399 protein-coding genes, 7 tRNA genes, 1 other RNA gene, 4 pseudogenes and 4 riboswitches (2 of these 415 cut by a window edge) are annotated in these 453,485 nt (G+C 62.0%); of the genes and pseudogenes, 245 read left to right on the forward strand and 166 right to left on the reverse strand.

Annotated elements, in window-relative coordinates; genetic code table 11:
• On the reverse strand, nucleotides 1-611 hold the 5' portion of the coding sequence (locus tag FSY59_RS02480) for a LysR family transcriptional regulator (protein ID WP_148728402.1). 328 nt of this gene lie to the left of the window's left edge; only the first 611 of its 939 coding nucleotides appear in the window; the start codon lies at nucleotides 609-611; the stop codon falls past the left edge of the window.
• A 150-nt stretch (nucleotides 612-761) separates the two neighbouring features.
• Here FSY59_RS02480 and FSY59_RS02485 point away from each other — a divergent pair, with 150 nt between their 5' ends.
• Entirely contained in the window at nucleotides 762-1,226 is a 465-nt protein-coding gene (locus tag FSY59_RS02485) for a (2Fe-2S)-binding protein (RefSeq protein WP_003056933.1), read from the forward strand.
• 19 nt (nucleotides 1,227-1,245) lie between these two features.
• Nucleotides 1,246-3,507 carry a xanthine dehydrogenase family protein molybdopterin-binding subunit gene (locus FSY59_RS02490; RefSeq protein ID WP_148728403.1) on the forward strand — a complete coding sequence of 754 codons (2,262 nt, stop codon included), beginning with the start codon at nucleotides 1,246-1,248 and terminating at the stop codon, nucleotides 3,505-3,507.
• A 23-nt stretch (nucleotides 3,508-3,530) separates the two neighbouring features.
• Here FSY59_RS02490 and FSY59_RS02495 read toward each other — a convergent pair whose 3' ends face one another.
• Nucleotides 3,531-5,906, reverse strand: a complete 2,376-nt coding sequence (locus tag FSY59_RS02495; protein WP_148728404.1) for a DNA polymerase II — start codon at nucleotides 5,904-5,906, stop codon at nucleotides 3,531-3,533.
• Between the two features lie 286 nt (nucleotides 5,907-6,192).
• Nucleotides 6,193-7,485 carry a Zn-dependent hydrolase gene (locus FSY59_RS02500; RefSeq protein WP_148728405.1) on the reverse strand — a complete coding sequence of 431 codons (1,293 nt, stop codon included), beginning with the start codon at nucleotides 7,483-7,485 and terminating at the stop codon, nucleotides 6,193-6,195.
• 90 nt (nucleotides 7,486-7,575) lie between these two features.
• On the opposite strand from FSY59_RS02500, the gene FSY59_RS02505 reads away from it, so the two are divergent.
• Nucleotides 7,576-8,475, forward strand: coding sequence for a LysR family transcriptional regulator (locus FSY59_RS02505; RefSeq protein WP_255439112.1), 900 nt, complete (start codon nucleotides 7,576-7,578; stop codon nucleotides 8,473-8,475).
• A 124-nt stretch (nucleotides 8,476-8,599) separates the two neighbouring features.
• Here the strand turns inward: FSY59_RS02505 and FSY59_RS02510 are convergent, their stop codons facing one another.
• Complete coding sequence (locus FSY59_RS02510; protein ID WP_148728407.1) at nucleotides 8,600-9,460, reverse strand: LysR substrate-binding domain-containing protein; 861 nt, start codon at nucleotides 9,458-9,460, stop codon at nucleotides 8,600-8,602.
• Between the two features lie 95 nt (nucleotides 9,461-9,555).
• Here FSY59_RS02510 and FSY59_RS02515 point away from each other — a divergent pair, with 95 nt between their 5' ends.
• The 11 genes from FSY59_RS02515 (at nucleotide 9,556) to FSY59_RS02565 (ending at nucleotide 33,784) form a co-directional block, all read left to right on the forward strand.
• Complete coding sequence (locus tag FSY59_RS02515) at nucleotides 9,556-10,146, forward strand: cysteine dioxygenase family protein (protein WP_050874515.1); 591 nt, start codon at nucleotides 9,556-9,558, stop codon at nucleotides 10,144-10,146.
• Nucleotides 10,147-10,246: 100 nt separating this feature from the next.
• Complete coding sequence (locus FSY59_RS02520) at nucleotides 10,247-11,836, forward strand: rhodanese-like domain-containing protein (RefSeq protein ID WP_148728408.1); 1,590 nt, start codon at nucleotides 10,247-10,249, stop codon at nucleotides 11,834-11,836.
• Between the two features lie 47 nt (nucleotides 11,837-11,883).
• The gene (locus tag FSY59_RS02525; RefSeq protein WP_370458229.1) at nucleotides 11,884-12,870 is read left to right on the forward strand and encodes a Bug family tripartite tricarboxylate transporter substrate binding protein; all 987 of its coding nucleotides are present in this window, start codon (nucleotides 11,884-11,886) and stop codon (nucleotides 12,868-12,870) included.
• A gap of 21 nt (nucleotides 12,871-12,891) precedes the next feature.
• Nucleotides 12,892-14,124: a cystathionine beta-lyase gene (metC, locus tag FSY59_RS02530; protein ID WP_148728409.1), complete on the forward strand. Its 1,233-nt coding sequence runs from the start codon at nucleotides 12,892-12,894 to the stop codon at nucleotides 14,122-14,124.
• Between the two features lie 747 nt (nucleotides 14,125-14,871).
• Nucleotides 14,872-16,413 carry a TolC family protein gene (locus tag FSY59_RS02535; protein WP_003056910.1) on the forward strand — a complete coding sequence of 514 codons (1,542 nt, stop codon included), beginning with the start codon at nucleotides 14,872-14,874 and terminating at the stop codon, nucleotides 16,411-16,413.
• Nucleotides 16,414-16,430: 17 nt separating this feature from the next.
• Nucleotides 16,431-17,210, forward strand: coding sequence for an efflux RND transporter periplasmic adaptor subunit (locus FSY59_RS02540; protein ID WP_148728573.1), 780 nt, complete (start codon nucleotides 16,431-16,433; stop codon nucleotides 17,208-17,210).
• A gap of 243 nt (nucleotides 17,211-17,453) precedes the next feature.
• Nucleotides 17,454-17,918 (forward strand): hypothetical protein, encoded by a 465-nt coding sequence (locus tag FSY59_RS02545; protein WP_222864290.1) that lies wholly within the window; start codon nucleotides 17,454-17,456, stop codon nucleotides 17,916-17,918.
• A gap of 35 nt (nucleotides 17,919-17,953) precedes the next feature.
• Nucleotides 17,954-18,757, forward strand: a complete 804-nt coding sequence (locus tag FSY59_RS02550; RefSeq protein ID WP_148728411.1) for a phage tail protein — start codon at nucleotides 17,954-17,956, stop codon at nucleotides 18,755-18,757.
• A 123-nt stretch (nucleotides 18,758-18,880) separates the two neighbouring features.
• Complete coding sequence (locus FSY59_RS02555; protein ID WP_148728412.1) at nucleotides 18,881-30,265, forward strand: Ig-like domain-containing protein; 11,385 nt, start codon at nucleotides 18,881-18,883, stop codon at nucleotides 30,263-30,265.
• A 36-nt stretch (nucleotides 30,266-30,301) separates the two neighbouring features.
• On the forward strand, nucleotides 30,302-31,666 hold the full coding sequence (locus tag FSY59_RS02560; RefSeq protein WP_148728413.1) for an efflux RND transporter periplasmic adaptor subunit: 1,365 nt from the start codon (nucleotides 30,302-30,304) through the stop codon (nucleotides 31,664-31,666).
• 6 nt (nucleotides 31,667-31,672) lie between these two features.
• On the forward strand, nucleotides 31,673-33,784 hold the full coding sequence (locus FSY59_RS02565; RefSeq protein ID WP_187427880.1) for a site-2 protease family protein: 2,112 nt from the start codon (nucleotides 31,673-31,675) through the stop codon (nucleotides 33,782-33,784).
• Nucleotides 33,785-34,187: 403 nt separating this feature from the next.
• Here the strand turns inward: FSY59_RS02565 and FSY59_RS02570 are convergent, their stop codons facing one another.
• Complete coding sequence (locus FSY59_RS02570; RefSeq protein ID WP_003056899.1) at nucleotides 34,188-34,739, reverse strand: bacterioferritin; 552 nt, start codon at nucleotides 34,737-34,739, stop codon at nucleotides 34,188-34,190.
• A gap of 431 nt (nucleotides 34,740-35,170) precedes the next feature.
• Here FSY59_RS02570 and FSY59_RS02575 point away from each other — a divergent pair, with 431 nt between their 5' ends.
• Together FSY59_RS02575 and FSY59_RS27280 are read left to right on the forward strand one after the other, a co-directional pair.
• Nucleotides 35,171-35,737 carry a hypothetical protein gene (locus FSY59_RS02575; RefSeq protein WP_148728414.1) on the forward strand — a complete coding sequence of 189 codons (567 nt, stop codon included), beginning with the start codon at nucleotides 35,171-35,173 and terminating at the stop codon, nucleotides 35,735-35,737.
• Between the two features lie 424 nt (nucleotides 35,738-36,161).
• Nucleotides 36,162-36,545, forward strand: coding sequence for a hypothetical protein (locus tag FSY59_RS27280; RefSeq protein WP_172671722.1), 384 nt, complete (start codon nucleotides 36,162-36,164; stop codon nucleotides 36,543-36,545).
• 263 nt (nucleotides 36,546-36,808) lie between these two features.
• Here the strand turns inward: FSY59_RS27280 and FSY59_RS02585 are convergent, their stop codons facing one another.
• Nucleotides 36,809-36,958, reverse strand: coding sequence for a hypothetical protein (locus tag FSY59_RS02585; RefSeq protein WP_003056894.1), 150 nt, complete (start codon nucleotides 36,956-36,958; stop codon nucleotides 36,809-36,811).
• A 198-nt stretch (nucleotides 36,959-37,156) separates the two neighbouring features.
• Between FSY59_RS02585 and FSY59_RS27285 the strand changes: the two genes are divergently transcribed.
• On the forward strand, nucleotides 37,157-37,318 hold the full coding sequence (locus tag FSY59_RS27285) for a hypothetical protein (RefSeq protein WP_187427881.1): 162 nt from the start codon (nucleotides 37,157-37,159) through the stop codon (nucleotides 37,316-37,318).
• A 569-nt stretch (nucleotides 37,319-37,887) separates the two neighbouring features.
• Here the strand turns inward: FSY59_RS27285 and FSY59_RS02600 are convergent.
• Together FSY59_RS02600 and FSY59_RS02605 are read right to left on the reverse strand one after the other, a co-directional pair.
• Nucleotides 37,888-38,757 (reverse strand): alpha/beta fold hydrolase, encoded by an 870-nt coding sequence (locus FSY59_RS02600; protein WP_304513060.1) that lies wholly within the window; start codon nucleotides 38,755-38,757, stop codon nucleotides 37,888-37,890.
• 13 nt (nucleotides 38,758-38,770) lie between these two features.
• Nucleotides 38,771-39,022, reverse strand: a complete 252-nt coding sequence (locus FSY59_RS02605) for a hypothetical protein (RefSeq protein WP_003056886.1) — start codon at nucleotides 39,020-39,022, stop codon at nucleotides 38,771-38,773.
• Between the two features lie 353 nt (nucleotides 39,023-39,375).
• On the opposite strand from FSY59_RS02605, the gene FSY59_RS02610 reads away from it, so the two are divergent.
• The 3 genes from FSY59_RS02610 to FSY59_RS02620 all read left to right on the forward strand — a co-directional run bounded on the left by FSY59_RS02610 (nucleotide 39,376) and on the right by FSY59_RS02620 (nucleotide 40,489).
• Entirely contained in the window at nucleotides 39,376-39,672 is a 297-nt protein-coding gene (locus FSY59_RS02610) for a YqjD family protein (RefSeq protein WP_029158817.1), read from the forward strand.
• 61 nt (nucleotides 39,673-39,733) lie between these two features.
• Nucleotides 39,734-40,081, forward strand: coding sequence for a PRC-barrel domain-containing protein (locus FSY59_RS02615; protein WP_003056880.1), 348 nt, complete (start codon nucleotides 39,734-39,736; stop codon nucleotides 40,079-40,081).
• 84 nt (nucleotides 40,082-40,165) lie between these two features.
• On the forward strand, nucleotides 40,166-40,489 hold the full coding sequence (locus tag FSY59_RS02620) for a hypothetical protein (RefSeq protein ID WP_148728415.1): 324 nt from the start codon (nucleotides 40,166-40,168) through the stop codon (nucleotides 40,487-40,489).
• 184 nt (nucleotides 40,490-40,673) lie between these two features.
• Here the strand turns inward: FSY59_RS02620 and FSY59_RS02625 are convergent, their stop codons facing one another.
• The 5 genes from FSY59_RS02625 to FSY59_RS02645 form a co-directional block, all read right to left on the reverse strand.
• Nucleotides 40,674-42,860, reverse strand: coding sequence for a TonB-dependent siderophore receptor (locus tag FSY59_RS02625; RefSeq protein WP_043371888.1), 2,187 nt, complete (start codon nucleotides 42,858-42,860; stop codon nucleotides 40,674-40,676).
• 78 nt (nucleotides 42,861-42,938) lie between these two features.
• Entirely contained in the window at nucleotides 42,939-43,655 is a 717-nt protein-coding gene (locus tag FSY59_RS02630; RefSeq protein ID WP_003056874.1) for a TonB-dependent receptor, read from the reverse strand.
• 168 nt (nucleotides 43,656-43,823) lie between these two features.
• Nucleotides 43,824-44,183 carry a DUF3325 domain-containing protein gene (locus FSY59_RS02635; RefSeq protein WP_148728416.1) on the reverse strand — a complete coding sequence of 120 codons (360 nt, stop codon included), beginning with the start codon at nucleotides 44,181-44,183 and terminating at the stop codon, nucleotides 43,824-43,826.
• A 3-nt stretch (nucleotides 44,184-44,186) separates the two neighbouring features.
• A complete protein-coding gene (locus FSY59_RS02640) occupies nucleotides 44,187-45,869 on the reverse strand; it encodes a PepSY domain-containing protein (protein ID WP_148728417.1) in 1,683 nt (560 codons plus the stop codon).
• The gene (locus tag FSY59_RS02645) at nucleotides 45,866-46,174 is read right to left on the reverse strand and encodes a DUF3649 domain-containing protein (protein ID WP_003056870.1); all 309 of its coding nucleotides are present in this window, start codon (nucleotides 46,172-46,174) and stop codon (nucleotides 45,866-45,868) included. Before FSY59_RS02645 ends, FSY59_RS02640 begins: the two co-directional genes overlap by 4 nt.
• A gap of 460 nt (nucleotides 46,175-46,634) precedes the next feature.
• Here FSY59_RS02645 and FSY59_RS02650 point away from each other — a divergent pair, with 460 nt between their 5' ends.
• Both FSY59_RS02650 and FSY59_RS02655 read left to right on the forward strand, forming a co-directional pair.
• Entirely contained in the window at nucleotides 46,635-47,153 is a 519-nt protein-coding gene (locus tag FSY59_RS02650) for a sigma-70 family RNA polymerase sigma factor (protein ID WP_029158818.1), read from the forward strand.
• Nucleotides 47,150-48,130: a FecR domain-containing protein gene (locus tag FSY59_RS02655; RefSeq protein WP_003056867.1), complete on the forward strand. Its 981-nt coding sequence runs from the start codon at nucleotides 47,150-47,152 to the stop codon at nucleotides 48,128-48,130. Before FSY59_RS02650 ends, FSY59_RS02655 begins: the two co-directional genes overlap by 4 nt.
• Here the strand turns inward: FSY59_RS02655 and FSY59_RS02660 are convergent.
• Nucleotides 48,100-48,279: a hypothetical protein gene (locus FSY59_RS02660; protein ID WP_148728418.1), complete on the reverse strand. Its 180-nt coding sequence runs from the start codon at nucleotides 48,277-48,279 to the stop codon at nucleotides 48,100-48,102. The genes FSY59_RS02655 and FSY59_RS02660 overlap by 31 nt on opposite strands.
• Between FSY59_RS02660 and FSY59_RS02665 the strand changes: the two genes are divergently transcribed.
• The 9 genes from FSY59_RS02665 to FSY59_RS02705 all read left to right on the forward strand — a co-directional run bounded on the left by FSY59_RS02665 (nucleotide 48,278) and on the right by FSY59_RS02705 (nucleotide 59,666).
• The gene (locus FSY59_RS02665; RefSeq protein ID WP_148728419.1) at nucleotides 48,278-50,884 is read left to right on the forward strand and encodes a TonB-dependent receptor; all 2,607 of its coding nucleotides are present in this window, start codon (nucleotides 48,278-48,280) and stop codon (nucleotides 50,882-50,884) included. The two genes, FSY59_RS02660 and FSY59_RS02665, sit on opposite strands and share 2 nt — an antisense overlap.
• A 144-nt stretch (nucleotides 50,885-51,028) precedes the next feature.
• On the forward strand, nucleotides 51,029-53,068 hold the full coding sequence (locus tag FSY59_RS02670; RefSeq protein WP_255439115.1) for a choice-of-anchor tandem repeat GloVer-containing protein: 2,040 nt from the start codon (nucleotides 51,029-51,031) through the stop codon (nucleotides 53,066-53,068).
• A 46-nt stretch (nucleotides 53,069-53,114) separates the two neighbouring features.
• Nucleotides 53,115-55,016: a hypothetical protein gene (locus tag FSY59_RS02675; RefSeq protein WP_148728421.1), complete on the forward strand. Its 1,902-nt coding sequence runs from the start codon at nucleotides 53,115-53,117 to the stop codon at nucleotides 55,014-55,016.
• Between the two features lie 79 nt (nucleotides 55,017-55,095).
• Nucleotides 55,096-55,710, forward strand: a complete 615-nt coding sequence (locus FSY59_RS02680; protein WP_019044241.1) for a biliverdin-producing heme oxygenase — start codon at nucleotides 55,096-55,098, stop codon at nucleotides 55,708-55,710.
• 90 nt (nucleotides 55,711-55,800) lie between these two features.
• Nucleotides 55,801-56,592 carry a type II secretion system protein N gene (gene gspN / locus FSY59_RS02685; RefSeq protein WP_003056859.1) on the forward strand — a complete coding sequence of 264 codons (792 nt, stop codon included), beginning with the start codon at nucleotides 55,801-55,803 and terminating at the stop codon, nucleotides 56,590-56,592.
• Nucleotides 56,593-56,685: 93 nt separating this feature from the next.
• Nucleotides 56,686-57,030 carry a YbaN family protein gene (locus tag FSY59_RS02690; protein ID WP_003056858.1) on the forward strand — a complete coding sequence of 115 codons (345 nt, stop codon included), beginning with the start codon at nucleotides 56,686-56,688 and terminating at the stop codon, nucleotides 57,028-57,030.
• Nucleotides 57,031-57,086: 56 nt separating this feature from the next.
• Complete coding sequence (rrtA, locus tag FSY59_RS02695) at nucleotides 57,087-57,680, forward strand: rhombosortase (RefSeq protein ID WP_255439116.1); 594 nt, start codon at nucleotides 57,087-57,089, stop codon at nucleotides 57,678-57,680.
• A 131-nt stretch (nucleotides 57,681-57,811) separates the two neighbouring features.
• Nucleotides 57,812-58,792: an alpha/beta hydrolase gene (locus tag FSY59_RS02700; protein ID WP_148728423.1), complete on the forward strand. Its 981-nt coding sequence runs from the start codon at nucleotides 57,812-57,814 to the stop codon at nucleotides 58,790-58,792.
• Between the two features lie 16 nt (nucleotides 58,793-58,808).
• A complete protein-coding gene (locus tag FSY59_RS02705; protein WP_003056855.1) occupies nucleotides 58,809-59,666 on the forward strand; it encodes a GNAT family N-acetyltransferase in 858 nt (285 codons plus the stop codon).
• 307 nt (nucleotides 59,667-59,973) lie between these two features.
• Here FSY59_RS02705 and FSY59_RS02710 read toward each other — a convergent pair whose 3' ends face one another.
• The 4 genes from FSY59_RS02710 to FSY59_RS02725 form a co-directional block, all read right to left on the reverse strand.
• Nucleotides 59,974-60,465, reverse strand: a complete 492-nt coding sequence (locus tag FSY59_RS02710) for a heme-binding protein (protein WP_148728424.1) — start codon at nucleotides 60,463-60,465, stop codon at nucleotides 59,974-59,976.
• Between the two features lie 119 nt (nucleotides 60,466-60,584).
• Nucleotides 60,585-61,166 carry a response regulator transcription factor gene (locus FSY59_RS02715; RefSeq protein ID WP_003056852.1) on the reverse strand — a complete coding sequence of 194 codons (582 nt, stop codon included), beginning with the start codon at nucleotides 61,164-61,166 and terminating at the stop codon, nucleotides 60,585-60,587.
• On the reverse strand, nucleotides 61,163-62,656 hold the full coding sequence (locus FSY59_RS02720) for a sensor histidine kinase (RefSeq protein ID WP_148728425.1): 1,494 nt from the start codon (nucleotides 62,654-62,656) through the stop codon (nucleotides 61,163-61,165). Before FSY59_RS02720 ends, FSY59_RS02715 begins: the two co-directional genes overlap by 4 nt.
• Nucleotides 62,657-62,722: 66 nt before the next feature.
• Entirely contained in the window at nucleotides 62,723-63,679 is a 957-nt protein-coding gene (locus FSY59_RS02725; RefSeq protein ID WP_003056848.1) for a folate-binding protein YgfZ, read from the reverse strand.
• 44 nt (nucleotides 63,680-63,723) lie between these two features.
• Between FSY59_RS02725 and mltG the strand changes: the two genes are divergently transcribed.
• The 6 genes from mltG to FSY59_RS02755 all read left to right on the forward strand — a co-directional run bounded on the left by mltG (nucleotide 63,724) and on the right by FSY59_RS02755 (nucleotide 68,632).
• Complete coding sequence (gene mltG / locus FSY59_RS02730; protein ID WP_043007538.1) at nucleotides 63,724-64,716, forward strand: endolytic transglycosylase MltG; 993 nt, start codon at nucleotides 63,724-63,726, stop codon at nucleotides 64,714-64,716.
• An 89-nt stretch (nucleotides 64,717-64,805) separates the two neighbouring features.
• On the forward strand, nucleotides 64,806-65,495 hold the full coding sequence (gene tmk, locus FSY59_RS02735; RefSeq protein WP_148728426.1) for a dTMP kinase: 690 nt from the start codon (nucleotides 64,806-64,808) through the stop codon (nucleotides 65,493-65,495).
• Nucleotides 65,492-66,517, forward strand: coding sequence for a DNA polymerase III subunit delta' (locus FSY59_RS02740; RefSeq protein ID WP_003056841.1), 1,026 nt, complete (start codon nucleotides 65,492-65,494; stop codon nucleotides 66,515-66,517). Before tmk ends, FSY59_RS02740 begins: the two co-directional genes overlap by 4 nt.
• 89 nt (nucleotides 66,518-66,606) lie before the next feature.
• The gene (locus FSY59_RS02745; protein ID WP_003056839.1) at nucleotides 66,607-66,963 is read left to right on the forward strand and encodes a PilZ domain-containing protein; all 357 of its coding nucleotides are present in this window, start codon (nucleotides 66,607-66,609) and stop codon (nucleotides 66,961-66,963) included.
• A gap of 113 nt (nucleotides 66,964-67,076) precedes the next feature.
• Nucleotides 67,077-67,907: a TatD family hydrolase gene (locus FSY59_RS02750; RefSeq protein WP_043371914.1), complete on the forward strand. Its 831-nt coding sequence runs from the start codon at nucleotides 67,077-67,079 to the stop codon at nucleotides 67,905-67,907.
• Nucleotides 67,904-68,632: an ankyrin repeat domain-containing protein gene (locus tag FSY59_RS02755; protein ID WP_003056835.1), complete on the forward strand. Its 729-nt coding sequence runs from the start codon at nucleotides 67,904-67,906 to the stop codon at nucleotides 68,630-68,632. Before FSY59_RS02750 ends, FSY59_RS02755 begins: the two co-directional genes overlap by 4 nt.
• Before the next feature lie 111 nt (nucleotides 68,633-68,743).
• Here FSY59_RS02755 and msbA read toward each other — a convergent pair whose 3' ends face one another.
• Nucleotides 68,744-70,600, reverse strand: a complete 1,857-nt coding sequence (msbA, locus tag FSY59_RS02760) for a lipid A export permease/ATP-binding protein MsbA (protein WP_029158820.1) — start codon at nucleotides 70,598-70,600, stop codon at nucleotides 68,744-68,746.
• 300 nt (nucleotides 70,601-70,900) lie between these two features.
• Here msbA and tolB point away from each other — a divergent pair, with 300 nt between their 5' ends.
• The 5 genes from tolB to FSY59_RS02785 all read left to right on the forward strand — a co-directional run bounded on the left by tolB (nucleotide 70,901) and on the right by FSY59_RS02785 (nucleotide 74,589).
• Complete coding sequence (gene tolB, locus FSY59_RS02765; protein WP_034400262.1) at nucleotides 70,901-72,220, forward strand: Tol-Pal system beta propeller repeat protein TolB; 1,320 nt, start codon at nucleotides 70,901-70,903, stop codon at nucleotides 72,218-72,220.
• 67 nt (nucleotides 72,221-72,287) lie between these two features.
• Entirely contained in the window at nucleotides 72,288-72,815 is a 528-nt protein-coding gene (gene pal / locus FSY59_RS02770; RefSeq protein ID WP_003061517.1) for a peptidoglycan-associated lipoprotein Pal, read from the forward strand.
• Nucleotides 72,815-73,576: a tol-pal system protein YbgF gene (ybgF, locus tag FSY59_RS02775; protein WP_003056826.1), complete on the forward strand. Its 762-nt coding sequence runs from the start codon at nucleotides 72,815-72,817 to the stop codon at nucleotides 73,574-73,576. The genes pal and ybgF overlap by 1 nt, the downstream gene beginning before the upstream one ends.
• The gene (locus FSY59_RS02780; protein WP_148728427.1) at nucleotides 73,576-74,400 is read left to right on the forward strand and encodes a ThiF family adenylyltransferase; all 825 of its coding nucleotides are present in this window, start codon (nucleotides 73,576-73,578) and stop codon (nucleotides 74,398-74,400) included. The genes ybgF and FSY59_RS02780 overlap by 1 nt, the downstream gene beginning before the upstream one ends.
• A gap of 113 nt (nucleotides 74,401-74,513) precedes the next feature.
• Nucleotides 74,514-74,589 (forward strand) — tRNA-Lys (locus tag FSY59_RS02785).
• A 390-nt stretch (nucleotides 74,590-74,979) separates the two neighbouring features.
• Here FSY59_RS02785 and FSY59_RS02790 read toward each other — a convergent pair.
• Nucleotides 74,980-75,165: a hypothetical protein gene (locus FSY59_RS02790; protein ID WP_003056699.1), complete on the reverse strand. Its 186-nt coding sequence runs from the start codon at nucleotides 75,163-75,165 to the stop codon at nucleotides 74,980-74,982.
• Nucleotides 75,166-75,617: 452 nt separating this feature from the next.
• Between FSY59_RS02790 and FSY59_RS02795 the strand changes: the two genes are divergently transcribed.
• The 4 genes from FSY59_RS02795 (at nucleotide 75,618) to rimO (ending at nucleotide 80,920) form a co-directional block, all read left to right on the forward strand.
• A complete protein-coding gene (locus tag FSY59_RS02795; RefSeq protein ID WP_255439118.1) occupies nucleotides 75,618-76,052 on the forward strand; it encodes a lipocalin family protein in 435 nt (144 codons plus the stop codon).
• Between the two features lie 743 nt (nucleotides 76,053-76,795).
• Entirely contained in the window at nucleotides 76,796-78,031 is a 1,236-nt protein-coding gene (locus tag FSY59_RS02800) for an EAL domain-containing protein (protein ID WP_019044247.1), read from the forward strand.
• Nucleotides 78,032-78,715: 684 nt separating this feature from the next.
• Complete coding sequence (locus FSY59_RS02805; RefSeq protein WP_019044248.1) at nucleotides 78,716-79,048, forward strand: hypothetical protein; 333 nt, start codon at nucleotides 78,716-78,718, stop codon at nucleotides 79,046-79,048.
• 465 nt (nucleotides 79,049-79,513) lie between these two features.
• A complete protein-coding gene (gene rimO, locus FSY59_RS02810; protein ID WP_148728428.1) occupies nucleotides 79,514-80,920 on the forward strand; it encodes a 30S ribosomal protein S12 methylthiotransferase RimO in 1,407 nt (468 codons plus the stop codon).
• A gap of 299 nt (nucleotides 80,921-81,219) precedes the next feature.
• Here the strand turns inward: rimO and ffs are convergent.
• Nucleotides 81,220-81,315: signal recognition particle sRNA small type (gene ffs, locus FSY59_RS02815), an RNA gene on the reverse strand.
• A 103-nt stretch (nucleotides 81,316-81,418) separates the two neighbouring features.
• Here ffs and dnaX point away from each other — a divergent pair.
• From dnaX to recR, 3 genes are all read left to right on the forward strand, one after another.
• Entirely contained in the window at nucleotides 81,419-83,590 is a 2,172-nt protein-coding gene (gene dnaX, locus FSY59_RS02820; protein WP_050874923.1) for a DNA polymerase III subunit gamma/tau, read from the forward strand.
• Between the two features lie 27 nt (nucleotides 83,591-83,617).
• A complete protein-coding gene (locus FSY59_RS02825; RefSeq protein ID WP_003056681.1) occupies nucleotides 83,618-83,950 on the forward strand; it encodes a YbaB/EbfC family nucleoid-associated protein in 333 nt (110 codons plus the stop codon).
• A gap of 163 nt (nucleotides 83,951-84,113) precedes the next feature.
• Nucleotides 84,114-84,704 (forward strand): recombination mediator RecR, encoded by a 591-nt coding sequence (recR, locus tag FSY59_RS02830; protein ID WP_003056679.1) that lies wholly within the window; start codon nucleotides 84,114-84,116, stop codon nucleotides 84,702-84,704.
• Between the two features lie 130 nt (nucleotides 84,705-84,834).
• On the opposite strand, the gene FSY59_RS02835 is transcribed toward recR, so the two are convergent.
• Nucleotides 84,835-86,358, reverse strand: a complete 1,524-nt coding sequence (locus FSY59_RS02835; protein WP_019044249.1) for a transglycosylase SLT domain-containing protein — start codon at nucleotides 86,356-86,358, stop codon at nucleotides 84,835-84,837.
• Complete coding sequence (gene gloB / locus FSY59_RS02840; RefSeq protein ID WP_003056675.1) at nucleotides 86,358-87,131, reverse strand: hydroxyacylglutathione hydrolase; 774 nt, start codon at nucleotides 87,129-87,131, stop codon at nucleotides 86,358-86,360. The genes FSY59_RS02835 and gloB overlap by 1 nt, the downstream gene beginning before the upstream one ends.
• 19 nt (nucleotides 87,132-87,150) lie before the next feature.
• Between gloB and FSY59_RS02845 the strand changes: the two genes are divergently transcribed.
• Both FSY59_RS02845 and rnhA read left to right on the forward strand, forming a co-directional pair.
• Nucleotides 87,151-87,984 carry a class I SAM-dependent methyltransferase gene (locus FSY59_RS02845; RefSeq protein ID WP_003056673.1) on the forward strand — a complete coding sequence of 278 codons (834 nt, stop codon included), beginning with the start codon at nucleotides 87,151-87,153 and terminating at the stop codon, nucleotides 87,982-87,984.
• Nucleotides 87,981-88,430, forward strand: coding sequence for a ribonuclease HI (gene rnhA / locus FSY59_RS02850; RefSeq protein ID WP_003056672.1), 450 nt, complete (start codon nucleotides 87,981-87,983; stop codon nucleotides 88,428-88,430). Before FSY59_RS02845 ends, rnhA begins: the two co-directional genes overlap by 4 nt.
• A gap of 18 nt (nucleotides 88,431-88,448) precedes the next feature.
• Here rnhA and FSY59_RS02855 read toward each other — a convergent pair whose 3' ends face one another.
• The 6 genes from FSY59_RS02855 to FSY59_RS02880 form a co-directional block, all read right to left on the reverse strand.
• Nucleotides 88,449-88,775 (reverse strand): thioredoxin family protein, encoded by a 327-nt coding sequence (locus FSY59_RS02855; RefSeq protein ID WP_148728429.1) that lies wholly within the window; start codon nucleotides 88,773-88,775, stop codon nucleotides 88,449-88,451.
• Nucleotides 88,776-88,828: 53 nt separating this feature from the next.
• The gene (gene glp / locus FSY59_RS02860) at nucleotides 88,829-90,202 is read right to left on the reverse strand and encodes a gephyrin-like molybdotransferase Glp (RefSeq protein ID WP_050874927.1); all 1,374 of its coding nucleotides are present in this window, start codon (nucleotides 90,200-90,202) and stop codon (nucleotides 88,829-88,831) included.
• A gap of 87 nt (nucleotides 90,203-90,289) precedes the next feature.
• Nucleotides 90,290-90,955, reverse strand: a complete 666-nt coding sequence (gene mobA, locus FSY59_RS02865) for a molybdenum cofactor guanylyltransferase MobA (RefSeq protein ID WP_003056669.1) — start codon at nucleotides 90,953-90,955, stop codon at nucleotides 90,290-90,292.
• Nucleotides 90,948-92,090, reverse strand: coding sequence for a GTP 3',8-cyclase MoaA (moaA, locus tag FSY59_RS02870; protein WP_148728430.1), 1,143 nt, complete (start codon nucleotides 92,088-92,090; stop codon nucleotides 90,948-90,950). The genes mobA and moaA overlap by 8 nt, the downstream gene beginning before the upstream one ends.
• A gap of 97 nt (nucleotides 92,091-92,187) precedes the next feature.
• Complete coding sequence (locus FSY59_RS02875) at nucleotides 92,188-92,772, reverse strand: DUF2889 domain-containing protein (RefSeq protein WP_050874987.1); 585 nt, start codon at nucleotides 92,770-92,772, stop codon at nucleotides 92,188-92,190.
• Nucleotides 92,773-92,945: 173 nt separating this feature from the next.
• The gene (locus FSY59_RS02880; protein ID WP_003056666.1) at nucleotides 92,946-93,758 is read right to left on the reverse strand and encodes a Crp/Fnr family transcriptional regulator; all 813 of its coding nucleotides are present in this window, start codon (nucleotides 93,756-93,758) and stop codon (nucleotides 92,946-92,948) included.
• 61 nt (nucleotides 93,759-93,819) lie between these two features.
• Between FSY59_RS02880 and FSY59_RS02885 the strand changes: the two genes are divergently transcribed.
• The 4 genes from FSY59_RS02885 to FSY59_RS02900 all read left to right on the forward strand — a co-directional run bounded on the left by FSY59_RS02885 (nucleotide 93,820) and on the right by FSY59_RS02900 (nucleotide 99,189).
• Entirely contained in the window at nucleotides 93,820-94,344 is a 525-nt protein-coding gene (locus FSY59_RS02885) for a DUF962 domain-containing protein (protein ID WP_148728431.1), read from the forward strand.
• Nucleotides 94,345-94,567: 223 nt separating this feature from the next.
• Nucleotides 94,568-95,095, forward strand: a complete 528-nt coding sequence (gene ppa / locus FSY59_RS02890; RefSeq protein WP_003056663.1) for an inorganic diphosphatase — start codon at nucleotides 94,568-94,570, stop codon at nucleotides 95,093-95,095.
• Nucleotides 95,096-95,233: 138 nt separating this feature from the next.
• On the forward strand, nucleotides 95,234-96,988 hold the full coding sequence (locus tag FSY59_RS02895; protein WP_003056660.1) for a methyl-accepting chemotaxis protein: 1,755 nt from the start codon (nucleotides 95,234-95,236) through the stop codon (nucleotides 96,986-96,988).
• Between the two features lie 431 nt (nucleotides 96,989-97,419).
• A complete protein-coding gene (locus FSY59_RS02900; RefSeq protein ID WP_003056658.1) occupies nucleotides 97,420-99,189 on the forward strand; it encodes a methyl-accepting chemotaxis protein in 1,770 nt (589 codons plus the stop codon).
• Nucleotides 99,190-99,248: 59 nt separating this feature from the next.
• On the opposite strand, the gene FSY59_RS02905 is transcribed toward FSY59_RS02900, so the two are convergent.
• On the reverse strand, nucleotides 99,249-100,610 hold the full coding sequence (locus FSY59_RS02905; protein ID WP_187427882.1) for a GNAT family N-acetyltransferase: 1,362 nt from the start codon (nucleotides 100,608-100,610) through the stop codon (nucleotides 99,249-99,251).
• On the opposite strand from FSY59_RS02905, the gene FSY59_RS02910 reads away from it, so the two are divergent.
• Nucleotides 100,609-102,255 (forward strand): NAD+ synthase, encoded by a 1,647-nt coding sequence (locus tag FSY59_RS02910; RefSeq protein WP_019043427.1) that lies wholly within the window; start codon nucleotides 100,609-100,611, stop codon nucleotides 102,253-102,255. The two genes, FSY59_RS02905 and FSY59_RS02910, sit on opposite strands and share 2 nt — an antisense overlap.
• A gap of 51 nt (nucleotides 102,256-102,306) precedes the next feature.
• A complete protein-coding gene (locus tag FSY59_RS02915; protein ID WP_003056652.1) occupies nucleotides 102,307-102,645 on the forward strand; it encodes a P-II family nitrogen regulator in 339 nt (112 codons plus the stop codon).
• A gap of 130 nt (nucleotides 102,646-102,775) precedes the next feature.
• Here the strand turns inward: FSY59_RS02915 and FSY59_RS02920 are convergent, their stop codons facing one another.
• From FSY59_RS02920 to FSY59_RS02945, 6 genes are read right to left on the reverse strand one after another with little or no spacing between them, the layout of a single operon-like run.
• Nucleotides 102,776-103,369, reverse strand: a complete 594-nt coding sequence (locus FSY59_RS02920; protein WP_003056650.1) for a TIGR00730 family Rossman fold protein — start codon at nucleotides 103,367-103,369, stop codon at nucleotides 102,776-102,778.
• Nucleotides 103,366-103,764 (reverse strand): diacylglycerol kinase, encoded by a 399-nt coding sequence (locus FSY59_RS02925; protein WP_003056648.1) that lies wholly within the window; start codon nucleotides 103,762-103,764, stop codon nucleotides 103,366-103,368. Before FSY59_RS02925 ends, FSY59_RS02920 begins: the two co-directional genes overlap by 4 nt.
• A 12-nt stretch (nucleotides 103,765-103,776) precedes the next feature.
• Nucleotides 103,777-104,325 (reverse strand): RDD family protein, encoded by a 549-nt coding sequence (locus FSY59_RS02930; protein WP_080553908.1) that lies wholly within the window; start codon nucleotides 104,323-104,325, stop codon nucleotides 103,777-103,779.
• A 58-nt stretch (nucleotides 104,326-104,383) separates the two neighbouring features.
• Nucleotides 104,384-105,199, reverse strand: coding sequence for a DUF3106 domain-containing protein (locus tag FSY59_RS02935; protein ID WP_003056645.1), 816 nt, complete (start codon nucleotides 105,197-105,199; stop codon nucleotides 104,384-104,386).
• A gap of 21 nt (nucleotides 105,200-105,220) precedes the next feature.
• Nucleotides 105,221-105,676, reverse strand: coding sequence for a DUF3619 family protein (locus FSY59_RS02940; protein ID WP_003056643.1), 456 nt, complete (start codon nucleotides 105,674-105,676; stop codon nucleotides 105,221-105,223).
• A complete protein-coding gene (locus FSY59_RS02945; protein ID WP_003056642.1) occupies nucleotides 105,673-106,242 on the reverse strand; it encodes an RNA polymerase sigma factor in 570 nt (189 codons plus the stop codon). Before FSY59_RS02945 ends, FSY59_RS02940 begins: the two co-directional genes overlap by 4 nt.
• A gap of 265 nt (nucleotides 106,243-106,507) precedes the next feature.
• Between FSY59_RS02945 and FSY59_RS02950 the strand changes: the two genes are divergently transcribed.
• From FSY59_RS02950 to pbpG, 7 genes are all read left to right on the forward strand, one after another.
• Nucleotides 106,508-108,295, forward strand: coding sequence for an acetolactate synthase 3 catalytic subunit (locus tag FSY59_RS02950; protein WP_003056640.1), 1,788 nt, complete (start codon nucleotides 106,508-106,510; stop codon nucleotides 108,293-108,295).
• Between the two features lie 158 nt (nucleotides 108,296-108,453).
• Nucleotides 108,454-108,945: an acetolactate synthase small subunit gene (gene ilvN / locus FSY59_RS02955; protein WP_003056638.1), complete on the forward strand. Its 492-nt coding sequence runs from the start codon at nucleotides 108,454-108,456 to the stop codon at nucleotides 108,943-108,945.
• Between the two features lie 72 nt (nucleotides 108,946-109,017).
• Complete coding sequence (ilvC, locus tag FSY59_RS02960; RefSeq protein ID WP_003056637.1) at nucleotides 109,018-110,034, forward strand: ketol-acid reductoisomerase; 1,017 nt, start codon at nucleotides 109,018-109,020, stop codon at nucleotides 110,032-110,034.
• A gap of 199 nt (nucleotides 110,035-110,233) precedes the next feature.
• Complete coding sequence (gene pssA, locus FSY59_RS02965) at nucleotides 110,234-111,103, forward strand: CDP-diacylglycerol--serine O-phosphatidyltransferase (protein WP_003056635.1); 870 nt, start codon at nucleotides 110,234-110,236, stop codon at nucleotides 111,101-111,103.
• Nucleotides 111,104-111,334: 231 nt separating this feature from the next.
• The gene (leuA, locus tag FSY59_RS02970; protein ID WP_148728432.1) at nucleotides 111,335-113,008 is read left to right on the forward strand and encodes a 2-isopropylmalate synthase; all 1,674 of its coding nucleotides are present in this window, start codon (nucleotides 111,335-111,337) and stop codon (nucleotides 113,006-113,008) included.
• A gap of 103 nt (nucleotides 113,009-113,111) precedes the next feature.
• Nucleotides 113,112-114,650: a 2-isopropylmalate synthase gene (locus FSY59_RS02975; RefSeq protein WP_003056633.1), complete on the forward strand. Its 1,539-nt coding sequence runs from the start codon at nucleotides 113,112-113,114 to the stop codon at nucleotides 114,648-114,650.
• A 112-nt stretch (nucleotides 114,651-114,762) separates the two neighbouring features.
• Nucleotides 114,763-115,971, forward strand: coding sequence for a D-alanyl-D-alanine endopeptidase (gene pbpG / locus FSY59_RS02980; protein ID WP_003056632.1), 1,209 nt, complete (start codon nucleotides 114,763-114,765; stop codon nucleotides 115,969-115,971).
• A 134-nt stretch (nucleotides 115,972-116,105) separates the two neighbouring features.
• On the opposite strand, the gene FSY59_RS02985 is transcribed toward pbpG, so the two are convergent.
• From FSY59_RS02985 to FSY59_RS03010, 6 genes are all read right to left on the reverse strand, one after another.
• A complete protein-coding gene (locus FSY59_RS02985) occupies nucleotides 116,106-116,939 on the reverse strand; it encodes an IclR family transcriptional regulator (protein ID WP_003056631.1) in 834 nt (277 codons plus the stop codon).
• A gap of 98 nt (nucleotides 116,940-117,037) precedes the next feature.
• Nucleotides 117,038-117,808 (reverse strand): arginyltransferase, encoded by a 771-nt coding sequence (locus FSY59_RS02990; protein ID WP_003056630.1) that lies wholly within the window; start codon nucleotides 117,806-117,808, stop codon nucleotides 117,038-117,040.
• A gap of 28 nt (nucleotides 117,809-117,836) precedes the next feature.
• Nucleotides 117,837-118,586: a leucyl/phenylalanyl-tRNA--protein transferase gene (aat, locus tag FSY59_RS02995; RefSeq protein ID WP_003056629.1), complete on the reverse strand. Its 750-nt coding sequence runs from the start codon at nucleotides 118,584-118,586 to the stop codon at nucleotides 117,837-117,839.
• A gap of 171 nt (nucleotides 118,587-118,757) precedes the next feature.
• Nucleotides 118,758-119,312, reverse strand: coding sequence for an elongation factor P (gene efp / locus FSY59_RS03000; protein WP_003056627.1), 555 nt, complete (start codon nucleotides 119,310-119,312; stop codon nucleotides 118,758-118,760).
• Between the two features lie 194 nt (nucleotides 119,313-119,506).
• Nucleotides 119,507-120,628 carry an elongation factor P maturation arginine rhamnosyltransferase EarP gene (earP, locus tag FSY59_RS03005; RefSeq protein ID WP_003056626.1) on the reverse strand — a complete coding sequence of 374 codons (1,122 nt, stop codon included), beginning with the start codon at nucleotides 120,626-120,628 and terminating at the stop codon, nucleotides 119,507-119,509.
• 4 nt (nucleotides 120,629-120,632) lie between these two features.
• Nucleotides 120,633-121,547, reverse strand: coding sequence for a LysR family transcriptional regulator (locus FSY59_RS03010; protein ID WP_003056625.1), 915 nt, complete (start codon nucleotides 121,545-121,547; stop codon nucleotides 120,633-120,635).
• A 164-nt stretch (nucleotides 121,548-121,711) separates the two neighbouring features.
• Between FSY59_RS03010 and FSY59_RS03015 the strand changes: the two genes are divergently transcribed.
• The 5 genes from FSY59_RS03015 (at nucleotide 121,712) to pgsA (ending at nucleotide 127,769) form a co-directional block, all read left to right on the forward strand.
• Nucleotides 121,712-122,944: a CaiB/BaiF CoA-transferase family protein gene (locus FSY59_RS03015; RefSeq protein ID WP_019043473.1), complete on the forward strand. Its 1,233-nt coding sequence runs from the start codon at nucleotides 121,712-121,714 to the stop codon at nucleotides 122,942-122,944.
• Nucleotides 122,941-123,921 (forward strand): hydroxymethylglutaryl-CoA lyase, encoded by a 981-nt coding sequence (locus FSY59_RS03020; RefSeq protein ID WP_148728433.1) that lies wholly within the window; start codon nucleotides 122,941-122,943, stop codon nucleotides 123,919-123,921. The genes FSY59_RS03015 and FSY59_RS03020 overlap by 4 nt, the downstream gene beginning before the upstream one ends.
• Before the next feature lie 79 nt (nucleotides 123,922-124,000).
• Nucleotides 124,001-124,987, forward strand: a complete 987-nt coding sequence (locus FSY59_RS03025; protein ID WP_003056622.1) for a tripartite tricarboxylate transporter substrate binding protein — start codon at nucleotides 124,001-124,003, stop codon at nucleotides 124,985-124,987.
• Between the two features lie 205 nt (nucleotides 124,988-125,192).
• Complete coding sequence (uvrC, locus tag FSY59_RS03030; protein ID WP_003056619.1) at nucleotides 125,193-127,145, forward strand: excinuclease ABC subunit UvrC; 1,953 nt, start codon at nucleotides 125,193-125,195, stop codon at nucleotides 127,143-127,145.
• Nucleotides 127,146-127,205: 60 nt separating this feature from the next.
• Nucleotides 127,206-127,769: a CDP-diacylglycerol--glycerol-3-phosphate 3-phosphatidyltransferase gene (pgsA, locus tag FSY59_RS03035; RefSeq protein ID WP_019043474.1), complete on the forward strand. Its 564-nt coding sequence runs from the start codon at nucleotides 127,206-127,208 to the stop codon at nucleotides 127,767-127,769.
• A gap of 35 nt (nucleotides 127,770-127,804) precedes the next feature.
• Here the strand turns inward: pgsA and FSY59_RS03040 are convergent, their stop codons facing one another.
• On the reverse strand, nucleotides 127,805-128,146 hold the full coding sequence (locus tag FSY59_RS03040) for a hypothetical protein (RefSeq protein WP_148728434.1): 342 nt from the start codon (nucleotides 128,144-128,146) through the stop codon (nucleotides 127,805-127,807).
• 30 nt (nucleotides 128,147-128,176) lie between these two features.
• On the opposite strand from FSY59_RS03040, the gene FSY59_RS03045 reads away from it, so the two are divergent.
• The 4 genes from FSY59_RS03045 (at nucleotide 128,177) to FSY59_RS27620 (ending at nucleotide 129,825) form a co-directional block, all read left to right on the forward strand.
• The gene (locus FSY59_RS03045) at nucleotides 128,177-128,449 is read left to right on the forward strand and encodes an HU family DNA-binding protein (RefSeq protein WP_003056615.1); all 273 of its coding nucleotides are present in this window, start codon (nucleotides 128,177-128,179) and stop codon (nucleotides 128,447-128,449) included.
• A gap of 14 nt (nucleotides 128,450-128,463) precedes the next feature.
• Nucleotides 128,464-128,539 (forward strand) — tRNA-Val (locus FSY59_RS03050).
• Nucleotides 128,540-128,886: 347 nt separating this feature from the next.
• A complete protein-coding gene (locus FSY59_RS27615) occupies nucleotides 128,887-129,342 on the forward strand; it encodes a hypothetical protein (protein WP_255439122.1) in 456 nt (151 codons plus the stop codon).
• A gap of 57 nt (nucleotides 129,343-129,399) precedes the next feature.
• Nucleotides 129,400-129,825, forward strand: a complete 426-nt coding sequence (locus FSY59_RS27620; RefSeq protein ID WP_255439124.1) for a site-specific integrase — start codon at nucleotides 129,400-129,402, stop codon at nucleotides 129,823-129,825.
• Here FSY59_RS27620 and FSY59_RS27900 read toward each other — a convergent pair.
• Nucleotides 129,746-130,024, reverse strand: a complete 279-nt coding sequence (locus tag FSY59_RS27900) for a helix-turn-helix domain-containing protein (protein ID WP_148728435.1) — start codon at nucleotides 130,022-130,024, stop codon at nucleotides 129,746-129,748. The two genes, FSY59_RS27620 and FSY59_RS27900, sit on opposite strands and share 80 nt — an antisense overlap.
• A 39-nt stretch (nucleotides 130,025-130,063) precedes the next feature.
• A complete protein-coding gene (locus FSY59_RS27625; RefSeq protein WP_255439125.1) occupies nucleotides 130,064-130,477 on the reverse strand; it encodes a hypothetical protein in 414 nt (137 codons plus the stop codon).
• Here FSY59_RS27625 and FSY59_RS27630 point away from each other — a divergent pair.
• Complete coding sequence (locus FSY59_RS27630) at nucleotides 130,476-130,877, forward strand: hypothetical protein (protein WP_019043475.1); 402 nt, start codon at nucleotides 130,476-130,478, stop codon at nucleotides 130,875-130,877. The genes FSY59_RS27625 and FSY59_RS27630 overlap by 2 nt on opposite strands.
• Nucleotides 130,878-131,053: 176 nt before the next feature.
• Here FSY59_RS27630 and FSY59_RS03070 read toward each other — a convergent pair whose 3' ends face one another.
• The 13 genes and pseudogenes from FSY59_RS03070 to FSY59_RS27305 form a co-directional block, all read right to left on the reverse strand.
• The gene (locus FSY59_RS03070) at nucleotides 131,054-131,212 is read right to left on the reverse strand and encodes a DUF3309 family protein (RefSeq protein WP_003056610.1); all 159 of its coding nucleotides are present in this window, start codon (nucleotides 131,210-131,212) and stop codon (nucleotides 131,054-131,056) included.
• Nucleotides 131,213-131,291: 79 nt separating this feature from the next.
• On the reverse strand, nucleotides 131,292-131,534 hold the full coding sequence (locus FSY59_RS03075; protein ID WP_019043476.1) for a glycine zipper 2TM domain-containing protein: 243 nt from the start codon (nucleotides 131,532-131,534) through the stop codon (nucleotides 131,292-131,294).
• A gap of 318 nt (nucleotides 131,535-131,852) precedes the next feature.
• On the reverse strand, nucleotides 131,853-132,041 hold the full coding sequence (locus FSY59_RS03080) for a hypothetical protein (protein WP_148728436.1): 189 nt from the start codon (nucleotides 132,039-132,041) through the stop codon (nucleotides 131,853-131,855).
• A gap of 946 nt (nucleotides 132,042-132,987) precedes the next feature.
• Nucleotides 132,988-133,266 carry a DNA cytosine methyltransferase gene (locus FSY59_RS27905; RefSeq protein ID WP_148728437.1) on the reverse strand — a complete coding sequence of 93 codons (279 nt, stop codon included), beginning with the start codon at nucleotides 133,264-133,266 and terminating at the stop codon, nucleotides 132,988-132,990.
• A 530-nt stretch (nucleotides 133,267-133,796) separates the two neighbouring features.
• Nucleotides 133,797-133,895, reverse strand: a pseudogene (locus tag FSY59_RS27910) (DNA cytosine methyltransferase); the annotation flags it as partial.
• A gap of 238 nt (nucleotides 133,896-134,133) precedes the next feature.
• Nucleotides 134,134-134,355, reverse strand: a pseudogene (locus tag FSY59_RS27915) (DNA cytosine methyltransferase); the annotation flags it as partial.
• Between the two features lie 394 nt (nucleotides 134,356-134,749).
• Nucleotides 134,750-135,952 (reverse strand): GGDEF domain-containing protein, encoded by a 1,203-nt coding sequence (locus tag FSY59_RS03095; protein WP_148728439.1) that lies wholly within the window; start codon nucleotides 135,950-135,952, stop codon nucleotides 134,750-134,752.
• A gap of 265 nt (nucleotides 135,953-136,217) precedes the next feature.
• Nucleotides 136,218-136,484, reverse strand: a complete 267-nt coding sequence (locus FSY59_RS27300; RefSeq protein ID WP_255439126.1) for a hypothetical protein — start codon at nucleotides 136,482-136,484, stop codon at nucleotides 136,218-136,220.
• A gap of 187 nt (nucleotides 136,485-136,671) precedes the next feature.
• Nucleotides 136,672-137,658 (reverse strand): recombination-associated protein RdgC, encoded by a 987-nt coding sequence (locus FSY59_RS03105; protein WP_148728440.1) that lies wholly within the window; start codon nucleotides 137,656-137,658, stop codon nucleotides 136,672-136,674.
• Nucleotides 137,659-137,792: 134 nt separating this feature from the next.
• A complete protein-coding gene (locus tag FSY59_RS03110; RefSeq protein WP_148728441.1) occupies nucleotides 137,793-138,188 on the reverse strand; it encodes a BLUF domain-containing protein in 396 nt (131 codons plus the stop codon).
• A gap of 115 nt (nucleotides 138,189-138,303) precedes the next feature.
• On the reverse strand, nucleotides 138,304-138,498 hold the full coding sequence (locus FSY59_RS03115; RefSeq protein WP_080553905.1) for a hypothetical protein: 195 nt from the start codon (nucleotides 138,496-138,498) through the stop codon (nucleotides 138,304-138,306).
• A gap of 3,256 nt (nucleotides 138,499-141,754) precedes the next feature.
• On the reverse strand, nucleotides 141,755-141,934 hold the full coding sequence (locus FSY59_RS03135; RefSeq protein WP_003056594.1) for a hypothetical protein: 180 nt from the start codon (nucleotides 141,932-141,934) through the stop codon (nucleotides 141,755-141,757).
• Between the two features lie 9 nt (nucleotides 141,935-141,943).
• On the reverse strand, nucleotides 141,944-142,309 hold the full coding sequence (locus FSY59_RS27305) for a hypothetical protein (RefSeq protein ID WP_187427883.1): 366 nt from the start codon (nucleotides 142,307-142,309) through the stop codon (nucleotides 141,944-141,946).
• A gap of 471 nt (nucleotides 142,310-142,780) precedes the next feature.
• On the opposite strand from FSY59_RS27305, the gene FSY59_RS03145 reads away from it, so the two are divergent.
• A complete protein-coding gene (locus FSY59_RS03145; RefSeq protein ID WP_003056589.1) occupies nucleotides 142,781-142,960 on the forward strand; it encodes a hypothetical protein in 180 nt (59 codons plus the stop codon).
• A gap of 120 nt (nucleotides 142,961-143,080) precedes the next feature.
• On the opposite strand, the gene FSY59_RS27640 is transcribed toward FSY59_RS03145, so the two are convergent.
• Genes FSY59_RS27640 through FSY59_RS03160 form a run of 4 tightly spaced genes read right to left on the reverse strand, consistent with a single transcriptional unit; the run spans nucleotide 143,081 to nucleotide 145,115 of the window.
• Nucleotides 143,081-143,245: a universal stress protein gene (locus FSY59_RS27640; protein ID WP_255439160.1), complete on the reverse strand. Its 165-nt coding sequence runs from the start codon at nucleotides 143,243-143,245 to the stop codon at nucleotides 143,081-143,083.
• Nucleotides 143,245-143,595 carry a hypothetical protein gene (locus tag FSY59_RS03150; protein WP_255439127.1) on the reverse strand — a complete coding sequence of 117 codons (351 nt, stop codon included), beginning with the start codon at nucleotides 143,593-143,595 and terminating at the stop codon, nucleotides 143,245-143,247. The genes FSY59_RS27640 and FSY59_RS03150 overlap by 1 nt, the downstream gene beginning before the upstream one ends.
• Nucleotides 143,592-144,566, reverse strand: coding sequence for a TerC family protein (locus FSY59_RS03155; protein ID WP_003056584.1), 975 nt, complete (start codon nucleotides 144,564-144,566; stop codon nucleotides 143,592-143,594). Before FSY59_RS03155 ends, FSY59_RS03150 begins: the two co-directional genes overlap by 4 nt.
• Nucleotides 144,567-144,602: 36 nt before the next feature.
• The gene (locus FSY59_RS03160) at nucleotides 144,603-145,115 is read right to left on the reverse strand and encodes a universal stress protein (RefSeq protein ID WP_003056582.1); all 513 of its coding nucleotides are present in this window, start codon (nucleotides 145,113-145,115) and stop codon (nucleotides 144,603-144,605) included.
• Nucleotides 145,116-145,313: 198 nt separating this feature from the next.
• Here FSY59_RS03160 and FSY59_RS03165 point away from each other — a divergent pair, with 198 nt between their 5' ends.
• From FSY59_RS03165 to FSY59_RS03175, 3 genes are all read left to right on the forward strand, one after another.
• Nucleotides 145,314-146,198: a LysR family transcriptional regulator gene (locus FSY59_RS03165; RefSeq protein WP_019043489.1), complete on the forward strand. Its 885-nt coding sequence runs from the start codon at nucleotides 145,314-145,316 to the stop codon at nucleotides 146,196-146,198.
• Nucleotides 146,199-146,307: 109 nt separating this feature from the next.
• A complete protein-coding gene (locus FSY59_RS03170; RefSeq protein ID WP_148728442.1) occupies nucleotides 146,308-147,036 on the forward strand; it encodes a hypothetical protein in 729 nt (242 codons plus the stop codon).
• Complete coding sequence (locus tag FSY59_RS03175) at nucleotides 147,033-148,337, forward strand: PBSX family phage terminase large subunit (RefSeq protein WP_148728443.1); 1,305 nt, start codon at nucleotides 147,033-147,035, stop codon at nucleotides 148,335-148,337. The genes FSY59_RS03170 and FSY59_RS03175 overlap by 4 nt, the downstream gene beginning before the upstream one ends.
• Here the strand turns inward: FSY59_RS03175 and FSY59_RS03180 are convergent.
• Entirely contained in the window at nucleotides 148,286-148,573 is a 288-nt protein-coding gene (locus FSY59_RS03180) for a hypothetical protein (RefSeq protein WP_148728444.1), read from the reverse strand. The two genes, FSY59_RS03175 and FSY59_RS03180, sit on opposite strands and share 52 nt — an antisense overlap.
• Before the next feature lie 285 nt (nucleotides 148,574-148,858).
• Nucleotides 148,859-149,245, reverse strand: coding sequence for a MerR family transcriptional regulator (locus tag FSY59_RS03185; RefSeq protein WP_003056570.1), 387 nt, complete (start codon nucleotides 149,243-149,245; stop codon nucleotides 148,859-148,861).
• A gap of 69 nt (nucleotides 149,246-149,314) precedes the next feature.
• Here FSY59_RS03185 and FSY59_RS03190 point away from each other — a divergent pair, with 69 nt between their 5' ends.
• The 3 genes from FSY59_RS03190 to FSY59_RS03200 all read left to right on the forward strand — a co-directional run bounded on the left by FSY59_RS03190 (nucleotide 149,315) and on the right by FSY59_RS03200 (nucleotide 152,087).
• Nucleotides 149,315-150,298: an aldo/keto reductase gene (locus tag FSY59_RS03190; RefSeq protein ID WP_148728445.1), complete on the forward strand. Its 984-nt coding sequence runs from the start codon at nucleotides 149,315-149,317 to the stop codon at nucleotides 150,296-150,298.
• Between the two features lie 88 nt (nucleotides 150,299-150,386).
• Nucleotides 150,387-150,974, forward strand: a complete 588-nt coding sequence (locus tag FSY59_RS03195) for a TetR/AcrR family transcriptional regulator (protein WP_003056562.1) — start codon at nucleotides 150,387-150,389, stop codon at nucleotides 150,972-150,974.
• 87 nt (nucleotides 150,975-151,061) lie between these two features.
• Nucleotides 151,062-152,087, forward strand: a complete 1,026-nt coding sequence (locus tag FSY59_RS03200; protein WP_003056560.1) for an NAD-dependent epimerase/dehydratase family protein — start codon at nucleotides 151,062-151,064, stop codon at nucleotides 152,085-152,087.
• A gap of 850 nt (nucleotides 152,088-152,937) precedes the next feature.
• Here the strand turns inward: FSY59_RS03200 and FSY59_RS03210 are convergent.
• From FSY59_RS03210 to FSY59_RS03225, 4 genes are all read right to left on the reverse strand, one after another.
• On the reverse strand, nucleotides 152,938-153,939 hold the full coding sequence (locus FSY59_RS03210; RefSeq protein WP_148728446.1) for an NADP-dependent oxidoreductase: 1,002 nt from the start codon (nucleotides 153,937-153,939) through the stop codon (nucleotides 152,938-152,940).
• Nucleotides 153,940-154,045: 106 nt separating this feature from the next.
• Nucleotides 154,046-155,014: an alpha/beta fold hydrolase gene (locus FSY59_RS03215; protein ID WP_148728447.1), complete on the reverse strand. Its 969-nt coding sequence runs from the start codon at nucleotides 155,012-155,014 to the stop codon at nucleotides 154,046-154,048.
• A gap of 27 nt (nucleotides 155,015-155,041) precedes the next feature.
• Nucleotides 155,042-155,830: an SDR family oxidoreductase gene (locus tag FSY59_RS03220; protein WP_003056551.1), complete on the reverse strand. Its 789-nt coding sequence runs from the start codon at nucleotides 155,828-155,830 to the stop codon at nucleotides 155,042-155,044.
• Nucleotides 155,831-155,937: 107 nt separating this feature from the next.
• Entirely contained in the window at nucleotides 155,938-157,020 is a 1,083-nt protein-coding gene (locus FSY59_RS03225) for an alkene reductase (RefSeq protein ID WP_003056548.1), read from the reverse strand.
• Between the two features lie 132 nt (nucleotides 157,021-157,152).
• Between FSY59_RS03225 and FSY59_RS03230 the strand changes: the two genes are divergently transcribed.
• The gene (locus FSY59_RS03230) at nucleotides 157,153-157,776 is read left to right on the forward strand and encodes a TetR/AcrR family transcriptional regulator (RefSeq protein WP_148728448.1); all 624 of its coding nucleotides are present in this window, start codon (nucleotides 157,153-157,155) and stop codon (nucleotides 157,774-157,776) included.
• A gap of 10 nt (nucleotides 157,777-157,786) precedes the next feature.
• Here FSY59_RS03230 and FSY59_RS03235 read toward each other — a convergent pair whose 3' ends face one another.
• Nucleotides 157,787-158,125: a hypothetical protein gene (locus FSY59_RS03235; protein ID WP_255439129.1), complete on the reverse strand. Its 339-nt coding sequence runs from the start codon at nucleotides 158,123-158,125 to the stop codon at nucleotides 157,787-157,789.
• Between the two features lie 32 nt (nucleotides 158,126-158,157).
• Nucleotides 158,158-158,970, reverse strand: a pseudogene (locus tag FSY59_RS03240) (IS5 family transposase).
• Nucleotides 158,971-159,309: 339 nt separating this feature from the next.
• Here FSY59_RS03240 and FSY59_RS03245 point away from each other — a divergent pair.
• From FSY59_RS03245 to FSY59_RS03260, 4 genes and pseudogenes are all read left to right on the forward strand, one after another.
• Nucleotides 159,310-161,208, forward strand: a complete 1,899-nt coding sequence (locus FSY59_RS03245; protein ID WP_003056538.1) for a SurA N-terminal domain-containing protein — start codon at nucleotides 159,310-159,312, stop codon at nucleotides 161,206-161,208.
• 65 nt (nucleotides 161,209-161,273) lie between these two features.
• A tRNA-His gene (locus tag FSY59_RS03250) sits at nucleotides 161,274-161,349 on the forward strand.
• A 140-nt stretch (nucleotides 161,350-161,489) separates the two neighbouring features.
• Nucleotides 161,490-161,565 (forward strand) — tRNA-His (locus FSY59_RS03255).
• 305 nt (nucleotides 161,566-161,870) lie between these two features.
• Nucleotides 161,871-162,745, forward strand: a pseudogene (locus tag FSY59_RS03260) (methyl-accepting chemotaxis protein); the annotation flags it as partial.
• Nucleotides 162,746-163,214: 469 nt separating this feature from the next.
• Here the strand turns inward: FSY59_RS03260 and FSY59_RS03265 are convergent.
• A tRNA-Pro gene (locus FSY59_RS03265) sits at nucleotides 163,215-163,291 on the reverse strand.
• Between the two features lie 71 nt (nucleotides 163,292-163,362).
• Nucleotides 163,363-163,620 carry a translation initiation factor IF-1 gene (gene infA / locus FSY59_RS03270; RefSeq protein ID WP_003056533.1) on the reverse strand — a complete coding sequence of 86 codons (258 nt, stop codon included), beginning with the start codon at nucleotides 163,618-163,620 and terminating at the stop codon, nucleotides 163,363-163,365.
• A 411-nt stretch (nucleotides 163,621-164,031) separates the two neighbouring features.
• Between infA and asd the strand changes: the two genes are divergently transcribed.
• The gene (asd, locus tag FSY59_RS03275; RefSeq protein WP_019043497.1) at nucleotides 164,032-164,895 is read left to right on the forward strand and encodes an archaetidylserine decarboxylase; all 864 of its coding nucleotides are present in this window, start codon (nucleotides 164,032-164,034) and stop codon (nucleotides 164,893-164,895) included.
• A 64-nt stretch (nucleotides 164,896-164,959) separates the two neighbouring features.
• Here asd and FSY59_RS03280 read toward each other — a convergent pair whose 3' ends face one another.
• From FSY59_RS03280 to map, 3 genes are all read right to left on the reverse strand, one after another.
• Nucleotides 164,960-165,220: a hypothetical protein gene (locus FSY59_RS03280; RefSeq protein ID WP_003056528.1), complete on the reverse strand. Its 261-nt coding sequence runs from the start codon at nucleotides 165,218-165,220 to the stop codon at nucleotides 164,960-164,962.
• A gap of 74 nt (nucleotides 165,221-165,294) precedes the next feature.
• Complete coding sequence (locus tag FSY59_RS03285) at nucleotides 165,295-167,937, reverse strand: [protein-PII] uridylyltransferase (protein WP_003056526.1); 2,643 nt, start codon at nucleotides 167,935-167,937, stop codon at nucleotides 165,295-165,297.
• Between the two features lie 190 nt (nucleotides 167,938-168,127).
• Nucleotides 168,128-168,940: a type I methionyl aminopeptidase gene (gene map / locus FSY59_RS03290; protein WP_003056520.1), complete on the reverse strand. Its 813-nt coding sequence runs from the start codon at nucleotides 168,938-168,940 to the stop codon at nucleotides 168,128-168,130.
• A 179-nt stretch (nucleotides 168,941-169,119) separates the two neighbouring features.
• Between map and purL the strand changes: the two genes are divergently transcribed.
• The 9 genes from purL (at nucleotide 169,120) to FSY59_RS03335 (ending at nucleotide 186,316) form a co-directional block, all read left to right on the forward strand.
• Complete coding sequence (gene purL, locus FSY59_RS03295) at nucleotides 169,120-173,130, forward strand: phosphoribosylformylglycinamidine synthase (protein ID WP_148728449.1); 4,011 nt, start codon at nucleotides 169,120-169,122, stop codon at nucleotides 173,128-173,130.
• Nucleotides 173,131-173,331: 201 nt separating this feature from the next.
• Nucleotides 173,332-173,841, forward strand: a complete 510-nt coding sequence (locus FSY59_RS03300) for a sigma-70 family RNA polymerase sigma factor (protein ID WP_003056515.1) — start codon at nucleotides 173,332-173,334, stop codon at nucleotides 173,839-173,841.
• Nucleotides 173,838-174,890: a FecR domain-containing protein gene (locus tag FSY59_RS03305; RefSeq protein WP_003056512.1), complete on the forward strand. Its 1,053-nt coding sequence runs from the start codon at nucleotides 173,838-173,840 to the stop codon at nucleotides 174,888-174,890. The genes FSY59_RS03300 and FSY59_RS03305 overlap by 4 nt, the downstream gene beginning before the upstream one ends.
• Nucleotides 174,891-175,377: 487 nt before the next feature.
• A complete protein-coding gene (locus FSY59_RS03310; RefSeq protein ID WP_003056509.1) occupies nucleotides 175,378-177,690 on the forward strand; it encodes a TonB-dependent siderophore receptor in 2,313 nt (770 codons plus the stop codon).
• A 409-nt stretch (nucleotides 177,691-178,099) separates the two neighbouring features.
• Nucleotides 178,100-179,479, forward strand: a complete 1,380-nt coding sequence (locus tag FSY59_RS03315) for an SWIM zinc finger family protein (RefSeq protein WP_080553903.1) — start codon at nucleotides 178,100-178,102, stop codon at nucleotides 179,477-179,479.
• The gene (locus FSY59_RS03320; RefSeq protein ID WP_003056504.1) at nucleotides 179,476-181,227 is read left to right on the forward strand and encodes a DUF5691 domain-containing protein; all 1,752 of its coding nucleotides are present in this window, start codon (nucleotides 179,476-179,478) and stop codon (nucleotides 181,225-181,227) included. The genes FSY59_RS03315 and FSY59_RS03320 overlap by 4 nt, the downstream gene beginning before the upstream one ends.
• Before the next feature lie 37 nt (nucleotides 181,228-181,264).
• A complete protein-coding gene (locus tag FSY59_RS03325; RefSeq protein ID WP_148728450.1) occupies nucleotides 181,265-182,347 on the forward strand; it encodes an AAA family ATPase in 1,083 nt (360 codons plus the stop codon).
• A gap of 169 nt (nucleotides 182,348-182,516) precedes the next feature.
• Nucleotides 182,517-185,108 (forward strand): DUF5682 family protein, encoded by a 2,592-nt coding sequence (locus FSY59_RS03330; RefSeq protein ID WP_148728451.1) that lies wholly within the window; start codon nucleotides 182,517-182,519, stop codon nucleotides 185,106-185,108.
• Nucleotides 185,109-185,110: 2 nt separating this feature from the next.
• A complete protein-coding gene (locus tag FSY59_RS03335) occupies nucleotides 185,111-186,316 on the forward strand; it encodes a VWA domain-containing protein (protein WP_003056497.1) in 1,206 nt (401 codons plus the stop codon).
• A 33-nt stretch (nucleotides 186,317-186,349) separates the two neighbouring features.
• Here the strand turns inward: FSY59_RS03335 and FSY59_RS03340 are convergent, their stop codons facing one another.
• Nucleotides 186,350-186,559, reverse strand: a complete 210-nt coding sequence (locus tag FSY59_RS03340) for a hypothetical protein (RefSeq protein WP_003056494.1) — start codon at nucleotides 186,557-186,559, stop codon at nucleotides 186,350-186,352.
• Between the two features lie 141 nt (nucleotides 186,560-186,700).
• On the opposite strand from FSY59_RS03340, the gene FSY59_RS03345 reads away from it, so the two are divergent.
• The 4 genes from FSY59_RS03345 to egtB all read left to right on the forward strand — a co-directional run bounded on the left by FSY59_RS03345 (nucleotide 186,701) and on the right by egtB (nucleotide 191,232).
• Entirely contained in the window at nucleotides 186,701-187,714 is a 1,014-nt protein-coding gene (locus FSY59_RS03345) for a DUF808 domain-containing protein (RefSeq protein ID WP_003056492.1), read from the forward strand.
• A 213-nt stretch (nucleotides 187,715-187,927) separates the two neighbouring features.
• Entirely contained in the window at nucleotides 187,928-188,542 is a 615-nt protein-coding gene (locus tag FSY59_RS03350; RefSeq protein ID WP_019043508.1) for an OmpW family protein, read from the forward strand.
• 475 nt (nucleotides 188,543-189,017) lie between these two features.
• Nucleotides 189,018-189,929, forward strand: a complete 912-nt coding sequence (gene egtD, locus FSY59_RS03355) for an L-histidine N(alpha)-methyltransferase (RefSeq protein ID WP_148728578.1) — start codon at nucleotides 189,018-189,020, stop codon at nucleotides 189,927-189,929.
• On the forward strand, nucleotides 189,916-191,232 hold the full coding sequence (gene egtB, locus FSY59_RS03360) for an ergothioneine biosynthesis protein EgtB (protein WP_148728452.1): 1,317 nt from the start codon (nucleotides 189,916-189,918) through the stop codon (nucleotides 191,230-191,232). Before egtD ends, egtB begins: the two co-directional genes overlap by 14 nt.
• A gap of 27 nt (nucleotides 191,233-191,259) precedes the next feature.
• On the opposite strand, the gene FSY59_RS03365 is transcribed toward egtB, so the two are convergent.
• Entirely contained in the window at nucleotides 191,260-192,537 is a 1,278-nt protein-coding gene (locus tag FSY59_RS03365; RefSeq protein WP_019043512.1) for an O-acetylhomoserine aminocarboxypropyltransferase/cysteine synthase family protein, read from the reverse strand.
• A 189-nt stretch (nucleotides 192,538-192,726) separates the two neighbouring features.
• Between FSY59_RS03365 and FSY59_RS03370 the strand changes: the two genes are divergently transcribed.
• Nucleotides 192,727-193,923, forward strand: a complete 1,197-nt coding sequence (locus FSY59_RS03370; RefSeq protein WP_019043513.1) for a diguanylate cyclase — start codon at nucleotides 192,727-192,729, stop codon at nucleotides 193,921-193,923.
• Nucleotides 193,924-193,995: 72 nt separating this feature from the next.
• Here the strand turns inward: FSY59_RS03370 and FSY59_RS03375 are convergent, their stop codons facing one another.
• From FSY59_RS03375 to FSY59_RS03410, 8 genes are all read right to left on the reverse strand, one after another.
• Nucleotides 193,996-194,640: a 3'-5' exonuclease gene (locus FSY59_RS03375; protein ID WP_187427887.1), complete on the reverse strand. Its 645-nt coding sequence runs from the start codon at nucleotides 194,638-194,640 to the stop codon at nucleotides 193,996-193,998.
• Nucleotides 194,641-194,769: 129 nt separating this feature from the next.
• Nucleotides 194,770-195,552, reverse strand: coding sequence for an enoyl-CoA hydratase/isomerase family protein (locus FSY59_RS03380; protein WP_003056478.1), 783 nt, complete (start codon nucleotides 195,550-195,552; stop codon nucleotides 194,770-194,772).
• Nucleotides 195,552-197,108 carry a long-chain fatty acid--CoA ligase gene (locus tag FSY59_RS03385; RefSeq protein WP_003056477.1) on the reverse strand — a complete coding sequence of 519 codons (1,557 nt, stop codon included), beginning with the start codon at nucleotides 197,106-197,108 and terminating at the stop codon, nucleotides 195,552-195,554. The genes FSY59_RS03380 and FSY59_RS03385 overlap by 1 nt, the downstream gene beginning before the upstream one ends.
• A 53-nt stretch (nucleotides 197,109-197,161) precedes the next feature.
• The gene (locus FSY59_RS03390; protein ID WP_019043516.1) at nucleotides 197,162-198,316 is read right to left on the reverse strand and encodes an acyl-CoA dehydrogenase family protein; all 1,155 of its coding nucleotides are present in this window, start codon (nucleotides 198,314-198,316) and stop codon (nucleotides 197,162-197,164) included.
• Nucleotides 198,317-198,318: 2 nt separating this feature from the next.
• Complete coding sequence (locus FSY59_RS03395; protein ID WP_043372069.1) at nucleotides 198,319-199,149, reverse strand: SDR family NAD(P)-dependent oxidoreductase; 831 nt, start codon at nucleotides 199,147-199,149, stop codon at nucleotides 198,319-198,321.
• Nucleotides 199,150-199,168: 19 nt separating this feature from the next.
• Entirely contained in the window at nucleotides 199,169-199,582 is a 414-nt protein-coding gene (locus FSY59_RS03400; RefSeq protein ID WP_003056474.1) for a MaoC family dehydratase, read from the reverse strand.
• Between the two features lie 13 nt (nucleotides 199,583-199,595).
• Entirely contained in the window at nucleotides 199,596-200,036 is a 441-nt protein-coding gene (locus tag FSY59_RS03405) for a MaoC family dehydratase N-terminal domain-containing protein (protein WP_003056473.1), read from the reverse strand.
• Between the two features lie 10 nt (nucleotides 200,037-200,046).
• Nucleotides 200,047-201,231, reverse strand: a complete 1,185-nt coding sequence (locus tag FSY59_RS03410) for a lipid-transfer protein (protein WP_148728453.1) — start codon at nucleotides 201,229-201,231, stop codon at nucleotides 200,047-200,049.
• A 139-nt stretch (nucleotides 201,232-201,370) separates the two neighbouring features.
• On the opposite strand from FSY59_RS03410, the gene FSY59_RS03415 reads away from it, so the two are divergent.
• The 12 genes from FSY59_RS03415 (at nucleotide 201,371) to FSY59_RS03470 (ending at nucleotide 216,164) form a co-directional block, all read left to right on the forward strand.
• On the forward strand, nucleotides 201,371-202,384 hold the full coding sequence (locus FSY59_RS03415) for an AraC family transcriptional regulator (RefSeq protein WP_003056469.1): 1,014 nt from the start codon (nucleotides 201,371-201,373) through the stop codon (nucleotides 202,382-202,384).
• 126 nt (nucleotides 202,385-202,510) lie between these two features.
• The gene (locus FSY59_RS03420; RefSeq protein ID WP_232536133.1) at nucleotides 202,511-203,158 is read left to right on the forward strand and encodes a TetR/AcrR family transcriptional regulator; all 648 of its coding nucleotides are present in this window, start codon (nucleotides 202,511-202,513) and stop codon (nucleotides 203,156-203,158) included.
• Complete coding sequence (locus FSY59_RS03425) at nucleotides 203,158-204,039, forward strand: SDR family oxidoreductase (RefSeq protein WP_148728454.1); 882 nt, start codon at nucleotides 203,158-203,160, stop codon at nucleotides 204,037-204,039. The genes FSY59_RS03420 and FSY59_RS03425 overlap by 1 nt, the downstream gene beginning before the upstream one ends.
• The gene (locus FSY59_RS03430; RefSeq protein WP_148728455.1) at nucleotides 204,036-205,679 is read left to right on the forward strand and encodes an acyl-CoA carboxylase subunit beta; all 1,644 of its coding nucleotides are present in this window, start codon (nucleotides 204,036-204,038) and stop codon (nucleotides 205,677-205,679) included. Before FSY59_RS03425 ends, FSY59_RS03430 begins: the two co-directional genes overlap by 4 nt.
• A gap of 48 nt (nucleotides 205,680-205,727) precedes the next feature.
• Nucleotides 205,728-206,906 carry an acyl-CoA dehydrogenase family protein gene (locus FSY59_RS03435; RefSeq protein ID WP_148728456.1) on the forward strand — a complete coding sequence of 393 codons (1,179 nt, stop codon included), beginning with the start codon at nucleotides 205,728-205,730 and terminating at the stop codon, nucleotides 206,904-206,906.
• Nucleotides 206,907-206,916: 10 nt separating this feature from the next.
• Complete coding sequence (locus FSY59_RS03440; RefSeq protein WP_003056461.1) at nucleotides 206,917-207,750, forward strand: enoyl-CoA hydratase/isomerase family protein; 834 nt, start codon at nucleotides 206,917-206,919, stop codon at nucleotides 207,748-207,750.
• Nucleotides 207,747-209,720 carry a biotin carboxylase N-terminal domain-containing protein gene (locus tag FSY59_RS03445; RefSeq protein WP_148728457.1) on the forward strand — a complete coding sequence of 658 codons (1,974 nt, stop codon included), beginning with the start codon at nucleotides 207,747-207,749 and terminating at the stop codon, nucleotides 209,718-209,720. Before FSY59_RS03440 ends, FSY59_RS03445 begins: the two co-directional genes overlap by 4 nt.
• Nucleotides 209,717-210,859, forward strand: a complete 1,143-nt coding sequence (locus FSY59_RS03450) for an acyl-CoA dehydrogenase family protein (protein WP_003056459.1) — start codon at nucleotides 209,717-209,719, stop codon at nucleotides 210,857-210,859. The genes FSY59_RS03445 and FSY59_RS03450 overlap by 4 nt, the downstream gene beginning before the upstream one ends.
• Nucleotides 210,860-210,961: 102 nt before the next feature.
• The gene (locus FSY59_RS03455; RefSeq protein ID WP_050871794.1) at nucleotides 210,962-211,828 is read left to right on the forward strand and encodes a 3-keto-5-aminohexanoate cleavage protein; all 867 of its coding nucleotides are present in this window, start codon (nucleotides 210,962-210,964) and stop codon (nucleotides 211,826-211,828) included.
• An 18-nt stretch (nucleotides 211,829-211,846) separates the two neighbouring features.
• Complete coding sequence (locus tag FSY59_RS03460; RefSeq protein ID WP_148728458.1) at nucleotides 211,847-213,388, forward strand: class I adenylate-forming enzyme family protein; 1,542 nt, start codon at nucleotides 211,847-211,849, stop codon at nucleotides 213,386-213,388.
• Entirely contained in the window at nucleotides 213,385-214,188 is an 804-nt protein-coding gene (locus FSY59_RS03465; RefSeq protein ID WP_148728459.1) for an SDR family oxidoreductase, read from the forward strand. The genes FSY59_RS03460 and FSY59_RS03465 overlap by 4 nt, the downstream gene beginning before the upstream one ends.
• 377 nt (nucleotides 214,189-214,565) lie before the next feature.
• Entirely contained in the window at nucleotides 214,566-216,164 is a 1,599-nt protein-coding gene (locus tag FSY59_RS03470; protein WP_148728460.1) for a class I adenylate-forming enzyme family protein, read from the forward strand.
• A 54-nt stretch (nucleotides 216,165-216,218) separates the two neighbouring features.
• On the opposite strand, the gene FSY59_RS03475 is transcribed toward FSY59_RS03470, so the two are convergent.
• Nucleotides 216,219-217,016, reverse strand: coding sequence for an SDR family oxidoreductase (locus FSY59_RS03475; RefSeq protein ID WP_148728461.1), 798 nt, complete (start codon nucleotides 217,014-217,016; stop codon nucleotides 216,219-216,221).
• A 309-nt stretch (nucleotides 217,017-217,325) separates the two neighbouring features.
• Here FSY59_RS03475 and FSY59_RS03480 point away from each other — a divergent pair, with 309 nt between their 5' ends.
• The 3 genes from FSY59_RS03480 (at nucleotide 217,326) to FSY59_RS03490 (ending at nucleotide 220,551) form a co-directional block, all read left to right on the forward strand.
• Nucleotides 217,326-218,075 carry an SDR family NAD(P)-dependent oxidoreductase gene (locus FSY59_RS03480; RefSeq protein WP_148728462.1) on the forward strand — a complete coding sequence of 250 codons (750 nt, stop codon included), beginning with the start codon at nucleotides 217,326-217,328 and terminating at the stop codon, nucleotides 218,073-218,075.
• 9 nt (nucleotides 218,076-218,084) lie between these two features.
• On the forward strand, nucleotides 218,085-219,548 hold the full coding sequence (locus tag FSY59_RS03485) for an NAD(P)/FAD-dependent oxidoreductase (RefSeq protein WP_043372093.1): 1,464 nt from the start codon (nucleotides 218,085-218,087) through the stop codon (nucleotides 219,546-219,548).
• 61 nt (nucleotides 219,549-219,609) lie between these two features.
• The gene (locus FSY59_RS03490; protein WP_003056447.1) at nucleotides 219,610-220,551 is read left to right on the forward strand and encodes an alpha/beta hydrolase; all 942 of its coding nucleotides are present in this window, start codon (nucleotides 219,610-219,612) and stop codon (nucleotides 220,549-220,551) included.
• 259 nt (nucleotides 220,552-220,810) lie between these two features.
• Here FSY59_RS03490 and FSY59_RS03495 read toward each other — a convergent pair whose 3' ends face one another.
• Both FSY59_RS03495 and FSY59_RS03500 read right to left on the reverse strand, forming a co-directional pair.
• On the reverse strand, nucleotides 220,811-222,817 hold the full coding sequence (locus tag FSY59_RS03495) for a U32 family peptidase (protein WP_148728463.1): 2,007 nt from the start codon (nucleotides 222,815-222,817) through the stop codon (nucleotides 220,811-220,813).
• 59 nt (nucleotides 222,818-222,876) lie between these two features.
• Nucleotides 222,877-223,611 (reverse strand): NUDIX domain-containing protein, encoded by a 735-nt coding sequence (locus FSY59_RS03500; RefSeq protein WP_019043523.1) that lies wholly within the window; start codon nucleotides 223,609-223,611, stop codon nucleotides 222,877-222,879.
• 170 nt (nucleotides 223,612-223,781) lie between these two features.
• On the opposite strand from FSY59_RS03500, the gene FSY59_RS03505 reads away from it, so the two are divergent.
• The 10 genes from FSY59_RS03505 to FSY59_RS03550 all read left to right on the forward strand — a co-directional run bounded on the left by FSY59_RS03505 (nucleotide 223,782) and on the right by FSY59_RS03550 (nucleotide 233,815).
• Entirely contained in the window at nucleotides 223,782-224,333 is a 552-nt protein-coding gene (locus FSY59_RS03505; protein WP_148728464.1) for an RNA 2'-phosphotransferase, read from the forward strand.
• Nucleotides 224,330-224,953 (forward strand): HAD family hydrolase, encoded by a 624-nt coding sequence (locus tag FSY59_RS03510; RefSeq protein WP_003056443.1) that lies wholly within the window; start codon nucleotides 224,330-224,332, stop codon nucleotides 224,951-224,953. The genes FSY59_RS03505 and FSY59_RS03510 overlap by 4 nt, the downstream gene beginning before the upstream one ends.
• Complete coding sequence (locus tag FSY59_RS03515) at nucleotides 224,950-225,519, forward strand: NADAR family protein (protein ID WP_003056442.1); 570 nt, start codon at nucleotides 224,950-224,952, stop codon at nucleotides 225,517-225,519. The genes FSY59_RS03510 and FSY59_RS03515 overlap by 4 nt, the downstream gene beginning before the upstream one ends.
• Entirely contained in the window at nucleotides 225,516-226,427 is a 912-nt protein-coding gene (locus tag FSY59_RS03520) for an ADP-ribosylglycohydrolase family protein (protein ID WP_003056441.1), read from the forward strand. The genes FSY59_RS03515 and FSY59_RS03520 overlap by 4 nt, the downstream gene beginning before the upstream one ends.
• Nucleotides 226,428-226,892: 465 nt before the next feature.
• A complete protein-coding gene (locus tag FSY59_RS03525) occupies nucleotides 226,893-228,080 on the forward strand; it encodes a branched-chain amino acid ABC transporter substrate-binding protein (RefSeq protein WP_019043526.1) in 1,188 nt (395 codons plus the stop codon).
• A gap of 61 nt (nucleotides 228,081-228,141) precedes the next feature.
• Nucleotides 228,142-229,533, forward strand: a complete 1,392-nt coding sequence (gene tadA, locus FSY59_RS03530; RefSeq protein ID WP_148728465.1) for a tRNA adenosine(34) deaminase TadA — start codon at nucleotides 228,142-228,144, stop codon at nucleotides 229,531-229,533.
• Between the two features lie 293 nt (nucleotides 229,534-229,826).
• Nucleotides 229,827-230,876 (forward strand): LD-carboxypeptidase, encoded by a 1,050-nt coding sequence (locus FSY59_RS03535; protein ID WP_029158634.1) that lies wholly within the window; start codon nucleotides 229,827-229,829, stop codon nucleotides 230,874-230,876.
• A 154-nt stretch (nucleotides 230,877-231,030) separates the two neighbouring features.
• On the forward strand, nucleotides 231,031-231,486 hold the full coding sequence (locus tag FSY59_RS03540) for a hypothetical protein (RefSeq protein WP_003056433.1): 456 nt from the start codon (nucleotides 231,031-231,033) through the stop codon (nucleotides 231,484-231,486).
• Nucleotides 231,483-233,327 carry a hypothetical protein gene (locus FSY59_RS03545; RefSeq protein WP_148728466.1) on the forward strand — a complete coding sequence of 615 codons (1,845 nt, stop codon included), beginning with the start codon at nucleotides 231,483-231,485 and terminating at the stop codon, nucleotides 233,325-233,327. The genes FSY59_RS03540 and FSY59_RS03545 overlap by 4 nt, the downstream gene beginning before the upstream one ends.
• A 122-nt stretch (nucleotides 233,328-233,449) precedes the next feature.
• Complete coding sequence (locus FSY59_RS03550) at nucleotides 233,450-233,815, forward strand: STAS/SEC14 domain-containing protein (RefSeq protein ID WP_050871811.1); 366 nt, start codon at nucleotides 233,450-233,452, stop codon at nucleotides 233,813-233,815.
• Nucleotides 233,816-233,879: 64 nt separating this feature from the next.
• Here FSY59_RS03550 and fusA read toward each other — a convergent pair whose 3' ends face one another.
• The gene (fusA, locus tag FSY59_RS03555) at nucleotides 233,880-236,003 is read right to left on the reverse strand and encodes an elongation factor G (protein WP_148728467.1); all 2,124 of its coding nucleotides are present in this window, start codon (nucleotides 236,001-236,003) and stop codon (nucleotides 233,880-233,882) included.
• A gap of 225 nt (nucleotides 236,004-236,228) precedes the next feature.
• Between fusA and FSY59_RS03560 the strand changes: the two genes are divergently transcribed.
• Nucleotides 236,229-236,477 carry a hypothetical protein gene (locus tag FSY59_RS03560; protein ID WP_003056425.1) on the forward strand — a complete coding sequence of 83 codons (249 nt, stop codon included), beginning with the start codon at nucleotides 236,229-236,231 and terminating at the stop codon, nucleotides 236,475-236,477.
• A 35-nt stretch (nucleotides 236,478-236,512) separates the two neighbouring features.
• Here the strand turns inward: FSY59_RS03560 and FSY59_RS03565 are convergent, their stop codons facing one another.
• The gene (locus FSY59_RS03565) at nucleotides 236,513-236,905 is read right to left on the reverse strand and encodes a hypothetical protein (RefSeq protein ID WP_148728468.1); all 393 of its coding nucleotides are present in this window, start codon (nucleotides 236,903-236,905) and stop codon (nucleotides 236,513-236,515) included.
• A gap of 460 nt (nucleotides 236,906-237,365) precedes the next feature.
• Between FSY59_RS03565 and FSY59_RS03575 the strand changes: the two genes are divergently transcribed.
• On the forward strand, nucleotides 237,366-239,927 hold the full coding sequence (locus FSY59_RS03575) for a penicillin acylase family protein (RefSeq protein ID WP_255439135.1): 2,562 nt from the start codon (nucleotides 237,366-237,368) through the stop codon (nucleotides 239,925-239,927).
• 123 nt (nucleotides 239,928-240,050) lie between these two features.
• Here the strand turns inward: FSY59_RS03575 and FSY59_RS03580 are convergent, their stop codons facing one another.
• Nucleotides 240,051-241,031, reverse strand: coding sequence for an alpha/beta fold hydrolase (locus FSY59_RS03580; protein WP_148728470.1), 981 nt, complete (start codon nucleotides 241,029-241,031; stop codon nucleotides 240,051-240,053).
• Between the two features lie 157 nt (nucleotides 241,032-241,188).
• On the opposite strand from FSY59_RS03580, the gene FSY59_RS03585 reads away from it, so the two are divergent.
• The 7 genes from FSY59_RS03585 (at nucleotide 241,189) to FSY59_RS03615 (ending at nucleotide 248,997) form a co-directional block, all read left to right on the forward strand.
• Nucleotides 241,189-242,250 (forward strand): aldo/keto reductase, encoded by a 1,062-nt coding sequence (locus tag FSY59_RS03585; protein WP_003056421.1) that lies wholly within the window; start codon nucleotides 241,189-241,191, stop codon nucleotides 242,248-242,250.
• A gap of 70 nt (nucleotides 242,251-242,320) precedes the next feature.
• Nucleotides 242,321-242,821, forward strand: coding sequence for a Cys-tRNA(Pro) deacylase (ybaK, locus tag FSY59_RS03590; protein WP_148728471.1), 501 nt, complete (start codon nucleotides 242,321-242,323; stop codon nucleotides 242,819-242,821).
• Between the two features lie 195 nt (nucleotides 242,822-243,016).
• Nucleotides 243,017-243,703 (forward strand): glycerol-3-phosphate 1-O-acyltransferase PlsY, encoded by a 687-nt coding sequence (plsY, locus tag FSY59_RS03595; RefSeq protein ID WP_148728472.1) that lies wholly within the window; start codon nucleotides 243,017-243,019, stop codon nucleotides 243,701-243,703.
• 85 nt (nucleotides 243,704-243,788) lie between these two features.
• Nucleotides 243,789-245,315, forward strand: coding sequence for a DUF4178 domain-containing protein (locus FSY59_RS03600; RefSeq protein WP_148728473.1), 1,527 nt, complete (start codon nucleotides 243,789-243,791; stop codon nucleotides 245,313-245,315).
• A 29-nt stretch (nucleotides 245,316-245,344) separates the two neighbouring features.
• Nucleotides 245,345-245,560 (forward strand): DUF350 domain-containing protein, encoded by a 216-nt coding sequence (locus tag FSY59_RS03605; RefSeq protein ID WP_003056416.1) that lies wholly within the window; start codon nucleotides 245,345-245,347, stop codon nucleotides 245,558-245,560.
• 150 nt (nucleotides 245,561-245,710) lie between these two features.
• Nucleotides 245,711-247,261 carry a polyamine aminopropyltransferase gene (locus FSY59_RS03610; protein ID WP_148728474.1) on the forward strand — a complete coding sequence of 517 codons (1,551 nt, stop codon included), beginning with the start codon at nucleotides 245,711-245,713 and terminating at the stop codon, nucleotides 247,259-247,261.
• Nucleotides 247,261-248,997 (forward strand): NAD(P)-binding protein, encoded by a 1,737-nt coding sequence (locus FSY59_RS03615; protein WP_003056414.1) that lies wholly within the window; start codon nucleotides 247,261-247,263, stop codon nucleotides 248,995-248,997. Before FSY59_RS03610 ends, FSY59_RS03615 begins: the two co-directional genes overlap by 1 nt.
• 11 nt (nucleotides 248,998-249,008) lie before the next feature.
• Here FSY59_RS03615 and FSY59_RS03620 read toward each other — a convergent pair whose 3' ends face one another.
• From FSY59_RS03620 to FSY59_RS03630, 3 genes are all read right to left on the reverse strand, one after another.
• Complete coding sequence (locus FSY59_RS03620) at nucleotides 249,009-250,001, reverse strand: HD-GYP domain-containing protein (protein ID WP_148728475.1); 993 nt, start codon at nucleotides 249,999-250,001, stop codon at nucleotides 249,009-249,011.
• A gap of 15 nt (nucleotides 250,002-250,016) precedes the next feature.
• Entirely contained in the window at nucleotides 250,017-250,655 is a 639-nt protein-coding gene (locus FSY59_RS03625) for a TIGR02281 family clan AA aspartic protease (protein ID WP_353240928.1), read from the reverse strand.
• A 96-nt stretch (nucleotides 250,656-250,751) separates the two neighbouring features.
• Complete coding sequence (locus FSY59_RS03630; RefSeq protein ID WP_003056407.1) at nucleotides 250,752-251,237, reverse strand: YajQ family cyclic di-GMP-binding protein; 486 nt, start codon at nucleotides 251,235-251,237, stop codon at nucleotides 250,752-250,754.
• Between the two features lie 103 nt (nucleotides 251,238-251,340).
• Between FSY59_RS03630 and murB the strand changes: the two genes are divergently transcribed.
• Nucleotides 251,341-252,438 (forward strand): UDP-N-acetylmuramate dehydrogenase, encoded by a 1,098-nt coding sequence (gene murB, locus FSY59_RS03635; RefSeq protein WP_003056403.1) that lies wholly within the window; start codon nucleotides 251,341-251,343, stop codon nucleotides 252,436-252,438.
• Between the two features lie 60 nt (nucleotides 252,439-252,498).
• Here murB and FSY59_RS03640 read toward each other — a convergent pair whose 3' ends face one another.
• Nucleotides 252,499-252,990: a hypothetical protein gene (locus FSY59_RS03640; protein ID WP_019043344.1), complete on the reverse strand. Its 492-nt coding sequence runs from the start codon at nucleotides 252,988-252,990 to the stop codon at nucleotides 252,499-252,501.
• Between the two features lie 262 nt (nucleotides 252,991-253,252).
• On the opposite strand from FSY59_RS03640, the gene phaR reads away from it, so the two are divergent.
• The 5 genes from phaR (at nucleotide 253,253) to FSY59_RS03665 (ending at nucleotide 258,445) form a co-directional block, all read left to right on the forward strand.
• Nucleotides 253,253-253,798: a polyhydroxyalkanoate synthesis repressor PhaR gene (gene phaR, locus FSY59_RS03645; RefSeq protein ID WP_003056399.1), complete on the forward strand. Its 546-nt coding sequence runs from the start codon at nucleotides 253,253-253,255 to the stop codon at nucleotides 253,796-253,798.
• A 216-nt stretch (nucleotides 253,799-254,014) separates the two neighbouring features.
• A complete protein-coding gene (locus FSY59_RS03650) occupies nucleotides 254,015-255,397 on the forward strand; it encodes a DUF1329 domain-containing protein (RefSeq protein WP_003056396.1) in 1,383 nt (460 codons plus the stop codon).
• A gap of 151 nt (nucleotides 255,398-255,548) precedes the next feature.
• Complete coding sequence (locus tag FSY59_RS03655) at nucleotides 255,549-256,313, forward strand: SDR family oxidoreductase (protein ID WP_148728476.1); 765 nt, start codon at nucleotides 255,549-255,551, stop codon at nucleotides 256,311-256,313.
• A gap of 146 nt (nucleotides 256,314-256,459) precedes the next feature.
• Nucleotides 256,460-256,852, forward strand: a complete 393-nt coding sequence (locus tag FSY59_RS03660) for a VOC family protein (protein WP_148728477.1) — start codon at nucleotides 256,460-256,462, stop codon at nucleotides 256,850-256,852.
• Between the two features lie 255 nt (nucleotides 256,853-257,107).
• On the forward strand, nucleotides 257,108-258,445 hold the full coding sequence (locus FSY59_RS03665) for a tetratricopeptide repeat protein (RefSeq protein WP_148728478.1): 1,338 nt from the start codon (nucleotides 257,108-257,110) through the stop codon (nucleotides 258,443-258,445).
• A gap of 51 nt (nucleotides 258,446-258,496) precedes the next feature.
• Here the strand turns inward: FSY59_RS03665 and FSY59_RS03670 are convergent, their stop codons facing one another.
• Both FSY59_RS03670 and FSY59_RS03675 read right to left on the reverse strand, forming a co-directional pair.
• A complete protein-coding gene (locus tag FSY59_RS03670) occupies nucleotides 258,497-258,889 on the reverse strand; it encodes a VOC family protein (RefSeq protein ID WP_003056391.1) in 393 nt (130 codons plus the stop codon).
• A 129-nt stretch (nucleotides 258,890-259,018) separates the two neighbouring features.
• Nucleotides 259,019-259,582, reverse strand: coding sequence for a TetR/AcrR family transcriptional regulator (locus FSY59_RS03675; protein WP_003056390.1), 564 nt, complete (start codon nucleotides 259,580-259,582; stop codon nucleotides 259,019-259,021).
• Between the two features lie 193 nt (nucleotides 259,583-259,775).
• Between FSY59_RS03675 and FSY59_RS03680 the strand changes: the two genes are divergently transcribed.
• The 3 genes from FSY59_RS03680 (at nucleotide 259,776) to FSY59_RS03690 (ending at nucleotide 265,569) form a co-directional block, all read left to right on the forward strand.
• A complete protein-coding gene (locus FSY59_RS03680; RefSeq protein ID WP_148728479.1) occupies nucleotides 259,776-260,954 on the forward strand; it encodes an efflux RND transporter periplasmic adaptor subunit in 1,179 nt (392 codons plus the stop codon).
• A gap of 65 nt (nucleotides 260,955-261,019) precedes the next feature.
• Entirely contained in the window at nucleotides 261,020-264,166 is a 3,147-nt protein-coding gene (locus FSY59_RS03685; protein WP_148728580.1) for an efflux RND transporter permease subunit, read from the forward strand.
• Nucleotides 264,163-265,569 carry an efflux transporter outer membrane subunit gene (locus tag FSY59_RS03690; protein ID WP_148728480.1) on the forward strand — a complete coding sequence of 469 codons (1,407 nt, stop codon included), beginning with the start codon at nucleotides 264,163-264,165 and terminating at the stop codon, nucleotides 265,567-265,569. The genes FSY59_RS03685 and FSY59_RS03690 overlap by 4 nt, the downstream gene beginning before the upstream one ends.
• Nucleotides 265,570-265,858: 289 nt before the next feature.
• On the opposite strand, the gene FSY59_RS03695 is transcribed toward FSY59_RS03690, so the two are convergent.
• The 4 genes from FSY59_RS03695 to FSY59_RS03710 form a co-directional block, all read right to left on the reverse strand.
• A tRNA-Ser gene (locus tag FSY59_RS03695) sits at nucleotides 265,859-265,949 on the reverse strand.
• Between the two features lie 68 nt (nucleotides 265,950-266,017).
• A tRNA-Ser gene (locus FSY59_RS03700) sits at nucleotides 266,018-266,108 on the reverse strand.
• Between the two features lie 91 nt (nucleotides 266,109-266,199).
• On the reverse strand, nucleotides 266,200-267,120 hold the full coding sequence (locus tag FSY59_RS03705; RefSeq protein WP_003056384.1) for an SPFH domain-containing protein: 921 nt from the start codon (nucleotides 267,118-267,120) through the stop codon (nucleotides 266,200-266,202).
• Between the two features lie 90 nt (nucleotides 267,121-267,210).
• Nucleotides 267,211-267,636: an NfeD family protein gene (locus tag FSY59_RS03710; RefSeq protein WP_003056382.1), complete on the reverse strand. Its 426-nt coding sequence runs from the start codon at nucleotides 267,634-267,636 to the stop codon at nucleotides 267,211-267,213.
• Nucleotides 267,637-267,775: 139 nt separating this feature from the next.
• On the opposite strand from FSY59_RS03710, the gene FSY59_RS03715 reads away from it, so the two are divergent.
• Nucleotides 267,776-270,361: an arginine/lysine/ornithine decarboxylase gene (locus FSY59_RS03715; protein WP_148728481.1), complete on the forward strand. Its 2,586-nt coding sequence runs from the start codon at nucleotides 267,776-267,778 to the stop codon at nucleotides 270,359-270,361.
• Nucleotides 270,362-270,456: 95 nt separating this feature from the next.
• A complete protein-coding gene (locus FSY59_RS03720; RefSeq protein ID WP_255439138.1) occupies nucleotides 270,457-270,915 on the forward strand; it encodes a VanZ family protein in 459 nt (152 codons plus the stop codon).
• A gap of 89 nt (nucleotides 270,916-271,004) precedes the next feature.
• On the opposite strand, the gene FSY59_RS03725 is transcribed toward FSY59_RS03720, so the two are convergent.
• The 3 genes from FSY59_RS03725 to FSY59_RS03735 form a co-directional block, all read right to left on the reverse strand.
• Complete coding sequence (locus FSY59_RS03725) at nucleotides 271,005-272,024, reverse strand: tripartite tricarboxylate transporter substrate binding protein (protein ID WP_029158638.1); 1,020 nt, start codon at nucleotides 272,022-272,024, stop codon at nucleotides 271,005-271,007.
• 113 nt (nucleotides 272,025-272,137) lie between these two features.
• Nucleotides 272,138-273,355 carry a CaiB/BaiF CoA transferase family protein gene (locus FSY59_RS03730; RefSeq protein WP_370458230.1) on the reverse strand — a complete coding sequence of 406 codons (1,218 nt, stop codon included), beginning with the start codon at nucleotides 273,353-273,355 and terminating at the stop codon, nucleotides 272,138-272,140.
• A 45-nt stretch (nucleotides 273,356-273,400) separates the two neighbouring features.
• A complete protein-coding gene (locus FSY59_RS03735; protein ID WP_148728483.1) occupies nucleotides 273,401-274,336 on the reverse strand; it encodes a hydroxymethylglutaryl-CoA lyase in 936 nt (311 codons plus the stop codon).
• A 140-nt stretch (nucleotides 274,337-274,476) separates the two neighbouring features.
• Here FSY59_RS03735 and FSY59_RS03740 point away from each other — a divergent pair, with 140 nt between their 5' ends.
• Nucleotides 274,477-275,205: an IclR family transcriptional regulator gene (locus FSY59_RS03740; RefSeq protein ID WP_003056376.1), complete on the forward strand. Its 729-nt coding sequence runs from the start codon at nucleotides 274,477-274,479 to the stop codon at nucleotides 275,203-275,205.
• A gap of 62 nt (nucleotides 275,206-275,267) precedes the next feature.
• Here the strand turns inward: FSY59_RS03740 and FSY59_RS03745 are convergent, their stop codons facing one another.
• The 3 genes from FSY59_RS03745 to fabI form a co-directional block, all read right to left on the reverse strand.
• On the reverse strand, nucleotides 275,268-276,170 hold the full coding sequence (locus FSY59_RS03745; protein ID WP_148728484.1) for a DNA ligase: 903 nt from the start codon (nucleotides 276,168-276,170) through the stop codon (nucleotides 275,268-275,270).
• Nucleotides 276,171-276,347: 177 nt separating this feature from the next.
• Nucleotides 276,348-276,869: a superoxide dismutase family protein gene (locus FSY59_RS03750; RefSeq protein WP_003056373.1), complete on the reverse strand. Its 522-nt coding sequence runs from the start codon at nucleotides 276,867-276,869 to the stop codon at nucleotides 276,348-276,350.
• A 172-nt stretch (nucleotides 276,870-277,041) separates the two neighbouring features.
• Nucleotides 277,042-277,842, reverse strand: a complete 801-nt coding sequence (gene fabI, locus FSY59_RS03755) for an enoyl-ACP reductase FabI (protein ID WP_003056371.1) — start codon at nucleotides 277,840-277,842, stop codon at nucleotides 277,042-277,044.
• Nucleotides 277,843-277,962: 120 nt separating this feature from the next.
• On the opposite strand from fabI, the gene FSY59_RS03760 reads away from it, so the two are divergent.
• From FSY59_RS03760 to FSY59_RS27315, 5 genes are all read left to right on the forward strand, one after another.
• Nucleotides 277,963-279,777, forward strand: coding sequence for an extracellular solute-binding protein (locus FSY59_RS03760; RefSeq protein ID WP_019043545.1), 1,815 nt, complete (start codon nucleotides 277,963-277,965; stop codon nucleotides 279,775-279,777).
• A gap of 207 nt (nucleotides 279,778-279,984) precedes the next feature.
• Nucleotides 279,985-281,013 carry a microcin C ABC transporter permease YejB gene (locus FSY59_RS03765; protein WP_003056367.1) on the forward strand — a complete coding sequence of 343 codons (1,029 nt, stop codon included), beginning with the start codon at nucleotides 279,985-279,987 and terminating at the stop codon, nucleotides 281,011-281,013.
• Between the two features lie 48 nt (nucleotides 281,014-281,061).
• Nucleotides 281,062-282,162: an ABC transporter permease gene (locus tag FSY59_RS03770; protein ID WP_034399917.1), complete on the forward strand. Its 1,101-nt coding sequence runs from the start codon at nucleotides 281,062-281,064 to the stop codon at nucleotides 282,160-282,162.
• Complete coding sequence (locus FSY59_RS03775) at nucleotides 282,159-283,811, forward strand: ABC transporter ATP-binding protein (RefSeq protein ID WP_148728485.1); 1,653 nt, start codon at nucleotides 282,159-282,161, stop codon at nucleotides 283,809-283,811. The genes FSY59_RS03770 and FSY59_RS03775 overlap by 4 nt, the downstream gene beginning before the upstream one ends.
• A gap of 197 nt (nucleotides 283,812-284,008) precedes the next feature.
• Nucleotides 284,009-284,170, forward strand: coding sequence for a hypothetical protein (locus FSY59_RS27315; RefSeq protein WP_003056362.1), 162 nt, complete (start codon nucleotides 284,009-284,011; stop codon nucleotides 284,168-284,170).
• Nucleotides 284,171-284,271: 101 nt separating this feature from the next.
• On the opposite strand, the gene FSY59_RS03780 is transcribed toward FSY59_RS27315, so the two are convergent.
• Nucleotides 284,272-284,604, reverse strand: a complete 333-nt coding sequence (locus FSY59_RS03780; RefSeq protein WP_003056360.1) for a chaperone modulator CbpM — start codon at nucleotides 284,602-284,604, stop codon at nucleotides 284,272-284,274.
• Nucleotides 284,605-284,615: 11 nt separating this feature from the next.
• Entirely contained in the window at nucleotides 284,616-285,596 is a 981-nt protein-coding gene (locus FSY59_RS03785) for a DnaJ C-terminal domain-containing protein (protein ID WP_029158639.1), read from the reverse strand.
• Between the two features lie 228 nt (nucleotides 285,597-285,824).
• Here FSY59_RS03785 and FSY59_RS03790 point away from each other — a divergent pair, with 228 nt between their 5' ends.
• The 7 genes from FSY59_RS03790 (at nucleotide 285,825) to typA (ending at nucleotide 294,686) form a co-directional block, all read left to right on the forward strand.
• A complete protein-coding gene (locus FSY59_RS03790; protein WP_050871832.1) occupies nucleotides 285,825-286,205 on the forward strand; it encodes a thioredoxin family protein in 381 nt (126 codons plus the stop codon).
• Nucleotides 286,206-286,385: 180 nt separating this feature from the next.
• Nucleotides 286,386-286,964: a ribosome maturation factor RimP gene (rimP, locus tag FSY59_RS03795; protein ID WP_003080490.1), complete on the forward strand. Its 579-nt coding sequence runs from the start codon at nucleotides 286,386-286,388 to the stop codon at nucleotides 286,962-286,964.
• An 83-nt stretch (nucleotides 286,965-287,047) separates the two neighbouring features.
• Entirely contained in the window at nucleotides 287,048-288,535 is a 1,488-nt protein-coding gene (gene nusA, locus FSY59_RS03800) for a transcription termination factor NusA (protein WP_003056354.1), read from the forward strand.
• A gap of 23 nt (nucleotides 288,536-288,558) precedes the next feature.
• Nucleotides 288,559-291,393: a translation initiation factor IF-2 gene (gene infB / locus FSY59_RS03805; protein WP_003056353.1), complete on the forward strand. Its 2,835-nt coding sequence runs from the start codon at nucleotides 288,559-288,561 to the stop codon at nucleotides 291,391-291,393.
• A gap of 95 nt (nucleotides 291,394-291,488) precedes the next feature.
• The gene (rbfA, locus tag FSY59_RS03810; protein ID WP_003056352.1) at nucleotides 291,489-291,866 is read left to right on the forward strand and encodes a 30S ribosome-binding factor RbfA; all 378 of its coding nucleotides are present in this window, start codon (nucleotides 291,489-291,491) and stop codon (nucleotides 291,864-291,866) included.
• A 4-nt stretch (nucleotides 291,867-291,870) separates the two neighbouring features.
• Nucleotides 291,871-292,863 (forward strand): tRNA pseudouridine(55) synthase TruB, encoded by a 993-nt coding sequence (truB, locus tag FSY59_RS03815; RefSeq protein ID WP_003056351.1) that lies wholly within the window; start codon nucleotides 291,871-291,873, stop codon nucleotides 292,861-292,863.
• Nucleotides 292,860-294,686, forward strand: a complete 1,827-nt coding sequence (gene typA / locus FSY59_RS03820; RefSeq protein ID WP_003080479.1) for a translational GTPase TypA — start codon at nucleotides 292,860-292,862, stop codon at nucleotides 294,684-294,686. The genes truB and typA overlap by 4 nt, the downstream gene beginning before the upstream one ends.
• A 118-nt stretch (nucleotides 294,687-294,804) precedes the next feature.
• On the opposite strand, the gene FSY59_RS03825 is transcribed toward typA, so the two are convergent.
• Nucleotides 294,805-295,710: a LysR family transcriptional regulator gene (locus FSY59_RS03825; RefSeq protein WP_148728486.1), complete on the reverse strand. Its 906-nt coding sequence runs from the start codon at nucleotides 295,708-295,710 to the stop codon at nucleotides 294,805-294,807.
• A 158-nt stretch (nucleotides 295,711-295,868) separates the two neighbouring features.
• Here FSY59_RS03825 and FSY59_RS03830 point away from each other — a divergent pair, with 158 nt between their 5' ends.
• Nucleotides 295,869-297,854, forward strand: coding sequence for an alkyl/aryl-sulfatase (locus FSY59_RS03830; RefSeq protein WP_148728487.1), 1,986 nt, complete (start codon nucleotides 295,869-295,871; stop codon nucleotides 297,852-297,854).
• 81 nt (nucleotides 297,855-297,935) lie between these two features.
• Here FSY59_RS03830 and FSY59_RS03835 read toward each other — a convergent pair whose 3' ends face one another.
• Nucleotides 297,936-298,244 carry a c-type cytochrome gene (locus FSY59_RS03835; protein ID WP_019043549.1) on the reverse strand — a complete coding sequence of 103 codons (309 nt, stop codon included), beginning with the start codon at nucleotides 298,242-298,244 and terminating at the stop codon, nucleotides 297,936-297,938.
• A 109-nt stretch (nucleotides 298,245-298,353) separates the two neighbouring features.
• On the opposite strand from FSY59_RS03835, the gene FSY59_RS03840 reads away from it, so the two are divergent.
• From FSY59_RS03840 to FSY59_RS03870, 7 genes are all read left to right on the forward strand, one after another.
• Nucleotides 298,354-298,593: a TIGR04438 family Trp-rich protein gene (locus FSY59_RS03840; RefSeq protein WP_003056345.1), complete on the forward strand. Its 240-nt coding sequence runs from the start codon at nucleotides 298,354-298,356 to the stop codon at nucleotides 298,591-298,593.
• 140 nt (nucleotides 298,594-298,733) lie between these two features.
• Nucleotides 298,734-300,593 (forward strand): dihydroxy-acid dehydratase, encoded by a 1,860-nt coding sequence (gene ilvD / locus FSY59_RS03845; RefSeq protein WP_148728488.1) that lies wholly within the window; start codon nucleotides 298,734-298,736, stop codon nucleotides 300,591-300,593.
• A gap of 116 nt (nucleotides 300,594-300,709) precedes the next feature.
• Nucleotides 300,710-301,717 carry a tripartite tricarboxylate transporter substrate binding protein gene (locus FSY59_RS03850; RefSeq protein WP_003056341.1) on the forward strand — a complete coding sequence of 336 codons (1,008 nt, stop codon included), beginning with the start codon at nucleotides 300,710-300,712 and terminating at the stop codon, nucleotides 301,715-301,717.
• Nucleotides 301,718-301,861: 144 nt separating this feature from the next.
• On the forward strand, nucleotides 301,862-302,704 hold the full coding sequence (lgt, locus tag FSY59_RS03855) for a prolipoprotein diacylglyceryl transferase (RefSeq protein WP_003056339.1): 843 nt from the start codon (nucleotides 301,862-301,864) through the stop codon (nucleotides 302,702-302,704).
• 155 nt (nucleotides 302,705-302,859) lie between these two features.
• Complete coding sequence (locus FSY59_RS03860) at nucleotides 302,860-304,275, forward strand: malonyl-CoA decarboxylase (protein WP_003056337.1); 1,416 nt, start codon at nucleotides 302,860-302,862, stop codon at nucleotides 304,273-304,275.
• Between the two features lie 112 nt (nucleotides 304,276-304,387).
• On the forward strand, nucleotides 304,388-305,404 hold the full coding sequence (locus FSY59_RS03865; protein WP_003056335.1) for a tripartite tricarboxylate transporter substrate binding protein: 1,017 nt from the start codon (nucleotides 304,388-304,390) through the stop codon (nucleotides 305,402-305,404).
• A 146-nt stretch (nucleotides 305,405-305,550) separates the two neighbouring features.
• Nucleotides 305,551-307,104 (forward strand): malonyl-CoA synthase, encoded by a 1,554-nt coding sequence (locus FSY59_RS03870; protein WP_148728489.1) that lies wholly within the window; start codon nucleotides 305,551-305,553, stop codon nucleotides 307,102-307,104.
• Nucleotides 307,105-307,407: 303 nt separating this feature from the next.
• Here the strand turns inward: FSY59_RS03870 and FSY59_RS03875 are convergent, their stop codons facing one another.
• Nucleotides 307,408-307,851: a universal stress protein gene (locus FSY59_RS03875; RefSeq protein ID WP_003056331.1), complete on the reverse strand. Its 444-nt coding sequence runs from the start codon at nucleotides 307,849-307,851 to the stop codon at nucleotides 307,408-307,410.
• Nucleotides 307,852-308,040: 189 nt separating this feature from the next.
• Here FSY59_RS03875 and FSY59_RS03880 point away from each other — a divergent pair, with 189 nt between their 5' ends.
• From FSY59_RS03880 to FSY59_RS03920, 9 genes are all read left to right on the forward strand, one after another.
• The gene (locus FSY59_RS03880) at nucleotides 308,041-310,422 is read left to right on the forward strand and encodes a cation-translocating P-type ATPase (RefSeq protein ID WP_148728582.1); all 2,382 of its coding nucleotides are present in this window, start codon (nucleotides 308,041-308,043) and stop codon (nucleotides 310,420-310,422) included.
• On the forward strand, nucleotides 310,422-310,559 hold the full coding sequence (gene ccoS, locus FSY59_RS03885; RefSeq protein WP_003056328.1) for a cbb3-type cytochrome oxidase assembly protein CcoS: 138 nt from the start codon (nucleotides 310,422-310,424) through the stop codon (nucleotides 310,557-310,559). The genes FSY59_RS03880 and ccoS overlap by 1 nt, the downstream gene beginning before the upstream one ends.
• A 63-nt stretch (nucleotides 310,560-310,622) precedes the next feature.
• Complete coding sequence (ccoN, locus tag FSY59_RS03890) at nucleotides 310,623-312,059, forward strand: cytochrome-c oxidase, cbb3-type subunit I (protein ID WP_003056324.1); 1,437 nt, start codon at nucleotides 310,623-310,625, stop codon at nucleotides 312,057-312,059.
• Nucleotides 312,060-312,078: 19 nt separating this feature from the next.
• Complete coding sequence (gene ccoO, locus FSY59_RS03895) at nucleotides 312,079-312,711, forward strand: cytochrome-c oxidase, cbb3-type subunit II (protein WP_003056322.1); 633 nt, start codon at nucleotides 312,079-312,081, stop codon at nucleotides 312,709-312,711.
• A gap of 18 nt (nucleotides 312,712-312,729) precedes the next feature.
• Complete coding sequence (locus tag FSY59_RS03900; protein ID WP_003056321.1) at nucleotides 312,730-312,867, forward strand: CcoQ/FixQ family Cbb3-type cytochrome c oxidase assembly chaperone; 138 nt, start codon at nucleotides 312,730-312,732, stop codon at nucleotides 312,865-312,867.
• 27 nt (nucleotides 312,868-312,894) lie between these two features.
• Entirely contained in the window at nucleotides 312,895-313,806 is a 912-nt protein-coding gene (gene ccoP / locus FSY59_RS03905) for a cytochrome-c oxidase, cbb3-type subunit III (protein ID WP_003056318.1), read from the forward strand.
• Nucleotides 313,807-313,888: 82 nt separating this feature from the next.
• The gene (gene ccoG / locus FSY59_RS03910; protein ID WP_148728490.1) at nucleotides 313,889-315,331 is read left to right on the forward strand and encodes a cytochrome c oxidase accessory protein CcoG; all 1,443 of its coding nucleotides are present in this window, start codon (nucleotides 313,889-313,891) and stop codon (nucleotides 315,329-315,331) included.
• A gap of 115 nt (nucleotides 315,332-315,446) precedes the next feature.
• Complete coding sequence (locus FSY59_RS03915) at nucleotides 315,447-315,752, forward strand: FixH family protein (RefSeq protein WP_003056312.1); 306 nt, start codon at nucleotides 315,447-315,449, stop codon at nucleotides 315,750-315,752.
• A gap of 371 nt (nucleotides 315,753-316,123) precedes the next feature.
• Nucleotides 316,124-316,387: a hypothetical protein gene (locus tag FSY59_RS03920; protein ID WP_003056309.1), complete on the forward strand. Its 264-nt coding sequence runs from the start codon at nucleotides 316,124-316,126 to the stop codon at nucleotides 316,385-316,387.
• A gap of 166 nt (nucleotides 316,388-316,553) precedes the next feature.
• Here the strand turns inward: FSY59_RS03920 and fnr are convergent, their stop codons facing one another.
• The gene (gene fnr / locus FSY59_RS03925) at nucleotides 316,554-317,276 is read right to left on the reverse strand and encodes a fumarate/nitrate reduction transcriptional regulator Fnr (protein ID WP_029158640.1); all 723 of its coding nucleotides are present in this window, start codon (nucleotides 317,274-317,276) and stop codon (nucleotides 316,554-316,556) included.
• 315 nt (nucleotides 317,277-317,591) lie between these two features.
• On the opposite strand from fnr, the gene hemN reads away from it, so the two are divergent.
• The 5 genes from hemN to FSY59_RS03950 all read left to right on the forward strand — a co-directional run bounded on the left by hemN (nucleotide 317,592) and on the right by FSY59_RS03950 (nucleotide 324,976).
• A complete protein-coding gene (hemN, locus tag FSY59_RS03930) occupies nucleotides 317,592-318,974 on the forward strand; it encodes an oxygen-independent coproporphyrinogen III oxidase (protein ID WP_003056305.1) in 1,383 nt (460 codons plus the stop codon).
• A 3-nt stretch (nucleotides 318,975-318,977) separates the two neighbouring features.
• Nucleotides 318,978-319,691 (forward strand): sulfite exporter TauE/SafE family protein, encoded by a 714-nt coding sequence (locus tag FSY59_RS03935; RefSeq protein WP_003056303.1) that lies wholly within the window; start codon nucleotides 318,978-318,980, stop codon nucleotides 319,689-319,691.
• 110 nt (nucleotides 319,692-319,801) lie between these two features.
• Nucleotides 319,802-321,046, forward strand: coding sequence for an HD-GYP domain-containing protein (locus FSY59_RS03940; RefSeq protein WP_255439143.1), 1,245 nt, complete (start codon nucleotides 319,802-319,804; stop codon nucleotides 321,044-321,046).
• Nucleotides 321,047-321,048: 2 nt separating this feature from the next.
• On the forward strand, nucleotides 321,049-323,532 hold the full coding sequence (locus FSY59_RS03945) for an EAL domain-containing protein (protein ID WP_003056298.1): 2,484 nt from the start codon (nucleotides 321,049-321,051) through the stop codon (nucleotides 323,530-323,532).
• 181 nt (nucleotides 323,533-323,713) lie between these two features.
• Nucleotides 323,714-324,976 (forward strand): helix-turn-helix transcriptional regulator, encoded by a 1,263-nt coding sequence (locus FSY59_RS03950; RefSeq protein WP_148728491.1) that lies wholly within the window; start codon nucleotides 323,714-323,716, stop codon nucleotides 324,974-324,976.
• Nucleotides 324,977-325,198: 222 nt separating this feature from the next.
• Here FSY59_RS03950 and FSY59_RS03955 read toward each other — a convergent pair whose 3' ends face one another.
• The gene (locus FSY59_RS03955; RefSeq protein WP_050871843.1) at nucleotides 325,199-326,401 is read right to left on the reverse strand and encodes a GGDEF domain-containing protein; all 1,203 of its coding nucleotides are present in this window, start codon (nucleotides 326,399-326,401) and stop codon (nucleotides 325,199-325,201) included.
• A gap of 293 nt (nucleotides 326,402-326,694) precedes the next feature.
• Between FSY59_RS03955 and FSY59_RS03960 the strand changes: the two genes are divergently transcribed.
• Nucleotides 326,695-327,558, forward strand: a complete 864-nt coding sequence (locus FSY59_RS03960) for a DMT family transporter (RefSeq protein ID WP_148728583.1) — start codon at nucleotides 326,695-326,697, stop codon at nucleotides 327,556-327,558.
• Between the two features lie 133 nt (nucleotides 327,559-327,691).
• On the opposite strand, the gene FSY59_RS27320 is transcribed toward FSY59_RS03960, so the two are convergent.
• Complete coding sequence (locus FSY59_RS27320; protein ID WP_003056286.1) at nucleotides 327,692-327,841, reverse strand: hypothetical protein; 150 nt, start codon at nucleotides 327,839-327,841, stop codon at nucleotides 327,692-327,694.
• A gap of 404 nt (nucleotides 327,842-328,245) precedes the next feature.
• Here FSY59_RS27320 and FSY59_RS03965 point away from each other — a divergent pair, with 404 nt between their 5' ends.
• Nucleotides 328,246-328,461, forward strand: coding sequence for a hypothetical protein (locus FSY59_RS03965; RefSeq protein WP_003056284.1), 216 nt, complete (start codon nucleotides 328,246-328,248; stop codon nucleotides 328,459-328,461).
• 116 nt (nucleotides 328,462-328,577) lie between these two features.
• Here the strand turns inward: FSY59_RS03965 and FSY59_RS03970 are convergent, their stop codons facing one another.
• Nucleotides 328,578-329,468: a LysR family transcriptional regulator gene (locus tag FSY59_RS03970; RefSeq protein ID WP_148728492.1), complete on the reverse strand. Its 891-nt coding sequence runs from the start codon at nucleotides 329,466-329,468 to the stop codon at nucleotides 328,578-328,580.
• Between the two features lie 122 nt (nucleotides 329,469-329,590).
• Here FSY59_RS03970 and FSY59_RS03975 point away from each other — a divergent pair, with 122 nt between their 5' ends.
• From FSY59_RS03975 to FSY59_RS03985, 3 genes are all read left to right on the forward strand, one after another.
• Entirely contained in the window at nucleotides 329,591-330,559 is a 969-nt protein-coding gene (locus FSY59_RS03975) for a tripartite tricarboxylate transporter substrate binding protein (protein WP_003056277.1), read from the forward strand.
• A gap of 73 nt (nucleotides 330,560-330,632) precedes the next feature.
• On the forward strand, nucleotides 330,633-331,331 hold the full coding sequence (locus tag FSY59_RS03980) for an RraA family protein (protein ID WP_003056273.1): 699 nt from the start codon (nucleotides 330,633-330,635) through the stop codon (nucleotides 331,329-331,331).
• Nucleotides 331,328-332,248, forward strand: a complete 921-nt coding sequence (locus FSY59_RS03985; RefSeq protein WP_003056270.1) for an NAD(P)-dependent oxidoreductase — start codon at nucleotides 331,328-331,330, stop codon at nucleotides 332,246-332,248. Before FSY59_RS03980 ends, FSY59_RS03985 begins: the two co-directional genes overlap by 4 nt.
• Nucleotides 332,249-332,483: 235 nt before the next feature.
• Here FSY59_RS03985 and FSY59_RS03990 read toward each other — a convergent pair whose 3' ends face one another.
• Genes FSY59_RS03990 through FSY59_RS04000 form a run of 3 tightly spaced genes read right to left on the reverse strand, consistent with a single transcriptional unit; the run spans nucleotide 332,484 to nucleotide 334,902 of the window.
• The gene (locus FSY59_RS03990; RefSeq protein ID WP_034400692.1) at nucleotides 332,484-332,900 is read right to left on the reverse strand and encodes a PaaI family thioesterase; all 417 of its coding nucleotides are present in this window, start codon (nucleotides 332,898-332,900) and stop codon (nucleotides 332,484-332,486) included.
• A gap of 46 nt (nucleotides 332,901-332,946) precedes the next feature.
• Entirely contained in the window at nucleotides 332,947-334,080 is a 1,134-nt protein-coding gene (locus FSY59_RS03995) for a thiolase family protein (RefSeq protein ID WP_148728493.1), read from the reverse strand.
• A gap of 21 nt (nucleotides 334,081-334,101) precedes the next feature.
• The gene (locus tag FSY59_RS04000; RefSeq protein ID WP_043372201.1) at nucleotides 334,102-334,902 is read right to left on the reverse strand and encodes an SDR family oxidoreductase; all 801 of its coding nucleotides are present in this window, start codon (nucleotides 334,900-334,902) and stop codon (nucleotides 334,102-334,104) included.
• Between the two features lie 113 nt (nucleotides 334,903-335,015).
• Between FSY59_RS04000 and FSY59_RS04005 the strand changes: the two genes are divergently transcribed.
• Nucleotides 335,016-335,960, forward strand: coding sequence for a GlxA family transcriptional regulator (locus FSY59_RS04005; protein WP_043372203.1), 945 nt, complete (start codon nucleotides 335,016-335,018; stop codon nucleotides 335,958-335,960).
• A gap of 376 nt (nucleotides 335,961-336,336) precedes the next feature.
• On the opposite strand, the gene FSY59_RS04010 is transcribed toward FSY59_RS04005, so the two are convergent.
• Together FSY59_RS04010 and FSY59_RS04015 are read right to left on the reverse strand one after the other, a co-directional pair.
• Nucleotides 336,337-337,026 carry an alpha/beta fold hydrolase gene (locus FSY59_RS04010; RefSeq protein WP_367379828.1) on the reverse strand — a complete coding sequence of 230 codons (690 nt, stop codon included), beginning with the start codon at nucleotides 337,024-337,026 and terminating at the stop codon, nucleotides 336,337-336,339.
• A gap of 89 nt (nucleotides 337,027-337,115) precedes the next feature.
• Complete coding sequence (locus FSY59_RS04015) at nucleotides 337,116-338,072, reverse strand: AEC family transporter (RefSeq protein ID WP_003056255.1); 957 nt, start codon at nucleotides 338,070-338,072, stop codon at nucleotides 337,116-337,118.
• A 452-nt stretch (nucleotides 338,073-338,524) separates the two neighbouring features.
• Here FSY59_RS04015 and FSY59_RS27520 point away from each other — a divergent pair, with 452 nt between their 5' ends.
• Together FSY59_RS27520 and FSY59_RS27330 are read left to right on the forward strand one after the other, a co-directional pair.
• Nucleotides 338,525-338,698: a hypothetical protein gene (locus FSY59_RS27520; RefSeq protein ID WP_003056253.1), complete on the forward strand. Its 174-nt coding sequence runs from the start codon at nucleotides 338,525-338,527 to the stop codon at nucleotides 338,696-338,698.
• Between the two features lie 98 nt (nucleotides 338,699-338,796).
• Nucleotides 338,797-338,943 carry a hypothetical protein gene (locus FSY59_RS27330; protein ID WP_003056251.1) on the forward strand — a complete coding sequence of 49 codons (147 nt, stop codon included), beginning with the start codon at nucleotides 338,797-338,799 and terminating at the stop codon, nucleotides 338,941-338,943.
• A gap of 149 nt (nucleotides 338,944-339,092) precedes the next feature.
• Here the strand turns inward: FSY59_RS27330 and FSY59_RS04020 are convergent, their stop codons facing one another.
• The 4 genes from FSY59_RS04020 to FSY59_RS04035 all read right to left on the reverse strand — a co-directional run bounded on the left by FSY59_RS04020 (nucleotide 339,093) and on the right by FSY59_RS04035 (nucleotide 341,346).
• The gene (locus FSY59_RS04020) at nucleotides 339,093-339,677 is read right to left on the reverse strand and encodes an NAD(P)H-dependent oxidoreductase (protein ID WP_003056249.1); all 585 of its coding nucleotides are present in this window, start codon (nucleotides 339,675-339,677) and stop codon (nucleotides 339,093-339,095) included.
• 60 nt (nucleotides 339,678-339,737) lie between these two features.
• Nucleotides 339,738-340,130 (reverse strand): MerR family transcriptional regulator, encoded by a 393-nt coding sequence (locus tag FSY59_RS04025; protein WP_148728494.1) that lies wholly within the window; start codon nucleotides 340,128-340,130, stop codon nucleotides 339,738-339,740.
• Nucleotides 340,131-340,715: 585 nt separating this feature from the next.
• Nucleotides 340,716-341,096 (reverse strand): cell division protein ZapA, encoded by a 381-nt coding sequence (locus FSY59_RS04030; RefSeq protein WP_043372213.1) that lies wholly within the window; start codon nucleotides 341,094-341,096, stop codon nucleotides 340,716-340,718.
• A gap of 40 nt (nucleotides 341,097-341,136) precedes the next feature.
• A complete protein-coding gene (locus tag FSY59_RS04035) occupies nucleotides 341,137-341,346 on the reverse strand; it encodes a DUF904 domain-containing protein (protein ID WP_148728495.1) in 210 nt (69 codons plus the stop codon).
• 240 nt (nucleotides 341,347-341,586) lie between these two features.
• Nucleotides 341,587-341,828, forward strand: a riboswitch (cobalamin riboswitch).
• A 67-nt stretch (nucleotides 341,829-341,895) separates the two neighbouring features.
• Here FSY59_RS04035 and FSY59_RS04040 point away from each other — a divergent pair.
• From FSY59_RS04040 to cobT, 15 genes are all read left to right on the forward strand, one after another.
• Nucleotides 341,896-343,809: a TonB-dependent receptor domain-containing protein gene (locus FSY59_RS04040; RefSeq protein WP_148728496.1), complete on the forward strand. Its 1,914-nt coding sequence runs from the start codon at nucleotides 341,896-341,898 to the stop codon at nucleotides 343,807-343,809.
• A gap of 11 nt (nucleotides 343,810-343,820) precedes the next feature.
• The gene (locus FSY59_RS04045) at nucleotides 343,821-345,233 is read left to right on the forward strand and encodes a cobyrinate a,c-diamide synthase (RefSeq protein WP_187427888.1); all 1,413 of its coding nucleotides are present in this window, start codon (nucleotides 343,821-343,823) and stop codon (nucleotides 345,231-345,233) included.
• Between the two features lie 47 nt (nucleotides 345,234-345,280).
• Nucleotides 345,281-345,862 (forward strand): bifunctional adenosylcobinamide kinase/adenosylcobinamide-phosphate guanylyltransferase, encoded by a 582-nt coding sequence (locus tag FSY59_RS04050; protein WP_019043412.1) that lies wholly within the window; start codon nucleotides 345,281-345,283, stop codon nucleotides 345,860-345,862.
• Complete coding sequence (locus FSY59_RS04055; RefSeq protein ID WP_148728497.1) at nucleotides 345,859-346,770, forward strand: ABC transporter substrate-binding protein; 912 nt, start codon at nucleotides 345,859-345,861, stop codon at nucleotides 346,768-346,770. Before FSY59_RS04050 ends, FSY59_RS04055 begins: the two co-directional genes overlap by 4 nt.
• The gene (locus tag FSY59_RS04060) at nucleotides 346,767-347,810 is read left to right on the forward strand and encodes an iron ABC transporter permease (RefSeq protein ID WP_187427894.1); all 1,044 of its coding nucleotides are present in this window, start codon (nucleotides 346,767-346,769) and stop codon (nucleotides 347,808-347,810) included. The genes FSY59_RS04055 and FSY59_RS04060 overlap by 4 nt, the downstream gene beginning before the upstream one ends.
• Nucleotides 347,807-348,604, forward strand: a complete 798-nt coding sequence (locus FSY59_RS04065) for an ABC transporter ATP-binding protein (RefSeq protein WP_043372222.1) — start codon at nucleotides 347,807-347,809, stop codon at nucleotides 348,602-348,604. The genes FSY59_RS04060 and FSY59_RS04065 overlap by 4 nt, the downstream gene beginning before the upstream one ends.
• Nucleotides 348,605-348,666: 62 nt before the next feature.
• A complete protein-coding gene (gene cobO, locus FSY59_RS04070) occupies nucleotides 348,667-349,236 on the forward strand; it encodes a cob(I)yrinic acid a,c-diamide adenosyltransferase (RefSeq protein ID WP_003056234.1) in 570 nt (189 codons plus the stop codon).
• A gap of 36 nt (nucleotides 349,237-349,272) precedes the next feature.
• Nucleotides 349,273-350,025, forward strand: coding sequence for a 5,6-dimethylbenzimidazole synthase (gene bluB, locus FSY59_RS04075; RefSeq protein ID WP_148728498.1), 753 nt, complete (start codon nucleotides 349,273-349,275; stop codon nucleotides 350,023-350,025).
• A complete protein-coding gene (gene cbiB, locus FSY59_RS04080; protein WP_148728499.1) occupies nucleotides 350,022-351,104 on the forward strand; it encodes an adenosylcobinamide-phosphate synthase CbiB in 1,083 nt (360 codons plus the stop codon). The genes bluB and cbiB overlap by 4 nt, the downstream gene beginning before the upstream one ends.
• On the forward strand, nucleotides 351,097-352,104 hold the full coding sequence (locus FSY59_RS04085) for an aminotransferase class I/II-fold pyridoxal phosphate-dependent enzyme (RefSeq protein WP_148728500.1): 1,008 nt from the start codon (nucleotides 351,097-351,099) through the stop codon (nucleotides 352,102-352,104). The genes cbiB and FSY59_RS04085 overlap by 8 nt, the downstream gene beginning before the upstream one ends.
• 65 nt (nucleotides 352,105-352,169) lie before the next feature.
• On the forward strand, nucleotides 352,170-352,955 hold the full coding sequence (locus FSY59_RS04090; RefSeq protein ID WP_148728586.1) for a HipA family kinase: 786 nt from the start codon (nucleotides 352,170-352,172) through the stop codon (nucleotides 352,953-352,955).
• On the forward strand, nucleotides 352,942-353,343 hold the full coding sequence (locus FSY59_RS04095) for a DUF3037 domain-containing protein (protein WP_003056228.1): 402 nt from the start codon (nucleotides 352,942-352,944) through the stop codon (nucleotides 353,341-353,343). Before FSY59_RS04090 ends, FSY59_RS04095 begins: the two co-directional genes overlap by 14 nt.
• A 3-nt stretch (nucleotides 353,344-353,346) precedes the next feature.
• The gene (locus FSY59_RS04100) at nucleotides 353,347-354,801 is read left to right on the forward strand and encodes a cobyric acid synthase (protein ID WP_148728501.1); all 1,455 of its coding nucleotides are present in this window, start codon (nucleotides 353,347-353,349) and stop codon (nucleotides 354,799-354,801) included.
• A 117-nt stretch (nucleotides 354,802-354,918) separates the two neighbouring features.
• On the forward strand, nucleotides 354,919-355,347 hold the full coding sequence (locus FSY59_RS04105) for a hypothetical protein (RefSeq protein ID WP_148728502.1): 429 nt from the start codon (nucleotides 354,919-354,921) through the stop codon (nucleotides 355,345-355,347).
• Nucleotides 355,348-355,530: 183 nt separating this feature from the next.
• Nucleotides 355,531-356,643 (forward strand): nicotinate-nucleotide--dimethylbenzimidazole phosphoribosyltransferase, encoded by a 1,113-nt coding sequence (cobT, locus tag FSY59_RS04110; protein ID WP_148728503.1) that lies wholly within the window; start codon nucleotides 355,531-355,533, stop codon nucleotides 356,641-356,643.
• Nucleotides 356,644-356,698: 55 nt separating this feature from the next.
• Here the strand turns inward: cobT and nth are convergent, their stop codons facing one another.
• From nth to FSY59_RS04125, 3 genes are all read right to left on the reverse strand, one after another.
• Entirely contained in the window at nucleotides 356,699-357,355 is a 657-nt protein-coding gene (gene nth / locus FSY59_RS04115) for an endonuclease III (RefSeq protein WP_003056062.1), read from the reverse strand.
• Nucleotides 357,356-357,444: 89 nt separating this feature from the next.
• Entirely contained in the window at nucleotides 357,445-359,154 is a 1,710-nt protein-coding gene (locus FSY59_RS04120) for a ShlB/FhaC/HecB family hemolysin secretion/activation protein (RefSeq protein ID WP_187427890.1), read from the reverse strand.
• Between the two features lie 132 nt (nucleotides 359,155-359,286).
• Nucleotides 359,287-360,786, reverse strand: coding sequence for a collagen-like triple helix repeat-containing protein (locus FSY59_RS04125; RefSeq protein WP_148728504.1), 1,500 nt, complete (start codon nucleotides 360,784-360,786; stop codon nucleotides 359,287-359,289).
• Between the two features lie 299 nt (nucleotides 360,787-361,085).
• Here FSY59_RS04125 and FSY59_RS04130 point away from each other — a divergent pair, with 299 nt between their 5' ends.
• Nucleotides 361,086-362,282 (forward strand): PLP-dependent aminotransferase family protein, encoded by a 1,197-nt coding sequence (locus FSY59_RS04130; protein ID WP_148728505.1) that lies wholly within the window; start codon nucleotides 361,086-361,088, stop codon nucleotides 362,280-362,282.
• The gene (locus FSY59_RS04135) at nucleotides 362,279-362,500 is read left to right on the forward strand and encodes a SlyX family protein (protein WP_003056058.1); all 222 of its coding nucleotides are present in this window, start codon (nucleotides 362,279-362,281) and stop codon (nucleotides 362,498-362,500) included. Before FSY59_RS04130 ends, FSY59_RS04135 begins: the two co-directional genes overlap by 4 nt.
• A gap of 85 nt (nucleotides 362,501-362,585) precedes the next feature.
• On the opposite strand, the gene FSY59_RS04140 is transcribed toward FSY59_RS04135, so the two are convergent.
• Nucleotides 362,586-363,557, reverse strand: coding sequence for an AraC family transcriptional regulator (locus tag FSY59_RS04140; RefSeq protein ID WP_148728506.1), 972 nt, complete (start codon nucleotides 363,555-363,557; stop codon nucleotides 362,586-362,588).
• Nucleotides 363,558-363,700: 143 nt separating this feature from the next.
• On the opposite strand from FSY59_RS04140, the gene FSY59_RS04145 reads away from it, so the two are divergent.
• Nucleotides 363,701-364,873, forward strand: a complete 1,173-nt coding sequence (locus tag FSY59_RS04145; protein WP_148728507.1) for an FAD-dependent monooxygenase — start codon at nucleotides 363,701-363,703, stop codon at nucleotides 364,871-364,873.
• Nucleotides 364,874-365,426: 553 nt separating this feature from the next.
• Here FSY59_RS04145 and FSY59_RS04150 read toward each other — a convergent pair.
• Nucleotides 365,427-365,951: a MarR family winged helix-turn-helix transcriptional regulator gene (locus FSY59_RS04150; RefSeq protein ID WP_003056055.1), complete on the reverse strand. Its 525-nt coding sequence runs from the start codon at nucleotides 365,949-365,951 to the stop codon at nucleotides 365,427-365,429.
• Nucleotides 365,952-366,129: 178 nt separating this feature from the next.
• Between FSY59_RS04150 and FSY59_RS04155 the strand changes: the two genes are divergently transcribed.
• From FSY59_RS04155 to FSY59_RS04205, 11 genes are all read left to right on the forward strand, one after another.
• Nucleotides 366,130-367,113: a tripartite tricarboxylate transporter substrate binding protein gene (locus FSY59_RS04155; protein WP_003056053.1), complete on the forward strand. Its 984-nt coding sequence runs from the start codon at nucleotides 366,130-366,132 to the stop codon at nucleotides 367,111-367,113.
• A 115-nt stretch (nucleotides 367,114-367,228) separates the two neighbouring features.
• Complete coding sequence (locus FSY59_RS04160; protein ID WP_148728508.1) at nucleotides 367,229-369,535, forward strand: xanthine dehydrogenase family protein molybdopterin-binding subunit; 2,307 nt, start codon at nucleotides 367,229-367,231, stop codon at nucleotides 369,533-369,535.
• Nucleotides 369,528-370,409 (forward strand): xanthine dehydrogenase family protein subunit M, encoded by an 882-nt coding sequence (locus tag FSY59_RS04165; protein WP_003056049.1) that lies wholly within the window; start codon nucleotides 369,528-369,530, stop codon nucleotides 370,407-370,409. Before FSY59_RS04160 ends, FSY59_RS04165 begins: the two co-directional genes overlap by 8 nt.
• Nucleotides 370,406-370,885 carry a (2Fe-2S)-binding protein gene (locus tag FSY59_RS04170; RefSeq protein WP_003056048.1) on the forward strand — a complete coding sequence of 160 codons (480 nt, stop codon included), beginning with the start codon at nucleotides 370,406-370,408 and terminating at the stop codon, nucleotides 370,883-370,885. The genes FSY59_RS04165 and FSY59_RS04170 overlap by 4 nt, the downstream gene beginning before the upstream one ends.
• Entirely contained in the window at nucleotides 370,875-371,672 is a 798-nt protein-coding gene (locus FSY59_RS04175) for a CoxG family protein (protein WP_148728509.1), read from the forward strand. Before FSY59_RS04170 ends, FSY59_RS04175 begins: the two co-directional genes overlap by 11 nt.
• 103 nt (nucleotides 371,673-371,775) lie before the next feature.
• Entirely contained in the window at nucleotides 371,776-372,870 is a 1,095-nt protein-coding gene (locus FSY59_RS04180; RefSeq protein WP_148728510.1) for a porin, read from the forward strand.
• Between the two features lie 595 nt (nucleotides 372,871-373,465).
• Complete coding sequence (locus tag FSY59_RS04185; RefSeq protein ID WP_043372250.1) at nucleotides 373,466-374,698, forward strand: SpoIIE family protein phosphatase; 1,233 nt, start codon at nucleotides 373,466-373,468, stop codon at nucleotides 374,696-374,698.
• 15 nt (nucleotides 374,699-374,713) lie between these two features.
• Nucleotides 374,714-375,280 carry a SiaB family protein kinase gene (locus FSY59_RS04190; protein WP_003056041.1) on the forward strand — a complete coding sequence of 189 codons (567 nt, stop codon included), beginning with the start codon at nucleotides 374,714-374,716 and terminating at the stop codon, nucleotides 375,278-375,280.
• Between the two features lie 34 nt (nucleotides 375,281-375,314).
• Nucleotides 375,315-375,704, forward strand: a complete 390-nt coding sequence (locus FSY59_RS04195) for a DUF1987 domain-containing protein (protein WP_003056039.1) — start codon at nucleotides 375,315-375,317, stop codon at nucleotides 375,702-375,704.
• A complete protein-coding gene (locus FSY59_RS04200; protein WP_029158440.1) occupies nucleotides 375,705-376,466 on the forward strand; it encodes a GGDEF domain-containing protein in 762 nt (253 codons plus the stop codon).
• Between the two features lie 148 nt (nucleotides 376,467-376,614).
• The gene (locus FSY59_RS04205) at nucleotides 376,615-378,852 is read left to right on the forward strand and encodes a bifunctional diguanylate cyclase/phosphodiesterase (protein WP_148728587.1); all 2,238 of its coding nucleotides are present in this window, start codon (nucleotides 376,615-376,617) and stop codon (nucleotides 378,850-378,852) included.
• Nucleotides 378,853-379,299: 447 nt separating this feature from the next.
• Here FSY59_RS04205 and FSY59_RS04210 read toward each other — a convergent pair whose 3' ends face one another.
• The 4 genes from FSY59_RS04210 to FSY59_RS04225 form a co-directional block, all read right to left on the reverse strand.
• Nucleotides 379,300-379,443, reverse strand: a complete 144-nt coding sequence (locus FSY59_RS04210) for a DUF3149 domain-containing protein (RefSeq protein ID WP_003056033.1) — start codon at nucleotides 379,441-379,443, stop codon at nucleotides 379,300-379,302.
• A gap of 219 nt (nucleotides 379,444-379,662) precedes the next feature.
• On the reverse strand, nucleotides 379,663-381,090 hold the full coding sequence (locus FSY59_RS04215; protein WP_148728511.1) for a M20 family metallopeptidase: 1,428 nt from the start codon (nucleotides 381,088-381,090) through the stop codon (nucleotides 379,663-379,665).
• 88 nt (nucleotides 381,091-381,178) lie between these two features.
• The gene (locus FSY59_RS04220) at nucleotides 381,179-382,204 is read right to left on the reverse strand and encodes a tripartite tricarboxylate transporter substrate-binding protein (RefSeq protein ID WP_148728512.1); all 1,026 of its coding nucleotides are present in this window, start codon (nucleotides 382,202-382,204) and stop codon (nucleotides 381,179-381,181) included.
• Between the two features lie 411 nt (nucleotides 382,205-382,615).
• Complete coding sequence (locus FSY59_RS04225; protein ID WP_003056030.1) at nucleotides 382,616-383,002, reverse strand: MerR family transcriptional regulator; 387 nt, start codon at nucleotides 383,000-383,002, stop codon at nucleotides 382,616-382,618.
• A gap of 73 nt (nucleotides 383,003-383,075) precedes the next feature.
• Here FSY59_RS04225 and FSY59_RS04230 point away from each other — a divergent pair, with 73 nt between their 5' ends.
• The 7 genes from FSY59_RS04230 (at nucleotide 383,076) to FSY59_RS04260 (ending at nucleotide 393,512) form a co-directional block, all read left to right on the forward strand.
• On the forward strand, nucleotides 383,076-384,155 hold the full coding sequence (locus FSY59_RS04230; protein WP_148728513.1) for an SDR family oxidoreductase: 1,080 nt from the start codon (nucleotides 383,076-383,078) through the stop codon (nucleotides 384,153-384,155).
• 360 nt (nucleotides 384,156-384,515) lie between these two features.
• Nucleotides 384,516-386,648, forward strand: a complete 2,133-nt coding sequence (locus FSY59_RS04235) for a TonB-dependent siderophore receptor (RefSeq protein WP_255439145.1) — start codon at nucleotides 384,516-384,518, stop codon at nucleotides 386,646-386,648.
• A gap of 112 nt (nucleotides 386,649-386,760) precedes the next feature.
• On the forward strand, nucleotides 386,761-389,331 hold the full coding sequence (locus FSY59_RS04240; protein ID WP_148728515.1) for a sulfite reductase flavoprotein subunit alpha: 2,571 nt from the start codon (nucleotides 386,761-386,763) through the stop codon (nucleotides 389,329-389,331).
• A 370-nt stretch (nucleotides 389,332-389,701) separates the two neighbouring features.
• A complete protein-coding gene (locus FSY59_RS04245; RefSeq protein WP_003055916.1) occupies nucleotides 389,702-390,604 on the forward strand; it encodes a glutamate ABC transporter substrate-binding protein in 903 nt (300 codons plus the stop codon).
• 3 nt (nucleotides 390,605-390,607) lie between these two features.
• Nucleotides 390,608-391,270 (forward strand): amino acid ABC transporter permease, encoded by a 663-nt coding sequence (locus tag FSY59_RS04250; RefSeq protein ID WP_043372265.1) that lies wholly within the window; start codon nucleotides 390,608-390,610, stop codon nucleotides 391,268-391,270.
• Nucleotides 391,267-392,067 (forward strand): amino acid ABC transporter permease, encoded by an 801-nt coding sequence (locus FSY59_RS04255; RefSeq protein ID WP_050871895.1) that lies wholly within the window; start codon nucleotides 391,267-391,269, stop codon nucleotides 392,065-392,067. The genes FSY59_RS04250 and FSY59_RS04255 overlap by 4 nt, the downstream gene beginning before the upstream one ends.
• 437 nt (nucleotides 392,068-392,504) lie before the next feature.
• Nucleotides 392,505-393,512 carry a LysR family transcriptional regulator gene (locus FSY59_RS04260; RefSeq protein WP_019044229.1) on the forward strand — a complete coding sequence of 336 codons (1,008 nt, stop codon included), beginning with the start codon at nucleotides 392,505-392,507 and terminating at the stop codon, nucleotides 393,510-393,512.
• Between the two features lie 117 nt (nucleotides 393,513-393,629).
• Here FSY59_RS04260 and cobF read toward each other — a convergent pair whose 3' ends face one another.
• From cobF to cbiT, 4 genes are read right to left on the reverse strand one after another with little or no spacing between them, the layout of a single operon-like run.
• Complete coding sequence (gene cobF / locus FSY59_RS04265) at nucleotides 393,630-394,388, reverse strand: precorrin-6A synthase (deacetylating) (RefSeq protein ID WP_050871902.1); 759 nt, start codon at nucleotides 394,386-394,388, stop codon at nucleotides 393,630-393,632.
• Complete coding sequence (gene cobM / locus FSY59_RS04270; protein ID WP_003055907.1) at nucleotides 394,388-395,182, reverse strand: precorrin-4 C(11)-methyltransferase; 795 nt, start codon at nucleotides 395,180-395,182, stop codon at nucleotides 394,388-394,390. Before cobM ends, cobF begins: the two co-directional genes overlap by 1 nt.
• On the reverse strand, nucleotides 395,179-395,622 hold the full coding sequence (locus FSY59_RS04275) for a cobalamin biosynthesis protein (RefSeq protein ID WP_043372269.1): 444 nt from the start codon (nucleotides 395,620-395,622) through the stop codon (nucleotides 395,179-395,181). The genes cobM and FSY59_RS04275 overlap by 4 nt, the downstream gene beginning before the upstream one ends.
• Entirely contained in the window at nucleotides 395,619-396,815 is a 1,197-nt protein-coding gene (cbiT, locus tag FSY59_RS04280) for a precorrin-6Y C5,15-methyltransferase (decarboxylating) subunit CbiT (protein ID WP_148728516.1), read from the reverse strand. The genes FSY59_RS04275 and cbiT overlap by 4 nt, the downstream gene beginning before the upstream one ends.
• Between cbiT and FSY59_RS04285 the strand changes: the two genes are divergently transcribed.
• Nucleotides 396,808-397,563: a cobalt-precorrin-6A reductase gene (locus FSY59_RS04285; protein ID WP_019043628.1), complete on the forward strand. Its 756-nt coding sequence runs from the start codon at nucleotides 396,808-396,810 to the stop codon at nucleotides 397,561-397,563. The two genes, cbiT and FSY59_RS04285, sit on opposite strands and share 8 nt — an antisense overlap.
• A gap of 31 nt (nucleotides 397,564-397,594) precedes the next feature.
• On the opposite strand, the gene cobJ is transcribed toward FSY59_RS04285, so the two are convergent.
• From cobJ to FSY59_RS04350, 13 genes are all read right to left on the reverse strand, one after another.
• The gene (cobJ, locus tag FSY59_RS04290) at nucleotides 397,595-398,383 is read right to left on the reverse strand and encodes a precorrin-3B C(17)-methyltransferase (RefSeq protein ID WP_148728517.1); all 789 of its coding nucleotides are present in this window, start codon (nucleotides 398,381-398,383) and stop codon (nucleotides 397,595-397,597) included.
• 25 nt (nucleotides 398,384-398,408) lie between these two features.
• The gene (gene cobI / locus FSY59_RS04295; protein WP_003055899.1) at nucleotides 398,409-399,149 is read right to left on the reverse strand and encodes a precorrin-2 C(20)-methyltransferase; all 741 of its coding nucleotides are present in this window, start codon (nucleotides 399,147-399,149) and stop codon (nucleotides 398,409-398,411) included.
• Nucleotides 399,150-399,160: 11 nt separating this feature from the next.
• A complete protein-coding gene (locus FSY59_RS04300; protein ID WP_003055897.1) occupies nucleotides 399,161-399,790 on the reverse strand; it encodes a precorrin-8X methylmutase in 630 nt (209 codons plus the stop codon).
• Nucleotides 399,774-401,045, reverse strand: a complete 1,272-nt coding sequence (locus tag FSY59_RS04305; RefSeq protein ID WP_253279218.1) for a nitrite reductase — start codon at nucleotides 401,043-401,045, stop codon at nucleotides 399,774-399,776. Before FSY59_RS04305 ends, FSY59_RS04300 begins: the two co-directional genes overlap by 17 nt.
• Before the next feature lie 197 nt (nucleotides 401,046-401,242).
• Nucleotides 401,243-401,482, reverse strand: a riboswitch (cobalamin riboswitch).
• A gap of 175 nt (nucleotides 401,483-401,657) precedes the next feature.
• A complete protein-coding gene (locus tag FSY59_RS04310) occupies nucleotides 401,658-402,245 on the reverse strand; it encodes a VWA domain-containing protein (RefSeq protein ID WP_148728519.1) in 588 nt (195 codons plus the stop codon).
• A gap of 77 nt (nucleotides 402,246-402,322) precedes the next feature.
• Nucleotides 402,323-403,633: an ATP-binding protein gene (locus FSY59_RS04315; protein ID WP_148728520.1), complete on the reverse strand. Its 1,311-nt coding sequence runs from the start codon at nucleotides 403,631-403,633 to the stop codon at nucleotides 402,323-402,325.
• Complete coding sequence (gene cobN, locus FSY59_RS04320) at nucleotides 403,630-407,454, reverse strand: cobaltochelatase subunit CobN (protein ID WP_148728521.1); 3,825 nt, start codon at nucleotides 407,452-407,454, stop codon at nucleotides 403,630-403,632. Before cobN ends, FSY59_RS04315 begins: the two co-directional genes overlap by 4 nt.
• A 64-nt stretch (nucleotides 407,455-407,518) precedes the next feature.
• Entirely contained in the window at nucleotides 407,519-408,574 is a 1,056-nt protein-coding gene (gene cobW / locus FSY59_RS04325; protein WP_050871915.1) for a cobalamin biosynthesis protein CobW, read from the reverse strand.
• Between the two features lie 33 nt (nucleotides 408,575-408,607).
• A complete protein-coding gene (locus FSY59_RS04330) occupies nucleotides 408,608-409,429 on the reverse strand; it encodes a (2Fe-2S) ferredoxin domain-containing protein (RefSeq protein ID WP_050871917.1) in 822 nt (273 codons plus the stop codon).
• Nucleotides 409,426-410,496, reverse strand: a complete 1,071-nt coding sequence (locus FSY59_RS04335) for an ABC transporter substrate-binding protein (RefSeq protein WP_148728522.1) — start codon at nucleotides 410,494-410,496, stop codon at nucleotides 409,426-409,428. Before FSY59_RS04335 ends, FSY59_RS04330 begins: the two co-directional genes overlap by 4 nt.
• Nucleotides 410,496-412,520 (reverse strand): TonB-dependent siderophore receptor, encoded by a 2,025-nt coding sequence (locus FSY59_RS04340; RefSeq protein ID WP_255439148.1) that lies wholly within the window; start codon nucleotides 412,518-412,520, stop codon nucleotides 410,496-410,498. The genes FSY59_RS04335 and FSY59_RS04340 overlap by 1 nt, the downstream gene beginning before the upstream one ends.
• A gap of 251 nt (nucleotides 412,521-412,771) precedes the next feature.
• A riboswitch (cobalamin riboswitch) is annotated at nucleotides 412,772-413,030 on the reverse strand.
• Between the two features lie 49 nt (nucleotides 413,031-413,079).
• Nucleotides 413,080-413,877: an ABC transporter ATP-binding protein gene (locus FSY59_RS04345; RefSeq protein WP_148728524.1), complete on the reverse strand. Its 798-nt coding sequence runs from the start codon at nucleotides 413,875-413,877 to the stop codon at nucleotides 413,080-413,082.
• Nucleotides 413,874-414,938, reverse strand: a complete 1,065-nt coding sequence (locus tag FSY59_RS04350; RefSeq protein ID WP_043372294.1) for an iron ABC transporter permease — start codon at nucleotides 414,936-414,938, stop codon at nucleotides 413,874-413,876. Before FSY59_RS04350 ends, FSY59_RS04345 begins: the two co-directional genes overlap by 4 nt.
• Nucleotides 414,939-415,174: 236 nt before the next feature.
• A riboswitch (cobalamin riboswitch) is annotated at nucleotides 415,175-415,419 on the reverse strand.
• Between the two features lie 313 nt (nucleotides 415,420-415,732).
• On the opposite strand from FSY59_RS04350, the gene FSY59_RS04355 reads away from it, so the two are divergent.
• Both FSY59_RS04355 and FSY59_RS04360 read left to right on the forward strand, forming a co-directional pair.
• Nucleotides 415,733-416,227, forward strand: coding sequence for a DUF2721 domain-containing protein (locus tag FSY59_RS04355; protein ID WP_148728525.1), 495 nt, complete (start codon nucleotides 415,733-415,735; stop codon nucleotides 416,225-416,227).
• Between the two features lie 14 nt (nucleotides 416,228-416,241).
• Entirely contained in the window at nucleotides 416,242-416,571 is a 330-nt protein-coding gene (locus FSY59_RS04360; protein ID WP_148728526.1) for a hypothetical protein, read from the forward strand.
• Nucleotide 416,572: 1 nt separating this feature from the next.
• Here the strand turns inward: FSY59_RS04360 and FSY59_RS04365 are convergent, their stop codons facing one another.
• A complete protein-coding gene (locus tag FSY59_RS04365) occupies nucleotides 416,573-417,493 on the reverse strand; it encodes an HTH-type transcriptional regulator ArgP (RefSeq protein WP_003055870.1) in 921 nt (306 codons plus the stop codon).
• Nucleotides 417,494-417,584: 91 nt separating this feature from the next.
• Between FSY59_RS04365 and FSY59_RS04370 the strand changes: the two genes are divergently transcribed.
• Nucleotides 417,585-418,235 carry a LysE/ArgO family amino acid transporter gene (locus FSY59_RS04370; protein WP_148728527.1) on the forward strand — a complete coding sequence of 217 codons (651 nt, stop codon included), beginning with the start codon at nucleotides 417,585-417,587 and terminating at the stop codon, nucleotides 418,233-418,235.
• A 58-nt stretch (nucleotides 418,236-418,293) separates the two neighbouring features.
• Here FSY59_RS04370 and FSY59_RS04375 read toward each other — a convergent pair whose 3' ends face one another.
• Both FSY59_RS04375 and FSY59_RS04380 read right to left on the reverse strand, forming a co-directional pair.
• A complete protein-coding gene (locus FSY59_RS04375; protein ID WP_003055867.1) occupies nucleotides 418,294-418,602 on the reverse strand; it encodes a hypothetical protein in 309 nt (102 codons plus the stop codon).
• Nucleotides 418,603-418,757: 155 nt separating this feature from the next.
• Nucleotides 418,758-419,234: an Lrp/AsnC family transcriptional regulator gene (locus FSY59_RS04380; RefSeq protein ID WP_003055864.1), complete on the reverse strand. Its 477-nt coding sequence runs from the start codon at nucleotides 419,232-419,234 to the stop codon at nucleotides 418,758-418,760.
• Nucleotides 419,235-419,322: 88 nt separating this feature from the next.
• Between FSY59_RS04380 and FSY59_RS04385 the strand changes: the two genes are divergently transcribed.
• The 4 genes from FSY59_RS04385 (at nucleotide 419,323) to FSY59_RS04400 (ending at nucleotide 425,581) form a co-directional block, all read left to right on the forward strand.
• Nucleotides 419,323-420,222 carry an EamA family transporter gene (locus FSY59_RS04385; RefSeq protein WP_148728528.1) on the forward strand — a complete coding sequence of 300 codons (900 nt, stop codon included), beginning with the start codon at nucleotides 419,323-419,325 and terminating at the stop codon, nucleotides 420,220-420,222.
• A gap of 462 nt (nucleotides 420,223-420,684) precedes the next feature.
• Nucleotides 420,685-422,607: a PrkA family serine protein kinase gene (locus tag FSY59_RS04390; protein WP_003055859.1), complete on the forward strand. Its 1,923-nt coding sequence runs from the start codon at nucleotides 420,685-420,687 to the stop codon at nucleotides 422,605-422,607.
• 74 nt (nucleotides 422,608-422,681) lie between these two features.
• Nucleotides 422,682-423,950, forward strand: a complete 1,269-nt coding sequence (locus FSY59_RS04395) for a YeaH/YhbH family protein (RefSeq protein WP_050872048.1) — start codon at nucleotides 422,682-422,684, stop codon at nucleotides 423,948-423,950.
• A complete protein-coding gene (locus tag FSY59_RS04400; RefSeq protein ID WP_003055854.1) occupies nucleotides 423,947-425,581 on the forward strand; it encodes a SpoVR family protein in 1,635 nt (544 codons plus the stop codon). The genes FSY59_RS04395 and FSY59_RS04400 overlap by 4 nt, the downstream gene beginning before the upstream one ends.
• Before the next feature lie 198 nt (nucleotides 425,582-425,779).
• Here FSY59_RS04400 and FSY59_RS04405 read toward each other — a convergent pair whose 3' ends face one another.
• On the reverse strand, nucleotides 425,780-426,565 hold the full coding sequence (locus FSY59_RS04405; protein WP_003055852.1) for a MetQ/NlpA family ABC transporter substrate-binding protein: 786 nt from the start codon (nucleotides 426,563-426,565) through the stop codon (nucleotides 425,780-425,782).
• A gap of 157 nt (nucleotides 426,566-426,722) precedes the next feature.
• Here FSY59_RS04405 and FSY59_RS04410 point away from each other — a divergent pair, with 157 nt between their 5' ends.
• The gene (locus FSY59_RS04410) at nucleotides 426,723-426,962 is read left to right on the forward strand and encodes a DUF3820 family protein (protein WP_003055849.1); all 240 of its coding nucleotides are present in this window, start codon (nucleotides 426,723-426,725) and stop codon (nucleotides 426,960-426,962) included.
• An 87-nt stretch (nucleotides 426,963-427,049) separates the two neighbouring features.
• Here the strand turns inward: FSY59_RS04410 and FSY59_RS04415 are convergent, their stop codons facing one another.
• Nucleotides 427,050-428,879: a sensor domain-containing diguanylate cyclase gene (locus FSY59_RS04415; RefSeq protein ID WP_148728529.1), complete on the reverse strand. Its 1,830-nt coding sequence runs from the start codon at nucleotides 428,877-428,879 to the stop codon at nucleotides 427,050-427,052.
• Nucleotides 428,880-429,279: 400 nt separating this feature from the next.
• On the opposite strand from FSY59_RS04415, the gene FSY59_RS04420 reads away from it, so the two are divergent.
• From FSY59_RS04420 to FSY59_RS04445, 6 genes are all read left to right on the forward strand, one after another.
• Nucleotides 429,280-429,786 (forward strand): sigma-70 family RNA polymerase sigma factor, encoded by a 507-nt coding sequence (locus FSY59_RS04420; RefSeq protein WP_050872049.1) that lies wholly within the window; start codon nucleotides 429,280-429,282, stop codon nucleotides 429,784-429,786.
• A 6-nt stretch (nucleotides 429,787-429,792) separates the two neighbouring features.
• Nucleotides 429,793-430,746: a FecR domain-containing protein gene (locus tag FSY59_RS04425; protein WP_148728530.1), complete on the forward strand. Its 954-nt coding sequence runs from the start codon at nucleotides 429,793-429,795 to the stop codon at nucleotides 430,744-430,746.
• 109 nt (nucleotides 430,747-430,855) lie between these two features.
• On the forward strand, nucleotides 430,856-433,297 hold the full coding sequence (locus FSY59_RS04430; protein ID WP_148728531.1) for a TonB-dependent siderophore receptor: 2,442 nt from the start codon (nucleotides 430,856-430,858) through the stop codon (nucleotides 433,295-433,297).
• A 259-nt stretch (nucleotides 433,298-433,556) separates the two neighbouring features.
• Entirely contained in the window at nucleotides 433,557-433,847 is a 291-nt protein-coding gene (locus FSY59_RS04435) for a DUF3649 domain-containing protein (RefSeq protein ID WP_043372309.1), read from the forward strand.
• 2 nt (nucleotides 433,848-433,849) lie between these two features.
• Nucleotides 433,850-435,535 (forward strand): PepSY domain-containing protein, encoded by a 1,686-nt coding sequence (locus FSY59_RS04440; protein WP_148728532.1) that lies wholly within the window; start codon nucleotides 433,850-433,852, stop codon nucleotides 435,533-435,535.
• Complete coding sequence (locus FSY59_RS04445; protein WP_003055839.1) at nucleotides 435,532-435,882, forward strand: DUF3325 domain-containing protein; 351 nt, start codon at nucleotides 435,532-435,534, stop codon at nucleotides 435,880-435,882. Before FSY59_RS04440 ends, FSY59_RS04445 begins: the two co-directional genes overlap by 4 nt.
• Nucleotides 435,883-436,111: 229 nt before the next feature.
• Here the strand turns inward: FSY59_RS04445 and FSY59_RS04450 are convergent, their stop codons facing one another.
• The 6 genes from FSY59_RS04450 to mfd form a co-directional block, all read right to left on the reverse strand.
• Nucleotides 436,112-436,627, reverse strand: a complete 516-nt coding sequence (locus FSY59_RS04450; protein ID WP_148728533.1) for an ABC transporter substrate-binding protein — start codon at nucleotides 436,625-436,627, stop codon at nucleotides 436,112-436,114.
• A gap of 315 nt (nucleotides 436,628-436,942) precedes the next feature.
• Nucleotides 436,943-437,500 carry an NADPH-dependent FMN reductase gene (locus FSY59_RS04455; protein ID WP_148728534.1) on the reverse strand — a complete coding sequence of 186 codons (558 nt, stop codon included), beginning with the start codon at nucleotides 437,498-437,500 and terminating at the stop codon, nucleotides 436,943-436,945.
• 143 nt (nucleotides 437,501-437,643) lie between these two features.
• Complete coding sequence (gene serB, locus FSY59_RS04460) at nucleotides 437,644-438,357, reverse strand: phosphoserine phosphatase SerB (RefSeq protein WP_019044125.1); 714 nt, start codon at nucleotides 438,355-438,357, stop codon at nucleotides 437,644-437,646.
• Nucleotides 438,358-438,515: 158 nt separating this feature from the next.
• A complete protein-coding gene (locus tag FSY59_RS04465) occupies nucleotides 438,516-439,538 on the reverse strand; it encodes a tripartite tricarboxylate transporter substrate binding protein (RefSeq protein ID WP_050871935.1) in 1,023 nt (340 codons plus the stop codon).
• 168 nt (nucleotides 439,539-439,706) lie between these two features.
• Nucleotides 439,707-440,378, reverse strand: coding sequence for a hypothetical protein (locus FSY59_RS04470; protein ID WP_003055832.1), 672 nt, complete (start codon nucleotides 440,376-440,378; stop codon nucleotides 439,707-439,709).
• Between the two features lie 90 nt (nucleotides 440,379-440,468).
• Nucleotides 440,469-443,960, reverse strand: a complete 3,492-nt coding sequence (mfd, locus tag FSY59_RS04475) for a transcription-repair coupling factor (RefSeq protein ID WP_003055830.1) — start codon at nucleotides 443,958-443,960, stop codon at nucleotides 440,469-440,471.
• Between the two features lie 276 nt (nucleotides 443,961-444,236).
• On the opposite strand from mfd, the gene ispD reads away from it, so the two are divergent.
• Nucleotides 444,237-445,004, forward strand: a complete 768-nt coding sequence (gene ispD / locus FSY59_RS04480; RefSeq protein WP_019044124.1) for a 2-C-methyl-D-erythritol 4-phosphate cytidylyltransferase — start codon at nucleotides 444,237-444,239, stop codon at nucleotides 445,002-445,004.
• Between the two features lie 122 nt (nucleotides 445,005-445,126).
• Nucleotides 445,127-445,609, forward strand: coding sequence for a 2-C-methyl-D-erythritol 2,4-cyclodiphosphate synthase (gene ispF / locus FSY59_RS04485; protein ID WP_003055826.1), 483 nt, complete (start codon nucleotides 445,127-445,129; stop codon nucleotides 445,607-445,609).
• A 34-nt stretch (nucleotides 445,610-445,643) separates the two neighbouring features.
• On the opposite strand, the gene FSY59_RS04490 is transcribed toward ispF, so the two are convergent.
• The 3 genes from FSY59_RS04490 to ompR all read right to left on the reverse strand — a co-directional run bounded on the left by FSY59_RS04490 (nucleotide 445,644) and on the right by ompR (nucleotide 448,523).
• Nucleotides 445,644-446,039 carry a GFA family protein gene (locus FSY59_RS04490; protein ID WP_003055824.1) on the reverse strand — a complete coding sequence of 132 codons (396 nt, stop codon included), beginning with the start codon at nucleotides 446,037-446,039 and terminating at the stop codon, nucleotides 445,644-445,646.
• Nucleotides 446,040-446,100: 61 nt separating this feature from the next.
• Nucleotides 446,101-447,603 carry a sensor histidine kinase gene (locus FSY59_RS04495; protein ID WP_003055822.1) on the reverse strand — a complete coding sequence of 501 codons (1,503 nt, stop codon included), beginning with the start codon at nucleotides 447,601-447,603 and terminating at the stop codon, nucleotides 446,101-446,103.
• Between the two features lie 188 nt (nucleotides 447,604-447,791).
• On the reverse strand, nucleotides 447,792-448,523 hold the full coding sequence (ompR, locus tag FSY59_RS04500) for a two-component system response regulator OmpR (protein ID WP_003055820.1): 732 nt from the start codon (nucleotides 448,521-448,523) through the stop codon (nucleotides 447,792-447,794).
• Nucleotides 448,524-448,835: 312 nt separating this feature from the next.
• Between ompR and FSY59_RS04505 the strand changes: the two genes are divergently transcribed.
• Nucleotides 448,836-449,585, forward strand: a complete 750-nt coding sequence (locus FSY59_RS04505) for an SIMPL domain-containing protein (protein WP_003055816.1) — start codon at nucleotides 448,836-448,838, stop codon at nucleotides 449,583-449,585.
• A gap of 147 nt (nucleotides 449,586-449,732) precedes the next feature.
• Here the strand turns inward: FSY59_RS04505 and FSY59_RS04510 are convergent, their stop codons facing one another.
• Nucleotides 449,733-450,515, reverse strand: coding sequence for a 3-hydroxybutyrate dehydrogenase (locus tag FSY59_RS04510; RefSeq protein ID WP_148728588.1), 783 nt, complete (start codon nucleotides 450,513-450,515; stop codon nucleotides 449,733-449,735).
• 75 nt (nucleotides 450,516-450,590) lie between these two features.
• Here FSY59_RS04510 and FSY59_RS04515 point away from each other — a divergent pair, with 75 nt between their 5' ends.
• Both FSY59_RS04515 and FSY59_RS04520 read left to right on the forward strand, forming a co-directional pair.
• The gene (locus tag FSY59_RS04515; RefSeq protein WP_019044119.1) at nucleotides 450,591-451,607 is read left to right on the forward strand and encodes an alpha/beta fold hydrolase; all 1,017 of its coding nucleotides are present in this window, start codon (nucleotides 450,591-450,593) and stop codon (nucleotides 451,605-451,607) included.
• On the forward strand, nucleotides 451,604-453,485 hold the 5' portion of the coding sequence (locus FSY59_RS04520) for a bifunctional (p)ppGpp synthetase/guanosine-3',5'-bis(diphosphate) 3'-pyrophosphohydrolase (protein WP_003055808.1). It continues 350 nt past the right edge of the window; the window shows 1,882 of its 2,232 coding nt (coding positions 1-1,882); it begins with the start codon at nucleotides 451,604-451,606; its stop codon lies off the right edge, out of view. The genes FSY59_RS04515 and FSY59_RS04520 overlap by 4 nt, the downstream gene beginning before the upstream one ends.

Below are 453,485 nucleotides of genomic sequence, written 5' to 3' on the forward strand. Positions count from 1 at the left end.
TAGACGGCGCCGCTGCTGCTCATGCGGTAGTTGATGCATTGATGATGCTCCAAATCATCAGGGTGTTGCGGAACGCCATGTGCCTGGAGGTAGGCAGGGGACGCGCCAAAGCTCATGGTCAGGTCCTGCGTGAGCGGCATGGCCACCATATCGCCCTCCAGCGATTCGCCATTGCGTATGCCAATGTCGAAGCCTTCGCGCACGATGTCCACAAAGCCATCGTCATAGACCAGCTCGACATGAATGTGCGGATGGTGTGCAAAGAATTCTGCGAGCATGGGTTCGACCAGCACCTTGCCTGCAGGGTGGGAGATGGTAAGGCGCAAGGTGCCGCCTTCTACGCCGGCCTGGAGTTGAAGGTCCTCGGTCGCCTCGCGCAGGTTGGCGAGAGCCGGTGAGATGCGCTCCAGATAGATTCTTCCTGCCTCCGTCAGATTGACGCTGCGCGTTGTCCGATCGAACAAGCGCACATCCAGGCGGGTTTCCAGCTTTTTGATGGTTTGGGACAGGGCGGCAGGCGTGACTCCGATGGCATGGGCTGCATAGGTCAGGCTGCGATGCTGGGCCACCTGCTCAAAGGCTGCCAGATAGGCAAGTATTTCGGGCTTCATGCCATCTATTTTTAAGTAAAGCTTAATAACATAGATAGATTGCTTGGCTTTTTCTTTTGCATTGACTGACGCACACTGCCTCTGCTTCGCGCGACTCCCACAAGCTCGCGCGGTAGCTTCCGTGTTGAAAAGCAAGAAAGAAAGCACCCCATGCCTGTCAAATTCACTCTCAACGGCAAGCCAGTATCGGCCGATGTGGATCCTTCAACGCCCATCCTCTGGACCTTGCGTGACACGCTGGGCATGACCGGGACCAAGTTTGGTTGCGGCATGGCCATGTGCGGCGCTTGCACCGTGCATCTGAACGGCCAGGCCATACGATCGTGCATCACGCCCGTCTCGGCGGCGCAGGGGCAGAAGATCACCACCATCGAAGCGCAGGCCGCAGACAAGGTGGGCAAGGCTGTTGAGGATGCATGGGTGCGCCACGACGTGGCTCAATGCGGCTATTGCCAAAGTGGGCAGATCATGAGTGCCACCGCGCTGCTCAGCAGCAATCGCCGACCCAGCGATGCTGATATCGATGCTGCCATGGCGGGCAATATCTGCCGTTGCGGAACCTATGCACGCATCCGTGCAGCCATCCACGATGCGGCCAAAGACCTGTCGGCCTGAAGAATAAGGAGTACATCCCATGCCTATTCCTCAGCATTTTTTTGCAGATCTGCCCAAAGGTCTGCGCGCGCTCGCAGCTGACACGCTGGATACTGGCTCGAAGCTTGAGCGGCGCGAGTTTCTCAAGTTGGCGACGGCCTCGGGTTTTGCGCTGGGCATATTTCCCGCCGCTGCAACGGCCCAGACGAGGGGCGATGAGCAGGTTGCTGCCAGCGCGCTCAAACCCACCCAGCAGCCCTCGGCTTTCGTGAAGATCGGTCGTGATGGTGTGGTGACGATCACGATCAACCGACTGGAATTTGGCCAGGGCGTGCAAACCGGCCTGCCCATGGTGCTGGCCGAAGAGCTGGACGCCGACTGGTCCAAGGTGCAGGGCGTGCACGGCAATGCCGATCCCGCCTATGTGGACCCGGTCATGGGGATGCACTTGACGGGCGGCTCCACCGCCATCAAGAACTCCTATGTCCAGTACCGGGAGCTGGGCGCGCGCACCCGCGCCATGCTGCTTGCCACGGCGGCCAGGCGTTGGGGCGTGGACCCACAGTCCTTGCGCACGCAGGCAGGGCAGGTGATCGGCCCCAAGGGCAGGAAACTGGGCTACGGCGAGCTGGCCGATGAAGCCATGAAGATGCCGGTCCCGCAGCAGGTGGTGCTCAAGGACGCCAAGGACTTTCGCATCATCGGCCGAGCCACGGGACGGCTCGATGCACGCGCCAAGTCCAGCGGCAGGCAGTCCTACGGCATTGACATGCATCTGCCTGGAATGCTGACTGCGGTGGTGGCGCATCCGCCGGTGTATGGCAGCAAGATCCAGTCGGTGGACGATGCGGCAGCCAAGGCCATCAAGGGCGTGCGCGCGGTACTGCGTGTGCCCAGCGTGTGGGGCGGCGAGCTGGTTGCGGTGCTGGCCGATGGCTACTGGCCTGCCAAGCAAGGACGCGATGCCTTGAAAGTCCAGTGGGACAGCAGCGCTGTAGGCAAAGTCGATTCGGTGCAGCAACTGGCCCAGTATCGTGAACTTGCCAAGCGGCCGGGCGCGCCGAAGTTTGATGCCGATGTTTCGGCGCTGGGCGGCGCAGCGCACAAAATCAGCGCTGAATATGTGTTTCCCTATCTTGCCCACGCTCCGATGGAGCCGCTGAACTGCACGGTACGTGTGACAGGAGCCGGAAAGGACGCCAGGGTCGAGCTTTGGCTGGGTACGCAGGCTCCGGGCTGGGAAGTGGCAACGGCTGCGCGCGTGCTCGGCGTGGCCCCTCAGAATGTCCGCGTCAATGTGCAGATGGCGGGCGGTGGCTTCGGACGCCGTGCCAATCCGCGCAGCGACTATGTGGCCGAAGCCTGCGAGATTGCCAAGGCCGCCCGAGCTTCTGGTATCGACGCGCCGGTGCGCATGATCTGGAGCCGCGAGGACGATGTCAAGGGAGGCTATTACAGGCCCATGCATGTACATCGTGCCGAGATAGGTTTTGACGAGAAGGGGCGGGTGCTTGCCTGGGACCATGTGATCGTGGGCCAGTCGCTTGCCAAGGGCACGGCGTTTGAAGGTTTCATGCTCAAGAACGGCGTGGATACCACCACGGTTGAAGGCATGAAGGAGCCCTATGACCTGCCGATGCGACTGTCGGTTCATCATCCCGAGCTCAATGCGCCGGTGCTCTGGTGGCGTAGCGTGGGATCTACCCACACTGCCTATGTGATGGAGACCCTGATTGACGAGATTGCCCGGGCAGTCAAAAAGGATCCTGTCGCGTATAGGCTGGAGCAGTTTGGCGACCGCCATCCGCGCCATAAGGCTGCACTGCAGCTGGCGGTGGAAAAGTCGGGCTACGGAAAGCGGCAGCTGGCCGAGGGCAGGGCCTGGGGTGTTGCCGTGCATCAGTCTTTCGAATCGGTGGTCGCCTATGTGGTGGAGGCATCCGTGACTGAGGGCGCTCCCAAGCTGCATGCAGTCACCGCAGGCGTGCACTGCAATCTTGCGGTCAACCCTCGCAGCGTGGAGGCTCAGGTGCAGGGCGGAGCCTTGATGGGCCTTGGCATGTGCTTGCCTGGCGCTGCGATCACATTCAAGGATGGTCAGGTGGAGCAGGGCAACTTCAATGATTACACCGTTGCCCGCCTGACGGACATGCCTGCGATCACTGTGCATATCGTGCCCAGTGCCGATGCACCAACCGGCATGGGCGAGCCAGGTGTGCCGCCGCTGGCGCCGGCCTTCGCCAATGCCATTGCCAAGCTGAGCGGCCAAACACCACGCGAGCTTCCGTTTCCTAGGGCCTAGGAGCGTCGAGGCAAGGGCCGGTATCACTCAAAAAGCTCTCGCTGAGGGGATGTCAGGGTGGTGAAGTCTTCGCCCAGAGGCAACAGGATCGAGTCGGCGATCGGCTTGATCTGTTTCGCCAGATAGTGCTCGTAATCGATGCGTGAGCGGCGGACTTCCAAAGGCTCGGGGCCATTCTGGGTCATGAGGTACTGGATCCAGCCGCCGTTCTGGTATTGCCGGGGCCTGCCCATGCGGTCGTTGTACTCGTCCGCTATGCGAGCGGCACGCACCTGCGGCGGCACGTTGCTCACATAGGCGTCCAGGCGGTGCCGCAGGCGTTTGCGGTAGATGAGCAGCTCATCCTTCCTGCCCGCCAGCGTCGCCCGGGCGTACTCGATGACGAACTCGCGGTAAGGGGCGGCCTGGAAGACGCGGGAGAGCAAGCCCTCCTGGAACTGTCTTGCCAGCGGTGTCCAGTCGCTGCGTGCCATCTCCAGGCCCCGATAGATCATTGCCTCCTTGCCGTCCAGGTCGGTGCTCAGGCCGGCGTAGCGCTTCTTGCTGCCAACGTCCGAGCCCCGGATGGTGGGCATGAAGAACTTCTTGTAGTGCGTGTCGAACTCGATTTCGAGAAAGCTCTCCAGGTCTTGTTCCTGCCGCAAGGTTTGCGTCCACCAGGCGTTGATGTCTCTGGCCAGCTCCGCCGCGACGGCGTGTGCCTCCTCGTTGGTATGGGTGCGCCTGAGCCAGATGAAAATGGAGTCCGTATCCCCGTAGATGACTTCGTACCCGCGTTGCTCGACCAGATCCCGGGTGAGTTTCACCATCTCATGCCCACGCAAGGTAATTGCCGAAATCAGCTTGGGATTGAAGAAGCGGCACTCCGAAGCGCCCAGCACTCCCGCAAACGAATTCATCACCAGCTTGAGGGCCTGGGACAAGGGTTCGTTCTTGGCGCGTTTGGCCTCGTCGCGGGCTCGCCACAGCCGGGTCACGATTTCCGGCAGAGCATGCTTCTCGCGCGAGAAGAGCGTGCCCAAGGGGCCCTTGATGAGTCCTTGGGAATCGCGGGCATGCAAGCCTTCGGCCAGGCCCACGGGATCCACGAGAAAGGTTCGGATGATGGAGGGATAGAGGCTTTTGTAGTCCAGAACCACCACGGAGTCGTAGAAGCCGGGCCTGGAGTCCAGCACATAGCCGCCTGGTGAGGACTTGCCCTGGATATCGCCCACATTGGGGGCCACGTAGCCGAGGCGGTGCATGCGCGGCAGATAGTGGTGGCTGAACGAGGCGATGGAGCCGCCGAAGTGATCGAGCGGCAGGCCTGTGGCGTGGGCTCGCTCCATGGCAAACTGCAGCAGCTTCGCCTTTTCGAAGATCCGCAGAACCAGCTCGCAGTCGCGCAGGTTGTAGCTGGCGAGCGCAGGCTTGTCCTGCTGGTAGCGCCGCTCTATCTCTGCCATCTTGTCGTACTCGTCCCCGATCTCCTTTCCCTCGCCCAGGAGCTCCTGCGAGACATTCTCGAGGCTGAAGGAGGAAAAGCTCCAGACGGCGGCCCTGAGGGCCTCGATGCCGTCTATCACCGCCCGGCCCGGCATGGGAGCGAAAAGATAGCCTTGCTTGCCGGGATGGGTGCGCCACGCGATGGGCGTTCGTTCCCGCCCCGGCAGCAAAGGGATTCCGCAGTCGTCTGCCGTCTTTTGCAACACGCGCAGGTCGAACTGGATGACGTTCCAGCCAACGATGACATCCGGGTCGTTGCGCGCAAACCAGTCATTGAGCTGCTTGATCATCTCCTGGCGGCTGGAGCAATACACCAGTGCAAAGCCCGTCGTCTGCCCAGGCTCGGAAGAGGGCTGCCCGAGCATGAACACCATGCGCTCGGCCATGCCGTCCAGTGCGATCGAATACAGATCCTGGTGCTGGCTTGTCTCGATGTCCAGCGACACCACTTTGAGTGCGGGCCTGAAATCCGGTGCGGGAGCCAGCCTGCAGTCCAGCAGCGCGGCATTTTCTGTGCGTCCACCCTGCACAGTGACGCCAGCAGTGATGAAGCGCTCCATCAAATGGCGTTCATGTGGCCGGACATCGGCCTCCAGAAGAGGAATGCCTTGTTGCTGGAGAGTGCGTTCAAGCCGCCGCAATTGGCGGAAGTTTCTCGCATAGATACCCAGTACCGGCTCTTGCTGAAAACTTCTCAGTGAGAGGTTTCGCAGCTCGACTCCAGGCAGGGTTGAAAGCTGTGCATCCACCGCGGCTCTGTGCCGGGACTCGACAAAAGCCACTGAAGTCTGGGCGGTCAAAAGCACCTTCAGTGGGCCGTCATCCGTGGCCAGCCAGTATTCAAACTCGGCGCCCGCAGGTGTATCCCGCCAATTGCGGGTAAGAATGAATCCCTGGCGTTCTGGAGATGACACGAAAGATGAAGTAAGGCGAGTGTGACTGCCTTGAACCGGAATTCAAGGCCCTGATCGGGGGCGGCTGCATGAGCTTGCCGAGCAAGTCATCTGCTTTGCAGAGGCACCGGCGAAATGATACTCAGCAATCAGGGCCAGGTCTTGCAACAGCGCTGCGTTGGCCGCTGCAATTCGGACAAGTCGTTCTGTCTGAGAAGCCGACAGACCCCGAAGCCACCGAATCATGCATCCATGCATGGTCGGCAGGTATCCGGAAACCGGCTTCATCCGGAGTTTAGGAACGTCGTTAATCCATATGCTCATCCAGGTCCAGCAGGGTGGCGGCCAGCACCTGGGTGCCGGCCAAGACCTGACCGGGGGAAGCCCACTCTACAGCGCTATGGCTGCGCCCTTCAAGACAGGGGATGAAGATCATCCCCGAGTGACCCGTGCGGGCAAGGTACATGGCATCGTGGCCGGCTCCGCTCGGCATGCGCCGACAGCCCAGACCCAGCCGTCGCGCTGATCGCTCCACCGCAGCCGTAATCTGCGGCGCGCAAGGGACTGGGTCCACATGGGTGCGAGGCTCCACCCGCCAGTGCACGCCCAGTCGCTCGATAGCCGGGCCGCAGCGCCGCGCCAGTATTTCCCAGAACTCCAGCAGCAGGGGGGCATGGTTGCTGCGCACTTCCAGCGTCAGGTCCACCTGGCCAGGCACGGTGTTGCTGGCGTTGGGCGATACGTTCAAGCGACCTACCGTGGCAACCACATAGTGAGTGGTGTTGCGGCTCCACTGCAGTGCCAGGCGCTGGGCCTGGCGAATCACTATTGCCGCTGCCACGAGGGCATCGCTACGTTCATGCATGGGTGTGGTCCCCGCATGATCGGGCCGACCGTCGAAGAACAGCTGGGCACGGCGTATGCCCACGATGTCCGTCACTGCACCTATGGCCAGGCCCTCACGTTCCAGCATGGGCCCTTGTTCAATGTGCAGCTCTACAAAGGCGGCAAAGCCTTGCTGGCGGCGGTCGGCTTCGGCCAGAGCTGCAGGGCGGGCACCCAGGCGCTGCAGGGCCTGGCCCAGGGTGTCGCCCTGGCCGTCGCTGGCAGCGAGCATGTCTGCACTGAGCTGGCCGGCCATGGCGCGGCTGCCGACACAGGAGATGCCGTAGTCGCTGGGCTCTTCGCAGAGGAAGTCGATCACCTCGAAGGGGTGTTTCAGCGTGATGTCCGCCTCCTGCAGTGCATGCGCCACTTCCAGGCCCGCCAGCACACCCAGGATGCCGTCGAAGCGTCCGCCGGCGTTCACGGTGTCGGTGTGCGAGCCCGTGGCCAGGGGCTTCAGGTCATCGCAGCGGCCGGGGCGGCGGCCGATGAGGTTGCCGGCCGCATCCAGGCGGACCTGCAGGCCTGCGGCCTCGAAAGCTTCACGTAGCCAGTCACGTGCGGCCTGGTACTCCGGGCTGAAGGCGCGGCGGGTCCAGGGCATATCAGGGCGGGTGAATCCGGCAAGGTCTTCGAGCCGGCGCCACAGGCGGTCGCCGTCAATCGGTGGCAGGGCCGGGGCAAGGTGAGGGGAGGAGGTAGAAGCGTTCTGCATGCAGTAATCTTCGCCCGGGATTTACCAACAAGGAATCTTTTGATGTTTATGCAAGGTATTAGTGAAACTTTGGCTAATGCCCCTGGTTTGATGCTGCTGAGAAGCTTTTGCCTGGTCGTTCAGGAGCGCAGCTTTTCGCAGGCGGCAGAGCTGTTGCAGCTGTCCCAGCCGGCGGTCAGCCTGCAAGTGCGGCAACTGGAGCGTCAACTCGGTACACGTCTCATCGAACGCGTGGGGCGGCGTGCTGTACCGACGGCGGCGGGGCAGACCTTGCTTGAGCAGCTGCCTGCCGTGACCGTGGCGCTGGAGGGACTGGCACATGCGCTGAGTGCGCATGCGCGAGAGGTCAGCGGGCAGGTGCGTATAGGCACGGGCCTGACGGTGTGTCTCTATCTGCTTCCCTCCGTGCTGCGCCAGATACGGGCCAGCCATCCAGGCATCGATATCGTGGTGGTCACGGGCAATACCGAAGAGTGCGTAAAGCGCGTGGAGGACAACAGCCTGGATCTTGCCCTGGTCACCTTGCCGGTCAGTCGCCGGGCCTTGCTGGCCACACCTGTGCTGCAGGATGACCTGGTAGCCGTAGCTCGCCCGGAGATGCTGATGTCGAGTGATGCGGTTGCTGCGCGGGAGTTGAGGTCCCTGCCTCAGCTCGCCCTGCAGAAGTCAGCCAGCACGCGCGGGGTGGTCGATGCCTGGCTGCGCCGTGCTGGCGAACTCCCGCATCCTCAGATGGAGCTGGACAGTGTCGAAGCGCTCAAGGAGATGGCAGCCATAGGTCTGGGTTATGCCGTGATTCCGCGCATGGCCATGCAGGGTCGGGGAGCTCGCGATGACCTGGTGTCACGCCCTCTGACGCCCAGATTGCAACGAACACTGGCGATGGTGTTGCGCAAGGACAAGCCGCTGAGTCGTCCCCTGTCCATGGTGTGCCAGAGTATTCAGGAGCATTGTGCGCAGTGGCTGAAGCAAGCCAAGACGTGTGGCTAGCTCAAGCGGCACCACAATGGTCGAGTCTGCCCTGGCTGCAAAGCGTGGCCGAGTGCGGATCTGCGCTGTCGCGCCTGCATGGATGCCGTCGATTCGGTAGCGAGTCATGACCCATGGACGGGGTTCAAGCGCCGGGCAGCCACATGCGTGCCTTGAGGTTCTCGAATACCTGGCGTGTGATCGGATTGACTACATGGCTGCGTATATAGAGCTTGTAGACCAGATCCGGCAGCCGTGGCATGCCGTCGCCACTGCCTAGTACGCGCAGTCCGGGGTCCAGTTGTTCCACTCCGCGTGCGGTGACTCCCAGATCGGCGCGCAAGGCTGCGCGTATGCCCACCAGGCTGGTACAGGTATGGCGCGGTGTCCAGCCGATATCGGCGGCATCCAGTGCATCGCAGGCCAGGCGGCGAAAAATGCTGGGCCCGCTCGCCAGTACCAGCGGCACCGGCTTTCCGGGATCGTGCACATAGTTCGCGCCACACAACCAGACCGTGGGGCTGGAGCGGAGTGCGAAGCTCTCGAAGGTGGTGTCGTCGCGATTGGAGATCACCAGATCCAGTTCCCCTTGCTTCAGGGACTCCATCAGGAAGGGACTGCGTTCCATGTGGATGTCGATCTGCACACCGGGAAACTTCAGGGCAATCTCTTTCAACACCGGAGGAAGCATGGTGTCTGCAACGTCATGCGGCGCGCCTATCCGCACCAGACCCTCCAGATGGTGATGCCTGAGGCTGCTGATCGCTTCGTCATGGATGGCCAACATGCGTTGGGCATAGCCGAGCAGACGCTGGCCGTGTTCGGTCAAACGTTTCTGGCGCCCCTGCTTTTCAAAGAGTGTGTGTCCAACCTTGTCTTCCAGGCGCTGCATTTGCTGGGTGATTGCCGATTGCGTGCATCCCAGCTGCACGGCAGCGGCAGCGAAGCTCTGCTGACGGGCGATGGTTGCCAGCGTGCGCAGCTGGTCCAGATCCAGTGTGTAAATATATAAGATTCTCTTAAGTATATGGTTGAGTTTATGGGATTGTTTACGTTAGAGTGGCCCGCTACATTGGTTGTCATTCAACCAAGGAGTCTGCTTTGTCCACGATGAAAGAACAACGTAACAGTGCTGTCCAGACGGCAATTTTGGCAATGAAGAGCGCTATCGGCAATGATTCTGCATCGCGTCAAAGTCTTGAGGAAGTTCTTGCGCAGCTAATGGAATTGGCCGGGCAAAAGCAGCTCTGGGGGGGGGAGGATTTTCCTGCTCCCGAAGAAGGTGAACATCAGGCCCGCTACCTGATTGCCGAAGATGCAGACCAGAGCTACGCGCTGTACCTGAACGTGATGCGTCCAGGCAAGCGCATCGTGCCGCACAACCATACGACCTGGGCCTGTATTGCAGCGGTGGAGGGCACGGAGCACAACCGTGTCTACGAACGTACCGACGATGGATCGGTTCAGGGCAAGGCCACGCTTGAGGAAGTCGATCTGGTGGTCGTGCAGCCCGGCCACGGCATTGCCCTGATGCCCGAGGACATTCACTCCGTGGAAATCCAGGGCGAGCAGGTCATCCGTCATCTGCATATGTATGGCAGGGCGCTGGAGACCCTGAATGCCAGAACCAGCTACGACCTGCAGGCAGGCACCTGCCAGACCATGTCCATCGGTGTTCAGACGCGCCGCTGATGCGCTGCTAGGCCGCTAGGCCTTATCCCTCTTTGCCTTGCAACGCGCTCCCTGAAGCGCGTGGGCGCAGCTTTGCCTGAAATTCGCGAACTCAACTGTTATGACTCAATTCGCCAACGCCTCAACCCTCAAGTCCTGGCTCCACGACGGCCAGGAAATCGCCGTACTGGATGTTCGTGAGCATGGCCAGTACGGCGAAGCACATTTGTTCTACGGTACACCCTTGCCTTTCAGCCGCCTTGAGACCGATGCGCCGCGCCTGGTGCCACGCAAGACCGTGCGCGTGGTGGTTTATGACGGTGGAGAAATCGATACGGAAAGCGTCGCCCTGCGAGCGGCGCAGCGCTTGCAGGATCTGGGCTATACCGATGTCCATGTGCTGGAAGGCGGCACGAAAGCCTGGCAGGCTGCGGGCTATGTGCTGTTCGCCGGTGTGAACCTCCCCTCCAAAACCTTCGGTGAGCTGGTGGAGCACGCCTATGGAACGCCGCGCATCACGGCGCAGCAGCTGGCTGCCAAGCAGGCCTCGCGAGAGCCGCTCGTCATTCTCGATGGTCGGCCGGTGTCCGAGTTTCACAAGATGAACATACCCGGTGCCATATGCTGCCCCAACGGCGAACTGGCCTACCGTATCCGTTCCCTGGTGCCTGACGACAGCACGCCAGTCATCATCAACTGTGCCGGGCGTACGCGCTCTATCCTGGGTGCCCAGACCTTGATCAATCTGGGGATCTCCAACCCTGTCTATGCCCTGGAAAACGGCACTCAAGGCTGGTATCTGAACGATCTGCCACTGGAGCATGGTGGCAAAAGCCGCTACGCCGACGATTCTGGCAGCGGCATTCTGCAATCCCAGGCACAAGAGCTGGCGCAGCGTTTTGAAGTGCCTTTCGTGAGCGCACAGAAGGTTGCGCAATGGGCTGCGGATGGCGACAGAAGCCTGTTTCTCTGCGATGTACGTACGCCGGAGGAGTTTGCCGCCGGAAGTCTGCCAGGCGCGCAGCACACTCCCGGGGGGCAACTGGTCCAGGCCGGCGACCAGTTCATCGGTGTACGCGGAGCCCGGCTGGTGCTTTTCGATAGCGATGGCATACGCGCTGCAGTGATCGCCAGCTGGCTGCGCCAGATGGGGCAAGACGCGTGCGTGCTGATCGATGGCCTGCATAGTGGCCTGAGGCTGGAGAGCGCCTCCGGTCTTGCCGCACCGGAACTGCCCTTGGTGACGGTCGCCGAGCTGCGGTCCCTCCTGGAGCGCGACGAAGTCCTGCTGGTTGACCTGCGGCCAAGCATGAAATATCGCGCGGCACATATCCCGGGTGCGCTCTGGTCGATTCGTTCGCGCCTGGCCCGGAACTTGCGTGATGAAACGCGTGCCATCGTGCTGGTGGCGGATGAGCCGGCGCTGGCGCAATGGGCTTCGCTGGAGCTGCCGAAGCCCGCAGCACTGCTGCAAGGCGGAATGGCCGCGTGGCAGCAAGCCGGCTTGCCGCTGGAAGCCAGTGCCGACATTCCCCCGGACCATGATTGCATTGACTACCTGTTCTTCGTACATGACCGTCATGACGGAAACAAGGATGCCGCTCGTCGTTACCTGGCATGGGAAACCGGACTGGTTCAGCAACTCGATGCACAGGAACTGGCCGCATTTCATCTGCCCGTTCCTGCTGCCCCGCTTTCCAGCGCCGTCTGATTGCTCCGTCTGATTGCGCCAACCGCTTCACCCTACGAAAGAAAATCATGCTTGCTATTCGTTCTCTGGCTGTTGTTCTCATGGGCACCGTGCTTGTTGCGCAGGTGCATGCGCAAACCTTGGCGCAGCGCAATGGCTTTCCCAGCCAGCCGATCCGCTTTGTCTCGCCGTTTCCTCCCGGCGGTGGCAACGATGCAACCACACGCTGGGTCACCACTCGTCTGCCAGAACTCACCGGACAGCCGGCGGTTGTCGAAAACAAGGGGGGAGCGGGCGGCAATATAGGTGCCAAAGCCGTGACCGAAGCCAAGGCCGACGGATACACGCTGCTGACGGGGCAGGTTTCGCTGATGGCAGTGAACCCCACGCTGTACAGAGCGCCGGGCTTTGATCCGCTCAAGAACTTCATTCCTGTCACTCAGGTCAATGCGGCGCCTCTTGCGATCGTGGTTGCCGCTGGATCGCCTCTCAAAAGCTTTGCCGATCTGGCGGCAAAGTCCAAGGCCGAACCCGGCAAGATCACCTATGCCACGCCAGGCAACGGCACTTTGTCGCACCTGGTTGGCGTGGTTCTGGGCAAGGAAAGCAATGTGTCCATGACGCATGTGCCCTATAAGGGCGCTGGTCCGGCCATCAATGACTTGCTGGGCCAGCAGGTCGATGTGCTGATCACCTCGACCTCCTCGGTGGCGGGCATGATTCAGGGGGGTCAGATACGTGCCCTGGCAGTGACCAGCGCGCGTAGGGTAGGTGTATTCGGCAAGGTGCCGACGCTGGAGGAGTTGGGCTACAAGAACACCACCTTTGAAGACTGGTACGGCTTTTTTGCACCCGCAGGAACTCCGCCCGAGCGTGTTGCCTATCTGAACGAAGCGATTGTCAAGACGCTGCACAAACCGGAGGTCAGCAAATTGGTCACCGATGGCGGCAGTGAAGTGGTTGCGAGCACTCCCGAGGCTTTTGCTGCTCAGCTCAATAGCGACATCAAGCGCTGGAGCTACGTGGTCAAACTGTCCGGCGCCAAGCTGGATTGATGAGGAGTTCAGGGCATCACCATGACGACCAAAGACCGGCAAGCTTCGAGTGAAGGCCTGGGCACGCGGCTGGCCCACATGGGCAGGTCACCTGCCTATGAGGGTGGCTCGGCCATCAATCCGCCCATTGTTCGGGCCAGTACGGTGGTGTTTGAGAACACCCATCAGCAACGTGAAATGCGTACCCGGCGCGGGCAAGAGCGCATCTTCAGCTACGGTGCGCGCGGCACTCCCACCAGCTTTGCCCTGGAAGATGCGGTCAGTGAGCTTGAGGGAGCCTATCGCACGCGCCTTCTGCCCACGGGGCTCGCCGCAGCAGGCATGGCCTTGCTCAGCTACCTCAAGCCGGGCGATCACGTCCTCATCACTGACAGTGCCTATCAGCCTGTGCGGCACCTGACCGAGCAGTTCCTGCAACCCTACGGCATCGAATACAGTTTTTTTGCTGCCGATGGCAGCGACGCAGCCGCCCAAATGCGGCCAAACACTCGAATGCTGTATGCCGAGTGCCCAGGCTCGCTGGTGTACGAAATGTGCGACCTGCCTGCGCTTGCTGCCATGGCCCACGCGCACGGCGCGCTGGTGGCGGTCGATAACACCTGGGGATCCGGGGTGCAGTATCGCCCTCTGACGCTGGGAGCAGATATCTCGATCATGGCTGCAACCAAATATCTGTCAGGACATTCGGACGTCATGATGGGTACGGTTGCCACCACGCAGGCTGCCTGGGAGCCATTGGCCAGTCGATGCGACGCCTTCGGCATGAGTGTCAGCCCCGATGATGCATGGCTGGTTCTGCGCGGCTTGCGCACCTTGTCGGCAAGATTGCGCATGCATGAAGAACATGCTTTGACGGTGGTCCGCTGGCTGCAACAGCTGCCGGCAGTGCAAACCGTTTTCTGCCCGGCACTTCCTGCTCACCAGGGACATGAGCTGTGGCTGAGGGATTGCTCAGGTACCAACGGCCTGATCTCCTTCGAGCTCCAACCCTGCATTCCCGCCGAAGCCGTGGACCGTTTCATCGACAATCTGCAGCTGTTTGGGCTGGGGGCTTCATGGGGAGGCTATGAAAGCCTGGTCATCGCCGCAAACATGACACAGGCACGCAGCGTAACGGACTGGAGCCAGCGTGGTTCGGTGGTACGGCTGCATATCGGCCTGGAAGACCCGCAGGATCTCATCGCGGATCTGGCCCAGGCGATGGAGGGCTCGGGAATCAACGGGCTGGTCACGAAGCCTCGGATCTCGTGCTGAGTCCATGAAGGCTCTGCGGAGAGCCTTCATGCAAGTCTGGTGCCGGATTGGGGCGGACAAGCAGGATGTCGCGTTCCCAAAAAGGCTGTGCCTGGAGCCACGAGCCAAGCCAGCTCCCGAATGGAGCATGCGGCCGGATACTGGGCATCTTCAAGAAGCATGGCAGCGGTGAACACAGCGCACATGAATGCCCACTCCGGCTCAACATGCTCAAAGGCAAGAATCTCTAGGGGCCGTCGCAGCATCGGTTCAATGCGAGACCGAGACCGAGACCGAGACCGAGACCGCTAAACCAGAGTTCCTGCAAGACACCCAGCTTCTCCCCCGCCGAGATGTTCAGCGCATGTATTGCATTGAGCAACTGAAACAGCGCGGGCAGCCTCAGAGCACAGAGGCGGTGGCTGACCATGGCCGTCACAAGGCAAGGTGGCAGGGGTCGCCATCGGCGATGCAGCTGACGTCCAGTCTCGGGAAATCTGGCCTTCCTCACCCATTGCCCAGAGGTGGAGAGCCCGGATCAACACTGTTGAAACGCACCTTCCTGGTGCAAAGAAAGCAGGGCCTGGAAACAGCGCATCTGTAGGACGAAATACCTGATTTCAGTGATTGCTGTTGTGATTTTTGCTGGGTAGTATCGTGGACACATTTTTTGACAATTAAGACTTATGCATACTTTTTTAAGTTTTGCGCATGAGTTTTGCTTGGGTCTTGTTGTCAAACCGTCTTTGCCATCACCTCCTTGCAGATATGAACGCCCTTGCTCACCGCCGGCCCGAGAATCATTTTCGTGGCCGTGTCCGGCTCACGGCCTTGCTAGGCTCGGCCATCTGGCTCACCGGTTGCGCCAATCTGACCGGCCAGGCACTTTCCACGGAAGAAATTCAGTCGCAGGTTCGGGCCGATCGGCAGAGTCTTGGCAAGGACGTGGCTGCAGTGACCGGGCCGGTGAGCCTTGAAGAGGCCATTGCGCGGGCCATCAAATACAACGCGGCCCAGCGCCTGCGCGGCATGGAAGAGGCAGTGGCCCAGGGCACGGCCAATGTTGCCAGGTTCGACATGCTGCCCAAGCTGGTGGCTTCGGCCGGCTACCGCTATCGCGACAAGGACCTGATCAGCCGCAGCACGGACTCGGTCACGGGCGCGCCTTCCCTGGCCCATCCCTATATCTCCTCGGATCGTGAATCGACACTGACATCGCTGAGCTTCTCCTGGAGCCTGCTGGACTTCGGTCAAAGCTATTACGCCGCACGCCAGCATGCCGACCGCGCCCAGATCGCTGCCGAGCGCCGCCGCAAGGCCATACACACGCTGATCCAGGATGTGCGCATCGCCTACTGGCGTGTGGCTGCGGCCCAGGCGCTGGAGTCTTCTCTGCAGACCGCAGGCCAGGATGCAGACAAAGCCCTGGAAGACTCACGCAAGGTCGAGGCGGAAAAACTGCGATCCCCCATGGAGCCGCTGCGCTATCAGCGCCAGTTGCTGGAGAACATCCGCCTGCTGGAGGCCATTCAGCAGGAGCTGTCCTCCTCGCGCATCGAACTGGCTTCGTTGATGGGCGTGTCTCCTGCCGAGCTGAACCAGCCGCTGCGCGTGATCGAGCCTGCAGCCTCGAATGCCCAGCGCTGGCTGGAGCAGCCCGTGGACAAGCTGGAAGACCGGGCCCTGCTGCTGAACCCGGATCTGCGCGAGAGCCTGTACAACGCCCGTATCGCCAATGAAGAGACCAAGCGCGTCATGCTGCGCATGTTCCCCGGCCTTTCCTTCAACTACGGTGTCAACAAGAGCAGCGACAGCTATCTGATCAACGACCGCTGGCAGGATGCCGGCCTGCAGATCTCCTTCAATCTGCTGGGACTGCTGTCCCTGCCTGCACAGCGTCAGCTGGCCGATGCGGGTGTCCAGCTGGCCGATCAGCGTCGTCTGGCTACCCAGATGGCGGTATTGACACAGCTGCATGTAGCCCGTCTGCAATTTGCGAACGCCGTGCGCCAGTATGAAAGAGCACAGACCATTGCCTCCGTGGACCAGCGCCTGTCCGAGCATGTGAACAACCAGGTGCAGGCCGACAAGCTCAACGCCCTCGAGCGCGTCTCCCAGCAGACCACCACCATTCTTTCCGTGCTGCGCCGCTATCAGGCCCAGTCCAATATGCAGGCCGCCAGCTCACGTCTGCAAGCGACCCTGGGCATGGAGCCCGTGATCGAAGGCTCGGACAGCATGCCCTTGCCTGAACTCACGCAGGCGGTGGGCAAATCGCTGCAAAGCTGGGACGCAGGTCAATTCCAATGAAGTCTTGCGTGTCTCCCTTGATGTTGGGTCTGGCGCTGGGCCTGCCTCTGGGCGCTTGGGCCCAGACCGGCCCGGCAGCCCACAGTCTTCCCAGGACTCAGACCTCCCTGCCCAGCGTGCTGGATCAGCGCGAGATCCGTGCCCAGCTCGCACCGCGCCGCTACACCACCTTGGCGGCCGAAATCGGCGCCAAGGTGCAGCGCCTGCCCGTGGTGGAGGGCGGGGCCTTTCGCCAGGGCCAACTGCTGGTGCAGTTTGACTGCAGCCTGCCGCAAGCCCAGCTGAACAAGGCCCAGGCGGGTGTGGATGCCACCGAGAAGACCTGGAAGGCCAACCAGCGCCTGGCGGAGCTGAACTCTGTTGGCAAGGTGGAACTGGATATCTCCCAGGCTGAATGGAACAAGGCCAGGGCCGAAGTGGCCGCCAACCGCAGCCTGCTGAGCAAATGCCAGATCACTGCGCCCTATGCCGGTCGTGTGGCCGAACAGAAGATCCGCGAGCAGCAATATGCGCAACCGGGTCAGGCGCTGCTGGACATTCTGGACGACTCCGCGCTGGAGCTGGAGTTTCTGGTGCCCTCGCGCTGGCTGAGCTGGCTGCATTCGGGCTCGGAATTCCAGGTGCGCATTGACGAAACCGGCAAAACCTACCCTGCCAAGGTACAGCGCCTGGCCGCGCGGGTGGACCCGGTGAGCCAGTCCGTGAAGGTCAATGCGGCCATCCACGGAAAGTTCAACGAGCTGATCGCCGGCATGAGCGGGCAGGTGCTGCTGGTGCAGCCGGCAGCGCCGCAGTAGGAGCGCGTTGGCCTGGGTCTTCTGGGCCCAGCAGATGCTTTGGCGAGGCTGCATAGGTACGAGCATCAATGTATTAGAAAGTTTTCAGGTTTGAGGTACAGGAATCCGCAACCGTTATTCGCTTTGAAAGTCAACACCATGAGCACTTCTTTTCTAGCGTGTCCTTCTCTTCGCCCATCCGCCCTGTGGGCCGCAGCTTTGTTGGCCCTGGCCACACAGAACAGCATAGCGGCGGATTTCCGCTTGGCCAGTGGCGATGGTGAGCAAGCCTGCCCCGCCGGAAGCTATGCGCTGTCCATCGGCGCGGCGATGACCTATGAGGAGCAGGCATGCAAAGCCCTTGGCAGCACGGCCAGCGCCAGGCTGGCAGGAGGTGGTGTCATCAGCACTGCGGGGGGCTGGTGCCACGTTAAGCACAAGGACAGCAGCAAGCAATCCGCCACGCTGTGCTACAGCCAGCCGCTCCAGCTCCACAACAAAGACAATAGCTGCCCGGCGGGTAGCCGCTTGCTGACGGTGCCCGAGGCTGCACTGTTCAACGCCGCCGCTTGCAAGGCGCTGGAAGGCAACCAGTGGTACGTCGCTCGGTTAGCGGATGGCGGCTCCATGGGAGGCTCTGGCTACAGCTGTGGCATCAAGGACAAAGAGCCTAATGCCTTGGGCCATTCACTGTGCACCGCCGCGCCGCCGATGGATGCAGGCCGTTGATTGCAGCGTCTTCCACTTTAAACCTGAAACACACCATGAAAATTCGTTCCTTTTTGCCGCTTGATACTTGGGCAACGCGAGCCGCAGCGCTCGCCATTTTGGGTGCAGCCCCCATGGGTGATGTACTGGCCTGTGGTACGGAAGACTATACGGGTTCAGTCTGTGTGGTGGCATTCAGTTGGTGCCCTGCGGGAACTGAGCGCATGGACGGCAGAGTACTTCAAATTAATAATTATCAGGCTTTGTACAGCTTGATTGGCGTCACCTACGGTGGAGATGGCAAAAGCACATTTCAGCTGCCGGATATGCGTGGTCGTGTGTCGGCTGGATATACGTCGACAGCCGAATCGGGGTTTCCAGTCCTGCCCTTGGGTAAAAAGGACGGTAATGAATCGGTGCTATTGAAGAATACCGATATGCCTACGATTACGGGCAATATGAAAGGAACTGCATCTGGCCAAATCAGTGTGCCATTGACGGGGGCCACAGTCACTGGGCAAAGTATTTCGGGGAATGTCACCGTTAATGCATTGAATGGAAATGCAAGCCCCACTGGGGGCGTAGCAATACCGACGAATACAAATAACACAGTTGGAAAAACGGGGTCGCTTTCCAATTTTTATCCCTCAGGAAGCACCCCAATCGCGGTGCCCTCATCGCATAACCTGACGGTTTCCGGCGGAAGTGTCACCGGCCAAGCTGCCGGCGCAGTGACCATGGAAGTAACCGGCACAGTAGCGGTTGGACCAGGGCCCACAACCGCAGTGCCCACTGTTCCACCTCGGCTGGCATTGAATTACTGCATGGTCGTCAATGGTCTTTATCCGCAGCGACCTTGAATGACTGCATTGCAGCCGATGGCAGTGGCGTTTCTTTTTTTTGCAGCGTGGCATGAGTGACTTTGCGAATGGCCCAGATTGTTGCTGCAACTTCTTTGGTTATTTAAGGATTGGTGAACCATCATGAAGCTTTTCAGCATTTTCAATCGTGGTAGTTCCCGTGTGGCCAGCCGCAATACTCATCCCGCCGGCCCTGCAACCATGGTCTCCACGGTGCGGCCGTTGGCGCTGGAGCAGCGTTTCATGTTCGATGGAGCTGCCGCAACCGATGCTGCGCATGTGGCCTCTGCAGCCATGGTGGTGGATGCCGCACATGATGGTGCGCCCCTGTGGGTGCCGCTGGCCGTCGAAGTGCGGGCCGGCCTCCCGGCGCAAGATGGTGGCAAAAAAGAAGTAGTGTTGGTCGACACCTCACTGGCCAACTACCAATCGCTGGAAGCGGTGGTGCGCGACGGTGTTGCGATTGTCGAGTTCGATGGTTCAGCCGATGGCCTTGCGCAGATTGCCGCCTGGGCGGCCGGTCAAAGCGGGCTGGATGCAATTCACATCTTCTCGCATGGCAGTGATGGGCAACTGTACCTTGGTAGCACCTTGTTGACCAATGCCAGCCTACCGGATGTGCGGGTGCAGGCCGCGCTGTCCCAATTGGGCAGCGCGCTCCAAGTCAATGGCGATTTGCTGCTCTATGGATGCGATCTGGCCCATAGTTTTGTGGGGCAGAACTTCCTCCAGCAACTATCCCAGGCCACGGGGGCAGATGTGGCAGCTTCCAGTGATACGACTGGCAGTGCCTTGCTGGGAGGCAACTGGGCACTGGAATACAGCGCCGGCAGCATTGAGGCCAATGTCCTTGCCGCCAGCAGCTACCAAGGTCTGCTGGCCACGACCACATTTGATTTTGAGAATGTACCGGATCTCACGGTATCTCGAGCTATAAGTCAAACCATTGGTGCAGATACGTTGGTGATTACGGCCAAAGATGCCAATTTAATGGTGTCAACAGAGATAAATATTTTCGGAGTAGATGCAAGCAATGCCTCGGGTCTGATGCTGGCGACCGGTGAGGGTGGCAATGATTTGGAAACGCAACTCACGCTATCTGTGAGCGGTGGAAAAATATTTGATCTCACCGGTTTCACGCTGGCCACGATTGATGGACAAAATCTCGTACTTAAATTGACTACCAGCAAGGGTTCTGAAACTTTTACCTTCAGCTGGGCTAATAATAGCTGGTCATTTTCATTGGTAAATGCCACACACCCTGAGTATTTCACTGGTGTGACTGAGGTCGTGATTACAGAGGCCACAGGAGCGCAGTTTATTTGGGGGCTAGACAATATTGCCTTGAGCAATATTGGTGGAAACACAAATGCTCCTCCCACCACCACAGTCAGCACAGCCGGGCTGTCGGCCGACACTGGTACCAGCAGCAGCGACTTCATCACCAATACCGCCAGCCAGACCATCACCGGGACGCTGTCAGCGGTATTGGCAGTCGGCGAGAAAGTGCAGGTGTCGTATGACAACGGAAGCACCTGGAGCGATGCCTCCACATACAGCGTCGGCTCGAACAGCTGGACCGCTACCACCACTCTCTCCGGCAGCAATACTTTTCAGGCCCGTGTCGCCAACGCCAGCGGCTTCAGCGTCGCTTACACACACAGCTACGCGCTGGACACGACGGCGCCCACGATCACCTTTAGCAATCTATCGCTGCAGACCGATACCGGCTCCAGCAACTCGGACTTCATCACTAACATCGCCAGCCAAAACATCAATGCCACCCTCAGCAGCACACCGGGTGCTGGCGATGTGGTAACAGGCTCGCTCGATGGGGGCGCCACCTGGACCGATATCACTAGCAAGGTCAGCGGTGTGACGCTGAGCTGGAATGGTGTGACCATTAGTGGCAGCAATACCCTGATGCTGAAGGTGGTCGATGCTGCAGGTAACGACGGGTCGATCAGTAGCCATGCCTACACCCTGGACACCATGGCGCCGACCACAACTGTAGCCAGCGTCAGCTTCTCCAACGATACGGGCATCTCCGGAAGCGACTTCATCACCAATACCGCATCACAGACCATAAGCGGCACTCTGTCGGCCAATCTGCAATTGGGCGAGACGGTATGGGTCTCCATCAATGGCGGCACCACTTGGACTGCTGCCACAGCTACCGTCGGCCAGAACACTTGGTCGCTGGCCGGCGTCACGTTGGCCTCCAGCAGCACCCTGTGCGTCAAGGTCACCGACACCGCCGGCAACGACGGCACCACATTGGTGCGGTCGTATACCTACGACACCACCGCGCCCACCATTACCTTTAGCGGCCTGGGCTTCTCCAGCGATAGCGGCGCCGCCGGCGATTTCATCACCAACACCCCCAGCCAGACCATCACCGGCACGCTGAGCACCAGCCTGGCCGTCGGTGATGTGCTCTGGGGTTCACTGGATGGTGGTGCCACCTGGACCGACATCACCAGCAAGGCCAGTGGCACTGCCTTCAGCTGGAACGGAGTCACGCTGGCCGGCAGCAATACCCTGCAGCTCAGGGTGGCGGATGCCGCTGGCAACTATGGCACGGCGCACAGTCAGGCCTATGTGCTGGACACCGGCGCACCTGCCGCACCCTCGACACCTGTACTGAGCAGTGTCAGCGATACGGGTACGTCCAGCAGCGACCAGATTACCAACGACACCACTCCGACCTTTACCGGCACTGCGGAAAGTGGCAGCACCGTCAATGTCTACGACGGTGGGATCCTCATCGGCAGCGTGGTGGCCACTGGCGGCGTCTGGAGCTGTACCGCCAGCACGCTTGGCGAAGGTGGCCACAGCATCACTGCTACCGCAACGGATGCGGCGGGCAATGTTTCTGCCGTATCCATTGGTCTAGTGATCAAGATCGACACGACGCCATCCGCAGTCACCATGACCGCAGTGCCGGCCAGCGGCACTTACTACAGTGGCGATGAGCTCACCTTCAGCGTCAATTTCGATGAAGCCGTCATGGTCGACACCACAGGCGGCGTGCCGCGCATCGCCATGGTGATAGGCAGCACCACGCGCTATGCCACTTACGTTTCCGGCTCCGGCACCAATGTGCTGCGGTTCAGCTACACAGTGACCAGCGGCGATGCCGATGTCAACGGTATCACCGTCAGCAGCCTGTCCGCCAATGGCGCCACCCTGCGTGACACTGCCGGCAACAATGCCACGCTCACGCTGAACAGCGTCGGCAACACCGCTAACGTGCTGGTCGACGGCACCCAGGCCAGCGTCACCAGCGTCAGTTCCAGCACATCCGACGGCAGCTACAAAAGCGGCAACACCATCACCATCACCGTCGATTTCAGCCGCGCGGTGGCTGTCGATACCTTTGGCGGCGTGCCAACCCTGAGCCTGAGCTCCGGCGGCACCGCGACTTATTCCGGTGGAAGTGGAACCAGCACCTTGACCTTTACCTACATCGTGGGTGCCGGCCAAAACAGCGGCGACCTGGATTACGCCAGCATCAATGCCCTAGTGCTCAATGGCGCGGTCATCTCCGATGCCTTCGACGGTCGCAATGCCTCGCTGGCACTGGCAGCGCCTGGCAGCGCCGGTTCGCTGGGGGCCAACAAAGACATCGTGGTCGACACCATCGCGCCGACCACGACAGGCAACGCGGTGATCTTCTCGTCCGACACCGGTAGCTCCAGCTTTGACCTGGTCACTAAGACAGCGGCACAAACCATCAGTGGCACGCTGACGGCCAATTTGGTCACTGGTGAATCGGTACAAGTTTCACTGGACAACGGCTTCACCTGGGCCACCGCTTCTGCTTCCCCGGGCTCTCCCAACTGGTCGCTGGCTGGTCAGACGCTGATCGCCAGCGACACTCTGAAAGTGCGAGTCGTAGATGCCGCGGGTAACGTCGGCACGGCTGCCTCTTTCTCTTATGTGTTGGACACCACAGTGCCCACCGTCGTAATCACCAGCAGCGCCACGGCGCTCAAAGCGGGCGAGTCGGCAACCCTCACATTCACCTTTAGCGAAGCGCCAAGCGGTTTCACTTTGGGCGCCGTGAACGTATCGAACGGCACCTTGAGCAATTTCACTGCTACCTCCAATCCGCTGGTCTATACAGCAGTTTTCACACCAACTGCAGGACTTACGGGCTCCAGCGGCGCTGTGTCGTTGGGGGCTGGCACTTACACCGATATGGCTGGCAATGCGGGTGTTGGAGGGATATCAGCCCCCATTGCGATCGACACTGCTGCACCATCGGCCGTGATCTCTAGCAGTGCAGCCAGCCTGAAGGCGGGTGAGACTGCTGTGATTACTTTCACTTTCAGTGAAGCCCCCCAGGGCTTTGACTTGACCGATGTCACCGTGATGGGTGGAGCGTTGAGTGGCTTCGCAGTCACAGCCAATCCGCTGGTCTATACGGCAATATTCACACCTGCGGCGAATGTAAATTCAGGCTTGGCAGAGGTGTCGATAAACGCCGGCAGTTACACGGACGCTGCTGGCAATTTGGGGCAGAGCACAAGCAGTGCAACTATCCATTACGAGACTGGTGTGCCGACCACCACGGTGTATAGCGTTCAGTTTTCCGATGACACGGGGGCAAGTGCTTCCGACCTGATTACCAATATTTCCGCGCAAACCATCAGCGGCACGCTGTCGACCAATCTGGTCACTGGTGAATCGGTACAAGTTTCACTGGATAGCGGCGCGACCTGGGCCGCAGCCACTGTGGTGGGCAGTGATTGGACCTTGAGCGGCCAAACTTTGTTCGGCAGCGGGGTCTTGCAGGTGCGCGTGGCCGATAGCACTGGCAACTCAGGGCCGGTTTACTCAGCGGCTTATATATTGGATCAATCAGCCCCTACAGTCGTTATCTCCAGCGATGTGGCGACGGTAAATGGTGTGACGCCAGCGCTGATCACTTTCACATTCTCGGAAGCGCCTGTGGGATTCAGTGCCGCCGCTATTTCTGTGGCCGGGGGAACCTTGGGCGCGTTGACGGCCACCAGCGACCCCAAGGTGTTTACCGCCACATTCACGCCGAACAGCGGTGTCGCCAATGGTTCTGCCGTCATCTCGGTCAATACAGGCTCTTATACGGATGCGGCCGGGAATGCGGGCACTGCGGGGATGCTTTCCTCACTGCAGATTGATATGGTGGCGCCGACAGCGACACCGGGAGGAATTCACTTCTCCAACGACAGCGGTGTGCGAGGCGATTTCATCACCAATGTGGGTGCGCAGACCATCAGTGGGAGTTTGTCGGCGCCGTTGGCGCAAGGCGATAAGGTGCTGATTTCGCTGGATGGCGGTGCCAGTTGGATAACCGCTTCTGCTTCGGGTACCAACTGGTCCGCAAGTGCAACTCTTCATCTAGGCAGTAATACGCTACAGGTGAAGGTGAGTGATTCCGCGGGCAATGAAGGTGCCATTCTGCCGCAGGCTTATGTCTATGACACCACAGCGCCGAGTGTGGTCCATGTCGATTTGCCTGTGGATGGAGCGTACGGAGTAGGGCAGAGGCTGGATTTCACGGTCCACTTCAGCGAGGCAGTCATTGTCGATACCAGTGGCGGCACGCCGCGCATTGAGGTGACACTCGACACCGGTGGTATCGCCCATGCCGAGTATCTCTCCGGCAGCGGCACCAGCGCCTTGGTGTTCCGCCTGGTAGTCGCCAGCGGGCAGCAGGATAACAACGGCATCACCGTGGGCAACAGCATTCAGCTCAACCGTGGCAGCTTGCGCGACCTGGCCGGCAACGATGGTGCCATTGCGCTGACGCCTGGCAGCAGCAGCGGAGTCTTGGTGGACGGCGTGGTGCCGACGGTGGCCGACGTTATTGTCCCTGCCAATGGTGGTTACAAGGCCGGCGACGTACTGAGCTTCACCGTCAATGCCAGCGAAGCGGTGTTCACCAGCGGCTCGCCGCGCCTGGCCGTGGATATCGGCGGCACTACCCGTTATGCCAACTTTTTGGCGAGCAGCAGCGGTGGCTCGACCCTTGTGTTCCAGTACACAGTCCAGGCCGGTGACAACGATGCAGACGGCATCAGCGTCGCCAGCAGCCTCGATCTCAATGGCGGCAGCGTCAAGGATGCGGCCGGCAACGACCTGAACTTGACCCTGAACAGCGTCGGCAGCACCGCCGAGGTGGTGGTGGATACCGTGGCGCCGAGCGTCACCAGCATCGTCCGCGCGGGCGGCTCGCCGTCCAACAGCGGCTCGGTCAGCTACACCGTGACCTTCAGCGAGGATGTCAGCGGCGTCGATGCAAGCGACTTTGACGTCACCTTTGGCGGAACCGTCACCGGCACCCTGGCCAGTGTCATCCAGGTGAACGGGCATACCTACACCGTGGTGATCGACAACCTCAGCGGTGCGGGCAACGTCACCCTGTCCCTGAACGGCAGCGGTACCGGCATCGTCGATGCGGTCGACAACGCGGTGACCGGTGGCCTGACCGGCGAGACCTACGCCATCGACCGCGTGGCGCCAGCGGTGACCAGCGTCAACGTGCCAGCCAACGGCAGCTACATCGCCGGGCAAAACCTCGATTTCACGGTGAATTTCAGCGAGAACGTCATCGTCGACACCAGCGGCGGCACGCCCCGTATCGCTGTGACCCTGGACATTGGCGGCACCGTCTATGCCCAGTACCTCAGCGGCAGCGGTGGTAGCGCCCTGGTGTTCCGCCTAGTGGCGGCTAGCGGTCAGCTGGACACCAATGGCATCACCCTGGGCTCGTCCATCCAGGCCAACGGCGGCACCCTGCGTGATACGGTCGGCAACAACATCATCACCGGCCTGAACAGCGTGGCGAGCACCACCGGTGTGCTGGTCGATGCCGTGGTGCCCACGGTCAGCAATGTCAGCGTGCCGGCCGGCGCTGCCTACAATGCCGGCGACACCCTGACCTTCACGGTCAACATCAGCGAAACAGTACTGGTCAACGGCGTCCCGAGGCTGCTCCTGGATATCGGCGGCAGCACGGTATTCGCCAATCTGGTGTCCGGTTCCGGCACTTCGACCCTGGTCTTCCAGTACACCGTCCAGGCGGGTGACAACGACGCCGACGGCATCAGCGTCAGCGCCAGTCTTGACCTCAATGGTGGCAGCGTCCGTGATGCCGCTGGCAACAACCTCGTTCTGACCCTTAACGGCCTGGGCGCGACGTCTGGCGTGATTGTCGACACTGTGCGCCCGACGGCGACTATTGTCGTGGCGGACACCAGCCTTGCGGTCGGTGAGACCTCGCTGGTGACCATCACCTTCAGCGAAGCGGTGGACGGGTTTGACAACAGCGATCTGAGCGTTAATGGCGGCACCTTGAGCGCTGTCAGCAGCAGCGACGGCGGCGTCACCTGGACGGCGACCTTTACGCCAACCGCCAACATCACGGCCACCAGCAACCTGATCACGCTGAACAATGCAGGCGTGACAGACAAGGCAGGCAATGCCGGCAGCGGCGCCACCGACTCCAACAGCTACGCCATCGACACCCTGCGTCCAACGGCGACCATTGTCGTGGCGGACACCAGCCTTGCGGTCGGTGAGACCTCGCTGGTGACCATCACCTTCAGCGAAGCGGTGAACGACTTCACCAACGCCGACCTGACGGTGGCCAATGGCACGCTGAGCAACATCAGCAGCAGCGACGGCGGCATCACCTGGACGGCGACCTTTACGCCGACCGCCAACATCACGGCCACCAGCAACCTGATCACGCTGAACAATGCAGGCGTGACAGACAAGGCAGGCAATGCCGGCAGCGGCGCCACCGACTCCAACAGCTACGCCATCGACACCCTGCGTCCAACGGCGACCATTGTCGTGGCGGACACCAGCCTTGCGGTCGGTGAGACCTCGCTGGTGACCATCACCTTCAGTGAAGCGGTGGACGGGTTTGACAACAGCGATCTGAGCGTTAATGGCGGCACCTTGAGCGCTGTTAGCAGCAGCGACGGCGGCACCACCTGGACTGCCACCTTCACGCCCACGGCCAACCTGGAGAGCACGGTCAACCGGATCACGCTGAACAACGCTGGTGTGGCAGACAAGGCGGGCAATGCCGGAGTGGGAGCCACCGACTCGAACAACTACGCCATCGATACGCTGCGCCCAACGGCGACCATTGTCGTGGCGGACACCAGCCTTGCGGTCGGTGAGACCTCGCTGGTGACCATCATCTTCAGCGAAGCGGTGAACGACTTCACCAATGCCGACCTGAGCGTCAGCGGCGGCACCTTGAGCACGGTCAGCAGCAGCGACGGCGGCATCACCTGGACAGCGACCTTCACGCCCACGGCCAACCTGGAGAGCACGGTCAACCTGATCACGCTGAACAACGCCGGAGTGACAGACAAGGCGGGCAATGCGGGAGTGGGCACCACCGACTCGAACAACTACGCTGTCGACACCCTGCGACCTATGGCCACCATCGCCGTAGCGGATGCGGCGCTGCAAGTCGGAGAGACCACCACGGTCACTATCACCTTCAGCGAAGCGGTGAACGACTTCACCAATGCCGACCTGACGGTGGCCAATGGCACGCTGAGCAACATCAGCAGCAGCGACGGCGGCATCACCTGGACGGCGACGTTCACGCCAACCGCCAACATCACCGATGCCACCAACCTCATCACCCTGGACAATTCCGGGGTCACCGACGCAGCGGGCAACGTTGGCAGCGGCACCACCGACTCGAACAACTACGCCATTGATACCCAGCGTCCGACCGCGACCATTGCGATGGCGGATACCGCGCTGAAAGTCGGTGAGACCTCGCTGGTGACCATTACCTTCAGTGAAGCGGTAAGCGGTTTCAGCAACGCCGATCTGACCATTGCCAACGGCACCCTGAGCGCGGTCAGCAGCAGCGACGGCGGCATCACGTGGACGGCGACGTTCACGCCAACCGCCAACACCAGTGACGCCACCAACCTGATCACCCTGGACAATTCCAGGGTCACCGACGCAGCGGGCAACGTTGGCAGCGGCACCACCGACTCCAACAACTACGCCATCGACACCCAGCGTCCGACAGCCACCATTGTCGTGGCGGACACCAGCCTTGCGGTCGGTGAGACCTCGCTGGTGACCATCACCTTCAGCGAAGCGGTGAACGACTTCACCAATGCCGATCTGAGCGTCAGCGGCGGCACCTTGAGCGCTGTTAGCAGCAGCGACGGCGGCGTCACCTGGACGGCGATCTTTACGCCCACGGTCAACCTGGAGAGCACGGGCAACCTGATCACCTTGGACAATTCCGGGGTCGCCGACGCAGCGGGCAACGTTGGCAGCGGCACCACCGACTCCAACAACTACGCCATCGACACCCAGCGTCCGACCGCGACCATTGCGGTGGCGGATACCGCGCTGAAAGTCGGTGAGACCTCGCTGGTGACCATTACCTTCAGTGAAGCGGTAAGCGGTTTCAGCAACGCCGATCTGACCATTGCCAACGGCACCCTGAGCGCGGTCAGCAGCAGCGACGGCGGCATCACGTGGACGGCGACGTTCACGCCAACCGCCAACACCAGTGACGCCACCAACCTGATCACCCTGGACAATTCCAGGGTCACCGACGCAGCGGGCAACGTTGGCAGCGGCACCACCGACTCCAACAACTACGCCATCGACACCCAGCGTCCGACAGCCACCATTGTGGTGAACGACACGGCGCTGGCGGTGGGCGAGAGCACCACGGTCATCATTACCTTCAGCGAAGCGGTGACGGGGCTGGATGTTGGTGACTTCATTGTGGAGAACGGCAGTCTGAGCAACCTCAGCAGCAGCGACGGCGGCCTCACCTGGACGGCGACCCTGACGCCAACGGCCGGCATCACCAATGCTAGCAATCTAATCACGCTGAACAACACCGGCTATGTGGATGCGGCGGGCAACGCAGGCACCGGCGCAACGGACTCGAACAGCTACGCCATCGACACCCAGCGCCCGACAGCCACCATCGTGGTGAGCGACACTGCACTGGCAGCGGGCGAGACGACGCTGGTGACTATCACCTTCAGTGAAGCGGTCAGCGGGTTTGACAACAGCGATCTGACGGTGAGCAGCGGAACGCTGAGCACCGTCAGCAGCAGCGATGGAGGCATCACCTGGACAGCCACCTTCACTCCTGCGGCAGGCATCACCAGCACTGCCAATGTCATCATGCTGAACAACACCGGCTATGTGGATGCGGCAGGCAACGCAGGCACCGGCACGACGGACTCGAACCACTACGCCATCGACACCCAGCGCCCGACAGCCACCATTGTGGTGAACGACACGGCGCTGGCGGTGGGCGAGAGCTCCACGGTCATCATTACCTTCAGCGAAGCGGTGACGGGGCTGGATGTTGGCGACTTCAGCGTTGAGCACGGAGCACTGAGCAATCTGACGTCCAGCGATGGTGGCATCACCTGGACGGTGACCCTGACGCCAACGGCTGGTATCACCAATGCCAGCAATCTGATCACGCTGAACAACACCGGCTATGTGGACGCGGCTGGCAATAGCGGAACGGGCACTACGGCATCCAATGTCTATGCCATCGATACCCTGGATCCGGTTGCGCCGGAAATTACTCTCGACCAAGCCACGCTGGTGGAGGGACGACAAGTTTCTCCAACAGGCTTGGTCATCATCTCCGGTCTGGAAGCGGGGGGAAGCTGGCAGTATTCCCTGGACAATGGTGCCTCCTGGCTTGAGGGCAGCGGCAATTCCGTCCAGCTACCGGGTCTCGGGGCATTCAGTCTCTGGGTCCAGCAAAAGGACGCGGCGGGCAATGCATCTCGGGTGACCTCACTCAACGGAATTGTTGAACCCCTGGTTCCTCCGGCAGTGCAGCCTCCGGGCCTACCCGTCATGAATGATCTGCCTGCAGGGTCTGGTCTCGCACCATTTCAAGCTTCAGAGGTGTCAGAGCCGAATGCAGATTTTCTGCGGTCCACCTCGGCGGCGCTCAACACGTCGTCTCAACGCGGTGGGATGCAGGGTTCTGAACATTGGTCCGGATACGGAGTTCCGCAGTCAATTGCAGGCGTCAATGACTGGATGGGGGTGTCTCTTTTCACACCCACAGAAGTCATCCGCTCCGGATCTGATCCGGTGCCGGAGCAGTTCTCCGTTTCGACGGGAGCCAGCATTCTGGACCTGAAGCCCGTCCTCCTGGCGTCGGATAGTCCGTGGGATATCGCATCACTCCGGTTCAGCTTCGCCGACCGGCAGGAGCTGCCCGCATGGGTGCGCCTGGACCGTCATACAGGCCAGCTGACCATCAACGCTCCCAAGGACCTCAGCACCACGCTGGTGCTGCAGATCAAGGTCAGCGACGGAAAAGGGCATGAGTCGGTGCGTACGGTCAAGCTGGTAGTCGGCGATGCACGGGCCACCTCGGCTGTGCCGGCAGGGCGGGCGGGTCTCAGTGAAAAGATGGCCCATGCGGCTCATCAGCAGGCCGGGAAAAGGATGTCCATGTATGTTCATGGTTGATGGAATCATGAGTGCTGCATATCAGGTGCCGATGCAATGAATGCAGCCGTTTCTCCTCAGAGCGCGAACCCGGCAATGCTGCTGCTCGAGCTTGGGCATCGAGCCAGGGCCGCACGCAGCAGCGCCGAACTGCGCTTTTTGCTGGTCAACGACAGCCGTTTGCTCGTGCCTTATCGTCAAGCATGTTTGTGGCTGGACAACGATGGTGTGACAGCGCTGTCCGGCGTGGTCGAGACCGACAGGAACACTCCTTATGCGCAGTGGCTGCACGGGGTTGGTCAGTTTCTCCAGGCGCAGCCATCCGTTCAGGTTCGGCGCATTGAGCCGGCCCAGCTTCCTCCCGAGCTGGCCAGTTCCTGGAACGAATGGCTGGGCGCCTATGCGATTTGGGTGCCTCTTGTGCAGGATGCCCAGACACCTGTTTGTTGCGGCGGGCTGTTGCTTTCAGGGGCGCAGCCTATTGAAGAGCAGCGTTTTCCGCTGCTCGCCGAATGGTGTCATATCTGGTTCCATGCTTACTCCGCATTGCAGGCAGGCCAATCCAGGTTCTGGCGAAAGCCTGCGGTATCAGTAGCTGCGGCCAGGAGCTGGTGGCAGAAAAAGCCTGTCTGGATCATTGGCGGGCTTATTGCGATTGGTGCTGTCCCCGTGCATATGAGCGTTCTTGCTCCGGGTGAACTGGTAGCGGCCCAGCCTGTGGTGTTGAGAGCACCTCTGGATGGCGTCATCGATCAGATTCATGTCCAGCCCAACCAAGTGGTCCGTAAAGGTGAACGCTTGTTTGGACTGGATGAGGCGCAGATCGGCAGCCGATTGGAAGTTGCCCAGCAAGCCTTGCTGACCGCTGAGGCCGAGTACCGGCAATCGGCCCAGCTGGCCTTGGGCGATGCTCGTTCCAAGGCGCAGCTGGCCGTGCTCGTCGGGCGTATAGGCGAGAAGCGCGCCGAGGTGCAATACCTGAGCGATCAGCGTGAGCGCAGCCGGGTGCTGGCACCTGAAGATGGCATGGTCCTGTTTGACTCCCCCACGGAATGGTTGGGCAAGCCGGTGCAGACGGGCGAGCGCGTGATGCGCATTGCCCGGCCTGATGAGGTGGAAATCGAGGCCTGGATCCCCATCGGGGATGCCATTCCATTGGAGCAGGGGTCTATGGTGAAGCTGTATCTGGCTGCCAATCCTATGGCTGGTCTGGAGGGCAAGCTCCGGTACATGGCATACGACGCCAGTGCCAGGCCGGATGGCAGCTACGCCTACCGGGTGCGAGCCACCATGCCGCCCAATAGGGCGGAAGCCCGTATTGGCCTCAAAGGTACCGCCAAACTGCAAGGCGATTGGGTGCCCCTGGTCTATTGGGTTTTGCGCAAGCCCTGGGCCGTCCTGCGGCAGTTCCTTGCCTGGTAAGTCGGCATGAGTACCGAATGGCCTGCATTGCGTGAAGAGCTGGATTTGCTTGCCGGTCCTGTGCTGCCCGATGGCCAGCCCAGCTGGACCCTGCATGATCCCGTGCGTAATCTGTTTTTCCAGCTGGACTGGGCCAGCTTTGAGGTGTTCAAGCGCTGGCATTTTGGTGCCGCTGACGCGATCGTGCAGGATGTGAATGCTCAAACGACATTGACGCTGCATCAGGAGGACGTGAACGCGCTTTTCCAGTTTGCGCAGCGCAATGATCTGCTGGAACCACTTCCCCATAGTGCTGGCACGCTGGCCGAGCGCTGGCAGTCCAGGCGTTCAAGCTGGATGCAATGGCTTTTGCATAACTACCTCTTTTTTCGGGTCCCTCTGATCAAGCCCGATCGATGGCTGACACGATGGGCGCCGCGGCTGGACTTTCTTTTCAGTCGAACTTTTGCCTGGATTACCTTGCTGGCTCTGTGCGCTGGACTTTGGGGCGTTTCCCGCGCGTGGGGTGTGTTTACCGCGACCTTGGTTGATTCGCTGACCTGGCAAGGCCTGGTGGCCTATGGCTTGACTCTGGGGTTTGTCAAGGTATTGCATGAACTGGGGCACGGCTTGACCGCCAAGCGATTTGGATGCCGCGTTCCCACCATGGGCGTCGCCTTTCTGGTGCTGTGGCCGGTGGCATACACAGACACCAATGAGGTCTGGAAGTTGACACGGCGTGACCAGCGCCTCAAGGTGGCAGGAGCTGGAATCGTAACGGAGCTGATCATTGCCGCATGGGCCTTGCTGGCCTGGGTCTGGTTACCAGAAGGTGCACCCCGATCCATGGCCTTCTTGCTGGCCACCACGACATGGGTCAGCACCCTGGCCATCAATGCAAGCCCATTCATGCGCTTTGATGGGTATTTTCTGCTGTCCGATTTTCTGCAAATGCCCAATTTGCACTCACGTGCCTTTGCCCTGGCGCGCTGGGATATGAGGGAGAGATTGTTCAAGCTCGGAGAACCTCCGCCAGAGTTTTTCTCCAATGCCAAACGCCGCGGGCTGATCCTGTTTGCCTGGGCTACCTGGATTTATCGACTGGTTCTTTTCTTGGGTATTGCGGCCTTGGTCTATCACTTCTTCATCAAGGCGTTGGGCATTTTGCTGTTTCTGGTGGAAATTGTGTGGTTCATTGCCAAGCCTGTCTGGTCAGAGATTTCAGCGTGGTCTTCACGCTGGCCTCAAATCCTGCGTAGTCGAAGAGCTCGTTGGAGCGCTGTCGGTGCCTTTGTCCTTGTTGCGCTGTGCTGGCTTCCGATGCCTGCCCCGATTCGCACGGAGGGCATGCTGCAATCCAGTGATATTTGGCCTTTGCATGCACTTGACGCATCGCAGCTGCAACAGCAAATACTTGGCAACGCAGATACGATCGCACTGGATGCGCCTGTCTTTGTGCTGGATTCCCCGGCGCTCAAGGCTGCCCAGGCGCAGAACGATGCCCAGAGAATCCAGTATTCACAGCAAATAGCTGCGGCAGGTTTCGACTCGGAGCTGCGCCGAGATTGGCAGGTTCTGCAGGAGCGCCAGCTGCAGGCGGCCACCCAACAGCAGGCGGTGGAAACCGAAGCCAGCCGATACCGGCTGAATGCCTCGGGCGCCGGAGTGCTGCGAGATGTGGATCCTGATCTGCGGTCGGGGGACTGGCTCGCCCGCAACGAGCTGCTGGGCAGGGTCGTGGGCCGTGATCGCTTGGAGGTTCTTGCCTATGTGCAGGAAGAAGATGTCCAGCGCATCAGCACCGGCGACAGCGCAATTTTCATCGCTGACGCTGGTGTGGGGCCGGTGCTGGATCTGAGGGTGCGCAGCGTCGATCAGGATGCGAGTCGTACTCTCTCGGAGGCGGCGCTGTCTTCGGCGGCTGGCGGCATGATTCAGGTTCGAAGCATGCAATCGACCCTGTACCCGGAGCGCCCGGTCTACAGAGTGGTGCTGGATGTGGTGACACCGCTGGAGGCAGACACCGGTTTTCAGCACCGCTGGCGTGGCAAAGTCGCCATTCGCGGTCGTTGGGAAGCCGCTGCAGCGCAGTTTGTGAAAACTGCGACAAGTGTCTTCTGGCGAGAAGCCGGTTTTTAGCCTCTGGTAGCTGTGTTCTGTTCGTCAGCAAACCGGATCGTTTCCAGCGGCTGCTCATTCCAGGGCTGAATGACAGCGATGAGAACCTTGCTGCAGCACTGAAGCCTCAGGTCATCGGTTTCCAATTCTGGAGTGTGGCCGAAGAGCGGCATGGCATTGACCGATGCACGGCTTTGCACAGCATGCGGTGGCTGTACAGCGGGTGGGCATGCACGGACTGCAGCGCGGCAAACTCAAGGCGCTCATCGCGGTGAGGACACCGCGTGTGAGATAACACGTGCCCGAGATAACAGCGCTGCCTGCGTCGGCTTCGGGTGTTGGCAATGGCTGGCTGAGCTGCGGCAACGGATACTGGAGTCGGTGGATTGGGCCCCATACCCCGCTCAGATGCTGATGGCGGCTGCTATTTATGCATCCAGTCGGACAGCTCGTCAGCGTGCTCCTGCTCCTGCTCAAGGATCTGCTCAATCAGACGGCGAGTCGTGTGGTCTTTATCTCCGATGAGGGCAATCATCTGTGTGTAGGCCTCGATAGCCACACGTTCCGCAACGAGGTTGGCCCGAATCATGGAATGCAGATCCAGTTGCTCATCGTAGTCAGCGTGACTGCGGTCAACAAGCGTGGCCGGATTGAAGTCGGGCTCACCGCCCAGTTGGACAATGCGCGCAGCTATTCGATCGGCATGGGATTGCTCCTCGTTGGCATGTACGAGAAATTCACCAGCTATGGCTGGAGAGGACAGGCCGGTAGCGGTGAAGTGGTGCCGTTTGTATCGCAGAATGCAGACCAGTTCGGTGGCCAGGGAGTCATTCAGCAGCTGGATGATGTCCTCGCGCCAGGGGCTTTTTTCTTCAACGACAGCTCCGTCATCCAGGCTGCGCTTGGCTCTTTCCAGAGCTTGGGTATCAATCTTCAGTCGCGCGTGAGCGTTTTTCCTTTGTGCAATTTGGGACATACGTGGGTCTCTGAGTGATGGGGTGAACACAAGGCTGGCAGCTCCTGCCGGAGTCAGGCCAGCCGCGTATGTCCAAACTTAGATGGCATCGCCATGCATGTCTGTGAGACAACTTCGCATAAGTCTCGCTGAAGCGCAGTCCGATTTTTGAAGTTGCTCCATGTCAGGCCGGGCCTGGGAGCCTCGTGCATTCCTGGCTGCAGCGGGTTCCGGGCCCTGAACCGATGAGCGCCTGTGGATGGCCAGCGTAGGCTCAGGCCCACCCTCATTTTTAGGTATGCCTGACGCTGTGCCAGGCATATGAGTCCTAGAGTCAAAGTTCGCCCTGCACAACAGAGGCGCACGCTCAGGCAGCGCCGCCGTTGGGCGGGTTAACGATCCATTGCGTACGTCTAAAGGCATCGTGATAACAACCTGAAAAGGAAAGTGTCATGAAGTTCAACCCTAAGCTGGCCATCGTTTACGCCGCAACCGCATTAACCACATCGGCTTTCGCTTTGACTCCCGCGGAACACACAGCAGAGAAGCAACGTATCAGCGCGGAGTACAAGGCCGCCAAAGAGCAATGCAAAACACTGAAGGGCAATGCCAAGGACGTCTGTGAAGAGCAGGCGGAAGGCGCTGAGAAGGTGTCGTCAGCGGAGCTGAAATACAAAGCCGAGCCCAACGAAAAAAACCAGTATGCGGTCGCCAGAGCGAAGGCTGATGCCGATTACGGAGTGGCCAAGGAAAAGTGCGACGACTTCTCTGGCAATTCGAAAGATGTGTGTCAAAAAGATGCAAAGGCCGCGCATGTAAAGGCACTGGAGTCCGCGAAAGTTTCCGAATTTCGAAATGATCCGTCTGCAAAGCCAGGTGATATTGCCAACGCAAGAAAGGACGCCAGCGAGAAAACCAGGGAAGCGGATTACAAGGCTGCCAAAGAGCGCTGTGATCCGTTGTCCGGCGATGTCAAAGAGGCCTGTATAGCGGATGCCAAGAGACGTTTCGGTCAATAAGCTCAGTACTCTGAAGACGTAGGGGCGGAGTTTCATGCTCCGCCTTTTTTCATGTATGCCTCAGATCTGCATGGATATCGATACATCCGGATGTGTGCCTGAGGACCTGTGAAATATGAGGAAGTCAGTACGGGTCGAGATTGTGTATTGCGTGACGCACTGCCCATCGGCTTCAGGAGCTTGATTTTCTTCGGAATGAGGCCTGGGGTACCTGTTCTTTGGCTCATGCCGCCGCCATCTGAATGAGGAATATCTGGCGATCAACTTGACGGAGATCGATCTGGGAGGCGCTGAAGAACAGCATTTGAGAAACACGAAAACTCAAGGCTGGTGCTGTGTGAATCTTGTTACTTTGGGTAAAACCGTTTAGAGCTAGGGATGACTTCGCGTAAGTTGAAGGATCATTCTTACAAACGGGAGGAACATGCCAATTCCAGGAACGCCTGCGCCATTTGATTTAAAGCTGCATGACTGGCTGAGCAAGATTGAAGCCGCAAAGCCATGTCATTGTCAGCAGGACGCGCATGATCTGATCATGAGTTTGTGGGCGCAAACTCATCTTGAGGGCGGTGCTCCTGAAGTGCTTGTACAGGCTTTGCTGAACAGAAAGCTCTGTATCGAAGATGGTTGGCAGGGTCTGGACTCCGATGTCGCGTTTACCGATATTGACGCGAATGTTTCGGTACGAGTCCATCTGCATATGGATGGAAGTGTCGTCATTCAATCGATCGAAGAAGATGCGCCCCAGATTCTGGGTGTGCTGCCAGCTGCGCCACAAGACCAGTTGGTGTCGGTAAGAGTTGGATGAACCCATAAAAGTGCCCGCCGAAGCGGGCAAATTTCAGGGTCGTATCAAGCAGTCCTTCAGCGTGGACAGTCAATGCATTTGAATACTAGGCGATGGCTTTGTTTCCTCGCCGAGTTGCCGCTTATTGCATTTGCACTGCTGCTGATTGAAATTCGGACTCTTGATAGGTTGCCCCATCTGTAGCGGCCAGTAAAGGCTTCGATACTGCTTGTTTGTCAAAGGGTGGCAAACATCTTCACGCCCACTGGTCGCGTTATCACGTCCTATTTTGCCTGTTGCTGCTTCTGCTGACCCTGCTGCTGCCCAGGCTGTTGCTGCTTTGGGGCTTGCTGCTGTTGCTGCTTTTTTTGCTGATCCGCCGCGTTTTGACCTTGTTGATTCACGTTGTTCTGCTGGTTGTTTTGCTGTTGCATAACTCTAGTCCTTCAGTTGAGGTGAACAACAAGCGGTTGCTTGCTGTGGTTCAAGCATGACGCTTCATCAAAAACCACTTTGTAGGAAGTCGGAGACCAAACCTGTCTTTTGTAACGATGAGCGGCATCGACCAGGCTCTGCCATTTACTTGCTTCAGCAGCGACAGTAAGGTGGGATGAAGTCCAAGGAGACAGGTCATGAAAATTCTGAATTCGACCGGCCCCGATGCCCCCAATCTCCCCCCGCTTGAGGATCCGAATCGGCCTCCAGGTATTCCTCCCTCCAAGCCCAAGCCGATCGATCCTCCCCAGGATGTTCCTCCGGTGCAGCTTCCGCCAGAACCTGCGCCCCAGCCCTGAAGGAGGCCGCAGATGCCAAGAGGGGACAAGTCCAAATACACGGACAAGCAGAAGCGCCAGGCTGCACATATCGAAGAGAGCTATGAGGAGCGGGGAGTGAGCGAAAAAAGAGCCCAAGAGATCGCCTGGGCCACGGTGAACAAAGAGTCCGGGGGCGGGAAAAAGTCCGGCTCGGGCAGAGCCAAGCCCCAATCCAAGCCATAGCGACGTCGGCTCAGATCAGCGTCTCATCAGACGGAGTTGCAGAGATGGCTCACAGTCTGCGGCACACTTTTGCAGGCATCTGCACAGGCTTGACGTAAGCGGGCGGGTGCTGTTTGCATTCATTGGCACATGCCTGGCCATCTCGCTGTTGCGAGCCATGGAGAACGCAGCGAGACATCAGATTGCTGCACAGTCAACATCCAGCATGAGGCAGCAGGTCATCATCTGCACATCGCTTTCCTTGAGGCAGGCATGCAAAGCATGAATCGCAAGCGGCGGTACAGCCGTTGCATTCATCAATGCAGGCCTGGTAGGGGGTGGTTGAAATCAAGGCAGACTCTTTCCAAAGCAGCGAAGAAAGAGACTCAGTGAGCCTTGATGAAATCGATCAGCGCCCGATTGAACTCCCGGGCATGCGAGAGATTGCAGCCGTGCGGCCCGTTCTTGATGATATGGATGTGACTGCCTCTCACTGCATCGTGGGTTCTGGCCCCGCTGACCTCCAGAGGAACAATGCGGTCGCTGTCGCCATGAATGATGAGCGTAGGCACATCAATTTTCTGCAGATCGTCGCGGAAGTCGGTTCTCGAGAAGGAACCGATGCAGGCATGGGTTGCCTTCGCCGAGGCAAATGCCGCAATCGTCCTGGCGTACTCGCGCTGTGCCTCGCTGACCAGCAAGCTGCCTGGCGCATTCGAGAAGAATTTCTGCGTGAATTCATCCAGAAAACTCAGACGATCCTGGAGAACGGCCTGCTCCTTCTTCGCAACGTCCGCTTCGGAGACCGCTCCTTGCGGGTTCGTCTCGCACTTGAGCAGGAACGGTGGAACAGCCGCTGCGAACACCGCACATCGGATAAAGGCGGTGCCGTAGGTCCCGATGTAGCGAGCCACTTCGCCGCCGCCCATGGAGAAGCCCACCAAGCAGACTTTCTCCAGTTCAAGCTCCGTGATCAGCTCATTGAGGTCTCTGGCCAGCGAGTCGTAGTCGTAGCCACCCCAGGGTTGGGAGGAGGCGCCAAAGCCTCGTCGGTCATAGGCAATCACCCTGAATCCGGCGTCAACCAGATCGGCAATCTGAGGCTCCCAGGTGCGTCCGCTCAGAGGCCAGCCATGAATGAGCACAACGGGCGGACCACTCCCAAAGTCTTGATAGTGCAGTTTTAGGGGCCTGGAATTGGATTGGGAAATATCAAGGTATGGCATCGGATCTCCTGTGTAGTGACGGTCATGCAAGACGTGAGCCGGACTAGGTCGTTCTTCGGCTACCCAAGGGGCGTCCATCGCTGGCCCTGGCATCGGTATCGACCAGACCTCTTTTGAGGTCGTTGTGGGCTTGCTCCATCTCCGGGTGAACATTGCCGCCGGTTGCATGCAATGACTGATCCCGCTCGTGCGGCAGCTGGGACTCGTTGCCATGTGCCCGCGAGTCGCCCTTTTTCCTGAGATTCACCTTGGCTTCGTCAGGGCTTGCCACCGTCAAATGGTCTTTCGGTTTCATAAGCGCCTCCTTTCGAAACCTCAGTCTGGTGTAGTGACCAGGAGTGCCGTGTAGTCCATGCGACAAGACATGTTCGAAGCTGTGAATGACGTGTCCAGATGCTATGGGTCGATTCACGGATTCAGCGTCGAGAGGTTCGAAGTCGCTTGCCATGACAAACACCGCATACCCCGCACCGACCGGGCATGCGCGGGGCCGGCCTGTTCACGAGGAGGGTTCTGATCCTCAGTTCGAGTGATGAGGACATCGTTGCCTCAGGTCACATTTCAGATTGCCAGGCCCGGGCTCGGCCTACAGCAACTCCAAGCTTGTGTGCTTACTCTGAACCTCACATGTTCACGAAAGGAGCTCACATGAGATTTCGAAAAGCGAATACCGCTGACCTCGCCAACGACCTGAGCCAGTTGCTGGATGACTTGAAGGAAGTCCTCGCCTCCAAGGGGCGCGATGCGGATCCGGCAGCGTCGCTGCTGTTCAGCAAGGCAGCATCAACGCTGGAGAAAGTGAGAACCGCCTCGTCCAATGCAGTTTGCGAATCCAAGGCCGCAGCGCAGGCTGCGGATGCCTATGTACACGACTCACCCTGGCGTGCAGTGGGCGGGGCATTGGCGGTTGGCGCACTGATTGGATTGGTGCTCAGCCGGCGTTAAGCAGTCGAAATTCTCAATAGCCACCGGGCTTCCCGGTGGTCGGTTCAAACAAGGAGTTCACATGATCACCACATCCGCTCTCATTTCATCGTCCAAGGTGGACGGCACCAAGGTATATAACCCGGCTGGCGAAAAGCTGGGCTCGATCGAGTCCTTGATGATCGACAAGATATCCGGCCAGGTTCGCTACGCCGTCATGGCGTTTGGCGGTTTCCTGGGGATGGGTACTGATCGTCATCCATTGCCATGGAGCACTCTGAAATACGACGTGAATCAGGAGGGCTACGTTGTTTCCCTGTCCAAGGAACAACTGCGTGAAGGACCTCGATATCCCGTGGACACCGTGCCCGAATACACCGATGAGTACGGAAGGCGTGTCCATGACTACTACGGCGTGCCGTGGATCTGAATCAGCCCGGCACTGCAGCGCTCATTGTCGTGAGCGCTTCACACCAGCCGCCTCTGCCGATGCGGCTCTTTCAAGGAGTTTGTTATGAACGGCAATCAGCATTCCGCAGCCAGTACCACGGAATATCGCGCAAACGACAAGCCCTCAGAGAACAAGGCATCTGAGCCGACCGTCATTGCCGAACAGCATAGAAGTGAGTCCGCGACCCCCAAGAACATGGCTGGGAATGCAGTTGCCAGCACGCCGCCTGCTGTGCCTGAGCAGCCAGCCAATCCCCATCCATCGCAGCAGCCACAATATCCTGCGGATCCGATGGACCCCTCCGATCCCAATAGCCCGAATCCGATCGAAGGCGGAAGGGAGGAGCTGTTCCCCAGGGAACCTGCCAAGCAGCCTCCCAACGAGTAGTTCTTGCGTGCGCTGAAGATCGATGGCTGTTGGACAGAGAAGATAAGGCGGCGGCAACCGCTTGCACGTGCAGCATGCCGGACCGAGTGCAGCGGCTGCACGGGGGCAATGCTTGGAGCCCGCCAGTATGGCAGGCCCCGGGGAACCGGGACGGAAACTCCTGTTGCCGGCCCGAGCTGCTCGCTCAATAGCGATAGCTGGCAGTCAGCAGGAAGTTGCGGCGTTCGCCGTAGAAGCAGTCGCCACGCGACAGACATTGGGTGATCACCACCTTGTCGCCGATATTGTTGGCATGCAGGGCCAGGCGCCAGTCGCCAGCGTCATAGGCCACCATCGCGTCGGCCAGCAGGGCAGAGGGCGTGTCGATGGCAGAGGTGCCGCTCCACTGCGGCCCGATATAGCGCAGGCCCGCGCCAACGCTCCAGCCGCCGCGGCCCTGGGCCGCAAAGCGGTGCATTAGCCAGCTCGATGCCATATGGCGTGATACCGCTGCTACACGCTGGCCCTGGTCGCCAGCGTTGCTGCGGCTGATCTTGGCGTCGGTATAGGCGTAGGCCAGTGTCCAGTCCCAGTTTCTGGCCAGGCTGGCGATCAGCTCGGCTTCAAAGCCCTGGGTTTTGACCTCGCCCAGCTGCAGGCTGTTGAGTGGGTTGGCTGGGTCATTGGTCTTGCGATTCTGTTCGCGCAGTCCATAGACCGCGGCATAGCCAGACAGACCTTTGCCCTCCGGAATCCATTTGACGCCGGCTTCCAGCTGTTTGCCGCGTTGGGGCTTGAACGGCGTGCCATAGAAATCCACACCGCCCAGTGGCTGGAAGGATTCCGTATAGCTGACATACGGTGCCCAGCCGCCGCCGGCCTGGTAGGTCACGCCCAGGCGCTTGGTGGTGGCAGAGTCGTCGGCAGCCGCAGCCGGGCGACCTTCGGTCTCGGTTTTGGCCTTGTCGTGACGCAGGCCCACCGTCGCGGTCCAGGGGCCCCAGCGCAACTGATCTTGCAGATAGAAACCGAGCTGGCGCTGTGCCACGTTGGGCGCACGTACCAGCTGGGAGGCCGAGGGCGGCATGAACGTGCCATACACGGGGTTGTAGACATCCAGGGCTGTGCCTGGCCCGCGCCAGTTGGACTGGTTGCTGGTGTTGCGCTGCCAGTCCATGCCGGCCAGCAACTGGTGTTGTACCTCGCCGGTCTGCAGCAGGCCTTCGAGCTGCGTGTCGACCAGCAGCATGCGTCCGCCGTTGATCTGCCATACGGCATCGCGCTGTACGGTGCGGCCATTGGCGTCAAACACCGGGCGAGCAGGGCGGCCGGTGGCTGCATTGGCGGCAAAGCTGGTGTAGAGCGTACGGTAGTCCACTTCGCTGATGGTGCGGCGCAGGTTCTGGCGCAGTGTCCATTGCGAGTTCAGGCGGTGGCTGAACAGATAGCCAAAGGATTTGTTTTCGGAGTCGTACTTGTCCCAGCCTGGTTCGCTGATAAAGGTGCGGGTAGGAATCTGTCCGTAGGGGCTGGGCAGGCGCGTGCCCTGCCAGGGAAAGAACTGGGTGATGGAGCCGCTCTTGTCCTTCTGGTACAGGGCTTGCAGCGTGAGCGAGGTATCGGTGCTGGGACGATAGGTCAGGGAGGGCGCAATCACCACGCGGTCGTCCTTGACGTGGTCGACCTGGGTGTTGCTGTCGCGGCCCACGGCCACCAGGCGATAAAGCCACTTGCCTTCCTCGTCTATGGCGCCGGTCATGTCGCTGGCAATCTGCTTGCGACCGTGGCTTCCAAGCTGAATCTGCACCTCATTCAGCCGCTCGGCCTGCGGGCGCTTGCTGGTCAGGTTGAGCACGCCGCCCACGCTGCCCTGGCCGTAGAGCACGGAGGAAGGGCCGCGCAGAAACTCCACGCGCTCCAGCGTGTAGGGCTCGACCTTGATGTTGTTGTAGGTGCCGTAAGTGCGCAGCAATCCGTCCTGGTACTGGCTGACATCGCCGCCGCGCGCCTTGAAGGAGTCCACGCGGTTGTCGAAATAGCTGGAGTTGATGCCCGCCGTATAACGTGTGGTTTCACGCAGGGTAGTCACCCCCTGGGCCTCGAACTGGTCGCGCGTGACCACGCTGATCGATTGCGGCGTTTCGATCAGGGGCGTATCTGTCTTGGTGGCCGAAATCGCCCGTCGTGCGACAAAGCCGGTGACCGGGCCTGTGGCGGTTTCGCCGGCCAGATTGTCTTGCACGGTAACAGGAGCGAGCGTGACTTCTGCATTGCTGTTGGTGCTGGTGGTGGAAGGCGGGGTCTGAGCCTGTGTGCCCAGGCTCAGACAGGCCAGGGTACTGAGCAAGGCCAGTGATCGTCGGTTGGTTACGCCGGGAAATGGGGAGTTCATGGTGCGGTTGTCAAATGGCTGCTGCGGAGAAGGACCGTCAGGGTTGGAGGGTTTGCTGGCGCGGCATGTGCTTGCATGTCAGGGCTTGGCGGCTGCAGGCAGGGCGGGTGATGGCATGCCGTCTTCGACGCTGAAGCTCAACGTGGTCACATAGCTGGCCTCGCCATAGCTCTTGCCTTGCGCCTCGCCGCCTTGCTTGTGGCTGTGGTGCACCTCGGCCACATACAGTCCCTTCCAGGGCAGGGCAAAGTTGACGCGGCCTTGCTCGTCGCTTTGTGCCTCGCGCGACCAGCCTGACGGTGCGACGATCTGCACCTTGGTCTTGGGCAGTGCCATTCCATTGAAGCTCACCATGAGCTGCCCCGGCGTGCCTGTGGGCACCAGATCAAGGGCCTGGGCATTGGCGGCCACGGCCTGTGCCGGCGTTGCCACCCAGCGGGCCGCAGGCACCCATAGCAGGGCTGGCTCATTGCGCTTGCTGCGGTCGATCAGGGGATAGGCGGCGCTGGCAAAAAGGGTTTGGGCCTGACTTGCGGCGTTGTAGCTGAAGCCTGTGGCATTTCGTTGGCCGCTCAGTTGCTGTGTACCGCTGGCTGTTTGCTGGGCCAGCGTGGGCGTGGCCAGAAATTTGTCCAGCGCACCGGGCGAAGTCTCGCGCAGGTTGTCGTTGAACTCGCCAAAGAACAGCTGGGCCTGGCCGCCATTGTTCTCCAGCCAGACCTGATGGGCCTGGGCCGTGCCAAGGCTGGCAAGCACAAAGGTGGCGAGGCCTAGGGCATGATGAAAGTGGCGCATGAAAATCTCCTTGGATGCTGGTAGTTGAATGAAGGGCTATGCTTGAGCGAAGACTGTCGGGCCGGTGTCCACACGCGAGTGCCGAGCCGAGGCGTGACCCTGCGCTTTCCTCGTGCTTGCGGGTCATCGATGGGCGGCGGCTGGCCCGGGCGGGTCCGGCTCGGTGTCTCAATGACCGAAGCGGCTGAAGCAAAAAACCAGTAATGCCAGGCCCAGCGCTGCCAGGCCGAGCACGGGCAGGCGCGGCGCTTGCCAGGTGGCCAGGGCGGTGGCGGCCAGAGCCGACAGGCACAGAGCTGCGGTCCAGGCCGTCGCCGACAGGGCGACGCTGCTCGCAGCCGGAAAGCACAGGGCAATGCCCAGGGACAAGCCCAGCAGGGCCCAGCCACTCTTGAACAGGCGCTGGCGCAGCAGTGCGGCTGCAGGGGCTTCACTTTCCACCCCGGGCCAGGCGTCTTCGTGATGTCGGTCCATGGCCAAGGCCAAGGCCGTCCAGGCGGCAAAGCACAACAGAAAGTCGAGCAGCATCTGCTAAGCCTCCTGCGCCGTGCTGTCGCCGGGAATCCGCGCGGCGTTGGGTTTGCGCTCGGACTTGGCAGGGCCTGCATGTCTGGCTACGGGCAGGGGCTTGTGCCTGAGCAGATGCCGGGTGAGGGCGGCAAGCATCAGTCCCGTGGCCGCAAAACTCAGGTCCATGCCGGCCCAGCTCCAGTCCAGGGCTGGCAGGCTGATGCCCAGATGGGTGGAGGTGGTCAGGGCATTGACCAAGGGCAAAAGCAGATAGGCGAGGGCGGCCAGGCCCAGGACCAGTGCCCAGCCCTGGCGTGAAGGCCGGATCAGGCCCAGCAGCAAGGCCAGTATCCAGATGCCGAAAAAGCAGGACAGCTCGGCATCGGGTCGGCCTGGCATTTCCAGGGGCAGCAGCCGGTTGGCCAGCAGATAGGCCGCGATCGCCAGCGGCAGGCCGCCCATGAGGCCGATATTGAAACTTGCCACCAGCCATTCGCCAAAGGGCAGGGGGGCGGCAGGCGTCTTGCGCAGGGCCTGGGCGCGGCGCTTGACGGACCACAGTATCAGTCCCGAGGCAATCATCAGCGAACCCAGGACGCCAAAGCCAAACAGCACCCAGCGCATCCCGGTATCGGCGAAGCGCCCCAGATGCAGGCCATAGAGCACGCCATAGGTCTTGATGGCCGGGCCTTGCGGATCGACCTGGGTCTGCAGCTGGCCGCTGCGGCCGTCGAAACGCAGCCGCGCCGGCCCATATTGCAGTCTGTCGCCGTCATGGCGGGTGATCTCCACCAGCGGGCCCTGGCTGTCGCTGCGCACCGTGATGCTGCCGACACGGCCGCCTTGCCATAACAGACTCGCCTGGCTCAGCATGGGGGCCAGATCCAGCATGGGCAGGGGCTCGGCCTGCGCGTTGCCGCCGCGCCTGGCGCTGCGTGCACCGGGAACATCGCCCTGCAGCTCGGAGAAATAGCTTTGCGTGTCCGTTCCTTTGGCGCCAGGGTAGGCGGCGGCTATGCCGGACGGCATATACATGGCGTGAAAAATCATCAGACCGCTGAAGGTGATCATCAGATAAAAGGGCAGCACCAGCACCCCCGAGACGTTGTGTGCGTCCAGCCAGGCGCGCTGTCCGCCCTTGCGCGGGCGAAAGGTGAAGAAGTCCTTGAAGATGCGGCGATGCGTGACCACGCCGGTCAGCAAGGCAATGAACATCATCAGCGTGGCTACGCCCACGATCCAGCGCCCCTGGATCGTCCAGCGCCCTTTGTGGGCGGTGCGAAGTTCGAAATGGAAGCGGTAGTAGAATTCTCCGCCAGCGGTTTCGCGGGCCTGCAGTGCTGCACCGGTCTGCGGGTGCAGCAGCAAGGTCTCGAAGCGGCGGTTGGGCTTGTCGCGCCACAGTACATTCACGGCCGGCGTGCGTTCATCGGGCAGGCGCATGATGAAGTTGCTGACGCCCGGCGCATGCTCGTGCAGCGCCACCTGGGCGCGTTGTGCGACGTCGCTGTCGGACGCGGGCAGACCATGCAACTCGGGCCGCATCCACAGATTGAATTCGTTCTTGAAGAAGCTCAGCGTGCCGGTGACGAAAATCGCAAACAGAAGCCAGCCCAGAATCAGACCTGACCAGGTGTGCAACCAGGACATGGCCTGGCGAAAACCTTCCTGCTCGGGCTGGTGCGTGGTTCGAGAGCCGGTCATGCCTGCACTCCCCACCACGATGTCCCGTAAATCACTGTCCCCAAGAGCAGCGTAGGAAGAAGCACTCCGGCCCAGGCAAGCCAGGCTGTGCGCGCATAGAAGGTCCAGCCAATCGCCATGGCGTAGACGACCCAGGACAGCAGGGTGGCCGTCATCACCGCCTCCACGCGACTCATCAGCAAACTCAGCAGCAGACTCAGGGCGGCGGTACTGGCGGCTGCGAGCGCATAGCCGCCGAGGGCGGCAGCCAGGCTGCGCGAGGCAACGGCAAGCCGGTAATACGCAAGGGGGGCGCTGGCTTTCATGCCGCCTCCTGATGCGCTGGCGGGCGGCAAGGATTGCGGCATTCAGAAGCCGCAAGGACAAAGCGCGGGCGAAACGCCCGTGGCAAGGGAACGCAGTTAGACGGGAAGCTCAGCATGACAGACAGACAAACGGTGCGGCTGGTTCGCTGGCTGGCTTGTGTCAAGAAATCATGCTGGCGCGCGAAGAAATGTAAAGCCGAGTATAGACTTTATTGAGAATGATTTTTATTTGTTTCTTGATTCGGCTTGCAAGGCCTAGGAAGGCGGTATACGCAGGTTTCCGATCACTGGCCGGTGTCTGTCGGGCAGGCCCTTCCCGGAGCGTTGGGCTATTCATGACTGGGGATCAGCTCTGCATTCCCCTGAGCTATTCAAGGATAAGCATGGTATGTGTTTCAAATGAATACAATTGAGAATGATTCTCAGTAATTAAATTTGAGCCGTACGGAAATCATGAGCCATGGTTGGTGTGCAAGCTAGTTCTTCTTCTCTTTTACACACGCTTTATTGCGACCACCACGGATGGCTGGTGAACTGGCTGAGGCGGCGAGTGCATTGTGTGCAGGACGCGTCAGACCTGGCGCAGGATACCTATATGCGTCTGCTCAGGCAGTGCCCGGAGGAGTTGCAGGAGCCGCGGGCCTTTCTCGCCACGGTGGCACGCAGCGTGCTGATCGATCATTGCCGGCGCATGTCTCTGGAGCGGGCCTATCTTGAGACCTTGGCCCAGATGCCGGAGCCCGTATGTCCTTCGCCCGAGGAGCGGGCCATTGTGCTGCAGGCACTGGAGCAGATAGATCGCATGCTGGACGGGCTGGGTGCCCGCGCGCGCAGTGCCTTTTTGCTGGCGCAGCTCGATGGGCTGACCTACAAGGAAGTGGCTGCGCGTCTGGGTGTGTCCCTGAGCTCGGTCGAGAAATACATGGCGGCGGCCTTTGCGCACTGCTACCGCATCGTTTATCTGGATGCCGCGGCATGAGCGCAGCTCCGAACGAGCCATCGCCGGAGGTGGTGCAGAAGGCCATCGCATGGCTGGTGCGTCTTCAGGGGGGCAGTGCCTCCGCAGCCGTCTGGGATGAGTGCAGGCTCTGGAGAGAGGCCGCGCCCGAGCATGCCCTGGCCTGGGAGCGATTGCAGGGCATTCAAAGTCGTTTTGCCGCCATGCCGGCGGTACCGGCCGCTCTGGCGCAACAGACCCTGAATGGCGCGAGCAAGCATATGGGGCGGCGCAAGGCCATGGGCCTGATGGCCATTGCGATGGGGACCGGGTGTAGCGTACTGATCGCGAATCGGCATTGGCGCGACAGTGCCTTGCTGGCCGATCTTCGTACCGGAGTGGGTGAAGTGCGCCGCATGGTGCTCGCCGACGGCTCCGTCATGCTGATGGACACTTCGACGGCCGTGAACCTGCGCTTCGATGAGGGCGAGAGACGCCTGGTTCTGATCAAGGGGCGCATTGCGCTGACCTCGGGGTCCGACAGCGAGGCGCAGCGCTATCGTCCTTTGTTCGTGCAGACGCCACACGGTCAGGTGCGAGCGCTTGGCACCCGCTTTCAGACGCAGGTGCGGGAGGACGGCACCCAGGTGCAGGTATTGAGCGATGCCGTCGAGCTCAGACCTCAAGCGACGTCACAAGTCCAGCTTCTGCGTCAGGGCGAGCAGGCCTGGTTCGATGCTTCGGGAGTTCATGAGCTGAAGGCCGGCGACGGTGACGGCGACGCGTGGACGGATGGGCTGCTGGTGGCCCGAAGCATGCCGCTGTCGGTCCTCGTGGCGCAGCTCGGCCGATACCGGGCCGGCTATCTGGCTTGCGACGAGCGTGTGGCGCAACTGCCTATCTCCGGAGTGTTCAGTCTGAGGGACACCGAGCGCAGCCTGGATCTACTGCAGAAAACATGGCCTCTGGAGTTGCGTCGACGCACGCGTTACTGGGTCACGCTGGTGCCGCGCGGCTGAAATTTTCTGACTGGTCGCACAGGCACAAAAAAATTCAAAAAAACATTACGGGTTTGGCGAGCTGCTTCGTCCTTGTTAACAGTAGCGCCTTGAAAAAGACCGCCGTTTGGCAGGTCTGACATGGCGGCTTTCAGAAAGGACTTATTCATGCTCCCCCGTCGCCTGCCACGCATGCGTGCATCCGCGCCTAGGCACCCCGCCGCACTTGCCCTGACCGCTGCCGCAGTCAGCCTTGCCTGGGGCACGCTGGCGCCGGTGGCTGCCCATGCGCAAATCGCGTCCCAGGCGAGCAATCAGGCGTTGCGTTCGTATTCAATTCCCGCAGCTCCTGTGGAAGCGGTGCTGAATCAACTGGCCCGTGAGGCTCAGGTCATGATCGCGTTTGATCCGGCCCTGGTGCAAGGCAAGCAGAGCCGAGGATTCAAGGGCATGGCAACGGTTCAAGCCGCGCTGGATTCGCTGCTGGAGGATCATCCGCTGCAGGCGCAAAGCGAAGGGCCGGGCGCATGGCGTGTTCGGCCGGCAACTGCCCGTTCCCCGAAAGCGGCACAAGGCGCACGGGCCGGTGTGCAGGAACGCAATCTGGGCGAGGTGCTGGTCGTCGCGAAAAAGGATGCGCGCCAGCAGGTGTTCGAGACGGCAGCCTCGGTGGCCGTGGTCACGCGCGAGGAGATCGACCGTTTGCCACCGCGCAATACTGCCGATGTTCTTGCAGAGGTGCCGGGTGTCTACACCTCGCAAAGCCGCAGGGATCCGGGGGTGTCGGTGAATATTCGCGGCATGCAGGATTTTGGCCGGGTCAACGTGATGATCGACGGCACACGCCAGAACTACCAGCAAAGCGGACATGGCTCCAACGGCTCGGTGTATCTCGATCCGGAAATGCTGGGCGGTGTGGATATCTCCAAAGGACCAACCTCCACAGTGGGCGGCGCAGGGATGATTGCGGGGGTTGTCAACTTCCGCACCCTCGAAGCAGACGACCTGATAATGGACGGCAGCACCCGCGGCGCCCGGCTGAATCTTTCGAGTGGCAACAACGGCTATCACTTTGCCGGCAGTGCGGCTCTGGGCCTCAAGCCCCGTGAGGACCTTGATCTGGTAATGCTGGTCAGTCGCAAGAAAGTCGGCGAATTTGAAAAGGGCCGCCGCGGCTCCATGACGGACGATGTGGATGGTCAGGTTCATGGCGTGAGCCAGCTGACCTCGCAGGATCAGACTTCGGTATTGCTCAAGAGCACCTGGCGTTTCGCGCCTGAACAGCAGCTCAAGTTCAGCTATATCGGCATGGATGCGAAGTTCGGCGAGAAGCCGCAGTCGGCCAGTGGCGGTGGCATTCTCAACCATGTCCGTACCGATACCTTGCTCGCCAACTACGCGTGGAACCCGTCCGCAAGCGCTCTGGTGGATCTCAAGTCCAGCCTCTACTACACCCGTACCCGCAATCAGGCGCATCGCTACGCGGGCGGCACGCTGGACCCCTATGCCTATGACCTGCAGTACCAGACCAGTACCGTGGGGGGGACGCTCGAGAACACCTCCCGCCTTCAGTGGGGAGCCAGGGATGCAGCGCTGCTCAAGACCGGAGCGGAGTTCTTCCACGACTGGACCGACCCGCAGGCACAAGCGCTCTCGGTGGGGGCGGATGCCGGCACGACGGCGCTGTATGCGGGCTCGACCCCGAAAGGCAAGCGCACCGTTGCCAGCTTGTTCGGGGAACTCAACTGGATGCACAGCGACTGGCTGGAACTAACAGGTGGCCTGCGCTATGACTGGTACGGCATGCAGGGGGATGGACGCATGCGCGTCGGCTCGCTCATCAACCCTCCGGGCGTGCGCCCCCCGTCGACGGCGCTGTACACCCGCTTCAAGGCTGATCGCAACGACGGCGCTTTCGCACCCCGCTTGGCGCTGGCCGTCAAACCGGTGGAGCCCATACAGCTGTTTGCCAGCGTGGGCCGGGGCATGCGTCCGCCAGCACTGACGGAGGCGTTGATGTGGGGCCAGCATACGGGCAGCCTCTTTCCCTACTACCCCAACCCGGATCTGCGCGCAGAGCGCTCGCGCAACTGGGAGGTCGGGGCCAATGGCATGTTTGACGATGTGCTGAGCAAGGGCGACAAGCTGCGAGTGAAAGTGGCCTGGTTCAACAACAAGGTCAACGACTATGTGACGCTCGCGCGCATCATGTCGCCCATCGATACCGCCGGGGGCGGCTTGCTGGGGCCCTATGCCTACGTGAATCTGCAGGACCCTTTTCGCAGCAAGGGCCTGGAGCTGCAGGGCGACTATGACAACGGTCGCGTCTTCGGCAGCCTCAACTACACCCACATGCTCGTCAACATCGGCAAGGGTGGTTATGACTCCTTCCCTCTGGGCAGTCTGACGGGCTACCCCAACAACAATCTGGGTCAGTCGGGCGACGCCAACATCTGGTATGTGCTGCCGCCCAGAAAGACCGCCAGCCTGAGCGCCGGTGTGCGTCTGCTCGACAAGAAGCTGACGCTGGGCGGCCGCATGCGCTTTCAGTCTCCCAGCACCAACAGCAGCGTCTGGACCACGCAGGGCGAGCGCTACAACCAGAAATCCTGGCGTCTGTTCGACCTCTGGGCAAGCTACGAAATCACTCCCAACGCCACCTTGCGTGTGTCCATCAACAACCTGCGCGATCTGAACTACTCCGAGATGCAGGGCGGCAGCTATTTCATCGGCCCTGGCCGTACCGCCATCGCCACCTTGTCCATTCAGTTCTGAGCCGCGGCCCGGGCCCGCGCCTTGCCGCTGCTTCCATCCGTCCGTCTTTTCCCAAAGGTCCCTGTGATGTCCTTTTCCGCTCTTCATGGCAGGCCGCTGCATTGGCCCGCTGCAGCCTGCATCGCCGCGGCGCTTTGTGCCGCCATGCCATCCGCAGCGCAGACCAAGGTCAGCGATGCCCGGCTGACCATGCTCACCGCATTGCGGCCCGCCGGCGACGATGTCACCACGCCCGACGGAACCATTGGCTGGCCCGGGGCGCGCTTCCCTACCTCTCCCCCACTGTATGCGGTGCGTCCCGGATCCAGCGCAGGCTATCTGTTCGGAGGCTTCAACGGTGGCGGCCCCAACGTGCTGTCTTCGCAGATGTATACCTCGCTGGGCATGTACACCATGCGCGCCGGAGTCTCGGTCTACGAGCGCGTGGCCTACAACCCCGTCAATGACCTTCACGGCCGTATTTCGAGCACACCGGTGAAGGCCTCCGATGGCAGCCTCTATGCAGTAATGAGCAACACCTATGGCGAGAGGTACGCGGGCAAGAACCAGCCCAGCGACATCGTCTACTCGCCCGCAGTGGGCCTGGGTGTGATCGTGCGTACCGACTACGACGGTGCCAATTCAGGCGTCCTGCAGGGAACGAAGGGGCAGCTGTATTCGCCCAACGGTGCACTGGTCATTGATGCGCAGGACAACTTGTATGGCGTGGACAAGGGGCCCAAGGGACAGGGGCGGGTTTTCAAGATTGATATCGCCTCCGGCAAGGTAAGCACGCTGCATGAGTTTTCGGCCGGACCCTCGGGCATGCGCCAGTCTGTGAACGACCTGATTCTGGGGCAGGACGGCCTGCTGTATGGCGTGACTGCCTACAACCGCGGCCTCCCACTGGCTGCGTCGACGCCGACGGCAGCGAGCACCCCCACGGGAACGCTCTACCGTATCAACCCGGTCGACGGGAGCGGCTTTACCGTGCTCCATACCTTTACGCTGGCCGAGGGTGAAATCAATGTCCAGGACAACGTCACCAACGAGGGCTTTGTGCTTTACCCCAGTGGCATTGCCTATGAAGCAGGGGTGACGGCAGGCGGTGACGTCACCAACCGCACCTTGGGGGCAGGGCAGGAGCATGGTCTGTCGTCGCTGATCGATGGTGGCGACGGCTATCTGTATGGCGCAACCTCGGTCGGAGACTGCTATGTGTACGCGAACAGCACGCTCACCGGCACCTTCATCAAGAGCATCACGCGCGACAACCCTTCTTGCGGATCGCGCAAGTGGGCTCCAAGCGCGACGCTGAGTTACGGCAGGGATCTGCCCTACTACGATGGTCCCAGGCCCTATGGTGCGCTGTATCGCATTGCCAAGAGAGGCGGGCCTTTGCAGATCCTGCATACCTTCAGCGATACCGACGGGGCAACGCCACGCGGGCCCCTGGCGCGAGCTGCGGACGGCGCTATCTACGGCACAACCCTGTCCGGCGGCGCCAATATGTGCACGCCGTCCAGTGCAGCGGCCAATTCCGAAGTGGGTTGCGGCACCGTCTACCGCATCCGGCCGGCAAATATTGTGGTGAATGGCGAAGGACTGGTCACGCAAGGCGGCTTCGAGCTGGTGCATTCCTTTTCGGGCACGGATGGACGCAAGCCTGTGGGCCTGCGCGCGGGCGGTGACGGGCGCCTCTATGGCGCAACCGCCATGGGAGGCCATTATCTGAACAGTGCCGGACAGGTCGTTCCCACGGATTTCGGCACGGTTTTCCAGCTCGCCGTGGATTCGGCCGAAACCCCGCGTGCCGATGCCAGTCTGGTGGCTAGCGCCGGTGAGATCAAGGCCGGTGAAACCGTCTCATTGACCTGGATCACCAATAACGCCAAGCAATGTTCTGCGGCATCGACAGCAGGCGACTGGGTGGGCTCGGTGGCCACACAGGGCAGCGTCGAGCTACGTCCGGCCCGGGGCACCTATCGCTACACCCTGACCTGTGATGTAGCAAGCGGTGCTGCAGGTGCCCAGGTCTCAGCTTCCACCGTGGTCTATGTCAGCACTCCGGCGACCGCCGAGGACGGCAACCAGGTCTCCTACGGCAATGGCGGCGGCGGGCCTCTGGCTTTGTGGCTTTTGGCTCCCTTGGCGGGCCTGGCGGTGTACCGCCGTCGCGAACGCCACTCCCAGACGCTCGGCTGAGCGTGTCCTTTTCACATCGTTTTTTACACCAGGAAAGTCAATGGCAATGAATTCAATCCAACCCGCTCTGCGGCGTGTTGCACGTGTCGCATTTCCCGCTCTGGCACTGGCTCTGCCCTTGGCGCATGCCGTGGCTCAGACGCTGCCAGCCGCCTTCAAGCCCACGGTGTTGCACAAGTTTGGCGGCACCAACAACGGTGGTGCCAAGCCGGCCGTGCCACCGGTGCTGGCTGCTGACGGCCGCCTCTATGGTCACACTTTCCTGGGCGCGACGGCCGTTGCGCCGGCCTTCTGGGGCCAGGGGACGGTCTATGGCCTCGACACCACGGGTGCCAACCACCGCTTCGAACTGCTGGGCAGCATCTACCAGGGGTCGACCCCGCTGGTTCCTACGGCCGATGGTGGCTTTCTTGTTGCTGGCAATGGTGCCGTGCCACCGGGTGGCTTTCCCTGGGAAACTGCAGGCGCAGTCTTCAGTATCAAGGGCGGCAAGGCTGTGGCGCTGCCCGCACCCAGCTTCAAGCCACTGGGAACCATGGCCCTCGACACCGCAGGCAATCTCTATATGGGCTCGGGTGAATCGGCATCGGCTTGCGGCGTGAGTACCACGGCCAATATTCTGTGGCGCATGAATGCCGATCAGAGCTACTCCAAGGTGTTGAATTTCTGCGATTACGAGGAGCAACAGGGCAACAAGCAGTTGCATCCCAAGGGAGGTGCGCCGGTGGCCAGTCTGTGGAGCAGCAAGGACCAGGCCTTGTATGTGCTGACCGGGGTTTCGGCCGATGGGGTGGTGGACAGTACGCTTGCCTCGGACTACCAGGGGCGCTCGGTGGGAACGCTGGTCAAGTTGAGTAAGGCTGCCATCGAGGAAGGCGTTGCCGGAAAGGGCGCGCTGGATTCGTCCAAGGTCGAACTGCTGCACACCTTTATGCGAGCCCGCGATGGTGAGCCAACGGCCAAGGGCGCGCGTGTGTTGGGCATGGTCGAGGTCGGTGAATGGTTGTACGGCACGACGCAATTCAATGCGCCCACGGCGGGCAATGCAATGGACAACCGTTACGGCGGCACGATCTGGCGTGTGAAGAAATCGGACCCCAAGAGCTTTGCCGTCGTGCACTATTTCCGCGGCGCTGGCACTGTGGCACTCGATGGCACGGCGCAGGCCGACGGTAGCGCTCCATCCGGTCCGCTGGTTCTGGCCGCAGACGGCAATATCTACGGAACGACGGCCACCGATGGTTCGACCATGAACACGCCCAAAACCGGCCTGGCCACGCCGTATGGCGCGGGAACTCTGTACCGCATCAAGGTTGGAGCCACCGCCGATCACGCGGACGACAGCTACGAAGTCCTGCATCGTTTCGATATGGGCAGCGAAGGCGGAAGCTTGACCGGCCTGAGCGCCGGTGCGGTCGCGGGTGGTGTGCAAAAGCTCTATGGTGCGGCCAACGTCGGTGGTGACGGCCAGCCGGTGACGACGACGGCTGCCGCGCCCGGCAACGGCACGATCTTCTCCTTTGACGTACCCCTGCCTACAGCGTCATTCAGCGAAGCGCTGACCGCCTCTGTGGCCACGGCTGCTGTCGGATCCACCATTCACCTGAGTTGGGCCACCAACCAGGCCAGCAGCTGCACGGCCAGCGGTGCCTGGAGCGGCGCGCAGCAGACCAGCGGCAGCAAGGTGCCCGTGGTACTGGCGGTTGAGGGAGAGAACAGCTTCAGTCTGACTTGCAGCAGCCAGAACGATGGCCAGCCCGTGACCAGCAAGGTCACGGTGCAGGCCACCGCAGTCACGCAGCCCGGAACGGGTAGCGGCGGCGGCACAGAGACGGGCAACAGCAGCAATGGCGGCGGCGGAGGAGGTCCTTTGAGCGCCTGGTTGCTGGCGCCGCTGGCGGCACTGGCCTGGGCACGCCGTCGCAGCTTGAAGTCCTCGCCGAACTGATGCGAAACCTGGAGCAGGGTGACTCCGGGCTGGACCAGCCCGGAGCTGCTTCGCCATCGAATTGAAGTCAGGAAATACCATGAATCTGCAAACCAGCCCCTCGAGCGGGGCCCGACTTTCCCAGCGTCTCAAGACGGAGACCGCGCAGCAGCATGAGCGCATGCATGAGCTCATGGAGCAAGGCAATCCATTTGCCGATCGCGGCAGCTATGCGCGCTTTGTCGCCGCCCAATACCTGTTCCAGCGCGACGTGGAGCATCTGTTTCAGGATGCCGCCGTCAAGGCAGCGGTCCCTGACCTGGAAGCGCGCGGGCGTCAGGAGGCTTCGCTGGCGGATCTGGCCGATCTAGGGGCAGAGCTTCCGCAAGGTGCACTGGGCAGCGAGGCCGTAGGGATGCCCGAGGCCCTGGGGTGGCTGTATGTGTCGGAGGGCTCGACCCTCGGGGCAGCCTTCCTGTTCAAGGAAGCCAGGGATCGTCTGGGTTTGTCGGAAACCTTCGGGGCCCGTAATCTGGCGGCCTATCCGCAGGGACGGGCCCTCGCCTGGCGTGCGTTTGTGGCTTCGCTCGACGCGCCGGAGCTAGCCGATGTCGCAATCCAGGACAAGGTGATTGCCGGTGCCAATGCTGCCTATGACCGCTTTGGCAGCTTGCTGGAGCGCTATTTTCCGCAGCCTGCAGCCATCGACGCCTGAGCACTGTTGCATACCGTGGTAGCTGGAACGCATTGGCGCAGAAGCGGCCGTTCAAGGCCTTCAACGGCTGGCTCGCCATGGCACTGGGGCATGGCGGGAGGGCTGCTCGGCGGCGTGCTGTGCCTGCTGGCCTTTTTTCCCGCGCACTGGCTTGCGGCCCAGGTCGCCATGGCGAGTGGTCAGCGCATCGCGCTGCAGGACGTGCGAGGCTCCGTCTGGAAGGGGTCCGCAGTGCTGATGCTGGCGGGCGGAGCGGGCAGCCATGATGCGCAAGCCTTGCCGGGGAGGTTGAGTTGGAGTCTGCATCCGACCCGCAGCAGTGAGGCGCAGGGCCTGAGCCTGCAGGACTGGGGTGTTGGCGTCGCCGTTGAGCATGCTTGCTGTCAGCGACAAGCGGTGCAACTGCGCTGGCTGCCTTTGAGACGGGTGTTTCAGCTGTCAGGGCTGGACTGGCAACTGCCGGCCCAGCTGCTTGCAGGCCTGGGTACTCCCTGGAACACGCTGGGCCTGGAAGGCCAGCTTCAGCTGTCCTCGTCCTTTCTCCAATGGCCCGAGAGCATGGAGACTGATTCCATGCAGGGGCGTCTGGAGTTGAAGGCCTTGTCGCTGTCTTCCCGACTCTCCACGCTGCGCCCGCTGGGAAGCTATCGCATGGCACTTGTCGCTCAGCGCACAGGTGCGGGCCCGGGCTTTGAGCTGCAGACGCTGCAAGGTGCGCTGCAACTGAGCGGGAAAGGCCAGCAGCTTGCGGGTCGCTGGCGCTTTCAAGGACTGGCCGGGGCCGAGCCCGGACAGGACGCGGCGCTGGCCAATATATTGAACCTGATAGGAAATCGCGGCGGCGATATCGCATGGAGCATCGTGCGTTCTCCGCCTCCCTGATCCATGACAGAACCATCCTCATCCGCCGACTTCCCGACCCCAAGGCCAGAAGACTTGCATAAGCGTCTTTCCCTGCCCCTGCGTTGTCTTTTGATGGTCTTCGCTGTTCTCTGCGTGATATTGGGCTTGATCGGTGCCGTGGTGCCCGGCATGCCGACGACCGTGTTTATCCTGATGGCCGCCTGGGCGGCGGTACGCAGCTCGCCCAGGCTTCACGGCTGGCTCTATGCCCATTCCCTGTTCGGCCCCATGTTGCGCAACTGGGATGATGGCGGGCAGGTAAGCCGTCGCGTCAAATGGATGGCCAGTGCCAGCATGGTGTTCAGCTCTGCGCTGATCTTTCATGTCGCCGAGAACCCGTGGCTGAGCGCATCGGCTGTGGCAGTCATGGCTTGCGTGCAGATCTGGCTGTGGCTCAGGCCCGAGCCCCAGGCATGAAGTCCGGCCCGCGAGCTCTCTCACCGAGGCAGTGTGCGCTGCTGATGTGCATGCTGATGGCCTTGCTGCAGGCTCTTCCTGCTGCATGGCGAGTACTGCTGCGCTATGAGACCGCGGCACTTGCCGATGGGCAATGGTGGAGGCTGCTGTCGGCGCACTGGGTGCACCTGAGCTGGGCTCATGCCGCAATCAATGCCTGCGGCTTGCTGCTGTGCTGCTCTTTCGCGGATGCCAGCTGGACGGCAAGGCGTCTGCTTGCCTGCATGGGCTCTCTGGCCGTTCTGGTCTCTTTGCTGTTGTGGCTCACCTCGCCTCAGGTGAGCGACTATGTCGGCATGTCGGGCCTGCTCTACGGACTGATAGTCTGGATTCTCCTGTCGTCGGTTCTGCTTCGTCGGGATCTTCCGGCCGCCACCGTGCTGCTGCTTGTCATGGGCTGGCTGGCCTGGCAGTCCTGGGCCGGCCCCGATCCGCGCGAACAGAAATTGATCGGTGGCTATATTGTCACCCAGGCGCACTGGTTCGGACTACTGGGCGGAATCCTTGGCGCATTGAATAGCTGCCGCAGCCAGTTGGTTCAGCGATGGACCGCTGCCGCGACCTGCCAGCCGCCGAGATGCGATGCAGGCGACCTTGGCCGATTGCCTTGAGCCTGCTACCAGCAGGGGTGGCTCCCTGAAGCGTCTGCGACGGTATCGATTCCGAACAATTGTCAGTATTGGCCTGCAGACTTCGGAGTTGCAACGCACAATGCCATCCTGTGTTTTTTATCGTCGTGATCATGTCCGATTCCTCTGCGGCTTTGCCAGCCAGTCTGACACCATCCATGCGCGATGTGCTGCGTCGCATGGAGCGGGCCGCGCGCACTCCCATGCACGAGCTCGGCGCGGAAGCTGCCAAAGCGGCCTATGAGGCTGGCGCCGGCGTGCTTGAAATCCCCAGGCAGGCCTTGCCTCGCGTGGAGGAGTTGCAGATTCCTGCACGCGACGGCACGCAGTTGCCGGCCCGCCTCTATGCACCTGTGAGTCGCGATGAAGCCCCCGCTGCGGGCCTGCCTGTGCTGCTGTATCTGCACGGCGGCGGCTTTACCGTAGGCAGCGTGTCCACGCATGATGCGCTTTGCCGTCAGCTCGCGCACCTGGCGGGTTGCATGGTCGTGTCGCTGGACTATCGCCTGGCGCCACAGTTCCGGTTTCCCGTCGCACATGACGATGCCTGGGACGCGCTGCAGTGGCTGGCAGCCCATGCGCAAAGCCTGGGGGCAGACGGCAGCCGCCTGGCTGTCGGCGGCGACAGCGCCGGCGGTACGCTGGCGGCAGCCTGTGCCATCGAAGCACGCAACACCGGCCTCAAGCTGGCCTTGCAGCTGCTGATCTATCCCGGCACCACGGCGCACCAGGACACCGACTCCCATCGCCGCTTTGCCCATGGACTGGTGCTTGAAGAGGCTTCCATCACCTGGTTTTTTGCGCAATATATCGCCAAGCGCCAGGACCGTGAGGATTGGCGCTTCGCGCCCTTGCTGGCGCCCGATGTCGACCACGTCGCACCTGCCTGGATCGGTCTGGCAGAGTGCGACCCCCTGGTGGACGAAGGCGTGGAATATGCTGACAAGTTGCGCATGGCGGGCGTGGCCGTGGATCTGGAAATCTACAAGGGCGTGACCCATGAGTTCGTCAAGATGGGGCGCGTGATTGCCGAGGCGCGTCAGGCGCACCGGGACATGGCGCAAGCCTTGCGCGGTGCGTTTGGATTGAATTGAAACCAGAGTAAGAACTATGAATCGACAGGACTTTCGCAGCTTTACGCGTATCGAGGTGCGCTGGGCCGAGGTGGACGCGCAGAAGATTGTTTTCAACGCTCACTATCTGATGTATGCCGATGTGGCCATCACCAACTACTGGCGCCAGCTGGCCATTCCCTATGAGGCCGGCTTTGCATCGCTCGGCGGCGAGCTGTTTGTGAAAAAGGCCAGCACGGTCTATCACGGCTCGGCCACTTTGGGCGATGTGCTGGATGTCGGCATCCGCTGCGTCAAACAGGGCAATACCTCGCTGCAGTTCGAGGCAGGCATCTTCCGGGGCATGGAGCTGCTCAACACCGTGGAGCTGATCTATGTGTTTGCCGACGCGGCGACGCAGACCCCCAGGCCCGTGCCTCAGGCCATGCGGGATTTGCTCACGGCCTATGAGGCAGGGCAGGAGGTCGTCACGCTGCGCTCGGGCAGCTGGAACGACCTCGGGCGCGACGCCGAGCGCCTGCGCCTGGCCGTGTTTGTGCGCGAGCAGGGCGTACCGCGCGAGATCGAGATTGACGAGCTAGACCCCGTGGCGCGTCATGTGGTGCTGTTCAATGGCCTGAACCAGCCCGTGGCCACGGGCAGGCTGGTCAGCGATGCGCCGGGCGTGGGGCGTATCGGCCGCATGGCTGTGGATCGCAGCGTGCGCGGCGGTCGCTGGGGACGCATGGTGCTCGAGAGCCTGATGGATGCGGCGCGCGATCGCGGCGACAAGGAAATCGTGCTGCACGCGCAGCGCCATGCCGAAGTCTTCTATCTGCGCGCAGGCTTTACGCCGGTCGGCGAGCCTTATGAGGAGGCCGGCATTCCCCACATCACGATGCGCAGAGTGCTTTGATACATCTTTTTTGATAGCTTGCAACGCTTTATCTGCAAGCGTTAAAGCCCGATTTTATGCTTGATGCGAAGGAACGCCCATGGCAAGAATCATGACCGTCCTCTGTCTGATCGGGGTGGCGGCGGCCGCCTATGTGGCTTATCGCTACGGGGTTTTCTGAGCTCGATCGGGCGAGGCCCGGGACAGGGGGCGAGCGGCTGAAGGAGAGCGCCATCCGCTGGCGGGAGCGCTCTGCGGCGGCCTGCTTCGCAGGCCTTGCCGCACGCAGGCTCGAACGCAGTTCTTTCTCACCTGCGTGCCGGGGGCATTACTGCAACTGATCCTTCAGCGCGGTGATGGCCTTCTGGGCGCAGGCTTCGTCCAGATGGCCGCCAGGCGCACCGGCTACGCCAATGGCACCAATGGTTTCATTGCCGGTCTTCAGGGGTACGCCGCCACCCAGTACCAGGAAGCCGGGGATATTCGCCATGCCGGCTGCATCGGGATTGGACTGAATGGCCTTGGCGATGCCGCTGGTGGGGTTGCGCGACGACGCCGAGGTGAAGGCCTTGGCGCGCGAGGCTTCGACGGTATGAGGGCCGGCGCCGTCGGCACGCACCATGGCCAGCAGCACGCCCGAGCGGTCCAGCACCGAGGCGCTGACGTTATAGCCGTCGGCGCTGCAGGCCGCCACGGTCTGCTGGGCCAGCTGCAAGGCAGTGGCGCTGGCGATGCTGCGGGTGGAAACGGTGGCTGCGGAAGCGGCGGCAGCGGCCAGGGTCAGGGTGCAGAAGGCGATGTTGCGCAGGCGTTGGTTCATGTCAAAGCTCCTTGTGGATGGGGGTGAACAAGCGATGACAGAACTGTAAGCAGGGCTGCTTTCGGCGCCCATTCGCAAGGCAACGGATGGCCATCGGTAATCCTACCGAGTCGGGCCGCTCACAAGGCTGCAGTCAGCAGCAGTCTTGTCTGTTCTGCGACCGAGCCAGTACCCAGCTTTTCGGCCAGCCTGGCGCGGTGCGTGTCAACGGTGCGCACCGATATATCGAGCGCCGCCGCGATCTCCTTGCTGCCCAGGCCCTTGGTGATCAGCTCCAGCACCTCACGCTCGCGCTCGGTCAGGCCGCGCAGGCTTTGGCGGGCCTCGTTGCGCTCGGCCTGCTGGTCCAGCCGTGTCTGCGCCGACTCGATGGCCTGCAGCAGAGTCTGCTCTTCGATGGGCTTGGTCAGAAAGTCGGTGACCCCTGCCTTGAAGGCACGGCGGCAGGCATGCAGATCGCCGTGGCCGGTGATCACGATCGTGGGCCAGTCCACGCCCTGTGCCATGAGCTGCTCGTGCAGCTGCAGGCCCGACATCATGGGCATGCGCAGGTCGGTGATCAGGATGCCGGGCTGGCTGCGATCCAGATGGGCCAGGCAGTCGGCAGGAGATTCAAAGCAGGTCACGGGCAGCTCATAGGTCTGCAGCAGCAGATGCAGGGCGTTGCGCACCGACGGGTCATCATCGATCAGATAAATCATGCAGGCAAATCGGTTCCATCCAGCGGCAGATGCATGACAAAGCGGGCGCCATGCGGGCCGGATACATATTCCAGACGGCCGCCCATGCGCTCCATCAAGGTGGCGCACAGCGGCAGACCCAGCCCCATGCCGTCGGACTTGGTGGTGAAAAACGGCTCGAAGATGCGCTCTGCCGTGGCCGCAGTCATGCCCGGGCCGTTGTCCTGCACCACGAGCAGGGCCTCGCCACCGCTTTGTTCCAGCGTGATGCTGATGGCTGCCTGCGCGTCCTGCGCCTGGCCAAGCGCATCGAGCGCATTGCGCACCAGATTGTGCAGCACCTGCTCCAGCGCCACCGGGTCGGCCCAGGCGCTGCAGGGCTGCAGCGGTGCCTGCCAGTGCAGCGCCACCTTGGCCTGGCGTGCCGGGCCTTCCAGCAGCAGCAGGGCCTGATCGACGACTTGGGCCAGATCCAGTCTCTGTGGCTGGCTTGGGGCATTGCTCACATAGCTGCGCATGCGCTCCAGGATGGCGCCTGCGCGCCTGGCCTCGCGCACATTGGCCTGAAGGGCAGTCGCCAGCAGTTCGGTCTTGCCCAGCTCGTGGGCGCGCAACGCTGCCTGGCTCTGGCTGAGCAGGGCGGTGACAGGCTGGGCCAGCTCATGTGCGATGCCCGAGGCCATCTCTCCCATGCCGTTGACGCGCGAGGCATGGGCCAGCTGCGCTTCATTGGCCAGCAGCTGGGCGCGCTGCTGGTGGCGTCTGGCCTGCTGGCGGCTTTGCCAGATCAGGTGAACCGCACCGACCAGCGTGGCGCTGATCAGGGCACTGATCAGCGCCATGCCCCAGCTCACCAGGCTGCGGGGGCGGCTGAGCAGTTGCACCTGCAGAGGCTGGTCATAGCCGGCGAGTGTGAATTCGCCGAATTTGTGGCTTTGCTGCAGCTGCGCAGCTGGCTCCAGCAAGATGTGGTCATGAAGGCGGATGCGCAGCCCGCTGTCATCGGGCAGGACCTTGTCGTCCAGCAAGTGGGAGGAGTCAATGCGAACGCAGAGCCAGCCTTCGGGGTCTGCTATCTTTTTGAGGAAAAGATATTGACCCGAGTGCAGGGCGTCAGGCAGGCTGGCGCTGGCTCGCGGCGCCAGCGGAGCGGCAGTCTGCGCCACGGCCGGGTCCCGGCAACTGCCGGTGGCGGGCGTGACCGCAGTGACCAGCTGGATTTCCTGGATGCGCGGGTAAATGGTCTGCACCGACTGCGCAATATGCTGCAGAGCCGATGACTCCTTGGCTGCATCCAGCGGCGCCACGGCAGTCAGGGCGGTAAGGTGGGCCTTGTGCTGGGCCACCTTCTCCAGCATCTGGCGTTGTACGGTCTGGGTTAGCTGCAACTGCTCCTGCTCCTGGCGGGCATGGGCCTGCCACCACTGCAGGGCCAGGATCAAGGCGCAGAGCAGCCCCCAGGCCAGGGCCAGCAGCCAGCGGTGGCGGTAGTCCGGGGAAGAGTTGCTCATGCGCCGAAGTGTAGCGGTGGCCTGGCTGGCAATGCCGGGCCAGCGGCAGTGCGGGGCCGGGGACGCTTAGATATCCGCCAGCAGCTCGTAGGGCAGGGGCAGGACCTGCAGCCCGATGCCCTTGCCTGCATCGGCGCTCTGGCCATCGGCCAGCGCCGCATGGGCAAACAGATCGTCGCGGGTGGAAGAGGCAATCTGCATGGAGACGATGGCATCCCAGCCGCCTTGCGCAGCTGCTGCTGCCTGCACCACGGTGCCGGTTGCCTGCTCCAGGTCTTCGGCGCTGAAGACTTCCTGGCCCACGCTCAGAGCCTGCTCGGCATGAACCAGATAGGCGCGGCGCTTGAGCGTGCCGCGGAACTGGCTGCGGGCCACCACTTCCTGGCCGGGGTAGCAGCCCTTTTTGAAGTTGACGCCGCCCAGGGACTCGTAGTTCAGCATCTGGGGCACGAAGGCATCAACCACCGGAGCCGATAGCGTGGCCACGCCGCTCTGGACTTCGGACCATTGCCAGAGGTCCTCGCTCAGCAGCTGTCCTTCGGGGGCCTGACCCGCAGGGCCGATCCACAGCGCACGCTGGTTGCCTGCAGCGGGGTAGAGAGCCAGAACATGGGCATCGCCTTGCTGGCTCAGAGTCCAGGGGGCGGCTGCCGCGCCCGCATGGTGCTGGGCGGCCTGGCCGGTCAGTCCGTAAAGAGCAAAGTCGGCTGTCGCATCGCTGAGCTTGCACTGGGCTCGCAGCACAAACATGGACAGGCGCTTGAGCGTGGGAGCCAGCAGGCTGCGGTCACAGATCAGCACGATTTCATCGGCGCTGCGCCTGAAGCCGATGAAGCTGGCCAGCATGCGGCCCTTGGCCGTGCAAAAGGCTGCGAGGCGGGCCTGATCGAACTTGAGCAGTGCGAAATCGTTGCTCAACTGGCCATGGAGAAAGCTGGCTGCGTCGGCGCCAACGGCGCGGATGACACCAAGGTGGGAAATGGGGGTAATGCCGTTCAGGGGCAGCGTCTTGGGCTGGGTCATGGCTGAATTATGATCGTCGCTCTGTGTACTGATGGATCTAGCTTGTGCGTGCCCTTATTCGAGCACTGATATTTTTGCTGCTGCTGGCCGCCCTGGCGGCAGGCGGCGCCTGGTGGTGGCTGAACCAGCCGCTGCAGCTGTCCGAGCCCAATCTGGAGCTGGAGATCGAGCCCGGCACCACGCCGCGTGGCGTGGCGCAGAACGTGGTCAAGGCCGGGGTGCAAACCGATGCGCGTCTGCTCTATGCGTGGTTTCGCTTCTCGGGCAAGGACCGCGCCATCAAGGCCGGCAACTATGAACTGAGCACGGGTCTCACACCTTATGTGCTGTTGCAAAAGCTGGCGCGCGGCGAGGAAAGCCTGCGTGCGCTGACTCTTGTCGAAGGCTGGAACTGGCGCCAGGTGCGAGCGGCGCTGGCGCGTGAGGAATTCCTCAAGCAAGACAGCGCAGGGCTCAGCGACGAAGCCGTGATGACGGCCCTGGGCCGGGTGGGCGTGCCGCCCGAAGGCCGCTTCTTTCCCGACACCTATACCTATGCCAAGGGCAGCTCGGACATGGCCGTGCTGCGCCGTGCGCTGCACGCCATGGATCGCCGTCTGGCCGATGCCTGGGCCATGCGGGCGGCCAATACCCCGCTCAAATCTGCCGATGAAGCCCTGACCCTGGCCAGCATCGTGGAAAAGGAAACCGGCCGCGCTGCAGACCGGGCGCAGATTGCCGGCGTTTTCTCCAACCGCCTGCGCATAGGCATGCGCCTGCAGACCGATCCTTCGGTCATCTATGGCGTGGGGGCGAGCTTCGACGGCAATCTGCGCAAGCGCGATCTGCTGGAGGACACGCCCTGGAACACCTATACCCGTGCAGGTCTGCCCGTCACGCCGATCGCCATGCCCGGCAAGGCGGCGCTGATGGCGGCGGTGCAGCCTGATCAGACCAAGGCGCTGTACTTCGTGGCCAGGGGCGATGGCACCAGCCATTTCAGCGCCTCGCTGGACGAGCACAATAGGGCCGTCAACCGCTACCAGCGCGGTCAGTAAGCAATCTTTGAGGGTGCAAGGCCGTGGTCTGTGCCCTGTGTCGAATCAAACAACTGGTGCCGCCATGCGCTGCACTAGAGGAAATATCAGTGAGTACAGCTTTACCCAAGGGTCTGTTCATCAGTTTTGAGGGCATCGACGGTGCGGGCAAGTCCTCGCATATCGAGGCGCTGGCCCAGGCTTTTCACGATCAGGGCCGAGTGGTCACGCTCACGCGCGAGCCCGGTGGCACGCCGCTGGCCGAAAAGCTGCGCGCCTTGATGCTGCATGACGCCATGGACCCGCTGACCGAGGCGCTGATCGCCTTCGCGGCCCGGCGGGACCATCTGGTGCAGGTCATAGAGCCGGCGCTGGCGCGCGGCGAGGTGGTCATCAGCGACCGCTTTACCGATGCCACTTTTGCCTACCAGGGCGCGGGCCGTGGCTTCAGCTGGGAGCAGCTGTCGGTTCTGGAGCGCATGGCGCAGACCGGCACGGCGCTGCAGGCAGAGTCATCCCCGGATTTCATGCGCGAGCCTGACATGACGCTGTGGTTTGACCTGCCCGCCGAAGTGGCGGCCGAGCGCCTGGCCACGGCCCGTGTTCCCGACCGCTTCGAAGCCCAGCCCGGCGAGTTCTTTGCCCGCGTGGCCCAAGGCTATGCCGAGCGCGCCAGGACGGCACCTCAGCGTTTTGTGCGTATTGACGCCCATGCCAGCCGCCATGCCGTGTGGCAGCAGATCACCCAGGCCGTGGTGCGCAAGGGCTGGCTGGCCATCATGGTAGGCAGCAAGCCATGAGTGCCTCCGATCTCGAAGCGCCCTGGATCGCCGCGCAGCGTGGCCGCTTGCTGGCCCAGCGTGGTCATGCCTGGCTGCTGCAAGGGCCTTCGGGTCTGGGCCAGTACGCACTGGGACTGTCGCTGGTGCGCGCCTGGCTCTGCGAGCAGCCGTCTGCACAAGGCGCTTGCGGCCACTGCACCAGCTGCCATGCCATCGAGGTGCGTGCGCATGCCGATCTGTGCGTGCTCATGCCCGAGGTGCAGATGATGGAGCTGGGCTGGCCGCTGCCGGAAAAAGCCCAGGCCGACATCGACGACAAAAAGCGCAAGCCCAGCAAGGAAATCCGCGTGGAAGCCATGCGCGATGCCGTGGAGTTCTGCCAGCGCACCAGCGCGCGCGGACGCGGCAAGGCCGTGCTGGTCTACCCGGCCGAGCAAATGAATGCGATTACCGCCAACGCCCTGCTCAAGACGCTGGAGGAGCCGCCCGGAGACACCCGCTTTGTGCTGGCCAGCGAGGCTGCGCACCAGTTGCTGCCCACCATTCGCAGCCGCTGCCTGACGCACACCATGACCTGGCCTGCCGCGGCCGAGGCCGCGCAGTGGCTGCAGGCGCAAGGCCTGAACGAGCCCGATGCCGCAGCGGCGCTGCAGGCTGCAGGCGGTCGACCCGGCGATGCGCTGCGCATGGCGGCGGACGCAGGCAAGGCCGCTGCCTGGGCGCAGTTGCCAAGGCAGCTGGCCAAGGGAGATGTGGCAGCGCTGGCGGCTTTTGCGCCGGTGGATGCCGTGCAGGCGCTGCAGAAGATCTGCCACGACCTGATGGCCCTGGCCGGTGGCGGCGAGCCCCGGTATTTCTCGCCTGCCGATCTGCCGGGCAAGCCGCTGCCCATGGCGCTGCTGGCCGAATGGTCGCGCGAGCTGGTGCAGGCGGCGCGCACGGCCGATCACCCCTTCAATGCTGGGCTGATGATGGAGGCTCTGGCCTCCAGGGCGCGGGCGGTGCTGATCTCGGGCAAAGCCGCCAGAGCCGTGCGCTAGGTCATGAAGCACGGTTTGGTCAAAATATTCCCGGGTGTTAACCTCGCCACTACCGCCGCCCGGCTGCCACAAGAATTCCGCTACCCACTATGAACGCAACTACCACCCCTCGTCCCAGCGTGATGCAGCTGGCGATCAAGGAAAAGGCGGCGCTGTATGCCGCCTATATTCCGTTGTTCGCCGAAGGGGGGATTTTTGTGCCCACGCAGCGTGACTATCGTTTGGGCGATGATGTCTATGTTCTGCTCACCCTGCCCGACGATCCGCAGCGCTATCCGGTCGCGGGCCGGGTGGCCTGGGTGACGCCGGAGCGCGCTTCCGGCAACCGGACCCAGGGCGTGGGCATCCAGTTTCCCAAGGACGCCAAGTCCGCCGAGCTCAAGGCAAAGATCGAGCAGATTCTGGGCACGGCCCTGAGCTCCGAGAAGCCGACCCAGACAATCTGATTATTAATACTGGCGCGTTCTCACACCAGAGGCGCCGAGCAAGAGCCGTCTCGCAGCGATGGCGTCGTCCCCTGGGGGAAGCGGCGCAGCCGCTCAGGAGCGGTCCAATCTCTATGTTTACCGATTCCCACTGCCACCTGAATTTCCCCGAGCTGAGCGCCAATATCGCGCAGATCCGCGCAGCCATGGCTGCCGCCAAGGTCACGCGCGCGCTGTGCATCAGCACGACGATGGAAGAGTTTCCCGAGGTGCACCAGCTGGCGCTGGACTACGACAACTTCTGGGCCACCGTGGGCGTGCACCCCGATACCGAAGACATGACCGAGCCCAGCGTGCAGGATCTGGTGGAGCGCGCCGCGCTGCCGCGCGTGGTGGCGATCGGCGAGACCGGGCTCGATTACTACGGCATGGAAGACCGCAAGGGCGGTCGCACGATTGCCGATCTGGAATGGCAGCGCGAGCGTTTTCGCACGCATATCAGGGCGGCGCAGATCACGCAAAAGCCGCTGGTCATCCACACCCGCAGCAGCTCCGACGACACCCTGGGCATTTTGCGCGAGTGCGGCGAGGCCGATTCCGGCACCCAGGCCGGCGGTGTCTTTCACTGTTTCACCGAAACCGCCGAAGTGGCGCGCGCGGGCCTGGACATGGGTTACTACATCTCCCTGTCGGGCATCGTGACCTTCAAGAATGCCCAGCATCTGCGCGATGTGGCGGCGTTCGTGCCGCTGGACCGGCTGTTGATAGAAACCGACAGTCCCTATCTCGCGCCCGTGCCCTACCGAGGCAAGACCAATAATCCTTCCTACGTGCCTTTTGTGGCCAGGCAGATTGCCGAGGTGCGCGGCATTTCCATCGAGGAGGTGGCTGCCGCCACCAGTGCCAACTTTGACCGCCTGTTCAAGGGCGTGACCTTGTCCGTGAACTCTGGAGCGAGTGCATGAGTCTTTTTGCTGCCCCATCGATTGCATCGTCATTGAACCGCCGCCAGAGCCTGCGCTGGGCGGGGGCTGCTGTCGTCGGGGTGGCGGGCCTGCCAGGGCTGGCCCAGGCCAATGACTACGAGGACTATTCGCGGGCGCTGGTCAGCGACAACTCCAGTGCCATGGTGAATCTGATCTTTCGCGGCTTCAACGCCAACACCCTGGATTCGCGCGGGCGGCCGGGGCTGGTGGCGGCCCTGCATCAGGACTCGCTCAAGGTCTTTGACGTGCTGCTCAAGGCGCCGCGGATCGATGTCAATCTGGCCTCGCGCCAGAACGAGACGCCGCTGATGATGGCCTGCATCAAGGGCCACCTCGATATCGTGCGCGAGCTGATCAAGCGCGGCGCCGACGTGAATCGAGAGGGCTGGGCGCCGCTGCACTATGCAGCCTCCGCCGACACGCCGCAGACGCTGGACATCATCAAGCTGCTGCTCGAAGAAAGCGCCTATATCGATGCAGCATCGCCGAACGGCAGCACGCCGCTGATGCTGGCTGCCCAGTACAGCAGCGAAGCCGTGGTCAGGCTGCTGCTGCAGGAGGGGGCGGACATCACGCTGCGCAACCAGCGCAATATGACGGCAGCGGACTTCGCCAGGCTGGTGGACCGGCAGTACATGGTCGATCTGCTGGGCAAGGCGCTGCAGCATGAGCGCCGTACCCAGCCCCCGCGCGGGAGCTGGTAGCGGACGGTTTCAGTATCGGACTAGCTATTTTGATAGCTGCTAGCGCCCAATGAAAAAGGACTTCAGGTTCATTTGACCCTGAAGTCCTTTATTTATATGCGGTAGCAGCTCTTAAATTTGAGGCTCGCCAGGGGTCGAGCTGCGCACCTGGTTGTGCAGGCGGGCGTAGAGGCCGCCCAGTTCCATCAGTTGCTCATGCGAGCCTTGTTCGGCAATCTGGCCGCGCTCCATGACGACCACGCGGTCCGCATGCTCGATGGTGGACAGGCGGTGGGCAATCACCAGCGTGGTGCGGCCCTGCATCAGACGGTTCAGCGCCTGCTGGACCAGTCGCTCGGACTCGTTGTCCAGTGCCGAAGTGGCTTCGTCCAGGATCAGGATGGGCGCGTCCTTGTAGAGCGCGCGGGCAATGGCCAGGCGCTGGCGCTGGCCGCCCGAGAACTGGCTGGCATTGTGGCCCACCAGGGTGTGCAGGCCCTGGGGCAGATTGCGCACGAAGTCGCCCAGATTGGCGGCCTCCAGAGCGGACCAGACGCGTGTCTCGTCAATATCTCTGCCCAGGGCCACATTGGCCGCGACGCTGTCGTTGAGCATGACCACGTCCTGGCTGACCATGGCGAACTGCTGGCGCAGCGTGTTCAGGTCCCAGTCGGCCACGGGAACCCCTTCCAGCATGATCTGGCCGCTGGTGGGCGAAAAAAAGCGGGGCAGCAGATTGACCAGCGTGGTCTTGCCAGCACCGGACGGGCCGACCAGGGCCACGACTTCGCCGGCCTTGACGTCCAGGCTCAGGTGCGAGAGGGCCGGAGCCTTGTCCGGGCCGAACTGCACGCTCACATCGCTCAGCTGCAGTGCGCCGCTGACCTTGGCGCAGGGCTTGAAACTGCCGCCTTGCTCGTCGGTGGAGCCTTCGAGCAGGGCCAGGCCACGCTCCAGTGCGGCCACGCCGCGCGTGATGGGGTTGGCCACATCGGCCATGCGGCGAATGGGCGCAATCAGCATCAGCATGGCCGAGATGAAGGCGGCAAAGCCGCCCACGGTCACATCCTGCACGCTGGCCGAGCCGATGGCGGCGCCACCTTCGCGGCTTTGCCACAGGGCGATGCAGAGAATCACCGACAGCGCAATCGCCGCCAGCACCTGGGTCAGTGGCGTCATGGCGGCCGAGGCGATGGTGGCCTTGGTGTTCAGGCCGCGCAGCTGGCGGCTCAGCTCGCCAAAACGCGACTGCTGCGAAGCCTGGGCGCCATGCAGGCGCACCATGCGGTGGGCCAGCACGTTCTCCTCCACCACATAGGCCAGTTCGTCGGTGGCCGTCTGACTGGACTTGGTGATGCGGTACAGGCGGCGCGACAGCGTTTTCATGACCCAGGCCACGCCCGGCACCATGAAGGCCACGATCAGCGTGAGCTGCCAGTTCAGATAGATCAGATAGCCGAGCAGGGCGATCAGCGTGAAGCCGTCGCGAGAGATGCTCATCATCGCCTGCACCAGCTGCTGGGCACCGGTCTGCACCTCGTAGACGATGGTGTTGGAAAGCGCCGAGGCCGATTGCCTGGAAAACAGGCTCATGTCGGCGGCCAGCAGGCGCTCGAAGAGTTTCTGGCGCAGACCCAGCATGCCGTCATTGGTGATGCGGGCCAGCGCGTACTGCCCCGTGAACTGGGCCAGGCCGCGAATCACGAACAGGCCGATCAGAAACACGGGCACCGTCCACAGCGGCAGCGACCCTGCCGTAAAACCGCTGTCGAGCAGGGGCTTGAGCAGCGCCGGCATGGCAGGCTCGGTCGCCGCACCCACCAGCGTGGCAAAAATGGCCAGACCCCAGGCCCAGCGCTGGCCCGAGAAATAAGGCGTCAGGCGCTTGAGGCGCTGCATCAGCGGCAGCTCGGATGGATGGGCGGGGACAGCTGGAGCGGGAGCGGCCTTGGGGGGCTCGCTCGGCGATGGTGACGGTGTGGCTTGCATAAGCGCGTGATTTTAGGGCTTGTGCTTTTGGAGTCCGCACGGATCTCAATAGATGAAATTCGGGATGAAGTTGTAACCAACTATGCCTGTTTGAATATAAAGCGCAAGCCTGCGGCAGAATTGGTCCGGGGCTTGTCTCTGCACTCATGCAGACTCTGGCATGCTCCCGATCTGAAAATTTTGGGACACTTGCGTTTGATCACCCTACTGAGCACGTTCTTACATCAGGAATCCGTCAGTGTGTGTAACATTCGCGCTTGTGTTTGTACCGGGCAATTCCGGAAATTTTGATGGCTGCCAATGACTATTGACCGACTTCCATCCCTGACAACCTGGGCGGCAGGGCCGCGCGCTTCCCGTAGAGCCATGCTGGCAACGCTAGCCGCCACGCCGGCCCTTCCGGCACTGGCCCAGTTCAGGGTTGAGGTAACAGGCGTGGGCCTGACACAGCTGCCGATCGCAATCGCCCCGTTCAAGGGGGAAGGTTCGGCCCCGCAGAAGATTTCCGCCATCATCCAGGCCGACCTGGAGCGCAGTGGCCAGTTCCGCGGCGTGGACGCTTCCGGCGTCGCGCTGGACGAGACCTCGCGCCCCGACGTGGCGCAGTGGCGCCAGAAGGGTGCCGATTCGCTGGCCACCGGCAGCATCACCCGCCTGGCCGATGGCCGCTGGGATGTGCGCTTCCGCCTGTGGGATGTGGTCAAGGGCCAGGATCTGGGCGGCCAGGGCTTTGCCGTGACCACCGGCGATCTGCGTCTGGTGGCGCACCGCATTGCCGACTACATCTATGAAAAGCTCACGGGCGAGAAAGGCATTTTCTCCACCCGCATTGCCTATGTGACCAAGGCCGGCGCCCAATACCGCCTGTGGATTGCCGATGCCGACGGCGAGAATGCCCAATCGGCGCTGTCCAGCCCAGAGCCCATCATTTCCCCCGCCTGGGCACCCAACGGCACCCAGCTGGCCTATGTGTCCTTCGAGTCACGCAAGCCCGTGGTCTATGTGCACGATGTGGCCAGCGGCCACCGTCGTCTGCTGGCCAATTTCCGCGGCTCCAACAGCGCTCCTGCCTGGTCGCCCGACGGCAGCCGTCTGGCCGTGACGCTGAGCCGCGACGGCGGCTCGCAGCTGTATCTGCTCAGCGCCCAGGGCGGCGAGCCGCGCCGCCTCATGCAAAGCAGTGGCATCGATACCGAGCCCTGCTTCTCCAGCGACGGTCGCACCATCTATTTCGTCAGCGACCGTGGCGGCGCCCCTCAGGTTTACAAGGTTTCGTCCTCGGGCGGCAGTGCCGAGCGCGTGACCTTCAGCGGCACCTACAACATCTCGCCCGCCATCAGCCCCGACGGCAAGTGGCTGGCCTATGTCTCCCGCGTGGGCGGTGGCTTCAAGCTCCAGGTCATGGATCTGGCGACAGGCACCGTGAACTCCGTCACGGACACCACGGCGGACGAAAGCCCGAGTTTTGCGCCCAACAGCCGTCTGATTGTTTACGCCACCATTCAGGGAGGCCGTGAGGCGCTCATGACCACCACGCTGGACGGCAAGATCAAGGCGCGTCTGGCAGGTCCAAGTGGAGACATACGTGAGCCCGACTGGGGCCCGTTCCAGAAACACTGATCTGAAGTTTGCTTTCCCTCTTTCTTTCTAGTGATGAAGTCCGTTGTGGACTGTTCGGAGAAATCTCATGTTGACTATCAAACGTCTTTCCCTGGCTTTGGCTGTGACCGCGCTGGTCGCAGGTTGCAGCTCTGGCGTCAAGCTGGACGACAAGCCCGTTGACGGTTCGCTGTCGAGCCAGGGTGCTGGCACCAGCGGCCAGGGCCAGAGCGGCGTGTCCGGTGTGGACCTGACCGGTTCGGCCGCCTCCAAGGCCGGCCCTCAGGGCGTCAGCCGCATCGTGTATTTCGACTTTGACAGCTACTCTGTCAAGGCCGATGCACAGCCCCAGATCGAAGCCCATGCCAAGTTCATCAAGGCCAATCCTGCGGCCAAGGTGCAGCTGGAAGGCCATACCGACGAGCGCGGCGGTCGTGAATACAACCTGGCTCTGGGTCAGAAGCGTGCCGAAGCCGTGCGCCGCTCCCTGGGTCTGCTGGGTGTCAACGACGCTCAGGTCGAAGCGGTGAGCTACGGCAAGGAAAAGCCTGCTGCCGAAGGCCATAGCGAAGACGCTTACGCCCAGAACCGTCGCGTTGAAATCAACTACCGTTAATGATGAAGCAGGCCTTGTTGACTCTCCGTCACGCAACGCTGCCGCGCCTGGTGGTGGCCGGCCTGCTGGCCGGCTCTGCCATCAGCGCCCATGCAGCCCTGTTTGGTGATGACGAGGCGCGCCGCGCCATCATCGAACTGCGCCAGCGCGTTGACAGCCTGCAGCAGTCGCAGGAGCAAACCCGTCGCAGCCTGCTGGATCTGCAGTCGCAGATCGAGTCGCTCAAGTCCGACCAGGCCAAGCTGCGTGGTCAGAACGAGCAGCTGACACGCGACGCTGCCGAGTTGCAGCGCGGTCAGAAAGATCTGGCCAAGGGCTTTGACGAGCGTCTGCGCCAGTTCGAACCAGTCAGCGTGACCGTGGACGGTGTGGAATTCACTGCCGATCGCAACGAGCAACAGGACTTCGAGCAGGCTCTGGGCATGTTCCGTTCGGGCAAGTTCCCCGAGGCTGGTCAGGCGTTTGCCGCTTTTCTGCGCCAGTGGCCCAAGAGCGGCTATACACCGTCGGTGCGCTTCTGGCTGGGCAACTCGCAGTACGCCACACGCGACTATAAGAACGCCATTGCCAATTTCCGCTCGGTCATGACCACGACTCCCATGCATGCCCGCTCGCCCGAAGCGGCCTTGTCCATCGCCAACTGTCAGGTGGAACTCAAGGACACCAAGGCGGCGCGCAAGACTCTGGAAGAGCTGCTGCAGGCCTATCCGAACTCGGAAGCCGCAGGGATTGCCAAGTCCAAGCTGGCGACGCTCAAGTAATGGCCGGATATTCACAGCCTCAAGCGGAAACAGCGCCCCCATACGGCGCTGTTTTTTCTATGGAAGAAGCAGATGTGCAGCGCCGCTTTGGCGGTTTGGAGCGCCTTTACGGCGTACCGGGCGCAGCCCGGATTCGTGCCGCCCATGTGGTGGTGGTCGGTGTCGGCGGAGTCGGCTCGTGGACGGCCGAGGCCCTGGCGCGCAGCGGTGTGAGCCGCCTGACCCTGATCGATATGGACCATGTGGCCGAGTCCAATATCAATCGCCAGATCCATGCGCTGACCAGCACGGTGGGTCAGGCCAAGATCGAAGCCATGCGTGATCGCATCGCCGAGATCAATCCCGCTTGCGTGGTCAATTGCATTGACGAGTTTGTCGACCCGGACAACTGGCAGCAACTCTTGCCGGTCGATGCCGATGCGGTGATCGATGCCTGCGATCAGATCAAGGCCAAGGCCGAAATGGCTGCGCACGCGCGCAAGACCCGGCAGTGCTTCATTTCCGTCGGCGCTGCGGGCGGAAAGCGCATGGCCCATCTGGTGGATATTGCCGACCTTGCTGCGACGACTCATGATCCGCTTCTGTCGCAGCTGCGGTACCGGCTGCGCAAGCAGCATGGCGCCCCCAAGGATGGCAAGCGCATGGGCGTGACCTGCGTGTTCAGCCGGGAGGCGGTAGCTCCTCCCGATGCATCTTGCTCCATCGAGGGCGGTGATGGCAGCCTCAACTGCCATGGCTACGGCTCGGTCGTGGCCGTGACGGCAACCTTTGGTCAGTGCGCTGCAGGCTGGGTGCTCGATCAATTGGCCCGGCAGTCGAACTAACCCTAACCGCGAACTGATCCAACTAATTCGCGTTTTCGGCAGCGGGCCTGGAAAAATAGATTACAATAACGTTATTCCACTGATTAGGCAACTACTGCTTTTAAGGTGTGGCAGGGTCTTTAGCTCAGTCGGTAGAGCAGCGGACTTTTAATCCGTTGGTCGCGAGTTCGAATCTCGCAGGACCCACCAAAGATAGCAAGGCCCCGTAGCAATACGGGGCCTTTTCTTTTGCTATCAATTAGGCAGCAAGAGCCAGATTCAAGCTGCTTTTTCTTGGCATGTGTGCGGACGAAGCAGCGCCTTGCAGGAGCTGCGCAGTCAATGGGCTACGGCGGATGGAGTCCAATGCCAATCAGCATTGGTATCTGGGCTCACTGCTTTTTCGAGTCCAAGGACTTTGTTCCTCAGTGTGGTGCCGGCTTTGGGGAGTGGCCTGCAGTACTTGCACTCGGGATCATTGAAGCGGGGGAGTAGGCCCAAGCTTGCAGTGTGCGTCGCCATTTGTTCATTCCCCAAAGCGGGCTCCCGCTTGTTTCGGCGGTGACAGGGTTTGTGCTGCCGTTCGGGCCGGATCTGCTGCTACGGGGTTTTACTTCTTCCTCGGTAGTTCAGGTCGGTGGCCGAGTAGTTCTCGCGCTTGCGCCAGTCCATCTGAATCGGGCCGGCATGGTTGGCAGGATAGGTGATGCGCTCTTTTTCGCGATTGAGTTCCCACTGCTTTGCATCCACGATGTGATGGACGGTGGACTCTTTGGATTTACTCATGGGGCAGGCGGCCTTCAATCAAGTTGCTGAACCAAAAGACGACGGTACAGCTGCCGCGATGGCGCGTCCAGTGAATTCGCAGGGTGGCCAATGGTTCGCTTGAATTGCGTTGGAATCACGACTACATCAAGTATTTTTAGGGTAGATGTGGATAGTTGCAGCAGGAGACATATGTTCGCCTGTGCGTCTTTGGGGCAAAGTGGCGGCGGCCTTTGCTCGCCCGTCAAAGCTGCCCCCAGCTGTCTTGCACCCTGGCTTCCCAGAACGATAAAAGCCCGCTTTGCAGGGCGGGCAGGAGCATGAATGGTTGAATGAGGCTTTCAACTTCGGGAACAACCATGCGTTTTTCGAGAAGTTCGTCGATTCGTTGTGCTGGTTTGACGGCGGTTGCGGCGGGAGTTGCCGCTGCATTCTGGGGTTGCGCAGTCTCGGTCCCTCAAGGCGTGCAGCCTGTGAGTGGCTTCGATGTCACGCGCTATAAGGGCACCTGGTACGAGCTTGCGCGGATAGAGCACCGTTTTGAAAAAGGACTCAGCCAAGTCTCCGCGCAATACAGTCTGAACGAAGATGGGACCGTGACCGTCATCAACCGGGGCTATGACCCTGCGAAGCAGGAATGGCGGCAGGCCCGGGGCAGGGCGCGCTTTCTGGGCCGCCCTGATGTGGCAGCACTCAAGGTTTCCTTCTTTGGTCCTTTTTATGGCGGCTACAACGTGGTGAGTCTGGATGACGAATATCAGACGGCCCTGGTGATAGGCGACAGCCTTGATTATTTCTGGCTGCTGTCGCGCAGCAAGACCATTCCCGAGCAGCAGTTCAGGCGCCTGCTTGAAAAAGCCAACTCACTTGGGGTCGACCTGAGCCGCGTGCAGGTGGTCGCTCAGTAGTGCTCTCATACGCAAAGTCATCTGCAAAGCAGCAGAGCGCTCAGAAAGTTCTGTCATGGACGGGCTGGAGTGACCAGGGCAGGGGGTGCCATATGCGCGCTCACTGCCGCAGGTAAGGCCTTACGAGGTCCCAGCGGGACAACTCAGTGCAGCATCGAGTGGTTGAGTGCGAGACATGCTGCTCTGACGCTGATCGTGGTGGCACCGGGAAAGCGCTTCATTGCGTCTTCAAGAGCGGCGCACGTGCTGGGGAAGAGCGCCGTGTAATAGGCTCCCGCCACTTTGATGATGCACCGTCTCATTGATCTCTCCTCGAACCCAAACAGTAATTAACTGGATATCGGGCTATTTGTATCAAACTGAAACATAATTTTGTAAAGTCCGTCGACCTTGATGCAGTCATTGGTTCGGCCCAGACTTTTACCCGCAGATGCATCATGCGGAGCCGGACGTGGCTCCAGTTCGATTGCTGTCCGTTGTCGCTGTGATGGAGAGGTCTGTAGGCGGGCGTTTGGCAGACGCCACGTGACAGGGCGATCAGGCCCGGTTTGGCGGAAAAGCGTGGTTGCAGCGGCGGCTGAAATCGAGACAGATTGCGGAACCTACTGGGTTGATTGACATTTTTTCCACGCTCGCTGCTGAGAAACTGGCTGCGCATCGAGGCTTATCGCTTCACATTGAATGCTGTTTTGTATTAAAAAGTGACAAAAGTCATGTGAGTCGACTGTATGTAAGAGGGGGGCATGCAGATGAACGATCTGGAGCTTGAAGGAAATCGCCATCTCAATCACTTGATGAGATCAGGTGTGTGTGCCGAAGGTGTTGATCGCATACTTCGTGCGGTTCGCAAGCACCTTGGAATGGATATCGCCTTTGTCTCGCACTTCGGAGCCGCTGATCGGGTGCTCAAGCATTTGGACAGTGTTTCGGGTGGACCGCTTTATCAAGGTCAGAGCATTCCCATGCAGGAGGGATATTGCCTGAAGGTGGTCCACGGCGAGTTGCCCGAATGCATTCCGGACACCAGTCGGGTGCCGGCTGCTCAGCAGATTTCCGCAACCCATGCCATTCCAATCGGCTCCCATCTGAGTGTTCCCGTCCGGCTCACGGACGGGCATGTCTATGGCACGCTTTGCTGCTTCAGCTTTCTCCCGAATCCCACGCTGGGCGAGCGTGACATGCAGTTGCTGCGGGCATTCGCCGAGATCCTGGCTGACCGCATCGAAGAGCAGGCCGCAGAGGAGCGGATCAAGGCACAGCTGGTTGGCGAAGTGCGTTCCGCTTTGGCGCACGGCGATCCGAGAATGGTGTTCCAGCCGATCTGCAGTCTGCGCGACAAGGCCATCTGCGGCTTTGAGAGCCTTTCGCGTTTTGATGTCGAGCCCAGACATGCGCCGGATTACTGGTTCGACGTGGCAGACAAGGCAGGGCTCGGCGTTGATCTGGAGTTGTGCGCGATTGCCAAGGCACTTCCTGCGCTGCAGCGACTGCCTGCCAGCAGCAGCGTCAGTGTCAACTGCTCGCCACAATTGCTGCTGAGCAGCAAGTTCCACCAACTGCTGGATGGCATCGATGATCTCTCCCGCCTGGTCCTGGAGATTACCGAGCATGCAGCGGTCAAGGATTACAAGGCACTTGCCGTTGGACTGGAGCCCTATCGTCGCCGGGGCGCGAAACTGGCGGTTGATGATGCCGGCGCGGGCTATTCCAGCATGCGGCACATCCTCAATCTTGAGCCGGAAATCATCAAGCTGGATATGAGTCTTACCCACTCGATCGACACCGACGAGAAGCGGCGTGCGCTGGCCAGAGGCCTGATCAGCTTCGCGCATGAGATCGGAAGCCTCGTGATTGCCGAGGGCGTGGAGCGACCTGAAGAGCTGGAAATGCTCCAGAGGCTTGGGGTGGATTGTGCTCAAGGGTATCTGCTTTCCAGGCCGCTTGAGATTGAGGCAGCGGCTGTGTTTTCACTGCACTGACAGGCAGCGGCGGCGGCATCGACTGCCACACCGTCTGAGTGCCGATGAACTTGCCAGTGGCTTGTTGGATCAGCTGGCCCAGTGCACCGGCATTGAGCCATATTGACCCCGCCTCATGCCCCTCTTGGCGAGGCCAGGGGAGTTTCGGAGCCCAGGTGCGACGAAGCCGACCTGGCCTGCAACAGGGCTAGCGTAAACATCTATTCAGCGTTATCAGCTGGTGCACTCATACTGTTAAAAAGTGTAAATCACAGGGGTGCAACTATGAAATGGCTGCTTGTCAGTTTCGCGTTCGTGGCGCTCACACTCTGTATGAGTTTTTTTGCATCAATCGTGGACGATCTGAGGAAGGCCAGCGACCAGAATTGATCGGGAGGCTGTTTTTGACAGCTCCCATGCAAAAGCATTTCTATCGGTCGACCGTGACCATCGCATTCATGGTGTTGGGTCAATGTCCATAGGTGCTCCCGCTATCGCATTGGGTTTTCCAAAGGTGTCTTGATTCTCTGACAGCCGTTTGATGAGGCCGAGGTGAACGTTGTGGAGGGACTTGCAGCGCGTCTGAGTAGGCTGCTGTGACGGGCATGGCGGGGCAGGACCTTCGACCCGCAGCCGACAGTTGACCCCTGTAAATGCGTTCGACTATGCTTGTTGCATTTGGTCACATTGCATGGGGAGGGCGCTTTGCCAAGCATTGAAGTTTTCGAAAAACTCACTGGCCGCAAATTTTCCAATGCGGAACTCTTGCACACCAAAGTGCTTGCTTTTCCTGAGGAAGGGAAAAGGAGGGTTGTCTATGGGCTGCTGGCTGAGGCCATAGACATTGACTACTCCCAGAAGTCGCTTTCCGCGCTGAGTGAGCAAATCAAGCTGGCACTGTGCAATATCGAGCGTGTTGTGCCCAGAGCTTTCGTGGGGCAGAACATTCGTGTGTACGAGGGCGGCAACCACCTGGACATCATCAATGATGGTGTGGGGAGTATGGGATGGTTGATTGTGGAGGAGTATTCAATCTGATCGGCCAGCGCTTTCGGGAGTCTGAGAGGCCCAGGCTGGAGGGGCGCAGGTCCTATTTTCAGTCAGCGTGATCCATGCCGCTTTTTCGCCTCCGCTTCAGTCGGCGAGCTTTGGGGTCTCGAAGGAATCAGGCCACCACGCCATACCTGAGCTGTGGGGATAAAGACCAGGAGGGCGTGAGCAGCCAGATGCGTAGCTGGTAAAATCCAGCAGTTCACCTGTTTGGGTCCGCGTCTATGTTTGACGCAGACACGGGCTTTTGATTTGTTGGTACGCGAGTACGCATCTCGCAGGACCCACCAGAATACAGGCGCTACAGCCATGGAAACTGTAGCGCCTTTTTCGTTTACCGGTTTTCTCATCGTGCGCGCAGCGGGCTCGAGCCACAGAGTCGAGTCTGCTGATCTGGCCTTTGAAATAAAATTGCTGCTTGGCGCGTAGACGCTGCGCTGCTGGAAAAATCAAATGAAATCAATCGACTCCGATAGCCCCACGCAAACCGCTATCCCCAAGGTAGGCTTTGTTTCGCTGGGCTGCCCCAAGGCCTTGACTGATAGCGAGCTGATTCTCACGCAGCTCAGCGCCGAGGGTTACCAGACCTCCAAGACCTTTGAAGGCGCTGACCTGGTCATCGTCAATACCTGCGGCTTCATCGACGATGCCGTCAAGGAAAGCCTGGACACCATTGGCGAGGCTCTGGCTGCCAACGGCAAGGTGATCGTGACCGGCTGCCTGGGCGCCAAGGCCGGCAAGGATGGCGGCTCCACCATGGTGGCCGAAGTTCACCCCAGTGTGCTGGCCGTCACCGGCCCCCATGCCACCCAAGAGGTGATGGACGCTGTGCACACCCACCTGCCCAAGCCGCACGATCCATTCGTGGATCTGGTGCCCGGCAGCTTTGGCGATGCGGGCATCAAGCTCACGCCAAAGCACTACGCCTATCTGAAGATTTCCGAAGGCTGCAACCACCGCTGCACTTTCTGCATCATTCCCAGCATGCGCGGCGATCTGGTCTCGCGTCCGATCGGTGATGTGCTCAAGGAGGCCAAGGCACTGTTCGAAGGAGGCGTCAAGGAACTGCTGGTGATCAGCCAGGATACCTCGGCCTATGGCGTGGATGTGAAGTACCGCACCGGTTTCTGGGACGGCAAGCCGGTCAAGACCCGCATGCTGGAACTTGCTGACGAGCTGGGCAAGCTGGCACAGCAGCACGGCGCCTGGGTGCGTCTGCACTATGTCTACCCCTATCCCACCGTGGATACGGTCTTGCCCCTGATGGCCGAGGGCAAGATCCTGCCTTACCTGGACGTGCCCCTGCAGCACAGCCATCCCGATGTGCTCAAGCGCATGAAGCGACCCGCGTCGGGCGAAAAGAACCTGGACCGTATCCGTGAGTGGCGCAAGATCTGCCCCGAGCTGGTGATTCGTTCCACCTTCATTGCCGGTTTTCCCGGCGAGACCGAGGAAGAGTTTGAGCATCTGCTTAACTTCATTCGCGAAGCCGAGATCGACCGTGCCGGCTGCTTTGCCTACAGCCCCGTCGAAGGCGCCACCGCCAACGAACTTCCCGGCATGCTGCCCGAAGAGGTGCGTGAGGCGCGCCGTGCGCGCTTCATGGAAGTGGCCGAAGAAGTCTCCACCCAGCGTCTGCAGCGCCGCGTGGGCCAGGTCATGAAGGTGTTGGTGGACAAGGCCGTCAGTCTGGGCAAAAAAGGCGGTGTGGGCCGCACCTATGCCGATGCTCCCGAGATTGACGGCGTGGTTCACATCCAGCCGCCCGAGAAGGCCAGCAAGACCTACAAGGTGGGTGAGTTGATCAGCGTGCGCATTGTGGGCACGCAGGGGCATGATCTGGTGGGCGTTCCGGTTTGAGCTTCCATGGTGTCCCTGCACGGCGCCATGTCAATCCGGTAAAAATAGAAAGGTCGCAATTGCGGCCTTTTTTGCATCCGATTTCTTGGTTGCCGCTTTTGTCTGCCGCAGGCCTGCAGGAGACCTTGAAGCAATGGCGGGCTCAGGTTCGGCTCTGAACGGTGCCGCCTTCCCAGGCATGGGAGGTCGATGCGAAACACTTATCCTGGACAAAGCGCCGCAGCATGGTGTTGTTCATGGTGAAGAATGGCCTTTCCCGGAAGACAGCCTCTTGTCTGTAAAAGAGGTTTCCATCGAAAGGTGACGAGCCTGATCTCGGCACTGTATCCACAGTTAGGGCTGCTTGGTTCCCCACCTGACCCGGTTGGCTGCTTCCCCATGCGAGGAGGCCCGTCACTCTCGATTATAGATGCAAAACCGACACAGTTCCGCGAGCTGTGAAATGAGATTCCAGGAGCAGGCTTGTTGGCATGTCCCGGCCCCGTAGAATCAGAGGCTATGTCTTATTTAGTGCTTGCTCGCAAATACCGGCCCCGTACCTTCACTGAAATGGTGGGGCAGGAGCACGTGGTTCAGGCTCTGACCAATGCGTTGACCCAGCAGCGCCTGCATCACGCCTATCTGTTCACGGGCACACGTGGCGTGGGCAAGACCACGGTGTCGCGCATTCTGGCCAAGTCGCTGAATTGCCAGGGCCTGGATGGCAATGGTGGAATCACCGCAACCCCTTGCGGGGTATGCGCAGCATGCACTGAAATAGATAGCGGTCGTTTCCCCGACTACACCGAACTGGATGCTGCATCCAACCGCGGTGTGGATGAGGTGCAGAGCCTGCTGGAGCAGGCGGTGTACAAACCGGTGCAGGGGCGCTTCAAGGTCTTCATGATCGACGAGGTGCACATGCTGACGAACACCGCGTTCAACGCCATGCTCAAGACGCTGGAGGAGCCTCCCGAGTATCTGAAGTTCGTGCTGGCCACGACCGATCCGCAGAAAGTACCGGTCACTGTGCTCTCGCGCTGCCTGCAGTTCAATCTGCGCCCGATGGCGCCCGAAACGGTTCTGGAGCACCTGACTCATGTGCTGGACAAGGAAAGCGTGCCGGCAGAGCCTCAGGCGCTGCGATTGCTGTCGCGCGCAGCGCGCGGCTCCATGCGCGATGCGCTGAGCCTGACCGACCAGGCGATTGCCTTTGGCAGCGGGCAGTTGCAGGAGGCGACGGTGCGCCAGATGCTGGGCAGCGTGGATCGAAGCCATGTCTTTCGCCTGATCGATGCCCTGGCGCAGGGGCACGGGCGCACGGTGGTTGAAGTCTCCGAAGAGCTGCGCCACAACGGTCTGTCTGCTGCATCGACACTGGAGGAAATGTGCGCCGTTCTGCAGCGCATGGCCGTGTTGCAGGCCGTGCCGGATATGCCGCTGGATGCCAGCGACCCGGAGGCTGCCGAAGTAGACCGACTGGCCAGTCTGATGCCCCGCGACGAGACGCAGCTGCTCTACAGCATCTGCCTGCACGGCCGCGTCGAGCTGGGACTGGCCCCGGATGAGTATGCGGCGCTGACCATGGCGCTGCTGCGGCTGCTGGCCTTCAAGCCGGCACATGCCGAAGCCGGCACGGCTGAAAAAAAAACTCCGGCGCTGAGGCCTAGCCGGCCTGTTGTCCAGGCTCCGGCGCCGATTCAGCAGCCTCCGGCTTCACCGCCGGTGGCGAAGGAGGTGCCAGCGACCGAGGTCCAGTCCTTGCCGTCTGTGCAGCAGCCTGTTGTGCAAGCCGTACCGGAGTCGGCACCAGCGCAAGAGCCTGAGTCAGTCGTCGCCATGGCCGAGCCTGAACAGATTCAAGCGGTTGCCGATCGCTCGGATTCAGCTGTGTATTCCGCTGCAAGGCCTGTGATGCAGGCAGCCCCGGATTCGGCCCGGTCGCCAGCGCCTGCCGTGACGCCTGAGCCTGCTGCGGTTCAGCAAAACATGGCTGCTGCGAATCAGGAAGCCGCCGCCGAGGCAGACCATATGCCTGCCGACGATGCGTCCGAGAGCGCCGAGGCCGTCGATATGGTTGATGCTCCCGAAGAGCAGGATGCCGGCGAAGCGGCCTGGGCAGGCATGCCCGATGAGGGCTGGTCTGACGATGGGCGCTGGGGCGATGATGCCGACCTCGATGTCGGCCAGCCCCTGCATGCCATGCCGCCCATGGAGTCGGATGAGCCGCCAGCCCAGAGCGCAGGCGGCGGCTATGCCAGCACGGCCCAGGATGCAGCCCCCGTGGAACGCACCCCCGAGGGCGATCTGTGGTTTGACGTGGTGCAGCAGTTGTTGCAGAGCGAAGCCGTGGTGGCAGTGGCGCGGCAACTGGCGCTGCAGTCGCAACTGCTGGGTCGTGAAGGCGATCTGTGGCGACTGCGCGTGGAGTCCAGCTCGCTGAATCAGGCTGGCACGCGTGATCGTTTGCGTGCTGCGCTGGAAGCGGCCGGTCATGCGCGACAATTGCAGGTCGAGCAAGGGCCGGTGACGGACAGTCCTGCCCGCCGACTGGCCCTGGAAAGACAAGCCAGCCAGTTGCTGGCCGAGGACATTGTCAAAAGCAATCCGCAGGTGCAAACCTTGATGCGAGACTTTGGCGCGAAAATCGTGCCCGGTAGCATCAAGCCCATATCTATTCAGCCTGAATAAGGCGTTTCAACAAAAGAAGGAATTCTCATGTTCAACAAAGGACAACTCGCCGGTTTGATGAAGCAAGCTCAGGCCATGCAGGACAACCTGAAGAAGGCTCAGGATGAGCTGGGCAATATCGAAGTCGAAGGCGAATCCGGTGCCGGTCTGGTCAAGGTGGTGATGACCTGCAAGCATGACGTCAAGCGCATCACCATCGACCCCAGCCTGCTGGCCGAAGACAAGGACATGCTGGAAGACCTGGTGGCTGCCGCCTTCAACGCTGCTGTGCGCAAGGCCGAAGAGACCTCCAACGAGAAGATGGGCAAGATCACTGCCGGTATGCCCGGCCTGCCCGGCGGGATGAAGTTCCCGTTCTGACGGATTTCCCCCTGAGCGGCCCTGCCGCTTCCCCGGCCAAGGGATGGCTGCGATGCCGCGACGCGGCTCCTGCTTGCTGTCCCTGGCCGGGGTGTGAGGGGAGTGAATGGCGATCTGCGCAGTGGCAGATCGCCTTTTTTCTGGTGACTGAAAGGACAAACCCGTGTCTGATGTGCAATCTCTGGATGCCTTGATCGAGGCCTTGCGCCGGCTGCCGGGCGTGGGCATCAAGTCGGCACAGCGCATGGCGTTTCATTTGCTGCAGCGTGACCAGGCCGGGGCGCTGCAACTGGCGCGGGCGTTGGACTCTGCGGTGAACTCGGTGCATCACTGTGAGCGCTGCCACACGTTTACCGAAGGCGCCATCTGCAGCATCTGTGATGACGCCGGGCGCGATGGCGCGCGGCTGTGCGTGGTCGAGGCGCCGGCCGATCTGGCGGCCATGGAGCGCACGGAGGCCTATCAGGGCTACTACTATGTGCTGATGGGGCGGCTGTCGCCGCTCGATGGCGTGGGCCCCAAGGAAATCGGCATGAAGCAGTTGCTGGAGCGTGCCTGTGACGGTGTGGTGCAGGAGGTGATTCTGGCAACCAGCTTCACGGCCGAGGGCGAGGCCACGGCCCATGCCATCAGCGAGGCGCTCAAGTCGCGTGGCATCCTGGTCACGCGGCTGGCGCGCGGCGTGCCCATAGGCAGCGAACTTGAATATGTGGATCTGGGCACGATTGCCCACGCGCTGGTGGATAGGCGCTGAAAAATATTGCTTGAATTGGCTTTAATCGCCCATCTATAAAGCGTCTTCTGCTTTCTTTTTTTTGAAAGAGCAGAGATGGAAAAGCCCGCTGGTTCTGCGAACAGCGGGCTTTTTTTGCGGATGATGAGGCCTATTTGCGCTTCTTGGCAGGTGTACCGCCACGAGCCTTGGGTTCGCTCTTGCCGCCACGGGGAGCTGGCGCGCTGCTGCTCCTGGCGTTCTTGCTGGCGGCTGCCACCTTGCTGCCGCCACGGGTGTTGCGGGCCGAGCTGTCATTGCTTTCGGCGCGGGCGCTGCGGGCTGCGCGGCTGGGCAGGTAGGCAATCAGCGACTGGCCGGGGCGCAGGGATGCCGTCGACTTGAGGTCGTTCCAGTCCGCGAGGTTGGAGACGCTGATGCCATAGCGGCTGGCCACGCTGACCAGGGTATCGCGCTTTCGCGCCTTGACCGTGGTGCGCACGGTCACGACTTCAGGGGCGAAGGAGATCTGACCGTTGTCTGCCACATGGCCGGGCACATCAGTCTTGACATTGGCATCGCGCGGCACCATCAGTGTCGAGCCGGCCTTGATCAGCATGCGCGGCGGGATGTTGTTGATGGCGCGCAGATCGGCTTCGCCCAGGCCTGCGCGCTGGGCGGCTTCGGCTACGGTGATGGTGGTGGGCACGGTCCATACCGTCCAGCTGGCAAACTGGCCTTCGCTATAGGCCTGCAGATTGCGGCGGAAAACCTTGGCATTGTCCCAGGGAAGCAGCACCTGCGGCGTGGCACGCGCAAAGATCACCGGCTTGTGAAAGCTGGGGTTGAGCGCCTTGAAGTCATTCACGCTGACATCGGCCAGCTTGGCCACCAGCTCCACGTCGATATCGTGCGGCAGATCCACGGCCTGGAAATAGGGGTGGTTTTCGATGATGGGAAGCTCGGTGTTGAACTTCTCGGGCTCGGCCACGATGTTCTTGACGGCTTGCAGCTTGGGCACGTAGTTGCGGGTTTCGGCCGGCATCTGCAGGTCAAGGTAGCCCGCGGGCTGGCCCAGCTTTTCATTGCGCTTGATGGCGCGGCCCACGCTCCCCTCGCCCCAGTTATAGGCGGCCAGGGCCAGATGCCAGTCGCCGAACATGTTGTAGAGCTTTTGCAGATAGTCGAGCGCGGCGCGGGTCGAGGCCAGCACATCGCGGCGATCATCGCGGAAGACGTTCTGCTTGAGGTCGAAATAGGTGCCGGTGGCCGGCATGAACTGCCACATGCCTGCAGCCTTGGCGCTGGAGACGGCCTGAGGGTTGAAGGCGCTTTCGATGAACGGCAACAGCGCCAGCTCTGTCGGCATGTTGCGGCGCTCCAGTTCCTCGACGATGTGGAACAGATACTTGCTCGATCGCTCCGTCATGCGCTGGATATAGTCGGGGCGGGTGGCATACCACTGCTCCTGGTTCTGGACCAGATCCTGCTCCAGGTTGGGCATGGCAAAGCCCTTGCGGATGCGAACCCAGAGGTCGCCCGTGGCTTCCAGTTCAGCGACTTCGGAGCTACCGACTTTGCCCTGGCCCAGGGGTTTGAGCGGGCCGTTCGGATACATGGGGTCGACGCTGCTGGTGGTGGCGCAGCCGGTCAAGATCAGTGCGCTTGTCAGCAGCAGGGTGGATAGCAGCTTCATCAGAAAACGTTTTTCCATTGGCGCAGGGTGGCCAGCACGCTGGCGGGGTCCTCGGGCCTGGTTTGAGGATCATGGTGCACGGCGGCTGCGATCACATCGGCAGCGCGGCTTCGCATGAACGGGTTGATGGCCAGCTCGGTCTGCAATGTGGAGGGCAGCGTCGGCTGCCCGCTCTTGCGCAGTTGCTGGCAATGTTCCAGATACTGAGCCAGTTCTGGATTGTTTGGTTCCACGGCCTGCGCAAATCGCAGGTTGGAAATTGTGTACTCATGTGCGCAGCACACCAGCGTGCTGCCGGGCAGGGCGGCCAGTGCGTCCAGCGAGGCCTGCATCTGCGCTGCCGTGCCTTCGAAAAGGCGGCCGCAGCCGCCCGAGAAAAGCGTGTCACCGCAGAACAGCAGGGGCTCGCTTTGCGCCCGGGTGCTGAAGAAGGCAATATGACCGCTGGTGTGTCCGGGCACATCGATGACTTGCCAGGGGCCGCCGAGCAGCTCGATGCTGTCGCCGCCCTGCACGCGCGTGACGGGCTCGGGCAGGGACTCGTAGGCTGGGCCCCAGACGGGAGCGCCGGTGGCCGCGCGAATGGCATCGATGCCGCCCACATGGTCGGCATGATGATGGGTGACTAAAATGCCCTGCAGTTTCAGACCCCGCTGTGCCAATGTGCTCAGCACAGGCTCGGCCTGACCCGGATCGACGACCACGGCGTGTTCCGCATCGTGGAGCATCCAGATGTAGTTGTCGGAAAAAGCGGGAATGGGCAACAGGTTCATGAGCTGCAAAATTATAGAGATGCATCACTGGACGGATTCAGCCCTAGGGCACTACCTCCTGGAATGGGAGCAGCAGCGCTTTGACGAGGCGGTGGCCGATATCTTTGGCTACCACGCCCTGCAACTGGGCTTGCCGCAGCTGCAAGGCCTGCGCGGCAACCGCATGCCCCATCGCTGGCTGGCGCTGGAGGGGCTCGATCCCGTTCCGGATGCAAAAGCAGGCACTGTAGCGCAAGCGGCGGCGGTCCGAGTGTCGCAGGCGCAGCCGCCCGCCGAAGAAACGCAGAATTTTGCCCCGTTGATGCCGGCGCTCAGGACCGCTCCGGAAGCCCTGCCTTTTGCCGAGGCCAGCCTCGACCTGCTGCTGATGCCGCATACGCTGGAGGCCTCCAACGACCCGCATGCCGCGCTGCGCGAGGCTGCGCGCGTGCTGGTGCCGGAAGGTCGGCTGGTGATCAGCGGGCTGAATCCCTCCAGTCTGCTGGGTCTGCAGCGACGGGTGGAGCGCAGCGCGGGCTATTTGCCGGACCTGAGCCTGGGCGTGGGCTACTGGCGTTTGCGCGATTGGCTGCGATTGCTGAGCTTCGAGATCGAAGCCGTGCAATTTGGCTGTTATCGTCCTGCCACTCAAAGTGAGAAGTGGCTGAGCCGCTGGCAGTTCATGGAAGGCCTGGGCCACCGCTGCTGGCCGGTGATGGGGGGCGTCTATTGCGTGGTCGCCGTCAAGCGCGTGCAGGGCATGCGAATGATGAGCCCGAGCTGGCGCAAGAGCAGCGTGCCGGTTGGCATGAAGGCGCCCGTTACCCAGAAGCAGCCGCCGGACATGTTCTGGCGTAACAAGGAAGAAAATTGAATCAAGTTGTGATCTATACCGATGGCGCCTGCAAGGGCAATCCCGGGCCTGGGGGCTGGGGCGCATTGCTGCAGGCCGGATCGGCGCAGAAGGAACTCTTCGGTGGTGAACTGGGAACCACCAATAACCGCATGGAGCTCAAGGCCGTGATCGAGGCTCTGTCCGCGCTCAAGCGCCCCTGCGATGTGGTGCTGTATCTGGACAGCCAGTACGTGCGCAAAGGCATTACCGAGTGGATACAGGGCTGGAAGGCCAAGGGCTGGGTCACCGCTTCCAAGGAACCAGTCAAGAATGTCGAGCTATGGAAGCAGCTGGACGCGCTGGTTCAGGGCAGCGGTCACCGTATCGACTGGCGCTGGGTCAAGGGCCATGCCGGGGACCCCGGCAACGAGCGCGCCGATGCGCTGGCCAACAAGGGCGTGGAGCTGGCCCTCAAAAACGGCTGAGCCAGCCGCTGCGCTGGCTCAGTTCGTGATCTGCGCCAGTGCTTCTTGGATCTGCTGCTCGGATTCGGGACGCACGATGCGTGCCATTTCCTTGCCGTCACGCAGAAAAATCAGCGTGGGCCAGAGCTTGACGCGATAGCTGCGCCCCAGCGGCCGGCCGGGGCCGTCTTCCACCTTGATGTGCGCCACTTCGGGCTGGTCAGCCAGCGCGGACTGCAGCAGCGGCTGGGCGCGCTGGCAGTGGCCGCACCAGGGGGTGCCGAATTCCAGCAAGTCCGCGCCCTTGAGCGCATCGATGGCCTGCCGTGTGGGTTCTGTGGCCCAGTGGGTGGCTTGGTATGGCATGCAATATTTCCCAGAATGGATCGAGGGTCGAGGATCAGACGGCAAGTCTGTCTTCAGATCAGACCCTGCAGCAGCAGGATGTTGACGGATTCTCCGGGCTGGACATCGCCGCGCGCATCGTCCAGCACGATGATGCAGTCGGCTGCGACCATGGAGCTGAGCACGCCCGAGCCTTGCGGGCCCGTGGTGCGCACGGCGGCCTGGCCCTTCTTGTCGAGTTCGAGCACGCCGCGCAGATATTCGGTACGGCCCGGGCGTTTGCGCAGGCGCTCGCCGCTGATCGCCTGCAGCAATGGCACGGGGGCGACGCGTTCGCCTGCCAGCATGGCCAGGGCCGGACGCACAAACATCAGAAAGCTCACCATGGCGGCCACCGGGTTGCCGGGCAGCCCCAGCAGCACCGCCGGGCGTTGGGTAGGTGGTGTATTGCTCTGACTGTGGGAGACGCCTGCGCTTGTCTTGATCGGGATGCCTGCCGATCTGGTCAAGGAGATTCCGCCTGCGGGAGCGAGCAGACCCACCGCCAGTGGCCGACCGGGGCGCATGGCCACACGCCAGAACTGCACGGTGCCCAGACGTTGCAGCATCGCGCGGGTGTGATCGGCCTCGCCGGTGCTGATGCCGCCACTGGTCAGCACCACATCGGCCAGGGTGGCTGCTTCGCGCAGGCGGTCTTCCAGCGCGGTCGGCTCATCGGGCACGGCCCCCAGGTCCAGCACATGGGCGCCCAGGCGGTGCAGCAGCGCCTGCAGGCTGAAGCGGTTGCTGTCGTAGATGGCTCCCTCGCGCGGCTCGGCGCCGGGGCTCAGCAGCTCGTCGCCGGTGGAGAAGTAAGCCACGCTGAGCCTGCGCCGCACGCTGACCTGGCCCAGTCCCAGGCTGGCCAGCAGGCCCAGGGCGGCTGGGGTGAGACGCTGGCCGGCCTGCAGCGCCACAGAGCCTTGCTCCAGGTCTTCGCCGCGCAGGCGACGATTGGTGCCTGCCTGCAGGGCACAGCCGTCAAACCGAATGCACTCCTGGTCAGCGCTGGCCTGCTCATGGGCTACTACCGTATCCGCACCCACAGGCATGACCGCACCCGTCATGATCTTCACGCATTGGCCCGCGCCAAGCTGGCCTTGCCACGGCCCTCCGGCCAGAGCCGTCCCCACCACACGCAGCATCAGTGGCTGGCCGGGCTGTGCATGCTCCAGTTCACTGCTGGCAAAGGCATAGCCATCCATGGCGCTGTTGTCATGGGGAGGGACATTGACGGGGCAGATCACATCGGCTGCCAGCACACGATCCAGAGCATCGGGCAGGGCGACGGTTTCCACCTCGGCAACCGCACCCAGCGGCTGCAGCAGGGCCTGTAGCTGTTGCAGTACCTGGTCAGTGGTCAGCGTCTGGGCGCTGGTGGAGGCGGCAGGTTGAAAAGTCGCAGTCATAACGGCAAAAAAATAAAAAACCTCATGACGGGATGCGGCCATGGGGCTGCGTGGCACTTTACGCTTCTGGCTTGACGTGCCGGTGAATCAGGGTTGGCGCTCGGTGGCGATTTGCTCCAGATCAAGCAACTGGGCCAGCGTATTGGCGTTGCTGAAGGCCTGCTCGTCCCCAGGGCGGTCAAATAGGGCCTGGGCGCTGCGATGCTGGCCGGTCCAGGCGTCTATCTTGCGGCCGCCGCCGATGATGAAGCACTCCAGGCTGGAGGCGAGCTGGGCCCGCAGCAGGCAGAACACGGGCTGGGCGCGCAGCTGCGGCGGCTGGCCCGGCTTGGCATGCTCGGTATCCCAGCCGTGAGCGATGACGATATCGGCATCGCCGCGCGACGCCAGCATTCGCGCCGCCAGATCGAGGGGCAGCAGCGGCGTATCGCAGGGCACGCACAGCAGCCATGGCGTGCGGCAATGCGCGAGGCCGGCCATGAAGCCCGCCAACGGGCCGGGGTAGTCGGGCAGGCTGTCGGCGCAGACCTCGGCAGCCAGTGGCTGGCCCAGCTCGGCATAGGCCGCTGCATTGCGATTGGCATTGATGAGCAGGGGGCCGACCTGCGGGGCCAGGCGCTGCAATGCATGCAGTGCCAGTGGCAAGCCCTGAAAGCGCTGCAGGCCTTTGTCCACGCCGCCCATGCGCGCGCCGCGCCCCCCGGCCAGCACGCAGCCGGTGATCTGCTCAGGGGGGATGCGTGAGTCAGCCACCGATATAGCTCATCTCGATGCGCCGGCCTTGCCGCTGCGGCGCCATATCGGGCGGCATTTCGCTGCGCAGCTGCGAGTAGCGATCGTCGCGCTGCTGCCAGATGGGGGCGATGGCAGCAGCAATCTCGGCATCGCTGGCACCGGTGCGCAGCAGGCTGCGCAAGTCCCAGCCCTGGCTGGCGAACAGGCACAGATAGAGCTGGCCCTCGGTGGACAGGCGTGCGCGGTTGCAGTCGCCGCAGAAAGCGTGGGTCACGCTGCTGATGACGCCCACCTCGCCCAGCTGCGGGTCATATTGACCGCTGGCATCGGCATAGCCCCAGCGCACGGCGGTCTCGCCCGGGGCGCTGGGCGCCAGCGGGATCAGCGGCAGCTCGGCGCGCAGACGCGCTATGACCTCGTCCGAGGGCAGTACCTCGTCCATGCGCCAGCCGTTGGTGGCACCCACGTCCATGTATTCGATGAAGCGCAGGGTGATTCCCGTGCCGCGGAAGTAGCGGGCCATGGGCAGGATCTGGTCGTCATTGGTGCCGCGCTTGACCACCATATTCACCTTGATGTGCGACAGACCTGTGGCCTGCGCAGCCTCGATGCCGGCCAGCACATCGGTCACGGGGAAATCCACATCGTTCATGCGCCGGAACACGGCGTCGTCCAGCCCGTCGAGGCTGACGGTCACGCGGTTCAGGCCGGCTTCCTTCAGGGCACGGGCCTTGCGTGCCAGCAGCGAGGCGTTGGTGGTCAGTGTCAGGTCCAGCGGCAGGCCATCGGGCGTGCGCAGCTCGGCCAGCTGGGCGATCAGGGCTTCGATGTTCTTGCGCAGCAGCGGCTCGCCGCCGGTCAGGCGCAGCTTGCGCACGCCATGGGCGACAAACAATCTGGCCAGGCGCGTAATTTCCTCGAAGCTCAGCAGCGAGCTATGGGGCAGATATTGGTAGTTCTTGTCAAAAACTTCCTTGGGCATGCAGTAGTTGCAGCGGAAGTTGCAGCGGTCGGTGACGCTGATGCGCAGGTCGCGCAAAGGCCGTCCCCATTGATCCTGCAGCAGCCCGGTAGGGGCCTGCAGGGGGCTGGGGACGATTGCGCTGCGGGATGCCGCACGCTCATCGACCAAGGGGATCACACGTTCTGCCATGGGCTCGATTGTGCCGCAAGAGCGAAGTCCGGGCCGGCTGCGGGCTTGTTGTGGGCTATCAAAATTGATAGCTGGTAGCACTTGTCGGTATTGTGAATCAGGCTTGTGTGGTGGTTTCCCTGAGTTGCTGCTGAGCCTGCGGCTTCCAGTCCTTGAACTCGGGGTAGAACTCTGCCACGCCGGGGCCGTTGAAGTCCCAGCCCAGACACTGGCCCAGGTGGCGTGGCGGCAGGCCCGAGCCATTGGTGCCGAACTGGTTGAGCACGGTGTGAAATGCGGGCGTTGCCATATTGAACAGCAACTCGCGCAGATGCGTGCAGCCCACCACCCCGCCCAGATTGTCGGCAATCGCGCGGCGCCAGCCGCGAGCTATGCAGCAGCCCACCATCTTCTGCATGGACTTTGTGGCCTGGGGGCAGTGGCCCAGAGGGTGGTCGTCCATGGCAGCCTCTATGCCGTGCACCACCATGTCGGCATCGATGGTCAGGCGGATCCACATATGGTGAATCGGCTTGCCTGCCGGCACTTTGCGGCGGCCGTGCAGCTCGATGTCATAGGTTTTCTGGTCGATCAGCTCGGCTTCCACGTCCCACATGCCGTCATCACGGGCATAGCCCCGGTATTTGACGTCGCGCATGTGGATGGGGGCTGGCGTGCGGCTGGCACTGGGAGGCAGGGGCATGGGGTATCCGTTGTTATGGCGGGCGACGACGGCATGTCGGAACCTGGCTGGATCGCCCGCGATGATCTTGAAGCGGGTCTGGTGCGCCAGACCCGATTTCATTATCAAAGAGATAGCAGGCTTGTCCAGCACCAAGCCGACAGCGGGGCGACTCCGAGCCAGGCGGCGAGCGCCTAGCTGCTCGCGGGTATCTGCCCGGTGAGTGCTGCGGCCTTGAGTGCGGCCAGGTCCAGAACCTCCAGCTTGCCGCGCCGCAGCTGCAGCCAGCCGGCCTGCTGCAGCTCCTGCAGGATCTGGTTGGTGGTCTGGCGGGACAGGCCCAGCATGCGTGCGATCTGCTCCTGCGAGACGGCCAGCTCGCGGTGGGTGCGCATGCGGTCGGCCCATTGCTCGTGGCCCATGGCCATCTGCACCAGACGGCACATCACGCGCTGCGGTGCAGGCAGCACGGTCTGCTCCTCCAGGGCAATCAGGCTGGCACGCAGCTTGTGCGTCAGCAGCAGGGCCATGTGGCGCCAGCAATGCGGATTGGCATCCAGCCACTCGCGCAGCGGCGGTATCGGGATGTGCAGCAGGGCGCAGGCGGTGTTGGCGCAGGCGTCGTGGGTGCGGGGCTCGCCGTCGAAGAGGGCGATCTCGCCCAGCCAGCTCGGCGGCTCGATCAAGGTCAGCAAGGCCGTGCGGGTGTTTTCCTGAAGCGCTGCCGTGCCGGAGATGCTGAGCGAGCCCCTGGCCACTGCATACAGGCCGCAAGGGGCATCGCCGCGGCGAAACAGCCACTCGCCGGCGGCCAGCAGCCTTGGCTGGGCCAGTTGCTGCATCTGGGCGGTCAATTCTGGCGGCAGCGAGCGGAACCAGCGACCGGCCTGCACGATGGCCCAGAGGTCATTGGAGTTGACATGCTCGAAGCTGCCGCGCTTGCGTGCAGGGGGCACGGAGGCCAGTGCAGGCCTGGGTGAGGGTATTAGCGCTTGTGTCGGTGGCATGACAGACGGCAAGGTTGATGCTGCGCCACCATGCTCTGACAAGCGACCAGGAGATACAGCGATGAAAACCCTAATCGATCAACTGTCCAACTACGCCGACTACCACCGCGACCCGCGCAATATCGTCACGCACTACATTGGCGTGCCCCTCATCATGCAGGCGGTGGTCATTCTGCTGGCCAGGCTGCAATGGGGTGCGCTGGGTGGTATGCCGATCTCGCTGGCCCTGCTGGCAGCGCTTGCCGCCGCGGTGTATTACTGGCGGCTGGACGGGCGCTACGGCCTGTTCATGAGCGTGGTGCTGGCCGTCATGCTGGCGCTGGCGGCGCCCATTGCCGCGCAGCCCATGGGCAGCTGGCTGGCCTGGGGGCTGGGCCTGTTCGCGCTCGGATGGGTGATTCAGTTCGTGGGCCACTACTGGGAGGGACGCAAGCCAGCGTTTTTTGACGATGTGATGGGCCTGGTGATTGGTCCGCTGTTTGTGGTGGCCGAACTGGGCTTTGCGCTCGGGCTGCGCAAGGAGGTGCAGGCGGCAGTGGAGCAGCGCGGCGGTCCCGTGCGCCGTCGCCAGCCTGTGAATGCATGATGCTCGGTTGCTGAGAGCTAAAAGCATTGTCGGGTAAAGGGTAAATCGCCTTTTTATGGATATTCCGGCCACTGCCAGTCGCCTGTAATGCATCGCTGAGGACCCAGCTTTCAAACATGTAATGCCAGCGTTAGGGTCATGCGCCTAAAATCGCGGGCTGACCCTCAGGTGCCGATGCCTTGTCGGCTCTGGCGGGCTTTTTGTATTACTTCTCCCAACCATCATGTCTCTGAACAATGTGACCCCCGGCTCCAAGACGCCTGAAGTCTTCAACGTCGTCATCGAAATCTCGGCCAACTCGGCTCCCGTGAAGTACGAAGTGGACAAGGAATCCGGCTGCCTGTTCGTGGATCGTTTCCTGGGCACTGCCATGCACTACCCCGTGAACTACGGCTATGTGCCCCAGACCCTGTCTGGCGACGGCGACCCCGTGGACGTGCTGGTGATGACTCCCTTCCCCCTGCCCAGCGGCGTGGTGGTGCCCTGCCGTGCCATCGGCATTCTGGAGATGGAAGACGAGTCCGGCGTCGACGGCAAGGTTCTGGCTGTTCCCACACAGAAGCTGCTGCCTTCCTACGACAAGATCAACCACCTCAGCGATATCCATGAGCTGACCCTGCAGCAGATCGCCCACTTCTTCGAGCACTACAAGGATCTGGAAAAGGGCAAGTGGGTCAAGGTTCTGGGCTGGAAGGGCGTGGACGCGGCACACAAGGAAATCGTGGACGGTATCGCCAACTACAAGGGCTGATCCAAACTAGTAAAGGGTCTCTAACCTTTACTTGCAGAGAAGCCTCGCCATCTGCATCTATACAATTTGAAACGCACCCGGCGGACCTCGCTTGGTGCGTTTTTTATTGCCTGCATCGATATATACGAGGGGATGCGCATGAGTTGGAAGATTTCGGACTGGCGCGTGGGGACCAAGTTGGGCATCAGCTTCACGGCGCTGGTGCTGTTGTCTGCATTGCTCGGGCTGGTGGCCTGGCTGCAGCTGTCCAGCATTCATGCAGCGGGCCGCGAGGTATCCGAGGTGGCGCTGCCCAGCGTCTACAACGCGGCTTCCATGCGCTCCGAGTACAACCGGCTGCGCCGCCATGAGGCAGGCATCGCCACCGCACGCACTCTGGTCGAGATCGAAGGCTACGAGCAGCAGATCCAGCAGCGCCTGAAGACCATTGCCGAGCAGGAGAAGGTGGTCCATGAGCTGATTGCCAGCCAGCCGCTGCGCGAGGCCTATGAGGGCTATCAGGCCAACAAGGCGAATTTCCTGAAGCTGCATCAGCAGTTGCTGGCACGGGCCCGCGACGGCGACTACAACACTGTGGACAGCCAGGCCGGCATGGCCGATGAACTGGGCCTGTTCTTTGCCGGCCTGTCCGAGCAGGCCTTCAGCCAGCTGGCGGAAAGCACGGGCAAGCTGATGACGCTGCAGCTCGAGAACGCGGCCCAGGCCCAGCAAGCCGAAAAATCCAGCTTCGAGCTGGCTCGCTACTGGCTGCTCGGTACGCTGGCGCTGGTGGTGCTGTTTGCCGCCGTGGTCGGGATTGCGATGACACGCGCCATCACGGCGCCCGTGGCCAAGGCCGTCGAGCTGGCGCAGGCCGTGGCGGCCGGCAGGCTGGGCATGGTGGTGAAGAACCAGCGCCGCGACGAGATGGGCTTGCTGCTCAACGCGCTGGAGGACATGCGTCGCCAGCTGTCCTCCGTGGTTCAGGATGTGCGCGGCAATGCCCACGGCGTGGCCCTGGCGTCCAGCGAAATAGCGCAGGGCAATGCCGATCTTTCATCGCGCACCGAAAGCCAGGCCAGCGCCCTGGAGGAAACGGCGGCATCCATGGAGCAGCTGGGCTCGACCGTGCGTCAGAACGCCGACAATGCCCAGAGCGCCAACCAGATGGCCAGGAACGCCTCCGATGTCGCGGGTCGCGGCGGCGCCGTGGTGGCCCAGGTGGTGGATACCATGAAGGGCATCAACGACAGCAGCCGCCAGATTGCCGACATCATCGGCGTGATCGACTCCATCGCCTTCCAGACCAATATCCTGGCCCTGAACGCAGCCGTGGAGGCCGCGCGAGCGGGCGAGCAGGGCCGTGGCTTTGCCGTGGTGGCAGGGGAGGTCCGTACGCTGGCCCAGCGCAGCGCCGAAGCCGCCAAGGAAATCAAGCAGCTCATCCATGCCAGCGTGGAGCGCGTGGAGCAAGGCTCGCAGCTGGTGGACAAGGCCGGGGCCACCATGGCCGAAATCGTGACGGCCATCGGCCGCGTGACGGACATCATGGGCGAGATCAGCGCCGCCAGCAGCGAGCAGAGCCAGGGTGTGGCCCAGGTCGGCGAAGCCATCACCCAGATGGATCAGGCCACGCAGCAGAACGCGGCCCTGGTGGAGGAAAGTGCCGCGGCGGCCGACTCCCTGCAGCGCCAGGCCAAGGCCTTGGTCGATTCGGTGGCAATCTTTCAGCTCGGCAATCAGGCGCAGGGCTTTGCCAAGGCGGCTCTGCACAACCGGACAGAACCCACAGTGGCCAAGGTCGCAAAGAGCGCAGGCCCGCAAGTCGCTGCGTTGGCCGGCCAGGGGCAGGTCAAGGCGGTTCCCGCGGCTCAGCCCGCTCTGGGAAGCGACCAGGACTGGGAGCAGTTCTGAGGATTTTCCGGTTTCAATGACCTTTGTCTCAAAACCCCGATAGCGAAAGCTGTCGGGGTTTTTTGCAAGCTTTCTCCAAACTGTCTTGATATTGATCAAGAAGAGGGGTGGCTTGGTGCTTTTTCAAAGCTATGTAACTTGTGGCGGCATCGAAAATTCCCCGTCACGGCCATTGGTAACTACTAGTAACTAATGGGGTGATGTAAGTGGTTGCCTACGTATTTGTAGGCTCTTGAAGATAGGCAAGGATTATGAAACTGGAAACAATTGAAAATATATAAGCCGGTATCCGGTTCATTCCATCTCTTGTGTGCCATTCAGAGAGATATTTCCCGATCGAGCAGAAAAAAGTGAATTCGTGCGCTTCGCAGGCCTGGATTCAACAGAAGTATTTATAAAAAACTAATTGGTAATAGAGGGAGGTGCAATCAATGAAAAGCATCAAAATCTCCACGCGGATTCTCGGCACGTTCGGGATTCTGGTCGTGTTGCTGGTCGTGGTGGTCGCCATGGCTTTGCTGCAGCTGCGCTCCATGCGCTCCAGTGCCGAGACCATCACCGGCAACGCCCTGCCCAGTGTGGAAGTGATCAATACCCTCAATACCGACCTGGCGCGCACCCGCTTGCTCGAGTTGCGGCATGTCAATAATGAGGAGCCCGGTTATTTGGCTCAGGTGGAAAGCCAGTTCGATCAATTGCAGAAACATCTGGCCGAGGCCAAAAAGCTCTACGAGCCTTTGATTCTCACGGCCGAGGAGCGCGAGCTCTACACGCAGTTCCTGCACGAGCGGGAGCGTTATGTCGAGGTGAACAAGCGGTTGTTCGAGGTCTCGCGCAGCGGCGACAAGGAACAGGCCAAGCAATTGCTGGGAGGCGAGTCTCTCAAGCTCTACGACGCGTCTTCGGCGACCCTGCAAAAGCTGATCAAGTTCAACAGTGATGTGGCAAGAAGCGAGACGCGGGCTTCGGAGCAGGTTTACGACCGCGCCGTGAGCTTGCTGGTCGTGGCTGCAGCAATTGCGGTGCTGGTGGCCCTGGGCGCAGGCATCTGGCTGGTGCGCTCCATCCGTGCGCCGCTGGAGCAGGCGGTACAGGCTGCGGACCGCGTGGCCAATGGGGATCTGAGCGGCGTCATTCGTGTGGAGGGAGAGGATGAAACCGGTCGCCTGCTGGGCGCCCTGGAGCGTATGCAAAGCAGTCTGGTGCAGACCGTGCGCACGGTACGCCAGAACGCGGAAGGCGTGGCCTCGGCCAGTTCGCAGATTGCCTCGGGCAATGCCGATCTCTCCAGCCGCACCGAGGAGCAGGCCAGTGCACTGGAGCAGACCGCCGCTTCCATGGAGCAGCTGGGCTCCACCGTGCGCCAGAACGCCGACAACGCCCGTGCCGCCAATCAGATGGCCGTGAACGCTTCCCAGGTGGCAGCGCAGGGCGGAGCCGTGGTGGCCGAAGTGGTGGAGACCATGAAAGGCATCAACAACAGCAGCCAGCAGATTGCCGACATCATCACCGTCATCGACTCCATCGCCTTCCAGACCAATATCCTGGCGCTGAATGCGGCCGTGGAAGCGGCGCGTGCCGGCGAGCAGGGCCGTGGTTTTGCCGTGGTGGCGGGCGAGGTGCGCACCCTGGCCCAGCGCAGCGCCGAAGCTGCCAAGGAAATCAAGGCCTTGATCAACACCAGCGTGCAACGTGTGGAGCAGGGCACGCAACTGGTGGACAAGGCCGGAGCCACCATGGCCGACATCGTGTCGGCGATCAGCCGGGTGACGGACCTGATGACCGAAATCAGTGCCGCCAGCCAGGAGCAGAGCCAGGGTGTGGCCCAGGTGGGCGAGGCGGTGACGCAGATGGATCAGACGACGCAGCAGAATGCGGCGCTGGTCGAAGAAAGCGCCGCCGCCGCCGGTGCGCTGCGCAAGCAGGCACAGGATCTGGTCCAGGCCGTGGCGGTGTTTCAGCTGCCTGGCGCAGCGGCTTACGAGCCGTCGCCAAAGACTGTCTCCCGTGCCGCCGCCCCAGTCAAGGCCGCTGCTGCCGCACCAGCGCGCCAGGCACCTGCCGGCCGTGTGGCCGCCCAGCCGGCACCCAGGCAGGCGGCTCCGCGCTCCTTGATGGGCGGGTCCATGGCGGGCGAATCCGCGCCTGCCCGCAATGCGCCAAAGTCCTCGCTGAACGAGGATGACTGGGAAACCTTCTGAATGTCTCCAAGGGTACGGGATTCAAGGCCGCTGCAAAGCGGCCTTTTTTGTCTCCGCCTTCAGGCCCTGCGCAGCGGGTTATGGGACTGCAGCTCTTGCACATACTGGGCCATGCCTTCGCCTTCGCGCTGCAAAAAGCGCTCGATGGCATCGGCAAAAGCCGGGTGGGCCACCCAGTGGGCGCTGGGGGTCTCCACGGGCAGCAGCGCACGGGCCATCTTGTGCTCTCCCTGGGCGCCGCCTTCGAAACGGTCAAAGCCGTTGGCAATGCACCATTCGATGGGCTGGTAGTAGCAGGCTTCGAAATGCAGGCTGTCGACCCGCTCCAGAGCGCCCCAGTAGCGACCATAGGCAACTTTGTTATTGATAGCGTCTTGCGCTTGTCTGTCCTCAAAAAATAATAGATTTGATGATGAAACTGTTTCCTGAAAAGCGGTAATAGCTATCAAACTTGATGCAATCGGTTGCCCGTTGCGCTCGGCGATGAACATCACCCAGTTCTCGGGCATGGCCGAGGCCATGGCGGCAAAGAACTCTGGTGTCAGATAAGGCGGGTTGCCATGCTCCAGGTAGGTGCGCTCATAGCAGCGGTAGAAGAAGGACCAGTCCTGCGCACCGATATCGCAGCCCTTGATGGCTCTGAAGCTCACGCCGGCTTCGCGAACCTTGCGCCGCTCCTGGCGGATCTTCTTGCGCTTTTCCTGGTTCAGCGAGCCCAGAAAGTCGTCGAAGTCCTTCCAGCGGGACGTTGTCGCCGCAGTGCCGGCGCAGGCCTGCAGGCTGGCGGGCTCTGCCTCTGCAGGCAGAGTGGCGCCCGCAACGGGGAGTGCGGGCGGCGTGTTCGTCCAGTGAAACTGCACCGTGCTGCGCTGCATCCAGCCGGCCGCAGCGCAGGCGGCAAGATCGTCGGCATCACCGAACAGCAGGTGCAGCGATGACAGCTGCTGCTCGGCTGCCCAGGCCTGGATGGCCTGCACCAGCGCCACGCGCAGCGCCTGGCTGCGCGCCAGCAGGCGGGAGCCGGGCACGGGCGTGAAGGGGACGGCCAGCAAACCCTTGGGGTAGTAAGGCAGGCCATGCTGCTGATAGGCACGCGCCCAGGCCCAGTCAAACACATATTCTCCGTAGGAGTGGGTCTTGATATAGAGGGGGCAGGCCGCCAGCAGCTCATCGCCGTCCCAGACGGTGATGACCCGGGCGATCCAGCCCGTATCGGGCGTGGCGCTGCCGCTTTGCTCCATGGCAGCCAGGTATTCGTGGCGCATGAAGGGCGTGGGCGTGGATTGAGAGGCCAGCAGCACATTCCAGGTTTGTGCGTCCAGCTGCTGCACGCTGGCAAGCACGCGAGTGATAATCTTGTTTTCGGCCATGCCCTGATTGTCGCGGGGGCTGGTGGCCTCACCGCCTAGCTTGCATTTCATGACGCTTTCCATCTGCTGTGCCCAACGCAATTTTGTTGTGGGAGACCTCTCTGGCAATGTCCAGAAAATCATTGCCGCTGCCGAACAAGCTTATGCCAACGGTGCCCGCCTGCTGCTCACGCCCGAGCTGGCCCTGTGTGGCTATGCGGCCGAAGACCTTTATCTGCGTCCGGCTTTTCTGGATGCCTGCGACGAGGCCTTGAAGCAGCTGCAGCAGGCCAGCAGCCAATGGCCGGGGCTGGCCCTGGTCATCGGTCACCCGCAGCGCGATGCCCAGACCGGGACATTGTTCAACGCTGCCAGCGTGCTGCGCGACGGCCAGTTGGTGGCACGCTATTACAAGCAGTTGCTGCCCAATTTTGGCGTGTTTGACGAACAGCGCTACTTTGCGGCCGGTGAGCAAAGCTGTGTCTTCGAGCTTGATGGTATCCGTATCGGTCTGCTGATTTGCGAAGACGCCTGGCATGCCGGCCCGGCCCGTGCCGCCGTGGCCGCAGGCGCCCAGTTGCTGCTCGTCATCAATGCCTCGCCATTCCATAGCGGCAAACCCCTGGAGCGCGAGGCGGTGATTGCGCAGCGCGCCGTGGAAAACGCGGTTCCTCTGGTCTATGCCCATCTGGTGGGTGGCCAGGACGAAGTGGTGTTCGACGGCTGCTCGTTCGCGGTGCAGGCCGACGGCCAGGTGGCGGCGCGTGCGGCGGCCTTCGAGGAAGATCTGCCCATGATGGCCGCGCATCCGGGCGATGGCGGCGTGACGCTGATGGGCGAAGTCAGGCCTCTGCCGGGCCACCATCAGGCGCTCTGGTCTGCGCTGGTGCTGTCCGTGCGCGACTATGTGGGCAAGAACCGCTTCCCGGGCGCGCTCATCGGCCTGTCGGGCGGCATGGACTCGGCCCTGGTGCTGGCCATTGCCGTGGACGCTCTGGGTGCGGACAAGGTGCGCACGGTCATGATGCCTTCGCCCTATACGGCCGATATCAGCTGGCTGGACGCGCGCGAAATGTCCGAGCGCGTGGGCGTACAGCACGAAGAGATCGATATCGCGCCGCAGTTCGAGGCCTTCAAGGCGGCGCTGGCTGGCACGTTTGCGGGGCGTGCCGAAGACACGACCGAGGAAAATCTGCAGGCCCGTATTCGCGGCACCCTGCTGATGGCCATGAGCAACAAGTTTGGCTCCATCGTGCTGACCACGGGCAACAAGAGCGAGATGTCCACCGGCTACTGCACGCTGTACGGCGACATGGCCGGCGGCTTTGCGGTCATCAAGGATGTGTTCAAGACCGAGGTGTTCGCGCTGGCGCGCTGGCGCAATGCCAACGACCTCTTCGGCACCGGGCTCGACCCCATCCCCGAGCGCATCATCACGCGCCCGCCCAGCGCCGAGCTGCGCCCCGATCAGAAGGATCAGGACAGCCTGCCGGACTACGAGGTGCTGGATGCCATCGTGTCCCGCTACATGGAAAACAACGAGAGCATAAGTTCCATCGTTGCCGAGGGTTTTGCACCGGCGGACGTGGAACGGGTCACGCGTCTGATACAAATCAACGAGTACAAGCGCCGCCAGGCTCCGGTCGGTCCGCGCCTGACGATGCGCAGCTTCGGCAAGGACTGGCGCTATCCCATCACCAACAAATTTCGCGCCTGAGTCTTTGCCTCCGGTGTTTTGCCGATTTCAATCCATTGAGGAACTAGCCCCATGAAAATGATTACCGCCGTCATCAAGCCCTTCAAGCTCGAGGAAGTGCGCGAGGCCCTGGCCGAGTGTGGGGTGAACGGTCTGACCGTGACCGAAGTCAAGGGTTTCGGCCGCCAGAAAGGCCATACCGAGCTCTACCGTGGCGCCGAATACGTGGTCGATTTCCTGCCCAAGGTGAAGATCGAAGTGGTGGTGCGCGACGAAGACGTGGATCGCTGCGTGGACGCCGTCGTCAATGTCGCGCGCACCGGCAAGATTGGCGATGGCAAGATCTTCATCACTCCCGTGGAGCGCGTGGTGCGTATCCGCACGGGCGAGTTGGACGATACCGCTGTCTGAGCGGGCATGCCGTGCCCCAGGCATGTGCCCCAATCAAAAAGCCAGACCCTGAGTCTGGCTTTTTTCATGGCCCGGAGCCGGGTCTGTGGCTTGCCCGAAGGACGGCCGTCCGGTGGATGCCGTCCAGGGTTCAGATCACGGAGCGCAGAGGCGGCGTATCCAGCTGGCTGCCGGCATTCTGGACGAGATTTTGCAGCAGGGCCGGGGTGTCGCTGCTGCTTTCGACCAGTCCCATCTGCCACTCACCCATGAAGCCGCTGCCCACGCAGGATTGAAGAAACTGCAGCATGGCATCGTAATAGCCATCCACATTGAGAATGCCGATGGGCTTGTCGTGGTAGCCCAGCTGGCGCCAGGTCCAGACTTCGAACAGCTCCTCAAACGTGCCGATGCCGCCGGGCAGGGCCACGAAGGCATCGCTGCGCTCGGCCATCATGGCCTTGCGTTCGTGCATGTTCTTGACGATGTGCAGCTCGTCGCAGGCCTGGTTGGCCAGTTCCTTGTCGACCAGTGCCTGGGGGATGATGCCGACGACACGGCCGCCAGCTTCGCGCGTGGCTTCGGCCACCACACCCATCAGGCCGCTGCGTCCGCCGCCATAGACCAGCTGGCCGCCGCGCGAGCCTATCCACTGGCCAACGGCCTTGGCGACTTCGGTGAATTGAGGGTTGGTGCCGGGGCGTGAGCCGCAGTACACGCAGATGGAAAAAGCGGGTTGAGTCATACGATGAAACGGTGATAAAGAGCGGCAGCCCAGACGGCGCCGCACAGGCACAGGGCCAGGAATACAGCGGCGCTGCCCATGTCCTTGGCTTTCTTGGACAGCTCATGCCATTCGGGGCCGATACGGTCTATGGCGGCCTCGATGCCGGTATTGAGCAGTTCCACAATGAGAACCAGGATGACGCTGCCGGCCAGCAGCGCTGCCTGCTCCCAGCTCTGCCCCAGCCAGAGCGCCAGCGGGATCATGACAAATGCGCAGACGGCTTCTTGCTGAAAGGCCTTTTCATGCCAGCCGGCCCTGAGGCCGGCCAGCGAATAGCCGCCGGCATGCAGCACCCGGGACAGTCCGGTGCGGCTTTTTTGCGGATTGACGGGATCGGGTGATGAGGTGCTCATTGAAAAGTTGGGTCAGCGGATGCGTTTGGGTGCAGGGGCCTGATGTATCAGCTGGGTGCCGGCCCAGGCGTCGTGCCAGAACTGCTTTCGGGGATGAAAACGGCTCAGCAGCGCCCAGATCAGAATCCAGCCCGTGAGCAGCACCAGTACCTCCAGCGGCGGCAGGCCCAGCGGGTAGAGCAGGGCCAGCGGCGGCAGCCACCACATCCAGCTGGCAGCGTAGCGCAGCAGGGCGCGGGTTTGCGTCAGGGGACGGCCCTGGGTGTCGACCACGCGGATATGCCAGGTCTTCATGGCCAGCGTCTGTCCCTTGCTCCAGAACCAGACAAAGTAAATGCCCAGCACCACCAGCATGAAGGCCTGCAGCAGATGACGGTTGTCGAGTGCGTTGCGCGTCTGCGACAGCGTGCCGAACAGATAGCCGGCGATAAACACCACGCCAAACAAAAGCATGCCTTCATAAAGCCAGCAAGCCATGCGGCGGCGCAGGCTTGGAGCTATGAAATCAGAAGCGGATGAAAGTGCTGCACTGCCTTCGCGGATCGGGGTGTCTTGCTGCATGAGGGCATTGTAGGGCTCAGGTCAGCAGGCTTGGCGCTCGGTTGCCGCAGCGACACTGTCATTGGTGCGCGTCTTGACCTGGAGCATCCAGCGGCGGCAGGGTGATGGGGGTGGCGCGTGGAATGTCCACGGGTGCGGTTTCCACAATCACCGAAGGCGTGCGGACCGGGTGGGTTTCCACCATGGCCGGCGTGGAAGGCACGGGTGGTGGTGGGTGGTGAATGGTCGCGGGCGGAATCTTGGGCAGATTGGGCACCGTATTGGGAGAGGCCGTGGCCGCGGGAATGCGGGCCAGCTTCTTGGTGGGCACGGGCTTGATGGCGGGTGCGGCAGTCACCACCTTGGGGGTGGCGCGGGCTGCCAGCAGTCGCTTTTCCTCATCGCTCAGGGCCTGATAGGCCTCCCACTGGGCCTGCTTGTCTGTCGCGAGCTTGTTGGTGATGGCAAAGTTCAGGCGTGCCTGATTGCGCTGGGCAGCGCTCAGGCCGGACCAGTCTTCCATGCGGTCGTGAAGCTTTTGCTGTTCGCGCTCGCTCAGTTTGTCAAAGCCATCGGCCAGGGCAATCCAGCGGCGCTTCTGCACCGAACCTATCATGGCCCAGCGCTCTTGCAGGGGCTGCAGGATTTCGCGCTGGTGGCTGCTGAGCTCGCCCCAGCGCGGGCCCGAGGCCTGGGCCGTGGCTCTCTGGCGTGTCGAGGGGTCGGCATGCACGGACCTGGAGGATGCGACCGTGGCCGGCGGCACGGAGCTGGGTGCCAGCCTGACTTGCTGTACGACATTCCACCCCGTCCAGCCCAAGGCCACCAACAACAGCGCCGCCATGACGGCGGCGGTGTTCTCGGGTTTCAGGAGGGAGCGCTTCTCAGTGGGCATCAATGCAGGGCGGCAGGCTGTTTAGTGTTCTGATGGGGCGGCGGCCGAGGTCTTGAGGTACTGGATGAAGCCAGGGTCAGAGTAAGCGGCAGGGGGCAGATCGTCGGTCAGCAAGGCGGTATCGACCTCGGTGACTTCGCTCAGCATACTTTGTTCGGTGTCGGAGTTGTAGATCACCAGGCCCGCAATGAGTGCAAAAACCGGAATCGCCGAGACCAGGGTGCGCCACCAGCCATTGCCCTCGTCGGGGCTGCCCAGCGTCAGGGTATTGCCCTGGGCCGATGCAGCGGTGCTGGTCTGAACGCGCTGAACGGCGGCTTCGCGGCGGCGTATGGACACAGCTTGCTCGCGGGAGGCGCGCAGGCGCTCGGTGACTTCGTAGGGGAGCAAGGCTTCGCCCTCACTCAGTCGGGCAGTGATTTGACGGGCGATGCGGTCGACGGCCTGTTCTTGCCGGAGGGTGGGCACGGTTTTCATAACTCGATTCCTTTGGCCTTGAGTGCCTTGCTCAGTGTTTGGATGGCGCGAAAGCAATGGGTTTTGACGCTGCCTTCTGAACAACCCATGGCGGCAGCGGTTTCCGCAACATCCATCTCTTCCCAATAACGCATGAGAAAGGCCTCGCGTTGACGCGCCGGCAGCTCCTGTATCTCTTTTTCTATGCTTTGCAAGGTCTGCTTGCGCTCGGTCAGGCTTTCGGCGTTGCTGGAGGCTGATGCGTCGCTGTTGGTGGCATAGGTTTCCAGCCAGTCGAAGTCGCTGTCTGAGTCTACGGAGGACTCCAGGTCGCTGAAGTGGGTGAAAACCGCCTTCTGGGTCTTCTGGCGGCGAAACCAGTCCAGCGTGCTGTTCGACAGGATGCGCTGGAACAGCATGGGCAGCTCGTTGGCGGGCTTGTCCCCGTAATGCTGGGCCAGCTTGAGCATGCTGTCCTGCACGATATCCAGGGCGGCCTCCTCGTCGCGGACATGGAAAACACTGCGCTTGAAGGCGCGCTTTTCAACGTCTTTGAGGAATGCAGACAGTTCTTGTTCTGTGGCCAAGAGAGAGTAACCCTGGAAAAAGCGGGAGTTGTTTGGTGATGAAAGCCGCAGATTATCGCATTCGATGATGTTTTTTTGTGTACTGCAATTGAAGGTCTTGTTGCAGTGCGATAATGATCTTCAACTTATAGAAGCAAACGGATCACGGTCCGGCGTACACACAAACGTCCATGGCATGTGGTCTTAAGTCCTAAACCGGCCTCACAAGGGCTTCAGGCTAAGGGCACCGAAGGTTTTTCGTTAGAGAAATTCACAAAGGTTGATCATGGAAATCTCCAAAGCCGAGCTGGCCTCTGCAGCCGCCGCATCGTCCCCCAAGGGCGCCCAGGAACTGATGGGCTCCGAAATCCTCATCAAGTCGCTTCAGGCCGAAGGTGTCAAGCACCTGTGGGGTTATCCTGGCGGGGCAGTTCTCTATATTTACGACGCGCTCTACAAGCAAGACAGCATTCAGCATGTGCTGGTGCGCCACGAGCAGGCGGCCGTGCATGCTGCCGATGGTTTTGCGCGTGCCACCGGTGAGGTGGGCGTGGCGCTGGTGACCTCCGGCCCCGGCCTGACCAATGCGGTGACGGGCATTGCCACCGCCTATACCGACTCCATCCCCATGGTGGTGATTGCGGGCCAGACATCGACCAATTACATCGGTACCGACGCATTTCAAGAATGCGACACCGTGGGCATCACTCGTCCCATCGTCAAGCACAACTTCCTGGTCAAGGATGTGCGCGAACTGGCCGAGACCATGAAAAAAGCTTTCCACATTGCCCGCACCGGCCGTCCCGGCCCTGTGGTGGTGGATATTCCCAAGGACGTGTCCTTCAAGAAGGCGCTGTACACGGGCTATCCTGAAAAAGTGGAAATGCGCTCCTACAACCCCGTCAAGAAGGGTCATGCGGGCCAGATTCGCAAGGCCTTGCAGCTGCTGCTGACGGCCAAGCGTCCCTATATCTATACCGGCGGCGGCGTGCTGCTGGGCAATGCCTGCAACGAGCTGCGTCAGCTGGTGGACATGCTGGGCTACCCCGTCACGCATACGCTGATGGGCCTGGGCGCCTATCCAGCCAGCGACAGGAAGTTCCTGGGCATGCTGGGCATGCACGGCACCATCGAGGCCAACAATGCCATGCAGAACTGCGATGTGCTGCTGGCCGTGGGGGCGCGCTTTGACGACCGCGTGATCGGCAATCCCAAGCATTTCATGTCGGTGGAGCGCAAGATCATCCATATCGACATCGATCCTTCCTCCATCTCCAAGCGCGTCAAGGTGGACGTGCCCATCGTGGGCGATGTCAAGGACGTGCTCAATGAGCTGATCGCCATGCTGCGCGAGTCGGCACAGCGTCCCGATGAGGCAGCTCTGGGCCAATGGTGGAGCACCATCGAAGGCTGGCGCAGCCGTGACTGCCTGAGCTACGACAAGTCCAACGCCGAAGTCATCAAGCCCCAGTACGTGGTCGACACGCTGTGGAACATGACCAAGGATGCCGATGCCTACATCACCTCCGATGTGGGTCAGCACCAGATGTGGGCGGCGCAGTACTACCGCTTTGATGAACCCCGTCGCTGGATCAATTCCGGCGGTCTGGGCACCATGGGTGTGGGCCTGCCTTATGCCATGGGCATCAAGCTGGCCAAGCCCGACTCCGAAGTCTTCTGCATCACGGGCGAAGGCTCGATCCAGATGAATATCCAGGAGTTGGCCACCTGCAAGCAGTACAACACCCCGGTGGTCATCTGCGCGCTGAACAACCGCTTCCTGGGTATGGTGCGCCAGTGGCAGGAAATTGAATACTCGGGTCGCTACTCGAGCAGCTACATGGATTCGCTGCCCGACTTCGTGAAGCTGGCCGAGGCCTTCGGCCACCGCGGCCTGCTGATCGAAAAACCTGCCGATGTCGAGGCTGCGCTGCGCGAAGCGCGCCGTATCGTGCGCGAGGAAAGCAAGACCGTCTTCCTGGACTTCCGCACCGATCCGACCGAGAACGTGTTCCCCATGGTGCAGGCCGGCCGTGGCATCACGGAAATGCTGCTGGGCGCTGACGACCTGTGATGCGTAGAGCGCCGGTTTTCTAGTGAATTCGGCTCAAAGCACTTACATGTCAAGCGCAAGTGGCTATATTTTAAATAGCATTTTTTGACGAATCTATTGTCCGCCGAGCCTGGCACTTACCGGTGTCAGGGGAGGGCGGCGAAAAGAGGAATCTCCCAATGAAACACATTATTGCCGTGCTGCTCGAGAACGAGCCTGGAGCACTGTCGCGCGTCGTGGGTCTGTTTTCTGCCCGTGGCTACAACATTGAATCCCTGACTGTCGCGCCAACCGAGGATCCCTCGCTGTCGCGCATGACCATCCTCACCACAGGTTCGGACGATGTGATCGAGCAAATCACAAAGCACCTGAACCGACTGATTGAAGTGGTTAAAGTGGTGGACCTGACCGAAGGTGCTTACACCGAGCGCGAGCTGATGATGGTCAAGGTGCGTGCCGTGGGCAAGGAGCGCGAGGAAATGAAGCGCATGGCGGACATCTTCCGCGGCCGCATCATCGACGTGACCGAAAAGAGCTACACCGTGGAGCTGACCGGCGACCAGTCCAAGAACGACGCCTTCCTGCAAGCCATTGATCGCACTGCCATCCTTGAGACCGTTCGCACGGGCGCCTCGGGTATTGGCCGTGGCGAACGCATTCTGCGTGTCTAATGGCTGTTTGCACCACTTTTGAATCTGAACAAACCTTTTTAACCCCCTCAAGATAAGAGACCTGGAGCCATCATGAAAGTTTTCTACGACAAGGACTGTGACCTGAGCCTGATCAAGGGCAAGACTGTTGCCATCATCGGCTACGGCAGCCAAGGCCACGCACATGCTCAAAACCTGAACGACAGCGGCGTGAAGGTTGTGGTCGGTCTGCGCAAGGGCGGCTCTTCCTGGGACAAGGTCGGCAAGGCCGGCCTGACCGTGATGGAAGTCAACGACGCGGTCAAGGCTGCCGACGTGGTCATGATCCTGCTGCCCGACGAGAACATCCCCGAGGTGTACAAGAACAACGTCGAGCCCAACATCAAGTCCGGCGCAACCCTGGCTTTCGCCCACGGCTTCAACGTGCACTACAACCAGGTCGTGCCCCGCGCCGATCTGGACGTGATTATGGTCGCCCCCAAGGGCCCCGGCCACACCGTGCGCTCCGAATACCTGAAGGGCGGCGGCGTGCCTTCCCTGATCGCCATCTACCAGGACAAGTCCGGCAAGGCCCGTGACGTGGCCCTGTCCTATGCCTCCGCCAACGGCGGCGGCAAGGGTGGCATCATCGAAACCAACTTCAAGGAAGAAACCGAGACCGATCTGTTCGGCGAGCAGGCCGTGCTGTGTGGCGGTGCCGTGGAACTGGTGAAGATGGGCTTCGAGACTTTGACTGAAGCTGGCTACGCTCCCGAAATGGCTTACTTCGAGTGCCTGCACGAGCTCAAGCTGATCGTTGACCTGATGTATGAAGGCGGCATCGCCAACATGAACTACTCCATCTCCAACAACGCGGAGTATGGCGAGTACGTGACCGGCCCTGAAGTCATCAACGAAGAATCCCGCAAGGCCATGCGCAATGCCCTCAAGCGCATCCAGAGCGGTGAATACGCCAAGATGTTCATCAGCGAAGGCCGTCTGAACTATCCTTCGATGACTGCCCGTCGTCGCCAGAACGCCGATCACGCCATCGAGCAAGTGGGCGGCCAGCTGCGCTCCATGATGCCCTGGATCTCCAAGAACAAGCTGGTCGACCAGACCCGCAACTAATGCAGGCAAGTCATTCGGCGCGAGCCGGATGACTGCGCCCGAGCAAGAGGCCACCTTCGAGGTGGCCTTTTTTCATTCCGGATGCGATCTGTGTGGCGGGTACACTGGTGGCAGGGACATGGCCGTGATGACCATGCTTTAAATACTATCGTTTTAATAGCTGCATGCATTTGACATGCAAGCACTGGAGGTCTGTTTGATGCAAAACAGCAATGATTCTGCCGATCTGAGTGGAATGCCGCGCAAGCCGCGCAAAGGCATTTATGTGCTGCCCAATCTGTTCACGCTGGCAGCGCTGTTTGGCGGTTTCTACGCCATCGTCATGGCCATGAACAACAAGTTCGAGCTGGCGGCCGTGGGCGTTTTCTGCGCCATGGTGCTCGATAGCCTGGACGGGCGCGTGGCGCGCATGACGCACACGCAAAGCGCGTTCGGCGAGCAGATGGACTCGCTCTCGGACATGGTGTCCTTCGGTGCCGCGCCCGCGTTGATTGCTTATGAATGGGCCCTGCGTCCCCTGGGGCGCTGGGGCTGGATTGCCGCTTTTGTCTATTGCGCCTGCGCGGCATTGCGCCTGGCTCGCTTCAACGTGAATACGGCCGTGGTGGACAAGCGCTATTTCCAGGGCATGCCTTCACCTGCGGCAGCGGCCCTGGTGGCGGGCTTTATCTGGCTGACCAGTGCGCTGATGGTTTCCCATCGCGATGTGCCCATCTTCGGCGATGTGATTTCCTGGTTCGGCGGCTATCCCACGGACAGGGCAGATCTGTCCTGGATCATGTTCGCCATCACGCTGTTCGCGGGCCTGACCATGGTCACGAATATTCCCTATTACAGCTTCAAGGACATCGGTGGCGCCAAGAGCATGCCCTTTGTCTCGCTGGTGGTGGTGGCGCTGCTGATGGCCGTGGTCAGCATCGAGCCTGCAACCATGCTGTTCCTGGTGTTTGTCGGCTACTCGGTCTCGGGCTATGTGATCTATGTCTGGCGCCGTGCCAAGGGCGAGCAGGTGAGCATCGTCGCCACCTCCAAGGACGAGCCCGACGAGCGGGGCCTGCACGACGATTGAAATCGTCGCCGAAAAAATCCTGGCCCTGTCAACTTTTCTTGTGTTAAAGTGAGCCGCATGCAAAACCTGTCGCTAGCTCTACTACTAATGTCCAACGGGCAGAGAAAGTAGCGCGCGCGTACAAACACACCCTACTTGGCGGCCCGTAGCATCAGCGACGGGCCGTTTTTGCTTTTGGGCGTCGCTGGAGCTGGGTTCAATTTCCTCTAATTTCGACTAAAGAGACTCACCATGTTGCAAAACCCTTCCACCAAATACCGCGCTTTCGCCCCCGTGCGTCTGACCGATCGCACCTGGCCCGACGCGGTCATCACCAAGCCTCCGGTCTGGTGCAGCGTGGATCTGCGTGACGGCAACCAGGCCCTGATCGAGCCCATGGACATCGAGCGCAAGGTGCGCATGTTCGAGCAACTGGTGAAGATCGGTTTCAAGGAAATCGAAGTCGGCTTTCCTTCGGCCTCGCAGATCGAGTTCGACTTCATGCGCAAGCTCATCGAGGAAAACCGCATTCCCGACGACGTGACCGTGCAGGTGCTGACCCAGGCGCGTGAGCATCTGATTCGCCGCACTTTCGAAGCGCTCGAAGGTGTGCCCCGCGCGATTGTCCATCTCTACAACGCCACGGCTCCGGTGATGCGCCGTGTGGTGCTGAACATGAGTGAAGACGAGATTGTGGAGCTGGCGGTGACCAATGCGCAGATGTTCAAGGACATTGCGGCCCAGCACCCCCAGACCAAATGGACCTTCCAGTACTCGCCCGAAATGTATTCGGACACCGAACTGGAGTTCTCCAAGCGCGTGATCGACGCCGTCACCGATGTCTGGCAGCCCACGCCCGAGAACAAGTGCATCATCAATCTGCCCACCACCGTGGAGCATTCCACGCCCAATATCTTTGCCGACATGGTGGAATGGACGCATCGCAACATCAAGCGCCGCGACAGCGTGGTGATCTCGGTCCATCCGCATAACGACCGCGGCACGGGAACGGCGGCTGCCGAGTTGTCCCTGATGGCCGGCGCGGACCGTCTGGAAGGCTGTCTGTTCGGCAACGGCGAGCGCACCGGCAATCTGGACGTAGTGAACGTGGCGCTCAATATGTACATCCAGGGCGTGAACCCGGGCCTGGATTTCTCCGACATCGACGATATCCGCGCAACGGTCGAGCATTGCAACCAGTTGCCCGTGCATCCTCGTCATCCTTACGTGGGTGACTTGGTCTACACCTCCTTCTCCGGCTCTCACCAGGATGCCATCAAGAAGGCTTTCGCCGCCCACAAGGAAGGCGATATCTGGGATATGCCCTATCTGCCCATCGATCCCAAGGACCTGGGTCGCAGCTATGAGGCAGTGATTCGCGTGAACAGCCAGTCGGGCAAGGGCGGCATTGCCTATCTGCTCGAGAGCGAGTACGGGCTTCAGCTGCCTCGCCGCCTGCAGATCGAGTTCAGCCAGGTCGTGCAGCGCGAGATGGATGCCAGCGGCAAGGAATTGTCGGCTGCGGATCTGTGGGAGCTGTTCCAGCGCGAATATGGCGTCAACACCGTCAAGCCGCCTCAATATCGTCTGAGCGAGGCCGATGGTGTGGTCAACATGACGTCCGAAATCGAAATCGCCGGAGAGAAGGTTTTTCTGGAAGGCGAAGGTACGGGCCCCATTGATGCCTTCGTGCAGGCGCTGTCGGCTGAACTCGGCCGCAATGTGCGCGTGCTCAACTATGCCGAGCATGCGATTGGCGAGGGTGCGAATGCCAAGGCGATTGCCTATGTGGAATTGCGCGTGGATGACGCTCAGGTCTGCTACGGCGTAGGGGTGGATGCCAATATCGTTTCCGCCTCGTTGCGCGCCATCATCTCAGGAGTGCAGCGCGTTACCGCTGTCGTTGAAGAGGCGGTAGCTGCTTAAAAGGTTCAAAGCCGGTGTCGCCAAAAGCGCACCGGCTTTTTTGTCGGCAATCCTCCAGTCAAAACAGGCGTCTACCGGCGCCATCACATAGAGAGTCCCCACCATGTCCGATCAGCTCATTATTTTCGACACCACCTTGCGTGACGGCGAGCAATCGCCCGGCGCTTCCATGACGCGCGATGAAAAGCTGCGCATTGCCCGTCAGTTGGAGCGTCTGAAAGTCGATGTGATCGAGGCCGGGTTTGCTGCAGCATCCAATGGAGACTTCGAGTCCATCCAGACCATTGCACGAGCCATCAAGGACTCCACGGTCTGCTCGCTCTCCCGCGCCAACGACCGCGACATCGCGCGTGCGGCTGAGTCGTTGAAGGGGGCCAACCGCGCTCGCATTCACACCTTCATCGCCACCAGTCCGCTGCACATGGAGAAAAAGCTGCGCATGACACCCGAACAGGTGCTGGAGCAGGCCAAGCAGGCGGTGCGCTTCGGGCGCAATCTCATCGAAGACATCGAGTTCAGCGCGGAGGATGGCTATCGCAGCGAACCCGATTTTCTGGCGCGTGTGATCGAGGCGGTCATCAAGGAAGGCGCAACCACCATCAACGTGCCCGACACCGTGGGCTATGCGATTCCCGAGCTCTATGGTGAATTCATTCGCAACCTGCGCGAGCGCGTGCCCAACAGCGACAAGGCTGTCTGGTCCGTGCATTGCCACAACGACCTGGGCATGGCGGTTGCCAATTCGCTGGCGGGCGTGAAGATCGGCGGCGCGCGGCAGATTGAGTGCACCATCAACGGTCTGGGCGAGCGCGCGGGTAACTGCTCACTTGAAGAAGTGGTCATGGCCATCAAGACGCGCAAGGACTATTTCGGGCTGGAGGTGAATATCGACACCCAGCACATCGTGGCCGCCAGCCGCCTGGTCAGCCAGACCACGGGCTTTGTGGTGCAGCCCAACAAGGCGGTGGTGGGAGCCAATGCCTTTGCCCATGCCTCCGGCATTCATCAGGATGGCGTGCTCAAGGCGCGTGATACCTACGAAATCATGCGTGCCGAGGATGTGGGCTGGGCGGCCAACAAGATCGTGCTGGGCAAACTCAGCGGTCGCAATGCCTTCAAGCAGCGCCTGCAGGAGCTGGGGGTGGAGCTGGACAGCGAAGCGGCCATCAACCAGGCTTTCACGCGCTTCAAGGAACTCGCGGATCGCAAGAGCGAGATTTTTGACGAGGACATTCTGGCGCTGGTGAATGCTGAAGGCGCGGAGCATCAGGGCAATCAGTTCCAGTTCATTTCGCTGGCCCAGCAGAGTGAAACAGGTGAGCGCCCACATGCCAGCGTGGTCTTCAGCAATGCAGGCCGGGAAATCAAGGCCAGTTCAGAGGGCAATGGTCCGGTCGATGCCTCGTTCAAGGCCATCGAGTCCGAAGTCAAGAGCGGTGCCGAAATGGTGCTGTATTCCGTCAATGCCATCAGCGGCTCAACCGAGAGTCAGGGCGAGGTGACGGTGCGCCTGCAACGCAGTGGTCGCGTCGTCAACGGAGTGGGTGCTGACCCCGATATTGTGGTCGCATCGGCCAAGGCTTACCTGAGCGCTTTGAACAAATTGCATAGCAATCAGGAAGTTGTTGCAGCACAAGGTTGACTGCTGGATTTATAATTTCACTCAGATTATCGAGAAGGTTGTGCAAGTGCTTGTCACTGCACAACTTTTTTGATTGAATTAAATCCTTACACCTTGTTGTCTGGAGTATCGCATGCAGCTGCTGCGTCCATTTCGCCTTGCAAAACTCACCCAGGTGGTGTCTTTGGCTCTGTTGAGCTGCGCTCTGGCTGCTCCGGCAGCGCATGCGGCGGCGCCCAAAAAAGACTCCAAAAAGCCAGTGGCTGCTGCGGCTGCGACCAAGAAGGCAGCCAAGGAGCCCGCTGGCAAGGTTCGTGCTGCAGCGCAGCCCAAGGGCGCAAAGGTCGCCAAGGGCAAGCCCGAAAAGGCGGACGCCAAGCTTGCAAGCAGGAAGGGCGGCAAGTCTGTTCTAGCGGCCAAGGCCGAGAGAGAAGAGAAGACTGGCGGCAAGAAGCGTCTGGCCAGGGCAGGAGCTGCCGGCGTTGCGGTTGCGGCAGCTGCCACGGCAGTCGAGCCCGCGCGCCTGTCCTATGGGCAGATGGCGGGTCTTCACTCCGTCTCGGACCCTCTGGATCTGCAAAGCAGCGTGGCTTATGTGATCGACCAGGACACGCATGAGGTGCTGCTGAGCAAGAACGATCAGGCCGTGTTGCCGATTGCTTCGCTGACCAAGCTCATGACCGGTCTGCTGATCTCCCAGGCTCGTCTGCCCATGGACGAGATGATCACCATCACGCAGGACGATGTGGATACCGAAAAGCACAGCAGCTCCCGTCTGCGTGTCGGCACCACCTTGACGCGTGCCGAGATGATGCATCTGGCGCTGATGTCCAGCGAGAACCGTGCTGCCCATGCCCTGGGACGCACCTATCCTGGCGGTCTGTCCCAGTTTGTGCAGCTGATGAACTCCAAGGCGCTGCAGCTGGGGATGAAGGACACGCGCTATGTGGAGCCCACCGGCCTGTCCAGCAGCAACCAGTCCAGCGCACGCGATCTGGCACGTCTGGTGGCAGTGGCACATGCGGATCCGCTGATGCGCGAATACTCCACATCGCCGGGTTACGAAGTGGCCGTGGGTCGTCGCACGCTGCAGTTCAACAATACCAACCGCCTGGTCAAGAGCGACAACTGGGATATCGGCCTGCAAAAGACCGGCTATATTTCCGAAGCCGGACGCTGCCTCGTGATGCAAGCCCATGTGGCCGGCCGCAAGCTGATCATGGTGTTCCTGGATTCGGCAGGCAAGTTCAGTCGTCTGGCCGATGCCGAGCGCGTGCGCCACTGGATGGAAAGCAAGGGTCCCACGGCCAGCAACACGATTGCCAGCCGTATCAGGGGATAAGCTGGCGCAAACCCAGCCTGTCACCGTCAAAAAGCGCTACCGAGGTAGCGCTTTTTTTATGGGACACGAACACAGTGGCCTGTCTTGTCTTTTACCGGCGGTGCAATGTGCTGCGGCTGCTGGAGCGGGAAGATTCAGCTGTGCTGGCTGCGGCTATAGGGATTGGGGGCGGTCTGAGCGGTGGCAGGGCGGGTGCCGCTGAAACCCAGTGCCACGGAAATTTCCTGCACCGTGGCCTGCAGCCTGGGCGCCCAGCTTTCGTCAAGCCGGTCAGCAGGCGCCGATATCGACAGCCCGGCGATCAGCTTGTTCTGGTCGTCGTAAATGCCGGCGGCCATGCAGCGCACGCCCAGTTCCAGCTCTTCGTTGTCGCGGGCAATACCGTATTGGCGCACCTTGGCCAGCTCATGTTCCAGGTCGCCCAGCTGGGTGATGCTGAAATGGGTCTTGCCAGGCAGGCCGGTGCGCATGGCGTAGGCGCGTACCTGCTGGGAATCGTCGGCCGCCAGAAACAGCTTGCCGTTGGAGGTCAGATGCAAGGGAGCATGGCCGCCAATGGCGCGTACCACCTGCATGCCGGAGCGCTCGCTGTAGGCGCGCTCGACATAGACAATCTCGTCGCCCTGACGCACGGACAGGCTGATGGGCTGCTGAATCTGCTTGTAGAGCTGTCGCATCGGCGAAAGCGCCACTTCGCGCACGTTCAGGCGGGCCTTGACCAGATTGCCCAGCTCCAGAAAACGCATGCCCAGGCGGTAGCTGCCCGATTCGGGGCGGTCCACAAAGCGGCCCAGTGCAAGATCATTGAGGATGCGGTGCGTGGTCGATGGATGCAGGCCCGTGCGTTCGCTGATCTCCTTCAAAGAAACCGCTTCCTCACGCGATGCCAGCACGTCGATCAACGTGAACATGCGTTCCAGAACCTGGACGCTGGGCTTTGCGGAGGCCGAGAGGTCGTCTTTTTTCATGCGTTGGAGATACTTTGCGGGATGAGGGCATTCTAGCGGTGCTGCAGCCGCGCAACCATCTCATCCGCTCATATATCCATGTGCTGCTTTTGGCGGCATCACTCTTCAATTTGCGAGCGCACAATGCTTTGCCTGTCTATGCGTCGCCAAAGCTCACCCTGGCGGATCTCGTGGGGCAAAAAGCTGGCCTTGTAGCGCATCTTCTGGCTCTCGGAGATCCAGTAGCCCAGATAGACATAGGGCAGGTTCATGGCCTTGGCCTGCTGGATCTGCCACAGCACATTGAAGGTGCCGTAGCTGGCTTGGTCTTCGGGAGCGTAGAAGGTGTAGACCGCCGAGAGCCCGTCTTCCAGCACATCGAGAATTGAGAGCATCTTGAGTGTGCCCGGCTGTCCGTCCGCGCCGGGCTCGCGAAACTCCACTAGCCGTGAGTTGACCCTGCTTTGCAGCAGAAACTGCGTGTACTGGTCGACGCTGTCGTTGTCCATGCCGCCGCCGCTGTGGCGATGCTGCTGGTAGCGCAGATAGAGCTGATAGTGCTCGTCGGAATAGTGCAGGCGCTGAATGGAGGCCACCAGCTGCCCGTGCTGTTTGGCAGCGCGTCTCTGGCTGCGGCTGGGCCGGAACTCCTGCGCAAGAATTCGCAGCGGAACGCAGGCCTGGCAGCCGTCGCAATAGGGGCGATAGGTGAACATGCCACTGCGCCGGAAGCCCAGCGTGACCAGTTCCGAGTAGGTGGTGTTCTGGATCAGGTGGCTGGGCGTGGCGACCTGGGAGCGTGCCAGCCGGCCCGGCAGATAGCTGCAGGGATAGGCTGCCGTGGCGTAGAACTGCAGGGCATGTAGCGGGAGGTCGTTCGGGTGCGTCATGATCGGACTCGGCTGCAGAGGCGGTGCATCAAGCCTCAGTATGGCTCAGCAACTGCTCCCAGTATATGGGTCTGAATTGCCACTGCATATCGGGCAGCTGCGACTGGGCTTGAACAGTCCGGGCAAATTGTGCCCTGGTGATCTCTCGTGCGCCCATGAAGGAAAGGTGCGCCGTTGCCTGCTGGCAGTCGATCTGCGGCACCTGATGAGCCCTGCACAGGGCCACCAGTGCCGACAGCGCAATCTTGGAGGCATCGGTCTGCAGTGCGAACATGGATTCGCCAAACACCGCCCTGCCCAGCGCTACGCAGTAAAGCCCGCCGACCAGCTGGCCGTCGATCCAGGTTTCCACGCTGTGTGCAGCCCCCTGCTGATGCAGTTCGGTATAGGCATCGATGATGCTCTGCACGATCCAGGTGCCGTTCTGTCCGTCGCGGGGGGTCTGGGCGCAATGCTGCATCACTGTGGCAAAAGCGCTGTCGATGCGGATTTCGCAGCCTGGATCGTCGCGAAACTTCTGCAGTCTCTTGCGCAGGCTGCGGTGCAGGCGGAACTCCTCGGGATGCAGAGCCATGCGTGGATTGGGGGACCACCAGAGCACGGGCTGGCCCTCGCTGAACCAGGGGAAGATTCCCTGGCTGTAAGCGGTACGAAGGCGGGCAGCATCCAGGGTGTTGCCGGCGGCCAGCAGCCCGGGAATGGGATCCCGCTCGCCCCAGGTCTGATCGATGGGAGGGAATTCTTGTTCGGGCTGCAGCCAGGGCAGGGAGTGCGTCATTGGCGGTGGAAATGGATGGACTGCCCCAAGTCTTGCACAGACTGAAGCGGTTTTGCATGTCGCGGCACAAGGCCGGTGCTGGCGTAATCCCGTTGTCGGCGGCAGAAATGAAAAAAGGCTTCCACAGGGAAGCCTTTTTGTCGGGGAGCAGCTGCGGCAGCTGCAGCCACCTTACACGCGCTTGCGGTATTCGCCGGTACGGGTGTCGATTTCGATCTTGTCTTCTTGGGACACGAACAGGGGCACGGCCACTTCGAAGCCGGTAGCGATCTTGGCGGGCTTCAGAACCTTGCCGGAGGTATCGCCCTTGACGGCGGGCTCGGTCCAGGTGATTTCGCGCACGATGGTGGTGGGCAGTTCGACGGAGATGGCCTTGCCGTCATAGAACACCACTTCGGCAGTCATGCCGTCTTCCAGGTAGTTCAGTGCGTCAGCCATGTTTTCGGCTTCGACTTCGTACTGGTTGAACTCTTCGTCCATCCACACGTACATGGGGTCGGCGAAGTAGGAGTAGGTGCAATCCTTCTTGTCCAGGATCACGTTGTCGATCTTGTCGTCGGCCTTGAACACGTTTTCCGTGCCGAAGTTGCCGATCAGGCTCTTGAGCTTCATGCGCACGGTAGCAGCGCCACGGCCGCCACGAGCGTATTCGGTCTTCAGAACGATCATGGGGTCCTTGCCGAACATGATCACATTGCCTGCGCGGATTTCTTGAGCGATTTTCATGGCTTGCTTGCGTTTGAAAGGTTGGAGCCGCTCTACACGGCAGGCAAGCTGTTCGCAATGGTCGCTGGAGAAAGCAACGCATCAAAGGTGCGGCGGCGGGGCCTGCCGCATGTACCGCGGCGGGGCGCGACCCCGAAAGCAAGATCGCTCGGCATACCGGCTGCGACTGCCCTCAGAGAGGCAAAACGTGGATTTTAGCTTTTTTCGGCGACAAAAGCTTGAAGCTGCGCAATCAGCTCGGTTTGTTCCATCAATCTGGCTCGCGCAGCCCTGATGCAGCAGGCCCATTCGTCCAGCATCTGCCCACCGAGCAAAGGCAATGTTTGCGGTGCGGTCATGCCATTCCAGGTGTGGTGAAAGCGCCTGAGGCTGTCCGGGGCCTGGAGCCAGTCGAGAAAGGCATTCAGCTTGTCGTGGTGGGCGTTGTCATGCTGGGGGTAGATCTGCCAGACCATGGGCTGGCCCGCCCAGAGCGCGCGGACCAGCGAGTCCTCGCCGCGCACCAGATTCAGGTCGCAGCCCCAGAGCATTTCGTCGAACCGGGCCTGAGGGCGGGCTGGCAGATAGACCGGCTGCATCTGCTGCGCTTCGGGCAGCGCCTGCACGGCCGTCGTGGCGCGTCCGGGGGTCACCAGCAGCCTGGCGTTGAGCAACTGCTTGTTCGAGAGCTGGGCAAGCAACTGGGGCAGGGCGGCAGGCTCGTAGCAAAACAGCGAGACGGCGCATTCGTCAGGCTGAATGCCTTCTGCGCGGCGCCACGAGTCGCGTTGGGCCGTGAAGGCCTGCTGGCGCTGCGCCAGGCTCTGCTCGCGTACCAGCGAGCCGGTGGCTGCCGTAAAGCCGGGGTAGAAGAACCAGCGTGTCAGCCCGGCAGCAGGGCCGCTCATGATGCGGGAGGGCAGGCGATGGCAGCGCTCCACATAGTCTTCGGCCGAGAGATATTCGAGATTGATCCAGATCGCAGGCTTGCTCTTCGACGCCTTGTCTGCAATGGCGCTCACGAATGCCGCGGGAATCTCGCAGCCGAAGGCCTCGATGACCACATCGCCAATCGATGCCGGAACGTCCGCGGCTTGCGCGGGCCAGGCATGCACGCTCAGGCCGGGCGGCCAGGGCTGGGGCGCCATCCATTGCAGTGCGCTGGCATCGTCCATCCACAGGCGTACCTGCTGGCCGCGGGCGGCCAGTTCCGCTGCCGTGCGCCAGCACACGCCCACGTCGCCAAAGTTGTCAATCACCTGGCAGAAGATGTCCCAGCACAGCGAAGGATGGGGTGCCCCGGGGGCTGGCAAAGGCATGGGTGAAAAATCGGGCATGGATTCAGTCTTTATCGGTTGAGGCGCTCTGACACAGGTGTTCGACCAGCAATTGCGCGACGGGCGAGAGTGCGTCCTGGGAGCGTACGCAGAGCATGAGCTGGCGCTCGGCCCAGACTTCGTCCAGGCGGATGCAGCGCAAGGGCAGGGCGCCCATGTAGATATGGGCGCTGCCCTCGGGAAGAATGCCAACGCCCAGGCCGGCGGCCACCATCAGGCACAGGGCGTCATAGCCGGTCACCTTCATGCGCAGGCGCGGCTGCAGGCCCTGGTCGGCGGCAGAGCGGGTGATGAGATGGTTGAGCGCACTGTCGGCATGCATGCCGATCAGATCATGCTCGAGGACTTGTTCCAGGCGCAGTCTGTTCTCGCCGGCCAGCGGATGGGATTGGGGCATGACCACGGCCAGCCGGTCCCGGCGATAGGGGCGCAGGCTGATCTTGCTGCCGTAGCTGCCGTTGTTGAGCAGGCCGATGTCGGCCTCGTTGTCGGCTACGGCGCGCGCGATATCGGTGCTTACGCGCTCCTGCAGCCGCACGTCCACCAGCGGGTGCCGGCTCAGAAAGCTCTGCAGCTGGGCCGGCAGAAACTGGGTGATGCTGGAAATATTGGCCATCACCCGAACATGGCCGCGCAGGCCTTGTTCGCCGCCCTGGGCATAGTCCTTCATCTGCGTGGCGATACCGTCCAGCTCGTTGAGCACGCCGCGCGCCATGTTCAGCAGGGCGTAGGCGGCGGCCGTGGGCTGGCTGCCCCGGTTGCTGCGTGTGAACAGCTCAAGCTGCAGCTGATCCTCCAGTTCGGCCAGGCGGCGGCTGGCGGCCGAGGGGGCGATGTGCTCGCGTGCCGCGGCACGCGCGATGGCGTTTTCCTCCATCACGGCCACAAACAGGCGCAGGGTGATCGGGTCCAGTTTCATGAGGACTGCATTATCTCGCCTGGCTATGCCCAAATGCGATGGCAGCTTCGCATTTCAGCGTTTTGCAGGACTGATCTTCAAGGGCAAGATGATTGAAAAGCCGTTTTGCCTGGTATTGGTCAACGCAAAGCGGCACAGCAAGACAACCATCAAGAGACCAACGGATGACGACGATGAATATCCAAGACCCCGCCACGCAGACCGCCACGCCGCGCGCGCTGGAAGGGGTGAAAGTGGTGGAAATGGGCCAGCTGATTGCCGGTCCCTTCTGTGGCAAGACCCTGGGCGAGTTTGGCGCCGATGTCATCAAGATCGAGGCGCCCGGTGCGGGCGACCCGCTGCGCAACTGGCGCCTGATCAAGGAAGGCACCTCCGTCTGGTGGCAGGTGCAGTCGCGCAACAAGCGCTCGGTCGCGCTTGATCTGCGCCAGCAGGAGGCGCAGGCCGTGGCGCGTCAGCTCATTGCCGAAGCCGACGTGCTGGTCGAGAACTTCCGTCCCGGCACGCTGGAGGGCTGGGGCATGTCGCCCGAGGAGTTGCACGCCATCAACCCCGGGCTGGTGATTCTGCGCATCTCTGGCTACGGTCAGACCGGCCCCTATCGCGATCTGCCGGGCTTTGGCGTGATCGGCGAAGCCATGGGCGGGCTGCGCCATCTGACGGCCGAGCCGGGCCGGGTGCCGGTACGCGTGGGCGTGTCGATAGGTGATACGCTGGCGGCCCTGCACGGCGTGATTGGCGTGATGATGGCTCTGTACCACCGCAAGGTTAACGGCGGCCCGGGCCAGGTGATCGACGTGGCCCTGCATGAGGCCGTGTTCAACATCATGGAAAGTCTGATCCCCGAGTACAGCGCCTTTGGCGCCGTGCGCGAGGCCGCAGGCAGTGCGCTGCCGGGCATTGCGCCCTCGAATGCCTACCCCTGCCAGGATGGCTGGGTGCTGGTGGCGGGCAATGGCGACTCGATCTTCAAGCGGCTCATGACGGCCATCGGCCGCCAGGATCTGGCCGATGCGCCCGATCTGGCCGACAACGCGGGCCGCGTCCAGCGCGTGGCCGAGATCGATGCCGCGATTGGCACCTGGACGCAGGCACGCAGCGTGCAGACCGTGATGGATGAGCTGGGCGCGGCACGCGTGCCGGCCGGCAAGGTCTACACGGCCAAGGATATTGCCGAAGATCCGCATTACCGGGCGCGCGAGATGATTCTGACCCAGCGCACCCGCGATGGTTTCGAGCTTCAGGTGCCCGGCGTGGTGCCCAAGCTCTCGCTGACGCCGGGCACGGTGCGCAGCAGTGCCCCCCATGTGGGCGACGATACCGATGCCGTGCTGGCCGAGATCGGCCTGAGCGCCGAGCAGGTCGCCCAGCTGCGCGAGAAAGGCATCATCCAATGATCACGCCAAATGTCTGGAATGGTGCGGGTCGCCGCATTTTCATGAACGAAGTCGGCACGCGCGACGGTCTGCAGATGGAGCAGGCCTTTGTGCCCACCGAGGACAAGATCGCGCTGGTCAACGCACTGTCCGAGGCGGGCCTGTCCAAGATCGAAGTCACGGCCTTTGTCTCGCCCAAGGCCATTCCGGCCCTGCGCGACGGCGAGATCGTGATGCGCGAGATCGCGCGCCGGCCGGGCACGGTCTACACGGCGCTGGTGCCCAATGTGCGTGGCGCGGAGCGTGCTATCGATGCACAGACCGACGAGCTCAATCTGGTGATGTCGGTCAGCGAGACGCACAACCTTTGCAATCTGCGCATGCAGCGCAGCCAGTCCTTCGAGGCACTCAGGCAGGTGATCGCCACGGCGCAGCAGGCGGCAACGCCCGTCAACGTGTCGCTTTCCTGCTGCTTTGGCTGCCCCATGGAGGGCGATGTGTCCGAGGCCGAAGTGCTGGCCTGGGTGCAGCGCTTTGCCGATCTGGGCGTGCAGGGCATCACGCTGTGCGATACCACGGGCATGGCCTATCCCAACCAGGTGCATGCCACGGTCCTGGCCTTCAGGGCGCGCTGGCCGCAGCTGGGTCTGACCCTGCATTTCCACAACACGCGCGGCATGGCGCTGGCCAATGTGCTGGCCTCCATAGCTGCGGGTGCGGATCGCTTCGACGCCTCGATTGGCGGTCTGGGCGGCTGTCCCTATGCGCCGGGCGCCTCGGGCAATGCCTGCACCGAAGAGATCGTGCATGCGCTGCAACTCATGGGCTATGACACCGGCACGGATCTGGCCCGGATTGTGGCGGCTGCTCGCAGCCTGCCGGCGCTGATCGGCCACGAGACGCCCGGCCAGATCGTCAAGGCCGGTGCGCGCTGGGACCTGCACCAGCCGCCAGCGGATTTTGCCGAGATCAAGGAACGCGCCCAGGCCAGAGCCTGAGACTGTTTTCGCCACCGCTGCATCGGCTCTTTCGGGGGAAGGAGCGGGTGCGGTTCAACATTCCAACAAGGAGACAAACATGACTGTTCAACGTCAACGCCTTCATTTCCTGCTCGCGACGGTCGCTGCCGCGACCGGCCTTGCCAGCGCCCCGGCCATGGCCCAGGGCAGCTATCCCAGCAAAACCGTGCTGATGATCGTGCCCGCAGCCGCGGGTGGCACCACCGATCTGGCCGGCCGCATGGCCGCACAGGCGCTGGCGCCGGTGATCGGGCAATCGGTGGTGGTGGACAACAAGGGCGGCGGCAACGGCGCCATCGCCGCCAATCTGGTCAAGCGTGCGGATGCCGACGGCTACACGCTGCTGATGCAGTACTCCGGCTACCACGTCATCTCCCCGCATCTGACCAAGGCCAGAAGCTGGGAGCAAGGCGACTTTGCCCCCGTGGCCAATGTGCTGTCGGCGCCGCAGATCATCGTGGTGCGCTCCGAGCTGCCGGTGAAGACGCTGGCCGAGCTGGTGAGCTACACCAAGGCCAACCCCGGCAAGCTCAACTATGCCTCGTCGGGCAACGGCTCGCTGCAGCATGTGACGGGTGCCATGCTGGAGCAGCAGGCCGGCGTGAAGATGGTGCACGTGCCCTACAAGGGCACCGGCCCGGCGCTGCAGGACCTGCTGGGCGGCCAGGTGGACCTGACCTTCGGCACCGCGCCTCCCTTCATGCCCCATGTGCAAAGCGGCAAGCTGCGCGTTCTGGCCGTGACGGGCAAGCAGCGCCTGCCCAGCCTGCCCAATGTGCCCACCACGGCGGAAGCCGGCTACCCGGGCGTGAACGCCACGTCCTGGTTTGCCGTGTTTGCGCCCAAGGCCACGCCGCAGCCCGTGATCGACAGGCTGGCTGCCGACATCAAGAAGGTGGTGGAGGACCCCGCCTTCAGGAAAAAGGCCGAAGAGCAGGGCGCCACGGCAGACTATATGAACCCGCAGCAACTGGCGGCCATGGTCAAGACCGAATATGGCAACTGGGCGCAGGTGGTGAAGTCGTCCAGGATCGAAGCCGAGTAAGCTGCAGGGCGCAGGGATTGCCCCGAATCCATTGGTCCTAAAAAAGGAGCTGCTATCGCTTGATTGGTAAGGATTTCAGATTGAAAACTATCTGAAATTCAATCTGATAAAGCGCTGGCAGCTCCTTTTATTGATGTGCAATGCGCTGCCGCTCGTTTGCACCGCTTGCTGCAGGATTCGTCCACATGCGCAGACAATAGCGCCCATGTCTTCCACGCATTCCGCCGAACTGCTGGCCCAGGTGGCCGCGCTGCCGCCATTGCCCGGCGTTTATCGCTATTTCGATGCTGCCGGTGTCCTGCTCTACGTGGGCAAGGCCATCAACCTCAAGCGTCGCGTTTCCAGCTACTTCCAGAAGGAGCATGGCGGCACGCGCATAGGCCATATGGTCAGCAAGATCGTGAGGCTGGAGACCACGGTGGTGCGCTCCGAAGCCGAGGCGCTGCTGCTGGAAAACAACCTCATCAAGACGCTGTACCCCAAGTACAACATCCTGTTCAGGGACGACAAAAGCTACCCCTATCTCAAGATCACCGGCGTGGCCCACCGTGACGGCAAGGAGGGCGAGCCTGCGTTTCAGGAGTTCCCGCGCATTGCCTACTACCGTGGTGCCGTGGACAAGAAGCACCGCTACTTTGGCCCCTACCCAAGTGCCTGGGCAGTCAAGGAAAGCATTCAGCTGCTGCAGAAAGTCTTTAGGCTGCGCACCTGCGAGGACACGGTGTTTGCCAACCGCAGCCGCCCCTGTCTGCTCTATCAGATCAAGCGCTGCACCGGCCCCTGCGTGGATCTGATATCGCCCGAGGCCTATGCGCTGGATGTGCGCAATGCCGAGGCCATGCTGCGCGGCGAAACCAGCGAGCTGCTGCAGCAGCTCGAAGCGCGCATGATGGCGCACTCCGACAAGCTGGAGTTCGAGCAGGCGGCCGAGGTGCGCAACCAGCTCACGGCCCTGTCGCGCGTGCTGCACCAGCAGGCGATCGAAACCACGGACGACAAGGATGTGGACATCCTGGCCGTGCGCGTGCAGGGCGGCCGCGCCTGCGTCAACCTGGCCATGGTGCGCGGCGGCCGCCACCTGGGCGACAGGCCTTACTTCCCGGCGAATCTGGGCGATGCCGCATCGGTCTACTCCAGCGAGGAAGAGGTGGACGCTGCAGCCGAGGCGCGACCCGTGGAGGAGCTGGTGCTGGAGGCCTTTATCGCCCAGCACTATGTCGGCGTGGCGGTGCCGCCCACGCTCATCGTCAGCCATCCCGTGGAGAAGCGGCTGGTGGAGCTGCTGACCGAGCAGACCGGCGTGCGCATCACCGTGGTCCAGCAGCCGCGCGAGCAGCGCCGCATCTGGCTGGAGATGGCGCAGAAGAATGCGGACATCCAGCTGGCCCGGCTGCTGGCCGAAGAGGGCTCGCAACAGGCGCGCACGCGTGCCCTGGCCGAGGCGCTGGATCTGCCGGTCGAAAATCTCGACGAGCTGACCATCGAATGCTTCGATATCTCGCACACCAGCGGCGAAAGCACCAAGGCCTCTTGCGTGGTGTTCCATCACCACAAGATGCAGAGCAGCGATTACCGTCGTTTCAATATCGAAGGCATCACCGGCGGCGACGACTATGCGGCCATGCGCCAGGTGCTCACGCGCCGCTACAAGCCCGTGGCCGAGGCGCAGCGCGAGGCAGGCGGCGCCGAGCTGACCGGCAAGCAGCCGCATCTGCCCGATCTGGTGCTGGTCGACGGCGGCAAGGGCCAGGTCAGCATGGCGCGGGAGGTCTTCACGGAACTGGGTCTCGACCTGTCGCGCATCGTGGGCGTGGAAAAAGGCGAGGGCCGCAAGGTCGGCCTGGAGGAGCTGGTGTTTGCCGACGGGCGCGACAAGGTCTATCTGGGCCATGATTCGGCGGCCCTGATGCTGGTGGCGCAGATCCGCGACGAGGCGCACCGCTTCGCCATCACCGGCATGCGCGCGGCCCGCGCCAAGGTGCGCACGGGCAGCAGCAGCCTGGAAGATATTGCGGGAGTGGGGCCCAAGAAGCGGGCGCGATTGCTGCAGCGCTTTGGCGGCGTGCGCGGCGTGGCCGATGCCAGCGTGGACGATCTGATGACCGTGGAGGGCATTTCCGCAACGCTGGCCGAAGAAATCTACAAGGCACTGCATTGATGCAGGCTGCGCGAGCGCGAATCCGCGCTGGCGCAGCCCGCTCGTGACACAATGACACCCATGTTCTTCACCATCCCTACTGTGCTGACCCTTACGCGGATCGTGGCGATTCCGCTCATCGTGGGGGTGTTTTACGCGCCGCTGGATCAGGCGACCCGCAACCTCATCGCCACGGTGATGTTCGTCGTGTTTGCCGCCACCGACTGGTTTGACGGCTATCTGGCCCGCAAGCTCAACCAGACGTCGGCATTCGGGGCTTTTCTAGATCCTGTGGCCGACAAATTCCTGGTCTGTGCCTCGCTGCTGGTGCTGGTTCATCTGCAACGCGCCGACGTGTTTGTGGCGTTGATCATCATCGGGCGCGAGATTGCCATCTCGGCACTGCGTGAATGGATGGCTCAGATCGGCGCCAGCAAGAGCGTGGCCGTGCACATGATCGGCAAGGCCAAGACCATGGCCCAGATGGTGGCCATCCCCTTTTTGCTCTATGACGGAGTGGCGTTCGGAGTGATCGATACCGGTGTCTGGGGACAGTGGCTGATCTGGATTGCCGCAGTGCTGACCGTCTGGTCCATGGTCTACTACCTGCAAAAGGCATTGCCCGAAATTCGTGCCAGGCTCTGAAGTCCACAACGAACCTCTCTGAAAGCGCTTGTTCATCAAGCGCTTTTTGCTGTCTGGCAGGTTGTTTTCGGAGCGGCAAAAAAGATTTGCCGCAACACATCGCGCGACTTGATCGGACTGCAGATTTTGTCAATTGTTGTCAATTGGTGAAGCCGACACGGAAGAAGCTTGAAAAAAGCCGCTTTGGATGGCCGAACCCGCTCAAAAACCGCATAGAATCTGGTCCTGTCGCTGGAATGCGCAGCGCGAGTTGGCGTCAAAAATGTCAGCGGCTTCAGGAAAAAATGGGCTTGCCCATACGCAAAAACTGATAGGCTGGCTTCCGTCTTTATCGCGACTGGTTTCTTGCTGCGCAAGGTTTGCGTTTGCAGAGACATTCCATTCACTTATTTCTCGAGAGGCATCTTGTGAATAAAACCGAACTGATTGAGCACATCGCTAACAACGCCGATATTTCCAAGGCCGCAGCTGCGCGTGCACTGGACTCCACGATCGACGCAGTGAAGAAAACACTGAAAAAAGGTGGTACAGTATCGCTTGTTGGTTTTGGCACATTTGCTGTTGGCAAGCGTGCAGCTCGCACCGGTCGTAATCCCCGTACCGGCGATTCCATCAAGATCAAGGCGGCCAAGGTGCCTAAATTCCGTCCGGGCAAAGCATTGAAAGATGCTCTGAACTGACACCCAGTTTCAGTGGGTCCTTAGCTCAGTTGGTAGAGCGGCTCCTTTACACGGAGTAGGTCGGCGGTTCGAGACCGTCAGGACCCACCAAAGAAAACTAAAGAAATCAAGGGCTTAGAGCGATCTAAGCCCTTTTTCTTTGCCCTCTCCACCAGCTCGAATAGCCGCCACCAGCCGCCTCTACCAACTGAAAATCGTTGCTTGCCAACTCTGCAGGGTATTAGTATGACGCTCCTTTTTGGAGGGCTAGAAGGCAGGCAAGAAGCAGTTCGCAAATGGATCGTGACAGTACGTCTTCAGGAAGAAGGGCGTTCTGGATAAGCCGCTGTATCTCAGGTTTTCCACAGAGGCCGAAGGCGATGAATATGCGGCCAAGTTGGAGGCGCTGCTGGCGCGTGGCATCGTTCCTCTTGAGCACCAAAAGACCGAACAGGTTTTTGACCATCGCTGACCTCGTTGGCGATTACGAGCGCGAGGCCCATCCCTCGCCCCAAGATATTGCGTCGCTGAAAACCATCCTGCCTATCCACGGCACGGTGCGCTTGAATGAAATCAATGCCGCCTGGGTGGAGCACTGGATCGCTCAGATGAAGCGCATTGATAAGGTAGCGCCCACTACGATTCACGCGAAGGTCGGTGCACTCGCTCGCGCCACGGACTGGGGCATGCGCAAAGGCTTGCTCACGATGCCTGACCATGCGCTTCGTTCGCTGCCAAGCGGCTACGCCCAATACACCAAGGCTGACGCGGCCATCGCGGGAGTGCAACGAAAAGACAACGAACGGGACCGGCGCCTTGAGCCCGGCGAGTGGGGAAAAATCTTGGGGGTGATCGCCACGGGTGTGCTGCCCCGCACGCGGCGGCCCCTCGTGCTTGAGGGGCGGCGGAACTAAGGGGCGTTGAAGTGCATCACAGTGCTGGCCGTAGAGACTGCGATGCGGATGCGCGAAATGTACACACTGCGCTGGAGCCAGGTGGACCTGTCCCAAAAGACGGTGTTCCTGGACAAGACCAAGAACGGGGACAAGCGGCAAGACCCGCTTTCGTCGGTGGCACTGGCGGAACTGCGCGCGTTCCAGCCAGGCGATGCCGACCCTGCTGATTGGGTGTTCCCCTTCCTGCAAGCGGAGGAGTCACCGAAAGTGCTGAATGACACGACTGATTTCCTGTCGCGGCTCTTCGTGGATATTTTTGAGCTCGCTGGCGCAAAGGGGTTGCTGTTCCATGATCTGCGTCATGAGGCGACGAGTCGGTTGTCTGAGCGCACCAAGCTCAGCGAAACGCAGATCATGAAAATTACTGGCCACAAGAGCCACAGAATGCCCATGCGATACGCAAACTTGCGCGGATCGACCTTGGCCGATGACCTGTGGTGAGCCGCTCTGAAGTCTGGTCAGGGATGACTTTTTCTGCATAGCGGTGCACATCGCTGGTTCGCATCACGTAGGCACGGCCGATTCGGCCAGCCGGCAGAACGCCGCTGGCAATGAGTTTTTCAACGGTGGAACTATGCACCTGAAGAATCTCGGCCGCTCCTGTGACGGAGCAGGTGAAATTGTTTGTGGCTTTGGTCATAGTGCTATCAAAAGTTAAGCCCCTTTCGGGGCTTTCTGTTTATTTGGGGGTGAGGTTCAGGGCTTGGAATGCCTGCAGGTAAAGGTCCCATAGGCGCTGGCCAGCTGGGCATCGCGCCTGCTTGCCGCCGGATAGCCCGGCAGCGCAGCAGGTAGGGCAGTTGAAGTGGTGGGCTATGTAGGCCTTGTCTTCTGGCAGGCCCACGGTGCTGGCGCTGGTCATCGCGGTTTCTCGATGCGCTTGAAGTCGATCAGCCATACCCAGGGGGTTTGCCGCCCATTCGCCGACGGTGGACTGCCACACCTCGGCAAACCATTCCCGCGGGTCTGCTCCTTCGGCCATGTTGGGGAACGGGCATCCTTCTGCCATGGCATCCCCTCGGCTGATGGACTGCAGGCGCTCCACGCGCACGCCTGTGATTTCCAGCCAGATGCGGGCAAGCTTCCTGGGCATGTGGATTGCCGGTGCCCATTTGGGAATCCAGAGAGCCGTCGCTATCTTCAAATTCCTCGCCTTCAGCTCGATAGGCCAAGTCTGCAAACCGCGGATGCTGCGCAAACCTCTCGCGCACATAGATGCGGTCGCCGGGCTGGCCAACCGGAGAGAACTGCTGCACATACGCAAGGTCGTTGGGTTGCAAGCGCCCTTCATCCAAAAAGTGCGATACCTCACCCATGGCAGCTGCTGCACGCATCTGCTTCACCATATGCTCGCTGAACACACGGCGTGTCTGTATCTTGCTGCCGTCAAGGATGGCGCGCACCAAGGGCGCCTTGAACATCAGGCCGGTTTCTTTCATTCGTTGGCTCCAAAAGCAAAACCCCGCTCAGATGGCGGGGTTCTTGTGACTTGAATAGTAATTAAGCAGAGCTTTGCATGCTTTCGCGCTTTATCGCAGAGGTACTTTTAGAAAATGCCATATTGATATGCAAAGTAAAGCGCTGCCAATACGCCTAACACTGAAAGTATGGTCATCACATTTACCATATCGACTCCTTTAACAATTGCTGGTGAGCAAGAAAAAGGTCGCTAGATGCGTCCTAACACTACCATGACTAGCAATACGACCACTAGAAGGCCGATGATGCCGCTTGGAGCGTAGCCCCAACTGCGACTGTGTGGCCAGGATGGCAATACCCCAAGTAATAGCAGTATGAGGATGATCAACAGGATGGTGCCGATACTCATGGTCTGCTCCTTCGTTTCGGTTCATAAACCGTATTTCAATTTATGAGATATTTATTGAACTATTAACGCATTCTGGTAGCTACCATTTGCGCTGATGCTGGCTGTCGTTTGTGTCGACTTGATTTCCAATGAAGCCACCGACAGCTGCGCCACCAACTGTTCCAAGGCCGCTGCCTCCGGTCAATACAGCACCTCCGACGGCACCGACTCCCGCACCGACCGCGGTATTCCGATCTCTTGCTGACATGCCGCTACAGGCACCTAAGCTCAATAGCGATGCGCATACCAGCGAGGCGAGAGTGATTGATTTGAGGGTTTTCATTTGAGAGCCTCTTTTAATGGCGTGAGCGATGGCTCATGCTTTATTGGATGTCTCAAGATGAATTTTGGCTCGTAAAACATCCTAAGCGAGCCACCACGTCGAAAAAAGCATCTCAGAGTCTCTTTGGAGTGGCTTTTTTGTTATCCCGGAAATCGTCTTGGCCACACCGGAATACCGGCGTGGCGAGTTGAAAAATGATTACGTACTCCTGTCACACTGCGAAAACGCACGATTACGCAAAATTGTCACTTTGTGCAAGCTTGGGAGGTTAAATTAGTGTTGAGTGAACTAGTCCATATCTCAAGCAGGCGCGATGTGTTAGCGATGCTGCTCAGGTTTTTTTGTTGTCTGTTCAGCTTGAACAGGCTTGGCATTTTGCGGAGGGTTGGGTGAAGACTTTTCACCACTTTGTGGTGTAGGCTTTGTGCCTGGGGGAAAGGTAGATCCGCTACTTTGCTGCTGCTGAGGGTTTTGGGGGTTTTGTGGATTGTTAGGTTGTTGGCTCATTGAAATCTCCAGGTTGCTTATCGGTAAACGAATTGCTTACCGAAACTTCATATTGATCCCATTCTTGCAAAATGTCTGTTGTTTAAATGGTTTATTGCAATTTCATTGAAATAGAGTGTATTAATGCGGGATTCGAATTTACATCAGCAGCCTATTTTTTGATGTTTTTTCGACTCAATGGTGGTTGCAAAATGAAAGAAGCCGCCTGCGGCGCGGCTTTGGTGGTTCCCTGGTTCGCGCCATCTGTCGCGCTTGTCGCCTCGGTCGCGGGCTCGGTGCCTCATGCTGGACCTCCCTGCTGGGCTGCCTGGGCGGCGATGGCGGGCTCATAGACAGGCCGCACCCACTCGCTTCGTGCCACCTTGATGCAGTCATATGAGTCCAGCATGTAATCTCCTGCGTCACACAGTGATCGTCCTCGGCTTTGATGGCTGCGCAGATGTCTTCGCGCTCTGCCAGTCGGCCTTGCTCATACATCCAGCGGACGCGGCTTGTAGCTGGCGGCGTCATGTCAACCATGGGCGTAGCTGCTTCCGGGTTGGGGGAAAGCGCGGCGCGAGGCCAGATTTCGTCACGATAGGCCCAATGCGTGCAGGATCGGGTTACCTCAGTGCCAAAGCCTTCCGGATCAGCAGGATCATCCGGGTCGCAGCGGTGGAAGTCGCTGGCCGGCACGTCATGAAGCTGAACGCCTCCGAAGTCTTCGTCCGCAGTAACAACGATCACGCGAATGGAGCTGTCGTCTGTCTATTCCGGCATTCCATTGCCGATTTCGCGCCATGGCGTCGCAGGCACTGCCACGGCGGCGGGCGCTGCCTGTGCCCGCCCTTCGTCAAGGCCTGCGTGTCATACAGCTTGTTCTGCTGCGGTGATTACTTGCTTGTCTTGCATATAGGTGGCTCCCAGAATGAGAAAAGCCCGCGGCTGCGGGCTGGGGTGTTGGAGGTCAGGTGACTTTTCGGAGCTGGCCTGCTTCGCTGTAGTTCGCGGCCACGATGGCGCGAGAGAGGGGCGGGCATACGCTGTTGCCGCACATGCGGACCTGGGCGGTCTTGGTGATGGCCTCGCCGGCGCCGCCGCGGTCGATGATGTAGCTCTCAGGGAAGCCTTGGGCACGGTACAGCTCACGCGGCGTGAGCATTCGCAGCCCGATATCCACGATGGCATAGGGCTCGCCGTGGACCATGACCATGCCCATGCGGTCCTTGGTGGGGATCGTGTGCATGGGATCTGCGCAGCTGGCGTCCTGGCCACGCCCGTGTAGTGCTTGGCCAGGAAGGCCTGCACCAAGGCATGCTTTGGGCTGCCCACCACGGTGCCCAGCGGCTTATCCAGCCCGGGCACGCGCGGCGCCTGGCCGGCACGCTCTCCATAGCCGGTTTGCACCAGCGTCGGCACGGCCAGGGCAAAGTGCCCGCCCTTGATCTGGGCCACTTGGGTGCGCAGTGGTTCGTCAGCGCGGAAGGTGCGCTGTGTGCTGGCGTTGGCGTGCTCGGTCAGGAATGGCGCGCAATCCCCCACGATGAACGGCTTTGCCGTCTTCACCACATAGCGGTCGATGCCCTTGGCAATGCGCCTGCAGGTGGCATCCGCCAGGGGGCGCTCACGCTCGAAGATGGACGGTGCGGCAATGCTCCAGTCGATGCACTCGGCCGCAGTGCGCCAGGGCTTTAATCCCTTGGCAACCTTGCCGCTCTCGTCGGGCTGGGCATGGGTGGGCTGCGGCCAGCTGATGGGCAGGCCATCGCGGCGGGCCACCAGGAATAGACGCTTGCGAATGGTCGGCGCCCCGAAGTCGCAGGCGCGCAGCTCCTTCCATTCCACCTTGTAGCCCAGGTTGCGTAGCTGGCTCACCCAGCGCTGGAAGGTCTGGCCTTAGCGCTCGGGGCACGGCCGCGAGTCCACGCCCAGCGGCCCCCAGGTCTGGAATTCCTCGTCGTTCTCCAGGCAGATGACGCGAGGGCGGGTCAACCTGGCCCACTTGATCACCACCCAGGCCGCGAATCTTCTTGCTGACAGGCTTGCCACCCTTGGCCTTGCTGAAGTGCTTGCAATCCGGGCTTGCCCAGAGCAGGCCCACCGGCTGTCCGTCCGTGACTGCCAGCGGATCCACCTCAAACACATCGCTGCAGAAGTGGCGCGTTGGCGGATGGTTGGCAGTGTGCAGGCTGACGGCTTCGGGGTCGTGGTTGACGGCGATATCGACATGGCGGCCGATGGCCTGCTCGATACCGGTGGAGGCTCCACCGCCACCGGCAAACAGATCCACGACCAGCTCGGTGTGGACGGGCAGCACGAATTGAGGGGTAAGCATAGGGCTCCAGAAAGCAAAAAGCCCGCTCAGTGGCGGGCTTAGGTGTTGTAGTGAAATTTGCCCGCCGTGCGTTTGTTGACGCGGGTGCTTTACTTCATGTGCGCTGCACTTGTCTTAGGAGAAGAAGATGGGCAATCGAGAAGTAGATGGCTTTCATATATGGGCTGAAGCCAGTCAGCAGGGTAGCGAGGAGGCTGGTGCGTTTGTCTTGACTAGGGCTATCAATGGCGAAGCGCTTCAGAGTGATCACTGTGCATACCCATACGTCCCTGGAGACCGCGCAAGCAGCAGCATTCCAGGTCGCACAAGCGATCACATCAGTTTCAGACTCCGGTGTGCCTAGCCCACTTGTTTACTGAAAAGTGAATTGAATTTCCCTTGATATCCGGGATTTCTAAGCGCTAGGCCTGTTTCCTTGTTGATGAATATCTAAAGATTTATCTTGATAGCAAACGCCAGATACATGAACCCGATCACGCCCCGCATTCTTGGCCTGATAGAGGAGTTGATCGGCTTCCTTCATGGCTTGCTCAAACTGGGATGGCTTGGTGATCAATGAAACTCCAAAGCTCATGGTCAATTTTGGGGCATTCGGAAGAACGGTATTTTTTGACCCGAGGTCACTCCGGATCCGTTGTGCAATGAATTCTGCTTCTTGCAGCGTTATGCCGGCCAATAGCAGTACAAACTCTTCACCACCAAACCGGGCAACTAGGTCATGCTCTCGCACATTGTTTTGCAGAGTTGTGGCAACCAGTTGCAGCACCATATCGCCACGTTCGTGTCCCCAGGTGTCGTTGATGCGTTTGAAGTGGTCTATGTCGCAGGCCAGCATTGCCATGGGGTAGCTTCTCATGTCGGTGAGATGCCTTTGGGCATGTTCTTGAAAAGAGCGGCGATTCAGTAGCTTGGTCAATGCATCAAAGTCACGTTCTTTGCGAAGCTTATCTACCGTTTCTTTCACGGCAATAGCAGTCATTACCACTGTGAAGAGGAATGAAAATCCCAATACGCTATACAGCGTTAATATCCAATATGGTGAGCTTGGTAGATATCGCAGGTCCGTGTAACCCAGTAGCCAGATCAACGCCGGTCGAGTTAAGTTGTACACAGTGAAGATGATGCTTAGCCAAAGCAGCGATTTATCGAGCAAGTCGAATGAGATTTTTTTTGAATGGACCTGCAAAATTGGCAGGGCTAAAACAAGACTGGAGGCAAGGCTAAAAATGCTCACTCTTGCCCAGGCGTTGGGTTCCACCCAACTGAATTGATAAATCGCCGTCAATGTGACAATCGCGATGAGTAGTGCAACTTTGGGTTGAGTCGATACGCGCCACCTCTGTGCCCAGCTTTTGGCCAGGCACCATGCGCTCAGCAGATAGCAAGTGCTGATCAGTAGCGCGTAGCTATTGAGTTTCTCAAGAGGTATTACTGTCTGAGCGACCAGCACTAGAGCTGTGAGTGAATAGGCATAAAACTGCCAAAGCAGAAAGCGCTGAGATCTTTGACCAAGCCAAGCAACGATCAGTATTGCTGCAAGAATGAGTATCCCCGCCGATGGGGCTAGCACCAGGATTTCGTCGTTCTTCGTGTGCATTTGTCCATCGCCTCCTCGATCAAAGATCGAAACGGAGCAGCATTGACTATTCCTTGAGTAGAAAGCGACAACTTTTGTCAGCATTGATGCAGCTTTCCAATTTCTCACAAATTATTACAAATGCTTTGGCCTGTGGTGTAGGGGATAGTCGCTTTTGGATTGAGAAACTGATCTACATTGATTTTTTTGAAGCGAGTAGAGGTCGTTCCTGGCCTGTGCAAAGAGCTCTTCCATTGATGCACAAGGTGGTACTTCGCCTGTGATCTCAGGCAACCACTTTCCTCACCTCTTGGATCTGAACGTCAAGCCATCCAGCCTTGATGGCCAGCTCTTTGCATTGCAAGGCGGCTTCCTGAAGGATGTAGGGCTTGCTGCGCACAGCAGTGCGCAGCCACGCGGTTTCGTCAAAGGGTTCCGGCGGCTTGCCGCCAGCCTTCTGCGCCATTTGGCAAAGCCGCCCGTGCGCCTGCTTTGCCTCTTCCAGCAGGCCAGGCTTGATGCCCGAAACGCGCCAGCCCTTGTGCACGGACACCGAATCCGCCTTGGCTGCCAGGCGGCCTGGCGGCGCTGGCGCTCGAGCTCCATTCCTTGAGCTCGCATGGCGGCCATGCGGGAATCGGTGATGGGGTCGCCGTTGTGATTCACGAAAGTCAGGCTCATGGGAGCCTCCAAAGAAAAAAGCCCGCGGTATGGCGGGCAGGGGATTGAAGAGTGAGTGGCTAGAACGGGCTTTCGCCTGGAGATGTGTCGGCTGGTGCGGCCTTCGGGCCGGTTGTGCTGGCGCTGGTAGCCAGCGAGGCGGGCAGATCGCCTAGGCGTGTGCGGCCTTCGCCGCCCAGGCCCTCGATCAGATCGGGAATCAGGCGCGACAGCTCGCCGTTGGCAATCGTCACATCGGTATCAAAGCCGCTGTCGTCCTGGCTGTTGCCGTCCATGACCGCATCCAGCAGCGCGATGTTCTTGATCTGCAGGCCTTCGGTCAGCACAAAGCTCACGCGGTCGTCCCAGGTCATGGCCAGCTTGGTGGGCAGCTTGCCGTGCTCGATGTGCTGGCGAACCTCATCGATGTCCAGCGGGTGGCGTGCATAGCGCACCACGGCCTTGGACTCGTCGGCGGCTTTCAGCTCCGTTTCGCGGTCGGCGGTGAAGCCGGCAGGCGGCTCCTGCGTCATCAGCCAATGCGCCATGGCCGCCTGTGGGCTGGTCTGGGTATCCAGTAGGGCCAGGGCAAAGCCGGGCAGGCCTTCGACCAGCAGCGTGACCACCTCGTCGGCGCGGCCCTGGGCGCTGGTGTCGAGCACCAGGGTGCGCGCCTGCGGATCGATCCAGACCCACATGCTGCCCTGCCTGGTGAAGGCCATGGGCAGCAGGTCCAGCCTGGCCTCGTCCTTGAGGTCGCGCTTTTCCTTCTTGCCGGGCTTGCGGCCTTCGGTCTTCTCGATGTGCTCGGCCTTCTCGTCGACCTTGCGATTGAGCAAGCTGGCCGGCAGCGCCTTGGCCTCGGTCATGAAGCCCATCACCCACTGCCCGGCCACGGATTCGACCAGCGGGCCGTGCTGCTCGCCGCGCGACGGCACCCAGCCCACGGAGCGCTCCTGTGTGGCGCCGCACTCCTTAAAGACTGTCCTTAGCAGGGCATCCTCCAGCGCCTGCAGATCGCCTTGCCAGTCCTCGGCAATGCGGTAAATGGTCATGTTCTTGAACATTGGGACTCCAGAAATAGAAAAAGCCCATGTAAACGGGCTTGTGAAGAATGCAATGTTTTTCTGCGGTCATTGCCCTAGAGATTCCGGTCAAGCGGGATTCTTATAGAGCGATTAGAAATTTGGGATCGAGTCTGCTAACCGGAGTCAAACTGTGGCAATAGTTGTAGCAAGCAACTGACAGCAGTTTTCCAGTCAACCTCCCACATTTTTGATAGTGGGTCTGCTTCAATGTCTGATACGTAAGCTAATTCCCAGTTGGTAAAGAAGCGTTGAATGATGCCATTGGCCTGATGTAAAGGACTGAACTTTGTATGTCTGGGATCAAGCGCTATTTTTCTGATCAGTGAAAGCAGATGTTCCTGAGGACCCTCCATATACTGGACGAATCGCTGACCATCAAAAATAAGGATGCCAGTTATATCATGTGCCTTGTTGAAATTCCGGGAAAATTTCGCAATGTGGGAGATGCAACTTGGATTCTCGTTGATAGAGATTTCACTTCGGAAAAGAAAACATCCATTTATTGACAATGCGCACTCCGAGCCAGTTGAAGGAATACAGGTGACGCCTGCTTCTTCTAGTTAAATAATACTGAGATACTGCCAGAAAGGATCTGAGACCCCTCTCTTGGCCGTCACATATAAATCAAGATATCTCTTTCAGACATTGCACAGTCCTATCTTCCAGCCACTCAGCATGTGCGCCTGGGCAAGCGAAATCATCGCGCAGTGTATTTATTTGGAATGCTGGCACATCTGCTTGTACGGGAGTACTGACCAGCCATGCCAGTCCCGCGCAGAAGGCGATGATAAGGATTAGTCCTTCAACGAGATTTTTCATGAACTACTCCGGGGCGATTATCTGACGAGCGCAGGCAGCTATCAGAATTGAGTCGATCGCATTCACATAGGCCAAGCATCAACTGTGAGGGCCATCACAACGGCAGCTCCGATTAGGCAGAAGATACTGAAGCCGATGAGCGCCCATTGTGCTGCTACTAGCAGCTTTGTCTTTTTGGGTAGTAGGTGGCGAATGCACTGAATCTCCTTGGCGTAAAAATCTGGCGGCAGTTGCAGCGAGATTGAAGAAAGAGCCGGTGACGTTTTGTCGTCACGCCTGGGAAGAGGCATAGAGAGGGTGATATGAGTCCCGGGCCCGGCTGAAAAGGTTAGAGGGCGCAGCGGCTCGCCAGACTTGAGGGCCCAGCGTTAAGTTGCGTACTCGGGTTTAAGAAAGATGCTTAGCCATCTGGCGTGGCCACTGTCGCCACGACGCGCAGGCCACGCCAAGTCATCAATCAGCGCAAGTCGAGTTGACCTCTTGGGTAGTTGTACCCGCATGGGTGACTGCAGCTGATGGTTACCGCCTGCGTTGGCACGTCCTAATGCTTGCGAGAGGCATGAGTGTTTTGCATGCCAACCCAATATTTCGTGTGGTTGTGCTACGGGGCCTTGCCTACGTCGGCTGATTTCAACATGCAGCCCTTGTGCACTGCGTACGCCGTCATTTGAGCGGGCAGGGCTTAATACCTGCTTCTTCGCCTAGCCAGTCCTTGCGTGTATTTCGTTCGACTGAAGGTCAAGGGCTAGTACTTCCGGCGTGTCCATCAACGCTGCCGCCTCCATAATTTCCCTTGGAGATGTTATGCAGGGACGGCGCATTCATGACTTATATTGGCTATTCGGTTACATCTCGATTTCAATGCGCGAAAACCGACGCCACGCTTATGCGTTGATGTAGCGCACTCTTGCTACCAATGTCGATAGCTTTGGCGCATAAGCGCTTGTTTCTCCTCTTGCCTTCTTTTATCTTTCTCCGGCGGCCCACACTGCTCAATGTTGGATGGAGTGGGATAATCCTTTCCCCTGGCGAAAATTCGTGTGACTGTTATCCAGTCTTTCAGTCGGGGCGATGGGGTTCGGCTTGTTGACATATATACCTACGGTCCATCACTGCGAGCTGCGGTAACTCGATAGGTCACTGTGTGCGACCTCATCAGGTACCTTTGTTGTCAGGAGCTACCCTGGGGCTAGGCTGCTGAACTTCTGGCTTTGGTGAGGAGGGCTGACCTAGAGTGGCAGGGGCGCGCTGAACCTCTGAGGTGGGCTCTAGAAAAATAGAAAACATATCGCGCCAGAATTCGTTTTGTCGTTTGTGATTAAGCAGTGAAAACATCTAGCCCTCCGGGCGGATAATTTCTCAAGTGACCGAGCTATTTCGAGAAGCCCTTGTAGTGATTTGCTGTTCTTTTCTTTGCAAAATCTTCTCCGACGCTTCATCTTGCAACGCCGTATCTGTCTCGAATGTCATGTGGAAAAATAGTCGTCATCGGATGCTTTTTGACTATCAATATCTTTATTTTGGATAGGATTACTATCGAGATATTTAGAATTTTTCTATCGTCGAAAGACATATAGACCTCCTGTCTAAAGTGGTTGTAGAGATTGATCAATTCAATTCACCGTACTCTCTTTAATAACCTTAAACAATACCTATCAAAATCGACGTCAGGATTGATGGTTGAAGCTCCAAGCCAAAAATCTGTGTGTAAGACTCTTGTTTGCAGCTCTGATGTTGATCAGATGCTGGCGCTGCTTGGCATGTCTTTTGCCTGTGGTCTGATTGATCTAGCGTAAGAGAGTGGACGGTTGCATCCTTTTTTTCAAGCCTGTGACTCCTGCAAAACTTGCAGACATCTCTAGCTGATGGCATCTGGAGTGTGCGGCGTGATTTGGGTATAGCACCTAATTTGTGTCATTGTGTTGTGTGGCGCTCTCCAAGCGACTCTCATGGCACCACGCTGCGCTTCGAGCAAGTGCTTTTGCTGGCAAAGAAAAAGCCCGCGAGCGTTTGCTGCGGGCTTGAATAAAGAGCCGGTGACCCTTTCGGGTCCTGCCTGGGGAGAGGTCAGTAAGGGAGGGAGGAGGGATCCCAGGCCCGGCATAACAGGTAGATGGCATCGAATTCTGCACAATGCTTTTAGGGCGATCAATAGGAGCTCGTCTTACACGAAACGGGGTAGATCCCCGTTTGCTCATGAGGCTTTGGCAGTGCGACTTTAGGCACCTGATTTGCGCGATGAGCGTCCTGTTCTGTACATTGAACTGCCTGTGGCAAAAGAAAAAGCCCGCAAGCAGTTGCTGCGGGCGCGAATAAAAAGCCGGTGACCTATTTGGTCATGCCTGGGCAAGTTGAGGAAGTGAAAGGAGTCTGCGACCCCAGGCCCGGCAAAACAGGTACGTGACGCAAATTTTGCCCAAAGAGAGTCACGGAATCAATATGTACGTGGGTTCACAAACGAGCTCTGCGCCATCTGGCGTGACCACTCTCGCCACGACGCACAGGCCGCGCCGTGCTCTTGATCGACGGAAGCTCAGGCCCATTCCTGAGTTGCCGCACCTGCTCGGGGAGTCACGCCGGATGGCCCCCGCTACTTTCCCGGGGTGGTCATGATGGGCACCTGTGGCCGGTGCGATTACCCTCTTGCAGTATTCCAGCCGGGCCTTGCAGGCCTGGCTTGTAAGAACCGGGGAGCCGACCCCCGGCACCATCAAGAAAAAGAGCGGATCACCCGGCTTGCGGTCTGTCGGTGGCGGCATCTCGGATTGCCCGACGCCACGCCCGGTTGCAGTTTTTCAGCGCCGCGCTCTTTCTTGATGGCCCCGCTATAGCCCTGCGGGAGAGGGCACATGCATGCCACATGCTGGCTAAACGCTCACATTTCAACTCTCCGGGCGCAAAAAAACCACCTCATGGGTGGCTGGTGAAAGAAACCGTATTTCTCGGGGCGTTGATCGCTGTTTAGCTGTTACTGCTTTCGCTGCCGCTGCTGCTCATCCCTGTTCTGCTTTTGGGGAACAAGGGGGTGTCCTTGTTGCTCCGGAGCTGCGACCCCGTCCGTGAAAAAGAACATCAGCTTCAAGGTGTCCCAAAAAGATGGTGTTGAAATGGGGATCGGGTTACCTGACAAATAGACCTCCGGTCTAAGGTGGCTGGTCAAGATTGACTGCCTTGTCCCACGGTACTCTTTTAAATGACCTTAAACGGTGCCCTTGAAAAATAGACGCCAGCCATGTCGGCGCAGCTGTGGTCGCGATCAGTCGATGAAGCCAAGGTCGCGCAGTGCTTCAGTCTCTTGGGTGTACTCGGCATCCTCAATCAGCAGAGTGCCGTCAGGGCCATAGATATTGCGCTGTGGCGCGCCCATGACCTGCTCAATGCGTTCGACTCTGTAGCCGTGTCGCTCCCAAATTTCGGTGGTGTTAATGCGTGTCATGGATTCACTTTACCCAAACCGAAGCCCTGCAAGCAATGCTTTGGTTTGCGCCCTGATGTCGCTCAGGAGCTGGCGCCGATTGCTCGGTGGGCCTTTCTGTTCTTGGCGTCCCGTCTGCCTCACCCCGTACCGACCCAGGGGCTGGACTCTCAGCGTCGGCACCTTCTTCTGCTGGTGCCACATCTCGTTCGCGTTGCCTGATCCCGTCCGGGGGCAGAGCGCTACTAGCCTTGCGACTTCCTTTGTGATCGCCCGTTTGCCGCACGCGCCGCAAACGAGCTCGTCGTTGATGTTCGGTTTCGGGAAATGGATGAGATTGTTGCTGCCGCATTTCGTGCAGCGAAGAAGCGTCTTTTCCGGCGCGGCACTGGTCATGGAGGCTCCTATGCGAAGTGAAGTTTTGGCGAATCAATCTTCGCATGGGGTGCCATCCATCACGATGAGCGGCCGCGACATTGCAGAGCTGACCGGCAAGGATCACTTTCATGTGATGCGTGACCTGCGCGCCTTGCATGGACAGCCGGGTGCTTTGTTTGGTGGGGCTATCCAACCTTGGATAGGCGCAGAGCGCGCTCCCCGCATTGCGGTGCATTACGTGCGCCGTGTCGAAGAGAAGTTCATCTGCGATCAGCTGCATCCCGCGAGCCTGCTGCTGCGCGATGCCCAGAAGTGGGCCACCCAGCAGCAGACCGGTGCGAGCACACCGTCCCCATCCCTGTCCCCGGCCGCAAGCCACAGGTTCGCTGGCGCCGGCAAAGCCATTTTGACGGGATCGAGCCATGAACCGCAGCTACGAGATTGCAGACCTGGCACAGCCTGCCCTGCAGGGCGGCGAGCAGCAGGGCCATGCCCAACGGGGTCTACAAGATTGAAAAGGGCGATGAGGTGATGACGCTGGTGCCAGCCGAGGCGCGCCAGTTGGCGCCCATGCTGGCGGGTAAGGCGCTGGAGGCTTCAGCGTTGGCGCGTGTGCAAGGAGATGGAGGCACGGATGGTGGAGATGCCGCAGCAACTCAGGGAGATTGATCGTCGTTACAAAGCGCTGAAGGCATCGAGAGTGGAGAATCTGGCGCAGCGGAGTCTTGAATTGATCCAGTAGCGAGACGAATCAGTGTGCTTCTCGGACGACCTCCGAGGAATGGGAATTCAGCGCACGATAAGCACTGGAGCTTTTGTCAAATGAAGAACTTTGCAGGTGACGGAACCCAATAGAACAGACTCGGCAGCAGTCAGTCCGTGTGAGCCGATGCAAATAGCGAGGCTGCCAAGCTCCCCGGCCAGGTTCACGATAGAGGCCGCATCCTCGCCCATCACGGCATAGGTGCTGCAGGGGATTCAGCTACGCTGATCAAGCTGCGTGCTTGGGCTGTTGCAGCCCAAGCATTTCGTCCTAGCTCTGTCTCTGCAGCTTCTTTGCTCATCCAAGGCTGGACATTAACCAGGTCGACTGCATCCCCTTGGCCTATTCCTATCAAGCGTGCAATCGCGCCAACTGCTCGCAATGAGCATTCCGAACCATCAACTGCAGCCAGCCAGCGCGCGCCGCTAGCTTTCTTTGCACTTAACTCTGAGTTCCAAGCAATTAATCTGAGCCTGCCAAAGCTATCGCGCCGCTGAAGAGAAGGCGAAGGAGCCAGATCTGTCAATTTTCCATCGCTCATAAAGCTCTCCTGGATGGCTTGCGTGACGAGAGCTTCACGCTAAGCAACACGGAAATCAGAACAATGGAGCCAACAATGAGCAGCGACCAATGCACCGGCATATGAAACCAGGGCATCGCAACCATCTTTGCTCCAATGTAGATCAACACCAGAGCAAGGCCGTACTTAAGCAGATAGAAACGTTCCGCCATATCGGCCAGCAAAAAGTACAGCGCCCTCAAGCCCAATATCGCAAAAATGTTGGATGTAAAGACGATGAAGGGGTCAGTGGTTACTGCGAAGATGGCCGGGATGCTATCGACAGCGAAGACCAGATCACTGGCCTCGATCATCAACAGCACAAGAAACATCGGTGTTGCATAGAGCAATCCATCGATCCGCACAAAAAAGGATTGCCCATGAAACCCAGGTGCGATACGCATGTGGCCGCGTAACCAGCGTAGCAGTGGATTTTTTTCTAAGTCGGGCTTTTGGTCAGCCATGATTAGCATCTTGCAGCCTGTCACAACCAAGAGCAGCCCAAATACATAGAGCACCCAGGCAAACTCGGAAACCAGCCAGATACCCCCAAGAATCATTGCCGCGCGCATCACTATGGCACCAAGGACTCCATATAGCAGTACACGACGCTGTAGTTCCGGTGGAACCGCGAAGTACGTGAAGATCATCACGAACACAAACATGTTGTCCACTGAAAGCGCTTGCTCGATGAGATAGCCGGTGAAAAACTCCAGGGCCTTGTGGTTGGCAACTTCGCGACCGGCTGTGGTGTCCAGATACCACCACAGCAAAGCACCAAATGACGTGGCCAGAGTCATCCATGCCACTGTCCAGCCAGCAGCCTCCCTGACCGAAACGCGGTGAGCCTTGTTGCCGCCAAGCACAAACAGGTCCAAGGCCAGCATTAGCATTACAAAGGCGACGAAGCCTATCCACATGGGTCCTGTGGCAAGCGTTTCGATGTTGTTCATGGGAAGGCTCCGGGTACGGTTCCCCGATGCAGCCCGTCAGTTCGATGCCATCCACAAAGCAACGATGCCTGCGCCGGCGCCGACTCCGGCGGGAATGCCAATGCGCTCGAGCTTCGACGCAGCCTCCCCAGGAATAACCTCTACGGGGACACTTGCTTTCTCTAGCACCTGATTGGTTACAGAGTTCTCAATCAGCCGTACCAGTGAGCTCTTGCGCGCCGTGCTCATCACAATTAGGTCGCAGTGGAGCCTACGTGCAGCGTCCACAATACAGTCCACTTTGTTGCCAACTTCTGAGTGAACGGTGTACGGGATTCCCGCGGCATCCAGCATCCGGCGCGTTTCAATGAGCGCAGCGTCAGCCTGTTCTTGGTGGAACTCCATTCGAGCGCTCTTGCTTGAGTAGTCGGTGATGAGTTTCGAGAACGGCGGCTGTACGTTCAAAAGATGAATTTCAAGCCCTTGGCCTTTATTGAATTCATCGATAACGTGACGTATGGCATACAGAGAATTGGATGAACCGTCTGATGGGACAAGTACTTTCAGCATGGTCTGCTCCTTGAAGTTGCGCTGCGCAGCGCTATCACTCGACGTTGGTTGACCCGTAATTTAGAGGCCGCATACACCTTCAGCTGCGAAGGCTTTCTGCATGGCACGTCTCCCTGCATTGCATGACATCAACAATAGCGATGCAGCCAATTAATAAAAGCAGATAATTCAGAAGCAATAGCTCTGAAAAGCCGAACAATGAACCCAGGCTTCAGTTACCGGCACCTTTACTATTTTTGGGTTGTCGCCAAAGAAGGTGGCATGGCTCGCGCTGCAGAACGTTTGGGCATGGCCGTGCAAACTGTGAGCACGCAAGTTCGTGAGTTGGAGCGGTCTCTGGGGTATGTTCTGCTCAAACCCTCAGGTCGAGGAGTGGTGCTGACGGATGCGGGACTTGCCGCCATGCGGCAGGCAGAGCAAATATTTCAACTCGGAGAGCAGCTTCCTGCGGTAGTGCGCGATGCAGTAGGCGCGCCTACGGTGCGTCTGATTGTCGGAATCTCCGACGAATTGCCCAAGCTGGCGGTTCAGAGCTTGATGCAGTCAGTGATGCAGGAGAGGAACCTCCGGCTACTGTGTATGGTCGACGAGTTTGAGGACTTGTTGGGTGACCTTGCGTTGCATCGATTAGATGTTGTTCTTGCAGACCGAGCCGCGCCGCTCAACCCGAACTTGAAAGTCTATAGTCACTCCCTGGGTTCATCTCCGTTGGCCTGGTATGCGCCATCATCGCTGTATGTAGCGGCTAAGCACAATTTTCCTCATTCTCTGTCCAAGGTGCCCGTGCTACTGCCAACCACGCATGCTGCCGTGCGTCCAAGGCTCGATCAGTGGTTTGAGCGCAACTCCATCAGACCACACCTCGTCGGAGAATTTGAAGACAGTGCCTTGCTCAAGACATTTGGCGCTGCCGGCATGGGTGTATTTCCCATGGCCAGCCTCGTTCACGAGGAGTTGACCAGCCGATATGCAGTGAAACGTCTCGGTGCCTGCGAGGGTGTTGAAGAACATTTTTTTGCGATTGCAGCAAGTCGCAAAGTGTTGCATCCGCTGGTGCAGCAGTTGTTCCCATCACAAGAATAGCGGATCGACGGTTTCTCGTTGAAGACTGGGTAGCAAGGCCTGCACTTTGCCGCGCTAGTGACCCGGCTAGGGTTCGACGCTCTATACCTGGCGCCCCATTATCCGGTGCATGGCATGCAATGAGGCAGTATCCAAACCCCAAAAGAGTACCCAGTCGGCTCCTGGCGCAAAGGGGGCTGGCAAAGCCGCGCCTGCGGATTGGGAGCGCATCGAGCTTGACTATCGCGCTGGAATAAAAACGCTGCGTCAGATCGCAGACGAGAACGGCATTACGCACGGCGCTATCAACAAGAGAGCGAAGCGCGACGGATGGGAGCGCGATCTGTCCGAAAGAATCCAGCGCAAGGCGGATGCGCTGTTATCCAAAGCGGCAGTATCCAGCGAGGTATCCAAGGAAACCAGAGCTGCGGAGCGCGCTGTAGTCGATGCCAATGCACAGGCCATTGCCGATGTGCGCCTGGCCCACCGCCGTGACATTCACCGAGCCCGGCGCATCACCAATGCGCTGCTGGACGAGCTGGAGCAGCAGGCCGACGCCGACACCGTAGCCCTGCTGGAGCAGTTGGGCGAGAACATGCGCAACCCCGACGAGAACGGGATTGATCGGCTCAACGACTTGTACCACAAGGTCATCAGCCTGCCCGAGCGCTCCAAGACCATGAAGACGCTGTCCGAGAGCCTGCGCATGCTGGTGGACATGGAGCGCACGGCCTTTGGCATGGATGACAAGGAAAAGGACGAGGCCGCACCTGGTACCGCCGGCTATGTGCCGCCCGCCATCCAGATCGTGCATGTGAAAGCGCCGGTGCATGCGCCCGACGAGGACGAGCAGGAATGAAGCTCGCTCCTGTCCCCTCTACCGCGCAGGGCATGCCCGAGGTGCCGGTGCTGGCCATCCCTGAGAAGCTGGCCGGCATCTGGGATTCCAGGCGCTACAAGGTCATGCACGGCGGGCGCGGCGGCGGTAAGTCGTGGACTGTGGCGGCCGTGCTGTTGGTGATGGCCGCCAGCCGGCCCCTGCGTGTGCTCTGCACCCGGGAGATTCAGAAGTCCATCAAGCAGTCTGTGCACCAGTTGCTCAAAGATGTGATCGCGCGGCTGAACTTGCACGCCTTCTTCGAGGTGCTGGAAACCGAGGTGCGCGGCATCAATGGCTCGCTGTTTCTGTTTTCGGGCCTGCAGAGCCACACCGTGGACTCCATCAAGTCCTTCGAGGGCTGCGACATCGTGTGGGTGGAAGAAGCCCATGGCGTAAGCAAGAAGTCCTGGGACACTCTGATCCCGACGATTCGGAAGGAAGGCAGCGAGATATGGCTGACCCTGAATCCGGACATGGAGACGGATGAAACCTACCAGCGCTTCATCGCCGCGCCCAGCGCCGATACCTGGGTGGTCGAGATCAACTGGCGCGACAACCCCTGGTTTCCGCGCGTGCTGGATGAGGAGCGGCGCAAGGCCAAGCGCACCATGCTGGCCGACGACTACGCCCATATCTGGGAAGGCAAGGCGCGGCGTGTGGCGGCCGGCGCGATCTACCGCCATGAGATGGAGTCGGTCTATCTGGACAACCGGGCGCGCGATGTTCCCTATGACCCGACGCTGCCTGTGCACACGGTCTGGGACCTGGGCTGGAACGATGCCATGAGCATCGCCCTGATGCAGCGCGGCCCCCAGGATGTGCGAATCATCGGCCACATCGAGGACAGCCACCGCACGCTGGATTGGTACGTGGCCAAGCTGGAGAAGCTGCCTTATCGCTGGGGCACGGACTATCTGCCGCATGACGGCAAAACCAGGAATTTCCAGACTGGCAAGAGCATAGAGCAGCTGCTGCGCGAGTTGGGCCGGCGCTCGGTCATGGTGCAGCCGCGCGCCACGGATGTGGAAGAGGGCATCAAGCAAGTCCGCATGCTGATGCCGCGCTGCTACTTCGACGCGACCAAGACCGCGCGACTGCTGGAGTGCCTGAAGCGCTACCAGCGGCGCATTCATGCCGTCACTAATGAGCCCCTGGCTGGAGCTATAGCGGTTCGCTCGATCATTGATGATGGGCTTGAAACGACCCAAAGAAGACTCTGGGCAGAACATCACGCGCTTCGCTGGAGCGAAACTTGTCCGCCGATGCTCTCAAGGGCGTGACACATCCCATACGCATAACAGTCATCGGCAAGGAACACTTCAAAGATTTCCCGGGCGGCAATTTTCTTCACCACGTTCTTCGCTTCTGCGTGGGACATGGGAGTGCTCAGTTGTAGTGATCGCATGAACAGTTTTTCCACGTAGCCTCCCATGCCGGGAAACCATGCAGTGGTTTGATCCCATCCCATGACTACCAACGTGCATGAACATGAATGAATTTTTTTGGAAGTAGTCATTTGGAAGCCTGGTTGCAACTGATCCGCGACTGTCGCTGAGCGACCAATGAGCGACATTCAAGCGCATGGACTGGCCGCCCGGAAGCGGTCCTTCATTCGATGAGGACGAATGGGAGCGCTATCGCTGGCGCCGGGGTCGGCCTGTGAGAGTCCTGACCGAGCTCACCTTCCTGCTCAGCAGTGGCGGGCGCTTTTGTTCCTCCATGGCTGGTCGACGCGGCACGAAATCGGGTCAAGCCCTGGGGATCAGATAGCGCCCTCAGTGAGGCCGCGGATGTCCAGGATTCAACACGCAAACTGTGGTGCGGCGCCGGGCTTGCCGGCCTCGACCCATGCCAGCTTCTCGGTCAGGAAGGTCAGGGCTGCATCGAGTTCCGTGCGCTGCGACTGCAACTTGCCGATCTGGTCTCGCAGCACCTGAGCTGTACGCACCGCTGACTTCGCCCCCTGCCGATATTCGCGGTTGAGCGCGGCGATCTCGCTCAGCGAATAGCCCAGCGACTTCTGGAGCTGGATCATCCGGACCGCCGTCACATCGTCGGCCGAGAACACCTGGTAGGGATTGCTGCCGCCGAGCACGCCGCGCCGGGGCTTCAGCAGGCCCTTGCCCACGTAGAAGCGGACCGTTTCGGGCGACAGCCCCGTCTCTTTCGCGAATTCCGACAACAGCATGCGGCCTCCTTGACCCCGTAGTGCACTACGTCCTTATAACAGCGTCTTCTTCTATCTGGAATCAACGACATGCCATCTCCTCTCTCACCACTGCCGCGTGTTCCTCTGGGTGTGGACGGTCCCCTGGTGGGCATCCAGGGCCTCGGATGCATGGGCATGAGCGAGTTCTACGGTGCCACGGACACGTCAGAAGCAAGCGCGACCCTGGAGCAGGCCCTGGCCTTGGGGGTCACGCTGTTCGATACCGCGGACATGTACGGTCTGGGCGCCAATGAATCGTTCCTCGCGCCTTTCGTGAAGGCGAATCGGCGGCGCGTGGTGATCGCCACCAAGTTCGGCTACACACGCTCCGTGGAGCAACCCGATGACTGGAGTCTGAGCAATCGCCCCGAGTACATCCGGCAGGCTGTCGACCAATCGCTTCTGCGCCTCGGAATCGAGACGATCGACCTCTACTACATGCACCGCCGCACGCCGGATGTGCCGTTGGAGGACTCGATCGGCGCCATGGAAGAGCTGGTGAAGGCCGGCAAGGTGCGTGCGCTCGGCCTGTGCGAGGCCAGCGCCGATGAGCTGCGCGCTGCGCATGCGATCCACCCCATCGCTGCGCTGCAGTCCGAGTGGTCGGTGTTCAGTCGGCAGATCGAGCAGGAGATCGTGCCCCTGGCATCGTCACTGGGTGTCACGATCGTGCCCTACGCGCCCTTGAGTCGGGGCCTGCTGACGGGGGCCGCTTTCGGTCAGGGGCTGGGTGCCGACGATTTCCGCCGAAACTTCCCGAGGTTCCAACCGGAAAACCAGGCGGCGAATGCACAACTGGTGGCGACGCTGGACGAATTGGCGCAGGCGCGGGGCATCTCCACAGCCCAACTTGCACTCGCCTGGCTCCAAACGCGCGCCAGGCAGTTGGACGTGACCGCCGTGCCTATCCCCGGAACGCGTCGCAGGACACGCCTACTGGAAAACGTGGAGGCGGCCACCATGGCGCTCGACGACCAGGAGATGGCAGCGATCGAACCGCTGGCGGTAGCCGTCCAGGGTATTTCGCTCTGAGTCTGTAAGGCAATGCGCGCCTCGTCCGCCTTGACGGCCATCGTATTAAAGAGTTAATATCCATCCGGTCGGAAATAAAAGGACAGGCATGGGACGAACGCGCGTGATTGACCCGGACAAACTGCTGGACGCCGCAGAAGCGGTCGTTGCCCGGGACGGTCCGTCGAAGCTGACGCTCGAGTCCGTGGCCGCCGAGGCTGGCGTCAGCAAGGCCAGCGTGGTGTACGACCACAAGACCAAGCAGGCACTGATCGAGGCACTGGTTCGACGCGCACTGGCGCGCGACAACGACTTCAACGCCGCGGCGGCCGAGCGCCTTGGCGATACCGATGCCCGAGTGGTTCGCGGGCGCATCGCTGCGGCTGCCGATCCTCTGCCCCCCGCACAACGGGCGGTGGCGCTGAGCCTGTGCGCCGCGCTCGCCCAGGACGCGGGCCTGCGCGAGTGCATGCAGGCCAATCAAGCCGCTGTCATCGAGGCGGTTCAGCGCGACGCGGCGCAACCGCGAAGCGCGCTGATCGCCTACTTGGCCCTGGAGGGGCTCAAACTGCTTGAGAGCCTGGACTTTCACACCTTCCCGACGGCGCAGCGCGATCGGCTGCTGCGCGAGATCGAAGCCTTGGTCGATCCGCCCGCTCTGCTCGATCCAGCGACGGCATCTCGCCGTCGTCGCTGACCTTCCTCTGCACTCGCTGACCGTCATTCCTGCGGGCCGACGCACGGGCCTGCTGACTTTTCACGCCTATACGAACCATACCAAGCCATGACTACACCTGTTTCTGGATTACCCGCGACCCTGTCCACGCCGTTGCCAACCCGCCTGTTCCTGACGGGCGGCAGTGGCTATGTCGGTAGAAACCTGATCCGGCACTTCGTCGGTCTGCAGGTCGAGGTGGTCGCTCTCGTGCGCAGCCCGGGGGCGCGTCGTACCGTGCAGGCCCTGGGTGCGACACCCTTCGAAGGAGACCTGTTCGCTTCAAATCTGGCAGAAGGCATGCAAGGATGCCAGGCGCTCATTCACGCGGCGGCGAACACCGACCATGGCCCGGCCCACGCTGCCCAGCGTCGCACCAACGTCGATGGCACTCGCGCAGTCTTCGCCGCTGCCGCTCAGGCGGGCGTGCGGCGGGCCGTGCATCTCAGCACGGAGTCCGTACTGCTGGATGGTCGGCCCCTGGTCAACGCAGATGAGCGTCGGCCCTACCCGAATCGTCCTGTTGGGGGCTATTCGGCTACCAAGGCGGAGGCGGAGCAGGTGGCCTTGGGCGCGCTCGCCCAGGGTATCGATGTCACCATCGTGCGACCCCGCTTCATCTGGGGACGTGATGACACCACGGCATTGCCTCAGCTGCTCCGGGCGGTCGATTCCGGGCAGTTTGCCTGGATCGATGGCGGTCACTACCAGACTTCGACCACCCACATCGCCAACCTAGCCCACGGTATCGAACGGGCATTGCTCAAGGGCCAAGCTGGGGCCTGTTACTTCATTTCCGACGCTGAACCGGTGGAGTTCCGCAGCTTCATCAGCGCGCTGCTGCAGACCCAGGGGCGTAGCGCTCCGGACAAGGCCATTCCCGGTTGGGTGGTGCATGCCGTGGCACGTGTCGGTGAGTGTTTGGCTTCACTGACCGGGAACCGTTGGCGTCCGCCAGTGACCCGGCAATCGCTGGCACCGTCGGCTGTCGAAGTCACGCTGAACATCGACAAGGCTCGTCATGAGTTGGGCTACGAGCCTCCATTGAGTCGAGCCCAGGGACTTGCTGAGCTCATGAATTACGACCAAAGGTGAGTCGGCGAACTCGGCCATTTCGACCCTGCCTGTGGCTCCAGCGCCCGCTGCAGCAGCGACTGCGGCACTAGCGTCTACCATCGCGGCTCAATCATTGGCTTGAACAGTCGAACTGTCGAGGGTATTTGCAGTGCAAGCGCATGCGTCTTCATATACCTGCCACTCGCGAACGGCAGCAAATGGCCGAAACCGGGCCTAGCTACCTGTGGGCGCAGCACCGTAAAGCTGACATTCGGGGCTGCGCCTTGAGAGTCCGGTTGAGGATAGGCAGCCAATGGGTGCGGGCCGTCGTCAGTCTGTCAGAAGCTGTCGTCCGGCGCGTGGCCGCGAACGGCAGGTCCACGCTGAGAGCCGTCATCGACTTCTGGCTGTTTGATGTCGGCCGATGCAGACACCAACTTAGCGAGGCGCTTTGCCTGAATTCCAACTGTGCAAATTGCCACGCCAAACCAAACCTCTCGCTGAGGTACTAGTTGGCTGCCCCCGAGGGTAAATTCAAAGGCTAGGAAGAATCGATCATGAAGAAATTTCTTCGATTTCGAGTATCTCGCAGTCTGGTGCGGATTCTGCAATGCTCGAGCAAACGTCGTTCGCGTCGAGCCCCCATCGTTTCTGTTCACTCATGAGGCCCACTCGATGGTTCACCAACATTAAACGGAACAGTGCCAAACGGCCGAGGTTCTTACGTGGCACCGCACAGAGCGTAGTGTGGGCGTCGGAGTCTGGTAGTACCAAGCAGCTATCGCCTGCTTCGATTACTTGCAGCTGGCTACCTTTAGCGAAAAATCTTCCCTCTACCTGTATGTCCCTTAGGACTTGCATCATGGAGTGCATTGTTTTTTATGCGTTTCTATTGCATCCGCACTACGACTTTGCCTTTGGCGCGTCCTTGGGACAAGTACTCAAGGGCCTGCTTCGCTTGATCGAACGGAAACACTTTGTCTACAACCGGATGGATATGACCGGCGTCAAGAAGCGCGCCAATTGCGTCCAACTGCTCGCCGTCAGGTCGCACGAATAGAAACGAGTAGTCCACGTCCTTCTTTGCTGCCATGCGGATGATCTTTCTGCTCATGAGGCCAAAGATCAGTCTGAGAGCGAAGTTCAACTTGCGGGCTTGTGCAAATGCAGCGTCCAGCGGACCAATCAGCGAAATTATCTTGCCGCCGGATTTGAGGATGCCAATCGACTTCTCCAATGCATCCCCGCGGATCGTTCCCAATACCACGTTGTATCCTCGCAGTACCTCTTCAAACTCCTGCTTTTTGTAGTCAATCACATCTTCCGCGCCCAGGCTCTTGACCAGCGCAACGTTGGCGGTACTTGTGGTCGTTGCTACATAGGCACCGAGGTGCTTGGCCAACTGAATTGCAAACGTGCCGATACCGCCCGAGCCTGCAGGGATAAATACTCTGTGGCCTGTTTGCACGTTGGCACGTTCTTTCAGAGCTTGCCAGGAAGTCAACCCAACCATAGGCACAGACGCTGCCTGCACGAAGTCGAGATTGGCAGGTTTGCGTGCAGCCAGATGTTGGGGAACTACTGCAAACTCGGCGAGTGATCCAGTGCCTTGATCAAAGATGCTGGCAAAGACCTCGTCGCCCGGCTTGAAGCGGGTAACACTGCTGCCCACTTCAACCACCACTCCGGCCAGGTCGCTGCCCATGACGGCGGGAAGCTGGAACTTCAGCACGGGCTTGAACATTCCCGTCGTGATCATATTGTCGATAGGGTTTAAGCCTGCTGCATGCACCTCAACCAGCATTTCATCGGGTCGAAGCGTTGGGCGAGGCACCTCGGTGATGCCGATCTCTGGGGTCTTGCCGTAGCGATTAAATGTGAGGGCTTTCATGATGCTCCTGCTTGTGTGTTACGAAGGCGGCCATGCGCAAGTGCCTTGTGTCGCCCCATAGTCAGCCCCTGCTTTGTTGTGTCGCTCCGGAGCCGTTGTTCAGCTATTACTGTGACTGTGCGAGGAAGGCAAGAGCCTTGGACACAAAGTCCTCGTGATACTGGAATACACCACCGTGACCCGCATCGGGATAAATGACCAGCTCACTGTTGCGCAGGCGTTTGGCCAAGTCGTAGGTGTTGCTGGTGGGTACCATCCGGTCGTGATCACCGTTTGCCACAAGCACTGGCTGCTTGATCACCGACAGGTCGACTGCTGGTTTTTCGCCCCAAGCCTTGAGCGCCTGCAGCTGCGCCATATACGCGCCAAAGCTGATAGCCCTGTCGCGATTCTCTGAGCGCTCCTGCAATCGTTGAAGGAAGGCCTTGCCAGCCGCAATGCCGTTCGGCGTGCGTGTGAAGAACAGGAACTGCTTGGGGTCTTGGCCGCTGAAGATCGCACGCAAGAGGTCATAGTTCGCAACGCCTGCCACCGAACTGATGCCTGGGCCACCTGCAGGACCTGTGCCCGCCAGAATCAGCTTGCGCACCAGCTGTGGCTGCTTGAGGACGATCTCCTGGGCGATCATCCCGCCCATGGAGAAGCCCAAAAGATCGACCTGTTGAAACCCCTTGGCCTTGATAAAGGTAGTAGCGTCATCGGCCATCTGCTCAATCGAGTTGGCAGCTGACCCCGTGGATGCGCCTACCCCCCGATTGTCGAACGCGATGACGTGATGCTTTGCGGCAAGGCCGTCTACGACACGGGGGTCCCAGTTGTCCAGGACCGCAGCTAGATGCACGAGGAGTATTACAGGCGTTCCGCCGTTCTCCCGGCCCAGCTCGCGGTAGGCGTAGTCCACGTCGTCCGCGGAAACCACTTGGGTCGGAACATTCTTCCACTGCGTTGCAGGAGTGCCGTTGCTCTTGATCTCCATATTGCTTGATGTGGCCAAATCTGCGGCCGATGCGTATGGCAGAAACAGCGTTGCAAGCGCTGCGAGCCAGTACGCTCGCACTTTGGACTCGTAGAACATATCGTCTCCGTTAGATGGTCAAAACGCTCAGGCCTGCGGCAGGTAGCGCTCAGCGGCATGCGCTTGACGGATTTCGGACATCAGTCCTTGTCGCGCCTGCTCCAGCTCGTCCCAACGCTCTGCGACATGTAGGGGCGGAATCGTCACCAGCTCCTTGCGATCAAAGCCTACGAGTGCAGCATCAACCAGTTCGTTGACATCCATCACCTCTGGCAGAGAGTTGATATCCATGCCAGCGCGGCTCCAAATTTCCGTGCGGGTTGCAGCAGGCAGTACGGCTTGCACATAGATTCCCTTGGACCCTAGTTCCAAATTCAGGCCTTGTGAGAGAAACAGTACAAATGCCTTGGTCGCACCATAAATAGTCATGCCTAGCTCGGGAGCAAAGCCAACAACCGAGCCGATGTTGACGATGGAGCCCTTGCCTTCCTGAGCAAAGCGCGCAGCGACTGCTGCAGCGAGGCGCGTGGGCGCCGTGGTGTTGAGCATTACCAGACGGTCAATGCTCTGCGCGTTCTGTTGGATGAAGGCTCCGGACTGGCCCATGCCAGCGTTGTTGATCAGAATCCCGATCGACGTGTCTTCGCGCAGACGAGACTCGATCTCAGCCAGGTCTTCCTGCTGTGTAAGGTCGGCTTGAATCACGTCTATGGTGACCTTGGTCTCTTCGCGCAAGCGGGAGGCTAGGAGGTCCATGCGAGCTTTATCGCGGGCAACCATGACGAGGTTGTGGCCACGGCGGGCAAAGCGTTCAGCGTAGGTGGCCCCGATCCCGGAAGATGCACCGGTGATCAAGGCTGTAGGCAGATTAGTCATAGTTTTATATTCAGAAGTGGTTTGGAAAGATCAAGGGGTAGACGCGCGGTCCGGTGGTCTGTTGTCCATCGAGGAACAGAGCGGTCTCCTGTTGGAGGCACTGGTGATCAGGCAGCGAGCGGGGGATAGTCGGTGTAGCCTGCGGCGCCACCGCCGTAGAGCGTGGCCATATCCATTTGAGCCAGAGACGCATCGGCCTTCAAGCGCTCGACCAAGTCTGGGTTGGCAATGAAGGCGTGACCAAAGGCGACCAAATCGAGCTTTCCTTCCTGCAGTCGAGCTTCTGCTAACTTGCGGGTGTAGCCGTTGTTGGCGATGTAGGTTTGCTTGAAGCGAGCACGCAGCGCGTCATAGTCAAAATGAGCGACATCGCGAGGCCCCCCTGTCGCGCCTTCGACGACATGCAGATAGACAATGCCAAGGGCACTGAGTTGCTCCGCGATGTAGTTGTACTGAGGCTGCGGCTCGCTGATAGAGATGCCATTGGCGGGCGAGACCGGGGAAATGCGTACGCCGGTGCGCTCAGGTCCAATTTCCTGGGCAACGGCAGCGGTCACCTCTAGCAACAGTCGTGCACGGTTTTCCACTGAGCCGCCGTATGCGTCCGCGCGTTGGTTGGCTCCATCCTTGATGAATTGCTCCAGCAGGTAGCCGTTGGCACCATGCACCTCCACGCCATCGAAGCCGGCACTCATGGCATTGGCGGCAGCTTGGCGGAAGCTCTCCACGATGCCTGGGATCTCATCTAGGCCAAGAGCGCGGGGCTCAGATACTTCCGCAAAGCCATTGTTCACGAAGGTCTTGGTTTGTGCTCGGATGGCAGAGGGGGCTACAGGCGCTGCGCCATCCGGCTGCACGGACACATGGGACACGCGACCCACATGCCACAGTTGCACAAAGATCTTTCCGCCCTTGGCGTGTACCGCTTCGGTGACCTTGCGCCATCCAGCGACCTGCTCGGCTGTGTAGAGACCGGGGGTGTCTTGGTAGCCCTGCGCCTGTGCGGAGACCTGAGTCGCTTCCGAAATGATCAAGCCAGCCGAGGCGCGCTGTGCATAGTAGGTGGCCGCAAGTTCATTAGGCACCAAGCCAGAACCGGCGCGGTTGCGGGTTAGCGGTCCCATCACAACGCGATTGGCAAGTACCAGATCACCCAAGACATAGGGTTGAAAAAGCGTCTTCTCAGTCATTTTGCATCCACAGCAATGTTCTAGAAGACTCAATGATGATGGTTGTAATCTAAAAAGTCAACACTTTAATTACGATCGTAATCAATATATAGTAGAGGCTCCGCAGGCACAGAGACACTCCACGGTAGAAAAATGAAGCTCACCAAAGCACAGGCACAGGCAAACCGAGCACATGTCGTGAAAACGGCATCAGCGCTGTTTCGCGAGCGTGGATACGATGGCGTGGGTGTGGTCGACTTGATGGCGGCAGCGGGGTTTACGCAAGGCGGCTTCTACAAGCAATTCCGCTCCAAGACGGACTTGATGGCTGAATCTGCTGCTTGCGGAATAGAGCAGACCGTAGAGTTGACGAAAGGCATTGACCTGCCGACTTTTGTGCGCAGCTATCTGTCTCGCGAGCATCGTGACAATCGGGCGGCAGGCTGCACTATGGCCGCTCTGGGCTCCGATGCAGCGCGTCAGACGCAAGAGGTCAAGACGACATTTGCTGCAGGCATCGAAAGCTTGCTGCACGCCCTTGAGAAGGAATGTCCGACCTCGGAGCGAGCAGAAAATGATGGGGCACGGGCCAGGTCCATCGACACCTTTGCGCATATCGTCGGGGCCCTGGTCATGTCAAGGGCCTGTCCCGATGATTCGCCACTTGCCGACGAAATCTTGACTGTGTGTCGGGACAAGATCCTTGGCGCGTTGGCGGAGCAAGAAGGCGTACCGCCTCCCGCAGCGGCTCACGCTACTCAATCTGATGTGGCCTGAGCTTTAACGTTCAGCGCTTTACTGCGGCCCCAAACGTCACCATCGCCATCAGCAAGCTGGTGGCGATGACAGCGCTGAATGCCAAGTAGGGCGAAAGCGGCAGTGCGGAGGTGATCGCGATGGAGATAGCAGCGCAGCCCATTTGGAGGAAGCCCAGCAAAGCAGAGGCTGCCCCAGCATTTTGGCCAAACGGCTGCAGGGTCACGGCAGTTCCCAAGGGATTGATCAGGCCCATTCCAATCAGAAACACTGTCAAGGCCGCCGAAAAGTAGTACACCTGCTCTGGGGCTACCAGCAGGGCCGCACCAGCGGCAAATGCAGTGATGATGCCTGCACGGGCAGCGCGCATTGCGCCAAAGCGATGCGCAAGCCTAGAGCGTGTTATGAACTTCCAGCTGAAACCAGCACCTGAGCAGCGGCCGGTAGCATGAGCACGGCAAAGACCAGAAAGTGCAGCCCGCTCAGCACCTTGGGCAGCCGCTCATAGTCCCGCGAGAGCCGGCGGAACCTCGCCAGCCAGCCAAAGCTGCGCTCCACCACCCAGCGTCTGGGCAACAGCACAAAGCCTTTCTTGGCCTCGGGCAGCTTCACGATCTGTAGATCCATCCCGTTGTCCTGGGCTGCTTCGCGGGCTTGCTTGCCCGTATAGCCCTGGTCTGCCCAGGCCACCTCTACCGTGTGGCCCGTGGCCTGCTGCACTTGCTTGCACAGGGTGCGTACCTGCGCCCGTTCCTGCTCGTCGGCTGGCGTGGCATGCACGGCAAGCAGATGGCCCAGGGTATCCACGGCCATCTGCACCTTGCTGCCGCGGCGGCGCTTGCAGCCGTCGTAGCCCGCCCTCGGGCCACTCTCGCAGCTGGACTGCAATGTGCGCCCATCCATCACCACGGCACTGGGCTACCCTTGGCGCCCTTGGGTCACACGGATGATGGCGCGCAAGTCTGACACCATCGCCTCAAAACCGCCCGCATCCAGCCAGCGCCGGCTTTGCTGGTAGACCGCCTCCCATGGCGGCAGGTCATTGGGCAGCAGCCGCCAAGGCGCTCCTGCACGTATCAGCCAACGCAGCGCATTGAAGACCTCGCGCAGGTCATGCTCGCGCTGCGGCGCTTGCGGGTCCATGAGCGTCAGATAAGAGGCAGCAAAGCTCCATTCTTCATCGCTGACCTCTGTTGGGTAGGATTTGCGGGGCACTGCAGCACTCTACCTCAGCTACCGCCTGCCTTGAACGCAAGTTCATGACATGCTCTAAGCCGTTTTTGCGTTTTGGCGCTGCTGCTGCCGGCAGATGACGATTGTTCAGGGTATTTCTGCGCAAGATGCACTGGCTCTACAGCGGCAATGGAAAAGCTGGCAGTTAGAATGGACAGGATTAGCCTAACCCTGTTGGTGGAGGTTGGATGGCAGTTCTGTAGAGCATCAGTGCCCTGTAGAGGCCCGGTCGGTGGCGCAAGCGGGTCGCACGGCTTTCACCATTGTTAATGAGGCGAACGCAAGTTCGCCTTTATTTTTGCTGCCGCAGAAAGATTGACCATGTTCGAATCCATCCGCAAGCATTCCAAGTTCGTGATGATCTTGTTGTTCTTGCTGATCATTCCCTCTTTCATTTTTGTCGGGGTCAACCAGAACTACTTCACCGAGTCCAGCCAGACTGTGGCTCGTGTGGATGGGCATGACATCACCCAGCAGGACTGGGACAACGCTCACCGGGCTGAAAGTGATCGCCTGCGTGCGCAGAACCCGTCCATGGATGCCAAGTTGCTCGATTCTCCGGAGGCGCGCTATGCCACGCTGGAGAAGCTGGTGCGTGATCGCGTGCTGGCGGCTGCTGCCACCAAGATGCACCTGACAACGCCCGATGCACAACTGGTGCGCACCTTGCGTGAAATTCCCGCGATTGCCTCCCTGCAAAAGCCCGATGGCTCGCTGGATGCCGAAGCCTACAAGGCTCTGGTGGGCTCGCAGGGCATGACTCCCGAAGGATTTGAAGCCAATCTGCGCCGCGAACTGGCTCTGAATCAGGTGCTGGGTGCCGTGTCCTCGACCAGCTTCACGACTGCTGCACAGCTGCAGCAGGCCATGGACGCGCTGTATCAGCGCCGCGAAATTCAGGTTGCCCGTTTTGATGCCAGCGCCTTCGCGGGCAAGGTGCAGCCCACGGAAGCCGAACTCAAGGCTTTCTATGAATCGCACACCAGCCAGTTCAAGCAGCCAGAGGCCGCCACCGTGGAATATGTGCAACTGGACCTGGCGACGGTAGAGAAGAGCATTGTTCTGAGCGAAGACGATCTGCGCACCTATTACAAGGAAAATGCGGCCCGTCTTGCCGGCCCAGAAGAGCGTCGCGCCAGCCACATCCTGATCAATGCGGCCAAGGATCTTCCCGCCGCAGAGCGTGAAAAGGCCAAGGCCAAGGCAGAGCAGCTGCTGGCCCAGGTGCGCAAGGATCCCAAGAGCTTTGCCCAGGTGGCCAAGGCCAATTCGCAGGACCCAGGCTCTGCTGCCAATGGTGGTGATCTGGGCTACTTCGGCCGCGATGCCATGGTCAAGCCCTTTGAAGAAGCCGTTTTCAAGATGAAGCAGGGCGACATCAGCGATGTGGTCGAGTCCGACTTTGGCTTTCACATCATCGAGCTGACCGGCATCAAGCAGCCCAAGGTGCCCACGTTCGAGGAAATGCGCCCCAAGCTGGAAGCAGACCTCAAGCAACAGCAGGCCCAGCGCAAGTTTGCGGAGGTGGCCGAGGCCTTCTCCAACGCTGTCTACGAGCAGTCTGAAAGCCTGCAGCCGGTGGCCGAGAAGTTCAAGCTGAGCATTCAAAAGGCCGAGAACGTGACGCGCGAGCCTGCCCCCGGTGCGCAAGGTCCTCTGGCCAGCAAGCGTTTCCTGGAGGCACTGTTCTCCGCTGACTCTCTGGAAAACAAGCGCAATACCGATGCGGTGGAGCTGGCTCCCAGCAATCTGGTGGCCGGCCGGGTGCTGAGCTACGCTCCTGCCCACATTCAGTCCATGGATGAGGTGGGCGCCAAGCTCAAGCAGCTCTACGTCGCACATCAATCTGCAGAGCTGGCCAAGCAAGAGGGCCAGGCCAAGATGGCCGAGTGGAAGGCCAAGCCCGGAACCGCCCAGCTGCCTGCGGCGGTCGAAGTGGGCCGCGATCAGGCCAAGGACTTGCCGCGTGAAGTGCTGGATGCGGCACTGCGTGCTCCCACCAACGCCCTGCCTGCATGGGAAGGTGTCGATCTTGGCAATGCCGGTTATGCCGTGATCAAGGTCAATCGCATTGCCCAGCGTCCTGCGCAAGATGCCCAGGTTCTGGAGCAGCAGAAGGCGCAGTTCACGCAGTGGGCTTCCATGGCCGAAGTCATGGCCTACTATGATCAGCTGAAGAAGATCTTCAAGGTCCAGATCAAGGTGCCGCGTCCTCAGTAAGGCATTTAAATCAGGCGCAAGTTCATTTGCTGCCTGATTTATGCATTACAATAGATGCTTCTACGGTGGCTGTAGCTCAGTTGGTAGAGTCCAGGATTGTGATTCCTGTTGTCGTGGGTTCGAGTCCCATCAGCCACCCCAGATTTGAAAAAACGCTCTGCAGCGCAGAGCGTTTTTATTTGATGAGAGGCATATGCCTTGAAATCATTGCTAGTTCAGCGTTTGATGCTCACAAATTTGATTTGAGGCTCAAAATCTGAAGTACAATAGAGACTTCTACGGTGGCTGTAGCTCAGTTGGTAGAGTCCAGGATTGTGATTCCTGTTGTCGTGGGTTCGAGTCCCATCAGCCACCCCAGTTTAAAAAATGCCTCACAGGTTTTCTTGTGAGGCATTTTTGTTTTTGGGCCCGGTATGAGCGCGGAGAGTGCTGGCTGGCTTGAAGCACCATTTCCGCCGCCCTCCATGGAGGCCTGCTTCTCAAGTCCTGCAATCGCAATCGCAATCGCGCCAGACTGTCCGTACTGATTTGTTTGAATGCATGCCATGCCATGCCATGCCGTGGCGGGAAGCTGTCTCCGGGGTCGCCGCAGATCGCTTGGTTCCGTGTAAACCACAGGCATTGGCATCAATGCAGTGCCGAATGCAGACTCTCTCGTGTGCATCACGCAAGCCGTGGCTGTGGCTGATCGCGTGGCTGCGGGCGATCTAAGCAGCGATATCGCTGTGAACTCCAAGGACGAGATGTGGCAGTTGCTGGGCACGCTCAAGCGCATGCAGCAAAGCCTGGTCAAGACGCGGTGATCGTCGTGCGTAACAATGCCCAGGGCGTGGCATCGGCAAGCGCCCAGATCGCTGCCGGAAATCACGATCTGTCGGATCGCCCCGAAGAGCAGGCCGGTGCGCTGGAGGAAACGGCAGCGTCCATGGAGCAATTGAGCTCGACGGTCAAACAGAACGCAGACAATGCGCGCCAGGCCAACCAGGTGGCGGTGAGCGCATCCGCCGTGGTAGCCCAAGGCGGCGAGGCAGTCGTCGAAGTGGGGAGCATCAATGAAAGCAGCCGCAGGATGGCAGATATCATCGATGGCATTGCCTTCCAGGCCAATATCCTGGTCTTGAGTGCGGTAGTGGAGGCTGCTCGTGCAGGCGAGCAAGGCCGTGGCTTTGCCGTGGTGGCGAGCGAAGTCAGAGCGCTGGCGGGGCGCTCGGCCGAAGCGGCCAAGGAAATCAAGGCCTTGATTACGAGCAGCGTGGAGCATGTGGAGCACAGTGCGCACCTGGTGGACAAGGTAGGTAGCACGATGACCGAAGTGGTGGCGGCCATCCGCTGCGTGACCGATATCATGGGCGAGATCAGTGCAGCCGGCCCCGAGCAGAGCTCGGGTGTGTCGCAGATCGGTGAGGCCGTTACGCCGATGGACCAGACCACGCGACAGAACGCAGCACTGGTGGTGGAAATGGCTGCGGCCGCCGGCAGTCTGAGCAATCAGGTGCAGTCCTTGCCGTATTCAAATTGTCTGATCTTGAGTCAATGACCCAGCTTCAGGTCGCAAGCAGGGTGCCGGCGACGCAGGCGGGCGGCAGGGTGTCTTCGAGGATGCCCGGACCTGCGGAGAAGCCTGCACCCCAGGCGACTGCTGTCACTGCTTTGCGCTGCCCCGGCAGCCTCGCTGGAACCCAGCAAAGCAAGCGGCGGCTGCAATGGAGGGGTGTGACTGGGAAGCCTTCTGAGGCGCAGCGGCGCTGGCTGCGATGGCTGGCCGGGGTGATCGGCCGCTGATCGACGCAGGCCTGCCGCTGGGGGCAATCTGCTTGTGGTCTCGGGATTGTCCTGCCGAGCCCTTGCCCGAGGCGCTGACATGCGTGCGCACGGGTGTGGATGTGCCCATGCAGCGAATATCTTCATACCGCTGAATCCGGGGGGGGGCAGGAGATTGTGTGTTTCGATTCGGAGCCGGAAAGACAAAAGGCCTTGGATTTTTCAATCCAAGGCCTTGTATCGTTTGGTCGGAGCGGCGGGATTCGAACTCGCGACCCTCTGCTCCCAAAGCAGATGCGCTACCAGGCTGCGCTACGCTCCGAAGCCTCTATTCTAACTACAAAAAAATGCTCTTTTTTTGAAAGTGTCGAATTTTTGATGGCGAGGCGCCATTTATTTGGAGCGAGGTGTGGTGGGAGCCGGGCCGCGGTTGGCCAGGTGGCGGAAGGTGATGCGGCCCTTGGTCAGGTCATAGGGCGACATTTCCAGCGACACCTTGTCGCCGGCCAGAATGCGGATGTGGTGCTTGCGCATCTTGCCGCCGGTGTAGGCAATCAGTTGGTGACCGTTGTCCAGCGTGACGCGAAAACGCGAGTCAGGCAGGACTTCCGTCACGGAGCCTTGCATTTCAATCAGTTCTTCCTTGGCCATTTGTTCAATCTCTCAGAAAAGGTCAGTTGCGGCGCTTGCTCGTCATCACCACGGAAAAGGCCTGAGCAGTACAAGTGCTCAGGCCTCAGTGTGGCAAGGGCGCTGCGCTGTTTGCGCAGACCGAACAAAAGGCCGATATCCAATCAAGCCATGCTGTGAAACAGCATTCAGCTAAACATTGGAATTGTAGCGTCTCGCCTTCGCTGATGCCCTGATAAAGGGGTAAAGCGTCGCAGCGATGAGACGGCTGCATGGGTCTTTGTCATGATGCCTGCATCATTGAGATGCAGCGCCCGGGCAGTGGCCTGGATGGGGGAAAACGTCTGTAGCCCTCAAAGACAGCCGCCGCTGCCGTGGTCTTGGCTAGAATCCTGTTCGACAGCTCTATAACTTTGATAGCAAAATTCCATTGTGTCTGATCGACTTGCCGTACTTTCCCAATATTTCTTGCCCAAGCAGGCGCTGACCGCGCTGATGGGAAAACTGGCGCAAGCCGAGGCCGGCGGCTTGACGACGGCGGTCATTCGTCGCTTTATCCAGCGCTACCAGGTGAACATGGCCGAAGCGGCCAATCCCGACCCCGCTGCCTACAAGACCTTCAATGCGTTTTTCACACGTGCACTCAAGGACGGTGTTCGTCCTCTGGCGCAGGCGGACTGGATTTGCCCGGTAGATGGTGCCATCAGCCAGTTCGGCAGGATCGAAGGCGAGCAGATCTTTCAAGCCAAGGGGCATCAATACAGTGCGACTGCCCTGGTGGGAGGGGATGCGACCCTGGCGCGCCAGTTTGACAACGGCAGCTTTGCCACGATCTATCTGAGTCCGCGCGACTATCACCGCATTCATATGCCTTGTGCCGGCAAGCTGCGCAGCATGACCTATGTGCCAGGGGATCTGTTCTCGGTGAACCCGGTGACTGCCCGTGGCGTACCCGGCCTGTTTGCGCGCAACGAGCGCGTGGTCTGCGTGTTCGATACCGATCATGGGCCCTTCGTGCTGGTGCTGGTGGGCGCGACGATCGTGGGCAGCATGGCCACGGTGTGGCATGGCCTGATCAATCCTCCGCGTCCAGGCCATATCAAGACCTGGAATTACGAAGGTGCCGAAGCGGTGACGCTGGCCAGCGGCGAGGAGATGGGCCGCTTTCAGCTTGGCTCCACGGTGGTCATGCTGTTTCCGCAAGCGGCAGGCCTGCAGTTCAATCCGCAGTGGCAGCCGGCGGCGCCGGTGCAGCTGGGCCAGGTCATGGCCAATGCGCAGGCCAAGCTGGGCTGACAGCCGGGTTCCATAGAAAAAGCCGCTGATGCCATGAGCTCAGCGGCTTTCTTGCTTTGACGGGTCAAAGAAACCAGGTCAGCGGTTCGGGCCGGCGTTCGGTGGTGAACACCGTGGGGGCAAGGCTCAGGCGATCCGGCTTGACCGGGTCGTCGTGACCTCGGAGGTAGACCATCAGTTCGCGTCTGCGCAAGATGACATGGCTGACGATTTCGCGTCGGCCATTCTGAGTGACCTCGGTGCCGGGCCGAAACAACGGCATATGAAACAGGCCACTGCGTGTGGTGGGCGGCGATGCCGCAACTTCATTGGAGGCGAGCTGCATGGGCTTTCCGTAGTAGTGGTGACTGCTTATCGGCAGCGAATCATCAAACTAAAGCCCGAATTGCCGGGCCTGGTTCAACCGGGCTGGGCCAGGGCCTTGAGCAGCTCGGTCTCCATGCGCAACTGGCTGCTGTTGTCCTGCAGTTCAGGGCCTTCGATGAGGAAGGTGTCTTCCACGCGCTCGCCCAGGGTGCTGATCTTGGCCAGATGCACGCTGATATGGTGTTGGGCCAGGATGCGGGCAATGATGTAGAGCAGGCCGGCGCGGTCTGACGCGGAGATGGACAGCAGCCAGTGCTGGGCTTTTTCATCGGGGCGCAGGATGACGCGCGGAGCGAATGGAAAGCTCTTGACGCGGCGCGACAGCCGTCTTTGCGACGGCGTGGGCAGCGGGCCGCCCTGCAGCAGTGTCTGGGTCAGATCGCTTTCCACCATGTGCATGAGCTCGCGGTACTGCTCCTGCATGGTGGGGGCGATGACCTGGAAGGTGTCCAGTGCGTAATCGTTGTTGGCCGTGTGCACGCGCGCATCGAGGATGGAAAATCCGGCCCGGTCGAAGTAGCTGCAGATGCGGGCAAACAGATCGGGCTGGTCGGGTGCATAGACCAGCACTTGCAGGCCTTCGCCGGCCAGCGACCGCCGGGCGCGCACCACAGGCTTGCCCAGGCCCACATGGCGTGAGAGATGGCGGGTATGCCAGGCGATGTCGGCCGCCTCGTGGCGCATGAAGTAGCTCACATCCAGCGTCTCCCAGAGTTTCTTGTGGGACTCGAAGGGTTGGGCGGACAGGGCCAGCTGCACCAGCGCCTCACGCTTGCGGGCTTCGATCTCGGCGGCGGCATCCGGGGCGCGGCCACCCAGCACGCGCAGGGTCAGGCGGTAGGTGTCTTCCAGCAGCTTGCCTTTCCAGGCGCTCCAGACCTTGGGGCTGGTGCCGCGAATGTCGGCCACCGTCAGCAGGTACAAGGCGGTGAGCTTGCGCTCGTTGCCGACGCGTTCGGCAAAGGCGCGAATCACATCGGGGTCGGACAGATCCTGCTTCTGGGCCACCTGGCTCATGGTCAGGTGCTCGCGCACCAGAAACTCGACCAGCTCCGCATCGGCCTTGTCGATCTGGTGGGCACGGCAAAAACGCTTGACTTCGACGGCACCGATCACGGAGTGATCGCCGCCACGGCCTTTGCCGATGTCGTGGAAGATAGCGGCCAGATACAGAATCCAGGGCTTGTCCCAGCCTGCGGCAAGCTGGGAGCAGAACGGATACTCATGGGCATGCTCGGCCATGAAGAAGCGTCGCACATTGCGCAGCACCATCAGGATATGCTGGTCCACGGTGTAGACGTGGAACAGATCATGCTGCATCTGTCCCACGATGCGTCGGAAGGGCCAGAGATAGCGGCCCAGTACCGAGGTCTGATTCATCAACCGGATGGCGTGGGTGATACCGCGCGGCTGCTGCAGGATTTTCATGAAGGTGGCGCGATTGACCGGGTCGCGACGGAAAGCACTGTCCATCACATCGCGGCTGGCATACAGCGCTCTCAGGGTGCGCGTCGACAGACCCGTCAATCCTTCATGTTGCTCGTACATGAGAAAGGTTTCGAGAATGGCATGCGGATCGCGCTCGTACAGATCGTCGCTGACCACTTCGATGGTGCCGGCCTTCTCGCAAAACCGATCATTGAGCGGAATCAGTTCGTGTGAGCCGGGGTTCAGGCGCTCCTCGATGCTCATGCGCACGATCTGGCACAGCTGGGTCACCGCCTTGGCGGCCCAGTAATAGTGGCGCATCAGGGTCTCGCCAGCGCGCATGGCCAGCTTGCGCCCCTCCGGCGTGGTGGAGCGATAGCCGAAGGCTTCGGCCACGGCGGTCTGCAGGTCAAAGACCAGCCGGTCCTCATGGCGACCGGCGGTGGCGTGCAGGCGGGCACGGATCAGGCTGAGCAGGGATTCGTTGGATTCGAGCTGCTGGACCTCGAAATGGGTGATCAGGTCTTGCTCGGCCAGCTCATGCCAGCTGTTGCCGAAGCCTGCGGCCTTGGCCAGCCAGAGCATGGTGTGCAGATCGCGCAGCCCGCCGGGCGATTCCTTGCAGTTGGGCTCCAGCGAATAGGGCGTGAAGTCGTATTTGGCGTGGCGCTGGCGCATTTCCAGCAGCTTGCCTTCGACAAAAGCCTTGGGATCAAGTTGCGCGCGAAACGCCTGCTCGAAGTCGGCAAACAAGGCCTTGCTGCCGGTGATGCGGCGTGACTCCAGCATGGCGGTCTGTACCGTCAGGTCCTGCGCGGCCTCCTGCAGGCATTCGGCAATGCTGCGCACGCTGGAGCCGATTTCCAGGCCGACATCCCAGCAACTGCTGATGAACTGCTCGATGCTGGCCGCCAGTTCCGCAGCCGGCTGTGCACTGCTTTGGGGCAGCAGCACCAGCACATCGATGTCCGAGTAGGGAAAGAGCTGGGCTCGCCCATACCCCCCCACGGCCAGCAGCGCCGCGCCTTGCGGCATCTGCGCACGCTGCCAGAGGGTGCGCAGAAGACCGTCGGCGAGTTCACTGAAATGGTGCAGCACTCCGCGCACGCTGCGTCTGCCCAGCGTAGGGTTGCGCAGCAAGTCCATCTGCCGGGCCTTGGCCTCGCGGTATTGCTCGCGTAGGCCCTGTAGCGAGGAGAGGTCGGAGACGTCGGCAGAGTTGGCGTAGGAGTGGGCAGAGGAGGTCATGCGCAGTAGAAAAAAGCGTTTCAACAGGGCAAGTGCTTGAGCGTCACCTTAACCCAACTGACTTGGGCTTGAGGCCTGTGATGGCAAAAAGATGAGCGCATGGCGCTTGCAGCACAAGGTCTACAAGCAAAAAATATGCCGCATCCAGCATTGGCCGGATGCGGCATGCAGGTCAGCGGCAGCAGCGCGCTCAGGTGCGGATGGCCGTGATGAAGTCGGGCGGGGTGGGCGAGCCATCGGACCAGGTCAGCACGTCATAGCCGGTCTTGGTGACGGCCAGCATCAACTCCCATTGGGCAGTCAGGCTGCGGTCCTTGGTGACGACGGTCCAGCCGTCGGGCATGGCCTTGATGTCGCGCTTGCCCAGATTCAGCATGGGCTCGATGGTGAAGACCATGCCTTCTTCCAGCACCACGCCTTCGCCGGGGCGGCCATAGTGCAGCACCTGGGGCTCGTCGTGGAACACCTTGCCGATGCCGTGGCCGCAGTACTCACGCACCACGGACAGGTTGTTGCTCTCCGCGTAGGTCTGGATGGCGTGGCCGATATCGCCCAACGTGGCACCGGGCCTGACCTGGGCGATGCCCTTCCACATGGCTTCGAACGTGAGCCTGGACAGGCGCTTGGCGGCAATCGTGCCTTCGCCAATGATGAACATGCGGCTGTTGTCGCCGAACCAGCCGTCTTCGGTGATGATGGTCACGTCGACATTGACGATGTCGCCCTTCTTCAAAGGCTTGTCGTTGGGGATGCCGTGGCACACCACATGGTTGACAGAGGTGCAGACATAGGCCGGGTAGGGCGTCATGCCCGGGGGCTGATAGCCCAGGCAGGCCGTCTTGGTGCCTTGCTCGGCCATGCGCTTGGCACACAGATCGTCGATCTGCTGGGTGGTGATGCCGGGCTTGATGTGGGGGGTGATGTAGTCCAGCACATCCGAAGCAAAGCGGCCTGCAACGCGCATGCGCTCGATGTCTTCGGGAGTCTTCAGTGTGATGCTCATGGCCGCAATTATCCCATTGCGCGCTTGAACATGCAGGGCTTGTGGGTGTGAGCATTCGGACTAACCCCGAGGCACGGTAAAATCCGAGGCTCACCGAATTCAGCGCTTTGGCCCGGTCCTCTCAGGCAGAGGATTGGCCAGGACGCTTTTCAACAGCCTTCACATAAACAGGCCGCCACGTGACATTGCATCTGACACAGTTTGAGGGTGGAAACGCCCTGAGCTCGTTCCGCGCCCAACAGCTTCTGACCGATCTGGTCGCCATCCACCCCAAGATCACCGGCGTATCTGCACGCTTTGTGCACCTGGTTGCCACCGAGGGCGCAGTTGCGCCCGCATTGCAAGAGCGCCTTTCGGCGCTCTTGACTTATGGAGATCCCTACAAGGGCAGCACTGAAGGCCTGGCCTTCATCGTCACCCCCCGTCTGGGCACCATCTCGCCCTGGGCTTCCAAGGCCACCGATATCGCCCGCAACTGCGGCCTGAATGTGTTCCGTGTGGAACGCATGACCGAGTATCGCGTGGACATGAAGTCCGGCCTGCTGGGCGGCAAGCCCGAGCTGTCGACAGAGCAGACCGCTCAGATCGCCGCTTTGCTGCACGACCGCATGACCGAGTCCGTGTTTGCGACACGCGCAGAGGCCGAGCAACTGTTCACTACCCTGGCGGCACAGCCCATGGAGTTTGTGGATGTGCTGGGCGGTGGCCGCGCAGCGCTGGAAACCGCGAACAAGCAATGGGGACTGGCCCTGGCTGAAGACGAGATCGAGTACCTGGTCAACGCTTTCAACGACCTCAAGCGCAATCCCACGGACGTGGAGCTGATGATGTTTGCGCAGGCCAACTCCGAACACTGCCGCCACAAGATCTTCAACGCCAAGTTCACCATCGATGGCGTGGAGCAGGAAAAGTCGCTGTTCGGCATGATCCGCAATACCGAAGCCTGCTCGCCCCAGCACACCGTGGTGGCCTATGCCGACAACGCTTCCATCATGGAAGGCCATGAGGTCGAGCGATTTGTCGCCAAGTTCGATGCCAAGGCAGACGCAATCAGCGCGCCCAGCTATCAGAAGCAGGCGGCTACCAACCATGTGCTGATGAAGGTGGAAACACATAACCACCCCACGGCGATTTCGCCCTTCCCCGGCGCATCGACCGGCAACGGCGGCGAAATCCGTGACGAAGGCGCAACCGGCCGTGGCTCCAAGCCCAAGGCCGGCCTGACCGGCTTCACCGTCTCCAAGCTCTGGGGCAGCGAAGTGGGCAAGCCCGAGCACATCGCCAGCCCGCTGCAGATCATGATCGAAGGCCCTCTGGGCGGTGCGGCGTTCAACAACGAGTTCGGTCGTCCCAATCTGACCGGCTATTTCCGCGAGTACGAGCTGCAGGTCGGCGACATCACCCGTGGCTACCACAAGCCCATCATGATCGCCGGCGGCCTGGGCGTGATCGATTCCGAGCTGACCAAGAAGATCGAGTTCCCGGCGGGCACGCTGCTGATCCAGCTGGGCGGCCCCGGCATGCGCATCGGCATGGGCGGCGGTGCGGCAAGCTCCATGGCTTCGGGCACCAATGCCGCGGAACTGGACTTTGACTCGGTGCAGCGTGGCAATCCCGAGATCGAGCGCCGTGCGCAGGAAGTCATCAACCATTGCTGGCAGCAGGGCGCCGAGAACCCCATCCTGGCCATCCACGACGTAGGTGCCGGCGGTATCTCCAATGCCTTCCCCGAGCTGACCAACGATGCCGGGCGCGGTGCACGCTTTGACCTGCGTGCCGTCAAGCTCGAAGAGTCCGGCCTGTCGCCCAAGGAAATCTGGTCCAACGAATCGCAGGAGCGCTATGTGCTGGCCATCGCTCCCGAATCGCTGGAGCAGTTCACGGCCTTCTGCGAGCGCGAGCGCTGTCCGTTTGCCGTCATCGGCACGGCCACCGAAGAGCGCCAACTGGTGCTGGAGGACACGGCGGTCGAGTCCGGCGATCAGAAGTTCCCCGTGGACATGCCCATGAACGTGCTGCTGGGCAAGCCGCCCAAGGTGCACAAGGACGTGGCCAGCGTGGAGCGCGAGCTGCCCGCCATGGACCTGACCGGCGTGCCGCTGGAAAAGGCCGTGATCGAAGTGCTGGCCCACCCCACGGTGGCTTCCAAGCGCTTCCTGATCACCATCGGCGACCGCGCCGTCGGTGGCCTGACGCATCGTGACCAGATGGTCGGTCCCTGGCAGGTGCCTGTGGCCGACGTGGCCGTGACCCTGGCTGACTACAAGGGCTTCAAGGGTGAAGCCATGGCCATGGGCGAGCGCACACCGCTGGCCGCCATCAATGCGCCCGCCTCGGGCCGCATGGCCGTGGCCGAAGCCATCACCAATATGCTGGCTGCGCCCATCGAGCTGTCCAAGGTGAAGATGTCGGCCAACTGGATGGCCGCCTGCGGCGAAGCCGGTGAAGACGCTGCGCTGTACGCCACCGTCAAGGCCGTGGGCATGGAACTGTGCCCCGCGCTGAACATCTCGATTCCCGTGGGCAAGGACTCCCTGTCCATGCGCACCCAGTGGAGCGAGAACGGCCAGACCAAGAAGGTCACCTCGCCCGTGAGCCTGATCATCACCGGCTTTGCCGCTATCGACGATGTGCGCACCACGCTCACGCCCCAGCTCAACGCCGAGGTGGAAGACAGCACCCTGGTGCTGATCGACCTGGGCCGCGGCAAGATGCGCATGGGCGGCTCCATCATCGGTCAGGTGCTCAATCAGTCGGGCAACGAAGTGCCGGACCTGGACGAACCCAAGGATCTGATCGCCATGGTGGATGCAGTGAATGCACTGCGCGCCAAGGGACTGATCCTGGCCTACCACGACAGGGGCGACGGCGGCCTGCTGGCCACGGCCGCCGAAATGGCCTTTGCCGGCCATGTGGGTGTGGCCCTGAATGTGGACATGCTGATCACCGAAGGTGATGGCATCTCCGACAGCCGCATGGACAGCGGTGAAGGCAAGAACTGGGGCAAGCAGGTCTCCGGCCGTCGCGAAGACCTGACCTTGCGCGCGCTGTTCAATGAAGAGCTGGGCGCCGTGCTGCAGATCAGGACGCAAGACCGTGCCCAAGTGCTGCAGGTGCTGCGCGAACATGGCCTGATCCAGTGCAGCCATGTCATCGGCAAGACCCGTCCTGCCTCGTCCCCTGTGGACGCTGGCAAGGGCGAGCTGCAGGTGTGGCGCGATGCGAACAAGGTGTTCGGCGCAACCCTGTCCGATCTGCACCAGGTCTGGGATGCCGTGAGCTGGAAGATCACCCAGCAACGCGACAACCCCGTGTGCGCCGACAGCGAGCATGCGGCGGCGGGCGAACCCACCGACCCCGGCATGCATGTGCATCTGACGTTCGACCCCAAGGAGAACGTGGCAGCGCCCTTCATCAACGTGGCTGCCAAGCCTCGCGTGGCGGTGCTGCGCGAGCAGGGCGTGAACTCCCATGTGGAAATGGCCTACGCCTTCACCGAAGCCGGCTTTGATGCGGTGGACGTGCACATGAGCGACCTGCAGTCCGGCCGTGCGCAGCTCAAGGACTTCGCCGGTGTGGTGGCCTGCGGCGGCTTCAGCTATGGCGATACCCTGGGTGCGGGCATTGGCTGGGCGCGCTCCATCACCTTCAACGACCGTCTGTCCGAGCAGTTCCAGGCCTTCTTCGGTCGCAGCGACACCTTCGGCCTGGGCGTTTGCAACGGCTGCCAGATGTTCGCCGAGCTGGCCGACATCATCCCCGGTGCGCAGGATTGGCCGCGCTTCACGCAGAACCAGAGCAACCGCTTCGAGGCGCGTTTGAGCATGGTGGAAGTGCTGGAGTCGCCCAGCCTGTTCCTGCAAGGCATGGCCGGCTCCCGTCTGCCCATCGCGGTGGCGCACGGCGAGGGCTTTGCCAACTTCCAGTTCCGTGGCAATGCCCAGCAGGTGGTCAAGTCCATGCGCTATGTGGACAACCACGGCCAGCCTACCGAGCAGTATCCGTTCAACCCCAACGGCTCGGCTGGTGGCCTGACCGCAGTGACGACCGCCGATGGGCGTTTCACCGCGATGATGCCTCACCCCGAGCGCGTGTTCCGCAACGTGCAGATGAGCTGGACCTCGGGCGACAAGTCCGAATTCAGCCCCTGGATGCGCGTCTGGCGCAACGCCCGCAAGTGGCTGGGCTGATTCCCTGGCACTGCTAGTGCAATCAAAAGGCTCTGCATTCTGCAGAGCCTTTTTTCATGGAAGTTCGGGCGGGCTCCTGCGTGGCGCCGAGGCGCTGCCCGGTATGAGCGCTGGCAGGGCCTGCATCTGGATACAATCTAAATGATAATCACTATTGATTGAGTCCTTCCAAGGAATCTCGAAAGAGAGCTGAAACCCGCCATGCCAACTAGCACCAGTCCCCTGCACCAGGAGGTTGCCCGTCTCTATACCGAGCACCACGGCTGGTTGCACGGCTGGCTGCGAAGAAGACTCGGCGACGTGCATCAGGCGGGCGATCTGGCGCATGACACGTTCCTGCGCTTGCTGGCGCGTCAGGAGCCGGTATCGGCTCGCGAGCCCAAGGCCTTCCTGACCACGGTGGCGCAGCGCGTGCTCGCCAATCATTACCGTCGCCAGCAACTGGAGCGCGCCTATCTCGAGGCATTGGCTCAGTTGCCGCCGGTTCTGGCGCCATCCCCCGAGGAGCGGGCTTTGCTGCTCGAAGCGCTGGACGAAATCGATCGCATGCTTGATGGCCTTGCTGTGCCGGTACGCCAGGCTTTTCTGCTGTCCCAGCTCGACGGCATGAAGCAGGCCGAGATTGCCCAGGAACTGGGGATCTCGATCACCACGGTCAAGCGCTACCTGATGCAGGCCGGCATGCGCTGCTTTGCGGCGGTAGCCGCATGAATGAGCAGCGGCTTTCCTCTGCCGAAACGGAGATCTCTGCACAAGGCTTGCCGGCAACGGCGCCAGACGTCCCAGCAGACCTGGCCAGGCAGGCCGTCGAGTGGTGGCTTCAGTTGCAGGAGGAGCCGGACAGCGCCCTGCTGCAGTCGCAGTGGCATGCCTGGCGTGCTCAGGACCCCTTGCACGAGCAGGCCTGGCAGCGCATCCAGGCTGTGCAGCAGCGCCTGCAAGGTCTGGGTGACACGCCGCTTGCGGCGCTGGCGCGCTCCGCGCTGGTATCCAGGCGTGGCGGGGATCGACGTCGTGCGGTGCAGGCCCTGCTGCTGCTGGTGCTTGGCGGTGGCGCGGCCTGGCAGATGGAGGCACACCTGCCTTGGCGCAATTGGGTCGCCGATGTGCGTACGGCGCGTGGTGAGCGCCGCCGTTTGACCCTGCCAGACGGCACGCGACTGGTGCTGAACGGTGGCAGCGCGCTGGATATTGCCTTTGGCGCTACCGAGCGGCGGTTGCTGCTGCGGGCAGGTGATATCCATGTGGTGACTGCAGCAGATTCGCAGCAGCCAGCAAGGCCTCTGGTCGTGCAGACCGAGGCGGGCGAGATGTGGCCTCTGGGTACCCGCTTTACCGTGAATGTCGCCGAAGGACAGCGCAGTCTGGTCGCCGTCTATGAAGGGGCGGTGCGGCTGCGGCCACGGCTGCAGCCGCAGCAAGAGCGCGTGCTGCCGGCCGGGCAGCAGGCCTGGCTCGATATGCAAGGAGTGGCTGCTGCCGTGCCGGCATACGAGGAGCAGTCGGCCTGGATTGACGGCATGCTGGTGGCGCGCAATATGCGCCTGGATGCCGTGCTGCAGGCACTGCAGCCCGCCACCACTGTTTCCCTGGTTTGCCATCCTGCGGTAGCGGGTCTCAAAGTCTCCGGTACCTACCCCCTGGATGACGTGCCGCGCATCATGGCCACTCTGGGCACCTTGCTGCAGCTGCAAGTGCGCTCCATGCGCCGCTGGTGGGGAGGGCAGGAGCTGGCCATCGGCCCCATGGGGGCACTTTAGGCTGGTTGCCGAGGCTGGCTTGCACGGATTCATGCCTTTTCAAAATAAATAGCGCATTCCGCTTTATATGCCTGCATTTCAGATTGAAAAGGTATTGAAATCTACACAGAACAGGCGGTATGTGCTATTTATTTTGTTATTTCACTGCCTGGAGCATTCAATGAGGGCCGGAGCCTGACCCCTGGTCTTTCAAATTTTTTGGTTCCAACGTGGTCTGTTTTCCCGCTTCGCGGGACATGCAGGAAGAGGGCGGTTTCGCATCGCCCGGGCTGATCTGTTTCGTTGCCGGAACGGGTTGTGTATTCCTTGCTTCTTGGGGCTGCGGCCCTTGATCTCCATGGCCTTTACTACGCCGACTTCCCTGGTATCTTTTGCTTCCTTGTCCTGTGTTTCAGGCGCCTCAGAGGGCGCAGGACTGGCTCCCACGGCCTCGGCTCGTGCCGTCCGCCTGCTGGCATGCACTCTGGCTGCTGCAGCATGGACGGGCATGCCGTCCCTGGCCATCGCCCAGAGCGGCGTGTCTGCAGGAGTTGCAGCCGAGGCCGGTAACGATGAGGTTCGTGACTATCGCATTCCCTCAGGCTCACTGGATGAGGTGCTGAATCGCTTTGGTCGTGAATCAGGCCTGTTGCTGTCGTTCACGCAGGACCAGGTCCAGGGCTTGAGCAGCCCTGGCTTGCACGAGCGTGCCACGGCGCAGCAGGCCCTCAATCGCCTGCTCGCCGGCACCGGTCTGGTGGCTCAGCGTTCGCCGCAAGGTGCCTTGCTGCTGCGCAAGATGGGGCAGCCTGTATCGGACGGTGCAGCGGCGTTGTCCGAAGTGACCGTGACCTCGAAATACGATGCGGCCATGAGCGGCTATGCGGCCAACGACCGCCCGATGGCCACCAAGCTGGGCAGCACGCTGATGGAAACACCGCGTTCCGTCTCCATCGTGAGCCAGGAACAGATCAAGAACCAGGCGCCCAAGAGCATCGAGCAGGCACTGTCGTATACGGCCGGCGTCACCACGGAGGTGACGGGAGCCGACCTGCGCATGACGGGTGCCATCATTCGGGGATTCAGCGACGGCAGCTCCTACTACAAGGACGGGCTGCGCCAGTTTTCGGCCGGCACCTACGGGTCGTGGAATGATGAGATCGACGAACTCGAGAGCATCGAGGTCATCAAGGGACCGGCCTCGGTGCTCTTTGGGCAGGGGCGGCCCGGCGGCGTGATCAATGTGGTGTCCAAGAAGCCCGAAGCCGATCATGTCAACAGCGTCGGCATCTCCTACGGCCGATACCAGCGTGCCCAGCTGACGGCCGACCTGGGCGGCGCCCTGAGTGAAAGCGGTGATGTGCTTTATCGGCTCAACCTCAAGGGGCGCGACAGCAATAGTCGTACCGTGGGTTCGCGTGACGACCGCATCTCCATCGCTCCTTCGCTGCGCTGGAACCTGTCCGCCCAGACGCATCTGACTCTGCTCGGAAGCTACTCACGCGAGCGGGGCACGCCCAAGTCCTGGTGGCCCAGTCTGTTCACCTACCCCCAGATCAAGAACCTGTCATCCAGGCTGACCGCTGGTGATCCGGCATTTGACCGTTTCGACCGCAACACCAAGTCGATAGGCTATGAGTTCGGACACCTGATGGACAGCGGCTGGCAGCTCTCGCAGAACCTGCGCTATTCCACCATCGATATCGACTACCGTCACATCTATGCCATGGACGTGCTGGCCGACGGCCACAGCATCTCGCGCGCCAATCTGGCCCAGCGCACCAAGGGCAAGACTCTGGCCATGGACAGCCGCGTGCAGAAAGACTTGCGCTGGGGTGAGTTGCAGCACCGCCTGGCTTTCGGTCTGGACCATACGCGGTACAGGGAACGTGGCGGCCTGGGTTTTGGCTGGGATGTACCCGATCTGGATCTGAATGCCCCGCTATACGGCCAGTCCATCGCCATGCCCGAGCTGGAGGACAGCCACTCCAACCTGCGCCAGACCGGCATCTACACGCTCAACCAGCTGCAGTACGGGCGCTGGATTGCCAATCTGAGTCTGCGCCACGATACGGCCCGCACCACGCAGAACAGCATCACGCAGCCGCGTATCAGCGATAGCGACACAACGGGCAGCGCCGGCCTGCTCTACCAGTTCGAAAGCGGCTGGGCACCCTATGCGAGCTATGCCACCTCGTTCGATCCGACCACCGGCCTGGCTTATGACGGCAGCGCGTTTGTCCCGCGTCGCGGCAAGCAGTACGAGGTGGGCGTGAAGTACCAGCCCGCAGGCAGCAGCACGCTGATCACCGCTTCGGTCTTCGATCTGCGCCAGAGCAATGTGATCACGCAGGACCCGGCCCATCCGCGCTTCAGCATCCAGACCGGCGAAGTGCGCTCCACCGGCCTGGAGCTGGAAGCGCGCATCGGCCTGACGCGAGAACTCAGCAGCCTGTTGAGCTACACCTGGCTGGACCCTCGGACCACGCAAAGCACCCGCGCCGCCGAAGTGGGACGCCAGACCCTGCAGACCACGCGCCATGCGGCCAGCATCTGGCTGGACTACCGCCCGCGCGCTTTCCCCGGTCTGATGCTGGCCGGCGGTGTGCGCTACAAAGGTCGTTCGCCCTACAACGTGGCATCGGATGGCCGTCTGAACTTCAACGACGCGGTCACCGTGGCCGACCTGGCCGTGGCCTACGACACGCCCAGATACCGCATTGCGCTGAACATCAACAACCTGTTCAACAAGACCTATTTCGCGGGCATCTTCCGCGGTGTCGACCGCGAGGCCAATCTGAGCGTCAAATACTATTGGTAAGCAAAAGTAGCAAGCATGTCATGGCTTGGCTGCTGCGGAGTCGGTACTTGCATCTGCAGCAGCGTCGGCGGATTGAATGATTGCCGGGAACAGCAGCGCCGTAGCTTGGCGGGGAGGCCGGTTGATGCATGTCACCCGGCTTCTTGATGATCTGATTTTTTGCACGTTTTCATCGGCACAGCGCCATGGCGATGATAGGCTGACGCATTGCGCGCAACGGTTTGCGCGGTCTGTCAAACCACAGTTTTGCCGCGCTGAAAGCACCGTTTCAGCAAAGTGCGGACGAGGTTTTCCGAGGGTAGTCTCGCACTCGCCCTTGGTGTGTAAGCGCCTCGAACTATCAAGATATTGCGTCGATTCGGGACGGGAGACATTGGTGTCGCGTGTATTAGCAACGGAAGCGGAAGTTTTGGCACTGTCGCCGGATGCTGCGTCATCCAAGGCGGCCAAGGGACTGCAGTCCCTGAGCAAATGGCCGAACACAGGCTGCAATGATGCTGCGGTCTGGGGGGAATGCCAGGGCAGCGGCAGCAAGCCGTATCAGACTCAGGTCGATCTGAGCGGGCCGGCCTTCAAGTGCTCCTGCCCCAGCCGCAAGTTCCCCTGCAAGCACGGGCTGGCGCTGATGCTGCTGCGCGCAGGCGGCCAGGTGCCGGAGGGCGGCGAGCCCCCGGAATGGGTCAGCAACTGGCTGGGTGGTCGTCTGCAAAAAGCCGAGCAGAAAGAGGCCAAGGCGGCCGCCATTGCCGCTGCGCCAGTTGCGGATCAGGAGGCTCTGGCCAGACAGCAGGCCAAGCGCGAGGACAAGCGCTGGGACAAGGTTGCTGGTGGCATGCAGGAACTGTCGCTATGGATGCAGGACATGGTGCGCACCGGCCTGGCCAATCAGGCCGGCGACAGCCAGACGCGCCAGCACTGGAACACCATGGCGGCACGCATGGTGGATGCCCAGGCCACGGGCATGGCAGCGCGTATCAGGGAAGCCTGGGAGCTGGTGGACAGCCACCCGACCTGGCCGCGTGACCTGCTGGTGCAGCTTGGCCATTGGCAGCTGCTGGTGGACGCGGTGCAGCGGCGTGACTCGCTGAGCCCCGAGGTGAAGGCCGACGTCATGGCTGCCCTGGGCTGGCCCATGGACAAGGCCGAAGTACAGGCCCGTGGCGAGACCATCAGCGACGATTGGCGGGTGCTGGGTCAGCGCCTGATCGAGCGCGAGGGGCGCCTGCTGGAGCGTCGCGTCTGGTTGCAGGGCCTCAATACCGGCCGCACGGCACTGATGCTGGACTATGCCCAGGGCGGGCGCGGGTTCGAGACGGCCTGGGTTAGCGGCGGCACTTACCGTACAGCCTTGAGCTTCTACCCTGGCAGGGCGAGCCTGCGGGCGGTCGCCGCCAATGGGGTTGAAGCACTTGACAGCTGCGATGATGCAGCCCTGACGGTCAAGGCTTTGGGCGAACCGTTGCTGAAACTGGGCGAGCGCATTGCCGCCAATGCGCTGCAGCCGGTGCAGCCGCTGTGGTGTGCGAATGCCCAGCTGCTGTATGTAGAGGGGCAATGGCTGGTGGGCTGGCCCACAGGACAGAGCCAGCCGGCGCCGGTGCCTGCGGTGATTGCCGATGACGAAGCCTGGCGGCTGCTGGCGCTGAGCGGCGGCACACCTCTGGCCCTGTTTGGCGAGTGGGAGTCCGGGCCGCAACTGGGGCGCTGGCGCTTGCTCAGTGCCTGGCAGCAGGCTGCTGACAGCCAGGCCTTGTCCCCCATCTGGCAGAACCAAGGAGAGATGCGATGAGCAGCGCCAATTTATGGGCTGCGCTGCAGCAGTCCAGTCTGGTCGGCGCGGACAGGCTGGCCGTGCCTGCGGTGTTGACCGCACAGGTCGATTCCGCAGCCAGCCCCGGTTTTCAGGCCATGCAAGCCGCCTGGCAGCAGCCGGCTGCATCAACGGCTGCACAGTTGCTGAGGGCCAGCGCCGTCGCCGCCGTCTTGGAGCGGGCGGGCTGGCAACCCGGTGCGCAGGTTCGGCTCGGCGCACCTTTGAGCTTCCCGGCATTGCCTGCCGACGAGTCTCGCCGCGGGCCCGAGGATGAGCGCTTGCATGGCCTGATGCGTGATGTGCTGCAGCATGGGCCCGAGAACATGCTGGCTCCCATGTTTCATGCCCTCGATCAGGCTGGACAGCGCTTGCCTTATGCGCTCCTGGTCGAAGCTTTGAACGAAGGCCGCCGCTCTGTGGAGCTGCGCACCTGGCTGACGCCGGTGCTGGGGGAGCGAGGCCGCTGGCTGGCCGGGCTCAACCCGCAATGGAGCTATGCCAGCGGCGTGCAGGAGACGGCCAATGCCGAGCTGATCTGGCAGGAGGGCTCCATCGAGCAGCGCGTGGCGCTGCTGCACAGCGAACGTGAGACCGGTGCCGACCAGGCGCGCGCCAGACTGGAAGCCAGCTTGAAGGAGCTCAATGCCAAGGAGCGTGCGCCCATGGTGCTGGCCCTGGGCGTGGGACTGTCCATGGCGGACGAGCCGCTGCTGGAAAAGCTGCTGACCGATCGCAGCAAGGAGGTGCGCGAGAACGCGGCCCGTCTGCTGTCGCGTCTGCCGCAAAGCGCGCACAGCCTGCGCATCACGGGCTGGCTGCAGTCCATGCTGAGCCGCAATGCCAAGGGCGAGTGGCAGATCGAGCCGCCCGAGGAGGGCAGCAAGGACTGGGAGCGCGACGGCATTGCGCTGCAGCCGCCAGCCTATATCAAGGGCATGAAAGCCTGGTGGCTGCAGCAGATGGTGGAGCTTGCGCCCCTCGATTTCTGGCTGCAGACCCTGGAGATGACGCCCGAGCAGCTCTGGGACTGGAGCCGCCGCAGCGACTGGAAGACCGCTTTGCGCCAGGGCTGGCTGGCGGCCCTGCGCGATCAGCCCGATGTGCGCTGGATTGCGCTGCTGCAGACCATGGAGCGCGATTCACGAGCCCAGGCGTTGCTGTCGGCCCTGCTGGACCGGCTGAGCCAGCAGGAGCGCGAGGCGCTGTGGCAGACGCAGTTGCAGCAGGCCAAGGGCAGCCTGGTGGACCGCATCAACACCATCGAGAGCAGCATGCCCGTGGTTGGCGTGTTTTCTCAATCCATGTCTGAGCCCTTGATGGACGCACTGGACAAGGCGCTGGGCGGCAAGCAGGCCACAGGCAGCTGGCATAGCTGGCAGGCCGATCAGGCCGTGCTGGCCTGCGCGCGCCGCCTGCATCCGGCCGTTCTGCCGCGCTTTGTGCGGCTCTGGCGTCAGCCTCCACAGGCTGAGGAACTTGCCGTGCCGCAGCCCGAGGCAGCAGCCCCGTCAGGGCTGACCGGGCTCTGGAAAAAGCTGGTATCCAAGGTGGCCGATGCGACCGAAGAGGTCGCCGCAGTGGCTGCGCAAAGCACCCTGACGCCCGAACAGCAGGCGCGGCTGGAGCGCGCCCGTCTGCGCCCCTGGGATGACGAGCGCGTGCTCGAGCAACTCAACCGTATCGTCGATCTGCGCCTGGCCCTGCATGCCGCACTGGGCGCCTAAGCCTTCGAATTTTTCTGCATTCAACCCGAAAGTCATCATGAGCCAAGTACTACGTCAGCACGCCGAGGTGCAATTTGCCGAAGAACTCGATGCCCTGCAGAAGGTGGACGACCGTCCGCGCCCGCCCAACTGGAAGCTCTCGCCCTGGGCCGTGCTCCAGTATCTGATGGGTGGCAAGCTCAGCAACGGGTTTGAGCTCAGCCCCAAGTACATCGGCAATCCGCGCCTGATGGAGATTGCCGTTTCCACGCTGGCCACCGACCGAGCCTTGCTGCTGTACGGCGTGCCCGGCACGGCCAAGTCCTGGGTCTCCGAGCATCTGTCGGCGGCCGTGAGCGGCGATTCGACCATGCTGATCCAGGGCACGGCCGGCACCAGCGAGGAGCAGCTGCGCTATGGCTGGAACTATGCCCAGTTGCTGGCCCATGGCCCGTCCGAGAAAGCGCTGATTCCCAGCCCGCTGGTCAACGCCATGAAGCTGGGCAAGATCGCGCGCATCGAGGAGCTCACACGTATTCCCGCCGATGTGCAGGACACGCTGATCACCGTGCTGTCCGAAAAGACGCTGCCCGTGCCGGAGCTGTCCATGGAGTTCCTGGCCGTGCAGGGCTTTTCGGTCATTGCCACGGCCAATAACCGCGACAAGGGCGTCAACGAGTTGTCGAGCGCACTGAAGCGCCGCTTCAACACCGTGGTGCTGCCTGTACCTGCCTCGCAGGACGAGGAGGTGCAGATCGTCACCAAGCGCGTGGCCGAGCAGGGGCGGGCGCTGCAGCTGCCGACCGAGCCGCCCGCGCTGCAAGAGGTGCGCCGCGTGGTGCAGATCTTCCGCGAGTTGCGCCACGGCCAGACCGAGGACGGCAAGACCGTGCGCGTGAAGTCGCCCAGCTCCACGCTGTCCACGGCGGAGGCCATCTCGGTCATCAACAGCGGCATGGCGCTGGCCGGCCATTTCGGCGATGGCGTGCTGCGCGCGGCCGATGTGGCCTCGGGCCTGCTGGGAGCCGTGATCAAGGACCCGGTGCAGGACACGGTGGTGTGGAAGGAATATCTGGAGACCGTGGTCAAGGAGCGTAGCGACTGGAAGGATCTGTACCGCGCCTGCCGCGAGCAACTGTGAGTTGTGCTGCAGCGAATACAGCTCTTGATACGTCGTTGCATCACCTCGCCTTAGCGTTGCTACTGTCTTCGGTGATGACGCCTCGTCTCAACCGCCCATCTGTGATGGGCTGAGCTGTCTTCACAGCCAGAGACCTTGCTATCCCTTTCTTGAGCCCTCTGACAAGCCCATGGCCACTTCCGCTGATTCTGTTCATTTCTTTGGCATACGCCATCACGGCCCGGGCTGCGCTCGCAGTCTGCTGCAGGCGCTTGAGGCCCTGCAGCCCGATTGCCTGCTGGTGGAAGGCCCGCCCGAGGGGGAGGCGCTGCTGCCGATGCTGCAAAGTGCCGAGCTGCGCCCGCCCGTGGCCATGCTGGTCTATATGCAGGACGAGCCCAGCCAGGCCGCGTTTTATCCGTTTGCCGAGTTTTCACCCGAATGGCAGGCATTGCAGTGGGCCATTCGCCAGGGTGTTGCCACGCGTTTTATCGACCTGCCGCAGACCCATGGCATGGCCATCGAGTTTGCGCGCCGCGAGGCGCTCAAAAAGGCGGCGCAAGAGGCTGAGGATGCCGATGAAGCAGCGCAGCCAGCGGATGCCGAGGACGGAGCAAACGATGCGGGGCAGGAGCCGGATGCGGCACCGGCCGAGGCGCTTGCCGATATGCAGGATGGCGACGGGCATGAGCAGCCTCAAGAGGTCCCGGCAAACGCTGCCTGGCATCTGCACCGCGATCCGCTGGACTGGCTGGCCCATGCCGCAGGCTTTGACGACGGCGAGAGCTGGTGGAACCGTCTGGTCGAGGAGCGCGGCGACAGCGAAGCACTGTTTGAAAGCATTGGCGAGGTGATGGCGGCAGCTCGCGAAGAACTGTCCAAGGACGGCGAACATTGGCGCGGCGAGGAATACATGAAGCGCGAGGCACTGCGCGAAGCCCATATGCGCCAGTGCATCCGCGAGGCGAGCAAGGCTGGCCACCAGCGCATTGCCGTGGTCTGCGGTGCCTGGCATGTGCCGGCCCTCAGGGCCAGCGTGACGGCCAAGGCCGACAGCGCCCTGCTCAAGGGCCTGCCCAAGGCCAAGGTGCTGGCGACCTGGGCCCCCTGGACTTATCGAAACCTGGCCAGCAGCAGCGGCTATGGTGCGGGTGTGACTTCGCCGGGCTGGTACCAGCATCTGTGGCAGTGCTATCAGTCGTCCTCGGATTTGGAGTCAAATCAGCCTCAAACACTTGATGGTAAAGCGCAAGCCGCTATCCAAAACGTGGTTTCTCCGGCCACGCTGCGTACAGCTGGCTGGCTGACGCGCGTGGCCCATCTGCTGCGCGACAAGGACCTGGACTGCTCCAGCGCCCACATCATCGAGGCGACGCGGCTGTCCGAGAGTCTGGCGGCGCTGCGCGGCCAGCCCGTGCCCGGCCTGGACGAAATCAACGAGGCCATCGTCACCGTGATCTGCATGGGCGAGGACGCACCGCTCAGGTTGATCGACGAGGAACTGACCGTCGGTCATGTGCTGGGCCAGGTGCCTGCCGATGTTCCCCAGGTGCCGCTGCAGCGTGATATCGAGCAGCAGCAGAAGTCGCTGCGTCTCAAGCCCGAGGCGGCAAGCAAGCTGCTGGCGCTGGATTTGCGCAAGGACACGGATCTTGCACGCAGCCATTTTCTGCACCGTCTGCGCCTGCTCGGCATTGAATGGGGAGTGCGCGCCACCGATGCCCAGCGCAACCGGGGCACCTTCCGCGAAAGCTGGCAACTGCAGTGGGAGCCTGAGCTGGCGGTGCGCATCATCGAGGCCAGCGTGCATGGCGCGACCGTGGCCCAGGCCGCCACGGCCAGGCTGCGCTCCAGCCTGACGCCCGAGACCTCGCTGCCCGAAATCGCGCAGGCCATCGATGATGCACTGCTGGCCGATTTACCGCAGCTGGTCGAGGCCCTGATCGTCACGCTGGCACAGCGTGCAGCCACCACGGGCGATGTGGCCCAGCTGCTGCAGGCCTTGCCGCCGCTGGCCAATGTCTATCGCTACGGCAGCGTGCGCCAGACCGATACCGCCTTGCTGGCCGGCGTGATCGATTCGCTGGTGCTGCGCGCCGCCATCGGCCTGCCTGTTGCCTGCATGGCCATGGATGAGGATGCTGCGGCCGCCATGAAGACCAAGGTGCTGGCGGCGCATGAGGCACTGCGGCTGCGCACCAGCAACGGCGAGGCGCAGCAGGCGGTGGATGCCTGGCGCCTGGCACTGCGCAGCCTGGCCATGGGGGATGCCGCAGCGGCACTGCTGCGCGGCATGGCCTGTCGTTTGCTGCTGGACGAGCAGTTGCTGGAAAGCGCTGAAATCGTGCGTCAGTTCAACCGCAATCTTTCGCTGGGCGCGGCGCCCATGGATGTGGCCGCCTGGCTGGACGGTTTCCTGAACCAGCAGGCGCTGGTGCTGCTGCATGACGAGTCCATCTGGGGTGCTGTCGATGCCTGGCTCAGCGGTCTGGGCGAGGTGCAGTTTGCACAGATTCTGCCGTTGGTGCGACGCAGCTTCTCGACCTTCAGCAATCACGAGCGGCAAAGCCTGGGTGACAAGGTCAAGCGAACGCCTGTGGGGGGCGCTGCGGCACCTAGCCCTGCCGTGGGCGCTGCGGACGATGCTGCGCCCTGGGATGAGTCGCGTGCCTTGCTGGCCTTGCCCATGCTCAATGAGTTGCTGGGCTTGAATCTGCCTCAGGCGCTGATGGGACAAGCCCAAACAGCTACCGATTTTGATGCGGCTGCGGCCAAGGTGTGACGATGAAGCAAACAGCAAATTTGGCGACCGAGCCGCAACAGGAGTCCGAAGAGCTGCAGCCCACTACGCGGCTGCAGCGCTGGCGCATGGTGCTGGGTAGCCCCGCTGACGCCAGTTGCGGCGGTGTGACGGGCCGCTTGCAGGAGATGGACCAGGCGCTGGCCGCCTTGTATGAGGAAGACAGCAAGCTGGCATCGCGCAAGGGCGGACGCGGCAACTCCTCGCCCTCGGTATCGCGCTGGCTGGGGGATATCCGCAAATACTTTCCGAGCCAGGTCGTGCAGGTCATGCAGCGCGATGCCATGGAGCGCCTGAATCTGCGCGAGCTGCTGCTGCAGCCCGAGATGCTGGAGAACGTGCAGCCCGATGTGCATCTGGTGGCGGACCTTATTTCGCTGGGCTCGGTGATTCCGCAGAACACCAAGGCCACGGCGCGGCTGGTGGTGCGCAAGGTGGTGGACGAGCTGATGAAAAAGCTCGAGGAGCCCATGCGCAGTGCCGTGGCCGGGGCGCTGGATCGCAGCCAGCGCAACCGACGCCCGCGCCATGCCGAGATCGATTGGAATCGCACCATACGCGCCAACCTGCGCCATTGGCAGCCCGAATACAAGACCATTGTTCCGGAGACGCTGATTGGCTATGGGCGCAAGGCGCGCCGCCCGCAGCGCGAGGTGATCCTGTGCATTGACCAGAGCGGCTCCATGGCCAACTCGGTGGTCTATTCCAGCATCTTTGGTGCGGTGATGGCCAGTCTGCCGGCGGTGGCCACCAAGCTGGTGGTGTTTGATACGGCCGTGGTCGACCTGACGGAAAAACTCGACGATCCCGTCGATGTGCTGTTTGGTGTGCAACTGGGCGGTGGCACAGATATCAATGGTGCGGTCGGCTATTGTCAGGGGCTGATCAGCGAGCCGCGCAACAGCATTCTGGTGCTGATCTCCGACCTCTACGAAGGCGGTGTGGAGTCGGGCCTGCTGCGCCGCGCCAACGAGCTGGTGGAAGCCGGCGTGCAGTTCATCACGCTGCTGGCGCTCAGCGACGAGGGAGCTCCGGCCTATGACGCGGAACTGGCGGCCAAGCTGGCGGCATTGGGCGTGCCCTCGTTTGCCTGCACCCCCGATGCCTTTCCGCAGCTCATGGCAGCGGCCATCCGCCGCGACGATGTGGCCGCCTGGGCGGCGACGCAGGGCTTCAAGACCAGCAAATAGGAAGACTGCCGGAAGAAGACTGCTTGTTGGGGCTCAGTCCGGCAGAACGACGCCGAGCTTGGCCAGCCTGGCGGCCATCACATCACGGCGGCGCGCGGCCTTGGCAGCGGTTTCGCTGACCGTTGCAATGGTTTTGGGGCCTTTGCCTGCAGCGGCCTTGACCAGTTCCGCCTTCTTGGCGGCCTCTGCGGCAAGTTTGCGGTAGCTGGCAATCAGTTCGGCATGGGCGATGGCTTGAGTCACAGGGTTTCCGTTCGATAAGGGCGCTCATTGTCGCTGCAAAGCCAGGGCCGTGGCGAACGCGCAGCTGATTGGCAATTTCCTGTCGCAATCTTGGCACGGTTTGCAGGCATGATGGCGATTTTGCAAACACCGGGAGAAACGATGGCAGGTGCCGGCCTTTTGATGTTGCTAGACGATATTGCTAGCTTGCTCGACGACGTGGCCTTGATGACCAAGACTGCGGCAGGCAAGAGCACGGCAATTCTGGACGATGTGGCTACCCAGACCAAGGTGGCGGTGCAGAAGACGGCCGGCGTGCTGGGCGACGATCTGGCACTCAATGCCGAGCAGGTCACGGGAGTGAAGGCCAACCGGGAGCTGCCCGTGGTCTGGGCTGTGGCCAAGGGCTCGCTGCTGAACAAGGCCATCTTGGTGCCCGCGGCGTTGTTGATCAGCGCCTTTGTGCCCTGGTTGATCACGCCCTTGCTGATGGTGGGGGGGGCGTTTCTCTGCTTTGAAGGCGTGGAGAAGATCCTGGAGCTGTTTCACAAGCATCAAAAGCATGATGTGCATGATGCCGTCGTCGATGCCGAGGAGGCCGTTCACAAGGGTGTGGCGCCCTCATCGGTGCGTGCCGCACGTGAAAAGCAGATGGACCCGATGGATTATGAAAAGCAGAAGGTCAAGGGCGCCGTGCGCACGGACTTCATTCTGTCGGCCGAAATCATGGCGATTGCGCTGGGCACCGTGGCGACCAAGCCCATTTGGGAGCAGGCGGCGGTGCTGATCGCCGTGGCTCTTGGCATCACCGTGTTCGTCTACGGACTGGTGGCCGGCATTGTGCGCATGGACGATGTGGGCGGCTGGCTGATGGACAGGAGCGGCAGCGTCGCCAAGGCAGCAGGCCGTGGTCTGATCGCCTTCACCCCCTGGCTGATGCGCGGGCTGTCGATTGTCGGCACTGCGGCCATGTTCCTCGTTGGCGGCAGCCTGCTGGTGCATGGCATCACGCCCGTCGAGCACTGGATACAGCAGGTGATTGCACCCATGGGCGGCGTGGCGGCAGCGCTGGGGCCGTTGCTGATACATGTGGTGGTGGGCGCCGCCATAGGCAGTGCCGTAGTCATCTGCGTGACGCTCTGGCACAAGCTGCGTCCGGCCAGGGCCGCACATTGATAACTCCAGGGTGCAGCTAGCACTGCGGGCGGCGCGGGGCTTTGCGCTGAATCAGGATATGGGGCTGGCGTGGCCGAAGGGCAACGCCGGCCTTTTTCTTTGGCATCTTGGTGTGCGGGTTGATGTGGGACAAAGCCGCAAACGAGTGGCTTTGTTTCAATCACTATCAAGGAAGGCAAACAAGCTTTCTGCCATCTCTTCAAGGAAAAGCCCATGAAAAAGACTCTGATCGCAATCGCCGCCGTTGCCAGCGCCCTGACTGCCGGTGCCGCTTTTGCACAATCCTCGTTTGACGGCACAAGCCCCTGGATGGTGCGTGCGCGTGCCGTGCATCTGGACAGCGACAACGGTGGCGCTGCTGGTGACGCAGGCGTCAGCATCAACAACAAGTGGATGCCCGAGCTGGATGTGTCTTACTTCTTCACGCCCAATATCGCTGCCGAGCTGATTCTGACCTTCCCCCAAAAGCATGATGTGCGCCTGAATGGCGACAAGATCGGCACGCTCAAGCATCTGCCTCCCACCTTGCTGGCGCAGTACCACTTCACCAACTTCGGCGCCTTCAAGCCTTATGTGGGTGCAGGCGTGAACTACACACGCTTCTCGAACGTGAGCATTCTCGACGGTGCCGTGACCGTGAAGAAGAACAGCTTCGGCGGTGCGCTGCAGATCGGCTTCGACTATGCGCTGGACAAGAACTGGTCGCTGAACTTTGACGTCAAGAAGGTCTATCTGGGCACCAAGGTGACCGGTGCAGGCGTGTTCCAGGACACCAAGTTCAAGGTTGACCCATGGCTGGTGGGCGTGGGCGTGGGCTATCGCTTCTGATAGCTTCACGGCAAAGAGTGTTCTCGTCGGTGGCCTTCTTCCCGCAGGCGAGGCACGCACCACAGGCTCTGTGGTGCAACGGGGTCAATGGGCCGGCATGGCCCGGAGGCTCCGGAGGCTAGGGTGTATGTTTGATCGGTATTCCGCCAGTGCGGGATACCGATTTTTTTTGGTGAGTTCCAGGATCAGTATTGGCTTTGTCAGCATTGCTGCATGCACATGCAGTAAAAGTATCGCTGGCTTCAGTCCTACTTGCGCCTGTTGTCGACAGCGCTAGGCTTTAGGACCCAAAGCAGTCTTGGCAGTGATGGCGCGGGCAATGGCTGTATCGCGCGATCGGCTCATCAGGAGAATCAGCATGCGCGCGATACCGGACAGGCAGGCAGCATCCATCGAGTCTTTGTCTCGCGCAGGGCGCATTCCATTGCCTCTGGCCTCCATGCTCAAGGCTGCAGAGCCTTGCACAGCCCCGCAGATGCCACTGTGTGAAGAGCTGGCACAAGGGCTGATGCAGCGGCAGGCACAGATTTCCCCCAAATTCCTGTATGACGCGCGCGGCTGCGCCCTGTTCGAGCAGATAACCGAGCTACCCGAGTACTACCCCACAAGAACCGAGGCTGCCATCATGGCCCGGTACGACCTGCAGATCGCCCAGGCCATGGCAGGCTGCCAGGTGCTGATAGAGCTGGGCGCGGGCAATTGCGAAAAGGTGCGACGCCTGTGCCGCAGCGTGGGGCCGCAGCAATTTCTGGGGGTGGATATTGCGGTCGAGTTCCTGCAGGCCGCGGTGGCCAGACTGGAGCAGGACTTTCCTCGACTGAGGGCGAGTGCGGTTGCGGCGGATTTCACGGGGGACTGGCATTTGCCGCCGGGCGTGCCGAAGGCGCGGCGTGAGCTGTTCTATCCGGGCTCCTCGATCGGCAACTTCGATACCCAGCAGGCGCTGCATATGCTGCGCCACATGCATTCGCTGGTTGCGGGCGACGGCGGGCTGCTGATCGGTATCGACCTACCCAAACCGGTTCCGGTCTTGCTGGCTGCCTACGATGATGAACAGGGCGTTACCGCCGAGTTCAACCTGAATGTGCTCAATCATGCAAACCGTCTGCTGGGCAGTGATTTCAATCTTCGGGACTGGGCGCACGAGGCGCGCTTCGACAGCCGGAACTCTCGCATAGAGATGCATTTGCGCGCCCGTTGCCCCGTCATGGTGTGCTGGCCTCAAGGTGTGCGCCACTTTGCCCAGGGCGAGACCATCCACACGGAGAGCAGCTACAAATACCCTCTGTCTGATTTTCTCTCCATGCTGGCGCATGCGGGCTTTTCCGCTCCCCAGGTCTGGACCGATGAGCAGCAATGGTTTGCCGTCATCCATGCACATGCCTGAAGCTATGGTTCAGCCCCTTTCCGTCTCGTCCGAGGCATGGGACTGGATGGTGCTGGCGCTGCAGTTCGAACGGGTGAGAGCCTGTACGCAAAAGCTGGCAGCGCCACTGTCCGCCGAAGATGCCTGCGTGCAATCCATGCCCGATGCCAGTCCTGCCAAATGGCATCTGGCCCATACCAGCTGGTTTTTTGAAACCTTTGTACTGGCTGTGCATCAGCAGGGACATCAGGTTTTCGATGCCAGCTATCGCATGCTGTTCAACTCCTACTACCAGCAGGTGGGGGCACGGCATCCGCGAGCCCAGCGGGGCTTGTTGACGAGGCCATCCCTGGCACAGATCATGACTTATCGCGCCGTGGTGGATGAGCAGATGCTGGCGCTGATGGCGGCCATGAAAGAGAGAAAGCCGACAACGCAGCAGGCGGTGGCCCAGCTCATCACATTGGGTCTGCAGCACGAGCAGCAGCATCAGGAGCTGCTGCTCACCGACATCAAGCATTTGCTTTCCTGCCACCCGCTTTGGCCTGCTTATGCAGCGGACTCGCTGGCCGAGACGGACTCCGGGCCGGCCCATGCAGACCTCACATGGCGGCCGGTGGAGGCCGGCATCTACCGCATAGGCCACGGCGGTGGCGATTTCGCCTTTGACAATGAGATGCCCATGCACAGTGTCTATGTGCAGGCCGCACAGATTGCATCGAGGCCGGTAAACAATGGCGAGTTTCTGCGCTTTGTGCTGGATGGCGGCTACCGCCAGCCGCAATGGTGGCTGGCCGAGGGCTGGGACTGGTGCCAGGCCCAGCAACTGAGCCACCCCTGCTACTGGAGGGATGCCGAAGGCCATGCAGGTGACGGGGGCTGGCAGGAGTTCAGCCTCTATGGTGTGAGGGCTCTGCACGCGCTGCGGCCTGTCTGTCATATCTCCTATTTCGAGGCCGATGCCTATGCACGCTGGGCTGGTGCACGCCTGCCGACGGAGATGGAGTGGGAGGTGGCCATGGGCCTGCATGACTGGCCTGCGTCCCGGTCCAGCCTGCATCCCGAGGCGGCGGCCGGCTGTCAGGGTGCGGCAATCGGCCAGGTCTGGGAGTGGACGCATTCGTCCTATGCCGCCTACCCGGGCTTTCGCGTGGCCGAGGGGGCTGTGGGTGAGTACAACGGCAAGTTCATGGTCAACCAGTACGTGCTGCGCGGCGGCTCCTGCCTCACGCCTGCCGGCCATGCGCGGCTGACCTATCGCAATTTCTTTCCTGCAACGGCTCGCTGGCAGATGACGGGACTGCGCCTGGCGCGCGATGTGTGAAGTCGCGCGCCAGAGTGGGAAGCTGCTTCAGACCTGTTCGAGTGCCTGGTTCAGGTCGGCCAGCAGGTCGTCAATATGCTCGATGCCCACGGACAGGCGCACCATGCCTTCGGTGACGCCGGCCTTGGCCAGCTCGTCGGCGTCGAGCTGGCGATGCGTTGTGGAGGCGGGGTGGGTGGCCAGCGACTTGGCATCGCCGATATTGACCAGGCGCGTGAACAGCTGCAGCGCATCCAGGAAACGCGCTCCTGCAGCACGGCCTTCGCTGCCCTTGAGGCTGAAGGAGAGAATGCCGGAGGCGCGGCCGCCAGACTGCTTTTGCACGATGGCGTGGTCGGGGTGGTCCTTGAGTCCGGCATAGCGCACCCATTCCACTTTGGGGTGTTGCTGCAGGGTTTCGGCAATCTTCTGCGTGTTTTCGCAGATGCGGTCCATCCGCAGGGCCAGGGTTTCAATGCCTTGCAGGATCTGGAAGGCGTTCTGCGGTGAGATGGCGGCGCCCATATTGCGCAGCGGAACGACGCGGGCGCGGCCGATGAAGGCGGCGGGGCCAAGCGCTTCGGTGTAGACCACGCCGTGATAGCTGACGTCGGGCTCGTTCAGGCGCTTGAAGCGCGCCTTGTGCTCGGCCCAGGGGAACTTGCCGCTGTCCACGATCGCCCCGCCCACGCTGGTGCCGTGGCCGCCCAGGTACTTGGTCAGCGAATGCACCACGATGTCTGCGCCATGTTCGAACGGCCGCAGCAGATAGGGAGAGGGCACGGTGTTGTCGACAATCAGTGGTACGCCATGTTGGTGTGCCACATCGGCCAGAGCACGGATATCGGTCACATTGCCAAGCGGGTTGCCTATAGATTCGATGAATACCGCCTTGGTCCTGGCGTCGATCAGCTTTCCGAAGCTGGCCGGATCGCGTGCATCGGCAAAACGCACCTCGATGCCCTGCTGCGGAAAGGTGTGGGCAAACAGGTTGTAGGTGCCGCCATAGAGTGTGCTGGCCGACACGATGTTGTCACCCGCTTCGGCCAGAGTCTGGATTGCGGCGGTGATGGCCGCCATGCCCGAGGCCAGGGCCAGTGCGGCAATGCCGCCTTCGAGTGCCGCGACGCGCTTTTCCAGCACGTCGGTGGTGGGGTTCATGATGCGTGTGTAGATATTGCCAGGGACCTTCAGATCAAACAGGTCGGCACCATGCTGGGCACTGTCAAACGCATAGGCTACTGTCTGGTAGATGGGTACGGCCACAGCCTTGGTGGTGGGATCGGGGGAATAGCCGGCATGTACGGCCAGTGTCTCTAAGCGCATATATGTGTCTCTTTGGCAAGTTATTCGAAGGCCGCAGCGCGGGCTTTGGCATCATTGATTATGGGCAGGTCGTCGACGCAGGAGAACGACCTAATGGCTATGTGCTTATGCCGCAGTGAAAGCCGGGGATACTTCTCGCCGGAGAATGGATGACGTTGAATTCACAGTTTCCTGCGCGGAGAACCTCAATTGGGCCAGCCTGCAGATTTGTACTTTGCCTTGATCGCACCGGCTTGCGTGATGTTGTTCGGGCTTGCCTTGCTGGCGTGCTGGTATGTGCAGCGCCGACAGCCGCGTGCCATGTTTCTGCTCTGGCTGGTGGGCGGCTATGTGCTGCTCGCGACGGCTCTGGCTGCGCAAAGCCTGATGAGCAATGCGCAGCTGAGCCAGTTTGCCATGGCCACGGCATGTCTGTATCTGCTCGGAACCTGGTCGCTGGCGCAAGGGGTTTCCCTCAGGCAGGGGTCTGCAGGGGCGAGTGTGCCCGGCGGAATTCTGATCGCTGTCGTCGCCCTGTCCGTGCTGTTCTACTTTTCCCGGATCGAGAATAACTTGTGGGTCCGCGTGCAGTGTCTGGCGATGGCGATGGCGCTGCAGCTGACCCTGGCCATACCGGCCTTTCTCAGGGCCGGCTCCTCAAAGGACTGGCTGGAGCGCGGAGTGCGCTGGGCCTATGGGCTCAATGTCTGCAATGCCTTGTTCCGGCCTGCGGCCGTCAGTCTGTTGCCTGTGTACGAAGTGCAGGAACTGACCCGGTCCGGATACTGGCTGCTCACCCAGGCCATAGCGCTTCTGTTTGCAATGTGGTTTGCTGTAGGACTGCTGGCCTGTTCGGTCAGGGATGTGATGACGACATTGCGCGAAGAGCGTAACCGGGACTCTTTGACGCGCCTGCTCAATCGTCGTGCTTTCATGGAGGCCGCAGAGTCGCGCTTGGCCGATCAGCGGCTGGTGCCCTGGGCCGTGGTCGCTGTGGACATCGATCATTTCAAGTACATCAACGACAACTGGGGCCATGCAGCTGGCGATCAGGTGCTGCAGCAACTGGCACAGCTGCTGACTCAGCAGGTCAGAGACTGTGATCTTGTTGCCCGCTTTGGCGGAGAGGAGTTCGTCTTGTTGCTATCGCGAGTGAAGCTGTTCGAAGCGCAAGCCATCGTGGAGCGTGTGCGTGAGCGCTTGCAAAGCCATGAGTTCGGAGCTTTGCCTGCGAAACTGAGGGTGACAGCCAGTTTTGGCATTGCTGCACTCAGTTCCGCGCAGGATTTCGAGCAGGCACTGGCCCAGGCCGATGCGCTGCTCTACCAGGCCAAGAAGGCGGGGCGGGATTGCGTCATGAGCTCTGCGCAAGACGAGAGCCAGCTGCAATGGAGAATGATTGCCTGAGTCCCGTCATCAGGCCCAGATCCCATGGCGCCTTGCCTTCAGGATTCAGCTCGCGATCGGAGGCCCGATACTTCAGGACCTCGGACTTCTGGGGGCGCGCCGTGGAAGGACGGGAAGGGCGCTTTCCCAGGCGGGCAGGTGCGCATAGATCACGGCCGGGGCATGGGCGTCATTGGCGGCGTAGCGCCGCTGGGCTGAACTGAGTTCTGCGGCGGCCCAGTTGGAGGTGGTGGTGCGCTTGGATTTGCGAAAGCTCTGCTGGAGTACCAGCGCTGCGGCGGCACGCACACCCACCGATGGGCCGTATCCGAGCCGCTTGAATCGGCTGTCCAGGTCCTGAATATTGATCAGCGGCGCTCCCAGCCTGCGGGGCAGGGAGTGTTTATCGTTATCGAGCCCGAAGCCGACCTTGCAGATATGTTCTGCAGCCAGCACCATGCGCGACACTTCCAGAGCCATGGGCCTGTGCAGCTGCAGCAGCCAGACCTGGCTGGCCGTGGCGAGCTGCACCAGATGAGGGCCGTTGTCCTGCTGGCCGATATTGAAGATGGGTTTGCTTTCCGTGTCAAAGCCGAGCACCGGCTCTGCATTCATGGCCTGGAAGGCGGCTTCAAATTCGTCTTCGGACTGCGGAAGGTGGATTGCATGTTCGGGCAATTCCAGAAATGGAGGGAGCAGGGCACTTTCGTCCTTGCTGGGAGCTATCAATCGTGGCATGCGGGTGATTACACAACAGCTTGGCTTGTCCCCAGATCATGTGGGCCGGTCTGTGGGTAATTCCGGGGAAATGTCTGCAAAGCCTTGCTCACAAAGGTTTTGCATGTGTTGCTTAAATAAAAGGCAGTGTCAGCGGCGTGAAAAAGCTGGAGTGCGCTTTTCCAGAAAGGCGCTCACGCCCTCACTGCTGTTGGCATGGCTGGCGCAGTCGATGATGGCCAGGCGTTCGGCCTCAAGGTGGGCGGCCAGATCATGGCTGTGGGCGCTGTCGCAGAGCCTTTTGATATGGGCCAGAGAAGGGGTGGCGCCTGCAGCCAGCTCTTCGGCTAGTTGAAGGGCCTGGGCAGCCAGAGCATCCGGCTCATGCAGCTCGTCAAAGATGCCCATGCGCAAGCAGTCCTGGGCAGAGGCAGGACGGTTGCTCATCAGCAGGTACTTGGCCTTGGCCGCACCGGCCCTGCGGCTGAGGTAATAGGAGGAGCCCAGATCCGGGCTCAACCCTATGGCCGAGTAACCACCGCGCAGGAACACCTTGGTGGAAGCCAGCACGATGTCAGCACACAGACCCAGCCCAATGCCGCCACCGCCAAGCGCACCCTGAATGGCGCTGATGACCGGCACGGGCATGGTGACCAGTGCGTGCATGGTGGGGTTGAGCAGGGCCAGGATTTCCGTGATCTGGCGGGGCAGGTGATTGCGGTTTTGCACGAACTCACGGATATCCCCACCCACGCAAAATTGCTTGCCTGCAGCAGAGATCAACACAGCGCCAATATCTGCCCTGCAAGCCTGTTGCACCACAGCGGCCAGGGCATGGGCCATGGGGGTGCTGATGACATTGCCCTGGTCGGGCTGGTTCAGCACGATATGGCCGACGCCATTGCGCTGCTCCCATAGAACGAGTTCGGACATCAGGCGACCTTTCTTTCCTGGTTGGCCCAGAAGGGGGCGCGTAGTGTGGTCTTCAAGATCTTGCCCGCGCCAGATAGCGGCATGGCGTCGATGAAGGAAACCTCACGCGGGCATTTGTAGTGGGCAATGCGATTCTTGCAGAACTGGATTAGCTCATCGGCCTCGAGCATGGCACCGGTTTTGCGCACGATGAAGACATGCACCAGCTCGCCCCATTGCTCGCTGGGCACGCCAATGACGGCGCAGGATGCGACGCCTGGATGGGTGGTGATGACGCTTTCCACTTCCACGCTGTAGACGTTCTCGCCGCCAGTCACGATCATGTCTTTGAGGCGATCGACGATGAAGACATAGCCCTCGTCATCCATGCGACCGCCATCGCCCGTGTGCATCCAGCCGTTGCGAATGGCTGCGGCAGTCTCGGCAGGCTTGTTCCAGTAGCCCAGCATGACGCCGGGGCCGCGAACAACCACTTCTCCTACCTCGCCCCGTGCCACTTCCTGCCCGTCGGGGTCCACGATACGGACTTCGGTGCAGACCGTGGCGCGCCCGGCGCTGCGATGGCGGCCTTGGGCCCATCCCTCCTGTCTGTGCATTTCGGGGCTCAGAACCGTGGCGACCGGGGCCAGCTCCGTCATGCCATAGGCCTGGGTGAAGCCGACGCTGGGAATGGTCTTCATGGCCCGATCCAGCAGACCTTCGGAAATGGGCGACGCCCCATACAACATGTTCTGCAGCGAACTCAGGTCATATTGATGGACATCCGGGTGGTCCACCAACATCTGAATCATGGTGGGTACCAGCAGCAGGTCGGTGACCGATTCTGTGGAAATGGCCTGAAGAACGGCAACAGGATCAAAGCGCGGCACCATGACATGGCAGCCACCAGCGGCCAGCAGCGCATTCATGAAGGCACCGTCTGCCAGATGAAACATGGGCGCAGCATGCAGCCCGACGCTGCTGCGACGTGCCGTGTTCTCGCAGACGCCGGAGATGGCGTTTGTGTAGAGATTGCGATGGCAGAGCATCACGCCCTTGGGCGTGCCGGTGGTGCCACCGGTATAGAACACACCGGCCAGATCCTCTCCGCCACGCAAGGCGTCTTCCACCGGCTCGGTATTGGCAATCAGTGCCTCATAGGAAAGCATGCCTTCGGGAGCCGGGCCGTCACCGATGTGGATCAGAGTCTGCAGAGCTTGTGCACTCTTCCGGATTTCAGGAATCAGGGGCAGAAAGCTGTCATCCACCAGCAGGACATGGGTGTCGCAGTCGTCCAGTGAATAGGCGATCTCTGCAGCACTCCATCGGATATTGATGGGGTTGACGGCAGCGCCCGCCCAGTAGGTGGCAAGGTAGTACTCCAGATACCAGTCGGAGTTCAGGCCGAGGATGGCCACGCGGTCGCCCGCTTGCACACCCAGTGCGCGCAAGGCACCAGCAAAGCGGGCCACACGGTCGCCCAACTGCACAAAACTGCGTCTGCGACCGTTGTAGATCGTGGCAGTGGCGTGGGGCTGCTGTTGTATGGAGCGGCGCAGATTTTGCGTGAGATACATGACAGGCCTTCCAAGGTCAGTGTGTTGGAGAAAGAGCGGGTCTTGAGCCCCGCTTATGAAAACAGGCGTCTGGCGATCAGGTCCTTCATGATTTCGTTGGCGCCGCCGTAGATCTTCTGGATGCGTGCATCGGCATACATCCGGCCAATCGGGTACTCCTCCATATAGCCATAGCCGCCAAAGAGCTGCAGGCACTCATCCATCACCTTGCACTGCTGCTCGCTGCACCACCACTTGGCCATATAGGCGGCCTCGTTATCCAGCGTGCCATCCAGCAGACGCTGAATACAGTCGTTGACAAAGCTGCGAACCACATGGGCGGTGGTTGCGCATTCAGCCAGCTTGAATCGTGTGTTCTGAAAGTCGGCAATCGTCTGGCCGAATGCCTTGCGTTGCTGGGTGTAGTCCACGGTCAGTGCGACGGCCATCTCGATAGCTGCAGCGGCACTGACCCCTAGTAGCATGCGTTCATAGGGCAGTTGGCTCATCAGCTGCTTGAAGCCCTGGCCCTCGATGCCGCCCAGCAAGTGGCTGGCGGGTATGTTCAGGTCTTCAAAGAACAGCTCGGCGGTGTCCGAAATATGCTGGCCGATCTTGCCAAGCCTGCGGCCCACGCGAAAGCCGGGCAGGTTTTCCGTCTCCAGCACCACCAGCGATACGCCTGCGCTGCCAGCTTCTCCGGTGCGTACCGCCACCACCAGCAAATTTGCGGTGCAGCCATTGGTGATGAAGGTCTTGGAGCCATTGATGACGTAGTGGTCACCATCGCGCTGGGCGCGTGTGCGCATGGCCTTGAGGTCGGAGCCCACGCTGGGCTCGGTCATCGCAATGCCGGCCAGCAACTCGCCGCTGCACAGCTTGGGCAGCCAGCGCTGCTTCTGCTCGGGCGTGCCATAGGTGTCTAGGTAATGGGCAGTGATGGTGTGCACGCTGGTGATGGCGTGAATCTCGGCCTTGGTCAGCTCCTCCTGCACCACTAGCTGATAGGCCAGGTTGCCACCGCCGCCGCCCCATTGTTCGTCCATCTCGGGCAGCAGAAAGCCATGTGCGCCAAAGCCGCGCCAGGTCTCGCGTGGCACATAGCCCTGGGCGCGCCAGTTGGGTACATGCGGGCTGAGTTCGCGCTCGATATAGCGGCGCACCTGCTCCCGGAAGGCGTCGATCTCGGCATCCATCCAGTCATGTTGAAATGGTTTGGGCAGCAGCATGTTCAGACCCCTGTCAGGCCGCCGGTACACATCAAGGTCTGGCCGCTGATGTAGTCCGACTCGGGTTGGCAAAAGAGGTAGACCGCACCCGCCGCTTCGTCGGGCGTGCCGGCGCGACCCAGGGGAATCGTCTGCTCCATGGCGGTCATCAGGCCGGGGTTCACGCCTACCTTGATATCGCGGCCTTCGATGTGGGCCGTCTCGCCATTGGCGGCGGAGTTGGTCAGCCGGGTCTTGATCAGGCCAAAGGCCACGCAGTTCACATTGACGTTCAGCCGTCCCCACTCCTTGGCCAGTGTCATGGTCAGGCCGGTGATGCCGGCCTTGGCTGTGGAGTAGTTGCTTTGCCCCGCATTGCCGAACAGGCCGGCCACGGAGGAGATATTGACCACCTTGCGCATCGTGCGGCGACCGGCTTCCATCTCGGCTTTGGACAGGGCCTTGATCACGGGCTGGGCAGCACGCAGTATGCGAAACGGGGCTGTCAGGTGGCAGTCCAAAATGGCATACCACTGTTCGTCCGTCATCTTCTGGATCACGTTGTCCCAGGTGTAGCCGGCGTTGTTGATGATGATGTCCAGGCCCTTGAACTCCTGGACTGCGGTGCCCACAAAGCGCTCGGCAAAGTCGGTGTGGGTGACATTGCCCACACAGGCCACAGCTTCGCCACCCATTTCCCGGATCAGGGCAATCGTTTCATCGGCAGGCTCCTGATCCAGGTCGTTGATGACCAGACGCGCCCCTTCACTGGCCAGCTTCATTGCGATGCTGCGGCCAATACCACGGCCCGATCCTGAGACCAGGGCAACTTTGCCTTCGAGTTTTCTTGTCATTGCGGCTTCCTTTGCAAATTCAGGGCAGGCTGATCCAGGCATCGCCTGCGACCTTGGTCTGATCATGCTGGTTGGTGCTCTGTACTTCGATGCGAACGCTGCGGTCGGCATCACGCTTCTCGGCAATGCGGCCGCTGCATGAGATGGCATTGGCCAGATGGGTGATGCCCATAAAGCGGACATCAAAGCGGCGAAGCCGCGACTGCGGAGCCCAGTCGGTCAGCAAGCGGCCCAGCCAGGCCATGCTCAGCATGCCGTGGGCAAACACATCGGGCATACCGGCCTTGCGTGCAAAGTCGGTGTCGATATGAATGGGGTTGTGGTCACCCGACGCTCCGGCAAACAGTGCGAGGGTGGTGCGGTCAATGGCGGGCAACTGAAGCGTGGGCAGGGCATCGCCCACCTGCACGCTGTCATAGCGGGGTGTGTTCATTGGCCGGCCTTTCCTAGTTGCGCACAACGATGACGGAGCGCATCTCGGCCACCAGATCGTTGTTCTGGTTGGTGGCTCGCGAGGTTTTCACAACGAATTCCAGAGCTCCGTTCTTTTTGACATAGATATCGTCGACCCTGGAGCGCACGGTGATGCTGTCGCCCGCACAGACCGTCTGGTGGTAGCAAAAGCTTTGCTCGCCGTGCAGGATCTTGGCGATCGGAATCTCCAGTGTCTGCAAAAGCAGATCCGAAGCCCTGCTGTCCATTTCAGCCGCAAACAGAAACGTGGGCGGTGCGGGCAGGTCGGCATAGCCGGCTGCACGAGCGGCCTCCACATCGGTGTAGATAGCGCTGGTCTCGCCAATGGACTTGGCGAAAAAGCGCAGACGGCTGCGCTCCAGGCTCAGCTCGGACGGTGGCGACTCGTAGCCAATCCATTTCTTGTCTATCATGGGTTGCTCCTCAGACGCGCTCATACAGAGTGACCACGCAGGCACCGCCCAGTCCCAGGTTGTGCTGCAGGGCCAGGCGTGCGTTCTCGACCTGGCGCTGCTCGGCGCGGCCACGCAACTGCTGTACAAGTTCTGTGCACTGGGCAAGACCTGTGGCACCCAGAGGGTGTCCCTTGGACAGCAGGCCACCCGAAGGGTTGGTGACGAACTTGCCGCCATAGGTGTTGTCGCCATCAAGCACAAACTTCTCTGCCCCGCCGACGGGGCACAGCCCCAGCGCCTCGTAGGTCAGCAGCTCGTTGTGGGCAAAGCAGTCGTGCAGTTCGACCACATCCAGGTCGGAAGGGCTGATGCCAGCCTGCTTATAGACTTGCTGCGCCGCGTTGCGGGCCATGCTGAAGCCGACCACTTCACGCATATCGTGTGCATCAAAAGTCTCGGGGCCATCGGTGGTCATGGCCTGGGCGAGAATGCGCACGCTATGGTCCAGACCATGCCTGCGAGCATAGGTTTCAGACACCACCAAAGCAGCCGCTGCGCCGCAGGTGGGCGGGCAGGCCATGAGCCGGGTCATCACGCCCGGCCACATCACGGGAGAGGCCATGACCTCCTCCTCTGACACCTCGGTGCGAAACAGCGCCAGGGGGTTGCGCGCCGCATGGCGGCTGGCCTTGGCGCGAATCTTGGCAAAGGTGGACAGCTTGGTGCCGTACTGATCCATATGGGCTTTGCCTGCGCCGCCGAAGTAGCGCAGTGCCAGTGGCACGCCGTTGTCGCCCACCAGCGCGTCGGTTTCTGCTTCAAACCGGTCAAAGGGGTTGGGACGGTCGGTGTAGACAGAGCCCAGAGCGCCGGGGTTCATCTGCTCGAAACCCAGAGCCAGCACGCAGTCCGCCGTACCGCTGGCCACGGCTTGACGGGCCAGATACAGGGCGGTGGAGCCTGTGGAGCAGTTGTTGTTGACGTTGATGATGGGAATGCCCGTCATGCCCACCTCATACAACGCACGCTGACCGGCTGTGGAGTCGCCGTAGACATAGCCCACATAGGCTTGCTGCACTGCGTCATACGGCACGCCGGCATCGGCCAGCGCCAGGCCTGCAGCGGTGGAGCCCATCTGGAAGTAGGACTCGCTCTTTCCGGGTTTGGCGAAGGGAATCATGCCAACGCCAGCAACAAATACATCACGACTCATGGAAGACTCCTCGAAACAGGTGGCAAGCAAGTGGACTGTGTGCAATAGGGTTGTGAGTTGCATCGTAGAAATTACCGATGCGTAAACCCATTGCGGAGTGCATCGTTCATATGTCAGAAGACCTCAATCTGCGCTGTTCATGCCCGCCGCTTCCAACATTCCTTTCACCATCTCCATGGCCTTGGTTCGGGGTATTACCAATGGCGTGCGTCGACGTGGTCAGGACTATGAGCAGTTGCTGCTGCGCGCAGGTATCGCTCCCATGCTGCTGGACGAAGAAGGCGCGCGTGTCACCACCGATCAATACGTGGCGCTGATGTGGCGGGTGGTGGAGACTCTGGGCGATGAGGCCATGTGCCAGTTCTCGCGCCCGCTCAGGCGGGGCAGCCTGGAGTTGATTGCGCGCTATGCGCTGGTCGGGCGCGACATGGAGGATGCGCTGCAGCGCATGTGCCAAGTACATGCTCTGCTGCAGGACGATGTGCAGGTGCAACTGGTGCGCGATGGTGCGCTGGCCGGCATTGTGCTGCGGCCTGTCACGTCAACGCCGCTGCCCAATTTTCTGTATGAATTCTCTCTGCGTGTGCTGTGGCGGCTGACGGCCTGGCTGATGGGCGGAACACTCAGGGTGCAGCGTTTCGACTTTGCCTTCGAACGGCCTGATTACGCCAATGACTATGGCGACACTTTTCCGGCATCGCTGCACTTCGGCTTGCCGGCTTCGGCTTTCTGGTTTGATGCGCGCAAGCTGGCGCGTGTGTGCAGCCGTGACGAGCAGACGCTGCAGAGCTTTGTGGCCAGCTGGCCGGCGGCAGCCATCATGCCCCCGCGTGTGAGCGAGGGCATTGATGCCCTGGTTCAGGCCCATCTGCTTCAGTCGCGCCCGCAGTGGGCAAGCCTGGAATCTGCGGCCCGTGAGATGCACATGTCTGCACCCACCTTGCAGCGCAAGCTGGCGGCGGCGGGTACCTCGTTTCAGGCCATCAAGGACGAGCTGCGTAGGGACATTGCAGTCTCGCGCCTGGGCACCAGCCGAGTCAGTTTTGCCGAGCTGGCTTCGGATCTGGGCTTTGCGGATGCGGCCGCGTTCCAGCGCGCCTTCAAAGGCTGGACCGGGAGCCCGCCGGGTCTTTACCGGGTCAGAGCGGCCTAGAAATCAGTCTTCGGGTGCACTCGGGGTGGCTCGTTCGGGCTGCGGAAAACCCTTGCGTGAAAGTCCCAAATATTTTTGCCAATCAAGTGATTGGTAAAAATAAAAGACACCGATATGCTGCATCTCATGCAAGCAGTTCATGAAGAAATTCCGATCGTCAAACGCGGACGCGGCAGGCCGCCCAAGTCCACCGAGGAACGCAATGAGAGCACGCGCCGCAGCGAACTGGTGCGTGTCGCCGCCAGGCAGTTCCGCCTGCGCGGCTTTCACGGCAGCAGCACCCGCGACATTGCCGCTGCAGCAGGCATGCAGCCTGGGTCCATCTTTTACTTTTTTGAGAGCAAGGAAGCAATGCTGCACGCGGTGATGCAGGATGGAATGGCCCAGGCTGCAGAGAGCCAGAACGCCGCGCTGCAAGCGCTGGGGGCACGCGCCAATGGCGTTGAACGATTGCGCGCTCTGGTGCGCAACCACCTGCAGATCATGGTGGGCAGCGAGAGCGACTTCATCCCCGTGATGCTCTACGAATGGCGCTTGCTCAGCGATGCGCAGCGCATGGAGGTCAGCGCGCAAAAGGATGCCTACGAAGCGCAATGGATGCCCGTGCTGCAGGCACTGCATCGCACGGGCAAGCTCAAGGCCCGTCCCGAGATCGCGCGATTGCTGATCTTCGGCGCACTGAACTGGACCGCACAGTGGTTTTCCGAGGGCGGCAGCCTGAGCCTGGATGCGCTGACCGATCAATCTCTGGCCTTGTTCATTGGAGAGAGCTGATGTACCAATCCGTTTTTCGCCCTGCGCTGTTTGCCGGGCAAGTGGTTGTGGTTACCGGTGGCGGCTCTGGCATAGGCCGCTGCATAGCGCATGAGCTGGCTGCGCTGGGCGCACTTGTGGCCCTGGTGGGGCGCAATGCGCAAAAGCTGCGCAGCGTGCAGGACGAACTGGCGCAGCTGGGAGCGCAAGCCAGCAGTCACAGCTGCGATATCCGCGACGAGGCGGCAGTCAAGGCCGTGGTCGAAGAGATACTGACCCAGCACGGGCGTATCGACGCCTTGGTCAACAACGCGGGCGGACAGTATCTCTCGCCGCTTGCGTCCATTAGCGCCAAGGGCTGGCAGGCGGTGCTGGACACCAATCTCACCGGCGGCTTTCTCATGGCGCGCGAATGCTATGCACAGCACATGGCGCGGCAGGGTGGCTCCATCGTCAACATGGTGGCCGATATGTGGGGCTCCATGCCGGGCATGGGACATAGCGGCGCTGCGCGGGCGGGCATGGTCAGCTTCACCGAAACCGCCGCCGTGGAATGGGCCGCCCAGGGTGTGCGCGTCAACGCCATCGCGCCGGGCTACATCGCCTCCAGCGGCATGGACCACTACCCGCCCGAGGCTGCAGCCATGTTGCGCAAGATGCCGGCAACCGTGCCAGCAGGGCGCTTTGGCAACGAGGCCGAAGTCTCCGCTGCCGTGGTCTTTCTGCTCAGTCCGGCGGCCAGCTTCATCAGCGGCACGGTTCTGCGGGTCGACGGCGCCCGTCCTCAGGTGCGCATGGGCATGGGACCGGTGGCTGCCAGCGCCGAAGCGCAGCAGCGCGGCGCAGTGCGTGCATTTGACGGATTTTCTCTCTACCAGACTCCCAAGGTGTTTCAGTCATGAGCGTCTTTGCATCCCAATGGAATGCCGGTGGCGAGCTGGCGCAGCAGCGCCGGGCAGCCACGCTGGGGCGTATCGCCGCATTGCGTGAGCTTGAGCAGCGGGCGGCTCTGGCATCTCAGCGGGCCAAGCCGCAGTTTGAAAAACGTGGCCAGTTGCTGCCGCGAGAGAGAGTGGCGCTGCTGCTGGATGCTGGCAGGCCATGGCTGCCGCTGTGCACGCTGGCGGGCTTCATGCTGGACCAGGACGACCCGGCCCAGTCGGTTCCCGGAGGCGGAATGCTGGCGGGCATCGGTTTTGTCAGCGGCGTGCGCTGCATGGTGGTGGCCAGCGACTCGGGCATAGAGGCCGGGGCCATCCAGGAAAAAGGCCTGGACAAGATGCTGCGCGTGCAGGAGATCGCACTGCAGAACAAGCTGCCCTTCATCCATCTGGTGGAGAGCGCGGGCGCCAATCTCATGCGCTACCGCGTCGAGGGCTTTGTGATGGGGGGCGCCTTGTTTCGCAACCTGGCGCGGTTGTCCGCGGCAGGTCTGCCGGTCATCACCGTGCAGCACGGCTCGGGCACGGCCGGCGGCGCCTATATGCCAGGCCTGTCGGACGTGGTCATCATGGTGCGCGGTCGCTCGCGTGCCTTTCTGGCCGGGCCGCCCCTGCTCAAGGCGGCGACCGGCGAGATCGCGACCGAGGAAGAACTGGGCGGCGGCGAAATGCACACCAGTATCTCGGGGCTGGGCGAGTATCTGGCGGAGGACGACCGCCATGCCCTGGGCCTGGCACGTGCCGTGGTGTCTCAGCTATCTTTATGGAACACGCCTGAAACGGCTGATGCATATGCAAAGACTGCTATTGATTCAGGAGTTTTGGAGCCGTGTTATGACGCCGATGAACTGCTGGGGTTGATGCCGGCACACCACCGCGAGCCGGTGGATATGCATGAGGTCATGGCGCGGCTGGTGGACGGCTCCGAGCTGCTGCTGTTCAAGTCCGGCTACGGTGCGGCCACGCTCTGTGCGCAGGCGCACATCGGCGGTCATGCCGTGGGCCTGATCTCCAACAACGGCCCCATCGATGTGGCAGGTGCCAGCAAGGCCGCGCACTTCATTCAATGGATGTGCCAGCTCGGTCATCCCATCATCTATCTGCAGAACACCACGGGCTACATGGTGGGCAAGGACAGCGAGCAGGCCGGCATGATCAAGCACGGCAGCAAGATGATTCAGGCCGTGACCAATGCCACCGTGCCACAGATCACCATCCAGTGCGGCGCCAGCTTCGGTGCGGGCAATTACGGCATGTGCGGCCGAGGCTATGCGCCGCGCTTTCTTTTCAGCTGGCCCGGCGCCAAGACGGCGGTGATGGGCGGCGAACAGGCAGCCAGCACCATGCGCCAGGTCACCGAGGCCGCCATGGCACGCAAGGGTTTGCCGATCGATGCCGAGCTGATGCAAAAGCAGTACGACCAGATCGTGGCCATCTTCGAGGCCCAGGCCGATGCGTTCGTCACCAGCGGATTGCTGCTGGACGACGGCGTGATCGATCCGCGCGACACCCGCGCGGTGCTTTCGTTGTGCCTGCAGACCTTGCACGAAGCGCAGCAGCGCGCGGTGCGCCCCATGCAGTTCGGGGTCGCGCGCATGTAGTGCCGCATTTTTTCATTTCCTTCCAAACAGGACCGACGGAGACAAGCCATGCAGTGGACCCACGAACATCTGGAAGTGCGCAAGACCCTCAAGCGCTATATCGACGAGAAGATCAATCCCTATGTCGACGGCTGGGAGGAAGAGGAAATCTTTCCCGCACACCAGGTCTTCAAGGGTCTGGGCGATCTGGGCTTGCTGGGCCTGACCAAGCCCGAAGCCTATGGTGGCTCGGGTCTGGACTATTCCTATAGCCTGATGATGGCCGAGACTCTGGGGCATATCCGCTGCGGCGGCGTGCCCATGGCCATTGGCGTGCAGACCGATATGTGCACGCCCGCACTGGCACGCTTTGGCAGCGATGGATTGCGCGAGCAGTTCCTGGCTCCCGCCATTGCGGGGGAGATGGTGGGCTGCATAGGCGTGAGCGAGCCCGGTGCGGGCAGCGATGTCTCGGGCATCAGAAGCCATGCTCGCAAGGATGGCGACGACTACGTCATCAGCGGCCAGAAGATGTGGATCACCAACAGCATTCAGGCGGACTGGATGTGCATGCTGGTCAACACCAGCGAGGGGCCGGTGCACAAGAACAAGAGTCTCATCATGGTGCCGCTGCGCGAGGGGCCACGCGGCAAGCTGACCAAGGGAGTCGAAGTGGCGCAGAAGCTGCGCAAGATCGGCATGAACTCCTCGGACACGGGCCTGCTGTTCTTTGACGAGGTGCGCGTGCCGCAGCGCTACCTGGTGGGACAGGAGGGCCAGGGCTTCATCTATCAGATGCAGCAGTTTCAGGAGGAGCGGCTCTGGGCCTCGGCCAGCGGCCTGCTCGCCATGGAGGACTGCATTCAGCAGACCATCGAGTGGGCACAGCAGCGGCAGATGTTCGGCAGCACTCTGATCGATCAGCAATGGGTGCAGTTCAAGCTGGCCGAGCTGCAGACCGAGGTCGAGGCTTTGCGCGCACTGACCTATCGTGCCGCACAGATCTATATGGCGGGACAGGATGCGCTGCAACTGGCCAGCATGGCCAAGCTCAAGTCGGGCCGGCTGACGCGCGAAGTGGCCGATACCTGTCTGCAGTTCTGGGGCGGCATGGGCTTCACCTGGGACAACCGTGTCTCGCGCCTGTACCGCGACGGGCGTCTGGGCTCTATAGGCGGCGGTGCCGACGAGGTCATGCTGGGCATCATCGGCAAGACCATGGGGCTGATCAAGCGCCAGGCGCACTGAGGAGCGGCGCATGACTCAGGTGCTTGAAATCGAACGCCTGCCCTTGGGCAACGGCTTTGTGGAATGGTGGCGTCTGAACTCGCCTGAAACCCGCAATGCGCTGAGCGACGAGCTGGTGCGGGCCTTGCGAGATCACGCCGCCAGAGCGCAGAGGGATTCACAGCTGCGCGTGGTGGTGCTGTGCGGTAACGGCGGGCATTTCTGTGCGGGCGGCAGCCTGGGCGGCTTCGCCAGCAGCATAGGCTCGCCGCTGCCTGCGGGGGCGCAGGACCCGCTGGTTCAGGTCAACCGCGAGTTTGGTCAGCTGCTGCAGCAACTGGCAGAGCTGCCCCAGCTGCTGATCGCTGCCGTGCAGGGGGCGGCCATGGGCGGCGGTGTGGGGCTGGTCTGCGTGGCCGACCGGGTGGTAGCGGATCAGCAGGCCGTCTTTGCCACGCCCGAGGTGACGCTGGGCATTGTGCCCGCGCAGATTGCGCCTTTTGTGCTGCGCCGGCTGGGCGACGGCTTGGCGCGTCAATGGCTGCTGGGCGGCCAGCGCTGGACCGCAAGTCAGGCACAGCGGGCAGGCCTGGTTCAGGCCGTGATCCAGGCCACAGACGCTGTCCACTGGCAGAGCCAGCTGCAGCAGCAGCTCGAGATCTGCGCCCAGGCCGCACCACAGGCGGTGGCCGCCACCAAAAAGCTGCTGGCAGCCATTGGGGGGCAAAGTCTGGATGCATCGCTTAACCAGGGCGCGCAGGCCTTTGCCAGTGCGCTGCGCAGCGCTGAAGCGGGGGCAGGGCTCAAGGCCTTTTCCAGCAAGCAGCCCGCTCCCTGGACCTGCAAGGCAGGAGGCACATCATGAAGCGCATTTTGATTGCCAATCGTGGCGAGATTGCGCTGCGCATCATGGCCACGGCGAGGCGCATGGGCATAGAGACCGTGGCGGTGTACTCGGATGCGGATGCGCAAAGCCTCCATGTGCAACAGTCCACGCAGGCCTATGCACTGGGTGGGCTGACATCGGCACAGAGCTATCTGGACGTGAACAAGCTGCTGGCAGCCGCCAAGGCGACAGGGGCCGATGCCGTACACCCTGGCTACGGATTTCTCAGCGAGGATGCCGGCTTTGCCGAGGCCGTTCAGCAAGCGGGCCTGATCTGGATTGGCCCGCCGCCGGCCGCGATCCGCCAGCTCGGCAGCAAGGCCGCTGCCAAGCAACTGGCCAAGGCCCATGGCGTGCCCTGTCTGTCGGGCTACGAAGGCGATGACCAGAGCGATGCGCGCTTTGCCGACGAAGCAGCCATGATTGGCTACCCCGTCATGGTCAAGGCCGTGGCCGGTGGCGGTGGGCGCGGCATGCGGCTGGTGGAAAGTGCCCAGCAGCTGCATGCCGCTCTGAACAGCGCACGTTCCGAAGCCCTGGCTGGCTTCGGCAATGGTGACTTGCTGGTGGAGCGTGCCGTCATGCACCCGCGTCATGTGGAAGTGCAGGTGTTTGCCGACGGGCACGGCCATGTGATTCATCTGGGGGAGCGCGATTGCTCGGTTCAGCGCCGCCACCAGAAGATCATCGAGGAAGCCCCCAGTCCGGCCGTCAATGCGGAGCAGCGCGAGCACATGGGCAACTGCGCCGTGGCCCTGGCCAAGGCCGCAGGTTATGTGGGGGCAGGTACGGTGGAATTCCTGGTCGAAGGCCGGCAGTTCTATCTGATGGAGATGAATACCAGACTGCAGGTCGAGCATCCTGTGACCGAGGCACTGACGGGCCTTGATCTGGTCGAATGGCAGATTCGCGTGGCGTGCGGCGAAGCCTTGCCGCTGACGCAGCAGCAGGTTCGTCTCGACGGCCATGCCATCGAAGTGCGGCTGTGCGCCGAAGACGAAAGCTTTCAACCCCATACCGGCGTGGTGCGGCATTTCTCGGCACCCGAGGCCGCCGTCTTCAGCAGCGCGCCGCTGCGCTTTGACCATGCGTTGCACACCGGCAGCGAGGTCACTCCTTATTACGACGCCATGCTGGGCAAGCTGATCGTCCATGCGCCAACGCGAGAGCAAGCCATCGACCGGCTGATTCATGCGCTGGGCAGCCTCTCGGTGCTGGGCTTGCCGACCAATCGCGCCTTTCTGATTGAGTGCCTGAACGACGAGGTGTTCAGGCGGGGCCAGGCACTGATCTCCTATCTGGCGAGCGATGCGCCACGCTTGCAGCAGCTGCTGCGGGACAAGGAAGTCCTGGCACACCAGCACTGGGGAGCGTTGTGCGCCGTGGGCCAAAGGCCTGGGCCGCTGGCCTGCAGCTATGCCCAGTTGCGCAAGCTGCAGCACCGGGGGCGGACGCAGGAGCTGGTGCTGAGGCCCGAGACCGAAGACAGCTGGTTGCTGCAGCGGCACGGCGCCGAGCCTGCGTTGTTGCAGGTCGACGCGTTGCTGGCCCATGGCTGGCGAGCGAGATCGGTGGGCCTGAGCCAGACCGTGCAGGCCGTGGAGCTGCCCGCCGGGCAGGGCGGGGCGCGCTGGCATCTGCAGGCAGGCGACGTGGACTGGTGGGTCGAAGATGCAAGCTATGCTCCACCGGAGAATGCAGCGGAAGTGGGCCAGACCGCAGAGCTGCGCGCCCCGTTCAACGGCCGGGTGGTGCAACTGGGCGTGCAGGACGGGCAGGTGCTGAAGGCCGGCGATGTGGTCGTGGTCATTGAGTCCATGAAGCTGGAGCACAGCCTGAGCGTGAGGGCCGACTGCCGGGTGGAGGCCGTGCTGGTCCATGCCGGCCAGCAGGTGGCGCCGGGCCAGGTTCTGCTGAAACTGCTGCCCATGCCTGGAGGACCCACATGACGGATGCCGCCGAACGCGAAATGCTCTATGACCTCGTGCGCCGCTTCGCGCGCGAGCACATCGCTCCCCATGTCACGGCCTGGGACGAGGCCGGCGAGTTCCCGCGCCAGCTCTATCGCCAGGCCGCCGAGCTGGGGCTGCTGGGCATCGGCTACCCCGAGGAGCTCGGCGGTACCGCGGCCACGCACAGCCTGCGCGCCGCCCTGTGGCTGGCACTGTGCCGCCACGGCGGCAGCGGCGGCGTGCTGGCCAGCTTGTTGTCGCACAACATCGGCCTGCCGCCCGTGGTGGCTCTGGGCAGCGATGTGCTCAAGCAGCAGGTGGTGCCCGAGGTGCTGGCAGGCCGCAAGATCGCGGCGCTGGCGATTACCGAACCCGGCGGTGGATCGGACGTGGCGGCGCTGCGCACCAGGGCCAGGCGCGAGGGCGACGAGTATGTGATCGAGGGCGAGAAGACCTTCATTACCTCGGGCATGCGTGCCGACTGGATCACGGTCGCGGTGCGCACGGGCGAGGAGAGAGGTGCTTGCGGCATCTCCCTGATCCTGGTGCCCGGGGACAGCGCAGGGCTCAGACGCAGCCCGCTGCACAAGATGGGCTGGCAATGCTCGGACACGGCCCATCTGTTCTTTGAAGGCGTGCGCGTGCCAGCCAGTCATCTGCTCGGGGTCGAGGGCGAGGGCTTTCGCGCCATCATGCACAACTTCAACGGCGAGCGCCTGGGCATTGCCTGCGCTGCGCTGGGCTTTGCCCAGGCCTGCTATGACGAGGCGCTGGCCTGGGCGCAGCAGCGCCAGACTTTTGGCGTGACGCTCAATCAGCATCAGGTCATACGGCACAAGCTGGTGGACATGCAGCAGCGCCTGCGCAGCACCGAAGCCTGGATCAACGCAGTCTGCGCAGGTGCCGACGGCGGCGATAGCGGGGCGGACTGGGTGGGCGAGGTCTGTGTGCTCAAGAACCACGCCACCCAGACCATGCAGTTCTGCGCCGACACGGCGGTGCAGATTCTGGGCGGCATGGGCTTTATGCGCGGCACGCTGAGCGAGCGCATTTACCGCGAAGTCAAGGTGCTGACGATTGGCGGCGGCACCGAGGAAATCATGAAAGAGCTTGCCGCGCGCCAGTGGCGTATCTAGCGCGGCTGTCGCAGCGGCAGTCGTCGTTGTCGGGGAATTTGAGCGAAATCAGCCTGAAACGCTTATTTCTAAGGCGTTTTCAGCTTCTATTTAAGGAGCAATATGTCCGATAAAGCCATTATTACCTGTTCCATTACCGGGGTGCTGACCGACCCGAATCAGCATCATGTGCCGGTGACGCCAGAGCAGCTGGCGCAGGAAGCACGCCGAGCCTATGACGCTGGCGCGTCCGTGGTGCATGTGCACTTCAGGCGCCAGGAAGAGGGCAAGGGGCATCTGCCCAGCTGGGACCCGGCAGTGGCCAGGGCCTGCGTGGATGCCATGCGTGCAGCCTGCCCTGAGCTGATCATCAATCAGACCACCGGCGTGGTTGGCCCCGATTACCAGGGGCCGCTGGACTGTCTGCGTGCCACGCGACCCGAGATGGCGGCCTGCAATGCGGGCTCGCTCAACTATCTCAAAACCCGCAGCGACGGAAGCTGGGCCTGGCCGCCCATGCTGTTCGACAATCAGCCCGCCAAGGTGCAGGACTTTCTGGATGTGATGGCCGAGACCCACACACTGCCCGAGTTCGAGTGCTTTGACGTGGGCATCGTGCGCTGCGTGGGCATGTATGTGGAAACCGGCATGTATCAGGGCCTGCCCGAATACAACTTCGTGATGGGGGTGGAGTCGGGCATGCCGGCCGATCCCGATCTGCTGCCCATTCTGCTCAAGCTCAAGATCAAGGATGCGCCCTGGCAGACCACGCTGATCGGGCGCAGCGAAATCTGGCCCACCCATCTGCGCACGGCCGAGCTCGGCGGACATCTGCGCAGCGGGCTGGAGGACACTTTCTATCTGCCGGACGGCAGCAAGGTAGCATCCAACGCTCCGCTGATCGAGCAGCTGGCGCACTATGCGCGTGATGTGGGGCGTGAAGTCGCCACTCCCAGGGAAGCCAGGCAGATGCTGCATCTTGCAGCATGAATCGTGGAGAGCTTGCAGATGAACGCTTGTACTCCTCCCCGGACCGTGGCCCAGGCAGTGGCGCAGACCGTGGCCGCGCACCCAGACAGGACCGCCTACATCGACCAGGGGCGCAGCTACTGCTGGCAGCAGGTGGATGTGATGGTCGGCGCCTGGGCTGCTCATCTGTCCTCGCTGGGTCTGCGGCACGGTGATCGCATCGGCATCATTCTGCCCAATGGTCTGCCCTGGGTGCTGAGCTATCTGGCTGCGGCGAAGACGGGGCTGGTCGTGGTGGGCCTCAGCGTCCGATACCGCGATGCCGAGCTGGACTTCATGCTGCAGGACAGCCAGGTCAAGGCCGTGCTTGCACCGCGCGAGTTTGCCGGCTTCGACTACCAGAGCTATCTGGCGCAGGCCCGTCAGCGTCTTGCGGTGCTGGAGCATCTGCTGTGGGTGGATGAAGGATTCGAGCAGCCGCTGCAGTCCGGCGCAAAAGTCCCGCCTGCAGGCCCCGGCCCTGCACCGGATGACCTGCTGATGATCATCTACACCTCGGGCACCACGGGCAGGCCCAAGGCCGCAGGGCTGACGCACCGCTCCCAGCTGGGCTCGGCGCTGGCGCAGCATGCGCATGTGAGGGCTGCGGCGGACGATGTGGTGCAGCTGGCCATGCCGCTCAACCATGTGGGCGGCATTACCTGCGGGGTACTGACCATGCTGCTGGCGGGCGGCTGCTGCGAGCTGGTGCCCATGTTCAGCCCCGAAGCCTTGCTGAGGATGGCGCAAAAGCACCCTCCGACCTGGCTGGTGGGCGTGCCGACCATGCTGACGCTGCTGCTCATGCATCCGCTTCTGGCCGAGGTGGACATGAGCCGGCTGCGCCTGATCGTGGTGGGCGGCTCGAATGTGGAGCCAGTGCTGCTGCAGCGGCTGCAGCAGCAGTTTGCGGGCGTGAGCATCATGAATCTCTACGGTCTGTCCGAGACTTCGGGGGCCATTGCGATGACGCCCTGGCAGGCAGATCAGCAAGCCCTGCTTCACAGCATAGGCAAGCCGCTGCAAGGGGCACAGCTGCGCGTGGCCGGGGCCGATGGCGAGGAGCTGCGGGCCGGAGAGGTGGGTGAGCTTTGGTTTCGCGGTGCTGGCGTGATTCCGGCCTATGTGGGGCAGCAGCAGGACGAAGAGGTATTTGCCGGCGGCTGGCTGCATTCGGGTGATCTGGGACTGGTCGACGAGCAGGGCCTGATCCACCTCAAGGGGCGGCAAAAAGACATGTTCATACAGGGCGGCTTCAACGTCTATCCCAGCGAAGTGGAGGGCGTGATTGCCAGTCATGCAGGCGTGTTGATGGTGGCCGGCATCGGCGTGCCGGACCCTGTGCTGGGCGAGGTGGGGCGCTATTACATCGTCACCAGGCCCGGTGCCAGCGTGAACGAGGAGGCACTGCTCGCACATTGTCGCCAGCAACTGGCGGACTACAAGCTGCCGCGCCAGCTGGTGTTTCGCACCGAGTTGCCGCTGACCCCGGCAGGAAAGATCCAGAAAGCCTTGCTGCGCGCAGAGGAGTGCCTTCCATGAATGTGCAATTCGATTTTTCGGGCCGCCACGTGATGGTGTTTGGCGGCACTACCGGCATCAACCTGGGCATTGCCCAGAACTACGCGATGGCCGGGGCCAGGGTCTCGGTCGTCAGCCGCAAGCAGGCCAATGTGGATGCAGCCCTGGCGACGCTGGGCGATCAGGCCTTCGGCGTGGTGGCCGATGTGCGCGATGAGCACGCGGTGGGCGCGGCGCTGGCGCAGGCCGTCGCTTGCCATGGGCCGGTCGACGTGCTGGTGTCTGGCGCAGCCGGCAACTTTCTCGCCCCTGCGGAGCAGATGTCGTCCAATGCCTTCAAGGTGGTGGTGGACATCGATCTGCTGGGCAGCTTCCATGTCGCGCGTCAGGCTCTGGCGCATCTGCGCCAGCCCGGGGCGAGCCTGATCTTCATCACCGCACCGCAGTCCACTGTGCCCATGATGTACCAGGCCCATGTCTGCGCCGCCAAGGCGGGAGTGGACCATCTGGCGCGTGTGTTGGCGCTGGAGTGGGGGCCCAAGGGAATTCGTGTGAATGCCATTTCGCCCGGACCCATCGAGGGCACGGAAGGCATGCGCCGCCTGGCCCCGCAAGGTGCCGAGGGGGATGCGCTGGTGCGCGCCATGGTGCCGCTGGGGCGCATGGGAACGACTGCAGATATTGCCCAACTGGCCATGTTTCTGGGAAGCGAAGCGGCCAGCTATATCTCCGGCACGGTCATTGCCTGTGACGGCGGGGCGCAGGGCCAGCTCTCGCCCATGGTTGCCGCCGCCGCCATGGCAATGCCGCAGCAGGATTAGAACGTGCCTACGATCACTACGCCGCCGCGTTGGAGTGCCATCGGGATGAGTTCGAAGCGATGGCTCGCTGCCTGCACCGGGGTGCAAGCAAGAGTCAGCGCACCGCAAATCGCCCGATTTCGCGCCAACCCTTTGGGACAGGGGCTTTGCGCCCGCCCGGTCAGGGGCGGTCTGCGGCGTTGCCTCGCCGGCCGCGCGAATCCTCGCAATAGCACGGCTATTGCTGCGGTATCGCGCGCGTGGGGGCCGCCCCCTTGCATCCCATCCCGCAAAGCCTCTGTCGGGGCGCGAGGAGATCGCAAGCACGTTCTGGGAGACACAACAAGAAAAAGCGTGGGTTATGGGTTCCGGGTTGCACACTATCAAGGAGACAAACCATGATCGAGATGAGTCTGACGAAGGAGGCACGGCGCATCCGGCGCATTGCGCTGGGTGATCTGCTCTACCGCACGGCGCGCAAGTTCGGCGGTCGAACGGCGCTGGTCGATGGCACCGAACGCATCAGCTATGCCGAGCTGGATGCGCGAAGTTCGCGTTTCGCGCACTATCTGCTGTCAACGCTGGGGCCTGGCAAGCAGATAGGCATGCTGTGCGCCAATTCCATAGACATGGTGGTGGCCTGCAACGCCATTCACAAAGCAGGGCAGGTGTGGGTGCCCGTCAATATCAAGCTGGAGGTATCGAGCATCGACTACATCCTGCGGCATGCAGAGGTGTCGGCAGTGGTGGTCGATCAGGAGTTGCTGGCCCTGCCAGGACTGGCCGAGCTTTTGCAGCAGCTGCAACTGCCTCTCATCATTGCGCGCGTGCAACAGCCGCAAGTGCAGCAAGTGCAGCAAGGGCTGTCTGGCCTGTCTCTGGCGCAGGCCGAGGCAGGGCAGGCCAACACCCTGCCCGAGGTCGATATCGACGACAACCAGGCCGCCTTGCTCATGTATACCAGCGGCACCACGGGCAATCCCAAAGGCGTGGTGCATTCCCATCTCTCGGTGTATGCGGCGGTCAAGGGCAATATCGACGAGATGAAATATGGCGAGGCCGATGTGCTCAGCGGCTGGCTTCCCCTGTTCCACTGCGCCCAGCATGCGCTGGTGCAGACCGCGCTGGCGGCAGGCGCCTGCACCGTGCTGACGCGGCAGTTCGTGCCGGCCGAGGTGGGGCAGTTGGTCATCAAGGAGGGGGTAACGATTTTTGTCGGACTGCCCCTGATGTATGCGGCGGTCCTGGCCGATCCGGGTTTTGCGCCGACCACCATACGGCATTGCATTTATGCCATGGCGCCCATTCCAAAGCCCCTGATCGCCCAGATTGCGCAGCGCATGTGCCGCAATATCTCCCTGGCCACGGGGCAGACCGAGATCTATCCGGCCACCATGACTTTCTACCCGCTGCTCAATGCCGAATGCGATGCCAATTTCTGGGGGCGCTCGCTGAGCACCTGCGAGACCGCCGTCATGGATGACGATGGCAATCTGCTGGGTGCGGGCCAGATCGGCGAGATCGTGCATCGCGGCCCCAATGCCATGCTCGGCTATTTCAAGGACCCCAGGGCGACGGCCGAAGCGCAGAAGTTCGGCTGGCACCATACCGGCGATCTGGGCATGTGGGATGGGCAGGGCCGCATGGAGTTCATCGACCGCAAGAAGGACATGATCAAGACCGGCGGTGAAAACGTCGCCAGCGTGAAGGTCGAAGCCGTGGTGCTGGCTCACCCGGAAGTGGCGGCCGCTGCCGTGTTCGGCCTGCCGCATCCCCACTGGAGTGAGGCAGTCTGTGCCTTTGTCATGCGCAAGCCGGGCACGCAGGTGGACTCGGAGTCGATTCTGGCCCATTGCCGCCATCACCTCAGCGGCTTCGAGATGCCCAAGCTGGTGCATTTCGTGGAGGCCTTTCCGTCCACGGCCACGGGCAAGGTGCAGAAGAACGTGATGCGCCGCCAGTTCGAGCAACTGGCCAGGGAGCTCTGGGGCGGATGATCTCTGGCCTCTCACTGCATGGGCTGTCAGGGCCGGGCAAGGCCGGCCCTGGTTTCACGCGGTCTCGCGCGCCCAGCTCAGGACCGGGTCGGCGCGGGTTTCGATGAGCTTGTTGCGGGCCTTGAGCAGCGGATCCAGCATCTCGGGCTGGGGCACGATCCAGTATTCACCGCGCTCGATGGCTGCAAACACGCGCTCTGCAAACTCTTCGGTGTCCAGGCCGTTTTCATCGAGCATATGGGTCATCATGCCGTGAAACTGCGCCGAAGCTGCATCAGGTGCTTCCCGGAAGATGGCGGTCTTGACGGGGCCTGGCGCCAGCAGCGAGACCTTGATCTGCGGATTGATGGCCGCGAGTTCGCCGGCCAGGCCTTCGGTCAGCGCGACCACCGCAAACTTGGTGGCAGAGTAGGGCGTCATCATGGCGCTGGGTAGAAAGCCGCCCACGGATGCCGTGTTGATGATGCGGGCAGGCCGCTCCGCCTTGAGCAGGCGCGGCACAAAAGCGCGCAGGCCGTTGACGATGCCGTTGACATTGACCTGCCAGGCCTGCTGCCACCTGGCATCGCTGATCTCCCAGCTATTGCCGGTGCTCAGCACACCTGCGTTGTTGAACAGCAGATCGACCTGGCCGAAAGCGGCATAGGCCTTGTCGGCCAATGCATCCAGCGATGCCTGACTGGTGACATCGGTGACCACGGCCAATGCCTGATCTCCCAACTCCAGCACGACTTTCTCAAGACCCGCCTGGTCGCGGTCGGCAACCACGACCTGCATTCCAAGGGCGACGGCTTTTTTGGCAAGGCCTGCACCAATTCCACTGGCTGCGCCGGTGATGACAGCAATTTTCATGATTTCCTCATTGGCTAAATATGAGTGGATTAAAGCATTGCCGGCTTGTCGATATTTCCCGCGAATTCCCGCTTGACAGTTATTGGCAGTGTTTACAGTCCATATTGATTGGGTCACTGAAAAAACCTGCTTGACATATAAAAAGACCGGGCACAGTACGTCCAAATGGATTAATGGTTTTCACCAGGGACTGTAAACACAAACTGTTTTTGTAAAGAGGAAAATTCAGAGTGATTTGAATCTGGAAAGAACCAAGAATCTCAATCCTCATCGCCAAGTGGTGGCGGTCAGTCTGTATTGAGGCTTGAAATGAATCCATTCATCAGTGGTTTGAAAGACAAAGTGATCCTGGTCACGGGCGGTGCGTCGGGCATCGGCCTGGCCACTGCCCGGGTTCTGGCCGCCAGCGGCGCCAGGGTGGTGTGTGCCGATCTGCAGCAAAGCCAGGATCTGCCGCAGGGCTGCGAGTTTCGCAGGCTCGACGTGAGCAGCGAGAAGCTGACCCAAGAGCTGGTGGCTTCCATGCTGGACCGCTACGGACAGATTGATGGGCTGGTGACTTCGGCTGGCATCTCGCGTGTCGGCGATCTGGAGAGCATGGCGCTGCAGGAGTGGGAGCAGGTGCTGCAGGTCAATCTGACGGGGACCATGCTCAGTGCCCGTGCCGTGGCCAGCCACATGAAACAGCGACGCCAGGGCTCCATCGTCGCCATCGCCAGCATCAACGGCATGCTGGGCAACCCGAGCAATCTGGCCTATTGCACCTCCAAGGGGGCGGTGATCCAGATGGTGCGCAGTCTGGCCGCGGAGCTCGGTCCCTGCGGCGTGCGGGTCAACAGCATCAGCCCCGGCTATATCCATACGCCCATGACCATCATGCTCGATGAGCAGCCCGTGGGCCAGGCTTTCGAGGCCATGCATTTGCTCAAGCGGGCGGGCAAGTCGCAAGAGGTCGGCAATGCCGTGGCATTTTTGCTTTCCGATATGTCTTCATTTATTACCGGGGTCAATCTCCCGGTGGATGGCGGGTTTTCCGCAGCCAAGGTCATTGCTATTTAAGGATTTCCAATGAAATATGATGTCATTGTGATTGGCTGCGGAATGTCCGGTATTCTGGCAGGCATTCATCTGAAGAATAGTGGAAAGAAATTCATTATTCTGGAAAAGGCGAAAACATTGGGCGGAACCTGGAGAGATAATACCTATCCAGGTTTGACTTGCGATGTGCCATCGCACGCCTATACCTATTCTTTCGAGCCCAATCCCGAATGGTCCAGGGTGCTTCCGCCCGGAGCCGAGATTCAGCAGTATTTCGAAGGTGTTTTCCGGAAATACGGCATTGTCGATTTTTCGCAATTCGATACCGAGGTCACGCGTGCCGAATGGACGGGCGAGGCCTGGACGCTGCAGGATCAGCATGGCAAGCAATACCAGGGCAAGGTGGTGGTTGCCGCCACAGGTGTGCTGCACCACCCCAACTATCCGCAAATCAAGGGGCTGGAGGAATTTGGGGGGAACCTGATCCACAGTGCGCGCTGGGATCATTCGATACCGCTGGACGGCAAGAGGATCGCCATCATCGGCACCGGATCGACAGGCGTGCAAATCGTCTCGGCACTCGCATCGCGTGCCAAGGTACGGCATTTTCAGCGCACTGCCCAATGGATCTTCCCGGTCGAGAATCCAGCTTTCAGCGAAGAGCAGCGTGCCGAATTCCGCAGCAACCGCGATCTGCTGGTTTATCTGCAGCGCGAACCCACCTATATGGCCAATGTGGAGCGTTTTACCGAAGGGGTGCTGGATCCGGATTCGGAGCAGATCCAGGAAATCCAGAAAATCTGCCAGGACAACCTCGATGCTTCGGTGACCGATGCCGCCTTGCGGCAAAAACTGCAGCCCCATTACCGTGCTGGTTGCAAGCGTCTGATTTACTCGCCCGACTATTACCAGGCGATCCAGCAGCCGGATTCCGAGCTGATTACCGAAGCTATCGCCCAGGTCGAGAAAAGCGGCGTGCGAACCAGCGACGGGGTGTTGCACGAGGTGGACATCATCGTGCTGGCAACGGGATTCAAGACCGACCGCTATGTGCGCCCCATGCATGTGAAAGGTCTGAACGCTGCGACGCTGGAGCATGCCTGGAGCGATGTGCCCACGGCCTACAAGTCCATCTCGGTGCCTGGCTTTCCCAACTTCTACTTCATGAACGGGCCGACCTCTCCCGTGGGCAATTTCTCGCTGATCGATACCTCGGAAATGCAGTGGGGCTATATCTCGCAGCTGATAGAACGCGGCGAGCAAGCGGGTGTGGCAGGGCTATCGGCCAGGCCCGAAGCACTGGCGCAGTACGACCGTGAGCGCCTGGAGGCCGCCAAAGGCTCGGTCTTCGGCTCGGGCTGCAGCAGCTGGTACCTGGACCGAAACGGGGTGCCCAACACCTGGCCTTGGTCGCAGTCGCGCTTCAGGCAGGAAATGAGCAAGCCGGTGTGGCAGGACTACATCCATCACCAGACCGAAGAGCTGGCGGCCTGACTGCCACCTTGCGCCCGGCCAGAACCGAGCGGGCGCGCTCCATCAACTTCAAGGAGTCCCGATGCCGATACACCCCGAAATGGCAGCCGTGCTGGAGCAGTTCAAGGATGCTCCATCCATGGATTTCGTGACCACTCCGGTGCCCGAAATCCGCAAGCTCATGGACCACATGGCTTTCCCGCCTGCCGACCTGCCCATGCATGAGGTGCGCGAGATCGACATTCCCGGCGGCGATGGCCAGCCGCTGAAGCTGCGCCTGTACCGTCCCGGCTCCGCAGAGGCGGCGCCGGTCATGGTCTATTTCCACGGCGGCGGCTGGTGCATAGGCACGCTGGACACGCATGACAATCTGTGCCGCCATCTGGCGCGCCTGACCGGCATGAATCTGGTGTCGGTCGACTACCGCCTGGCTCCCGAGCATGTCTTCCCTGCCGCGCTGGACGATGCCTATGCCGCCACGCGCTGGGTGGCACTGCATGCGGCCGAGCTGCATTGCGATGCGCGGCAGTTGATGGTGGCGGGTGACAGTGCGGGGGGCAATCTGGCCGTCGCCACCTGTCTGCGCGCGAAGGAGGAGGGCTGGAAAGGCATAGCCCGGCAACTGCTGTTCTATCCGGTCTGCGATGCGCATATGAATGCGCCATCGCATGCGCTATACGGGCAGATGCCGTTTCTCACCACCGAAGCCATGGCCGCGATGTGGCAGCACTATCACCCTGCCATGCCAGCGCATCCCCTGGCCTCCATCATGCAGTACCCCGATGTCGCGGGCCTGCCTGCCGCAGTGCTGGTGACGGCGGAGCTGGACATATTGCGCGACGAGGGCGAGGCTTTTGGCCAGCGTCTGCAGCAGGCCGGCGTGCCCGTTGCCTGCTTGCGTGCGCAAGGCATGTTGCATGGGTTCGCCAGTTTCAGCACCCTGGTGCCGGCGGTGGCAAGGCTGCTCGAAGAGGCTTGTGCAAAGCTGTCCCCGGTCGAGACCTTGGCGCGTGTTCGGTCCTGATTCTTGCAACTGTTAATGCATACAGTTGTGTGTGGTGGAAGCCTCAGTTTTTATCCCCGCATCATGTGGACGCTCTTGTGGAAAACTATGCTTTCAAGCCCTGAAACCCGCGCCAGATGGTGCTTTGCACGGATTGCCTAAAAAATAGACGATTTGCTTGAAGGGATTAAACCAAGGGTTTTCACCAGTGGTTCTGCGTCTGTAAAAAAGCCCGCCAACCATTGCCGGTGGCGGGCCTTTTTGGGGTATTGGCGCGCGCTCAGGAAGGCTGCTGAGGTGTGGGGCGCGTGCGATAGAACTGCATGGGTGACTCCTTCATTTCCCTGGCATGCTGGTTGAGCACCGATTTCTTCATCTTGCCCACCACATGCATTTCGCAGGGCTTGCAGTCAAAACGTAGCGTGAGCTTTTCCTTGCCGTTGATCAGCTGCAGCGGCTCGGCCTTGATGGTGCCCTTGACGCCGATCACGCCCTTGGCCTGCTTGGGGCACAGGCTCATCGAGAAGCGCACGCAGTGCTTGGTGATCATCAGCGAGACTTCGCCTTCCTCTTCCTTGCTCTCGTAGGCGGCGTCGATGATCTTCACGCCATGTTTGACATAGAAGTCATGGGCCTTCTGGTTGTAGACATTGGCCAGATAGGTCAGCGTGTCTTCAGGGAAAGGCACGGGTGGCTCCACAGGCTTGGCGCGGGGCAGGCGCACAAAGCCGTCGGCGCGGGCCTGCTCCAATGCGGCAACGGCATCGCGGCGCAGCTGGTTGAGCACCGATGCCGGGACAAACCAGGGCTGGCCCAGGCTCAGCGAAATATCGTTCACCTCGAAAACCGTGGCGCCAAAGCGTCCCAGTTGCTCGCGCAGAGAGACCTGGGCCTTTGCGGCATCGGTAGCGCTCTGGTGTTCCTGGTCAATGACGGCCGAGCCGACAAAGCCGTCCTCATCGGTCAGCGTCAGCGCGAAGCCTGAAGCGGTTTCCTTGAACTCGGCCCACAGACCGATGCGGCGTTCGCTGGACTTCTTATCCAGTGTGCGCACCCAGTCCATATCGCGGTTGCGGTTGATTTCCAGGCCCTTGCGCAGGTCCTTGAACTCGGCAATCTCGTTCTTGGGGAAGACACGCCAGATGCCTTTTTTGGTACTCACGCATTCGGCACGGTTGATGTGCACGCCCACCAGTTCCTTTTGCAGATCGTAGTAGCACAGGCCGTCGCCGTTGTGCAGCTCGGTGGCCTTGTCGCTGGTCTCGATCTCGAACCATTTGTCGCCGACCTGGGTCACCCAGCCGATGGCACGACCCGGCGTCTTGGGCGTGTCGAAGGCGCCGATGTCATCCTTGCGGCCGTTGACGAAGTAGTCGGTGAACTCGCGGTTGAAATTCTGGTCCGGATCGGGTTCGAACGAAAAGGTGGTGCGGCCTGACGACGAGCGCGCCAGCGGCTGATCGGAGAACTCGCGCTCTTCGATGATTTCGTCGAGCAGCTTGCGGTAATGGGCCGTGATGTTCTTCACATAGCCCATGTCCTTGTAGCGGCCCTCGATCTTGAAGCTGCGCACGCCGGCATCGATCAGCGCACGCAGGTTGTCGCTCTGGTTGTTGTCCTTCATGGACAGCACATGCTTTTCATGCGCGATGATGCGGCCGCTGGCGTCCGTCACCTCATAGGGCAGGCGGCAGGCCTGGTTGCAGTCGCCGCGATTGGCGCTGCGCCCCGTATGGGCATGGCTGATGAAGCACTGGCCCGAATAGGCCACGCACAGTGCGCCATGCACAAAGTACTCGATGGTGGTGCGGCTCGGGTCTGTCGCGGCGCGCATGGCGGCAATCTGCTTGAGGTCCAGCTCGCGCGCCAGCACGATCTGCGACAGACCGGCGTCCTGCAGAAAGCGGCCCTTTTCGGGCGTGCGGATATCGGTCTGGGTGGACGCGTGCAGCTGGATGGGTGGCAGGTCCAGCTCCAGCAGACCCATGTCCTGGATGATCAGTGCATCGGCTCCGGCGTTGTAGATCTGCCAGGCCATATCGCGCGCGCCTTGCAGCTCATCGTCGCGCAAGATGGTGTTGAGCGTGATGAAGATGCGGCTGCCGAAGCGGTGGGCATGCTTGATCAGCCGCTCCAGGTCGCGGATGTCATTGCCTGCCGTCGCGCGCGCGCCAAAGGCCGGGCCGCCGATATAGACGGCGTCCGCGCCATGATTGACGGCTTCGATGCCGATATCGGCATCACGCGCCGGGGACAGGAGTTCGAGCTGGTGGGGCAGGAGAGACATAGGGGCAGGATTATCTCAGCAAGCTCCGGTTTCGGCACAGCGGTGGGTAATCGCCTCGTTCAATGGCCGCGTGGGCTGAAGGTTCGCGGGAAAACCACGGGTCCGCTGCGGTCCGCCAGCCGGTAGCCCATGGCGGGACGGTTCGATGTACCTTCCACATGTCCGGCCTCGAGCAGGAAGTTCGCTGCCAGCATGCGGGTGCGAAAGCCGCTCTTGTCCACGCTGCGTCCCAGCACGGTTTCATAGACTTGCTGCAGCTGGGGCAGGGTAAAAGGCTCGCTCAGCAAGAAAGCGGGCAGCGAGGTGTATTCGACCTTGCTGCGCAGACGTTCAACCGCCGTCTGCAAGATGCTGCCATGGTCGAACGCCAGTGCGGGCCGGTGCAGCAGCTCGTCCACCTCGAACCATGCCACATCGGCCGCATTGGCGCCTTTGGTCAGCTGCAGCTCATGGGCGGGAATCAACGCAAAGTAAACATGGGTGGCCGACCAGCCACGGGGATCGCGCAGGGCGCTGCCCCAGCTGCCGAGCTGCTCCAGATAGGGACTGTCCACACCCGTCTTCTCCTTGAGCTTGCGCGCGGCGCAGGCCTGCAGATCGGCATCCAGTTCCACGTTCACAAATCCGCCGGGCAAGGCCCAGAGGCCGGGAAATGGATCATCGTCGTGACCTGGGCGTTGTACCAGCAATACATTCAAGCGGTCTTGCGCAATCGTGAAGATCACCACATCCACCGTGGTGTAGGGGCGAGGAAAGTCCGGCGCTGGCTTGGAGTGACGCGGTGTAACGCTCATGAATCAGGCTTGACGGGATGAAGGATGGGTTGTATTGTACAACTTGCATAAGTTGCTCAATGCAACTTATGGAGAGAGAACAAGGCAGGGCCCTGGCTGTCCAGTTGGCGAAAGCACCTGTCGAGCGCCAGGCAGGCCGCCTAGAACAAAGAGAAAAAGAGAACAAGAAAATGAAAAATCAAAACACTACCGCACGCAGCAAATTCCTCAGCCTGGTGCTCAGGCATAGTCCCGAGACCATAGGGCTCACGCTCGACGAGGCGGGCTGGGCCCGGACCGATGAACTGCTGGCCTGCCTGGCGCGCTCTGGCCGGCCGACGCGTCTGGAGGAGCTGCAGCGCATCGTGGCGGACAACAACAAGCAGCGCTATTCCTTCAGCGCGGATGGCAAGCGCATACGCGCCAACCAGGGCCACTCCATCAAGGTAGAACTGGGCCTTGAGGCCAGCAGTCCTCCGGCAGTGCTCTACCACGGCACGGCCACGCGTTTTCTGGATGCGATTTTTCATGAGGGCCTTAACCGGCAGTCACGTCACCATGTCCATCTGTCCGACAGCGTGGAAGTGGCCGCTCAGGTCGGCAGTCGCCACGGCAAGCTGGCCCTGCTGCAGGTGGATGCCGCGCGCATGCAGGGCGAGGGCCATGTGTTCTACCGCTCCGACAACGGTGTCTGGCTGACCGATGTCGTCCCGGTCCGGTATCTGCTGAAGCTGCCGTCATGAAAACTTCAAGAATCATAGCTCTCGACGCAGATGGCGTGCTGCTGGACTACAACCTCGCATATGCCTCGGCCTGGGAGCGGGTATTTGGCGAGCGGCCTGTATTGAAGCAGCCTGACGCCTACTGGGCCATGGAGCGATGGGGTGTCGCCAGCCTGCAGGGCGAGGCTCTGAGCCGCTTTCGTGCCAGCCTTGATGCGCAGTTCTGGTCAAGCATTCCCTCGATTGCAGGTGCGCTCCAGGCTTGCGAGCAGCTGTGCGCTGCCGGTTATGAGCTGGTCTGCGTGTCGGCAATTCAGCCGCAGTTCGCCGAGGCAAGGCAGGTCAATCTGCGGCGGCTGGGTTTTCCGATCTCGCGTGTGATCGCCACCAGCGGCCGCGCCGCTCCAGGTCCCAGCCCCAAGGCACAAGCCCTGGCGCAGTTGCAGCCTCTGGCATTTGTCGATGACTTTCTGCCGTATTTCGACGGCGTGGATGCCCGAATTCACAAGGCGCTGGTGCTGCGCGAGCAAGGCGGGTCACCCAATACGGGGCCGGGTCTGCAGGCTGTTGACTCCACTCACGCCACTTTAGCGGACTTTTCCCGTTGGTGGCTCAACCAATATCAAGAAGAACAGACATGAACCGAGATTACGAAATTCGATCCGTAGCCGATCTGGTGGCCCAGCTCGACCAGGGCTACCGTCCCAAATACCTTTGTTTCTGGGGCCATCAGGCTGAAAGGAATGGCTCAGTGGGCAAAGGCTGTCTGAGCCAGTGGTTTTCTGCTCCATTCACTGTCGAGGGGGATCGCTTTGCCACGGCGGAGCATTTCATGATGGCAGGCAAGGCGCGGCTGTTTGGGGATGAAGAGGCGCGCGCGCAGGTGCTGGCTGCGCCGTCTCCGGCCAGTGCCAAGCAGATTGGGCGCAGCGTGCGCAATTTCGACGAGGCACGCTGGAAGGCGGAGTGCTTCGACATCGTGGTGAGTGCCAATGTCGCCAAATTCACCCAGAACCCGGCCATGGGGGAGTTTCTGCTGAGAACCGGCGAGCGTGTGCTGGTCGAGGCCAGTCCGCGCGACCGCATCTGGGGCATCGGCCTGGGCGCTACCCATCCCGACGCCGAGCAGCCGCGCAAATGGCATGGACAGAACCTGCTGGGTTTTGCGCTGATGGCCGCGCGCACGCAGTTGAGAGCCGAGCAATGAGCACGCTGAACCGTTTTGAAGGTGCTCTGCTGGGGCTGGCTTGCGGCGATGCCGTGGGCACGACACTGGAGTTTCGGGTGCGCGGCAGCTTCGCACCGCTGACCGATATGGTGGGGGGCGGGCCGTTTTCGCTGAGGGCCGGACAATGGACGGATGACACGTCCATGGCTTTGTGCCTGGCCGAGAGCCTGGTCGTCAAAAGCGATTGCGATCCCAGGGACCAGATGACGCGCTATGCCAACTGGTATCAGTGGGGCTACTGGAGTTCCACCGGTCAATGCTTTGATATCGGCATGGCAACGCGCGAGGCAATACAGCAGTACCTGCGTGCCGGCAATGCGCTCGCGGGCAGTGAGGATGCGCGCAGCGCCGGCAATGGCTCGCTGATGCGGCTGGCTCCGGTGGCCATGGCGTATGCCTACGATGAACAAAGAGTGCAGGAGATGGCGGCGCTGAGTTCTCGTACCACGCATGCCGCTGCGGAGTGCCTGGATGCCTGCCGTCTGTTTGCCGTGGCATTGAGCCGTGCCCTGCTGGGTGCCAACAAGGCGCAGGTGCTGGATCTGGCCGCGCTGCCGTTTGGCAGCCCGCGCATCGCCGAGATTGCGCAAGGCAGCTGGCGCAGCAAAAGCCGCGAGCAGATCCAGAGCTCGGGCTATGTGGTGCACAGTCTGGAGGCCGCCTTGTGGTGTTTCGACCGGCACGGGAGCTTTGAAGCCGCCGTGCTGGAGGCGGCCAATCTGGGAGACGATGCTGACACCACTGCGGCCATTGCCGGCCAGATTGCGGGAGCGTTCTGGGGCCGCAGCGGCATTCCTGCACACTGGCTGGAAAGACTGCATCAGCAGACCGAGATTCGCGCGCTGGCGCAGTCTGTTCATGCGCTCAATCAGGTGCTGGCTGGCTGAGGGCCCCTGGTGGCAAACGCTGCGGGGCCTGGTTGACGCATGCGGATCGCGAGATTCCGCGAACCGGCCCAGGCCGCCCCGGCGCAGATCGCGAAAGCGGTTCGGGGTCTGCGCGCTTTGGTGCTGCTGCCAGTCTTGGGAGGGGGATGAAAAAGCTTGTTCTGCGGCCAGGAAAATCCGGTGCGGCAGGCGCCATCCCCTTCAACGGGGCACAATCACAGCGCTGACAAAGTGGCGGTGCGCGAGCGATGCCGCCAGGTTCAGCAGCCCTATCGTCAGCAACCGGAGTCTGTGCCCAGCGCCAGCAGACCCGAGCCAGATCCAGCTCTGCAGCCTTCCCTTCCACTCCAGGGACTGCCCTTCGGTTGCACATTGACGTGGTATGCAAGGTTTGCCGACACGCATCAGGCTCCGGTCTGGCGTAGGCTTGCATGCCACAGCCTTCCGCTTCATCTAGGAGAAAGCATGTCCATGACTGATCGCTCGGCCCAGAGCCGCCGTGTTCGCACCTCGTCTGCCCTGAGCCTGGCGCTGGCCGCCGTGTCCCTGTCGTCCGCTCATGCGGCGGATGCGGAAAAGCCTCTGGTGGTGCGCATCGCCCACGGCGGCCCGGTTTCGGGTCCCATCGCAGCCCTGGGCAAGGATGAGGAGAACGGCGTGCGCATGGCGATTGACGAGCTCAATGCCCGCAAGCTGCAGCTGGGTGGTCGCCCGGTGCAGTGGAAGCTGGAGGCCGGCGACGATGCGGGCGATCCCGGCCAGGCCACGGCGCTGGCACGCCGCTTCTGCGACAAGAAGGTGGCGGCCGTAGTAGGCCATCTTCAGTCGGGTACGACCTTGCCGGCGGCCAAGATCTACAACGACTGCGGTATTCCCAATATCACCCCTGCAGCCACCAATCCCGCAATTACCGAGGCCGGCTATGACGACACCTTCCGCGTCATTGCCAATGACCGGGCCATGGTCAATGCCTTGCTGGACTATGCCGTCAAGCACCAGGGCGTCAAACGCATCGCGATCGTGGACGATCGCACGGCTTATGGGCAGGGCATCGTCAAGCTGTTTGAAGCCGCAGCGGCCGAGCGCGATGTGCAGATCGTCGACAAGCAGTACACCAGCGACAAGGCCACTCAGTTCTCGTCCATCCTCACCGCCATCAAAGGCCGCAAACCCGATGCGATCTTCTTCGGCGGGCTCGATGCACAGGCCGGACTCATGCTGCGCCAGATGTCGCAGCTGGCCATGAATCAGGTGAAGTTCCTGGGCGGCGATGCGCAATGCTCTGAGCGCCTGCCTGCCATGGCCGACAAGGTGCCGGCGCTCAAGAACGTGGTTTGCGTGATGAGCGGCAGCTCCCTGGGCAATATGCCCGGCGGTCTGCACTGGAAGCAGAAATACGACCAGCATTTTCCCGGCCAGTATCAGGTCTACAGCCCCTACGCGTATGACGCGACCATGGTGCTGGCCAAGGCCATGCTGAGCGCCGATTCGGCCCAGGCCGAGGCGTATCTGCCGCGCCTGCGCCAGACCCGTCACGACGGGGTGACGGGTACGATTGCCTTTGATTCGCAGGGCGAGTTGCAGAATCCGCGCGTCACGCTCTACGGCTATGACTCCGGCGAACGCAAGGAACTGGTGATCAGCAGCCATTGAGCGGCACTGATTTTTTTCGAGCAATTGTCATTCGGGCCTTGTCTGTCAGGCGCATAGAGCTATGAATCTTGATGCTTCCGTGCACGAACACTTCATGCGCCAGGCGCTGGAGCAGGCACGCTGCGCCGCCGCCTGCGGCGAGGTGCCGGTGGGGGCCGTGGTCGTCAAGGACGGGCAGGTCATAGGCCGTGGCCATAACAGCCCGCTTTCGGCCCAGGACCCTACGGCCCATGCCGAGGTGCTGGCCTTGCGCGAGGCGGCACGGACCCTCGGCAATTACCGGCTCGAGGGCTGCACGCTGTATGTGACGCTGGAGCCTTGCACCATGTGCAGCGGCGCCATGCTGCATGCGCGTGTGGACGCCGTGGTCTATGGTGCGGCCGAGCCCAGGACCGGTGCGGCGGGATCGGTGCTCGATGTCTTCGGTTACTCCACCATCAATCACCAGACACGGGTACTGCGCGGCGTGCTGGCCGCGCAATGCTCGGCACTGATGGCGGAGTTCTTCCAGCTGCGACGCCAGGAAAAAAAAGCTCAGCAGCCGCACCCGCTCAGGGACTGGGCACTGCGCAACGCCGATGAGGCGTTTGCCGACCTGCCCGCCTGGCCCTGGCAGCCGCAGTGGCACAGCAATCTGCTGGCGCTGCAGGGCCTGCGTCTGGCCGTGGTCGATGAAGGGCCCGAGGATGCCGCGCTGACTTGGCTGTGTCTGCATGGCAGCCCGGGCTGGGGCTATGGCTTCCGGCATCTGCTGCCCGATCTGCTGGCCGCCGGTCATCGTGTGGTGGTGCCCGATCTGCCGGGGTTCGGCCGCAGCGACCAGCCCAAGAAAGACAAGCAGCACAGCGCTCCATGGCATTGGCAGATCATCGCCGAGCTGATCGAAGCGCTCGACCTGCGGCGGCTGGTACTGGTCGGGCAGGGCGATGGCGGCCGCCTGGGTCTGGCCGCAGCGCAAGCCCTGCCCGAGCGCTTTGCTGGCGCGTGGCTTATCGATACCTGGCCGCTGAACACGCAGCCGCAGCAGCGTCAGCAATGGTTTGAGCAGGCCGCACGCAAGCCGGCCTGGGATGTGGCCAGGGCCATGGCAGGACTGGAAGGGCTGCACACAGCTGTGGATGCCGAAGGACCTGAAGAGGCGCGCGCCTGGAATGCACCGTTTGCGCAGCCCGGCCACCGGGCTGCACTCAAGGCCTGGCCGCGCCTGCAGACCGAGCTGGCGGCGCCGCCCGCCGATCTGCTGCAGCAATGGGCGCAGGCCGGCAGGCTGTGGCTGCAGCCCGTTGCCGCCCAGCAGCCCGTGTCTGCCGCGCAATGGCAGGCAGCCTGGCTGCAGGCCGTGCCGCAACTGGCGGCACAGGCCGGGGTCTGGCGGCAAACCCGGCCTGACGCTCCGGTTCCTGCAGCATGGCAGGGCGGCGGTGCAGCGGCTGTGGAATACTTTGCGCCGTAGCCTGATCGGCCAGACCGGCGGAGCAAGCATCTGAACCAGGACTTATGCAAACAAGAATGCAACAAGGGCTCGCCTTCTGAGGCGGTCGCCCGGCCTGAACCTGTTTTGCGTAAGTCGTATGAACTTCTGAATCTGCGGATTCACCCACTTTTCACGGAGCATGCGGTCGATGGCCGCATGAAAAGGCTTTGGCAACCTCGCGCAAATCCCCGGCATCCACTACCGCGACCCAGCAGCAAGATTCGCAGCACCACGCCCACGCGCACGGGCATGGGCCTGCCCACCAGGTGCATGTGCATGACGAGCACTGCGGCCATGAGCACGGCCACCACGATCATCACAACCATGTGCACAGCGCCGATGGCAGCTGCTGCGGTCATGATCACAGCCATGGCGGCAGGCATGTCTACATCTATTCGCCCTCGGGGGCGGTACGCGACAAGGCAGCCTTCAAACGCGGCATCAAGCAACTGGAGGCCCTGGGCCACGAGGTCGAGGTCGACACCGATGCGCTGGCCAGCAGCCAGCGCTTTGCGGGTGACGACGCCACCCGTCTGGCCGCTATCCATCGCGCAGCCGCCAGCGGGGCCGATGTGGCGCTGATTTCGCGCGGCGGCTACGGTCTCACGCGCATCCTGCCGGGCATCAAGTACAAGACCGTGGCCAAGGCGATTGCGGGCGGCACCAAGTTTGTCGGCCTCAGTGACTTCACGGCTTTTCAGCTGGCCATGCTGGCGCAGACCGGTTCGGTCACCTGGGCAGGTCCTGCGCTCAACGCCGACTTCGGTGTGGACAGCAAGAAGACCGGTGAGCCCGTGGACGACATCATGCTGGACTGCTTCGAGGACCTGCTCAGCGGCCAGGGCGAGGGCGCGGGCTGGCAGATGCCCAGGATTGGCGAACTGCCCAATGGAAAGCCCCAGCTCAAGGACTTCTATGTTCCCGGCGGAGCCACCTTGTGGGGCGGCAATCTGGCGGTGCTGGTGTCCCTGCTGGGCACGCCTTACTTCCCGCAGGTCGATGGCGGCATTCTGTTCATCGAAGACGTGGGCGAGCACCCCTACCGGATCGAGCGCATGCTGACGCAGCTGCTGCTGGCGGGCGTACTGCAAAAGCAAAAAGCCATCGTCTTCGGCCAGTTCACCGAATTCAAGCTCACCACGCATGACAAGGGCTTCAAGCTGCAGACCGTGATCGACTGGCTGCGCATGCAGCTCAAGCGCCCCGTGCTGCAAGGCCTGCCCTTTGGCCATGTGCCCACCAAGGTGCTGCTGCCGGTGGGGGCGCAGGTGTCGCTGTCTGTGGAAGGACGGGATGCGCTGATCTATTGGGGACATGTCTGACGCCAGACGGCCGTTGAGGCTGCAGGGGCGTAGCGAACATGGCCTGCGCCTTCTGCTGTGCCTAGGCGATCTCTGTTTTGATAGCTTTAAACGTAGTCTGCATATAGGATAAGTGCCGATCTGGCTTGTTTCTGATATCGGGAAGGACGCACGCATGGGCAAGGCTGCACTGCAGTGGACCGAAGAAATGCTGGTCCGTCTGGGCCAGGAAAAAGACTCGGTGCTGGCCGAGCGCTGGGGCACGTCGGCCAAGACGGTCAACCTCAAACGCAATGCGCTGGGCATTCCGGCTTACGGGCATTTCCAGTGGACCCCGCAAGCGCTTGCTCTGCTGGGCCAGGAGGCTGATGCCGAGGTGGCAAGGCAGCTGGGCATCAGCAAGGCCAGCGTGGTGGCCAGGCGTACCGAGCTGGGTATCGCCTCGGTGACGGGCGCTGTTGCCAGCCGTGCTTTTGACTGGTGCGACGAGGCTGTGGCTTTGCTCGGCACCGCGTCCGATGCCAGGATTGCCGAGCAACTGGGTCTGAGCCGCCTGACGGTCTACAACGCTCGCATCGCCAGAGGTATTGCCGCAGCAGGGCGGGGAGCGGGCAAGAGCCACGAGCCATGAACAGCGCTGGTGCGCCGGTGAGCGAGCCGGGGTTGCCCCGGCCGCAGACCCTGCTGCGCGCGGTATTGCTGGGCTGGCTGTGGCTGGCGGCCCTGGCCGGCTTTTCCCATCTTCTGACGCGCTTGCCGCCCTGGGGCTGGCTGCTTGCAGTCTTGCTGCTGGTGCTGCTGCCGGCCTGGGGGCATTGGCTGCGCCTGATGCTGCGCAAAAAGCTGCTGCGCTTGCAGTTCGCTCCGCAGGGGCATATCGGTCGCTGGCTTGGCGGCGGCTGGTGGCCGGCCTGCAAGGCATTGGCTCTGGCCTTGCTGCTGTGCACCAGCTCGCTCTGGCAGGCATGGTTTTTGGCGCCCTGGGAATGGGCTCTGCTGGCGCTGGCTCCCTTGCTCCATGTCTTGCTGGCCTGTGGCCTGCAGGTGGGACTGAAGCGAGAGTTTTCATCTGCGGTCTTCGCCTGGGCCTTCACCCAGCGCGCTGCCACCTGGCTGCTGCTGGTGCTGCTGGGTGGTGGCTGGCTCTATGGCATGGCCAGTCAGCAGGATATGGGGCGGGCGCTGGCGGTCGGCATGGAGCCTGACGCGCTGAATCTTGCTCTGGCCCAGATTCACGCAGCGCCCTCGGGGCTGGTGCGCTGGGGGCTGGATGCCCTGCTGGCCGTGCAGCTGGCGAGCGGGGCCATGGCCGACCTGCCTCAGTTGCCCTTGCTGCGCCTGTTTCTGCTGGCGCTGTTTGGCCCGGTCGGCGTGCTGCTGTGCCTGGGGCGCGCCATGCAGGGGGCATCGACTTCCCCGGCCCTTCTGCTGCAGGCCAGGCCTTTGGCGGCAATGCGCAATGCCGCGCCTCCGCCGGCCGCGCCTTTGCCGGCCGCACCTTTGCCGGCCGCACCTTTGCCGGCCGCACCTTTGCTGGCCCTGGTTGCCGTGCTGGTGCTGGGCATTCTGGTGCAGACCACGGCCGCCCTTGACGGCCTGGCCCGTGCCCAGGAGAGCCCGCTGGCGCTCAAGCGCCTGCCCGAGTGCGAGCGCATCGGGCAGCAACTCTACAGTCTCGGCACGCTGGACGCCACACGCCAGCAGGTTCTGCAGCTGCTGGGCCGGGCCCAGGCCGGACAGGCCCTGTGCCAGCGCATCCCGGAGATGGGCCGGCAGCTGGATGCCGCCGTCGAGCGCTATCTGGACTGGTATTTCAGCCTGGGCGCGGAGTGGGGGCGCATCCTCAGTCTGCTCACGGGCGATGTGAGCCGGTTTCTGCAGAACAAGCTCAGCGAAACCCTGGGAGCCACGCCAGGTCTGGAGGGCTGGGTACAGACTCTGCAAAAGCAGGCACTGAGCCGCGGCGCTGCTCTGGCCGAGGGCCAGCAGCGCATCGAGGAAACCCTGGCGCGCCATCATCTGGCTTTGAGTCCCGGGCAATGTCTGGTGCGTGCCGAGGTGGCCAGTCTGCCTGCGCTGGAGCTTCTGGGCGATGCACGCCAGCGTCTGACGGCCAGCGCCCTGGTGGGCACGGGGGGCGGTGCCTTTGCCGCGGCCGTCGCGGGCAAAGCCATGGCCAAGGCTTCGATGAAGGCCGCCGGCAAGGTGCTGGCCAAAGCTGCTGCCAAGCAGGGTCTTGGCAAGGCAGGGGCAGCGGCAGCCGGTGCGGCAGTGGGCTCCGTCGTTCCTGGTATCGGCACGGCCGCGGGGGCGGTGGCAGGAGCAGTCGCAGGTGTGGTGCTGGGCGTGGGTATCGACTGGGCGGCACTTTATGCCGAAGAGCTGCTCACGCGCGATGCCATGCGCGCCGATCTGCGTGCCGCGCTGGACGAGCAGCTGCAGGGGCTGAGCCGGGCCATGGGCTGTCCCTAGTCGACCTCGCAGTCGGCCCGATGCTGCGTCAGGAGCCGCGAAAACCTGTGCTGCGGGTGCTGTCTAGGGCTGCATTCCTGCGAGCGCAGGCGTAGAGTGAAGTTTCGCTGCAGGAGTTGCATATGCTCAATTACTCCCTCATGAAACCCGAAGGCATCTTGCTGCTGGAGCCCCATGGGCCCCTGACCGAGCAGGATTTCGACGGCGTCAGCCAGGACGTGGACGATTTCCTGGCCGAGCATCCCAAACTGCATGGGGTGATGATTCAGTCCAAGGACTTTCCCGGCTGGGAAAACTGGGCCGGCTTCAGCGCCCATATGGGCTTTGTCAGAAGCCACCGCCATCAGGTGGAGCAGATTGCTCTGGTGACCGACAGCCATCTGGCGGGCATGGCCGAGTTCGTCGGCAGGCATCTCACGCATGCCGAGGTCAGGCATTTCCCGTTTACCGAAGATGCCATGGCCATGCAGTGGCTGCATGCAGCCTGAGCTGCCTGTCCGAACCAGTCCGGAAACTCTGCCGCCGAGCTGCAGCCGAGTTGCCCGGATCAGCCTAGCCCTGTTTCCGGTGGCCGGCCGTCGCGCTCGCAGCGGCCGCCGCCTGCTGCGGGGCCTGTGCGTAGTGCTTGAACTCCATGGTGTAGGTGGCGCGGCCCTGAGTCATGGAGCGTAGGTGCGTGGCATAGCCGAACATTTCCGATAGCGGCACCTCGGCCCTGATGGTCTTGCCGTCGCCCGCCATGTCGTCCATGCCCTGCACGGCGCCGCGGCGCGAGGACAGATTGCCCATCACGGCGCCCGCGTATTCCTCGGGCGTTTCCACCTCGACGGCCATGATGGGCTCCAGAATCACCGGATCGGCTTTTCTGCAGGCCTCCTTGAAGCCCAGGATGGCGGCCATGCGGAAGGCCTGCTCCGAGGAGTCCACCTCGTGGTAGGAGCCGAAGGTCAGCCGCACCCGCACATCGACCACCGGGTAGCCGGCCAGAACACCCGAGTTCATGGCTTCGCGCAGGCCTTTTTCCACGGCGGGGATGAATTCGCGCGGAATCACCCCGCCCTTGATTTCGTCGACGAACTCAAAGCCCTTGCCCGATTCCAGTGGCTCAACGGTCAGCACCACATGGCCGTACTGGCCCTTGCCGCCGGACTGGCGCACGAACTTGCCGTCCACATCGCTGACTGTCTTGCGAATGGTCTCGCGGTAGGCGACCTGGGGCTTGCCCACATTGGCGGCCACATTGAATTCGCGCTTCATGCGGTCGACGATGATTTCCAGGTGCAGCTCGCCCATGCCGGCAATGATGGTCTGGCCCGACTCCTCGTCGCTGCTGACTCTGAAGGAAGGGTCCTCGGCGGCAAGGCGTGCCAGCGCCAGGCCCATTTTTTCCTGGTCGGCCTTGCTCCTGGGCTCCACGGCCTGGGCGATCACGGGTTCGGGGAAGGAGATCTTTTCCAGCACGATGGGCGCTTGCGGATCGCACAGTGTCTCGCCCGTGCTCACGTCCTTGAGACCCACGCAGGCCGCAATGTCGCCAGCGCGGATTTCGTCGATCTCCTGGCGTGCGTTGGCATGCATCTGCACGATGCGGCCTATGCGCTCCTTTTTGCCCCGGGTCGGGTTGTAGACCAGATCGCCCTTGGCCAGCACGCCCGAATAAACACGCACAAAGGTCAGCTGGCCCACGAAGGGGTCGGTCATGAGCTTGAAGGCCAGGGCGGCGAATTTCTCGTCATCGCTGGCATGGCGTATCAGCGTGGTGCTGGCGCTGTCATCCTCGCTATGCCCTTCGATAGCCGGAACATCGAGCGGCGAAGGCATGAGCTCGATGATCGCGTCGAGCAGACGCTGAACGCCGCGGTTCTTGAAGGCCGAGCCGCAGAGCATGGGCTGAATTTCGGTGGCAATGGTGCGCAGGCGCAGGCCGGTGATGATGTCCTCGGCGCCGAGGTCGCCGCTGTCCAGGTACTTCTCTGTCAGGGCTTCATTGGCCTCGGCGGCAGCCTCCACCATATTCTGGCGCCATTCCTGGGCGCTGGCCAGAAGTGCAGCGGGGATCTCCTGGTACTCGAACTTCACGCCCTGCGACTCGTCATCCCAGAAGATGGCTTTCATCCTGATGAGGTCGACGAGGCCGTGAAAATCGGCCTCGGTCCCGATGGGAATGACGATGGGGACCGGGTGGGCCTTGAGGCGGTCCACCATCATCTGGCGTACACGAAAGAAGTCGGCGCCCACGCGGTCCATCTTGTTGACGAAGGCCAGGCGCGGCACCTTGTACTTGTTGGCCTGGCGCCAGACGGTCTCCGACTGGGGCTGCACGCCGCCCACGGAGTCGTAGACCATCACCGCACCATCGAGCACGCGCATGGAGCGTTCGACCTCGATGGTGAAGTCCACGTGGCCGGGGGTGTCGATGATGTTGATGCGATGGGCCGGGAAGTTGTGCTCCATGCCCGACCAGAAGGCCGTGGTGGCCGCCGAGGTGATGGTGATGCCGCGTTCCTGCTCCTGCTCCATCCAGTCCATGGTGGCCGCGCCGTCATGGACTTCGCCGAGCTTGTGGTTGACTCCGGTATAGAACAGTATGCGCTCGGTGGTGGTGGTCTTGCCGGCATCGATATGCGCGGAGATGCCGATATTGCGATAGCGCTCTATGGGCGTATGGCGAGCCATGATGACCTCCCTGAAACACAGTTCTGAAACTGAAGCGCCGGCACCGTGGTCACGGAGCCGGCAGGCAGAGGAAACGCACAGGAAATACTAGAGAGATGGCTACAAACTCACTGCCAGAGTGGGTATGCCCCGCGGCATAAAACATGAAAAGCAGGCAGTGGCCCAAGGCCTGTAGCCTGGCAGGCATCCGGCTTTAACTTCATTCAGGAACAAGGACTTGCGAACATGACAGAGCAGAGCATTCAGACAGCCGCCCACAAGATGGTCTACATCCTGGTAGTGGAGCAAAGCTTGCGTGCCGGCGAGGCAATGAGCGAGCAAGTGCTTGCCGCCGACCTGCAAAGACACGGCATAGGCGAGGGAGAGCGCCAGTCCGCGCTGGACTGGGCCGTCGGCAGGGGCTGGCTGGAAAAAGCCGAAGGCGGCGAGGTACGCCTGACCGAAGCCGGCTTTGACATGAATTTCACGCAGTAGCGGCAGGTGTCGGGCAGCGGCCGCCGCCCTGACGTCTATTCCAGATAGACGCCTTTTTCCTTTTTGCGTGCCCGCATGCCGGTGCGCAGGAACAGCTCGCTGCCGCCTTGCACGGCCAGGGGCTGGCCGGGCTTGCCACCGTCCTGGGCCAGGTGGATATCGGCGCGCGCATTCCAGTGCTCCAGCAGGTCCTGCAGGGCAAGGCGCTCCGCTTCGTTCAGCTGCGGATGCTGCTCCAGGAACTCCTGCAGATACTGGCGTGCATCCAGCTCCAGCTGCTCGCGCGTGGTTGCCAGCGAGATATAGCTGATGTCATCGTCGCGCCCGCTGGTATGCGTGCCCAGCAGATAGCAGCCGATATAGTCGCCCCGGGGCTGACCCACGGCCGGGTCCTGGCTGAGTTTCTTGAACAGACTGAAGGGCCACATGCGTTGAATTCCTTGGGACTGACGCAAACAGGGAGGCACGGCGGGACTTTCTATCGACAAAGCACCATGCCTGACCTGAATCTTCGTAAGTCGTTTTCCTAAGAACGTGTCTACGATCTCTACGCAGCCGCGTTGGAGCGCAATCGGGATGAGTTCGAAGCGATGGCTCGCCGCTTGCACCGGGGTGCAAGCAAGAGACAGCGCGTAGCAAATCGCCCGATTTCGCTCCAACCCTTCGGGACAGTGTCTTTGCGGGCGGTCTGCGGCGTTGCGAATCCTCGCAATAGCGGGGCTATTGCTGCGGTATCGCGCCTTGCATCCCATCCCGCAAAGCCTCTGTCGCGGCGCGAGGAGATCGTAAACACGTTCTGCGGGCCGTGGCCCAAACAGGTATTGTCGCCCATGGCTGGACGCGATCAGCATGTGGATGTTGCGCACCGGACGCATGACAAGAGGCGATATGGGAGACATCACTTCGGCGGCAGAGCCCTCTGCTCATCCCTGGCTCAGGCGCACATGGCATCTGGCGGCTGCGGCCTGCGGGCTGGTTTTGCTGGCAGGGGCCGCGCTGGCGGTCTATGGCGTGCGGGCCCAGCCGCACCTGGATGGCAAGCTGGTCCTCGACGGGCTTGAGCGCAGCGTGTGGGTCAGGCGCGACGACTCCGATGTCACGCATATCAGCGCCGACTCGCCGCAGGATGCCTGGCGGGCCCTGGGCTTTGTCCATGCGCAGGAGCGCGGCTGGCAGCTGGAGTTCAACCGCCGTCTGATGCAGGGGCGGCTGTCGGAGACTCTGGGCCCGGCCACGCTGGAGATGGACAAGCTGATGCGGGCGCTGGACATTCATGGCGCGGGGCGTCGCCAGTACGCGGCGCTGCCGCCTGCCGTACAGGAAGCCTTGCAGGCCTACAGCCAGGGCATTGCGGCCTTCCATGCCAGGCCCGCTCAGGCTGCCGCGCCGGAGTTCCTGCTGCTGGGCACCCGGGCCGGCAGCTGGGAGCCGGAAGATACCGTGGGCTGGGCGCTGATGATGGCGCTGGACCTTGGCGGCAACTGGGGCAACGAGTTCGCGCGGCTGAATCTGCTGCAGGTCCTGAGCACCGAGCAGCTGTGGCAGCTGATGCCGGCCTATCCGGGCGAGCCCCCTGCGACGGCGGTGGATCTGGCCAGCCTGTACCGCCAGCTCGGTGTCTACCGGGAGGCGGATGCTCAGCCCAGGGTCTCGGCACCGGCCGGGCAGATTCAGTCGGCCTTGCAGCAATGGGCGGCCTCCACGGCGAGGGACATGGGCACGAATGACGGACTGGGCAGCAATAACTGGGTGGTGGCTGGAAGCAAGACCCGAAGTGGCAAGCCCTTGCTGGCCAACGATCCGCATCTGGGGCTGAGCGCTCCGGCCATCTGGTATTTCGCGCGCCTTCAGTCGCCGCAGGGCCGGGCCGGCGACGGCAGCGTCCTGAGCGCGCTGGATGTAACGGGGGCCACCTTGCCCGGCATGCCCTTTGTGGTGCTGGGCCGCACGGCGCAGGTGGCCTGGGGCTTCACCAACACCAACCCCGATGTGCAGGACCTGTATCTGGAGCAGATCAACCCGGCCGATGCGAGCCAGTACCGCACGCCCACGGGCTGGGAAAATTTTGCCGTGCGCGAGGAAGTCTTCAAGGTCAAGGGCCAGAGCGATGTCAGGGTGACGCTGCGCAGCACGCGCCACGGCCCCGTGATCAGCGATGCGCAGCAGCAATACGGCAAGGTCATCAACACCGATCGCTATGCGCTGGCCCTGCGCTGGGCGGCGCTGGACACGGACAACCGCACGGTGGAGGCCGGCCTCAGGGCCAACGGGGCGCAGACCGTGGCCGAACTGTTCGAGGCGTTTTCCATCTACCACTCACCCATGCAAAGCATTGTGGCGGCCGATGTGCAGGGCCATATCGGCTTCAAGGCCGCAGGCAGGGTGCCGGTGCGTGCGCCCGGCAATGACTTGCGCGGCGTGGCGCCCGCGCCCGGCTGGGATGCGCGCTATGACTGGCAGGGCTGGCTGAGCTACGAGCAGACGCCGCAGGACGATGGCGGCACGCGTGGCTTTGTGGCCACGGCCAACCAGCGCGTGACGGAAGCCGGCTATGCGCATTTCCTGACCCAGGACTGGAGCCTGCCCTACCGCCACCAGCGCATAGAGCAGTTGCTGGCGGCCGCCAACCAGCATGATGTGGCCAGCATGGCGGCGATCCAGAACGATGTGCAGTCCCTGGCCACCCGGACCTTGCTGCCTGTGCTGCGCAAGGCCCGATCGAGCCACGCCCTGGCAGCGCAGGCACAGCAACTGCTGGCGGACTTCGACGGGCAGATGGAGCGGGACAGGCCCGAGCCGCTGATCTTCTCGGTCTGGGCCGACGAGCTGACGCGCGCCCTGGTGATTGCGCGCATTGGTGAGCAGCGCTTTGCCATGAGCTACGGCAAGCGGGACTTCCGCGCCGGGCTGGAAGGAATCCTCGCGCGCAATGACGCCTGGTGGTGCGCGCCGCTGAGCTGCGAGCAACAGGCCGGGCAGGCGCTGACCCGCACGCTGGACAAGCTGCAGGCGGCCTACGGCAATGATCCGCGCCAATGGCGCTGGGGCGCTGCCCATGCGGCGCTCAGCGCGCACAAGCCGCTGGGTTCGGTGGCGGCACTGGCGGGGGTCTTCAATGTGAGCGTGGCCTCGGGCGGCGACACCTATAGCGTCAATGTCGGGCAGTACAACGCCAACCCGCCGCCCTCCGATGCCAAGGGACCGCTGGGAGGACGTTTTGTCAGCCGCCACGCGCCCTCGCTGCGCGCCATCTACGACCTGGGCGATCCGGAGTCCTCGCAGTTCATCTACCAGACCGGGCAGAGCGGGCTGGCGCTGTCGGCCCGCTATGCGGACATGAGTGCGGAGTGGGCCGACGGCCGCTACCGAAAGCTGCAAATGCAGCCGAGGCGCTGGCGCCATGTGCTGGAGCTGCAGACCGGACAGGGCGTGGATGCTATAAATAAGTGAGCTTTTAGCGCTTGTCACACATTGATTTCATATTCAAATAATTCTGAAAATCAATGATTGCATGCACTACAAGCTCCTGAAGAGATAGCAAACAGCAGTCGCAGTCTCAGCAGTTGCAGTCTTTCAGCGCAGAAAGTCCTCGATCAGTCTGGCCACGGCCTCTGGCTGGTCGTGGTGCAGCATATGGCCAGCGTCCTGCACATGGGCGATCTCGCATTGCGGGATGTGGCGAATGCGCTCGTGGTATTGCTCCAGCGTGTAGCGGCCCTGGTGCCACTGGCCCAGGCTGTCGTCCGACGCTTCGACCGACAGCGTAGGCGCGCTGATGGCGGCCAGGCAGGCCAGCGCTTCATCCACGCGGTAGAGATAGGGGTTGGCGATCTTGTGCGCGGCGTCGCCCAGAATATGCCAGCGGCCCTGGGCATCGGGGGCCGACCAATGGTGAGCCAGCCATAGCGCCTTGTCGCGGGGCAGGCGGCGATTGGTTTTCTGCAGGCGATTGGCAACGGCCTCCACGCTGTCGTAGGACGCGAGGCCCAGGCCGCCGGCACGCTGCTCGCGCAACTGGTCCATCCACTGAGCCAGACGCCCGGGGGCCTGGTCGGCCGTGGTCGGCGCCATGCCGAAGCCTTCGAGATTGACAAAGCGGCGAATGCGCTCGGGCCGCGCTCCCGCATACATGCAGGAGATATTGCCCCCCATGCTGTGGCCGACCAGGTCGATGGGCTGATCGGGCGAGATCTGCTCCAGCAACATGTCCAGATCGGCCAGGTAGTCGGTGAAGTAGTAGCTGTCGCAGGGTTTGTCGCCGCGGCTCAGGCCGAAGCCGCGCCAGTCGTGGGCCACGATGCGGCGACCCTGGACAAAGGCGTCGCTGAAGGCGTCGACCACAAACTGGTAGGAGGCGGCCACATCCATCCAGCCATGGGCCAGCACCAGAACCGGCAGATCCGGATCGAGCCGGCAGCCGGCCTCGGGCTCCCAGCTGCGCAGGTGACACTGCATATTGCGCACGGGCAGCATCTGCGACTGCCACTGGCGGCGTGGCTGATAGGGAGGGATATCGGTGATCGGGCTGGTCTGCGTGGGGTGATGCGTTGTCATGGGGTCTCCGTTGATTTGATTATTGCTGCGCTTGCGGCATGGCCCGTCGTGCGCGGGACAGCCGGGTGCGCAAAAACAGGGAGTCCGCCGTGGTCTTGGGCTCTCAGGCCCTAAACTCGGGAGCATGACTTTTGCTGCATCCAACTCACGTCTTTCCATGAATCCCGTCGCTCTGGGTCAGAGCGATCTGCGCGTCAGCCCCATCTGTCTGGGCACCATGACGTTTGGTGAGCAGGTTGACGAAGCCGAAGCCTGGCGCATCATGGACCGCGCCGTGGAACGCGGCGTGGATTTCTTCGATACGGCCGAAATGTATGCCGTGCCGGCCCGTGAGGCCACCTGTGGCGCGACGGAGTCCATCATCGGTCGCTGGCTCAAGGCCCGCCCCGGCATGCGCGAGCGGATCACGCTGGCCAGCAAGGTGGCCGGCCCCTCGCGTGGCATGCCCTGGATCCGCGAAGGCTCGGGCCTGTCGGCGCAGGACATCGTGCGCTCCTGCGACGCCAGTCTCGAGCGCCTGCAGACCGAGGTGATCGACCTCTACCAGATTCACTGGCCCGAGCGCCATGTGCCGGCCTTCGGCGGCATGTACTACGACCCGCAGAAGGAAAGCTCGCTCACGCCCATCCACGAACAGCTGCAGGCGCTGGCCGGTCTGGTCAGGCAGGGCAAGATCCGCTACATCGGCCTGTCCAACGAGACGCCTTATGGCGTGCATGAGTTCGTGCGCCTGGCCGAGCAGCACGGACTGCCGCGCGTGGCCGCGATTCAGAACCCCTATTGCCTGGTGAACCGCAGCTATGAGAACGGGCTGGACGAAACCTGCCACCGCCTCGATGTGTCGCTGCTGGCCTATTCGCCGCTGGCGTTCGGCCTGCTGACGGGCAAGTTCGACCAGTTTGCGCCGACCGAGGAGGGCGCGCCCAAGCAGGCACGCATCGCCAGGTATGAATCGGTGCAGAGACAGCGCTGGGGCCGCCCCGATGCGCTGGCCGCTGCGCGCCGCTATAACGCGCTGGCTCAGCAGCATGGCCTGACGCCGGTGCAGCTGGCGCTGGCCTTCTGCTACACCAAGTGGCAGGTGGCCAGCACCATCATCGGTGTGACTTCGGTGGCCCAGCTCGACGAGGATCTCGACGCCTGGGGCACGCAGCTGCCTGCCGAGCTGCTGGCCGCAATCGACGCCATCCGCTGGGAGATGCGCGACCCCGCGGTCTGAGGGTTTTATTGAGGGAAAATGGCTGCATGGTCCATGTGAAGCATGTGCCAGCAGCTATCAAGATTGAATCATGGCAAAAAAAGACAAGAGCGCCCATGTGAGCGAGACGCCGGCCACGCAGATGCTCAAGGCCCACAAGGTGGAGTTCACGGAGCACCCTTATGACTATGTGGAGCATGGCGGCACCGAGGAGTCGGCGCGTCAGCTGGGGCTGGACGAGCATGCGGTCGTCAAGACCCTGGTGATGCAGGATCAGGATGCCAGGCCGCTGATCGTGCTCATGCATGGCGATTGCAAGGTATCGACCAAGAACCTGGCGCGCCAGATCGGAGCCAAGAGCGTGGAGCCCTGCAAGCTCGAGGTGGCCAACCGCCACAGCGGCTATCTGGTGGGCGGCACCTCGCCGTTTGGCACCAGGCGCGACATGCCGGTCTATATCGAGGAGACCATACTCGCGCTGCCACGCATTGCCATCAATGGCGGGCGGCGCGGCTATCTGGTGCAACTGGCCCCTGAGGTTTGTACCCGTCTGCTCGATGCCCGGCCGGTGCACTGCGCGCTGGCAGAATAGGGGTCTAGCCAACCGGGGCAGACGCCGGCTGGCAAAAACGCAAACAACAAGGACTTACGCCCACCAGGATGCACAACGGGCATGACGGTCTACAAACCGCCGTGCCTGATCCGGGTTGCGCAAGTCGTGACAACAATCGGTGCCGCCGACCTTGGTTGGCGAGCCTTTGGGCCAGTCTCTGGCCGAGGAATTCCTTTGAACGCCCTCTATCCCGTTATCGCCGTCATCGCGGCCTATCTGATTGGTTCGCTGTCCTTTGCCGTCATCGTCAGCCGCGTCATGGGCTTGAACGACCCGCGCACCTATGGCAGCGGCAACCCCGGTGCCACCAATGTGCTGCGCTCGGGCAGCAAGGCGGCTGCGGCCGTCACGCTGGTGCTGGATGCACTCAAGGGTCTGATGCCCGTGGTACTGGTCAAGGCCTTCGGCGAGCCGTTCGGTCTGGGCGACAGCACGGTGGCACTGGCCGGCCTGGCGGCTTTCCTGGGCCATCTGTATCCGGTGTTCTTCGGCTTCAAGGGCGGCAAGGGCGTGGCCACGGCGCTGGGCGTGCTGCTGGGCATCAGCGGCTGGCTGGGTCTGGCGACGGCGCTGACCTGGGTCATCGTGGCCGTGTTCTTGCGCTATTCCTCCCTGGCCGCGCTGGTGGCCTCGGTGTTCGCGCCCGTGTACTACGTGCTGTGCAGCGGCATCGTCTGGGATGCGGAAGCGCCCATCACTGCCGCGATTGTGGTGATGGCGATCCTGCTGGTCTGGCGTCATCGCGAAAACATCCAGCGCCTGATCGCCGGCAAGGAGTCCAGGCTGGGCCAGAAAAAGACCGAGGGCTCCAAGCCTGCAGAGGGCGCGGCCCGCAAGAGCGGCAAGAGCAAGCATCGCTAGGGCGCGGCTGCTGCATTTCGCCGAGGCCGCCTTCAGGCCTCTTCCATCCAAGCGCAAGAAGCTCCTGATTAAATAGCAAAAAGATATGGCTTCCAGCCCATCGCAGCGCGACTACAGCGCTCCCTGTCCTGGTTGTGGCGCGCCGGTCCACTTCGCGAGTGCGCAATCGAGTTTTGCCGTCTGCGAGTTCTGCCGCAGCACCGTACTTCGCGATGGCGAGACGCTCAAGCGCATTGGCTCCATGGCCGAAGTGTTCGAGGACTACAGCCCGCTGCAGCTGGGCGCCTCGGGCATGGTCAAGCGCAACGGCAAGCCCGAACCCTTTACCGTCGTGGGCCGCGCGCAGTACAAAAGCGCGGCAGGCAGCTGGTCGGAATGGGTGGCTGCGCTCACCAACGGCGAGCTGGCCTGGCTGAGCGAGGACAACGGCAGCTTTGTCTTTGCCGTGAACTGGCAGCCGCCGGGCTGGAAGGTGACCGAGTTCCAGCAGCGCGAATGGCGCATGGGCCGCGAGCTCAAGGCAGGCACGGAATCTTTCACCGTCACCAGCATTCAGGATGCGCAGCTGATGGCGGCCCAGGGCGAGCTGCCCCAGTTGCCTCAGCTCGGCAAGAGCTTCAAGCTGGTGGAGTTGCGCAGCGAGAAGAACCAGATTCTCTCCATCGACTTCAGTCACAAGACACCGGCCTTCAGCCTGGGGGCCGCCGTGGCGCTGGAGGCGTTGCAGATGCAGGGCCTGCGCAGCAGCGCCCAGCAAAAAGCCCAGGGGCGCCACTTCAACTGTCCCAAGTGTGCTGCCGTGGTGCCCGTGCGCTTCGACACCACCAAGGCCCTGAGCTGCCCCAGCTGCGGCAGCCTGATCGACATGTCCAAGGGCATGGGGGCGGAGCTGAGCTATGCCGAGCAGCGCAGAAAGGTCAAGCCTCTGATCCCATTGGGCAGCGAAGGCACGCTCGACGGCCTGAAATGGCAGGTCGTGGGTTTTCAAAGGCGCAGCGGTCGTGGCCTGGGCGAGGATGAGGACGACAGCTTCACCTGGGACGAGTACCTGCTCTACAACAAGAAGGCGGGCTTTTCGTTCATCGTCGATTCTGAAGACGGCTGGAGCACGGCGCGTGTCATCACCGGTGCCCCCAAGCTCAGCAAGAACGGCGCCACCGCGACCTACCTGCAGCGCAAATACCAGCGCGACTATGCCTACCTGGCCGAGACTGAATATGCCGAGGGCGAGTTCTACTGGCCCGTCTTCAAGGGCGCCAAATCCAGCAATGTGGACTTCGCCAATGGCGGCAAGCAGTCCACGCTGGCGCTGGAGACCGCCAATCAGGAAACCACCTGGACCCACGGGCAGCGTGCGTCGGCAGAGACCATTGCCCAGGCCTTCGGCACCGGCAAGCTCAAGGACCGCTCCCAGGTCAGCCCGCTGTCGGGCAGCGGCTTCAGCTGGGGCACGATCCTGTTCTGGCTGTTCCTGCTGCTGTTCATCCTGCCGTTTCTGCGCGCCTGCATGTCCAGCCCCAACTGCGATCCGCGCACCGACCCCAACTGCAGCTACAGCCGCTCCAGCAGCGGCTCCTATGGTGGCTATACCTCCGGCGGAAGCCACAAATAGCGCCCCCATCTCATTCGAGGAGAGAGATCATGTTTGACTGGTTCAACCCCCAGAACTTCTTCGGCTCCATCATCTACGCCCTGGTGGGCGTGGTGGTGTTCTGGCTGTGCTTCATCATCATCGACAAGATCACGCCCGTGGACATGTGGGCCGAGATCGTGGAGAAGCACAACAAGGCGCTGGCCATGGTGGTGGCGGCCATGTGTCTGGGCATCAGCATCATTGTCGCTGCGGCGATACATTGAGGCTCCCCCTGAGGCGCTGCGCGCCTTCCCCCTCTCTCTACGCGCTGGGCGCTAGGGGAGGGAGACGACAGCTTCGCTGCGGGGCGGCCCTTGCTCGCTGTCCCTGGCAGGCAGAGGACGGCGCGCCTGTTATACGGTTAAAGGAATTAGATGACTTCGATGGTGGCCGAGGAGCATAGCGCTGGCCAGGGGCCGCGGCCCATTGATGTGGCGCTGCTGGCCAGCGTGTTCGTGATTGCGGCCTGCGGTCTGCTCTATGAGCTGGCAGCAGGGGCGCTGGCGTCCTATCTGCTCGGCGATTCGGTGCTGCAGTTCTCCACCATCATCGGCACCTATCTGTTTGCCATGGGCATAGGCTCGTGGCTGTCGCGCTATTTCGAAGACCAGCTGCCCGCGCATTTTCTGCGTGTGGAGCTGATGGTGGCGCTGGTCGGTGGTGCCTTGCCGGCCGTGCTGTTTCTGGCCAATGCCTATGCGCCGGGCGCGTTCCGCTTTCTGCTCTATGGCATGGTGATGGTGGTGGGTACGCTGGTGGGGCTGGAGATTCCGCTGGTGATGCGCATTCTCAAGCGCAATGCATCGCTCAAGGATCTGGTCTCCAAGGTGCTGACCTTCGACTATCTCGGAGCCCTGGCCGTGTCGCTGGCCTTTCCCATCGTGCTGGTGCCCAAGCTGGGGCTGGTGCGCACAGGTCTGCTGTTCGGCTTCATGAACGCAGCCATTGCGGTCTGGGCCCTGGTGCTGTTCAAGCATGAGCTGCGCAATCTGCGTGCCCATGCCTGGGCCTGCGCGCTGGTGCTGCTGGCGCTGGGCGGCGGCATCGCCGGCGCGGATCAGCTGACCCGGCTGGCCGACGACCATTTCTACCAGGATCGCATCGTGCTGAGCAGCAGCTCGCCCTACCAGCGCATTGTGGTGACACAGGGACGCCAGGGCGCGCGCCTGTATCTGAACGGCAATCTGCAGTTTGCCCAGAGCGACGAGTACCGCTATCACGAAGCGCTGGTCCACCCACCCATGGCCGCACATGGCGCACCGAAGAAGGTGGCGGTGCTGGGCGGCGGCGACGGCATGGCCGTGCGCGAGGTGCTCAAGTACCCGGGCGTGGAATCCGTCGTGCTGGTGGAGCTGGACCCGGCCATGACCGATTTGTTCAAGAGCAATGCCATGATGACGGCGCTCAATGGCAATGCGCTCAACGACGCCCGCGTGAGCATCGTCAATACCGATGCGTTTCACTGGCTGCAGCAAAGCGCGGAGACTTTCGATGTGATCGTGGTGGACTTTCCCGACCCCACCAACTTCGCCATAGGCAAGCTGTTCACCAATAGTTTCTATTCGCTGCTGGACAAGCGTCTGGCGGCCAGCGGCTATGCCGTGATCCAGACCACCTCGCCGCTGATTGCGCGCCAGAGCTTCTGGACCGTGGTGCAGACCGTGGAGTCCGTGGGCCTGGCGGCGAGGCCCTATCACGTGCATGTGCCCAGTTTTGGGGAATGGGGTTTTGTGCTGGCCAGCCACCGTCCCTGGCGCGAGCCCGAGGCCTTGCCCGCCGGCATGCGTTTTCTGACCCTGCCCACGCTGCGCCTGATGTTTGACTTCCCTCTCGATATGGCGCGCGTGCCGACCGAGGTGAATCGCCTGTCCAATCAGGTGCTGGTCAACACCTATGAGCGCGAGTGGGGCAAGGTGGAGCATTGATGCGGGCCGATCTGAAGCGGCGCAACTGGCTCGGGCTGGCGGCCGCCAGCGCTTTGGGCGCAGCAGGCCTGGCCGGCTGCAAGCAGCCAGCGCCCAGACTGGAAGATCTGCCGGGCGGCTTCAGTGGCATGGCGCTGGAGCGCGGTCATGGCCTGCGCCCTTTCTGGCAGCGCCTGGCGCAAGGGCTGGAGCTGCCTGCACCTGCCGTGGTGCACCGGGCGCCGGTCGTGATAGCGGGCGGCGGCATGGCCGGGCTGGCGGCGGCGCGCGCGCTGGAACTGGCCGGCGTTCAGGATGCAGCCTTGCTCGATACCCAGACCGCCATGGGCGGCAACAGCCAGGGCGGGCAGGTCAAGGGCATAGCCTGCCCCCTGGGTGCCCACTATCTGCCCGTGCCCGGCGACGATGCCCATGAGGTGCAGGATTGGCTGGAGGAGCTGGGCGTGCGCCAGCGTGCAGCCGGCCGCTGGCGCTATGACGAGCGCTATCTCTGCCATAGCCCGCAGGAGCGCTTGTACTGGCAGGGCGGCTGGCATGAGGGACTGCTGCCCGTGCAGGGCGTGAGCCAGCGCACGCTGGAGCAATATGCACTGTTTGAAAAGCAGGTCGAGGCAGCGTCTCGGGCCGCAGCCTTTGCCATGCCCTCGATCCGTGTCTGGCAGCGCGACGCGGGTCTGCCTGCCTCTCATGCCGTGCTCGATGCACAGCGTTTCGACCAATGGCTGGCGGCGCAGGGACTTGATGACGAACGTCTGCTCTGGTATCTGGACTACAGCTGCCGCGATGATTTCGGAGCCGGTCTGAGCCGCGTCTCGGCCTGGGCGGGGATTCATTATTTCGCCAGCCGCCATGGGTTTCATGCGCCGCGTCCGCAGCCCGAACATGAGAGCGAAGCGGACGGCGAGCAGGTGCTGACCTGGCCCCAGGGCAATGGCTGGCTGGCCCAGCAGCTGCTGACGGGACTGAAGGCCACACAGCTCCAGGCTGATTGCAGTGTGCTCGCCATCACCGAGGAGGTGGGCGGCGTGCAGATCGAGGTCTATCACCATGGCCGCCAGCAGCATGAACGCTGGCTGGCGCAGCATTGCGTGGTGGCCTTGCCCAGTTTTGTGGCCGCACGCGTGCTGCGCGATGCGCCCGATTTTCTGCGCACCGTGGCGGCGCGTCTGGACTGGGCGCCCTGGCTGGTGGCGAACATCCATATCGACCGACCGCTGGCCGACTATCCGGGGGCGGAGCCCGCCTGGGACAATGTGCTGTACCGCGATGGCAATGCGGGCGGGCTGGGCTATGTGGATGCGGGCAATCAGCGGCTGGACCGCATACGCCGCCAGCCCACGGTGCTGAGCTACTACCAGGCGCTGGGGGACTGGGCCGATGGGCGCAGGCAACTGATGCAGCAACCGTTTGCCTTCTGGCGCGACCGCATCGTGAACACGCTGAGCGAGGCGCACCCCGATCTGCTGCAGCATGCCACACGCATGGAAATCACCCGCTATGGCCATGCCATGGCGATTCCGCGCCCTGGTGATCAGCGCATATTGAGTGAAATAGCTGTCAAGTTCAATACGAGTAAGCGAAAGCTGCTATTGAACGGGGAGCGCGTACAGGGTCTGCCCACGCCTGCAACGGCGCGGCTGAGCTTTGCGCATGCGGACTGGGCTGGCTATTCGGTACTGGAAGAGGCGTTCACGCGCGGCCACCATGCAGGCTTGATGGCAGCACAGGGCATCTAGAGCGCAAAGCCTCAGCGTCTGCTGCCCGGCAGCTTGACCATGCGGTACAGCTCGGCATTGCCGCGTGCGCTGTGAATGCCCAGCTGTGCCATGGAGCGCAGATCCAGATCCAGCGTCAGCGAGGAACGCGCCAGCGCGGAGGTGATGGCCGGCCTGCGCCCGTCCAGATGCCAGATGGGCGGGTACATGCTGTGGCCATCACTGTCGATCACGCTGGCTATCTGGGGCTCCTCCAGGCTTTTGCCACGGCGCAGCACGACGGCGACTTCGCCATTGCCCAGCTGCACATAGGTGCCGGGCGGGTAGAGACCCACGACATCGATCAAGGCCTGCTTGACTTCGTCGGCGTATTGTCCGCCTTGCTGCAGCACCTGCAGCGACTCGGTGGCAGAGCGCCCGCTGCGGGTCTTGCGCGGGCTGATCAGGGCCGCATAGCGATCCACCGTGCCCAGAATGCGCACCAGGCGCTCCAGCGGCTGCAACTGTGCCAGCGGCGCGGGCTGCAGCACGACATGGTGGTATTGCACGGTATCCAGCCAGAGTTGGTCGCGCACCATCAGCCGCTCCAGCATCAGGCGGCCCTCCATGGGGTGTTGCTTGACGGCTTCGGACTGCTGGCTGTTCAGCGGCGTGCGTTGCTCGGCCAGCTGGTTTTGCAGCACGGTCATGCCGATATTCATGGTCAGCGCGGCGCGTATCAGTGTGTCGCGCTCGGACTGAGGCAGCTCAAGCTCCTTGGCAAGGATATGGCACAGCCCTGCGCAGACCACGGCATGAGAGGGACTGTAGCCCACGGTGGTCGAGCTGGCACGCTGAAACATCAGGTACAGCGCGGCGTCGCTGTCCTGGGTGATGAGGTCCTGCAACCATAGATCGAGCTGGCGCAGCTTGATGGCAAAGCCGGGAATGCGCAGCGGCTCGGTCAGCAACAGCGCCAGTGCCGCCTCCAGATCTGACCACAGGCCCAGCAGGTCTTCATAGGGGTCGTCGTAGCGTGCTTGCATGGGCGTGAGGCGGGTTCAGTTCTTTTCCAGAACCATCTCATTGCCCCTGCGGGTCATCTGAAACTGGGTCAGCAGATTGTTGCCCAGCAGCACATAGGGCATGGATTGGGGGGCGACGACGGCGTCCATGCCGTAGACCTCCATTTCGCCCAGCTTGACGCTGTCGAGCTTGATGCGCCAGCCCTGGGCAGTGCCGTTGGCGGTGCGCATCAGTACGGGGATGCCCTGTTCGTAGGGCAGGCCCATGCGATCGGCATCGGCACGGCCTATGGCAATGGTGCTGGCGCCGGTGTCCACCATGTACTGCATGGTTTTGCCATTGATATAGCCACGATCGATGAAATGGCCGCGCGAGTCGGCGATCAGGACCAGCCGGCCCGAGCGCGCGGCGCCGCCAGTGCCGCCCCGGCTGCCCACGCTGACCGGAGCATCGCCCAGGCGCACGGTCTGGCGCCGGCCCTTGATATCCACCACGGCGGTGTCGCCGCTGACCTGCAGCAGGCGCACTTCCCTGTGGCTTTCGTTGACGGCCAGTGCCTTGGGGGCGCTGCCATCAATGACCAGCAAGGCCTTGCTGCCCAGCACGCCGGTCAGTGCCACGGACTGGCCCCAGGCGCAGCCGGCGGCCAGGCCGACCGACAGCAGAAGACCCATGCGGCGCAGGCCGCAGGCCCCCGGCCAGGGCATTGGCCGGTCGCTCCGCACGGCGGCAGAGGAGCAGGCAGCGAAGCTGCGCAGCAGGGGTCTCATTCAATCGCGGAAGTTGTTGAACGACAGCGGATGGTCGGCCAGGTCCTTGCGGATCAGGGCCATGGCCGCCTGCAGATCGTCGCGCTTGGCGCCGGTGATGCGGACCTTCTCTTCCTGAATGGCGGCCTGCACCTTGAGCTTGCTTTCCTTCATCAGCTTCTGGATCTGCTTGGCCAGCTCGGACTCGATGCCGTTCTTGACCTTGATGAGCTGCTTGACCTTGTCGCCGCCAATCTTCTGTGCCTTCTGGATGTCCAGGAAGCGCACGTCCACATTGCGCTTGGTCAGCTTGTTGCGCAGCAGGTCCTCGACTTGCTGCAGCTGGAACTCGGCATCGCCGTACATGGTGATTTCCTTGTCCTTGAGCTCGACGGCGGCCGAAGTGCCCTTGAAGTCGAAGCGGGTGCCAATTTCCTTGGTGGCGTTGTCAACGGCGTTCTTCACTTCGACGAAATCGGCTTCGCAAACAGTGTCAAAAGAAGGCATGTGTAATTCCTATCAGTATCAGAGCGGTGAACAGCCACAGTGCGCCGGGCCGTGAAGTGCTGCTTGCCAGCAGCGGAGCAGGCGCAGTGCGACAATTGGGTGGATGTTAGTCGAGAAAAATGTTCCCCTGCAGCATTGCAACACCTTTGGCATTGCCGCGCGCGCCGAAACACTGGTGCGCATTCGTAGCCAGGACGATATCCGCCAGTTCCTCGCCGACCCGCTATGGGGCCGGCAGCCTGTGTTTGTCCTTGGCGGTGGCAGCAATGTGGTGCTGACGGGCGATGTGGCCCCCGTGGTGCTCAAGATGGAAATCATGGGCATGCGGCTGCTGCACGAAACCGACAGGGACTGGATTGTCGAGATCGGCGCAGGCGAGCGCTGGCACGATATGGTGGCATGGACGCTGGCCCAGGGCTATACAGGTCTTGAGAACATGGCGCTGATTCCAGGCACGGTCGGCGCGGCCCCGGTGCAGAACATCGGGGCCTATGGGATTGAGTTGCAGGATCGCTTCGATTCCCTGGATGCCATCGATCTGGTGACCGGCGAGCAGTTCAGCCTCAATGCTGCGCAATGTGCCTTCGGTTACCGTGACTCGGTGTTCAAGCATGCACCAGCCCAGCCCAAGTACTGGCCCGTGGCCGGCTCGGCGGCCGTTCCGCGCGGTCTGGGTCTCAAGGGGCGGGCGGTGATCACCCGCGTGCGCCTGGCGCTGCCCAAGAGCTGGAAGCCGGATCTGGGCTATCTCGATCTGCAGCGCAAGCAGGCCGAAAAAGGCATAGAGCAGCCGACTGCGCAGCAGGTCTTTGAATGGGTCTGCGAGATCCGCCGTGCCAAGCTGCCGGACCCAGAAGTCACCGGCAATGCAGGCAGCTTCTTCAAGAACCCCACGGTGACGACCGAGCAGTGCGCGGACATCATCGCGCGCGAGCCCAAGATTGTTCACTACCCCATGGATGACGGCTCCATCAAGCTGGCGGCCGGCTGGCTGATCGATGCCTGCGGCTGGAAGGGCAAGACCATGGGGCGCGCAGGCGTCTATGACAAGCAGGCGCTGGTGCTGGTCAACCGCGGTGACCGCCACAGCATAGACGCCAGCGTGACCGGCGGTGAGGTGATGACGCTCGCCGGGGCCATCCAGACCAGTGTCTACGAGCGCTTCGGGATTCGCCTGGAACCCGAGCCGGTGGTGATCTGAACTTGCGAGAGCCCACAAAAAATGGAGCCCAAGGGCTCCATTCTTGAGAGCGGCAACGGCTTACTTCCAGAATGCCGGACGCAGCAAGATACCGGAGATGCGGTAGGGGGCCTTGGGCTCGACCGCCAGCTCCATGGGCACGAAGCCCTTGGTGCAGCTCAGCAGCACGCTGGTGGCCAGAGGCGTGGAGCTTTCCATGCGACCGACCGTCTGGCAACTGCCTACGCCGGTGCGCACCGAGTCCAGGGCTTTCTGCACGGTGTCGATGGGAGAGTTCTTGAGGAACTCCTCGTTGAAATTGCTGGCGGCCAGCTTGGACTTGCCGTCCATGGCCGCCACTACAGCTTGCAGGCGTTTGCGCAAGGCTGCGTCAGCGGCAGCTGCATCCACATTGGCAGGGGCTGCCTGGGCTGCAGGTGCAGCCTGCGGTGCGGCGGCCTTGGCTGCATCGGCTGCTGCGGCATCGGGCTGGGCCTGAGCTGCAGTCATGAAGCCGGCAGCAGCCAGCAGGGCGGTCAGACAAACAGCATTGCGTGTTTTGGTGGAGATCATTCCGTTGAGCCTTTCGTCAAACAACGAAAGGCACTGTAAACCTTCTGCAAGCTTTATTTCGCCAGACAGCAAGCTGTTTTTGTGAATGAATGGCAAAGACCTGGTGCAGGCTGTGACGGTGGTGCGACTTTGTTGCAGAGCAGACAAGCTTGTTTGTCAGGGTTACTGCTTGCCGAGACGGCTTGCGCACTGCCTAAAATCTGTTGCACTGCAATAGCTCAATTGACGACGGGGCAGACCCCCAGAACATAAAGGACTTGCAATGCAAGAAAGCAAAGAGGGCAAAGACGGTGATGTCCAGGCGGGGAAGCAGCGAATCATCAAGAAGTACCCCAACCGTCGTCTGTACGACACCAATACCTCTTCATACATCACGCTGGCCGAAGTCAAGCAACTGGTCATGGACAGCGAGCCGGTGGTCATCAGGGATGCCAAGACCAATGAAGACCTGACGCGCTCCATTCTGTTGCAGATCATTCTGGAGGAGGAGGCCGGTGGGGCACCCATGTTCTCCGAAGCGATGCTGGCCAACATCATCCGCTTCTATGGCCATGCCATGCAGGGCTTCATGGGAAGCTATATCGAAAAGAACGTGCAGATGTTCACGGACTTCCAGAGCAAGCTGGCGGGCCAGTCCCAGGGCGCGAATCCCGAAGCCTGGAAGCAGTTCATGAGCATGCAGCCTCAGGCCATGCAGGGTTTGATGGGCAGCTATATGGAGCAGTCCCAGAACATGTTCACCCAGATGCAGGAGCAGATGCAAAAGCAGACAGAGCAGATGCTGGGTGTGTTCGGCATCAAGCGCTGAACGTTCAAATACTGTTCCAGAGCGGGCCAGCGGCCCGCTTTTTTTATGGCCGCTACGCTGGCCTGCCTGCGCTAGTCCCAATTGACGATGCCCTTGATTGTCTCCGGCCGAACAATGATTTCGTTGCTTCGCAATTGCGAGCCGGCAAGGAAGAACAACGACAAGAGAAGTTCAATGACAGGTAGATGCATGGCAATGCATCCAAGGAGACTAGGCATGAAGTTAGGAGTGGGGCCCCGTTCGCTGGCGGTCCTGGCCGCAGGCGCGTTGTTGGCGGGGGCTGTTTGGGCCAGGGCAACGCCCGATGAACTGGCCAGGTTGGGCAAGTCGTTGACATGCACGGGCGGAGAAAAAGCGGGCACGGCCAGTGGCGTGCCGGAGTTCACCGGGAAATGGCTGGGCACGCCACCCGGCATTCAATACAACCCGCATGCGGGCCTGCATCCTGTGGACCCTTATGCCAGTGAAAAGCCTTTGTTCACCATCACGGCAGAGAATCTGGCCCAGTACGCCGAGCGCCTTACAGAAGGCCAGAAGGCCATGTTTGCCAAATACCCCAGGACCTATCGCATCCCGGTCTATCAAGGGCACCGCGACTTCCGCTTCTCGGATGCCGTCTGCGCGGCTGCCAGGAAGAACGCCCAGGAGGCCGTGATGAATGCCGACGGCCAGGGCACCACGGGGGCGGTCAAGGGCGCGCTGCCCTTTCCGTTTCCCCGCAGTGGTCTGGAGCTGGCCTTCAACAACCTGCTGCCATCACGTGCCTTTACCGAACATACGCTGCGTGACAATGCCAATGTGCTGGCCGATGGCAGCATCGTCTGGGGCCGGGCCGACAACCGCGCTTTCAGCCAGGTCAACGATCCGGCCAATGCCGGGCAGCCACTGAGTAGCCCCATGTCCCAGGGCATGAATGCGGTCAGGCTGCCCGAGCGTGAGAAGGGCGGCGTCAGCGTGGTGTCCGAGCCGGTGGAGTTCGGCAAGGAAAAGCGCCTGGGCTGGAGTTATGACCCCGGCACGCGCCGGGTTCGCCAGATTCCCGAATACGGTTTCGATCAGCCTCTGTCGGGCACCGGTGGCAAGCTGACCATTGACTCCGACCGCCTGTTCAACGGCTCGCCCGAGCGCTACCACTGGAAGTCGCTGGGCAAGAAGGAAGTCTATGTGCCGGCCAATGCCTACAAGATTCACGGCAGCAGCGTGAAGTATGCAGACCTGCTCAAACCCGGCCATGAAAACCCCGACTACATGCGCTACGAGCTGCGCCGTGTCTGGGTGCTGGAGGCTTCGCTCAAGGACGGCTATCGCCACATGTTCGGCAAGCGCGTGCTGTTCCTTGACGAGGATACCGGTCAGGCACTGATGAGCGATTACTACGATGCCCGTGGTCAGCTGTGGCTGCAGGCGGTGGTCAACCATTACTACGCCTTCGACGCCAGAATCTGGCATGCGGGCACCAGCTTCTATCACGACCTGAACTCCGGTGGCTATGTGGCCTACAACCTGTTCCAGGAGCGCCCCCAGGGCCCTGTGTTGAACAAGGGCAATATGACCGCAGCCATGTTTACGCCCGAGGCGGCGCGTAACGCCGGCAACTGAAGAACATGAATCCGGCAAACAGCCTGGGGTGCACATTGGTGTGGCTGCGGGCTGTTTGCCGGCCAGGCTGGGAGGCGCTTGCGCCTCCTTTTTTGTGTGGCAGTGGCAATGCCCTGTTCAGGGCCGAGAAAAAATCACGAGGAGACAGAGGATGACAAATCGTTTGCAGGGCAAGGTGGCCCTGGTCACTGGTGGCGCCAGCGGCGTGGGGCTGGAAGTGGTGAAGCTGCTTCTTGCCGAAGGTGCCAAGGTCGCATTCAGCGATATCAATGAAGCGGCAGGTCTGCAACTGGCGGCGGAGCTGGGCAAGCACGCCATGTTCGTCCGCCATGATGTGAGCAGCGAGACGGACTGGAAGCTTGTGCTGGCGGCGGTGCAGCAGTGTCTGGGCAGGCTCGATGTGCTGGTCAACAACGCCGGCATCCTGCTGCCGGGCGACATGGAAACCGGGCGTCTGGAGGATTTCAGCCGCCTGCTCAGGATCAACACCGAGTCGGTCTTCATCGGCTGCCAGCAGGGCATTGCGGCAATGAAGCAGGGCGGCGGCTCCATCATCAACATGGCTTCGGTATCGAGCTGGCTGCCCGTGGAGCAATATGCGGGCTACAGCGCCAGCAAGGCGGCCGTGTCCGCGCTGACGCGCGCTGCTGCGCTGAACTGCCGCAAGCAAGGCTATGCGATTCGCGTCAACTCCATCCACCCCGATGGCATCTATACGCCGATGATGCAGGCTTCGCTGCCCAAGGGCGTGAGCCAGGAAATGGTCTTGCATGATCCCGAGCGCAATCGCGCCGGACGTGCCTATATGCCCGAGCGCATTGCACAGCTGGTGCTGTTTCTGGCCAGCGACGCGTCCAGCGTCATGAGCGGCAGCGAACTGCATGCCGATAACTCGATTCTGGGCATGGGGCTGTAGATGACGGCTTGAATCCGGCAGACCGTCACGAAGGCCTTGAATCATTTCAAGGCCTTCGTCGTTTTGCTGAGTAGGATGATGGCACTGAACAGCAGACAGTCGCGCGTTCAACGTTCCAATTCGCTCGAGCTTTGAGAAGGTGTTTCATGAAACTGGGCTACACAATCGTCTATGTCCCCGATGTCCCGGCATCTCTGGACTTCTTTACCCGCGCATTCGGCATGCAGCGGCGTTTTCTGCATGAATCCGGAACCTACGGCGAGCTCGAGACCGGGCAGACGACGCTGGCATTTGCCGCCCATGCGCTGGGTGGGCTGAATTTTCCGGGAGGCCATGTCGAAGCGCACAGCTCCGCCAAGCCATTGGGCTTTGAAATCGCGCTGGTCACGGAAGATGTCGAGCAGGCCCATCGAAACGCGCTGAGCGCCGGCGCTGCCGAGATGGCAGCACCGACAGCCAAGCCCTGGGGGCAGGTGGTGTCCTATCTGCGTTGCCCCGATGGCTGTGTGGTGGAGCTCTGTACGCCCATGAATGCCTGAGCCCAAGAGGTGGTTGGCCGTCGCCGGCCAATCCTGGTGCTCAGCCGCAACCGCAACCGCAACCGCAGCGAGCCGGGGAGCAGGAAAGATTTTGCGGGCCGCCAGGCGGCCCGGTGCCTGCAGTCAAGCGCGAGCTGCATCGGAAACCGTCTCCGGTTTGAGGCGGGTCGATATGTTTTTGATAGCTGGCAGCGCTTTGTGGATAAGGCGTCGCTTCTATATACTCGCCTCTTTTTTTTGCGAACAGGAGACGCAATGCTTGCGAGATGGTCTGGTGCTTTGGTTCTCTCGGCTTGGCTCTCGTTCTGGGGTTGTGCCCAGGCCCAGCCCAGCGATGCGGTCAACGCCGCAAAGACCGGCGATGTCGCGGCACAGTACGAGCTGGGAAAGGCCTATCTTTACGGCAAGGGCGTGGAAAAGAATGCCGACGATGCCTTGCGCTGGCTGAGGCTGGCCGCCGATCAGCAGCATGCGCCGTCCCAGTATCTGCTGGGCCTGGTCTATGTGCTGGGTGCCGAAGGCGTGAAGAAAGATCCTGAGGCAGGCCTGGCACGCATTCATCAGGCTGCAAACGCTGGCAATCTCGATGCGCAGAACCTGCTGGGAACTATCTATCTAAGAGGCGAAGCGGTTGAGCGGAATGCAGCAACAGGTGTCGCATGGCTGGAGCGCGCCGCGCAACAGGGCTCTGCGACAGCACAAAATAGTCTGGGCTTTGTCTACCGCAAAGGCGAGCTGCTGGCCCAGGATCTGCAGGTCTCGTTTCGCTGGTATCTGATGGCGGCGCAGCAAGCCGATGTGCTCGCGCAGTTCACGGTGGCCGAGATGTACTACCTTGGCGAAGGCGTTGAGAAGAACCATGCCGAAGCCGCGAAATGGCTGACCCCGCTGGCAGACAAAGGCGTGCAAAAAGCCCAATTGCTGCTGGGGAAGATTTGCTTCGAAGGCCAGGGTGTGGCCCCCGACCACAAGCGAGCCGTGCTGCTCCTGCATGCTGTAGCCATCCGTGGCTCGGGCGAGGCGTACTATGAACTGGGCCGCCTGTTTGAGCAGGGCGAGGGCGAGTATCGCAACGATAAGGAAGCGATCGCCTATTACACCCAGGCACTGAAGTACCAGCATGCGGCCGCCGCCGAGCGCCTGCAGCAGCTTTCTGCGGCATCCGTCGAAGCCGGTTCGTTTGCGCAGTCCATGGAGTACATGGAAAACCTGAACTCGGCGCTCAAAGGCAATGTGCTGGCCCAGTACAACGTCGGCGTCTTCCAGTACCTGGGCAAGGGTTTCGACAAGCCCGACTACGCCGAGGCTGCCAAATGGTTCGCCATGGCAGCCGAGCAAGGCTATGCCAAGGCCCAGTACAACCTGGGCACTCTGTACGAGAATGGCGATGGTGTGGGCAGGAGCCTGGCCCAGGCGCTCAAGTGGTACCGACTGGCCGCCGAGCAGCAGGATGCGCCGGCCCAATATGCCTTGGGCACCTTGTACCGGGATGGTCAGGGTGTGAAAAAGAACGCCAGGCTCGCGCGTGAATGGTTGCAGCGCGCTGCCGCCCAAGGCCATGCACCGGCAAAAAAGGCCTTGGCACAGCTCTGAGCCGACAAGCGGGGCCGTTTCGCGGGCCCCGGCTTGCCAGCGCGAGCACGGCTAGGCCGGCTCCGAGATCTCGATGAGGTTCAGGTCGGGGTCACGCACATAGATGGAGCGGATTTTCGATGTGGCACCGGTGCGCATCACGGGACCTTCGGCAATCGGAACCGACAACTGCTGCAGGCGCATGATGACTTCGTCCAGCGGCACCGAGGCCAGAAAGCACAGATCCAGGGCACCGGGCACAGGAATGTGGGCCTTGGGTTCGAACTCGCGCCCCTTCACATGCAGATTGATCTTCTGCTGGCCGAAGACAAAGGCCTTGCGCTCCACGGGCGGGTTGCCGCCGATGAAGGACTCCAGTCGCATGCCCAGGACTTCGGTGTAGAAGTGTATGCATTGGGCTTCGTTGGCCGTGGTGAGTACCAGGTGGTCGAGGTGGCTGATCATGACAAGGCTGCTCTCTAATTGTGAAAACGAGTGTGAGGGCACGCGAGCTCGCGTTGCAGGGGAACGGCATGAGCATGGTGCAGTTGCAGGCAGGCATTGCCGCCAAGGCTGCAGTCCGGGTCGATTCTGTCAGGCTGTCGCCGGCCCGTCCTGGCGCATGACGCCCTGCAAAAAAGCCTGCTCTGCGAGCTGCGCCAGCGGCGCGCGGGGGATGCGACCGCGGCGCTCGCCGTCGATGAGGGCGATCACGGTTCCCAGCCAGAGCTCGGTCAATGTTGCCGCGCTGAAATCGATGCGGAACACGCCTTCCTGCTGGCCGCGCAGGAAGAAAGCGTCGACCTTGGGCTCCCAGATCGCATTTTCCTCCATGGGCTTTTCGACCTCGTTCCAGTAATAGGTCAGAAACAGCGTGAATTCGCGGTGTTCGAGATGCTTGGCATTGAGGCGCTTGAGGGCCTCGAGCACCGGGCCTTCCTCGATGCGGGCTTCGTCCAGTGCGTCGTCCAGCGTGCGCAGGCTTTGCTCCAGCAGGCGCTTGATCAGCAGATCGCGCGTGGGGCAGAAACGGTAGAGCGTGGCCTTGCTGATGCCAATGGCCTTGGCCAGCTCCTGCAAGGTGGCGCGTGGGTGGTTGACCAGGGCCAGGGCCAATGGGGGGAGGATTGCTGTGTTGTCGTGGGGGGCTGTTGTCATTCGTAGCTCCGGTTGGGGCGGATACGGATGAACCTATTTTGATTCAATCAGCGAGTCTAAAAGCAAGAGCTGGCAACTTTACACACCAGCAAAATATCAAGAATCAATATAGGTCTTAATGAATCAAATTTGATTCAAAAAACTTTTTCATGCATCATGCGCGTCTTTCAAGATTTGACAAGACTCAAAAGCCATGAAGACGAAAAGCCAGAATGTGCGTGCCTGGCCGGCCCTGGCCGCATTGGCGGCCGCAATGATGTTGAGCGGTTGCATCCAGTCGGAAGCGGGTGGCCAGCCCCAGGAGCTGCCGCAGGTGGATGTGGTGACCGTCAAGCCCAGGGCGCTGAGCCTCAGCGCTGAACTGCCCGGGCGGATCGAGCCTGTGCGCGTGGCCGAGGTGCGTGCGCGTGTGCCGGGTATTGTGCTGAGCCGCCATTTCAAGGAGGGCGCCGATGTGAAGGCTGGCGAGGTGCTGTTCAGCATCGACCCGGCGCCGCTGCGCGCTGCGCTGTCGCGGGCCCGGGGCGAGCTGGCGCGAGCCGAGGCTGCGCTGTCGGAAGCGCAGTCCGTGGTGCGCCGCTACGAACCGCTGGTGGCGCAGGAGGCTGTGAGCCGCCAGGATTTCGACAGCGCCAAGGCTACGCTGCACAGTGCCATGGCCACGCGTCAATCGGCCCAGGCCGAAGTGGAGGCGGCACGCCTGAACCTGGAGTATGCGACGGTGAAAGCTCCGATCGCCGGCCGCATCGGCCGTGCCCTGGTGACCGAAGGTGCCCTGGTTGGCCAGGGGGAAGCGACAGCGATGGCGGTGATCCAGCAGCTGGACCCCGTCTACGCCGATTTTCGCCAGCCTGCCGCGCTGGCCACGCGCTGGCGTGCCCAGCAACTGCAGGGCCAGTCGCCACGCAGCACTCTGGTGACGCTGGTGGCTGACGGTCTGGATCAGAAACGCCAGGGACGGATGCTGTTCTCGGATGTGACGGTGGATCGCGGTACCGGCCAGCTGGCGCTGCGCGGTGAGTTCCCCAACCAGGATGGCTTGCTGCTGCCCGGCATGTATGTGCGCGTGACCTTGGGCCTGGGCGAGGATCCTGCGGCCATTCTCGTGCCTCAGCGCGCGGTGCAGCGCGGCGCCGACGGATTGGCCCATGTGCTGGTGCTCGACGAGCAGAACATGGTGCAGTCCCAGAAGGTGAGAACCGGTGCCATGTACGGCTCCGATTGGCATATCACCGAGGGCCTCAAGGAAAACGCCAGGGTGGTGGTCGGAGGCCTTGCGGCAGCCGTGCCCGGCACCAAGGTGCAGATCCGAGCGGCCGCTGCAGCTGAAGCTGGCGTCGTCAAAGACTCTGAATCTACTTCAAAAAAATGAGCAATATGCGCTGATTCTGAAAGCGCTGAATGCCAAAAAAGACAAGCCTTATTCAAGGATAGATGATGTCCCGGTTTTTTATTGATCGCCCCAAGCTGGCCTGGGTGGTTGCGATCTTCATCCTGCTGGCCGGCCTGCTGGCGATCCCGGCCTTGCCTGTGGCGCAGTTTCCCAATGTGGCGCCACCGCAGATCTCCATCTCGGCAACCTATCCGGGGGCATCAGCCACTACGGTGATGGAGTCGGTGACCAGCGTCATCGAGGAGGAACTCAACGGCACCAAGGGTCTGCTGTACTTCGACTCGTCCAGCGGCGCCACGGGCCTGGCCGAAATCACGGCCACCTTTGCGCCGGGCACCGATCCCGCACTGGCCCAGGTCGAGGTGCAGAACCGTATCAAGAAGGCCGAGGCCAGGCTGCCCGCCTCGGTGATGCAGATGGGCTTGCAGGTCGAACAGGCCAGCGCCAACTTCCTGCTGATCTATTCGCTGACCTACAAGGGCGACGACAGCGGCAAGAACGAGGTCCGCCTCTCCGACTATGCGGTGCGCAACATCAACAACGAGATCCGCCGCGTGCCCGGTGTGGGCAAGGTGCAGTACTTCGGCGCCGATGTCGCCATGCGGGTCTGGGTCGATCCGCAGAAGCTGCTGGGCTACGGCCTGTCGGTGGCGGACGTGAACGCGGCCATTGCCGCGCAGAACGCCCAGGTGCCGGCAGGCAGCTTCGGCAGCCAGCCCGGATCGTCCGAGCAGGAGCTCAGCGCCACGATTGCCGTCAAGGGCACGCTGAGTTCGCCCGAGGAGTTCGGCCAGATCGTGCTGCAGGCCAGGGACGACGGCTCGGCCGTGCACCTGGCCGATGTGGCGCGTCTCGAAGTCGGCCAGCTCGATTACAGCTTTGCCTCGCGCGAGGACGGCCACAAAGGAGTGGCGGCCGCCGTGCAACTGGCACCTGGTGCCAATGCGATGCAGACCGCCAAGGCGGTCAAGGCGAGGCTAGCCGAGCTGTCGCAGAACTTCCCGGACGATATTCAGTACGCCGTGCCCTACGACACCTCGCGCTTTGTCGAAGTCGCCATCGGCAAGGTGATCCAGACCCTGGTCGAGGCCGTGGTGCTGGTGTTCCTGGTGATGTGGCTGTTCCTGCAGAACCTGCGCTATACGCTGATTCCCACCATCGTGGTTCCGGTGTGTCTGGCCGGCACCCTGGCGGTGATGTATGCGCTGGGCTTCTCGGTCAATATGATGACCATGTTCGGCATGGTGCTGGCCATCGGCATCCTGGTCGACGATGCCATCGTGGTGGTGGAGAACGTGGAGCGTCTCATGGCCGAGGAGGGCCTCACGCCGCTGGCCGCCACCGTGAAGGCCATGCAGCAGGTCTCGGGTGCCATCGTCGGCATCACGCTGGTGCTGGTGGCCGTGTTCCTGCCCCTGGCCTTCATGAGCGGCTCGGTGGGCGTGATCTACCGTCAGTTCTCGCTGTCGCTGGCGGTCTCCATCCTGTTCTCGGGCCTGCTGGCGCTGACATTCACGCCGGCACTGTGCGCCACGCTGCTCAAGCCTGTTGCCGAGGATCACCACGAGGAGAAGAAAGGTCTCTTCGGCTGGTTCAACCGGCACTTTGCCAAGCTGACCGAGCGCTTTTCCCTTCTCAACCAGCGTCTGGTCAAGCGCACGGGCCGCTATATGCTGATCTATGCAGCCATCGTGGGCGGGCTGGGATTTGCCTACACGCGCATGCCCGAGTCCTTTGTGCCTTATGAAGACATGGGCTACTACATCGTCAGCGTGCAACTGCCCCCTGGTGCGACCGAAGCACGCACCGAGGCCGTGGTGCGCGACATGGAAGCCTATGTGCAAAGTCGCCCCGCGACCGCCCAGGCCGAGTTCCTGATGGGCTACAGCTTCTCGGGCATGGGGCAGAACGCGGCCATGGCCTTCGTCACGCTCAAGGACTGGTCCTTGCGCGGCAAGGGCCAGGCGTCGTGGGACGAGGTCCAGGCCTTCAATCAGCGCTTCGGCAGTCTGTCCGATGGTGCGGCCATGGCGGTGGACCCGCCACCCATCGACGGCCTGGGCAATTCCGGCGGCTTTGCGCTGCGTCTGCAGGATCGCGCCAATCTGGGCCGCGAGGCCCTGGTTGCCGCGCGCGACGAACTGCTGAAGAAGGCCAATGCCTCGCCGGTGATCGCCTACGCGATGATGGAAAACCTCGAAGATGCGCCGCAGCTGCGCCTGGACATAGACCGGCGCAAGGCCCAGGCCCAGGGCGTGAGCTTCGCGAGCATCAGTGTCGTGCTGTCCACGGCCTATGGCTCGGCCGTGATCAACGAGTTTCCGAATGCCGGGCGTCTGCAGCGTGTGGTGGTGCAGGTCGACACGGCCGCGCGCATGACGCCCGAAGCCCTGCTGCGCCTGTATGTGCCCAATGCCCAGGGCGAGCAGGTGCCGCTGGCCTCGTTTGCCAGCGTGGAGTGGGAGCAGGGGCCGGTGCAGATCTCGCGCTACAACGGCTATCCGGCCTTCCGAATCGCGGGCGACGCCAAGCCCGGCCACACTACGGGTGAGGCCATGGCCGAGCTCGAACGCATTCTGGGCGAGATGCCGCGCGGCATAGGTTACGAGTGGACGGCGCTGTCCTATCAGGAAAAGGCCGCCGGCGCACAGGCCCCCAAGCTGTTCGCACTGGCCATCGTGGTGGTGTTCCTGCTGCTCGTGGCTCTGTACGAAAGTTGGAGCATTCCCGCAGCCGTGATGCTGATCGTGCCCGTAGGCGCGCTGGGCTCGGTGCTGGCCACGTCGGCGCTGGGTCTCTCGAACGACGTGTACTTCAAGGTCGGCCTGATCACCATCATTGGCCTGGCGGCCAAGAACGCCATCCTGATCGTGGAGTTCGCCAAGGACCTGCACGAGCGCGGCCATTCGCTGACGGAGGCAGCATTGCAGGCAGCCCGTTTGCGCTTTCGTCCCATCGTGATGACTTCGCTGGCCTTCATCCTGGGGGTGGTGCCGCTGGCGCTGGCAACCGGCGCGGGTGCCTCCAGCCAGGCCGCCATCGGTGTCGGCGTGATCGGCGGCATGCTCAGCGCGACTTTGCTGGGTGTGCTGTTCGTGCCGATCTTCTTTGTCTTCGTGCTCTCGCTGCGGCGCAAGCGTCGCGCAGTGCCTCAGGAAAAAAACTCAGACTCCGAAGGAGAATCCGCATGAACGGGCCAAACCCCATGCGCACCGCGGTGCTGACACTGATCGCCGTGGTGCTGGCCGGCTGCTCTTTTGCGCCGACCTACGACAGGCCTGCTGCGCCCATCCCCGGCAGTTGGAGTGCGGCCTCGGCAGCCACACCTGCATCGGTGCAGAGCTTGCACTGGAAGGATTTCGTGATTGATGAGCGCCTGCGCTCGCGTATCGAAACAGCGCTGGCCAACAACCGCGATCTGCGCCAGACGCTGCTCAATGTGCAGACCGCACGCGCGGCCTATCGCGTGCAGCGTGCGGACCAACTGCCCGGTCTGGAAGCGCAGGCCAGTGGCAACCGCCAGCGCCTGCCTGCCGATCTGAGCGGCACGGGAGCGGCCAGGGTGCAGAGCAACTATCAGGCTGGCGTCGGGTTGATGGCTTTCGAGCTTGATCTCTTCGGCCGCATGCGCTCGTTGTCCGAGGCCGCACTGATGGAATACCTGGCCACCGAGGAGACCGCGCGCAGCGTGCAGATCAGTCTGGTCGCCGAAGTGATCCAGGCCTCGCTGGCGCACGACAGCGCGCGGCAGCGCCAGGTCCTGGCGCTGCGCACCTTGCAGGCGCGCGATAAGGAGTGGCAGCTGATGAGCGAGCGTCGCAAGACCGGCACGGCCGGCCGCCTGGACGAGCAGGAGGCTCAAGGCCAGCTCGAACTGGCGCGCGCCGAAGTCGAGCGCTTGTCACGCGAGCTGCGTCAGGCGGCAAACGCGCTGGACTGGCTGGTGGGCGATGGCGCGGTCCAGGCGGCAGCGGATCTGAGTGCCGCTCCCCTGGTGCAGGAGATCGGTGCCGGCCTGCCGTCCGATCTGCTGGAGCTGCGCCCGGACATCCGTGCCGCCGAATACCAACTGCGTTCGCGCAATGCGAGCATCGGCGCTGCGCGGGCCGCATTCTTTCCACGCATTTCCCTCACGGGCTCCTACGGCTCTGCCAGTGCTGAGCTCTCCGATCTGTTTGCCGCTGGCCAGCGCTCCTGGTCCTTCATGCCGCAGCTCAGCCTGCCGATTCTTGATGGCGGCCGCAATCGCGCCAATTTGGAGATCGCGCAGCTGCGCAAGGACATGGCGATAGCCAGTTACGAGCGCAGCATCCAGACGGCGTTTCGTGAAGTCAGTGACGCGCTAGCCTCCGTCGAGGCCCTGAGGCGCGAGGAGCTGGCCCGCCAGCGGCTGGTGCAGACCAGCGCGAATACGCTCAAGCTCGCCGAGCTGCGCTATCGCGCCGGGCTGGACAGCCATCTGCGCTATCTGGATGCACAGCGCACGGACTTTGCGCAGCAGATGGCTCTGATCGAGGTCAGTACTCAGCGGCAGATGGCCCTGGCCACGCTGTTCAAGGCACTGGGCGGAGGCTGGGGTCGAGCGGCTGGTTGAGTGTTGCTGGGCTTGTCGCTCGTCAACCAGCCTCACACGAGCTCGGCCGCCAGGAGTAATCCGGCGCTGCGGGCGCGAGAGCCCAGGACGCGGTCCAGGCTCTTTTTTTGCGCATGGGCGGCGGCAAGATTGCTTGCTGGCTCGCCAACACCATACAGTCCCTCGCATTCGCCGGTGCCAGGCTGGATTCATGTGGCGCTAATGCTGCACCGTGAATTCAATTCGCATTCACAGCCGAATGCGCTAAAAAGAAAAAAGGCCTTGAATTGCTTCAAGGCCTTTTGTCATTTGGCGGAGCAGGCGGGATTCGAACCCGCGGTGGGCTATTAACCCACACACGCTTTCCAGGCGTGCGACTTAAACCACTCATCCACCGCTCCACAGCGATCCCGAAAATACTTCATTGCTGAAGTAAAAAACCAAGTGTGGTCGACTTGATTTTAAAATCTGGCGGAGCAGGCGGGATTCGAACCCGCGGTGGGCTATTAACCCACACACGCTTTCCAGGCGTGCGACTTAAACCACTCATCCACCGCTCCGTGTGATGAAGCCGCTATTCTAACCAGAAATTTCGACCTCAAAATGAAAGTGCAGAAAGTTCTTTTCTGCACGGCGCATCAGGTGAGGCGGTCAGGCGCTCTTGCCCACTTGCACCATCTTCATGGCGGAGGCAATCAGGCCGGAGACTTCGGTCATGTTTGCAGGAATGACCAGGGTGGTGTTGGAGTCTGCTGCCACCTTGCTGTAGGCCTCCACGGCGCTTTCAGCCACCTTGAGCTGTACCGCCTGCTCGCCGCCGGGCTGGCGGATGGCCGTGGCCACGCGCTCCAGCGCCTGTCCGGTGGCTTCGGCCACGGTGGTGATGGCTGCGGCCTCGCCCTGGGCCTTGTTGATGGCAGCCTGCTTTTCGCCTTCGGAGCGGGCGATGAAGGCCTCGCGCTCGCCGGTGGCGATATTGATCTGCTCCTGGCGGCGGCCTTCGGAAGCGGCGATCAGGGCACGCTTTTCACGTTCAGCCGTGATCTGGGCCTGCATGGAGCGCAGAATTTCAGCGGGCGGTGTCAGGTCCTTGATTTCGTAGCGCAGCACCTTCACGCCCCAGTTCAGCGCGGCCTCGTCGATGGCATTGACGACCTGGGCGTTGATCATGTCGCGTTCCTCGAAGGTCTTGTCCAGCTCCAGCTTGCCGATCACGCTGCGCAGCGAGGTCTGGGCGAGCTGGGTGACGGCCATGATGTAGTTGGACGAACCATAGCTGGCGCGCATGGGGTCGGTGACCTGGAAGTAGAGAATGCCGTCCACGGTCAGCTGCGTGTTGTCGCGCGTGATGCAGACCTGGCTGGGCACGTCCAGGGGAATTTCCTTGAGGCTGTGCTTGTAGGCGATGCGGTCGACGAACGGGATCAGAAAGTTCAGGCCGGGCGTGAGCGTGCCTGCATATTTGCCCAGACGCTCCTTGACCCATGCATGCTGCTGGGGGACCACCTTGATCGAGCGGACGATGAAGATGACGGCAATGATGGCGATGGCGAGAGGGACTGCGTAATCCATATTGTCTCCAGCCCTTGTGGGGCGTTGGTGTGAAGAAAGAGTGCGAGGCGTTCCAGCGTCCAGCATAACCATGCCGGGGCTGGGCGGTGATCAGATCTTGTCAACCAGCAGGCGGTTGCCGATGACTTCGGCCACGCGGTGGGGGCCGGGAATGGGCAGGGCGCCCTGGCGTCCCATGACGGTCCAGGTGGCGCCGCGATAGCGGACCTGGGCCGTGCCGTCGGTGTTCCACTGCTCCACGACCACGGTCTCACCCACATCCATGTTGACATCGCGATTGCTGGAGGCGGGCTGTCTGCGCGGGCTGCGCTTGCGCAGCAGATAGCAGACGAGGACGGCGCCCGAGCCCAGCAGCGCCGCGGCGACGATCTGGCTGCTGGTGCCCATGCCGAAATGAGCGCACAGTGCGCCGACAATGGCACCCAGAGCCAGCATGAGGAGATAGAAAGTGCCGGTCAACAGCTCTGCAATGACCAGCAAACCGACAAGCAACCACCATGCGGTGGAGAGATCCATATCTGAACTCCTGTTAAGGGCTGTATTTAGTGCACCACATTCTGGGTTAAAAACAGCCTGTTTCAAAGCCGCAATAAGGATATTCCTTACACTTCGCGGCTGTTTCGTTTTTTAGGCCTGATTGGTACGGAGGCTGTTCATGAAGTTTCGCTTTCCCATCGTCATCATCGACGAGGACTATCGTTCCGAGAACACCTCGGGACTGGGCATCCGCGCCCTGGCTCAAGCCATTGAAGAAGAGGGCTTTGAAGTCCTGGGCGTGACCAGCTATGGCGATCTGTCGCAGTTCGCCCAGCAGCAAAGCCGGGCCAGCGCCTTTATTTTGTCGATCGACGACGAGGAATTCCAGCTCGGCGGCGACAAGGACCCCATCATTCACAGCCTGCGCGACTTCATCGGTGAAGTGCGCCGCAAGAATGAAGAGGTGCCCATCTACATCTACGGCGAGACCAAGACCAGCCGTCACCTGCCCAACGACATTCTGCGTGAGCTGCATGGCTTCATTCACATGTTCGAGGATACACCCGAGTTCGTGGCCAAGCACATCATCCGCGAAGCCAAGAGCTATCTGGAGAGCGTGCAGCCTCCTTTCTTCAAGGCGCTGCTGGACTACGCCGAAGACGGCTCCTACAGCTGGCACTGCCCCGGTCACTCGGGCGGCGTGGCCTTTCTCAAGAGCCCCGTGGGCCAGATGTATCACCAGTTCTACGGTGAGAACATGCTGCGCGCCGACGTCTGCAATGCCGTGGAGGAGCTGGGCCAGCTGCTGGACCACAACGGCGCCATCGGCGAGTCCGAGCGCAATGCCGCGCGCATCTTCAATGCCGATCACTGCTACTTTGTGACCAATGGCACATCGACCTCCAACAAGATCGTCTGGCACCACACCGTGGCACCCGGCGATGTGGTGGTGGTGGACCGCAACTGCCACAAATCCATCCTGCACTCGATCATCATGACGGGTGCGATTCCGGTGTTCCTCAAGCCCACGCGCAATCACTTCGGCATCATCGGACCGATTCCGCAGAGCGAGTTCTCGGTCGAGTCCATCCAGGCCAAGATCGCCGCCAACCCTCTGCTCAAGGGTGTGGACGCCAAGGCCGTCAAGCCCCGCGTACTGACGCTGACGCAGTCCACCTACGACGGCGTGCTCTACAACACCGAGACCATCAAGGGCATGCTGGACGGCTATGTGGCCAATCTGCACTTTGATGAGGCCTGGCTGCCCCACGCTGCCTTCCACCCCTTCTACGGCAGCTATCACGCCATGGGCAAGAAGCGCAAGCGCCCGGTGCATTCGGTGGTCTATGCCACCCAGTCCATCCACAAGCTGCTCGCCGGCATCAGCCAGGCCTCGCATGTGCTGGTGCAGGACAGCCAGACCGAGAAGCTGGACCACCCGCTGTTCAACGAGGCGTATCTGATGCACACCTCGACCAGCCCCCAGTACAGCATCATCGCCAGCTGCGATGTGGCTGCCGCCATGATGGAGCCGCCCGGCGGCACGGCCCTGGTGGAAGAGTCGATTGTCGAGGCGCTGGACTTCCGCCGTGCCATGCGCAAGGTGGAGGACGAGTTCGGCGACGACGACTGGTGGTTCGAGGTCTGGGGCCCTGAAGCCCTGGCCGAGGAAGGCGTGGGCACGGCCCAGGACTGGATCATCCGCGGCACGGACGCATCGACCAAGACCCGCTCCAAGAAGAACGGCAAGGAGTTCGACAACTGGCACGGCTTTGGCGATCTGGCCGATGGCTTCAACATGCTGGACCCCATCAAGTCCACCATCGTCACGCCCGGCCTGGACCTGGACGGCGACTTTGCCGACACCGGCATTCCCGCGTCCATCGTCACCAAATACCTGGCCGAGCACGGCGTGGTGGTCGAGAAGACCGGCCTGTACTCCTTCTTCATCATGTTCACCATCGGCATCACCAAGGGCCGCTGGAACACCATGCTGACGGCGCTGCAGCAGTTCAAGGACGATTACGACCGCAACCAGCCTCTGGCGCGCATCCTGCCCGAGTTCTGCCAGCAGCACCGCCGCTACGAGCGCATGGGCCTCAAGGACCTGTGCCAGCACGTGCACGAGATGTACGCCAAGTACGATATCGCACGCCTGACGACCGAGATGTATCTGTCGGATCTCAAGCCCACGATGAAGCCCTCGGATGCCTATGCGCATATCGCGCAGCGCAAGACCGAGCGTGTGGAAATCGACCATCTGGTCGGCCGCACCACCGTGGGTCTGGTCACGCCTTACCCGCCCGGAATTCCGTTGCTGATCCCCGGTGAAGTCTTCAACAAGAAGATCGTGGACTACCTGGTGTTCGCGCGCGAGTTCGCCAAGGAGTGCCCGGGCTTCGAGACCGATATCCACGGTCTGGTGGAGCTGGAAGACGAAAACGGCGAGATCCGCTATTACGCCGATTGCGTCGCGGAGACCCAATCCGTGCCTGCCAAGAAGGCCCCTGCGGCCAAGAAGCCTGCAGCCAAGTCCGGCGCGGTCAAGGCGGCAGCCAAGCCCGTGGCGAAGACGGCGGTCAAGGCCGTAGCCAAGCCTGCGGCAAAGCCCGCCGCCAAGACGGGCAAGGCTTCGCCCAAGGCCAAGGCTTCTACGCCTGCCGACATGGACGTGCGTGTGGCCGGAACCGCCGCCAAGGCGGCCCGCAAGGGCAAGAAGCCGGTGCAGGTGGGCGATGCCGGACCGTTTGGTCGCACGCTGTGACGCGCCGATGATTCGTTGACGCGAATCGCTGTGTCAGGACAAAGCCCGGGGTGCTCCGCATGCCGGGCTTTTTCATGCCGGATATGAAAGAGGTCATGCGTTCACCACTGTCGATGACTGCTGCAGACCAGCGCCTGTGGCGGGTTCCGGCCGCCTGCAGCCTGGCCTGGGCGCTGTTCATGCTGTGGGGCTGCCTCAATGAAACCGGCGCCAGCGGCGGCCTGATCCTGAGGCTGTTCCCGTTTCTGAATGGAATAGCGTATGCGGACAAGCTGGTGCACGCGAGTCTGCACGGCGTGCTGGCCACGCTGCTGTGGTGGGCGGCAGTGCTGCGTGCGCGCAGTCTGGGTCGGGCCTGGACGCTGGCGCAGGCCGCATGCGTGGTGGGGCTGTGCGCGGTCTATGGCGGCCTGATAGAGGGTCTGCAGTCGTTTCTGAGCGTCACGCGCGGCGCTGAATGGCTGGATGCGCTGGCCAACACCTTGGGTGCCGGCCTGGCCGTGCTGTTCTGGCAGAGGCTGGGGTCACGGTGGCTGTATCCATCAAAAATATAGCAGCTACCGCTTTGTATCACTTGTTTTCATGGTCGATGTATATGAAAAACAAGATGAGGAAAGCGGAAGATGCTTCTATTTGAATAGCGTTATTCCAGTGTGATCTTCGCGTCGCGGATCAGCGCGGCCCAGCTGGCCTGCTCCTTTTGCAGATAGGCCTGGGCGTCCTGCAGGCTGCCGCCCATGGGCGTGCTGCCTTCGGATTGCAACTGCTTGAGCACGGCGGGGTCCTGCAGCCCGGTGTTCACTGCGGCATTGATCTTCTGCGCCAGCGCGGCAGGCGTGTTCCTGGGGGCCACGATCAGCTTCCAGTCCACGGCTTCAAAGCCGGGAAAGCCGGACTCGGCCACGGTGGGGACCTGGGGCAGGATGGCTAGACGCTTGGCCGAGGTCACCGCCAGTGCGCGCAGGCGCTGGCCCTTGATCATGGGGTAGACCGCCTGAGGCGTGCCGAACATATAGTGGGTCTGCTTGCCCAGCAGATCGGTCACGGCCGGCGCGGCGCCCTTGTAAGGCACGTTGAGCACATCGATCTTGGCCTTGTAGGAAAGCATTTCCCCCGCCAGATGGCCCACGGTGCCCGTGGACGCCAGGCCTTGCTTGATGGCGCCGGGCTGGGCCTTGGCCGCGGCAATCAGGTCCTGCAGCGATTTCCAGGGCGAATCGGCGGGCACGACCAGCACCACGGGCTGCGAGGCCACCAGCGCCACGGGAAGCAGATCGGTCTTGGCATTGAACGGCATGCTGGGCAGCAGCGAGGGATTGATGGCCAGATTGGCGGTCTGTCCCATGCCGAAGGTATAACCGTCGGCAGGTGCCTTGGCGACGGCATCAAGTCCGATATTTCCGCCCGCACCAGGCTTGTTGTCCACCACGATGACCCAGCGATTCGCGGTCGCCATGCGCTCGCTGATCTGGCGTGTCACCGTGTCGGTGCCGCCGCCAGGCGTGAAGGGCACGACCATGCGGATCGACTTGGCGGGCCATTCCCCGGGCTGGGCGCTGGCGCTGCCGCTGGCGACCGCCATGGCCATCAGCGCGCAGGCTGCAATGGCCTGGCGGCGGTTTGCCGGTCGTGCTGCGCAATGGAGGAAAGAGCTGTGTTTCATGGTTTTGTCTCCTGGTGGCTGGAAATTGGGGTAAGGAATCCCCGCAGGGCGTGCATGGGCGCCCTGTTCTGGGGTGTGCTGAAGAAGGCGGAGCCGTGGCCCCGCAGGGTCGCTCAGTCAGGCAGGCCCTGGGCCAGTGCCTGGGCCTGGGCTTGGCTGTAGCCCAGGGCGGTCAGAATCTCCAGGCTGTGCTCGCCGAGCTTGGGTGGCGAGAGACGCACCTGCAGATGCTTGCCGTCCAGGGTCAGCGGCAGCAGCACGGTCTTGCTGTCGCGGCCGTCGGGCAAGGTGATGGGGGCCAGCGCACCGGTGGCGTTCAGGTGCGGGTCTTCGAGCAGGTCGTGCGGGCGCGCGATGGGCGCAAACGGCAGGCCCTTGTCCTCGAAGACCTGGGCGATATGCGCGGCGCTGTATCCGGCCATGGTTTCGCGCAGCAGCGGCATCAGCCAGCTGCGGGCCTGCACGCGGTCGTTGTTGCTGCCAAGGCGCGGATCGTCTCGCAGCTGGACCAGGCCGAAGGCATCGCAGAACTCGCGCCATGCGCCGTCGCTGACTACGGCCAGAAAGATCTGTTCGCCGCCCTGGACTTCGAACACGTCGTAGATTGCCCAGGCCGAGATGCGTGCGGGCATGGGGGCTGCGGGCTTGCCGGTCACCGCGTACTGCATCATGTGCTGGGCGATGAGGAACACATTGTTCTCGAACAGTGCGCTTTGCACTTCCTGGCCCTTGCCGGTCTTTTCGCGCTGGGCCAGGGCCGCCATGGCTCCCATGGCACCGAACATGCCGCCCATGATGTCGTTGACACTGGTGCCCGCGCGCAGCGGGTCGCCGGGCCGGCCCGTCATATAGGCAAGGCCCCCCATCATCTGCACCACCTCGTCCAGGGCCGTGCGGTGTTCGTAGGGGCCGGGCAGAAAGCCCTTGTGGCTCACATAGACGAGGCGTGGAAACCGCTGCCTGAGGCTTTCATAGTCCAGGCCCAGCTTGGTCATGGTGCCGGGTTTGAAGTTCTCGGTCACCACATCGGCCGTGGCGATCAGCCGCAGAGCGGCTTCCTTGCCCTCGGGGGTCTGCAGATCCAGCGTCAGGCTTTTCTTGTTGCGGTTGAACAGCGGGAAAAAGCCCGAGCCCGAGCCCAGCAGCTTGCGCGTGGCATCGCCGTTGCGGCCGTGGCCCACGGGCTCGACCTTGATGACTTCGGCGCCCAGGTCGGCCAGCATCAGGCCGCAGCTGGGGCCCATGACCATATGGGTGAATTCCACCACGCGGATGCCGGCATAGGGCAGGGGAGCAGCGCCGGTGCTGGCGGATTCGGTTGAGGAGTGCATATTCATCTCTTGTGGTGCCCGGCTCGTTGGCGAGCCGAGGCGTGATCAGTAACGGTGAGGCACAAAGCCCTTGGGCAGGCCCGCGGGTGGCAGCATGCCGTACAGCGCCTCCCCCGGCAGGCCGGCGGCCAGCGTTTCTCGCGCTGCAAGCAATCGCTCAATATCAATACCGGTGCGCAGTCCCATGGCTTCGAACATGAAGACCAGATCTTCGGTCACCACATTGCCCGAGGCGCCGGGGGCATAGGGGCAACCGCCCAGTCCGGCCTGGGAGGCGTCGAAAGTGTGCACGCCCGCCTCGTAGGCAGCCAGGCAGTTGGCCAGGCCCAGGCCTCGGGTGTTGTGCATATGCGCGGCGCCGGCCTTGTCGCCGAGTTCGCTGCGCAGGCGCGTGAACAGGCGCTTGACCTGGGCCGGGTTGGCCATGCCCGTGGTGTCCGACAGCCCCGATTCGTCGGCGCCGGCGGCCACGCAGGCTGCAGCCAGAGCGATCACCTCGTCCTCGGGCACCAGGCCCTGCAAGGTGCAGCCGAAAGCGGTGGAGATGCCGGCCTCGATATGCACAGCAGGGGCGATCTCATCGCGCAGCCTGGCGATGGCGCGCACTTCCTCCACCATCTGCGCGGGTGTCTTGCGCACATTGGCCATGGAGTGCGCGGGGCTGGCCGATACGGGCAGCGTGATCTTGTGCGCGCCGGCGCGCATGGCGGCTTCGGCTCCCTTGAGATTGGGCACCAGTGCCATGATGGTGACGCCGGGGTGGGTGACGGCGTGGCGCACGACTTCGGCGGCATCGGCCATCTGCGGCAGCAGCTTGGGCGAGACAAAGGAGCCGACTTCGATTTCCTGCACGCCCGCTGCCACCAGGGCATCGATCCAGACGTATTTATGGGCCGTGCTCATGGTGGCCGAGACCGACTGCAGGCCGTCGCGGGGGCCGACTTCGCTGATCAGGAGATCGAAGCGGTGGGGGAATGACATGGTTGCCTCACTTGGATTTCATGCTTGCATTGCGGCTGGCACAATGCTTTAATGATGTTCTATCTGATAGAACTTAATTCTTTCTATTGAAATATTGCCTTGCATTCTGATGCCCTGTCAAGCTGAGGGCAGGAGTTTCTATGCCGCGTAAATCCCTGAATGAATCCGTAGCCGACGAGAATGCCGCGCCTGGCGGTGTGGCCGCAGTGGACCGCGCCCTCAGCGTGCTGAGCGCATTCCAGGATGGCGATGCCGCGCTGAGCCTGGCCGAGCTGGCCGAGCGCACGCGTCTTTACAAGAGCACGGTGCTGAGATTGCTGGCCTCTCTGGAGCATGGGGGCTGGGTTCAGCGCCAGGATGACGGGCGCTATGCGGTGGGCTCCGCCGTGGCCAGGTTGCATGCGGTTTATGAGCAGAGCTTCTCGCTGGACAAGCTGGTCATGCCGGTGCTGCGCGCACTGGTTCAGGCTACGGGCGAGAGCGCTGCCTACCATGTGCGCCAGGGGCGCGAACGCCTGTGTCTGTACCGCGTGGATTCGCCGCACCCGGTGCGCGACCATGCGCGCACCGGCGATCTGCTGCCCCTGGACAAAGGCGCGGGAGGGCGCGTGCTGGTTGCCTTCGATCCGGAACTGGGCGACTGGTCGAAGAAAAATCGCAACCACTATGCGCGTGTACGGGCCGATGGCTACGAAGCCCTGGTGGGTGACAGGCATAGCGAGATCGCCGGCATCTCTGCCCCGGTTTTCCGCCGCAGCGGCGAGCTGGCGGCCGCCCTGACGCTGACCATGCCAGCGCATCGCTATGACGAGCGCTATGTCAAAAACGTGTTGCAGGCCGCGCGCGACCTGGGGACGCAACTGCCGTAGCCACTGATGTCGCGGGATTCAAGCGCATGCTCGATGGTCGCAGGCAACGATGACGTTGTGAGTCACGGGCTTGCCGGCTCGGGCTGAAAGCCCAGCTCGCTGCGCACCCGCACAAAGCGGGCAAAGCGTGGCAGCCCGCTTTTTTCGTGCAGGCCCTGGTGGCGATAGGTGACCCAGCTGCCCAGCGGAGGCGGACTTTTGCGCATCTGGGCCGTCAGCCCGGAGCCCAGTGAAAACTGCCGGCCGTCCGGGGTCTGCACCAGCAGAGCCCCCGTCATGCCCTGCCATTGTCCGCGTCCGCTTCTGTAGCCTATGACCCGGGCTTCGGCATCATCGAAAGGCTTGAGCTTGAGCAGATCGTCGCTGCGGCCCGAGCGATAGGGTGCGCTGCCCTTGTGCAGCATCAAGCCCTCGCCGCCGCCTTTGATGACGGTACTCAGCCATTGCTGCAGCTCCGCTTCCGAGCCCAGTTTGCGCTGCTCCACCATCTGCACCCAGTCCTGGGCAATGGCGCCCACGGTGCGCTGCAGCAGCGGCAGGCGCTGGTCAAAGCTGCCCGGAGCTGCGGGCAGATCAAACACCATGAATCTCATCTGGCGCCAGGCTTGGTCGTCCGGGATGGCCTGTGCCGTGGTGGACTGGGCATGGGCAAACCGGCCGCGTCCGGCCCAGAGCTCGCCATCCATGGGGGTGGCTGGCCAGTCCCGGACAAACCACTCAGGTGCCGCGATCCGCTGCCCGCCACGGCTGACGAGCTGGCGGCCGTTCCAGTAGCCGCGCACGCCGTCCAGCTTTTCGCTGACCCAATAGTCCTTCAGCGGCAGGCCGCTGCGCCAGACCTGGGCCAGCATCAGCGAAGGCGGCTGTGCCGTGGTCTGGGCCAGCACGGCAAAGCCCATGCAGAGGCAGGCGCAGACCAGCCAGAGAATGCATTCCCGAAGGGGGCGGTGCCGTGGTTCAGGCATGGCTATCTCCCGGTAAAGAGGCAGCTCATGCTAGAGCGCGAAGCCCATGCTGTCGATGCGGGCACGAACCCTTATCAAAAAAACGTAGCTGTCAGCGCTTTATCTATAAGGGGTTGCGGCGATCTCATAAAAAAAGCCGCTGCGACCAGGCAGCGGCTTTGTCCTGGGGCAAGGCCTTCAGTCGCGGCTGATGACCGCGCAGGCGATGCGCGCGCCGGCATTGCCCGTGGGCTGGGTGGTGTAGTCGTCGGGCTGGGCATGGACGATGACTGCACGGCCTATGACATTGCCAGGGCCGGCCAGCAAGGTGATGTCTGCCGACTGTACGTTGACGGTGGCCACGCCGTTGGAGTCGGCCTTCAGGCTGGGCAGATCGCCCATATGGTGCTGGGTCGAGTCATATTTGCCATGCGGATTTCCCGAGGGGTTGAAGTGGCCCGCAGCCGCATTGCCGTTGTCACCGCAGTCGCCCTTGTCGTGGATGTGAAAGCCATGCTCGGAATTGGGCTTGAGGCCGTGAATCACGGCGTTGATCACGACCTGCTGACCGGTCTTCTGGGTGAATTTCACATCGCCGCTGACCTTGCTGCCCGAAGTGGCCTGCAATCTGGCGATGGCCTGGGCGGGCTGGGGTTCGGGGGTGCTGCAGGCCGTCAGGGCAGCAGCGGATGCGGCCAGGATGAGAAAACGATATGGCATGTAAGCTCCTCTTGAGTATTCGTCAGAACCATAGATAAAACACTGTGAACCATAGCGTCAGTGCTCTGCCGTGCTTGTAGGGCAAGGGCCAAGATGTCGCACAAGGCGGCAAAAAACAAAGCCCCGCAGGCTGCTGAGGCCTGCGGGGCTGGTGTCATCAGAAGCGATGGGCTCAGACCTGATCGGCCGACAGGCCTGCGGTCTGGCTGAAGCCGCCGTCCACATAGGTGATCTCGGCGGTCACGCCGGAGGCCAGGTCGGACAGCAGGAAGGCCGCGACATTGCCCACGTCTTCGATCGTCACATTGCGGCGCAGGGGCGCAGCATCGGCCACGCGGCCCAGCAGCTTGCCGAAGTCCTTGATGCCCGAGGCTGCCAGCGTCTTGATGGGGCCGGCGGAGATGCCGTTGGCACGGATGGCGCGGCCGTCTGCGGTGCGGCCCACGGCTTCGGCCAGGTAGCGCACGGACGCTTCCAGCGATGCCTTGGCCAGGCCCATGGTGTTGTAGTTGGGGATGGAGCGCAGGGCACCCAGATAGGACAGGGTCAGCAGCGAGGACTTGTCGTTCAGGTAAGGCAGGGCTGCCTTGGCCATGGCGGGGAAGCTGTAGGCGCTGATATCGTGGGCGATCTTGAAGGATTCGCGGCTCAGGCCGTCGAGGAAGTTGCCGGCAATGGCTTCGCGGGGAGCAAAACCGATGGAATGCACAAAACCGTCGAACGTGCCCCAGGCTTCGCCCAGGCCTTTGAACATGGCTTCGATTTGCTCGTCGCTGCCGACGTCGCAGTCAAACACCAGCGTGGAGTTGAAGTCGGCCGCGAACTCGGTGATGCGGTCCTTGAATCGTTCGCCCACATAGCTGAAGGCCAGCTCCGCGCCTTGTTCGTGACAGGCCTTGGCAATGCCATAGGCGATGGAGCGGTTGGACAGGACGCCCGTGATCAGCAGCTTTTTACCGGCGAGAAAACCCATTGTTGTTCTCCAGAGAAAATTGAAAGAGGGGACTGCACCATCTGTGGCAGCGGCGCAATCTTTGAAAACGTATCCGCTCGAACTGGGTGCGAATCAGTCGGGGTAGGGCAGAATTGTCGCATGCGCCATTGGATGATTTGCTCAGCCCTGATTGTCAGCAGCCAAGTTGCCACACCTGCCCTGGCGGCACATGGCTATGCGCTCTGGGGTCAGCCCAAGTACGCGGCCGACTTCAAGCACTTTGACTATGTGAACCCTCAAGCGCCCAAGGGTGGCGAGTTGCGCATGGTCAGCAATCTGCGCTATTCGACCTTCGACAAGTACAACCCCTTCACCATCAAGGGCTCGCCGCCTGCCTATCTGGCTGACATGCTGTTCGAGACCTTGCTCGCACCCAGTCTCGACGAGACGGCGTCGGGCTATGGACTGCTGGCCGAGGATGTGGATGTGGCGGCCGACGGCCTGTCCGCCACCTTCAAGCTGCGCAAACAGGCGCGCTTTCACAACGGCAAGCCGGTGCTGGCTCAGGATGTGAAACACAGCTACGAGACGCTGCTGAGCAAATATGTCTCGCCCGGCTACAAGACGCTGTTTGCCGAGGTGGCGGCCTGCGATGTGCTCGACGAGCGCACGGTGCGCTTTCGCTTCAAGAAACCCAACCGCGACCTGCCGTTGACCGTGGGGGCCTTGCTTCCCGTGTTCAGCCGGGACTGGGGGCTGGGTGCCGATGGCAAGCCCAAGGCCTTTGATCAGGTCGTCACGGATATTCCGATTGGCAGCGGCCCTTACAAGATCGGTCCGGTCAAGTTCGGCAAGGACATCAGCTATGTGCGTGACCCGGGCTACTGGGGGGCGACCCTGCCGGTGCGTGTCGGTCTGGCCAATTTCGACCGCATCACCATCAAGATCTACAAGGACGGCACGGCGCGGCTGGAGGCCCTCAAGGCCGGCGAGTTCGATCTCATGCGCATTAATAGCGCGGGTGACTGGGCCAGGCGATTGACGGGCAAGCGCTTTGCATCGGGCGAGCTGGTCAAGGGCGCATTCGAGAACAAACTGCCCTCGGGTTTTCAGAGCTTTTTCCTGAATACGCGGCGTGAGCAGCTCAAGGATGTCCGCGTGCGCGAGGCCCTGGGCCTGGCTTACGACTTTGAGTGGATGAGTCGTCAGATGTTCTACGGCGCTTATCAGCGTGTGCATGGCTTGTTTGGCAACACCGCCTGCGAGACGCGGGGCGAGCCCAGCGAGGCCGAGCTGGCCCTGCTAACCCCCTACAAGAACAGCCTGCCGCCGGCCACGCTGGGGCCCATGGCCCAGCCGCCACGCACCGATACGGGCGAGGGCCTGCGCGGCAATCTGCGCCGTGCGCAGAAGCTGCTGGCCGATGCCGGCTGGACGGTCCGGGACGGAGCCTTGCGCAATGCCAGCGGCGAGCCCATGGTGCTCGAATACCTGGACAGCAGCGAGAGCGGCGTCAAGATTGTCAGCAGCTGGATGCGCAATCTGGAAAAGCTGGGCATCACGCTCAAGGTGCGCAATGTGGACTATGCGCTCTATCAGCAGCGCATGGACAAATACGACTTCGACATCGTGACGCTGAACGTGCCCGGTACGCACAATCCGGGCCAGGAATATGCCGAGCTGTTCGGCAGCGCCGCCGCCGATGTGGAGGGGGCCTCGAACTATGTCGGCCTCAAGAGCCAGGCGGTGGATGCCATCATCGCCCAGATGGCTGCGGCCAAGTCCGAGCAGCAGATGCTGCCCGCCTGCCATGCGCTGGAGCGCATCATCGTGCACGGCCACTACCTGATTCCTCAGTACTACTCGGGCACGCACCGCATGGTCTATGACGCCTGGAGGTTGGCGCTTCCGGGGCAGATTCCGGCCTATTCGCCGGGCGAGCTATGGGCGGTCTATGCCTGGTGGGCCAAGTAAAGTGGCCCCCGCGCTCCACCGTTGCACGGGTCGCTGCCCCCCAAGGGGGCTGGCCTTGCTTGGGGCGGCCCGGCGCTGCGGCCCAGGTAAAGTGGCCCCCGCGCTCCACCGTTGCACGGGTCGCGGCCCCCTAGGGGGCTGGCCTTGCTTGGGGCGGCCCGGTGCTGCGGCCATCGCCACTGCGGCTGAAACAAGGGTTGATCGAAGATGTTTGCCTATATTCTCAAACGCATTTTGCTGATGATCCCCACGCTGCTGGGCGTGCTGCTGCTGACCTTTGTGGTCATCCAGTTCGTGCCCGGCGGCCCGGTGGAGCAGTATCTGGCCGAGGCCAAGGCCGGCGCCGGACATGGAGCCGAAGGCGCTTCCATGAGCTATCGCGGCGGCCAGGGCGTGGATCCCAAGCGCCTGGAGGAGATCAAGGCCTTGTACGGCTTTGACAAGCCGCCGGTTGAACGATTCGTGCAGATGCTGGGCCAGTTTGCGCGTTTCGATCTGGGTACCAGCTTTTTTCAGAACAAAAGCGTCTGGGCGCTGGTCAAGGAAAAGCTGCCAGTCTCCATCAGCCTGGGCCTGTGGACGTTCTTCATCAGCTATCTGGTGGCTGTGCCCCTGGGCGTGGCCAAGGCCGTGCGAGCGGGCTCGCGCTTCGATCTGGCCACCACGGTTCTGATTCTCATCGGCTATGCCATCCCGGGCTTTGTGCTGGGCGTGGCGCTGCTGGTCATCTTCGGCGGACAGTTGCAGTGGTTTCCGCTGCGTGGGCTGACATCGGCCAACTTCGACGAGCTCGGCGCCATGGGCAAGGTGGTGGACTATCTCTGGCATATCGCGCTGCCTGTGACCGCCATGGTGGCCGGCAGCTTTGCCGTGACGGCCATGCTGACCAAGAACTCGTTTCTCGAAGAGATCCGCAAGCAGTATGTGCTGACGGCTCGCGCCAAGGGTCTGTCCGAGCGCCAGGTGCTCTACAAGCATGTGTTTCGCAATGCGCTGATTCCCATCGTCACGGGCTTTCCCTCGGCTTTCATCGGCGCCTTCTTTGCCGGGGCGCTGCTGATCGAGACCCTGTTCTCGCTCGACGGGCTGGGCCTGCTCAGCTATGAAAGCGTGATTCGCCGCGACTTTCCCGTGGTGCTGGGCACGCTGTATCTGTTCACGCTGATCGGTTTGGTGACCAAGCTCATCAGTGATCTTTGCTATGTCTGGGTGGACCCCCGGGTCAAGTTTGACTGAGATATGCACGATAAGCCTCAAACCAATGCCCTGCAAGCGCGAGAAGCTATGAGTACAGGAGCAGAACATGTGCCGGCAGCGCCTGCAGTCAAGTCGGAATCTCCGGGGCGCCGGGCCTGGCGGCGCTTCAGGTCCAACCGGCTGGGCTTTGTCAGCCTGGTGATCTTCTCGGTGCTGGTGGTGCTCAGCCTGTTTGCCGAACTGCTGTCCAACGACAAGCCGCTCATCGTGCGCTATGAGGGCCGGACCTATTTGCCGCTGCTGCACGATTACCCGGAAACCACGTTTGGTGGCGATTTCCATACGCCGACCGATTACCTCGATCCCTTCATCCGGCAAAGGCTTGGCGAGGACGGCAACTGGGCGATCTTCCCCCTCAACCGCTATGGCAAGTCCAGCATCAACTACTTCGCCAAGTTGCCCAACCCTTCTGCACCGTCGGCCGACAACTGGCTGGGCACCGATGACCGGGGGCGTGATCTGCTGGCGCAGCTCATCTACGGCTTTCGCGTCAGCGTGCTGTTCGGCCTGGCGCTGACGGCCGTGGGCGTGCTGCTGGGCGTGCTGGCGGGAGCGGTGCAGGGCTTTTTTGGCGGCAAGACGGATCTGGCCTTTCAGCGCCTGACGGAAATCTGGGGCTCCATGCCCGAGCTCTACCTGCTCATCATCTTCAGCGCGCTGTTTGCACCCAGTGTCTCGCTGCTGCTAATCCTGCTGAGCCTGTTCGGCTGGATGGGGCTGGCCGATTATGTGCGGGCCGAGTTCCTGCGCAATCGCCAGCTTGACTATGTGAAATCCGCCCAAGCGCTGGGTGCCAGCAATCGCTCCATCATCTTTCGCCACATCCTGCCCAACAGCATGACGCCGGTGATCACCTTTCTGCCTTTTCGCATGAGCGGGGCCATCCTGGCGCTGACCTCGCTCGATTTTCTGGGTCTGGGCGTGCCCCCGGGCACGCCCAGCCTGGGCGAGCTGCTGAGCCAGGGCAAGAACAATATCGATGCCTGGTGGATTTCCCTGTCCACCTTTGGCGTGCTGGTCATCACGCTGCTGCTGCTGACCTTTATGGGGGACGCCCTGCGCGATGCGCTGGACCCGCGCAAGCAGGCGCGCACCGAGGCTGCAAAGCGCGCAGGAGGCAAGCCATGAGCAAGGAGAAATACAAGGGTCAGGCCGGCAGCAAGCTGCTGGCCGTGCACGATCTGAGCGTGTCTTTTGCGGGCAAGCCCGTGGTTCAGGGCGTGAGCTTCGAGATGGCTGCCGGTGAAAAGCTGGCGCTGGTAGGGGAGTCCGGTTCGGGCAAGTCGGTCACGGCGCTGTCGCTGCTGAGGCTGGTGGGGGAGGCCCAATTGAGCGGGCAGGCGCTGCTGGACGGGCGCGATCTGCTGGGGCTTTCGGAGCGCGAGATGCAGGGTGTACGCGGTGGCGACATTGCCATGATCTTTCAGGAGCCTATGACGGCGCTGAATCCGCTGATGACCGTGGGCGCGCAGGTGGCCGAGGTGCTGCAGCTCAAGCAGGCATTGAGCGGGGCCCAGGCCTTGACTCAGGCGGTGGAGCTGCTGGCCACGACCGGCATTCCCGAACCCGGGCGCAGGGCGCAGAGCTTTCCGCATCAGCTCAGCGGCGGGCAGCGCCAGCGCGCCATGATTGCCATGGCACTGGCCAGCCGTCCCCGGCTGCTGCTGGCCGACGAGCCGACGACGGCGCTGGATGTGACGCTGCGCGGCCAGATCCTGGACCTGCTGGCCGATCTGCAGCGGCAGACCGGTATGGCCGTGCTGATGATCACGCATGACCTGAACCTGGTGCGCCGCTTCGCCGACCGCGTGGCGGTCATGGAAAAAGGCGCGCTTGTGGAGCAGGGCGCCGTGGCGGAGGTGATGCAGAACCCGCAGCATGCCTATACCCGAAAGCTGCTGGCCAGCCGGCCGGTGCGCAATGTGGTGGAGTCTGAGCCGGCTGGCGAGGCGGCCGTGGTGCAGACCCGGGCCCTGCAGGTGAGCTATGCCACGCCCTTGCCCGGCATTCGTGGCTGGTTCAAAAAGGGGGCATTCGTGGCGGTCAATGGCGCGGATATGCTGCTGCGACCGGGCCGTACCCTGGGGGTGATCGGCGAATCGGGCTCGGGCAAATCCACGCTGGCCCAGGCCGTGCTCGGATTGCTGCCTGCGACCGGGGAGCTGCAGGTGGCCGGCAGGCCCTGGCAGCAGCCGGCGATCCGCAACAGCGCGGCCAATCTGGCGCTGCGGCGCAAGATCCAGGTGGTGTTCCAGGATCCGTTTTCCTCGCTGTCGCCGCGCATGACGGTGGAGGAGATCGTCGGTGAAGGTCTGCAGATTCATGCCCCCGAGCTCGCTGCCGGGCAGCGGCGCGAGCGCGTGCTCCAGATGCTGGAAGAGGTGGGGCTGACCGAGGTCCAGTTCCCGGGCCTGCTGCAGCGCTATCCGCATGAATTCTCGGGCGGGCAGCGGCAGCGCCTGGCGATTTCAAGAGCGCTCATCATGCAGCCCGAGGTCCTGGTGCTGGACGAACCCACCAGTGCGCTCGACGTCACCATTCAGCAGCAGGTACTGGCCCTGCTGCAGCGGCTGCAGAAGGAGCGTGGTCTGGCCTATCTGCTCATCACCCACGATGTGGACGTGATTCGCGCCATGGCCCATGAGGTGCTGGTCATGAAGGACGGGCAGATCGTGGAGCAGGGTGGCGTGCAGGCGGTGCTCGCGGCACCGCAGCAGGCCTATACGCGCCAGCTGGTCGAGGCGACCGGCGTCGTTGCCGAGTCGGCGGTATTCTGAATTTGATAGCGAGCGGCGCTTTCCCTTCAAAGGTTTGAGGCTTTGAATGCCTGCAATTGCTGTCGATTCGCTGATTCCTGAGGCGGGCATTCGCTGAAAAACACTGAATCCGCACTCGAAAGTTTGTATTTATTTGGCGCGAATTCTCTGGCTGTGGCCTAATTGATCCTTTTCAACCTCCCAATTGAGAATTCGACATGGGCAATAAGATCGTTACCGAAGCAGACCGCAAGGCCACTCCCCGTCCCCAGGCACCCAATGGCGTGACCCTGCCCACTCCTGGCCGTGGCCAGCGCGTGAGCCTGGAGCGTGGTTCGCACACTCGTAGCAAGAAGCAGCCCGGCAAGCGCCACGGCTAACTCCTGCGGCAGGCCGCGCCCTGGTGTGCGGCCCGCAAAAAAGCCCTTGTCACTTCGGTGCGAGGGCTTTTTGCTTTGTGCGCCTCAGGGCGCTGGCGGGCTTATCCCTGCAGATTCCTCAGCTTGCGGCGCAGTTGCTGCACTTCCTCGATGAGATCCGTAGTCAGGGCGGCGAGCTGGGGGTCGGCGTCGAAGCTGTGCTCCAGCTGGGCAATGCGGCGCGCACGCACCAGCGTCTGGCTGCTGAAGCGCCACTGCTCATGGCTGATCTCGCGGGCCTGGCCGGCGTTGTCGTAGCTGATGACGCCCGTCTGCACATGTTCGATCACCCATTGAGGGCTGGCGCAGCAATGGCGGGCCAGCTCGTGCAGATCGAGCACGGCCTGCTCCAGCAGCTCGGCAGGTTCGTAGAAAGGGTAGTGGGAGGTACTCATGGGAAAACCTTTCAGCTCAGGCTGCGGGCATCGAACTGCGGGAAGGCCTTGGCAAAGTCGGCATAGGCCTGCTTTTGCTCGGCCGTCGCGGCGGGCGGGAAGACTACATCCAGCACCAGATACAGGTCACCTGGCGCGGCCGCGGGCAGGCCCTTGCCCTTGAGGCGCAGCTTGCGGCCCGAGCGATAGCCGGCAGGCACGGTGACTTCCAGCTCTCCGGCCAGCGTCTTGAAGCGCACGGGGCCGCCCAGCTCGGCTTCCCAGGGCGCGAGCGGTACGCGCTGGTAGACATCCTTGCCCTCGGACCACCAGCGCGGATCGCTGCGAAAGTGCACCTCCAGCAGCAGATCGCCGGAAGCGCCCTTGCCCAGGCCGGGGTTGCCCTGGCCGGCAAGGCGAATCATCTGGCCTTCGCGCACCCCTTTGGGAATGGTGACCTGCAGCTCCTTGTCCTTGTAGGTGGGGATGCCCTGTTCGTCGAGTACGGTGGCACGCAGATGCAGCGAGCGCACGGCGCCGCTATAGCTGTCCTGCAAATCCAGCTCTATGCTGGCATGCTGGTCCTGGCCGCGCATATCGGGGGTGCCGCGTGCACCTTGCTGGCCTTGATGGCGTCGCGCCCGGGCGGCCTGGCCGAACATCTGAGAGAAGAAGTCGCTGAAATCGGCGTCGCTGCCGGCATCGCCCTGGCTGCTGAAGTGAAAGTCCTGCTGGTCCCAGTCGGGGGGGGGGCGAAAGCCTCCGCCCCCCTGGGCTCTGGCATTTTGCGCAAACTGCATCTCGTCACCCATGGCGTCATAGGCCGTGCGCTTTTCCGGGTCCGAGAGCACGGTGTTGGCTTCGTTGACCTCGGCCATGCGGGCATCTGCATCTTTTTCCTTGCTGATGTCGGGATGGTATTTGCGGGCGAGCTTGCGATAGGCCTTCTTGATGTCGTCGGCGGAGGCCTTCCTGTCCACGCCAAGTATCTTGTAATAGTCCTTGTAATCCATGGAGTCACCAATCTTCTTGTCAAAAGAAGGGCGCAAGCCAGCTGCTCTGGCTGCTTCCATTGCCGCGCCCGGTTCAGCAAAATAATAGGGATAGAGTGCGGCGGCTTCAAGGGCTGCTGCGCAGATGGCCGGGATGATGGCCGTAGTCTCAACCCCGGGCCGCATCTGGCGCTACCATTGGCGGATCAATGCAAGGGCGTGCGCGAAGGCCGGCCCAGAGTTTGTGAAATGAAACAAGATATTACAAAGGCGCAGCAGTGGCTGGTGGTCTGCCTCTGCGCCGACTGGTGCGGAACCTGCAAGCAGTACCGGCAGCCCTTCGAGGCGCTGGCGGCCCAATTTCCGCAGATGCGTTTTGTCTGGCTCGATGTCGAAGATCGCGAGGATGTCGCCGGCGATCTGGATATCGAAACCTTTCCGTCCATTCTGGTGGCGCAGGGCGAGCGGGCCCGATTCCTCGGGCCGGTGCTGCCGCAGACTGGGGTGCTGGCGCGCATGCTGCAATCCCTGCCGACGGACGCGGCGGCAAGGCCTGCGCAGGAGCAGGAGGCCCAGGAATTGCTGCAGCGATTGCTGCGTGCCGATGACCTGCAGGATGTCTTGCGCTGATTGCTGTTTTATGCGAGACACTTTTTGCGAAAACAATGGTTTGCGGCTACAATCACGGCTTCACGACCAAACGGGCGGGTACATACCGCCCGTTTTTTTTGGGCAATTCATGGCGAAACCTGTTTTTGACAGAGCTAAGTCCATGATTTGACAGATTTTTCGGGATTGAACTGAATACACGTGGCACTACAGCAAATCGTTGAACAAACCGTCACAGGTCTGGGCTATGACCTGGTTGAAATCGAGCGCTCGGCCGGCGGCCTGCTGCGCATCACGATTGATTTGCCTTGGCAGGCGCCGGAGGAAGGTGCGCCTGAGCTGCCCGAGCAGTTCGTGACAGTGGAAGACTGCGAAAAGGTCACGCGCCAGCTTCAGTTTGCGCTGGAAGTCGATGGCGCGGATTACGCCCGCCTGGAGGTCTCTTCTCCCGGCATCGATCGTTTGCTACGCCATGAGCAGGACTTCATCCGCTTTGAAGGCTCGGAGGTGGATCTGACGCTCAAGGCTCCCATCGGGGCTGCCGGTGGCGACAAGATCAATGCAAACCGCAAGAAATTTCGTGGCACGCTGGAACGGACTGAAGAAGGTGGCTGGCAGATCGTCTGGAGCGATGAGCCGCCTCCGAAGCCAGGCGTGCGCGTCAGCAAGAAGCGTGAACCAGCGCCTTTGAATGCCATGGGCTTTACGCTTGACGAGTTGCGCGAAGCGCGTCTGGCACCGATTGTGAATTTCAAAGGACGCGCAGCCAAGCCTGAATGAGGCGGCTGCAGCGTTGGAATCTTTTGGGGCAAAGAGGTCGCATGCAAATCCTCTTTGTGTGATTGAAATAGGAGAGTCGTCGCATGAATCGCGAACTGTTGATGTTGGTTGAAGCCATTTCGCGTGAAAAGAACGTGGAACGCGATGTGGTTTTTGGTGCCGTGGAATCCGCACTGGCGCAGGCCACCAAGAAGCTGTACCAAGGTGAAGTAGACATCCGCGTGTCCATCGATCGCGAAAGCGGCGACTACGACACCTTCCGCCGCTGGGTGGTGGTGTCTGACGATGCCGGTCTGCAGAACCCCGACGCCGAAGAAATGCTGATGGATGCGGAAGACCGCGTGCCCGGTATTCAGATTGGTGAGTTCATTGAAGAGCAGATCGAGTCGCTGCCCATCGGCCGTATCGGTGCCATGGCGGCCAAGCAGGTCATCCTGCAGAAGATTCGCGACGCCGAGCGCGAAATGCTGCTCAACGAATTCCTGGCCCGTGGCGACAAGATCTTCACCGGCACCGTCAAGCGCATGGACAAGGGTGACATCATTGTCGAATCCGGCCGTGTGGAAGGCAGGCTCAAGCGCGGCGAGATGATCCCCAAGGAAAATCTGCGCAATGGCGACCGCGTGCGTGCCATGATCATGGAAGTCGATGCCACCCTGCGCGGCGCTCCCATCCTGCTGTCACGCTCGGCCCCCGAATTCATGGTGGAGCTGTTTCGCAATGAAGTGCCCGAGATCGAGCAAGGCCTGCTGGAGATCAAGAGCTGCGCTCGCGATGCCGGCTCGCGTGCCAAGATCGCCGTGCTGAGCCACGACAAGCGTGTGGACCCCATCGGCACCTGCGTCGGTGTGCGCGGCACCCGCGTGAATGCGGTGACCAACGAGCTGGCCGGCGAGCGTGTGGATATCGTGCTCTGGTCCGAAGACCCCGCTCAGTTCGTGATCGGTGCTCTGGCTCCTGCGAATGTCTCTTCCATCGTTGTGGATGAGGAAAAGCATGCCATGGACGTGGTCGTGGACGAGGAGAATCTGGCCATCGCCATCGGTCGCGGCGGTCAGAACGTGCGTCTGGCCTCCGAGCTGACAGGCTGGAAGATCAACATCATGGACGCTGCCGAGTCTGCACAGAAGCAGGCCGACGAGTCGGCTGTCTCGCGCAAGCTGTTCATGGAAAAGCTGGATGTGGACGAGGAAATCGCCAACATCCTGATCGAAGAAGGTTTCGAGACCCTGGAAGAAGTGGCCTATGTGCCGCTGCAGGAAATGCTCGAAATCGAATCCTTCGACGAAGAGACGGTAAACGAGCTGCGTAGCCGCGCCAAGGATGCACTGCTGAGTCAGGAAATTGCTCGCGAAGAAAATGTGAGCAAGGCATCCGAGGATCTTGTCTCTCTGGACGGCATGACTGCCGAACTGCTGGACAAGCTGGCGCAAGCTGATGTGCACACCCGTGACGATCTGGCCGATCTGGCGATCGACGAACTGACCGATATCACCGGTCAGACCGCCGAAGAAGCCAAGGCCTTGATCATGAAGGCGCGTGAGCACTGGTTTGCCGATGGGCAAGAGTAAGGTCAGGGAGGTACAGAGCATTTATGTCGAGTAATACGGTTGCAGAATTTGCGAAAGAGCGCAACACGACCCCTGATTCCTTGCTGCAGCAGCTCAAGGCCGCCGGGGTTGATAAGGCTGACGCAGCCGATGTGCTGACCGAAGGTGACAAGCAGCGTTTGCTGAGCCACCTGCAGGTCAGCCATGGCAGCGGCGCCAAGAAGATCACGCTGACCAAGAAGTCCACCAGCGAAATCAAGCAGGCGGACTCATCGGGCCGTGCTCGTACGATTCAGGTGGAAGTGCGCAAGAAGCGCACTTTCGTGAAGCGGGAAGACACTCCCGCCGAGGCTCAGGCCAATGCGCAAAGCATGGCTAAGGCTGTGCAGGAGCGTGCCGCTACTCAAGAGCTGGCACGCCGTGAAGAAGATGCTCGCCGTGAGGTTGAGCTGTTGAGCCATCAGGAAGAACAATTGGCCAAGGAACGTCAAGAGCGCGAAGAGCGCGAGCGCCGCGAGCGCGAAGCCGAGGAACGTGCTGCAGCCTATGCAGCCGCGGAAGTTGCCAAGGTGGCTGAAGCCAAGGCGGCTAAGGAAGAGGAAAAGCGCGAGCACGCCGCTGGCGCTGCCGCACGTGCTGCGGCCCAGGCCGAGGCACGCTCCAAGGCCGAAGCCGAATCCCAGGCCAAGGCGGCTGAAGAAGCCAGCCGCGCCAAGGATCTGGATGAACGCCGCCGCAAGGCCCTGGCCGAGGCGGAAGCCATCCGTGCCATGATGGCTGCACCCAAGAAGGTGCTGGTCGCCAAGAAGCCCGAAGAGCCCAAGAAGGCTGCTCCGGTCGCTGCGGATGCCAAGAAGCCTGTTGCCGCCAAGGATGGCAGCAAGCCCGCAGGTGCCGCCGGAGCGGCCAATGCAGGCGGCGGTGCCCGTCCCGGCAAGGAAGTCAAGTCCGCCAAGCTGTCTTCGAGCTGGTCCAACGATGCGGCCAAGAAGAAGGAAATCAAGACCCGTGGCGACAGCTCCGGTGGCGTGGCTGGCCGCTCCAACTGGCGCGGTGGTCCCAGGGGGGGGCGTCGTGGCAATGACCGTCACGAGCAGCAACAGCAGCAGGCTCCTGAGTTCCGTCAGCTCGAGATCTCGGTGCCCGAGACCATCACCGTGGCCGAACTGGCTCACAAGATGGCCATCAAGGCATCCGAGCTGATCAAGGTTCTGATGAAGATGGGCCAGATGGTCACCATCAACCAGCCGCTGGACCAGGACACCGCCATGATCGTGGTGGAAGAAATGGGCCATACCGCCAAGGTGGCTGCGCTGGACGATCTCGAAGCCTTCACCGCCGAGGAAGTCTCCAACGCCGAAGCCGAGAAACTGCCGCGCGCTCCCGTGGTGACCGTCATGGGTCACGTGGACCACGGCAAGACCTCGCTGCTGGACTACATCCGTCGCACCAAGGTGGCGTCGGGCGAAGCCGGCGGCATCACGCAGCACATCGGTGCCTACCATGTGAAGACGCCTCGCGGCATCATCACCTTCCTGGACACCCCCGGTCACGAGGCCTTCACGGCCATGCGTGCTCGCGGTGCCAAGTCCACCGACATCGTGATTCTGGTGGCCGCTGCCGACGACGGCGTGATGCCCCAGACCAAGGAAGCCATCAAGCACGCCAAGGCGGCTGGTGTTCCCATCGTGGTGGCCATCACCAAGGCCGACAAGCCCGAAGCCAACCCCGATCGCGTCAAGCAGGAGCTGGTCGTGGAAGAGGTGCTGCCCGAAGAGTACGGCGGTGACTCTCCCTTCGTGGCCGTGTCCTCCAAGACTGGCCAGGGCATCGACGAGCTGCTGGAGCAAGTCCTGCTGCAGGCCGAAGTGCTGGAACTCAAGGCGCCGGTGGAAGCCGCTGCCAAGGGTCTCGTGATCGAAGCCCAGCTGGACAAGGGGCGTGGTACCGTGGCTACGGTGCTGGTGCAGTCCGGTACGCTGAAGGTCGGCGATGTGGTGCTGGCGGGTCAGACCTATGGCCGCGTGCGAGCCATGCTCGACGAAGACGGCAAGCAGACCAAGGAAGCCGGTCCTTCCATCCCTGTCGAGATTCAGGGTCTGAACGAAGTGCCCCAGGCTGGTGACGACTTCATGGTGCTGAGCGACGAACGCCGTGCCCGTGAAATCGCGACCTACCGCGCTGGCAAGTTCCGCAACACCAAGCTGGCCAAGCAGCAGGCTGCGAAGCTGGAAAACATGTTCGCCGAAATGTCCGCTGGCGATGTGCAGACTCTGCCCATCATCATCAAGGCCGACATGCAAGGCTCGCAGGAAGCGCTGGCAGCCTCGCTGCTCAAGCTGTCGACCGACGAGATCAAGGTTCAGCTGGTGTACTCCGGCGTGGGCGGTATTTCCGAGTCCGACGTCAACCTGGCACTGGCTTCCAAGGCCATCATCATCGGCTTCAACGTGCGTGCGGATGCCCAGGCCCGCAAGACGGCCGAAGGCAACGATGTCGACGTGCGCTACTACAACATCATCTACGACGCCGTGGATGAGGTGAAGGCTGCGATGTCCGGCATGCTGGCTCCCGAGAAGCGCGAAGAGATCATCGGTATGGCCGAGATCCGTACCGTGTTCGTGGCGACGAAGATCGGCACCATTGCCGGCTCGTACATCACGCAAGGTCATGTCACCCGCAACGCACACTTCCGTCTGCTGCGCGACAACGTGGTCATCTACACGGGCGAGATCGAGTCGCTGCGCCGCCTCAAGGACGATGTCAAGGAAGTCAAGGAAGGCTTCGAGTGCGGTATCAAGCTGCGTAACTACAACGACATCAAGGAAGGCGACGTGCTGGAAGTCTTCGAGATCAAGGAAATCGCTCGTACGCTGTAAAAGCAATAGCTGCTAGCGCCTGTTGCGCAAGGGTTTGAGGCTGAAAACGCCTTGAACTCCTTGTTCAGCAAGCGCAAATAGCTCCTTTTTTATTCATGGCAACCAAACGCAAATCTGCTGCACCCAACCGCAGCTTCAAAGTTTCCGACCAGATCCAGCGTGATCTGTCGGAGCTGATCGCCCGCGAGTTGAAGGACCCGCGCGTCGGCATGGTCACGCTGCAAGGCGTGGAGGTGACTCCTGACTATGCCCACGCCAAGGTGTTCTTCAGCGTGCTCGTCGGAGATCCCGAAGTGACGCTGGCTGCACTCAATCAGGCCGCGGGCTTTCTGCGCAACGGCCTGTTCAAGCGTCTGCACATTCATACCGTGCCCACGCTGCATTTCGTCTACGACCGCACTACAGAGCGCGCTGCCGACATGAACGCCTTGATCGCCAAGGCTGTGGCGTCGCGCGGACCCGAACAGGAATAAGCACATGAACGCCCCTCGCACCCGGGTGCAGCGGCGCCCTGTGCATGGGGTGTTGCTGCTTGATAAACCGCTGGGCTGGTCCAGCAACGACATCTTGCAGAAGGTCAAGTGGCTGCTGCGCGCCGAAAAGGCCGGGCATACAGGCACGCTTGATCCGCTGGCCAGTGGCGTGCTGCCGCTGTGTTTCGGCGCTGCCACCAAATTCAGTCAGCTTCAGCTTGAAGCCGAGAAAACCTACGAAGCCATTGCCCGCCTGGGCCAGACCACGACCACGGCCGATGCCGAGGGCGATGTGGTGCTGGAGCGTGCCGTCGATCTGGCTGCCATCACGCCCGAGCGCCTGGCGCAGGTGCAGGCGCAGTTCACGGGCGACATCAAGCAGGTGCCGCCCATGCACAGTGCGCTGAAAAAGGACGGCAAGGCACTCTACGAATACGCCCGTGCGGGCGTGGAAGTGGAGCGCCCCGCACGCGATGTCACCATTCATGCATTGGATCTGACGCTGGTGCAGGACGATCAGGGGCATCCGGCCGTCAAGATGAGAGTGACCTGCAGCAAGGGCACTTACATCCGCACATTGGGCGAAGACGTGGGCGAGGCCTTGGGCTGTGGCGCCCATTTGCGTTTTCTGCGCCGTGTGGAAACCGGCGGTCTTGAGGTGTCGCGCTGCGTGACGCTGCAGGCGCTGGAAGCCATGAACGATGAAGAGCGCATCGCGCAGGTCCAGCCTGTGGATACCCTGCTGCATCGTCATGCCGTCGTCACCTTGGGTGAAGAGGATGCAGGACGCTTTCTATCAGGCTTGCGCCGTCGAGGGTCTTGGGCGGATGCCCCGGCCGTGGCGGTGTATGGTGAGCGCCCGCATGCCCTTTTAGGGGTAGGCCGTGTGGCGAGCGGGGAATTGATTCCCGAGCGCCTGCTCAGTCCGCTAGAAATTCAACAAATTTTGGAAGGAACGCCGCGTCCACAAGCAAGCGGCATTTTGGAAACATTATGAGCAAACAAATCCGCAACATTGCGATCATCGCGCACGTTGACCACGGTAAGACCACCATGGTGGACCAGCTGCTGCGCCAGTCCGGCACTTTTGCCGAGCACGAAAAAGTCGTCGACACCGTGATGGACAACCATGCCATCGAACGTGAGCGCGGCATTACCATTCTGGCCAAGAACTGTGCCGTGTCCTGGAAGGACACCCACATCAACATTCTCGACACGCCCGGTCACGCGGACTTCGGCGGCGAAGTGGAACGTGCCCTGTCCATGGTCGACGGCGTGGTGCTGCTGATCGATGCGCAGGAAGGCCCCATGCCCCAGACGCGCTTCGTGACCAAGAAGGCTCTGGCCCTGGGCCTGCGCCCCATCGTGGTGGTGAACAAGGTGGACAAGCCCGGTGCCAACCCCGACAAGGTGATCAACGCCGCTTTCGACCTGTTCGACAAGCTGGGCGCCACCGACGAGCAGCTGGACTTCCCCGTGGTCTACGCCTCCGGCATCAACGGCTGGTCGTCCAAGGAAGAGGGCGAGCCCGGTGCCAAGTGGGGTGAGGACATGTCCGCCCTGTTCGACACCATCCTGGATCACGTGCCTTCCGTGCAAGGCGATGCCAGCGCTCCCCTGCAGCTGCAGGTCTCCGCTCTGGACTACTCCACTTTCGTGGGTCGTATCGGCGTGGGCCGCATCACCCAGGGCACGCTCAAGCCCGGTCAGCAAGTGGCTGTGATGGCCGGTCCTGACGGCAAGAGCTACAGCGGCAAGATCAACCAGGTGCATACCTTCCAGGGTATCGATCGCGTGCAGGCCACCGAAGCCGGTCCTTCCGAGATCGTGCTGATCAGCGGTATCGAAAACATCGGTATCGGCGAAACCGTCACCGACCCGGTCAATCCCCAGCCTCTGCCGATGCTGAAGATTGACGAGCCCACCCTGACCATGAACTTCTGCGTGAACACCTCGCCCCTGGCAGGTCGTGAAGGCAAGTTCGTGACCAGCCGCCAGATCTGGGACCGTCTGCAAAAGGAACTGCGCTCCAACGTGGCTCTGCGCGTCAAGGAAACCGACGAAGACGGTATCTTTGAAGTCTCCGGCCGTGGTGAACTGCACCTGACCATCTTGCTGGAAGAAATGCGTCGCGAAGGCTACGAGCTGGCAGTGTCCAAGCCCCGCGTCGTGATGCAGATGATCGACGGCGAAAAGCACGAGCCCATCGAGCTGGTGACTGCCGACATCGAAGAAGGCCACCAGGGCGGCGTGATGCAGGCACTGGGCGAGCGCAAGGGCGAGCTGGTGAACATGGAACCCGATGGCCGCGGTCGCGTCCGTCTGGAATACCGTATCCCTGCCCGCGGCCTGATCGGTTTCACCAACGAATTCCTGAACCTGACACGTGGTTCCGGTCTGATCGCCAACATCTTCGACAGCTACGAACCCCATAAGGGCGACATCGGCGGCCGCAAGAACGGCGTGCTGATCTCCATGGACGACGGTGAAATCTTCACCTACGCCCTGGGCAAGCTGGACGACCGTGGCCGCATGTTCGTGAAGGCCGGCGATCCCGTGTACGAAGGCATGATCATCGGCATCCACAGCCGCGACAACGACCTGGTGGTGAACGCCACGCGTACCAAGCAGCTGACCAACTTCCGCGTCAGCGGCAAGGAAGACGCGATCAAGATCACGCCTCCCATCGACCTGTCGCTGGAATACGGTGTGGAATTCATCGAAGACGACGAGCTGCTGGAAATCACCCCCACCAGCCTGCGCGTGCGCAAGCGTCACCTGAAGGAGCACGACCGCAAGCGTGCTTCGCGTGATGCGTAATTCACAAGCCCAGGCTGTGAATCCAGAAAAGGCCCTCAGGGGCCTTTTTTTATGATCCCCAGGCCGTTCAAAGGCAAGAGGCGGCAACAAGCAGTGGGCTAGCGTGGGGCGTCACTTTTCATGCCTGTGCCGCCAGCTCGCAAACCTGCTGCACCAGCCACTGCGCCATGGGCGAAAGGCTGCGCCCGCGCTGCCAGACCACGCCATAGCTCGAAGTCATGGCCGGCACCTGTCGCACCCTCACGGCCTGTAGCTGTCCGCCTTGCAGCCAAGGACGCACCGCAGGTTCGATGGCGGCCAGCACGGTATCGGTGTGCAGCGTCAGCTGGATCAGGCTGTTGACATCGTCGCACTCCACCGCCAGCAGATTCTTGTCATGGTCCAGCTGCAGCTGGGCGCATAAGGCATCGCGCACGGGTTGGGGCAGACGCACGGCAGCCAGGCCATAGGCATGCAAATGGGCCAGCGTGAAATGGGTATGCGCGGACTGCAGCAGCGGATGGCCGCTGCGCACATACAGGCCGCCGGGCTGGGTGGGCAAGGCGCGTACCGTGCAGTCGCTGCCAGCGGGCAGCTCACGGGTTTCGGCCACGAAGAATTCGATCTCATCGTCCTTGAGGCGCTGCAGCAATTGCTGCCAGTTTCCCATGATGGCGCGCACATGTACTGCAGCAAAGGCTTTACGGGCCTGTTGCAGCAGAGATGGCAGCAGGAACTGAGCCGGAAACGGGCCAAAGCCGCAGGCCGTGTCCCCCATCTGCCGATCTCGATAGAGCTGCACATCGCGCTGCAGATTGTGGCTTTGGCGCACCAGCTCACGGGCGCGCTCCAGTACAAACTGGCCAGCTGCCGTGGGACGAACCTCTCCCGCACCGCGCTCAAAGAGCTTCATCGCAAATTCTTCCTCTGCCGCCTGCACGCTGCGCGTCAGTGCGGGCTGGCTCAGATGCAGCTGCTCGGCTGCACGAGCGTAATTGGCCTTGTCGGCCAGCATGACCAGATGCTGCAGTCGGCGTATGTCCATGGTGATGAGTTCAATGCATTGAAATTTCTCAGACTATGCATTGGACGCAATGCATGGCGCTGCCCAGAATGTGACAGCAGCCTCGGCGGAGTTGAAGCCTTCTTGGGCTCTGACGTAGATCCATCAGGCGCTGACCGCTATAACAAAAGGAGACATGTATGGAATTTCGGCTCACCCCCAAAGCCGGTGCTACCGCATTGCTTGCCGCTGGCATGCTGGCTGGCTGCGCAGCACCTTCTGCCGATCCGCAAAACGCAGGTTCGCTGCAGGCAGGCCAGGTCAGCAGTGCCACGCGCGAGGTGCTGGCCACTTTTGCTCAAAGCCTGCCGCCTGATGCTGCTCAGGATCGCGAAGATGCGCAGCGAGGCCTGATTGCCAGACCCACGGGCCAGGTCCGGGACGCCGGTGGTCGCTTGCTCAAGGACTTTGCCTCCTTTGATTTTGTGCAGGGCACCGCGCCCGACAGTGTCAACCCCAGCCTTTGGCGCCATGCCCGGCTCAATGCCCAGGCGGGGCTGTTCAAGGTCAGCGACGGTATCTACCAGCTGCGCGGCTTTGACATAGGCAACATCACCCTGGTCGAGGGAAAGACTGGCTGGATTGTGGTGGACACGCTGACCAGCCGCGAGATTGCAGCAGCCGCCATGGCATTTGCGCGCCGGCACTTGGGCAACAAGCCGGTGACGGCGCTGATCTTCACACACAGCCATGCAGATCATTTTGGCGGTGCATTGGGAGTCATCAGCGCCGCGGAAGTGGCGCGGCGCAATGTGCCCGTGGTGGCGCCTGCGGGCTTCATGAACGAGGCCACCAGCGAGAACTTGCTCGTGGGCACAGCCATGGCGCGGCGCGCCATCTACCAGTTCGGCACGCGGCTGCCGTTGTCGCCGACGGGCAATGTGGACACGGGCCTGGGCAAGAGCCTGGTCAGCGGCCATATGGGCATTCTGCCCCCCACGGTCAGTGTGGACAGGGCCGACCAGGAGATGATGCTGGACGGCGTGCGTTTCGTGTTTCACAACATGCCCGGGGCCGAGGCCCCTGCCGAGCTGACTTTCAGCATCCCGGAGCACAAGGCCTTTGGAGGGGCCGAGATTCTGGCGCAGACCATGCACAATCTGCTGCCCATACGCGGTGCCAAGGTGCGCGATGCCTTGCAGTGGTCTGCCTATCTGCAAAAGCTGCTGGAGCAGGCTGGCGATGCGGAGGTGCTGTTCAACCAGCACAACTGGCCGGTCTGGGGCAAGGCGCATATTGCCAGCTTCATCAGCCGTCAGCGCGATCTCTACCAGTTCATGCATGATCAGACCGTGCGCCTTATCAACCAGGGGCTGCAGCCTGCCGAGATTGCCGAGCAGATCAAGCTGCCGTCGTCGCTGGCGGCTTTCTGGGGCGGACGTGGCTACTACGGCGATCTGCGTCATAACGTCAAAGCCATCTATCAGTTCTACCTCGGCAATTACGATGGCAACCCAGCCAATCTGGATCCGCTGCCGCCCAAGCTCAAGGCGCAGAAATATGTGGCGGCGCTGGGTGGCACAGCCAAGGTGCTGGAGCAAGGCAGTGCAGCGGCCGAGCAGGGCGACTATCGTTGGGCCGTGGAGCTGCTGCAGCAACTGGTGTTTGCCGAGCCGGACAACGCGGTGGCGAAAGAGCTGCTGGCCCGCTGCCATGAGCAGCTGGGCTATCGCGCCGAGTCTGCCACCTGGCGCAACAGCTATCTGACGGCGGCGCTGGAGTTGCGCCAGGGTGTGGCGCCCATGTCCAGGGATGTATCGGCCATGGCCGAGATGACGGCGCAGATTCCGACCGAGCGTTTTCTCGAAGTGCTGGCCACACGGCTGGACGCAGTCAAGGCCGCAGACAGGCGCTTTGTAATGAATCTGGCGCTGGATGATGTGGGCGAGCGCTATGTGATCTGGCTTGAAAACGCGGTGCTGCATTTCCGCAAGGCGCCAGCCCAGGATGGCGCGGATGTGTCGCTGAGCCTCACCCGACCCACATTCCTGAAGCTTTTGTCCGGAGCTGCCAAGGAAGGGCAAGCGCCAGCAGCCATGAAAATCGAGGGTGACCGTGCTGCGCTGGGGGCATTCCTGAAGCTGTTTGATGCCAGCCGTCCCGACTTCCCCATCGTCACCCGGTAGGGCGGTAGCCTGAAAACAAAAAACCGCATGGCTGGCATGCGGTTTTTTTGTTGGCAGCTTGCACTGCGTGGGAGTGGCAGATTACTTCTGCGTCAGAATCCAGGCCACCAGCTTCTTGGCATCGGCTTCATTCACCTGGGAGTTGGCGGGCATGGGCACGGGGCCCCAGACGCCGGAGCCGCCCTTGATGACCTTGGCAGCGAGCTTGTCGGTGGCATCCTTTTGGCCGGCATACTTGGCAGCCACTTCCTTGAAGGCGGGACCGACCAGCTTCTTGTCCACGGCGTGGCAGGCCATGCAGTTCTTGGACTGCGCCAGAGCCTGGTCGGCCATTGCAGGAGCCACAACCGCGGCAGAAAGAGCGAAAGCGATCACAAATTGCTTCATCATGAGTTCCAGGAGGCAGGGTTAAAGTTGATCTTTTGGCCCATTGTAGTGCTTGCTTTGTGTACTCTTTAGTGCACGCTATGTTGGGAAAAATGAACAAAAGTGAGGGAATATGTATCTGCTAGGACTCGCCATCGTGTTGTCGCTGCTCAAGCTCGCGGAGATCGGACCTGTGGGTGCCTGGAGCTGGTGGCCGATTCTGGCTGTGTATGGCGCGGCCGCCGCCTGGTGGGCCTGGGCCGACGCGTCGGGCTACACCAAGCGCAAGGCCATGGAGAAGATGGACCAGCGCAAGAAAGAGCGCATCGATCGCCAGAAGCAGGCCATGGCACCCGGTCAGCGACGTCGCTGAGCAGCGAACAAGGCATCGCGATTGACGATGCCCTACCGAGGTTTTGCCTGACAGCGCGCCATGGGCTAGGCATCGCCGTGCGGCGGCGCTGGGCCATAATCCGGAGAATCCTTTCCCGATAACGTCCTATAGCGAACCCCATGCCCGCATACCGTTCCAAAACCTCCACCGGCGGCCGCAACATGGCCGGTGCGCGCGCCCTGTGGCGTGCCACCGGCATGAAAGATGGCGATTTCGACAAGCCCATCATTGCGATTGCCAACTCCTTCACCCAGTTCGTGCCCGGCCATGTGCACCTGAAGGACCTGGGGCAACTGGTCGCGCGTGAGATCGAAAAGGCCGGCGGCGTGGCCAAGGAGTTCAACACCATCGCCGTGGACGATGGCATCGCCATGGGTCATGACGGCATGCTGTATTCGCTGCCCAGCCGCGACCTGATCGCCGACTCGGTCGAGTACATGGTCAATGCCCATTGCGCCGACGCGCTGGTGTGCATCTCCAACTGCGACAAGATCACCCCCGGCATGCTGATGGCCGCGATGCGCCTGAACATTCCTGTGATCTTTGTCTCCGGCGGCCCCATGGAAGCCGGCAAGACCAAGCTGGCCAACCCCGAAACCAAGACCATCGAGTTCAAGAAGCTGGACCTGGTGGACGCCATGGTGATCGCGGCCGACCAGCGCTATTCCGATGCGGAAGTGGCCGAGGTGGAGCGCTCCGCCTGCCCGACCTGCGGTTCCTGCTCGGGCATGTTCACTGCCAATTCGATGAACTGCCTGACCGAGGCCCTGGGCCTGTCCCTGCCGGGCAACGGCACCGTGGTGGCCACGCATGCCGACCGTGAAGAGCTGTTCCTGCGCGCCGGCCGCCGCATCGTCGAGCTGGCCCGCGACTACTACGAGAACGACAACGAGAGCGTGCTGCCGCGCTCCGTGGGCTTCAAGGCGTTCGAGAACTGCATCACGCTGGACATCGCCATGGGCGGATCCACCAATACCATCCTGCACCTGCTGGCCATCGCCCAGGAAGCAGGCATCGATTTCACCATGGCCGACATCGACCGCCTCTCGCGCGTCGTGCCCCAGCTGTGCAAGGTGGCGCCCAACACGCCCAAGTACCACATCGAAGACGTGCACCGCGCCGGCGGCATCATGGCCATCCTGGGTGAGCTGGACCGCGCCGGCAAGCTGCACACCGATGTGCCCACGGTGCACGCCAAGACCATGAAGGATGCGCTGGAGCAGTGGGACATCATGCGCACGCAGGACGAGGCTGTGCGCCACTTCTACATGGCCGGTCCGGCCGGCATTCCCACGCAGGTGGCGTTCAGCCAGAACACCCGCTGGCCCAGCCTGGACCTGGATCGCGCCGAAGGCTGCATCCGCAGCTACGAGCACGCTTTCAGCAAGGAAGGCGGCCTGGCCGTGCTGCGCGGCAACATCGCGCTGGACGGCTGCGTGGTGAAGTCCGCAGGCGTGGACGAGTCGATTCTGGTGTTCGAAGGTCCGGCCCATGTGGTCGAGTCCCAGGACGAGGCCGTGGCCAACATCCTGGCCGACAAGGTCAAGGCTGGCGATGTGGTCATCGTGCGCTACGAAGGCCCCAAGGGAGGCCCCGGCATGCAGGAAATGCTCTACCCCACCAGCTACATCAAGTCCAAGGGTCTGGGCAAAGCCTGTGCGCTGCTGACGGACGGCCGCTTCTCGGGCGGTACCTCCGGCCTGTCCATCGGCCACTGCTCGCCCGAGGCGGCCGCCGGCGGCGCGATTGGCCTGGTGCAGAACGGTGACATCATCCGCATCGACATTCCCAACCGCAGCATCAGCATGCTGGTCAGTGACGAAGAGCTGGCACGTCGCCGTGAAGCGCAGAATGCCAAGGGCTGGAAGCCTGCCCAGGCCCGTCCGCGCAAGGTCTCGGCAGCCCTCAAGGCCTATGCCAAGCTGGTGACCAGCGCCGACACCGGCGCCGTGCGCGATCTGTCGCTGCTCGACGACTAAGTTACGTTTGTTTCGTCATTTCGTCAGCGCGGGCCTTGCCTGCTGACGGACAATCCCACAGCCGCCCGACGCAAGTCGCGCGGCTGTTTTTATTGTCTTGCCAGAAAGTGATCTCCATGTCTTTCGCTGTTCGCCCCTCCTTCTTGTTGAAGACAGCAGGGCTGCTGGCCTTGCTGGGGGCATTGACGGCGCAGGCGGCAGAAGGGCGTTATCCGCAGCGTCCCGTGCGTCTGGTGGTTCCTTTCACGCCCGGAGGCTCCACCGATATCGTGGCGCGCCTGGTTGCCGATGCCATGCACCAGACTCTGGGTCAGCCCGTGGTGGTCGACAACCGCTCCGGCGCCAGCGGCTTCATCGGTGCCGAGGCCGTGGCCCATGCCGCGCCAGACGGCTACACGATAGGCCTGGGCACCATCAGCACGCTGGTGGTCAATCCCATCATGCTGCCCCAGTCGGCACGCATAGATCCTGCCAAGGCCCTGGTGCCGGTGGTCGCACTGGCGTCCATTCCGTCGGTGTTCTCCGTGCATCCGAATATGGGCGTGCAGAACTATGCCCAGTTCCTCACTCTTGCGCGCAGCAAGCCGGGCCAGTTCAATATCGGCTCGGCCGGAATCGGCTCCATAGGTCATCTGATTGCCGAGCGCCTCAATGCCGATCTCAAGCTCAAGCTGCACCACATTCCCTACAAGGGACAGGGGCCGGTGATCAGCGGCGCATTGTCGGGCGAGACCCAGGTGCTCAGCGATCAGTACCCCTCGTCGGCTCCGCATCTGGCTGCGGGCCGCCTGGTTCCGTTCGCCGTGGCCGCACAGGAGCGCCTGCCGGCCCTGCCGCAGGTGCCCACGTTCAGGGAGCTGGGTCATTCCGCGCTCAACGATCTGGCGATCACCTGGTTCGGCATCGTTGCTCCGGCCGGCACGCCACAGGCCGTGGTGAGCCGGCTCAACAGCGCTGCCAATGCGGCCCTGCAGGAGCCGGCCGTGCAGGAGCGTCTGCAGGCCATGGGCGTGCATGTCCTGGGCGGCACGGCGCAGCGCCTGGGGACCATGATGGAGGAGACGGCCAAGGCCGTGCGCCAGACCGTGCGCGAACAGGGCCTGGCGGCGGACAGGCCGCATTGAGGTTGGGGAGAGTGCTGCCTGTGCCGGATGCCGCTGTCATCCAGGCCGGGTTTGGCGTCTCTGGGGTCTCTGAATCGGCAAATAAGGCCTGGCAGCGTTTTCGGGGCATGCAGTTTTGCAGAAACGTCATCGGCCTGCGGCACAATGCCTGACATGCTGATGTATCCGCACATTGATCCTGTAGCCGTGCAGATTGGCCCTTTGGCCGTGCACTGGTATGGCATAACCTATCTGGTGGCCTTCGGTCTGTTCCTGTTTCTAGGCACGCGCCGACTGCACCACCCTCCATTCAAATACATGACGGGCGAGCGTGCCTGGGCGCGCAAGGATGTGGAAGACATTCTCTTTCTCGGCGTGCTCGGCGTGGTCGTGGGCGGGCGCATCGGCTACTGCCTGTTCTACAAGCCCGGCTACTACCTCTCGCATCCGCTGGAGATTCTTGCCGTCTGGCAGGGCGGCATGAGCTTTCACGGCGGCCTGCTGGGCGTCATCGGCTCCATGATCTGGTTTGCGCGCTCGCGCAAGCGCAACTGGCTGGAAGTCGCGGATTTCGTTGCGCCCTGCGTTCCCACGGGCCTGGCTGCGGGCCGTATCGGCAATTTCATCAACGGCGAGCTCTGGGGGCGTTTTGCCAGTGCCGATCTGCCCTGGGCCATGGTGTTCCCGCAAAGCGGCTCCATGCTGCCGCGTCACCCCTCGCAGATCTATCAGTTTCTGATGGAAGGACTGCTGCTGTTCATCATTCTGTGGCTGTATGCGCGCAAGGAACGCAAGCCCGGCCAGGTCGCGGCGGTCTTTCTGATCGGTTATGGCGCCTTCCGTTTCATTGCCGAGTACTTCCGCGAGCCCGATGACTTCCTGGGCATTCTGTCGCTGGGCATGAGCATGGGCCAGTGGCTGTGCCTGCCCATGATCGTGGCCGGTGTGTTCATGTGGGTGTGGTGCGGCAAGCGCCAGGCCTACGTGGTTCAGCGGACGGCGGCCTGATGGTCAAACCCTGGAAAACGCAGACTTCGGTCTGCGTTTTTTTTGCGGCACTATATGTGGCATGAAAACTGCACATAATGGCTCAAAGCGTTACTGCAATTGCGGTATCTGCTTCTTCAATGAGAGCATGATGGTGCAGGAACAAGGAGATGCTTATGGGTTGGGCAGCCGAGTGGATTGAGCAAACCAAGCTGTGGGTGCGTGGCGCCGAGGGCGAGAAGGGCGACGGCCAGCATCGACCGCTGGCGCAACGCCTAGAGGCCACCTTGCGCCGCGGGCAGGAGGCGCTGTCGCCGCGCGAGCTGCGCCGCTTGCTGCAGGACATGCAGCAGGTGGCCGATACCGCGCTCAGCGACGTGGAGGGCGGTCGTCACGCTCAGGTGCTGATGGACTGGTATGGCAAGGCCGAGGCGCCCGTGCGCAAGGACTTCTGGCTGCTGGCGATCGAAAAGTTCGGCCCCGATGCCAAGGCCCTGCAGGCGGCGCGCGAGCGCTATGACAAGGCGGGCAGCGATGTGGAGCGCAGCGAGGCCGAGATGAGCCTGCGCCGCGCCCTGGTTTCATCGCGCACGCGGCTGCTGCAGCGTTTTGCCCAGCCCAAGGGAGGCATGGGCTTTCTGGTCGACATGCGCGCCGAGCTGCTGGCCTTGCCCAAGGCGGAGCAGCACTATGTGGCGCTAGATGCCGAGCTGGAGCATCTGTTCTCCAGCTGGTTCGATGTGGCATTGCTGGAGCTCAAAAGCCTGAACTGGGATTCGCCGGCATCGCTGCTGGAGAAGCTGATCCAGTACGAGGCCGTGCACGATATCCGCAGCTGGGCCGATCTCAAGAATCGCCTCGACAGCGACCGTCGCTGCTATGGCTTCTTTCACCCGCGCATGCCCAATGTGCCGCTGATCTTTGTGGAGGTGGCACTACTGGACAAGATGGCGGGCAGCATGGCGCCGCTGCTGGACGAGGCCGCAGCGGCAGCCGATCTGGCCAAGGCCAATACCGCCATCTTCTATTCAATCAGCAACACCCAGACCGGACTCAAGGGCGTGAGCTTTGGCGATTCGCTGATCAAGCATGTGGTGGAGACGCTCACGCAAGAGTTCCCCAAGCTCAAGCAGTTCGCCACGCTGTCGCCCATTCCGGGACTGCGCAGCTGGCTGAGCAAGAACGGCGATGCGGCACTGGCGGAGCTGGACGACAAACAGAAGGCAGCCCTGGAGAAAGTCGCCGGAGGAGTGAGCGCTGCGCAATTGCTGGCTGCGCTGGACGATCCAGGTTCGCTGCCGGAGAAATCGGTGGTGCGTCAGGCCGCCATGTTTTGCGCTGCGCGCTATCTGGGTCGGGAAACTGCCAAGGGCCGTCCGCTGGATGCCGTGGCACGCTTTCACCTTGGCAACGGTGCGCGCGTGGAGCGCCTGAACTGGGCGGCAGACCTGTCGTCCAAGGGACTCAAGCAATCCATGGGGCTGATGGTCAACTATCTGTATGACCTGAAGCGCCTGGACAAGCACCGCAGCCTGTTGGCGCAGAGCAAGATTCCCGTTTCCTCGGAGATCGAATCGCTGTGCAAGGGATGAGTGCATCGCGACCCGCGCTGCGCACAGCCTGAGCCGGCTTTTGCTGCTGCGTCTCCCAACCACAAGTCCGGCTGCAGCAGAGCTGCTGACTGGACGAGCAGAGGAGACATACATGCGGGATTCTTGGGCAAAGAGCGTGGGTTTGCAGCGGCGCACGCTGCTTCGGTCGACAGGGGCGCTGCTGGCCGCCGGAGCATCGGGCTGGACGGGAATGGCCGGGGCATCGGAATGGCCGACCAGGCCGGTCACCCTGATCGTGCCTTTTCCTGCCGGCGGCGGTACCGACACCTTTGCCAGGCCGTTTTCTGCACAGTTCGCCAAGACCTCGGGCAAGACCCTGGTGATAGACAACCGCGGCGGCGCAGGCGGCACGCTGGGCGCCAGTATTGCGGCCAAGTCCGCCGCCGACGGCTACAACTTCTTCATGGGCGGCACCCATCATGTGATTGCGCCCTCGGTCTATCCCAAGCTCGATTACGACCTGGAGCGCGACTTCATCCCGCTGGCGCTGCTGGCCAGCGTGCCACAGGTCGTGGTGGTCAATCCCAAGAAGGTGACGCATGCCACCTTGCAGGCACTGGTGCAGGACTTGCGCTCCAACCCCGGCAAATACAACTATGCCTCCGCAGGGCCGGGGTCCTCGCACCATCTGGCGGGTGAGCTGTTCAAGCTGCAGACCAAGACCCAGATCACCCATATTCCCTACAAGGGCGCGGGACCGGCGCTGCAGGACCTGATCGCCGGCAATGTGGACATGCTGTTCGACGGCCTGGGCTCGTCGGCCCAGCACATCAAGGGTGGCCGCATCAAGGCGCTGATGGTGGCCGGCACAAAGCGCAACCCTGCCTTTCCCGATGTGCCCTGCGCGGCCGAGTGCGGCCTGCCGGACTTCACCGTCACCACCTGGTATGGGCTGTGGGCGCCCAAGGGCACGCCAGCCGCCGTGCAGCAGCAGATGCTGGACGAGGTGCGCAAGATCGGTGCCGCCGAGGACATCAAGGCGGCCTGGGCCAAGAATGGCGCCGACTACGGGCAGCTGAGCCAGCCGCAGTTTGCCGCCATGGTGCAAAGCGAGATCCAGCGCTGGGCGCATGTGGTCAAGGCGGCCAATGTGAAGATCGATTCCTGACCCCGCCGCCAAGCGGAGCGGCCTTTGCCGGGCGCCCGTTTTGACGGGCGCATCTTTTCAGTGCCTGCTCCCGCCGGGCAGGCCGGGGCCGGGCCTATGATGGCCCCGGACCTTTTGCATTCACCGACAGCATCACGATCATCGACATGTCTCAAGCCAATCTTTTCAGCGCGCTGCGCGCTGCGTTTCCTGCGGATCTGACGAAAAATGCCGTGGAGGCCATCGAGCCCGATGGCTCCAGCCTCTACTACACCTGGGCCGATCTGGAGCATGGCAGTGCACGCATGGCCAATCTGCTGGCCTCGCTGGATCTGCCCGAGGGCAGCCGCATCGCGGTGCAGGTGGAAAAGTCGGTCGAAGCCATGATGCTCTACCTGGCCACGCTGCGCAGCGGCCATGTGTTCCTGCCGCTGAACACGGCCTACCAGAGCGCAGAGATGGAGTACTTCATCACCAATGCCGAGCCGGCCGTGGTGGTCTGCGCACCCGGCTGTTTCGGCTGGGTGTCCAAGATCGCGTTCAACCACGGTGTGGGCCATGTCTACACCCTGGGCACCGACCGCACGGGCAGCCTGCTGGAGCGCGCGGCCCACCATAGCGACGAGCACCAGGTCGTGCCGCGCCGCACCGACGATCTGGCGGCGATTCTCTACACCAGCGGCACCACGGGGCGCAGCAAGGGCGCCATGCTCAGCCACGGCAATCTGCTGAGCAATGCGGCCACGCTCAAGGTCTACTGGGGCTGGCAGGATGGCGATGTGCTGATTCATGCGCTGCCCATCTTCCATGTGCATGGCCTGTTTGTGGCCATTCACGGGGCCTTGCTCAACGGCAGTCCCATGATCTGGTTTTCCCGCTTCGAGCCCGAGGCCGTCATGGCGCGCTTCAAGGATGCGACCGTCTTCATGGGCGTGCCGACCCTGTATGTGCGGATGCTGGCCGACGCCCGGCTGGACCGCGACATGGCCGCGCACATGCGTCTCTTCATCTCGGGTTCGGCCCCCATGCTGATCGAGACCTTCCGCGCCTGGAAGACACGTACCGGCCACACCATCCTGGAGCGCTACGGCATGAGCGAGACCATCATGCTGACCTCCAACCCCTATCAGGCCGATGCGCGCTACGGCAACGAGGCCGAGCGCCGCGGCGCAACCGTGGGTTTCCCGCTGCCGGGCGTGGGCGTGCGCATTCATGGCGACGACGGCAAGGCCCTGCCCGCAGGCGAGATCGGCAATATCGAAGTCCAGGGTCCCAATGTCTTCAAGGGCTACTGGCGCATGCCGGAGAAGACCGCCGAGGAGTTCACGGCCGACGGCTGGTTCAAGACCGGCGACGTAGGCATGCAGGATGCGCGCGGCTATTTCAGCATCGTCGGGCGCAGCAAGGACTTGATCATCTCGGGCGGCTACAACGTCTATCCGGCCGAGGTGGAGGGCTTCATCAACGATCTGGCCGGCGTGGACGAAAGCGCCCTGGTGGGCGTGCCGCACCCGGATTTTGGCGAGGTGGGCGTTGCCGTCATCGTGCCGCGCAAGGGCGCGCAGCTGGACGGGCAGCAGATTCTGGAGTTGCTCAAGGCCAGGCTGGCCAATTTCAAGGTGCCCAAGCGTTGCTATGTGGTGGACAGCCTGCCGCGCAACACCATGGGCAAGGTCCAGAAGAAGCTGCTGCGCGACCAGTATCAGCAAGAGTTCTCCTGAACCCGGCCGCAGCCCGGCGGCTCCAGCCGGGCGGCAGGCGTTGGTTCTTGGCTGCACTATTGGCCACATTCCAGGCGCTTGTCTTTTGACTTGACTCCTGAAAAGTGAGCTGTTTTCGCAGTCTGGCAGGCACATTCAGTATTGAATCTGCCTAAAAATAAAGCAGCTTGTGCGCAAGCTGCTTTTAATTTGGGAGTGAAAAAACGGCCGCCTCCGGGCGGCCTGTCTCATTGCATATCAGAGGCACCTGGCAAGGCGCCGTCCTCTCAAGGCGAAGCCGCGAGGCGGCTCAGCTGAAGTCCATCAGCGCAGCACCAGCACGGGCACGGGCGAGTGCGTCAGCACATGCTGGGTTTCGCTGCCCAGCAGCAGGCGCTGCAGACCCTTGCGGCCATGCGATGCCATGACGATCAGGTCGCAGTCGTGCTTCTTGGCCGCTTCCACAATGGATTCGGCTACCAGATCGGAGTGGGCGATTTCGGTGGTGACATTGACCTTGCGCTCATGGCCGAAGGCTTTGACGCCGTTCAGCAGGGTCTGGGCCTGGCTGGTCCACTGCTCTTCGATGCGCTTGGCTTCCTTGATGTCCAGCAAATCGCTGCCTTCCAGATAGCTGCGCGGATAGTGCGACACAACCTTGAGCGCAATCACGCTGGCGCCGCACAAAGCGGCCAGATCCAGGCCTGCATGCACAGCCTTGTCCGAGAGTTCAGTGCCATCAGTAGCAATCAAAATGCGGTTGTACATAGCTTTCTCCTTCAGGTTGTATGCGTTGTGGATACAAGCATATGTCGATTGGGCAGTTAACAGTTGATTAATGTCAAGGTGGGTATCATCTGCCGTAGTTACGCTTGAAACATGTCCCAACACCCTACTGTCCAGCCTTCCGCGGCAGAGCGTGCTGTTGCTGACACCGGTTTCCTGAACTCGTCCCAGATGCACAGCCATCTGCTGGACGATCCGCAAGAATGGAGCTCGTTTGGCCGTCCCGCAGGCCAGAGCTCCAAGGCTCCAATCTCCGAGAACGCGACCGAATCCCCGGTGTGGGATTCCTTTGTGGTTTTGGAGGGCATGCACTGTGCTGCATGTGCGCTGACCATCGAGGAGGCGCTGCGAGCCGTCCCCGGAGTGCAGGCCGCCGAAGTCAGTGCCGCAACGCGTCGAGCCCGCGTCGAATGGCGTCCTGCCCAGGTGCTTCCATCGCAATGGATGGACGCCATCACGCGTGCCGGCTATCGGGCCCTGCCCGCGCGCGATGCGTTTGCGCGCGAGCTGCGCCAGGCCGAGACGCGCCGTGCCCTGTGGCGCTGGCTGGTGGCCGGCCTGTGCATGATGCAGGTGATGATGTATGCATGGCCTGCCTACACGGCGCGTCCCGGCGATCTGTCGCTGGAGATGGAGACCTTGCTGCGCTGGGCTTCCTGGGTGATTTCTTTGCCCGTGGTGCTGTTTTGCTGCGGCCCCTTCTTCAAGAGCGCGCTCAAGGACATCAGCCAGCGCCGCGTGAGCATGGATCTGCCCGTGGCCATAGGCATGCTGATCACCTTTGTCATCAGCACGCTGGGCACTTTTGATCCATCCGGTCCCTTTGGCCAGGAAGTCTTCTTCGACTCGCTGACCATGTTTGTGTTTTTCCTGCTCACGGGGCGCTGGCTGGAGCTGCGCCTGCGTGACCGCACGGCCGGTGCATTGGAAGCCGTGATGAACCGTCTGCCGGATTCGGTGCTGCGTCAGCAGCCTGAATCGGGCGAGTTCGAGCGTGTGGCCACACGTCGACTGTGCGCGGGCGATGTGGTGCGTGTGCTCACGGGCGAGGCTTTCCCCGCAGACGGCCGGATCCTGCGCGGTACTACCCATGCCGATGAGGCTCTTCTGACCGGCGAATCGACTCCTGTTCTGCGTGCACAGGGCGATGCAGTCACCGCCGGCAGCTACAACCTGGACAGTGTGGTCGATGTGCGCGTGGATAGCGTGGGGGAGGGCACCCGCTTTGCGCAGATCGTGAATCTGATGGAAAGCGCTTCGCTGCAAAAGCCCACCCTGGCCCAGCTGGCCGACAGGGTGGCTCGTCCTTTCCTTGTCGTGGTGCTGCTGGCGGCGCTGGCTGCGGCCATCTGGTGGTGGCCTGCCGACCCGGGCAAGGCCATGATGGTGGCCGTGGCCGTGCTCATCGTCACCTGCCCCTGCGCGCTTTCACTGGCCACGCCCGTGGCCATGCTGACGGCGGCTGGCACCCTGGCGCGCAGCGGCGTGCTGGTGCGCAATCTGCAGGGGCTGGAGGCGCTGGCCGCCGTGGATACGCTGGTGTTCGACAAGACCGGAACGCTGACGCGCGATGGTCTGGTGCTGCGCGCGCTGACACCCGCTGAAGGTCAAAACACTGATGACCTGCTGGCGCTGGCCGCCTTGCTGGCGCGTCAGTCCATGCATCCCGCTTCCAGGGCCCTGGCGCAGGCGGCCGAGGTGGTTGAACTGCCTGCCAGCGCATGGCTGCTGGACTCCATCCAGGAAGTTGCCGGCAGCGGCCTCGATGTCTGGGTGCAGGCGCGCAGCAATACCGCTTTGCGCCGCCATCTTCGTCTGGGCTCGGCCGCGCATTGCGGCGTGCCCGAGCTGGCACCGCATGAGCCGGGTCAGAGCGTGATGCTGGCCGAGGAGTCGCAAGTTGGCTGGCTGCCCCTGGCGCAGTTCCACCTGAGCGAGGACCTGCGTCCCGAAGCGGCCCAGGTCATTGCCGATCTCAGGCGCCATGGCGTCAGCGTGCAACTGCTCTCGGGAGACCGCTCGGCAGCGGTGCAGACGGTGGCTGCCAGGCTGGGGATCGAGACTGCGCAGGGCGATTGCCAACCGCAGGACAAGCTGGCCGCCCTGCAGGCCGCACAGGCGGCGGGGCACAAGGTCGCCATGGTTGGCGACGGCCTGAATGACGGGCCAGTTTTAGCCGGAGCGCATGTCTCTTTTGCGTTTGGCAATGCAGTGCCGCTGGCACAATCACGAGCAGACTTCGTGGTACTGGGAGACAGCCTGGAGTTAGTGCTGCAAAGCCTGTTGCTGGCCCGGCGGACCTTGTCCGTGGTGCGCCAGAACCTGAGCTGGGCAGCAGCCTATAACGCGATCTCTATTCCTCTGGCCCTGATGGGCTGGATGCCTGCCTGGCTGGCAGGGCTCGGCATGGCGCTGAGCTCCTTGCTGGTCGTCGCCAACGCAGCCCGTCTTGCACGTGCGTTGCCGCTGCAGGTTGCTGATAGCAACGCGTCCGCCTCTGCGCATCTTGCGTCGCGGGGCACCGTCATGCCACTGATTCAAGGAGGCCGTTGATGGACATTCTGTATGTGCTGATTCCGCTGTCGGTAGTTCTGGTCATGGCCATTGTGGCCGCCTTGTGGTGGGCCGTTTACCGTGGCCAGTTCGAGAGCGTGGAACAGGAAGGCGAGCGCATTCTTCGCGACGATTGATGTGGCTCAACGAGCCCAATGAGAAACCAGTGAACACTTTGCAAGAAATCTAAGAGGTGCCCGATGGAAGCAACACATAACAATGCTGTCTATTACGACGACACCGTCGTAAGACAGTTCTCTATCATGGCCGTGGTATGGGGGGTGGTAGGTATGGCAGTAGGCGTGTTTATCGCGTCACAGCTGGCCTGGCCGGAACTCAACTTCGGCATTCCCTGGCTGAGCTACGGACGTCTGCGTCCGCTGCATACCAATGCCGTGATCTTTGCCTTTGGTGGCTCGGCCTTGTTTGCCACCAGCTACTACGTGGTGCAACGCACCTGCCAGACCAAACTGTTCATGCCCAAGCTGGCCAGCCTGACCTTCTGGGCCTGGCAACTGGTCATCGTGGCTGCGGCCATCAGCCTGCCCCTGGGATACACCCAGGGCAAGGAATATGCCGAGCTGGAATGGCCCATCGATCTGTTGATCACCGTGACCTGGGTGTCCTATGCCATCGTGTTCTTCGGCACCATCGGCATCCGCAAGGTCAAGCACATCTATGTGGCCAACTGGTTCTTCGGTGCCTTTATCCTGGCCGTGGCCTTGCTGCACGTGGTCAACAACGTCTCCATTCCGGCAGGCTGGATGAAGAGCTACTCGGCCTATGCCGGCGTGCAGGACGCCATGGTCCAGTGGTGGTACGGCCATAACGCCGTGGGCTTCTTCCTGACCGCAGGCTTCCTGGGCATGATGTACTACTTCATCCCCAAGCAGGCCGGTCGCCCCGTCTACTCGTATCGCCTGTCGATCGTGCACTTCTGGGCACTGATCTTCACCTATATGTGGGCCGGTCCTCACCACCTGCACTACACCGCGCTGCCCGACTGGGCCCAGTCGCTGGGCATGGTGTTCTCGCTGATCCTGCTGGCTCCCAGCTGGGGCGGCATGATCAACGGCATCATGACGCTGTCGGGTGCCTGGCACAAGCTGCGTGACGACCCCATCCTGCGCTTCCTGATCGTGTCCCTGTCGTTCTACGGCATGTCCACCTTCGAAGGCCCGATGATGGCCATCAAGACCGTCAACGCACTGAGCCACTACACCGACTGGACCGTGGGCCACGTGCACTCCGGTGCTCTGGGCTGGGTGGGTCTGATCACCATGGGTTCTCTTTACTACCTGATTCCCCGTCTCTTCGGCCGCGAAAAAATGCACTCCGTGCCCGCGATCGAGCTGCACTTCTGGATGGCCACCATCGGTATCGTGCTGTACATCGCCGCGATGTGGATTGCCGGTGTGATGCAGGGCCTGATGTGGCGCGCCATCAACCCCGACGGCACGCTGACCTACACCTTCGTCGAAAGCGTGAAGGCGACCTATCCCTTCTACGTGATTCGCGTGACCGGCGGTCTGCTGTATCTGGGCGGCATGCTGGTGATGGCATGGAATACCTGGAAGACCGCAATGGCCGGCCGTTCCGTCAAGGTGGCAGTGCCTGCCGTGGTGGCTCACGCCTGAGCATTGAGGAGCAAAAGCAATGTCTGAACAAAATAACGCAGTTCCCAAGAGCTCCATGCACGAGAAGATCGAGACCAGCAACTTTTTGCTGATCGCGCTGACGCTGTTCGTGCTGACCATCGGTGGCCTGGTCGAAATCGTGCCGCTGTTCTTCCAGAAGTCCACGACCGAAGCCGTGGCGGGTCTCAAGCCCTACACACCGCTGCAACTGATGGGTCGTGACGTCTATCTGCGCGAAGGCTGCTACAACTGCCACTCGCAGATGATCCGCCCCTTCCGCGCCGAGACCATGCGCTACGGTCACTACTCGGTGGCCGGCGAGTTCGTCTACGACCACCCCTTCCAGTGGGGCTCCAAGCGTACTGGCCCCGATCTGCACCGTGTGGGCGGCAAGTACAGCGACGAATGGCATCGCATTCACCTGAACAACCCGCGTGATGTGGTGCCCGAGTCCAATATGCCTGCCTACCCCTGGCTGGAAGCCACCAAGGTGGACGACTCTGCCGTGGCAACGCGCATGAGCGCCTTGCGCAAGGTGGGTGTGCCGTATACCGATGCGGAGATCGCCGGGGCTCAGGCCGAAGTCAAGGACAAGACCGAGATGGAGGCCGTGATCTCCTATCTGCAGGTTCTGGGTCGCGCCGTCAAGTAACAGAGGAGGGACTGGCAAATGGATATCACCACCATGCGTGTTCTGGCCACACTGGCTTCGCTGGCGTGCTTCGTGGGCATCTGGTGGTGGGCGTATGCCCGCCGTAACCAGGCCCGTTTCGACGAGGCAGCTCAGCTTCCCTTCCTGGAAGACTGAGTCTGATCACTACAACGAGAACATCCCATGAGCGACTTCTTTAACAACTTCTGGTCCGTGTACATTGCGGCCGTTTCGCTGATCGGCATCCTCGGCTGCTTCTTGCTGCTGGTGCTGGTGGCGCGCCGCAAGGTCGTTCCTTCCGCGGACAACACCACGGGTCACGTCTGGGACGAAGACCTGCGCGAGCTCAACAACCCCATGCCCAAATGGTGGATGGGTCTGTTCGTGATCACCGTGGTCTTCAGCCTGGCCTATCTGGTGGCCTACCCGGGTCTGGGCTCCTTCAAGGGCGAGCTGGACTGGACCCAGTATGGCGCTTATGACAAGGAGATGGAAAAGGCCCGTGTCGACCTGGAGCCCATGTACGCCAAGTTCGTCAGCATGCCCACCGAAGAAATGGCCAAGGACCCTCAGGCCATGGCCATCGGCGAGCGTCTGTTCATGAACAACTGCGCGCAATGCCACGGCTCCGATGCACGCGGCAGCAAGAGCTTCCCCAATCTGAGCGACGGTGACTGGCTGCACGGCGGCACGCCCGACAAGATCAAGGAAACCATCACCAACGGCCGCATCGGCGTGATGCCTCCCATGGCAGCTGCCGTGGGCTCGGCGGAAGATGTGCGCAATGTGGCTCACTATGTGCTGAGCCTGTCGGGCAGCCCCCACGATGCCGTCAAGGCTTCGCAGGGCAAGTCCAAGTTCGTGGCCTGCGCGGCTTGCCACGGCATGGATGGCAAGGGCAACCAGGCGCTTGGCGCACCCAACCTGACCGATGACATCTGGCTGCATGGCTGGGGCGAGTCCGTCATTGTCGACATGGTCAACCATGGCAAGATGAACGAGATGCCTGCCCAGAAGGACAAGCTGACCGAGGCGCAGATCGCGGTGCTGGCTTCTTATGTCTGGGGGCTGTCCAACGCAAGCGCCCAGAAGTAAGACGGGTGATGAAGGCGGTGCCAAGGCACCGCCTTTTTCGCATTTGAATTTTCAGTAATTACAAAAATATTAAGGAACTGCGATGCCCTGCGATCCGGAGAAACCTCGCAAAGTCATTCCGATCACGCCCGAGCCTGTGGACGGCGGCCAGGAATATATGCCCATGTTCGCCTCCGAACAGAAGGTGTACTCGCGCGCCATCAGCGGCGTCTTCTCGCGCTGGCGCTGGATCATGGTGTTCCTGACCCAGATCGTCTTCTACGGTCTGCCCTGGCTGCAGTGGGGCGAGCGCCAGATGGTGCTGTTCGACCTCGGGGCGCGGCGCTTCTATCTGTTCGGGCTGGTGCTCTACCCGCAGGACTTCATCTACCTGACGGGGCTGCTCATCATCAGCGCGCTGGGGCTGTTTCTGTTTACCGCAGTGGCCGGGCGTCTGTGGTGCGGCTTTTCCTGCCCGCAGACGGTCTATACCGAGATCTTCATGTGGATCGAGAGCAAGGTCGAGGGAGACCGCAGCGCCCGCATGCGCATCGACAAGCATGGCTGGACCTTCGAGAAAATCTGGAAGAAGTCGCTCAAGCAGTTCCTCTGGATTGTTCTGTCCCTGTGGACCGGATTCACCTTTGTCGGCTACTTCGTTCCCATCCGTGAACTGGGTGTGGAGCTGATGGCCTTCCAGGGCAGCTGGCAGATTTTCTGGGTGCTGTTCTACGGCTTTGCCACATACGGCAATGCCGGCTATATGCGCGAGCAGGTCTGCAAGTACATGTGCCCCTATGCACGCTTCCAGAGCGCCATGTTCGACAAGGACACCATGATCGTCAGCTACGACGTCCAGCGTGGTGAAGCGCGCGGCCCGCGCAGAAAAGACGTGGACTACAAGGCACAGGGTCTGGGTGACTGCATAGACTGCAAGCTTTGCGTTCAGGTCTGCCCCGTGGGTATCGACATCCGCAAGGGGTTGCAGTACGAGTGCATTGGCTGCGGTCTGTGCATCGATGCCTGCAACTCCGTGATGGACAAGATGGAGTACCCGCGTGGCCTGATCCGCCTGACCACGCAGAACGCCGTGGCCAAGCTCTGGAAGCAGGCGCAGGTGATCCGGCGTATCTTCCGCCCGCGCGTGCTGATCTACTCGACCGTGCTGCTGGCGCTGAGCGCAGCCATGATCGCCAGCCTGGTACTGCGCGAGCCGCTCAAGGTCGACGTGATTCGCGACCGCGCCGCGCTGTCGCGCATCGTGGCTGGCGGCAAGCTCGAAAACGTCTATCGCCTGCAGATCATGAATGCGACCGAGTCCGAGCAGCACTATCGCATCAGCGCCACGGGGCTGGATCAGCTGGAGGTAGTGTCCGAGCAGGAAGTCTCGGTAGGTCCGGCCGAGACGCGCGGCATTGCGGTGCGCCTGCAGATTCCCTATGGCTCGGCCGCTTCCGGCTCGCACCCTGTGCATTTCAATGTGGATGCTCTGACGGCTGGGGCCGGACGCATCTCCGAAAAATCCGTGTTCCTGGTGCCGCGCTAGGCCTGCGGCATGCATCGTGACAGCCACGCAAGGGCATCGCGAATCAGCAACAATTGATGCTGCCCGATTGCAGGTTTGCAATTGGGCGCCCAGATTTCTGAAAAGAGGTTTCACCATGTCGGCAGCACAAGCCAAGGCCCCGCAAAAGGCCAAGATCATCCACCCCGAGGACGGCAAGCCCTGGTGGAAGTTTGCCCATGTCTGGCTCGTCATCGCCGGTCCCGCCGTGGTGGTGGTCGCGGGCATCGTGACCGCCTATATCGCCATGAGCAAGCCGGATCCCGTGATTGACCCCGACTACTACCGTCACGGCATTGAAATCAACCAGCGCCTCACCGAGAGTGAAAAAAGCCTGGCGCCGGCAGTGACGGGGCGCAACCATGCCGCGACGCCGGCCAAGGACCATCCGCTGGATCGCTGACCGAGATTTCAACGCATCCCAAGGCCGCTTCCGCGGCCTTTTTTGCGGCCCTGGTTGCAGACTTTTCTGTAGCTCGGCCGGTCGCGGCGGCGCTCTATGTCCTGGTCGACCGCAGAGTCGGGCGGGTCTCTGCAGTGCTCAGAAACCGGCAAAGGATCTCCGGCTGGTATTCAATAAAAGGAGCGCATAGCGCTTTATCAGGACTATTTCAGATAGATATAGTCCTTGAATCGATACAAATAAAGCGCTGCAAGCTCTTTAAATAATAGCGGTCCAGGGTTTCCCATCTGAGTGCATGCCCTTGGTACGGCTGGGAAGGTCATGGCAATTGTGCAAAATGGGTTCAAACCCACAGGCCAAGGAGAATCGCGATGGATGCTCGACGCTGGATGTGGATTGTCTGGCCGGCTTTTCTGGCTGCGGCAATCATGGAAATGGTGGTATTTGCCTTTGTGGATCCGCTGGACATGCACTGGCTGGGCTCGCCTCTGGAATGGTCGCGCAATGCCATTTACACGCTGGCCTTTTTTGCCTTCTGGGCGGTCACCGTGCTCAGCGGACTGATGACCGTCATGCTGGGGCGTTCGGCCAGCGATCTGAACCAGGGAGTAGTCTCCGAGCCCCTGGTCGAATAAGGCGCTGCGCACAGGACCGTAGTTTCGGGGCAGGTGGCGGCCTTGGATGCAGGGGCTGGCCGCTCGCTGTGCCGGCGGCCTCGGCGGCGGCAACTCCTGGCAGGCATTCGCCGCCATCAAAAAAGCCCGCTGTCTGCGGGCTTTTTCTTGAAGGCTGCTGTTGAACTCAGTCCTGGCATTGCTGGCTGTTGACGATGCGCCTGAGCGCCTCGGTATCCAGAATGCGCAGATGGCGCTGTCTGACTTCGATGATGCCTTCCTCGGCGAACTTGGAGAAGGTGCGACTCACGGTCTCCAGCTTGAGCCCCAGATAGCTGCCGATTTCTTCACGCGTCATGCGCAACACCAGCTCCGACTTCGAAAAGCCGCGTGCGGACAGGCGCTGCACCAGGTTCAGCACAAAGGCCGCCAGGCGTTCTTCGGCGCGCATGCTGCCCAGCAGCAGCATCACGCCATGCTCGCGCACGATTTCGCGGCTCATGACCTTGTGCACATGATTTTGCAGTGCCGTGACTTCGCGCGAGAGCTGCTCGAGCTTGTCGAAAGGCATGATGCAGACTTCGGCATCTTCCAGCGCCACGGCATCGCAGGTGTGGTGGTCGTTGACGATACCGTCCAGACCGATGATCTCGCCGGCCATCTGAAAGCCCGTGACCTGGTCGCGACCGTCTTCGGTGGCCACGCTGGTCTTGAAGAAGCCGGTGCGAATGGCGTACAGCGAGGTGAACTCCTCGCCGTTGCGAAACAGCAGCCCGCCCCGTTTGACCTTGCGGCGCGTGGCCACAATTTCGTCAATGCGCTCCATTTGTTCATCGTCCAGGCCCATGGGCATGCACAGTTCACGCAGATTGCAGTTGGAGCAGGATGCTTTGATGGTCTGAAGATTCATGGGCTTTTCAGCAACGGCACAGACAGACTTGGACTGGAGAGTCGCGCCGATCATTGACCTCGTAGTTAGTGATGAGTTGGATCAAATTGTCGCAGTACTTGCATGGCGCTCTCTTGATATTCATCAAGGACAGCTGGATTGCCTTGGTGCACATTGTTTGCATTCATTCAAAAACATGTGCTTCTGCCCATTATGGGCATGATTTCCAGGATTTGATTTCCTTTGAAATCTGCCCATTATGGGCATGATTTCCAGGGTCTGATTCCCTTTGAAATCTGCTCAATGTGGAGTGTGGGCGCACCCTAACTTTCAGTTATGACCGCAGTCACGCCCGAGTTGCTGAGCCGCTTTGATATTCCTGGCCCACGCTACACATCATTCCCAACAGCCGACCGTTTTGTTGAGGCTTTTGGTGCAGACGACTACATCTTGGCGCTGAAACAGCGCAAGACGCATTCGGGTTCACGCGCCTTGCCCTTGTCCGTTTATGTGCATGTGCCGTTTTGCGAGTCGCTTTGCTATTACTGCGCCTGCAACAAGATCGTGACCAAGCATCATGAAAAGGCTGCCGAGTATCTGGATTATCTGGGCCGTGAACTGGCCATGCATACCGAGCATTGCGGCAAAGGCCAGCTGGTAAGCCAGCTGCATCTGGGAGGCGGCACGCCGACCTTCTTCAGCGATGCCGAGCTGCAGCAGTTGATGCTTCTGATGCGTGAGCATTTCAAGCTCGATCCGGCCGGCGAGTATTCCATCGAGGTCGATCCGCGTACCGTGAGCAACGAGAGGTTGAAGACACTCAAGGACATGGGCTTCAATCGCCTGAGCTTTGGCGTGCAGGATTTTGACCCTGCGGTGCAGAAAGCGGTGCACCGGGAGCAGCCAGCCGAGCAAGTCTTTGAGCTGGTGGCCGAGGCCCGCCGTCTGGGTTTTGTCTCCATCAATGTGGACCTGATCTACGGCCTGCCCAAGCAGACATCCGAGTCTTTTGCGCGAACGCTGGCCCAGGTCAATGAGTTGCGTCCCGACCGTATTGCTCTGTATGCCTATGCGCATCTGCCCGAGCGCTTCAAGCCGCAAAGGCGTATTGCATCGGCTGACTTGCCCATGGGACAGGAGAAGCTGAACATGCTCTCCGGCGCAATTGATGCATTCATGAATGGTGGCTATGTCTATGTCGGCATGGATCACTTTGCACTGCCCGACGACTCTCTGGCCATCGCCAAGCGTCAGGGGCGCCTGCATCGCAACTTCCAGGGCTACAGCACCCAGCCCGATTGCGACCTGATTGCACTGGGCGTATCGGCCATCGGCAAGGTGGGGGCCACCTACAGCCAGAACGTCAAGACCCTGGAAGAGTATTACGACGCCATTGATGGCGGCATGCTGCCCGTGCAGCGCGGACTGGCGCTCTCGCGTGACGATCTGGTGCGCAGAGCCATCATCATGGCCATCATGTGTCAGGGCTCCGTCCTGTACGAGCCGATGGAGCAGGCCTGGCTGATCAATTTCCGCGAGTACTTTGCTCGGGAGTTGGCAGCGCTGGCGGAAATGCAGCGCAATGGCCTGGTTCAGCTATCCGACGAGGGCTTCAAGGTCACGGGCCTGGGGTGGTTTTTTGTGCGCGGAGTAGCCATGCTGTTTGATCGATATTTGCAGGCCGACCGAAACCGAGCGCGCTTTTCGCGCATCATCTAGCGCATGTTGTTTTCGCTGGTCTGGACTGCTTTGATCATGGGGCTCGTGGGTGGGCCCCATTGTCTTGTGATGTGCGCTGCGCCCTGCAGTGTAGTTACAGGGGCAAGGCCTGTCAGCGATGGCCAGGTCATCGCCTTGCACGGCCTGCAAAAACGCCAATGGCTGCGCACCAGCCTGTTTCATCTGGGACGCATTGCCGGCTATGCCCTGCTGGGCGGGGTTGCGGCCGTGGCGATGGAGAGTCTGGCCTGGCTGACCAGCCAGACAACGGCCTTGCAGAAGTTGTGGACGCTGATGCATGTCGCGGTCATGGCCTGGGGTCTGGCCATGCTGGTGCAGGCGCGGCAGCCGGTATGGCTGGAGCAGGCGGGGCGCTCTGTCTGGGCCAGGGTCCAGCCCTGGGTCGTCGCCCCGGGAGGGAGTCTGGCCGCAGGCTTTGCCTGGGCCCTGATGCCTTGCGGCTTGCTGTATTCGGCAGTGCTGGTGGCCGCGCTGAGTGGCGGAGTCTGGCAAGGTGCTCTGTCAATGGCAGCGTTTGCCATTGGCGGCGCAGCGTGGTTGCTGGCGGGCCCCTGGTTGTGGCAGCTGGGGCAGTCGCATCTGAATGCATTGCGGGCGCGCTGGGGCACCAGAATTGCGGGTTTGATGCTGATTGGTGTTGCGAGTTGGGCTTTGTGGATGGATCTGGTCTACAAACCCAGCCTTTGGTGCCGATAAGTCACACAGGAGGGGAATGTTGGTGCAGTTTGCATCCCAACAGACCCTAGTCATGGTTGAGCAGTCATGGAACTGCGGAATAATGTCTTATCTTGTGTGTAGCGCTCAAAGTGAATCGTTTCGTTGCTATTGATATCGGACAACTGCGAATTGGCATGTATGTCCATCTGGAGACTGGCTGGCTGCGCCACCCGTTTCCCGTCAGCAGCTTCAAGATTGTCAATGACGAGCAGTTGCAGACGCTCAGGACCCTGAAGCTCAAGGCCGTACAGGTTGATCTCTCCAGAAGTGATCTGGAGGAGGCTGTCACGCCTTCCGTCGCGCCTCCTCGCTCCGCTGCGAGCCATCCGGACAGCGATGCGCATGCCTGGCGAGACAGCATTCTGGGCGTGCAGTCCCGGTTTTTGGGTGCGGTGTCGGTATTTGACGATGTTCAGGCCCTGTTGCCTGCCAACCCCGAACGGGCGCGCGCCACGACGGATAGGCTGGTTGCGCAGCAAGTCGTCAAACTGGCGCAGGATCGTGATCTGAGCTTGCATCTGCTCGCGGATACGGGCGGCGTCACATTCGGTGTTCATGGAGTGAACGTTTCCGTGCTGAGCCTGTTGCTCGGCAAGACGCTGGGCTTGCGCAACGATGTGCTGCAGGATCTGGGCACGGCAGCGTTGCTGCATGACATCGGCAAGCCAGGGCTGGAGATTTCCGCGTCGGCCAATGCACTGAATCAAGCCACGGATCGCATGCCGCTGCGAGAGACCACCTATGCACGGCATGTCGGAGAGTCGGTGGCTTTGGCTCTGTCCATGGGCTATCCTCCTTCGGTCACGACGGCCATCGCCCAGCATCATGAGTGGGCCGATGGATCGGGCTTTCCGCTTGGCCTGCTGGCGACCGATATGGATGTTGCCGGACAGATACTGGCGCTGGCCAACAATTTCGAGCGTTTGTGCAATCTGCCACTGCAAGGCAACGAAATGACGCCCCACGAAGCCATGGCCGCACTGTACGGGCAGTACCGCCAGCGCTATGCACCTGAAGTGCTCAAGGCATTCGTGCAGACCCTGGGTGTCTATCCGCCGGGGTCCTTGGTGGAGCTCAGCGATGGGCGCATGGGCGTGGTGGTGTCCGTCAATACCAGCCAGTCTCTCAAGCCGCAGGTGCTGACCTATGACACGCAGGCGGCGCAGAAGTTGCGGTTCGTCGATTTGCTTGAATATGTGGGCTTGGGGATTCGTCGCGGTCTGACGCGTAATCAGCTATCGCGCAATGCGCTGGAAGCTTTACAGCCACAAAGACGTCTTTGCTATTTTTTTGACAGTTCTGCAGCACCTGCTGTCGAGAAAGATCTCGCGTGACCATGCCGCAGAGTTTTCTGATCGACCCTCTGCTCGCCGCCATGCTCGATGGCTTGCAGGAGGCCGTCTGGCTGCTGGATGCGCAGAGCCTGCGCGTGCTTCATGCCAATGCGGCAAGCACGCAGCTCACGGGCTACACCCCCGAGCAGGCACAGGAGCAGTATGTCGATGTGCTTTGCGCTTCCCTGGTGCAGAAGGCGTTCTGGCAGGATGCTTCCAATTGGGTGGGCGGCGCGAAATTTCTCACGGAGATCTGTAAGGCGGATGGATCGTTGACGGCCGTGGAGATGGGGGTTGGCTCCATCGCCCAGAACCCGCGCTGGTTGTTACTCTCCATGCTCGACCGCAGCGAGCAGTTGCGGCATGAAAGCGAGCTCGACATGCTGCTTGCGGAGTTGCGGGCGACGCTGGAGTCCACCGCAGACGGCATGCTGGTCTGCGATCTGCGCGGCGGCATTCGCGCCTTCAACCATCGTTTCGCAGAGCTGTGGCAACTGCCCGAGTCCCTGCTCGTGCAACGTGACGACGGGGCCATCTTTGCCCATCTTGAGGCGCAGACTATCAGCAGCGAGAGCCAGTTCACGCTGTTGCAGGAGGCGCAGAATCTGTCGGCACCCGAGACCTCGGAGGTGCTGCAACTGCTAAGCGGCCGGGTGCTGGAGCGCCGTTCCGTGCCTCAGCTCAGTCGCGGTGTGGCGATAGGGCGGATCTATTCCTACCGGGATATCACGGCGGAATCCAGTTCAGCGACCGAGCTGCGTCTCGCGGCGCGCGTGTTCGAGTCCAGCCTGGACGGCATCTTCATAGCCGATGCCGCGGGCGCCATTGTGCAGATCAACCCGGCGGGCGTGCAACTGCTGCATGGAAGGTCGGTGCTGGGTCTTGCCGCCTGGGCGCTGTTCGAGTCCGAAGGCGGCCCTGTTTCCGATCTGCTGGAACTGGCATCCGCGCGCTGGGATGTGGGCAGTTTCTGGGAGGGCAATCTTTGGCTCAAGCAGAGCGACGGTCAGCGCTGTGCGGTCTGGCTGTCCTGGGTGGCATTGCGCGACGGCTATGGTCGTCTGGTGCAGAGCATTGGCTTCATGCGCGACATGACCATGCAGCGCAGTGCCCAAAAGCAGATCGAGCAGCTTGCCTACAGCGATGCCCTCACCGGACTGCCCAACCGCCTGAGCTTGAGCCGCCATGTGCAGGCCGCCATCACCGCTGCGCGTTTTACGCAGCAGCCTTTCAGCATTCTGTTTCTGGATCTGGACCGTTTCAAGATCATCAACGACTCGCTGGGTCATGACTTTGGCGATCGGGTACTCAAGCTGGTTGCTCAGCGGCTGGGTGGATTGCTGCGTCCTGCCGACGTGCTGTGTCGCCAGGGAGGGGACGAGTTCGTGCTCTATCTGCACGACTGTACCGGAGAGGGCGCTTCGGCCGTTGCCGCCCGCATTCTGGAAGAGATGCGTCAGCCCTTCATGCTCGACGGCCTGGGTTTTTCCGTGCAATGCAGCATTGGCGCGGCGCAGTTCCCTACAGATGGGTTGACGCTTGACGAGCTGATTCGTCAGGCCGATATCGCCATGTATCGCGTCAAGGAGCGCGGACGCGGCAATTTCAGCTTCTACCAGCCGCAGATGAGTGCAGGCCTGCTCTCGCGCATGAAGCTGGAGCACGCCATGCGGCAGGCTCTGGACAAGGGGCATATGGCCGTGCACTTCCAGCCCCAGGTTCATATCCGCACGGGTCGCATTGTGGCGGCGGAGGCTTTGCTGCGCTGGACGGATCCCGAGCTGGGCGTGATCTCCCCGGCGGCCTTCATTCCGCTGGCCGAAGAGTCCGGCTATGTGGTTGCGCTTGATGCCTGGGTGCTGGAGCAGTCGGTGCAGGAGGCAGCGCGCTGGCTGGCCATGGGCAAGCCCGTCAAGGTCTCGGTCAATGTCTCGGCATTGGAGTTCAGGCAGCCGGACTTTGTGGATCGCCTCAAGCGCGTGCTGGAAGCCAGCGGCTTGCCGGCCCAGTGGCTGGAGCTGGAGTTGACCGAGAGCATCCTGCTGCAGGAAGCTCAGGAAATGGCCTTGCGCGTGCATCAGATTGCAGAGTTGGGCGTGGGCCTTGTGATCGATGACTTCGGCACCGGCTATTCGAGCCTGGCCTATTTGAAAAAACTGCCGATCTCCAAGATCAAGATCGACCAGAGCTTTGTGCGCGGCCTGCCTCACGACGCGGGAGACAAGGCCATCGTGGGCGCCATCATCAGCATGGGGCAGGCCCTGGGCGTGGAGCTGGTGGCCGAAGGTGTGGAAACGCAGGAGCAGTGCCAGGCCATAGAGCAACTGCAGGGCGACTACTTTCAGGGCTATCTGTGTTCGCCGGCCTTGCCAGCGGAGCAATTCAGAAAGCGCCTGGAGCAAGGCGCATCCGAGCAGGCATCCGGCGCACAGCCGTACTCGCCGGACGAAGATGGCAGCGGTATTCATATTGCAGGTCTGCAATAGACGCTGGGCATGCGTTTGCGCTAGGTTTTCCATCGTCTGATTTGACGATGCGCAGTCTGTGTGGGCTCGGCAAGATCAGGGCATTTCTTGGGCCGACTGCCGGGCACCTACAACAATGAACAATGCGTGCAGAGTTGAGCAACTGTGCAGTGCTGATGGGCCGGATTTTTTGAGATAGCCAATGCCCAAAAGCGAATACGCAAGTTTTGACTTCTACAACTACCGCTCGGCCGCTCTCGAGGCCGTAAATGGCTTTTCTGTCGGCTTTTCTGCTCCGAGGCCTGCCGAGTCCGGTGCAGCTGGCTCGCTGGATGAAACTCCGCGTATCAGCACCGAAGCCATGAGTCTGCTGATTGCAGCGCTGTATGAGTCCGCCATGGATCCGCAGCACTGGAAGGTTTTTCTGGAACTGCTGCGTTCTTGCGCCAATGGCAACTATGCCTCGCTCGTGGTGCGCGACCCCCATGGTGAGAATGTGGGCTGGGTAATCTCGGCAACCGGAGGCCGCTCCGAGGTCATTCCCTACGACCCCTATGCGCAGTGGAGTCCGTTTCTCGGCATTGCCAAGGACCAGGTGCTCACCTTGCGGGATGTGATGACGGAGTCCGAATGGCATTCCTGCCGCTACTACACCGACTGGTGCAAGGGGGTGGATATTGAGCACATTCTGGCCGTCGACGTCATGACCGATAACGGCTGCTCCTATGGCTGGCGTATCACGCGGCCTGCGAGCACCGGTGCATTCGAATCACGGCAGCTGGACCTGGTGCGCATGCTGGTGCCTCACCTCAAGCGGGTGCTGAACATGCAGCTGAATCTGCACCGTGACCGGCAGGTCATATCGCTGTATGGGCGTGCCACTGCGCAGCTGATGATGGGGGTGGTCATTCTCGATCAGGCCGGGAAAATGATAGAGGCCAACCCAGCGGCGACAACCATTCTGAATCTGGGCGATGGCATACGGGTCAACAACGGAGCGCTCGAAGCCGTCTATGCGAATGACAATCGCAAGCTGCAGCGTCTGATCCGCGATGCCTTGCTTTCGCCCAGGCTGGAGCGGGCTTCGACGACGGAGGGTATGTCCATCACCCGCCAGTCCGGTCAGCTGAACTGGGGTGTGGTGGTGCAGAGCATCTCTGCCGATGAATGGACTGAAGGCAAGCAGCGTCCCAGCGTGGCGGTTTTTCTGCGCGATACGACGGGCAAGGCGGAGCCGCCCGTCAAGCTCACGCAGCAGCTCTTCCATCTGACTCCTGCCGAAACCGCAGTGGCCACGCATTTGAGCAATGGCATGTCTTTGGAAGAGGCTGCGGAGGCTCTGGGCATCAAACCCAATACTGCGCGCGCCCATCTGCGTTCCATTTTTTCCAAGACCGGGGTTCGCCGTCAGACAGAGTTGGTGCGACTTTTTCTCAACAGCGTGGCCTGGCTGGGCAATCAATGATTCCGGACCGGACCCGCAAGCTCGTCTGCACGAGGGCCCTCGCGTCTTGGGCCGTTTGGACTTGATCGCTTCCGGGTCATGCCGAACGCGCATTGTGCAAGCCGGGAGCTGCTCTGATGCGCTGTAGTGCTGCTCAAGCGCGACAGTCGGGCCGGAGTTGTTCATACATGTCGGCGAAACCGTTTCTTGGCGGATGTCTAGGGGAATATGAATCCGCAAGTCCTAAGCTGCAGGTCTGTTTCGCTGCTGAAGGGTTTTGTCGGAGCTATCCGGGTAGACAACTCCCGATACATGAACTCGGTCGCGCCCCGCATTTTTGGCTTGATAGAGCAGTTGATCAGCTTCCTTCAGGGCTTGCTCAAGCTGGAATGACTTGGTGATCGAAGAAATGCCAAAGCTCATGGTCAGTTTGGGGCCCGATGGAAGAACCGGATTCTTGGACCCGAGGTCACGCTGGATGCGCTGGGCAATCAGTTCTGCATCGCATGGTGTTATGTCGGTCAACAGCATCACAAACTCTTCGCCGCCGAATCGGGCGACCAGATCCTGCTCCCGCACATTGTTTTGCAAGGTCGCAGAGACAAGCTGCAGCACTTTGTCGCCACGTTCGTGACCCCAGGCATCGTTGATGCGTTTGAAGTGGTCTATATCGCAGGCCAGCACGGCCATGGGGTAGAGCCTCGGATCATCCAGCCGCTTCTGGGCATGCTCCTGAAAAGAGCGGCGATTCAGTACCTGGGTCAATGCATCAAAGTCACGTTCCTTGCGCAGCTTGTCCACGGTTTCCTTCACTGCAATGGCGGTCATCACGACAGTGAAAAGCAGCGAGAAGTTGAGAATGCTCACCAGCGTCAAAATCCAGTAGGGCGATCTTGGCAGGGAGCGCAGATCCGAGTATCCAAGCAGCCAGATCAGGGCCGGCCGAGTGAAGGTGTAGGCAGTGAAGATGATGCTCAGCCAGAGCAGCGATCGATCGAGCCAGTCAAACGAGTGCTTCCTCGAGCGCACCTGCAGTATGGGCAGCAGCAAAACAAGACCGGAGCCTATGCTGAAGGAGCTCACCCGAGCCCAGACGTTGGGTTCGACCCGGCTGAACTGATACAACGCAGCTAAGGTCGCGATGGCTATCAGTGATACTGCATATGGCTGGGTCGATACACGCCACCTCTCTGACCAACTTTTGGCAAGACACCAGGCACTCAGCAGGTAGAAGCTGCCGATGTACAAGGCGTAGTGATTGAGTTCATCCAGGGGCAGCAGGCTTTGCACACCGAGAGGCAGGGCGGTGAGCGAATAGGCGCAAGCTTGCCAGAGCAGAAAGCGCTGAGATCTTTGAGCGAGCCAGGCGATGATCAATATGGCTGCGAGAGCCAGTATTGCCAGTGATGGCGTCAGAACCAGGAGGAAGTCGTTGTTCGCGAACATCTGACCAGAGCCTTCTCGACCAAAGATCGAAACGCAGCAGCATTGCCTGCTCTCCCAATACAAAGCGACAGGCGACAGTCGCCATTCATACAGCTAGATATGTGACTTCACAAGCTATCGCAATGCCTATTGCCGATCTGCGTCATCTGGACCCTGGGTACAGATGGTTGTCAATGTGGCCGCAGTGGGGAACGAGCTTCGGATTCAGGAGGGCCTCTGAACAAAAAAGCACGCTTGGTCATGGACGGCCGGAGTGGGAAAATACTGCGACTAGTCTCTTTGTCGGGTTCGAGATGCCCTTGTTTCGTACTGCTGCGTTGACCTGTTTGGCGATGGCTGCCTTTGCGGCCAATTCACTTTTGTGTCGGCTGGCGCTGCAATCCCACTCTATTGATGCGGCAAGCTTTACGGCGGTACGCCTGGCCTCAGGCGCTGCAATATTGGCGTTGGTGGTGGGCTTGAGGCGAGCCTCCTGCGTTGGCGTAGGCAACTGGTGGTCGGCCGGGTTTTTGTTCGCTTATGCCGCAGCTTTCTCATTCGCCTATGGGAGTCTTTCGGCTGCGGCTGGCGCTCTGCTGCTGTTCGGGGCGGTACAGGCAACGATGGTGGGTGTCGGCCTTTGCCGCGACGAGAAACTTGCACTGCGGCAGTGGGGCGGTCTGATGCTGGCCTTTGGCGGCTTGGTGGTGCTGCTGCGACCCGGACTATCGGCACCGCCCTTGGGTGCGGCTCTGCTCATGATTTTCGCTGGAGTCTCCTGGGGTCTGTACTCCTTGCGCGGCAAGGGGGCCGCTGACCCGATTGGCGTGACGGCAGGCAATTTTCTTCGGACTGTACCTTTTGCCTTGCTGCTGCCCCTGCTGATGCAGGACCGAGCCTCATTGAGCTCTGCGGGACTGGCTTATGCGCTGTGCTCAGGGATGCTGACATCGGGGCTGGGATACGTCGCGTGGTATGCCGCACTGCCTCATCTGAAGGCGGGAGCTGCGGCATCCGTGCAGCTCAGCGTTCCGTTGCTGGCAGCCATAGGTGCTGTTTCCTGGCTCGGAGAGCCTTGGACCACGCGGTTGACACTGGCCGGTGTCGCCATTCTGGGCGGAATTGCATTGGTGATGGTTTCTTCCCCGGTCGGTGGACCTGTTTCATCATCGAAGTAGCTGCTTATTGTTGCAGGCCGATGTGGCGCCACAACGACCTCCGATCGGCTCCTGCGTATGCTCTTGGAGATGGAGGCTTCAGAAACAAAAAAAGCCACCGGTCAGGTGGCCTGTACTTGCTGAGGGGGACTGCTTAGAAGGCGTCGACGCTGTATTCACCTTCGGGCGGGTTCTGGGACAGCATGCTCAGAACTTCCTCCGGGGAACGCGGATCAGGCATCGGCGTCATGATCTCTTGATTCGTCGCTTTGAGTTCTGGATAGGCGGCGTACAGGTAGGTCATGGCTACTCCTTGAAGAGGTGGATAGAAGCTGATTTGTTTCTTTTTAACGCCTGATGATGTCAGTTGGTTGACAGAAATGTAAACGAGGAACTGTACCGGCATTCTTGCGCAGGAACTGCATGGCTCTTTCGTCCAGCCATCTGTCATATCCCCTGTGCTCAGGCATGCGCTATGCAGTCTCCGTGCTGGGAAAGATGGCTTCTTTGCAGGGGAGAGAGAGCAGAGCAGCTCCCGGCAGATGGTGAGCGCCCATGTCCCATGGATTCAGGGCTTCAAAAAGCAAAGCGCGCGATTCGCGGGTTGGTGTACGCATTAGGTAGGCAAAGCGGCTGTTCAACAAGAATTTACAAGCGGCATGCGCAGCAGGAATAGCCTGAAGGACTCCAATTTTTCAAGGAGTTGCCATGAAAGCGCTATTTTTGGTGGCGGCGGTTGCCAGCATGCTGGCAGCTTGTTCCATGATGCCGGGGCGCGATGCAGGCTCCAATGCCCAGCAGACCATGGGAAGCAGTGATGTGCGCCATGAGTGGGGGCGTGGCGCATATCAGGGTCCAGGCACCACGGCGCTATGGTCTGGCGGGGATGACACTTCCGGAGGCCTTGGCTGGCGTCGTGATTAGAGGCAAGGTCGCAGCCATGGGGGCACCGCCATTGCATGCTTGGCACTTGAGATCATTTCTTCAGACACGGCATGTCCAGACAGCCAATGTCGAATGCTTGGATGAGTTGGCCAGACCTAATCGATGACGGCAGCGCTGGACAGCAGATCGATCAGCAGTCTGGCTGCGGGGGCGACATAGCTTTGCTCGCGGTAGGTGACAACCAGTCGCCGGGTCATGGTGGTTTCCTTGATGGGCACTTCGCGCAGCCGGGATGCAGCAGGCGAACTCTCCAGGTGATGGCGCGAGATGAAGCTGAGCAGCTTGGTCTCGGCGATCAATGTGGGCAGCATCAAAAGCATGGTGCTTTCCACCTGCACACGAGGGCGAGGCAGGCGCTTGCGGTCAAACGCGTGATCAAGCCAGTCTCTGGTAGGGGCACCAGGAGGTTGCAGCACCCAGCGATATGCCGTCAGATCACGCAAGTTTGCTTGCATGTGGTGTATCTCATGCTCTGCACTGGCGGCCACGACGATGGTGTCCGAGGTCAGCACCTGTGAAATGTAGCCAGGCTCATCCGGGCCTTCGGTGCCCACCAGCAAGTCAATCATCCCTGCCTGCAGTTGTGGGCGCAGCGTGTCGACCAGGCCTACCACGGTCCGCAAGGTGACTTCCGGAGCCTGGGCCATGAGCTGGCGTGCAGCTTGCGGCAACAGAAATTGCGCGGCGGTAGGCACGATGCCCACGCGAATATGGCCGCGCAGGCCGAGTGCCATTTCTGCGATTTCTCGCTTGGCATCCTCGGTGTCAAAGCGCAGGCGCTGCGCCCATTTGAGCAAAACCTGGCCGGCAGCCGTCAAGCGGATGCCGCGACCTGATTTTTCAAACAGGGGAGCGCCGCATTCTGCTTCCAGCCGGCGGATGCAGCTCGTCAAAGCCGGCTGGGTGCGGTGCAGGCGTTCTGTGGCCTGCCCGATATGTTCGAGCTCCGCAATGGTTTCGAAGTAGCGAAGATCACGCAGGTCCATAGCAAAAGCAAGATTGATGTATTTGAAAAAATTATCGATTGGACTGTATCTTTTGCCGCGTCAATACTCAAGCACATCACAAAAAAGCCGGCGCTGTGGCCGGCAATCCATTGGAGACAAACATGTTGCTGAACCGCCGTACTTTGGTCGCTTTCTGTGCTCTCGCTGCTGCAGCGACCTCGTACGCACAAACTTATCCCAATCGTCCCATCCGAGTGGTGGTTCCCTTCCCCGCAGGGGGAGGGACGGACATCATTGCGCGCGAGGTCACGCAAAAGGTGACCAGCGCTTCGGGCTGGGTCTTTGTGGTGGAGAACAAGCCCGGTGCCGCGGGCAACATGGGCGTGGACATGGTTGTCAAGGCGCCTGCTGATGGCTACACCCTGGTGCTGGGACAGTCCAGCAACCTGGCAATCAGTCCCGCCTTGTACGCCAAGATGCCTTATGACGCGGTCAAGGATCTGGCACCCATTGTGCAGCTTGCGAATGCGCCTTTTGTGCTGGTCACAGGCACCAGTGCACCGTACAAGACACTCGCCGATGTGGTGAAAGCGGCCAGGGCCAAACCCAGGCACCTCAATTTTGCATCTCCCGGCAATGGCACGGTGGCGCATCTCACGGGCGAGCTGCTGCAGTCGGCCGCTGGGATCAAGATGCAGCATGTGCCCTACAAAGGCGCGGCTCAGGCATTGACCGATGTAGTCAGCGGAAATGTGGATCTGTACCTGGGATCCGTCCCCACGTTGATTGGCCAGATCCGGCAAGGCAAGATGCGTTCTCTGGCCGTGACGTCTGCGAAGCGGGTGGATGACCTGCCCGAAGTGCCAAGTATCAACGAGTCGGGCTACAAAGGCTTTGATGCCGTGACATGGTTTGGATTGCTTGCGCCTGCCGGCACACCCAGGGAGGTGATCGCCAAGCTCAACAGCGAGTTCAACAGGGCCTTGGGTCAGTCGGACCTGCGCAAAAAGCTCAGTGATCAAGGCGCCCTCCCGGTCGGGGGCAGCCCCGAGCAGTTTTCCTCTCTGATCAAGGAAGACATCGTGCGCTGGGGCCAGGTGGTCAAGCAGTCCGGCGCGCGCATCGACTGACCGACCGATTCGGTTTCCTCTTTCCTTTTTACCCCTCAATCGGCCGGAATGCACCGGCCCCCTGGAGATTCTTATGAGTCAAGCCGCTGCATTGCCTGATGTGGTTCGCAATATAGAGCGCGTGGATGCACAAGTGGTTGCACAGGCAGCCCAGTTTCCTTCGTCAATCCTGGCCGATGTGGCCGGCCGCCGTGGCGGACTGCATGGTCGGATTGCGCCGCTGGCTCCCGGCATGCGCTTTGCCGGGCCGGCCATCACCGTCGAGGTGCGGCCAGGCGACAACCTGATGATTCATGCCGCCATGGCAGTGGCGCAGCCCGGGGATGTCATTGTGGTGGATGGCAAGGGCGATCTCTCCAGCGCACTGATGGGGGAGATCATGTCGCAGCAATGCATGGCTCTGGGCATTGCCGCCGTGGTGATTGACGGCGCAGTACGTGATAGCGAGGCCATCCGCGAACTGGGCTTTCCCATGTACGCCGCCGGCCTGAACCCGAATGGACCGACCAAGTTTGTACCAGGTCGTCTGAATCATCCCATCTGCGTTGGCGGCGTGACGGTGTGCCCGGGTGACCTGGTGGTGGGTGATGCCGATGGCGTGACTGTCATTGAGCGCACCAAGGCGGCGGCGATGCTGCCGCTGGCCGTCAGCAAGGTGGCTGCGGAAACCAAGCGCATTGCCGACATTCGCAACCGCAAAGCGCTGGCACCGGCATGGCTGGATGCTTCGCTGCGCTCTGCCGGCGTGATCCGGGAAGGAGAAACACTGTGACTAAGCGGCCGGTTTTTTTAGTGACGGGCGCAGACCTTGCGCCTCAGGCCCTGGCGTTGCTGGCCGAGTTCGACCTGGTGTATGCGGGAAAGGCGCCCACCGAAGACGATGTGGTGCGCCTTTGCAAACAGCATGACCCGGTGGGGATCATCGTGCGCTACAGCAGGGTGGGGGCACAGGCCATGGACGCGGCACCCAGCCTGAGGGTGATTTCCAAGCATGGCAGCGGGACGGACACCATAGACAAGCAGGCTGCCGCCCAGCGCGGCATTCAGGTCGTCGCTGCGGTGGGTGCCAATGCTGCGGCCGTGGCGGAGCAGGCGCTGGCGCTGATGCTGGCCTGCGCCAAGTCCGTGATTCAGCTCGATCAACGCATGCGCGCAGGTCATTGGGACAAGGCCACGCACAAGAATGTGGAGCTTGAAGGGCGCACTGTCGGCGTCGTGGGCTTGGGGGCCATCGGTCTGCGCTTTGCCAAAGTGGCAAATGCCATGGGCATGCGGGTGCTGGGCTTCGATCCTTATGCCCAGAACCTGCCGACCTTTGTGCAGCGGGCAGACTGGAGCTGCATTCTGAGTGAATCGGATGTCATTTCTCTGCATTGCCCGCTGACGAATGAGAATGCCCATCTGCTCAATGCCAGCAGCCTGGCTGCCTGCAAATCGGGTGTTCTCATTGTGAACACAGCCAGAGGTGGCTTGATTGATGAGTCGGCCTTGCTGGAAGCAGTGAGGAACGGTCGGGTAGGGGCTGCAGGCCTGGACAGCTTCGCGATAGAACCCATGGCGCATCCGCATCTGTTTTGCGAAGAGCCGCGTATCGTGCTGAGTCCCCATATCGGAGGAATCACGGCCGATGCCTATATCAAGATGGGCGTTGCAGCGGCACACAATGCGCTGCAAATCTTGAGAGCCTAGGTGAAGCAGTCAGCTTGCTATGGCCCCGATCGAAGGACAGTCTGCTCTCTGGCAAGCTAGTCACGGTAGAGGAGCGCGCTGTGAACCGCCACCACACGCCTGCCTGTGCGAGAGCAGCATCAGACTGCCCGGAAGTCCGCCAGATCTCATTGCCGCCTTGGGGCCCAAGGCACGGAGCTTGCGGCGCTGGAGGGACATGCGTGGCCAGCCCCTGCCGTGCCCGGCAACCGGCTCTCTACCAAAGAACGATCTGCGTGCAGCGGAACAGCGACAGCTTGCGCCCCTTGTCATCGAACACGCTAGCCGACCACACCTGTGTTGTCCGTCCCAGATGTTCTGCCATGGCCTCCACCTGCAAGACGCCTTGCTTTGCGGTACCGAGGAAGTTGGATTTCAACTCCAGTGTGGTGAATCCTTTGGCGCCCTCGGGCAGATGCACCAGGGTCGCATAGCCGGCGCAGGTGTCGGCCAGCATCACCTGCGTGGCAGCATGCAGGAATCCGTTGGGGGCCATCATCCATGGCGCAATGGTCAGCTCCATGGTCATGCGGCCTTCGTCAATGGTCAGCGGTCGCGTGCCAAAGGTATCGGGCAGCGTTCCACGCTGGCGTTCAAACAGGCTGTCCAGGGTTTCGGTGGTGCGGAGCATCATGGCTTCCTTGAGTGGAGCTGGATTTCTGGTCTTGGCTGATCTGACTTCACGGTCTCTCCAGCACCGTGGCAATACCTTGTCCGCCGCCTATGCATTGGGTAGCCAGGGCATACCGTCCTTGCTTCCGCGCAAGCAGGGCCGCTGCCTTGCCCGTGATGCGCGCCCCCGTCGCACCGAGCGGATGGCCGATGGCCAGCCCACCACCATCCATATTCACGACGGACATGTCCAGGCCAAGGTCGCGGATGCAGGCCAGCGCCTGCGATGAAAAGGCTTCGTTGATCTCGACCACGTCCAGATCGGCCACCGTGAGACCTGCACGGGCCAGCGCCTTGCGCGTGGCCGGGATCGGCCCTATGCCCATGATCGCGGGATCCACCCCTACGGTCGCGAAGCTGCGGATGCGCGCCAATGCCCGAAGACCATGGCGTTGCGCAAAATCATCGCTGGTGACCAGCACGGCCGCAGCGCCATCGGTCAACGGCGATGAGGTGCCAGCAGTGACCATGCCATCAGGTCGGAAGGCTGGCTTGAGCGCTTCCAGGCCTTCTAGCGTGGTGGCCGGGCGTATGCAGCCATCGCTGTCCACCAGCTCTCCGCCTGGCAAGGGGATGGGTATGATTTCGTCGGCCAGCCGCCCCTCATCGCGGGCCGCTGCGGCCTTCAGATGGGATTGCAGCGCCAATAGCTCCTGGTCGGGTCGGCTCACGTTCCATCGCTGAGCCACGTTCTCCGCTGTTTCGCCCATGGAGATATAGGCATCGCTGCTTGCCTGCAACCCGGGGTTGGGCGAGAAGTTGAAGCCACCCTGCGGCACCATCGTCATCGACTCCACGCCGACGCAGACAAAGGCATCGCCCATGCCGGCCTCTATCTGCGCTGCGGCGATGTGCACTGCCTGCATCGACGAGCCGCAAAAGCGATTCACGGTCATGCCGCCCACAGTCTCGGGCAGGCCGGCCAGCAGGCCGACTATGCGTGCCAGATTGTTGCCCTGGGCGGCCTCCGGGTAGGCGCAGCCCAGAATCACATCCTCCAATAGACCGGGATCCAGGTCGATGCGCTGCAGCAGGCCCTGGAGCACCTGGGCTGCCAGCGTGTCGGGCCGCACGTCGGCCAGGCGGCCCTTGCGGGCGAAGTGGAACGGTGAGCGCGCATAAGCGGCGATAACGGCTTTCATGGCAGGGGCTCCTTGTGCTGATCAGTGCGCAGCGGCATAGCGCTGGGCGACGGTATTGCTGGACAGCTGGCCTGTCATGGCGCGGCGCGCAGCTTCATAGGCATCCCATTTTTCGCCGGCATGCAGTGAAGGGATAGTGACCTTCTCGCCACGCGTAAAGCCCAGCAGAGCTGCATCGACCAGGTCTTCCGCGCTCATCACGATGCGCGCATCGAGGTTCTCCACCGGCAGCCCCCCGGCAGCCCAGAAGTCCGTTGCCGTGGCTCCAGGCAGCACGGCCTGTACCTGAACCCCTTTGTCGGCCAGCTCATGCTGAAGCGACTGACTGAAGGCCAGCACGAAAGCCTTGCTGGCGCCGTAAACGCCATTCAGGGTTTCGGGAGAGATGGCGACGATGGACGCTATGTTGATGATCGCTCCGTGGCCGCGAGTCACGAAGCCAGGAGCTGCTGCATAGGCCAGCCGCATAGGTGCCATGACGTTCAGATCGATCATGCGGCTCATCTGTTCAACGTCGCTGTGCAGCAATGGAGTATGTGTGCCCATGCCGGCGTTGTTGACCAGCAGGGTGATGCTGGCGTCCGTGCGCAGCTGCAGCTCCACGCACGCCAGATCGGCTCGGTCGTTCAGGTCCGCAGGCATGACTGCTGCCGAGCGGCCGGTGCGTGTGCTGATGCTGCTAGCCAGGGCATCCAGCCGTTCGCGGTTGCGCGCGACCAGGATCAGGTCATAGCCGCGCTGCGCGAGCCTTTCTGCATATAACGCACCGATGCCGGACGATGCCCCGGTGACGAGTGCGGTACCCAGATGGGTTTGTGCCATGTTGAAGCTCCTTAGGGTTGATGGCTGTGGTTCATGGCATGAATGGTGCGATATGCAGTGATTGTCGTAAATGACGTATATAGTCATGAAAAAGGACATGAAAGGGAATCCTGATGCACCGTATTGCCTACCTGCTGCCCGAGGGTTTTCAAGTCATGGCGTTGGCCACACAGGCCGTGTTCGAGCTTGCCAACCTGATGCTGGAGCAGCCTTTCTATGCGGTGGAGACCTATGCGCTGGGCGGTGTGGCCCACTCTTCGGCAGGACCTGTGTTGCAGGCAAAGCCACTTTCGGCACACTGCAGGGCGGATACCTGGCTGGTTGCAGGCAAGCTCGCGCCGCAGGACGTCGCTGCGGATCCCGAGCTGATCCGGTTGCTGAGCAAGGTGACGGCATCCGCGCGGCGCGTGGCGGGCCTGTGCACGGGCGCCTTCCTGCTGGCCGAAGCCGGTCTGCTCGACGGGCGCCGTGCCACCACGCACTGGTATTGGGCCGAGGTCTTGCAGCAGCGCTGCCCACGGTCTCAGATTGAAGCCGATCGTATCTACATCGCCGACGGGCCGATCTGGACCTCTGCAGGCATGACGGCAGAGATTGACCTGGCGCTGGCGTTGGTGGAGCAAGACCTGGGTGCCAAGGTCGCACGATCGGTGGCGCATCGCCTGGTCATGCACCAGCGCCGCTCTGGCGGGCAGTCGCAGCACTCGGAGATGCTCAGGCTGACACCCAGGTCAGACCGTATACAGCAGGCGTTGGAGCATGCCCGGCGCAATCTTTCTCGGTCACTGAGCGTGGAGGCGCTGGCCGAGGCCGCCAACTTGAGTCCGCGCCAGTTCAGCCGGGTGTTCACGGCCGAGACCGGTCAATCCCCCGCCAAGGCGGTTGAGGGTCTGAGGCTGGAGGCCGCAAGGCTGATGCTTGAAGGCAGCCGACACCCGCTGGAGGTGGTTGCGCAGGAGACGGGCTTTCGTGACCGCCGCCATATGCGAGAGGCTTTTCTGCGTGGCTTCGGCATGCCGCCGCAGGCCATACGGCGTGGGGCTCGGGCGCAGCTGTAAGACGCCTGTACACCTGGAGCGAAACGACTTGGCCATCGTGGCAGGCGATTCGTCCTCGGCCCGCTCGGTTGCCAGGGATCGAGCTCAGGCTCCGGACTGCTGCTGTCACCTCACTGGCTGCCGACAAGTCCGTGGCAAAGAGGTCTGCCGCTGTCTGTGGCGGCAGAGTCGACAGCCATTGCGAATGAAAGCTTCTTGGGCTGAGCGTTCGCAGCCCTGCTGCCCACGAGGCCGCAATGTGCGGATGCCGGCTGTTGAGACGCGTGACTGCTGGTTTTTTGGCTGAAGGGCTCGGGCCCATCTGCGGCAGCCGAAAACGGCGCCGGCTGCCCTTGCCCACGTTGTGGGCCAGCCTGATTTCAAGGTGGACAGCCTGCTATGCGGGATTGTGCTGAAGAAATTTCGCCAGCATGGCCTGGGTTTCCGTGGGAGCCTCCATGGGCAGCATATGGCCGGCATTGATGGTCTTCAGCTCCGATCCTCGGATGCCCTGGTGCAACTCCATGGACTCATCCAGGCCGCGCAAGCGATCTTGCTCGCCCGCAAGGATCAGGGTTGGACACCGGATCTCGCTCAGCCTGTCCGTGTCGCCTTCGCGGCGCAGCAGCGCCTGGCGGCGAAAAGTGTCTCCACCAAGGCGCACGCTCATTGCATGGATGCGATCCACCAGTTGTTCATCCTGCTCCCGCTGTGGCGCCAATGATTGGCGAATGGCTCTCCGGTTCACGCCGGCAAAGGTCTTGGGAGCAGCCATGGCTGCATCGACCTTGCGCCGCGCCTGCAGCTCCGTGTCGCCGCGCGACGAGGTGGCAATAAGCACGAGTTGCCTGACCCGGTCCGGGGCAAGCCTTGCGATTTCACGTGCCACATAGCCTCCCATCGAGAACCCGACCACATCGAATGGACCGGCGGGGATCATGCCTATGGTGTGCTGTGCCATCTCCTCAATCGAGCCAGCGGAAGCGAGATCCGCATGGACAAGAGGTGCGCGTGTTTGCAGAAATGGCCCGATGTCAGACCATAGGTCTTGATCGAGCATGAACCCTGGGATGAGAACGGTGGTCAATGAAATTCCTCGAGAATGTCAGGCATGGTCCGGTTCGTGGCGTCGTGCGATGCCGTAGTGCCTGCGCGGGCGCAGCCTGAGCAGCATGCTCAGGTCCCATGCAAGACATGCAGCAGCATCAGCAGCAGCGGCATGGTCACCAGGGCCAGCAAGGTGGACAGCGCAATGCCGGCGACCACTTCGTCCTGGGCGACCCGGTAGCGCTGAGTGAAGAGCAAGGCATTGGCGCCCACAGGCAAGGCCGAGCAGATCAGCATCACACCCATGGCCGGACCGCGCAGCTGCAGCAGCCAGGCGCAGGCGAGAAACACCAGGGGATGCACCAGCGATTTGACCAGCGTGATGCGCATTGCGGGGCGCCAGTGGGCACCGATCCTGGTGAAGGCCAGGGTGATGCCGACGAGCAGCAGCGCCATGGGACCCATGGCAGAGCCCAGCATCTTGAGCGAGGTATCGAGCACCTCAGGTAGGGGCCTGCCTGTCAGAGACCACAGCAGACCCGCCAGAATCGGCAGCGGCACAGGGTGGATGATGCTGTTGCGTACCGCCTGCCAGACGGTGCTCCCCAGGGATCGCCTGCCGTGGGGGTCGTCCGTATGTTGCTCACGAGAGGAGGCCAGCTCGAACACCATGGTCGCGGCCGTCAGCAGTACCAGGGCGTGCACCGAGATCAGGGTGAACAATGTCACCAGTCCCTGCTCGCCAAATGCCAGGCCCACGAGTGGCACGCCGATCATGGCAGCATTGCTGAACATGCTGGCCAGTCCACGCGCTGCAGCCAATGTGTTGAAGCCATAGACCAGCATCGTCGCCACAAACACGATGATGGCCGAAAGAAAGTACACGCCGATCGGTCGATAGTCCAGTTCGCCGACATGTACCTGCGCCATGGTGCGAAACAGCAGTGCCGGCAGCAGCAGCAGAAACACCAGATTGGACATATCCTTGACTGCTGTCTGTCGCACCAGTCCTGCACGTGCCACGCCAAACCCCGTACCGATCAATGCAATCACCGGTAGCAGTGCCGCTATCGCGGAACCATTCATTCAACTCTCCAACTAAACTGAGCCGCCGCCTGCACCTGCTCTCAGTGTGAGTGCGTGCATCCCTCGGGCGCAGAGCTTAACTCTTCTTCTCACCGGTTCCGGGATCCTGCTTGCTTTGTTTGCCAAGCCCTGCTGCTCAGGCCATGTCAATCGGCGTCAAGCTTGGTACGGATGGGCATCCGCGAACGCTTTGTTTATCGGGGTCGGAAGGCTTCTGGGTTTCGATGTTACGACTCGTTGAACCCCTGTTCGAGTGGGCCCCTGAAACGCAGGAGTCATGCTCTACCTTCAGTAACAAAACCCTCGAGACTTGGCTTCGCAAGCCATGGCCATCGTCGAAAATAGACAGGCCTGGGCCGATCCTGGTATTTTGGGCGCTGATGGCGGCTGGAATGCCAGGTCGGCATGGCCGTCATCACGCAATCATTGAGAGAAAAGCACGGACACAAGCCATGCTGCGCAGCAAATTGGGAACACTGTTATTGGTCAGTGCCGCACTATCGTGCGCGGCGGGATTTGCTTTGGATGCGCGCGGCAGTATTGCCTATCTCGAACTATGGCTGGCTCTGGCGGTCTTATTGCTCCTCGGCGGCGCGGTTCTCATCGTCCTGGGGCAAAACGACTAGCCGTGGGCAGCTTACTGTCCGCACCAGCCATGTCCGGCGCATGACGCACACCGGGATATCGGTTATGGTGAGCAGCGTAAAACTCCAAGGAAGCTCCGATGCCCAAACCAAACTATCCCTTCGAAAAACGGCAACGCGAGTTGGAGAAGAAGAAAAAAAAAGAGGAGAAGGCTCAGCGCAAGGCGGCAGCCTCCGAATTCACTCCACCCAATGTGGTGCCCGAGGTGTTGCAGGACAACAAGTAAGTCAGGGATGGGCTGTACGCCGCCGTGATTGCGGGAGCGCTGCACCCGACCGATAGCTTTCAATACGCATATGCCTTGCACACGAGGAGCTTTACGCAAGGAGTTAACCTGCCGGCCGCCTCTCATGTGCAATGCATGGGAATCAGACCTCAGGCGCCTGCACGAGCACCCAGCTTGCATGCGTGCTTGATCCAGCCCGCTCGCGCTGCATCGCTGGAGTTGACCACCGGGCCAAAGCTGTGCACGCGCACGGGTCTGATCCCGCTGAACTCCAGGATGGTCTGCTTCATTTGCCGGTGACCTGGTTGGCGCTGTACCCATCTGTAATACCACGGCGGGGTGTCCATGGTCACCAGCAGCTCGGCGGTGCGGCCTGTCAGCAGGCGATCCCACAACACGGAATTGGCTCGGTACTTGAAGGCGAAGCCTGGAAGAAAGATGCGATCCAGAAAGCCCTTGAGCAGCGCCGGCAGTCCACCCCACCAGATGGGATAGACCCATACCAGATGCTGAGCCCAGGCAATGTCGATCTGTGCATCCCGCAGGTCGGGTTCCAGCGGCTGGGCATGCGCATATCCATGGCGCAGGATGGGATCGAAATACATTTCCCCAAGTGACAGCAGGCGTACTTCGGCTCCGGACTGGCGCGCGGCGTCGGCATAGTTGCGAGCCAGGCTTGCACACATGCTTTGGGAAGAGGAATGACCGAGGATGATGAGGATGCGACGGGACATGGCGATAGAGGCTTGCGAAGTTTGCAGGCCGCCAGCATCACCTTGCCCCGTGGGACAAAGTCAAGCGCTGGATCGGATCGGGAGCTTGTCTGGCGTAGCGCACCCGCTTGCGTCCTCACAACCGGCCAGCTCCACACTCAGCGCCGCAAGAGCGGTGTCGGCAGCCTTCAGTCGTACCAACTCCTCGGCAATGGCATGCCGCCGGGACTGGATCAGTGTCAGGACGGCTGCAGCGCCCGCGGCGGTGTCAATGGCGCGTAGCGGCTGAAGCGTAGCCAAGCGAAATCCCAGTGCCAGTGCCTGGCGAATCCATTGCACGCGCTGCACATCCTCGGGGCCATAGCTGCGGTAGCTGCCTCTGCGCGCCACGGTACCGAGCAAACCGTGGGCCTCGTAGAGGCGGAGCGCCTTGGGTGTGCAGCCTGTGAGTGCCGCGAGCTCACCGATGCGCATAACTGACTTCTGGGTGCTTCCAGGAATGGCGGATGCTTGCGCAAACGGCTGAGGTGGCATGCGTGTCTGAAGTCGCTTGGGCATGTTGTGGGTGCAGGTGTGTCGAGCCGGGCTTTGCCGGGGCATCGATTTCCGGGAGTGGCACCTAAAGCCTTGGGTTCAGCCAGCGCAGATCAAGGTCTGCTATCGGAATGGCCTCAGGCTATGGGCAAGAAAAAGGCCCGCAATGCGGGCCGATCATCAATCCAGATTTGCAAGTTGTTGATGCCTAGCGTGGCTTTGTTTGATTTTCTGGGCCACGTTCATGGCTGTAGACCAACTTCATCAACAGCTTGTCGGTAAAGGTGTCTGCAAATGCCACCGGCTCGTCATCCTGAACCGGGGGTTCAGGTGGGCAAGAGCAACCTATCGTTGGGTTCATCTGACGCGAGACGATCACGCTCAATAGGTGATTTATCAAGCCCATGCTCGTTGAGCATTGGTTCAAGGAAATATAAAAACCGGCAGATTTGCAGACGGTTTTATTCTAGCGGGAATTGGCGGTCGTGCGCAGCTCATGACTGCTTTGTTGCCGAGGTTAACTGATCAAAGCAGCCTGGCGTCAGCATCCAGAGCCTGATCGAGCCTGAGCACCAGTTGCTCTGCCAAATCCTGCTGGCGCTGCAACTCGGCCTGGGCGGCGGCACTGACTTCGGAGGCCGCGCTCTGCTCCTGAGCGAGTGCCTGCATTTCAGCCTGGGCGTTGGCCATATGGGCTTGCTGGGCATCGCGGTCGAGCACGTCGAACGCCATATTGAGGGCTGCCAGCACCGCCACCCGCTCGCGTGAGCGGACCTTGCCGCTGTCGCGGATGCGGGTCATCGCCTCGTCCACGCGGCGAACGGCTTCCTGCACACGTTCTTCTTGACCATCGGGGCAGGTCAGCACATAGCTTTGCTGCATGATTTGCACATCGATCTGCTTCATGGGCGTCAGTGGCGGGTCTGGTGATGGAGGGTGACGGCTGTCACTCTCCCTGGTTGGCGGGCAGGCGTTCGATCAATGCATCGACGCGCGCACGAGCGGCCTGCAGGCGCAGACGCAGCAAATCGCGCTCTTGCGTCAGAGCGGTGATCTGATCGGTGAGCAGGGTGTTGGTGCGCTGCAGTTCCTCGTGGCGCACCAGCAGACGCTCCACGCGCTCGGCAATGAGATCAAGAGAGGGCTGGGTGGTCATAGACTCTGCCATTGTAGGTCTTGCAGTCCGTGGGTGAGTATAAATGTGCAGGCAAATTCGCAGTTTGCGCCAGAGCACGGCCTGCTTGACTGTCGCAGTCGGGAAACTGCAGTATTTCTCCCAAAATCGTAGCGTGCTGCGCAAGTTCTGTGTGCCTCAAACGCAGGTTTAAGGTAAAAAATCGTCACCTTACCCGCGCAAGGCTACTTCGAATGAAGGATTCGCGCCGCGTGGCGCTCATTACAATGGGCGCCTGTTGGTGCTCGAGGCTGCTTTCCTGTGGTCTCAGTTCAACGGGAAGCAGGGAGGGGCTGGCCAGATGCACTGGCACTCCGAACCTGCGCTGCCCCCGCAACGGTCGGCGAATGGAATGCTGCGGCATTCCGCCTTTTTCCCCATGGTCACTGGCGCTGCGCGCTGGGAAGGCCGGCAAGAGGATGATTCGCCTAGCCCGGATACCGGCCAACATGGGTTGCCTGCATTGTGTGCAGGTATGTTTGCTCAATGTCGGCGGGTAGGCTGGCGTGGGCGTATTCAAGTGTGCTTTCCATGAGTCCGCAATCTTCGTCCCTGCGCCTGGCGCAGGTGGCTTCGCGCGCACGCGCCTCCTGTTTTGTTCTCCGTCCCACCTTGCTGGCATCTGCGTTGGCCATGGCGTTTGCCGCACAGGCTCAGTCAACTGCCCAGGCCGATCCGGTGCAGATGAAAGAAACCGTGGTTACCGCCAATCGCATCGAACAGCCTTTGTCGGATCTGGTGGCCGATATGTCGGTGGTGGGTCGTGAAACGATTGAAACTGCGGGTGCCGTGGGTGTGGCCGATGTGCTCTCGCGTCTACCGGGTGTGCAGATGGTGCGTAACGGCGGCGCTGGCTCGACCACCAGCGTTTATCTGCGCGGTGCCGACACGCGTTTCACCGCTGTGTATATCGATGGAGTGCGCGTGGACTCCCAGTCCACGGGCGGTGCATCCTGGCAGGATATTCCGCTGGAAGCGATCGACCGCATTGAAGTGTTGCGCGGCCCGGCGGCGGCTGTCTACGGTTCAGACGCCATGGGCGGCGTGGTGCAGATCTTCACCAAAAAGGGCGAGGGCAAAGCCAAGCCCTATGTGGGTCTGGGTTGGGGCAGTCGTGGCACGGTGAAGGCTCAGGCAGGCATCAGCGGCGGTGTTGCGGGCTGGGATTACAGCCTGGGTGTTTCGCATGCCAGCAGCAACGGCTTCAATGCCAAGACCTCTGCGGGCTTCAATCCCGATGCCGATGGCTATCGCAGCAACGCCTTCAACGGCCGTGTGGGCTACCAGATCAACAGCAATCAACGTGTTGAGGCCACGGCTCTGACCAGCTATATGAACGCGGGTTATGACGCCACTGTCTCCAAGACCAGTCCCATGGCCGACGACCGCAGCATCTACAAGATGAATGCGGTAGGCCTGAACTGGCTGGCCAAGTGGAGCGATGTCTACAGCACACGCCTTCAGTACACGCAGTCACGCGATTTCTACCAGACCAAGCCCAGTGTCTATGAAACCGACACGCGTTTGCACAGCTATCTGTTCCAGAATGAGTGGCGGCTGGGAGCGCAGACCGTGACGGCCGCGCTGGAGCGCCGCGAGGACAAGCTGGTCAACAACGGCCTGGATATCGGCAGCCGCAATCGCTCTCAGAACGCGCTGGCACTGGGCTATGGCCTGCATGCAGGCAAGCACACGCTGCAGCTCAACGCCCGTCATGACCGCGACAGCGAGTTCGGCGGACACACCACGGGCAGCGCTGCGTATGGCTATGAGTTCATGCCCAACTGGCGCGCAACCGCATCGGCCGGCACTGCCTTTCGCGCACCTACGCTCTATCAGCGCTTCAGCCAATATGGCGATGCCAGCCTGTCGCCTGAAAAAGGCCGCAATGTGGAGCTGGGCCTGAAATGGGGCAAGGGCAGCGACAGCTTCTCGGCCACGCTTTATCGCAACAATGTATCCAATCTCATCAACTATGTGGGTGGGACGGGCACCTGTGCGGGCAATACCGGCCTTTACGGCGGCTGCTATGCCAACGTGGCCAAGGCCCGTTACGAAGGCATCACCCTGGCCGCCACCACCCGCTTGGGCATGGTGAATCTGCAAGGTTCGGTGGACTTCCAGGATCCGCGCGATACCGATAAGGATCTGCAACTGGCTCGCCGCTCCAAGCGTTACGCCAATCTGTCTGCCGACACCACACTGGCCGGCTGGAGGCTGGGCGTCGAAATGCAGGCTGCCGGAAGGCGCTTTGACGATGCTGCCAACAAGACTGTGCTGGGCGGTTACACGCTCTGGAATCTGAGTGCGCAAAAGCAGCTGACACGTGAATGGAGCCTGGTGACGCGCATCAACAATCTGGCTGACAAGCGCTATGAGCTGGCCCGTACCTATGCCACCGAAGGACGCAGCGGCTATATCGGTGTGAAGTGGGAAGCTAACTGAACAGGGTCGCCATGACATCCATCGCAATGCCCGAAAAAACTACCCGCTGCCCCGCGCTGCTGATCAGTGCTCCGGCCTCTGGCCAGGGCAAGACCACCGTGACGGCAGCCTTGGCACGGCTGCATGCGCGTCAGGGACGCAAGGTGCGTGTATTCAAGTGCGGGCCGGATTTTCTGGACCCCTACTGGCACGAGCTGGCCAGTGGTTCGCCCGTGCATTCGGTGGACTTGTGGATGACGGGCGAGGCGGATGTGCGCCAACGCCTGCATGAGGCGTCCCAGGAGGCTGACCTGATTCTTGTCGAAGGCGTCATGGGCCTGTTCGACGGCAGCTTCAGCGCGGGCGATCTGGCGCAACTGCTGGGTCTGCCCGTGCTGGCCGTGGTCGATGCCTCGGCCATGGCGGGCACTTTCGGGGCGCTGGCCTACGGCTTGCAGCATTACCAGGCCGGCCTGCGCTGGGCCGGCATGCTGGCCAACCGGGTGGCCACGGCGCATCATGCGGATCTGCTCCGGCAAGGCCTGCGCGACCAGTCTATGTGGCTCGGGGCCATGCCGGGGGTGCAACTGGGTGATGCGGCAGTCAAGGCCAGGTCTGCGGCGCTGCTGCCGGAGCGCCACCTGGGCCTGATCGCCGCCCACGAGCTCGGCGATGCCCTGCAGCGTCTGGATGCCGCAGCCGATGCCCTGGCCCAGACGCCGCTGGGGCAGAGGGCCTGGAGCTCGGACGACGGGCAGCCCAGCTGGCAGGATTGGTGTGTGGACTTTGCCGCACCGGACATTGGCGCGGCTCAGCCCTGCCTGGAGCCCTGGCTGCGCGGCTGTCGCATTGCCATTGCGCGCGATGCGGCGTTTTCGTTTATCTATCCCGCCAATCTGGACTGTCTGCGTGCCATGGGGGCAGAGCTGTGCTTTTTCTCGCCACTGGCTGGCGATGCGCTGCCGCCCTGCGATGCGATCTGGCTGCCCGGCGGCTATCCGGAACTTCACGCCCCAGCCCTGCATGAGAACCGGCCGTTGCGCGACGGCATTGCCCAGCATATGGCCCAGGGCAAGCCGGTCTGGGCCGAGTGCGGCGGCATGCTGGCCCTGTGCGATGGTGTGACCGCCCTGGACGGCAGCACCCAGTCCATGTGGGGGCTGCTGCCCGGTCAGGTCGTGATGCAGAGCCGGCTCGGCGGTCTGGGCATGCAGCAGCTGGCCCTCGATGCGGGCCTGTTGCGCGGCCATACCTTTCACTACACAAGGCTGGAGACAGCCATGCCGGTGCTCACGCGCAGCAGTCGCCCCGGCGCGGCCGTACAGGCTGATCGTGGCGAGGCGCTGTATCAGCATGGCAGTGTGCAGGCCAGCTACTTTCATGCCTGGTTTCCGTCCTGCCCATCGGCTGTGGCGGCGCTTTTTGGCGCAACAATCGAAGGCTGAGCCTTTAGTCCATCACCATGAGCCCTGCAAGCACAGTCTCCTTCGTCATGCCGCGTACCCAGCTGATTCTGGGCGGGCAGAAAAGCGGCAAATCCCGTCGTGCAGAGTTGCTGGCGCGCCAGTGGCTGCAGGCGGATGCCGGACATCAGGCGGTGCTGGTGGCCACCGGTCAGGCCTGGGACGCGGAAATGAGCGAGCGCATTGCGCGCCACCAGCGTGATCGCGCCGAGCGCGTGCCCGGCATGTTGACCATAGAGGAGCCGCGCGAGCTGGCCCAGGTGCTGGCCCGGCACAGCAGCCCGCAGCGCCTGCTGGTGATTGATTGCCTGACCTTGTGGCTGACGAACTGGCTGATGCCGGTGGAGGCTGAGGATTTAGAGGTGAGTCAATCTCAAACCCATGACTGGCAAGCGCAGCTAGCTCTCTTTTTGAAAGCACTTGATGCTGCGGCTGGCCCCGTCATTCTGGTTGGCAACGAAATCGGTCTGGGCGTGATTCCCATGGGGCGCGAAGTGCGCGCCTTTGTCGATGCACTGGGCTTGCTCAATCAGCAGGCGGCTGCGCATTGCGAAAGCGTCACGCTGATGTGCGCCGGCTTGCCGCTGGCGCTGAAAGGGCCGCAGGCATGAAAGCGATCACCCAACGCCTGGCGGCCTGTGTCGCGGCAGGCTTGCTGCTTGTCAGCGCCCTGCCTGCAGTGGCTCAACCCGTGCAGATTTCTGATGCGCGCGGCGTCCAGGTGCAACTGGTCAAGCCGCCGCAGCGCATCGTCAGCCTGCTGCCTTCGCTGACCGAGAGCCTGTGCGCGCTGGGCGGTTGCGAGCGTCTGGTGGGGGTGGATCGCTATTCCAACTGGCCCGCCCATGTGAAGACCTTGCCCGTGGTGGGCGGGGGGCTGGATCCGAATATCGAGAGCATTGTGGCGCTCAAGCCCGATCTGGTGCTGGTTTCCATGGCGTCACGGGCCATTGCGCGCATGGAGGCGCTGGGCCTCAAGGTGGTGGCGCTGGAGCCGCGCACCCACGAGGAAGCGCGCACCGTGATGCAGAAGATGGGCCAGCTGCTGGCCTTGCCGCCAGCTCAGGGCGCAGACCGCGTCTGGGCCAGCATCGAAGCCGATCTGAACAAGGCTGCAGCCGGCGTGCCCGAGGCCATGCGCGGTCAGCGCGTGTACTTTGAAGCCAGCCGCGGCCCTTATGCTGCCGGTGAAAAATCCTTTATCGGCCAGACACTGGCGCGGCTGCATCTGCGCAATGTGATCGATGCCAGGCAAGGTCCGTTTCCGCGCCTGAACCCCGAATATGTGGTCAAGCTGGACCCGGACATTCTGATGGCCGGAGAGCGAGCCTGGAAAACCGGTGTGCCCGAATATCCGGGCTGGGCCCAGATGCGGGCGGTGAAGCAGGGCGCGATCTGCGCCTTCACGCCCGAGCAATCCGACATTCTGGTGCGCCCCGGCCCACGCATGGCAGAGGGGGCGCAAATCATCGTCCAGTGTCTGCAACGTCTGGCAGCAAGGCAGGGCAGGAGCCCATGAAGGCCTGCATCTCCAGTCATCACTGCAGGGGGCAGTGCGGGCTTGCCGCTGCCTGGCTGCTGCTGTGGTTGACGCTGGCTGTGGCTTTGCTGGCGCTGCTGGGCGCGGGTATCGGCAGCACCGGGTTTGAGAGCGTGCTTCATGCCCGGCATGATCCGCTGGCCTGGCAGATCGTGATGGACATTCGCCTGCCGCGCACGGCGGCAGCCTTGCTGGCTGGAGGGCTGCTGGGGCTGGCCGGGGCGGTGGCGCAGGGCGTGTTTCGCAACCCGCTGGCCGATCCCTACTTGCTGGGCAGTGCCTCGGGGGCATCGCTGGGGGTGGCGCTGGCCATGGCTGCCCTGGGTGTCTCGCCTTTCGCTCTGGCCGGCCTGGCCCGCTGGGGCGTGACGGGCGCGGCCTTTGCGGGTGCAGTGCTTGCCGTGGTGCTGACCCTGGTGCTGGCCAAGGGCGTGCAAAATACCATGCGCCTGCTGCTGGCCGGTGTAGTGGTGGGCGTGGTGCTCGGCGCCGCCGCATCGCTGGTGCTGCTCATGAACCCCGACATCATGCAGGCCATGCAGTCCTTCATGCTGGGCAGCACAGCGTTTGCGGGCTGGAATGCCTGCGCACTCATGCTGTGGGTGCTGCTGCCTGCGCTGATGCTGGCCTGCTGCCTGAGCCGCGTGCTCGATGGACTCGCGCTGGGCGAGGCCACGGCCCATAGCCTGGGCCTGCCGCTGGTGCCGCTGCGCCTGTTGCTGATCGTGCTGCTGGCCTTGGCTACGGGCACCGCCGTGGCGCAGACCGGTCTGATCGCTTTTGTAGGCCTGGCTGCACCCCATCTGGTGCGCTCCATGGTGCGTGCGCTGCACCGCTGGCTACTGGTGCTCAGCAGCCTGATGGGGGCGGTGCTGCTGCTGGCCGCCGACCTGCTGGCGCGCTGGCTGATTGCTCCCCAGGAATTGCCGGTGGGCGTGCTCACTGCCGTGCTGGGTGGCAGCTATCTGCTGTGGCTGATGCACCGACGCGGCGCCATGCCGTCCGGAGAAGGCGCATGAGCAGCCATATCGAGACCGGAATCGCTTTGGCGACCGAGGCCCTGAGCGTGCATCTGGGCGAGCGCGAGGTGCTGCGTCAGCTCAGTCTGCAGATTCCCAAAGGCCGCTGGACGGCCATCGTCGGCCCCAATGGCGCGGGCAAGTCCACGCTGCTGCGCGCCATGGCTGGCATGCGTGCCGCCCACCAGCGGCAAAGCGGTGCCGTCTTCTTGCAAGGCCGCAAGCTCGGCGACTGGAATGGCCGAGAGCGTGCCAAGGCCCTGGCCTGGCTGGGCCAGAATCAGCCGGTGGCGGCCGATATGGCCGTCTATGACCTGGTGATGCTGGGGCGCTTGCCCCACCAGGGCTGGCTGGCTCCCGCCTCAAGCGCCGATCGCCAGGCCGTGGAGCAGGCGCTGCGCCAGACCCATGCCTGGGACTGGCGCCAGCGCAGCATAGGCCAGCTATCGGGCGGTGAACGCCAGCGCGTGCTGCTGGCGCGGGCCCTGGCCGTGCAGGCCCGCACCCTGCTGATGGACGAGCCACTGGCCAATCTGGATCCGCCCCACCAGACCGACTGGATGCTCACGGCCCGCAGTCTGGTGCAGCAAGGCGTGACCCTGGTCAGCGTGCTGCACGAGTTGTCCTTCGCCCTGCTGGCCGATGAAATGGTCGTCATGCAGGCCGGCCGTATCACGCATCAGGGCGCTTGCGGAGATCCCGCCACCCATGCCGCGCTGGAGGCCGTGTTTGACCGACGTATACAGGTGCGCGAACTCGACGGCCTGTGGCTGGCCTTGCCGCGCCTGAGCTGAGTTGGGCCGAAATTTTTTGTTTTTTTGTCCTTTTAGCCCTTGATAGACAAGCGAGAGTAGCTATGAATATTGAAACTCCTCCCTCCGAGAAGCCTTACGAAAAGCCTGAGGGCGAACGCCGTGGCCTGATCATCGTCAACACCGGCAATGGCAAGGGCAAGAGCACGGCCGCCTTTGGTCTGGCCTTCCGAGCCACAGGGCGGGGAAAGGCCGTCAAGGTCTATCAGTTCATGAAGGTGCCTACGGCCCGCTTTGGCGAGCACCGCCTGGCCCAGCAGGTCGGTCTGCCCATCGAAGGGCTGGGCGATGGCTTCAGCTGGAAGAGCAAGGACCTCGATCACTCCGCCCAGCTGGCGCGTGACGGCTGGGAAAAGGCCAAGGCCGATATTCTCTCGGGCGAGCTGTTTCTGGTCGTGCTCGACGAGATCACCTATCCGCTGATCTATGGCTGGCTGCCGCTGCAGGAGGTGCTGGACACGCTCAAGGCACGCCCCAAGGATGTGCATGTCTGCCTGACAGGCCGCCGCTGCCCGCAGGAGATCATCGACATCGCTGACACCGTGACCGAGATGACGCTGATCAAACATGCCTTCCAGGCGGGTATTCCCGCTCAAAGAGGTATCGAAGACTGATGGCTTTTGCCATGTCTGTGGCGCGACAATAGTTCCATGACCGAATCCAAGACCCGCCCCTTCGCGACGATAGCCGCCACGCCTTTCACCGAGGCCGAGCGGGCTGCCGTCTACCGCGCCATCTATGAGCGCCGCGACATGCGCCATTTTGCGGGCGGGAAGGTGGCCGACGAGGTCTTGCTGCGCCTGTTGCGCGCCGCGCACCACGCGCCCAGCGTGGGGTTCATGCAGCCCTGGCGCTTTATTCGGGTAAGGAGCGCCGAGCTGCGTCGGCAGATCCACGGTCTGATCGAGGAGGAGCGCGTGCGCACCGCCCATGCCCTGGGTGCGCGTGAAGAAGACTTCATGAAGCTCAAGGTCCAGGGCGTGCTCGATGCGGCCGAGGTGCTGGTCGTGGCCATGCCGCCAGGACGCGAGGCGCATATCTTCGGCCGTCGCACCTTGCCCGAGATGGATATCGCCAGCAGCGCCTGTGCCATCCAGAACCTCTGGCTGGCCGCGCGAGCCGAAGGGTTGGGCATGGGCTGGGTTTCGATTTTCGATCCGCTGGCGCTGGCCAGACTGCTGCAGATGCCTGAAGGGGCCCACCCGCTGGGTGTGCTCTGCCTGGGTCCTGTCGATGCCTACTATGCCGAGCCCATGCTGCAGCAGGAAAAGTGGGCCTGCCGGGCGCCTCTGGAAGACATGCTGATGGACGATGTCTGGGACGACGCGCGCGTCGTGGCTGCGGCGAGCCAGAGCAAGCCGGCCAGCGATCCCTGCTCCGCGAAGGGCAAGCCAGACGCATGACGAGTTTTGGCTGGACTGAGCTGATCGGTCTTTCTCTCAGTCCGCTGGCATGGCTCTACCAGACGTTCACCGCCAGTGATCTGGCGGCGCTCAACTGGGCTGCCAATGTGCAGGCGGGCCTGCTGGCCGTGCTGGTGGCTCTGCTGCTGGACCGGCTTTGGGGCGAGCCGCCGGTGTGGCTGCACCCGGTGGTGCTGATGGGCAAATTGCTGGGCTGGTCGGGGCAGGCGCTCGCGCCGCGTGCCGAAGTGCAGAGTGACTATCTGCGGTTCTGCCTGGCAGCGCTTGTCTGGTGTGCGCTGGCAGCTCTGTTTTTCATGGCTTATGGCCTGGCCCAGTTCATGCTGGGTTTTGCACCCTGGTGGCTCTGGGGACTGGTGATGGGGGTGTTGCTCAAGCCGCTGCTGTCCTGGCGCATGCTCAAGGATGAGGTGCTGGCTGTGGAAGCCGCACTGCAGCAATCGCTGCCCGCCGGGCGGGAGCGCCTGAGCTGGCTGGTGAGCCGTGACACGACTCAGCTGGATGCGGCCACCGTGCGCGAAAGCGCCATCGAGACCCTGGCCGAGAACCTCAGCGACTCCGTGATTGCTCCGCTGTTCTGGTTTGCCGTGGCCGGCTTGCCCGGGGCGGCCGTCTATCGTCTTGCCAATACGGCCGATGCCATGTGGGGCTACCCTGGCTGGCGCGGCCAGGGCGACCGCCGCCGCCACTGGCAATGGGCGGGCAAATGGGCGGCCCGCGCCGACGATGTGCTGAACTGGATTCCGGCGCGCCTCACCGCCATGTGGCTGGCGCTGCTGGCCGGTGGCCTGTCCTGGGCCGGTTTGAGGCGCGATGCTGGCGTGACGCCATCGCCCAATGGTGGCTGGCCCATGGGGGCCATGGCCCAGGCATTGGGGGTTCAGCTTTCCAAGCCCGGCGTCTATCGACTCAACCCGCGGGGACGGGCACCGCAGGCGGCTGATCTGGAGAAGTCTGTAAAATTTGCATCAAAAGTAATCCTATCGCAGGTCCTGCTTGCGTTGGCAGCTATGATTTTGATTGTTCTGTGGAGAGGAAGGCTGCTTGCCAATGTTTGATGTGAATGCGGCAGCCATGCATGGCGGTACCGATGCGCTGGGCGTTCCGGCGCATGATTTTTCGACCAATCGCAATGCCTGCGGGCCTTGTCCCATGGCAGTGAAGGCGCTGCAGGCCGCCCATGTGGCGCAATACCCCGATCCGCAATACAGGACATTGCACGCGCAGCTGGCGGCTTTTCATGGCGTGGCGGTCGAGCGCATCCTGATTGGTGGCAGCAGCAGCGAGCTGATTCATCGCCTCACCTTGCATGCCGTGCGCAGCGGTGCCAAAAGCGTGCAGTTTCCCCGGCACCACTATGGCGACTATCTGCAGGCCGCACGGGTCTGGCGTCTGTCGCTTGGCCCGCGCGCGCAGACAGCCGTGGCGCCGGTGCTCAGCTGGGCCTGCGAGCCTTCCAGCCCGCTGGGGGCGATGGAAGACGTCTGGCCTGCCTGGCAGCAGCCGCCGGCGCAGAAGGAATGGCGCGTGCTGGATTGCGCCTATCGCCCGTTATGGCTGGAGGGCGAGACGCCCGAGCGCGACCTCGACGCCGTCTGGCAGCTGTGGACGCCCAACAAGGCCCTGGGCATGACGGGTGTGCGCGCTGCCTATGCGATTGCCCCCTTGCATGCCACGGCCGCAGAGCTGCAGGCGCTGAGTGCGCTGGCGGCATCCTGGGTGGTGGGCTCGCATGGCGTGGCCATGCTGCAGGCCTGGGTGACGGACGAGGTGCAGCAGTGGCTGGCCCACAGCCTGATGACCTTGCGTCGCTGGAAGGCGCAGCAGCTGGCGCTGTGCAAGAGACTGGGCTGGCAGATCGTTCCCGGTCATCAGGCCAATTACTTTGTCGCAGGCCTGCCGCTGGCGGGGCTTGCCGCGCCTCTGGCCAGCCTGCGTGCAAAGGGCATCAAGCTGCGGGACTGTGCAAGCTTTGGTCTGGCTGGCCATGTGCGGCTGGGTGTGCTGCCGCCCGTGTCTCAGGCCGCGCTGGAGCAGGCCTGGAAAAGCATTGAATGACCTTGCAGGCCAGACTCGATGTGCGCAAGGCGCTACCATTTCCCATGGACACTGAAACCCTGAAGCTGCGCTCGGTGCTGGTGGAGCGCTATGTCACGCCGCTGCGTGAAGGCGGCTCCATGCCGGCAATTGTCGAGGCCGACGACCTGGGCACCTATGTGCTCAAGTTCCGCGGGGCTGGGCAGGGCGTGCGTGCGCTGATGGCCGAGATCATCTCGGGCGGCATGGCACGTGCGCTGGGCCTGCCGGTGCCCGAGATCGTGCTGCTGCAATTGAACGGCGATCTGTCCCGCACCGAGTCCGACCCCGAGATTCAAGACCTGATTCGCGCCAGCGACGGGCTGAACGTGGGGCTGGACTATCTGCCTGGCTCCATCAACTTTGACCCGGCAGTGGACGCGGTGGACGACAACTTTGCCTCGCGCCTGGTGTGGTTCGACACCCTGGTCAGCAATGTGGACCGCACGGCGCGCAACACCAATATGCTGATGTACCAGAAGCAGCCCTGGCTGATCGATCATGGCGCGAGCCTGACCTTTCACCATGCCTGGAACGGAGTCGTTGCCGATCCGGCCAAGCCTTTTGCGCCCAGTGCCGAACATGTGCTGCTGCCGCAGGCCAGCCAGCTGGCGCAGCTGGATGCGCAGCTGGCGTCCAGGCTGGGGCCCGAAGTGCTCAAGCGCATTCTGGACGAGGTGCCCGACTGCTTTCTGGAACAGGCCGCTGCCGACAAAGAGGGCGATGTGCTCAAGAATGTGCAGGCCCATCGCGCGGCCTATGTGGATTATTTTGCGGCCCGGCTTGCCGAGCGTGGCCGCTGGTTGCAAGGAGTGATCGATGCACGCGCATGAGGTCTATGACTACGCCATCGTGCGCGTGGTGCCGCGCGTGGAGCGTGAGGAATTTGTGAATGCGGGCGTGATCCTCTCCTGCCAGCGAACCGGCCATCTGCAGGCGGCCGTGGTCCTTGACGAGAAGCGTCTGCTGGCGCTGGACCCGAATGTGGATCTGGAGGCCGTGCACCGTCACCTGGGCTCCATCGTGGCCATCTGCGAAGGCCGGGTCGATGGCGGGCCGATTGCGCAGCTGCCCATGCGGGCACGCTACCACTGGCTCACGGCCAAGCGCAGCAGCATCATCCAGACCTCGCCTTCGCATATGGGCATGTGTACCCATCCCGGCGAGGCGCTGGCCCGAATCCTGCAGCGCGTGGTGCTGCCCATAGAGGCCGGGAATTAAGACATGACAGCACGTTGCATCATGGTGCTGGGCACCAGCAGTGGCGCGGGCAAGAGCTGGGTCGCCACGGCACTGTGCGCCTACTACCGCAGCCAGGGCCTGAAGGTTGCGCCGTTCAAGGCGCAGAACATGAGCAATAACGCGCGTGTCGTCGCCACGCCGCAGGGGCAATGGGGCGAGATCGGTACGGCGCAGTATCTGCAGGCCCTGGCGGCCGGGGCCGTGCCCGATGTGCGCATGAATCCGCTGCTGCTCAAGCCCGAGGCCGACACGCGCAGCCAGGTCGTGCTGTTCGGCCAGGTCAATGACGAACTGAGCGCCATGCCCTGGCGCGGGCGCAGCCTCAAGGTCTGGCCGCAGATCGCACAGGCACTGGACGAGCTGCGCGCCGAAAACGATGTGGTGGTGATCGAAGGCGCAGGCTCGCCCGCCGAGATCAATCTGCACGCCAGCGACGTGGTCAACATGCGCGTGGCCAAGCATTGCAACGCGCATTGTCTGCTGGTATCAGATATCGACCGTGGCGGCGCCTTTGCCCACCTCTACGGCACCTGGGCCTTGCTGCCCGAGGACGAGCAAAAGCTCATCAAGGGCTTTGTGCTCAACAAGTTCCGCGGCGATGCGGCTCTGCTGGCGCCGGCGCCCCAGATGCTAGAAGACAAGACAGGTGTGCCCACCGTGGCCTGCATTCCCATGCAGTTCCAGCACGGTCTGCCCGAGGAGGACGGCGTGTTCGACGATCGCGGCAGCACGGGCGCCGGGCAGGCTGTTCACACCACGATTGCCATCATCGCCTATCCGCGCATCAGCAATCTCGACGAGTTCCAGCCCCTGCTGCAAGTGCCGGGTCTGCGCGTGGTCTGGGCGCGTTCGCCCGCGCAAATCGCCGATGCGGACTGGGTTATTCTGCCGGGCAGCAAGGCCACGGCGGCCGACCTGGCCTGGATGCGTGGCCAGGGGCTGGATGCAGCCGTCGTCACCCATGCCGAGCGCGGCAGGCGCGTGCTGGGCATTTGCGGCGGTCTGCAGATGCTGGGCGAGGCGCTGATCGATCTGCATGGCGTGGACGGCAATGCCGCAGGCCTGGGCCTGCTGCCGCTGGCGACCCTGTTCGCCCAGGACAAGACCGTGCAACCGACGAGCTTGAAACTGCCAGAGCTGCAAGCCCCCTGGAGTGCCCTTGGCGGCGTGACGGCGCGAGGCTACGAGATACACCACGGGCAGACCCGCTTGCGCGCCGACATGCAGACGGCCAGCGCGCAGCCGGCGCGGGAGCTGCTGCCAGGCATGCTGTGGCAGGGCGGCAATAGCGCTGTGCTCGGCACCTATCTGCATGGCCTGTTTGAAAACGCCGAGGTGATCCATGCGCTGTTCGGCCACGATGCACCCAGCCTGGACCAGGTTTTTGAGCGGCTGGCGCAGGGCGTGCAGCAATGGTTTGAGCCGGGAGCGCTCTGAGCGCCTGCAGCAGCTGTAGGACTGATCCTGCGGGCTCATAGCCGCTGAACCGATAAGCCCTGCCTGAGACTGCGTGCAAGCTGACCAAGCTATTCACTTTCTGGAATGGAGTTGCGTATGGCTTTTTTCAAGGTTCAGACTCTTCAACTTGCTTTGGGTGCTGTGGTCTTTTCACTGGCCGGCATGGCCGGCGCACAGACGGATGCGGCCAAGCCGGCGGCTGAAGCAGCTGCGATGGATGCGGCCAAGCCAGCCATGAAGAAGCACCACCATCGCCATCATCACAAGGGCCAGCGCCCCATGCGCGAGAGCAATTCATCGTCTCGCGAGGCGATGGCGGCCAGTGCCGAGGCCAAGAAGGGCAAGCTCGATGATGGCCAGGGCATGAGCCAGTACCAGCGCAATGCCTATGCCCGCTGCGGGGTGTTCAAGACCGAAATCGACCAGCAGGCATGCATGGCGCGCGTCAAGGATGGCGCGGTCAGCGGCTCGGTCAAGGACGGCGGCATCCTGCGCGAAATCACGGTTGAGGAAGTCATTCGCTGATGCTTTTGCCGCGTCTTCAGTCAAGGCCCTTCGGGGCCTTTTTTCATGCAGCTTCTGGGCAATCGGTGAACTTGGCGTTGCGGTGCCGATGAAAGCGCGATACTTGCAAGATCCCAGAACGTGCCTTCCGCATCCCGGTGGTGGATGGCACCCAGGCCAGATGCACCGGGAATGACTGCACGCATGAGTTCCGCTTCCTTTTCCGAATTCCCACCGTCCACCCTCTGGTCCTGCCCGCAGGTGCAGGACATCCATGATGCGCTGCTGCAAGCCCGGGTCCAGCATCGTCTGGATTTCAAGACCAAGCCCCAGGGATCGCTGGGCGTGCTGGAGCAGCTGGCCTTGCGCATTGCCGGCATCGTGGGTTGCGAGACTCCTGAGCTGCATGCACCGCAGATGGTGGTGTTTGCCGCGGATCACGGACTGGCCGCCCAGGGGGTGTCGGCCTATCCGGTCGACGTGACCTGGCAGATGGTGGAGAACTTCCTCGCTGGCGGTGCCGCGGTGAGCGTGCTGTCTCTGCAAAACGGAATTGATCTGAATGTGGTCGACTGCGGGGTGGCCCGCGACTTTGAGGCACGTGAGCAGGATCCTGCGCACAAGCTTCCCAAGGCCCATGAGCCGCGCCTGTGGCGGCGCAAGGTGGCCTATGGCACGGCGGACTGCAGCCAGGGTCCGGCCATGAGCGAAGCCCAATGCGCAATGGCGCTGCGCAATGGCTCAGAACTTGTCAGGAAGCTGCCGGGCAATGCACTGCTGCTGGGCGAGATGGGTATCGGCAATACGTCCAGCGCTTCACTGCTGCTGGCACGGCTGTGCGGCGAGCCCGTCGAGGAAGTGACCGGGGTGGGCACGGGCCTGAGCAGCGAAGGCCTGGTGCGCAAGATCGCCGTGCTCAGGCGGGTGCTGGACTTTCATGCCGGCGTGCAAGAGCCGCTGGCTGTGCTGGCTGCCATGGGCGGGCTGGAGATCGCAACCATGACGGGAGCCGTGCTGCAGGCCGCTGCAGAACGCCGCCTGATCGTGGTGGATGGCTTCATCACCACGGCTGCCGTGCTGGTGGCCAGCCGTCTTCAGCCCCATGTGCTGCAGCGCTGTGTGTATGCCCATCGCTCAGGCGAGCCTGGGCATGCCCGCCTGCTGGCTCACCTCCAGGCCCAGCCCATGCTGGACTGGCAGTTGCGCCTGGGCGAAGGCTCTGGCGCGGCGCTGGCCTGGCCGCTGCTGCGCTCGGCATGCACCATGCTCAACGAGATGGCCAGCTTTGAATCAGCCGGCGTCAGCGGCAAGAGCTGAGGTATTTGAAAAAATATAGCAGCAAGCGCTTTTTGGGTATGCGTCTGAGGTGGTTTTAGCTCTTTTTTCCTGCTGCCGGTGCCGGGGTCTTGGGCGTGAAATCGCAGTACTGCGAGACCACGCATTCCCAGCAGCGCGGCTTGCGCGCCTGGCAGACATAGCGGCCCAGCAGGATCAGCCAGTGGTGGGAGTCCACCGCATATTCGTCGGGCACGCGCTTGAGCAACTGCTTCTCGACTTCGAGCGGATTCTTGCCAGGGGCCAGCCCCGTGCGGTTGCCGACACGGAAGATATGCGTGTCCACGGCCATGGTGGGCTGGCCGAAAGCCACGTTGAGTACCACGTTGGCGGTCTTGCGGCCCACGCCGGGAAGGGCTTCCAGCTCTTCGCGGGTGCTTGGAACTCTGCCGCCATGCAACTGAACCAGCATGCGGCAGGTCTCCATCAGATGCTTGGCCTTGCTGCGGTACAGGCCTATGGTCTTGATATAGCTCTCCAATCCCTCGACCCCCAGATCCAGAATGGCCTGCGGCGTGTTGGCGACCGGAAACAGCTTGCGCGTGGCCTTGTTCACGCCCACGTCGGTGGCCTGGGCAGACAGCAGCACGGCGGTCAGCAGCTCGAATACCGTGGTGTATTCCAGCTCGGTTTGTGGCGTGGGGTTGGCGGCCTTGAGCGCAGCAAAAAACGGCGCTATATCGTTTTTCTTCATGGGCGATATTGTGGCTTGTGGTTCGTGGGACCGAACCAAGAAAAAGCCGCTGTGTTGCACAGCGGCTCGGATGCCATGGGCTGGGCGGCTCAGGGGTCCAGGTTGTAGCTCAGTACCAGGCTGTAGCGCAGCTCCCGCTCGGGATTGTTGATGGAGCGCTCGCCCAGCGGCTTGCTCATGGCAAGGTCGAGTGCGTAATGACGGCTGTCGGACAGGCGCAGGCCCAGGCTGGCGGAGCGCAGCGTGTTGCCCTTGACACCGCTGGTCTGCTGATGCGTGCGAGCCCATTCGTAGAGCAGATAAGGCTCGGCCGACTTGATCCAGGCCTGGTTGATGGGGAACTGGTAGTTGAGTTCGGCACTGGCACCCATGCCGGAATCGCCCGAGAACTCGCCAGCCTGATAGCCGCGGCCGAAGCGGGTGGAGCCAAAGGAGATTTTCTCCGGGACCGGAAGAACGTCGGCACTGTATTGCCCACCCACGGCAAAAGCGGCTCCCATCTTGTTGGCAAAGCGATGGCGCTGCGCATAGTCTGCGGTGATGCGGGTGAAGTCCAGCTTGGCCGGATTCTGGAGTTTTTGCAGCAGGCCCTGCCCATAGTAGAGGTCCAGGTTCTTGTAGGCCCCCAGGCTGTCCAGGCCGTGGGCCAGCAGGACCGATGCGGAGCGGGTGGTGGTCTTGCCATAGGACGCCCAGGCCATCTGCGCATAGATCGTTCGAACCTTTTCCTCGCGCAGCAGCGAGGCCTGGCTGTCGGCCAGCTCGCGGCTGTAGTTGATGGCATACAGGCCTGCCGTGGTGCTGAGCTGGGTGGTATTGCTCAGTATCCAGGGGTGGCTGATGTTGAAGTCCAGCTTGCGCTGCTGCGTCAGGTCGTCGATGCCGGGAATGCGCGTTGCCGGCGGGTTGAGGCTGCGGTAGTCGGAATAGCTGACACGTGCCTGCGTGCCCTCTGGGGTCAGCTGCTGCGTGAAGCCAATGCTGCCGAATCTTTCCTTGTCGGGGTTTTGCAGCATGGCCGAGGCCTGAAGCTGGCTGCCAGCCCACAAGGGGTCGTTCAGGGTGAGAGAGGCAATGATGCGTGGTGTGGGCTTGCGTGCTTCGCCTCCGACGGTGACGGCGATGGGCTTGTGCTTGGATTTGATGATCAGTGGCACAGCACCGTCAGTGGTCGTCGGCAGATTGGCCGATGCCGTGATCTGCACTCCGGGCAGGCGCGCCATCAGCTGGGTCTGGTGCTGAAAAGTCTTGGTGGTCAAAGGCCTTTCGTTGAGAAGCGGCTGGGCAATTTCGCGTATCTGGTCCTCGGAACGGCCGAAATTGCCTTCCAGATTCAGGCTCTGCACATAGCCTTCGACCACGATGACCTGCACCGCGCCATTGGCAAAGTCCTGTGGAGGAAGGTAGGCAAAAGACAGGGCGTAGCCATGGCGCTGGTATAGCTCGCTGACCTTCTGGGTCGCGGCATTGAGTTCACCGACCGTATGCGTGCCATTGATGAAAGGGGTGAAAAGCGCGCTGACCTCTTCGAAAGGAATCGCCGTGCTTCCCTGCACGTTGACGCCACGTACTGCGACCTGGAGGTTGATGAGATCCTGGGGACTTGGCGGGGGCTTGTCGATCTGCACCGGAACCTGCCTGGGCTGCTGTTGCAGATTCCTTGCGGACTCGGGCGTCTGCGGCAGGCTGTTGAGCGGATTGCCGCCCTGCTGTGACCAGGCCAGAGGAGCCCAGGCCGCAAGTGCCAGTGCCTGAATTCTGTGGCCGATGCGGCCCTTTGGTTTTGCTTTTGACTGCAAAAGTCCCTCCTGTTCTATTTTTATGGCTCTCATTGTTCCCTACATCCCCAGAACTGGGTATGGGGCTGTCGTAAAAAAGCCCGCCTGAAGGCGGGCCAGGCTCAAGCGGTGCACTGGCCACCGCTGTTTCCCTTACTTGCTGGTGGCTACCGCTCCACCACCCAGGCCAAGCGCCAGATTGCCACCCAGCAGACCGCCCAGCAGGCCGCCCGAGGCGCTTGCGCCACCTGCAGCACCTGCGCCAGCCGTGACATTGGTCACGCCGCCCAGCACGCCGCCCACGAGGCCGGTGACCGTGCCCACGGTGTTGCCGACCAGGCCCGTGACTGCGGTGCCGGCATTGCCGCTGCCTCCTGTTGCTCCGCCTGCTGATCCTGCGACACCGCCGACCAGCCCGGTCACGCCGCCCAGCACGCCACCGACCAGATTGCCTGCGCCTGCAACCGGGCTGCCGGCATTGCCGCCGCCGCTCACGCCACCAGTCACGCCACCCACCAGGCCCGTGACCGAGCCCAGCACGCCGCCGACGATATTGCCGGAGCCGCCGGCAGAGCCACCGGCGCCGCCCGTGACATTGCCGAGCACGCCACCGAGCAGGCCGCCGCTAGGTGTGCCGGGACCTGTCACCACGCCACCCAGGCCGGCCACGGTCTGGCCGACACCCGAAACCACGCCGCCCAGCGGAGCCACAACCGGAACTCCGGTGCTGGTGACGGAAGCTCCTACATGATTGACCACACCGCCCACAGTGCCCAGCAAGCTGTTCACTGGCTGGCCCAGGCCCGTGGTCTGAACCAGATTCTGGGTGGTGCCCAGGACGGTGCTCAACACCGGCGTTGCGACCTGGCTGACCTGAGTGGTCAGACCCGAGACCAGCGGATTGCTGGTCAGCTGAGCCACCGTGCCTTCGACGCCGGAAACGGTGGTGCCGAGGATTTGCACCGTGCCGCCCGCCAGGCCCGCCACATCGCCGACCACGCCAAGCTGAGGAGTGTCCAGCGCACTGACCGTCTTGCCTGCCGAAGTGACCGCAGCGCCCAGATAGCCGACGGCGGGAGCCACGCCTTGCAAGGTGGTGCCTATGGGGTCAGCCGTCTTGCCGATCTGGCCCAGGCCCGCGCTGACGCCACTGCCGACGCTGTTGACGGCATTGTTCACATTGCCAAGAATGCCGCTGGCAGGCTGGGCCACGCCGCTCAGAGGCGTGCCGCTGGTGGCCGTGCCCAGAGTGGAGGTCACGATATTGTTGACATCGCTGATGACGCCGGTGGTGCCGGTCAGCGTTCCTGTGACATCGGCCACGGTTTCGCGCACGGGAGTCAGCGGGGTGCTTGCAACGGGCGGATTGCCCGTGCCGCCGTCACCGCCACCGGTGTTGCCACCACCGGTACCGCCGCCCGTGCCCCCACCCGTGCCGCCGCCCGTGCCGCCTGTGCCACCACCTGTGCCACCACCGGCAACCACGTCGCCGCCGCCGGTGCCGTCGGGTCCGAGATCACTGCGCAAGGAGCCGCTGGAGCCGCAGGCTGCCAGGCTGGCAACCAGAGCCACGGCACACAGGCTGCGCAGGCTTAACGGGGTCTTGCCGTTGATAGCGGCAGACAAGGCCTTGCTGGTAAAACTAGTACGCATAAATCCTCCATCCCAAAAACAAGTGAAAAAATCCGTTAAATACGCGGTCCGTGGATCGGTAGGCGTATGTTCTTGTCAGAGGCGTGGCGCTGTCCAATTCAAAGTTTGAGACACGAAGTTATGCGCAATTAACAATTGCTATCAACTTCAATAGATTGGTAGGAGTTTGATTACCTGCTGCATGGAATAGCGCCTACATAAAAGCCACTTCCTGTCTCTGGGGCGATTCGCGCGCCACAATGGAAGCCTGCCGCTCAAGCAGCGACGAGATTCCTGTAGCGCTTTAACCAAAAAAACGTATGCAATTTGCCAAACGACTCGATAACGTAGAAACCTCTGCGATCCGCGAACTCTTCAAGCTGCTGGGCAAGCCCGGAATCATCAGCTTTGCGGGGGGCTTTCCGGACAGCGCCATGTTTGACGTAGCCGGCATCGGCGCAGCCTCTGCCGCTGCCCTGCAGCAGGAGGCGGGTGCTGCTTTGCAATACGGTGCGACCGAGGGCTATCAGCCGCTGCGCGAGCAGTTGTCGGCCTTCATGGCCGGCAAGGGCGTGCCTGACGTGGCGCCCGATCAGCTCGTCGTCACTACGGGCAGCCAGCAGGCACTGGACCTGCTGGGCAAGACCATGCTGGGCGAGGGGGACAAGGTCATCGTGGAAGGGCCGACTTTCCTGGCCACGATCCAGTGCTTCCGTCTCTATGGCGCGCAGGTGATTTCCGCACCTGTGGACGAGCATGGCGTGAAGACCGATGAGCTCGAAAAGCTGATTGCCGAGCACCAGCCCAAGCTGGTCTATCTGATTCCCACGTTTGGCAACCCCAGCGGAGCCATGCTGAGCCTGGAGCGTCGCAAGAAAGTGCTGGAGCTGGCCGTCAAGTACCAGACGCTGGTGGTGGAAGACGACCCCTATGGCGACCTGTACTTCAATGAGGCGCCACCTGCCAGCCTGCTGTCGCTGACGCGCGAAGTTCCCGGCAGCCGCGAGTGGCTGGCCCACTGCGGCTCCTTGTCCAAGGTGCTCAGCCCCGGCCTGCGCATCGGCTGGCTGATCGCCCAACCCGAATTGCTGGCTCGCGCCGTGATGTGCAAGCAGTTCAGCGATGCCCATACCAGCACCTTTGCCCAGGCCACTGCCGCCCAGTACCTGAAGTCCGGCGTCATGCCTCAGACCCTGGCTCATGTACGCGAGGTCTATGCCAAGCGCGCCAAGATCATGGGCGATGAACTGCGTGAGCAACTGGGCGATGCCATCGAGTTCGTGCAGCCTGAGGGCGGCCTGTTCATGTGGGTGCGTCTGACGGGCGCTCGTGGCCAGCTGGCGGATGCCGGAGTGCTGGCAAAGAAGGCCATCGAAGAGGGCGTGGCCTTTGTGCCCGGTGCTCCGTTCTATGCGCAAAACCCCGACGCATCGAGTTTCCGCCTTTCGTTTGCCACTGCCGACGAAGACAAGATTCGCGCAGGCATTGCCCGCCTTGCCAAGGCACTCAAGGCATGAGCGACAGCCAGGAAGCGCTGCAAGAGCGAATCATGGAGCTGGAGATCAAGGCCAGCTACACCGAGGATTTGCTTGAGCAGCTCAATATGACGATTTATCGCCAGCAGCAGCAGATCGATCTGCTGATTGGCGAAGTGCGGGAGCTGAAGCGCCAGGCGCCCGAGGGCGGCGGTGCGGCGGTGCGCAATCTGCGCGACGAATTGCCACCGCATTACTGACTGCGGCTGTGCCTGTAATTGCCGCTTGAGCTGCGGCAGATTCAAGATGCCTGCGGTGGCTCTGCCCGGCAACGGCAGCAGAGCCTTATTTGAGCGCCGTAAACTCTTTTCGGAGCGCCTGGTTTTCGCGCTGGTACGCGCGTGGCGGCAGGCCGCACCAGCGCTTGAAGGCGCGGGCAAAGACGCGCTCCGATTCGTAGCCGCAATTCTCGGCGACCTGTACCAGGGGCAGGCCCGATTCCAGCTGCTGGGCAGCATGGGCCATGCGCTGCTGCAGCAGATAGGCCATCGGCGATGCGCCGACCAGTGCCTTGAATTTTTCGGCAAAGCGCGAGCGCGACATGGCGGCTTCCCTGGCCAGGGTCTGCAGGGTCCAGTCATGGCTGGGGCTGCCGTGGATGGCGGCCAGGGCCGTGGCAATCTGCGCATCGGCCAGGCCGCGCACCCAGCCCTGTTCACGCTCTTGCTGTGCTGCGAAATAGTTGCTCAGCACATGGACCATGGCCAGTTCGCCAAGACGCATTGCCGCCAGACGCCAGCCGGGGCGCCGTGCCAGCGAGTCCTCTATCAGCGTCTGCAGGACATGGCCCAGGATGGCCGGCGGTGCGGCTTGGTGTGCCGGTATATGCAGCAGCGGTGGCAGCAGGGGCAGGATGGTGTGGCGGCAGTGGGCCGATATCCATAGCAGCACCGAATCGATGCGGCTGCTGGCCCCGCTGCCGCCATGCTCGAAGGTGAGCGGGTTCTCGTCCTTGGGACCCTGGGCAAAGCGCTCGATCATCTGGGCGAACGAAATCGGTGGCAGCGTCAGATCCGAGGCCATCACATGCGGGCTGCCCAGCGGCAGCAGCACCAGATCGCCCGGCATGACCTGTACCGGAGCCTGGCCTCGTACCTGCAGCCAGTATGGCTGCCCCTGGCCGATGCGGATCATGGTGCCAGGCACGCCTTCGGAGGCCAGCGCCCAGGGGGCGTTCAGGAAAAAGCGCGCCGTTACCGCACGCTCGGCCCGGCAGATGGCCAGTACATCGCTTAAATGGTCGCTGCTTTGCTTCATGGAGGATTTGGGACGATTTGTGCCATTTTAAGGATGTGCTGCGCTTCACGCCGAAGCAGCTCTTGCCGACACTGGCTGGCACCGGGATCAGGATGCCGGCATGGACCGACCCGAGAAACCCATACCCATATCAAGGAGCAAGCATGAGCAAGACAGGACTGAAGATAGGCATTGTGGGAGGCGGCATCGGCGGCCTGGCTGCCGCCAATGCGCTGCACAACAGCGGACACCAGGTGACGGTGTTCGAGCAAAGCCAGCAATATCTGCGCGTAGGGGCCGACATCAATCTGACGCCCAATGCCGTGCGCGCTCTCGATGGTCTGGGTGCCGGCATCGCGGCGGCCGTGCGCGCCTCGGCGGCCCGTCCCACGCACCGCATCAGCCGCAACTGGGACAGCGGCGAGGAAACCTCGCGCCTGACGATGGGCAACGAAGCCGAGCGCCAGTACGGCGCGCCGCAGCTCACCATCCATCGCGCCGATCTGCTGGCTGCACTGGCCGATGCTTTTCCCGGCGAGCAGGTGAAGTTCGGCAGACGCGTCAGCCGGATTGCCCAAGACGATGCCGGCGTTGCCGTGGAATTTGCCGACGGCACGCAGGTTGAGGGGCTGGATGCGCTGATCGGCTCAGACGGAATTCATTCGGTGTTGCGTTCCGCCCTGTTCGGCGCCGAGAATCCGCGCTTTACCGGTGTGGTGGCGTTCCGTACCGTGGTGCCTACCGAGCGCGTATGCCATGTTCCCGATATCGGGGCCTTCACCAAATGGTGGGGGCCGACAGCGGAGAGTCAGATCGTGACCTTTCCGCTCAACCAGGGGCGCGACACCTTTATCTTCGCCACCACGGCACAGGAGTCCTGGCACGAGGAGTCATGGACCACTGAAGGCAGCGTAAGCGAGCTGCGCGGCTTTTATGCGGGCTTTCACCCTCATGCGCGAGCCTTGCTGGATGCCTGCGACAGCGTGCTCAAGACCGCTTTGTATGAGCGCGATCCGCTTGCGCAATGGTCGCAGGGTCGGGTATCGCTGCTGGGGGATGCCAGCCATCCCATGATGCCGTTCATGGCTCAGGGGGCCGGCATGGCGATCGAGGACGCCGTGGTGCTGGCGCGCAATCTCGATGCAGCGCAGGACGCCGATGGCGTGCCGCAAGCCCTGCAGAATTACGAGGCCATGCGCAAGCAGCGCACCAGCCAGATCCAGATCGGCTCGCGCGGCAACAACTGGCTGCGGGCCGGCGGCAATGCCGACTGGGTCTACGGCTATGACGCCTGGCAGGTGGCCTTGCCGTCCGAGACCTCGGCCTGCGCGGTCTGAGCGGCCGCTGCCCCCGGCAGCCGTTCTGGTCGATGGCGTGCTGCTGAGATGCCTGCAAGCTCGCATGAGCGAAATCCGTGGCATGCAGGCCTGCGCTGCGGCCAGATCTGGCCAAAGGCGCTGGACGGCCGCATGGCGAGGCGCGATGCCTTGCTGCGGTCCGGGCTTCTGGTGCCTTGTCAAAGCCTGATGGCGGGCACGCCGTCAGCGCCATGCGCCATTGGGGCGACGGGAAGCAGGCTCTACACCCAACGGCATGGCCTCTTGTCTGACGGCATGGCATTTCAGGACTTGCCGAGTGCTGCCTTTTGCGCGAGAGGGTGGGGCGAGGATGTGCGCGCAGGCTTGGACGGCCTTCGGGCGAACGAGGGCCGGTGGCTTCAGATGCAGCGCCGAAAGCTGCGGTTTCGGAACCTGTTGCCCTGAAATAGGTGTCCCTGGCTCGTCACTCACCTTGGGCCGCCTTATGCGGTCTGGCCTGCTGGCCCCGGCACTGGCGTGTACATGGTTTGCAGCAGTCTCTCGGCGCTTGCCCGACACGCTACATCCCGCTTTAGTCCAGACCCGCTTCTTGCTCGGCGGACAAGGTGGCTGCTTGTTCGCAATGTGCACGCAGGCGCATCAAGGCCCGGTACATGGCGTTGCGCTCATCTTCGGGCAAGGTCCGAATGGCGGCAGCCTGGCTGGCACGCGCCAGGGGCATAACCTGAGCATGCAGGGTCTCGCCCTGTTCTGTGATCCGGCAAAAAATCTTCTTGCGCGGCGTATTGCCTTCACCCTGCAGATCCACCAGACCTTTGGCTTGCAGCCGCTTGAGAGCGCGGCTCACCAGGGCCTTGTCCGAAGTGGACTGTATGACCAGATCCGAGAAGGCCAGCCGCCTGGCGTGGGCAATCAAGGCCAGCAAGCGCCACTCCGAGACTGTCAGATCGTGCTTCTCGGCATAGGGCACGGTAATCGTGCGCCGCAGAGCATTTCCCACCTGGCTCATCAAGGTGGTGATGAAGTCGTCCACCGTCAATCCGTCGCCTTGCGCATTGAGCTGCGACCAGGGCGTTTCGCATGTTTTCTTGTTCATGCGCCATTGTTCCATTAGAAATAACAAATTCAGATGTCAATAGTGAAAACGGCAATTTGATCGATCAACTATAAGCGTATAACTCCGTTTATTGTTTCTCTTGCGATTCAATGTTTCATTGATGAATCAATTGAAACGAGGCACCAGATTTATACCCACGGCCCAAGGAGAGGCGACCATGTCAGTTGATAGACGCCAGTTTTGCTTTACCGCGCTTGCCTGCGGCACGCTGCTTGCGCAGCCGGTGCTTGCTGAAGAGACTTATCCGAGCAAGCCCATCACGGTGATCGTGTCCTACCCGCCAGGCGGGGATACCGATGCAATCGCCCGCCTCTTTGCCGACAAGCTCAGCCACAGGCTCAAGCAGACCGTGCTGATCGACAACCGTCCGGGTGCTGGCGGCGCGATAGGCAACGGCATGGTGGGCCGTGCACGTGCCGACGGCTACACCTTGCTGTTCACTCCCAACCCCTTCACCACCGCGCCCCTGGTCATGAAGCTGTCGGGCGCTGCAGCCTACGACGTGCTCAAGGGCTACGAAGCCATCATCAACACTGCCACACAGCCCCTGGTGCTGGTCACAAGCCCCAAGCTCGGTGTCAAAAGCCTGCCCGAGCTGATTGCCAGGGCCAAGAGTGGAGCCACCGTCTCCTATGCCAGTCCCGGTGCCGGCTCGCCCATGCACATCGCCGGCGAATGGCTGAACAAGGCCGCTGGCGTCAAGCTGTCCCATGTTCCATACCGCGGCGTCGGGCCCTCGGTGACGGACGTCGTGGCCGGTCATGTCGATACCGCCTGGGTCACTTTCGGACCGGTGCGCCAGTATCTGGACTCCGGCAAGCTGCTGGCGTTGGCCATAGGCGATACCCGGCGCTCATCGCTTGCACCCGCCGTGCCGACCTTGACCGAGCTGGGCTACAAGGATGTGGTGGTCGGCGCCTGGAACGGTTTCTTCGCGCCGAAGAAGACGCCTCCAGCGGTGATCAATCTGCTCAACGAGCACCTCAATGCCATTTTGCGAGAGCCCGAAGTCGTGGAAAAGCTCGCGGTCTTCGGCGCCCTGCCTGCGGGCGGATCGCCCAAGGTGCTCAGCGATCTCAATCAACGCGAGTACATGGTGATGGGCCAGGCCATCAAGGAGCTCGGCATCGTGGCCGAGTGAAACCGAGCAATCGCGCAGGCCCAGGCCTGGGCGATTCGAACTGACCTCTATTTGACTGACGTGGCACAAGCCCGGGGTCCGCAGCGACCCGGGCCTTCTGCCGCGAGGCACGGATATGACATCTGCTCTTTCATCTCGATCCACGCTGGGCATGGACACTCCGCAGGTAACGGCCAAGGCCAAGGTGCTTGGCCGGGCCGTCTACGCTGGAGATCTCAAGCTTGCCGGCATGTTGCATGGCAAGGTTCTGCGCAGCCCTTACCCGCATGCGCGCATCGTTCGCATAGACACTGCCGAGGCGCGCTCGCTGCCTGGCGTCAAGGCGGTTCTGACCGGTGAGGATGCGCCTGCCACACTCTGGGGGGCGCATCACAAGGAACGAGCCGTCCTGGCCAAGGGTGTGGTGCGTTATTGTGGCGAGGAAGTGGCTGCCGTGGCCGCCGTGTCCGACGAGATTGCACGCGATGCGCTGGATCTGATCCGGGTCGAGTACGAGGAGCTGCCCGCCATTCTCACGCCCGAGGAGGCCATGGACGAGGAGGCCTTCGGCATCCACCCGGGACGCAACAATGTGGCCCAGCATATCCAGTTCGAGCGCGGTGACGTGGAGGCAGGCTTTGCCGCCGCGGATCTGATCCACGAAGCCACTTACACCACGCATTCTCAGTACCCCGGCTATATGGAGCCCATGGCCACGGTGGCTTCGCTGGACCCCGATGGCCGGCTGGTGCTCTATACCTCGACCCAGGCCGTGAATCTGGTGCGCATGCAGGTGGCCATGACCCTGGGTCTGCCCATTTCCCGCGTGCGTGTGATTCAGGCCGCTACCGGAGGCGGCTTCGGCGGCAAGATCGTGGAGGACGACAACCAGTTGCTGGCCGGCCTGCTGGCCCTGCATACCCGGCGCCCGGTGCGGCTGGTCAACAACCGGCTGGAGGACTTCCAGGCAGCATGTGCCAGCGTGCCGGAGCGCATCACTCTCAAGCTGGGCATGCAGGTGGACGGCCGCATAGTCGCCAAGCAGGTGGGCATTGTTGCCGAATGCGGCGCCTATGCCGGCCTTGCCGGCGATGTGATGCATGTCAGCGCCATGCGCAGCGACAATATGCACCGCAATCCCAATGTGCGCTCGCAAGCGACGCTGTACTACACCAACAATCCGCCGCGCGGCGCCTTCCGTGGCTTTGGTGGAACCCAGATGCAGTTCGCGCTCAACAGCCATATCCACACCATGGCGGAGAAGCTCGGGCTGGACCCGGTGCAGGTGCACAAGATCAATGCGCTCAAGGCCGGTGAAGTCTCGATCCATGGCTGGCATATCGGCAGCACCGGGCTGCTGGAGTGCATAGACCAGGCCACCGAAGCCATCGCCTGGTCAAGCAAGCGCCAAGCGGCCAAGGCCTCGGGCACCAAGCGCCGTGGTGTGGGCATGGCCGCAGCCATGCATGTGAGCGGTAACCGCACCATCGGCAACTGGGACGGATCGACGCTGGTCATCAAGATCAACGAAGACGGTCGCGTCTTTCTCATCAGCGGCGAATGCGATATGGGCCAGGGGGCGAGCACCATGCTCAGCCAGATCGTGGCCCATGAACTGGACCTGCCTCTGGCCGATATTCATGTGCTTGCGCCCGATACCGATGTCTCTCCGGTGGCAGTGGGCACTCTGGCTTCACGCGTCACCATGTCGGGCGGCAACGCGGCCATCATCGCTGCGCGCAAGGCGCGCCAGGAGTTGCTGAGCCTGGCTGCCGAGCGCCTTGATGCGCCGCCCGATGCGCTGACGCTGGAAGGCGGTGCGGTCTATGTGAGCGCCGAGCCGGAACGCCGCAGCACCGTGGCCGAGTTGGCACGCCAGCATATCTGGCGCCATGGTGGCGGTGGCATCCAGGTCACCGGGACCTGGGACCCGAAGACCGTCATGCATGACGACAAGCTCTACGGCAATATCGCCGCAGCCTACTCCTACGCCGCCCAGGCCGTCGAAGTCGAAGTGGATATCGAGACCGGCCAGGTCAGCGTCATCGACAGCTATGTCGCCGACGACTGCGGCAAGGCGCTGAACCCGATTGCGATTCACGGCCAGACCAATGGTGCCACCGTTCAGGCCATAGGCTGGACGCTGTATGAGCAACTGCACTATGAGGGCGGACGCCTGGCGAACGGCAATTTCGCGGACTACAACATGGCCACCGCCGATGCGGTTCCCATGCTGCGCGGCGGCTTGGTGGAGTCCACCGATCCCAACGGCCCCTATGGCGCCAAGGGTGCCAGCGAGACCGCCATCCTGCCAGGCGCACCAGCCATCGCCAACGCCGTCTATGACGCGATAGGCGTGCGCATCACCGATCTGCCCATCACCCCGGAAAAAGTGCTGGCTGCATGGCGCGACAAGCAGCGGCAAGGAGCAAGCCATGCGTGAATTTGATTTTGCGGAGCCCAGCTCGGTAGCGGAGGCCAGCCAGATGCTGGCCGATCACGGCGACGATGCACGCATTATTGCGGGCGGGTCAGCCTTGATGCTGGCCATGCGCCAACGCATGCTTGCGCCCACTCACCTGATCTCGGTGGCAAGGCTGCCCCGGCTGCATGGCATCGATTTCGATCCGCGCCAAGGTCTGCGTATCGGGGCCATGAGCCGCCATATCGATGTGGCTCGCTCCGAGCTCGTGAAAGCGCATGCACCGGTGCTGGCCCGGATGGCCGCCCAGGTGGCCAATCCCCAGGTGCGCAACCAGGGCACGATTGGCGGCAATCTCTGCTATGCCGACCCTTCCACGGACCCGCCCGGCTGCCTCATGGCCCTCGATGCCTCGGTGGTTCTGGGCAGCACACGCGGAGAGCGCGTGCTGTCGATGGAAGAGTTCCTGGTCGACTACTACACCACGGCCATGCAGAGCGACGAGCTGCTGCTGGAAATCCGGGTTCCGCTGCAGGCGCCCGGCACCCAGGGGGAGTACACGCGCTTTCTGCGCACGGCAGCAGAACACAGGCCCCTGGTCAGCGTGGCCCTGGTCGTGCAAAGAGAAGGGCAGATATGCCATCAGGCACGTCTGGTCGTGGGCGCATCCACGCCCGTTCCCACCAGGCTGCGCCGCGCCGAGGATTGCTTGCGTGGCAAGACCTTGAATGCGCAGCTTGCTGCCCAAGTCGCCGCCATCGTGGCCGAGGACATCCAGCCGGTCTCGGACCTGCGCGGCAGCAGCGAGTTCCGCCGCGCCATGGTGGGCGTGGTGACCCGCCGCACGGTGTCCATGCTGTTCGGAATCGATATCAATGAAGGAGTTGCCGCATGAGCACGCATCGCATCGAATGCCAGGTCAACGGCGAATCGCACAGTGCCGAAGTCGCATCACGGCGACTGCTATCGGATTTCCTGCGGGATGACCTGCATCTGACCGGCACCAAACGGGGGTGCGAGACCGGAACCTGCGGCGCCTGTTCGGTGCTGCTGGACGGTGAAGTCATCAAATCCTGTCTGATGCTGGCCGTGCAGGTTCATGGGCGCAGCATCACCACCATCGAAGGGCTGGCCGCCAATGACCAACTGCACCCCCTGCAGAAGAACTTCATGCAGTGCGGCGGCCTGCAATGCGGCTACTGCACGCCGGGTTTCATCATGGCCTCCTGCGACCTGCTCAAGAACACGCCCCAGCCCAGCTGCGAGGAAGTGCGCCACGGCCTCAGCGGCAATCTCTGCCGCTGCACCGGCTACACCCAAATCGTCGAGTCCGTGCTGCATGCAGCACAGGAGATGCATCATGGAAATTGAAAAAACCCTGACCGTTTCAGCTCCTCCCCAGCAGGTCTGGGATCTGCTTCTCAATCCCCAGATCATGGCCGGCGCCGTGCCCGGAATGAAGTCCATCGAGGTCATCAGTCCCACGGAATACGTGGCGGAGATGCACCAGAAGATTTCCTTCATCAGCGCCAAGTTCAAGCTCAAGACCAGGCTCGTCGAGCAGAAGGCTCCGGAATACATGCGCGTCGAAGGCACGGGCGAGGATGCGTCGGTGGCCAGTTCGCTCAAGCAGACCAGCGAAGTGTTTCTGACGCCTGCTGCCAACGGCGGCACCGATCTACGGATCAAGGTCAATGTCGACGTGCTGGGCCGCCTGGGCGCCTTCGGCCTGTCGGTCATGAAGACCAAGGCCGATCGCCTGTGGGAGGAGTTCGGCAGCAATCTGGCGGCGCGCATAGAGGCTGGTGGCCTGGCTCTCGATGTGCCCAGCGCGGCTTCGCTGGCGCCGGTTGCGCCTGCTGTGGCCAGGCAGGCCGTCACCCGGCCCGAAATGGCTCCTGCGCCCGATCCTGCACCGGCGCCGGTTCCCGGCCCGGTTCCGCGAGATCCCATGGATGCGATCGTCACGGCCAGCACCGAGGACGCAAGCCCTGATGCCGGCTGGTGGTCGCGCATCTTCGGCACTGCTCGCAACACGCGCAACTCCGGCCAGTTCATACGCGTAGAGGTGCGTCAGCTGGACAAGACGATCTGTGTCGAGTGGCCTGTCGCGGCTGCATCCGAATGTCGGGAATGGCTCAGGTCGCTGCAGAAGTAAGCGCTTTTCTCCCTAGACCCGGAAGGAGGCTCAAGACCTCAAAAAAAATCGCATCAAGCCACGCATGCAAATAACTAAACGAAATTGGAAACTGGAGACATTCATGCTGAAAAAAATAGCAGGCGCTGTCGCGCTACTAGGGGCGGGAGGTTTTACCCATGCACAATCGTCAGTGCAGATCTACGGCATCATGGACACGGCCGTCGAGACCATGGATCATGTGGGCGCGAGCCGCTCCACCTTGACGCGCATGCCCAATCTCTCGGGCAGCGTTCCTTCGCGCCTGGGCTTTCGCGGCCGCGAGGATCTGGGCGGCGGCCTGAGCGCATCCTTCACGCTGGAGATGGGCATAGGCCCTGATAGCGGCGCGCTCAACCAGGGCGGACGCGGTTTCGGCCGCCAATCGTTCGTCAGCCTGAACGGACCCTGGGGTTCGCTGGGCCTGGGCCGCCAGTACACCATGCTGTTCTGGTCCGTGCTCGATGCCGATGTGATCGGCCCGAGCCTGCACAGCATGGCCAGCCTGGACAGCTACTTCCCCAATGCACGCGCCGACAATGCGATTTCCTACAAAGGCGTGTTTTCGGGCCTGACCATTGGCGCGACCTATAGCTTTGGGCGCGATGCCGTCAATGCCGGCCCCAGTCCTTCAGGCACCAACTGCGCAGGTGAGAGCAGTACGGACTCCAAGACCTGCCGCGAGTGGTCGGCCATGCTCAAGTACGACAGCGCGACATGGGGTGCCGCATTGGCCCATGACGAGCTGCGTGGCGGCCCCGGCGCTTTCGCAGGACTGAGCAGCAGCGACAAGACCGACAAGCGCAGCATGCTCAATGGCTATGTCAAGTGGGGCGGCGCCAGGATTGGTGCCGGCTTTATGCGTCGCAAGAACGACGGATATATCGCCTCACCGCGCAATGACCTGTGGTTTGTCGGTGTGAGCTACCCCATGGGTCCCTGGACGCTGGATGCCCAGTACAACCAGCTCAATTACAAGGACAACGCGGACAAGGGGCAGCTGATGGTGCTGCGTGGCACTTACAGCCTCTCCAAGCGCACGGCAGTCTATGCCTCGCTGGGCTATATGAAGAACAGCGGCAATGCGGCTTTTGGAGCCAGCAGCGCTCAGGCTGGAGGAGCGCCAATGCCGGGCGTGAACCAGACGGGCTTTGGCGCGGGCTTGCGCCATACGTTCTGACTTCAGAACTAAACAGGCGAGTGCAGGAAGCCTGGTGGCCTGCACTCGCTTTCTTGAGAAGATGCAGCAATCTTGACACATTGATGCCAGGCGGTGGTTGCTTCGTGGCACCCAGTGCGGCTCGATGTAGAACAGTGCAGTGTCCTCACCTCCCTTGAAGCCGCTGCCGATGCAGGTCATCGTCAGCAGCAGCTTGCCCAGTAGTAGCCAAGGCTGATTGGGCTAGCCAAGCACTCGCACAAAGTCTGGAATGCCGGCCCGGTATAGCGGCAGGCATCGAACGTCCACACAACAGTGCCGATGACGATACCGCCTAGAACAGGATGCAGGGGAACGGAAGTCACATGGCGCTGATTCCAGTCACAAGCAAGATGCTTCGATGCAGCGTTCAAGGCTGGAATCTTCTTTGATCACGTGTGCACTCAACCTGCGCTGTAAAGCGTCTTTGCTGAAACTCCACAGAGGCTGCAGGAGGCCGTTTCCTTGCTGTGAACTGTTGAATGTGTCAGTGAAATGGCTTCACCATTGCTTTGTCATGAAATCGCCATATAGCGTGCGTAACATTTACTCACAACAATTCCCTTGGCGATGCTGCATGCCTGAAATCTCCGAGTATCTGAGCGACTTCCGGCCACGCTTTCGTCCACCGAGTGCTGCCGATCTCTGCACCGAGGTCCCGTGCATGACGACCGATGATACGAATGAGAAAGTCATGGAGGTTTTCAACCGCTACCGTGACCTTGTCAGTCTTCCAGTTGTTGAGGGCAAACAGCCCATCGGGCTCATAAACCGTAACATCTTCCTGTCGCAGATGAGCAAGCAGTTCCGCATGGAACTCTATGGTCGCAAGAGCTGTATCGCATTCATGGACAAAGAGCCGCTGATCGTGGACGCGGCTCTGGACATCGATGCCCTGACTTTCAGAACCGTGGAATACGGCGAAAAGGCACTTTCCGACGGCTTCATCATCACCCGCGATGGCGCGTTTGCCGGAACCGGCAATGGGCTGCAACTCATGCGCGTGGTGGCGGATATGCAGGCTTCGCGCAATCGCCAGATCATGCACAGCATCGAATATGCCAGCGTGATTCAGCAGTCGACACTTCGCAGCTCCCTGGATGCGCTCGCCAGAGCCTGTCCCGCAGCTCATCTGGTCTGGGAGCCGCGCGATATCGTCGGTGGCGATTTCTACCAGTTCAGTACCGATGCCGATGGCTGGTTCGCGACCGTGGCCGATTGCACGGGACATGGCGTGCCCGGTGCTTTCATGACGCTGATTGCCTCCACCAGCCTCAACCAGGCCATAGCGCAGAACGGGCCTCGCGACCCCGCCAGCCTGCTGGGCCATGTCAATCGCAGCATCAAGCAGATGCTGGGTCAGATGAACGGTCAGGATGCAACGCCTGGCTCCGACGATGGCATGGATGCGGCCTGCTTCTGGTTTGAGCCCGTGAACGGGCGCTTGAGCTTTGCGGGCGCACGGCTGTCCATGTTCCTGCTGCGTCCCGATACGGACACTGTTGAGATGCTGGAGGGACAGCGCAAGGGAGTCGGCTATGTCGACAGCGAAATCGATTTCGCTTGGCTCAACCAGGAGGTAAGCCTTCCCCGCGGCACGCTTGTCTTTGTGAGCACCGATGGACTGATTGACCAGATCGGCGGTCCACGCGGTATCGCTCTTGGCAAGCGCCGGGTGCGGGAATCACTGCTTGAGCATCGGCAGAAGTCTCCTTCAGAGATCAATATGGCCTTGCTCGAATCTCTGCGTGTCTGGCAAGGTGAACACCACCGCCGCGACGATCTGACCTTTTTCTGTTTTCGTACCTAGTCTCAAGGCCCATATATGCCTTCCCCCATGATTGCCGAGAAGTACGGATCCTTCTTCAATTTGGCGCGTCAGCACCAGGTCATTTTCTACTACGTCGGGTATTTCTCGCAGCACATCGTTGCGGCTATGGCCGATGCAGTGAAGTTGCAGCTTGAAGTTGCCGGGGTTGCCGCTCCAACCCGACGCAAGCTGTTTTCCTCGTTTGTGGAGATGGCGCAGAACATCATTCACTACTCAGCTGATTCGCTGACTCCCTCCAGTCTGAACAACGGGGAGCTACGTCATGGCTCGGTCTGCATTCGTCGAGAGGAGGACGGCAGCTTTTTGCTGCTTTGCGCCAATCCTATCGAGCCACTGATGGCCGAAGCGCTGCGGGTGAAATTGAATGCACTGCGGAGCATGACGCTTGAAGAGATCAAGCAAGCCTATCGACAGACACTTCGCGAGGAGACGCCTGAGGGGAGCAAGGGTGCGGGCATGGGTTTCTTGACCGTTGCCCGGGATGCCAGGGAACCGTTGGAGTTCGACTTCGACGCAGAGTCTGGCGACTCGCCGGTTTTCTACCTTAAGGCGGCCATATAGGCACGGCGAGACCGTCAACGAATAAAGAATACTGATGGAAAACCTCTACATTGCCCCAACGCCCAGCTCTCCCGAGGTGGATTTCATTTTTGATGCGCATACCTTGAGCATGCGTGGCGAGTCCTATCCGGAAAATGCTGCAGCTTTCTACAGCGACATCATTTCTCGGCTCAAGGACTACTTGTCCGCTCAGACAGAGACAAGGATCGAAGTGAATATTGCGCTGGCGTATTTCAACAGCTCCAGCACCAAAATGCTCTTCAATTTGATAGAGGCTCTGAGCAATTGCACAGAGGCCGGTAATCGCGTGGTGCTCAACTGGTATCACGATGAAGAAGACGACACGATTCTCGAGTTCGGGCAGGAGCTCAGCGAGGATTTTCCCGCTCTCGAGTTTGTCGCCCATCCAGTTGGAGCAACCTGAATGGACAGCCCTGGCACTACAGCGTCGCCAGATCTGTTTGAAGCAGAGAATCAGGCTCTGTTGACTGCGCGAGCGGCACATGCCGTCTGCGCCTGCACAGCGCCAACTCAATGCAGACAGGCATTGGGTGACTTGCTTCTTGCATACGAAAGGCTTTTGCGAGAAACGCGCCGACTGGTGCGGCGCAGCGATCGCGCGGAGCTGGAGATGAATCAGTTGAATTCCCGGCTTCAGGATCTGGCGGCGGAGCTTGAACACCGGGCCACGCACGACACGCTGACGGGTGTCCTGAACCGAGCTGCCGTTATCGAGCTGGTGAACCAGTACTTCGTGCATGACGATCTTTCACTGATCGTGCTGGATATCGATCACTTCAAAAGAATCAACGACAGTTTTGGTCATCCGACGGGTGACAAGGTCATCCTCGGCGTTGTTGCCTGTCTTCAGGCCGTGGTACCTTCCTCAGCGCAGATCGGCCGAGTCGGCGGTGAAGAGTTCACTGTTGTGCTGCCTCGTCAGAGTGCGGACGTTTCCGAGAGACTTGCACAGGATCTCCGGCGCGCGATTGAAATCTGTGATTTCGATCTGCCCGATGGAAGCGGTGTCAGCGCCAGCTTTGGCGTGAGTTGGGCACCTGCGGGCGGCGATTTCGACAGCGCGTATGGCTTCGCTGACGAAGCGCTGTATGTCGCAAAGCGTGGCGGGCGCAATCAGGTCTGCCTCTCGTCCTGTTCCATGCAGTCTCTCGAGCATGAGACCTGAGCCAGCACCAGGGGGGGAGCACTCACGCCCGGTCGCCACCGATGCGACGCCCAGCGTGGATCCGGGGTCTGGGCCGAGGTGGCGCATCCTGGTGGTGAGCGACGATGCCGAGGTTCATGCGGCAAGCGGTGCTTGTCTGCAGGCTCAAATGCTGTTCGAGCGCCCGCTGCTGTTTTTGAATGCGTTTTCTGGCGACGAGGCAAGACAGCTGCTTTTGAGCGAAAGCGACCTGGCCGTGGTCATACTCGATCTTGCGATGGAGCGGGCGGGCGTGAGAATCGATCTGGTGCATTTCATACGTCATGTTGCGGCCCTGCGCAATACCCGCATCATTCTTCTTTCCGGCCAACCGGGGCAGGAGCCCGGGCTCGATGCGCTGATTGAAAATGACATCAGTGACTACAGAACTAGAGCGGAATTGACTGCTGATCGGTTGCACGTCATCGTTGCCACGGCAGTTCGCTCCTACAGGCAGCTGTGCGCGGCGGACACAAGCCGAGGCGACCTGGAGCATGTTCTGCGATCCAGTGCATCTCTGCTGGAGATCAAGGATTGCTACGAATTCGCATCCGGCGTACTGACACAACTGGCGGCTTTGCTGAAGGTTGCACAAGTGGGTGTGGTTTGTGCCCAGGAGTTGGCCAATCCCGACGGTTGCTACTTCGTGCAGGCGGCAACGGGCCGATTCTCCGAGCTGATCGGGTGTCCTCTGGAGCTGTTGCCGCAGACCTCAGAGCTGGGCTTGCTAAGAAAGGCCGTTGAGGGCCGCTGCAATGTCTACGGCGAGACTGGCGGACTGGCACTGCATATCGGCCACGACGATGGACAGAACTTCGCGGTGTTTATCGACGTGCCCAGGCATCATGCCGTGCTGCATCCGCAACTGCTGGATGTCTTCTGTGCCAATCTGAGCACATTGCTGCACAACCGCGGCCTGCTCGGGCGCCTGAAAGAGAGTGCCTATCATGATCCTCTGGTGAATCTTCCCAATCGCGCCCATTTTGTCGAGGCAGTCGATGAATGCGCAAGACAAGGCCTGCACGACTACATTCTGGCGCTGATCGATATTGACGATTTCAGTGCTACGAACGACCTGATGGGGCATCTGTTCGGGGACCGTCTGCTGGAGCGCGTTGCTCGCTGTCTTGAAGATGTGCTGCCAGGCGATGTGCTGTTGGCAAGGCTGGGTGCGGATACCTTCGGGGTATTGGGGGCCATCGCGCAGGTGCAGCCCAGGCGTCTGCTGGAGTGCGTGCGCCAACCGCTGAGTATTGATGGGGCTCCTTACAAGGTCTCGCTCACCTGTGGCTATGTGCTTTTGCCTCAAGAGTTTCGAGCAGGGGCGGACCTGGTCAAGGATGCCACGATTGCACTCAAGCGTGCGAAGCGAGATCACCGCAGTCAGGAGCTGCAGTACTCCGACCAGATGGGGGCCGAGGCGAGATCTCGTGCCTTGCTGTTGTCCGAGCTCAGAGAGGCGATCGAGAACCAGGAGCTGTTTCTGGTCTACCAGCCTCAGCTCAACCTGGTGACGCGTAGCGTCGTTGGAATTGAGGCGCTTCTGCGATGGCGTACAGAGGATGGCCGATTCGTGCCTCCGGACAAGTTCATCCCCGTTGCCGAGCACTCGGGTCTCATTGTGGCACTTGGCCAATGGGTGCTCATGGCCGCATGTGCAGCGATGCGCGAATTGCTGGATACAGGAGTCGCGCCGCAGCGCATCGCCGTCAATGTCTCGACGGTGCAGCTTCAGGACCCAGGATTTCTCGATATGGTCTGCGCCGCACTTGCCGGCAGCGGTTTGCGAGGGGAGCATCTGGAGCTGGAGATCACCGAATCCGTGGCGGCGCTTCCTACGGATTTGCTGAAATCAACGCTGTCGGCGCTGAGGGCAGAGGGCGTCTCCATCGCCATCGATGATTTTGGCACCGGGTACTCTTCGCTGAGCTATCTGGAGCAGCTTCCTCTGGATCGGATCAAGATTGACCGATCCTTTGTGTGTCAGCTTGGCGAACCGGACGGCGCACGGATAGCGGAAATGGTCGTTCAACTGGGTCGCAAGCTCGGGTTGAGCGTGCTGGCCGAAGGCATCGAGGGCGCCACCGTGTGCCAGGCATTGCTCGCCATGGATTGTTATGAAGGACAGGGCTATTACATCGCGAAGCCCATGGACAAGGACGTGCTCCTGGCATGGCTTCAGGCGCATTGCCTCGATGCAGACGCAGAAAGTCGCAACCAGCTGATGGCGCCACCGGTTGAACTTTCCTTTGATCCACGAGGTGTCGCCGCGTTCGGAGCGGAAGAATCGGCAGTGGCTATCCTCCCCGCAACAGGCGGTTCGTCAAGGCATGTTATGCGAGAGAGGGACTGGCAAACATGCGCTTGACCTTGGCACTTTCTTCCTGCTTGTGCGCTGGCGCACAGGCATTCCGGGCTGTCGGTCTTTATGCGGCCAACGCGGTGTTTGCCGCTGGCATGGCGGATCGTGGCGATAAGCCTGAAGTGCAGGGGGCTTTGCTGCGCGCTGCACTGCCGCTGGATTTTCTTCGGTAAGTAAATGCCCCAGGCACTCTTGATCGACTCTTGCTCCTTGACGCGTAGAGATTCAAGAATGCCTTGAAACACCATCGCCAAGTCTTCGACACCCATCCGCAGAAACTCCAGGCAAGAAAAAGCCCCTGCAAGAGGGGCTGAGAGTGCTTGCACTGATTCACTCGTCCTGGATATGTAAATTGCCGGGGAATAGCGAGGTCTCCGGTTTTTTGCGTTCAATTCACGTTATCCCGCCAGCAACTCAAGGCAGTACATACGCAGCATGCAGCGAGGATCGCGATTATTCCAGCGGGGTGTTTGCAACGTTTTTCATCTTGCCCAGGAAGAGGCGGGTGAAGAACGCGGCCATGACGATAATCAGCACAATCACGGCCAGGCTCATCAGCCCGTAGTCGGTGGAAAAGAGATCGATCATCAGCTTCATGGTTCCTCCCTGTTGAGTCTCCGCAGTCTTGCGGGCATGGCTCACTATGGCTGCTGGGGCCGCCGGAGTGCTTGTGCTGCATCAAGCTTTGGCAGCCGTCGCTTTGAGGCAGAGCAAGCAGGAGTACAGGATGAACGATCAATCCTGCCAGACGCCCGTAGGGAGTCTGGCAAGCGAAGTGCTGTGATCGCTTTCAGGGACGTGGGGCTCTCTTCTCTCTTACTTGCGCAGAAAAGGCAAGGCTACCTCGGCGGGGATGGGGCAGATATAGGGCTTGCCTTCACGACGTTGCAGCAACTCCTCCTTGGCGCGCTCCAGCAGTTCGGGCCGGGCCAACAACTCCACGGCGGTGGCCGTGAGAATTTTTGCAGCATGCACCATGCCGGTGTGAGCCAGGCCGGACTGGCCTTGCGACACCATCTGCCAGGAGTGCAGAGGCGTGCCAAAGGCATAGCAGGCCACCCAGGCCTGAACCGTGGGCGTGATCCAGCTCACGTCGGCTACGTCGGTGGAGCCGAACATGATGTCGCTGGCATCGGGGTCATAAGGCGTCAGACCTTCAAAAATGGCCGGCACCCTGCCGCGCAGCACGCTGGCGAGCGGACGGCTGACGGCATCGACATCGTTTTTGTCCAGCGTGGCCTGGAACTGGCCGGCGACTGCATGTGCCTGCGCATCGGCCTGCAACTGTCCCAGTGCCTGCATCTGCGCGTACATCACGCTGTTCAGCGTGCTGTTTTGCAACAGGTTGGAACAGGCCTTGTCGAAGACGATTTTGAGCCTGCAGTCCGTCATCAGCGCGGCGCCGCGAGCCACGTTCTGCACGCGTTCATAGAGTTCGGCGGCTTCGTGATTGCGCGCTGCCCGAACCAGGTAGAGCACCTCGGCGCGCGCCTGCACCACATTGGGCGACAGACCTCCGCTATCGGTGATGGCATAGTGCACGCGCGCGTCCGAGGGCATGTGCTCGCGCAGATAGTTCACTCCCACGTTCATCAACTCCACGGCATCCAAGGCGCTGCGGCCCAGGTGGGGCGAGTGAGCAGCATGCGAGGCCTTGCCATGGAAGACAAACTTGGCCTGGATATTGGCCAGCGTGCTCTGGCTGAACAGACCGGTGTAGCTGGCCGGATGCCAGGTCAGCGCGGCATCCACATCATTGAACACGCCAGCGCGGGCCATGAAGGTCTTGCCGGAGCCGCCTTCCTCGGCCGGGCAGCCGTAGTAGCGAACGCGTCCGCTCAGGCCTGTGCGTTTCAGATGCTGCTGCAGCGCAATGGCGGCAAAGTGTGCCGAAGTGCCCAGCAGATGGTGGCCGCAGCCATGGCCGGCCAGACCAGGGCTGTCGATGGATGGGGTGCACACCAGAGCACCGCTTTGCTGGTTCAGACCTGACAGGGCGTCGTACTCACCCAGCAAGGCAATGACCGGGCCAGCATCACCCCATTCGGCCATGAAGGCGGTGGGAATGCCAGCCACATCACGCGTGATGCGAAAGCCAGCCTGCTCCAGGGCACTGCTGTGCAACTGGGCCGAAGCATTTTCGGCATAACGCAACTCGGCCAGCGACCAGATCTGGTCAGCCAAAGTCGTCATGCGTGGTGTCTCGCGTTGAAAAAAATCCTGCAGGGCGCTCATCGCTTGCATGGCAAAGGCTCCTTGAGCTGTGGTGAAGAAGACAGGGTGTGAAAAGCAGGCAACCGGGCGAGGTTTGCGACCGGTGCTGAGCCAGCTCTTATTCGGGCTTGACGCCGGCCTTGTCGAGCAGGGCCTTGTTGCGCTTGAGTTCAGCGGCAATCTGGGCCGGGAACTGGGAGGGTGCCGTCTCGGTAGCCGTGGCGCCCAGATTCTTCAGATGCTTTTGCACCTCGGGCAGGTGCACGGCCTTGAAGGCCGCGTCCTGCAACTGCTTGACTATGGGGGCCGGTGTGTTGGCGGGGACGACCAGCCCGAACCAGCTGATGCCGAGTTCATTGAGTTCGTCGTAGCCCAGTTCCTTGAAGGTCGGCACATTGGGCAGATCGGGCGAGCGGCCATGCGAAGCGACGACCACCGGAAGCAGCTTGCCGCCCTTGATCTGGGGCATGGCCGAGGGCAACTGGTCGGTCATGATCTGAACCATTCCGGCCAGGGCGTCGTTGAGCGCAGGGCCGTTGCCGCGGTAGGGCACGATCTGGATCTGGGTCTTCATGGTCTCGTTGAACGAGGCAACCATGAGATGACCCAGCGTTCCAAGGCCCGGCACCCCGGCGCTGTAGGCGCCAGGCTGGGCCTTGATCTTGGCGAGAAAGTCCTTGAAGTTGTTCACGCCCATCTTGGGGTGAGCCATGTAGACCGACGGCATGGTCACGAGATTGGCCACCGGCAGCAGCTTGCCTTCGATCTTGCTGGCGCGTTGGTAGAGCAGGGGATTGATGGTGGCCGTGCTCACGGTCGCCATGCCGATGCTGTAGCCATCGGGAGCGGCCTGGGCAATGGCTTCGCTGCCGATCAGCCCGCCGGCGCCGCCCTTGTTGTCCACGATCACAGGCTGCCCCAGCGTGGTTCGCATGCCTTCGGCAATCACGCGGGCCACGATGTCGGTGGAGCCGCCGGCCGCAAAAGGCACGATGAGCTTGACGGGCTTGCTGGGGTAGGCATCGGCGGCCAGCGTCCGCGAGGCAGGCAGGGCCGACAAGGCGCCGGCCACAGCCAGCGAGAGCAGGCCGAAGCGGCCGGTGAGATCCTTTGTGCAGCTGCGGGTGCGTGAAGAGATGGGCATGGAAGGCTCCTGAAAGATATCGGCCGAGCCGTGTCCACACCATCAGTGCTGTTCACGAAGTTCTGCCGTCATGGAAATGAAATATAGAAATTCCGGAGCCTTGGCAGTAGATGCTATTTGCCTGTAGCTATAAGCGTTGTCGATATCTGATGCGAGCTTCTCTGTGGGAGAGTTGACGCTACCTAGCGAAAACCCTGTGCTTCTTGCCGGCTGCAAGCTGCGCTGTGCCACGCAGGACGGGACCGATTGCGGTCTTGCAAGCACAGTTTCGGGGGCTGTTCCTGATGTGCCGAAGCCCCGGCCCCCCGTCTCCGACTGGCGGCAGTGGCTGCCTGTGCATAGGCGCAAGATGACAGAAAACGCCAGGGCGGGCTCGAGGCCGGTCGGCAGCGTCTTCCGCATGGCGACAGCTCAGTTCGATGCGCTCAGTTGCCTCAGTTCAAGTTGCCTGGCCGCACTGGCTTCGAGGTTTGCCCGCTCTTCGCCGAGATACCGATAGATGTCTTTGAGGTCGGCGATTTTCTGCCGGATTTCCGCCATCTTTTTCTCGATGAGCTTGGCACCCTCGGCGCAATCGATAGTCTGGTTCCGCTGCGCATCCAGGATCTGGCCTATTTCCGCTAGCGAGAACCCCATGCTTTGGGCGCGCTGGATAAAGTCCAGGTCCTGCAGTGTTTGCGCGGTGTAGGCGCGATAGTTGTTGCTTTGCCGCATGGGCGAGATCAGGCCGATCTGCTCGTAGTAGCGCAAGGTGTGGCGGCTGGCGCCGCTGCGGGTTTCGAGTTCGCCGATTCTCATGAAAATACCGCTTGACTATAGAGTGAGGTCGACACTCTACATTTGATTCCTCACCAAACCAAGGAGCGGGGAAATGAGTGCGGAGTGCTTTGTCACGGGGGGGACCGGTTTCATCGGTCAACATTTGCTGGCGAACCTGAGTGCGAAAGCTCACAACGTCAGAGTCCTGATGCGTCAGCCCGAGCGTCTGGCCGAACTGCGCGAGCAGGTCGACAAGCTGGGAGGGGCGGCAAGCCGGATATTTGCGGTTGCCGGCGATCTGGAAAGGGAAGGGCTGGGGATTGGTCCTACCGACCAGGCGGTGCTGAAGCAGGCCCGGGTCGTATTCCACCTCGGTGCCCATTTCGCCTGGGGGCTTTCACAAAAGCAGGCTCGCGCTGTGAATGTGCAGGGGGCAAAGCGCGTGGCGCTGCTGGCGGCCGGGCAAAACAGCCGCCTGGTCATGGTAGGTGGCTATATGGTGAAAAACCATGACCATCTGCAACGCATAGGCATAGATCCTCGCCGGCCGGAGCTGACAAACTGGCCAGCCGTCTACCGGCAGGTCGGTGCCTATGAGGCAAGCAAGCTGGAGGCATATTTTGCGACCCTGGAGCTCATGGCTGCCAGGGACGCGCAGATGACTGTGATCCACCCCGCCACGGTGTGTGGCCACAGCCGCAGCGGCCATATTCTCGGCGCTCAGCCACTGGTGGCGCTGATACGCAATCTTGCGCAGGGCAAGCTGGTTGCCGTGCCCGGGACGGCCGAGCATTGGCTGCCGCTAGTGACCGTGGATCACCTGGCCGAGCTGGTGGCGGCCTGTGCCTTCGATCCTGCCATGGCGGGCCAGGAGTTGCTGGCGATTGACGCCCAGACCCCCAGCTTGCGAGAGCTGCTGGCAGAGCTTGCGCAAGCCATGGGCCTGAAGCCTCCCAGGCATCATGTTCCGCTGCCATTGCTGAGGCTGCTGCTGCGTATGCCTGCGGTCGCGCGTTACCTCAATACCAGCGCCGAAGCCCTGGACTTCATACAGACCACCCGTTTCGATACGATGGCCTTGGAGCAATTTGCCATGCGGCATGGGATCGCCAAGCCGGACATAGGCCGGGCCTTGCAGCACACGGCAGCGTTCGTCAGCGCCTGCGGTCTGGCCGAGGACAAGGCCCACTGATTGCCTGCTTCGGGGACCAAAAACCCTGGCGGCAGTGGGATGCACACCCCTGATGCACTTGGGGCAGCCTGCTCCAGGGCATGCCGCAGCGAGCGCCATCAGATGCGCTGCAACATCGGTCAGCCCAGGCTGCATCGGGCAGGGCGCTGTAATATCCGCGGCTTGCCAGTCGGCCGTTGCAGCAGGTGCAAGGACTTGCAGATCCCTTGCACGGGCTCAGTTCTAAGCCGGCTTTCGTGCGCTAATGTAAATGAGAATGAATTAGAATAACGCCCTCAAGCATCTTTCAAAACCAGTGGCCAGTCCTCATCGAGCTGGCTTGTGCCGGCAGCCTGCGGCATCTCCTCTCGCCACGCCATCGTGACCCTCTCTCTTCGCACCACACTGGGCCTTTATGGCCTGGCTGCCTGTGCTGCCGTGCCCGCTCTGGCACAGACCACAACCGAAACCCCGACCCAGCCCACGGCCGAGCAGCACCCATTGCCTGAGGTCATCGTGCAGGAGAAAGCCCAGGAAATCGGCTACCAGCCCAAGCGTGCGACCACGGCCACCCGCTCCGATGCCTCGCTGCGCGACCTGCCCCAAGCTGTGGCCGTGGTGCCGGCCCAGGTGCTGCTGGATCAGCAGGTGCGCAATATCGACGAGGCGCTTTACTATGTCAGCGGCATCACCCAGGCCAACACCCTGGGCGGCACACAGGATGCGCTGATCAAGCGCGGCTTCGGCTTCAATCGCGACGGCTCCATATTGCGTGACGGCGTGCGCACCGTGCTGGCGCGCAATCTGACCTACACCACCGATCGCGTGGAAGTGCTCAAAGGACCGTCCTCCATTCTCTACGGCAGCATGGATCCGGGCGGGGTGGTGAATATGGTCACCAAGAAGCCGCAACTCGAATTTGCCGGCCAGGCTGCGCTGAGCGCGTCCAGCTATGGCGGCGGCGGTGCCTCGGTGGACCTCACCGGCCCCATCGGCAGCAAGGGACTGGCCTACCGCCTGATCGCCGACACCAGCCATGTGGATTACTGGCGCAACTTCGGCGTCAACAAGCAGACCGTGATCGCGCCTTCGCTTGCCTGGTATGGCCGCGACACCTATGTGCGCATGTCCTATGAGCACACCGAATACGAGCAGCCTTTTGACCGCGGCACTGTCATCGACAGCCGTACCGGCAAGCCGGTGGCCATTGACCCGCGCCGCCGCCTCGACGAAGCCTATAACCGCACCATAGGGGATTCGGATTTCTTCACCGTTCAGGGTCAGCACACGCTGAACTCGCAGTGGAAGCTCAACGCCACCTATAGCTACAACCGCAATCGCTATGACGACTACCAGGCCCGCCCGGTATCGCTGAACCCGGTCACCGGCGTGCTCACCCGCCGACCGGATGGAACGCGCGGCGCGCTCAGCCAGCAGCATGTGGCCCAGCTGAACTTGCAGGGCAATCTGCAGTGGGGCGGCGTCCACCACGAAATACTGAGCGGTCTGGACATCGAGGACAGCGATATCTACCGTCGCGACCTGATTCGCGGCAGCAACAGCACCGGCTTCAATGTCTACAACCCGGTCTATGGCCTGCTGCCGTATTCCACCACCATCAGTGCTGCAGACAGCGGCCAGCGCGACAAGATCAGGCAGCAGGCCTTCTTCTTCCAGGACAATATCCGCTTGTCCGAGCAGTGGATGGTTCAGGCCGGAGGCCGCTGGCTGCACTATGACCAGGAAGCCGGCAAAGGCAGGCCTTTTGTCGTGGGCAGTGCTTCCGACGGCTGGCAGTTCGTGCCACGCGTGGGCCTGGTGTGGCAGCCTGATTCCAACTGGTCCTTCTATGGCAGCTACAGCGAGTCGTTCAAGCCGCAAAGCAGCGTGGGCACGGTGATAGGCGCATTGCCGCCGGAAGAGGCCAAGTCCTGGGAGCTGGGAGCCAAGCTGGAACTGGCGCGTGGCCTCAGCGCCACGGCAGCGCTCTACGACATCCGCAAGCGCAATGTGGCGGTGAGGATTCCCGTCAACGGCGATCTGGCTACCCGCGCCGCTGGTGGCGGCCGCTCGCGTGGCCTGGAAGTGGATGTGGCCGGCCAGATCGGCCGCCAGTGGCAGCTCATAGGCAGCTATGCCTATACCGACGCGTGGGTGTCCGATGATCCGCAGCTGCAGGGCAAGCGCCTTGCCAATGTGGCACGCCAGAGTGCCTCGGTGTTTGCGGCCTATACCTTTGAGCGCAGCAGCTACGGTCAGTGGCGTGCTGGTGCCGGTGTGCGCCACGTGGGCAAGCGTGCCGGAGATGCAGCCAACACTTTCGACAACGATGCCTACAACGTCGCCGATGCCTTTGTCTCCTACGAAACCCGCTGGGACAACCGCCCCGTGCGCCTGCAGCTGAACATCAAGAACCTGTTCGACAAGAACTATGTCGTTTCCTCGGGCAGCAATATCTATGTCTCGCTGGGCGAGCGCCGTCAGGCCGTGCTGCGCGCGGTCATGGACTTCTGACGGCATGCAGCGCCCGCTGTTGCGCTGCTCAACCATGCCGCAGGGCGCTGTATCCGCGTGTCGGCTGCAGGGCCGGCGAGCGGCAACCGATACCAAGCATCATTGATTTTCTATGCCGTCCTTCAAGCAACTCTGGTTTCAGCTGCACTGGTTTGTCGGCATCACGGCCGGCACGGTGCTGATCGTTCTCGGTCTGTCGGGTGCGGTGTTTTCCTTTCATGAGGAAATACTGGACTGGCTGAACCCCGGCACTGCGCGCGTGCAGGCGCGCAGCGACCAGGCGCCCATGACGCCTGCGCAGTTGCTGCAGACGCTGCGTGCGCAGGGCGAGGAGCGTGTGGTACAGCGCATCACCGTGCATTCCGAGGCAGGTCGATCGGCCCAGATCAGTTTCAAGCCGCTCAAGGGGCAGCGCCGCGGCGAGACGGTCTTTGCCAATCCCTATACAGCAGCCCAGCTGCCGCCTCAGAAGGGCGCACAGTTCTTCGAATGGGCGCAGCGCCTGCATCGCTGGCTGCTGCTGTCGCGCGATGACGGCAAGCCCATCACTGGTACCCTGGCGGGCCTGCTGGTGCTGCTGTCGCTGTCCGGCCTGTATCTGCGCTGGCCGCGCAAGCCCATGGACTGGCGCAGCTGGCTGTGGCTGGACATGCGCCTCAAGGGGCGCAGCTTTCTGTGGAATCTGCATGCCGTGGCGGGCACTCTGGCGCTGCTCGTCTATCTGGTGCTGGCTCCCACGGGCATGTACTGGGCTTTCGACGGCCTGCGCCGCACGGTCGATACCTGGGCAGGGGTGCCGCCACGCGCTGCTGCTGCCACCTCCGCCAAGCCCGGCAGAGAGCCGGCTGAGCCGACGCCGGACCTTACGAGCGCATGGCAGAGCTTTCAGCATCTGGCACCGGGCTGGCAGTTTGCCCAGTTGCGCCTGCCCGAGCGCACGGGTGCGCCCGTGCAGATTGCCTGGTTCGACGAGACGGCGGCCCATGAGCGTGCGCGCAACCAGTTGCGCCTGACTCCCGAAGGCCGCGTTCAGCAGGACGAGCGCTATGCCGATCTGCCCGTCGGCCGGCGCGCCGTGGGTGCCATCTACCCGCTGCATATGGGCACGTATTTCGGACTGCCAGGGCGCATCATCGTCACCTTGGCGGCGCTGATGATGCCGCTGTTCGCCATCACCGGCTGGCTGCTCTATCTGGACCGCCGACGCAAGACCCGTGCCCTGAACGGTGAACGCCGGGCCTGGGCCGGCAGTTGCCCTGCTGGCCAGGGGCAGGACAGCATTCTTGTGGCCTATGCCAGCCAAACCGGCCATGCCGAACGCCTGGCCCTGCGCACCGCGGCCGCGCTGCGCGATGCGGGGCTGGCCACGACGCTCAAGCCCATGGCACAACTGGACACGGAGCAGTTGCGCCACCATGGCCGGGCTCTTTTCATTGCCAGCAGCTTTGGCGACGGCGAAGCCCCTGACAGCACGCGTCGCTTTGCCCGCGCGCTGGATGCCGCCGCAGCCAATCCCCTGACCACGCTGCACTATGGCCTGCTGGCGCTGGGCGATCGCCAGTACACGCGGTTTTGCGGTTTTGGCCGTGCACTCGATCATCAGTTGCAACGCCTGGCTGCGCAGCCGATTTTCCCCCGAATCGAAATGGACGGCGAAGACGGCATGGCCTGGAGCGCCTGGCAGCAGATGCTCAGCGGCCACTTCCGCACCGCCCGGCAATTGCCCGATGCACCCGCCGCTCCTGCGTTTGCGCCATGGACGCTGGCAGAGCGCCGCCTGATCAATCCGGGCAGTCTGGGCACACCGCTGCACAGCCTCACGCTGACGCCGCCGGCAGGACTGGCCCTGGACTGGCGCCCCGGAGCGCTCGTGGAAATCAGCCCGCGGCATGCGCCCCAGACCATTGCCGCCTGGCTGCAGCAGCAGGCGCTGGACGGCAATGCCGTGGTTCGGTGGCAGGGCCGGAGCCAGCCACTGCAGGCCGCACTGTCTGCAAGCGTGCTGCCCCAGCCCGGCGACCTGAGCGCGGATGCGTCGGCGCAGGCCGTGGCCGATGCGCTGCAGCCACTGGCCGCGCGCAGCTATTCCGTGGCGTCCTTGCCGGCTGATGGCCATGTGCGGCTGCTGGTACGCCAGGCCCGCCATGATGCGGGTCTGGGGCTGGCCTCGGGCTGGCTTACGGCCTATGCGGCACCGGGCGCAGCGCTGATGCTGAGACTGGTGGACAACCGCGCATTCGCGCCCGTCGATGATGCTGCCGCACCATCGGATGTGCCCGCCATCTTCATCGGCAACGGCTCGGGCTATGCAGGCCTGCGCGGCCACCTGCTGGCGCGCATGCGTGCGGGCCAGCATCGCAACTGGCTGCTGTTTGGCGAACGTCAGCAAGCCCATGATGGCTATGCCCAGGCCGAGGCCTGCGCCTGGTTGCAGGCAGGGCAGCTGGCGCGCGCAGACTTTGTCTACTCACGCGACCAGGCCCAGCGCCGCTATGTGCAAGATGGCTTGCGCGATGCAGCGGACCTGTTGCGCGGCTGGATCGACGAGGGCGCGGTGATCTTCATCTGCGGCAGCCTGCAAGGCATGGCCGCAGGCGTGGACACGGTGCTGCAGGAACTGCTGGGCCGCGACCCCTTGGACGAGCTGATCGCGCAGGGGCGCTACCGCCGGGACGTGTACTGAGCGCCTGGATCCGCAGCGGGCCGCAAGCAGGAGTGAGGCGAGGGCAGGGCTGCAAGGCATGCAGCAGGCGGGCCGGATGTCCTGCAAGAGCACTCCAATGCCGGCCTGCTCCTGGCCCTATGGGGCAGGATCTGGCCCGTGGCGCCCCGCGCCAAAGCCGCGCCACCGTACGAGCCGCTCCACGGCCAGCCGGCCTGGGGCGGCGTCTCTGGATGGGTCCTGCAATCCATGCGAGTTGTCATAATCGGCCCTTGTCGCAGGGCGCGAGGCCTGTATTGTGTGCACAATGGTGTCCGGCCCGGACCGGCGGCATGTGCATTCCGTCGCTGCTCTGTATTGATTCGCATCACCGACCATCCAAGAACACCGCATGTCGATCCAATCCATTTTCAAATCCACCGTGGTGGCGCTGACGATCGCGGCCAGCGGCTCGCTTTTCGCACAGGGCACGCCCATCAATGCAGCGGCCTATGACGCGCTGGTGGCGCAGGGCCCTGTTGCCGATGCGGCGACGATTGCGTCCAGTACCTGGGCCAGCAAGATCAAGCAGGCCGGCACGCTGCGTCTGGGCAGCACGCAAACCTCGAATCTTTTCTCTTTGCTCAACGAGAAGGACGGCAAGATCCGTGGCTTCGACCTGGGCCTGGCCCAGCTCATCACCCGCTACATCCTGGGCGATGCTGCCAAGTACCAGTTCACCCAGGTGACCTCGTCCACGCGCGAGCAGGTGCTCATCAACAATCAGGTGGACATGGTCTTCGCCACCTATTCCATCACTCCTGCCCGCGCCGAGAAGATCTCGTTCGCCGGCCCCTACTACACATCGCAGTCCGGTGTGCTGGTCAAGTCGAACAACAAGACACTGCAGTCCTACAACGACCTTGGCGGCAAGAAAGTGGCCACGCAAGCCGGCTCCACGGGGCCTGCGATACTGGCTCAGTACGCCCCCAAGGCCGTCGTGCAGGAGTTCCAGACGCATCAGGAAGCCCTCGATGCCCTTCGTCAGGGCCGCGTCGATGCCTATGTGACCGACTACACGCTGCTGCTCAACGCCCTGAGCCTTGGCACCAGCAATGCGCGGCTGGCTGGGGCTCCATTCGGTGCCCAGGACCCCTATGGCGTGGGACTGCCCAAGGGCTCGGACGGCGTGGCCTTCATCAATGCCTTTCTCAAGAAGCTGGAAGCCGACGGTACCTGGGCCAAGCTTTGGACTATTTCCATTGGGCAGCGCACCGGCAGCACGACAGTTCCGACTCCGCCCGCTCTGCCTTGAACAATGGGTGAGGTTTCAAGGCTTTTGGCTGACCACGGGCCTGCCTTCTGGCAGGCCTTGTTGCTGACATGGAAGCTCACGCTGGTGTCCTTTGTGCCAGGCGTCCTGCTGGGTGTGCTCGTCGCGGTACTCAGGCTCTTGCCCCTGCCGCCGCTGCGCTGGGCTCTGAGCGTCTATGTCGAGATCTTTCGCAATATTCCCAGCGTGGCGCTGCTGATCTTCATCGTCTTCGCGCTGCCCGATCTCAATATCGTGATCGACTACGAGCCTAGCGTGATCCTCACGCTGACGCTGGTCTGCTCCGCATTCACGGCGGACTACCTGCGCGCAGGCATCAACACGATTCCGGGCAGCCAGATCGAGGCCGCGCTCAGCCTGGGCATGCGGCCGCTGCAGATTGTGTCTGCCGTGGTCCTGCCGCAGGCGCTGCGCTCGGTGGTGCAGCCCATGACCTCGCTGCTGATTGCCCTGATGCTCTCGACCTCCCTGGCGTCGCAGCTGCCGTTTCCCGGCCGCGAGCTCACAGCCCTGGTCTCCAAGATTGCCAATGACTCGGCGCTCGGCATTGCCGCGTTCGCCGTGGCGGCCACCATGTATGTGGTGACAGGTCTGCTCATCGCCTGGGCCGGCGCGGTTCTGGAAAAGAAAGTGCGGATACTGCGATGAGCCGCTCCCTGGAAGAAATACTGTTTGCCGCGCCAGGCCTGCGGGCCCGGGCCGTCACCAAAGCGGTGAGCGTGGCCGCCGCAGCCCTGCTGCTTCTGCTTGCGGTGGCGATCGTGTGGCAGTTCCATTCGGCAGGCCAGCTTGAAGCACCGTACTGGGAATTCTTTGCCTGGGCTACGACCTGGAGCTTTCTTGCCAAGGGGCTGCTTGGCACGCTGGCATCGTCGGCGATGGCTGCCGTGATTTCCCTGGCCCTGGGGCTGGTGCTGTTGCTGGGGCGGCTGTCGCGGCTCAGGCTGCTGCGCTGGCCCAGCATTGCCGTCATAGAGTTCCTGCGCGGCACGCCGACGCTGCTGCTCATCTACGTCTGTTTCCTGGTACTGCCGTCGGTCGGCATCAAGCTGAGCACCTATTGGATGCTGACCTTGCCCATAGGTCTGAGTACCGCAGCCGTGGTCGCCGAGGTATACCGCGCAGGCGTGCTCGCCGTGCCGCGCGGCCAGACCGATGCCGCGCGCAGCCTGGGGCTGACCGAAGCCCAGGTCTTTTTCTTCATCGTCTTTCCCCAGGCCCTGCGCTACATCATCCCGGCATTGGTAGCGCAGCTGGTCATCGTGGTCAAGGACACCACCTTCGGCTATGTAGTCACCTATGGCGAACTCATGCAGAACGCCAAGGTGCTGATAGCGAACTATCACTCGCTGGTTCCGGTGTACCTGATCGTTGCGGTGCTTTACTGCCTCGTGAACTATGGGATTTCAAAGGCCAGCCAGCGGCTGGGCCGACCCATGCACTGAGCACTCCCAGGCGGCCTTGCTCTGGCAACGCGAAAGGACGCAGCTTCGAGAGGGCGACCGGCAGCATCTGCTGCAGGGCTGTCCGGCATAGCGAGAGTCTTTTACCGCTGACCTGCTTGCTGTACTCCTGCGTGGAACGAAGATCAAGAGGCGTAGTGGATGGCTAATACACCTTTCCGGCCGTTCGGCAGCCGCAGCCGGCAGCAGCGCGGGTCAATTGCCGTGACAATGCGGTGGCTCTGCGTTTCCTGCGATCACCCAAGCGTGACTAAATATATCGAGAGATGCGTGCAAGCTATCCTGTCACGGACATTCCGACGCTTGATGCAAGCAAGCGGCTCGCTCTCGGAGAGCGGTCGAGTTCGGAGCCCGTGCAAGCAACCAGTTTAAAGACTTGCGACGAACTTTGTTGAAACGATCTGACACCTGTTGGAATCATGGCTGCTGACTCTTCTTTCTCTCAGAGGCAAGCCGGTGCAGGGGCTGCAAGCCCCGAGGGCCGCTTGCTCTTCTCCCGTATGGTCAAGCAGGTACGGTTGCGTCAGTTGCAGCTTTTGCTGGCTTTGCAGCAATGTGGCTCGGTCATGCAGGCGGCAGTGGAGCTGAACATGAGTCAGTCGGCGGCCACCCAGGCCCTGGCCGAGCTTGAGCGGGTTCTGGACATCAAGCTCTTCGAGCGCCATGCACGCGGCATACGGCCCACAGTGGCAGGCCAGGCCTTGATCGATGCAGCACGCGGCATGCTGGTGGGATTGCAGGAGGTGTCGGAATCGCTGGCCTCCATCCGGCGCGGGGCTTCGGCGGCTTTGCGTCTTGGAGCCATTCCGGCAGCTGCGCTTTCGGTGCTGTCCCAGCTGCTGCCGCGCTTTTACGAGGCCCACCCGCAGGTCTATGTGGATGTGCATGAGGACGGCAGCGCCCCGTTGCTGTCGCAGCTCATGGCTTCGGGCCTCGATGTGGTGTTCTGCCGCCAGCCCCAGCTTTTGCCGGTGGAGTTTTCCTTCGAGCCGCTGCTGCTGGATGCGGCCGTGGTGATTGCGGATGCAGATCATCCGCTGGTCGGGCGCCGCGATGTGCCGCTGCCTGCCTTGAGGGGCGCGCGCTGGGTGCTGCCAAGCTTTGGCATCGCGGTGCGCCATATCGTGGAGACCGAGGTGCTGCCCGTGCTGGAGGATGCCTCCTGGTTTCCGGCCTCCACCGTGTCCCTGCCCGTGCTGGAGGGCCTGCTCACCCAGCCTGGGGCCGTATCGCTGGTGCCTCGCAGCATTCTTCCGGGACTGCGTTCGCAGGGGCGTGTGCGTGCGCTGGATGTGCGTATCGAGGGTGGCTTGCCGCCGCTGGGTGCGGTGTATCGCACAGACCATGCGCCAGTGCTGTTGCAGGAGATGCTCAAGCTCTGGCATCGGCTCAAGCTGCCTCATGCGGCAGCACCGGCATCCGCATAGAAGGTTACCGGCAAGCAGGCTGAACGCCCAGGGCATCGAGACCTTGCAGATATGAAGCGCTCCGCGCGCTGATCGGGTGTGACTGCCAGGCGACGGATGCGCCTTGGCAACCCAGGGTCAGGGGGCGGAGGCCCTGCGCAGCAGATAGATGTCCATGATCCAGCCGTTTTGCTCACGGGCCTGGGCGCGCCTGCTGGTGATGTCTGGCGCGATGTCGCAAAGCCTGCCGTGCATAAGCAATTGCTGCGGCATGCCGAGATAGGCGCCCCAGTAGATGTCGACATCGGTGTCTTGCAGCTGCTCATAGCTGCGTTGACCATCCAGCATCACGACCAGGGTGTTCACTCCAGATGGCCAGCCGTTCTCGCGCAGCTGGCGACCGGTGGTGATCAGAAAGGGCTCGCCGATTTCATTGAGGGCAATGCCGTGGGCACTGCACAGCACCTGCATGGAGGTGATGCCAGGCACGACGCGCACCTGTTCGCGGGCCAGGCCCAGGCGCGAGGCAATGCGCAGCGTGCTGTCGTAGAGGGCAGGGTCGCCCCAGACGAGCAGGGCCACGCGTCCCGAGCGAGCAGGCAGATGGTGCTGAAGACTGGCTTGCCAGCGCCGGGCAATGGCATCGTGCCATTCGTCTACCTGCTGGTCGTAGTCGTTGCCCTGCTGGCGGCGTTGCGGCATGTCGAAGTGGGCGATGCAGTTGTGCTGCACATCCAGCTCCTGCAGCAGGGACAGGCGGACCTGGGCCAGCTCGGCCTTGCTGTCTTCCTTGTGCGGCAGCAGCACCAGGTCGGCGCTGCGAATCGCTTTTTCGGCTTCCCGGGTGAGGTGATCGGGGTTGCCGGTACCGATGCCGATCAGAAACAGCTCCAGCATCAGGCGTCCTCGGTTCCGCGAGGGAAGCGCGGTTCGTCGCCGCGCGGACGGTAGCGGCGATCGTAGTCATCGGCATAGAGCCGGCTGTTGCCGAAGTCCTGCTGGCTCAGCGTGGCACCGACCAGGATCAGCGCGCTGCGCTGCAGCGGATTGGACCGGGCTGCGCTGGCAATATCTCCGACACGGGTGCGCAGCAGCTGCTCGTCGGGCCATGAGGCACGCCAGACAATGGCCGCCGGGCAGTCTGCGCCGTAATGGCTGGTGAGCTCCTGCTGCACCTGCTCGGCCACATGGACCGACAGATGAATCGCCAGCACGGCACCGGTCGCCGCGAAGGCGGCCAGGGTCTCGCCCTCGGGCATGCTCGAGGCCCGCCCCGAGGTGCGTGTCAGCACCACCGACTGGCAGGAGCCGGGCAGAGTCAGCTCGGCTTCCAGCGCCGCGGCTGCGGCACTGAAAGCGGGGACACCGGGCGTGACGGTGTAGGGGATGTCCAGTTCGCGCAGGGCGCGCAGCTGCTCACCCATGGCAGACCAGATGCTCAGGTCACCGGAATGCAGACGGGCGACATCCAGCCCTTGTTCGTGTGCGGTCTGGATTTCGGCCACGATGTCTTCCAGTGACATGGGGGCGGTGTTGACGAGACGGGCTCCGGCAGGGCAGTGTGCCAGCAGCTCGCTGGGTACCAGCGAGCCTGCATACAGGCACACAGGCGCGGCGGCCAGCAGATCACGCCCGCGAACGGTGATGAGGTCGGCCGCACCGGGGCCGGCTCCGATGAAATGAACGGTCAAGGCAAAACTCCAGGAATAGGTGGTGTGGGCAGCGGCAGGCCAGCAATCGCCAGCGTCGCACGTCGGTCTGCCGAAACGGTGCGTAGCACCAGCAGCCGGCTATGTGCCAGAGCGGCGCCGGCATGCAGGGCCAGCGCTTCTGCGACGCTGCCGGTGGCAAAGCGCTGCTGCAATCTTGGGGAATGCGACGGTGTGGCGATATGCGCAATCGCGCTGTCGGCAAAGCTCTTCCAGTCTATCTGCGCAAGCCTCTGGCGGGCCCAGTCCTGCAGGGCGCCAGCCGCCGGCGTCTGGCTTCTGCTGGAGAGCAGGGCGAAGGTCCAGCGGCAGCCGACCGTGTCTGCGCTCGCCAGGGCCTGGGCGGCTTGGCTCCAGCAGCTTTCGAATGACTGGGGCAGAGCCGAGGCCTGGAAGCCCCAGCCCGCGAACAAATATCTCATTGGCTGCTCCAGACCCACTGCACCAGAGGGCGAGACGGGGTCCAGGAATGCATGCTGCCCAGGCCCTGTGCTTCGCTCCATTGCAGCTGATACAGCTGGCCGCCATGCGTGCGGTGCAATTCCAGCAGCAGCGCCTGGGTGTGCAGCGCCACGGCATTCACCACCAGCCGCCAAGGCCCGGAGAGGCGCATGCATAGGGCATCGAACAGCTCGGCGCTGAAGCCGCCGCCGACAAAGACGGCCTGCGGCTCTGGCTGCAGACGGGGCAGGGCTGCCAGGGCGTGGCCATGAACCACTTCGAGCCCTGTCGCATAGCGCTCAGCATTCTGCGCAATATTGGCTGCACGCGCGCCATGCTGCTCCACGCAGATGGCCTGGCCGCCAGCCAGGCACCACTCGACGGCGACCGAGCCCGAACCTGCCCCCAGATCCCAGAGCCACTCGCCTTTTCGCGGTGCCAGCGCGGCCAGCGTCATGGCGCGCACCGGGCTTTTGGTGATCTGCCCGTCATGTGCAAACTCACTGACGGGCAGGCCTGGCACCTGGGGCAGACCTTTTCCGCCGCGCGCTTCGAAAGCCGCAGTCACGGGGGCCTTGGCCGGCTGGGTTGCCAACAGCGATGCCAGCTCGCGCGCCGTGCCACTGCGGATGTCCTGCTGATCGCTGCCTGCCTGCTCCACCAGCCACAGCGGGCTGTCACCCCAGCCCTGCTGCAGCAGCCACTGTGCCAGGGTGTGAGCGGCCGGGCCGTCACGCAGCAGGCAGATAAAGCGCTCTTGAGGCGCCAGCAGAGGCGTCAGGCTGCTCAGGCTGCGGGCATGCAGGCCCAGACAGTGGGTGCGCTCCTGGGACCAGCCCAGCTCGCCCGCAACCCAGGCAAATGTCGAGGCTTGAGGATAATTGCGCCACTCGCCCAGCTCCAGGTGCCTGGCCAGCGATGCACCGGCACCGAAGTGAAACGGATCGCCGGACACCAGCACGGCCACGCCTGGCTGTCCGCGCAGCTGCAGCACTGGATCGACGCTGAAGGGGACGGGCCAGGCCCTGCCGCGCGTCCCTGCTTGTGCCAGCGCCAGATGACGCGGACTGCCGAACACAACACTGGCATCATCCAGGGCTCGTCGCGCTGCAGGGTTCAGGCCCTCCAGCCCTGATGGATGAATTCCGATAATTGAAAGCCACGGATTGGCCATGACCCAAGTTCTCCTGTTAGGCGGCACTTTCGATGCCTATATGTTGTCCACGCTGCTGCATGAGGCCGGGGTGCAAGCCATCTATTCCTATGCCGGGGCCACCCAGACGCGCCGTACTCCGGCCCTGCCGGTGCGTGTGGGTGGCTTTGGCGGCGTGCAGGGGTTGGTCGATTACCTGAGTGCGCATCACATCACCCATGTCATCGACGCCACCCACCCGTTCGCGGCACAGATGAGTGCCAATGCCATCGCGGCCTGCGCCCAACTGGATCTGCCCCTGCTGTCCATGGAGCGGCCAGCCTGGCAGGCGCTGCCCGGCGATCAATGGCAGCATGTGCCGGATATGGCGGCTGCCGCACAGGCCTTGAGTCGGTCTTTGAAGCGGGTGTTTCTGGCCATAGGGCGCAAGCAGCTGGCGGCGTTTGCGGGCCTGGCCGGCGAGCACCAGTTTGTGCTGCGCGTCATCGACCAGGAGGGCGGTGCCTTGCCGTTGCCGGCATCCAGCTATGAGCTGATCGTGGCGCGCGGCCCATTTCGGCTCGCCGATGAGCTGGCGCTGCTCGGGCAGTACCGCATCGACTGCATCGTCAGCAAGAATGCCGGTGGCGCAGATACCTATGCCAAGATCGAGGCCGCGCGGCAACTGGGTATTGCCGTCATCATGGTCGACAGACCGGTGCTGGCGCCGCGCGCCCAGTGCCAGAACCCGCAGCAGGCCATGGAGTGGCTGCAGCAGCAGTGCTGCTGAGCACTTTTGCGCGGCAGGACCTTGAGCGTACTCAGGCATGGTCGCTCACAATAGAAGGGGCGCTGCTGAAGGCTTCATAGCTGCGCGGGGTGTAGACATGCTTGCCCACCTGCCTGGTCTGGCTGTTGCCTACGATCACCACCGTGCGCATATCGGCCATATCGGCCCGTGCATCCAGCAGCTTCACGACCCGCAGCGTCTCATCGGGGCGACTTACGTTGCGGGCAAAGCAGATCAGGCGCTCGGGCTCGCACTCCTGCTGCAGCACCTGCAGGGCGCGCGAGAAGCCTTCGGGGCGCGAGCGCGAGCAGGGGTTGTAGAAGGCCATGGCGAAATCGGCCTGGGCGGCCAGACGGACGCGGCGCTCGATGATGCTGGCGGGTTTGAGGTTGTCGGACAGATTGATGGTGCAGAAGTCATGTCCCAAGGGGGCGCCCAGGCGGGCTGCTGCTGCCAGCATGGCGGTGATGCCCGGCTGCACCTGCACGTCCACGCCTTGCCAGCGGGCATGCTCCTCGGGGCAGGCCTGCTCCAGCGTCTCGAACACGGCACTGGCCATGGCGAACACGCCCGGGTCGCCCGACGAGAGCATCAGCACCTTGCGGCCCTGGGCTGCAAGATTCAAGGCGTTGCGCGCACGCTCCAGCTCCTCACGGTTGTCGCTGGCATGCAGTTGCAGGTGCTCCAGGCCCTGCAGCCGCGCTACGTAAGGAAAGTAGCCGAATGCATCGCTGGCGCTGGCAATGCTGTCGCGTACCTGCTGCGTCAGCAAGGCATCATCGCCCGGGCCCAGGCCCAGCACCAAGAGTTGTGGAGTCATTGAGGTCTTGCTCATGGCGGCGCGATCACATGTCATTGGCCGGGCGGCGGCCCTGGCCGTGCACGACGATGATGGCGAAGTAAGGGCAGCGATCGGGCGCATCGCGCAGCGGCATGACCTGCTGATCGCTCATGGTGCCGTTGATGACCAGCCAGGCACGGTCCAGCTTGCCTTGTTCGTCCAGCAGCCCACGGATGCGTCCCAGATGCCGTCCCACTTTCATGATGACCAGCGCGTCCGAGCGCGCCATATGCTCGCGCAGCGGCGTATCGGGCAAGGTCGCGGGCAGCACGCTCATCACATCGTCACCCCAGGTCATGGGAATGCCGGTGGCATGCCAGCAGCCCACCATGCCGGGGATGCCGGGCAGCACTTCCACGGTCACCTGTTCAGCTTGGCGCAGACGCACATAGAGGTGCATGAAGGAGCCGTAGAAGAACGGATCGCCTTCGCAGAGCACGATCACATCCTCGCTGCGCGTGAGCTGCGTCAGCCGGACCTGCCAGTCCTGATAGAAACTGGACAACTGGGCGATATAGCGCGGGTCGTCGTGCGGAATTTCCGTGGTCAGCGGGTACTCCATCGGGTACTCCGTGACCTCGGCATGCAGCAGGCCGTTGACCAGTTGCCGTGCCTTGCCCGGGTGACCGCGCTTGCGGAAGTAGGCCACATGACGGGCGTTTCTCAGCAGGCGGTCGGCCTTCACGCTCATCATGTCGGGATCGCCGGGGCCCAGTCCCACGCAGAAGATTTTTCCGTGATTCATGGTGACTCTTCCTACTCCACCGTGGTTGCCAGCGCGTTGATGGCGGCAACCGTGATGGCGGAGCCGCCGAGGCGCCCTTGCACGATGGCAAACGGAATCTGTCCCCACTCGCGCAGCGCGTCCTTGGACTCCGCCGCTCCCACAAAGCCGACCGGGCAGCCGACGATGGCGGCCGGGCGCGGGCAGTGCGGGTCCTGCAGCATATGGAGCAGATGAAACAGGGCCGTCGGCGCATTGCCGATGGCGACTACGGCGCCGTCCAGATGCTCGCGCCACAGCTCCAGTGCTGCGGCGCTGCGGGTGTTGCCCATATCGGCGGCCAGCGCTGGCACACGCGGGTCCTGCAGGGTGCAGATGATGGGGTTTTGGGCCGACAGGCGCTTGCGCGTGATGCCCTCGCTGACCATGCGTGCATCGCAGAGTACGGGTGCTCCGCGCTGCAGCGCGGCTTCCGCGGCTGCGGCAAAGGTCGGGGAGAAATGGATGTGCGCGGCCAGCTCCACCATGCCGGCTGCGTGAATCATGCGGCAGGCGACCCGCTCTTCCACGGGGTTGAAGCGCTTGAGATCGGCCTCGCGGCGGATGATGCTGAACGATTGCCGGTAAATCTCTTCACCGCACTTTTCATAGTTGTAGGTCATTGAGTTGTTGCTGTATATCGTGTGGATCGGAGTCCAGAGGCCGATAGGGAATGGAGGCCCGGGCCGATGGCTGTGCTTCGGCGGGGCTGGCGTGCAGCCATATCTGGCCCGCTGCGTCCTGGCTGGCAAACACCACATTTGTCGCATCGGCAGGCAGGGCACAGAGCTTGGCGCAGCCGCTGATATGAAGATGCCGGTCCGCCGCCTGTGAGCTGGCGAACCGCAGGGCCATGGACTGGGCCGGGATATGGGCCTGAGGGCAGTTGGGGGCGCCGGTGCAGGCCGAGACCCGCAGGCGCACATCGGTGGACTGGCGGATCCAGTCCCAGGAATCAAGCCGGGCAGGCAGTGAATCCAGATGCTTGTTCGGCAGCAGCAAGGATCTCCAGGGCGTGACCCGGATCTCCGCCTGTTCGGGCATCGGAGCCGCAAGCTTCTGTATGGCCCATGCGTCCAGGCGCCCCAGCGGGGCGCCCAGCAGCAGGCCGTGAGGGTTGAGTGCTCCGGGCCGCAACGGCTTGGCAGTGGTCTTGTCCTGAGTGCGGGGCTCAAGGTGATGACTGGCCCTGGCGAGCCCGCAGGCCTGAAGGTCAATGGGCTTTGCAAGGGCGCGCAATCGGCCTGCCGCCTGCGCGCTGCGCTCACGGGCAAACCACAGTGCAATCCGTACGGCGGCCTGGACGGCTGCCGGTGCGCTCTCAAAACCGTACCAGTCTGCCGATTGGCCCAGCGCAAGCCCATAGCGCCCATCGGCGCAGGGCCATAGCTGAAGGTCGGAGCTCAGGCTTTGGAGATGGCACTGCGGGTCGTCGACCAGCATGTCGAATTTGCCGGGCAGGGCAGACATGTCCTGCTGTTGCAGGGTCAGGGGACTTAGATCCCGCGCCACTGCCACGGAAAGGGCCAGAGCCAGTGCGTGGGTGCGATCTCCTCTGGCGTAGAACGGCGTGCAGTGCACGGCAGGCGCCAGATCTGCCTGTTCATCAGCAGGAGCCAGTCTGGAGACAACGAGCGCCGCGCGCAGGGCAGGCAGCGCCGATTCGCGCACGCCGCGCAATTGCAGATTGCCGAGGCGCGTCAGCTCGATCTGGCCTGAGGCGTGGGTTCGTGCGAGCTCGGCCAATACCAGCCATTGAGCGGCGCTGAGAGACGCGCAGCGAGGGCGCACGCGAACGATCCAGCCGTCCTGTGCCTGCATGGGCTTCCAGGTGCTGGGGCACCAGCCGCGAATCTGGATGGGCTCAGGGCTGGACAAGCGCTGCTCCAGGCGAGGCGGCCAGGGCACGGCCGGCCCACTGGGACAAATCTGACTGGCAAATTCCATGCAACATAGGTCATCCACGGTCGGTTTGGCCGATACCCGGGCCAGACAAAGGAAATGTGCAGAGGGAAATGAAGAGGTGATGAGCCGCACGCAGGCGTCGGCATATCACAAGCCACATGCAATCCCGCTGCGCCTTGTACACATCAGGCCGGTCTCCGGACTTACAGAGCCCACCTGAGGGTGGCATGTCGATGCGCCTTCCCGCTTTCGCAGTGGCGGCCATGGCCGTGGGCCAGAGCGTGCATCGCCATATCTCTGATTACCGTTGCGGGTGCAGTGCAGGATTGATGGAGATTCCATTCACCTGCTTCTCGTTTCACCTCCGCGCGCAGAGCACGCCATGAGGCACCTGTGGTGGCGCGATCTTACGCGATAAACCTGGTGCACACGGCCCAATTCATCGGCCTGGTGGCAGCTTTCCTGCCGCCTGTGCGGCTACCAGGTATCGATAAGACGAGCAGGCGGAGCGGCGTGATGTCTTGTCAGATGATTATCAAAGTAGATAGCTACTGGCGCTTTTCTGCTAAGCGATAGAGGTCTTTTTCAGGTGAATTCCAGCGGTAGCCGAAGGGTGTTCGGCCAGACCTTTGCCAGTCGCTCGGCACCGCCAAACCGACGTGTGCTCTGGCCCGCAGCGTTTTCACAGTCCACCAGAATCTGTGCCACGGCAGGTACGGGGCCGCGCTCCAGCTGCAGCACATCGGGGCTGCGGAAGTCGCTGAGCAGCCACAGGCAGGATGGTTGCCGGGAGTATCTGGCCGCCATCTGCCAGCCTGACTCCAGGGCCTGGGCCAGCGGTGTGCCGCCACCGCCGCGTAGCGGCTCGATCAGTTCGGCATTCCAGCGTGGCGCCCGCGTGGGCTCCAGCAGCCAGTGCAGGCGGCCTGCGCCGAAGCACAGCAGGGCCACGGCTTCGCGCTGCAGATAGGCCCGGCGCAGCCACTGCAGCAGCAGGCCCTTGGCCTGGGCAAACGCGCCGCTCTCCACCATCGAGGCCGAGCAGTCCAGCAGGAACAGGTGTTGCCTGCGCACCGTTCCCTCGGGCTGGTGCCAGCGCAGATGGGCGGGTGCCAGTGGCAGCCCCTGGCGCTGGCGCAGGGTGGCAGTCCAGTCAATCGATGCCCCTGGCATCTTGTGGACGCTGGATACGGCATGGCTGGCCAGGGCCAGACCTTGGTTGGCGGAGCCGACTTGCCCCCGGCCGGCGCTCAGCGCAGCAGACCGGAGGCCCGGGCTTTTTTTGCGGCCAGGGCCTCCAGGGCTGCCTGTGCCATGGCGTCGGCCTGTTGAGGCTCGAAGACGACGCTGCTCACGGCTTGAGCCTGACCCCAGCCGGCAGGCGGCTGTTCGAGGCCCGGGCCGGCGTCTTGAGGCAAGGAGCCGGTGGCGCCGGGCTCGCGGGAGGCCGTTGAAGGGGATGCTGACGCCTGGATACCAGGCTCTGTGCGGTCTTTGCGATCCGTGCTGGATGGCGCAGCGGGCACGGCCGAAGCTGTGCCTGCGGGAGTCTGCTGGGGCTGACTGGCGCTGCCCGGGTCTGGCTGGGCAGCACGATGCTGCAGTACCAGTGGCGCGACTTCGGCCACATGGGCTGGCGTGATGCTGTGACTGCCTTGCCAGGCTGCCAGGGCGCGCGCAGCGCGCAGCATGACCAGATCGGCACGCAGTCCGTCCACCTGGGCGGCTATGCATTGCAGGGCCACGGCCTCGTGGACGGCATCGCTCCAGGCCAGCTCCGAGGCATTGCGGCAACGGCTGCGGGCCTGCGCCAGCCGCTGGCGGATCTCCTGCTGGCGGGCCGCATGGGATTGCACAAAGCCCTGGGGGTCCAGGTCAAAGCGCAGCCTTGCCTTGACGATGCTGCTGCGCAGCTGCGGGTCCTGGGGATTGTCCAATTGCACACAAAGGCCCAGGCGGTCCAGCAACTGCGGGCGCAGCATGCCTTCCTCGGGGTTCATGGTGCCGACCAGCACAAAGCGTGCAGCATGGCTGTGCGAGATCCCGTCGCGCTCTATGCGATTGATGCCGGAGGCTGCCACATCAAGCAGCACATCGACGATGGCATCGGGCAGCAGATTGATCTCATCGACATAGAGAACCCCTTCGTGCGCCTTGGCGATCAGGCCCGGAGCAAAAGCCACTTCATGGCCCGCCAGAGCCTTGGACAGGTCCAGACTGCCGGTCACATGCTCGATGGAGGCGCCTAGCGGCAGGGTGACGAAAGGTGCAGGTGCCAGCAGATCCGCCAGCGCACGTGCTGCCGTGGACTTTGCCGTGCCGCGCGGGCCCCGGATGAGCACGCCGCCCAGCTGTGGCTCGATCGCGGCCAGCAGCAGAGCCTGCACGAGTGCGGGCTGTCCCTGTATGGCAGACAAGGGAAAGACCCTCTGAGCGGCTTCGCCACTTCCTCCCTGCGGGGGGAGGAGGCCTTCGCTGCGAGGCGCTGCGGCCGGCTTAGGCTCTTGCCTGGCGCCCCTGGCTTGGTGCAGGCCGGTTTCACAGGAATTGAACTCTTTCATTGGGAAACCTGTCCTTCCATGAATTCTTCGTGCTCCAGCATCTGGGCCAGCAGGCTCTGGCGATGCTCGCCGGGCTGCTCCCACATGCCGCGGTCTATGGCTTCCAGCAGGCGCGAGACGATATCGCCCAGCGCCTGTGGATTGTGCTGGCGCAGAAACTGGCGCACGCTCTCATCTTCCACATAGGCCTGGGTGACCATGGCGTAATGCTGGTCCGAGACCAGCGCGGTGGTAGCATCGAAGCCGAACAGATAGTCCACCGTGGCCGCCATCTCGAAGCCGCCCTTGTAGCCGTGGCGCATGGCGCCCGCAATCCACTTGGGATTGGTGACGCGGGCGCGTACCACGCGGCCGATTTCCTCAGCCAGGGAGCGAATCCTGGCAGACTGAGGATTGCCATGGTCGCCATGATAGACGGCAGGGTCGCTGCCGCCCAGGTGCCGCACGGCCGCCACCATGCCGCCCTGATGCTGGTAGTACTCGCTGGAGTCCAGCAGGTCATGCTCGCGGCTGTCCTGGTTCTGCAGCACCACGTCCAACGCCTGCAGACGCCGCTCCAGCGCGGCGCGGGCTGGCACGCCATCGGCCTGCTGGCCGTAGGCATAGGCACCCCAGTGCAGGTAGTGGCGTGCAAAGTCGCCCGCATCGGTCCACTGGCCGCTACGCAGCATCTCGTGCATGCTGGCGCCGTAGCTGCCTGTGGGCGCTCCGAAAACGCGCCACAGCGCCTGTTCGCGGGCCGCGTCGGTGCTCAGGCCCTGGTCAATGGCGGTTTGCGTGTCACGCAGCATGCGGGCGCGGATAGGGTTGTCCTCGGCGTCCTCATCCAGCTCGGCCACGGCACGTACCGCGGCATCGAACATCTGCACCACGTTGGGAAAGGCATCGCGGAAGAAGCCGCTGATGCGCAGCGTCACGTCAACGCGCGGGCGACGCAGCCCAACGGCAGGAATGACTTCAAAGTCGGTCACGCGCTGGCTGCCGGCCGCCCATTTGGGACGCACCCCGATCAGGGCAAAGGCCTGGGCGATATCGTCACCGCCGGTACGCATGGTGGCTGTTCCCCAGACGGAAAGACCGATGGCTTGCGGATATTCGCCATGCTCCTGTAAATAACGCTCCAGCAGGCGCTGAGCGGACTGCTGCCCCAGCGCCCAGGCAGTCTGGGTGGGGATGGCGCGGGTGTCCACGGTGTAGAAGTTGCGACCCGTGGGCAAGGTGTCGCAGCGCCCGCGCGAGGGTGAGCCGCTCGGGCCCGGCGGCACAAAGCGTCCTTGCAGTGCGCGCGAGAACTGCAATAGCTCCTGAGGGCCGCAGGCGTCCAGTGACGGTGCAATCTGCTGCTCTATGCGCGTCAGCACTTGTCGTGTGTGCGGCCAGTCGCGGGCCTGCTCGGGCCGGGCAATGACCTGCAGGGCCAGCAGCTCGAGCCGTTCGCGCGTGTCGCCGCCATGGCGCCAGGCACCGGCATCCTGCTGCTGCAGCGCGGCCGGACGCGGGCCGTTCCAGGGCGCGGCGGCATCCATGTCCAGCGGGTTCCAGTCCATGGCCGGCAGCAGGTCGGCGGCCAGTGCGTTGAGCAGGCCCTGCTCGTTGCCACCACTGCCCGGATAGCGCGCCAGAGACAGCAGGGTGGATTCGCGCAGCTGGCCCTGGGGCGAGCGGCCGAAGATATGCAGACCGTCGCGGATCTGGGTTTCCTTGAGTTCGCACAGATAGGCGTCGATGCGTTCCAGCAGTTGCTCGTCGGCATCGGGCTGCGCACCTGCCGCTTCGAGGCCAAGTTCGCGCAGCAGATCCTGCTGCCTGGCGCAGTCCAGAATCTGCTTGCGCAGCATGCCGGAGCGACGCAGATCGACCAGCAGGGCTTCGTAGTATTCGTCCACCAGGCGTTCCAGCTCCTGCATGGGACCGTGGTTTTCGGCGCGCGTGAGCGGCGGCATCAGATGGTCGATGATGACAGCCTGGCTGCGGCGCTTGGCCTGCGCCCCTTCGCCCGGGTCGTTGACGATGAAGGGGTAGACATGCGGCAGCGGGCCGAGAATGGCATCGGGCCAGCATTGCTGGGACAGCGCCAGGCTCTTGCCCGGCAGCCATTCCAGATTGCCATGCTTGCCTACATGGACCATGGCGTCCACGCCGAACACATCGCGCAGCCAGAAGTAGAACGCCAGATAGTGATGGGGCGGCACCAGCTCGGCGTCGTGGTAGCTCGCGTAGTCATTGCGTCCATCGAGAGAACGTGCGGGCTGTATGCCGACAAAGACATGGCCCAGCTGCAGGCCCGCAATCATGAACCAGCCATCGCGCAGCATGGGGTCCTGCTCGGGCGCACCCCAGCGCTCGGCTATGGCCTGGGCCATATCGCCGGGCAGCTTTGCCAGGCGCTGTTGATAGGCCTGCAGCGAATAGCCCTGGCTTGCGGAACGCAGAGGCCATTTTTTCGGGTCATTGGCAATGCCCTGCTGCAGCAGGCCCATCAGAGCCAGACCGGAGTCAGGCCGCGCAGCAGCATCCCCCAGCTGCCAGCCGTCACGTGCCAGCTGATCCAGCAGGGCGATGACGGATTCCGGCGTATCGAGGCCCACGCCACTGCCCATCCGTGCCTCGCTGCCCGGGTAGTTGGCCAGTATCAGCGCGGCTTTCTTCTGCGCTGCGGGCTTGCTGCGCAGCCGACACCAGCGCCAGGCCAGGTCGGCAATCCAGGCAATGCGGTCGGGCTCGGCCTGGTAGCTGATCACATCGGCTTGCGTCAGCTCGCAGCGATGGGCCAGGCCCTTGAAGCTCATGGCGCGCGTCATGATGCGGCCGTCCATCTCGGGCAGCACTACCTGCATGGCAATGTCGCGCGGGCGCAGGCCTTGGCTGTCAGCCAGCCAGTCCTCGCGGTTGCTGCCGCTGGCGATGACCTGCAGCACGGGAATGTCGCCCGCAAGCGCATCGGCCGCCTCGCCGGTGCGCGCATGTTCTCCGAGGGCCGCAAACGCCGTGGTGTTGAGAATGATCTGCACCTGGTGGGTGAGGCACAGGGAGCGCAGCGTCTGCAGGCACAGCCCGTCCTTGAGCGACTCCAGGGCCAGCGGCAGCGGGTTCAGGCCGCGTGCGAGCAGGGCGTCAGCCATGAGGTCGAAGGCCTCTGTATTGGCCGCCAGCAGATGCGAGCGGTAGAACACCAGCATCGCCACGGGGGCGCCCGGGGTCCAGCGCGCCTGCAGATCGTCCAGGCCCGGAAGGTGCCCGGCATCGTCGGCCAGCCAGCTTTGTGGCACATGCACGGCCACGGGGGGCAGCACCCGCACGGGCGCTCCCTCACGGCCCTGGTTCAGGCCCCAGGCTGCCGCCATACGCAGGAACTCGCGCGCATTGCCAAGGCCGCCGGCGCGCAGATATTGCCACAGCGCACGGCTTTGCTCGGGCTCCAGCGTGCCCTTGGCCAGCAGTTCGGGATCTTCCTGGTTGTCGCCAGAGAACATGGCCAGCTTCTGGCCCTTGCGGCGCGCCAGCTTTTGCAGCTGCTCCAGGCCGTAGGGCCAGGTGGATTCGGCTCCCAGATGGTCGACGATGACCAGTCTTGCATGCTGCAGCACCTCGTCGATATACAGATCGAGCGAGGCGCTCTGGCGCAGATGCAGCAGATTGGCGAGCCGCAGCGTGGGGACATCGGCTTCGGCTTGCTGCCACATCCGGTAGGCATCGGCCAGCAGCGACAGCGTGGTGTCGGCGGAACTGAGCACCACCATGTCGGCAGGCGTCTGGTCCAGACGGGTGATGATGCTGTCGTCTTCGACAAAGCCGCCAGGGCGGGAGCTGAGCAGGTGCATGATTCAAAAACAGTAGCTGATGGCGCTTTTCAGCAAAGGGCTAGAGCCGGCTTTGGCTAATTTCTCAGACTTCGGCGCTTTTAAGCGTCCGCTGCAGCACGGCCGCGTCCAGCTGCTTGCCGATGAACACCAGGCGCGTGGCTGCAGCTTCGCCCTCGGCCCACGCACGGTCGAAATAGGCATCGAAGCGGCGGCCCACGCCCTGCACCAGCAGACGCATCTTCTTGCCCGGCAGAGCGGCAAAGCCCTTGACGCGCAGCACGCCATGCTGCTCCACGATGGACTGCAGGGCCTGCATCAGGCGCTCGCGGTCCACGGCGCCCAGGTCCAGGTGCAGGGAGTCGAAGGCATCGTGGTCATGGTCTTCGTCATGGTCATGGTGGCTGTGCTTGTCGTCGATCGACAGCTCGGCGGCGCGATGCTGGCCCAGCAGCACGCTCAAGGGCACCTGGCCCTGCACGGCTTCGATCATCTTCACGCTGGCAGGTACTTCTTCGGCCACCAGGGCTCGTACCTGGCCGAGTTGTTCGGCCGTGACCAGATCGGCCTTGGACAGCACCACCAGGTCGGCGGCAGAGAGCTGGTCCTCGAACAGCTCATGCAGGCTGGCGTCATGGTCCAGATTGGGGTCGGCCTGGCGCTGCTCGTCGACGGCATGCGGGTCATGGGCAAACTGGCCGGCGGCCGCAGCGGGCGTGTCGACCACGGTGACCACGGAATCGACGGTGAAGACATTGGCAATATCGGGCCACTGGAAGGCCTGGACCAGGGGCTTGGGCAAGGCCAGGCCGCTGGTCTCGATCAGCAGCACATCGATATCTGCACGGCGCTCGGCCAGGGCCTTCATGACGGGGAAGAACTCTTCCTGCACGGTGCAGCACATGCAGCCGTTGGCCAGCTCGTAGATCTGGCCCGACTGCATATCCGCGCCACCTTCTTCCTTGCAGCCTATGGCGCAGGTCTTGAGGATTTCGCCGTCAATGCCCAGTTCGCCGAACTCGTTGACGATGACGGCCACGCGCAGGCCCTTGGCCTGCTCGAGGATATGGCGCATCAAGGTGGTCTTGCCGCTGCCGAGAAAGCCGGTGACGATGGTGGCGGGGATCTTGGTGGTTTGCATGGATCTATCTCCGGTGAAGGAAAGCAAGAAAAATCAGGGGCGTTCGAGGAAAGCTGGTCCGTGGACATGGCATTGCGGGTTGACGCGCGCATCAAGCACATGGCCTGTGAGCGTCGACGCCAGATTGTCGGCATCCATGGGGCCGTACCAGACGCCGTCGGGGTAGACGATCATCAACGGGCCATGGTTGCAGGGGTACTGGCAGCCGGTCTGCAGCGGCTGCAGCCGGTTTTTCAGTCCCGGGGTTTCACGTATCGTGCGCGTCAGTGTGGGCCATAGCTGCAGCGCTCCCTTGGCCGCGCAGCGCGGGCCCACGCACCACAGCACATGCTGGCGGTGCTCGGGCACCAGCGACCAACCCTTGGGGTCGTGCTCCCATGGATCGTCGCCCAGCACCTCGGGCACATCGGGCTGGCGCAGTGCATCTTCCACGGACCGGGCCAGCAACTCGGTCAGTCCGGGTAGCTGCAGCAGCGGTTGACCAAATACCAGGCGCGGGCAAGGATGTGAGGAATCACGTGCCGCGCGCCAGCGCATGATGAGCTTGTGCAGCCAGCGGCGCAGCGAGGCTTCGTCAGGCACCATCACGGGCAGGATCAGAATGCTGCGGGCCTCGGCACACAGGTCCAGCGCCTCACCCAGCGTGGGCTGGGCGCGGTCCACATAGGCCGTGGTCACCTGCTGCACAGGCTGGCCTGAGGCCCTCATGTCGGCCTCCAGCCGCGCGGCCAGATCGCTGAGCTCCGTCAGGCCTGCGGTATAGGCGCCGCCCCGGCTAAGCAGGATGATGGCCAGCGAAGGCGCTGCGGCCTGCTTGAGGTCGGCAGGTCGGGAGGAGGGGAGATGCTTGTTCACGGCAGCTCTCCTGCAGAAAACTCCACACGTTGGACGCTGATCTCGCGCTCGGGGTGCAAGGCGGCTGCCAGGCGCTGTGCGGCTTCGGTATTGCGCGGGCCGGGTGTGGCTTCGGCATAGCTCATCACGAAGAACCGGCGATTGCGAATGGCGGAAACCGCCTCAAGTTCCTTTTTATGCAGCAGGAAGTCGATCTTGCCCTGGGCGTCGGGTTGGCCGTAGTCAATGATCACGATCCACTCTGGGTCGCGCTCGATCACGTCTTCCCAGTTGCCGCGCTGCCAGTTCTGGCTCAGGTCTGCAAAGATATTGCTGGCTCCAGCCTCGTCCAGCATGGCCTGCGGCATGCCGAAGTGACCGACGGTGACGGGAATCTCCTGGCCGCTGTCGTAGACAAAGACGCGCGGCAGCGTGCGATTGCCTTGCATCTGCTGGCGCAGCTGGGCCTGGGAGGCCCGCAGTTTGTCTATGCGTGGCTGGGCCTGCGGGAGGACGCCAAAGATGCGGCTGATGTTCTCCATGTCCAGCAATGCATCGTCCAGTGCGATGCGCTCGCGCTTTTGCACGCGGATGCAGGACTCGGACAGCACATAGGAGGCGATGCCGTGGCTGGCCAGGCGCTCCGGGGTCACGGCACCTTGGCGAAAGCCATAGCTCCAGCCGCCAAAGACAAAGTCGGCTTCGGCGCCCAGCAATACCTCCAGGTTCATGCCCTGGGATGAAAGATCGGGCAGACGCTGCAGCCAGGGCTTGAGCTGGGGGCTGATCTCCTTGCTGGAAGGGATGCCCGAGTAGCCGACCAGGCGCCGGCCCAGACCGAGATAGAGAAAGCTCTCGGTGATGTTGACGTCATGGGTGACGGCGCGCTGGGGAACCTTGTCGTAGCGCACCGTCTGCCCGCACACCGGCAACTCCAGTGCTGGCTGATGCTGGCGCATCGGTACCGCAACCGACTGCGGCTCGGGTGCTTTGCCGCAACCAGCCAGCAGCAGCGATGCCGCCAGAAGCGCCGAGGCGCAGGGACGATTCAAGCCAAGAGCTTGCATGGCAACAGGCCTGGGCAGCATCAGAAGCGCATCAGCGCGGACAGTTCCACGCTGCGCCCGCGTCCCAGCAGCCACTGGTTGCCACTATAGGCATAGGTGGCATAGAGGCGGTTGGTCAGGTTGCGGCCCACCAGGCGCAGCGTGGTGCGCGGGTTCATATCCCAGCTCAGCACGGCGTCGGTCACCACATAGGAAGGCATGCGAACGGTGTTGGCGTTGTCACCAAAACGGTCGCCCACATAGCGCATGCCCAGCGATGCCTGCCAGGGGCCGGTGCGGTAGTGACCCCAGAGGTTGGCAGTCACGCGCGGCACGTTGCTGGGGCGGTTGCCTGCACGGTCCACGCCCTTGCTGCCTTCGAGCAAACGGTCGAACTTCGCATCCACATAGGCAATATTGCCTTCGAAGCGCAGCGTCTTGCTGGCATGGATGAGGCCAGTCAGTTCAATCCCCTTGGACGACTGCTTGCCACCCTGGACCGACAGTGCCGGACGATCGGGGTCGCGGGTGATGATGTCGTCCTTGACGATGCGATAGGCCGCCACGGTCCATTCGCCACGCCCATCGGCCAGTTGCTGCTTGTAGCCGACCTCGATCTGGCGGCCCTGGCTGAGGCTGAAGCCGGTTTGCGACTGGGCAATTGCCAGCAGGCTGGTGACAGGGTCATGGCCGGTACTGGTCTGCACATAGGCGCTGCTGAGCGCATCGAACTTGTGGGTCAGGCCCAGGCGCCAGGAGGTGCCGTTCAGCGGCTTGTCAAAGCCCGAGCCGTCCTGAATATTGTTGCGCGAGAAGGCATACCAGTCACGGCGCATGCCGGCCATCAACAGCCATTGCTCGCTGATCTTCCAGGCATCTTCAAGATACAGCGCATTCTGGCGGAGGCTGGAGTTTATGCGCGGCAGATAGGCATCGGGGCTGTCCCAATAGCCATGCTGCGGGTTGAAGGCTGAAACCGTGGACTTCCCGGTGTAGGGAGAGTTGCTGGTACTGGTGAACTGGGCGTTGGAGATGTCCCAGCCCACGGCGATCTGGTGGCTGGCGGCCTTGAGGTCCAGCCCCATGCGATTGCCCGTCTGCTGCACATCGTGGCCGATTTCCAGATAGTCGGATCGCCCCACCTGGCCGGTGGCTGGCTGGTAGTCGTAGGCCTCGATGTTCTTCCAGTGGCGATCGGACTTGAAATGATAGAGTTCGTTGCGCACCGTCAGCGCGTCGCTGGCACGCCACTGGGCCTTGGCACGGAAGCGCTGGTCCTTGAACTGGTCGATGGCATCGAGCACGTTGTAGTTCTTGTTGCGCAGCTCCTTGACGATTTGCCCGTCGACCACGGGCGAGCCGAAATAGCGCTCGGGCTTTTGCTGGCTGATGTCGGCACTGAGGTCCACGGTCAGATCGCTGCGCGGCGTCCAGCGCAGTGCGCTCATCAGCTTGCCGCTGCTGGCCTTGCCCAGCTCGCGCTCGCCGTCGGTGCGGTCGCCATAGGCATCGAGACGGTAGCTCAGGGTCTCGCCCAGTGCGCCGCCAGCGCCGATGCCGGCGTAGGCCTTGCCGTGACTGCCTGCTCCCAGCAGCATTTCGGTGGAGCGCTCGCGGCTGGGCTGCTTGCGGATGGCATTCATGGTGGCACCTGTGGTGCCGCTGCCATACATCAGCGATGCGGGGCCACGCAGCACTTCGATGCGCTCATAGCCCCAGCTGTCGCCGGGATAGTTGACGGTGCCCGAGGCCACGCCCAGCATGATGCCGTCCTCGGCAATGCCGATGGAGTTCACGCCATTGAAGCCGCGGCTTGAAAAGGACAGCCCCCCATTGCCGGGGGCGCCCGATGTGCTCAGGCCCACGGTGCGGGTGACGGCGTCGGAGACCCTGTAGTCCGCACGCTCGTCCATTTGCAGCGAAGACACGCCGCTGACGCTGGCCGGAAGATCCAGCACGGGTACGTTTACATGGGAGGCCGTGGTTGACGGCTGGCTGGTCTGCAACTCATGCGAGGGCAGGCGGTTTTCCCGCACCGTGACTTCGGGCAGGGACTGCTGGGCCATGCCGACGGCGGGGCAGAGCAAAAGCAGCTTGAGTGCGGTGTTGCCTAGATGGCGCAGCTGAGGCTTGGAGTTGAGGGCGGAATGAAGAGCAGCAAAGGTTTGTGGATGAGAGCACATATCACGAGGCCGAAACTGCCTGAAGGGATAGCTGTGCCGCAGACAGGTCCGCCTTTCTCAGACATGACGCAATCCACTTTCTGGCCGCTATCCGCACCCCGCAGACAGTTTTCGTAAATACCGCCCCGAGGGGCGGAGTTGAGTCATCGGCAGGCCGGTCTCCGGGCTCACAGGCAATTCATTGCTGAATTCACGACTCGCCTTCCCGAAAGATGCAGACCGTCGCGATGCGAGGGGCCGGATCATGTCCAGTGGCTGCAAGCGCTGATGCGCTCGCATGAGTGTGTTGACCTGCTTACCGTTGCGGGGGCAGCCAAGGCTTCCTGAGCTTGCGATCAGACCTTGTTCCCGTTTCACTCGCTTCAAGCGAGCACCTTCCGAAACGAAGCGCCATCAAGGCGCTGCGAGAGTTTATCAGTCCCCGGGCGAAACGCGCAGGGAATTAGAGCAACTCGTCCGGCATGAACTCGATCAGCGGTCTGCCGCTGCGCTCGCTCAGGCGTACCTGGGCACGCACACCGTAGACTTCGGCAATGGCCTGCGCGGTCAGCACCTGGGCCGGCGTGCCCTGCGCCACCAGTTCTCCTGCCTTGAGCAGGTACAGACGGTCGCAGTAGTGGGCGGCCAGTGGCAGCTCGTGCAGCGCGGCCAGCGTGGTCAGGCCCAGGCTGCGGATCAGGTTCATCAGCTCGAACTGGTGGCGTACGTCCAGGTGGTTGGTAGGCTCGTCCAGCACCAGCAGCCTGGTCTGCTGGGCCAGTGCCCTGGCCATGAGCACGCGCTGCTTTTCGCCCCCTGACAGGGTGGAGAACATGCGCTGCGCCAGCGACTGGGCACGGACCTGGGCCAGGGACTGGGCGACGATGCGGAAGTCCTGCTCGCTATCCCGGGCGAAAGAGCTCTGGTGCGGCATGCGACCCATGAGCACCACATCGCAGACGCGCAGATCAAACTCGCTGGCGTTTTCCTGGGTCAGCACCGCCATGGAGCGGGCATTGTCGCGAGCGCTGCGCAGCCAGACGTCCTGTCCGTCTATGCAGACCGCACCGCTGGCAGGCCTGAGTATGCGGTAGATCATGCGCAGCAGGGTGGACTTGCCGCTGCCGTTGGGGCCGAGCAGGCCGACCAGTTCGCCATGCCTGATATGCAGGCTGATGTCCTTGACTATGGAGGCGGCCGCCGTCTGCCAATGCAGGCGGCTGGCCTCCAGCAGGCAGGAAGAGCTGGATGCGGAACTCACGGATTGCCCTTTTCCCGCACGCTCTTGCGGCACAGCATCCATACAAAGAAGGGGCCGCCCAGCAGCGAGGTGATGACCCCGACAGGTACTTCGGCGGGGGCAAAGCTGATGCGAGAGAACACGTCGACCCAGATCAGGAAGATGGCACCTGTGAGAGCGGCTACAGGCAGCACGCGCCGGTGCTCGGAGCCGACCAGCATGCGGGCGACATGGGGCACGATGAGACCGACAAAGCCGATCGGACCCGTCAGCGCCACCAGCACGCCTGTCACCATCGACACCAGAACGAATAGCCAGCGCCTGGTGCGGGTGGTGTCCACTCCCAGCGTGGCGGCGGTCTCTTCGCCTGCCAGCAATGCATTGAGTGAGCGGGCCTGTGTCAGCAGCAGGGCCACGCCAGCCGCCAGCAAGGCAGCCGGCAGGCCCAGCTCCTGCCAGCGGGTTCCGGCCAGGCTGCCCAGGGTCCAGGTGAGCACGGAGTTGGCCAGCTCGCGCTGATCGGCCGTCAGCACAATCAGGCTGGTGACGCCGCCCAGGCAGTAGGCAATGGCCACGCCGCCCAGAATGAGTCGCGATGCCTGCAATCGTCCATTGGCATGGGCCAGGAAGTACACGGCCACACAGGCCAGCAGCGCGCCGCTGAAAGCGCCCAGCGGCAAGGCCAGCTCGCCGGCAAATGCCAGTGCGCCGAAGGCCAGCACGCTTACGGCCCCGACCGACGCACCGGATGAAACGCCCAGCAGATAAGGGTCGGCCAGCGGGTTGCGCACCATGGCCTGCATGGCCACGCCCACCAGCGCAAGGCCTGCGCCGGTCAGGGCTGCCAGCAATACGCGCGGCAGGCGCACGCGCCAGACAATCTGGTACTGGGCGCTGCTCCAGCTGCCTGAAGGCCAGTCCAGGCCCAGGCGCTGACCCAGCTCATAAGCCGTGATCTGCCAGGCTTGCCCGGGGGCGATCCGTACCGGCCCCAAGGTGATGGCCAGAGTCAGAGACAGCAGCAGCACTGCCGTCAACATGGCCAGCCATAGCTTCAGCTGATGGCGTTGCTGGACGAACATCTGTGTCAACGGCTGGGTCATGGCTGCAGCCGGGCGGGGCCCCAGGTGGGCATGGCGCCAGCGGGCCCAAAGCGCGAGGCGAAAGCCTGTGCAAGGTGTCTCATTGTCATTAGCCAGGGCAGACGGTTTGCGTGCCGGTGACGAGATCGGGCGGAGGGCGGGCCTCGCAGCCTGTTGCCGTCACGCTGCTCCCCGCAGACGCTCGTTGCACATGCCGACTGCCGGAACTGGGTCCGGGTGGTCAGCGCTCAACAGGCCGGTATCCGGGCTGGCAGATTGCGCGAGGCATGTCACTTCGCCTTCCCGGCGTTGCCGCGCACCTCGTCGAAGAGGCCACGTAGAACACCAGTGACAGACTCCTGCAAGCGCAAAAGCCATGAAGTGGTTTGATCTGCTTACCGTTGCGGGGGCAGCCAAGGCTTTGAACCTTGTTCCCGTTTAACCCGATGAAGCACCGGGCACCTGTCGCATGGAGAAAAAGCCTGCTGCACGGGCGTGCCGAGACTTGTTTCAACGAAAAATTATATAGCAGCGCATCCAGATATGGTCTGGTAGTTCAGGGCGATTCCTTTGGGGCAGCGAGGCACGGCACAAGGTAGGCGCCGCGTTCAGCGAGGCGCTGGTGCAAGTTCAGGCACTGTGGCGACGCCGCTCGTGATCGATATCCGATACCCAAACAGGCTGCAGCCGCCTGCAATGTCGCCGGCGGCTGTTTTTGAGTGGCCGCAGTCAAAACTGAGCTGATATTTATGCACAAAATAGAGGCTGAGAAAGCCCCCGATTCTGAGGACATCATGAGCATCTGGTCTATCGACGCACAGACCGTCACCCACAGCATTCAGCTCGCTGTTGCGCCGGTTTTTTTTCTGACTGCCGTGGCCGGCATGATTGGCTCCGTAGCGGGGCGGCTGGCCCGCATCATTGATCGCGCCCGCAAGCTGGAGGAAAGCCTGCGCACGCTGGACGATCACGATCTGATCGCCCGCCACCTCAAGGAGCTGCATTTTCTGCGCGAGCGCGGGCGGCTGGCCAACGTCTCCATCGCGCTGCTGACGCTGTGCGGCATGTGCATAGGGCTGACCATCGTGCTGCTGTTCGTGGGCCAGGCCTACGGCGTCAGCGGCCACGGCTATGCCGTGTTCAGCTTCCTGCTGGGGGTGCTGGCCTTTGTGCTGGCGCTGTGCTGCTTCCTCTGGGAGACCATCATGGCGACACGCATTCTGGACTTTCATATGCTCACCCAGGCCAGGGCGGCCGCGCGCCATGTGGAGTCCGAGCATCGCCCCTGATTGCACCGCGAGACATGTTTTTCCTGCCTCTGATCCTGGTGCCCATCGTCTTCCTGATGGCACTCGCTCGCCTCTATCAGATTCCCGTGCAGCTGCGTTCAGGCCGGTTGCGGCTGGTCGAGCGTGGCAGGCCGGGCTTGCGCCTGACTACCTTGCTGGCCTATGCCGGACTGCTGACGGGCAGCGGGGCATTGCTTGCGGCCTTGGTGCATGCAGGCTTTTTCGCGGCCGACCGGTGGTCGGCCTATCTGAACCTGGCGCCTTATCTGGCGCTTTATCCCTTGCTGTATCTGGCGGCTGCATGGGTGTTCTATTACGGCCTGAAAAAGACTGCTGCTGCCTGAGCTAGTCCTGCATGGGCTCCAGCCAGGCGGCCGCGGCATGGATGATGCAGTCGGTCAGTCGCCGCAGGCTGGCCTGGGCATTGCGGGTATGGGCCCAGTACATGGGGATGTGGAGATCCCTGCCAGGGAGCAGTTCCATCAGATCGCCACTGGCCAGCTGTGGGGTGATCAGCTGGGCCGGGTGCATGCCCCAGCCCATGCCCAGTTCCACGGCACGGGTGTAGCCCTGGTTGGAAGGCAGAAAGTGACGCGCATTGTTGCGCCGTCCGTCCAGCCCCAGACCATGGAGCCATTGGTCCTGCAGGCTGTCCTTGCGGCCGTAGTACATCATGGGCGCCTTGGCCAGCATCTGGGCCAGCTCCTGGTCCGACTCGGCCTGGGCCAGGTGACGCTGCACAAACTCCGGGCTGGCCACGGCGATATAGCGCATGCGACCCAGCGGCCAGGTGTTGCAGCCAGCTATCGCCGAGCCCGTGGCCGTGACGGCGGCCATGACTTCGCCTTCCTTGATGCGTTTGGCCGTGTGGTCCTGGTCGTCGATGCTGATGTCCAGCAACTCGTTGCCGTCCTGCGTGAAAGCCGCCATGGCATCCATGAACCAGGTCGACAGGGAGTCGGCATTGACTGCCAGCTTCAGCGTGGGCAGGGCGGTCTGGCCTTCGGGGACCAGCTCGGGGTTCTTGCGGCGCAGATCGTTTTCCAGCAGCGCCACCTGCTCCACATGCAGGCACAGGCGCCGGCCGGCCTCCGTGCCGCTGCAAGGCGTGCCGCGCAACACCAGCACCTGGCCCACGCGCTCTTCCAGCAACTTGATGCGCTGGGAGATGGCGGAGGGGGTGACATGCAGCTTGCGCGCCGCACGCTCGAAGCTTCCCTCACGCAATACCGCGGCAAGCGCTTCCAGTCCTGCGTAGTCAAACATTAGAAATTCTTCATTGTATTGAGTAAATGTAATTTTACTTAATTGCCGGGCAGAGCAAGAATCCGGGCCGGTTTGGAGGAGTCAACGGCTCATGGACATGACAACTAATTTTTATTCCGCCTGGATGGCAGGCTTCACGGTGTGCGCATCGCTCATTGTTTCCATCGGTGCCCAGAACCTGTATGTGCTGCGTCAGGCAGTGCAGGGCGAACATGTGAAGGCCTGCGTGGCTCTGTGTGTGCTCAGCGACGCTTTGCTGGTTGCGCTGGGTGTGGCCGGCATGGCCCAGATGCTGACCAGCTATCCGGCATTGGCCCAGTATCTGACGCTGGGCGGAGCCGCATTCTTGCTGGCCTATGGTCTTTTCGCCTTGAGGCGCATGTGGCTGGCCCCGGATGCAGCCATGGAGGCTGGCGAGCGCAGGGCGGCACCGCGCGGGATGATGAGCGTGCTGGCTGCGCTGGCGGCCATCACCTTGCTCAACCCCCATGTCTACCTGGATACGGTGCTGCTGATGGGCTCGATCGGTGCCCAGCAGGAAGGTTCGGGCCGCTGGTCCTACGTAGTGGGAGCTGCCTCGGCCAGCTGTCTCTGGTTTGTGCTGCTGGCGATGGCAGGGCGCCGTCTCAAGCACCTGTTTGCCAACCCCGGCGCCTGGCGCGTCATGGATGGCATCACCGGCGTGATGATGCTGGGTCTGGCCTGGTGGGTGGCGAGCAGCGCCTTTGGAATGGACGTCTGAGTTCCAGGTCGAGCCAGCGCTTCGCACTGCGGATTGCTGCGCAGGCGCTGGCTGCGGTTCAAGCCGCTGCGGCCTGCTCCCACAGACCCACGGCTTCGATGAGGTTCCAGCTATTGCATTCGATACGGTAGTGGCCTGTGGCTCCGGTTTTCTGGCTCTGGCCCTCGATCACCACAATATGCTTGCCATGACGCTGGGCTTGCGAGATCGGGCGGATCTTGTCGTAGTTGTGCTTTTCGGCAATGTCGCCGCGAAAGGCAATCGTCACCTGCTCGCGCCGGGGGAAGTAGTCCTTGGCATATTTGTCCAGCGTGCGATCGGCAACCAGCGTGGCCATATCGGGCGAGGTGGCGGAAGAAGTGTTCATCGTGTCTCCTCAAGAGTGGACTCTTGTTGTGTGCAGAATCTGAGCCGGTTTATGACGCAATTGTTGCATTTTGTTTCCGGCAGCGCCAGTGCCAATCACCATGGCAGATGGCAGCCCTCGTTCTGCACCAATTCGGGCCACACGGCAGAACTGCCTCATGGCGCGGACAGCGGCAGTTGCAGACCTGTCTTGATGCGTTCCAGTGCGATCGAGGTGCTGTAGCGGCGAATGTTCTCGTCACCTTCGAACAGGCGTTTGCAGATGGCCTGGTAATCATCCATGTCGGTTGCCGTGACGACCAGGATGTAGTCGGTTTCGCCCGTCACATAAAAGCATTGCTGCACGGCCGCTTCATCGGCGATCCTGGCCCTGAAGCCGCGCGACAGATCCGGCCTGTCGTTGACCAGCTGCACGGTGATGATCGCGGTCAGCGTACGGCCCACCTTGACGGGCTCCAGCACGGCCACGTTGGCGGCAATCACCCCGGTTTCCTGCAATCGCTTGATGCGCCGCTGCACGGCCGGCGCCGAGAGGTTGATCTGCTCCGCAATCAGGCGCTGCGGCATGAGGTTGTCACGCTGGAGCAGGGCAAGAATCGCGTGGTCAAAGGAGTCCAGGTCGGCAGCAGGCATGGTGCGGGATAGGTTGAGAGCGAAACTTGCAGATTCAGGGCCGAAAACGAGCAAATTTCGCGGGTGACATGCAATATCGTACCCACCTATGTCAAAAAACAGCTGGAATCATTGGTGGCCCGTGTTGGCCGTATTGGGCTCGGTCACTGCACTCGGGCTGGGAACTTCGCTGGCCAAACAGCTGTTTCCCCTGGTCGGTGCCCAGGGTACCTCGGCATTGCGGGTGGGCTTTGCCGCGATGATTCTGGTGTGCGTCTGGCGACCCTGGCGCTGGTCGCTCAACCGCCAGCAGGCACAGGCTCTGCTGGTTTTCGGCATGGCGCTGGGCGGCATGAACCTGATGTTCTACATGGCGTTGCGCGATATTCCGTTTGGCCTGGCCGTGGCCATAGAGTTTTCAGGGCCGCTGGCCGTGGCCATCTACTACTCACGCCGTGCACTGGACTTTGTCTGGCTGGCGCTGGCGGTTGCCGGGCTGGCCATGATTCTTCCTCTGAGCGGCAATGCTTCGGGCCTGAACCTGTCGCCGGTGGGCATTGCCTGCGCGCTCGGAGCCGCCATCTGCTGGGCCTCCTACATCGTGCTGGGGCGCAGGCTGGGCCATATTCCCAGTGGCCAGGCAGTCTCCCTTGGCTTGCTGTGCGCAGCTTTGGTGGTGGTGCCATTTGGTGTGGCCGAGGCCGGGCTCAAGCTGCTGACACCGTCGATATTACTGTTCGGGCTGATGGTGGCGGCCATCTCCAGTGCCTTGCCCTACACCTTGGAAATGCTGGCCCTGCGCCGCCTGCCGCCCGCAACCTTTGGCATTGCACTGGCGACCGAGCCGGCCATTGCGGCACTGATGGGAATGCTGCTGCTCAGCGAGAATCTGACTGCCACTCAGTGGACCGCGATTGCCTGCATCATGGCAGCAGCCATGGGTAGTGCCGTGACGCGGCCAGGCAGCAAACCTCCCGCCGTAGATGCATCGGCAGCCACTTCCGGATGAATATCCATGCTATGAAAAGAGGTGCTGTAAGCGCTTGCTAATCAAAGCTTTGAATAATTATTTCTAGTGAATAACCCTAGAAATTTGCGCAGCAAGCTCTTTTTTCTGTAGCTGGATGGGTCTGAAACGCTGCCTGGGCAGCGTTTTTTTTGCACATCGGCCTGGCTGCCGGCAGCCGTTTTCTGAGATCCCGGAAGTCGCCGAAATCCTGAATACTGGCAGACAGATAGCGTGCTTCATGACCCAGGTGAAGCCAGTCCTCTATGCTCATTATGAGTCCTGCTTTTGACCGTTTTTTGCGCTATCCGGTTTGCGGTTTTGGCTGTCGTGGCTACTGCGTATTTGTAGGAATCTCGGTCTATTCAAATTAGGAGCGAGGTGCTACAACGGACGCACACGGTAACGAATGCCTTGCAACTTTGCGGCACTGATTCGAGCCCTGGTGCCGCCACGGGAGGTCATATGGATGTCATCAGCAATTCCGCAGCACGCTATGTCCGCCTGCGTGAAGAAGAAATGTCGCTGGACGAGTACCTTAGCCTTTGCCAGCGTGATCCCATGGCCTACGCCGGAGCCTCGCAGCGCATGCTGTCCGTCATCGGTGAACCCGAAATGGTGGATACCCGCAACGATCCTGTGCTGTCGCGTCTGTTTGCCAACAAGGTCATCCGTCGCTACCCCGCGTTTTCTGAGTTCTACGGCATGGAAGATGCCATCGAGCAGGTGGTGAGCTTCTTTCGCCATGCGGCCCAGGGTCTGGAGGAACGCAAACAGATTCTCTATCTGCTGGGACCTGTTGGCGGCGGCAAAAGCTCGATTGCAGAGCGTCTCAAATACCTGATGCAAAAGGCTCCGTTCTATGCGCTCAAGGGATCGCCGGTGAACGAGTCGCCGCTGGGTCTGTTCGACCCCGTGGAAGACGGACCGATTCTGGAAGAAGAGTTCGGCATTCCGCGCCGCAATCTGCAGCATGTGCTCTCGCCCTGGGCCGTGAAGCGGCTGGAGGAGTTTGGCGGAGACATTCGCCAGTTCCGAGTGGTCAAGCGCTACCCCAGCATTCTCAAGCAGATCGGCATTGCCAAGACCGAGCCCGGCGACGAGAACAACCAGGATATTTCCAGCCTGGTGGGCAAGGTGGACATACGCAAGCTGGAAAATTTCTCTCAGGACGACACCGACGCCTACAGCTACTCGGGCGGCCTGTGCCTGGCCAATCAGGGTCTGCTGGAATTTGTCGAAATGTTCAAGGCACCCATCAAGGTGCTGCACCCCTTGCTGACCGCCACCCAGGAAGGCAATTACAAGGGCACGGAGGGGTTTGGAGCCATTCCGTTCGACGGCGTGGTGCTGGCCCACAGCAACGAAAGCGAGTGGAAGGCCTTCCGCAACAATCGCAACAACGAGGCCTTCCTCGATCGCATCTACATCGTCAAGGTGCCTTACTGCCTGCGCGTGAGCGAGGAGGTCCGCATCTATGAAAAGCTGATCCGGGAGTCTTCGCTGGCCAACGCCATCTGCGCGCCCGGCACGCTCAAGATGATGGCACAGTTCTCCGTGCTCACACGTCTCAAGGAGCCGGAGAACTCCAGCATCTTCAGCAAGATGCAGGTCTATGACGGTGAAAGCCTCAAGGACACGGACCCCCGTGCCAAGAGCTACCAGGAATACCGCGACTATGCGGGCGTGGATGAAGGCATGGAGGGCATCTCCACCCGCTTTGCCTTCAAGATCCTGGCCAAGGTCTTCAACTACGACAGCACCGAAGTGGCGGCCAACCCCGTGCACCTGATGTATGTGCTGGAGCGGCAGATCGAGCGGGAGCAGTTCCCCGCCGAACTGGAGACCAAGTACATAGGCTTCATCAAGGAATATCTGTCCCAACGCTATGCCGAATTCATCGGCAAGGAAATCCAGACCGCCTATCTGGAGAGCTACAGCGAGTACGGCCAGAACATCTTTGACCGCTACGTCACCTACGCCGACTACTGGATTCAGGACAGCGAGTACCGGGACACCGATACGGGCGAGGTATTTGACCGCAATGCGCTCAATGCCGAACTGGAGAAGGTGGAAAAGCCTGCCGGCATTGCGAACCCCAAGGACTTCCGCAATGAGATCGTCAACTTTGTGCTGCGGGCCAGGGCCAACAACCAGGGCAAGAACCCGAGCTGGACCAGCTACGAAAAGCTGCGCGTGGTGATCGAGAAGAAGATGTTCTCCAACACCGAGGAGCTGCTGCCTGTCATCAGCTTCAACGCCAAGGCCAGCGCCGAGGACGCGCGCAAGCACGAGGACTTCGTCACCCGTATGGAGGCCAAGGGCTATACGCCCAAGCAGGTGCGCCTGCTCTGCGAGTGGTATCTGCGCGTGCGCAAGAGCAGCTGACCGAGGGACCGGTGGTCGTCCTGGGCGGCCACCGGCGCGATGATTGAGAACAGTCCCTGGAGATGGGAGCACAGATGGCACTGCATATCATCGACCGCAGGCTTGCAGGCAAAAACAAATCGGTGGGCAACCGCGAGCGGTTTGTGCGGCGTTTCAAGGAACAGATCGCGGAAGCGGTACGCAAGGCCGTGTCTGCGCGCGACATCCGCCATATCGACCAGGCGGAAACGGTCACCATCCCGAAAAAGGACATTCAGGAGCCGGTCTTCAGGCATGGACAGGGCGGTATCCGCGATGTCGTGCTGCCTGGCAACCAGGAACATGTGCGCGGCGATCGCATTGCCCGCCCACCCAGCGGGGGCGGTGGTTCAGGCGCGCAGGCCAGCGACAGCGGCGAGGGGCAGGACGACTTCACCTTCACGCTGACCAAGGAAGAGTTCATGGATCTCTTCTTTGAAGATCTGGCCCTGCCGCGCCTGCTGCGCAACCATATCGGCAACACCCTGCAATACAAGACCAGGCGCGCGGGCTACAGCCATGACGGCACGCCCAGCAATCTGGCATTGGTGCGAACCATGCGCGGTGCCCTGGGGCGACGCATTGCACTGACCAAGGCCGCGCATCGAGAGCTCAAGGAGCTGGAAGATCAGCTCGAAGCCTTGCTGGCCCAGGATGACGGCACCAGCGAGGCGGTAGCCGAGTTGCAGCGTCAGATCGACGCCCTGCGTGAGCGCATAGGCGGAGTGCCATTTCTCGAACAGCTGGATCTGCGGTTTCGCAACCGCAGCAAGGTGCCTGTGCCCAGCAGCCAGGCCGTGATGTTCTGCGTGATGGACGTGTCAGGCTCCATGGATCAGGAGCGCAAGGAGCTGGCCAAGCGCTTCTTCATTCTGCTGTACCTGTTTCTCACCAGGCATTACGACAAGATCGAGATCGTCTTCATTCGCCATCACACCCAGGCGGCAGAGGTCAGCGAAGACGAGTTCTTCCACTCCACCGAGAGCGGTGGCACGGTGGTCAGCAGCGCGCTGGTTCTGCTCGAGCAGATCATCAGGGCCCGTTACCCGGTCAATGACTGGAATATCTATGTGGCCCAGGCCAGCGATGGGGACAATTTCAGCGACGACGGAGGAAAATGCCACAGCATCCTCGCCGAAAGAATACTGCCGCTGGTTCGCTACTACGCTTATCTGCAGGTAGTGCTTGAGGAGCAGAGTCTTTGGGATGAGTACAACCGTCTGCTGCCGCTGTTTCCCCATTTCGCCATGCGCAAGGTATCGGCCGCCAACGAGATCTATCCGGTGTTCCGTGATCTCTTCAAAAAGGATGGGGTATCGATATGAACCTCAATCTCTATCCCGTGCTGGATCTCAGGGCCAGCAAAAGAGCCGGTAATTCGCACGCGCAGGGGGAGTCGCGTTACCGCGATGTGCCACAGGCGCCGCTGGTGGCGTCCCAGCGGCCGTCGTCTCCGCTGCCCGATCCCAGCGACTGGACTTTCGAGCTCATCGAGCAGTATCACGCGGCGATTGCTGCCACGGCCGAGCGCTATGGTCTGGACACCTATCCGAACCAGTTGGAGATCATTACGGCCGAGCAGATGATGGATGCCTATTCCAGCGTCGGCATGCCTGTCAACTACAGGCACTGGAGCTATGGCAAGGAATTTCTGGCCACGGAGCGCCGCTACCGGCGCGGCCATATGGGGTTGGCCTACGAGATCGTCATCAATGCCAATCCCTGCATCAGCTATCTGATGGAGGAGAACAGCACGGCCATGCAGGCCTTGGTGATTGCGCATGCGGCCTATGGGCACAACAGCTTCTTCAAGAACAATTATCTGTTTCGCATGTGGTCCGATGCCGGCAGCATCATCGACTATCTGGTCTATGCGCGCGACTATGTGTCGCAATGCGAGGAGCGCTACGGGCTGGACACCGTGGAGCAGTTGCTGGACTCCTGCCATGCACTGGCGAATTTTGGCGTGGACCGCTATTGCCGGCCTTCGCACAAGAGCCTGTCGCGCGAGCGTGCCGAGCGCGAGGAGCGTGAGGCCTATGTGCAGCAGCAGGTCAACGTGCTGTGGCGCACCCTGCCTGCCCGAAGGGACAAGGACAAGGACAGTACGGTGCCGGGCAGCGAGCGCTTTCCCCGCGAGCCCGAAGAGAACATCCTGTATTTCATCGAGAAAAACGCTCCCTTGCTCGAGCCCTGGCAGCGCGAGATCGTGCGCATCGTGCGCAAGATCGCCCAGTATTTCTACCCGCAGCGTCAGACCCAGGTGATGAACGAAGGCTGGGCCACGTTCTGGCATTACACCTTGCTCAACACCTTGTATGACGAAGGCTGGCTGACCGATGGCGTGATGCTGGAGTGGCTGTCATCACATACCAATGTGATCTACCAGCCGCCGGCCGGACACCGGGCCTTCAGCGGCATCAACCCCTATGCGCTGGGCTTTGCCATGTACCGCGATATCCGGCGCATCTGCGAGAAGCCGACCGAGGAGGACCGGCGTTGGTTTCCCGATCTGGCCGGAACGCCCTGGCTGCCGGCTCTGCACCATGCCATGCGCAATTACAAGGACGAGAGCTTTGTCGGCCAGTTTCTGAGCCCGCAGCTGATGCGTGACATGCGTTTGTTCTCTTTGCATGACGATCCCGAGGAGCGTGATGTGCTGGTCAGCGCCATCCATGACGAAGATGGCTATCGCACGCTGCGCCAGTTGCTGTCCCAGCAATACGACCTGGGTACGCGCGAGCCCAATATCCAGGCCTGGAGCGTGAATCTGCGTGGCGACCGCAGTCTGACGCTGCGGCATACCCAGTACCAGGGCAGGCCGCTGGCCGAGGATGCGCAGGAAGTTCTCAAGCATGTCGCCAGGCTATGGGGGTTTGGCGTGCACCTGGAAAGTGTCAACGGTGATGGCGAGACACCGGTGCTGGTGCATTCGGTGCCAGCTCCCTCGCATTGAGATATTGCAATTGAAAATGGCTTCAAACGCTTTCCTCTAAAGCGCTGTAAGCTATCAAACTGAAAGCAAAAAGCGCTGCCGCAGCAGCGCTTTTCTCGGCTCGGGCCGTCAGCTGCAGTCTGCGGTCGGGTCTGCCCGGCCCCGGGACTATGCAGCCCAGCCGCTACACCCTGCGAAGAAGGGCGCGGCCTTTGCGCATCAGAACGCAGGAACCACGGCACCCTTGTACTTTTCCTGGATGAACTTCTTGGTGTCTGCAGAGTGCAGAGCGCTCATCAGCTTGGCAATGTCGGCGCCGTTGGCGCGGTCCTTGCGGGCCACCACGATATTGGTGTAGGGCGAGTCGGCACCTTCGATGAACAGGGCGTCCTTGGTGGGATTGAGCTTGGCTTCGATGGCGTAGTTGGTGTTGATCAGAGCCAGGTCGACATCAGCCAGTGCGCGGGGCAGCAAGGGCGCTTCCAGTTCCTTGAACTTCAGCTTCTTGGGGTTCTTGACGACGTCCAGAGCCGTGGGGGTCAGGCTCTTGGGATCCTTGAGCTCGATCAGGCCATGCTTGGCCAGCAGAATCAGCGCGCGGCCGCCGTTGGAGGGGTCGTTGGGAATGGCCACGGTAGCTCCATTCTTCAGATCCTTGATGTTCTTGATCTTGCTGGAATAGGCGCCGAAGGGCTCCACATGCACCTTGCCGTTGGGCACGGCCACCAGCGAGGTCTTGCGGTCCTTGTTGTAGCTGTCCAGATAGGGCTGGTGCTGGAAGAAGTTGGCATCCAGCTGCTTGTCTTCCACTGCGGCATTGGGCTGGACGTAGTCGCTGAACTCCTTGATTTCCAGATCGATGCCCTGAGCCTTCAGTGCGGGCTTGATGTGGTTGAGGATTTCGGCGTGAGGCACGGCCGTGGCGCCCACCTTGAGCACGTCAGCGGCCTGGGCCGACAGCGCCAGAGTGGCAATAGCGATAGCAGAAAGAGCTTTCTTCAACATTGGTTCTGACTTTCTTCAGCAAGTTGCGATAAATCCCGGGCCTTGTCTGGGCCGCAGTGAACTAAGGTGCATAGTCTAGTGCCCTGTACCAAGGCCTGCAGGACATTTTTCTTATTTGGTTATAAGAGCGTCGTTTTTTATACAAAGCCAGTCTGTCATGAATCCCGAAATGCTGGAGCGCCTGGTGCGCGTGTCTATGCCCTATGGCAAGTACAAGGGCCGCCTGATTGCCGATCTGCCCGGCAACTACCTCAACTGGTTTGCCCGCGAGGGCTTTCCCAAGGGGGAGATCGGCCAGTTGCTGGCCTTGATGCAGGAGCTCGACCACAACGGACTCGGTGCCTTGCTGGAGCCGATTCGCAGGGCCGCAGGCCTGCCGCCCAGGGCGCAGGAGTAAGCCGAAAGAGGGTTGTCGGCCAGGCAAGGGCCGAAGGCCAAGAGATGAATTCGACATGCCCAGGCTGCAGCGGGGCAGCGCCAGGCTTCAGGTTCCGGAGCTTTGCGCTAGGTCCGAATGCTGAACAATGCGTCCCTTGCCTGCATGCTTGGCCGCATACATGGCCTCGTCCGCAGTCTGCAGCAGGTTTGCCGTGGAGCTGCATTCCATGCTGATGGAGATGCCGATGCTGCTGCCGACCTGAACCATCACTCCACCTTGAAGCGCGATCGGCTGGCGCACGGCCTCCATGCAGCGCTTCATCACGGACATGGCTTCTTTGGGCATGTGCAGGCCGGATAGCAGCACCACGAATTCATCCCCGCCCAGGCGGGCGACGCAGTCGCCAGCCCGGGCCTGTGCCAGCAGACGGGCCGCGACCACGCGCAGGACCTCGTCGCCTGCGTCATGGCCCTGGGTGTCGTTGACCTGTTTGAAGCCGTCGAGATCCATGAAGCACACGGCAACCATCTGACCGTCGGCCAGCTCCTGATTCAGCGTTTCCTCAAGCGCGCGGCGGTTGGCCAGGCCCGTCAGCGCGTCGTGATTGGCAAGATGGTTGGCGGCCTGTTCGCCGCGCTTGAGGGCATCGATGTCCACCAGGATCCAGAGCGACTCTTCGGCGTTGAGCAATGTTCCCGATGCATCGACCCACAAAAGCTTGCCTTCGGCATTGCGCATCTGGAACTGCGCATGGAATTTTCCCCGGGCGAGCAAGGAGCTATAGGCTTTCTCGCCGATGCGCCTGTAGGAGGCTTCGTCCGGGTACAGCATGCGCGTGGACGCGCCCTGCAGTGCCGCAGCCGACTGCTTGAGCAGACGGCGCATGGCCGGGTTGGTCCAGACGATTTTGCGCTCGCGCAGGCGGGCCATGCCGATCAGATCATTGTCGATGACCAGCTCCTGCTCCTTGCGGATGCGGCGTTCGCGCTGCTGCAGACGGTATAGCGCGACCGAGCCCAGGGCGATGAAGGCGATGCACAGGCCGGCCAGACCCCAGGCCCGCCAGGCCGAGGCACGCCACATGGCCATATAGGCTTCGGTTCCGAGTCCCGTGAACACCGTCAGCGGATATCCGGGCAGACGGTGGTAGGCAGTGATGCGCTCCACGCCATCGATCAGGGTCGGCGTGATGTACCAGCCTTCCTCGCGGCTTTGGTCGATGGCACGGTGGTATTCGGGCGAGACTGCGGCCTTGCCGATGCCGGACTCGGCGTCCTGGCTTTCGGCCGGATAGCGCGCGACCAGCCGGGCCTGATCGGTGCGCAACGCCATGGCGCTGCTCGCACCAAAGGACTGGCGCTGGAACAGCTGGTGAAAATGCTCTGCCGCGACAATCGCATAGACGATGCCCTGGAACTGACGGTCATCGGACTGAAGACGCCGGGCCAGCACGATGGACCATTTCCCGAAGGAGTGGCTGATCAGGGGCTCGGACACCACCATCCGGTCTGTTTCACGGGCTTGGGCGAAATAGTCGCGGTCGGCCACCGAAAACGGCAGATCAGCTTCGCTGGGCGTGATCAGCACCTGGCCCGTGCTGTCAGTGGTGCGCAAGGCCGTGACAAAAGGGATCAGTGCACGCTGCTCCTGCAGCATTTCATACAGGGCAGAGTTGGCGGCGGGCAGGCCGTCAGAGCTGCGTGCACGATAACGGCTGGCAATCGCCGACAAGGCGTTCTCGACCAGTCTTACCTCGGCAGCCAGCTCCAGGCTCAGGCTGCTCGCCTGGTGTCTGGTGACGGCCACTCCCAGCTCCATGTCCGCGCGGTAATTGGCATGCACGCCCAGCCAGGTGGCAAAGCACAGCAGGGCGGCTACCAGCAGGTTGCCGAGCACGAGGCGACGCAAAAGCCGGTGAGGATGAAAGCCTGTCATCTTGATTCTGGAGTTTCCTGATTGGCAGCCCGGACCGCAAGCGACGCGGTCACCTGTCAAGTAAAACATCGCCGAGCTCGGCAGTGCAATAGCCATCGGAAAGTCTATCGGAGGCTGCAGCTCGCAATCGTGCGCCGCCGCCGCGCCCGATGATTGTTTGCCTTTTGCCACGCCATCCAGTTGCCCCGATCTCTTGGCGAGCCCCGCTGAGGGCTGGGCTTGTGCGCAGCGATCCCCGCGTGGCGGCTTGCGATCTTGCTGCTGCCCGGCGTCCGGCCTCGGTGCGCCGGGCTGAAAGACGAAGCCAGATTCCTGCGGGTAAATAGTGACGCTTTTGCCTGTATTGAAAATGAGAATTGATATCATTTGAGCTTTGCCAGAGCTTTATCTCCATCGCACCATGTCCGCTGCCGAATCCGTCATCCACCGCGAAGTCACTGCGCTTTACATCGACCATCACGGCTGGTTGCAGGGCTGGTTGCGCAAAAAGGTCGGCAATGCCTTCGATGCGGCCGATCTGGCGCAGGACACCTTCGTGCGCATCCTTGGTGTGCGCGAGCCGCAGGAGATAGAGTCGCCGCGTGCCTATCTGACCACGGTGGCCAAGGGCGTGCTGGTCAACTGGTGCCGGCGCCAGGCGCTGGAGCGCGCCTATCTGGATGCGCTGGCCCTGCTGCCCGAGCCCGAAGTGCCTTCGCCCGAGCACCGGGCCCTGGTGCTGGAGGCCTTGCATGAGATAGATGCCATGCTCGATGCCTTGCCGCCCCTGGTGCGCCGCACCTTCCTGCTGTCGCAGCTGGAAGACATGAGGTACGACGCCATTGCGCTGCAACTGGGCGTGTCGCTGAGCAGCGTCAAGCGATACATGGCCCAGGCTTTCAGGCATTGCCTGGCGCTGATGGATTGAAGCGTCATGGAGGCACACCTGCTTGACGAAGCTGCGGACTGGCTGGTCCGCCTGAACGATGAAGGCTTGACGGCTGCTGAACATGCTGCCTTCGAGCGCTGGCGCCGTACCAGCGCCGAGCATGAAGGCGCCTGGATGCGGGCCGAGCGGCTGATGGGCAAGCTCGGTGGCCTGCCGACCGCGCTGGCCATGCCGACTCTGGACCGATCGCAGCGTCGCAGCCGAAGAGCCGCCGTGGCCAGGCTGGCGGTTCTGCTGGCCGCCGTGCCTGGTGGCTGGATGAGCTGGCGCATGGCGCAGCAGCAGGGCTGGACGGCCGATCTGCGTACTGTCACGGGCGAGCAGCGCAGCGTGACGCTGGCCGATGGCAGCCGTTTGCTGCTGGATACGGCAAGCGCCGTGGATATCCGTTTCGATGCTCACCAGCGCCTGATCCATCTGCGTCGAGGCTCCATCCTGCTGGAAACCGCCGCCGATCCCAGCGGCGTGGACCGGCCCTTGCTGGTGGCGACGGCCGTGGGGCGTCTGCGGGCACTGGGCACGCGCTTTTCGGTGCAGCAGGACAGCGAGGGCCAGTTCGTGGACCTGGCCGTGACGCAGGGCGCAGTCGAAGTCACCCCACACGCAGCCTCACGATCTGCGCAGGTGGTGCCCGCCGGCAACTGGGCGCGCTTGACAGCCCAGGGCGCCGGAGCGCTGCAGACGGCGAGTGCGCAGCAACTGGCCTGGGCGCAGGGCATGCTGGTGGCGGATGCCATGCCCATGGCCGAAGTCTGCGCGCGGCTGGCACGTTACCGCTCCGGTCTGCTGCATTGCGCTCCCGAGGTGATGGCCATCAAGGTCTCGGGAGCCTATCCCCTGGCCGATACCGACCGGGCATTGGCCATGCTGGCCGAGACCTATGCCGTGAGCGTGCACCAGCGCTGGCGCGGCTACTGGGTCACGGTGGCGGCGCGCTGAGTCCGCCGGCCCGGCCGCAAAAAAAGATGCAGACAACTGAGACTTTTTCGCAAGTTGTTTGGCAAGCAAGGTGAACCACTCACTTTTTGCTTCCAAAGGACTGCTTTTCATGCCTGCTTCCATGGCTTCCCGTTCCCTGCCGAATCCTGTATTCAGCCCCGTTGCGCGCGCCGCCCGACTTGCCCTGCTGGGCTGGACGCTGGCGGCAAGCGCCGTGCAGGCTGCCGAGCCGCCGGTCGCCGGCCAGGTCCAGACCTACCGGATAGAGGCAGGCCCGCTGGGCCGGGTGCTGTCCGAGGTGGCGGCCACGGCCGGCATGGCGCTGTCCTTCGACCCTGTGCTCACCCAGGGCCGGCAAAGCCCGGTTCTGGCTGGCAGCTACACGCCGCGCGAGGCATTGCAGCGGTTGCTGGCAGGCAGTGGTCTGGAGCTGGTCTCGCGTCCCGGCGGCAGCTACACCCTGCAAAGGCAGGCCGTGTCTCCCATCTCGGGTGAGGAGGGCAGCACGCTGTCCGAGGTGCGCGTGACGGCCCAGGCCGAGCGCAGCGGCACCACGGAAGGCACGGGAAGCTACACCCAGACGGGGCCAAGCCGCACGGCCACCGGCCTGAGCCTGACGCTACGCGAGACGCCGCAGTCGGTCAGCGTGATGACGCGCCAGCGCATGGATGACTTCAAGCTGGAGACGCTGGCCGATGTGCTGGAGCAGACGCCGGGCATTGGCGTCTATCGCCAGAACAACGCGACGGACTTCCAGGCCCGCGGCTCGGAGGTAAATCTGCAGGTCGACGGCATGTCCCAGCTCAGCAACGGCTGGTACTTCGTCACCAGCACCATGTATGCGCTGGACGATATGGCCGAGATGGACCGTGTCGAGGTGCTCAAGGGCTCGTCGGGACTGGTTGTCGGCAAGGGCGGCTATGGCGCCACCGTCAACCTGATCCGCAAGCGTCCCACGCGTGAGTTCCAGGCCAGCGTGCGCGCCAATGCCGGCAGCTGGGACACCTACCGTGCGCAGGCCGATATAGGCGGCTCGCTCAACGAGGCCGGTACGTTGCGTGGCCGCGTGGTGGCCTCCATGACGGACGCGGGCAGCTTCCGCGACAACGAAAAGAGCAACAGCAAGATGCTGTTTGGCACGCTGGAGGCAGATCTCACACCCGATACCCTGCTGAATCTGGGCATCACGCTGCGTCAGCGCGAGGCCCGCGGCTTCGGCACGACCCGGCCCATACAGCGCTACACCGCAGCAGGTGCCGAAGTGGGGCTGATGCCGCGTTCCTTCAACAACGGTGCGCCCTGGGCGGGCTATGAACAGGACAGCACCGAGCTGTTCGGCAGCGTGGAGCAGCGTCTGGCCCATGACTGGACGGCAAGCCTGAAGTTCTTCCATCAGAGCGTGAAGATGGACGACATGACACTGGGCTACCTCTGGAACAGCACCACCGCTGCCTATCTGCCCTGGAAGGATGTGGAAAACCGCAACTGGTCGGTCAATCTCGATGTCAAAGGCCCGTTCAGCTTGCTGGGACGCACGCACGAGCTGCTGGCCGGCATGGGCATGTCGCGCTACCACAGCGGCCTGCTCTACGGCAGCTCCAAGAGCGTACCGCTGGCCAATCTGGGCCTGAGCTATGCCCAGGGCGGCGGCGCGCTGGCCCAGCCAGACTTCGGCAACTGGAACTATGACCGCCATGTCTTCAACCAGCGCCAGCGTTATGCCTATGCCGCAGGGCGCTTCCGCCTGGCAGATCCGCTGCAGCTGATTGCCGGCATGCGCGTGACGCAGTACCGCCAGCATGACGTGACGCCCACCTGGTGGAACTACGATATGCGCGAAACCGTCACCACGCCCTATGCCGGCCTGGTCTACGAAGTGCATCCCCAGGTCTCGCTGTACGGCAGCTACGCCACCATCTTCAAGCCGCAAAGCGCTCAGGACGCACAGGGGCGCACCCTGGACCCCGAGCAAGGCAAGACCTTTGAAGTCGGTGCCAAGGGCGAATTCCTGGACAAGCGACTCAACGCCAGCATCGCCCACTTCTGGATGAAGACCGACAACTCGGCCGAGGAAACCGGCGCCTTCACGCCTGGCGGCGATATGGCCTACCGTGCCGTCAACGGCGCCACGCGGCGCGGCTGGGAGCTGGAGCTGTCGGGCGAACTGGCGCGCGGCTGGCAGGTCCAGGGTAGCCTGGTGCAGCAAAACAGCTCGCTGACCAGCTCCAGCCTGTATCCCAAGTACCAGCTCAAGCTCGGCAGCACCTACCGCTTCGAAGGCGGTGCGCTGCACGGTCTGACGCTGGGGGCTGCGACTCGCTGGCAAAGCAAGACTTCGACCAGCGACAGCCACAACACTCTGGCACAGCAGTCCTACGCCGTGCTGGATCTGATGGCCCGCTACCAGGTCGACAAGCATCTGTCGCTGAGCCTGAACGTGAACAATCTGCTGGACAAGAAATACTTTGCCGGCGTCAGCAATCTGGGCGGCCTTTACTACACCTGGGGTGCACCGCGTAGCGTGAACGTGGGCATGCGCTACGACTTCTGAGGGTTGGCAGCACTCGGGTCCTCGAGTCCGTCGGCCACTTCTGCCTGAGTGCGGCGGCGCGCCGCCATGGTTCAGCCAAAGCCCGGTGGGGCTGGTGGCAGCAAGCACGCGTCGCTGCAGGCACTGCTGCTCGGTCCGGCCTGTGCCAGTGCGTGGCACGGATGACCCTTTTTGGGTTTTCGTTTGTCATACATAGAGAAAGGGCCTTGCGGCCTGCTTCGCCCGGGCTGTCCGGGGCCTTCATCTCTTTCCTTATGTCATGACACCATTCTTTCTACGCTTTGTGGGCAGCAGCGTCCTGTCCCGGCTGCTGGCCGCCGTCCTGGGCGGCTATCTGCTGGCCAGCGCCCTGGCCGTATTCCTGGCGACGGTCCTCTCCGAGCCGCGTGCCGAGGCGGTGCTGGCGGGTATGCTGTGGAGTTTCCCCGTGTATCTGCTGGCCGTGATCTGGGCCTTCTCGCCGGTGTCGCCGGGCCGGGTCTGGCTGGGTCTGCTGCTGCCCAGCGTCGTGCTGGCAGGCGCCTCGGCCTGGCTGGCTGGAGGAGCTTGAGCATGGCCGAGCGTAGAAATGCGGGCGGAGCAGGCCAGGGCGGTTTTCGCCAGGCCCAGGCCTGGCTGCACACCTGGTGCGGCCTGTGGTTTTCCTGGTTGCTGTTCGCGGTCTTTTTCACGGGGACGCTGGCGGTCTTCGAGGAGCCCATCTCCCACTGGATGACACCCGAGCATCACGCCCAGGAGCAGGCACAGGCGGCCGCCCGTGCTTCCGGCCAGCGCGGGGGTGATCTGGGCCAGCGCCTGGCCTGGGGCCTGGCCTATATGGAAAAACACCATCCGGGGGCCGAGATGTGGGAGCTGTGGCCCTCGGATGCCGAGGGTGCTGGCGACCTGCGTGTCTACTGGTTCGATGAAAAGCGCCAGTACGCTTCGGCCGAACTGGATTCCGCCACCGGGCAGCCGCTGGGCAAGGACCAGTCTCATGGCGCCGTGCGAGCCACCAAGGGGGGCCACCATTTCGTGGATTTCCACTATCGGCTGCATGCAGGGCAGGCAGGCCTCTGGGTGGTCGGCATTGCGGGCATGGCCATGCTGGTGGCGCTGCTCAGCGGGGTCATCACGCACAGGCGCATCTTCAAGGACTTCTTCACCTTTCGTGCCCGCAAGGGGCAGCGCAGCTGGCTGGATGCCCACAATGCGGTGGCGGTGCTGACGCTGCCATTCCAGATCATGATTGCCTATACGGGGATTGCCATCTCCGCCTCGACCTTGATGCCGGCCGGCATTGCGGTCTATTTCGGCACGGGCAGCCAGGGACTGCGCGACTATGTGGTGGCGCTCAACGAGTCGGACAGGCCGGCACCGTCGGGCCGGTCCATGGCGGTTCCGCAGCTGGAGCCGTTTGTGCAACGCGCCCAGGCGCTGATGGGCCAGCCCGTGCGGGCCGTGGTCGTGGACAACCCAGGCGATGCGGCGGCACGCATCGGCGTCTACGGCTGGAACAGCGAGGAGGAAATGCAGCAGCGTCTGAACCCAACGACCGGCATGGTGATGTTCTCGGCGGCGACAGCCGAGGTGCTGAGGCTGCGCCAGCCTGGCGAGGTGGACGGTGGTGAAGCCTCCATGGCCAAGTCGGTGATAGGCAGTCTGCACCAGGTGGAGTTCGGCGGCCAGGCGCTCAAGTGGCTGTATTTCCTCTGCGGGCTGGCGGGCAGCGCCATGATGGCCAGCGGCGCCATCCTGTTCATGGTCAAGCGCCGCGGCAAGCACCTGGGCCGGCAGGCCGGCGAGTTCGGCAGCGCCACGGCGCACGTGTACCGGCTCGTCGAAGGACTCAATGTCGCGGCCATCGCCGGTCTGGGCCTGGGTTGCATAGGCTATCTGTGGGCCAACCGCCTGGTTCCCGTCGGGCTGTCCCATAGAGCGAGTTGGGAGCTGGCGGTGTTCTTCGGGCTGTGGGGCCTGACGCTGCTGCATGCCATGGTGCGTGCTCCTGCAGCGGCATGGCGGGAGCAACTGGGCCTGCTGGCCGCTTTGTGCCTGCTGCTGCCGCTGCTGAACTGGATCACTGTCGGTGACAGTCTGCCCGCGCAGATCGCTCGCGGCGACTGGGAGAGCGCAGGGGTGGAGCTGAGCGCCATGGGTATGGGATTGCTTGCAGCCTGGGCCTGGCACTATCTGCGGCGCCGCAGCGCCCGTTCGCAAAGCCCGGTTTCAGCGGGCAAGATGGAGGTGGGAGCATGAATGTATTGCAAGCATCGTGGCAGGCGTTGGCGCTGAGCTTTGCGGGCATGGCGGCGCTGGCGTTTGCCATGGAACGCCACCACGAGCAGCTCACGGCTGCCATGGAGATCTCTGCGGCCCGAGCGCGGCTGCTGCGCGCAGTGGGTGCGGGGCTGCTGGCTGCGGCGGTCATGCCCTGCGTACAGGCCTGGGGCTGGTCCGTAGGCATCGTGGCCTGGCTGGGCTGGCTATCGGCAGGCGCATTGCTCGTCGTTGCCCTGATCAGCATCGCTGCCCGCGGGGCCGCTGCGGCTGCCTGCATTCTGGCTGCGGCTGCAGCGATCATGGCCGCTGTCTGGAGCGCCTGAGATCGCGGTGGAGGCCGGCACCAACGGCTACGACCCACTCATGGTTCATGGCCGCGTCCGTGCATCTGGCGTGTGGCGGGCAGATGCTTTTCCGGGTGCTGTGCTGCCGGGGAGCACAAAATCATGCAGAGCGTGATGAAAAAAAGGATGCAAAAAAGGGATGCAGGTGCATCCCTTTTTTGACAGTGGCCGCAGGCCCGGCGTGCCGGGCTGCAACAAGGCCTGTTGATTACTTGACAGCTGCGCGAGCGGCTTCTGCCTTGGCCTTGGCCTCGTCCAGCTGCTTTTGCAGGGCTGCAGCCTCGGCTTCGGCCTTCTTGGCCTCTTCTTCCTTGGCCTTCTTGGCTTCGGCTTCCTTGTCGCCACCGCCCATGGCGCCGGCAATGGCGTTGCCCGCCATGGTGCCGGCCACGGCACCGACGGCAGCGCCGGCCATGGTGCCCATCATCCCGGAGCCACGAGCGGCAGGTGCCGCTGCAGTTGCGGGTGCAGCAGCAGGGGCCGCTGCGGCAGCGGGGGCGGCTGCAGGAGCAGCAGCCTTGGGCGCGGCAGCGGCAGGAGCCACGGGTGCGGGCTGAGCCGGCGCCTTGTTGCCGATGCTGGCAGGGCGAACGGACTTGCTGCTGCCCATGCGCTTGGCCTGAGCCAGGGAAGGCACGGTCAGCGATGCGATGGCGATGGCAATCACGGAGGCAGCAGCACGGTACGAAGTCTTCACGAAATGGTTTCCAGTCATGGTTGTCATAGACGGCCGCCTGCACTCTGACGAGCGAAGGCAACCAGCATGCCCTGCAACGGTTGTCGCAAAAGGCTTGCTTGCTATGGTATTTAAAATCGAGAGGTGGATTTTCAAGGTGCCGAGCTGAAACTGTCCGTAAAAGGACAGGGCTCGGCGCCTGGCGGCCGGGTGTTGTGTGATGTATGAGGCCGCACGCTATTGTAGGAACAGTCTGCATGCGCAAAAGTTCCAGCAGTCTTCAAAGCAGGGAAATAGTCATGAAGTGCCCCGCAGCGCCTGGTGCGTGAGCGGGGCATGCTATCGAATCGGAGGAAGATTGCCTTAGCGCTTCTGGTGCAGCTGCACCCAGTCCAGAAAGCGTGTCATGTACTTGACGAGGAAGTCATGGCTGCCCTGGCTGATCTTGCCGTCGGCGTCGAGCAGCGTGTCGGACCAGCGCACAAAGCCCTCGGGCTGGGGCAGGGTGGGCATGTCCAGCGACACCAGCACATTGCGCAGGTGTTGCTGGGCCATGGCCGTGGCGGCCGCGCCGGGCGAGCTGCCGATCACGGCGGTCGGCAGTCCCGCCCAGACGGATTGGCCATAGGGACGGCTCAGGCCGTCGAGCACGTTCTTGAGCGATGCGGGGATGGAGCGGTTGTATTCGGGTGTCACAAACAGAACGCCGTGGCAGCCGCGAATCTGGGGCTTGAGGTCGTCAAAGGGCTTGAAATAGGGGGTGTTGTCGAAGTCGCGGTTGTAGACCGGCAGGTGGCTGATACCGATGAATTCGAAATCTGCCTTGTCCTGCATGAGTGCAGCCAGGCCCTGGCCGAGCTGGCGGTTGATGGACTGCTTGCTGAGGCTGCCGACGATGACGGCGATTCTGAGTTGGCTCATGCTCTGACCTTTCGACTGGGTTGAGGGAGATGCATGGCACTGTAGCAAAGCTGCCGGGGATGGCTGCGCCGCAGCGGACGCAAAAAAGCCGCTGACCCTGGACGACAGGGCAGCGGCTGATGAGGGCAGGTGCTTGTTCCAGCCTATCGGAGCACTTCCAGCAGGCGATCCAGGCCGCCCTCGTTGATGGCGACCTTGGCCTCGTTGCGCACGCGTGGCTTGGCATGGTAGGCCACGGACAGGCCGGCTGCCTGCATCATGGGAATGTCGTTGCTGCCGTCGCCCACTGCAATGCACTGGCTTGCATCGATACCGATCAGCGAGGCCACTTCCAGCAGGGTGCGGCGCTTTTCCGCACCGTCGCAGATATCGCCCCAGGCCTGCTCGACCAGGCCGCCGGTCAGTGCTCCGCCCTTGATCTCCAGCACATTGGCGCGCACGAAGTCGATATCCAGCAGGCCGCGCACATGCTCGGCAAAATAGGTGAAACCACCTGAGACCAGCAGCACCTTCAGGCCGGCGGCCTTGGCGGCCTTGACCAGGGTTTCAGCGCCCGGCGAGAGTTTCAGGCGTTCGGCCAGAACGCGGGCCATGTCGGCCTCGGTCACTCCGACCAGCTTGCCTACGCGCTGGCGCAGGCTGTCCTTGAAGTCGGTGATTTCGCCGCGCATGGTGGCTTCGGTAATCGCCGCCACTTCGGCCTTCTTGCCCGTGGCATCGGCGATCTCGTCGATGCACTCGATGGTGATCAGCGTCGAGTCCATATCAAAGGCGATGAGCTTGTAGTCCGCCAGCTTCTGGGGGGCAGTAAAGCCGCGGATCATCAGGCCGGGAGCGAATTCGGTGGCGTCGGTCATTGCGAATCGTGCGAATGAGGGGGTAGCAGAAAGGGGAATGGCGGAGATCAGGCCCGCGCCATTCCTCAAGATGGCCGCCATTATCCGCTGTTGTTGCGGGCTTCGACTTGCCATTCACCCCTGAGTCTGCCCTTGGTGCTGTTCCGGGCGGTGCCTGCTTACTGCGGTTGAATGCCCGCAGCCTTGACCAGCTCGGCATGTAGCCTGATGTCCTGGGCCATGGTCTGCCTGAGCTGCTCGGGCGTCGACGGCGCGACTTCCATGCCGTTTTCACCCAGTTTGGTCTTGATCTCGCTGTCCAGTGCCACGCGCACGGCGCGGTTGAGCTTGTCGATCACGGGCTGCGGCGTCTTGGCCGGTGCGAACAGGCCGACCCAGGCCGATAGGTTGAGGTCGGCAAAACCGCCTTCCGCCATGGTGGGGGTGTTGGGCAGCATGGCCGCGCGCCTGGGCGCCATCAGCGCAAGGGCATGCAGCTTGCCGGCCTGGATATGGGGCAGGGCTTCGGGCAGCACGGCAAACAGCATGTCCACATTGCCGGCCAGTGTGTCGTTGACGGCCGGCGCACCGCCCTTGTAGGGCACGTGCAGCATCTTGGCCTGGGTGCGCGTCTCGAACATCAGCGCGGCCAGGTGCTGGGGGCTGCCGTCGCCGGATGAGGCAAAGGTCAGCTTGCCTGGGGCGGCCTTGGCGGCCGCCACCACGGCAGCCACGCTGGGGAATTTCTGTCTGTCCTTGACCACCAGTACCATGGGCTGATTCACCAGCTTGCTGATGGGCGCGAAGTCGGCCTCGGGGTCATAGGGCAGGGATTTGAAGATGCTCTTGTTGGTGGTCAGGAATGAGGCCGGCGAGACCATCAGCGTGTAGCCGTCCGGGGCGGAACGCGCCACGGCCGGCGTGCCGATCTGACCCGAGGCACCGGCGCGGTTGTCCACCACAAAAGGCTGCTTGAGTTCGCTGGCCAGCTTTTGACCCACGACTCGGGCAATCATGTCGGCGCTGCCTCCTGCGGGCAGGGCGACTATGACCTTGACCGCGCGCTCGGGATAGGCGTCCTGTGCCTGGGCCGTGGCGGCAAGGCCTGCCACCAGCGCGCAGGCCAGTGCGGGGCGGGCCATGGCATGAACGGCATGGCGAATTTTGCGGTGAGCGATATTGCGCACGGGTTGGAGCAGCATGCGATCCCTCTCTTTCTCAAGATATGCACCAGCTTGGTGATTGCGGCGGTGCGATAGCCCGATGATGAGCAAGCCTTGTGCCAACTGCCTTGGCGTTTTGCCTGATGGGAAAGATGCGGTTTGCGCAGTGGCCGGGAAAGTGGCAGAGCTCAGCGCACCTCGACGGCCTCAGCTTTCAGGATTGCCAGGCGGCTGCAGATATATGGCATCGGACCAGGTGGCCACCCAGTGCGGGCGAAACACCACGAATACCGCTGTCAGCATGCCGGTGGTCACGCCATCGCTCCAGGCCATGAGCCAGCGCGCCATGTGCGAGAGCTCGTCGTTGACATTGGGCAGCACATGCCCGGTCCATTGGCCGAGCAAGGACGCAATGAATACGCACACAACCGTGCCCAGGAAGCCGCGCAAGAAAATAAAGACAAAGATGTTGTGCCAGCACCAGCGGCGCACTGCTGCCCCCCAGAGCATGGCCAGCGTGGCCGGCACCAGCCCCTGCCAGACCGCCAGGCCCAGAGCGTCCTGCAGTCCGAGTGCGGGAGCCAGTGCAAAGGCAATAGCGCTTGTCGCAATCAGCACGGGCACTGCAAGCGGCCAGCCGATCAGAAGCAGCACCAGCGGTGCACCAGACCAGTGCAGTTGCAAAGGCATTTTGTGCAGCTCTGGCAGCGCCCAGACCCAGGGTAGCAGCACCAGAATGGCCAGCAGCGGAGTGATCAGCGGCGACAGCACCGGGTCATGCATGCCGCCGGGGCCGGCCCGGCTGCCCAGCATGCGCCAGGGACGGCAGAGCAGGGCCAGAAACAAGGCCAGCAGGGCAATGGCGGCTTCAAGAAACATGGCGGCTCGGAAAATCAGGTTCCGCCGCCATCTTGCACCGTCTGCATCGGACTGGGCTCAATAGCCCTGCTGGCTTTGTCAGCAGCCTTGTCAGGCATGAACAGCTGTTTCGCTCTTGAGCGGCTGACCCAGGCTGCGCAGCACATCGCGCACCATCTGGGCACGGTCCTTGGGGTTCTCCAGCTCTTTTTCGATGCGCAGCTTCTCGTTGCCCGCCAGCTTGATGTGCTTGTTCTTCTGGATCAGGTGAATGATGTTCATGGGATCGATCGGCGGCTGGGGTTTGAAGCTGATGTTGATCACGCCGGGAGCGGCATCGACCTTGACCACTCCATAGGGCTGGCTCAGCACGCGCAGGCGGTGCACGTCGATCAGGGTCTGCGCCTGGGGCGGCAGCTTGCCGAAGCGGTCCACGATTTCCTCGAGCAGGGTATCGATCTGATCGGCCGTCTTGGCCGTGGCCAGCTTCTTGTAGAACGACAGGCGCAGATGCACGTCGCCGCAGTAGTCGTTGGGCAACAGGGCCGGGGCGTGCAGATTGATGTCGGTGGAGGCCGACAGCGGCGAGAGCAGATCGGGTTCCTTGCCGGCCTTGAGGCTGCGCACGGCCTCGGACAGCATCTCGTTATAGAGCTGAAAGCCCACCTCCAGCATATTGCCGCTCTGGTTTTCGCCCAGCACCTCCCCGGCGCCACGAATTTCCAGGTCGTGCATGGCCAGATAGAAGCCCGAGCCCAGCTCCTCCATCTGCTGTATGGCCTCCAGTCGCTGCTGGGCCTGCTTGGTCAGGCCGTCCAGGTCCGGCACCATCAGATAGGCATAGGCCTGATGGTGGCTGCGTCCCACGCGGCCGCGCAGCTGGTGCAACTGGGCCAGACCGAACTTGTCGGCACGGCTGATGAGAATGGTGTTGGCCGATGGCACGTCGATGCCGGTCTCGATGATGGTCGAGCACAGCAATATGTTGTAGCGCTGGGCCACGAAATCGCGCATCACGCGTTCCAGCTCGCGCTCGGGCATCTGGCCGTGGGCCACGGCGATGCGTGCTTCGGGCAGTATTTCCTCCAGCTTCTGCTTGCGGTTCTCTATGGTCTCGACCTCGTTGTGCAGGAAGTAGATCTGTCCGCCGCGCTTGAGCTCGCGCAGCACGGCTTCGCGAATCACGCCCGTGCCCTCGTTGCGCACAAAGGTCTTGATGGCCAGGCGCCGCTGCGGCGCCGTGGCGATCACCGACAGGTCGCGCAGACCCTCCAGCGCCATGCCCATGGTGCGCGGGATCGGGGTGGCCGTCAGCGTCAGCACATCGACCTCGGCGCGCATGGCCTTCATGGCCTCCTTGTGGCGCACGCCAAAGCGGTGTTCCTCGTCGATGATGAGCAGGCCCAGGTTCTTGAACTGCGTGGACTCGGACAGCAGCTTGTGCGTGCCGACCACGATATCCACCGTACCGTCCGAGATGCCCTTGATGGCCGCCGTGATCTCCTTGCCCGAGCGAAAGCGCGACACCTCGGCAACCTTGATCGGCCATTTGGAGAAGCGGTCCACCAGGGTCTGGTAATGCTGCTCGGCCAGCAGCGTGGTGGGGGCCAGGAAGGCGACCTGCTTGCCGCCCATGGCCGCCACAAAGGCCGCGCGCAGTGCGACCTCGGTCTTGCCGAAGCCCACATCGCCACAGACCAGGCGGTCCATGGGCTGGGGGCTGATCATGTCCTGCACCACGGCGTGGATGGCGGCGCGCTGGTCGGCCGTTTCCTCGAAGCCGAAGTCGGCCACGAACTGCTCGTAGTCGGCCGTGGGGAAGCGGAAGGCATGGCCCTGGCGCGCGGCACGGCGGGCGTAGATATTGAGCAGTTCGGCGGCCGAGTCGCGCACCTGTTCGGCGGCCTTGCGCTTGGCTTTCTCCCATTGCGTGCCGCCCAGCTTGTGCAGCGGCGCATCGTCGGGCGAGACGCCGGTGTAGCGGCTGATCAGGTGCAACTGGCTGACGGGCACATAGAGCACGGCATCGGCCGCATATTCCAGGTGCAGAAATTCCTGCAGCGCGGGCGTGCCGTCCGGGTTCTTCTGGCCCATGTCCATATTGATCAGCCCGCGGTAGCGGCCTATTCCGTGGTCGGCATGGACGATGGGGTCTCCTACCTTGAGCTCGGACAGGTCCTTGATCAGTGCCTCCACATCGCTGACCTGCTCCTGGCGGCGGCGACGGCGGCCCGTGGGGCTGCTGGCAAACAGCTCGGTTTCGGTGACGAAGTCCAGGCCTTCCTCGACCCAGGCAAAGCCCGTCATCAGGCTGGAGGTGGCGATGCCGACCTTTTCCGTGGCATCGGCCTGGAACTCGGCCAGAGAATCGAACACGGGCGGGTTGACGCCCGAAGCGCGGAAAAAGTCGAGCAGGCTCTCGCGCCTGCCGTCGGATTCGGCCAGAAGCAAGACCCGGCTTGTGCCGGCTGCTATATGTTTTTGCAGTTTGGCCAGCGGGTCATCGGCTCCGCGCAGCACGGAAAGGTCTTCGAGCTTCTGGAAGATGGCGCTGTCGGCCACATCTTCGGTGCCCGGCCGCAATGCCAGCTGGGCATGCTCCTTGCTGCGGGTATAGAACTGGTCGGCGCTGAGAAACAGCGTCTCGGGCGGCAGCGCCGGGTGGTCGGGATCGCCTTGCACCAGGCGGTAGCGGTCCTTGGTGTCCTGCCAGAAGCGCTGGAAGGCCGGCTCCAGATCGCCGTGCAGCACCACGGTGGCCTCGTCGCCCAGATAGTCAAAGACAGTGGCTGTTTCGTCGAAGAACAGCGGCAGGTAGTACTCGATGCCGGCCGTGGCAATGCCGGCACCCATATCCTTGTAGATGCGGCTGCGTGTCGGGTCGCCCTCGAGCAGCTCGCGCCAGCGGCTGCGGAACTTGGCGCGCGCTTCCTCGTCCATCGGGAATTCGCGGCCGGGTAGCAGACGCACCTCGGGCACGGGGTAGAGGCTGCGTTGCGTGTCGGGGTCGAAGGTGCGGATGGAGTCGATCTCGTCGTCGAACAGGTCCACGCGGTAGGGCTGGAGCGAACCCATGGGGAACAGGTCGATCAGGCCGCCGCGTACCGCGTATTCGCCATGGCTGACCACCTGGGACACATGCTGGTAGCCCGCCAGCGTGAGCTGGGCCTTGAGCTTTGCCTCGTCGAGCTTCTGGCCCTGCTTGAATTCAAAGGTATAGCCAGCCAGAAACGAGGGGGGGGCCAGGCGATAGAGGGCCGTGGTGGCGGGCACGATGACCACGTCGGCGCCATGCTGCCTGTCGCGCTGGTTGATGCGCCACAGCGTGGCCAGGCGCTCGCTGATCAGATCCTGGTGCGGCGAGAAGCTGTCGTAGGGCAGGGTTTCCCAGTCGGGAAACAATGCGCAGCGCAGCTCGGGGGCGAAGAAGGCCATCTCCTCCATGAGACGATGGGCGTCGGCGGCATCGGCCGTGACGATGGCCGTGACCCGGCCGTCTTGCTTTTCACGCTCGCCCAGCCTGGCCAGCAGCAGCGCGTCGGCGCTGCCAACAGGGCGGGGCAGGTGAAAGCGTTTACCGGGGGTGAGCTTGGGCAGTTGCATGGTTTTTCACAGACGAGCGCAGGCAGCGGCACACAGGTGCGGGCTGGATGCAAAAAAACGGGGACAGATTGAATGCGGGCGAGTCCGGCCATCAAGGGCAGGGCTCACGGCCCAATCAGCGCGGAGCTGATGGCTGGCTGCGCATTCACTCAAAATGGGGACACCTCAAGGCGATGCAAGTCGAAAGCAGGTCTTCGATGGATCTCAGGGGCTTTCGGACGAAATGCTGATTTTAAAATACTGTGCATGACAGATCGGTTTTTCTCGCCTGAGTCCATGACGGACGACAAGGCAAACGCTGCAGCGGCGTCGTCGCCGGCACCTGCGCCCCGCTGCTGGGGGCTGATTCCCTGCGCGGGCGTCGGTCTGCGCGCCATTGCCGCAGATTCACCGGCCCCCGAGCTGCCCAAGCAATACCAGAACGTAGCGGGCCAGCCCATGGTCATGCACACGCTGGCCGCCATGTTGGCGGTGGAGCGCATGCACCGGGTGCTGCTGGTGGTCTCTGCTGCCGATGGTTTCTGGCAGGGCCGCGCCACCGACGCTCGGCTCGGCATTGCTGCCTGTGGCGGAGCCACCCGTGCCGAGACTGTGAGCAACGGCCTGCAGGAGTTGCTGCGCATGGGGGCCAGCGGCGAGGACTGGGTGCTGGTGCATGATGCGGCGCGCTGTCTGGTCGCATCGGCGCAGGTCAATGCCTTGATCGATGCCTGCCTGCCGGATGCGGTGGGTGGGTTGCTGGCGCTGAAGCTGCCCGACACGCTCAAGCAGCAGGCCGCTGGTGCAGGCCCGGCGCGTGTGGCGCAGACGGTGGAGCGCAGCGACAAATGGCTGGCTCAGACGCCGCAGATGTTCCGTATCGCAGCCTTGCTGGCGGCGCTGCAGGCGGCGGGTGCTGCGGTAACCGACGAAGCCAGCGCCATGGAACTGGCCGGTCACTCACCCAGGCTGGTTTCGGGTGGTGCGCAGAACTTCAAGGTGACCTATCCCGACGACTTCGCGCTGGCCGAGGCCGTGCTGCTGCAGCGCAAGGCGCGTGCCTAGACGGATTCTCCATCGACAGGGCTCGGCGGCTGGCAGCACCGTGTCCGAGCCGGGTTGGCGTAGATAGTATTTAATTTGATAGCTGCTTGCGCTTTATGAGCAAGAGTTTGACAAGGATTTTTATGAATTTTCGTATTGGTGAAGGCTGGGATGTACATGCCCTGGTTCCTGGGCGCAAGCTGATTCTCGGCGGTGTCGAGGTGCCTCACAGCCTGGGCTTGCTCGGCCATTCGGATGCCGACGTGCTGCTGCATGCAATCACCGATGCCTTGTTCGGTGCAGCGGCCTTGGGCGATATCGGCCGCCATTTCTCGGATACCGACGCGCAGTTCAAGGGGGCGGACTCCGCCGTGCTGCTGGCCGAAGCTGCCAGGCGCGTGCGCGCCAAGGGCTTCGAGATCGGCAATATCGACAGCACCATCGTGGCCCAGGCACCCAAGCTGGCACCCCATATCGAGAAGATGCGCGAGCGTATTGCCCAGGTGCTGGAGCTGGATGTTGAGCAGGTCAACGTCAAGGCCAAGACGGCAGAGAAGCTCGGGCCTGTGGGTCAGCTGCAGGCCATGGAGGCCCGTGCAGTGGCCTTGCTGGTAAGGGCTGCCTGACCCTGCTTGACGCCATGGCCGCGGCGAAAGCCGGTCATGAATCCCCGTAGAGGGCTTGCACCTCGGCCCCGGTCAGGGTCGGGGTGTCATTGGCCAGCGCGTAATAGTCTGGCTTTTCGTCGATATAGATCTGCTGTGCCAGTGTCAGTCCCCGGGCATCCTGAAACAGCCCGGCAGACAGAAAATGCTCGTTGCTGGCCAGCAGGCGATAGAAGAGGTGGGTGCCGCAGCTGCTGCAGAAGGCACGCTCGGCCCAAGGCGAGGATGCATAGCGCGTGACCGGGCCGCTGGTCTGCACTGCCGTGCCGCCATGCAGGGTGAAGGCGGGGCCTTCTCCCCAGCGCCGGCACATGCTGCAGTGGCAGACATGAACTTCGTGGGTGTCGGGTGCGGTGACGAGAACGGCTTCGCACAGGCATCGGGCTTGCATGGTGAACTCTCCAGCAAATGGTTGAAAAGGCGATGCCGATTGTGCATGGAGGCAGACCGATTCAGTCTTCCCCTGCCTCGTCGTCTTTCTTGTCGCGCGGCAGATTGCGCTTGACCTGGGGGCGCTGCAGGCGCTGTTCGGGCGCCGCACCGGCTGTCACGCCCATGGCGCGCTGCAGCTGCAGATGGGCGACCAGGCCGCCCGTCGATGAGTTGGAAAGGGCAAACATGCCGCCCATACGCTGCACCGTCTTGTCCACAATAGACAGACCCAGGCCTGCGCCTGCGGCCGCCGTGCGCGCCGTGTCGCCGCGGAAGAAGGGCTGGGTCAGGTTGGCCAGTTGCTCGGCAGGTACGCCCTTGCCATGGTCGCGGATGCGGATGACCACCCATTTCTCGCTTTCCTTGGCAACCACGTCCACCTCGGTGGTGTCGGTGGACGGGGTCTTGCCGTAGCGGCGTGCGTTCTCGAAGAGATTGGAGATCACGCGTGCCAGCTCCACCTCGTCGGCCATGACATAGAGGTCCTCCGGCACGTTCATGGTGATCTGCAGTTCGCGGTGGTCCTGCACGGCATAGACGCAGGAGGCAACCACGGCATGCAGGTCCACGGGGCTGAGCATGACGCGATGATCAGGGCGGGCGTAGTCCAGGAACTTGTCGATGGTGGCGTCCAGCTGCACGATGTCGGCCACCATATGCTCGCGCGCCACATCGTCATAGACGCTCATCTCGGTCTCCAGGCGCAGCCGTGCCAGCGGCGTGCGCAGGTCGTGGGAGATGCCGGCCAGCATCACGGCGCGGTCCTGTTCCAGCTTGGCCAGCTTCTGCGCCATGCGGTTGAAGCCGATGTTGACCTCGCGGATTTCGCTGGTCACGGCTTCCTCGTCAAGCTGGCTGGCGTCGAAGTCGCCCTCGCGCACGCGGTTGGCCGCATAAGACAGCTGCTTGAGCGGCCGGTTGATCAGACGGGCAATGGCGGCCGCGCCGATGAGCGAGAGCAGGGCGGCTGTGATCAGCCAGATCAGCCAGGTCTGGCCGCTGGCGGGAGTGAAGCGCGACTGGTCCATCAGCATCCAGTTGCGGTCGCCATTGATGGTGAAGCCCACCCACAGGCCAGGCTCCCCGTTGACGCTGCGCGCCACCACGGTGCCGTAGCCCAGGCGGGTGGTCAGCTCCTCGGTCAGCTTCTGGCCCAGAGCGTTCTGTTCCAGCAGCTCGAATGAGTCGCCGGGCTCGCGGGGCAGAATGCGCACGCCTTCCTGGTCGGCCATGGTCTTGATCAGGGAGACGCGGTTGATCGCATCCGAATGCTCGAGTGCGGCGCGGCTCAGGTTGACCAGTGAGGCCACCTGTTTGGCCGTCTGCAGTGTGCGCGGCTCGAAATCCAGTGCCCGCAATGTCTGCAGCCAGGCCAGGATGCTGCCCACCAGCAGCAGTGCCAGCAGGCAGAAGGTGCGCCAGAACAGGTTCAGCCCCACAGGGGAGCGCGCTGTACTGCGCCGCTCGTACTCCAGGGGTACGGGGCTGGTGGCGTCGGGCGGCGGATGGTGGAAAGCGCTCATGAACAGCAATGCGGAAATAACTGGACCCGAGGGTACGCCCAATATGGGCAACACGGGTTACGGTTTGTCCAAAAAGTGTCTATCTACTGGTGGTTGTTGAAAGAGCTTGACTTATGGTCCTTATGGACCGGCACCCAAGCACAGCAAGCCGCGCAGCGGGCGGCTTGTTGCAATGCAGGCGGGCAGAATCAGTTCATGCCATCGGGTACGAACACATAGCCCACGCCCCAGACGGTCTGGATATAGCGTGGTGCAGCTGCGTCTTCCTCGATCAGTTTGCGCAGGCGCGAGACCTGCACGTCCAGGCTGCGGTCGAACGGCTCGAATTCGCGGCCACGGGCCAGCAGGGCCAGTTTTTCGCGCGACAGCGGCTGGCGCGGGTGGCGCACCAGGGCCTTGAGCATGGCGAATTCGCCGGTGGTCAGCGGCAGCTCTTCGCCATTCTTTTGCAGCACGCGGGTACCCAGGTCGAAGGTGAAGGGGCCAAAGGTCACCACCTCGTTGTCGCCCGAAGGCGCGCCCGGTGCTTCCTGAGGAGGGCGGCGGCGCAGCACGGCATGGATGCGGGCCAGCAACTCGCGCGGGTTGAAGGGCTTGCCCAGATAGTCGTCGGCGCCGACTTCCAGACCCACGATGCGGTCCACGTCCTCGCCCTTGGCGGTCAGCATGATGATGGGGGTGCGGTCGTTGGCCGAGCGCAGGCGGCGGCAGATGGACAGACCGTCTTCGCCGGGCATCATCAGATCAAGCACGATCAGATCGACAGTCTCGCGCAGCAGGATGCGGTTGAGCGCCTTGCCGTCCTCGGCAATCATGATCTCGAAGCCTTCCTGCGTCAGATAGCGGCGCAGCAGGTCGCGGATGCGTGCATCGTCATCCACCACGAGGATCTTGTCAGTACGGTTGTTCGTCGTTGCCATGATCGTCCTTATCGATTTATTTGTAACTGGCCCATTGTTATCGCTAGATCCAAAAAATCCAGCGAAACAAGCCCAAGTCTTGCCACTTGTTACGATTGTTGCGTTTGTAAATAGAACAATAAATGTTTCTTGAGGAACTTTTCACCAGTATTTTGCCCTATTGTTTCAATGGTTGTTCTGGTGGTGTGTCTAATGTCGGCTGTTCGTACATAAAGTCACACTCTGGGCTGACATGCTGCACAGCAGCGACTTTGCGCAATGGTGAAATGCATGTGTATCTGCATGGCCTGATTTACTTACAAGGTGAACCGCATGAATCAATTTTCCAAGTCTTCCTCTTCTTCTCGCGCAGCGGCTGCCGCCCTTGCGCTGGCTGCGGCCTGTGCCGGTGGCAATGTCTGGGCGCAGGCCGCAGCGCGTGACGCGCAAAGACCCACCAATGTGGTGCAGCTGTCGGCCCAGGGCACGGTGGAGGTCAAGCAGGACTGGATGACGGCGACGCTGTCGGCCAGCAAGGACGGCCGCGATGCCGCTTCGGTGCAGTCCCAGTTGCAGAAGATCGTGGAGTCCGCCATGACCACGCTGCGTAGCGATGCGCAAAGTCGGCAGATGGAGTTGAGCACCGGCAATTTCTCCATCTCGCCGCGTTATGGCAACAACGGCAAGATCGAAGGCTGGCAGGGCCAGGCCGAGATCGTGCTGCAGGGGCGTGACTTCGTGCGCATCACCCAGGCGGCGGCCAAGGTGCAGGACATGACATTGGCCAGCATGAGTTTCGGCCTCTCTCGTGAGGCACGGGAAAAGGTGGAGGGCGAAGCCCAGGCCAAGGCGATCGAGAACTTCCGCCAGCGTGCTGCGGCCATCTCCAAGAGCTTCGGCTTTGCAGGCTACAGCCTGCGCGAGGTCAATGTGAGCAGCAGCGGCGGTGGCGGGCATCCCATGCCGCGCCCGCGCATGATGAGCATGGCCAAGGCCAGCTATGCGGATGCCGCGCCCGTGCCGGTGGAAGCGGACCGCGCCGAGGTGACGGTCACCGTCGGCGGATCGATTCAGATGCAGTGATCGAATCTGCGTCAGGTTCGTATGAAAAAAGGAGCAGCTTGCGCTGCTCCTTTTTGATTTTCATCATGATTTGATGCTGAATATGCCTTCTGGCAAGCACTAGATGCTATCTAATCAGTAATCGCTTTCACGCAAGCCCTGCGGTGGCTACTGTGCGGCCCAGCCGCCGTCCATATTCCATGCCACGCCGCGCACATTGTTGGCGGCGGCCGAGCAGAAGAAGACGGCCAGCTCGCCGAGCTCGTCGGGCGTGGTGAACTGCATGGAAGGCTCTTTTTCTCCCAGCAGCTGTCTGGTGGCGTCCTCGTTGCTGATGTGCTGGGCGGCAGCCTTGGCATCCACCTGCTTTTGCACCAGCGGCGTCAGCACCCAGCCGGGGCAGATGGCGTTGCAGGTCACGCCGGTGGTGGCGTTTTCCAGCGCCGTCACCTTGGTCAGGCCGACGATGCCGTGCTTGGCGGCGACATAGGCCGATTTTTCGGCCGAGCCGACCAGGCCGTGTACCGAAGCCACATTGATGATGCGGCCCCAGTTGGCCTGCTGCATGGCGGGCAGGGCCAGACGCGTGGTGTGAAAGGCGCTGCTCAGATTGATGGCGAGGATGGCATCCCACTTCTCCACGGGGAAGTCCTGCACCTTGGCCACATGCTGAATGCCGGCGTTGTTGACCAGGATGTCGACGCAGCCGAACTCGGCGGCGGCGTACTTCATCATGGCCTCGATGTCGGCGGTCTTGCTCATGTCCGCACCGTGGTAGCCGACCTTGATGTCGGCCGACTTGCCGGCATCCAGTACCTGGGCGCGTGGTGCTTCGACATCGCCAAAGCCGTTGAGCACGATATTGGCACCCTGGCGTGCGAGAGCGATTGCGATACCTAGGCCGATTCCGCTGGTCGATCCCGTCACGAGAGCGGTTTTGCCTTTCAACATGGACATACAAGGTCTCCGAATGAATTACGATGCGACACAGCCATTATCGGCCCCGGTCCTGAAAACACGTTCTCCATGAATCAACCTACGCTGAATTACGTATCGTGTCCCGGAGCCTCTGCAATGGCTCCCGCCTGGGCCAGCGCTCAACGCCGGGAGCAGCTCGAAGCTCAGCCCGAGGGCACCCACCGCATGGCGTACTGGGAATGGAACCGTACCGGCAATCCGAGACATCCTCATGTCATCGTCTGCGTGCATGGCCTCTCGCGTCAGGGCCGGGACTTCGATGTGCTGGCCGCCGAGCTCAGCCGCTTTGCCCGCGTGATCTGCCCCGATGTGGTGGGACGCGGCGAAAGCGACTGGCTGGCCGACCCCATGGGTTATCAGCTGCCGCTGTACGCGGCCGATATGTTGGCGTTGCTGGCCCAGCTGCATGCTCAGGCGCCGATTGAAACCCTGGACTGGGTCGGCACCAGCATGGGCGGCCTGATCGGCATGGGCATCGTGGGCCAGCCCGGTCTGCCGCTGCCGGTGCCGGTGCGACGGCTGGTGCTCAACGACGTCGGCCCTACCATTGAGTGGGAGTCGCTGGAGCGCATCGGTTCCTATGTCGGCAAAAGCTTGCAGTTTCCCAACTTCGAGAGCGCTGCCGCCGCCATGCGCTTGATTTCCGAAGGATTCGGCCCACATAGCGATGAGCAGTGGAGCCGGCTCTCGCAGGCCATGATCAAGCCAGATCCCCAAGGGGGCGTGGTGCTGCATTACGACCCCCGTATTGCAGTGCCCATGGCCCAGATGACGCGCGAGACCGCCCAGGCTGGTGAGGCCTTGCTCTGGCAGCTTTACGACCAGATCACGGCACAGGTCTTGCTTATCAGAGGGGCCGAGTCCGATCTGCTTTCTGGCCGTACTGCCCAAGCCATGTCCGAGCGTGGCCCCAGAGCGCATTGCACGGAACTGGAAGGCGTGGGACATGCTCCAACGCTGATAGTGCCGGGGCAAGTGGCGTTGATACAAAAGTTTTTACAAGGGGATAAGGGTCTGCCTGCGAGCATCAGTCTTGCGCAGCAGGCCCAAGAGGAAGCTGCATGAAGACCAGCGATACCGTAACCACCGTCTCTGACGCCGCACCCAAGCTCACGGAGCCAACGCCGCATCTGATTACCGCCACTTCCGAGGTTTTGCCCGATCAAGTCAATGCGCTGGCGCGCGCCCGCGCCTTTGCCGAACCGCTGATTGCCGGCGAAGTCATGGAGACCGGTGAAAACACCCTGATCCACGCCGACGCCGTGGCCGCCATCCTCAAGAAGATTGGTGGCTCGGAAACCATGCAGGCGGCCATTTATCTGGTGCACGCCAGCGTGCACCTGAACAAGCCGCAGGAAGTGATTGCCAAGGCGTTTGGCGATAATTTTGCGACCCTGGCGGTCGAAACCATCAAGCTCATCCGCGTGCAACAGCAGGCGCGAGACGCCGAGTTGAGCAGCCAGCATGTCGATGGCGTGGCCACGCAGACCGAGAACGTGCGCAAGATGCTGCTGGGCTTCTCGCGCGATCTGCGCGTGGTGCTGCTGCGCCTGGCGTCGCGCCTGCAGACGCTGCGCTACTACGCGGCCGAGAAGAGTCCGGTCTCGCCCAGCATCGCGCGCGAAGCGCTGTATGTCTTTGCGCCGCTGGCCAACCGTCTGGGCATCTGGCAGATCAAATGGGAGCTCGAAGATCTGGCCTTCCGATTTCTGGAGCCCGATACCTACCGCCAGATAGCGCGTCTGCTCGACGAGAAGCGCGTCGAGCGCGAAGCCTATATGGAGCAGATGCGTGCGCGCCTCGAGGCCGACTTGCGCGCCCACAGCATCAGCGCCTCGGTGCAGGGGCGCCCCAAGCATATCTATAGCATCGTCAAGAAGATGCGCGGCAAGTCGCTGAGCTTCGACCAGCTGTTCGATATCCGTGCCATGCGCGTTATCGTGCCTACGGTCAAGGACTGCTATGCAGCCCTGTCCTGGGTGCATGAGCAGTTCACGCCGCTGGAAAAGGAGTTTGACGACTACATCGCCAAACCCAAGCCCAATGGCTATCAGTCGCTGCACACGGTGGTGCGCGATGAAACCGGCCGCACCATAGAGATCCAGATCCGTACCCAGGCCATGCACGACCATGCCGAACATGGCGTGGCCGCGCACTGGGCCTACAAGGAAGCCGGCACCAAGGGCTATGCGGGCGTGTCGGCGTCCAGCGAATATGACGCCAAGATTGCCGTGCTGCGCCAGTTGCTGGCCTGGGGCAGCGATCTGACGGGCTCGGCCCAGCGTGGCCTGTTCGAAGATCGCATCTATGTGCTGACTCCCGATGCGGCCGTGATCGAGCTGCCGCAAGGAGCCACGCCGGTGGACTTTGCCTACTCGGTGCACACCAGCCTTGGTCATCGCTGCCGCGGCGCGCGTGTGGACGGAGCCATGGTGCCGCTGAACACCGCTCTGGAAAGCGGTCAGACCGTGGAGATCAACACCGCCAAGGAAGACCGGCCCTCGCGCGACTGGCTCAATGCCGACCTGGGATATCTGGTCAGCAACCGGGCTAAGGCCAAGGTGCGCGCCTGGTTCAATGCCCAGGCCACGCACGAAACCGTGTCGCGCGGCCGGGAGGCGGTTGAGAAACTGCTGCAGCGCGAGGGCAAGACGGCGATCAAGCTCGAAGAGCTGGCGGCGCAACTGGGCTTCAAGTCTGCCGATGCACTCTTTGAAGTGGTGGGCAAGGACGAGTATTCGCTGCGCAATATCGAAGTAGTGCTGCGTCCCAGTGAAGAAACGCCAGAGGAAGACGCATTCACGCCGGTGCGCAAGGCGCGCGGCCATGACTCTTCGCGAGGCGGGGTGCTGGTGGTGGGCGTCGATTCGCTCATGACGCAGCTGGCCAAATGCTGCAAGCCAGCTCCTCCGGACGAGATCGGCGGCTTTGTGACCCGCGGCA

This window comes from Comamonas sp. Z3, assembly GCF_008121565.1.
GTDB classification, from domain to species: domain Bacteria; phylum Pseudomonadota; class Gammaproteobacteria; order Burkholderiales; family Burkholderiaceae_C; genus Comamonas; species Comamonas brasiliensis.

Excerpts from the sequence above, each read along its gene's own strand:
- FSY59_RS03415 (WP_003056469.1), top strand. The coding sequence starts at position 201,371 with ATGCCCGCCGCTTCCAACATTCCTTTCACCATCTCCATGGCCTTGGTT.
- FSY59_RS03195 (WP_003056562.1), top strand. The coding sequence starts at position 150,387 with ATGGGACGAACGCGCGTGATTGACCCGGACAAACTGCTGGACGCCGCA.
- FSY59_RS02490 (WP_148728403.1), top strand. The coding sequence starts at position 1,246 with ATGCCTATTCCTCAGCATTTTTTTGCAGATCTGCCCAAAGGTCTGCGC.
- FSY59_RS04185 (WP_043372250.1), top strand. The coding sequence starts at position 373,466 with ATGCCTGAAATCTCCGAGTATCTGAGCGACTTCCGGCCACGCTTTCGT.
- FSY59_RS03980 (WP_003056273.1), top strand. The coding sequence starts at position 330,633 with ATGAGTCAAGCCGCTGCATTGCCTGATGTGGTTCGCAATATAGAGCGC.
- cobF (WP_050871902.1), bottom strand. The coding sequence starts at position 394,388 with ATGCTGGAGCTGTTTCTGATCGGCATCGGTACCGGCAACCCCGATCAC.
- pssA (WP_003056635.1), top strand. The coding sequence starts at position 110,234 with ATGCAAAACAGCAATGATTCTGCCGATCTGAGTGGAATGCCGCGCAAG.
- FSY59_RS02825 (WP_003056681.1), top strand. The coding sequence starts at position 83,618 with ATGTTCAACAAAGGACAACTCGCCGGTTTGATGAAGCAAGCTCAGGCC.
- FSY59_RS03440 (WP_003056461.1), top strand. The coding sequence starts at position 206,917 with ATGACTCAGGTGCTTGAAATCGAACGCCTGCCCTTGGGCAACGGCTTT.
- FSY59_RS03690 (WP_148728480.1), top strand. The coding sequence starts at position 264,163 with ATGAACGGGCCAAACCCCATGCGCACCGCGGTGCTGACACTGATCGCC.
- FSY59_RS04355 (WP_148728525.1), top strand. The coding sequence starts at position 415,733 with ATGAGCATCTGGTCTATCGACGCACAGACCGTCACCCACAGCATTCAG.
- aat (WP_003056629.1), bottom strand. The coding sequence starts at position 118,586 with ATGACGCACTCCCTGCCCTGGCTGCAGCCCGAACAAGAATTCCCTCCC.
- FSY59_RS04385 (WP_148728528.1), top strand. The coding sequence starts at position 419,323 with ATGTCAAAAAACAGCTGGAATCATTGGTGGCCCGTGTTGGCCGTATTG.
- FSY59_RS03650 (WP_003056396.1), top strand. The coding sequence starts at position 254,015 with ATGAAGTTAGGAGTGGGGCCCCGTTCGCTGGCGGTCCTGGCCGCAGGC.
- FSY59_RS03395 (WP_043372069.1), bottom strand. The coding sequence starts at position 199,149 with ATGACAAGAAAACTCGAAGGCAAAGTTGCCCTGGTCTCAGGATCGGGC.
- FSY59_RS03200 (WP_003056560.1), top strand. The coding sequence starts at position 151,062 with ATGACTACACCTGTTTCTGGATTACCCGCGACCCTGTCCACGCCGTTG.
- FSY59_RS03135 (WP_003056594.1), bottom strand. The coding sequence starts at position 141,934 with ATGACACGCATTAACACCACCGAAATTTGGGAGCGACACGGCTACAGA.
- ccoS (WP_003056328.1), top strand. The coding sequence starts at position 310,422 with ATGGACATTCTGTATGTGCTGATTCCGCTGTCGGTAGTTCTGGTCATG.
- FSY59_RS03245 (WP_003056538.1), top strand. The coding sequence starts at position 159,310 with ATGTTCGAATCCATCCGCAAGCATTCCAAGTTCGTGATGATCTTGTTG.
- FSY59_RS03410 (WP_148728453.1), bottom strand. The coding sequence starts at position 201,231 with ATGAGTCGTGATGTATTTGTTGCTGGCGTTGGCATGATTCCCTTCGCC.
- FSY59_RS02985 (WP_003056631.1), bottom strand. The coding sequence starts at position 116,939 with ATGAAAAAAGACGACCTCTCGGCCTCCGCAAAGCCCAGCGTCCAGGTT.
- FSY59_RS04065 (WP_043372222.1), top strand. The coding sequence starts at position 347,807 with ATGAGCAGCCATATCGAGACCGGAATCGCTTTGGCGACCGAGGCCCTG.
- FSY59_RS04260 (WP_019044229.1), top strand. The coding sequence starts at position 392,505 with ATGGCTGCTGACTCTTCTTTCTCTCAGAGGCAAGCCGGTGCAGGGGCT.
- FSY59_RS03720 (WP_255439138.1), top strand. The coding sequence starts at position 270,457 with ATGCGTTCACCACTGTCGATGACTGCTGCAGACCAGCGCCTGTGGCGG.
- FSY59_RS03170 (WP_148728442.1), top strand. The coding sequence starts at position 146,308 with ATGGCATGCAATGAGGCAGTATCCAAACCCCAAAAGAGTACCCAGTCG.
- FSY59_RS03610 (WP_148728474.1), top strand. The coding sequence starts at position 245,711 with ATGACTTCGATGGTGGCCGAGGAGCATAGCGCTGGCCAGGGGCCGCGG.
- FSY59_RS03760 (WP_019043545.1), top strand. The coding sequence starts at position 277,963 with ATGCGCCATTGGATGATTTGCTCAGCCCTGATTGTCAGCAGCCAAGTT.
- FSY59_RS27280 (WP_172671722.1), top strand. The coding sequence starts at position 36,162 with ATGCCAATTCCAGGAACGCCTGCGCCATTTGATTTAAAGCTGCATGAC.
- FSY59_RS03730 (WP_370458230.1), bottom strand. The coding sequence starts at position 273,355 with ATGCACTCCTCAACCGAATCCGCCAGCACCGGCGCTGCTCCCCTGCCC.
- FSY59_RS04165 (WP_003056049.1), top strand. The coding sequence starts at position 369,528 with ATGCGTGAATTTGATTTTGCGGAGCCCAGCTCGGTAGCGGAGGCCAGC.
- FSY59_RS02720 (WP_148728425.1), bottom strand. The coding sequence starts at position 62,656 with ATGAGCAACTCTTCCCCGGACTACCGCCACCGCTGGCTGCTGGCCCTG.
- FSY59_RS02755 (WP_003056835.1), top strand. The coding sequence starts at position 67,904 with ATGAGTCTTTTTGCTGCCCCATCGATTGCATCGTCATTGAACCGCCGC.
- msbA (WP_029158820.1), bottom strand. The coding sequence starts at position 70,600 with ATGCAAGCCACACCGTCACCATCGCCGAGCGAGCCCCCCAAGGCCGCT.
- FSY59_RS03480 (WP_148728462.1), top strand. The coding sequence starts at position 217,326 with ATGAATCCATTCATCAGTGGTTTGAAAGACAAAGTGATCCTGGTCACG.
- FSY59_RS03545 (WP_148728466.1), top strand. The coding sequence starts at position 231,483 with ATGAACAGCGCTGGTGCGCCGGTGAGCGAGCCGGGGTTGCCCCGGCCG.
- FSY59_RS04190 (WP_003056041.1), top strand. The coding sequence starts at position 374,714 with ATGCCTTCCCCCATGATTGCCGAGAAGTACGGATCCTTCTTCAATTTG.
- FSY59_RS04250 (WP_043372265.1), top strand. The coding sequence starts at position 390,608 with ATGGGTGAGGTTTCAAGGCTTTTGGCTGACCACGGGCCTGCCTTCTGG.
- FSY59_RS02700 (WP_148728423.1), top strand. The coding sequence starts at position 57,812 with ATGTCCGATTCCTCTGCGGCTTTGCCAGCCAGTCTGACACCATCCATG.
- FSY59_RS03865 (WP_003056335.1), top strand. The coding sequence starts at position 304,388 with ATGCGGGATTCTTGGGCAAAGAGCGTGGGTTTGCAGCGGCGCACGCTG.
- FSY59_RS02615 (WP_003056880.1), top strand. The coding sequence starts at position 39,734 with ATGATCACCACATCCGCTCTCATTTCATCGTCCAAGGTGGACGGCACC.
- FSY59_RS03335 (WP_003056497.1), top strand. The coding sequence starts at position 185,111 with ATGAAGCAAACAGCAAATTTGGCGACCGAGCCGCAACAGGAGTCCGAA.
- FSY59_RS03970 (WP_148728492.1), bottom strand. The coding sequence starts at position 329,468 with ATGGACCTGCGTGATCTTCGCTACTTCGAAACCATTGCGGAGCTCGAA.
- FSY59_RS04160 (WP_148728508.1), top strand. The coding sequence starts at position 367,229 with ATGACATCTGCTCTTTCATCTCGATCCACGCTGGGCATGGACACTCCG.
- FSY59_RS02880 (WP_003056666.1), bottom strand. The coding sequence starts at position 93,758 with ATGCCACCGACACAAGCGCTAATACCCTCACCCAGGCCTGCACTGGCC.
- gspN (WP_003056859.1), top strand. The coding sequence starts at position 55,801 with ATGGCGGGAGGGCTGCTCGGCGGCGTGCTGTGCCTGCTGGCCTTTTTT.
- FSY59_RS02535 (WP_003056910.1), top strand. The coding sequence starts at position 14,872 with ATGAACGCCCTTGCTCACCGCCGGCCCGAGAATCATTTTCGTGGCCGT.
- FSY59_RS03915 (WP_003056312.1), top strand. The coding sequence starts at position 315,447 with ATGTCGGCAGCACAAGCCAAGGCCCCGCAAAAGGCCAAGATCATCCAC.
- FSY59_RS02930 (WP_080553908.1), bottom strand. The coding sequence starts at position 104,325 with ATGCAGCAAGACACCCCGATCCGCGAAGGCAGTGCAGCACTTTCATCC.
- FSY59_RS03225 (WP_003056548.1), bottom strand. The coding sequence starts at position 157,020 with ATGACTGAGAAGACGCTTTTTCAACCCTATGTCTTGGGTGATCTGGTA.
- FSY59_RS04105 (WP_148728502.1), top strand. The coding sequence starts at position 354,919 with ATGGCTTTTTTCAAGGTTCAGACTCTTCAACTTGCTTTGGGTGCTGTG.
- FSY59_RS03070 (WP_003056610.1), bottom strand. The coding sequence starts at position 131,212 with ATGAGTATCGGCACCATCCTGTTGATCATCCTCATACTGCTATTACTT.
- FSY59_RS03900 (WP_003056321.1), top strand. The coding sequence starts at position 312,730 with ATGGATATCACCACCATGCGTGTTCTGGCCACACTGGCTTCGCTGGCG.
- ilvD (WP_148728488.1), top strand. The coding sequence starts at position 298,734 with ATGCCCGCATACCGTTCCAAAACCTCCACCGGCGGCCGCAACATGGCC.
- FSY59_RS03015 (WP_019043473.1), top strand. The coding sequence starts at position 121,712 with ATGACGACGATGAATATCCAAGACCCCGCCACGCAGACCGCCACGCCG.
- FSY59_RS02670 (WP_255439115.1), top strand. The coding sequence starts at position 51,029 with ATGCCATCCGCAGCGCAGACCAAGGTCAGCGATGCCCGGCTGACCATG.
- FSY59_RS03365 (WP_019043512.1), bottom strand. The coding sequence starts at position 192,537 with ATGCGCTTAGAGACACTGGCCGTACATGCCGGCTATTCCCCCGATCCC.
- FSY59_RS03880 (WP_148728582.1), top strand. The coding sequence starts at position 308,041 with ATGCACAGCCATCTGCTGGACGATCCGCAAGAATGGAGCTCGTTTGGC.
- FSY59_RS04005 (WP_043372203.1), top strand. The coding sequence starts at position 335,016 with ATGCACCGTATTGCCTACCTGCTGCCCGAGGGTTTTCAAGTCATGGCG.
- FSY59_RS03505 (WP_148728464.1), top strand. The coding sequence starts at position 223,782 with ATGAAAAATCAAAACACTACCGCACGCAGCAAATTCCTCAGCCTGGTG.
- FSY59_RS02565 (WP_187427880.1), top strand. The coding sequence starts at position 31,673 with ATGAGTACCGAATGGCCTGCATTGCGTGAAGAGCTGGATTTGCTTGCC.
- FSY59_RS03095 (WP_148728439.1), bottom strand. The coding sequence starts at position 135,952 with ATGCACACGAAGAACGACGAAATCCTGGTGCTAGCCCCATCGGCGGGG.
- FSY59_RS03520 (WP_003056441.1), top strand. The coding sequence starts at position 225,516 with ATGAGCACGCTGAACCGTTTTGAAGGTGCTCTGCTGGGGCTGGCTTGC.
- FSY59_RS27900 (WP_148728435.1), bottom strand. The coding sequence starts at position 130,024 with ATGACCAAAGCCACAAACAATTTCACCTGCTCCGTCACAGGAGCGGCC.
- ispD (WP_019044124.1), top strand. The coding sequence starts at position 444,237 with ATGACGGACGACAAGGCAAACGCTGCAGCGGCGTCGTCGCCGGCACCT.
- cobT (WP_148728503.1), top strand. The coding sequence starts at position 355,531 with ATGAGTTCCGCTTCCTTTTCCGAATTCCCACCGTCCACCCTCTGGTCC.
- FSY59_RS02570 (WP_003056899.1), bottom strand. The coding sequence starts at position 34,739 with ATGTCCCAAATTGCACAAAGGAAAAACGCTCACGCGCGACTGAAGATT.
- FSY59_RS03735 (WP_148728483.1), bottom strand. The coding sequence starts at position 274,336 with ATGTCATTCCCCCACCGCTTCGATCTCCTGATCAGCGAAGTCGGCCCC.
- FSY59_RS04490 (WP_003055824.1), bottom strand. The coding sequence starts at position 446,039 with ATGCAAGCCCGATGCCTGTGCGAAGCCGTTCTCGTCACCGCACCCGAC.
- FSY59_RS03975 (WP_003056277.1), top strand. The coding sequence starts at position 329,591 with ATGTTGCTGAACCGCCGTACTTTGGTCGCTTTCTGTGCTCTCGCTGCT.
- FSY59_RS04030 (WP_043372213.1), bottom strand. The coding sequence starts at position 341,096 with ATGAAGCAGATCGATGTGCAAATCATGCAGCAAAGCTATGTGCTGACC.
- rbfA (WP_003056352.1), top strand. The coding sequence starts at position 291,489 with ATGGCAACCAAACGCAAATCTGCTGCACCCAACCGCAGCTTCAAAGTT.
- glp (WP_050874927.1), bottom strand. The coding sequence starts at position 90,202 with ATGACTGCGACTTTTCAACCTGCCGCCTCCACCAGCGCCCAGACGCTG.
- FSY59_RS04170 (WP_003056048.1), top strand. The coding sequence starts at position 370,406 with ATGAGCACGCATCGCATCGAATGCCAGGTCAACGGCGAATCGCACAGT.
- FSY59_RS02660 (WP_148728418.1), bottom strand. The coding sequence starts at position 48,279 with ATGAATAAGTCCTTTCTGAAAGCCGCCATGTCAGACCTGCCAAACGGC.
- FSY59_RS02885 (WP_148728431.1), top strand. The coding sequence starts at position 93,820 with ATGAAAACCCTAATCGATCAACTGTCCAACTACGCCGACTACCACCGC.
- FSY59_RS04275 (WP_043372269.1), bottom strand. The coding sequence starts at position 395,622 with ATGAGATATTTGTTCGCGGGCTGGGGCTTCCAGGCCTCGGCTCTGCCC.
- bluB (WP_148728498.1), top strand. The coding sequence starts at position 349,273 with ATGACCGAATCCAAGACCCGCCCCTTCGCGACGATAGCCGCCACGCCT.
- FSY59_RS04470 (WP_003055832.1), bottom strand. The coding sequence starts at position 440,378 with ATGTTTCTTGAAGCCGCCATTGCCCTGCTGGCCTTGTTTCTGGCCCTG.
- FSY59_RS27285 (WP_187427881.1), top strand. The coding sequence starts at position 37,157 with ATGAAAATTCTGAATTCGACCGGCCCCGATGCCCCCAATCTCCCCCCG.
- FSY59_RS27520 (WP_003056253.1), top strand. The coding sequence starts at position 338,525 with ATGCTGCGCAGCAAATTGGGAACACTGTTATTGGTCAGTGCCGCACTA.
- FSY59_RS04510 (WP_148728588.1), bottom strand. The coding sequence starts at position 450,515 with ATGTTGAAAGGCAAAACCGCTCTCGTGACGGGATCGACCAGCGGAATC.
- FSY59_RS03300 (WP_003056515.1), top strand. The coding sequence starts at position 173,332 with ATGCCAACTAGCACCAGTCCCCTGCACCAGGAGGTTGCCCGTCTCTAT.
- FSY59_RS02915 (WP_003056652.1), top strand. The coding sequence starts at position 102,307 with ATGAAAATGATTACCGCCGTCATCAAGCCCTTCAAGCTCGAGGAAGTG.
- FSY59_RS04155 (WP_003056053.1), top strand. The coding sequence starts at position 366,130 with ATGTCAGTTGATAGACGCCAGTTTTGCTTTACCGCGCTTGCCTGCGGC.
- FSY59_RS27305 (WP_187427883.1), bottom strand. The coding sequence starts at position 142,309 with ATGACCAGTGCCGCGCCGGAAAAGACGCTTCTTCGCTGCACGAAATGC.
- FSY59_RS03075 (WP_019043476.1), bottom strand. The coding sequence starts at position 131,534 with ATGAAAACCCTCAAATCAATCACTCTCGCCTCGCTGGTATGCGCATCG.
- FSY59_RS27315 (WP_003056362.1), top strand. The coding sequence starts at position 284,009 with ATGGGCAATAAGATCGTTACCGAAGCAGACCGCAAGGCCACTCCCCGT.
- FSY59_RS03680 (WP_148728479.1), top strand. The coding sequence starts at position 259,776 with ATGAAGACGAAAAGCCAGAATGTGCGTGCCTGGCCGGCCCTGGCCGCA.
- FSY59_RS03425 (WP_148728454.1), top strand. The coding sequence starts at position 203,158 with ATGTACCAATCCGTTTTTCGCCCTGCGCTGTTTGCCGGGCAAGTGGTT.
- FSY59_RS04390 (WP_003055859.1), top strand. The coding sequence starts at position 420,685 with ATGGATGTCATCAGCAATTCCGCAGCACGCTATGTCCGCCTGCGTGAA.
- FSY59_RS02555 (WP_148728412.1), top strand. The coding sequence starts at position 18,881 with ATGAAGCTTTTCAGCATTTTCAATCGTGGTAGTTCCCGTGTGGCCAGC.
- dnaX (WP_050874923.1), top strand. The coding sequence starts at position 81,419 with ATGTCTTATTTAGTGCTTGCTCGCAAATACCGGCCCCGTACCTTCACT.
- FSY59_RS03670 (WP_003056391.1), bottom strand. The coding sequence starts at position 258,889 with ATGATCAGCCACCTCGACCACCTGGTACTCACCACGGCCAACGAAGCC.
- FSY59_RS04015 (WP_003056255.1), bottom strand. The coding sequence starts at position 338,072 with ATGAATGGTTCCGCGATAGCGGCACTGCTACCGGTGATTGCATTGATC.
- FSY59_RS02485 (WP_003056933.1), top strand. The coding sequence starts at position 762 with ATGCCTGTCAAATTCACTCTCAACGGCAAGCCAGTATCGGCCGATGTG.
- FSY59_RS03600 (WP_148728473.1), top strand. The coding sequence starts at position 243,789 with ATGGCTTCCAGCCCATCGCAGCGCGACTACAGCGCTCCCTGTCCTGGT.
- FSY59_RS04225 (WP_003056030.1), bottom strand. The coding sequence starts at position 383,002 with ATGAGAATCGGCGAACTCGAAACCCGCAGCGGCGCCAGCCGCCACACC.
- FSY59_RS03280 (WP_003056528.1), bottom strand. The coding sequence starts at position 165,220 with ATGCAGCTCGCCTCCAATGAAGTTGCGGCATCGCCGCCCACCACACGC.
- FSY59_RS03575 (WP_255439135.1), top strand. The coding sequence starts at position 237,366 with ATGGGAGACATCACTTCGGCGGCAGAGCCCTCTGCTCATCCCTGGCTC.
- FSY59_RS02505 (WP_255439112.1), top strand. The coding sequence starts at position 7,576 with ATGCTGCTGAGAAGCTTTTGCCTGGTCGTTCAGGAGCGCAGCTTTTCG.
- FSY59_RS03220 (WP_003056551.1), bottom strand. The coding sequence starts at position 155,830 with ATGACTAATCTGCCTACAGCCTTGATCACCGGTGCATCTTCCGGGATC.
- FSY59_RS04435 (WP_043372309.1), top strand. The coding sequence starts at position 433,557 with ATGACACCATTCTTTCTACGCTTTGTGGGCAGCAGCGTCCTGTCCCGG.
- FSY59_RS02905 (WP_187427882.1), bottom strand. The coding sequence starts at position 100,610 with ATGAAATGCAAGCTAGGCGGTGAGGCCACCAGCCCCCGCGACAATCAG.
- FSY59_RS04050 (WP_019043412.1), top strand. The coding sequence starts at position 345,281 with ATGCCGCGTACCCAGCTGATTCTGGGCGGGCAGAAAAGCGGCAAATCC.
- FSY59_RS03950 (WP_148728491.1), top strand. The coding sequence starts at position 323,714 with ATGCCCAAAAGCGAATACGCAAGTTTTGACTTCTACAACTACCGCTCG.
- FSY59_RS03460 (WP_148728458.1), top strand. The coding sequence starts at position 211,847 with ATGAACGCTTGTACTCCTCCCCGGACCGTGGCCCAGGCAGTGGCGCAG.
- FSY59_RS03350 (WP_019043508.1), top strand. The coding sequence starts at position 187,928 with ATGAAAAAGACTCTGATCGCAATCGCCGCCGTTGCCAGCGCCCTGACT.
- FSY59_RS04425 (WP_148728530.1), top strand. The coding sequence starts at position 429,793 with ATGGAGGCACACCTGCTTGACGAAGCTGCGGACTGGCTGGTCCGCCTG.
- FSY59_RS04200 (WP_029158440.1), top strand. The coding sequence starts at position 375,705 with ATGGACAGCCCTGGCACTACAGCGTCGCCAGATCTGTTTGAAGCAGAG.
- FSY59_RS03430 (WP_148728455.1), top strand. The coding sequence starts at position 204,036 with ATGAGCGTCTTTGCATCCCAATGGAATGCCGGTGGCGAGCTGGCGCAG.
- FSY59_RS04505 (WP_003055816.1), top strand. The coding sequence starts at position 448,836 with ATGAATCAATTTTCCAAGTCTTCCTCTTCTTCTCGCGCAGCGGCTGCC.
- hemN (WP_003056305.1), top strand. The coding sequence starts at position 317,592 with ATGACCGCAGTCACGCCCGAGTTGCTGAGCCGCTTTGATATTCCTGGC.
- FSY59_RS03215 (WP_148728447.1), bottom strand. The coding sequence starts at position 155,014 with ATGTTCTACGAGTCCAAAGTGCGAGCGTACTGGCTCGCAGCGCTTGCA.
- FSY59_RS04410 (WP_003055849.1), top strand. The coding sequence starts at position 426,723 with ATGAATCCCGAAATGCTGGAGCGCCTGGTGCGCGTGTCTATGCCCTAT.
- pal (WP_003061517.1), top strand. The coding sequence starts at position 72,288 with ATGTTGACTATCAAACGTCTTTCCCTGGCTTTGGCTGTGACCGCGCTG.
- FSY59_RS03935 (WP_003056303.1), top strand. The coding sequence starts at position 318,978 with ATGTTGTTTTCGCTGGTCTGGACTGCTTTGATCATGGGGCTCGTGGGT.
- serB (WP_019044125.1), bottom strand. The coding sequence starts at position 438,357 with ATGACCGACGCCACCGAATTCGCTCCCGGCCTGATGATCCGCGGCTTT.
- FSY59_RS03550 (WP_050871811.1), top strand. The coding sequence starts at position 233,450 with ATGCTCAATTACTCCCTCATGAAACCCGAAGGCATCTTGCTGCTGGAG.
- FSY59_RS03875 (WP_003056331.1), bottom strand. The coding sequence starts at position 307,851 with ATGTACAACCGCATTTTGATTGCTACTGATGGCACTGAACTCTCGGAC.
- FSY59_RS03790 (WP_050871832.1), top strand. The coding sequence starts at position 285,825 with ATGAAACAAGATATTACAAAGGCGCAGCAGTGGCTGGTGGTCTGCCTC.
- FSY59_RS03285 (WP_003056526.1), bottom strand. The coding sequence starts at position 167,937 with ATGACCTCCTCTGCCCACTCCTACGCCAACTCTGCCGACGTCTCCGAC.
- FSY59_RS03445 (WP_148728457.1), top strand. The coding sequence starts at position 207,747 with ATGAAGCGCATTTTGATTGCCAATCGTGGCGAGATTGCGCTGCGCATC.
- FSY59_RS03210 (WP_148728446.1), bottom strand. The coding sequence starts at position 153,939 with ATGAAAGCCCTCACATTTAATCGCTACGGCAAGACCCCAGAGATCGGC.
- FSY59_RS02925 (WP_003056648.1), bottom strand. The coding sequence starts at position 103,764 with ATGAGCACCTCATCACCCGATCCCGTCAATCCGCAAAAAAGCCGCACC.
- FSY59_RS03870 (WP_148728489.1), top strand. The coding sequence starts at position 305,551 with ATGTCTCAAGCCAATCTTTTCAGCGCGCTGCGCGCTGCGTTTCCTGCG.
- FSY59_RS03475 (WP_148728461.1), bottom strand. The coding sequence starts at position 217,016 with ATGAAAATTGCTGTCATCACCGGCGCAGCCAGTGGAATTGGTGCAGGC.
- FSY59_RS03330 (WP_148728451.1), top strand. The coding sequence starts at position 182,517 with ATGGCCACTTCCGCTGATTCTGTTCATTTCTTTGGCATACGCCATCAC.
- FSY59_RS03675 (WP_003056390.1), bottom strand. The coding sequence starts at position 259,582 with ATGACAACAGCCCCCCACGACAACACAGCAATCCTCCCCCCATTGGCC.
- FSY59_RS03455 (WP_050871794.1), top strand. The coding sequence starts at position 210,962 with ATGTCCGATAAAGCCATTATTACCTGTTCCATTACCGGGGTGCTGACC.
- FSY59_RS03990 (WP_034400692.1), bottom strand. The coding sequence starts at position 332,900 with ATGATGCTCCGCACCACCGAAACCCTGGACAGCCTGTTTGAACGCCAG.
- typA (WP_003080479.1), top strand. The coding sequence starts at position 292,860 with ATGAGCAAACAAATCCGCAACATTGCGATCATCGCGCACGTTGACCAC.
- FSY59_RS03860 (WP_003056337.1), top strand. The coding sequence starts at position 302,860 with ATGGGTTGGGCAGCCGAGTGGATTGAGCAAACCAAGCTGTGGGTGCGT.
- FSY59_RS04095 (WP_003056228.1), top strand. The coding sequence starts at position 352,942 with ATGCACGCGCATGAGGTCTATGACTACGCCATCGTGCGCGTGGTGCCG.
- egtD (WP_148728578.1), top strand. The coding sequence starts at position 189,018 with ATGCCACTGTGTGAAGAGCTGGCACAAGGGCTGATGCAGCGGCAGGCA.
- FSY59_RS04400 (WP_003055854.1), top strand. The coding sequence starts at position 423,947 with ATGAACCTCAATCTCTATCCCGTGCTGGATCTCAGGGCCAGCAAAAGA.
- FSY59_RS03745 (WP_148728484.1), bottom strand. The coding sequence starts at position 276,170 with ATGCCTGAACCACGGCACCGCCCCCTTCGGGAATGCATTCTCTGGCTG.
- FSY59_RS04130 (WP_148728505.1), top strand. The coding sequence starts at position 361,086 with ATGCAATTTGCCAAACGACTCGATAACGTAGAAACCTCTGCGATCCGC.
- FSY59_RS27630 (WP_019043475.1), top strand. The coding sequence starts at position 130,476 with ATGTGGATTGCCGGTGCCCATTTGGGAATCCAGAGAGCCGTCGCTATC.
- FSY59_RS04375 (WP_003055867.1), bottom strand. The coding sequence starts at position 418,602 with ATGAACACTTCTTCCGCCACCTCGCCCGATATGGCCACGCTGGTTGCC.
- ilvN (WP_003056638.1), top strand. The coding sequence starts at position 108,454 with ATGAAACACATTATTGCCGTGCTGCTCGAGAACGAGCCTGGAGCACTG.
- FSY59_RS03540 (WP_003056433.1), top strand. The coding sequence starts at position 231,031 with ATGGGCAAGGCTGCACTGCAGTGGACCGAAGAAATGCTGGTCCGTCTG.
- FSY59_RS04395 (WP_050872048.1), top strand. The coding sequence starts at position 422,682 with ATGGCACTGCATATCATCGACCGCAGGCTTGCAGGCAAAAACAAATCG.
- FSY59_RS02630 (WP_003056874.1), bottom strand. The coding sequence starts at position 43,655 with ATGCGCCACTTTCATCATGCCCTAGGCCTCGCCACCTTTGTGCTTGCC.
- FSY59_RS02895 (WP_003056660.1), top strand. The coding sequence starts at position 95,234 with ATGAGTTGGAAGATTTCGGACTGGCGCGTGGGGACCAAGTTGGGCATC.
- FSY59_RS02950 (WP_003056640.1), top strand. The coding sequence starts at position 106,508 with ATGGAAATCTCCAAAGCCGAGCTGGCCTCTGCAGCCGCCGCATCGTCC.
- FSY59_RS03160 (WP_003056582.1), bottom strand. The coding sequence starts at position 145,115 with ATGCTGAAAGTACTTGTCCCATCAGACGGTTCATCCAATTCTCTGTAT.
- cobI (WP_003055899.1), bottom strand. The coding sequence starts at position 399,149 with ATGAATCACGGAAAAATCTTCTGCGTGGGACTGGGCCCCGGCGATCCC.
- FSY59_RS02990 (WP_003056630.1), bottom strand. The coding sequence starts at position 117,808 with ATGACGCACCCGAACGACCTCCCGCTACATGCCCTGCAGTTCTACGCC.
- FSY59_RS03105 (WP_148728440.1), bottom strand. The coding sequence starts at position 137,658 with ATGTTCAAGAACATGACCATTTACCGCATTGCCGAGGACTGGCAAGGC.
- ccoO (WP_003056322.1), top strand. The coding sequence starts at position 312,079 with ATGTCTGAACAAAATAACGCAGTTCCCAAGAGCTCCATGCACGAGAAG.
- FSY59_RS03965 (WP_003056284.1), top strand. The coding sequence starts at position 328,246 with ATGAAAGCGCTATTTTTGGTGGCGGCGGTTGCCAGCATGCTGGCAGCT.
- fnr (WP_029158640.1), bottom strand. The coding sequence starts at position 317,276 with ATGAATCTTCAGACCATCAAAGCATCCTGCTCCAACTGCAATCTGCGT.
- cbiT (WP_148728516.1), bottom strand. The coding sequence starts at position 396,815 with ATGGCCAATCCGTGGCTTTCAATTATCGGAATTCATCCATCAGGGCTG.
- FSY59_RS03420 (WP_232536133.1), top strand. The coding sequence starts at position 202,511 with ATGCAAGCAGTTCATGAAGAAATTCCGATCGTCAAACGCGGACGCGGC.
- FSY59_RS03825 (WP_148728486.1), bottom strand. The coding sequence starts at position 295,710 with ATGGACATACGCCGACTGCAGCATCTGGTCATGCTGGCCGACAAGGCC.
- FSY59_RS04440 (WP_148728532.1), top strand. The coding sequence starts at position 433,850 with ATGGCCGAGCGTAGAAATGCGGGCGGAGCAGGCCAGGGCGGTTTTCGC.
- pbpG (WP_003056632.1), top strand. The coding sequence starts at position 114,763 with ATGCAGCTGCTGCGTCCATTTCGCCTTGCAAAACTCACCCAGGTGGTG.
- FSY59_RS03710 (WP_003056382.1), bottom strand. The coding sequence starts at position 267,636 with ATGGATCTCTCCACCGCATGGTGGTTGCTTGTCGGTTTGCTGGTCATT.
- FSY59_RS03465 (WP_148728459.1), top strand. The coding sequence starts at position 213,385 with ATGAATGTGCAATTCGATTTTTCGGGCCGCCACGTGATGGTGTTTGGC.
- FSY59_RS03580 (WP_148728470.1), bottom strand. The coding sequence starts at position 241,031 with ATGACAACGCATCACCCCACGCAGACCAGCCCGATCACCGATATCCCT.
- ybaK (WP_148728471.1), top strand. The coding sequence starts at position 242,321 with ATGGCAAAAAAAGACAAGAGCGCCCATGTGAGCGAGACGCCGGCCACG.
- FSY59_RS03665 (WP_148728478.1), top strand. The coding sequence starts at position 257,108 with ATGCTTGCGAGATGGTCTGGTGCTTTGGTTCTCTCGGCTTGGCTCTCG.
- FSY59_RS02640 (WP_148728417.1), bottom strand. The coding sequence starts at position 45,869 with ATGACCGGCTCTCGAACCACGCACCAGCCCGAGCAGGAAGGTTTTCGC.
- FSY59_RS04465 (WP_050871935.1), bottom strand. The coding sequence starts at position 439,538 with ATGCTGCTCCAACCCGTGCGCAATATCGCTCACCGCAAAATTCGCCAT.
- FSY59_RS03920 (WP_003056309.1), top strand. The coding sequence starts at position 316,124 with ATGGATGCTCGACGCTGGATGTGGATTGTCTGGCCGGCTTTTCTGGCT.
- moaA (WP_148728430.1), bottom strand. The coding sequence starts at position 92,090 with ATGGCAGAACGTGTGATCCCCTTGGTCGATGAGCGTGCGGCATCCCGC.
- rrtA (WP_255439116.1), top strand. The coding sequence starts at position 57,087 with ATGGCCTTGCTGCAGGCTCTTCCTGCTGCATGGCGAGTACTGCTGCGC.
- FSY59_RS03190 (WP_148728445.1), top strand. The coding sequence starts at position 149,315 with ATGCCATCTCCTCTCTCACCACTGCCGCGTGTTCCTCTGGGTGTGGAC.
- FSY59_RS02675 (WP_148728421.1), top strand. The coding sequence starts at position 53,115 with ATGAATTCAATCCAACCCGCTCTGCGGCGTGTTGCACGTGTCGCATTT.
- FSY59_RS04450 (WP_148728533.1), bottom strand. The coding sequence starts at position 436,627 with ATGACAACCATGACTGGAAACCATTTCGTGAAGACTTCGTACCGTGCT.
- FSY59_RS03010 (WP_003056625.1), bottom strand. The coding sequence starts at position 121,547 with ATGAAACTGGACCCGATCACCCTGCGCCTGTTTGTGGCCGTGATGGAG.
- FSY59_RS02920 (WP_003056650.1), bottom strand. The coding sequence starts at position 103,369 with ATGACTCAACCCGCTTTTTCCATCTGCGTGTACTGCGGCTCACGCCCC.
- FSY59_RS03490 (WP_003056447.1), top strand. The coding sequence starts at position 219,610 with ATGCCGATACACCCCGAAATGGCAGCCGTGCTGGAGCAGTTCAAGGAT.
- FSY59_RS03525 (WP_019043526.1), top strand. The coding sequence starts at position 226,893 with ATGTCCATGACTGATCGCTCGGCCCAGAGCCGCCGTGTTCGCACCTCG.
- FSY59_RS03180 (WP_148728444.1), bottom strand. The coding sequence starts at position 148,573 with ATGACTACTTCCAAAAAAATTCATTCATGTTCATGCACGTTGGTAGTC.
- FSY59_RS04495 (WP_003055822.1), bottom strand. The coding sequence starts at position 447,603 with ATGAGCGCTTTCCACCATCCGCCGCCCGACGCCACCAGCCCCGTACCC.
- FSY59_RS03725 (WP_029158638.1), bottom strand. The coding sequence starts at position 272,024 with ATGAAACACAGCTCTTTCCTCCATTGCGCAGCACGACCGGCAAACCGC.
- nth (WP_003056062.1), bottom strand. The coding sequence starts at position 357,355 with ATGAAGAAAAACGATATAGCGCCGTTTTTTGCTGCGCTCAAGGCCGCC.
- FSY59_RS03515 (WP_003056442.1), top strand. The coding sequence starts at position 224,950 with ATGAACCGAGATTACGAAATTCGATCCGTAGCCGATCTGGTGGCCCAG.
- FSY59_RS03485 (WP_043372093.1), top strand. The coding sequence starts at position 218,085 with ATGAAATATGATGTCATTGTGATTGGCTGCGGAATGTCCGGTATTCTG.
- FSY59_RS27620 (WP_255439124.1), top strand. The coding sequence starts at position 129,400 with ATGTACACACTGCGCTGGAGCCAGGTGGACCTGTCCCAAAAGACGGTG.
- FSY59_RS04365 (WP_003055870.1), bottom strand. The coding sequence starts at position 417,493 with ATGTTTGACTACGCAGGACTGGAAGCGCTTGCCGCGGTATTGCGTGAG.
- cobO (WP_003056234.1), top strand. The coding sequence starts at position 348,667 with ATGAATATTGAAACTCCTCCCTCCGAGAAGCCTTACGAAAAGCCTGAG.
- truB (WP_003056351.1), top strand. The coding sequence starts at position 291,871 with ATGAACGCCCCTCGCACCCGGGTGCAGCGGCGCCCTGTGCATGGGGTG.
- infB (WP_003056353.1), top strand. The coding sequence starts at position 288,559 with ATGTCGAGTAATACGGTTGCAGAATTTGCGAAAGAGCGCAACACGACC.
- FSY59_RS04230 (WP_148728513.1), top strand. The coding sequence starts at position 383,076 with ATGAGTGCGGAGTGCTTTGTCACGGGGGGGACCGGTTTCATCGGTCAA.
- murB (WP_003056403.1), top strand. The coding sequence starts at position 251,341 with ATGTTAGTCGAGAAAAATGTTCCCCTGCAGCATTGCAACACCTTTGGC.
- FSY59_RS04255 (WP_050871895.1), top strand. The coding sequence starts at position 391,267 with ATGAGCCGCTCCCTGGAAGAAATACTGTTTGCCGCGCCAGGCCTGCGG.
- FSY59_RS27905 (WP_148728437.1), bottom strand. The coding sequence starts at position 133,266 with ATGCACACGATCCCCACCAAGGACCGCATGGGCATGGTCATGGTCCAC.
- ispF (WP_003055826.1), top strand. The coding sequence starts at position 445,127 with ATGAATTTTCGTATTGGTGAAGGCTGGGATGTACATGCCCTGGTTCCT.
- FSY59_RS03310 (WP_003056509.1), top strand. The coding sequence starts at position 175,378 with ATGCCGTCCCTGGCCATCGCCCAGAGCGGCGTGTCTGCAGGAGTTGCA.
- FSY59_RS03615 (WP_003056414.1), top strand. The coding sequence starts at position 247,261 with ATGCGGGCCGATCTGAAGCGGCGCAACTGGCTCGGGCTGGCGGCCGCC.
- FSY59_RS04340 (WP_255439148.1), bottom strand. The coding sequence starts at position 412,520 with ATGGCCCAGCAGTCCCTGCCCGAAGTCACGGTGCGGGAAAACCGCCTG.
- rimO (WP_148728428.1), top strand. The coding sequence starts at position 79,514 with ATGAAATCAATCGACTCCGATAGCCCCACGCAAACCGCTATCCCCAAG.
- FSY59_RS03660 (WP_148728477.1), top strand. The coding sequence starts at position 256,460 with ATGAAACTGGGCTACACAATCGTCTATGTCCCCGATGTCCCGGCATCT.
- ompR (WP_003055820.1), bottom strand. The coding sequence starts at position 448,523 with ATGGCAACGACGAACAACCGTACTGACAAGATCCTCGTGGTGGATGAC.
- FSY59_RS03715 (WP_148728481.1), top strand. The coding sequence starts at position 267,776 with ATGAAGTTTCGCTTTCCCATCGTCATCATCGACGAGGACTATCGTTCC.
- map (WP_003056520.1), bottom strand. The coding sequence starts at position 168,940 with ATGAGCATCACACTGAAGACTCCCGAAGACATCGAGCGCATGCGCGTT.
- FSY59_RS04085 (WP_148728500.1), top strand. The coding sequence starts at position 351,097 with ATGTTTGATGTGAATGCGGCAGCCATGCATGGCGGTACCGATGCGCTG.
- FSY59_RS02935 (WP_003056645.1), bottom strand. The coding sequence starts at position 105,199 with ATGCCCACTGAGAAGCGCTCCCTCCTGAAACCCGAGAACACCGCCGCC.
- FSY59_RS02715 (WP_003056852.1), bottom strand. The coding sequence starts at position 61,166 with ATGATTTATCTGATCGATGATGACCCGTCGGTGCGCAACGCCCTGCAT.
- FSY59_RS04020 (WP_003056249.1), bottom strand. The coding sequence starts at position 339,677 with ATGTCCCGTCGCATCCTCATCATCCTCGGTCATTCCTCTTCCCAAAGC.
- FSY59_RS03625 (WP_353240928.1), bottom strand. The coding sequence starts at position 250,655 with ATGGGTCTTCTGCTGTCGGTCGGCCTGGCCGCCGGCTGCGCCTGGGGC.
- tolB (WP_034400262.1), top strand. The coding sequence starts at position 70,901 with ATGACTATTGACCGACTTCCATCCCTGACAACCTGGGCGGCAGGGCCG.
- FSY59_RS02845 (WP_003056673.1), top strand. The coding sequence starts at position 87,151 with ATGCATCACTGGACGGATTCAGCCCTAGGGCACTACCTCCTGGAATGG.
- FSY59_RS03495 (WP_148728463.1), bottom strand. The coding sequence starts at position 222,817 with ATGTCTCTCCTGCCCCACCAGCTCGAACTCCTGTCCCCGGCGCGTGAT.
- FSY59_RS03175 (WP_148728443.1), top strand. The coding sequence starts at position 147,033 with ATGAAGCTCGCTCCTGTCCCCTCTACCGCGCAGGGCATGCCCGAGGTG.
- FSY59_RS04140 (WP_148728506.1), bottom strand. The coding sequence starts at position 363,557 with ATGAAGCAAAGCAGCGACCATTTAAGCGATGTACTGGCCATCTGCCGG.
- leuA (WP_148728432.1), top strand. The coding sequence starts at position 111,335 with ATGTTGCAAAACCCTTCCACCAAATACCGCGCTTTCGCCCCCGTGCGT.
- FSY59_RS03835 (WP_019043549.1), bottom strand. The coding sequence starts at position 298,244 with ATGATGAAGCAATTTGTGATCGCTTTCGCTCTTTCTGCCGCGGTTGTG.
- FSY59_RS03435 (WP_148728456.1), top strand. The coding sequence starts at position 205,728 with ATGCAGTGGACCCACGAACATCTGGAAGTGCGCAAGACCCTCAAGCGC.
- FSY59_RS04335 (WP_148728522.1), bottom strand. The coding sequence starts at position 410,496 with ATGCTGCCCAGGCCTGTTGCCATGCAAGCTCTTGGCTTGAATCGTCCC.
- FSY59_RS04025 (WP_148728494.1), bottom strand. The coding sequence starts at position 340,130 with ATGCGCATCGGTGAGCTCGCGGCACTCACAGGCTGCACACCCAAGGCG.
- FSY59_RS04125 (WP_148728504.1), bottom strand. The coding sequence starts at position 360,786 with ATGCGTACTAGTTTTACCAGCAAGGCCTTGTCTGCCGCTATCAACGGC.
- pgsA (WP_019043474.1), top strand. The coding sequence starts at position 127,206 with ATGTTCTTCACCATCCCTACTGTGCTGACCCTTACGCGGATCGTGGCG.
- FSY59_RS03150 (WP_255439127.1), bottom strand. The coding sequence starts at position 143,595 with ATGAGCGATGGAAAATTGACAGATCTGGCTCCTTCGCCTTCTCTTCAG.
- FSY59_RS03040 (WP_148728434.1), bottom strand. The coding sequence starts at position 128,146 with ATGTCTCTGCAAACGCAAACCTTGCGCAGCAAGAAACCAGTCGCGATA.
- FSY59_RS02740 (WP_003056841.1), top strand. The coding sequence starts at position 65,492 with ATGAGTGCCTCCGATCTCGAAGCGCCCTGGATCGCCGCGCAGCGTGGC.
- FSY59_RS02620 (WP_148728415.1), top strand. The coding sequence starts at position 40,166 with ATGAACGGCAATCAGCATTCCGCAGCCAGTACCACGGAATATCGCGCA.
- FSY59_RS03380 (WP_003056478.1), bottom strand. The coding sequence starts at position 195,552 with ATGTCCGAACTCGTTCTATGGGAGCAGCGCAATGGCGTCGGCCATATC.
- FSY59_RS04210 (WP_003056033.1), bottom strand. The coding sequence starts at position 379,443 with ATGAAGCTGATGATCGATCTCTTTTCCACCGACTACGGGCTGATGAGC.
- FSY59_RS04370 (WP_148728527.1), top strand. The coding sequence starts at position 417,585 with ATGGACATGACAACTAATTTTTATTCCGCCTGGATGGCAGGCTTCACG.
- FSY59_RS02745 (WP_003056839.1), top strand. The coding sequence starts at position 66,607 with ATGAACGCAACTACCACCCCTCGTCCCAGCGTGATGCAGCTGGCGATC.
- FSY59_RS02500 (WP_148728405.1), bottom strand. The coding sequence starts at position 7,485 with ATGCAGAACGCTTCTACCTCCTCCCCTCACCTTGCCCCGGCCCTGCCA.
- FSY59_RS03995 (WP_148728493.1), bottom strand. The coding sequence starts at position 334,080 with ATGAAAGCCGTTATCGCCGCTTATGCGCGCTCACCGTTCCACTTCGCC.
- FSY59_RS04445 (WP_003055839.1), top strand. The coding sequence starts at position 435,532 with ATGAATGTATTGCAAGCATCGTGGCAGGCGTTGGCGCTGAGCTTTGCG.
- FSY59_RS04215 (WP_148728511.1), bottom strand. The coding sequence starts at position 381,090 with ATGCAAGCGATGAGCGCCCTGCAGGATTTTTTTCAACGCGAGACACCA.
- ilvC (WP_003056637.1), top strand. The coding sequence starts at position 109,018 with ATGAAAGTTTTCTACGACAAGGACTGTGACCTGAGCCTGATCAAGGGC.
- FSY59_RS02855 (WP_148728429.1), bottom strand. The coding sequence starts at position 88,775 with ATGCCATACCAAGCCACCCACTGGGCCACAGAACCCACACGGCAGGCC.
- FSY59_RS04245 (WP_003055916.1), top strand. The coding sequence starts at position 389,702 with ATGTCGATCCAATCCATTTTCAAATCCACCGTGGTGGCGCTGACGATC.
- FSY59_RS03780 (WP_003056360.1), bottom strand. The coding sequence starts at position 284,604 with ATGAGTACCTCCCACTACCCTTTCTACGAACCTGCCGAGCTGCTGGAG.
- FSY59_RS03510 (WP_003056443.1), top strand. The coding sequence starts at position 224,330 with ATGAAAACTTCAAGAATCATAGCTCTCGACGCAGATGGCGTGCTGCTG.
- FSY59_RS02790 (WP_003056699.1), bottom strand. The coding sequence starts at position 75,165 with ATGAGTAAATCCAAAGAGTCCACCGTCCATCACATCGTGGATGCAAAG.
- FSY59_RS03565 (WP_148728468.1), bottom strand. The coding sequence starts at position 236,905 with ATGTGGCCCTTCAGTCTGTTCAAGAAACTCAGCCAGGACCCGGCCGTG.
- FSY59_RS02900 (WP_003056658.1), top strand. The coding sequence starts at position 97,420 with ATGAAAAGCATCAAAATCTCCACGCGGATTCTCGGCACGTTCGGGATT.
- FSY59_RS04220 (WP_148728512.1), bottom strand. The coding sequence starts at position 382,204 with ATGCCCATCTCTTCACGCACCCGCAGCTGCACAAAGGATCTCACCGGC.
- FSY59_RS03230 (WP_148728448.1), top strand. The coding sequence starts at position 157,153 with ATGAAGCTCACCAAAGCACAGGCACAGGCAAACCGAGCACATGTCGTG.
- FSY59_RS04455 (WP_148728534.1), bottom strand. The coding sequence starts at position 437,500 with ATGAGCCAACTCAGAATCGCCGTCATCGTCGGCAGCCTCAGCAAGCAG.
- FSY59_RS04405 (WP_003055852.1), bottom strand. The coding sequence starts at position 426,565 with ATGTTGAAGAAAGCTCTTTCTGCTATCGCTATTGCCACTCTGGCGCTG.
- cobJ (WP_148728517.1), bottom strand. The coding sequence starts at position 398,383 with ATGACTCCACAACTCTTGGTGCTGGGCCTGGGCCCGGGCGATGATGCC.
- mfd (WP_003055830.1), bottom strand. The coding sequence starts at position 443,960 with ATGCAACTGCCCAAGCTCACCCCCGGTAAACGCTTTCACCTGCCCCGC.
- FSY59_RS02910 (WP_019043427.1), top strand. The coding sequence starts at position 100,609 with ATGACGCTTTCCATCTGCTGTGCCCAACGCAATTTTGTTGTGGGAGAC.
- FSY59_RS03585 (WP_003056421.1), top strand. The coding sequence starts at position 241,189 with ATGAATCCCGTCGCTCTGGGTCAGAGCGATCTGCGCGTCAGCCCCATC.
- FSY59_RS03655 (WP_148728476.1), top strand. The coding sequence starts at position 255,549 with ATGACAAATCGTTTGCAGGGCAAGGTGGCCCTGGTCACTGGTGGCGCC.
- ppa (WP_003056663.1), top strand. The coding sequence starts at position 94,568 with ATGTCTCTGAACAATGTGACCCCCGGCTCCAAGACGCCTGAAGTCTTC.
- FSY59_RS02525 (WP_370458229.1), top strand. The coding sequence starts at position 11,884 with ATGCTTGCTATTCGTTCTCTGGCTGTTGTTCTCATGGGCACCGTGCTT.
- FSY59_RS02665 (WP_148728419.1), top strand. The coding sequence starts at position 48,278 with ATGCTCCCCCGTCGCCTGCCACGCATGCGTGCATCCGCGCCTAGGCAC.
- FSY59_RS03775 (WP_148728485.1), top strand. The coding sequence starts at position 282,159 with ATGAGCAAGGAGAAATACAAGGGTCAGGCCGGCAGCAAGCTGCTGGCC.
- FSY59_RS03560 (WP_003056425.1), top strand. The coding sequence starts at position 236,229 with ATGACAGAGCAGAGCATTCAGACAGCCGCCCACAAGATGGTCTACATC.
- FSY59_RS04040 (WP_148728496.1), top strand. The coding sequence starts at position 341,896 with ATGAGTCCGCAATCTTCGTCCCTGCGCCTGGCGCAGGTGGCTTCGCGC.
- FSY59_RS27320 (WP_003056286.1), bottom strand. The coding sequence starts at position 327,841 with ATGACCTACCTGTACGCCGCCTATCCAGAACTCAAAGCGACGAATCAA.
- FSY59_RS03025 (WP_003056622.1), top strand. The coding sequence starts at position 124,001 with ATGACTGTTCAACGTCAACGCCTTCATTTCCTGCTCGCGACGGTCGCT.
- FSY59_RS02625 (WP_043371888.1), bottom strand. The coding sequence starts at position 42,860 with ATGAACTCCCCATTTCCCGGCGTAACCAACCGACGATCACTGGCCTTG.
- FSY59_RS03405 (WP_003056473.1), bottom strand. The coding sequence starts at position 200,036 with ATGATAGACAAGAAATGGATTGGCTACGAGTCGCCACCGTCCGAGCTG.
- FSY59_RS02750 (WP_043371914.1), top strand. The coding sequence starts at position 67,077 with ATGTTTACCGATTCCCACTGCCACCTGAATTTCCCCGAGCTGAGCGCC.
- FSY59_RS03945 (WP_003056298.1), top strand. The coding sequence starts at position 321,049 with ATGCCGCAGAGTTTTCTGATCGACCCTCTGCTCGCCGCCATGCTCGAT.
- FSY59_RS04180 (WP_148728510.1), top strand. The coding sequence starts at position 371,776 with ATGCTGAAAAAAATAGCAGGCGCTGTCGCGCTACTAGGGGCGGGAGGT.
- FSY59_RS03605 (WP_003056416.1), top strand. The coding sequence starts at position 245,345 with ATGTTTGACTGGTTCAACCCCCAGAACTTCTTCGGCTCCATCATCTAC.
- FSY59_RS03450 (WP_003056459.1), top strand. The coding sequence starts at position 209,717 with ATGACGGATGCCGCCGAACGCGAAATGCTCTATGACCTCGTGCGCCGC.
- FSY59_RS03385 (WP_003056477.1), bottom strand. The coding sequence starts at position 197,108 with ATGTATCTCACGCAAAATCTGCGCCGCTCCATACAACAGCAGCCCCAC.
- FSY59_RS02940 (WP_003056643.1), bottom strand. The coding sequence starts at position 105,676 with ATGAAAACCGTGCCCACCCTCCGGCAAGAACAGGCCGTCGACCGCATC.
- fabI (WP_003056371.1), bottom strand. The coding sequence starts at position 277,842 with ATGGGTTTTCTCGCCGGTAAAAAGCTGCTGATCACGGGCGTCCTGTCC.
- FSY59_RS04100 (WP_148728501.1), top strand. The coding sequence starts at position 353,347 with ATGACAGCACGTTGCATCATGGTGCTGGGCACCAGCAGTGGCGCGGGC.
- FSY59_RS03685 (WP_148728580.1), top strand. The coding sequence starts at position 261,020 with ATGTCCCGGTTTTTTATTGATCGCCCCAAGCTGGCCTGGGTGGTTGCG.
- FSY59_RS04420 (WP_050872049.1), top strand. The coding sequence starts at position 429,280 with ATGTCCGCTGCCGAATCCGTCATCCACCGCGAAGTCACTGCGCTTTAC.
- FSY59_RS03400 (WP_003056474.1), bottom strand. The coding sequence starts at position 199,582 with ATGAACACACCCCGCTATGACAGCGTGCAGGTGGGCGATGCCCTGCCC.
- FSY59_RS04195 (WP_003056039.1), top strand. The coding sequence starts at position 375,315 with ATGGAAAACCTCTACATTGCCCCAACGCCCAGCTCTCCCGAGGTGGAT.
- FSY59_RS04310 (WP_148728519.1), bottom strand. The coding sequence starts at position 402,245 with ATGCCAGGGGCATCGATTGACTGGACTGCCACCCTGCGCCAGCGCCAG.
- FSY59_RS27625 (WP_255439125.1), bottom strand. The coding sequence starts at position 130,477 with ATGCCCAGGAAGCTTGCCCGCATCTGGCTGGAAATCACAGGCGTGCGC.
- FSY59_RS03785 (WP_029158639.1), bottom strand. The coding sequence starts at position 285,596 with ATGGATTACAAGGACTATTACAAGATACTTGGCGTGGACAGGAAGGCC.
- FSY59_RS02780 (WP_148728427.1), top strand. The coding sequence starts at position 73,576 with ATGGCCGGATATTCACAGCCTCAAGCGGAAACAGCGCCCCCATACGGC.
- FSY59_RS03750 (WP_003056373.1), bottom strand. The coding sequence starts at position 276,869 with ATGCCATATCGTTTTCTCATCCTGGCCGCATCCGCTGCTGCCCTGACG.
- FSY59_RS04135 (WP_003056058.1), top strand. The coding sequence starts at position 362,279 with ATGAGCGACAGCCAGGAAGCGCTGCAAGAGCGAATCATGGAGCTGGAG.
- FSY59_RS04350 (WP_043372294.1), bottom strand. The coding sequence starts at position 414,938 with ATGTTCGTCCAGCAACGCCATCAGCTGAAGCTATGGCTGGCCATGTTG.
- FSY59_RS02875 (WP_050874987.1), bottom strand. The coding sequence starts at position 92,772 with ATGCCCCTGCCTCCCAGTGCCAGCCGCACGCCAGCCCCCATCCACATG.
- nusA (WP_003056354.1), top strand. The coding sequence starts at position 287,048 with ATGAATCGCGAACTGTTGATGTTGGTTGAAGCCATTTCGCGTGAAAAG.
- FSY59_RS04145 (WP_148728507.1), top strand. The coding sequence starts at position 363,701 with ATGAGCAAGACAGGACTGAAGATAGGCATTGTGGGAGGCGGCATCGGC.
- FSY59_RS03155 (WP_003056584.1), bottom strand. The coding sequence starts at position 144,566 with ATGAACAACATCGAAACGCTTGCCACAGGACCCATGTGGATAGGCTTC.
- FSY59_RS02645 (WP_003056870.1), bottom strand. The coding sequence starts at position 46,174 with ATGAAAGCCAGCGCCCCCCTTGCGTATTACCGGCTTGCCGTTGCCTCG.
- FSY59_RS03765 (WP_003056367.1), top strand. The coding sequence starts at position 279,985 with ATGTTTGCCTATATTCTCAAACGCATTTTGCTGATGATCCCCACGCTG.
- ybgF (WP_003056826.1), top strand. The coding sequence starts at position 72,815 with ATGATGAAGCAGGCCTTGTTGACTCTCCGTCACGCAACGCTGCCGCGC.
- FSY59_RS03080 (WP_148728436.1), bottom strand. The coding sequence starts at position 132,041 with ATGAGCCAACAACCTAACAATCCACAAAACCCCCAAAACCCTCAGCAG.
- cobW (WP_050871915.1), bottom strand. The coding sequence starts at position 408,574 with ATGCAAACCACCAAGATCCCCGCCACCATCGTCACCGGCTTTCTCGGC.
- FSY59_RS02800 (WP_019044247.1), top strand. The coding sequence starts at position 76,796 with ATGCAGATGAACGATCTGGAGCTTGAAGGAAATCGCCATCTCAATCAC.
- FSY59_RS02635 (WP_148728416.1), bottom strand. The coding sequence starts at position 44,183 with ATGCTGCTCGACTTTCTGTTGTGCTTTGCCGCCTGGACGGCCTTGGCC.
- FSY59_RS03850 (WP_003056341.1), top strand. The coding sequence starts at position 300,710 with ATGTCTTTCGCTGTTCGCCCCTCCTTCTTGTTGAAGACAGCAGGGCTG.
- FSY59_RS02705 (WP_003056855.1), top strand. The coding sequence starts at position 58,809 with ATGAATCGACAGGACTTTCGCAGCTTTACGCGTATCGAGGTGCGCTGG.
- FSY59_RS02680 (WP_019044241.1), top strand. The coding sequence starts at position 55,096 with ATGAATCTGCAAACCAGCCCCTCGAGCGGGGCCCGACTTTCCCAGCGT.
- FSY59_RS04175 (WP_148728509.1), top strand. The coding sequence starts at position 370,875 with ATGGAAATTGAAAAAACCCTGACCGTTTCAGCTCCTCCCCAGCAGGTC.
- FSY59_RS02725 (WP_003056848.1), bottom strand. The coding sequence starts at position 63,679 with ATGACCCAGCCCAAGACGCTGCCCCTGAACGGCATTACCCCCATTTCC.
- FSY59_RS03165 (WP_019043489.1), top strand. The coding sequence starts at position 145,314 with ATGAACCCAGGCTTCAGTTACCGGCACCTTTACTATTTTTGGGTTGTC.
- ccoP (WP_003056318.1), top strand. The coding sequence starts at position 312,895 with ATGAGCGACTTCTTTAACAACTTCTGGTCCGTGTACATTGCGGCCGTT.
- FSY59_RS04515 (WP_019044119.1), top strand. The coding sequence starts at position 450,591 with ATGAATCAACCTACGCTGAATTACGTATCGTGTCCCGGAGCCTCTGCA.
- FSY59_RS02560 (WP_148728413.1), top strand. The coding sequence starts at position 30,302 with ATGAATGCAGCCGTTTCTCCTCAGAGCGCGAACCCGGCAATGCTGCTG.
- FSY59_RS03145 (WP_003056589.1), top strand. The coding sequence starts at position 142,781 with ATGCCCAACGGGGTCTACAAGATTGAAAAGGGCGATGAGGTGATGACG.
- FSY59_RS02690 (WP_003056858.1), top strand. The coding sequence starts at position 56,686 with ATGGTCTTCGCTGTTCTCTGCGTGATATTGGGCTTGATCGGTGCCGTG.
- FSY59_RS02575 (WP_148728414.1), top strand. The coding sequence starts at position 35,171 with ATGAAGTTCAACCCTAAGCTGGCCATCGTTTACGCCGCAACCGCATTA.
- FSY59_RS04150 (WP_003056055.1), bottom strand. The coding sequence starts at position 365,951 with ATGAACAAGAAAACATGCGAAACGCCCTGGTCGCAGCTCAATGCGCAA.
- FSY59_RS02835 (WP_019044249.1), bottom strand. The coding sequence starts at position 86,358 with ATGAAGCTGCTATCCACCCTGCTGCTGACAAGCGCACTGATCTTGACC.
- FSY59_RS27330 (WP_003056251.1), top strand. The coding sequence starts at position 338,797 with ATGCCCAAACCAAACTATCCCTTCGAAAAACGGCAACGCGAGTTGGAG.
- FSY59_RS02655 (WP_003056867.1), top strand. The coding sequence starts at position 47,150 with ATGAGCGCAGCTCCGAACGAGCCATCGCCGGAGGTGGTGCAGAAGGCC.
- phaR (WP_003056399.1), top strand. The coding sequence starts at position 253,253 with ATGCAAGAAAGCAAAGAGGGCAAAGACGGTGATGTCCAGGCGGGGAAG.
- FSY59_RS03325 (WP_148728450.1), top strand. The coding sequence starts at position 181,265 with ATGAGCCAAGTACTACGTCAGCACGCCGAGGTGCAATTTGCCGAAGAA.
- FSY59_RS03185 (WP_003056570.1), bottom strand. The coding sequence starts at position 149,245 with ATGCTGTTGTCGGAATTCGCGAAAGAGACGGGGCTGTCGCCCGAAACG.
- FSY59_RS03020 (WP_148728433.1), top strand. The coding sequence starts at position 122,941 with ATGATCACGCCAAATGTCTGGAATGGTGCGGGTCGCCGCATTTTCATG.
- FSY59_RS03740 (WP_003056376.1), top strand. The coding sequence starts at position 274,477 with ATGCCGCGTAAATCCCTGAATGAATCCGTAGCCGACGAGAATGCCGCG.
- earP (WP_003056626.1), bottom strand. The coding sequence starts at position 120,628 with ATGCCCGATTTTTCACCCATGCCTTTGCCAGCCCCCGGGGCACCCCAT.
- FSY59_RS27640 (WP_255439160.1), bottom strand. The coding sequence starts at position 143,245 with ATGGGCGAGGATGCGGCCTCTATCGTGAACCTGGCCGGGGAGCTTGGC.
- FSY59_RS04360 (WP_148728526.1), top strand. The coding sequence starts at position 416,242 with ATGTTTTTCCTGCCTCTGATCCTGGTGCCCATCGTCTTCCTGATGGCA.
- gloB (WP_003056675.1), bottom strand. The coding sequence starts at position 87,131 with ATGAACCTGTTGCCCATTCCCGCTTTTTCCGACAACTACATCTGGATG.
- FSY59_RS04430 (WP_148728531.1), top strand. The coding sequence starts at position 430,856 with ATGCCTGCTTCCATGGCTTCCCGTTCCCTGCCGAATCCTGTATTCAGC.
- FSY59_RS02650 (WP_029158818.1), top strand. The coding sequence starts at position 46,635 with ATGGTTGGTGTGCAAGCTAGTTCTTCTTCTCTTTTACACACGCTTTAT.
- FSY59_RS02610 (WP_029158817.1), top strand. The coding sequence starts at position 39,376 with ATGAGATTTCGAAAAGCGAATACCGCTGACCTCGCCAACGACCTGAGC.
- FSY59_RS03960 (WP_148728583.1), top strand. The coding sequence starts at position 326,695 with ATGCCCTTGTTTCGTACTGCTGCGTTGACCTGTTTGGCGATGGCTGCC.
- FSY59_RS03620 (WP_148728475.1), bottom strand. The coding sequence starts at position 250,001 with ATGCAAGCACGCTACGACGACCCCTATGAAGACCTGCTGGGCCTGTGG.
- FSY59_RS02710 (WP_148728424.1), bottom strand. The coding sequence starts at position 60,465 with ATGAACCAACGCCTGCGCAACATCGCCTTCTGCACCCTGACCCTGGCC.
- fusA (WP_148728467.1), bottom strand. The coding sequence starts at position 236,003 with ATGGCTCGCCATACGCCCATAGAGCGCTATCGCAATATCGGCATCTCC.
- ccoN (WP_003056324.1), top strand. The coding sequence starts at position 310,623 with ATGGAAGCAACACATAACAATGCTGTCTATTACGACGACACCGTCGTA.
- FSY59_RS03115 (WP_080553905.1), bottom strand. The coding sequence starts at position 138,498 with ATGAAAAATCTCGTTGAAGGACTAATCCTTATCATCGCCTTCTGCGCG.
- FSY59_RS03500 (WP_019043523.1), bottom strand. The coding sequence starts at position 223,611 with ATGAGCGTTACACCGCGTCACTCCAAGCCAGCGCCGGACTTTCCTCGC.
- tadA (WP_148728465.1), top strand. The coding sequence starts at position 228,142 with ATGAATCTTGATGCTTCCGTGCACGAACACTTCATGCGCCAGGCGCTG.
- uvrC (WP_003056619.1), top strand. The coding sequence starts at position 125,193 with ATGTCTTCCACGCATTCCGCCGAACTGCTGGCCCAGGTGGCCGCGCTG.
- egtB (WP_148728452.1), top strand. The coding sequence starts at position 189,916 with ATGCACATGCCTGAAGCTATGGTTCAGCCCCTTTCCGTCTCGTCCGAG.
- FSY59_RS02550 (WP_148728411.1), top strand. The coding sequence starts at position 17,954 with ATGAAAATTCGTTCCTTTTTGCCGCTTGATACTTGGGCAACGCGAGCC.
- FSY59_RS04300 (WP_003055897.1), bottom strand. The coding sequence starts at position 399,790 with ATGACCTACAACTATGAAAAGTGCGGTGAAGAGATTTACCGGCAATCG.
- efp (WP_003056627.1), bottom strand. The coding sequence starts at position 119,312 with ATGAAAATCGCTCAAGAAATCCGCGCAGGCAATGTGATCATGTTCGGC.
- FSY59_RS04205 (WP_148728587.1), top strand. The coding sequence starts at position 376,615 with ATGCTGTTCGAGCGCCCGCTGCTGTTTTTGAATGCGTTTTCTGGCGAC.
- FSY59_RS04060 (WP_187427894.1), top strand. The coding sequence starts at position 346,767 with ATGAAGGCCTGCATCTCCAGTCATCACTGCAGGGGGCAGTGCGGGCTT.
- FSY59_RS04315 (WP_148728520.1), bottom strand. The coding sequence starts at position 403,633 with ATGAAAGAGTTCAATTCCTGTGAAACCGGCCTGCACCAAGCCAGGGGC.
- FSY59_RS02975 (WP_003056633.1), top strand. The coding sequence starts at position 113,112 with ATGTCCGATCAGCTCATTATTTTCGACACCACCTTGCGTGACGGCGAG.
- FSY59_RS02520 (WP_148728408.1), top strand. The coding sequence starts at position 10,247 with ATGACTCAATTCGCCAACGCCTCAACCCTCAAGTCCTGGCTCCACGAC.
- FSY59_RS03375 (WP_187427887.1), bottom strand. The coding sequence starts at position 194,640 with ATGCCACGATTGATAGCTCCCAGCAAGGACGAAAGTGCCCTGCTCCCT.
- FSY59_RS03640 (WP_019043344.1), bottom strand. The coding sequence starts at position 252,990 with ATGATCTCCACCAAAACACGCAATGCTGTTTGTCTGACCGCCCTGCTG.
- FSY59_RS04055 (WP_148728497.1), top strand. The coding sequence starts at position 345,859 with ATGAAAGCGATCACCCAACGCCTGGCGGCCTGTGTCGCGGCAGGCTTG.
- FSY59_RS03470 (WP_148728460.1), top strand. The coding sequence starts at position 214,566 with ATGATCGAGATGAGTCTGACGAAGGAGGCACGGCGCATCCGGCGCATT.
- FSY59_RS04035 (WP_148728495.1), bottom strand. The coding sequence starts at position 341,346 with ATGACCACCCAGCCCTCTCTTGATCTCATTGCCGAGCGCGTGGAGCGT.
- lgt (WP_003056339.1), top strand. The coding sequence starts at position 301,862 with ATGCCTGACATGCTGATGTATCCGCACATTGATCCTGTAGCCGTGCAG.
- FSY59_RS02585 (WP_003056894.1), bottom strand. The coding sequence starts at position 36,958 with ATGCAACAGCAAAACAACCAGCAGAACAACGTGAATCAACAAGGTCAA.
- FSY59_RS03390 (WP_019043516.1), bottom strand. The coding sequence starts at position 198,316 with ATGCTGCTGCCCAAACCATTTCAACATGACTGGATGGATGCCGAGATC.
- cobN (WP_148728521.1), bottom strand. The coding sequence starts at position 407,454 with ATGCACCTGCTCAGCTCCCGCCCTGGCGGCTTTGTCGAAGACGACAGC.
- FSY59_RS03770 (WP_034399917.1), top strand. The coding sequence starts at position 281,062 with ATGAGTACAGGAGCAGAACATGTGCCGGCAGCGCCTGCAGTCAAGTCG.
- FSY59_RS04415 (WP_148728529.1), bottom strand. The coding sequence starts at position 428,879 with ATGACAGGCTTTCATCCTCACCGGCTTTTGCGTCGCCTCGTGCTCGGC.
- FSY59_RS03705 (WP_003056384.1), bottom strand. The coding sequence starts at position 267,120 with ATGGATTACGCAGTCCCTCTCGCCATCGCCATCATTGCCGTCATCTTC.
- cbiB (WP_148728499.1), top strand. The coding sequence starts at position 350,022 with ATGACGAGTTTTGGCTGGACTGAGCTGATCGGTCTTTCTCTCAGTCCG.
- metC (WP_148728409.1), top strand. The coding sequence starts at position 12,892 with ATGACGACCAAAGACCGGCAAGCTTCGAGTGAAGGCCTGGGCACGCGG.
- FSY59_RS03830 (WP_148728487.1), top strand. The coding sequence starts at position 295,869 with ATGGAATTTCGGCTCACCCCCAAAGCCGGTGCTACCGCATTGCTTGCC.
- FSY59_RS03235 (WP_255439129.1), bottom strand. The coding sequence starts at position 158,125 with ATGCGCGCTGCCCGTGCAGGCATCATCACTGCATTTGCCGCTGGTGCG.
- infA (WP_003056533.1), bottom strand. The coding sequence starts at position 163,620 with ATGGCCAAGGAAGAACTGATTGAAATGCAAGGCTCCGTGACGGAAGTC.
- FSY59_RS03630 (WP_003056407.1), bottom strand. The coding sequence starts at position 251,237 with ATGCCTTCTTTTGACACTGTTTGCGAAGCCGATTTCGTCGAAGTGAAG.
- FSY59_RS04000 (WP_043372201.1), bottom strand. The coding sequence starts at position 334,902 with ATGGCACAAACCCATCTGGGTACCGCACTCGTCACCGGGGCATCGTCC.
- FSY59_RS04380 (WP_003055864.1), bottom strand. The coding sequence starts at position 419,234 with ATGCCTGCTGCCGACCTGGACTCCTTTGACCACGCGATTCTTGCCCTG.
- ccoG (WP_148728490.1), top strand. The coding sequence starts at position 313,889 with ATGCCCTGCGATCCGGAGAAACCTCGCAAAGTCATTCCGATCACGCCC.
- FSY59_RS02605 (WP_003056886.1), bottom strand. The coding sequence starts at position 39,022 with ATGAAACCGAAAGACCATTTGACGGTGGCAAGCCCTGACGAAGCCAAG.
- FSY59_RS03320 (WP_003056504.1), top strand. The coding sequence starts at position 179,476 with ATGAGCAGCGCCAATTTATGGGCTGCGCTGCAGCAGTCCAGTCTGGTC.
- FSY59_RS03345 (WP_003056492.1), top strand. The coding sequence starts at position 186,701 with ATGGCAGGTGCCGGCCTTTTGATGTTGCTAGACGATATTGCTAGCTTG.
- FSY59_RS04240 (WP_148728515.1), top strand. The coding sequence starts at position 386,761 with ATGCCGTCCTTCAAGCAACTCTGGTTTCAGCTGCACTGGTTTGTCGGC.
- FSY59_RS03840 (WP_003056345.1), top strand. The coding sequence starts at position 298,354 with ATGTATCTGCTAGGACTCGCCATCGTGTTGTCGCTGCTCAAGCTCGCG.
- FSY59_RS03305 (WP_003056512.1), top strand. The coding sequence starts at position 173,838 with ATGAATGAGCAGCGGCTTTCCTCTGCCGAAACGGAGATCTCTGCACAA.
- FSY59_RS03955 (WP_050871843.1), bottom strand. The coding sequence starts at position 326,401 with ATGTTCGCGAACAACGACTTCCTCCTGGTTCTGACGCCATCACTGGCA.
- FSY59_RS04045 (WP_187427888.1), top strand. The coding sequence starts at position 343,821 with ATGACATCCATCGCAATGCCCGAAAAAACTACCCGCTGCCCCGCGCTG.